The following is a 416,141-nucleotide window of genomic DNA, read 5'->3' as shown; positions in this document are numbered from 1 at the left end:
GCGAACAAGGGGGAGGGGTTTACATCGCCACTTTGACCGCCGGTACTGTGGCTGGAATTGCCAGTATCAGTGCCAGCGTAGATGGCAATCCACTGGGTGTGACGCCCGCCACGGTGAATGTCGTCCCTGCATCTGTCAATTTGATTATCTCAGTTGATAACGCAAGGAAAAATATTGGTCAGACGATTAACTTAACTGTGGCCGCCAGATATAAACGCACTAATGCTATGGCACCCAATATAAAACTTACCTTTGAACCCGTTTCGGTGGTTAATCGGCAAAATATTGCGATGAGTAATAGTGGTTTATTACAGGTCGCGGGGGCTAATTACAATTCCTTTACTGGCGTGACAGGTGCTGATGGTCAATTGACTTTACCTATAACCGACCCTAATGGCATAGGTGTACAAACAGTGCTTCGAGCTAAAGCAGAAAGTGGTGACTGGCAAGAACAAGCGCTTATATTTAACGTAAAAACGAGCCCTGATTCACCGCTAGCCAATATGTGGGGTAATATGGCCGAAACCTTAGCTGCCAACGGTAATACGTTTAAGCGGCCATATTTAGCAGGAGAGATGCCGACTTCTCAACAAAGTGTCAAAAATAACGAAACCTGGGCCATATTCACTTTTAATGAAGCTGAGGCTTTGTGCACCTTGCCACAGCGTACTGATTTAGAAAATTTATATTTAGCTTATCCCTCTAACACGATAAATACAGTTGCAGGGTGGCCAACTAACCAGGTGTATCGCTCGTCAACGTTGACCATTTATGATGGTGGGCAGCATTACTATGTCTATATGAATACTGGCAACGCGGCCTTCAAATCAGATGGCGATGTGAGAAGCTATCATTTAAGTTGTTTATTATAATGTAATTCTTAGTCTCTTTTTATGCCGCTGTTGCATTAACGTTCGCCGGGTAACATCAGTTTGCTATGATGTTACCCGGCTCTATCTCTGATAAGAGATATTGTCAAAAATCCTGACCATCTAGTTGATATAATAAGATATTTTATTGATGATGAGCATTGCGGTTGATGCATTATTGCTTATTGAAAATATCAGCAATAATGCCATTACAGCGAATAGAGAAAAGAGTCTTTATTGGTTTATATACATTGGCTCTTAACATTGGCTTATATACAAGTTGGTATTTTATTTTCAATGCGGCAGGTGCGAAAAAGTGACGATAGCCAATTAATTTCGCACCAAATAGACAGGATATGAATTAAACAAATAACCATCAAAATAGGGGTCATCCACATCGGATAATGCCAACAGGCGCTGTTTGACATTTTCCAGATGTTGCCACATGGCCGCTTTCGCCGCTGCGGGATCTTTTTTGATCATCGCGGCAAGGATCAGCTGATGATCCGTCATCCACTCTTTCCGGTAACCTTTAGTGGTGATTCTTGTGTGGAGTGTTAACCACATTGGGTTATTTTCTCGCCACGCCCAGGACTGTTTCAGCAATTCAACCAACATGCTGTTATGGGTCGCTTGTGCAATCGCCAGATGAAACTCACGGTCTCCGGTTTCATCTTCGTCGGTTTTCAGTTCGTCGCGCTCACAGCTCAATGCTCTGCGCATATTGGCGATATCTGCAGGTGTGGCCTGTGTAGCCGCAAATTCTGCAATATTGCTTTCTAGCAATTGCCGAGCTTGTAATAGTTCAAATGGGCCGGCAGCATTCTGGACATCGGCATTGTCCATACTGTGTTTTTGGTCTGGTAGCGCAATAATATAAATGCCCGACCCTTTGCGCACCTCAATCAGCTTTTCTAACTCCAGCATAATTAAGGCTTCACGCACCACCGCCCTTGAAACATCAAGCATTTGGGCAATTTCGCGTTCAGGGGGGAGTTTATCACCCACCGCAGAGTTCATGCGGTTGATCATTTGACGCAATGCATGACCGACTTCCTGATAAGGGCGCTTGGGTTCAGTCAACTGTGTCATATTATGGCCATAAAAATAGGGTTGATACTTGCGGTGAAGCTTACCATTTTTGGTCTAACAAGAATGGTTTTACGCGAAAGTTTGTGAAAATAAACTGCGAAAAACACAGGAAATAATGATGATTGATAAACTACAACCCTGTCAAGGCTAATGCCAAACGCATGCGGCGGATAGGTAAAGGGCAGTTTCAATATTCGGTAGCTAGGCTGGGAGGGCGTTCCTGCTTGAATCAGTTTGAGTCATTTTAATGCGTTAATAAGACACAACTAATAAAGAGGTACACATCATCATGCTGTGTACCTCTGGAATAGTTACTGGGCAGTAATTAATGAGACGGCGCTATGGAAATCTCATTATTATCATTCTCTGGTTCTTTGGGCTCTTTAATCAAAATCCACAACGCAGCGGCACCAATCAAGTCAAAAATAGCCAGCGCGATAAAGAAGGGGCCGAAGCCGATGATGGCAACGAATGCACCGATGAAGATGTTAAAGATCAACTGACCCGTCCATGCACATGCACCGGCCATACCGACAACAGTCGCGACTTCATTTTTCTTGAACAGGTCAGCGCCCAGAGTGGCGGCAACAGTGGACAACAGTTGGTGAGAAAATCCACCAATACTGATCAGCAGAACAGCAATATACGGATTATCAACAATACTGACCAGGCCGATGGTGGTCATCAGTACTGCGCCAATAGAAAAGGTAATACGGCGTGAGTTAATCAGAGATATACCACGGTCATTGAAGAATTTCGCCACGAATCCGCTGACCAGACAGCCCAAGTCAGCCATCAGGAACGGCAGCCAGACAAACATCGCAATCTCTTTTAAGCTGAAGTGCAGGGTTTCCACAAAGAAAATGGGCACCCAGAAGTTAATGGTTCCCCATGCAGGGTCAGCAAGGAAACGGGAGATCCCTATCCCCCAAAAATTGCGTTGTTTCAGGATGTTTTTGATTGAAGTTCTTTCTTTGGTCGTGGACTGAAGATGTTTTTCCTGGCCACTTTCGATATAGATGCGCTCTTCATTAGACAGACGTTTGGCATCTTTAGGATCTCTATAAAAGATTAACCAGATGAATGCCGCGATGACAGCCATTGCTCCAGCGACGATAAAGGCGAACTGCCAGCTGTGGAACATAATACACCATGCAATCAATGGCGGAGCCAGCATGGCACCAAAGGAGGTACCCATATTGAAAACGCCGGTCGCGATACCGCGCTCTTTGGCGGGGAACCACGTAGACGCTGTTTTTACCCCCGCTGGAATTGCAGAGGCTTCACTAAACCCCATAATGCCGCGCATCAGGGCCAGCCCTTGCCAAGAACCGGTAAGTGCGTGCGCCATAGTGGCCAGACCCCAGATAATGGCACAGATAAAGAAGCCCAGTTTTACACCGACAGTATCAATAAAGAACCCCATTATTGGTTGACCAATTGTGTATGCCAGTTGGAAGGCACTGACAACCCAAGAGTATTGTTCTTTAGTTATACCCAACTCATTCATGATGGTTGGTGCGGCAACACCTAGTGCTGTACGGTCGAGGTAATTTATGATGGTTATGAAGCAAACCAATAGAATCATATACCAACGGTAATTTTTTATGGTTTTCATATTCATCCTATTGAATTTTATACGGTTTGCTGGAAAACCATGTCTTCATCTTAAGAGATATAATTATCTGAAGAAAAGTTTTTATTGGTTAACCAGATAAGTGTACTGTGTTTCTCCACCCTACTTACCTCACTAAAGCAGCATGATTTTGCATAGAATATAGGCGATATTCTGTGATCAAACTCTTTGTTTGATTTTTGGTTATCCAATTAATTGTTTGTAATGTGATTTGGCTAACCAAATAAATCAATCTCCATGAGGTTGAAAAGGGTATTAAGTGCAACCTGATGGGCTATATGGCGGCTTGCAGATTTTAGTCGAGAGCAAGGCCCTAAAAAGGCCTCTTAACAGAAGTGGAATCCGGTGGGTTACCGGCGCTATAGCTTGCAATGGCAATAAATAAAAACATGATAATACAATTGGTTAATGTATTTTTTTGATTTTTAGAGAGTGGACGGATATCGGTCATTAAGTGAAAAGTGAAAAGTGAAAAGTGAAAAGTGAAAAGTGAAAAGTGAAAAGTGAAAAGTGGCCATCAGGCACCGATGCCGAGCAAAGAGTATTTGAGCCGGAGCAATGAGCAATAAATGAGGGGGGGGGGCTATTAGCGGGTGAGCGAAACCTGTGCCGGTGCGGAGTTGTTAAGGGTGCGCGCTAACACACCCTTAACTGATTGAGGCGATGGAGATTAAGCGTTTAACTAATTGCGTCGTTCAAATGCCAGTGCTTTGCGTTCTACCAACCGCATAAAGAGGGTCAGTAAACCATTCACACAGAGGTAAACAATCCCCGCAGCGCCGAAGACCATCACGTCATAGGTTCGCCCATACATCAGTTGGCTGTAACCCATTACTTCCATCAATGTAATGGTATAAGCCAGTGAGGTACTTTTGAACACCAATACCACTTCGTTGGAATAAGATGACAATGCGCGCTTAAAGGCAAAGGGCAGCAGAATTCGTAATGATTGCGCCTTGGACATGCCCAGAGCTTCGCAGGATTGCCATTGACCCGCTGGAATGGCCCGAACTGCGCCATGGAAGAGCAAAGTGGTATATGCCGCACTGTTTAATGCCAACGCAATCATTGCACACAACCAAGGTTGCGATAGCAAGCTCCATAACCACGGATATTCGCGGATTGCGGGGAATTGCCCTGGGCCGTAGTAGATCAAAAATATCTGTACCAGCAGCGGAGTGCCGGTAAACACGGTGATATAAATCTTGACCAGCTGTGTGGCGATGGGCGTTTTCAGTGTTAACACAATGGTAAACAGCAGTGATAACACCAAAGCCACCAACAAAGAAGCAATGGTCAACGTCAGGCTGGTATGCAGCCCTTTGAGGATCTCAGGTAAAAATTCCAACATCAAGATGGGCTCCGCTCAAAACGGGTGGTACGGAGCTCAATCCATTTGAGCACATACTGACTCAGCAGGGTTACCACCAGATAAATTGCCGCCGCAATCATATACCAGGTGAAAGGTTCTTGAGTTCGGGTGGCAATGCTTTTGGTTTGCAGCATCAAGTCATTCACACTAATCAGTGACACCAACGCCGTGTCTTTCAGCAATACCAGCCATTGGTTACCTAAGCCGGGTAATGCATGACGCCACATCTGCGGCATAATCAGGCGAAAGAAGATAGCCGCTTGACTCAACCCCAATGCCTGACCTGATTCCCATTGCCCGACAGGCACGGCTTTTAGCGCACCACGTAAGGTTTGCGAAGCATAAGCTGAGTAGAGTAGGGCCAGCGCGATAACACCACATAAGAACGGGCTGACCTCGAAATTATCAATATTGAGTTTAATGGGTAACTCAAACAGATACAGATTCAGGGTAAAGCCGTCTGATAGCATCATCAGCAACTGAGATGAGCCAAAATAGATGAACAGAACCACCAGTATCTCGGGTAGCCCGCGCAAAATGGTAACCCAGCCGGTTGTCAGATAACTGACCACTTTTAGACGTGATGATTCACAGACGGCAAATAGCATCGCCAGAACCAGACCGAGGGCTAGTGCACAAACTGCAAGGCCGACGGTCATACCGGCGGCGCTTGCTAAAGGTTGAAATTCATTCATGGGTGCTTAAATTACTGCTGGAACCATTTTTTGTAAATTGTCTGATAGGTGCCATCGGCTTTAACTTTCGCCAGTGCAGCATCTAACTTACCCAGTAATTCAGTGTTGTTCTGACGAACCGCAATACCTAAACCGGTACCGAAATAGTCAGCGTCAGTCACTTTATCACCGACCGCCGCCAGTTGGTCATTCTGCTTCAGCCATTCATTGACCACTGCGGTGTCGCCAAATACGGCATCCAAACGGCCATTTTTCAGGTCAAGAATGGCATTCTGATAGCTGTCATAAGGGACGGCAGTAATCTCAGGGTGTTTTTCCATCAAGTATTTCTGATGGGTAGACCCATTCTGCATACCAACACGTTTGCCTTTCAGCGCAGCCAAATCAGCCAGTTTGCCTTTTTCGGCAATAAACAGTGCGGAGTTATCATAGTAAGGCTGAGTGAAAGCAACTTGCTTCAGGCGCTCTGGCGTGATGTCCATTCCGGAGATAACGGCATCAAAACGTTTGAATTTCAAGCTTGGGATCAAGCTGTCAAAGGCCTGATTTGTAAAGGTGCAATCGGCTTGCATCTCTTTACACAGCGCATTGGCCAGATCGATATCAAAACCCTGCATTTTATTATTAGCATCAATAAATTCAAATGGCGGGTAGGTGGCTTCAGCGGCAAAACGAATAGTTTCAGCGGCAGAGGCAGACAAACTTATACTGGCAAGGACGGCAGCAATTAGTAATTTTTTCATCGCAAATTCCCAAATAGATATCAATGTGACAGATAGCTGGCAAAAGCTTCAGTTGTTGGTTGGGTAAAGTGGCTGGCATCGCCTTGTTCCACTATATGGCCGTTTTCCATATACACCACGCGGCTGGCTGTTTTACGGGCCACTTCCACTTCATGGGTGACAATCACCTGAGTGATGCCGGTGCCGGCCAATTCACGAATGATGCTGACGATTTGCGCAGTTATCTCAGGATCAAGTGCTGCGGTGGGTTCGTCAAAGAGCAAAACTTGCGGCTCCATCATCAGTGCACGGGCAATCGCCACGCGCTGTTGCTGGCCACCCGAAAGATGCAGTGGGAAGCGGTCAGCAAAATCAGTCAGACGCAGGCGAGTCAGCAATTTTTGCGCGCGCGCCATCGCCTCATCTTTTGACAGACCCAGCACACGGCATGGGGCTTCAATCAGATTTTGTACCACAGACAGGTGCGGCCAAAGATTATATTGCTGGAAGACCATTCCTACATTCTGGCGTAATTCACGGATCGCTTTCGCGCCAGGCGCCTGGGTAAAATCGAAGTGATTACCGGCTATCTGCAAAGTGCCAGAACGCGGCATTTCCAGCAAATTAAGTACGCGCAACAAAGAGCTTTTGCCCGCGCCACTCGGCCCTAATAGCACCAGTGTTTCGCCCGCAGGGCAGTTTAATGTAATGTCGAATAGCGCCTGTTGGGCGCCGTAGTAACAGTTAATTCCGTTAAGTTGAATACTCATGCGCCAAATCTGAATAGCCAATGATGCGGAGAATGGTAACTTCCGCGGCATACTTATGCAATCTTTGTGCGTTAAAATTTATTAATAACCCATGTAACGACCAAATAACAGCATAACATTTGGATTTGAGTGCCATCGGAGGGAATTTGTCGGGCGATGAATTAATCTGGCAGAGCTATCCCCGTCATCTTGCCCGCCGCAGGGGTGTTGGCTGCTTTCATTCGCCCGAATCACTTACCAGTGTAAGCTCATCGGGACTCTTTCTTTTGCCGCCTACCTGCAACAGGAAAGCTATTGGGGATAGGGGTTTCTTGCCCGCCGCAGGGGTGTTGGCCGCCGTCATTCGCCCGAATCACTTACCAGTGTAAACTCATCGGGACTCTTTCTTTTGCCGCCTACCTGCAACAGGAAAGCTATTGGGCTGAAGGTACAGGAGGCGGTTTAGCCAGTTAGCGATTGCCTAACAGTTGACGTAGGCTGCTGGCGGGGGCGGAGCTGCCCATAAAACGGATGTCATCAATAACCCAGCAGGTTCCTTCGCGGATCATTAAGACTTCGTCTTGCCATGCCACGGATTTCCCACCTGTTGTTTGGTGGGCTAAATTGACACGTAATGGAATATTGCGGGCATCGGTATTCGGAATGGTCGAGGCGCTGGCAACCTCGGCACTGGTGCTGCCTTCACGTAGGCTGGTAAAAATATCACCATTAATAGTTTGCGTGGTATTTACCTGAGCAGTGGTGCGGTTACTCGCCTGTTTTCTGGCGGTTTGAATGGTTTCATACAGTGCCTGGCTCAAATAAGGGCGAAATTGGGCCGATAAATTATCGTCCGGTAAACCGGTTTTATTGCCAATCTGCTGTATCCGCAGGTCATAGAATTGTTGTGCCACCTGATCTGGCCCACCATCAACACAAGGTGTAGCACGGCTACTCACTTCCTTGAAGGCCGGGGTGACGGTATTGGTACAGGCACTGAGCAAAATAGCGAGAGGAAGAATCAGAGCAATATTTTTCTTTTTCATATGATGACCTTAAATAAAAGAATCTGTTATGAAAGAGATTGTAGTCTATAGCCAAAGAATGTGGCGTTGCAGCCAGTTAAAGTGAATGATAAATCGGCTGCCAACATCAGTGGCAACCAGGCTTAACAGCCGCGTAATTTACCGTGTTCTTTTAACCAGCGGGCAGTGCGAATAATACCTTCGTCCAGTGACACTATTGGGCGATAGCCTAGCTCCAACTCAGCCCGCTGGGTATCCAGTGTTAGGTCAAAGTTGAGTTTGGCGACACCATAATGCGTCAGTATGGGTTCTTTTTCTTCTTTGTTGGTCAGCTTCTCCATTGCCCTGGCCATGATATCCATCATGGGGTAAGGCACCGAGCGGATACGGCATGTGATATCCAGCTCTTCCAGCAGGTGTTGCGCAATAGTGCGCAAGGGCCGGGGTTGCTGATTGGTAATATTATAGGCTCGGCCTGATGGCGTATTTTGGCTTTGGGTCGCCAGCCACATAGCATGCACCGCATTTTCCAGATAAGTCATATCCACCAATGCGTTACCGCCACGGGGCAGCAGCAGAGTGCCATAGTGTTTCATCATCTGTAATAGGCGCGGCAGCATTACGGTGTCATGTGGGCCGAATAAACCTTGTGGGCGCAAAATACTGAAGTGAGTCTGAGGGTTGGACAGTGCCAGCTGTTGGATAACCTCTTCTCCGGCGGCTTTGCTGCGGGCGAAATCATTGGCAAAACGTGCCGGGCGGAAGTCTTCCTTAACGTTACGATGGTGGTGATAATCAAAATAAATAGCGGGTGAAGAGATATGAATAAAATTCTCGACACCATAAGCCGCAGCCCATTCCCCCAAGCGGCGTGTGGCGCGGACGTTTGCCTGGTCAAATGCCTGCTCGGTACCCCAAGGAGAAGTGAAACTGGAGCAATGCCACAAGGTATCAATATCTGCCAACATGGCTTTTGCCTGTGAAGACACCAGGTTGGTTAGGTCAGCATGAATAAATTCAGCGCCCATTTTTGTCAATAATGCGCCCATCGCCGGGTTGTTGCCGGTGGCAATGACTTTGATACCCTGACGACGGAGATATTCAACGGCATTTCGGCCTAACCCACAGGTTGCACCGGTGACCAATACCTTCATAACGAATTCGGTTCCCACCAAGAATCTGAATGCTAAGGCTTTGAATTATTCGCCCAGCAAATAAGATGCCATTCTTCCGTGAATTGAGGCGGTATGCAATCACTATCCCCGTCATATTTAAGTTACAGCCAGAGAGATGGCCTTACTCAGCGGATTCGTGGTTGGGTTTAACTGGGTGTTCGCTATCATATTGCTCGGCTAAAGTTGTAATTCTTTTGGCCATACCACGGAAAATAAATAAGTGCGCTGGCATCATCACAAACCAGTACAGCAAGCCATTAAAGCCCGCCGGATGCCACCATGCCCGGACATCAAAACTCCGCCGCCCTCCTAAGTCTTTGATGGTAAAAGTCAATCGGCCCAAGCCCGGCGCTTTCATGCCGAACATCATGGCTAACTGGCGCAAGGGTTTGAGTGTGATGACTTTCCAGCCATCAATCAGGTCGCCCAATTCCAGTGTGTCTCTATCCGGGCGGCCATAAACCACACCGCCCCCGGCAATATCATCCATCCAGGCGCGGGTTTTCCATAATGGATTGCCATAGAAATACCCTTCTTTACCGCCGATTTGTTGCACGACATGCCACAGTGCTTCGCTGGATGCGGTGGTATAAACCTGGCAGCCAGCTTGTTTAGGATAAAAGCCATAACCTGGCCGCCAGCGGGCGCGGGCCTCAGGGTCATAGCCCCAGTCGGGGGAGTCCACCACTTCATCTTCACGGCGCAATGTTTCTTTGACGGCATCGTCAAAGCTGATCAGTTTTTGCGGGATAAGCGCCTGCAAAGGCTGGCCGTCGGCGGGCAGGTCGTGATTCAGTCCTTCAATCAGTGCACTGGCAATTGAGGTCGGCACTGAGGTGATCATGCTGATGAAATAGACAGAGATAAAGCGGGTAGGGAGCGGGATAGGAATCAGCCAACGGCGTTTGCCACTGATGGCAATAAAGCGCTCGAACAGGGTTTGATAACTGATGTATTCCGGCCCTGCGACATCAAAAATGCGGTTTTCAGCCGACGGGTGATTAAGTAACTCAGTCAAATACACTAACAAGTTTTCTAGCGCTACCGGGGATGATTTAGAGCGCACCCAGCGCGGGGGGGTTAGGATGGGCAGGTTATAAACCATATCGCGCATCACTTCAAAGGCGGCAGAACCGGGGCCGACGATGATACTGGCGCGCAATTCTGTGACTGGAATGCCACTTTGGCGCAGTAAGTCGCCGGTCAGTTTGCGCGCAATCAGATGCGAGGAACTGTTATCTTCCGGCTGCAATGCCCCCAGATAAATGACGTGTTTGACCGCCGAGTTCGGGCTGGCGGCCAGTGCCGTCTTCATATTGTTGGCAGCAATACGTTCCTGCTCAATTAGATCCTGTCCGTCGCCCATGCCATGCACTAAATAGTAAACAACATCAATGTCTTGTAAGGCTGCACTGAGTGTTGCGGGCTGGTAAAGATCCACAAAACGGCAATTGACCCCCGGCCACGGCTGCTCTTTTAACCACTCAATTCGGCGAGCCGCTGCCGTGACTTGGTGCCCCTGTTGGCTGAGTCTGGGTACCAGATGCTGGCCAATATAGCCACTGGCACCCAGCACCAAGATCCGTTGCGGCGTCATGAGCTTTGCTCTATTAAAAATTCGCGCCACAAGCTGACCACTGTTTCCAGATCTGCGCGGCTAATATTGATGTGAGTAATCATTCTGGTTATTGGGCCAGCACTGATTAATACGCCACGTTCGCGCATCCAGGGGCCAAGTTTGGCGGCGGATTCAGCTGATTGCTTAATATACAGCACATTGGTTTGTGCACCGGGGGCCACTATTTCAATATCCAATGCGCGCAGTTGCTGCTCCAGCCACTCTGCATTGTCATGGTCATCTTTGAGGCGGGCAACATTGTGCTCTAAGGCGTATAACCCCGCGGCGGCCAGAATACCGGCCTGACGCATGCCACCGCCGGTCATTTTACGCCAGCGGCGGGCACGGTGAATGTATTCAGCATTGCCACACAGCAGGGAACCCACCGGTGTTCCCAAGCCTTTGGACAGGCAAATGGTTAAGGTATCGCAATATTGGCTGATGTCGCTCAGTGGTACATTCAGCGCGACGGCGGCATTAAAAATACGTGCGCCATCAATGTGTAATGCCAGTTTTTTCTCTCGGGTCAGTGCCCAAGCTTGCTGTAAATAACTCAAGGGCAATACTTTGCCACTGTGGGTATTTTCCAGGCTGAGAAGCCGGGTTTGAGCAAAGTGAATATCATCGGGCTTGATAGCCGCCGCCACTTTATCTAATGGCAGAGTGCCATCATCATTGGCATCAATAGGTTGCGGCTGAATACTGCCGAGAACTGCTGCCCCACCGGCTTCGTACAGGTAGTTATGGGCTTTTTGGCCGACGATATACTCTTCACCGCGCTGGCAATGGGTTAATAACGCCACCAGATTTGCTTGAGTGCCGGTAGGCAGAAACAGTGCGGCTTCTTTCCCTGATAGCTTGGCGGCTTCGGCTTCTAAAGCATTTACCGTCGGGTCGTCGCCATACACATCATCGCCGACCTCGGCATTGGCCATAGCCTGGCGCATGGCGGCGTTGGGTTGCGTTACTGTGTCACTGCGTAAATCAATTAGCATAATAATCTCGCGCGCGGGAAAAGACAGGTTTCATCATAACGAGAATATTGAAACAAAAAAGCCCACGACAGGGTTATTGGTTTTAAATAGCAGATTAAGCTCGAAATAGAGGTTTGTTTGCTGATTTTATTTTGTTTTTTATTTGATTGCATGGGCGATAGCCAGTGCTGAATTGAGTTTTACCAGCACCTTACCTTGTTGATTGGTAAAAAAACGCTGTTCCAGTGCATGGGCATCTACGTCATGAAGCAGTGTCAGATGATAGGTATTGAGAAAAGTGTTTAATTGTTTTTTTTCGATACCGGACAACCAGTGTTCGCCGATGTTTTTTAGCACTTCTACGATCTCAATTGAGTCATATGAGGTATTTTCTCCGCTAAGAACATGAGAATAAACATAGTCGAAAATGATTTCGCTGCCGGTGGGCGCATAGTTGCTGATAGCTGAAAAAATATGCTCCACCGTGCTGGGGGGTAAATACATAATTAGTCCCTCCAATAAAAAGAGGTATTTTTCTCCTTTTGTTATTGGCAATCCCTGCAATGTATTTGCCAAATCCCCCTGATTAAAATCAATAGGAATATACTGTAAATTCGCTTGGGGATAGATGCTAAGCTCTTGTAGTTTAGCTATTTTGTTCTTTTGTGATGCGGGATGGTCTAGTTCATAAATGAGACTTTGCTGTAGTAAATTCTGAAATCTAATGGCTCTGGAATCAAATCCTGCGCCAAGAATAAAAATTTTGGCAAAGCTACCAGCATGCTGTTGAAAAAACTCATCTATGTATTTTATGCGACTAATTAAAAACTCATAACTGCCCACCGGTATCTGCGGCGAGAGAGTATTGTCCTGCATTAAGAATGATTTTTGTGTCATGGAAATAAAAGAGGTTAAAGAATGTGAAATTAATAGCGAGATATAATCATCTGTTTTGTAACCCTCTCTTTTTTCATTGTAAGACTTAGCCCTGAGTATGCAGACTAATTCAGCAGAGGGTGAGAAATCTGACATATTGCTTTTTGCCATTTTATTTATCCTCAATATAGACTCGATTTTATTATGATTTGAAGATGCATATTATGAATGAGAATGTGAATTAAGCAGCCTCATGCACCTGCTTAATTTTTATCTGTCTATGAGCTGAAAACAGTTAACTGGCTTGAGAAAATGCATATGAGGTTGCCAATGACTGCGGTATAAAACCGCGTTCATTGGCGAAGAACAGAAAAAGAGCTAGTGGGGAGAGATGATGTGATTAACGTAGCCAGTTGGTTTTTGCCAGTTCGACAACTTCATCACCACGGCCATTAATAATAGCCCTAAGCATGTACAGGCTGAATCCTTTGGCTTGTTCAAACTTGATTTGTGGTGGCATGGATAATTCTTGTTTGGCGGTAACCACATCCACCAAGACTGGCCCCGGGTGAGCAAATGCGCTTTCCAGCGCTGCATCCAGTTCGGTGGCTTTTTCTACTCGAATCCCTTTGATACCGGCGGCATTGGCAATGGCGGCAAAATCTGGGTTATGTAAGTCAGTGCCGTCAGTGAGATAACCACCGGCTTTCATTTCCATCGCCACAAAACCCAGCACACTGTTATTAAACACCACAATTTTCACCGGCAACTTTAGCTGCGCCAAGGTGAGAAAATCGCCCATTAGCATGGTGAATCCACCATCGCCACACAAGGCCACCACTTGCCTATTAAGATCAGTTGCTTGCGCGCCAATAGCTTGCGGCATGGCATTGGCCATTGACCCGTGGTTAAACGAGCCAAGTAAGCGCCGTTTACCATTCATGGTCAGGTAGCGGGCCGCCCACACGGTTGGTGTGCCAACATCACAGGTAAAAATAGTATCATCATTGGCATGGTGGCTGATTTGCTGTGCCAGATATTGCGGATGAATAGGTTGATGGTCATTGGCGGTGGCCAGGCCGTCTAAATCTTTGCGGGTGGTGCGATAATGCTCCAGTGCTTTGGTCAAAAACGCATTATCATTTTTAGCTTCTAGCTGTGGTAGCAGGGCGCTGAGAGTGGTTTTGATATCGCCGACTAAAGCCATGTTGACTGGGCAGTGAGCGCCAATACTCCCTGGGTTGATATCAATTTGGATGATGTTTGCATGGGTGGGATAAAATGCACGGTAGGGGAATTGTGTCCCCAGCAGCACTAAGGTGTCGGCATTGAGCATAGCATGATAGCCGGAGGCGAAACCAATCAGCCCAGTCATGCCAACGCTATAGGGATTATCCCACTCAATATGTTCTTTACCACGCAGAGCATGCACCACCGGGGCTTGCAGCAGTTCAGCTAATTTCACCACTTCATCATGGGCATCAGCACAGCCGCTGCCACACAGCAAAGTGATATTTTTCGCCTGATTTAGTGTCTGCGCCAAAATAGCCAGCTCACTCATAAGTGGCTGAACTAACGGCAATTTAGGGGTTTGCCATACCACAGTGGCATCTTCTGGCGCGGGCTGTAGAGCCACATCCCCCGGCAGTACAATGACAGAAACCCCGCGCTTAAGAATGGCTGTGCGCATGGCAATTTCCAGTACTCGCGGCAATTGTTCTGGATTGGAAACTAACTCACAGTAATGGCTGCATTCACGGAATAATTCTTGTGGATGGGTTTCCTGAAAATAACCGCTGCCAATTTCACTGGAAGGAATATGTGCGGCGATGGCCAGTACCGGCACATGGTTGCGGTGACAATCAAATAAGCCATTAATCAGATGCAAATTACCAGGGCCACAGGAACCGGCACATACCGCCAACTGCCCGGTGAGCTGGGCTTCTGCTCCGGCGGCAAAAGCGGCAACTTCTTCATGGCGAGTTCCTAGCCATTCGATAGTTCCCATGCGGTGTAGGCTATCACTCAGGCCATTGAGTGAATCTCCGGTTACCCCCCAAATGCGCTTAACACCGGCTTGCTCCAAGGTTTTTGCGATCAGTGTCGCCACGGTTTGCTTCATAATTGTTCCCTCAAGGATTAATGGCTATACCCGTCATTTTTCAAAGTGCAGAAGGATTGGCTGTTATCTAAGTCATTGAGTTATTACAGCTCTTTAGACTTACTCAGTTGCCACCTATCTATAGTTTGAAATCTATAAGGTACATTGAGGTAAAAGTATGGCGCGTTTGGCAATAATTGCCCCACTAATGCGAGAGATATGCCAATAGGGGGCGGTTGAAATAGGTTTAAGCCAGTTGGACATCACCTTGTAACTGGCAACTGCATGCCAATACATAACCTTGGGCAATCTCTGCGGGAGTCAATGTCATGGTGCTGGTGGTGGTATATTCGCCGTGCAGAATGCGGGTTTTACATGAGCCGCAAACCCCGGCACGACAAGCCGCCATCACCGGCACTTGGTGTTGTTCCAGAGCAAATAAGAGTGATGTGCCGACGGGTACTTTTACCTGGCGCAGTGGGTGGCTGATGGTCATTGTCAATTCATTGCTGTTATCAATGGCTTCATCTGCGCTGCGAAATTGCTCTTGTTGGAAATGATCCGCAGGTACTGATTGTTCGCGACAATACTGCGCGACCCACGCCATATAAGGCGCCGGCCCACAGGTCATGACGCGGCGACAATTAATATCCGGGGCGACCTGCTGCATCACCTGTTCATTAATTCGTCCGGCGATAAACCCCGCAGTTGCTTCTGATTCGGCCATCAAGGTGAGGTGCAATTGCTGCGGATAGCGCTGCAATAAGCTGTGCCATTCGTGGGCAAAAATCACATCGGCCGGGGAGCGGACATTAAAAATCACCCGGATATCCACCGGGGTTGGGCGGGCCAGTAAATCACGGCACATCGACATCACCGGCGTCACACCGCAACCTGCGGCTAACATCAGATAGTGGTCATCAGTATGGTTGGCGCAGGTAAATTCACCTTGTGCATCAGACAACCACAGATAATCCCCTTCCTTGACCTGTTGTGTCAGCCAACGGGAACCTGCACCATCTGCTAAACAGCGCACCGTGAGTTGAATAAAGGGGCTTAACCCGGGCGTTGAGGAAAGGGTATAAGCCCGTAGCGTTTCATCACTATTACGAATACTGACTAAGGCAAATTGCCCCGGCAAATAAGGGTAAAAATCATGATTAATGAGGCGCAGGCTCCAGACGTCGGGGGTTTCTTGCTCGATGGAGTGGACTTGCATGCGGTTAGGGCAGAGGGGCGTTGGGCAATCGGTTGGGATAAAATCTGTCATCGGGGCCTCACAACAAATCAGGTCATTGGCAATAAAAACAGTATAAAAACCATCAGTAAAACTCATCGCTAAAAACCCAGCCCGCGGTAAAACACCGCAGTGACTGGGCCGATAGTCTTGACTTAATTACCCAATATTTCGTTCATATCTTGCTCTACCGTGGTAATTGGCCGCATACCAAATTTCTCATAGAGAATGCCCATGAGATTATCGGTCAGGAACCCCGGCGCTGTTGGGCCGGTGTAAATGTTTTTCACCCCCAATGACAGCAAGGTCAGCAAGATAACGATGGCTTTTTGTTCAAACCAGGACAAGACCAGACTGAGTGGCAGGTCATTAACCGTGCAGCCCAGTTTTTCTGACAATTTAACCGCCAGCATAATGGCTGAATAGGCATCATTGCATTGGCCGACATCCAGTAGGCGCGGTAAGCCTTCCAGGGTGCCGAAATCCAGTTTATTGAAGCGATATTTACCACAGGCCAATGTCATGATGATGCAATCTTGCGGCACACTGCGGGCAAAATCGGTGAAATAGCTGCGTTCTGTGCGGCTGCCATCACAACCGCCAACCAAGAACACATGGCGCAGCTTTTTACTGGCAACCAGGTCAATCACGGTATCGGCAGCATTTAATAAGGTTTGGCGGCCAAAACCGACGGTAATTAGATGTTCCAGCTCATTGTATGGGAAGCCGGCCATGCCCTGTGCTTGCTCAATAACGGTTGAAAAATCTTCGCCATCCAAGTGATTAACACCCGGCCAGCCAACAATGCTGCGCGTCCAGATCCGGTCGCCGTAATTCCCCACGTTCGGGTCAATGATACAGTTGGATGTCATTAGGATCGGGCCGGGGAATTTGGCAAATTCTGTCTGCTGGTTCTGCCAGCCACTGCCGTAGTTCCCGACTAAATGCGGATAGCGCTTCAATTCTGGGTAACCGTGGGCAGGCAACATTTCACCGTGAGTGTAAATATTCACTCCGGTGCCTTGGGTTTGCTCCAGCAGCATTTGTAAGTCTTTCAGGTCGTGACCGGAGATAAGAATAGCTTTACCCGCGACTGGGCGAACGTTAACCGAGGTTGGCTGCGGATCACCATAGGCCTGAGTTTCGCCGCTGTCCAAAATGGCCATCACATTGAAGTTCATTTTGCCAATGCCCATCGCGTTATTGAGCAAGGTATCAACATCGCGAGGTTGGGTGCCTAACCACGCCATATAGGCATGATATTGAGCATAAATTTGCTCATCAGATTGGCCCAAGACATAGGCGTGTTCCATATAGGCCGCCGCCCCTTTCAGACCATACAAGCACAGCATCCGCAGGCCATGAATGTCGTCACCTACTTCAGCTTTGTCGCTATTTAACGCGAATTGTTGTGATTGTTGTTGCAGGGTAGGGATGTCATCTGACAGTAATTGCAGCTCGGCCAGTGGGTGGTCAACACGAATGGTGCGGTCAATCAGGCGGCAGCGGATGGCCAGCGATTGACGTAACAAAATGGCTTCTTTGGCATAACCGACGATGCGGTCTGAGTCAAAATTCACATTGGTCAGCGTTGAGAAAAAGGCTCTGGGTGCAAAGCTATCAATTTGGCTATCGACAATGCCAAGCTCGCGGGCGGTTAATGCCCAAGCTGAAAGCCCTTGTAACACAGCAACCAATAAGTCTTGTAAATCAGAGGTTTCAGCCGTTTTTCCGCACATTCCTTGCGCGTAAGAGCAGCCATTGCCTGCGGGGGTTCGGATGGTTTGTTCACATTGCACACAGAACATAATTATTTTTCCTGTTTAAAGTTGCATTTGTAATGCGTGTTTAAAAGCATAGAGGTGCAATGAAGGTTTAAAAAGGCTTTTTTAATGCAACTTTAACTTGTTTTGATTTGGCGCAACTTTTGCTGCGAATGAGAATTTATTCAGTTTGGGCGGGGAGACTGCGCAGTGAATCGGATGACTCACTGCGCCAAAGCCGGTTATGACGAAAAGAAAGCCGGTTATGACGAAAAGAAAGCAATCAAGATGGGGGCCAGTAAACTCAGTATAAAGCCGTGCACGATGGCCGCCGGCACCATTTCTATCCCGCCGCTGCGCTGTAATACTGGCAGCGTGAAGTCCATCGAAGTGGCACCGCACAGACCCAAAGCTGTGGATCGGCTGCTGCGCACCAGGGTGGGGATGAGCATGATGGCGACTAATTCGCGGGCCAGATCATTGAAGAATGCGGCACTCCCAATCACTGGGCCGAATGTATCTGTCAATAAAATACCTGACAGTGAATACCAGCCAAAGCCAGACGCCATTGCCAGGCCGGTTTTAATCGGTAACCCCATCAATACTGCCGCCAGCGCGCCGCCAGCCAATGCGCTGACCGCGACCACTAAAGCCACAATGGCACCACGGCGGTTTAACACAATCTGGCGCAATGTCATGCCACTGTTACGCAACTGAATCCCGACTAAAAATAGCAGGAAAATCAGCGCCATTTCGCTGCCTTGAGTGGCAAATTGCAGCCATGCCCATTGGCTTAGACCAAGCAGAAAACCGACAATAACCACGCCACACAGTTTTAATGATTCCAATGCCATGTGCAGGCGTGAGGGTAATGCTTCCTGCCGGTGAGTGTTTTTCCAGGGCGCCTTGCGCTCAAGTAAAAATAACGCGAGCAAGTTAGCACAAAAAATACACAGGAAGAACATGCCGGTGTATTGGAAAATAAGCAGCAGGTTAGCGCTGAGATTCTCCAGAAAGGCCAAGCTGATACCCATAAAAAATAAAATAACGTAGACCATCCAGCTTAATAAGCGGTTGATCAATTGAATTAATGATTTGTGGCTAAGTGGGATCAGATAACCAATAATTAACGGCAAAAGAATGATCAGCAATCCTGAATACACGAGTTATACCGTCCTGTTTTGCGGTTAAAATATTAAGCGGGGAAATTGTGGTTATAACAACCTGTATCAATAATCTGATAAGCAATAGCGCCCAGTGCTGGCATAAGCTATATAAAATTTTCGGCGGAGTAAAGTGGCATCCGTATTGCCCTGTTTTCCTGCAACCTTCATTTCGTCGAGTTTAGAACCGGCTTTTTATCTCGGATAATCAGGATAATCCACTATGCTTGCTGACCCAATAGTGCTATTTGGTAGTATCAGCATGAATAAATTCGCACCGGAGGCGTAGCATGTATCTTGAACGTGTCGATATTGTCGGTTTTCGCGGTATTAATCGCATTTCATTGAATCTTGATGATAATACAGTGCTTATTGGTGAGAATGCCTGGGGTAAATCCAGCTTATTAGATGCCCTGACTTTACTTTTATCCCCCGAACCTCAACTTTATCATTTTACCTCGCAGGATTTTTATCATCCGGCAGGCGATGAAAGTGCCAAAGAGTGTCATTTACATATTATTTTCACATTTTGTGAAAAAGATATTGGTCATTGGCGAGCCCCTCGTTACCGCCAGTTAGCACCGCTATGGATAAAAAATGACGATGGTTTACATCGAATTTATTATCGCATTGAAGGTGAGCTGGCTGACGATGGCACCGTTTGTACCTGGCGCACTTTTCTTGATTTAGAGGGGCAGCCACTCGCCTTACATGATATTGAAAAGCTGGCTCGCGGAGTTATTCGGATGCATCCGGTATTGCGATTGCGGGATGCGCGCTTTATACGCCGATTACGCAGCTCCATTACCGAGAACAGCCAGCAGCCGGATAAAGTTGCATTAAATCAACAGCTAGATCAGTTAAGCCGCGAGCTGGTTCGCCATCCGCAGAAGCTGACTAATTCTGAACTGCGGCAGGGGCTTGAGGCAATGCGCCAACTACTGGAGCACTATTTTGCCGAGTCTGGCTCCCAGTCTGTGGGCCAGCGTAACCCTCGTTATCGGCCGCAGCCGGAACGCGAGGCCTGGCTGGCCCTTGATAGCATTAACCGCATGGTGGCAGAGCCAAACAGCCGCAGTATGCGATTGATTCTTTTGGGGATGTTTTCAACATTGCTGCAAGCCAAAGGGACATTGAGTCTTGACCCTCATGCTCGCCCGCTGCTGCTGGTAGAAGACCCCGAAACTCGCCTCCATCCGATTATGCTCTCTGTGGCATGGGGGCTACTTAGCCAGCTTCCGCTGCAACGCATCACCACCACTAACTCGGGTGAATTAATTTCATTGGTGCCCATTGAAAGCATTTGCCGATTAGTTCGCGAGTCTTCTAAGGTGGCGACTTACCGCATTGGCCCGCGCGGTATGAGCCCAGAAGATAGCCGCCGCATTGCTTTTCATATACGTTTCAATCGGCCCTCGGCATTATTTGCCCGTTGCTGGCTACTGGTCGAGGGGGAAACTGAAATCTGGCTGCTCAATGAATTGGCCCGTCAGTGCGGTTATAACTTTGAAGCTGAAGGGGTAAAAGTCATTGAGTTTGCACAAAGTGGTTTGCGCCCACTGCTGAAATTTGCCAATAGGATGGGAATACAGTGGCATACCCTGACCGACGGTGATGATGCCGGCAAAAAGTATGCGGCGACAGTACGTAATATGGCTGATGACGGGCGCAGTCATGAACGCCACCGATTGACTATTTTGCCCGCGCCGGACATGGAGCATTTTTTATATCGTGCGGGGTTTGATGAGGTTTATCACCGGATATCTGCTATTCCGGTCAATGCTAAAATGCAACCGCGCAAAGTGATTGAAAAAGCTATTCACCGCACTTCCAAACCGGATTTAGCTATTGAGGTCACCAATCAGGCGAGGGAACGTGGCGTTGAATCCATTCCCCCGCTACTGAAAAAAATGTTTTCCCGCGTGGTGTGGCTTGCGCGCGGGCGCGCAGATTAATTGCGGGTTACTCGTCAAGCTTCAAGTTGCAAAGTTTTTGGTGCCTATTACTTACCCAACACATTGAATTACATCAACTCCTTGGGTGTGTTAAGTGCCAGTAATCTGCAACTTGAAAGCTATTGCGCGCAGTGGCGCAGAAGCCGCCTTAATGATGAGAAAAGTGGGCGTTTAAGCTGTTATCGAGCTGTTCGAGTAATTGATAGCGGCGGCGATATTCGGCACGTTTTTTACTGGCAATATCTTCCAGTGGTTTTCGCGCAATTCTGGCAGGTAAACTAAAATGGCCTTCCGCACAGGGTTTTCCGCCAAGAGAGATCCAAAAATTATCGTAATCCGCGTGTAATTTATCTTTTTTCTTCGCCCGATAGCGCCAGTTTTGATAAATATGAGTGGCATTACCGACCGCAATTATCTGCGTTATTCCCATCAGTTCTGCCAAACAACAAGTGGCTTCCAACACTAAACGTTTGGGGAATAAACCATGACAGGCTTTGGTTGTGGTCTGAATTTCACTGTGTGGGGTTTCGGGATCCGCTCCTTGTAATCCGCCAATAAACAACGTTTTTTGTTTTTGATAATAAAATAGGCTGAAGGTGATCAGCGCCAGTGTTTGTTGTTGCTCATTGGCCAGCATCAAGGTAATTTCACCCTCCTTATTGAGTTTTGGAAAACTACCCAAATAAAGAGAATACTTTTCATCATTCTTGCCGGTTAATTCGGCCAGTTTATAAGGTGAATGATGTAAATAGTTGCGACGTAATGTCTCTGGTATACATTGATTTATTAGTTGGAAATGTTCCTGTAATACATCCAATTTTTGGCGACTATTGAATGTGTTAGCCAGATAAGGTCGGTGTAATTTACAAGGTAAGTCAGGTTGAGCCCGCAGCATGCTGCTAAGAAGTGGTTGCTTCACCAATATACCGAGTAAGTTAAAGGTCAGTTTGGGGCAAATTAAAGCGCGGGCAATAAATTTAAGTCGAAACTGTAATTCTTTCCATGAACCACCGAGGGTTTGATGCCCTTTGAATAGCAATGTAATCAACCCCCAACGGTTGATGTCATTAGGGATTAATAGGGTGTTTTCTGTGTTTTGCATGATTAAATCCGTTATATCAATGTATTTCTAGCTGCATTGAAACAAACGGGAACTAAACAGAGGCTCAATATATCTTAGATTCCTTCTCTAGCCGGATAGCTATTGATACTTGGTTTAGTTAAATAAGAATTACAGATGTTATTTTCAGCAGATTGGTCACTTCATAAATTAAGGAAGGTCATTGCTTTGATGTCGTTAAGTAGAAGTCAGCGCCGTTGGTTTAGCGCCATTGCCGTATTAATTATCGCTGGATTTTTCATCATCAGACATTTAATGGCTCCGGCACCGGTTCAATTTCAAACGGTGAAGGTGGCCAACCGTGACCTGCAACAAAATGTATTGGCAACCGGTAAGCTCGATGCAGTCCGCAAAGTTGATGTTGGTGCACAGGTCAGCGGGCAATTAGAAAAACTGTATGTGGAAATTGGCGATCAAGTTAAGCAAGGACAATTGCTGGCGATGATTGATCCGCAACAGGCGCAGAACCAAATTAAAGAAGTGGAAGCCACATTACAGGATTTGCATGCGCAGTTGGGGCAAGCGAAAGCAGAGCTGCAACTGGCAGAGGTGACATTGCGCCGCCAGCAAGAGCTGGCAAAGTTGCAGGCGGTATCACGTCAGGACTTGGATCAAGCCAGCACTACCGTGGCGGTGAAAAAAGCGCAAGTTGGAACCATTAATGCGCAAATTAATAAAACCAAAGCTAGCCTGGATACGGCCAATATTAATCTGGACTACACCAAAATTTCAGCGCCGATGGATGGCGATGTGGTGCAAATCACCACTTTACAAGGCCAGACAGTGATAGCGGCACAGCAAGCGCCTAATATTCTGACCTTGGCGGATATGAGCACCATGCTGGTAAATGCACAGGTCTCAGAAGCGGATGTTATTCATCTAAAACCCGGTATGAAAGCCTCATTTACGGTGCTAGGTGATCCAGGGAAGCGCTTTGACGGGGTGTTAAAAGACATTCAACCGACGCCAGAAAAAGTGAATGACGCCATCTTCTATTCAGCACGTTTTGAAGTGCCGAATCCAGATCGGTTATTACGCTTACAAATGACTGCGCAGGTATCAATTCAGTTGGCAAATATTCCGCAGGCGATAGTTATCCCATTATCCGCATTGGGTGATGAGTTAAGCACTAATCGTTATCAGGTTTCGGTATTAAAAGACGGCAAAGAAGAGAAGCGCGAAGTCACTATTGGTATCCGTAATAATGTGGATGCGCAGGTGATTGCGGGACTGGCTCTGGGTGAGGAAGTCATCGTCAGCCGCGGCGGCACGGAGGAAGCATAATGGCGGCATTGCTTGAATTAAAAGGCATTCGTCGTAGCTATCAATCCGGCGAAGAAACGGTTGATGTCTTGCAGGATGTCTCACTCACTATTAACGCTGGTGAGCTGGTGGCGATTATTGGTGCTTCGGGTTCAGGTAAGTCAACACTGATGAATATTCTCGGCTGTTTGGATAAGCCGAGCGCAGGTGTTTATCGGGTCGCCGGTCAAGATGTTGCCGAGTTAGATAATGATGCGCTGGCTGCATTGCGTCGTGAGCATTTTGGTTTTATTTTCCAGCGTTATCACCTGCTGCCGCATCTTAGTGCCGCCCACAATGTGGAAGTTCCGGCCGTTTATGCCGGGGTGGGGAGGAATGAGCGCCGTGAGCGGGCTAACCTGCTATTAACTCGGTTAGGGCTGGGCGAGCGTGTTGATTATCAGCCTAATCAGCTTTCTGGTGGGCAACAGCAACGCGTCAGTATTGCTCGAGCTTTGATGAACGGCGGGCAGGTTATCCTGGCTGATGAACCGACTGGCGCGCTGGATAGCCATTCGAGTGTTGAAGTTATGGCCATTCTGAAACAGCTGCAACAGCAAGGGCACACCGTCATTATTGTGACCCATGACCCGAATGTTGCAGCTCAGGCCGAGCGCATTATTGAAATCAAAGATGGCCGAATTATGGCCGACTCAGGTTCGAAAATAGAGCAAACCGATGCCAAGTCAGAGGCAATTAGCCTGACGCCACCGGCACCTTCGTGGCAGCAGTTAGCGGGGCGTTTTCGCGAGGCTTTATTGATGGCCTGGCGGGCAATGTCTGCCAATAAAATGCGCACCGCACTGACCATGCTGGGCATCATTATAGGTATTGCCTCGGTGGTCTCCATCCTGGTGGTTGGCGATGCCGCCAAACAGATGGTATTGGCAGATATTCGCGCAATTGGCACCAATACCATTGATGTTTATCCGGGTAAAGATTTTGGTGATGACGACCCCAGCACCCGCCAGGCATTGGTCTATGACGATATGGCCGCACTGAAAGCGCAGTCTTACGTCAGTGCGGTGTCTCCGACGATTGCCGGGAGTATGCGGCTGCGCTATGGCAATATTGACGTGGCAGCCAGTGTGTCCGGGGTCAGTGAGCAGTATTTTCGGGTGTATGGGATGAAACTCGAACAAGGCACTGCCATCACTCGTGAGCAGGTTGAGCGGCAGTCACAAGTTGCAGTTATTGACCGCAATACGCAACGCCGGTTGTTTCCTCATCTCAAAGAGGTGGTTGGACAAGTCATTTTGGTGGGCAACATGCCCGCGACCGTCGTGGGGGTAGTGGAGGAAAAGCAATCCATGTTTGGTAGCAGCAAAGCGCTACGGATTTGGGTTCCTTATAGCACCATGGCGAACCGCTTGATGGGGCGCTCTTATTTTGATTCGATTACTGTCCGCATCAAAGAGGGTTATAGCAGTAAAGAAGCCGAGCAACAGTTGGTCAGATTATTGACCATGCGTCATGGTAAGAAAGATATATTCACATACAACATGGATAGCTTGCTGCAAACCGCCGAAAAAACCACCCGAACTATGCAATTGTTCCTGACATTGGTGGCGGTGATTTCGCTGGTGGTCGGTGGGATTGGTGTGATGAATATTATGCTGGTGTCGGTGACTGAACGGACGCGAGAAATAGGCATCCGCATGGCGGTTGGAGCGCGTTCCAGTGATGTTATGCAGCAATTTTTAATCGAGGCAATTTTGGTCTGCCTGGTCGGTGGTGCGCTGGGTATCACGCTATCCTTTGCTATTGGTCTGATTGTGGAAATGTTTTTACCCGGCTGGAAAATCGCGTTTCCGCCCGCGGCATTATTCAGCGCCTTCCTGTGCTCAACCGTGATAGGTGTAGTGTTTGGTTATCTGCCGGCCCGCAGTGCTGCGCGGCTTAATCCTATTGATGCATTGGCGCGTGAATAAGTTGGCGTATCAGCCTGGGCGACTGCGGGTATGAACTTGAAGAGAGGGTTGACCCCAGCGACTTTGGCGGCATAATAAAAATGCCAGTCATGACTGGCTGGCATTTTGAATGCAAATTTTTTTAATCTTAATTATTAATGTAGGTCTGCAATTCACGGCCTCGGGCGTACCTTTAGCACTAATGTGTTTTAGGCAATACCAGGCCAGAGATATGCAGGCAGAGGTCGCGGTGTCAGGCCAATGCAGCGAGTTCCTGCGGTATGGCTGCTTGCAATACCCCATCAAACTCGAGTGGAACAATCAGGCAAGCATGATTCCCTTTTGGCCCTTGATGGACATCAAAGTTAACCATCTGACCCGCTTTTAACGTGCGGTAGCCATCCATCTGGATAGTTGAATAGTGGGCGAATATATCTTCGCCGCCGCCCTCAGGGCAAATAAAGCCAAAACCTTTGGCATTGTTGAACCATTTAACAGTACCCGTCTCCATACTTCTACGTTCCTCGCAAGGCTATTCTAGTTCGAGATGAGGTAATTACTGGTTAAAGTGAGCGCAAGTTGGTTAAAACTCCAACAGCTCACGAAAATACACTCTAGTGGAAATGGCCTTAACGTCAAGAGGGTGGCTTTTGTCAGACCCAGTCAGTGTTGCAAAGTTTGATGTAGCTAACGCTATTGCATTTATTTGGGTACAATTTAATCGTTTTTAACGTTCATACCCTTACTTTTTTCTCTGGCGGCGTTATGACATAAGTGATGTTAAAATAATAATAGATATCTAGATGAAATGGTCTTATAACCGGAGTGAGGTATTGCTCCTGTGTGGTTCAGTGAAACGATGGGCAGGCAATGGGTAAGAACAACGATTGGCTAAATTTTGAACATTTAGTCAAAGATAAACATATCGAGGCGCTCAAACCGCCATCTATGTATAAAGTTATATTAAACAACGACGATTACACTCCGATGGAGTTTGTGATTGACGTTCTGCAAAAGTTCTTTTCTTATGATATTGAACGTGCAACACAGCTGATGCTCAATGTGCATTATCAAGGGAAGGCGATTTGTGGTGTTTTTACTGCTGAAGTGGCAGAGACCAAAGTCGCACATGTGAATCAATACGCCAGGGAGAACGAGCATCCGTTGCTTTGTACGCTGGAAAAAGCCTGATTAAGGCAATTATTGGGAGGTGCCTATGCTCAATCAAGAACTTGAACTCAGTCTCAACATGGCTTTCGCCAGAGCGCGTGAGCACAGACACGAGTTTATGACCGTGGAGCACCTATTGCTGGCATTGCTAAGCAATCCAGCCGCGCGGGAAGCGCTGGAGGCGTGTTCAGTTGACTTGGTGGCATTGCGCCAGGAACTGGAAGCGTTTATCGAACAAACCACGCCAACATTACCGGTAAGCGAAGAAGAGCGCGACACTCAGCCGACGCTCAGTTTCCAACGCGTGTTACAACGCGCGGTCTTCCATGTCCAGTCATCAGGGCGCAATGAAGTTTCTGGTGCCAACGTGTTGGTTGCCATCTTCAGTGAACAAGAATCTCAGGCGGCCTACCTGCTGCGTAAGCATGATGTCAGCCGTCTGGATATAGTGAACTTTATTTCCCACGGCGCTCGCAAAGATGAGCCGGGTCAGGCACCGGGTGCAGAAAATCCGGTGAATGAGGAACAGGCAGGAGGGGAAGACCGTATGGAGAACTTCACCACCAATCTGAATCAACTGGCCCGCGTTGGCGGCATAGACCCGCTTATTGGCCGCGAAAAAGAGCTGGAACGCACTATTCAAGTATTGTGCCGTCGGCGTAAAAATAACCCGCTGCTGGTGGGTGAATCTGGTGTGGGCAAAACAGCTATCGCCGAGGGTCTGGCCTGGCGGATCGTGCAGGGTGATGTTCCTGACGTGATGTCAGAATGCACATTATATTCATTGGATATAGGTTCACTGCTGGCTGGCACCAAATACCGTGGCGATTTTGAAAAACGCTTCAAAGCACTGCTTAAACAGCTGGAAAACGACAAAGACAGCATTCTATTTATCGATGAGATCCATACGATTATCGGAGCAGGTGCTGCTTCGGGTGGGCAGGTAGATGCTGCTAACTTGATAAAACCACTGCTTTCTAGTGGCAAAATTCGGGTTATTGGCTCCACAACTTACCAGGAGTTCAGCAATATCTTTGAAAAAGATCGTGCGTTGGCGCGGCGTTTCCAGAAAATTGATATTACTGAACCAACGCCAGAAGAAACCGTCCAGATAATCAATGGCTTGAAACCTAAATATGAAGCCCATCATGACGTGCGTTATACCGCAAAAGCGATACGTGCGGCTGTGGAGTTGTCGGTTAAATATATTAATGACCGCCATCTGCCAGATAAAGCCATTGATGTAATTGATGAGGCTGGTGCTCGTAGCCGTTTGATGCCGATTAATAAACGTAAGAAAACCGTTAATGTGTCGGATATTGAATCTGTCGTTGCCCGCATTGCCCGCATTCCGGAAAAGACCGTTTCTGCCAGTGATCGTGATGTGCTGAAAAATCTGAGCGAACGCCTGAATATGCTGGTCTTCGGTCAGGATAAGGCCATTGACGCCTTGACTGAGGCAATCAAGATGAGCCGTGCCGGCTTGGGCCATGAGCACAAACCTGTGGGTTCATTCCTGTTCGCTGGCCCTACTGGGGTGGGTAAAACCGAAGTAACGGTGCAATTGGCCAAAGCGCTGGATATCGAATTGCTACGCTTTGATATGTCTGAATATATGGAGCGCCACACGGTCAGCCGCCTGATTGGTGCACCTCCGGGGTATGTCGGCTATGACCAAGGCGGTTTATTGACTGACGCGGTTATCAAACATCCTCATGCAGTTCTGCTGCTGGATGAAATTGAGAAAGCCCATCCGGATGTGTTTAATCTGTTATTACAGGTGATGGATAACGGGACTCTGACGGATAACAATGGACGTAAAGCTGATTTCCGTAATGTCATTCTGGTGATGACCACCAATGCTGGTGTTCGGGAAACGCAACGAACCTCAATTGGCTTTAAACAGCAGGATAACAGCACTGACGCGTTGGAAGAGATCAAAAAAGTGTTTACGCCGGAGTTCCGTAACCGGTTAGATAATATCATTTGGTTCAACCACTTATCACCTGCAGTTATTCAGCAAGTGGTCGATAAATTTATCGTTGAGTTGCAGGCGCAATTAGATGCCAAAGGTGTATCACTGGAAGTCAGTGAGGAAGCCCGTAATTGGTTATCTGATAAAGGCTATGATAAGGCGATGGGCGCACGGCCAATGACTCGGGTTATTCAGGAAAATCTGAAGAAACCTCTGGCAAATGAGCTGCTGTTTGGTTCTCTGGTTGATGGCGGCTCAGTTACTGTTGGGCTGGATAAAGAAAAACAGCAACTGGCTTATGAGTTTAAGAGTGCGCAAAAACGTAAAACTGAAGGTGCAGTACATTAAGTGAGCCAGTAACGAGTGTGGTGATAATTTCACTCTAAGAAAAATAAAGGGCGATAAGCTAATTTAGCTATCGCCCTTTTTGTTTTTACTTTGCGCATTTCACTTTTATTTGCGCGATGATTAATTTGTGCGACGACGAATATGCACTTAATCGACAAATAAAAGAAAACGCAAAACGCCCTATCCATAAATGGGAGGGCGCCGGAGGGGGACTACATCCTCAGAGCTCGCGAGTCATTGACTTGCGATAGGTTAGCCGATTAACGGCTACGGAAGACAATGCGGCCTTTGCTCAGGTCGTACGGGGTCAGCTCTACAGTGACTTTGTCACCCGTCAGGATGCGGATATAGTTTTTACGCATTTTACCGGAGATATGAGCGGTTACCACGTGCCCGTTTTCCAATTCAACGCGGAACATGGTGTTCGGCAGCGTATCCAGAACGGTGCCCTGCATTTCAATATTGTCTTCTTTGGCCATCGAATCCTCTAGGTGTAACTACCTTAGTTTTTAACCGGCAAGATAATGCCGAAAAACCCACATTATGTAAAGAAGTGTTGGCGGTCATCGCACCATTTCAGCAAAATTAGTCTGCCGGTAAGAGGGGGATAAAGCCTAATGTGGGGTTCTTTTCAACGGTTGAGCTACTGCATCGCGGATGAAAAATTCAACGATTGCGGTAGCCAGCATTCAGCCGGTAGTGGACTAAACTGGAGTTGACTCAACTGCTGTAAAAAAAAGTTGCGTGGGATCTCAATTGCACCCAGCGACGCAGTGTGAGCGTTGAGGACCTGACAGTCAATCAGTTCTCCACCATGAAGGGTAAAATGATGACAAAAAACCATTAATGCGCTTTTTGAAGCATTGTCTGCCCGGCTAAACATGGATTCCCCACAAAACAATTTCCCGACAGCAATTCCGTACACACCACCAACCAGCTCATTTTCCAACCAAACCTCTATTGAATGTGCATGACCCAAAGCATGCAGTTGGCAATAAGCTTGCTGTACCTCTTCGCCAATCCAGGTTCCTTCATCACGTTGTGAGGCACAAGCGCGGATGACATCCTCAAAAGCATGATTAAGGGTAAAACGGTAAGGGCAACGACGTAAAAAACGCCGCATACTCCGGCTGATATGTAAGTCTTCTGGGAATAATACAGCTCGCGGATCTGGAGACCACCATAAAATCATCTCTCCTGGGCTGAACCAAGGGAAAATCCCACGTTGGTAAGCAGCCATTAAACGAGAGGCAGATAAATCTCCCCCGAGTGCCAGCAAACCGTTTGGTTCGCGCAGAGCCAGCTCAGGTGAGGGGAATGCGAATGATTGAGATGAGAGCTGTGTGATACGCATAAATCCCCTTAGTGACGCTTACAGGCCATATCTTTCGTGTTTGAAGTTGCAGGCAGATTCGCTGCTCTCAGTAAGTCGGCCCATCCCTAAGCCTTGCCTCTGCACTTCTTAGTTTCTTAGTTTCTTAGTTTCTTAGTTTCTATTCTTTAATGAGGCATCGAAGTTGCAGCAAGTCGTATTCAACTCTGCTGCTGGTCGATGTGTCACAAAATGACTTACTGGTTGTGGGCATTACACCTGTATGTTCATCGAGCTTTATGCGCGAGTGGCCTACCAACAAAGCTAATTACCTTAAGTATAATCATCAAAAAGAAACAATACTGCTGTGTTTTCAGCCGCTTTACTTAAAGTTGGCTGCAAACTAATTAATCTCATGCTTGTGTCTAGCCGCCTTGATTGCTCATAGGCGGCTGGTATCAATGCCGCTGATGGAATTGGTAATAACGCCCTTTGTTCTGTAATAAACTTTGATGATTGCCTTGCTCGACTATTTTCCCGCCATCCATCACGCAGATTCTGTCCATGTATTCCAGCCCATACAGGCGATGAGTGACAAGAATCAGACTTTTTTGCTGACAATGCTGACGCAAGAGAGCCAGAATCTGCTGTTCGGTTTCTGCATCCAAGCCCTCGGTAGGCTCATCAAGCAACAAAAGCGGCGCTGGATGCAGCAAAGCACGAGCAATACCTAAACGCCGCTGTTCACCACCAGACAGTGGGCGTCCGCCATCTCCCATCCAAGCATTTAACCCTTCGCTGTTATCCAGCAAATTGGCTAAACCAACTTGTTCTAATGCGGTTTTAAGCTGTGTATCGGACGCACTTGGGCAGGCTAATAATAGATTTTCGCGCAATGTGCTGCTGAAAATATGCACACGCTGACTCACCACGGTCATCATTTGGCGCAATGTGGCTTCGTCATAGCTGGCTAATGCTTTGCCATTCAGTGTGATAGTGCCCTGATTGGCATCCCAGGCTCGGGTTAATAACTGTAATAGTGTGGATTTACCACAGCCGGTGCGCCCCAGTAGCGCAATATGCTCCCCTGCGGCCAGTGATAGCGATATGTCCTGTAAAACAGGTAAAGGCTGCTGTGGGTATGTAAAACTCAATGCTGTCACTTCTAGCGCTGCCTGTGGTGCTGGTGCTGGGCCGCTAACCGGGAATGTCACTTCTGGTTTTTGTTCCATTAATTGGCCAACACGGGTTGCAGATGCAATGACTTGCCCCAAATGTTGGAAAGCACCGGCCACCGGTAGCAGCGCTTCAAACGCCGCTAAAGAGGTGAACACAAACAGAGCCAACAAGGCACCCGGTTGGCTATTTCCACCAATCCCAGCAGCCGCTAACCAGAGAATTAACGTGACTGTCAGGCCCGAAGCTAGAATCATTAAAGCTTGTGCCAAACCCGCCAAAGACGCTTGCTGTTTTTGGCGACGCATCCAGCGCTGCTCAATGTCTTCCAGTGAAATTCGGAATCGATGTAGCGCACCAAATACCAACAGCTCGGCCTGCCCTTGTAACCAAGAAGTCAATTGAGAACGATACCGCCCACGTAAGTCGGTCAAATCATGGCCGATAGGCGCGCCTGCACGATAGAAAATCAGTGGAACTAACAATAACAATCCGAGCAGGATGGCACCCAGTGTTAGCGCTAAATTGATATCGAGATAACTTAAGCCAAATGTTACTGCGGCAATAATGACAATGGCCGCTACTAGCGGTGATATGACCCGTAGATAGAGATGGTCGAGTGTATCGACATCTGCAACCAGGCGGTTCAACAACTCACTTTGACGAAAGCGAGCAATGCCCGCAGGGGAAAGCGGTAGAATTTTTTGGAATGCAAATACCCGCAGATGTGCCAGCACACGGAATGTGGCGTCATGACTGACAACTCGCTCGGCATAGCGGCCTGCGGTTCGAGTAATTGCAGCACCTCGCACTCCCGCTGCCGGTAGCAGATAGTTAAAGGTATATAACCCGGCAGGGCCAGCAATTGCCGTCCCTGCAAGGAACCAACCTGATAATGTAAGTAAACCGATACTGGCGAGTAAAGTGACAATCGCCAATACCATACCCAGACAAATCAGAAACCAATGGCGGCGATACAGCGCCAGAAAGGGGAGAAGTACGCGCATGATTAAAGCTCCTCACTGCGATGGGACAGCAGATTGGCAAATGAGCCGGTCGATTGACTTAAGCTGGAATAATCGCCTTGTTGTATCAAAAGGCCATTATCCATTACCCATATTTGGTCATATCCCAGTGTGTCTTCCAATTGGTGGGTGACCAGCAGAGTGGTCTGCTGGCGGGACGCCTCTTCCAATGCTTTCATCACCAACTGCTCACTATGGGCATCAAGGCTGGCGGTGGGTTCATCCAGCAGCAATAAACGACATGGGTTTAGTAGTGCTCTGGCAACAGCAACGCGCTGGGCTTGGCCGACAGAAAGACGGGCAGAATGGTCTCCAACTTCAGTATCTAATCCTTGTGGGAGGTCATTGATAAATTCATTGATATAAGCGCGTTCAACCGCCAGTTGCAGCTGGTTATTATCAGCATCAGGTTGGCCCAGTATTATATTGGCTCTCAGCGTCTGTTTTGGAAGATGTGGATTTTGACCAACCCAACTTAGCTGATTACGCCAAACTTGTGGGTTCAGTTCGCGCAATTCTACGCCATTGACTTGTATTGAACCGCGATAGGGTAAAAAGCCCAATAGTAGATTAAGCAATGAGCTTTTACCGGCACCACTTAGGCCAACGATGGCAACTCGCTTACCCGCAGGTAGGGAGAATGTCAGTGGCCCGGCCAGGCGGGTGCCAGTTGGGGAGAGTATTTCTAATGCATTAGCATCAAGGGAGATGGCATCGGAGCCACTCAATACTTTATCGCCTTGACCAATATCCTCACTTTCACTGCTCAAAAAAGTCACTAACGATTCTGCGGCACCGACGGCCTGCGCTTTAGCATGGTAGAACGTACCTAAATCTCGCAGGGGTTGGAAAAACTCTGGCGCTAAAATTAGGACGAGAAAGCCAGCAAAAAGTGTTACGCCAATACCATAACTGCCAAAATTCAGCTCCCCCAAATAGGAGAAACCAAAATAAACCGCAACCACCGCGATAGAAATAGCGGCAAAAAACTCCAGTACTGCAGAGGAAAGGAATGCCATTCTCAGCACTTCCATGGTGCGGCGGCGGAAATCTTCTGAGGACTCACGGATTTGGTCGGTTTCTGCTTTGGAACGGTTAAATAACCGCAGAGTATCTAAACCGCGTAAGCGATCGAGGAAATTACCACTTAAACGGGCCAGTGCGACAAAGTTACGCCGGTTAGCATCAGCAGCACCCATTCCAACCAAGGCCATAAACAAGGGGATCAGGGGCGCTGTGACAAATAAGATTAAACCTGCTGCCCAGTTGATTGGAAAGACGGCGATGAGAATCAGCACTGGAATAAGGGCCGCTAAATACATCTGCGGGAGATAGCGAGAATAGTAATCCTGCATATCTTCAATTTGTTCCAGAATAATAGTTGCCCAACTTCCGGCGGGCTTACCTTTAACCCATGCGGGGCCAAGCTGTTCTAATCGATCCAGTACCATTTTGCGAATTTGTTGCCGCACTTTCATGCCGCAAATAAATCCAACGCGCTCTCGTAGCCAACTGATCACGGCACGTAAGGCAAAGGTTCCTGCCAGTAACCCAAAATCAGCGGTTAATGCCGCACGCGGTACTTTGTCAATAATCAAAGATTGCAGCAAGGTGGCCAATACCCATGCTTGAGCGATAATCAATAACCCACTGAAGAGGCCAAGTAACATAGACAGGCGGAGCCAACGTTGCGCGGGGGCGCTCTGTTTTTTCAGCCAACGAATTAACTCATACTGTCGTGTTTTATTCATCAGGCAATTTGTCTGCGCAGAGTACTGGGAAATAGCAAAAAGTGTTTGTTGCCATTGAAGGCTGCAAACCAGCGAGGGGCAATATTACCTCTTCATGCCATGAGGTGAAACCCTAATGCTTGTGATTATTACCGCATTAGTGAACATCAATAATTTGCTGTTTTTCATTGACATAACGATATGTAAAAAGAACAAAAACATAAATTAAAACGGGCAGCTACATATTTGTTAGCTGCCCGCATGCATTATACCTGCCCGAGTTCAAGGCATAGAGTTAATGTTAAAGAAGATTATTTATCGTTCGCTAACCCGTCTAGATAGCGCTCTGCATCCAGTGCAGCCATACAACCGGTACCCGCAGAAGTAATTGCCTGACGATAGATATGGTCCATAACATCGCCCGCCGCGAATACGCCAGGAATCGAAGTTTGCGTTGCATTACCCTGAATGCCTGACTGCACTTTGATGTAACCATTTTCCAGCGCCAACTGGTCGCCAAAGATAGCAGTGTTAGGACTATGGCCGATAGCAATGAAAACACCCGCGACGGCTAACTCTTCGGTTTCATCGCCTTTGGTTGATTTCAAGCGCACGCCTGTAACCCCCATCTCATCACCCAGGACTTCATCCAATGTACGGTCAGTGTGCAGCACGATATTGCCGTTTTTCACTTTTTCCATTAGACGGGTAATGAGGATTTTTTCTGAGCGGAAGCTATCACGACGGTGAATCAAATGAACTTCAGCGGCGATGTTTGCCAAATATAACGCTTCTTCAACCGCGGTATTACCGCCACCGACAACCGCCACTTTCTGGTTACGGTAGAAGAAACCGTCACAGGTTGCACAGGCAGAAACCCCTTTACCCTTGAACGCCTCTTCAGATTCCATGCCCAAATAGCGCGCAGATGCACCTGTCGCAATAATCAGTGCATCACAGGTATATTCTGCGCCATCACCAAACAGTCGGAATGGACGATTCTGCAAATCAACTTTGTTGATATGGTCAAACAGAATTTCGGTTTCGAATTTTTCTGCATGGGCATGCATGCGTTCCATCAGCGCCGGGCCAGTAAGACCTTCCGGGTCACCCGGCCAGTTTTCTACGTCAGTAGTGGTGGTCAATTGACCGCCTTTTTCCATGCCGGTAATCAATACAGGTTTCAGGTTGGCGCGTGCTGCATAAACTGCCGCGGTATAACCTGCTGGGCCAGAACCCAAAATAATTAATTTGCTATGTTTAACCGTGCTCATGAATACCTCTTTCCCACAATGGCGGACAATGTTAGCGATTGTAGGGAAAATCGAGCATTAAAAAAAGCAGGGAAAAATGTTGCTAGCGATTTGTTTGATAGGCAATACCTATTTAACGAACTAAATGTATTAAGAATCGGCAGTTAGCCAGTAAAAGAAATCGAACTGACTATAAATTAGACCAAAATTGATTTTTTACGTTATTAACAAAATATCGCCAAAAGTCTTTAACCCCATAATAAATGTGGCTTGCAAGCCAATAACATCAAAAAACACCGGCTATCTATCGATGTCGGGTTGCACCATTTTATAGCCAAAAAACGATGAAAAAATAGGTAAGAGAAGGGCGCAGAGATTTTAATTCTGGCACGTTCTACTGATTTAACTTCTTTTACTTTGACAATCGGCTGTGCATTTGCGAAAACATCATAGGAAGAAGAAATTATCTGCGCGTCATAATTTCAGATTTGGCATCAGTGATGCCAAGCGAAAACCCTGGAATGTTTTCGATTAATACTGGATGGCATGTGGAGTATGTTCTCGAACAATCGCAGGGGGGATGTTTTGCGGTTGTTCGTGATGCGCTATCTCTTCCTCAACGCTAATAATCATCGAGAACCTCGCATACAGTTGGACAGACAGGGTGTGAGATAACAACGTATTGATATATTTGCATAAAACAGGCTGCGGGTCGGTGTTTGTCGCAGGCTCTGAATCTATTGACGATTAGAGTGTGTCGCAGACTCAAGGAAATTAAGAGAGATTATAAGATGATAGATAATAAAAAACGCCCGGGGAAAGAACTTGATCGTATAGATCGTAACATCCTGAATGAATTACAAAAGGATGGGCGCATCTCTAACGTTGAGCTTTCAAAACGAGTAGGATTATCACCAACACCATGTCTGGAACGGGTTCGCCGTTTAGAGCGTCAGGGCTTCATTCATGGCTATACCGCACTGCTTAATCCACAGTATTTGGATGCATCACTGCTGGTTATCGTTGAGATTACTCTGAATCGTGGTGCTCCGGATGTGTTTGAGCAATTTAACGCCGCTGTGAAAAATCTTGAGGAAATTCAAGAGTGTCACTTGGTTTCCGGTGATTTCGACTATTTGTTGAAAACCCGTGTACCTGATATGTCCGCTTACCGTACTTTACTCGGTGAGACCTTGCTTCGCCTGCCGGGCGTGAATGACACCCGTACCTATGTGGTAATGGAAGAAGTGAAGCAGAGTAACCGACTCGTTATTAAAACGCGGTAAACAGGCAGGTGCAAAACCAGAATAATTTGGTTACACTCCTGTTTATCCATACAGTTTCAGCGCCGAGAGGGTTCTCGGCGTTGTTGCTCAGACTAATTAACAGGAACCTGGAGAGCCTTTCTTGAGCCAGGAATATACAGAAGATAAAGAAGTTACTCTGAAAAAACTCAGCAGTGGGCGTCGTGTGCTTGAGGCGGTTTTGATTGTGGTAACAATTTTGGCAGCGTTCCTGATGGCCGCGCTGCTCAGTTTCAATCCTTCGGACCCGAGTTGGTCCCAGACCTCATGGCATGAGCCAATCCATAACCTTGGAGGGAGCGTTGGTGCCTGGATGGCCGATACGCTGTTCTTCACTTTTGGCGTTCTGGCCTATGCTATTCCTGCCATTATGGTGATGTTGTGCTGGGCTGCTTTCCGCCAGCGCGATGCCAGCGAATATGTTGATTACTTTGCACTTTCACTGCGACTGATTGGCACATTAGCGCTGATTTTAACGTCATGTGGGCTGGCTGCATTGAATATTGATGATCTCTATTACTTTGCCTCCGGCGGGGTGATTGGCAGCTTATTCAGTAATGCAATGTTGCCATGGTTCAATGGTGTTGGTGCCACCTTAACGTTGCTTTGTATCTGGGCTGTCGGCTTAACACTCTTTACTGGTTGGTCTTGGTTGGTTATTGCTGAGAAAATTGGTGGGGTCGTCTTAGGTTCGTTGACATTTATGACCAATCGCTCACGTCGTGAAAAACGATATGACGATGAAGATGATGAGTATCAGGTTGATGATGCAAACACAGTTGAGCAAGAGATACCTAATAACAGTGCTGCTGTAGGTACGTTGGCGGCAACATCATTGGCGGCAAACTCTGCCCAAGCTGATGAGGATGATGTCTTGTTCTCCGCGCCGTCAGTAACGGAATCGTCGGCTAATCCCTTACTTGATAATGTTCCCCAGGTTGATGGCGATTTAGCTAAAGCTGAAACCAACTATGAGCCATTATTTAGCACATTACGTGCTACAGATAATGATGATTTGCCCTCATTATCGACAACTGCCACAGAAAATTCTGTTCAACCGGATAGCAAGCCTAGCCATTATATCGCGCCAGCAACTGAAAATTTGGCGACGATACCGCCACTCTATTCGTTTGAATTACCATCAGATGTGGCCTCTGCGACACCCGCACCAGTCACATTACCAGCAGAAAAACCTGAACCACAATTGGGTTCATGGGATAAACCTGTCAGTCATTCGCCATTCGATTTTTCAGCGGCACAGCGTCATAGTGATCAGGTAGAAAACACGCCTTATATGAATCCGGGGCTGGGTACGAGTGCGGATGCTTTGGCCTCGATGGGTTCTGCGAACCGTCCTGTATCTACTGCTGAAATTGTAGCGGCCAGTGCAGCTTCGGCTACTTTTATGCCCGCATTTACGGCAACCAGTGACAGCAGTTCTCAAATTAAGCAAGGCCTTGGCCCTGAGTTACCACGGCCTAACCCTGTGCGTATTCCAACGCGACGTGAGCTGGCATCTTATGGGATTAAGTTACCTTCCCAACGAATGGCAGAGCAGGAGCAACGTGAGCAACGCGAAGAAGAGGGCGAAAATCCTCCCATTGTGGCAAATCAGCTTGATGCAAATATTGCGTCTGAAGATGATGCTGCATTGCAGCAGGCAATCTTGCGTAAAGCTTTTGCTGCCCAACAGTCAGAGCGTTACGGGCAACCATCGGAAGCGAATTTTTCCGTGCCGGAGCCTGAAGATGAGCAAGCTTTGCAAGAGTCGATACTGCGCCAAGCTTTTGCCGAGCAACAGCAGCATCGTTATGCTGCAACCGACAGTGGCCATTACAGCAATCGTGAAAATTCTGTTGTTGAGCATCAGGTTATTGAACATACACCGGTCGAAGAAATACGGCCTGTAGCAACAGGAAATGCTTTTACCTTCTCGCCAATCGCCGACCTTGTGGATGATAGCCCGCGCGAGCCGCTGTTCACGCTTTCACCCTATGTTGAAGAGCCAGTACAGCCCGCAGTGGTGCAAAGCACTCCGGCACCTGATTACCCTGAACAGGTACCGGCCTATAAGCCACTGGTAACACCTCAACCTTATGCAGGGCAAGCTGCACCAGCCCAATCAACAGCACCAGCTCAGCCAGCAGCACCGGTTCAGCCAGTTTCACCCATTCAACCTGTGCCGGCAATGGACAGCCTGATTCACCCATTCCTGATGCGCAATGACCAGCCGTTGGTCAAGCCGACCACGCCATTGCCTACGCTTGATCTTCTTTCCTCTCCGCCAGAAGAAGAAGAGCCGGTCGATATGTTTGCTTTGGAGCAGACAGCCCGTTTGGTTGAGGCACGGTTAGGGGATTATCGGGTAAAAGCCGAAGTGGTTGGTATCTCTCCGGGGCCGGTGATTACGCGCTTTGAGCTGGATTTAGCTCCAGGTGTTAAAGCTTCACGCATTTCCAATCTTTCTCGTGATTTGGCGCGTTCACTCTCTGCCATCGCGGTACGCGTGGTTGAAGTCATTCCCGGCAAACCTTATGTCGGGCTTGAACTCCCCAATAAACGCCGTCAGACCGTGTATCTGCGCGAAGTGCTGGATTGCGCAAAATTCCGCGATAACCCTTCACCTTTAGCTATCGTGTTGGGTAAAGATATTGCCGGGCAGCCAGTCGTCGCCGATCTTGCTAAAATGCCTCACTTGTTGGTGGCGGGTACGACAGGTTCTGGTAAATCGGTTGGGGTGAACGCGATGATCCTCAGTATCTTGTATAAAGCCACTCCGGATGATGTGCGCTTTATCATGATTGACCCGAAAATGCTGGAGTTGTCGGTGTATGAGGGAATACCTCATCTGCTAACCGAAGTTGTTACTGACATGAAAGATGCTGCGAATGCATTGCGCTGGTGTGTCGGTGAAATGGAACGGCGCTATAAGCTAATGTCAGCATTGGGTGTCCGTAACCTTGCAGGCTATAACGAGCGAGTTGCTCAAGCTGAAGCTATGGGGCGGCCAATTCCCGATCCATTCTGGAAACCTTCCGATAGCATGGACATCTCACCGCCAATGTTGGTGAAACTGCCTTATATCGTTGTTATGGTAGATGAATTTGCTGACCTGATGATGACGGTGGGCAAAAAAGTTGAAGAGCTGATTGCCCGTTTGGCGCAAAAAGCCCGTGCTGCGGGGATTCATTTGGTTCTGGCAACTCAGCGCCCATCAGTGGATGTGATCACTGGTTTGATTAAAGCTAATATTCCAACCCGAATCGCATTTACGGTTTCCAGTAAAATTGACTCACGTACAATCCTTGATCAAGGTGGCGCTGAATCCCTACTGGGTATGGGGGATATGCTGTATATGGCACCTAACTCTTCGATTCCAGTCCGTGTTCATGGGGCCTTTGTCCGTGATCAGGAAGTACACGCAGTGGTTAATGATTGGAAAGCCCGTGGTCGTCCTCAATATATTGAGAGCATCCTTAGTGGGAGTGACGAGGGTGAAGGCGGTGGTCTTGGTTTGGATAGTGACGAAGAGTTGGATCCGCTGTTTGATCAGGCGGTAAACTTTGTACTGGAGAAACGGCGCGCCTCTATCTCTGGTGTTCAGCGCCAGTTCCGAATTGGATATAACCGTGCTGCGCGAATTATTGAGCAGATGGAAGCCCAACAAATTGTGAGTACGCCGGGCCATAATGGCAACCGGGAAGTGTTAGCCCCGCCTCCCCATGAGTAATATCTTGTGTTGAGGTAGTGAACATATTAGGGCCGCTTTGCGGCCCTAATGCAAATAAGCGTAAATTCCGTATTTCTCAGGCTAATATGCTAACGCAAAGGGAATGCTTCAGCTAAAGTGCATGGGCTTGTAGAAAACAGGGATGTAGAAAACAGGGATGTAGAAAATAAGTTTGTAATATGTATTCAGCCAGCCGCTAATAGACTTAAACGGCGCATAGAGTGACAATATAGTTCACTCACTGAATCCGCCTTTGTGGCAGCCCTCTTAGGGGGCAATGAATCTTATAAGGTATTTAGAATAATGAAAAAACTGCTTGTTGCTTGCTGCCTGTTATCGAGTTTTATTTCGGGCTCAGTTCTGGCCGATGCTAGTACAGATTTGCAAGGTCGTCTGAGCAAGGTCAACAGTTTCCATGCTAACTTCTCGCAAAAAGTCACCAGTGCAGATGGTGCGGCAGTACAAGAAGGTGAGGGTGAGTTATGGGTAAAACGGCCCAACCTATTTAACTGGCACATGACCTCCCCAGACGAGAGTGTGCTGATTTCTGATGGTGAGACACTGTGGTTTTACAACCCATTTGTTGAACAAGCCACGGCTACCTGGCTGAAAAATGCAACAGGTAATACGCCTTTTATGCTTATCACTCGTAATAATCCAGATGACTGGAAACAGTATAATGTGAAGCAGAAAGGTGACGATTTTGAACTAACACCTAAGAGTGCGAGTGGCAATCTGAAGCAATTTGTTATCACGGTGACGCCAACAGGCACCATCAAAAGCTTTACTGCGGTTGAGCAAGATGGGCAGCGCAGTGCGTATATGCTGAAAGGCCAACAAAATAGTTCAGCAGACGCCAGCAAGTTTAAATTTACCCTACCAAAAGGTGTGACGTTGGACGACCAGCGCCAGTGAGGTTTGCGTGAGTAATATGTCCCTCGATTTTTCCCAAAATGAGTTTCAGCCATTGGCCGCGCGTATGCGGCCTTTGACGTTGGATCAATATATTGGTCAGCAACATTTGCTGGCACCGGGTAAACCGTTACCGCGGGCAATCGTTGCAGGGCAATTACACTCCATGATCCTCTGGGGGCCACCGGGAACCGGTAAAACCACATTGGCAGAAATTATTGGCCGTTACGGCCAGGCTGATGTCGAGCGCATTTCTGCGGTGACCTCTGGTATTAAAGAAATTCGTGAAGCGATTGAGCGCGCGCGGCAGAACCGCGATGCTGGTCGGCGAACTATTTTATTTGTTGACGAAGTGCATCGTTTTAATAAAAGCCAGCAAGATGCATTTTTACCTCACATTGAGGATGGCACTATTACTTTTATTGGTGCCACGACAGAAAACCCATCGTTTGAACTGAATTCGGCTTTGCTCTCCAGAGCGCGCGTATATTTGCTTAAGGCATTAACTGCTGCGGATATCGAAAAGGTTATCGACCAAGCGATGTCGGACAGCAGCCGAGGTTATGGTGGTCAGAATATAAAACTGCCTGATGAAACCCGCCGCATGATGTCGGAATTGGTGGGCGGTGATGCTCGTCGAGCGTTAAATAGTCTGGAAATGATGGCAGATATGGCAGAAACAGATGCCAATGGGGTGCGTGTGTTAACCCCTGATTTGCTAAAAGAAGTCTCTGGTGAGCGAAGTGCCCGCTTTGATAACAAAGGCGATCGTTATTACGATCTTATTTCAGCGGTACATAAATCTATCCGTGGTTCAGCGCCTGACGCGGCCTTATATTGGTATGCGCGTATTATTACGGCGGGCGGAGATCCGCTCTACGTCGCCCGGCGTTTACTGGCGATTGCCTCGGAAGATGTCGGGAATGCTGATCCGCGCGCAATGCAAGTGGCTATCTCTGCCTGGGACTGTTTTACTCGTGTTGGCCCGGCAGAAGGCGAGCGGGCGATTGCTCAGGCGATTGTTTATCTGGCCTGTGCACCAAAAAGTAATGCTGTTTATACCGCGTTTAAAGCAGCAATGCAGGATGCGCGTGAGAAACCTGACTTTGATGTACCAGAACATTTGCGAAACGCCCCGACCAAATTAATGAAAGAAATGGGGTTGGGTGCTGAGTATCGCTATGCTCATGATGAACAGCATGCTTATGCTGCAGGTGAGAATTATTTCCCACCTGAAATGGCCTCCACGCGCTACTATTTGCCGTCATCCCGAGGTCTGGAAGGCAAAATTGGTGAAAAGCTGGCATGGTTGGCTGAGCGGGATCAAAATAGCCCGATAAAACGCTACCGCTAGCCTTGCTGTTGCGGTAAGGTTAGCGCTATATACCCGATAGATTTCAAGGTACAGGAAGACCGCAAAGGAGATAATCCATAAGTCAGTGGCTTGGATTATTGAGTGCGGCCAATACAGCTGTAATTTGAAAAATGAAGCGGATAATTACTGGCTAAGCGGTGAGTTACCCTGCTGACGTTGGTAATATTTCTTTTAATAATCTTTTATTTTTAACTACAAGCACAGGACTAGCATGCTCGATCCCAATATGCTGCGCAATGAGCTAGACGCAGTTGCCGAAAAACTGGCTCGCAGAGGTTTTAAACTTGATGTAGATACGTTGCGCGCACAAGAAGCACGCCGCAAGGTTTTACAGGCTGAAACAGAAAATCTGCAAGCAGAACGTAACTCTCGATCGAAGCTGATTGGTGCGGCTAAAGCGCGTGGTGAAGATATCGAGCCATTACGTCTTGAAGTTAATGCACTGGGTGACAAGCTCGATGTAGCTAAGGCCGAGTTGGATCAGTTGCAAAACGAAATCCGCGATTTAGCATTGTCAATTCCTAACCTGCCGGATGATTCTGTTCCGGAAGGTAAAGACGAAAACGATAATGTTGAGATTAGCCGTTGGGGTGAACCCCGCCAGTATGATTTTGAAATCAAAGATCACGTTTCACTGGGCGAAATGGCCGGTGGTCTGGATTTCGCTGCTGCGGTCAAGCTGACAGGCGCACGTTTTGTGGTGATGAAAGGGCAAATTGCCCGCATGCACCGTGCACTGGCACAATTCATGTTGGATTTGCACACCGAAAAACATGGTTATCTTGAAACTTACGTTCCTTATTTGGTCAACCACGCGACTTTATACGGTACTGCGCAGTTGCCTAAGTTTGGTGGTGATTTGTTCCACACCAAGCCCCTGGAAGAAGAATCAGACAGCAGCAACTATGCGCTTATCCCTACTGCTGAAGTACCGGTTACCAATCTGGTGCGTGATGAGATCCTCGAAGAAGATTCTCTGCCATTGAAAATGACCGCCCATACACCTTGCTTCCGTGCTGAAGCGGGGACTTATGGCCGTGACACCCGTGGTTTGATCCGTATGCATCAATTCGACAAAGTCGAGATGGTGCAGATAACCCGCCCGGAAGATTCAATGGCGGCACTGGAAGAGCTGACTGGTCATGCAGAGAAAGTTCTGCAATTACTGGGGCTGCCATACCGTAAAGTGCTGTTATGTACCGGTGATATGGGCTTTGGCTCCAGCAAGACTTACGATTTGGAAGTCTGGCTGCCAGCGCAGGATACTTACCGCGAAATCTCCTCATGTTCTAATATGTGGGATTTCCAGGCACGCCGGATGCAAGCTCGTTGCCGTAGCAAAGTAGACAGAAAAACCCGTTTAGTTCATACCCTGAATGGATCTGGTCTGGCTGTTGGCCGTACGTTGGTTGCGGTGATGGAAAACTACCAGCAAGCTGATGGTCGTATCCAGGTACCAGAAGTATTACGCCCATATATGGGTGGGTTAGAGTTTATTGGTTAATAAAAACAGGTAAATTATCTGCCTATTTTTGTTCTCAAGCTAAAAGCGCCTACGGGCGCTTTTTCTTTTGCTAATACAGGCTGGAAAGTTGATTTCAAGGGGGCTGATACCTGTGAATCAACATAACGTGCTACTGCTGTTAGGAGGGAATTGACTTTTTTATCGCCAGTGGCATGATGCGCTCACTTTCATTGTCCCGATGGCTTCTGTCATATTATGTCCGCATATTCTCGCCCGGTGCTGCTGTTGCTCTGTGGGCTTTTGCTGTTTACGATTTCTATCGCGGTTTTAAATACATTAGTGCCCTTATGGTTATCTCATCAACAATTGCCTGTCTGGCAAGTTGGGATGGTTAGCTCGTCATATTTTACCGGGAACCTGGTGGGGACATTAATTGCTGGGCGGTTTATCCAACGGCTTGGGTTTAATCGTAGTTACCATTTTTCCTGTGTTTTATTCGCGCTGGCAACCTGCGGATTGATGCTGTCGGTCGATTTTTGGAGTTGGCTGGGGTGGCGTTTTTTTGCCGGTGTCGCCTGTGCACTGATTTGGGTGATTGTCGAGAGCGCATTGCTGCGTAGTGGCACATTAACCAACCGTGGGCAACTGTTGGCCGCGTACATGATGGTTTACTATTTGGGCACTGTTACCGGGCAACTCTTGTTGGGGGTGGTTTCCACCCAATTAATGAATGTTATTCCTTGGGTCAGTGCATTGGTTATTACAGCAATGCTGCCACTGTTATTTGCTCATTTTTCACATCAAGAGGGAAGCGAGTCATCGTCGATAGCCGTTTGGCCGATGCTCAAGCGCCGTAGCGCACGGCTAGGTATTCACGGCTGTATTATCTCTGGTGTGTTATTAGGTTCGCTATATGGGCTGCTGCCATTGTATTTGTCCCATCAAGGAATGAGTGATGCCAGTGTCGGATGGTGGATGGCATTACTGGTCAGTTCCGGAATTATTGGCCAGTGGCCAATAGGCAAAATGGCTGATCGCTATGGTCGTTTGCTAGTGCTGCGGATTCAGGTGTTTGTTGTTATTCTCGGCAGTGTGGCTATTTTGGGTAACTATGCGCTGGCTCCCGCATTATTTATTCTCGGATGTGCCGGTTTTACTCTCTATCCGGTCGCCATGGCATGGGCATGTGAAAAAGTCAGTGCTGATGAGTTGGTCGCGATGAATCAAGCTTTATTGATGAGTTATACCATTGGCAGTTTGACCGGGCCGACCATGACTTCACTGCTGATGCAAAGGTACTCAGATAACCTATTGTTTATCATGATTGCCGGTGTGGCTTTGGTATATTTAATGATGTTACTGCGTAAACCAGATCAACAACACACCCCTTACGCCGCAGTATAGTGTGCTAAAAAAACCGCCTGTGGGAACCCACTCAGGCGGTCTTGTTTAACTTTCATAGAACCATAAGTTGTCTTTATGGCGCAGTGTGATTGCCTGTTAATTGATGGCCGATAATCAGTAGATTACTTTGTGGCCATAACTTTCCAGAATACCTTTGACACGGTCCATAATCTCCGTGGTAGGTGGTTTTACCCCATCCAGTTTGTATTCTTCGCCCATCGCCACCCATTTGTGCTTACCAAGCTCATGGTAAGGCAGCAATTCGATTTTCTCGACATTAGTCATGTTTTGGGTAAATTCACCCAACATATGGGCTGATTTATCATCATCCGACCAACCCGGTACGACGACATAGCGGATCCAGGTTTTCTGGTTACGTTTTGCCAGATAGCGGGCAAATTCCAGAGTTCGGTGATTAGATACTCCCACCAGATTCTGGTGCACGCTGTCATCCATTTGCTTTAAATCCAGCATGACGAGATCAGTGGCATCCAATAATTCATCAATGACCGGATCATAACGGCGCACAAAGCCATTGGTATCCAGACAAGTGTGAATGCCTTCTTTATGACAGGCGCGGAACCAATCGCGTACAAACTCGGCCTGCAAGATAGCTTCACCACCTGAGGCAGTTACACCACCGCCAGAGGCATTCATAAAGTGACGATAAGTAACGGCTTCTTTGACTAATTCTTCAACGGTAACTTCTTTACCGCCGTGGGTGTCCCAGGTATCACGGTTATGGCAATACAGGCAACGCATCAAGCAGCCCTGGAAGAATACGATAAATCGGATGCCAGGGCCGTCAACGGTGCCACAGGATTCGAATGAGTGAATACGACCAAGTACTGACATAGCAGGATTTCTCCAACGCTGGATGAATAAAGGCCCCACTAAAGTGGAGCCTTTAAGTTTATGCCATTTTACTGCGGCAGGGAATTATATCGACTGTGTAAAGGTACGAGTAATTACATCCTGCTGTTGTTCTTTAGTCAGCGAGTTGAAACGAACTGCGTAACCAGATACACGGATAGTCAATTGCGGATATTTTTCCGGGTTTTCCATCGCGTCTAACAGCATTTCACGGTTCATTACGTTCACGTTCAGATGTTGACCACCTTCGATGGACGCTTCGTGATGGAAGTAACCATCCATCAGGCCTGCCAGGTTAGCTTTACGAACTTCGTCGTCTTTACCCAGTGCGTTTGGCACGATAGAGAAGGTATAAGAAATACCATCTTTCGCATAAGCAAACGGCAGTTTAGCAACGGAGGTCAGAGAGGCAACTGCACCTTTCTGATCACGGCCGTGCATTGGGTTAGCACCTGGGCCGAATGGTGCGCCAGCACGACGACCATCTGGGGTGTTACCGGTTTTCTTACCATAAACCACGTTAGAGGTAATGGTCAGTACGGATTGAGTTGGTACCGCATTGCGATAGGTACGCAGCTTCTGAATTTTCTTCATAAAGCGCTCAACCAAGTCACAGGCGATATCATCAACGCGTGAATCGTTGTTACCGAACTGTGGATATTCACCTTCAATGTTGAAGTCAACAGCCAGGCCATCTTCGTCACGAATGGTGCTTACTTTCGCGTACTTGATAGCAGACAGGGAGTCAGCAGCAACAGACAGACCCGCGATACCACAAGCCATGGTGCGATACACATCACGGTCATGCAGAGCCATCAGCGCAGCTTCGTAGCTGTACTTGTCATGCATGTAGTGGATGATGTTCAGCGAGGTCACATATTGCTTAGCCAGCCAATCCATAAAGTGGTCCATGCGTTCCATGACTTTGTCATAGTCCAGCACTTCGTCCATCATTGGGGCTTCTTTCGGGCCTACCTGAATTTTCAGTTTTTCATCAACGCCGCCGTTGATTGCATACAACATGGTTTTCGCCAGGTTGGCACGGGCACCGAAGAACTGCATTTGTTTACCGACGATCATCGGGCTAACACAACATGCGATGGCATAGTCATCGTTGTTGAAGTCAGGGCGCATCAAATCATCGTTTTCATACTGTACAGATGAGGTGTCGATAGACACTTTAGCTGCATATTTCTTGAAGTTCAGTGGCAGTTTTTCAGACCACAGAATAGTCATGTTCGGCTCTGGAGATGGCCCCATGGTGTACAGCGTGTTCAGGAAGCGGAAACTGGTTTTAGTTACCAGAGTACGGCCGTCAACACCCATACCAGCCAGAGACTCAGTTGCCCAGATTGGGTCACCAGAGAACAGCTCATCGTATTCAGGGGTACGCAGGAAGCGAACCATACGCAGTTTCATAACCAAATGGTCAATCAGCTCTTGCGCTTCGATTTCAGTCAGTTTGCCTGCTTTCATGTCGCGTTCAATGTACACGTCCAAGAAGGTAGACACGCGACCGAAGGACATTGCAGCACCGTTCTGAGATTTAACTGCGGCCAGGTAGCCGAAGTAAGTCCACTGTACTGCTTCACGGGCATTGGTTGCCGGGCCAGAAATATCGCAGCCGTATTTAGCTGCCATTTCTTTGATTTGAGCCAGAGCACGATGCTGTTCAGCAATTTCTTCGCGCAGCTGGATAGTCATTTCCAGGTCTTTACCGTTTTCGAGATCATCCTGCAAAGAATTGAACTGAGCCAGTTTATCTTTCATCAGGAAGTCGATACCGTAAACGGCAACACGACGATAGTCACCGATGATACGGCCACGGCCATAAGCATCTGGCAAACCGGTCAGGATACCTGACTTACGGCAGTTCAGAATGTCTTTGGTGTAAACATCGAATACGCCCTGGTTATGGGTTTTACGGTATTCGGTGAAGACTTTTTTCAGTTGCGGATCCAGCTCGCGACCGTAAACTTTGCAAGAGTTTTCAACCATTTTGATGCCGCCGAATGGAATCAGGGCGCGTTTCAATGGTTTTTCAGTTTGCAAGCCAACGATGGCTTCCAGATCTTTATTGATATAGCCAGCATCATGAGAAGTGATGGTTGCCGCTACGTCGGTATCGAAATCAACTGGCGCATGGGTGCGGTTTTCCAGTTTGATACCTTCCATAACTTGCGCCCACAACTTGTCGGTTGCTTCGGTAGAGCCGGCAAGGAAGGACTCATCGCCTTCATAAGGCGTGTAGTTTTTCTGGATGAAGTCACGAACGTTTACTTCGTTCTGCCAATCACCTTGGGTAAAACCTTGCCATGCTTTGGCCAATTTTTCATTAAGTTCGGTCATAATGCATCTACCTTTTAATGTTAATTTCTTCGAAAACCGTGTGCGGCCACACTTAGTGCTGCTGGTCACCGCGCAGATAAATTACCCAGTAAGTCAAACCTACCAATAATCCGCCACCAATGATGTTGCCGATAGTGACTGGGATCAGGTTATCAATAATAAAGTTACTTACGGTTAATTGAGCAAATTGCTCAGGTGCTGCACCTATGGATTGCCAAAACTCAGGGGAGGCGAAGTTTTTAATCACAATACCCATAGGGATCATAAACATATTGGCGATGCTATGTTCAAACCCGCTGGCAACAAACATTCCCACCGGTAAAATCATCGCGAACATTTTGTCCATTATGGTACGGCCGGAGTAACTCATCCAAACCGCCAGGCAGACCATCAGGTTAGCCAAAATACCTAAACACACTGCTTCAATAAAAGTATGGTGCAATTTATGGCTGGCGGTTTGTAAAACATTCAAACCCCATTGACCATTTGCCACGGTATATTGACCCGCAAACCAAATAAGGCACACAAAAAATAGCGCGCCAACCAGGTTTCCAATATAGACATTAACCCAGTTGCATCCCAGTTGGCGCCAAGTAATACGGCCACTGGCTTTGGCAACAGTTGTGAGTACGGTAGAAGTGAACAGGTCACCGCCACATACCACTACTAACATTAGCCCCAGGGAGAAACAAATACCACCTACCAATTTGGCAAAGCCGAAAGGCACGCCAGCAGTACCGGTAGTAGCAGTAATATAAAAAACAAACGCAATTGAAATAAACACACCAGCAGTAATCGCTAAATAAAAAGTTTTTAGCGGATGCTTGGTGGCTTTATAGACACCGGCATCTTCGGCTACTTTAGCCATTGCCGCAGGTAATAATGCATCGAAGGGGTTGTCAGCTTTCACACTAACTCTCTCTTAAGGGTTAATAAAGCACAGCGAGATACTAGCAAAGCAGTATAGCGTGAAAATTGACATGGATCATATTACGGGAGTTTAGTTTGCTTCAAAGCACTACAAAATGTGTGCCTAATGAGGTTAATTATTTGATTTTTAAAATAAAAAAATATTTTAAGATTTATAAAAAATTTTGATTTCGCTATTTTGAGACCGCTGAGAAGGTTAACCAAAAGGGGCATTTGTAGCTATTTATATTATCCATCGTTATTAAAAATTAACTGTTCATTTACCTCTTGGCATAAATTATCTAATTGGCAAATAACCTTTGTTTAAAGAAGCCGTCTTTAATCCGTAATGGCGTCAGAAAATAACGTTTTTTTATGACAAAAACAATTGTTGGCGTGGGTGCTGGGTGTTTATTTTTATTAGGAAGAAGTGCAGCAAATAACATGGCGAGAAGCATCGAAAAGTTAAGGCTAAAAAGTAAAAAGCGACTTTTGCCGCTTTTTACTGACTGATGGCAGCCCCCACAAATAACCGAGTTATAAGCAGGGGGAGAGCAACTTATTCGCCTTGCGCCCAATAACGGCGTTTGGCCGCCTGCAATTTGGCATAAGCCCCCAACAGCGCTTGATGTGCTGGTAGAGCCTTTAGAGAGTCATCAACACTGAACAGGCCATTGAAGCGCGCCTCACCACTGATAGCAGCAGAAGCTTCATCAACCGCATCCTGACCATACATTTTGACAAAAGCAGAATAATATTGGGCAGGTGAGCGCTCAGGCTCTTGGGTCAACAGCAGCAGGGTTTGCAGGCAGCGGTAATAATTTGCCTGTTTCGCCGTAAAGACTGACGAGTTGAAATCTTGTGTCCATTCAACCCACAACAGAGCTTGCTCCAGGTCACCACCGGCGAGCGCCAGCATGGATTTCAGCTCACCCACTCGCAGGGTATACCAGCCGTTGTCCTTGCCAGAGGCGATACCCAGCAACTCGCGCACGCGCGCGAAATCATCCAGGCCTTCATCATCCAAGGTTTGGATAAGTTCCAAATACTGCTCTGGTTGCCAATCGCTGTCAGGTAGCGCCAGCAAGGTATCACGCAGATGTACACCCATGGTGTTGTTTGCCATTAACAGGTCTTCGGCAGGATAGATATCTGACATCCCCGGCACCAGAATTCGGCAAGCATAAACCCCTAAATGTTCATAATCGGCGATATATACTTCGGCATCTTGTTGCTTGAAAATAGCCATCAAGGTTGCAAATTCTTCTTCTGTCGTGCCTTTAAAGCTCCAGTCGACAAACGGATAGTCGGCATCTTCTTTAAACATATCCCAGCTGATAAGACCGCTTGAATCGATAAAGTGTGTTTCCAGATTAGTATGTTCAGCCACTTCTTCGTCATCAAAGGTAGGGGCGGTAAAGACATCCAGATCTTTCAGGCTACGGCCTTGTAATAACTCGGTCACCGTACGTTCAAGGGCAACACCAAAGTCAGGGTGCGCACCAAACGAGGCAAAACAAGTGCCATTGGATGGGTTAAACAGCACCACACAAATAACCGGGTAAGCGCCACCTAAAGAAGCATCATAAGACAGTATTGGGAAACCTTCTTCTTCCAGTTTAGCAATCGCTTCCACCACGCCCGGATAACGATTTAGCACTTCGGTTGGGATTTCCGGCAAGCTGATCGATTCCGCAATAATGCGATTTTTTACTGAGCGTTCAAAGACTTCAGACAACGCCTGCACGCGAGCTTCGTTGGCGGTATTCCCGGCAGACATACCGTTTGAAACATACAGATTGCCGATAATATTCATAGGAATATAGACGGTTTCTAAATCTGACTGGCGGGTAAAGGGCAGCGAACAGATGCCGCGGCTGGCATTGCCAGACTGTAAATCCACCAGATCACTGGCAACCAATTCCTGTTCTGGATCGTAAAATGCCAGCAAACGCTCATCCAGAATGCCTTCCGGCAGCAAATCATCCTCAGGGATAGGGAACCACTTTTCGTTCGGATAATGAACGAAATCACCTTCCGCAATGGCCTTGCCCAGATAGAAATCAGCAAAGAAATAGTTAGTTGATAAGCGCTCGAAATATTCACCCAAGGCCGAAGCCAGTGCCGCTTTTTTGCTGGCACCTTTGCCGTTGGTAAAGCACAGCGGGCAGTCTCGGTCGCGGATATGTACCGACCAAACGTGAGGAACCGGATTCAGCCAAGAGGCTTCTTCAATATTAAAACCGAGGTCACTCAGTTTTTGCTGAAAGCTGGAAATAGAGTCTTCCAGCGCGGCGTCTTTGCCGGGAATAAAAGTTTGGGTCATTGTCTTCACTTTTTGGCGGTACTAAAAACGCGCAATCATACGGGGTTTTGGTTAATAGCTCCATGAATTCCTAAAGCGCAGTAAATGTCACAGTTTTGGTGTGGATATTCCGGATAATTCACTAGCTTATAAATAATGGAGTCATTATATGAAGTCTATAAAGCTAACTGTCTTAGCCGGAATCTTAGCAGGGATCAGCGGTTCGGCCTTTGCACTGCCCAATATAACCTTGTTGGCAACCGGGGGGACTATTGCCGGTGGCGGTGATTCAGCCACCAAATCTAACTATACTGCCGGCAAGCTCGGGGTCGATGCCTTGGTTAATGCGGTGCCGGAAATGAAAAAACTCGCCAATATTCAAGGTGAGCAAGTCGTCAATATCGGCTCTCAGGATATGAATGATGAAGTTTGGCTTAAATTGGCGAATAAAATCAATGCTGATTGTGCCAAAACCGACGGATTCGTCATTACACATGGCACTGATACATTAGAAGAAACTGCCTATTTTCTCGATTTAACCGTCAATTGCGATAAGCCGGTGGTGATGGTTGGGGCGATGCGCCCGGCAACGGCCTTAGGCGCGGATGGCCCGCTGAATCTTTACAATGCGGTGGTGGTCGCCAGTGATGCTAACTCGGCCAAACGCGGTGTGCTGGTTGCCATGAATGACCAAGTGCTGGCGGGGCGCGATGTCATGAAAACCAATACCACCTCGGTGCAAACCTTCCAATCACCCAATACTGGCCCGCTGGGGTACATTTATGACGGTAAGGTCAATTATCTGCACCAACCCGCGCCAAGACAGCCTGCTTTTGATATCAGCAAGCTGAATACATTACCGAAAGTTGGCATTATTTATAACTACGCCAATGCGTCTGATTTGCCAGCTAAGGCGTTGATTGCTGATGGTTATCAAGGGATTGTCAGCGCCGGGGTGGGTAATGGAAACCTTTATCATACGGTGTTTGATACGCTGGCAACCGCCGCCCATAATGGTGTTGCTGTGGTGCGGTCATCCCGTGTGCCGACCGGCCCGACCACGGAAGATGCGGAAGTTGAGGACAGCAAATATGGGTTTGTTGCTTCCGGCTCGCTCAATCCACAAAAAGCCCGAGTATTGTTGCAGTTGGCATTAACTCAGACGCAAAAACCACAAGAAATCCAACAGCTATTCCATCAGTATTGATCCCGTCACTCTCGCGGAGGCTTCGGCCTCCGCATGCATTTTTGCCTGTAATCTGAAATAAAAACGCAAATACCTTCAGCCAGCTACCTTTAATGTGGAGAGATTCTAGGGTTTCTCATCCTTTCTGGCTTGCAGGAAAACTGTAGATTTTAGGGCAATGACAAATGAAAACTTTCGATTTCAGCCGGATGGCATTGGATAAGTTTCCCGTCGAATTCTTAGCCGAGGTGGGTCTCCGGTGCTTATTTACGTTTGTATTGGTCTTTTTATTTCTTAAATTAAGTGGCCGTCGGGGAGTGCGGCAGATGTCACTATTTGAAGTGGTTATTATTTTGACTCTGGGGTCGGCGGCTGGTGATGTTACTTTTTATGAAGATGTGCCGATGTTGCCGGTAGTAATGGTATTCACCAGCATTATGGTCTTGTACCGTCTATCCACTTATCTAATGTCGCGTAGTGAAAAAATACAACAATGGATGGAAGGGAAGCCGTTGATTATTATCAGTAATGGCATTTTTGTTTGGGAAACCATGCAGCGGGAAAATATCACCCACGATGAGTTCTTTATGGAACTACGCCAGCAAGGGGTCGAGCATCTTGGCCAAGTACGGTTAGCTATTCTGGAGGTCAACGGCGCAATCAGCGTCTTTTTCTTTACTAAAGAACAGGTTAAACCTGGTCTGCCAGTGTTGCCTGCCTGCTGTATTAAACCGATGAGTATTATAGATAAAACGGGTGAATATGCCTGTAGCCAATGTAGCCTGATACTTATAATGAGTCGTGGCTCAACAGCTACTTGCCAACGCTGTGGTCATCACCACTGGGTTGAAGCATTACGCCATCAACGGGAAATATAAGTTATCTATCGTGCCGTAGCGCAATCTTGGGGTTGTTATCAGTGAATAACTTCAAATTAATGGCAAAACTACACATAGCCTGCTGTGGCGAAGATTAACAGTTTCTCCCTTGGCTGCGAATAACCGTTGCAGCAGGCGGACTCGGATGATAAAACCAAGTGATGGATTATACCCTTCGTACTTGATGTTGCAGTGGTGTCGGCGGCTCTCACTTACTCGAATAACTTATCTATGTAAGCTTATCGGGATGTGTTCGCTCACCGTCTACCTGCAATACTAATGACTTTGAGTATAAACGCGGGCAATCTCAGTAGAGTGTGGTGAGGGGAAATGACACAGGTTTATAATTTTAGTGCTGGTCCAGCAATGCTACCGGTTGAAGTCTTACGTCGCGCAGAACAAGAATTACGTAACTGGCATGGTCTGGGTACGTCGGTCATGGAAATCAGTCACCGCAGCAAAGAATTTATGCAGGTTGCTGAAGATGCAGAAAAAGATCTGCGCGATCTGATGCAGATCCCGGCCAATTATAAAGTGTTATTTTGCCACGGTGGCGCACGCGCACAGTTTGCCGCAGTACCAATGAATTTACTCGGCGACAGCAGCAGTGCTGATTATATTGATGGTGGCTATTGGGCGCACAGTGCCGTCAAAGAAGCACAGAAATATTGCACTCCCAATGTCATTGATGTAACGACTCACGATAATGGTGTGACAGGTATTCAGCCAATGAAACAATGGCAGTTGAGCGATAATGCCGCCTATGTTCATTATTGCCCAAATGAAACCATTGATGGGCTGGCTATTGATGAAGAACCTGACTTTGGCGACAAAGTGGTGGTTGCTGATTACTCTTCATCTATTCTTTCCCGTCCGATTGATGTTAGCCGCTATGGCGTTATTTATGCCGGTGCCCAGAAAAATATCGGCCCAGCCGGATTAACTCTGGTTATTGTGCGCGAAGATTTGCTAGGCAAAGCTCGCACTGAACTGCCTTCTATTCTTGATTATAAGGTGCTGGCAGAAAACGACTCTATGTTCAATACGCCGCCAACTTTCGCTTGGTATCTCTCTGGTCTGGTATTTAAGTGGTTGAAAGAACAGGGCGGTTTGGAAGCAATGGCAAAACGGAATCAAGCGAAAGCCGAATTATTATATGGTGCAATTGACCGCACTGGCTTCTATCGCAATCAGGTTGCTGCCGCTAACCGCTCTCGGATGAATGTGCCATTCCAAATGATTGACCCTTCTCTGGACAAATTATTCTTGAGTGAAGCCGAAGCCCAAGGATTACAAGCCCTAAAAGGTCATCGGGTTGCCGGAGGAATGCGGGCCTCTATTTATAATGCTATGCCACTTGAAGGCGTTAAAGCATTAACCGATTTTATGGCTGACTTTGAACAGCGTCATGGTTGATTCCTGTGGTGGATATTAAATTATCTGATTTGATTATCACCATGATTTAAAAGTAATTATCAATTATTTATTCGTTATAATAGCAGCCCCGTCCTGTGCGGGGCTGTTGCTTATAAAAGACTGGAGAGTGCTTTTCCCATGCTGGAATCCCTGACTTTACAACCTATTGCCCTGATTAATGGCACCGTTAATTTACCTGGCTCTAAAAGCGTTTCTAACCGTGCACTTCTTCTGGCCGCGCTGGCTGAGGGGACTACCCAGCTAAACAACTTATTAGACAGTGATGACATCCGCCATATGCTCAATGCGCTCGAAGCATTGGGGGTGAAATTTCGTCTTTCTGCTGATCGTACCCGTTGTGAGGTTGACGGCCTTGGCGGCAAACTGGTTGCCTCGCAGCCGTTGGAACTGTTTTTAGGTAATGCGGGAACAGCCATGCGCCCATTGGCGGCAGCATTGTGTTTGGGGAACAGCGATATCGTACTGACCGGTGAGCCGCGTATGAAAGAGCGCCCAATTGGTCATTTAGTTGATGCATTACGTCAAGGTGGGGCGCAGATTGATTATTTGGAACAAGAAAATTACCCGCCATTGCGCTTACGGGGTGGTTTTAGTGGCGGTAAACTGACCGTAGATGGCAGTGTTTCCAGCCAATTTCTGACTGCATTACTGATGGCCGCTCCGCTGGCTGAACAAGATACTGAAATCCAGATCCAAGGTGAGCTGGTTTCTAAACCTTATATCGACATCACGCTGCACATGATGAAGGCTTTTGGCATTGATGTCGTGCATGATAACTATCACGTTTTCCAGATTAAAGGTGGTCAAACTTATCGTACACCGGGAACCTATCTGGTTGAAGGTGATGCATCCTCAGCCTCTTATTTCCTGGCCGCAGCGGCTATTAAGGGCGGCACCGTGCGCGTTACCGGCATTGGTAAAAAGAGTGTGCAAGGTGATACGAAATTTGCCGATGTACTGGAAAAAATGGGCGCAAAAGTGACATGGGGTGATGACTATATCGAATGCAGCCGTGGCGAGTTGCATGGCATTGATATGGATATGAACCACATTCCTGATGCCGCGATGACCATCGCAACGGCGGCATTATTCGCCGATGGCCCGACTGTTATCCGCAATATTTATAACTGGCGAGTTAAAGAAACAGACCGTTTATCCGCGATGGCCACTGAACTGAGAAAAGTCGGTGCAGAAGTTGAAGAAGGGCAGGACTTTATTCGTGTGGTGCCACCGGCGCAGTTAATTGCTGCAGAAATAGAGACATATAATGACCACCGCATGGCAATGTGCTTCTCCCTAGTGGCATTATCCGATACCCCGGTAACTATTCTTGACCCTAAATGTACCGCGAAAACTTTCCCTGATTATTTCGAACAACTGGCCCGTTTGAGCCAAAGGGCATAATCGGCCCTATGATTTATCAGACTAATGGGTGCCAATCGGCGCCCATTTTTTATGTTATCAAAAGTGCTGACAGAGGGATTCAAACGGGTGTTAACAATGCAGTTTTGACGACTGAATCAATTAAAAATAAATATTTTTCTGTCTATCTATCCCATCTCTTCTACACTTTGCTAAAGCTTATGGTTTTATTTTCAGCAACTAGACAGCACCAGGGTAACAGTTCGCATCGATGCAGCGTATAATACTGCTCCTGTGTTTACCCTGCCGGGTAGACAAGAGGTTTTGCCTACCGAAAGGAGAGATAAATGGCGGCGTCAGTCCCGGTGATAACCGTTGATGGACCAAGTGGTGCAGGTAAAGGGACGCTTTGTAAAGCACTGGCTGAATCGTTGGACTGGCGTTTGCTAGATTCTGGTGCGATTTACCGTGTTTTAGCTTTAGCGGCACTGCATCATCAGGTTGATATCAGCAGCGAAGAGGCATTGGTTCCACTTGCAGCGCATCTCGATGTTCGTTTTGTCTCACAGAATGGGCAGTTAAAAGTGATTTTAGAAGGTGAGGATGTCAGTAATGAAATCCGCACCGAAACTGTGGGCAACACCGCATCTCAGGCGGCCGCTTTTCCGCGAGTGCGTGAAGCATTATTACGCCGACAGCGAGCATTTCGTGAAGCTCCTGGCCTGATTGCTGATGGCCGCGACATGGGAACTGTGGTCTTTCCTGATGCCCCGGTGAAAATATTTCTTGATGCCAGCTCGCAAGAACGAGCACACAGACGTATGCTACAGTTGCAGAAAAAGGGGTTTAATGTTAACTTTGAACGTCTTTTGTCCGAGATACAGGAGCGAGACGATCGCGATCGTAATCGGGCTATTGCACCTTTAGTCCCTGCTGCAGATGCGTTGGTACTGGATTCAACCAGTATGTCCATCGAGCAGGTGATCGAACAGGCGCTGGCTTATGCCCAACGAATTCTAGCGTTGCCGTTAAAAAAATAACGACAATGCGGTCAGTTCTGAGCTCTCAACGATTGATTTTTTAAATAAAATTATTTTTTGGTGAGCACTTTAACCTTGCTGCAAGGATGTGTGGCGAGGCATGTGAAACAACCCCATCCGGCGGGATGCTAGATGGACGTTAAACTTAAGAATCCTGAAGATTATTAACATGACAGAATCTTTTGCTCAACTCTTTGAAGAATCCCTGAAAACAATTGAAACACGTCCGGGCTCTATCGTCCGTGGTGTTGTTGTTTCTATCGATAAAGATATCGTACTGGTTGACGCCGGTCTGAAATCTGAGTCAGCAATTCCAGCAGAACAGTTCAAGAACGCGCAAGGTGAACTGGAAATTCAAGTTGGTGACGAAGTTGACGTTGCTCTGGACGCTGTTGAAGACGGCTTCGGTGAAACTCTGCTGTCCCGTGAGAAAGCTAAGCGTCATGAAGCATGGCTGATGCTGGAAAAAGCTTACGAAGAAGCTGCAACCGTTACTGGTGTGATCAACGGCAAAGTGAAGGGCGGCTTTACAGTCGAACTGAACGGCATCCGTGCGTTCTTACCTGGTTCACTGGTTGATGTGCGTCCAGTTCGCGATACTCTGCATCTGGAAGGCAAAGAGCTTGAGTTCAAAGTCATCAAGCTGGATCAGAAACGCAACAACGTCGTTGTTTCTCGTCGTGCAGTTATCGAATCCGAGAACAGCGCTGAGCGTGATCAATTGCTGGAAAACCTGCAAGAAGGCATGGAAGTTAAGGGTATCGTTAAGAACCTGACTGACTACGGTGCATTCGTTGATCTGGGTGGCGTTGATGGCTTGCTGCACATTACTGACATGGCTTGGAAACGTGTTAAACACCCAAGCGAAATTGTCAATGTGGGCGACGAAATCACTGTTAAAGTTCTGAAATTCGACCGCGAACGTACTCGTGTATCTCTTGGCTTGAAACAGCTGGGCGAAGATCCATGGGTTGCTATCGCTAAACGTTACCCAGAAAGCACCAAGCTGACTGGCCGTGTAACTAACCTGACTGATTACGGCTGCTTCGTAGAAATCGAAGAAGGCGTTGAAGGTCTGGTACACGTTTCAGAAATGGATTGGACCAATAAAAACATTCACCCGTCTAAAGTTGTTAACGTTGGCGACGTAGTGGAAGTTATGGTTCTGGACATCGATGAAGAACGTCGTCGTATTTCTCTGGGCCTGAAACAGTGCAAATCTAACCCATGGCAGCTGTTTGCAGAAACCCACAACAAAAACGACCGCGTTGAAGGTAAAATCAAGTCTATCACTGACTTCGGTATCTTCATCGGCTTGGACGGCGGCATCGACGGCCTGGTTCACCTGTCTGACATCTCCTGGAACGTTGCAGGCGAAGAAGCAGTTCGTGAATACAAGAAAGGCGACGAAATCGCAGCTGTGGTTCTGCAAGTTGACGCAGAACGTGAGCGTATCTCCCTGGGCGTGAAACAATTAGCAGAAGATCCATTCAATAACTACCTGTCTGTTAACAAGAAAGGTGCTATTGTTACTGGTAAAGTAACTGCTGTTGACGCTAAAGGTGCTACAGTTGAATTGGCAGGCGGCGTAGAAGGTTATCTGCGTGCTTCCGAAGCAACTCGCGACCGCGTTGAAGATGCAACTCTGGTTCTGAACGTTGGTGATGAAGTTGAAGCCAAGTATACTGGCGTTGACCGTAAGAACCGCGTAATCAGCCTGTCTGTTCGTGCTAAAGACGAAGCTGATGAGAAAGATGCTATTGCAACTGTTAACAACAAGCCAGAAGAAGGCAACTTCTCTAGCGCAATGGCAGAAGCTTTCAAAGCTGCAAAAGGCGAGTAATAACGGGGGGCGGTTTGTCCGCCCCTATACGGTAGTTTAGCTGCAAAGCTTGGAGGTAATATGACCAAGTCTGAACTTATTGAAAGACTTGCTGGCCAGCAATCTCATGTATCGCCGAAGGCCGTTGAGGATGCAGTGAAAGAAATGCTTGAACATATGGCTGGAACACTAGCTGAAGGTGAACGCATTGAAATCCGAGGATTTGGCAGTTTTTCTCTTCACTACCGTGCTCCGCGTGTTGGCCGTAATCCAAAGACTGGTACTAAAGTTGAGTTGGAAGGTAAGTACGTTCCACACTTTAAGCCAGGTAAAGAATTGCGTGATCGCGCTAATATCTACGGCTAAGTTGTTTACAGCTTACCGCGTTATTATGTATATCCAACGTGCTCGTAGCTGTTGCTTCAAGTAAAAAAAGATATAACGCTGATACGAAACGGTGCCTTTAACGGCACCGTTTTTATTTGGTACGTCATTTCCTCCCGCTCAAGTTAGAACACCTTCCCCCATAAATAAAATGTCGCTTATTTGAGATGTATTCCGCATTCCTCTTACTAAGTTTGCAACAAGGTAAAACTGTTCGCGAACCGGCTCTGAACTCCTCTTTTTGATACTGGCGCTATTGACTCTCGCGGCTGAAAATCAGCGTATTACACTGAAGTGTTAGATGGCATTGAAGCTATCTGAGAATCATAAAAGGGACGGTTTAATATGATTCTATCAACCGACCAGGCCGCAGTTGCTGTTGTAGTTGGCCTTTTACCTCTTGCATTCCTGCCTCAGCTACCAGGCATGACCCTTATTAGCATGTCTCTCATACTTGGGGCAGTGTTATGGCTAAGTGGGAATATCTATTGTCAGTGGCTTACGTTAGCTCTGGTTAGCTTTGTATGGGGGTGCTGGCAAGGAGATAAGCTGTTAGAGCAAATTGAGCTATGGACTCAAAAGGAACAGCAAGTTATCGGCATAATAAAAAGCGCCCATTTGACAGGGGTAGAAACGAATAAGGTTCTAATAAGCATTCAGCAAGTTAATGGAAAGCGCATATTAGCCCCTATTGCCGTGATGGCTGAGTGGAAAAATGGTCTTGATTACTGTGCCGGGCAACAATGGAAACTGCGACTAAAAATGCGCGGAGTGCACAGTTTGCTTAATGAAGGTGGCTTTGATCGCCAGCGCTGGGCGATGGCCAATCGGCGTCCGTTACAAGGACGCGTTATCAAAGCTCAATTGCTTGATGCAAGTTGCAGTTTTCGCCAGCAGGTTATCCGGGGCGTTGAACAACAACTTGAACCCTATGAGCAGCGCAAAACATTGTTAGCATTAGCTTTTGGTGAGCGACGGCAACTTGAGACTAAACTTTGGGTGCTGTTACGTGATACCGGCACGGCGCATCTGATGGCAATTTCAGGTTTGCACATTGCTATGGCGGCTTTTTTTGGTGGGGGATTAGCGCGATGTATCCAGTTTTTTCTTCCTGTCAGTTGGGTGAGGCCATTGTTCCCCTGGTTGATTGGCTGGTTTGTGGCAATGTTATATGTTTGGTTAGCAGGGGCTAATCCGCCCACAGTAAGGGCCGCCATAGCATTAACACTATGGTTGTTGCTTCGATTGATGGGGATGTCGTGTAGTGCAGGCCAAGTGTGGTTATGGACCTTGGCGCTGATTCTCCTTTGCGACCCACTCGCGGTGCTTTCAGACAGTTTCTGGCTTTCCTGCCTTGCAGTCTTTAGCCTGATATGCTGGTTCTATTGGGTGCCACTTTCTCCGCGTTTTAACACAAATTGGTACGGGCTGGTTATTCGTTGGTTTCATTTGCAATTGGGCATGATGTTGTTGCTGATACCGCTGCAAATTAGCCTGTTTCATGGCATCAGTTTATATTCAATACCGGCAAATCTATGGGCAGTACCTCTAGTTTCACTGATTACCGTCCCCTGCGTTTTGCTGGCTTTAATCTTTATGCTGCTTCCCGCTATTGCCTCTGCGTTCTGGTTTTTGGCTGATATGTCGCTAACTGCCGTATTTTTGCCCCTTAATTATCTAAGCGCGGGGTGGTTATATACCGGCAGCGCTTCAGTTGCCCTGGGGTATGGTGGTTGGTTGGCCATGCTTATCTGGCGTTTTCAATGGTGGCGTAATTACCCCATTGGAGTCATGGTTCTGTGCATTAATCTGGCCTTATTCACTCAGCGGCGTGATGAATATCGTTGGCGCGTTGATATGCTGGATATCGGGCATGGTTTGGCTATGGTCATCGAACGCGGAGGAAAAGCAATTATCTTTGATACCGGTAACCGCTGGGCTACAGGCAGTATGGCATCAATGGTTATTTTGCCTTATTTACGCTGGCGAGGTATTACCATTGAGCAAATTATTCTTAGTCATGATCATCAGGATCATACTGGAGGATTATCCGAACTCCAGTCGGTTTATCCGCAAGCAACAGTTCGAGCCCCTTTCCCTGTAAAGGGCGTTGAGAATGTATTGTCCTGCAAGCAAGGAGATACATGGCAGTGGCAGGGGCTGAATTTTGAGGTTTTGTGGCCCGGAAGACAGGTAGTTAACGCCCAAAATGATGATTCCTGTGTTATTCGCATTGATGATGGTAAATACAGCTTATTGCTGACCGGGGATCTTGAAATGAAAGCTGAGCGGCAATTGATTACACAGCTCCGTACCAAATTAGCCTCAACATTGTTGCAGGTTCCGCATCATGGCAGCAATACATCGTCAACCGCACCTTTCTTGCGAGCAGTGAAGCCGCAATTGGCTATGACTTCAGTTGCACGCTATAGCCAATGGCATCTCCCAGCCAAAAAAGTGATTAGACGCTATCAAAAAAATAGCATTATTTGGCGTGATACTTCGGTCTCTGGGCAACTAAGTGTGTATTTTTACGACGATAGTTGGCAAATTAATGGCTATCGGGAACAATTAATGCCACGTTGGTATCACCCGTCATTTGGCGTTGGAGGACATAATGAGTAGAATGGGCCGCTATTTCTTCTGGTGCTGGTATTTGAATGATGAATGATAAAGATCTATCCACTTGGCAGACGTTTCGTCGCCTCTGGCCAATGATCTCTCCTTTTAAGACCGGTCTTGCGGTTGCGGCGGTAGCATTAGTCCTTAATGCCGCCAGTGACACCTTTATGTTGTCATTATTGAAACCATTATTGGACGATGGTTTTGGTAAAGCGAACAGCTCAATTTTAAAATGGATGCCTCTGGCCGTGATCGGCTTGATGGTGGTTCGTGGTATTACCGGTTTTATTTCGAGCTATTGCATTTCATGGGTCTCCGGCAAAGTTGTGATGCATATCCGTCGTAGGTTATTTAGACATATGATGGGAATGCCAGTTTCCTTTTTTGACCAGCAATCTACCGGGACGCTGTTGTCACGCATAACCTATGACTCAGAGCAAGTCGCGGCATCTTCTTCCGGCGCATTGGTAACCGTCGTGCGAGAAGGTGCTTCAATTATCGGCTTGTTTATCATGATGTTTTATTACAGCTGGCAATTGTCGCTGATTTTAATCGTCATCGCGCCCATCGTTTCAATTTCTATCAGATTAGTTTCTAAGCGTTTTCGAAATATCAGTAAAAATATGCAAAGCACTATGGGTGAAGTTACCACCAGTGCAGAGCAAATGCTGAAAGGGCATAAAGAAGTTTTGATCTTTGGTGGCCAGAAAGTTGAAACCGAGCGCTTTGAGGCAGTGAGTAATCGCATGCGTCAACAGGGGATGAAACTGGTTTCTGCCTCTTCCATTTCAGATCCCATTATTCAGTTAATTGCCTCATTTGCCTTGGCATTTGTGCTCTATGCTGCCAGCTTCCCAAGTGTGATGGAAACGCTGACTGCCGGTACTATTACTGTCGTATTCTCCGCCATGATTGCTTTGATGCGCCCATTGAAATCATTGACTAATGTGAATGCGCAGTTCCAGCGCGGTATGGCAGCTTGCCAAACGTTATTCACTATTCTGGATATGGAACAGGAAAAAGACGAAGGCAAATTGGACGTTGATCGCGCGAAAGGTGACATAGAATTCCGCCATGTGACGTTTTACTATCCGGGCAAAGATATCCCTGCACTGAACGATATCAATATGCATATTGAGGCAGGTAAAACCGTGGCATTGGTCGGGCGTTCGGGTTCAGGTAAGTCAACTATCGCCAACTTACTCACCCGTTTTTACGATGTAAGTGAAGGCAGCATATTAATGGATGGCCATGACTTGCGCGAATATCGACTGGGTGCCTTACGTAATCAGGTGGCGTTGGTCTCGCAAAATGTTCATCTGTTTAATGACACCGTTGCTAATAACATCGCTTATGCTCGCGATGAGCATTACAGCCGGGCCCAAATTGAAGAAGCTGCCCGAATGGCGTACGCCATGGACTTTATTAATAAAATGGAAAATGGCCTGGACACTGTTATTGGTGAAAATGGCGTAATGCTTTCTGGTGGCCAACGTCAGCGTATTGCTATTGCGCGTGCTTTATTGCGAGATTGCCCAATATTGATTCTGGATGAAGCAACCTCGGCACTGGATACTGAATCTGAGCGGGCTATTCAAGCAGCTTTGGATCAGTTGCAGAAAAACCGGACTTCACTGGTTATTGCCCATCGTTTGTCTACCATTGAAAAAGCGGATGAGATCCTGGTGATTGAAGATGGGCGAATTGTCGAACGCGGTGTCCACGCAGAATTACTGGCGAAAAAGGGCGCTTATGCCCAACTTAACCGTATGCAGTTTGGCCAATGATTGAGCGTATTTGGTCTGGAAAGTCGTGGCTGTATTTACTGCTGCTGCCACTGTCTTGGCTATATGGCGCAATAACTTGGCTAATTCGTGCCAGCTATACTTTGGGGTTGCGCTCAGCCTGGCGCGCCCCAGTGCCCGTTATTATTGTTGGTAATCTTACTGCTGGTGGTAATGGCAAAACGCCGGTTGTTATTTGGCTAGTAGAACAGTTACAACGCCAGGGTTACCGTGTTGGTGTTGTGTCCCGTGGTTATGGCGGTAAGTCTGATGTATATCCGCTGCTACTCACCGATAAGATAACCACAGCTCAGGCCGGTGATGAACCCGTGCTTATTTTTCAGCGAACAGGCACGCCAGTTGCGGTTTCGCCAAAACGTTCTGAAGCAGTAAAAGCTTTACTGGCATGTCATGAACTGGATTTCATCATTACAGATGACGGTTTACAACATTATGCCTTGCAGCGCGATTTTGAGTTGGTCGTCATTGATGGTGTTCGACGTTTTGGTAATGGTTGGTGGCTACCCGCGGGGCCAATGCGGGAGCGAGCAGGGCGATTAGGTTCTGTAGACGCAGTGATTACCAATGGGGGCATCGCCGCAGTTGGCGAGATACCCATGCAATTGGTGGCACGAGATGCAGTTAATTTGGTTACGGGCGAACGCTTGCCCGCACAGCAATTACAACATGTTGTTGCCATGGCGGGAATTGGCCATCCCCCGCGTTTTTTTGCTACGTTGAAGACGTTGGGTATTGAGCCTAAAAATGAATATGCCTTTGCAGATCATCAGGATTATTCGTTAGCACAACTTAGCCCACTCACTTCAGAGCGACAAACTTTGCTGATGACCGAAAAAGATGCCGTGAAGTGCCGAGCTTTTGCTCAGCCTAATTGGTGGTATTTACCGGTAGATGCCGATTTTCCCGCCGTTCAGGCTGAACAATTGTTAGTTAAAATTCAGGCGCTATCCCGCCATAAACCATAATTTAATTTATAAACTCAGTGATGCAAGCTTAAGGGCTTGAGCGCAGGCGGCGAGTGAGCGCTGCTGAGTTTCTTCATACAGTTGCAATTCATCAATAACCTCCGTGCCCAAATCCCGCTGAAAATCCTGTTGGCTGGAATGTCCGGTAAAATGACTTTGTCCCTTATCCCCTAAATTTGACTGAAAAATACCGGCGGCACTGACCGGCAAAAAATCCTCATATACTAATGGTTCATACTGAATGAATCCGGCGCTAATCAGTTCATCTAATGTGAATTCTTGCACTGAGGCAGCCGCAATATTGAGGCTTTTCTCGGTGGGGAAATAACGGAAAAAAGCGAGTTTTTCACTGCGCATTGCCGAGAAATTATCAGGGAACTGGTCAAACTGCTTACTGAGAATCGCCCTATATTGCGCGGCATTATTCTCATTCGCCGGAACCTGCAATTCATCCTGGGCGGCCTGCAACAACCGGTCATAAAGATTACGGCCTTTTGCGGTAAGTGCCGCACCCCGCTGTTCAATTTCCCCGAAACGGGCGGTGTGATGGCCGTGAACTATTTGCCCATCGGTTGATACAAACGCAACTTTTTCTTCCAATGCTTTGAAACTGGTTTGCCGCAGCAGTATTGGGCAATGGCGTGGTGGTGGCCCTTCGATAACTGCTTTGGGGGTAATATTATGCGCTGGCATTGCGGTTTGTACGGCGTCGATATCTAATGTTCGCGGTGTTAGGTGATTAATATGAGGGCCTTTGAAGGCGACTACATCCGCAATTAATCTATGGCTATCATGCAGTTGCTGATAAACCTCGGCACTGACTGTCGCCTGATTATGCCAGCGAAATGTCTCCAAAGCCTGAGTGATAAACTCAGCGGCCTCATGCTCGGTTAGCCCGCCAGCAGTTTCATGCTGGACAATTAACGCGATAGCCTGCGGGGTAAAAATATTCCTTTTGGCAAGAATATCAGCCGCTTGCTTTCTTAGCTCGGGTTGTGCAATTAACTCCAGACGCAATAATGAGGTGAAAACTCTGAAAGGGCATATTTGCAACGAGGTTTCATGTATTGCGCGAAATGCGGTGGAATGCACCGGTACCCCAGCGGGGGCCAAATCATAATATCCCACTGGAATCATGCCCATGACTGCAAATAAACGGCGTAAGGTGGCCAATTCGGCGGCAGTTCCCACGCGGATAGCACCATGCCGTTCCATATTTAGTCGATCAATTTCGCCCGTTTGACGTAAATGGCGAGCCAATTCTGGTGATTTTTCGATGCTGTGGTAGTTAATTTCGGCAACTAATTGCAATAAAGCCCCATAAAGTGGGACTTCGGCCTGATACATATCCGACATCGCACTGGAGAATCTGGCGCGGATTTCATCGGGATGGACAAATTGCTGGCGAGTCATAATCAGGTTGCTCCTGTTAGCCAGAACGGGCGAGTAATAAGGCCTAAATAGCCGAGTAATTGAGTGTATGGAATAGGTATATTCAGTTGTTATTTTAGATTGATATCAATAAATTTGCGGGTAACCAGTGGGGAATATTGGTTTTTTATGCACAATATCTCATTGATGCTGTTATTTAATGCTTATCTGTGGATAAAAAGATTGCATGGTAATATGTTTTATGAGTAAATAGCCGCTGGCCTGTGATACAGACCTATTTATGTGTAAGAGTGTACGAGAGTAAAGCCAAGCAGTTCCTCCCAAAACGTTATCATTTGATGCCGCTTCAAAGACGAACCTTCTAGTATCTCCGATAAGTAACTCCCATAAGTAATGTTTCTGATGCAGACCCGCTATGCTTGATAGCGAAGATTGCCTTATGGCAGATTTATTTGTATTTGATAGTAAAGGTAAAAGTTATGTCTAAGAAGACGGGGCAAGTTAAGTGGTTCAACGAAGCTAAAGGTTTTGGTTTTATTGAACAACATGATGGCGGTAAAGATGTGTTTGTTCACTTCTCCGCAATCGCAACCGATGGTTTCAAAACTTTGGCTGAAGGCCAGCGTGTTGAGTACACCATCCAAGACAGTCCGCGCGGGCCGGCTGCTGCAAACGTTATTGCTCTGTAATTTAGCAAAATAATGTTTGAATTATCTTGAAAAATGATGATGTCGATAGAGTAATCATCTATCCGGATAGCAAAATTTCAAAACCCGCACTGATGCGGGTTTTTTCATAAAATCAAGCTCATAGAGGTTTAATCAGAAAACTTTAGGATGGGCAACTGCATCTAAACAATAAATAAAAATGAGTTGTTAGGATGCCCAGTAAAAGGAAATTTATTATGACGTTAAAAATGGGTCGTGTGAAATGGTTCAACCAATCTGAAGGTTACGGTTTCATTTCTCCACACGATGGTAGTTTGGATGTGTATGTTAATAAGACTGCAATTGCCAACACCAAAAATAAATCACTGAGTGAAGGGCAGGACGTTGAATTTTCTACTTATCGTAGTATTTACGGGCCGTCAGCAGCAGATGTGATCGCTTTCTAAGCAAACGGCTACCCTAGGGTAGCCGTTAGTTTTTTGCCTCTGTTCGACAAATTTATTGTCGCCGGGCGATTTTGCAGGTGCTTCTATTTGTATTTCTGTTGCTTAGTTGCTGAAGTTAGCAAACAGCGCAATAATTTTATGGAATACTTTCATTTCTTACTCGATTTACATAATTGTGTGATATCAGTCACGAAATGATACTCCTCGATATTCAACATATCAATAACAAAACTAACATTCCCCACTCCGATCCTCGGGTGTATTTACTTATGTTTATGCTGATTAACATAATTATTTATTATCAGTTGCGGATATAAATGACGATATCGATGCAGTTAACCTGCATCGGCGGATATGGTATCCTCGACAACTTTCCTGCTGGCTAAACTCCATTCTGGAGGATGTATGGACCACCGTTTACTCGAAATCGTTGCCTGCCCGGTCTGCAACGGTAAGTTGTACTTCAATAAAGAAAACCTTGAGCTGGTATGTAAAGCTGACAATCTGGCTTATCCGGTGCGCGATGGAATTCCGGTATTGTTAGAGAACGAAGCCCGTCCACTGTCAATTGATGAGAAGCACGCATGAGTTTTATCGCTATCATTCCCGCCCGCTATGCTTCAACCCGTTTACCCGGTAAACCCCTGGCCGATATTGCAGGGAAGCCGATGGTTGTGCATGTGATGGAGCGCGCGTTGGCGTCAGGTGCTTCCCGAGTGATTGTGGCAACCGACCATCCACAAGTGGTGGCAGCCGTAGAGGCCGCAGGGGGCGAAGTTTGTCTGACTCGTGCGGATCACCAGTCCGGTACTGAGCGGTTAGCAGAAGTCATTCAGCATTATGGTTTCGCCGATGATGAGATTATCGTCAATGTGCAAGGTGACGAGCCGTTAGTGCCCCCGGTGATTATCCGTCAGGTGGCAGATAATCTGGCTGCATCTAGTGCCGGTATGGCGACATTAGCCGTGCCAATTGAAAGCAGCGAAGAAGCTTTTAATCCAAACGCGGTTAAAGTGGTGATGGATGCTCAGGGTTATGCGCTGTATTTCTCGCGAGCCGCCATTCCGTGGGACAGAGAACGTTTTGCTCAGTCCAAAGAAACCATTGGTGATTGTTTCTTACGTCATATTGGTATTTATGCTTATCGCGCAGGTTTTATTCGCCGTTATGTTAATTGGGCACCGAGTAAACTTGAGCAAATAGAGTTATTAGAACAGCTTCGCGTGTTGTGGTACGGTGAAAAAATTCATGTTGCAGTGGCAAAAGCCGTACCTGCAGTTGGGGTTGATACCCAAGAAGATTTAGAGCGGGTTAGGGCTATTATGCTCAGCCAGTAATAATTATTATATTTATACGCCAGACTCGCCCGGGCCTGGCGTACCCTTCTTTTTTATTCCATCCCATTTTTGCGCTGATTGTTTAATTTTTATTCTTAATGTTATTTGATCTGTGTTCTGGAAATATCCGGCTTGGCATCCCATTATAAAGAACTTACTTCGTCAGATAATCGGATAGTCTTTTATGGAACAGCTAAAAGCTGAGTTGAGTGTGGTACTCGGGGAATCTATTACCCGTCTTGAGCGCATCAGCGAGCAGCCTTATGCCCACCTATATGCGATGTATAACCAGCAGGGACAAGCCATCCCACTGTTGGCGAAGAGTTATGTCTGTCAGGGAATAGCACAGCAGGAGGCTTACAAACTATCAATGCTGTCGCGCGAAGGTGATATCCGCTTGCCGACCGTATATGGTTTGGTTATGACTCACCAATCCCCGTATAAAGAAATTCTATTGATGGAGCGCTTACGTGGCGTTTCAGTAGAAGCACCCACTCGGACAGGTGAGCGCTGGAATGCGCTGATGGATCAAATAGTTGAAGGTGTATTAGCCTGGCACCGAATTGATAGCCACGGCTGTGTCGGTAATGTGGATAGCACACAGGAAAATGATTGGTTTAGTTGGTATCAGCAACGGGTTGAAGTGCTGTGGGCTACCTTATCTAATCTCAATTCACCGGTAATGACACTGGAAGATCGCGCCGTGCTTTATCGCGCCAGAGCATCCTTAAATGCACTTTTCGCCGATTTTGACGACAGTTCGGTGCTGGTTCATGGCAATCTCACTTTGCGCAGTATGCTAAAAGATCCGCGTAGCGACCAGTTGTTGGGTATGCTTAATCCTGGCCCTATATTATGGGCACCGCGTGAGTATGATTTATTCCGCCTTAGTGAAGAGGGGATGCCGAGCCAGCTATTTTATCGCTATCTCACTAAAGCACCGGTTTCTGAATCCTTTGTCGCCCGCCGCTGGCTTTATACCCTGTGGGAGCTGGTTTCACGTTTTATTCACACCGGTAATTTGGATCGTGTTTTATTTAGCCACGCGACTCAGCAACTCTTACCCTGGTTAGATTAATATTCTTATCTTGCCACCGCGCTATTTCCTGATGGAAATGACTTATTCGTCATTTTTGTTCGCGGTTAATTTTTGCCACATCAGCCCCAAAGTTTCATACCAGGAGCGTTCGGAATGCCCTAAGTAAACGGCTGCCGGAATGGCTCGCTCCCAGCTTTGCAAAGGCGTGGTAATGGCGAGCTGATTGGCCGGTGCCGGGATAGGATTTAGCCCCTTAGCGACAAAAAAATTCATCGCTCGTGGTAAATGATTGGCAGAAGTCACCAACAAAAAGGGTTTATCACCGACTAAGTTGGCCACCGCAGCCGCTTCTTCAATGGTATCTTTGGGCTGGTCTAAGGCAATAATATCTTCCGCTGGAACACCTAAACTTTCAGCAACTTGTGCCGCTGTTTTTGCACTGCTTTGGTTGTGGGGCGCAGCACCGCCAGTAAACACCAACTTCGCGTTAGGATGAGCGCGATACAATCTAATCCCCTCAGTGACCCGTGGTAAACTATTTGCAAATAAATTAGCACTGGGTGCCCAATTCGGATTAAACGTGTAGCCGCCACCAAGGACAACAATGTAATCTACCGGGTCGTTTCCCTGATAAGTTGCATACTGTTTTTCCAGCGGCAATAACAGGCGATCCGCAACAGGTTGCAGGCTAATAAGCAATAATATCAGCCAACTTAATGCAAAAAGCGTTTTGCCGCTTTTCTGCCAGCGAGTAAACCACAATAAGATTAATGCCAGCGCCATTATGATGAGCACCAAGGGCAGTGGCATTAATAAACCGCCAACAAACTTTTTTAGGGTGAAAAGCATAAAATCAGAGACCTTTTGGCTGAAAAAACGGCATTTGACAATGATTACGGGCCAAGAAGATTTATTCTAAGTCAGGCTGTGCCAAAATAGCAGGTTGGTAGTCATACTTTTTGCTGTAGCCATTGATTTGCGAGTCTCTATCAAGGCCGGTAAATCAATAGTTATAGATGTAGCCCAAGTACGAAGGGTGTCAATGGCGGAGCAATTGTCCATGCAGGATCGTAATTTCGATGATATTGCCGAGAAGTTCTCCCGCAATATCTACGGCACGACAAAGGGAATGATTCGTCAGGCGGTCGTTTGGCAAGATATCACCGAGCTATTAGCGCAGTTACCGCAACGCCCACTGCGAATTTTAGATGCGGGGGGGGTGAGGGGCAAATGGCTTGCCAATTGGCCGCATTAGGCCATCAGGTTCTCTTATGTGACCTTTCCGCTGAGATGATCCAGCGAGCCAAAGTTGCGGCACACGAAAAAGGTGTGAGCCACAACATGCAATTTGTACAAAGTGCAGCACAGGACATCACCCAACATTTAGAACAGCCCGTTGATCTGATATTGTTCCATGCGGTTTTAGAATGGATTGCAGAGCCTCAAGAAGTTCTGCAAATACTTTTTAATGCATTAAATCCCGGAGGCGCACTTTCATTGATGTTTTTCAATGCCAATGGGCTGGTGATGCGCAATGCGGTATTAGGTAACTTTCAGTTAGCTATCCCCGGTGTCAAAAGGCGTCGGCAGCGCTCGTTGTCACCGCAATACCCTTTAGACCCGCCGACGGTATACAGTTGGCTTGAGCAAATGGGGTTATCCATTAGCGGTAAGACGGGAGTCCGGGTGTTTCACGATTATATGAAAAATAAACAGCAACAAGTCGATGAGTTTGCTGAATTATTGGCGTTGGAACAGCGCTATTGCCGGCAGGAGCCTTTTATCAGCTTGGGGCGCTACGTGCATGTCATGGCGTTTAAGCCGAATCTGAAGGACCCATTATGAGTGAATTTTCCCAGACAGTACCCGAACTGGTCGCCTGGGCGCGAAAAAATGACTTTTCGATTACTCTGCCAACGGAGCGTCTGGCCTTTCTTATGGCGATTGCCACCTTAAACGGTGAGCGGCTGGATGGCGAAATGAGCGAAGGGGAGTTGATCGATGCATTTCGTCATGTCAGCAAAGGTTTTGAACAGACCACTGAAACCGTGGCGGTGCGTGCCAATAATGCTATCAATGACATGGTGCGCCAGCGTTTACTGAACCGCTTTACCAGTGAGCTGGCTGACGGTAATGCTATTTACCGCCTGACTCCATTGGGCATTGGCATCACAGATTATTATATTCGCCAGCGCGAGTTTTCCACTCTGCGGTTGTCGATGCAATTGTCGGTTGTGGCACAAGAGCTGCACCGGGCGGCACAAGCGGCAGAAGAGGGCGGTGACGAATTTCACTGGCACCGGAACGTATTTGCCCCGCTCAAATATTCAGTTGCTGAAATCTTTGACAGCATCGATTTGACACAGCGCTTGATGGATGAACAGCAGCATAGCGTGAAAGAAGATATCGCGGCGCTGCTGAACCAGGACTGGCGTGCGGCTATTGCCAGTTGTGAAATGTTGCTGTCAGAAACCTCCGGTACGCTTCGAGAACTACAAGACACGTTGGAAGCGGCGGGTGATAAACTTCAGGCGAATTTATTGCGCATTCAGGAAGCCACCATCGGTAATGCCGGCCTTGAACTGGTTGATAAGCTAGTCTTTGATTTACAAAATAAACTTGACCGTATTATCAGTTGGGGGCAGCAGGCCATCGACTTGTGGATTGGTTATGACCGCCACGTCCACAAGTTTATTCGTACTGCAATTGATATGGATAAAAACCGAGTATTTGCCCAACGGTTACGTCAGTCAGTACAGAACTATTTTGATAATCCTTGGGCTCTCACCTACGCCAATGCTGATCGCTTGCTGGATATGCGCGATGAAGAACTGACGCTGCGTAGTGAAGAAGTTACAGGGGAATTGCCACCGGATTTGGAATTCGAAGAATTCAATGAAATCCGTGAGCAGTTGGCCGCCATGATCGAGCAGGCATTGCTGGTCTATAGAGAGCAAAAATTGCCGCTTAATTTGGGGGAAGTGATGCGCGATTACCTCGTGCAATATCCGCGTGCTCGTCATTTCGACGTGGCTCGTATCCTGGTCGACCAGGCAGTTCGCCTTGGTGTGGCCGAAGCCGATTTCTCAGGATTACCAGCTGAATGGTTGGCAATCAATGATTACGGAGCCAAGGTGCAGGCACATGTCATCAACAAATATTGAAGTAGTAATGCCGGTTAAACTGGCTCAGGCATTGGCCAACTCATTGTTTCCGGCACTCGATAGCCAGCTTCGTTCTGGCCGTCATATCGGTATTGATGAGCTGGATAATCATGCTTTCCTGATGGACTTTCAGGAACAACTTGAAGAGTTTTATACCCGCTATAACGTAGAATTAATCCGCGCACCGGAAGGTTTCTTCTATCTGCGCCCGCGCTCTACCACCTTTATCCCGCGCTCGGTGTTATCTGAGTTGGATATGATGGTCGGCAAAATTCTTTGTTATTTGTATCTCAGCCCCGAGCGTTTGGCCCATGAAGGTATTTTTGCCCAGCATGAGTTATACGAAGAGCTACTGAGTCTGGCCGATGAGAGCAAATTGCTGAAGTTCGTTAACCAGCGCTCGACCGGTTCAGATTTGGATAAGCAAAAGTTGCAGGAAAAAGTGAGAACCTCACTTAACCGGCTGCGCCGCTTGGGTATGATTTACTTTATGGGCAACGACAGCAGCAAGTTTCGTATCACTGAGGCGGTATTCCGCTTTGGTGCCGATGTACGCAGTGGCGATGACCCGCGCGAAGCCCAGCTACGCATGATTCGTGATGGCGAAGCCATGGCGGTAGAGAATAGTCTGTCACTCCATGATGAAAGCGATGAAGCCGATATCACTATGGGAAATGCAACGGACAGTGCAGAGGATGAACAGGAATGATTGAACGCGGTAAATTTCGCTCATTGACCCTAGTTAACTGGAATGGTTTCTTTGCCCGGACATTCGATCTTGATGAGTTGGTCACCACATTATCCGGTGGCAATGGTGCCGGTAAATCGACTGCTATGGCGGCTTTCGTCACCGCATTGATCCCCGACCTGACACTGCTGCATTTTCGTAACACCACCGAAGCTGGGGCAACCAGTGGTTCCCGTGATAAAGGTTTGCACGGTAAATTGCGTGCTGGCGTGTGTTATTCAACCTTAGATGTGGTCAACTCGCGCCACCAACGGGTGGTTGTCGGGGTGCGCCTGCAACAAGTTGCTGGCCGTGATCGTAAAGTTGATATTAAGCCTTTTACTATTCAAGGCCTGCCAACCGCCATTCAGCCGACCGAGATCCTCACCGAAGTGGTGGGGGAGCGCCAGGCGCGCGTGTTGTCATTGCAAGAGCTGAAAGATCGCGTTGAAGCCATGGAAGGGGTGCAGTTCAAGCAATTTAACTCCATCACCGATTATCACTCCTTAATGTTTGATTTAGGTGTGATTCCTAAACGTTTACGTTCTTCTTCCGATCGCAGCAAATTCTATCGTCTGATTGAAGCCTCCTTGTATGGCGGTATCTCCAGCGCCATTACCCGCTCACTGCGCGATTATTTATTGCCAGAAAACAGCGGGGTGCGGAAAGCTTTCCAGGATATGGAAGCCGCGTTACGCGAAAACCGCATGACGCTCGAGGCTATCCGAGTTACCCAATCTGACCGTGACCTATTTAAGCATTTGATTTCAGAAGCAACTTCTTATGTTGCAGCTGACTATATGCGCCATGCCAATGAGCGTCGTATTCATCTTGATAATGCCTTGGTATTGCGCCGCGATTTGCTGACGAGCCGTAAGCAGCTGGTTACCGAGCAATATCGACATGTGGAAATGTCCCGTGAACTTGCTGAGCAAAGTGGGGCGGAATCTGATCTTGAAACCGACTACCAGGCGGCCAGTGATCATCTGAGTTTGGTTCAGACGGCGATGCGCCAGCAGGAAAAAATAGAGCGTTATCAAAGCGATTTGGAAGAGCTGACTTACCGGCTGGAAGAGCAAAATGAAGTTGTTGCCGAGTCAAGTGAGCAGCAAGCTGATAACGAAGCTCGTGCCGAGGCGGCCGAGCTGGAAGTGGATGAACTGAAAAGCCAGCTGGCCGATTATCAGCAAGCACTGGATGTGCAGCAGACCCGCGCCATTCAATATCAGCAAGCCTTACAGGCGCTGGAACGTGCGCGCGCGCTGTGTCAGTTGCCAGAATTAACCGCAGATAACGCCGAAGATTGGCTGGAAACTTTCCAGGCCAAAGAACAAGAAGCCACCGAATCATTACTGCAGCTTGAACAAAAATTGAGTGTCGCCGATGCGGCACACAGCCAATTCGAACAAGCTTATCAACTGGTGGTGACCATTGCCGGTCAGGTCAGTCGTAGTGAGGCCTGGCAAACGGCCCGTGAATTATTACGTGATTGGCCTTCTCAGCAGCATTTGGCCGAACGGGTTCAACCATTGCGCATGCGCCTGTCTGAACTGGAACAGCGTTTGCGCGCCCAGCAAGATGCCGAACGTTTGTTGCAGGAATTTTGCAAACGCCAAGGGCAGGCTTATCAACCAGAAGAGCTGGAAGAATTGCAGCGCGAGCTGGAATCACAGGTTGAAGAGCTTTCGCTGAGTGTTAGTGATGCCGGTGAACGGCGCATGGAAATGCGTCAGGAACTGGAACAACTGAAACAGAAAATTCAGGAACTGACCGCGCGTGCTCCGGTTTGGCTGGCCGCGCAGGATGCTTTAAGCCAACTCAGTGAGCAAAGTGGTGAGACGCTGGAAGACAGCCGCCAAGTGACTGAGTACATGCAACAGTTGCTGGAGCGCGAACGTGAAACCACCGTCGAGCGCGATGAAGTGGCAGCGACCAAACGTGGTATTGATGCACAAATCGAGCGTTTGAGCCAACCAAGCGGGGCTGAAGATGCGCGGATGATAGCATTGGCGGAACGTTTTGGTGGTGTGCTGTTGTCTGAAATTTATGACGATGTCACCATTGATGATGCGCCCTATTTTTCCGCATTATACGGCCCATCACGCCACGGCATTGTGGTGCCAGACTTGTCATTGGTGCGTGAGCAACTGCTAGGGCTGGAAGATTGCCCAGAAGATCTGTATCTCATCGAGGGGGATCCGCAGTCATTTGATGACAGCGTATTTGCCGTCGAAGAGCATGAAAAAGCGGTGGTAGTGAAAATTGCCGATCGCCAATGGCGTTATTCCCGCTATCCAGAAGTGCCACTGTTTGGGCGTGCTGCCCGTGAAAACCGGCTGGAATCGCTGTATCAAGAGCGCGACAGTTTGGCCGAGCGCTATGCGACCTTGTCATTTGATGTGCAAAAAACTCAGCGCTTGCATCAAGCATTCAGCCGTTTTATTGGTTCGCATCTGGCCGTCGCATTTGATTCAGATCCCGAAGCAGAAATGCGTTTGCTGAATACGCGCCGTGGTGAAATTGAGCGCGCTCTAAATGCGCATGAAGACCAAAATCAACAGCAACGTCAGCAATTTGAACAGGCAAAAGAGGGGATTTCAGCCCTTAACCGACTGATTCCACTGGTCTCTTTGCTTCTTGACGACACGTTGACTGACCGTGTCGAAGAAATCACCGAAGAGCTGGCGGAAGCTCAAGACGCGGCACGTCATATTCAGAAACACGGTGCTGCGCTGACCAAACTTGAGCCTCTCTTGGCGGTACTGCAAAGTGATCCACAGCAACACGAACAGTTGCAGGAAAACTACCAACTGGCACAGAACAGCCAGCGCCAGGCTAAGCAGCAAGCTTTTGCCTTGATTGAAGTGGTGCAGCGCCGTGCCCACTTTAGCTATACCGACTCTGCCGGTATGTTGACTGAAAACTCGGATCTTAACGATAAACTGCGCCAGCGTTTAGAGCAGGCCGAGGCTGAACGAACCCGTGCCCGTGAGCAATTGCGTCAATATCAGGCGCAATTTACCCAGTACAATCAGGTGTTGGCTTCACTTAAAAGTTCTTATGATGCCAAGCGCGACATGCTCAAGGAATTGAGCCAGGAGCTGGTGGATATTGGTGTTCAAGCGGATGCCAATGCAGAAGCCCGCGCCCGCACACGTCGTGATGAATTGCACGCGGCATTGAGTACCAACCGTTCACGACGTAATCAGTTGGAAAAACAGCTGACTTTCTGTGAAGCCGAGATGGACAGCTTGCAAAAGAAATTGCGTAAGTTGGAGCGGGATTATCACCAAGTCCGCGAGCAAGTCGTTAATGCTAAAGCCGGTTGGTGTGCGGTAATGCGGATGGTGAAAGACAATGGCGTTGAGCGCCGTTTGCATCGCCGCGAGCTGGCTTATATGGATGGCGATGAGCTGCGCTCAATGTCGGATAAGGCCTTGGGGGCATTGCGTCTGGCGGTGGCTGATAATGAACATTTGCGCGATGTGCTGCGATTGTCAGAAGATCCAAAACGGCCGGAACGCAAGATTCAGTTCTATATTGCGGTGTATCAACATCTGCGTGAACGTATCCGTCAGGATATTATCCGTACTGATGACCCGGTCGAAGCCATTGAACAAATGGAAATTGAACTGGGCCGCCTGACGGAAGAGTTGACCGCCCGTGAGCAGAAGTTGGCAATCAGTTCTAAAAGTGTGTCGAATATCATCCGTAAAACCATTCAGCGCGAACAAAATCGTATCCGGATGCTGAATCAGGGGTTGCAAGCTGTTTCCTTCGGGCAGGTGAAAAGTGTGCGGCTGAATGTGAATATGCGCGAAGCCCATGCAACCTTGCTCGATGTGTTATCCGAACAGCAAGAGCAGCATCAGGATTTGTTCAACAGTAACCGCCTGACCTTCTCAGAAGCGCTGGCAAAACTGTATCAGCGCTTGAATCCGCAAATGGATATGGGGCAACGGTTACCGCAAACCATCGGCGAAGAGCTACTTGATTACCGTAATTATTTAGAGCTGGAAGTGGAAGTTTATCGCGGTGCAGATGGTTGGTTGCGAGCCGAAAGTGGTGCATTGTCAACCGGTGAAGCTATTGGTACCGGGATGTCTATTCTGGTGATGGTTGTGCAGAGTTGGGAAGAGGAATCACGGCGTTTACGCGGCAAAGATATTTCGCCTTGCCGTTTATTATTCCTTGATGAAGCGGCCCGTCTGGATGCGAAGTCTATCGCAACATTATTTGAGCTGTGCGAACGGCTGGAAATGCAATTAATTATTGCAGCGCCAGAAAATATCAGTCCAGAAAAAGGGACAACCTATAAGCTGGTGAGAAAAGTGTTCCAAAATCATGAGCATGTACACGTAGTTGGTCTGCGCGGTTTTGCAAATGAAATTCCGACATTGCCCTCAATGCCGCTGGAACAACAACCTGGTTAATTATCATTCAGTAAGAACGGAATAATAATTAATTACACTAAATGGCCGCGAATGCGGTCATTTTTATTTGTTGCAACATCTGAGGGTTATATTTTATAAGCAGATGAAATCTGTTAGCGTAAGGTAAATGGTTAAATTTATATTATTAACCACTTAATGGCATTTCTGTTTATATAATAATATTAATCCCCTGGATTGGGGTGTTGCTGTTAACGAACGGATTATGCTGAGTGGGTACCCGTCAATCTTCGGGACAATGCCGCGAGCATGCGACGACTTCAGGGAAGAGAGGTAATGACAGACTATGACGTATTCAGACAAGCATACCGGGGGCATAGAATGTCAGTAGAGAGAAGAAATCCGCAACGCGCGTTGGCGTTATACTGCGCTTTAATTTGCGGCTTGACGCCAATATTTACCGTATCGGCCACGGCACCGGTGATGCCGGTAGCGTCATCGTCAGCAATGTCATCACCGGCAAAGAGCATGACGGTTGCTCAAAGCCGTTCTCAGCTATTGGCGGCATTGCCAAAAAATGTCACTCCGCTTTATTCTGCTGAATTAGCGCTGCTTTATGCCGCGAATCAAATGCAACCTATGTGGCAAGACCGCGCCGCAGTTCAGCATTTCCAACAACAATTGGCGGAAGTGGCGCTCTCCGGTATTCAACCACAATTTATGCAATGGGTTAAATGGCTCAGTGATCCTGAAATTAAGGGATTGGCGCGTGATGTGGTGCTGTCTGATGCCATGCTGGGATATTTGCATTTTATCTCTGGTGTCGGCGCTAATGGCAGTGTCTGGCTCTACAGCAATGTGCCATACAAGATGGCTATGCCGCCCGCCACGATATTAAATCGCTGGCAGCAGGCGGTACACGAAGGGACGACTGCGCCTTATCTGGCGTCATTGGCTCCTCAGCATCCGCAATATGAAAAAATGCATCAGGCGCTGAAACACATGCTGGCGGATAGGCGTCCTTGGCCACTCATGGCGAATGGCCCGAGTTTACGTCCAGGTCAGCTAAGTGACGATATTCCGGCTCTGCGAGAAATTCTCGACAGAACGGGCATGTTGCACCCCGTTGATGGCGCGCCAGTAAAAACCGCTGAAACTATCCCAGAAGATAATCCGACGATTGCGGCGGTTAATGATGACCTCTCTGTGGATGAAGAGAAAAGTCGCTCTCAAGCTCATAGCCTGGTTGTTAGCCCATCTGCGGCTCCTGTTGCTGATGAACCAATAGCTGGGGAGGCGATTGCGCCCGCGGCACCGACGAGTACTGCTACAGTGACCGACAATGTTTACACGCCAGAGCTAGTGGAAGCCGTCAAACGTTTTCAGCTGTGGCATGGGCTGAGTGATGACGGAATTATTGGCGCTCGTACTCGCGAGTGGCTGAATGTTTCTCCACAAACACGGGCAACATTATTAGCATTGAATATTCAGCGCTTACGTATTTTGCCGGGGCGGGTGGATAACGGCATTATGGTTAACATTCCAAACTATTCGCTGAACTATTATAAGAATGGTGAGCAGGTGCTCTCATCCAGAGTGATTGTTGGCCGCCCGAGCCGTAAAACACCGCTGATGAGCAGTGCGCTGAATAATGTGGTAGTTAATCCACCTTGGAATGTGCCAACCTCTTTGATTCGTCAGGATATTCTGCCGAAGGCGCGATATGATTCCAGTTACTTCCAACGCCACGGATATACGGTATTGTCCGGCTGGAACAATGATGCTGAAGTCGTTGATCCGGAAATGATCGATTGGAGCATGATTTCACCTAATCACTTCCCATACCGTCTACGCCAGGAACCCGGTGCCAGTAATTCTTTAGGGCGCTTCAAGTTCAATATGCCAAGTTCTGATGCCATCTATTTACATGACACACCTAATCATGGATTGTTCCAGAAAGATATCCGTGCCTTGAGCTCAGGTTGTGTTCGTGTGAATAAAGCCTCTGATTTAGCCAATATGTTATTGCAGGATGTGGGGTGGAATGATGCGCGGGTTTCGTCGACCCTGAAACAGGGGAGCACGACGTACGTTAATATTCGTGAACGTGTCCCGGTACAATTGTATTACCTGACCGCATGGGTCGCAGAGGATGGCAAACCTCAGTTTAGAACAGACATTTACAATTATGATATGGCGGTGAGATCAGGTTCACAAATCTCCCAACAGGCAGAACTTTTGCTGCAATAAATGCAGTAAAACTCAATAACTAATGGTCTTAATATCGGGCTATTTTGTGGATGCTCAGCAATGAGCATCCTATCCCTGAATCTAAACGTACGCTGAATGCGTGCCGAATGCGGGTTGACTGGTTTTCCGTAGGCGGTTATGGTTCGGGATTGCACATTATATAGTGTTTACTTTTGACATTCTTGCCAGGTATTAACAGAGATCATGGATAAAATTGATAATTATCGCCGTAGATGGCTAACGTTAGGCGGGGCAGCGCTGGGTCTTTCGCTGCTTCCAGGGTACGCATTTGCCACCCTTTCTACTCCTCGCCCACGGATCTTGACCCTGAATAACCTGAATACAGGTGAGTCTATAAAAGCCGAATTCTTCGATGGTCGAGGTTATAACAAAGATGAACTTTCTCGCTTAAACCATCTATTTCGCGATTACCGGGCTAATAAAGTTAAAAGCATCGATCCGCGCCTTTTTGACCAGCTATACCGCTTACAAGGCTTCCTTGGTACCACTAAACCGGTACAGCTCCTGTCAGGTTATCGTTCAATTGATACCAATAATGAACTACGCGGACGCAGCCGAGGTGTAGCAAAGCACAGCTATCATACCAAAGGGCAGGCGATGGATTTTCATATTGAAGGCATTCAATTGAGTAATATTCGTAAAGCGGCATTAAAAATGCGCGCAGGTGGTGTAGGATATTACCCTCGCAGTAACTTTGTGCATATTGATACTGGGCCGGTACGAACCTGGTAACATGCATTTTTCTGCCAATGCTTTAGTCAATACCCGCCAGATTTCAGGATGCAACTACGGCTTGAAAAGTGTTGGGGATATTGAAAATGGCATCGGGGTTGGAGCTTTATGAAATATAAAATTATTCCGGTGACGGCCTTTAGCCAAAACTGCACGCTCATCTGGTGTGAAGTGACAGGGCAGGCGGCACTGGTTGACCCTGGTGGTGATGCGGCTAAGATCATTGCTGAAGTCGCACGTCAGGATGTTAAAGTGAGTCAGATTCTACTGACTCACGGTCATCTGGATCACGTCGGTGCTGCCGCTGAGTTAGCTGAACATTTTCAGGTGCCTATCTATGGCCCAGAAAAAGAAGATTTGTTTTGGTTAGAAGGGCTACCGGCGCAAAGCAAAATGTTTGGGCTAAGTGAGTGTGAGGCCTTTACTCCGACTCGCTGGCTTGAAGAAGGTGATAAAATCACTGTTGGGGCAACCGAATTATCAGTATTGCATTGCCCGGGACACACGCCGGGGCATATTGTTTTTATTGATAAACAAGGCCAACTTGCATTGGTGGGTGACGTTATTTTTAATGGTGGTGTTGGGCGCAGCGATTTTCCGCGCGGTGACCATCAGCAACTCATTAATTCGATCCGAACCAAGTTATTGCCTTTGGGGGATGATATAACGTTTATTCCGGGTCATGGCCCAATGTCTACCCTTGGCCACGAACGGCAGACAAATCCGTTCATACGTGAAGAACCGGCAATTTGGTGATGCTCAATGTTGCTGTCATAAATGTGAAATAGCATAAAACAGCTAATATTGACGGTATCTTGGCGCCAGCGGCTGATAAACTCCTGATTTTACAGCAGAGTAGCCACGACATCAGGTGCCTTTGTTACCTTTATTTGCCCCTCAAGATATTACGTACTGCTGTTAACAGTTAAAAAGGCCGCAACGTCATCCGTTACGGCCTTTTGTGTTTTCAAAAACGTACTGACTGACATTACGTTAAAGATAGCCTTTTACGGCCGAAGTCATGATGACTTATTTAGAGCACGGCAACGATAGCTTCACACAGTGGAGCCATATTGTCTGGCGTCATACCTGCTACGTTAACACGGCCAGAATTTACTGCATAAACAGCAAACTCATCGCGTAAACGTAATACTTGTTCTTTGGTAAGGCCACTAAACGAGAACATACCATTCTGGTTAATGATAAAACTGAAATCTTGCGCCGCGCCTTTTTCCTGCAACGTATTTACAAACAACTGGCGCATACGATGAATGCGTTGGCGCATTCCGGTCAGTTCTTGTTCCCAAATATCGCGCAGTGCAGGGGTGCTTAGGATAGTCGCAACGACTGAGGCACCATGAGCGGGTGGGTTGGAGTAGTTAGCGCGGATAACCGCTTTAACTTGGCTAAATGCTGTGTCAGCGACATCAGAATTAGCGGCAACAACAGTACAAGCCCCAACACGCTCATTATACAGGCCAAAGTTTTTGGAATAAGAGCTACAAACAATCAATTCTTTATGCGTTGCGGCGAAAAGACGCAAGCCCTGAGCATCTTCTTCCAAACCTTTAGCAAAACCTTGATAAGCGAAGTCAAACAGCGGCAACCAACCTTTAGCAACAGACAGCTCGGCTAATTGGCTCCACTGGGCTTCTGTTGGGTCAATACCTGTTGGGTTATGGCAGCAGCCATGGAACAGCACGACATCGCCAGCACCAGCCTCTGACAGGCTGTTAATTAGCCCATCGAAGTCCAATGCATGGTTTGCCGCGTCATAATAGGCATACTCAACAACTTCTAACCCTGCGGCAGCGAAGATGTTTTTATGATTTGGCCAACTTGGATTACTGACCCAGACACGTTTGGCGTTGGTGTTGTGTGCGATAAAATCAGCAGCAATACGTAACCCGCCAGTACCACCCGGGGTTTGAGCAGTACGTGCTCGTTTGTCCGTAATGATTGCGCTATTGGCACCAAATAACAGTTCCTGAGTACAGCTGGCGAAAACAGGCAGGCCATCAATACCCAAATAATTTTTGGTTACTTCATTTTCCAGCAAATACTGCTCAGCTTTTTTTACGCTGGTCAGCACCGGCGTCTTCCCGGTTTCGTCTTTGTAGACACCGATCCCCAGGTTGATTTTATTAGGGCGGTCATCCGCGCGGAAAATATCGGTCAGGCCCAGAATAGGGTCGGCAGGTGCAGCTTTGATTTCTTCAAACATGTCAGAGGCTTCCATGGCTTAGCGTTAAGCAAACAGAACCCTCAGGGTAGCGCCAGTTGCGGCCTTTGCCAACCGTTTGCGAGAAAAAGAAATGAATGTTGTGAGGTGGAGGAATTCGGGGTGAAAAATCGGTGCAATAGTGCTATCAACAGCGGAATATCCCTATCTTTGCTGCAAACAAAAAGACAGAGCCGAGGCCCTGTCTTTTTTTAACTTACGTCAGCAGATAAACTGCTTGATTAAGTTTGACTTAGAACTGGTAAACCAAGCCAACACCAACAACGTCATCAGTCATCAAGTTGTTTGCACGAGTGAAGTTGTCTTCGTCCAGCAAGTTGATTTTGTAATCAACATAGGTAGACATGTTTTTGTTGAAGTAGTAGTAAGAACCTACAGAAACATATTTCAACAGGTCATGGTTGTCATCAGTTGCGTTGTTCAGATCCTTACCTTTGGACTGAACATAGCCCAGGGATGGACGCAGACCGAAGTCGAACTGGTACTGTGCAGTGATTTCAATGTCACGAGTCTTGTTAGCAACTGAATCGTCGCCAAATGGAGTCATGTTTTGAGTTTCAGCATACATTACAGCCAAGTATACGTTGTTTGCGTCGTATTTAGCACCAACGTTCCATGCTTGAGCTTTATCGCCTTCAGCAAATGTTACGTTATTCAGGTGAGCATTTTTCTGAGCGGTGGTACGGTTAGCTGTAGAGAAGCCAGCACCGAAGTTTACGCCGTAACCGATATCATAAGTAGAAGAGATACCGAAGCCGTCACCGTTCTGAGTAGCCAGCAGGCCTTCACGGCTAGTTTCGTTTTTGCCTTGGTATTGCAGGGCAAAGTTCAGGCCATCAACCATACCGAAGAAGTTGGTGTTACGGTAAGTTGCCAGACCAGTTGAACGGCCAGTCATGTAGTTGTCAGAGTTGGAGATTGAATCACCACCGAACACTGGCAGCATGTCAGTCCATGCGTTGACGTCATAGATTACGCCGTAGTTACGGCCGTAGTCGAATGAACCGAACTCAGCAAATTTCAGACCAGCAAAGCCCAGACGAGTTTTGTTGCCTTTGTCGCCTTGAGCTTCAGCGTTGTTAGCCTGAACGTTATATTCCCACTGGCCGTAACCGGTCAGTTGGTCGGTAATTTGGGTTTCACCTTTGAAGCCGAAACGAACATAAGATTCGTCACCGTCTTGGCTTTTGGCATCAGAGAACTGGTGACGCGCGTCAACTTTACCGTACAGGTCAAGTTTGTTGCCGTCTTTGTTGTAGATTTCTGCTGCATTAGCTGCGCCAGCTACTAACAATGCTGGGATTACTACTGCAAGAATATTGCGCTTCATCATTATTATTACCCTCATTGGTGTTATTCGGACACCTGCCACTGCCGCCAATAATTTTTTTGGAACTATTGTTGAGAGTTTGGTGTCGTCTGTGTCTGAACGCAGTGTTCCATTCGTAGACCTTATAATCCACACCGAAAATGCTACCAATTGCCTGAATATGTTTCATTGAGAAACTATGTGTTACAAGATGTAAATTTAAGGGAACTTTGTGACATAGATCGAACTTTAAAAAATGACAAAAGCCAGCAGAGCTGGCTTTTTTTTATACAAAATATATTTTTTTCTAAATAATAAATTTAGAAACTGGCATTTCTTGGAGTGCGTGGGAATGGAATTACATCCCGAACGTTTTGAACCCCTGTTACATATGAGATCAAACGCTCAAATCCAAGGCCAAAACCTGAATGTGGCACAGTGCCGTAGCGACGCAGATCACGATACCACCAATAATCTTCTTTATTGAGGCCCATTTCTGCCAGACGCGCATCAAGCACATCCAAACGTTCTTCACGTTGTGACCCACCGATGATTTCACCGATACCTGGTGCGAGTACATCCATCGCCGCCACGGTTTTACCGTCTTCATTCATACGCATATAGAATGCTTTGATGTCTTTCGGGTAGTTCTTAACCACCACCGGCGCTTTAAAGTGTTGCTCAGCTAAATAGCGCTCATGTTCTGAAGACAAATCGATACCCCAGGACACATCATTCTCAAATTTCTGACCTGACGCCAGTAAGATCTCAATGGCATCGGTATAGTCAACCTGAGCAAAGTCAGAGGTAACAAAACGTTGTAAACGATCTACAGCATCTTTATCTACACGTTCAGCAAAGAATTTCATGTCATCAGCACGTTCGTTCAGCACCGCCTGGAAAACGTATTTCAGCATTTTCTCGGCCAAACCGGCGACATCATCTAATGAAGCGAAAGCCACTTCGGGTTCAACCATCCAGAACTCAGCCAAATGGCGGCTGGTGTTGGAGTTCTCTGCACGGAAAGTTGGGCCAAAAGTGTAAACTTTTGATAACGCGCAGGCGTAGGTTTCACCGTTTAACTGGCCGGAAACCGTCAGGAAAGCTTCTTTACCGAAGAAATCTTCGCTGAAATCGACAGCGCCAGTATCAGTGCGCGGGATGTTTTCCAAATCCAAGGTGGACACGCGGAACATTTCACCGGCACCTTCGGTATCTGACGCGGTGATTAATGGGGTAGAAACCCAGAAATAACCATTTTCATCGAAGAAACGGTGAATAGCTTGTGCCAGGGTATGGCGAACACGCGCTACCGCGCCAATCAGGTTAGTCCGTGGGCGCAAGTGCGCGACTTCACGAAGATACTCAATACTGTGGCGCTTGGCTGCCATTGGATAGGTATCGGGATCATCCACCCAGCCTACCACTTTGATAGCGGTTGCCTGAATTTCAAAACTTTGGCCTTCACCCGGTGAGGCAACCACTGTCCCCGTGACTTCTACGGAGCAGCCAGTGGTCAGATGCAGCACTTCATCCTGATAATTTGGCAAAGTATTATTCACGACGGCCTGTAACGGGTCAAAGCAGGAACCGTCATAAACGGCAACGAAGGAGATACCCGCTTTAGAATCTCTCCGGGTACGCACCCAACCGCGTACGGTGACTTCACTGTCAACCGCAGCACGGCCTTGCAGTACGTCGACTACAGGCACTACGCTCATAAATTTCTCTCTTTAATAGTTTTGATATAAACGCCTTCGCACTTGAGGTTGCAGTGGTGTTCGCCAGGTTTACTCGACCGAATCACTTACCTGTGTAAGTTCATTGGGATTAGCTCGCCTGCGGCCTACCTACCACGCCAAGTTCTTTGGGTGTAAAAATAGTTAACAGCCCAACAAAATGGGGATGTTCCTATGTTACTTGCGGCGGTGCAGGACACAAGTAGAAATCACCAGATAAGTGCAACATTTCTATTGTTAGCTTAAATAAAGACGACATAAATAGAGGCTAAGTTAAATCGTGGGAATAAGCGGGGATAAAAAGCACCCTGATAGTGCGGATAGCCGGGCTGTTTTAGCCACGGCTATTGAACTGTACAGGCGGTAAGTTAGCTGGCTTTTTTTACCAGTGGCAGGGCAAATGCTTCACGTAACTCAGCAACAAAAGCGGGATCGTGGCAAATGGTTTTTCCTGGGCTATCGGAAAGTTTGGCTACCGGTTTACCGTTGCACTCCACCAGCTTAATAACAATATTAAGTGGCTGGACACCTGGAATATCACAGGTCAGGCGTGTACCAATACCAAATACCAACTTAACTCGCTGATAGAAATGGCGATAGAGCGATAAGGCTTTCTCCAAATCTAAATTATCGGAGAACACGAGCGTTTTACTCATTGGGTCAATACCCAGTTTTTCATAATGGGCGATAGCTTTCTCACCCCATTCGACCGGGTCACCCGAATCATGCCGCAATCCCTGATAACGATTAGCGAAAGTTTCATCAAAATCGCGCAGGAAAGCATCCATAGTAATACAGTCGGTTAATGCGACCCCAAGCTGGTCGGGATATTCATCTAACCAAACTTGCAGAGCAACGCGTTGGCTATTGGCTAAAACCGGGCTTATCTGTTGGTGAGCTTGGAACCATTCATGAGCTTGAGTTCCGACCGGTGCTAAAGATAACTTGCGAGCCAAATCATAGTTACTGGTGCCAAGCAGATAGGGGAACTCGTCTTTTAAGTCACTAACAATCGCGTGCTGTATCTCGCGCGAGAAGCGGCGACGGGTACCAAAATCCATTAACTTAAAGTGAGAAATATCGATATCAGCACTCAGCGCTTTAAATTGCACAAGTTTGCTGCGCAGTTGCGAGACAGCCTGAGCGGCAGTGACATGCACAGAACGACGACGATGAACGATTTCACTAATTACTGCCAGTAATGGCACTTCCCATAAAATGGTTTCGCACCATAACCCAGTAATACGAATATCTAATTTACCGGCATTGTCTGAGACGGTGACTTGCTCCGGGTTAAAACGAAAATCCCTTAGCCAGTTCAGGTAGTCATTTTGAAAGAAAGGTAAACCTGAAAGATAGATAAACTCATCATCGGTCAAAGCCAATTGGCTCATCAGCATTATTTGCTGGCGTATTTCGTCGGCATATTCGCCCAGCAGCTCATCACTGCGGCAGCGGAACTCAGCGGCAACGGTAATTTGGCGATAACGATGGAACACTGCTTGTTGCATATGAAGCTTATAAGCGTCCGTATCAAGCAATGAAGTCAAAATCGGTGAGGCGTCTTGGGTCATGGCGCTATACAGCATCCTCGTAGGAGCATTTTCCACAGTCGGCGTAATCTAAAAGTCGCAGGAGTATACCGGTATTATCCTGTTATTGAAGCCTCATCACACCATAAATGCTAATCGGAGGTCTAGGATTAAACGTGCCATTATCAGTAAAGCGGCACTTTTGTTAAAACTATTGTGCAATAAATGACAGTTTTTTAGGTGGTTAGATAATAAAACGCACATTACCTTAATATATATAAGGTTATTAGCTGGGTAGAATATAGACAATGAGTCGCAATTATAGGCACCCCCAGTCTACTGGATAGCGGCATATTATGTTGTTAGCAAGGCTAACGTCGATTAAATCGACGGTTTGTCACTCATGAATTGCAATAAGACAATCAGCTTGCGAGTGGGCTCGAAAAATAGGCGTTCAATACTCAATTTGCCGTAATAGCATGGGTTCTCAACTAGGTTTTTTTCACAATTGTGATACATTGAAAATCTATCTGGGTCTGGGGAAAAGTCACTGACAGCAGTGCTTTGAACTCAAGGTTACTGCTTTGGAACCAAGGTTCTTGAGCCCAAACAATCACCATACAGACCTGATAATCATATTCATTGATGACGTCAAAAGGGTTTCTATGACACAACAGCCGCAAGTTAAATACCGTCACGATTATAAATCGCCGGATTACACTATTACCGATATCGATCTGGACTTCGCACTGGATGCGCAAAAAACGACGGTTACAGCGGTCAGTAAAGTAAAACGTCAGGGAACAGACGGGGTGCCGCTGGTTCTAAATGGTGAAGATCTCACATTAATCAGCATTAGTGTTGATGGGCAAGCATGGCCACATTATCAACTGCAGGACAATTTACTGGTAATTGAGCAATTACCCGCGCATTTCACACTGACAATCGTAAATGATATCCATCCCGCGACCAACAGTGCACTTGAAGGATTGTATCTTTCTGGTGAAGCACTCTGTACGCAGTGCGAAGCCGAAGGTTTCCGCCATATTACCTATTATTTAGACCGCCCTGATGTGCTGGCGCGTTTTACTACCCGTATTGTTGCTGATAAATCGCTCTATCCTTATTTATTGTCTAATGGCAACCCTGTGGGGCAGGGATCTCTGGATGATGGTCGCCATTGGGTTAAATGGGAAGATCCATTCCCTAAACCTTGCTACCTGTTTGCGTTAGTTGCCGGTGATTTTGATGTATTACGTGATAAGTTCATTACCCGCTCTGGCCGCGAAGTTGCGCTGGAGCTTTTTGTTGACCGCGGTAATTTAGACCGGGCCGATTGGGCGATGACCTCATTGAAGAACTCCATGAAATGGGATGAAACCCGTTTCGGTCTGGAATATGACCTCGACATCTATATGATTGTTGCAGTTGATTTCTTCAACATGGGTGCGATGGAAAATAAAGGGTTGAATGTCTTCAACTCAAAGTATGTTCTGGCAAAAGCAGAAACAGCGACAGATAAAGACTATCTGAATATTGAAGCCGTTATTGGACATGAATATTTCCATAACTGGACAGGTAACCGGGTTACTTGCCGCGATTGGTTCCAATTAAGTCTGAAAGAAGGGTTAACCGTTTTCCGTGATCAGGAGTTCAGTTCTGATTTAGGTTCACGATCGGTTAATCGTATTGAAAACGTGCGGGTAATGCGCGCGGCGCAATTTGCGGAAGACGCCAGCCCGATGGCCCACGCCATTCGGCCAGATAAAGTCATCGAAATGAACAACTTCTACACCTTGACTGTGTATGAAAAAGGCTCAGAAGTTATTCGAATGATGCACACGTTACTGGGTGAGCAGCAATTCCAGGCCGGTATGCAACTCTATTTTGAACGCCATGATGGCAGTGCCGCAACCTGCGATGATTTTGTTCAGGCAATGGAAGATGCCTCTAATGTCGACTTGTCTTTATTCCGCCGCTGGTATAGCCAATCAGGTACACCGATACTGACGGTGCGCGATGATTATGATGCCGAAAATCAGCAATACCATTTGCACGTCAGCCAGAAAACATTGCCAACGGCAGATCAGCCGGAAAAACTGCCGCTGCATATTCCATTGGATATTGAGCTATATGACAGTAAAGGCAATGTCATCGCATTACAGAGAAATGGTTTGCCGGTTCACCATGTTTTGAATGTGACGGAGTCTGAGCAAACCTTTACTTTTGATAATGTCGAACACACGCCAATACCATCACTATTACGCGAGTTTTCTGCTCCAGTTAAACTGGACTACACCTACAGTGATCAGCAACTGACTTTCCTGATGCAGCATGCGCGCAATGAATTCTCCCGTTGGGATGCGGCGCAAAGCTTGCTGGCAACTTATATCAAACTTAATGTTGCTAAATACCAACAGAAACAGCCGCTGACATTGCCAAACCACGTGGCAGATGCTTTCCGCGCAATATTGCTTGATGAAAATCTTGATCCCGCTTTAGCGGCGCAGATAATGACTTTGCCGTCAGAAAATGAAATTGCAGAACTGTTCACCACTATTGATCCACAAGCAATCAGTGCGGTACATGAAGCGATAACTCGTTGTTTAGCGAATGAATTATCTGATGAACTGTTAGCGGTCTATGTGGCGAATATAACATCGGTCTATCGTATTGAGCACAGTGACATTGCCAAGCGGGCATTACGTAATACATGCTTGTATTATCTGGCGTTTGGTGATGAAGAATTTGCTAATAAGCTGGTTTCTTCGCAATATCATCAAGCCGATAATATGACCGACTCGTTGGCAGCATTAGCCGCGGCCGTGGCTGCACAACTGCCTTGTCGGGATGAGTTGCTGGCCGCCTTTGATGTGCGCTGGAATCATGATGGTTTAGTGATGGATAAATGGTTTGCTCTGCAAGCCACAAGTCCTGCTGCGGATGTGTTGGCGCAGGTGCGCGGATTGCTTAAACACCCTGCATTTAGTTTGAGCAACCCGAACCGAACTCGTTCGCTGATTGGTAGTTTTGCCTCCGGTAACCCGGCTGCATTCCACGCCGCAGATGGTAGCGGTTATCAATTCCTGGTAGAAATACTGAGTGACTTGAATACTCGCAATCCACAAGTTGCCGCTCGCTTGATTGAACCATTGATTCGTTTGAAACGCTATGATTCTGGGCGTCAAGCTTTAATGCGGCAGGCATTGGAACAGTTGAAAATGCTGGAAAATCTATCCGGTGATTTGTACGAGAAGATAACCAAGGCACTGGCTGCCTAAGTCAGTTTTTACATAATAGTCAGGGGGCATTACTGCCCTCTGGTTATTTCTGTCTAAGTCAGAAATTCCCTTCAGATAGCGGGCAAACCTTGGTGAGTCGAACTGGTGAAGTGAAGCCTGTTCGGGCCCATAAGGGCATATTTACAATATATTTATTTGCTACTTGCGCTCTGAGCCGTAGACATGTTGCCAGTAAACGCGACATTACTTTTTGCCTGGCTTAACTTCGCAAACGTTTACTTTCCTGAAAGATGAACTTACCATTCCCGCATCAACGGCTTGTCATCGCTCGCTCAGGAGATTACATGTACTATCCTCTCGTCAAAAAAGCATTATTCCAGCTTGACCCAGAACGTGCCCATGAGTTTACTTTCCAGCAGTTAAAACGAATCACCGGCACACCGCTTGAATTTTTGGTTCGTCAATCTGTACCAACTAAATTAGTAAGCTGTATGGGATTGTCATTCAAAAATCCATTAGGTCTGGCTGCCGGTTTGGATAAAGACGGTGAGTGTATTGATGCTTTGGGGGCGATGGGGTTTGGTTTTATCGAAGTCGGGACTGTGACACCTCGGCCACAATCAGGTAATGATAAACCAAGGCTATTTAGGATCGTTGAAGCCGAAGGTTTGATCAACCGCATGGGTTTTAATAATCGTGGTGTTGATAATTTAATTGAAAACGTCAAGAAATCACATTTTGGCGGTATTTTAGGTATTAATATTGGCAAGAATAAAGATACTCCGGTAGAGCAAGGGAAAGAAGATTACTTGATTTGTATGGATAAAATTTATCCTTATGCCGGATATATTGCGATTAATATTTCTTCACCAAATACGCCGGGATTACGATCTTTACAGTATGGTGAAGCGCTGGATGATTTGTTAGCGGCAATTAAAAATAAACAAACTGAATTACATCAGCGGCATCACAAGTATGTTCCGGTCGCGGTAAAGATCGCGCCGGATCTAACTGAAGAAGAATTGATCCAAATAGCTGATAGCTTGGTTCGCCATAATATAGATGGTGTTATTGCCACTAATACAACTTTAGATCGCTCCTTAATTCAGGGATTAAATTATTGCGAGCAAGCCGGTGGTTTAAGTGGCCGGCCATTACAATTACGCAGCACCGAAGTGATTCGCCGCTTATCGCAAGAACTGCAAGGGCGGTTACCTATTATTGGTGTGGGTGGAATTGACTCCGTAACTGCGGCACGTGAAAAAATGGCAGCAGGTGCTTCATTGATTCAAATCTATTCCGGATTTATCTTCCGTGGGCCAGGTTTGATTAAGAATATTGTTACTCATATCTAATTATTTATCTTCTTTACTTGCCTGGGGGTTTATTTATTCCCCCAGCTCGTCTATATTTTGTACCTATGGAATAAATATACACCAAAAACCTTATATCAAATTATTTTCATTTAATGAGCAGAAACTCAGTCATTGAGTCAATGATGTTGGCAGCATGGTGGGGAAAGGACAAAATATGCGGATTAAACCAGACGATAAATGGCGTTGGTATTTTGATACTGAACACGACCGACTTATGTTGGATTTAGCTAATGGTATGATATTTCGCTCGCGCTTCCCGTCAAAAATGCTGACACCTGATGCTTTCGCTGAATCTGTATTTTGTGTTGATGATGCTGCACTTTATTTTGAATTTGAAGATCAATGCCGCCAAATTAAAATGAGCCATGAGCAACGTTCAGAATTGATATTAAATGCTCTGGTCGCATTTCGTTTTCTAAAACCATTAATGCCCAAAAGTTGGTATTTTGCACAGCAGCCAAAAGTGTGGACCCCAAAAAATGCTGAGCTGGCCGTAGTAAAAATATTGGACAGTGGCGAAGAGATGAATTTGTTAATAGTCGAGTCTGGCGACTCCGCCAGTTTGTGTTTATTAGCGCAACCTCAGGTGGTATTAGCAGGGCGTCAGTTAATATTGGGCGATGCGATAAAGATAATGAATGACCGTTTGTTACCTTTAATTATCGAAAATAGCTATAACACACCTGTCTATGACCGGGCGATGTAATACCCTTCCTTTGTGCTTGAATTTGCAAAAATTATCATTAGGGTATGATTTGGCCCGTCCGTGGGCTTTAGCTCTACCAGCTCGTTGTCAGCGCTGTTCAAATCTATTTTCGTAAGATTTGCATCCTAGTTAAAACCGTCCTGAATCTTGAAATCTATTGGGTATACTTGGCCTGCTTATTTACCGCTGAGAGTAATGTCTCCTTTGGGTATACAACTGCAACAAAGAATCGTCCCATCATTGCCAATGGCACTTTGTTTTAAAGGTGCGACATCGCCATTGATTAATGTAATTCTGCAACTGCCACATATCCCAGCTCGGCAAGAATAAGGAATACGGATATTCTGTTGCTCTAGTTGCTCCAATAAAACCTGTTGGTTATTACCATTAAAGCGAATGCCATTATATTCAATGGATACAGCTTTGGATTGTTCTTGCGGTACAGCGAGGCTTTCAACTACCACTCCGGCGCTGTAGGGCCGAGGGGGTTTGGTTAACAGAATTTCTACTTCATCCCCAACTCGAATAATTCCGCTGTTTCTGGCCACCATATTCTGGCCAAAGTCGATATCACCATTTTCAGCGGTTCGGAATGTCTGTAATGTCTGTAATGGCTCACCCGTAGGGTGCTTGCGCCCGCGCTCCACACTGACGGTGGTGAGTACACAGCGGCTGCAGGGTTTAACTAAATCAAAAGTAATATCACCGACTCGGATTACTTGCCAACTGTCTTCGGCAAATGCCTGGGCTCCGGTCACCAATAAATTTGGGCGAAACTGTTCTAGCTTAATACTGCTCGGGCAACGTTGTTGTAATTCTTTAAAGGAAGCTTCATTAATCAATAAATAAGGGAAGCCATCAGCAAAAGAAAGCGGAATTTCCGGCATGGGTTTTACCCGACGGGTTAACTCGGGCCCAAGCCAGCGTAATTGTACTTCGCGTTGAAAATAGTTACTGAGCCAGGTGTTGATCGCGGGTGGTGCAATTAGCGCAGTAAAATAATTTCCCCAAACTTCGGTCGGTTCGGCATTGGCTAAAAAATCATTAAAGCGGATACTGGCACTCTCGCCATCGGGCGCAGTGAGATATAAACCCTCTGGCATTAATGCCGGGGTAAACATAACCATCTTCGGATATTGGCGCGCAGTAATAAAAGTGCCATCCGGTTCGGTAATCATAAATACGCGGTCAAAGGCCAGCCCACTGCTGCTGACTTGGGCATGAGAAAGCTGCAAGCCGCGCATAGATTTTACCGGATGAACGTAAAGTCGGGAGAGGGTTATCACCATTGTCTCCGTGCGAGTATTAAATTAGAGAGAGCAACTTTATGACAAGCTGCTGGGATTAGCTATAATGCGCAACAATTTTCTTTTTGGTGATAGTGCGATATGAACTCTCTGTTTGCCAGCACGGCGCGTGGACTGGAAGAACTGTTAAAAAGCGAACTCGAAGCGCTGGGCGCTCACGACTGTAAAATAGTACAGGGTGGGGTACATTTTCAGGGCGACGATCGACTCATGTACCAAAGCCTGCTGTGGAGTCGACTGGCTTCACGCATCTTGCTACCGCTCAACGAATTCAAAGTTTACAGTGACTTAGACTTGTACCTTGGGGTGCAGGCAATTGACTGGACATCAATTTTTGGTGTGGATAAAACCTTTGCCGTGCATTTTAGCGGTGTGAATGAGGAAATCCGTAACAGTCAGTATGGTGCATTAAAAGTTAAAGATGCCATCGTGGATTGCTTTACCCGCAAGCTGGATCAGCGCCCGACAGTGGCAAAACAGCAACCGGATATCCGGGTAAATGTATTTTTGCAACGCGATATGGCCAGTGTGGCGCTCGATCTTAGCGGTGAGGGGCTGCATCAGCGCGGTTATCGTGACCTGACCGGTCAGGCTCCGTTGAAAGAAAACCTGGCGGCAGCCATTATTCAGCGTTCTGGTTGGCAGTTAGGCACGCCAATGGTTGACCCTATGTGTGGCTCCGGGACTTTGCTGATAGAGGCCGCGATGATGGCATCTGATCGTGCACCGGGCTTGCATCGCGGACATTGGGGCTTTACCGCCTGGAATGCATTTAACGAAGAGCTTTGGCGTGAATTGACTACCGAGGCGCAAGTACGTGCTCGTCGTGGTCTGCAAGAGACGGCGTCCCGCTTCTTTGGTTCAGATATTGACCGCCGAGTGATTGAAATGGCGCGCGCCAACGCCCGCCGTGCTGGGGTCTCAGAACTCATTACTTTTAATGCTAATGATGTCAGTAAGCTGGTGAATCCATTACCGGAAGGGCCGGTAGGTACAGTGATTAGTAACCCACCTTATGGTGAGCGACTAGAAAGTGAACCGGCCTTGATTGCACTGCATAATATGCTGGGCCGCATCATGAAAAGCCATTTCGGAGGCTGGCGCTTGTCACTGTTCAGTGCTTCTCCAGAATTGCTGAGCTGCTTACAATTGCGCGCCGAACGCGAATTTAAAGCTAAGAATGGCCCGCTAGATTGTGTACAGAAAAACTATCAGTTAGCGGCGAATCCACTGGGTGCGAGTGGTGTTCAGGTGGCAGAGGATTATGCCAATCGCCTGCGAAAAAACGTGAAAAAGCTGGATAAGTGGGCAAAACAGCAGGGTATCGAATGCTATCGTTTGTATGATGCTGATTTGCCAGATTACAACGTAGCAGTCGATCGTTATGGTAGCAAAGTCGTGGTGCAGGAATATGCCCCGCCTAAAACAATTGATGCACAAAAAGCGCGTCAGCGCTTGTTTGATGTGATTAATGCCACTCTGGCAGTGTTGGAGTTGCCTTCTAATCAGTTGGTGTTGAAAACGCGCGAGCGCCAGAAAGGTAAAAACCAATACGAGAAATTGGCACAGAAAGGTGAATTCCTGCTGGTGAATGAATATAACGCCAAGCTATGGGTTAACCTGACTGATTACCTCGATACTGGTTTATTCCTTGACCACCGCCTTGCACGTCAGATGCTAGGTAAAATGAGTCAGGGTAAAGATTTCCTTAACCTGTTTGCTTATACCGGTACTGCCAGTGTTCATGCAGGGCTGGGGGGCGCACGCAGTACGACCACGGTCGATATGTCGCGTACTTATCTGGAGTGGGCCGAGAAAAACCTGCGGGTTAATGGCTTAACGGGCGGGCAACACCGCTTGATTCAAGCTGATTGTTTATCTTGGCTTAGCAACACTGATGAGCAATTCGATGTGATCTTTATCGATCCACCGACGTTCTCTAACTCCAAGCGTATGGAGACCACCTTTGATGTTCAGCGCGATCATTTGGTGCTGATGAAAGAACTGAAACGGTTACTGCGCCGCCAGGGGACAATCATGTTCTCTAACAATAAGCGCGGTTTCCAGATGGATTTGGCCGGTATAGCCGCGTTGGGGCTGGAAGCAAAAGAAATAACCGCGCAAACGCAATCTGAAGACTTTGCCCGTAATCGTCAGATCCACAATTGTTGGCTGGTTACACACAGCCGCGAGGAAAAGTAAAAACTATGTCGTTAATTAGCATGTCCGGTGCCTGGCTGTCGTTCAGCGATGCGCCTTTATTAGATAATACTGAATTGCATATTGAGGCAAACGAGCGCGTTTGTCTGGTGGGCCGCAATGGCGCGGGTAAATCCACCTTGCTGAAAATTCTGAGTAAAGAAGTTCCGCTGGATGATGGCCGTATCATTTATGAGCAAGATTTGATTGTTGCGCGTTTGCAACAGGATCCACCGCGTAATGTGGCCGGAACCGTGTTTGACTTTGTCGCCGAAGGTGTACAAGAACAAGCTGAGCATCTGAAAGCTTATCATGCCACCTTGCATCAGGTTGAACTTGACCCGAGCGAGAGGAACCTCAATCGGCTGGCAGCATTGCAGGAAATCCTAGATCATCAAGGATTATGGCAATTAGACAGCCGTATTCAAGAAGTGCTGGTGCAGTTAGGTTTATCGGCAGATGCGGAACTTTCATCTCTGTCTGGTGGTTGGTTGCGTAAAGCGGCATTAGGTCGCGCGCTGGTGAGTTCACCAAAAGTGTTGTTGTTGGATGAACCGACCAACCATTTGGATATTGAAACCATTAACTGGCTGGAAGGCTTCTTGAAAGAATTCCAGGGCAGTATTGTCTTTATTTCCCATGACCGTTCCTTTATCCGTTCAATGGCAACCCGTATTGTCGATCTCGATCGCGGTAAATTGGTGTCATGGCCGGGTAACTACGAATTGTATCTTGCCAGCAAAGAAGAAGCGCTGCGGGTTGAAGAACTGCAAAATGCTGAATTTGACCGCAAACTGGCGCAAGAAGAAGTGTGGATCCGCCAAGGCATCAAAGCACGACGCACCCGTAATGAGGGCCGTGTTCGTGCCCTGAAAGCATTGCGCATGGAGCGTTCAGAGCGCCGTGAAGTGATGGGCACCGCCAAGATGCAAGTGGAAGAAACCGTGCGCTCAGGCAAAATTGTCTTTGATCTGGAAGATGTTAATTATCAGGTTGATGGCAAAGTGCTGGTAAAAGATTTCACGACTCAAGTGCAGCGCGGCGACAAAATTGCGCTGGTGGGGCCGAATGGTTGCGGTAAAACGACCTTGCTAAAACTGATGCTCGGTCAGCTTAAAGCAGACAGCGGCAAAGTGCATTGCGGCACTAAACTGGAAGTGGCCTATTTTGACCAGCATCGTGCAGAACTTGATCCAGAACGCACGGTGATGGATAACCTGGCTGAAGGTAAGCAAGAAGTGATGGTCAATGGCCGTTCGCGCCATGTACTGGGCTATTTGCAAGATTTCTTGTTCCACCCGAAACGGGCGATGACGCCAGTGAAAGCCTTGTCTGGTGGTGAGCGTAACCGTCTGTTATTGGCTAAATTATTCCTGAAACCAAGTAACTTACTGATCCTCGATGAACCGACCAACGACCTGGATGTTGAAACGCTGGAACTGTTGGAAGAAATGGTTGATAGCTATCAGGGCACGGTATTACTGGTCAGCCATGACCGCCAATTTGTTGATAACTCAGTGACCGAGTGCTGGATTTTTGAGGGCAATGGCCAAATCAGCAGCTTTGTTGGGGGCTATTATGATGCTCACCAGCAACGCGCGGAGGCAAAACCTATTCGTCAGGTGGCGGCTAAAGTTGAAGAAACCAAAGCGCCTGCCACGGTAAAAAGTGGCGCACCTGCGGCAAAGCGCCCGGGCAAGCTGAGCTATAACCTGCAACGTGAGTTAGACCAATTGCCGCAACAATTGGAAAAACTGGAAAATGAAATCAGTGGCTTACAGGCTCAGGTCAGTAATGCCGATTTCTTCTCTCGCCCACATGAAGAGACACAGCAGGTGCTGAAAGCACTGGCCGATGCTGAACAGGCATTAGATGTGGCGTTTAGCCGCTGGGAAGAGCTGGAAGCGCAGAAAAACGGCTAAAAATAGTAAATTGCCGTTTTATCAGATGAGGTGCTATATAAAATTATGTCTATTGTTATATATAGCCCACAGATAAAATGGCACAAAGTTATCTCAATAATATTTAATTGCTTTTCAAACCTAAGAAGGCTGCTTGCAGCGGCCCGATAGAGACAAGGCCCAAGGATGGGCCAACAACCGGCACCTGGAAAGACCAAGGATATTGAGGAGTGAAATATTGTGTTCTGTAACCCAGTCTGAGCACGGCGAGCACTCCGAGCAGTCAGGAGATGTTATTTTGTGCCGGCAATGCGATATGTCAGTGGTTTTACCTCCTCTGCCTTATGGCACCAAAGCGGTATGCCCGCGTTGTAAAACGACACTAACTGTAAAGTGGGATGAACCACGCAAGCGGCCAGTCGGCTATGCGCTCAGCGCCTTATTCATGTTATTGCTGGCGAACATGTTTCCCTTCGTCAAGATGCGAGTGGCGGGAATAACCAGCGAGATAACCCTGTTTCAAATCCCCCAAGTGATGGTGGCCGATGACTATGCCAGTATGGCAACGTTATTTATGGTATTGGTTCAGTTAATCCCCGCTTTCTGCATGGTGGTCATTATTCTGCTTTGCTTGCGGGTACGCATGCCAGTTCGCTGGAAAGTATTTATAGCAAAAATATTATTTCAATTTAAAACCTGGTGCATGGTTGAGATTTTCCTCGCCGGTGTACTGGTAAGTTTTGTCAAATTAATGGCCTATGGCGATATAGGCATTGGCAGCAGTTTTATTCCATATTGTTTATTCTGCTTGTTACAAGTGCGCGCTTTCCAATGCATTGACCGCCATTGGATGTGGCTGGATATTGCCCCTGCGCCAGCCTTATCTCAGTCACTTATTGCTGGCCGCACGGGGTTAAGCCAAGGTTTGCGCTCTTGCTCTGGCTGCACCGCCATTTTGCCGCAGTCCCAAGTTGAGTGCCCGCGTTGCCATACTCATGGCTATATTCGCCGGCGCAATAGTTTGCAATGGACAATGGCATTATTAGTCACGTCAATCTTGTTGTATATTCCAGCAAATCTACTGCCAATTATGATTACCGAAAGCTTGGGGAATCAAATGGATTCCACCATTCTGGCTGGGGTTATCTTCTTGTGGAGTGAAGGCTCTTATCCGGTGGCGATGGTGATTTTTATTGCCAGTATTATGGTGCCATCGCTAAAAATGTTGGCGATCGGCTGGTTATGCTGGGATGCCAAAGGCAAGGGGAGATCTGACCCCGAGCGCATGCATTTTATTTACGAAATAGTCGAGTTTGTTGGTCGTTGGTCAATGATTGATGTCTTTGTTATTGCGGTGCTTTCATCATTAGTTCGTATCGGGCAATTGATGAGTATTTATCCGGCGATTGGTGCACTGCTATTTGCTATGGTAGTGATCCTGACCATGTTTGCTGCATTAACTTTCGATCCCCGGTTAACTTGGGACCGAATAAATGAAACAACTCAAAAGGAGCCGCAAGGTGACGGAAAATAATCCCAGCCAGGGTGTGGCAGAAATTGAAAAAATTAAGCGCTGGTCGCCAGTGTGGATAATCCCGATTATCACGGTGCTGATTGGTGCATGGATACTGTTTTATCACTTTAGCCATCAGGGGCCACAAGTGGTCATGATCACTTTGAATGCTGAAGGTATTGAAGCGGGTAAAACAAAAATAAAAAGCCGTAGCGTGGATGTTGGCATTGTTGAGGCGGTCACTCTCAGTAAAGACCTTAACCATGTGATTGTGCGGGCGCGGTTAAATTCCGGCATGAATACCTTATTGCACAGTGATACTGCTTTCTGGGTGGTAAAGCCCCAGATTGGTCGTGAAGGTGTCTCCGGGCTTGGGACGTTGCTTTCTGGTGCCTATATTGAACTGCAACCGGGTAGCAAAGGCCGGGCATTAGATGAATTCACCTTGCTGGACTCTCCACCGCTGGCATCACCTGATGCCAAGGGGCTGCGAATTGTGCTTGATAGTGAACAAGCCGGGCAACTCAATTCAGGGGACCCGGTCTTGTTCCGTGGTTATCAGGTTGGCTCGGTGGAAACCAGCACCTTTGATGCTAAATCGCGCCTGATGCATTATCAGTTATTTATTCGCGCGCCTTATGACGGTCTGGTCACGGCCAATGTTCGCTTCTGGAAGGTCAGTGGTGTGGCTGTTGATGTTTCGTCACAAGGAATGCGGATAGAAATGGCCTCTCTGGCAACATTATTAAGTGGTGGTGTCAGCTTTGATGTGCCGGAGGGTGAAGATCCGGGCAAGCCAGTCACACAAGATAAGGCTGAGTTCAAGCTGTTTGATAATCGCAGCAGCATTCAAAATTCGTTGTACACCGAGCATGAAGATTTCCTGTTGTTCTTCTCAGATTCGGTTCGTGGTTTACAGGCCGGCGCGCCAGTAGAATTCCGCGGCATCCGCGTGGGCACTGTCGGAGATGTGCCATTCTTTGCCCCTGGTATGAAACAACGCGTTGATAATGATTTCCGTATCCCCGTGCTCATTCGTATTGAACCTGGCCGCTTCCGTAATGACTTAGGCCCAGATGCCAATTTCGAACAAATATTGAAGACGGCCAAAGAGCGCGGGCTACGGGCTTCTTTGAAATCAGGCAACTTATTGACCGGGGCACTGTTTATCGATTTGGATTTCTATCCAGATGCAAAACCGTGGAAAGGGCCGCTGCAAGTGGCGGGATATCCATTGCTGCCAACAGTGAGTGGTGGTTTGGCGCAAATTCAGCAGAAAGTGATGCAAACGCTGGATAAAATTAACCATTTGCCATTAGAGCCAATGATTAGCGAAGTTACCAAAACCCTGGTCACCAGCCAGCAAACTATGCATGAAACGCAGAAAACGTTGGAAGCACTGACAGCGATTACCAGCAGTCCGGCAATGCAGGATCTGCCAAAAGACCTACAAAAGACGCTAAATGAGTTGAATCGCAGCATGAAAGGGTTCCAGCCAGGTTCACCGGCTTACAATAAAATGGTGGGTGATATGCAGCGGTTAGACCAGGTATTGCGCGAGTTACAACCCGTATTGCGGACGTTGAATGAGAAGAGCAATGCGCTAGTATTTGAAGCCGCAGGAAGTCAGGATCCTCAGCCTAAGAAGGCCAAAAAATGATGAAATGGATGGCAGTTATCGCCGCGCTGTTACTCAGCGCATGCAGCAGTGAACCTAGCAAGACGTACTATCAATTACCTGCCCTGAGTGCACCTGCGACGGCGAGTAGCAGTATTGCATCACGGCAACTGTGGATTGAACATGTTGGGGTGGCAGATTATCTGGCTGCGGCAGGGGTGGTGTATCAAACTAATGATGTGCAGTATGTGATTGCCAGTAACAATCTTTGGGCCAGCCCACTGGATCAGCAATTACAGCAAACTTTGGTGACGAATCTGAGTAACGCGCTACCGGGTTGGTTGGTGTCTTCACAGCCGCTTGATAGCGATCAGGATGTTCTCAATGTCACTGTGACTGGATTCCACGGCCGCTATGATGGCCGGGCCATCGTCCGAGGCGTTTGGATACTGAAACATCATGGGCAACTTATTAAGCAGCCATTCGATTTGGAGCTTAAACAAAACGAAGATGGCTATGATGCGCTGATTCGCACTCTGGCTGAGGGGTGGCAGCAAGAAGCTAAGACGATTGCCGCTCAGCTGCAACAAATTAAATAATATTATGTTCTAAATAGATCTTATCCCTCTTTCACCGGTAATGACAAATGTGCCGTGAAAGAGGGTTATCAATAAATATCAATAAGTTACCTCATCCTCCCCAAATCAATCACTTAGCGTATTCTGCGCATCTAGCTCACAAATGTGACATTGGCGTGAATTTTGCGCATTGCTTTTCTGTTTCCCAACGACTATCACTTAACTGTGACCGCACATAAAGTAGTCACTGTTTTCTTTCCACCAGACCGAGATATGAGGGAAACGAGGCATGAAGAGACAGAAAAGAGATCGCCTTGAAAGGGCGTTGTCACGTGGGTATCAAGCAGGCATTACAGGGCGTTCAAGGGAGATTTGTCCCTATCAAGCATTAGACGCCAGATCACATTGGTTAGGAGGTTGGCGACAAGCCATGGAGGACAGGGCTGTGACCGCTTAAGCGGCTCTCTGTCAGACTAAGGGAACACCTCCGCTTTATGCGCATATTGCGGAGGTTTTTGTTTACTCTTCGTTCTTGCTGCTGCAGTGTTGTTGGCTGCACTCATTCACCTGAATCATTGACTAGTGTCAACTCATCGGGATTCACTCGTTTGCCGCCTAACTGCAACACCAATAACTTCGAGTCATTTTTGCATCTTGCTGCTGCAGTGTTGTTGGCTGCACTCATTCACCTGAATCATTAACTAGTGTCAACTCCTCGGGATTTTCAGTTATCACTCCACCCAGCGCTTTAGCAAGATACTGGCATTGACGCCGCCAAAGCCAAAACCATTTGAAAGGGCATAGGTCATTTCATGGGGTTGTGCTTTGCCCGCAATGATATTAAGCCCTTTGGCCGCGGGATCCAAATTATCTAAATTCAGGGTTGCCGGTACTATTTGTTGGCGTAATGCCAACACGGTGAAAATAGTTTCCAGCCCGCCAGCCGCACCCAGTAAGTGGCCAGTGGCAGATTTTGTTGAGGTAATGGCTAACTTATTGCCCTCACCAAACAAATGCTTAATGGCATTAATTTCACCAAGATCACCTACAGGGGTCGAGGTTGCATGGGCATTAAGATGCTGAACTTGTTCGGGCTTAATTCCCGCCTGGCGCAGCGCGATTTTCATGGCACGATAGGCGCCATCGCCATCCTCTGCTCCGGACGTCATATGGTAGGCATCGGCACTGGTACCGTAACCAACAATCTCAGCTAATGGCTGTGCGCCACGCGCTAAGGCATGTTCTAACTCTTCGATAACCAGCAGACCTGCACCTTCACCCATCACAAAACCATCTCGGGCGCTATCAAATGGGCGCGAGGCTTTTTCCGGTTCGTCATTAAAACCGGTTGATAATGCGCGGGCAGCAGCAAAACCGGCCAGACTGACTTTATCAATCGCGGCTTCAGCTCCCCCGCAGAGAGCAATATCCGCTTCATTGTTACGGATCATGCGCACAGCATCGCCGATGGCTTGAACACCTGCGGCGCAAGCAGTGACAGGGGCACCAATCGGCCCTTTGAAATGGTGTTTAATGGAGACATGACCCGCTGCCAGATTCACCAGAAATGAGGGCACGGTGAAAGGAGACAGGCGTTTTGGGCCACGGCTATCCGTCGTGCGAACCGCATTCGCAATAGAAGGAAAGCCACCAATACCTGAACCTATGACGGTTGCGGTACGTTCTTGTTTATCAAGAGTATCAGCTTGCCAGCCGGCGTGGGCAATAGCTTCATCTGCTGCGGCCATAGCAAATTCAATGAAGCGATCCATTTTCTTTTGATCTTTCGGTGCAACAGCTTTATCAGGATCGAAACCCGCGGCGGGATCTGCTGCTAGAGTGGGAACTTGGCCGCCTATCTTTGCCGATAAATCACCGACAATCTCATCCGGCAGGACGCGGATCCCTGATTGTCCGGCCAAAAGTCGCTGCCAGACCACATCAGTACCACAACCTAATGGGGAAACCACACCCATTCCTGTAATTACTACACGGCGCGTATTCATTATTATTCCTTTTGAGACTTAATTGAATGTGGAAGATGTCTGGCATCAACTGACCCTTTATCATGCATCAGTGCCAAGCGTTTATTAATTATATCGCTCCTGACAGAGCCTGCCGCGAGAGTGATATCTTGTGCGCGAATAGGTTGGTGAGTGACCTTATCCAATAAAAGAGGTTCCACAGGAGTGCCGGTGCGTTTGTCCGTGAGGATAACTGCGGGGCCATCTGGTGCAAAGTGTTGATTTCCCCAGTGAAATAAGCTAGCAATAACAGGGAAAAAATCATTGCCACGTTCGGTCAGTAGATATTCATAGCGAGTGGGCCGAGTTTGATAGAGCCGTTTTTCAAGGATACCGCTTTCCACCAAATACTTTAGGCGACGGGTCAGGATGGTGGGGGACAGCTGCAAACTTTGCTGAAATTCATCAAATCGCGTTATTCCCTGAAAAGCATCACGAATAATTAGCATACTCCACCATTCTCCCACCCGGGCAAGAGCGCGAGCAACTGGGCAGGGCATATCCTGTAGACCTGTTTTTTGCATACCACTCCTATAGGATTGCGGTGGTGCTGGTTGAACTTCACCTGGTAACTACATTTATTGTAGTGACTGGGTTAAAAAAAAGGCCAATAGCATAGAGTAACAATGCAGGGGGAATTAACCGCCCCTGCACCGGAGTAATGGATACAAATATTAGAAAGCGTTAGTGTCTTTAAACAAACCCACTTTCAAGTCGGTGGCGGTATAAATTACTTTGCCATCAACTAATACTTCACCATCAGCTACACCCATAATTAATTTGCGCATGATAACGCGTTTAAAATTAATACGGTATGTCACTTTCTTGGCATTAGGCAGAACCTGACCGGTGAATTTAACCTCACCGACACCCAGTGCGCGGCCTTTGCCTTCGCCACCTAACCAGCCAAGGTAGAAACCAACCAACTGCCACATGGCATCAAGGCCCAGGCAGCCAGGCATTACCGGGTCACCGATAAAGTGGCAACCGAAGAACCATAGATCCGGATTAATATCCAGTTCCGCTTCCACATAACCTTTGTTATAGAGGCCGCCGTCTTCCGTCATTTTGACGACACGATCCATCATTAACATATTGCCAGCAGGTAATGGTGGCCCACCAGCGCCAAACAGTTCGCCACGGCCTGATGCTTCAAGGTCTTCTTTTGTATAGGATTCGCGTTTATCTACCATGTTCTCAGTAAGCCTTATTTTAATGAAGTCCGCAGAATAGCGTACAGCTGTACGCTGAACAAGTCCGATCAGCCGTGGTTAAACCAGTTCAGCCAACGTAATGGCCAAGGCCACCGGTGTCTGTCCAGCGGATTGACTTGTGCGATTCGCTCTTGAATTATACCTAATAAGCTCGGTTTCTGCTCATCGGTATAAACCACACCCGTTAAGATAGGTAATGCTTCAGCCGCGGTATCAACAGCCCACAAGTGGAACTGGCCATTTTGTACCGCCTCAATTACGGCTTGATTTAAGCACAAATGGCGGACATTGGTAGTGGGTAAAATAACGCCCTGGCTGCCCGTCAGTCCACGCCGTTGACAAGCCTCAAAGAAGCCCTCGATCTTTTCATTCACGCCACCAATAGGCTGTACATTGCCAAATTGGTCTACTGAACCCGTCACCGCAATTTGCTGATTGATTGGTTGCTGTGAAAGTGCACTGATTAGCGCACAAAGTTCTGCGAGTGATGCGCTATCGCCATCCACTTCACCATAGGATTGTTCAAAAACAATGGATGCGGAGAATGGCAGTGGCTGATCAAGCTCCAATTCTGAAATTAAGTAGGCTTGCATAATCATCATGCCTTTCGCATGAATATTACCGCCCAGTTCAGCTTTACGTTCGACGTCAACAAATTCGCCGTCACCCAAGTGAACAACGCAACTGATACGAGCGGGTTCACCGAAGGCATAAGGATGGCCAGGATATTCCAACACTGACAAACCATTAATCTGCCCGACCACTTGCCCTTCAGTATCGACTAAAATCTGCCCCAGCTCTATTTCATCCTGCATTCGCTCGGCAAGATAACTATTACGCCAATCGCGGGCGTTCAGTGCTGACTCTAGCGCATTGGCGGTGATGGTGTCTTCTTCGGCATAAAGTGCAGCTTCTGCCAGCACGCGAGTTAACCACTGTGGGCACAAGGGCAGGCTGCCTTGATCACCGCTGTAACGTACCGCTTGGCGCAACAGCACTGGCCAGGCATCAGCAGATAATACAGGTAATTGTTTTTGCTGCAAAAGTGCGTTGATATAACCGCACCATAGGGTCATACCCTCAAGGTCAACTAGCGGTAGTTCTACTTCGAACTCACCATAAATAGCCAGTTCGCCAAGCTCAGGTTCCATATCATGGAAGTCACCCAAGCCAAGGCGGTCGCCCACAAGAATCAGGCGCAAGTCGAGTGGCATTGACGGAATATGCACAGGCAAAGGACGAGTTTCATCCGGAGACAACCAGTCAAAGCGCTGCTGAACCAGCATTTGTTTCAAACGTAGCCACATCAATGGCTGCGCTTGTAATGCGCGAACTGACAAGATCAACACGCCGCCATTAGCTTGATGAACCAAGCCTGGCTGTAAGCTGATTTGGTCTTTATGCCATCGGACACAGCCAAAAAGTTGTTCTGGCTCGACCCACTCCTGATAAAGACAGCCGGAGACTGCGGCAAACGGCTCGTCACCACGCTGTGCTGGTTGCCAGGTGACTTGGTGACCGTGCACCAGATAATCTCCGCCAAACAGGGCTGAGGCTTCCGGTTGCAGCTCTTTAACAGCTTGAGCAATCAATGCCAGATACTCAGTACTTTCCTGTGCTTTGATTAGCATAAAACGCGGTTGAGATTGTGGATGACAGAATAACGTCAAGCCATTTTCTAACCGGGGCTGAATTGCCGCGAAAGGAACAGGCTCCAACTGGGAGGCAGTAGCAAATAACGCTTCATATGGCGTTGTGTTCGGCAGTAGGGACTGCCATTCAAGTCTGTTATTGGTCAAAGTGATAGATGCAATCGTCAAAAAGGGAAAAAGCGATTATACAAGAATAAAGCAGGCTGCATACACGTAGAGTGGTAGTTGGGAGCAAGGAGTAAGATATCAGCAGCATTCCGTACAAAAAATAAGCTAAACATACTCTTTTAGTAGGGTGAAATTCTGTATAAAGCTGTTATGCTTGCGTTAAGTTACACGGTCACTAAAGAGCTCACGATGAAATATCAGCAACTGGAAAATCTGGAAAGCGGTTGGAAATGGGCGTATTTGGTAAAAAAACACCGTGAAGGTGAGGCTATTACCCGCCACATTGAAAACAGCGCAGCGCTGGAAGCAGTCGAGCAACTGATGAAGCTGGAAAGTGAACCAGTGAAGGTTCTGGAGTGGATTGAAACTCACATGAATATGCAACTGGCTAACCGGATGAAACAAACTATTCGAGCCAGGCGTAAGCGGCATTTTAATGCGGAGCATCAACATACTCGTAAGAAATCAATCGATTTGGAATTTTTGGTTTGGCAACGTTTGGCCGCCCTTGCCCGACGTCGGGGTATTACTCTGTCAGAGACAGTAGTTCAGCTAATTGAAGATGCCGAACGCAAAGAAAAGTATGAGAATAAGATGTCGTCATTGAAGCAGGACTTGCAGGATATTCTTGGTAAAGAAATTTAATCTTTTTTTGGTATCAATAGTTTTTTGGCATTAATAAATAGTAACGTCCTGAGAAAAGGATGTTAAAGACAATGTTATTTAACCTGATTTTTTATCTAATAATAAAATCAGGGAATAAAAAAAACCCCGCAATGCGGGGTTTTTACGAAGGTAGTAAACTTAAGCCTGTGGCTGAACTACAACTTCTTTGTAGCCTTTAACTTCGATCTCTACGCGACGATCTGGTGCCAGGCACTCAATCAGAGCAGCACGTGGTTTCACGTTGTCACAGGTATTGCCTGTAACTGGGTTTGCTTGGCCTTCACCGCGAGCGGTGATTTTGTCAGCAGGGATACCTTTAGAAACCAGGTAATCACGCACGCTGTCAGCACGACGCTGAGACAGAGCTAAGTTAGGAGCTGGTTGACCGATACGGTCAGCGAAGCCCAGAACTACTACAGAACCGTCTTTAGGATCGATAGAGCTCAGCTGTGAATACAGTTGGTCCAGAGCTTGCTGGCCTTCTGGTTTCAGAGTTGACTTGTTGAAAGCAAACAGCACGTCTGATTTCAGAGTGAAACGCTTAGTGTCAACAACTGGAGCTGGAGCTGGTGCTGGAGCAACTACTGGAGCTACTGCATCATCTTGACCGAAACGGTAAGAAACACCTACGCTCAGCATGCCGTTGTCTGGACGAGCACCAACGGTACCTTTATCACCGATGTTGCTAACCCATTGGTATTCCATACGGGTTGCCCAGTTTTTGGTCCATGCGTATTCAGCACCCAGAGCGACCAATGGAGAAACACCGGTGTCATGGTTGCTTGAACGAGCGCCAGATTCAGCGTCAAATGCGCTTGAGTCTGCACGCCATACCAGACCACCCAGACGGGTGTACAGGTCCAAGTCCTGAGCAACTGGATAGCTCAGTTTAGCAGCCAGCTGAACGCCTTGTGCTTTAAAGTCGCCGTTACGGGTATCACCTTTGTAAGGCATACGACCAAGCCAGTCGTATCCCATTTCAAAGCCCAGGTATTGGTTTGCTTGGTAACCCAAGAACGCGCCAGCACCTAGTTGGTTTTTATGGGTAGGGCCGTCGTTGCCCAGATCGCCATAGATACCGCCTGTGCCAGTATCTTGATACTGGGACCAACCCAGTTTACCACCGGTGTACCAGGTATTATCTTTCGGTGCGGCTTGCGCTACTGTAGCGAAACCAGCCAGTGCCACTGCTAATGCGATAGCTGTCTTTTTCATTTTACGCCTCGTTATCATCCAAATAGGCAATGAGCTTTAAAAGCTAAGCCCTTGGTTAAAATTCTTCGTCAAGGTATTCGCGCTCCCGTTATTAACGCTGCCAGTATAATTTGGCGTTTTAGAGCAACCTTGGCGATGTAAAGTCTACAACGTGGCGAGAAAGTTACAAGTCTGATGTGATAAACCGCCTGAAAAAAAAACGAAATTGTGCATTATCTTTAACGATTTAGCGGTAAAAGGCAGCCTTTTATATACCTTGTTTTCTGCCGCAAGCCGCATTCTGACTCGCTTTATGCTGATTTCGCAGGAGTAAGCACTAAATATTGTAATAATTCATGGGATAAATCCTAAATTTACTTAATGATACAAAGAAGAATGAATTTTTAACGTCGGACACTGTCCTTGAGTCGCTTTTATGTCATCCAAAGGATGCATAACAAACCCATAAGCATTTCCTAATTTTGCTGCCAAACGTAATCGAATACGATCGTTTTCTGTCAACTCAGGTAGCCAACCAAGAACAACACTATAATTTCCCGTCAACAATGCTTTTTCCATTGCATCAACTGTTGATAATGGATTGATCTGCCGTACCTGAACAACTTTAGTGATTGGTAAACCTGATTGCTTTATCCATGAACGGCTTAATTTCTGTTGTGGTGATAACCATAGGAGCCATCGAGATTGTTTTCCCAACTGTTGTAATAAAGGCAGTAATAGCTGGGTCACCGCAGGTTGGTTTTCACTATACACAAGTTCACTAATAAGGCCGCTATCTGTTGGTGAATCAACTCTTTCCGGTGCGTTACGGGTAATCAGAGAATGATAATTAGCATGATAAGGTTTAAGTGATTGAGTACGCATGATGAACCTCGCCTGTAGTGTGCTGTATGCATATACAGTAGTCACTGTTTGTTCGAAGATCAACTAAATTTTTACAAGGCGCTTCGCATTATTGCGATGTAAATGGGCGCAAAACCATTTTGTGTTTGGCGTGGTAATCCATATTGCGTATTTTTTAATTAGTTGTTCCTCTTACACTTATTTTGACTGAATAGGGACGTGGAATAGGATTTTTACTAAAGGAGTAGTAATGAAAAACATATCAGAAAACATGATAACTCAGGCCCATTCTCGTTTTGACTTTTTGGGCCAAATCACGATTCGCTCACAATTTGGTGGCTATGGGCTGTTAGCCAACGGCATTATGTTTGCTGTGGTTTCCGAGGGTGAGTTGTATTTACGGGCGAATGATAAGATTGAAGGTTTATTCCGCACCAGAGGAATGGCCAATCTGGTTTATGCTAAACGCGGGCTTCCTGTTTTGCTGCGATATTACTGGGTAGATTCTCAATTATGGGATGATGACCTCGTCTTGCGTAATTTTGCCAGACAGGCCCATCAAGGGGCTAAAGCAGAGGTTTTAAGTAAGAAAGACTCCAATGTTCGTTTGAAAGATTTACCAAATCTCAGTGCCAGCCTTGAGCGTTTGCTCTGGAAAGTCGGAATCAAGAGTGCTGCGGAGTTGCGCCTTGAGGGGGCTAAATGTTCTTATCTAAAATTACGTGTTTTAAGACGATCGCTTGGTATCAATGTTTTATTGGCTCTCGCCGGTGCTATCAGTGGGCACCATTATGCGGTACTGCCTCTGATGATGCGCATTGAGCTTATTGAATGGTTCGAAATGCACATTCGCGCATCCCAAACTGCACATTATGAGACAGCGTAACGACGGGCCACAGAAAGATATGGGCCCGAGGTTCAGCTAGCTGGTCTGGCCGATACGTTTATTGAGTTCGCTAATCTCAGGTAATAGTTCGAGCAATAAGCCAATTTGTTGCAAAACTAATTGGTCGATGCTTTCCGGCTCAGGATGTGAACTCTGTAACCGGGTAGATAAACCGGTTAATACTTGAGTCATTTGGCTGTGGTCGGGTGGGGTTTGCTCTAATGAGCCTTCGATATAACAAATCGCGTCGTTGAGTAAATTCAGTGTGGCGGTGTTACTCAGTTTTTCGCGATGCGCGCCCAAAGCCGATATATAGCTCAGCATCGTGTGATTTAAGCAGAGTAAGCGAAATGCGGCGTCATGAGTGGCTTTATCGCTCTTGGGCTCAGCAGACATATTGGAAATAACTGACGCCAGCTCAGCATCACAATTATGTGCATCACGGCGGGCGATACGATAGGGCAAGCTATTGTCTTTCCCTTGATGGTATTGCACTAAAATTGCATCGAGATAACGGCAGTTCGCATTAAGTGTTTTATGAACCACGGCTGGGAGATGACGGAACTTCCAGTCTGGCCAGATAAAACTCACGGCAACCCAAGCAATAGCACAACCGAGCAAGGTATCAAACACGCGCGGCGCGGCAACTTCGAACCCTTCCCCTAATAGGTTAAAACATAATAAAACCAGCAATGTAATGAACATGGTTGCATGCGCATACTGGACATTGCGGAAAGCAAAAAATAGCACCCCACTAATGACTATCAGGATTAATTGCCCCTCAATGGAGGGCACAAAATAAAGGATGGGAAGTCCGATAAGCACGCCGGCAAGGGTGCCAATAATCCGCCGCGTAAGGCGGCTCCGTGTTGCGTTGTAGTTGGGTTGGCAGACAAAAAGGCTGGTCAGCAGGATCCAGTAGCCGTGGCGCATGCCGGTAAATTGAATGAATGCATAACCGACACAAAGCACAACAGACATACGAACTGCATGACGAAACAGGGCCGATTGCGGAGTGAGATGGCGGCTAATACGCAGCTTAATGTCACTCCATCCGGTGAGGCGGTCATCTGACAAACGACTTTCAGGTTGTGGGCCTTCAGCTAATACCTGTTCTGATTCAATCCCCGCGAGTTGTGCATCAATGGCGCGTAGATTTTTCAGTAACAGTGAAAGTGCTTTTACTTGCGGCACATTTTCATTTTGCGCCAGTTCCCTGGCTAGCGCGGCATTTATAAATGTAAATGCCCGTTCGAACCGAGGGTCGTGCTGATACTTTTGGCGCATTAAAATAGATTGGGATAGCTGTGTGCAAGCTCGGGCCTGCATGCTGAGCAGGCGCTGAAAGCGAAATAAAACATCGCTATAGCGGAATTTCTCCCGAAGTAACTGATATTGAACATGTGATGAACTGGCGCGCTCATGAATATCTTGTGCCACGAAATAATAATGAAGGGTTCGCCTGGTTTCGCGCTGACCTCGGTCACCTTTCAGGCGAGAAACGAGCGATATTCGGGTCTGATTCAATGTTGCCAATAATGTACCGTTAGCCATTGCTACATCGATAAGCGGCTGATCAACATCAGATTCAATGTCAGGATCGAATAGATTGGCTTTTGCTTCCAAATAATGAGCTAGCTGCTGATAACAACGCGCCAGGTTGTCCTGTAAGGGGCGAATAGGAAAAATAAGATGCCCACATAAAGTCAGGAGGTTATACCAAACCGCCCCCAGTATCAGTAACAGGGGTTGCTGGTACCAGATGTGGTACATCGAGGTGCCCAGCATGGTGTAGATGGCAATGAGTAATGCGCCAAAGGCGATTGTGGCATAACGTTGGCCTAAGGCTCCCAGCAGAATAAAACCGCAAGTTGACAAGGTCAGGCCGAGGGCAAAAAACCAAGGATAAGGAAATAACAGTTCAATAGAGGCTGATGCGACAAAAAAACAAATTAGCGTAATGAATAAGTTACGTAACCGCCCAGCTAGGCGGTCATCAAGGTCAGCAAGTGCTGCGGCTACGACACCGAGAGTTAAGGGAATTGTCAGTTTGGGCTGATCAATCCACCATGGAACCGCCGTTACGCCTACTAATGCAATAAAAATGCGGACATGATAAAGCAGGTTGCTGTTGTAGATATAACGACGTAAACCAGTGACGAAAGTGAGCACAAAAAACCTCTAAAACAGGAAATTCAGCGTTGCTTAAATTGACGCTGAGCATTAGCCAGTCTGGCTTGTTGTGCCATTTCTACAGAAACGACCCGTCGACCTACCGGCCATAAAGCAATAGCCGCAATTTTAAAGTTGGCAATCCCGACCGGAATACCAATGATGGTAATACATTGTAGGATCCCGGTTGCGATATGTGATAAACACAGCCACCAACCAAATAAAATAAACCAGACAATATTCAGTAAAGAACCGCCTGCGGATAACAAAGGATTACTTTTTTCTGGGTATAATTCATTGACATGGATCGCCTCATTACCATATGGCAGAAATGATAACTTAGTAATCTCCCAGCAAGAGCGAGTTAATGGTAAGGTGAAAATCAGGACAACACTGAGCACGGTGGCTAACAGCCAGCCTAATGTGGTGAAAAAACCACCTAAAACAAAGTTAAGGATATTCAGTACAGTACGCATAGTAATTAATCTGCCTAGCTGAATAAAAAAACCGCAATGCGGATGAATGACAACAGTTGCTATATATTCTATACGAATAATGCAGGTAAGTTTCTTTAGTCAACTATCTGATACCTGTTGTTTAAACTCAATTATTATATTTACACTCCGATAGATTATTCAATTCACTTAATACGGGTTATGGCGCGCAGATATGGAACTTAAAGCGACATCTTTTGGCAAACATCTGGCTCAACACCCTTATAACCGGGTACGTTTACTCAATGCTGGCATCGAAGTCTGCGGTGATAAACATCAATACCTGATTCCGTTTAACCAGTTGGTTAATATTCAATGTAAACGCGGAATTGTTTGGGGTGAGATGGAATTTGAACTTCCAAATCAACAAGTTGTGCGCTTACATGGCACGGAATGGCAGGAAACTCAGCGTTTTTATCATCACTTGCTGGGCATCTGGCAACAATGGAGTGAGGAGATGGCCCTGGTTTGTGCTGATGTTTTGCATAAACAAGTTGAAGCAATTAAACGAATTGAGCAGCAGGATAAATGGTTTAAACGCAGTGAGTTAGGTCAGGTGCAAGCCGCTATCCATGAAGCTTTCGCATCACTGCCGATGCCGGTTCAGCGGTTAACTGAGTTTGAGTCTTGTCGTGCTGATTATGCGCTCTGTCTGCGCTGGTTGCAGCAGGGCAATCGCAGTGTCGAGCAGCGTAATCAGCAGTGGACTCAGCGCATGTTGGCAGAGCATCAAGCTTTCTTCCAGAGTGTAGAAATTTCGCCCTTGAATGAATCGCAAAGTCAAGCTGTGGTCAACGGCGAGGATGCGGTATTGGTGCTGGCGGGTGCGGGGAGTGGTAAAACCTCGGTGTTGGTTGCCCGTGCGGGGTGGCTATTGCGCCGCAATGAAGCCTTGCCGGAGCAGATTTTATTGCTGGCTTTTGGCCGCCAGGCAGCGGATGAAATGAATAGCCGTATCAAGCAACGGCTAGCGATAGATGATATCCAGGCCAAAACCTTCCATGCACTGGCATTGCAGATAATCCAGCAAGGGAGCCGCAAAACACCGGTGATAAGTAAGCTTGAATCTGACAGTCAGGCCAGAAGGTCATTATTGATTAACAATTGGCAACAGCAGTGTAGCGAGAAAAAAGCGCAGGCTAAGGGATGGCGCGAATGGTTAACCGACGAACTTGAATGGGAAGTAGCTGAAGGCGCTTTTTGGCAGGATAAACGGCTAGCTGCCCGACTCGCTGGGCGGCTTGAGCGTTGGTTAGGATTAATGCGGATGCATGGTGGTAGTCAGGCTGAAATGATAGAGCAGGCTGATGAAGAAGTTCGAGATCTCTTCCAAAAACGTATACGTCTAATGGCACCATTACTAAAAGCATGGAAAGCAGCCCTGAAAGAAGAGGGGGCGGTTGATTTCTCCGGCCTTATCCATCAGGCGGTTAACTTGCTGGATAAAGGGCGTTTTGTCAGCCCCTGGAAGCATATATTAGTCGATGAGTTTCAAGACATTTCACCACAACGCGCCATGTTACTGACCGCGTTGCGGAAACAAAATAAGCAAACTTGCCTCTTTGCTGTCGGTGATGATTGGCAGGCCATTTATCGTTTTAGTGGTGCAGAGCTTTCGCTCACCACCGCCTTTAACCAACACTTTGGTGAGGGCGCGGAATGCGCGCTGGATACCACTTATCGTTTTAATAGCAGCATTGGTGATATAGCAAACCGATTTATTCAGCAGAATCCATATCAATTGAAAAAACCGCTGAATAGCTTGAGTAAAGGGAATAAAAAGTCGGTTATTATCTTGCCAAATGAACAGCTTGAAGCCCTGTTGGACAAGCTCAGTGGTTTTGTTAAAGATGATGAACACATCCTTATTTTGGCGCGCTATCATCATTTACGACCAGAGCTGTTACAAAAAGCAGCAACGCGTTGGCCAAAGTTACACATTGATTTTATGACGATTCATGCCAGTAAAGGGCAGCAGGCTGACTATGTCATTATTGTGGGTTTGCATGAAGGGAATGATGGTTTTCCGGCAGTGGCGCGGGAGTCAATTTTGGAGGATGTGCTGCTACCAGCCCCAGAGGATTTCCCCGATGCAGAAGAGCGGCGTTTGCTTTATGTCGCGATGACTCGTGCAAAACATCAAGTATGGCTACTGCAAGACCCGGAAAATCCGTCTGTTTTTGTAAGCCAATTGAGTGAGTTAGGGGTCGCAACCCAACGTAAACCTTAATCAAAACAAACCTTAATCAAAACAAACCTTAACCAAAACAAACCCTAGCCTATCAATCATTAAGCCCGGCGGTTATCGCACCGGGCTTAATGCTTATTTCAGTCGTTGCTTTAGATAGTGATCGTAATCAGGGATAGCGATGGTGACTTCATCACTAAATAAGCGGGAATCAATTAAGAAGTCTGCGGTAGAGCGGTTAGTCGCTACCGGAATATTCCATACGGTAGCCAGACGTAACAGGGCTTTTACATCAGGGTCATGTGGGACGGCATTGAGTGGATCCCAGAAGAAAATCAGAATATCAATTTTCTTCTCTGATATTAGCGCACCCACTTCCTGATCACCGCCCATTGGGCCGCTGAGCAAACAATGGACATCAATTCCTGTCGCTTTCTGTACCAGGTTCCCTGTTGTGCCGGTGGCATAAAGCTCGTGCTGCGACAACAGGTCTTTGTTCTCCATCACCCATTCGAGCAGTGATTTTTTGCAGTGGTCGTGAGAAACCAGAGCAATGTGCTTACGCGCCGCAATGGTGCGGGTAGTGAGTTCCATCAACATATCCTTCAATAAGTGCCAACGATTTACTGACAGATTACTGAAATGGTAATTTTGTGCATAGTGATAACGCAAAGAAATGCGAGGAAACTAGCATAACCTGATGTTTAAGAACGACCTTAATGTCGCCAGGCTATTTAGCGGGCTGTTTTTTTGCCCATAATAGGAAACGTTGCTGAGTTTCTTGGTCTGCTTGCAGGTACCAGTATTGCAACATTTGTTCAGCAACATTCTCACCTTGTAAATCGGTGTTTTTTTGCGGGGTATTGGTGCCGGCCACTGCAATTGTAGTTCCTGGTACCGCACTTACCTGCGAGGGCGGGATGGTGGCAAAAGAGGGGACGGAGGCGCTGTATTTTCCAACATTATAGGTTGCCATTGCAGTTTCAAGTGATGCGGCAGTCTTGAGAGTATCTTGATGCAAGATGTCATGGCGAACATTTAGCGGGCGGCCATTATCACCAATCAGTTGATATACCGGGTTTTTAGTGAATTTATTGCCATCACGTTCGGTATCAATCAGTGGTAATTTTATTGCCACTGAGCGAACATTCCGAGTATTAAATACTACGACTAACGCCGGGGATGAATACAATACTTTTGGGTCGGTCGGCAGGGTTTTTGTGACCTTAAACAGAATTTGATGCTGACCACTGTTTAACTCCAAGCTATCTGCGCCTTTTAGCAAGGAACCCGACATGTTTTTTCCATCGACGACTAACAAGTCAATTTCCGGCGCGAGTTTTAAGGTCGTGGCTAGAGCTGAGGCACTACAGCAAACGGCCAAAATCCCTGCGACCACCAGACCAAATTTCATGTGCTACTCCTGAGGATGAGATCTGCTGATATTGTCAGATCAGCTAGATTATGTGTCAAAATTTTTCTAGTTGCCCATATTTATTTACGTTTTGAAATATTCAGTATAAATGTGCTGGTTTTATCCTGATGAATTCTAAAGATAAACACGATAATCTAACAGTTATTACTGCTCTATCTATTAAAGCAAATCAATTGGGTGGCATTTATTATTGTTTTTAGCATGATGCAGACTGAGGAAGTCGCCTAATATTTGTAAATCCATCTGGATGTACATGGACTGGAGTATTTTTTTAGCGCATCAGAGGAACTGAAAAATGCACGATAAAGACATTGCTGACATTCTTCAACAGGTCAAAACCATTGCTTTGGTGGGGGCGAGTGATAATCCATCGCGGCCTAGCTATCGCGTCATGGAGTATCTGCTACAACAAGGTTATCAGGTGACACCTGTCAGCCCTAAACTGGCGGGAAAAATGTTGCTGGGTCAGCAGGGTTATGCTGAGTTAGCTGATATTCCGCATCCAATAGATATGGTGGATGTATTCCGAAATGCCGAGGCCGCATATGGCGTTGCACAGGATGCCATTGCTATTGGCGCTAAGGTTTTGTGGCTACAAATTGGTGTCATAAATGAATTGGCAGCAACATTGTCGGCGGATGCAGGGTTAAAAGTCGTTATGGACCGCTGTCCAAAAATTGAGATCCCACGGCTGGGATTAGAAAAAGAGTAACTTTTATCGCCACTGCGGATGTTATCTGAGTGATAAAAAACCCGGCAGAATGAGCCGGGTTTTATCGAGTCTCAAGATTTAGTTACGCAGGCGCGGAGCCTGTAGCTGATGGCGAATAGAGGCGGCCAGCTCATCTAATGAAGGTTGTTCTGGATGCGCATCCATATCTTCATAAGTGAGTTGTGCTTCAGCCAGATAGGTATGTACCGGTTGCCCCTCTTCATCCTCAATGACCACGTGATACCAAGGAGATGAGCGCAAAGTATCGTTATTTGCGACTTCATCAGGTTGCGGTGGCTCAAGAGAATATTCGGGATCAATATCAATCACCACACCCAAATAGCCGTGTAAGCTATGGCGAACCTGCTGCCCAATACCGAATTTGCTGGCGATCATGATAACCTCCGGAGAAACATTACACTGCTTTGTATATGAGGGCAGTGCCGGGCATTTCAAGTTACATTATCCGACACGCAAATCCTTTCAGGTATAAACCTTCTGGATATGTCGCGATTACAGGGTGATCCGCTGCCTGACGGAACTGTTCTATAAATTGTATATCATGGCCTGCATCTAACGCAGCATCAGCCAAAATTTTCTGGAATAAATCTGTAGGCATTAAACCAGAGCAAGAGAAACTTAATAAGATCCCACCTGGGCGCAAAAGCTGTATCGCTAACATGTTGATATCTTTATAACCACGGCAAGCACTGGCTAATTGACTTTTGTTTTCCACAAATTTCGGTGGGTCCATGATAATCATGTCAAATTTCTCCCCTTGCGCACGATAACTCCGCAGCAATTGGAACACATCATCACGAACAAACTCGGCTTTGCTCAAGTCTAACTGATTGAGTTCAATATTCTGTTTCGCAATATCCAACACGGATTGTGAAGTATCAACACTGATAACTTGCTGGCAATTGCCCATCAATGCGGCGACAGCAAAAGCGCCAGTATAAGAGAAACAGTTCAGCACGCGGCGGCCGTCGGCATAATTACGCGCGGCAAGGCGGCTGTCTCGCTGGTCTAAATAAAAGCCGGTTTTATGGCCTTGCTGAATATCCACCAGCAATTGCATACCATGTTCAGTGATAGGCAGCAGGTCTGGAGGAACATCGCCACAGACGGTACCTTGGGTTAGCGGTAAACCTTCTTTTTTACGTACCGAAACATCAGAACGGTCATAAATAGAACATTCTGGATAGCATTGCTGTAATGCGCTGACCAGCGCCGCACGTTGATATTCGGCACCTGCCGACAGCAGTTGCAGCACCAGGAAGTTCTGGAAACGGTCGATGGTGATGCCCGGCAGGCCGTCAGATTCGCCAGCAATCAGGCGATAACCATTCAGCCCATCACGCTGTGCCAACCAATCCCGCCAGCTTTGAGCGCGTTGTAGGCGATTAACAAAGAATTCAGTATCGATAACTTCATCTTGTTGGAATGTCCAGACTCGTGCCAGAATTTGCGACTCCGGCGAATAGGCGGCACGGGCCAGCCATTTTCCCTGGCTATCAAGAATATCAATGGTTTCACCGGGAAGCGCATTGCCTTCAATGCGTTGAACCGCTCCAGAGAAAATCCACGGATGGCGACGAAGCAAGGATTTTTCACGTCCTTTGGCAAGAATCAGGCGTACGGTCATAATTAGGTGGCTGCCAGCTAGGTAAAAAAGAGCGGTATTGTCGGAGTATGAGCTGCAAAATGCAAATTATCACGTAGATAAGGAGTCAATATGCCCAAAGTATGCACCGCTGCCTATGTTTACGGCATTGTTCAAGGTGTCGGTTTTCGCTATAGCACCCAACGCCAGGCGCAGGAACTGGGCGTGACGGGGTACGCCAGAAATTGTGACGATGGCAGTGTGGAAGTAGTCGCTTGTGGTGAGGAACTGGCAGTTGAACGTTTAATGGCATGGATTAAGCAAGGAGGGCCACGTGGTGCGCGGGTGGAGCGCCTACTTACCGAGCCTTATCCTCCCACGCAGTTTGAGTCATTTAAAATTCGTTATTAATTGGGGCACGATGCCAGCATCAGGCCGCCCGCTAAATGCACTTCACCGGTTTGGGCAATCCTGCAATTTTCGTGGCTTGTTTTGCCGGCCCCTTAGGAAATAAGCGATATAGATAACGGCTATTGCCTTTTTCTTCGCCATATTTCTGCGCCATAGCTTTTACCAGCATGCGAATAGCCGGTGAAGTATTGAATTCCTGATAAAAAGCACGGACAAAACGCACTACTTCCCAATGAGGTTCAGTGAGTGTTATACCTTCTTGTTCCGCGAGTATCGGGGCTAAAGCTTCACTCCAGTCCGCACTGTTTTTTAGATACCCTTGCGCGTCGGTATCAATTGCCCGACCTTCAAACTCCAACATATAACCTCAGTGATTCAATTAATAAAACTGCGGCTAATTTAGCAAATATTTGCCCATGATCCCAATAAGTCCGTGTTATGACACGCAAGTTTTCATTGATGCTATTCCCGTCATTTTTCAAGATGCAGGGATGTTGGCTGCTAGCACACGGCCAACTTATTGAGTTTTCTCAACACCTTGGGTTTATTGGGTTATCACCGACCTGCAACCCGAAAAATATGAGGCATAGAACAATGAGAGAAACTGTACAGCGAATCATCAGGGCGTATCTTAGATGATGATTAATTCAGCACTTAACTCGTGGATGGCGGCTTTTTGGCCGATCAAACACCAACAGACTTTACAAGCGGTGGGGGCCTGTTTATAGTTCGGCTCGTTGCGGAGGGGTGGCCGAGTGGCTGAAGGCAACGGTCTTGAAAACCGTCGACGGGAAACCGTTCGAGAGTTCGAATCTCTCCTCCTCCGCCAACTTAACTTCTCCCAAAACCGCCTGAACCTAATCATTACAAAACTCACTGCTAATCTCCCAATACCGGCCCAAATAATCTTACACCTTTGCCTCTTTTATAGGGTTTTTCGCGTTTGTTGTGGATTTGCACATCAGCCTGGCAAGTTATTCCTATACCACCACTTTCCAACCTTCAAAATTTGGTGTTCAACTATTTTTATTTGCGCTGGGAATTTAGCAAAGAAGCCGACCTGAAGAATAGTTTTTAATCCAGAACGATATATTTCATAGTCAGGGTCATTAAACAGCATAATAATCGAATAATGATTAGCATTGACCTTAATGTGGCTATTTGAAGGGGCAAGTAATCGCGTGTAAGTATATTCCACAATGATTCCTTTGTAGGAAAAAAATCCCTTATCTCCGTCTCTTCGATAAGGGATGCCAATAGGCCAACACTAGGGAAAGTTTTAAGATGTTTCTCATGATAACGTTAACTTTCTTCGAAAATATGATTTTGGTCAAGTTATTTCCACGATTTTAATTTTTACTGTTAATTCAATGATCTTGATTGTTTTAATGAACCTAATTTGCTATATGTAACTATAGGATAATCACTGGGTTACCGAATGGTTTTGTTTCTGTTTTTATCAGAGAAATTAGCATTTTATTTTTATATGGTTATTTTTTTACCAAAAGTAGTACTCCGCGTGCGCTAATTTTTCTAAAATAATCTATGCACCTGCATAGTTAATAGCAATTGCGTTATTTTCCTACATAACAGCAAGAACAAACTCAGGCTATCAGAGAGGGGAGAGGAATAGGTGAATGGTACATTAATATAACAGCAGACTTTTGCAGCTTTTATCGATGACAACCCATGTCAGCATTTTTGGCCGGCCATTCATTGATAAAATAACAAACCGAGCTTATTAGCCCGGCCTGCTTATTTTTAAATTTATACTCAGGATTAGGCGTTGTATTTTACCCCTAATATTGCCGCAGTCTCGGCATCGCTTTTATTGCCCACTGTGGGTTCGCATTATCTCAAACGCCACGCGCTGATTAATGTTACCTTCCACATCCCGTTCTCTACAGACTGGCCGGTTTTATTCGCATTATTTCCCTACCAAAGACCTTAAAAACTTCAGCCCCAGATTAAAACTATTTACTCAGGTACTTTTTACCGGTCAATGGCATTGCCCCGACATGTATTTAGTCTGAATTTGTTACGTAGTCATTTTAAACTTACGCCACTACCCATAAAGAGGTATATGGTTGATTTTGTGTAAATTTGTCTAATCGAGTGAGTTTTTTTTGAGCTACTTCATAAAAGTGAATACCCACACTAAAATTGTTTGATCTAAAACAAGCATTCTTACTGCAACAAATAATTTGCTGAAAATCCTCCTTATTATCTCCATAACCTTATTGGGTGATATTTGTCTTGGGTCTCCTTGGCTGAATGTTTTTCATCCTCTTACGGGTCTAAAAATAAAAAATGACTGTCTGGTGCGGACACTGACAACGTCCGGGATGGAAAAACACACTGGAGTATTTATGGTGAGCAAATTTATAAGGCAGATGTCGGTAGGGATATTGGCGTTTTTAGTTCTGGGGGGAATGTTTACTTTGTCGGCAGCACCTACGCCGCCCATTGAGGCCCGCAATGATAAATTCGCCGAGCAGCATGTGGATCAATTTACCTCTTGGCTGAAAACCAAAGAGAGTGGGCCACGAGAAGATGCCTTGGCGGAAGATCCCAATCTGGTGATTTTATGGGCGGGTTATCCCTTTGCTAAAGATTATAACAAACCTCGTGGGCATGCTTATGCGGTAACTGATGTGCGCGAAACATTGCGTACTGGCGCACCCAAAACGGCAGAAGACGGCCCATTGCCAATGGCATGTTGGAGCTGTAAAAGCCCGGATGTTGCCCGCATGATTAATGAACAGGGCGAAGACGCGTACTTCAAAGGCACATGGGCCAAAGGCGGCCCAGAAGTCGTCAATCAGTTAGGTTGTGCTGATTGCCATGATACTGCCACGGCTGATTTTGCTGCTGGAAAACCCGCTTTGGTTCTCTCGCGCCCTTATACCGAGCGGGCGCTGCAATCTATCAATAAACCTTTTGAACATGCCAGTCGCTTGGATAAGCAATCTATGGTGTGCAGCCAATGCCATGTTGAATATCACTTTACGGGTAAAGATAAAGCAGTGAAATACCCTTGGGATAAAGGGACGGATGTGGAGTCAATGGAGAAGTATTACGACGAAATTGCTTTCGCTGATTGGATTCACCCCTTATCAAAAACGCCAATGTTGAAAGCCCAGCACCCTGAGTACGAAACCTGGCGTGCAGGTATTCACGGTAAAAATAATGTCAGCTGCATCGATTGTCATATGCCGAAAATCCAAAATGCAGAGGGCAAAGTATATACCGACCATCAAATCCGCAATCCCTTTGATAGCTTCGAAAGCACCTGTGTTAATTGCCATACCCAGGATAAAAAAACCTTGCAGGATATTGTTGCCGAGCGCAAAGCCAGCATCCAGGAGCTGAGAGCGAATGTGGAGAAACAGCTGGTACAGGCGCATTACGAAGCTAAAGCTGCTTGGGATGCTGGGGCGACAGAGCAAGAAATGACACCGATTTTACAAGATATCCGCCATGCGCAGTGGCGCTGGGATTATGCCATTGCTTCCCACGGGATCCATATGCATGCCCCTGATGTTGGGTTACGAGTGCTCGGCGGCGCGTTGAATAAAGCCGCCGATGCCCGAACTAAACTGGCACGACTGTTGGCCACTAAAGGGATTAGCCACGAAATTCCGGTGCCGGATATTTCCACCAAACTCAAAGCGCAACAAGCACTGGGGATGGATATGGATAAGCTGAACAGCGAGAAACAGGAGTTTCTGCAGCAGGTGGTGCCAGCCTGGGATGCTCAAGCCAGAAAAGCGGGCCGTTTGAGCCAGTAAGCGGCGCTCCGGTAGGGTGATAAAGCCTACCGGAGCTATTCCAGGAACAGACTGGCTCCAGATTGGGGCCATAGCAAAGGTGGAATAACCATGCGCGTTTTACGTTCATTCTGTCTGGCGGTGTTGCTGGTGGTGTTGGCCCAGCCCACATTCGCCACCACACCGGCTGATGCAGCGAAAACCACAGTGTTGCCAACAAGTGGCTCGCGTCATGTTGTTGAGCCGCAACGTAACCCAGATGCTGCTTGTGTCCAATGTCATAAAGAACAAAAAGATGCGCTGCACGGCAAACATGCTGGTGCAGTAAATCCGAATACACAATTAGCCGTCACTTGTACCAATTGTCATGGCAAGGCATCGGTATTGCACCGCAATGGTGTCAAAGATGTGATGCGGTTTAACCAGGATATGCTGAAGACCGAACAGGCGCCGTTCAGTGTGTCTCAACAAAACAGTGTTTGCATGAGTTGCCATCAGCCGGAAAAATTACGTGAAGCATTCTGGCCACATGATGTGCATATGTTGAAGCTTTCCTGTGCCAGTTGCCATCAGTTGCACCCGAAAACCGATCCAATGCATGGCCTTGATGACCAGGGGCGGGTAAAAATTTGTGTGGATTGTCATCGTCGTCAGCAGGAGCTGATACCGAAGGTCGCGCCATGAAGACTAATCGTCGTCATTTTATCGCCAGTATGGGGGCGCTGATTTTTATGACCGGCTCCACCGGGCGCGTATTGGCACTCAGCGGCACGATTGATGGCGTTCGTTACGGCATGCTACATGACGAAACCCGCTGTATTGGCTGCACCGCGTGCATGGATGCTTGTCGTGAAGTTAATCAGGTACCCGCCGGCGTCTCGCGGTTAAATATCATCCGCAGCCAGCCCATTGGTGAGTTTCCCGCCGTGAAATATCAGTTTTATCGCCATTCTTGCCAACATTGTGACCGGGCACCCTGTGTGGATGTTTGCCCCACCGGCGCATCTTACCGTGATAAGGCCACCGGGATTGTTGATGTCAATCCTGACCTTTGTGTTGGCTGCCAGTATTGTATTGCGGCCTGTCCGTATCGGGTTCGTTTTATTCATCCGGTGACGAAAACTGCCGATAAATGTGATTTTTGCCGAAAAACCAATCTCAAACAGGGGAAGCAACCGGCTTGTGTGCTGTCGTGCCCCACTAAAGCACTGGTCTTTGGCAATCTGGACGATCCGAACTCTGAATTGGTGAAGCTGTTGCATCAGCGCAGTGTCTATCGGGCCAAGTTACATCTGGGAACCCAGCCGAAACTGTATCGCGTTCCTTTCCAGTATGGGGAGATAAGCGGATGAGCCCTACATTGAACACGCCATTTCATTTTGAATCATTAGTTTGGGACTGGCCGATTGCTATCTATCTGTTTTTAATTGGTGTTTCTGCCGGAATGGTGGTGGTTAGCCTGTTGGTGAAGCAGCGAGTTTTGCGGGCGGAGGCCGCACAGAGCGGGCTGCTCAAGTCCACGGCGATTATTGCGCCACTGGCGGTTATCTGCGGTTTATTCATCTTGATCCTGCACCTCACCCGGCCCTGGACTTTCTGGAAGCTGATGTTTTTCTACAGCCCTCACTCGGTCATGTCTCTGGGGGTTATGCTCTTTCAAATCTATATGGTGGTTTTGTTGCTATGGCTGGCAGTGATATTTCGGCATTGGCTAACCGCCTTATTGCAGCCCTATCCAAAATTGTGTTGGGTGGGCAAGGTGCTGAATTGGCTGGCCCCCATAGAGCGCAAGCTTGAGCCGGTGATGATGCTGCTGGCGGTGGCTTTAGGGGCTTACACCGGTTTTCTGTTATCTGCATTGAAAAGCTACCCATTGCTAAATAACCCCGTGCTGCCGGTGTTATTTCTGTTCTCTGGTGTCTCTTCCGGTATTGCTGCAATGGTGTTGTGTTCAGTGGTGTTTTTTAAAGAACCCGTCCACAGCCCGGCATTGGCTTTTGTCCATCGATTGGAAAAACCGGTGGTCTGGCTGGAGTTATTTTTACTGTTGGCGTTCTTTGCCGGGCTGTGGTTCGGCGGGGGGCAAAAAGAGGTGGCGGTAGGGGTCGCCCTCGGCGGTGGTTTCTGGGCGCTGATGTTTTGGTTCTGGGTTATTGGCTGCGGCATGGTGCTGCCAATGGCGCTCAACCGCTATTGTAGCCAAAAAGTGCGCCACCGAGTTCCTTTCTTGCTGATGGTTTCGGGCCTGAGCTTGTTCGGTGTTTTGGTATTACGTTTTTTCATTCTTTATGCCGGTCAGATGACGGTGGTTTAAAGGATGAGATTTGCAGGGGCGGGCACGAGAGTATGATAGCTGAACTGGGGTTGTTGTCACTGCTTGCGGCGGCGTCACTGGCGCTGTTGCTCGGCAGTGTGCCCTTTATGGCTTTGCATGGGCGGCGCTTACCTTTGCTGTATTGGCTGGCGCCGCTCAGTTATGGCGTCACCTTATTTATTGCTCTGGCTCTATTGTCACTGGGTTGGAGCTTTGTTAATGATGATTTCTCAGTACTTTATGTTGCGCAGCACAGTAACAGCCAGCTCCCGCTATTTTATAAAATGGCGGCCATCTGGGGCGGGCATGAGGGCTCAATGCTGTTTCTGCTGTTTGCACTCAGTATGTGGAGCAGCGCGCTAACCTGGTTTCGCCGCCATTTCCCTCTGCGGTTTTTTGCCCGCTCACTGGGGGTGATGGGCTGGCTGCTAGTTATTCTGAGCATTTTTATCCTCTTTTTCTCCAATCCTTTCGAGCGGCTATTTCCTACCTTAGCAGAGGGGCGTGATTTGAACCCGATGCTGCAGGATTTGGCACTGATATTTCACCCGCCACTGCTCTATCTGGGCTATAGCGGTTTTGCCATCAGCTTTGCTTTCGCCTGTGCCACCTTACTGGAGGGGAACAGTGGCCTGTACCTGGCGCGTTATAGCCGCTCGTGGGTATTGGCCGCCTGGAGCCTATTAACAGTGGGGATATTATTAGGCGCTTGGTGGGCATACAGCGAGCTGGGTTGGGGGGGCTGGTGGTTTTGGGACCCGGTTGAGAATGCCTCATTATTGCCCTGGCTTACTGGCACCGCCTTGTTGCATGTGTTGGCTATCAGCGCGCGGCGCGGTGTCTATCATCAATGGGGCGTGTTGCTGTCATTAGTGACCTTTCAACTCTGCCTGTTGGGCACTTTTATTGTCCGCTCCGGCGTGTTGACCTCGGTACATGCTTTTGCTGTGGATGCCGCTCGTGGCGAGGCGCTACTGGTGCTATTGGGTGTCGTGACCTTGGCGTCATTATCTCTGTTTGCCTGGCGAGTTCAGGGGAATAACCGGCCAGCTGATTTCACACTTTTCTCCTTAGAAACCCTGCTATTGGCGGCAATGGTATTGCTGAGCATTGCTGCCATTACCGTGCTAATCGGCACCTTATATCCATTAATTTTCAGTGCGTTAGGTTTAGGTTCGCTGTCGGTGGGCGCACCCTATTTTAACCAGACACTGACACCTTTTATGCTGTTATTGCTGTTGCTGATGGGGTTGGCTCCCTTTGCTCATTGGCGGCAAAGCCCCGCCCCCACTATGTGGCGCATGGTTATCCCGGCGTTATTTGCCATCGGCGCTGGCCTGTACAGTTCAGGTCTGTTTCAGGCCAGCTGGCAAGTTGGTATGGTGCCGGGTGTCACCTTGGCTTGGTGGGCATTATGTGCGCCGCTGTTCGCCCCCAAGATACGTTGGCTATCATGGCTGATACATGGCGGGGTGGCGGTGAGCTTACTGGGCATGTTGTTCGCCACAAATTATGCCGTGGAGCAGGGCAGCCGCATGTCTCCCGGTCGTCAGGTTAGCTTAGCCGGATACCAATTTACTTATCATCAAACTGAGCTATTGGTTGGCCCCAACTACACCAGTGAACGGGCGCAGATTAAGGTCAGTCAGCATGGGCAACCGGTAACCACATTGCGACCGGAGCGGCGGCATTACAGTGCGCGCGAAATGCTGATGATTGAACCGGCAATTGTCAGTGGCCCACTGGCCGATTTTTATGCCGTGCTGGGGGATAATTTAGGTGCCGGGGAGTACAGCGTGCGTCTGTATTATAAACCGCGAGTCAGTTGGATTTGGGGCGGCGCTCTGATGATGGTATTGGGCGGCTTACTGGCATTTTGGCGGCGGGCAGGTGATGCCAGTGAAGGTGAAAAATGAAACAACGCTGGCCTTGGTTGCTGGTTCCACTGCTGGCCCTAATCTTGGGCGGCGTGCTGTATAGCGGCTTACATCGTGATCCGCATCGGCTTGAATTAGCTGAGCAATACCTGCCTTTCCCTGCTTTTTCTTTATCTGACTTACAGCAACCTAGCCAGAAAATAACCCGGGAACACTTGCAGGGGCGAGTGACAGTGATAAATGTCTGGGCCAGTTGGTGTGCCAGTTGTAAGCAAGAGCTGGCGGCATTGGGGCAGATAGCCAGCACCCTGGATGGGGTGCAGTTCTATGGGCTGAATTACCGGGATTCTCGTCAGGCGGCATTGGCTACATTGCAACGCTACGGCAATCCTTATCAAAAAAGTCTTTACGATCCCCAAGGCACCTTGGCACTGGCGATGGGGGTGTATGGTACCCCAGAAACCTGGCTAATTGATGCCAGCGGAGTTATTCGCCAGCGCTATGCGGGGGAAATGACAGCAGAAATATGGCAGCAGCAATTTATGCCATTACTGGTGGAAGCCACTAAGGCCAGTCGCCGATGAAAACCTTAATAATAATGCTATTGCTGAGCTGTTCACCTTGGGCATGGGCCGATTTGGTGGATACCTATCATTTTAGCTCGTCGCAAAACCAACAACAGGCTGTGGCGTTAGCCAAAGAATTGCGTTGCCCACAATGTCAAAATCAAAACTTGCTGGAATCAACATCACCAATTGCACAGGATTTACGGTTAGAGGTCTACCGCTTGGTGGAAACCGGGCACAGTTCTGAGGAGATAAAGGCCCTGATGACCCAGCGCTATGGGGATTTTGTACTGTATCGGCCGCCGCTGCGCAGTGCAACATGGCTGCTTTGGTTTGGGCCTGGGGTGCTATTGTGCTGCGTATTAGGCGGGCTACTGTTGAGAATACATCGCCGCTCGCTATCCGCTAGCAGAGGTTCGCGCTGATGCTGCTGGCAATGGGGTTAGCCACTTTTTCGCTGCTGATTCTGCTGGGAATATGGTGGCCTTGGCTGGTGCAATATGGCCGCCTGAGCTGGCGCTGGCCACTGGGATTCAGCTTGCTGATTGGAGGCGGTATTCTTATTGGTTATCAGCAGCTTGGAAACTATGCCTTGGTACAACACGAGACTTTGCGCCAGCTTGAGGCGACACGGCTAAATTCCATGTTGGATAAGCAGAGCCGTGATCCGGCCTTGTTTCGGTTACAGCAACGTATTCGTCAGGAGCCGGAAAAGGGCGAATTGTGGTTCAGTTTGGCGCAACAATATTTATATCGAAATGAATTTGAGGACGCCTTGATTGCACTGCAACAGGCAGAACGTTTACAGGGGGCCAGCGCCGCGCTAGATGCCGCTCGGGCGGTGGTGTTCTATTATCAATCCGGGCAAAAAATAACCGGTGAGGTGAGCTATTGGCTACAGCAGGCGCTGACCAAAGATCCTTTGCAATACAGCGCATTGATGTTGCAAGCGAATGATAGTTTTACCCAGGGGCACTACGCCGAAGCCATTACTGTGTGGCAACGGCTACTGGAGAGTGATAATCCAGAGGCCGATCGCGCGATGATAATCCGTGCTATTGCCTTAGCTCAGGTGATGCAGCCGCCATCTTAGTCATGCCGTGGGTGTGGGCCTAAATTACAGGTAAAAAAAACCCTTACTAATCTCATTTAGTAAGGGATGCCAATTCGGCCAACACCAGGGAAATATTATAACCGCTTATTTATCATGCGATTAATTTGAGTTAGTTACATGACTTAAATCAAGTTCATCTAGATTACATTAATATCGTTAATGTTTATATATTATTAATAATTTTTTTTACGTCGGATTATTGCTGCCGTGAGAATGGCGAATAATTGACCAGAAAATATTTGAGAAAATGGGGGCCGGTGCGGGCCATGTTGCTCAAGTGGTTTGGCACGGATATGTTTTTATCATGGATTGGTATGAGGAGAATAGGGCAATCTGCGAGCGGAAAAAAATGAGCAAAAGAGTCGTTACGGGCAGAGCAGAGGTAAGTGAGAGAGATAATCGCCACCTGAATGTAAAAGCACCCAGATGGCGGGGTAAAGCTGAGACGGGTGGACTAAAAGTCCCCTGGTGTTGGCGAAAATATATTATGATCAGACTAACTTTTTTAGCGGCAGTGCGCTAATATACTAGTTCTATTATAAGTTAAATCAATTCTATAAAGCAAAAACAGTATAATTAACATAGGGCTATAATAATAGCTAGCCTTTAGTCTAGCTTTCAAAACTAACCTTTAGTCTAGGTTTTTGTAGTTATATCCTGCCAGTCTATGCCATATAAGAGATTTTCTTTAGACGATGTTATACCGTATTTCCTATTGAAAACAATGCTATAAAATTGTATTGTTGCATGATGCATTGGGTGATTTCTAGGTTATTATGACAATCTATTATTTTGATAATGAAAGTATTAATGAAGATATTAATAATTATATTCAGCGAAGAATAAAAGCTTATGGTGATCTTCGTTATTCCTATTTAGTTATGAATAAGAAAATACCCTTGCATCCGGCTATTATTTCTAACTACCCGTTAGATTGGGTGAGAGAATACCAAAAAAACAGTTATCACCTTATCGACCCCGTTATTTTAACGGCGAGAGATAAAATCTCCCCCTTTTCATGGGATGACAACTCGGTTATTAATAAGAAATCAACTGAATCTGCTGTTTTTAAGTTGGCCAGAGAATATAACATTGTTAATGGCTATACATTTGTTCTGCATGATAATAGTAATAATATGGCGACGCTGAATATTTCTAATGGCAATGACGATAGCATTTTCTTTGATGAAAATATTGAAAAATATAAAGAAAAAATTCAAATGCTACTCATTTTAACACATGAGAAAATGTTAGGGCTCTACCATAACAACAGTATAAACAACGAGTTGCATGGAAGTAATATCAAGAAAGATATATTCTCTCCAAGAGAGAATGAGATTTTATATTGGGCTAGTGTCGGTAAAACATATTCTGAGATTTCAATCATATTGGAAATAAAACGGAGTACGGTAAAATTCCATATTGGTAATGTCGTCAGGAAATTGGGTGTTTTAAATGCCAAGCATGCAATTAGGCTTGGCATCGAATTGAAACTAATTAAAGCTATTTAATAATCTCAGGGACAATCAATGGCCAACTTTCAAGGACGCCCGGTTCGAGTTGATGTACCCGACGTATTTTATTTATGAGTTTTTGTTGGCTATCAATATCTACGCCAAGATGTAACAAATAAATAATCTCATTTTTTTCTGATTCACCTTGATTGAGTACTGTAATATTCCAGCCTGAACGTTTTAGTAGAATAAACATTCCTCGACTGACGACGGTCAATATCCCTTTATATCCACAATCTTTAGCGTAGTTGACCATAGCTAAAAAAAGTATCGTGCTAAGTGAGCTGTTATTACCCACCATATCGCGAGCGAGTGTTTTCTCTACAAAAAAACGACTGGATTCAATAAACCCATCAATAGGTAAGTCAACATCAGCGAAATAAGGAGAAAAAGGGCCAGTGATCATGGTCGGATATTTCATTTCAATAAATCGAACACTGCAAACTATAGTGTTGTCTATTGTTCCCAATATATAATTGGTATTCTCATCATCGTATTGGTCACTTTCTTTGCCATCTATACAGGTTACTTTCCAATCGAGACGATCTTTAAATGTTATCTTTCTGAGTGAAAAGATCTCGTCCAGCTTTTTTTCAGGCATATTATTAAAGTTTACGTTAAAGAGTTTTAACATAATAAAAACCAAAGTTATTTAATCAAAACAACATCGTACACGATCTTTGTCTATCAGTGCAAACTTTGAACGACGTTAAATTGCCCGCTAAATGGTAAATAAATCTGCACATCATTGTGCAAATATTCTACCGAGCTCATATCCACGTAGCGCGGTTTTTAGGGGGGCGCTATGGGGGCGCTGAAATGGGATAGCGACGATCTTTTTAAGGAAAAAGAGACATCAGACAGGACTTTTCATTAAGAAATGGTTATAACGAAACAATGTTTCATTTCCTAATTGAAAAGGATGTTGATGTGGACAGTAGTCCTCCGCTTTTTACTAATAAAAAATTTGTTTTCCTGGTGGCGACATTCTGTTGCTTGCTGTGGGGCAGTGCCTATCCCGCGATTAAAAATGGTTATGTGCTGTTTCATATTGCACCAGATGATATTCCCAGCAAGATGGTGTTTGCCGGGTATCGTTTTTTATTAGCCGGAATTGTATTACTGATTTTTGCCGTGGCCAGCGGCAAGGCGATTGGTCGCCTACAAAAAAACCAATATAAGCAGATTGCTATTTTGGGGCTGACCCAGACCACCTTGCAGTATGTATTTTTCTATATTGGCCTGGCATACACCACGGGGGTGAAAGGCTCTATTATGAATGCGACCGGCACATTTTTTAGTGTGTTATTAGCCCATTATATTTATAAAAATGACCGGTTAACATTCAATAAAATCATGGGGTGCGCATTAGGTTTTGCCGGTGTTATGGTGGTGAATTTCGGCTCCGATTTGATGGACTTTAATTTTTCCTTGCTGGGAGAAGGCTGTGTCGTCTTGGCAGCATTCATTCTTTCTGCGGCCAGTATTTATGGTAAGCGAATTTCACAAACGATGGATACCACGGTAATGACCGGCTACCAGCTTGCTATTGGTGGGTTGGTGCTGACGGTGGGCGGCTATTTCTTTGGCGGCAATTTAAGTGAGTTTGGTTGGCAGGCCCTGCTATTGTTAGCTTATTTGGTGCTGTTGTCATCGGCCGCTTTTGCATTATGGAGTTTATTGCTCAAATATAATCGGGTAGGGATGGTGGCTCCATTTAATTTCCTTATTCCTGTGTCTGGTGCTGTGCTGTCTGCCATTTTCCTGAACGAAAGTATTTTGGAGTGGAAAAATGCCGTCGCCTTAGCGTTGGTTTGTGTCGGGATTATTTTGGTGAACCGGATTAAGCAAGTCAGGGCCTGATTTTAGTGCATCATGCGGGCAACGTTGATTGGCAGGGCTGCATTAGTGACTGGGTGCCGTCACCCCGACAGATAGGGAACTGAAAATGTGGGTCTGTCATCAATCGTAATCATTTTGTTGTTTAAAAAATGCGCATTTTTGTCTCTTTTTTCTGTTCAGCACTACACTAATAAGTCACGGTCAGTAATTATTGTTAGTGATAATGATATGGCTCGTATTGCACTACAATGAGGGTGAGGTGCGGGCAGAAGAGAGGGCAAAATTATGCTAATTCAGCCTTATTTATTCTTTAATGGTAACTGTGAAGAAGCGGTCAATTTTTATGCTCAGCAATTGGGCGGTGATGTGGTTGCCATGATGCGTTATAAAGAAATTCCCAACCCAGAAAACTGCCCACCAAACACCAATCCTGAGTCTATTATGCATGCTCGCCTGCAAGTGGGCAGCAATGTCATTATGGCCTCGGATAGTTGTCCAAATGATAGCGGTCAGCCACACCAGGGCTATTCGCTGTCAATTAATGTGACCGATATGAGCAAAGGCGAGGCGCTGTTTAAATGTTTATCTGAAGGCGGCCAGGTGATAATGCCTTTTGGCGTGACATTCTGGGCGCAAGGTTTTGGGATGCTAACAGACAAATTCGGTGTGGGCTGGATGATTAATGTTGAGTGACCATCTTGGCATGCGCCTGTCGCGGCGCATGCCAAGATAATAAGACATAATCAGGCTTTATCTGTCACTATCTTAACCCCGACGCGGGTTACGCGGTCAGATTCCATTTCAGCAATTGTCCAGGTAAGACCATCCCATTCAATCTGATCGCCGATAACCGGTTCGCCCCCAAATAGATAAAGCACGAACTGCCCCAGGGTTTGCTGTTTATCGACCCCAGCTTCCAGATTAAGACCGTAAATCTGCGATATATCCTGAAGTTTTGCATCAGCATCAAGAATGAAATCACCGAAGAAACGTTCATCCAGCTGGATGTTGGGTGACTGACTAAAGAGTTTCCCTAGTGCCGGCAAATCATGCTCCTGACCAATAACGCACAAAATATCGCCTTCTTTCAGACGGGTACTGCCGGTCGGGTGTAATAAATCTTTGCCGCGAAACAGCGCTGCAATTCGGGTGCCCTTCGGCATTTTCAAATCGCGTAATGTGGCACCGATACACCATTTGTCGGAACTAAGTTGGTAAATAAATTGTTCCCACTGGTTATTTTTATCAATATCTAAACCAATGCGCGCCACCGGAGCCAGAGCTGGCGGCACCACTAGTTTTGTTTTGCGGGCAGCAAATGACAAACTGGTGCCTTGTAATAGCAGCGAAACCAGTACCACAAAAAAGGCGACATTAAAGAACAAATTCGCATTGGGTATGCCGGCCATCATGGGGAAGACTGCCAGAATTACCGGCACTGCGCCGCGTAACCCGACCCATGAAATAAAGATCCGCTCACGTAAATTAAAGCTCGGGAAGGGCAGTAAGCCAATAAACACCGAAAGAGGGCGGGCAAACAGAATCATCCACAATGAGAGGAGCAGCGCAGGAATGGCAATTGGCAACAGATCACTTGGGTTAAGCAGCAAGCCCAATACCAGGAACATGCCAATCTGGCTGAGCCATGCCAAGCCATCAAAAGTTTGTAAAATGCCTGCGCGGTTGCGGATGGGGCGGTTGCCAAGCAACAGGCCACAGAGATAGACCGCCAGAATGCCGCTGCCATTGACTGCCGTGGTCAATGAAAAGACTAAAATTCCGCCGCTGACCGCCAGTAATGGATATAAACCATTGGGCAATTCCATCCGGTTGATTAACCACAATAGCAACCCGCCGCCGCCTAATCCGATGAGGATCCCCAAGCCAAATTGCTGAATTAAATGCACCAAAAACATCCAGCTGAGACTGGTTTCACCCGCCGAAATCATCGCGATTAGGGTTACAGTTAAAAAGACAGCCATGGGGTCGTTACTGCCGGATTCTATTTCTAGCGTCGCACTAACACGTTCATTTAGGCCTTTGCCACCTAACAGTGAAAATACGGCGGCTGCATCGGTGGAACCTATGATTGCACCAATAAGTAAGCCTTGAATAATATCCAAATCGAATAGCCAAGCCGCCGCCATGCCGGTCAGGCCCGCAGTAATCAAGACGCCGACGGTAGCCAGTGAAAGAGCGGGCCACAGTGCGACGCGAAAGGATGAGGCCCGGGTGCGCATGCCGCCATCCAGTAGGATAACGGCTAATGCCAGGTTACTGACCAGATAGGCTGCGGGGTAGTTATCAAAAGCAATGCCCCCAATACCGTCGCCCCCCGCCAGCATACCAATGGCGAGAAAGATAACTAAAATTGGAATGCCTAAACGGGAAGAGAGTGAACTCAGTAAGATACTGGCTCCCACCAGCACTGCGCCGATCAGAAAAAGGCTATTAATAGTGATGGCGTCCAAGGTGGGAGGTCTCCTGATGTAAAACATAAATAAATTGGGGGCGAATGAAATTATTATACACAGATTTGCTGCGTTCAATGGGAAGATATGACCTAATTCAATGCGTTACTTTGAACCTGAAGCAACTTTTGGGGTGACAGCCAAAGAAAGGGCGCGAAATTGTATGGATAATAGGCAGGTCGCTCACCTTTAATCGCCCAGCGGGGAATCAAGGGTGAGCGTTGGTGTAAAAACTAGTCGCGTTTTAGTGTGTCTAAAGCCCGGCGCAGCGCTTCAGCGGTGACCCACTTTTCCTGTTCAGGAAGATTATCGACAGATAGCTGTGAAAGCTCATGAATTAATACGCTGCGATCTTTACCGTTAATCGCGTTATCCAGTGCACCACTTAGGCGGCTAACCAAGGCAAATAAGATGTTGAACTCAATGACTGGTGTAGCATCAGATGCGGAGTTATTCTCAACAGATTCTTGCTTACTCATCACAATTCCTCTTTTGTTGTCACTGCAAGTGAAACAAATCCTGAAAAGGAATCAACAGGATAGGTGCTCTGAAAGCAGAGCGCACAGTGAAGCATTTGCCATCCCGCATCAACATGATGGTCTGACAGTGTAGCGGTTTTATGACCAAAACGGTATGCAGAGAAGTAGACCGATTCGCAATAACATTATTCGTTTACAGAATACGATGATTACGCCGTTTGCTGCTGCGGCTTGCCGGAAAACAAGAATTTCAACACCGGAATTCGGCGATGAACCTCGTATAGCATAAACGAAATTAAGCAAACAAAGACTATTCCTAGTATGAAACCCAGGGCGTTATTGTCAATTTTGGGCGTAATGAATGCACCATAAATTAAGGTGAGGGGGTGATGCACCAAATAGATGAAGAGTGAGGCGTTAACCAGGTAAGTGACCTTCGGTGAGGGGTAATTGAGCAACCGATAGCCAAGAGAATAAACCACGTTGGTCATGGTGACGCCCATTAATGCTTTGATAATGAGATCGAGCTCGAAGGAAAAAAACGCATTAGTATTAATATGTTGGTTTAGATAGTAAGCACAGAACAATAGCACGGAGGCAACTAATGCTACGGGCGAAAAGGTGATAAATACTTGTTTAAGTGGGGGATAGATAAAACTGTAAGCGCCAATAAGAAAGAAAGGCAGATAAAACAGGGTTTCCATAACAAAGAAATTGAAGATGCTATTAAAGAGTATTTCAGGGTTAAGAAGAAATATGATTCGCCGTATTACAGAATAAACAAACACAAATAGAAACAATAATAGTGAGATTTTTCCTATATTATTCATTCCTTTTATCAATGCAGGAACTGATTTTTTTTTATTCTTCATTTTCTGGAATAGATAAAAACAGATAGCTGTCAGTAAGGCGAGAGTTAACAAAAACCATAAGTGCGAAACAACTTCCCAAATAGCAATATTTATTTTTTGATAAATTGTAAATGAATTCCAATCTTGCAATTTATTAGTGTAATTTTTAAGTAAAAAGAATTGTGGCAGTGTAATCAGTGGGATGGCGGCAACTAATGGAATAATCACCCGCTCTAAGCGTACCTGAAGCCAGCGCTGGCGCTCATAGCGCTGATAGAGCATGAACGAAAAATAGCCGGAAATAACAAAAAATACTTGCATGCGAAAGGCATGAATAAAATCATTTAGTAAGGTTAATATGAGTGAAGGCTGTTCGCTGTTAACTGCCCAATGATTGCTGGAGTATATAAGAGAAAGATGAAAAGGGATGCCGAGTAACATCAAATAGGCGCGAATAGCGTCTAAAAAGTACTCCCGTTGGTTAGTGTTTTTTTTCATACTTATTCGCAGTTTGTTATCTGAATTAGAATAACGAATCTGATTTTTCCCGGAGTTTTTCTTTATAGTAAATATTCATCGATAACTATATACGTTAACAATGGATCAGGACGGCGAGAAACATTACTATAAGAGTTAATGATTTTCCAGAACGTATTTGAGCTATGCTTGTGGCATCGCCACGGATTGACACCATGAGCAGGTAGCATAACTCTGAGTGTAACAATAACCTGGATTTATCTGCCTGGCCTGCTGGATAAACCGTCAATAATTTGGCAGTTGTGATTTAGGGGGAAGATGTGCGAGTTAATATTTTTTCGGACGTAAATAAAATGTCAAAAGGGTCACGCGCGAATAGCGTTAGATGGTTGGGGGTCACTCTCCTGCTGTCATTATTCACTTCTCAGGCTATGGCTTTCTCGTTAGATGATGTGGCTAAACAGGCACAGGAGCTGGCGGGTAAAAGTTTCGAAGCGCCGAAAAGTAATCTTCCATCGCAATTTCGCGACATGAAATTTGCCGACTATCAGCAGATTCAGTTTAACCACGAGAAGTCCTATTGGAACAAACTGGATACGCCTTTCAAGTTAGAGTTTTATCATCAAGGGATGTATTTCGACACCCCGGTGAAAATTAATGAAGTCACTGCGACCAGTGTTAAGCCGATCAGCTACAGCCCGGATTATTTTAACTTTGGCTCGGTCAAGCATGACCCAGAGTCAGTGAAAAATTTAGGTTTTGCCGGTTTTAAAGTGCTTTATCCAATTAACAAGGCGGATAAAAAAGACGAAATCATCAGTATGCTCGGGGCCAGTTATTTCCGAGTGATTGGTAAAGGGCAGATTTATGGCCTTTCTGCTCGCGGGCTGGCGATTGATACCGCCCTGGCTTCGGGTGAAGAATTCCCGCGTTTTCGCGAATTCTGGATTGAAAGACCCAAACCAAATGATAAACATCTGGTTATCTTTGCGCTACTGGATTCCCCGCGTGCCACCGGTGCTTACCGGTTTGTGATTTATCCGGGCCGCGATACCACTATTGACGTGCAAGCTAAAGTCTTCCTGCGCGATAAAGTTGAGAAACTGGGTATTGCGCCATTAACCAGCATGTTCCTGTTTGGGCCAAACCAGCCATCTACAGTATTGAATTATCGTCCGGCGCTGCATGATTCCAATGGTCTTTCTATTCATGCCGGCAATGGTGAATGGATTTGGCGACCACTGAACAATCCTAAACATTTATCGGTCAGCACCTATACAGTTGAAAATCCTAAAGGTTTCGGTTTGCTGCAACGCGGCCGTGAATTCTCGCAATATGAGGATTTAGACGACCGTTATGATTTACGTCCAAGTGCCTGGGTTGAACCTCGTGGTGATTGGGGTAAAGGTAAAGTGGAGCTGGTGGAGATCCCGACTGCAGATGAAACCAACGATAACATTGTGGCTTTCTGGACACCGGATGTGTTGCCGGATGCAAAAACATCGCTGGATTTGAATTACCGTGTGCATTTCACCCGTGATGAAGAAAAATTACATTCAGCGGATGTGGGGTATGTGAAACAAACCTTGCGCTCAACCGGTGATGTGAAACAGTCAAATCTGATCCGCCAACCTGATGGCAGTGTGGCTTTCCTGGTTGATTTTGTTGGCCCGGTGCTGAAATCATTGGATGAAAATACGCCATTGACTTCACAGGTCAGTATTGACGAAAACGGTGAATTGATCGAAAACGCGCTGCGCTACAACCCGGTGACTAAGGGCTGGCGTTTGACATTGCGGTTGAAAGTTAAGGATGCCAAAAAACCGATAGAAATGCGTGCCGCGCTGGTTAATGGTGATAAGACCCTGACAGAAACCTGGAGCTATCAGTTACCTGCCGATGAATAAGTCAAATCAATCTCCTGTACAGGATTATATTGCGGACTTGCCCCTGACTGCTCAGCAGCAAGGGGCATTGCGTGAGGCGCTACCTGAGGATGTGCTACTTGGTAGCACGCCTGATGGCATTCCTCGGTTGCATCAATTACTGGCGGCGAGTACCGCCGAAAATAGGGTTTCTGACGAGCAAGACAGTGCTTTGGCTTCTGTTGATGCACGGTTGCAGGCCGCATGGCCGGATGCTCTGAATGATGGCAAGTTACTGGCGCAAGATTCTGAAGGGCGCACGGTTATCCATGCGGTGCCACCCATCAAACGCACCAGTATGGCACCACAAGCTTGGCGTACCAATCCGGTTGGGCGTTTTTGGGATTCCTTGTTAGGCCGCAGCCCGGCTTCTCGTGCCCAGAGCCATGCCGAGGCCGCAGCCGAGAAAAAATGGCGGCGGGTAGGTTCATTGCGCCGTTACATCTTGCTGATTCTGATTGTGCTGCAAACCGCCATCGCCACCAGCTATATGAAAACCATCCTGCCCTATCAGGGCTGGGCATTAATCGATCCTTTCGAGATCTGGCAACAGAACTGGCAAGTTTCGGTGATGCAATTGCTGCCTTATTTACTGCAAACCGGCATCCTTATTTTGTTCGCCATTTTGTTCTGCTGGGTCTCCGCCGGTTTCTGGACGGCACTGATGGGCTTCCTGCAATTACTGATTGGTAAGGATAAATACAGCATTTCTTCCACTATCAAAGGGGATGAGGCGTTAAATCCAGAGCATCGGACGGCGCTGATTATGCCCATTTGTAATGAGGATGTGGCGCGGGTATTTGCGGGCTTGCGGGCAACCTATGAGTCAGTCGCCGCCACGGGGCAACTGGAACACTTTGATATTTATGTCTTAAGTGACAGCTATGACCCGGATATCTGTGTGGCAGAGCAAAAAGCCTGGCTGGAGCTATGCCGTGATGTTGACGGTCATGGCCGAATTTTCTATCGCCGCCGTCGCCGTCGGGTGAAACGTAAAAGTGGCAATATTGATGATTTCTGCCGCCGCTGGGGTAGCCAATACAGCTACATGGTGATTTTGGATGCCGACAGTGTGATGAGCGGCGGCTGCCTGACCGGTTTAGTGCGGTTAATGGAAGCCAACCCTAATGCCGGTATCATTCAGTCTGCGCCGAAAGCCTCTGGAATGGATACGCTGTATGCCCGAATTCAGCAATTTGCCACCCGGGTTTATGGCCCTTTATTTACCGCCGGTCTGCATTACTGGCAGTTGGGTGAATCTCACTATTGGGGCCATAACGCCATCATTAGGGTAAAACCCTTTATTGAGCATTGCGCCTTGGCCCCGCTGCCGGGTGAAGGTTCGTTCGCCGGTGCGATTTTATCCCACGACTTTGTCGAAGCAGCCTTGATGCGCCGTGCGGGTTGGGGGGTGTGGATTGCTTATGACTTGCCGGGCAGCTATGAAGAATTGCCACCTAACTTGCTCGATGAGCTAAAACGTGACCGTCGGTGGTGCCATGGTAACCTAATGAACTTTAGGCTATTTTTGGTAAAAGGCATGCATCCGGTTCATCGGGCAGTATTCCTTACTGGGGTCATGTCTTATTTGTCAGCGCCATTGTGGTTTATGTTTTTGGTGCTGTGTACTGCGCTGCAAGCGGTACACACCCTGATGGAGCCACAATACTTCCTGCAACCGCGCCAATTGTTCCCGGTATGGCCGCAGTGGCGGCCGGAATTGGCGATTGGCCTGTTTTCCACCACCCTGGTATTGCTGTTCTTGCCTAAGTTACTCAGCATCATTTTGATTTGGGCCAAGGGTTCGAAAGAGTACGGCGGGGCCATCCGTTTGTTGCTGTCGATGTTGTCTGAAATGCTGTTCTCAGTGTTACTGGCACCGGTGCGGATGTTATTCCACACGGTATTTGTGGTCAGCGCCTTCCTCGGGTGGTCGGTGCAATGGAACTCACCACAACGTGACGATGATGCCACTCCGTGGAGCGAAGCTATGGTGCGGCATGGGCCACAGTTGTTGCTGGGATTGGTCTGGGCCGGTGGCGTGGCGTGGCTGGATCTGCGTTTTCTGTGGTGGTTATCGCCGATTGTCTTCTCATTGATTCTGTCGCCGATAGTCTCAGTGCTGTCTAGCCGCCGCACCTTGGGGCTGGCCAGTAAACGCGCTAAGTTGTTCTTTATCCCAGAGGAATATAGCCCGCCAAGTGAACTGGTCGCGACAGAGGAATATCTGAAGCTTAACCATCAGCGCTCACTGAATAATGGTTTCTTCCATGCGGTGATGAATCCATCTTATAACGCCTTGGTTGCGGCGATGGCAACAGCCCGGCACCACACTCGCGCGATTATCGAGCAAGTTCGTGCCGAGCGGGTGGCACATGCGCTGGATGCAGGGCCGGAGAGATTGGGTAAATTACAGCGGCTGGAACTGCTCAGTGATCCGGTGCTGATTTCGCGTTTGCACCAGCAAGTATGGCAGCAGCCGGAACAGTATCGTGTCTGGAATGGCTATTATCGCCAACTGGCACATAATATGCGGGCTTTCCCAGCAGCCAAATAATATCTTTTACCATCAATAATGGGCCGACATCATGTACGGCCCATTTTTTTGTCGTGCATCTGCGGTTTTCTTAACACGCGCTGCCCGGCATCTTCAGATGGCATTATGCTAAACTGCCCATTCATGCTGAATTGCTAGAGCTAATAGTGTGGAACTCAAATTGAAATCAACTCACCGCCGGCCAATAGCGCGCCAGATTTTTCTGTTGGGCATGGCGGTTATGTTGTTGTCCGGCTGTGGCAGTATCATTAGCCGCACCCTCCCAGGGCAGGGGCATGGCCACCAATATTACCCCGGTGTGCAATGGGATATGCGCGCAGGGCCGTGGAAATATGTCACGGTAATTGATGTTCCCTTATCAATGATTGTTGATACCTTTATGCTCCCGATTGATGCCCACCACGGCCCATATGAATAAATCAGGTGATATTGATATGCCAGCGCAACTCGTTACAAACTCGGTTAATCATTTGTCAGTATTACCGCAAAATACAGTAATGCGTATTGCCAGAGCGACGGATAATCTTAAAATTATCAGTGAGATGTATTGCTGTGGCTTGGGGTTCAGCCAACTCGGTAGCTTTAGTGATCATCAGGGATTTGACGGCATTATCCTTGGTCATCCACATCATGCTTATCATTTAGAATTTACTCATCACCGTGGTATTCAGGTTGGGCGAGCACCCACGCAGGATAACTTATTGGTATTTTATCTACCGGATGAGGCTGAATGGGCCCGCCAATGCCAGCAAATGGCCGTCGCAGGTTTTTTGCCGGTGGTGTCTTATAATCCTTATTGGGATGTTAGCGGTAAAACCTTCGAAGATACCGATGGTTATCGGGTGGTATTGCAGCAACGGGAATGGCCGCTATAAGGCTTTAGTACCGGCTCAAATAATGAAAAAGTATCATCAAAGGAGAAAGGTGCTGTTAGGGTCGTAAGTGGTGTAACCCCCAGAGTGCCCATAGGCGCGCTCAGCCCCTGCTTCACAGTGATTCATCGTCAAAAAAAAACCGCCACTAGGGCGGATTTTTAAGTCATATCCGGTGAGCAATAATTATCAGGCGGTTTGCTGGCCCTGAGTATTATTCATCAAGCGGCGAATCGGCACGATAAGCAGCATCAATACCGCGGCACAGATAACCAAGGCAATTGAGCAACGGGCAAACAGGGTTGGCAGCATATCAAGCTGGTCAGCTTTAACATGCCCGCCAATCAAGCCCGCAGCCAGATTACCCAGTGAACTGGCGCAGAACCACAGCCCCATCACCTGACCGCGCATTCTGTCCGGTGCCAGTAAGGTCATGGTCGCCAGCCCAATAGGGCTTAGGCACAATTCACCCAAGGTCAACAGCAAGATACTCATCACCAACCACCAAGGCGAAACCCCCGCGCCACCACTGCTCAACACATGCTGGGCGGCAATCATCATCACACCGAAACCAGCGGCGGCACATAAAATACCAATGACGAATTTGGTGATGCTGCTTGGCTGTATTTTTTTCTTCGCCAAAGCAGGCCAGGCCCAGCTAAATATTGGGGCTAACAGAATGATAAACAGCGCATTTATTGATTGGAACCACACCGTTGGGATTTCAAAACCCATCACTGTGCGGTTGGTATAGTCATTCGCAAACAAGTTGAATGAAGTGGGTTTCTGTTCAAAGGCTGACCAGAAGAAGGCCGCCGACACCAACAAAATAAAGCACACCAGCAGACGGGCGCGGTCTTTACGGCTCATGTTGGCGAAAGCAAACAGGTAGACAAAATAGAGTGTCACTGACGCGGCAATAACATAAACCAGTAAGCTGGCAATCAGTACCGGATTAATGGGAATAATCCCCTGTGAAATCAGGGCAATTATCACCACTACCACCAGCATAATGGCAGTAACCCATTTGCCAACACCTTGGCGTTGCACCGTGGGTTTATTCCAACTGGAATCCAGACCCACTTCGGCGTCATAGCGCTTCATGGACGGTATGGCAAAACCACGGAAAATCAGCAATGCCACCAGCATGCCGACCCCGCCGATACCAAAGCCCCAATGCCAGCCGTGGGTGCGCAGCAACCAGCCCGACAGCAGCGGTGCAATAAATGACCCCATATTGATACCCATATAAAACAGTGAGAAACCACCGTCACGACGGGCATCGCCCGGCTTATAAAGAGTACCAACCATCACCGAGATACAGGTTTTGAACAAACCGGTACCCAGCACAATAAACACTAAACCGATAAAGAACAGGTCGTTACCGAAGAAGGCGGATAAGGCAATTGACAGATGGCCAAGGGCAATCAGAATTGAGCCATACCACACTGCGCGCTGCTGCCCGAGCCAGTTGTCAGCCAACCAACCACCGGGTAAAGCCGCCAGATACATACTCCCGGCAAAAATCCCGACAATAGCAGAGGCTTGCTCACGGGGCAGCCCCATGCCGCCATCAAAAACAGTGGCGGCCATAAAAAGAATTAAAAGAGGGCGAATGCCGTAAAACGAGAAACGCTCCCACATCTCGGAAAGAAACAGTCCGCTGAGCGGGTAAGGATGGCCAAAGAAGGTACGGCCGCCTTGGTTGTTAACAGAGGTTTGCATAAAGTCTTCCCATAGAATCGCCATAAAATGAGCGAATAAACCATCATCGACTGTTACCCTTTTGGCACTGCGGCCAGTTTCAGGTTTAACACTCGTTACAGTAAAGCTTAACGCAATAATAACGTTATTTTTAAATTACCACCGGGGGTTATAGCGTATTTTTAGATGAAATGTCGATACTGATTACATTTATCAGGTTTATATGTCTGGCTTTATTCTGTTTTTGGCGATTAATTTTCAGCGGTCTTGTTGTTGCTCAATATTGTTTTGACGTGCTTTTAGGGGGTGGCGCTGTAAGCACCAATAAGAGTAAATGGCGTTAAATAAAACCACTAATGCCGTGACACAAAATACCGCGCGAAAGCCGTAGCTGGCAGAAACTGCGGCACCGAGTAGCGGGCCGCTGACATTGCCGACATCACGAAATGATTGGTTATAACTAAAGATCCTGCCAGCAACCTGATTGGTACAGTTATAAATTAATAGCGTCTGGACGGCGGGTAATAATGCTCCATCCGTCGCACCCAATAAAAAACGCAAAATACCCAGTTGCAAAGGCGTTTGCACAAAGGCCATGGGGATAAGAATCAGGATAGATAACGCCAGCATTGCGACCAGGATACGCTCCGGGCCGATTTTATCGCCCAGTTTACCCAGGCGCGGCGCACTGATCAGGGCCGCGACGCCCGGCACAGAAGCAATCATGCCACTGACAAATGCCAAATTATGGATATCACCGGCCAACTCGCGCACATACAGGGTCAAAATTGGCGCGATAGAGCCAGTGGCGACCTGGATAATCATGGTGGTGACAAACAAGCTAAGGATTAACTTAGGATTTTTAAGCGAATTAAAAACTTGCCGGTTATTGAGCATGTCTTTCTTTAGCACCGGCGCAAATTGTTCTTTGACATACAACCAGGTCATCACAAAACAGACGAACAAAACCGCCGCCGTAATAAAGAATACCGGCCGTAAGCCATAATTATCTGCCAGCAGACCACCTATCATTGGCCCAATTAATGCCCCACTGACTCCACCGGTTGAGAGCGTCCCTAGCGCCCAGCCACTTCTGTTGCGAGGAACTTGGGTAGCAATCAGCGCATTGGCATTAGGAATAAATCCACCCAGCAATCCCAAAAGTGCGCGCAACACCAAAAATTGCCAGATATTTTGCGCCATCCCCATTAACACCATCACCATCCCCATACCGAGCGCAGAGCGCAACAGCATGATTTTACGGCCTTTACGGTCGGCCAGGCTGCCCCAAAATGGCGCGGCAATCGCCGAGAAGAGGAAAGTGATACTGAAGACTAAACCTGACCACATATTTAAAGATTGGTGGCCGCTCACCCCTAATTCCTCCACATACAGTGGCAGGAAAGGCATGATTAAACTGAATGCCGCACCGGTTAGAAAACAGCCTAACCAGGTGACAAATAAGTTTCTTTTCCAGTTAACAGGTTGTGGCGCCGAGGTCATAAATTACCGATTAAGCAAGTGAGGGCGATATCTCTCAATATTCGTCAAAAAGTGGCATTTGAATCAGCAGGAAAGCACAAAACTAAAATAGTTAGCCTGGTAAGTATGCACCCATAGTGCAGTGACATCAATGAGATGAATGTTAGTTTTTATTAAAATGGAAAGGTGGTTTGAAAGATTGGAATAAGCTTATTCCATATAGCGAATGGATGTGGACTGATAGCAGATAGCGGGGCGTGGCACTGGGGAAATAGCAGAATAAAAAAGCCACTCAGGGTATCGAGTGGCCAGAAGGGCATTAAACCTTAGCGATAAGCTTCATTTTTAGTCACGGAATAACGGCCGCAACCCAACAGCATGATAGCCACCGCGCCAAGGATATACATCGTTTCGTTTTCCAAACCCCAAGCGCCGACTTTCGTCAGGGTAAAGAATTTACCGGTGCCGACCATCAATACCGCCACCACTAAGTTAACGGCATAAATAAATGCCGCCGGGCGGGTAAACAGGCCAAGGATCATCAGCAGAGGGGTGATAATTTCGCCGATATAAACGCCATACGCGACAAAACCTGGGATCCCCTGCGCCTGTAAAGAGGCCGCTATCCAGTCAGTGCCGTGCTGAATTTTTGCAACACCATGAAATAACATTAAAATACCGAAGGTGAGGCGCAGTAATAACTTGCCGCCATCCGGATGGTCAGTTAACCGAGTGAACCAGAGATTTAAATTTGCCAACATGTATTTATCCTTAATAAAGAAAAATAACCATATAATAAATAAGCTTAATTATTTTCATTATCATTTAGATAAATACCACATTCATAGCGGATAAATCTGACAGACTACATCAAAAAAATTGACACAGAATAATTCTTATTATCATCTGCCGGTATTTTTCAATCAGCTCGCTACTCATAGAGTGAAGGCGCGCCTTCGGGACGGGTTTTAAAACGCCGGTGCAGCCACATATATTGGTCTGTGGCGCGCGTAATCTCTTTTTCGATGACTTTATTCATAAAGGCCGCGGCTGCCACTTCATCCTCCAGCGGGAAATTATCCACCGCGGGCTGTAACATCAGTTGATAACCTTTGCCGTCAGGTAACCGCCGGGGGGTGAAAGGAATAATTGCGGGTTTACCCATGCGCGCCAGCAGGTAAGTCCCGGTGGTGGTGGCGGCCTGCTCGACAGCAAACAGGGGCACAAAGACACTGCTGCGTGGGCCATAATCATGATCCGGTGCATACCAGATAATTTCGCCTTGTTTTAGGCAACGAATCATCCCTTTCAAGTCCCGGCGATCCAGCATGGCTTTATTGGATCGCATCCGGCCCCAGGTCTGCATCCAGTCCATCGCTTTATTATCATGGGGGCGATAGACGCCGATACCGGGATTGTAGATACCAAAAATACGTGCGCCGAGCTCCAGTGTCAGGAAATGCAAACCAATCAATAACACGCCTTTGCCTTCATCGCGCGCCTGCTGGATATGTTCCAATCCACTCACACTGCACCAGCGCTCAATGCGCCAGTTTGGCCAAAACCACGCCATGCCGGTTTCAAATAACCCCATCCCCACGGATTCAAAATTTTTAACCAGCAGTTCATCGCGCTCGGCCTGGGGCATGTTGGGAAAACACAGTTCCAGATTGCGTTGCGTAATGCGCTTGCGCCTTTTGAGAAAACGCATGGAAAAACGGCCCAAAGAGGTGCCAAAGGAATAAATAACCGGGTAGGGGAGTAGCACCAGCAGGTAGAGAATACCGAGGCCGAGCCAAGTCAGCCAATAGCGAGGGTGCAGTAGTGAGCGATCAAAAGAAGGAACTTGCATATCTGTTCTCAGAGTTATGTTAATTCATTCGGACAGTTAACTATCTATACCCTTGGGACTTGCCGCCAATCGGCAGCACCCTGTTCTTTGGGTATATTATGATGGTGGACATAAATCCAGCCCGGTACCAACCTGTGTATCTGTCGTTTTAAGGTAGACTATTGTGGCATTTTTAGCGGTTTTCCGGAAAAAAGACCGCACTAAAAAACCATTTTTGTGCTTTTTTGTTAAAAAATAGCCTAATTAATCACAGGGTTGGTGATTATATAATCAAAGCAAGTGGGGCTATTTCAACGGATTTAACAAGCTGACTAACTCCGCCAAACTGTTCACGCCCATTTTTTCCATCACTCTTGCCCGGTGCACTTCTACGGTTCTGACCGCCACACAGGCCTGTTCGGCAATCTCACGATTCAGTAACCCCTGCACCACCCATTGCGCAATCATTTGTTCCCGTGGTGTCAGGGAATCATAGCGCAGTTGCACTCGCCGACGAGTGCTTAGGTGCTCGGCGTGCAGCAAACCCTGTTGTAAGGCGGCAATGAGAGGGCCAGTGGCGACCGGTTTTTGCAGAAAATCCACTGCTCCCAATTTCATTTGTTCCACCGCTTGTGGCACTTCACCGTGGGCGGTGAGAAATATCACTGCTAGTGTGCTGTTTCGCTGGCGCATTTGGGCATAAACCTCGGTGCCATCAAGTAATGGCATACGAATATCTAGCAGCAATACGCCGGGTTGATATAAATCTGCCCGCGCCAGAAAGTGTTCGCCGTCATGCCATACCTTCACTGGGTAGCCAAGGCTCTCCAATAAGAAACGGCAGGCATCAGTAACGGCAATATCGTCATCAACCAGATGAATCAGTGACAAAACTAAGCTCCTTGCTGGGCATCAGTGCCCCTTGGGTTCTCGGGGAAAGAACAGTGTGATTTGCAGCCCTGGCGTACCATTGGGCGCAATCTTATTCTGTAAAGTCAGATTCCCACCCTGACTGTTTATCAGCCGCTGGCAGATGACCAAACCCAAGCCGAGTCCTTCGCTTTTGGTGGTGCGAAAAGGAGCAAAAGGTTGGCTGAGTTGTTCCGCCGTTAAGCCACCGGCATCATCTTGCAATGTCAGTATCACCTCGTCTGCGGCTTGATGAGCACTAAACCACAATTGGCGAGCACCGGCCTGCAAGCTGTTGGTTATCAAATTACACAAAACCTGATCCAGCAAGGTCGGCGGCAAATGCAGCACGATATGTGGGTCAATATCCCGGTGTAATTGGCAAGGGGGTTGCTGGTGTTCTGCGTCTAATAATTGCCACAGATGGGTAATCAGTTCGTGCAGTGGCGGAGTACAAGGGTTAGCGGGCGAATCCTGCGCGGGTGTTTTTCCGGCCCATAGGCGCAAGTTGGCTATGGTCGCGGCTCCGCGCTGGGCCTGACTGCTGATTTGCCCCAGAATCGGCAATAAAGGGTGGTCGATTTGTTCCCGTTGCAGGCGAATGGCACAGCCGTCGGCATAGTGTTGAATTGCCGAGAGTGGCTGATTAAGCTCATGGGCAAAACCTGATGCCATTTCACCCAAAATACTCAGGCGCTGGGCCTGTTCCAGAGCACTTTCCCTGATGCGCAGTTGCTGGTGTAAATGTTCTAACTGGCGACTGCGGCGGCGTACCAAAAAAGCCACCCAAATATGATTGGCACCAAGCAAGAGCAAAACTACTGCAATAGCCGCGATCAATAGCCGGTTCTGCTGTGCCCAGTCAATAATTTGCTGCCAAAAATGTGGCTGCTGCGGGTGTTGATTAACCGACCGCAATAAATTTTCGACCTGACTGGTAGAGGCAGGCGCGCCCCACTGTGGCGCGGTGCTGTTACTGGGGGTCAGTAACATTCGTGTCACCTTATCGGCAAGTTCATCAGGAACATGGGCTAGCGCCGCAAATGACCAGTTTGGATATAACTCGGTGCTGGTAAGGCACGGAATAGGGGGCTGTTTTGCCAGTAATGGCCGAAAATCACCGGCATGAACCAACCCTTCAGCTTGCATATCTTCCAGCAAGCAGGTGGGGACGATAGCCGCCGCAATCGCGCGGTCGCGTAACAGGTAAATCAACGCATCCACGGGAAAACCGGAAAAGTGCAACTGAAAATCTTGTTCTGGCTGTAGCCCGGCATCCTGTAATGCTTTGTATCCTAACAAATAACCGCCAAATGCCTCGGGGGATACTGCGCCGACGCGTTTGCCGATAAGCCCCTGCGGTGAATGGATATCACTGTCCGCCCGCACCAGAATCACACTGCCAATCACATTGCGGCTGGTGCCATTGGGTTCATGGCTCGAGCGCAAAGACACCAGCCAGCGCAGGGGGTAGTTATTATCAATTTGCACATATTGCGCCGGATTAGTGAGCAAAAAATCAATGCGGTTCTGGGCTACGGCGTTTTTCATTGCCGATAAATCCAGTGGCAATAACTGAAAATGCTGCCCCGGTAAGTGCTGGTTGAGGCTATCAACCAATGGCTGCCAATGTGTTTGCACCTGAGCATCACCGCGTAAGGCCAATATGCCAATCGTCCAGTCACGGGCATGGGCGGCAGAAACAGCCAACCACAACATGAGCGCCAGTATTCTGAAGTGCATGCAAGTTCCTTTTTATGATCCCGATCGCGGTGCTTAATTGTCCTGGATCAAGTCCTTAAAGGGAATGTGGAAAACCACAATAGGGCTTATGTTTTGTAATTTCTACACTCTCTTCACCAAAAGATTCTTATTAAAAATATGAGAAGAACAATGGATCAAGGGAAAAGAGCATTTCTACAGCGGCTGGGGGTGTTAACTGCCGGTGCCGCGCTGGTGCCATTGGCAGACGCGGGTTGGCAAATGGAGCCGGTGCGAAAACAAGGTGATATCACACGGCGTTATGCCATGTTGATTGATTTGCGCCGCTGCATTGGCTGCCAGGCCTGTACGGTCAGTTGCGCCATTGAAAACCAACTGCCGCAGGGCCAGTTCCGCACCACTGTCAATCAATATCAGATTGCACTGTCTGGGGCTGAAAGTGTAACGAACGTGTTGTTACCGCGCCTGTGTAATCACTGTGATAACCCGCCGTGTGTGCCGGTGTGCCCGGTGCAAGCCACTTATCAAAGGCAAGATGGCATTGTGGTGATTGATAATACCCGCTGCGTCGGGTGCGCATATTGTGTACAAGCTTGCCCTTATGAGGCCCGTTTTATCAACCACAGCACCCAAACTGCGGATAAATGTACTTTTTGTGTGCATCGTCTTGATGCGGGGTTATTGCCAGCATGTGTGGAATCTTGTGTCGGCGGGGCGCGAATTATTGGTGATCTGCGCGACGACAACAGCATATTACGCCAAATGCTGCACGAACATGCCGGTGACATCAAAGTATTGAAACCAGAACAAGGGACACAGCCGCAGGTATTTTACCTCGGATTAGACGAGGTGTTTACCCAGCCGCTACAGGGCCAACCCGCACTTTGGCAGGAGGTACATCCATGATCCGCGAAATTATAGCCCGTCCACAGGCGCTCGCCTGGCTACCTTGGGCAGTGCAGTATTTCTTTTTTATAGGGTTAGCTTGTGGCGCGGTGCTGTTTGCTGGTGGCCTGCGGATATTTTCACCCCGAGGGCCATTATCCGCCCGACAAAGCCAACTGGAATTTGCCGCGCTGATGCTGGCGGTGACGGCGGTGGTGGTTGCTCCACTGGCGCTCAATGCCGACCTGCACCAACCGGCCCGTGTCTGGCATTTTTATGCCCATTTTACGCCGTGGTCGTGGATGTCGTGGGGGTCACTGTTCTTGCCACTGTTTAGTGCCCTGGTTGTGGGCTACTTTGTGGTGCTGATTTACAGCCGCTTGACCGCCAAACCCTTGCCACGATTGCTTGCGGCTTGCGCACTGTTATGTGCACTTGCTGCTATCAGCATTGTGCTTTATACCGGCCGCGAGGTATCAATCTTGCGCGCCCAGCCGCTGTGGTTCAGCTGGTGGCTGCCCTTATTTATCTTCTTAACAGCTTGTCAGGCCATTCCCGCCCTGCTGGCGATGTGGTTATGGCGTGAGCCGCAGTATCAGCACTCATTGGCCGGTGGGCAATGTATCCTGTTAGTGGCGCTGGCGGTGGTCACTTTGCTCTGGGCCAGCGGTGATAATTCCTCCGCGCAAGCTTTACGTCAGTGGGTCTCCCAGTCGCCGGAAGTGGGGCTTGTTCCCGCAGCGCTGTGGCTGATTTTACTTGGGCTGGCGCTGTTTAATTGGCACAAAATAATCCCCACCCCGGTGGCTGTGTTGCAGGTGTTGGTCGCCCTGTCGCTGTGTTGGTCAGTGCGCTGGTTATTATTGATGCAAACGCAAACCTTGCCGAAATACAACGTGTTAGCCAACCCTTACTCATTGCCGCTGGGCAGCGAGGGATTGCTGGCAATTATTGGCACTTTCGGATTATGGGTCACCACCATCATTGTGATGCGTGAAGGTGTCCGGTGGCTGGAACAAAAAGCATTAATGGCAAACAGAGTTGAAGGGGAAATGCATCATGGCTAAGTCTACACGTCGTCAATGGTTAAAAGGCAGTTTGGCCTTGGGGGGCGTGGTGGCGTTCGGGGCCAGTTATGCTGCCGTGGCACGCAAAACACTGGATGGGCTGGTGGATGGCAGTGCCGGAAAACTCACCCTCGACCCTATTAGCGCCAATGCTTTGGCGCCGGAAGGGCGTGTTGGGCAACAGTGGCAGGCCAATGCGCAGCAGGCGGTTTCCATGACCCAGTGTTTTGGGTGCTGGACACTGTGCGGCTTGCGGGTACGGGTTGATACTCAACAGAATAAAATCCTGCGGATCGCCGGTAATCCTTACCATCCATTATCTCATGACCACCATTTTCCTTATCAGTTGCCGCTCAGTGAAGCACTGCAACGGCTGGGAGGCGAACAGGGAATGGCAGGGCGATCAACTGCTTGCGCTCGAGGTGCAACCTTATTGGAAGGGGTTGATAGCCCCTATCGTATCACCGAGCCGATGAAGCGGGTGGGGCCAAGGGGCAGTGGTCAATGGCAGCGGATCAGTTTTGAGCAATTAGTTGCCGAGGTCACCGACGGCGGGGATTTGTTCGGCGAAGGGCCGGTTGAGGGGTTGCGGGCCATTCGCGATTTAGTCACGCCGATTGATGCCCAACAGCCTTCTCTGGGCCCGAAAGCCAATCAGTTGCTGGTGACCAACGCCGGTGATGATGGGCGCGATGCGTTTATCCAGCGTTTTGCTAACAAAGCATTTGGGACTAAAAATCTGGGCAGCCACGGGGCCTATTGCGGGCTAGCTTACCGGGCCGGTTCTGGGGCGCTGATGGGAGATTTAGATAAAAATGCCCATGTGAAACCGGATTGGGATCATGTTCGTTTTGCGCTGTTTCTTGGCACGTCACCGGCACAGTCCGGTAATCCATTCAAACGCCAGGGGCGTCAGTTAGCTAATGCTCGCCAGCGCGATGATTTTAATTATGTGGTGGTGGCCCCCGCCTTGCCGCTGACCACCACTTTGGCCAATCAGCATAACCGCTGGGTACCGGTGCTCCCCGGCACAGATGCGGCACTGGCGATGGGGATGCTGCACTGGATTATTGAACAAAATCGTTTTAATCACAGTTATCTGGCTATTCCCGGTGAACTGGCAATGCAAGCCGCCGGTGAGCGCAGTTGGACTAACGCCAGCCATTTGGTGATTACCAGCGAAACTCACCCACTGGCAGGGCAGTTCCTGCGCGCCAACCACCTGAATGGCGAGCCGCTGGCGGCAGAGGAAGAAAGCCCGGTATTAGTGCAAGTGGCCGAGGGGAGCTTGCAGCCCGCGGCACAAGTGCTACAGGCGGAGCTGTTTGTTACGCGGCAGGTCACTTTACATGACGGGCAAATCGTTCAAGTGCAATCCGGCATGACGTGCTTACAACAGGCCGCCGGGCGTTTTTCATTGGCAGAATACAGCCAGCAATGTGGCGTGCCGGAGGCCACAATTATTGGGTTGGCGCGCGAGTTCACCGCTTATCAACGCCAGGCCGCCGTGATTTCTCATGGCGGCATGATGGGCGGGAATGGTTTTTATACCACTTGGGCGGTGATGATGCTGAATACCATGATTGGCAACCTCAACTTAAAGGGCGGGGTTGCTGTCGGCGGCGGTAAATTTGATGGTTTTGCCGATGGGCCGCGCTACCAGTTGGCAACCTTCGAGGGCATGGTGAAACCCAAAGGGTTACCTTTGTCACGTAGCAAACAACCCTATGAGAAATCTGAAGAATACCAGCAGAAAATCCAACAAGGGCAGCCGGCTTATCCCGCCCGTGGGCCGTGGTATCCCTTTGTTGGCGGGCAAATAACTGAACAGTTAGCGCCAGCACTGGCGGGTTATCCTTATCCACTGAAAGCCTGGATAAGCCACATGACCAATCCGCTGTATGGTGTGGCGGGGTTGCGCAATGTCATTGAGGAAAAACTGCAAGACCCGCGCCAGTTACCGCTGTTTATCGCCATTGATGCTTTTATGAATGAAACTACCGCGCTGGCAGATTATATCGTCCCTGATACCCACAATTTTGAAAGCTGGGGATTTAGTGCGCCTTGGGCTGGGGTCTTGGTGAAAGCCAGCACCGCCCGCTGGCCTATCGTGGAGTCGCGCACCGCTCGCACGGCCCAGGGTGAACCTGTCGCGATGGAAAGCTTTTTGATTGCAGTTGCCAAAGCACTGCAATTACCGGGATTTGGTGCTAATGCTATGCAGGATAGTGAGGGCAATAGCTGGCCATTGGAGAAAGCAGAAGATTATTACTTACGCGCGGCCGCCAATATTGCCTATGGCGGCGAGAAACCCTTGCCACCGGCGGCGGATGATGAACTGCGCTTAACCGGTGTTGATCGTTTATGGCCAGCGCTACAACAGAGTTTGCAGCAAGATGAGCAGCGCCGCGTGGCGTATTTACTGGCTCGCGGCGGGCGTTTTGCGCCTTATGAGAAAAGTTGGAATGGCGATGCCACAGGGCCGCAGTGGAAAAAACCACTACAAATCTGGAATGAAAATGTGGCAAAACATCGCCATGCCATTACCGGTGAGCGCTATAGTGGCTGCCCGACGTGGTATCCCCCTCGTCTGGCTGACGGTTCAGATGTGTTAGCGCATTATCCGTTGGCTGACTGGCCATTGCGTTTAATGTCATTTAAATCCCATCTGATGAGCAGCTCGACGGCAATGATTGAGCGCCTGCGGGCGGTTAAAGCCACCAATTTGGTCGCCATCAATCCGGCAGATGCGCGTCGATATGGAATACAGCACGGTGATATTGTGCAGTTGATGACGCCGGGAGGAAAAATGGAAGTGCAGGTTAGCCTATTAGATGGCGTGATGCCGGGAGTTGTTGCTATTGAGCATGGCTATGGGCATCGTGAAATGGGGGCCAGAACTCATTCACTCGATGGCGTTATGATGGCGGCAGACCCGCGCATTGGTCAGGGAACCAACCTGAATGATTTAGGATTTACTGACCCAACGCGCGAAGTGCCCAATACCTGGTTGGATTGGGTGAGTGGTGCGGCGGTGCGCCAAGGGTTACCGGCAAAATTGCAGCTTATCGGCTAATGTGCACGGTGGGCTAACCGCATAAACAATAAATCCCTCGCCACTGGAGAGGGATTTATTGTTTATGCGTTAATATAAAGGCAAAGACGAACCGATATTTTTAATTCCGGGTCAGTCGGGGCGGCTGTAGCTGTAGCGCTTTTGCACACTTCCCCGCTAATCAAGGTTATCAGCAGTCTGATATACTTTCGGTGTATGACTATTTGCGAGAGGGAAAACCATGTCAATTGCGAAACTCAGTGCCGCACTACTGCTTGCGGGCGGTCTGTTAGGCTATTGGGGTGCCGAATGGCAGAGTAAATCGTTATTGATTAGCGCCGCGATTAGCCTTGTGGCCGGTATTATTGCTTCTGGTTTTACTGATTATGCCCGCCGCTGCAAATAGGGGTGACCGGTAGGGGCAAAACCGCCGGCCAATGAACGGCGCAACACTGTTAGCAATCATGCCCACCAGTCCCATTCCCAACAATGATAATTAAGTCGGCAACAGCCCGTCATAGCGACTGGCCGAATTATTTTTACTCCAGGGTGACGATGTGCCGTAGCGCTGTTTCAGGTATAATATGCGCCGCACGAGGAAATACGTGCCCAAACCTCAGTTCTATTGCGCGATGATTTACTCTGGTTAACATACGTAACCCATTGAGCAGTAATTAAATATTAATCAGTAACCTCACTGAAAGACAGGAACGTACACCATGCCAGTGTTACATAACCGGATTTCTAATGAGGAACTTAAAGCGCGCATGTTGGCTGAAACCGAACCGCGCACCACAGTTTCTTTTTATAAATACTTCATGCTGGAAGATGCGAAAGCCTTCCGCGATAGCCTCTATAGCCAATTTGTTAAACTCGGTGTTTTTGGTCGGGTTTATGTGGCGAAAGAGGGGATTAATGCGCAAATTAGCGTCCCGTCGAATCGTTATGATGAGTTCAAAACTGCACTCTTTGCGGCACATCCTGCGCTAAATCAGGTGCGGCTGAATGTGGCTCATGAAGATGACGGTAAGTCATTTTGGGTGCTGCGCCTGAAAGTTCGCGAACGTATTGTGGCCGACGGCATTGATGACGACAGCTTTGATCCCAGTAATGTCGGGCACTATCTGAAGGCCGATCAGGTCAATGAAATGATTGATGACCCTGATACCTTATTTGTGGATATGCGAAATCATTATGAATATGAAGTGGGCCATTTCGAAAACGCGATAGAAGTCCCTTCGGATACTTTCCGTGAACAGCTGCCGATGGCGGTTGATATGCTGCAACATGACAAAGAGAAAAATATTGTTATGTATTGCACCGGCGGGATCCGCTGCGAAAAAGCCAGCGCCTATATGTTGCATAAAGGGTTTAAAAACGTTTATCACGTCGAAGGCGGAATTATCGAATATGCCCGCAAAGCGAAAGAACAAGGTTTGCCACTGAAATTTATCGGCAAGAACTTTGTTTTTGATGAGCGAATGGGCGAGCGGATTTCCGAGGATGTTATTGCACATTGCCATCAGTGTGGTACTCCAAGTGATACGCATACCAATTGCAAAAATGATGGTTGCCACTTGCTGTTTATTCAGTGCCCAGCTTGTGCGGCAAAATTTGAAGGTTGTTGTAGTCAGATTTGTCAGGAAGAATTGCAGTTGCCGCAAGAAGAACAGCGCTCTCGTCGGGCAGGACGTGAAAACGGCATTAAGATTTTTAATAAATCAAAAGGGTTATTGCAAACAACTATGCATATTCCAATGCCAGAAAACAGTGAAGATAAGAAATAATCATCCCCAAAGTTATCGCTATTGCAGCGAACAGTTCTGCAACGTTTGATTGATCGGGGATACATCACTTAAGCTGCTGACTGAGCTATTAAAATAAGACGTTGTCGGTTATTTTATCCGGTAGCGTCTTTTTTTTGCCATGTTTAGCTGTGGCGGTTTCCATACAAGGATTGATAATGACAACACCTGTGGTAGGTAACCAAGGGTTACGGTTAGTTGCAATGTTGGCAATGCTGGTAGTGATTATGGCTGGAATAAAGGCCGCTTCACCTATTGTGGTTCCATTTTTATTGGCAATATTTCTCGCTATCATATTGAACCCATTAGTAAAATTATTAGAGAAAATAAAAATCCCACGAGCATTAGCTATTGTTTTATTGGTGACTTTGATTGTTTTACTGATGGCATTACTGTTTAGCCGCTTAGGTTCATCATTAAATGAGTTTGCCCGCTCACTGCCGCAATATCGTGGCATGATGCTGGAAAAAATGCGCGACCTGCAAGAATTTGCTATGCGCTTTAATATTGATTTCTCTGTGGATGACATTATGAAGCATGTCGATCCCAGTACGGCTATGAACTTTATTACCCGCATTCTTAGTCAGTTATCCGGCGCGATGGCGAGCACCTTCTTACTGCTGATGACTGTGGTATTTATGCTGTTTGAAGTAGAACGCCTGCCTTATAAAATGCAGCTGATGTTTGATAATCCTGCGCAAGGCAATGCTATTCTTAAACGTGCTCTGAATGGCGTGACGCATTATCTGGTTATTAAAACCGTCATCAGTATTGCGACAGGGATAGTTATTTGGCTATTTTTGGCCGCAATGGGGATAAGATTTGCCTTCTTGTGGGGCTTACTGGCTTTTGTTCTTAATTACATCCCCAATATTGGCTCTGTATTGGCCGCTATTCCACCTATTATTCAAGCTTTGTTATTTAATGGTTTTGCTGATGCCTTTGCCGTAACTGGCGGTTATATTCTCATTAACCTGATTGGCGGTAATATTATTGACCCTAGAATGATGGGCCGAGGATTGGGCCTATCAACCTTGGTGGTGTTCCTGTCATTAATTTTTTGGGGATGGTTATTGGGGCCTGTCGGTATGCTGCTCTCAGTACCCTTGACCATTATTGCCAAAATTGCACTTGAGTTAACCCCTGCGGGCTATAAATTTGCAGTGTTATTGAGTGACGGTAAACCCAGCACAATTGAACCTGATAAGGTTGACTGATAGCAAAAGGTAACACGGGAGAGGGCCACAGGCAGGTTGATATCTGCTGGCCCGACCTAAACGAAAAGAATACCAGTAGGGCTAATAGAAAATGAAAAAAACATCTAACACAAGGAGTATCAACCATAGGCAGATATAGAGCACTAAATGCTCGCGTACATTATTGATAACCATCGAGAGCAATTTATTTAACATGCGATTACGGTTACCTGCGGTTAAAATAGTTGCCCATTATAGGTTGTTTTGATTCTATAAACAATTAACTGACAAATTAAATAGTTAAGCTGTAAAAAATTGTGCGTTAATACCTCCTGTAAATTGTAATCAGTGAAGCATCGTCTTGATATTCTGTGTCTTTAATGAAATTAATGTAACCGATTTTAACGAAAATAGCTTAACGCTGTATTCCCGGCTACATCATTTATAACTCAATATTTATATTCTAAATTGCATTGTTGCACGATATATATTTTATCCAGAGTGATCTCTAACGGTATAACTGATCTTAATATAAATATTTAAAGACATTATAAATAAAACAGAGTTCCAGGCGATTTCTGACTTTTATTTTCTCAGTAATATGGCGTTTGTGTGAATAAACTGTACTGTCACTGATATTCAATTTTCTGGCTATTCGATAATTGGGCATCTCCGTCATCCAATAGCACATCACTTTGTGTTCTTGCGGGCTAAAAAGTGATGCAGAGCTGGACGGGTCTAACTTGCCGGTATCATCTGAACGGTCAGATAAGGTTTTTAATAGTTTAGGTAAATGTCTTTTCGCTAAAATTGAGACTGAATCAGTCAGCGGAATAGGCGTGTCACTGAATGGATATGATGCATCCAGGTAAATATAGACTTTTGCTTGATTACAGTAACTGAGGAATTGTTCTAATAAAGGACAATGCCCACCGAATCGACAATATTGCGTAAGATTAACAATGATAATCTCGGGATTAAAATCTTGAATAGCCAATGTCGCTTGTTCAACCGTTGGCACATCCATTAAATTAAGAGATATTGAGTTGTTTAAATAGGTATTTACCCCGGAACGGGTATAAAAGCATTCGTCGATAATTAATATTTTCATGTGGCATACATCCTTGTCTAACAGCAGTCATACCTGACTGCATACAAGGATAAGGTAATCCTCTGGCGACTCAGTCGTCAATTCGGGATTTACGAAGTATTTTTTCGTATTTTACGATTAAAGTCTCTAATAATAAGCATGGTTACAGTGTTTCATACTTAATAGATGTTGTCAGTAATATGAATTAAATGCCAGCATTCATTTAAAATTGAAATGATTGCTGGCCCTTTGAAGGATTAAGAAGCGGTAAAACGAGACAGGGAAAATGCCGAAATATCGAGGGGCGAGGGTTTGTTTTGCGCAAAAAGTGCCGCTATTTCACCCAAAGCGGTAGCGAATTTGAAGCCATGCCCGCTTAAGCCAGTTACCACCATAATATTGGGGTTATCCGGCAAAGTATCGATGATGAAATCTTCATCAGGGCTCATATCATAACTGCAGGCCGCACCATGTAAACAGACGCCAACGCCGGGTAAGAAGTTACGCAAAAAGCCAAATACTTCAGTGCCATCTTCAGCATAACTGCCGAAGGGTTTACGTTCTGCAGCCGAGGTTATGGGTTGCCCGCCATTATGTTTGCCGAGTTTCAGCTCGTCATTTTGTGACGGGAAACCGTAATAGTGGATATTATCCGGTGTTTCGACAGTAAATGCTGGGAAATGGTTATTTTCACTGTAGCGGCCATCAGCGTGGTGCCAGGAAAAGACCTTGCGAACTGCTGTCACGGGTAACTGTGGTAATAATTCTTTGACCCACGTTCCTGCGGTGACAACCACTCTGCGGGCGCTGTAGGTGCCATCAATGGTCACGACATCAACACCGCCATCGATTGGCTCAATCGCGGTAACCGGGCAGTTGAATAGAATTCCGCAACCGGCATCTGTGACCGCTTTAATCAGTGTTTTTATCGCGAGTTCTGAGCGCAGGAAACCGGCTTGTGGTTCGAACACACCAATATAATTTTCCGGCAGAGTAAATACGGGCCATTTTTCTCGCACTTGCGCTGCATTTAAGGTTTCTACTGGCAAATTATATTGTTGAGCACTGTGCTGGGCATTTTGCAGGAAAAGGGAATCTTCCGGCCCCAAATTCAGCACTCCACTGGCCTGGAATAACTTTTCGCCGCTTTGAGACGACAGTTGCTCCCACAATGCTTGAGCTCGTAATACTAAAGGAACATATTTCTCACCTTCACCATAAGCATGGCGAATGATTCTGGTGTCTCCATGATGGCTACCCGCTTGATGTGGCGGCATGGCACTGTCAATCATCAACACCTTTAGGCCAGCTTGTGAGGCATAGTAACCTGCGGCAGAGCCGACAGATCCGCTACCAATGACAATTAAATCATAATCCATATTTTGCACCCTGGGGTATATCACCGCAGACCTTATTTAATCCGCTCTAATGAGTAACACATTTTTATCGTGACCATGATCAGTGCGATTTAAATTAACGCCAGCAAACCGTGATAGTAATTAAACCGATAGTAATTAAAACAATAGTAATAACACGGGATTCAGAGGAGAAAAAGGGATGTTATCCCTATTACTGTTGGAATGGTTAATAAAAAGGCACCAAGTGATATTCACGGGTGCCTTTTTTACAGCGTTGAGAAATTAACTGGTAGAAAAAATTAATGCTTACGGTGATCCAAATCTTGATATTCTGATGACTCAATTTTAGCAATGCCTGCTTCTAAGATATTTATTAATTGGCGTGCAACATCAGTCGTTAACCAGAGTGTTCTATCAACCAGTGCATCTTCTGGCGGTTGACCCATGGAAGACAGGTAATGAAGACGTATCATCATCGCGTCATATACATCTACAGTGCTGATATCCCAACCTACGAGAGGGTGAGTCTGAATAACTTCATCATTTCTGTCCATAAAGACCCCTTATATAGTAGTTACTGACTGGAGTGACTAACGAGGATCAATGCGGCCCAATTACAGACTGAGCTTTTTCAGTATACGCAACTGTTGATGAGTTTGGTGAATATCAACGGATCTTTACAAATTATTTATTTTCTGATGATTAATTAATCGACAATAAAAAGATGATGAAAGGAAATTAATAATAAGCAGTTTGATGATTAATTTAAAAAAGCCGAGGAACGACTCCCCGGCAAAAACAGCATTACACTGGGTTACTGCGCATCGAACCAGTCGTCTGCGCTTTCCCATATTTCTTGTAATATTTCAGAGATCAGATCTTTATCTGTTTTGGCCCCACCTAAAACAGTAAGATTATTGGCACTGGCATAACGAACTTGTACTGTTGTTGTCGTGTCTGGGAATTTATCATTCAGTCGTTTGTTCAATTCATTGGTGAGTGCTTCAACAGCACCTGCGGGTAACTGGTTTTTTTTATCAATACTGACTTCAACACGCATATAAGGCCCCCCAAATATTTATACTGTCTATTTATACAGTATAAATATTCAAGCTGCAACTCACGAAGATAAAAAATTTCAGCTGTAGAGAAGGGGCTTCTCTACAGTGATAATTATTAGGCTTTAATTGACCAATTGATGGTCTGACCGGCAAGGAAAGGGATAATAGCTTCGTTTCCTAATGAGATTTCTTCTGGTTGCTGGAATGGCACTTGGATCAATTCAACAAAATCTTGGTTAACTGGCAATCCATAGAAAGCGGGGCCATTTAAGGAGCAGAATGCTTCGAGATGCTGTAGCGCATTCATTTCTTCAAACACTGTGGCGTAAGCTGCCAGGGCTGCCGGCGCATTGAAGACCCCCGCACAGCCGCAAGAAGATTCTTTACGATGCTGGGTATGAGGCGCTGAATCTGTTCCCAGGAAGAAACGTTCTGAACCACTGGCGACCGCTTGGCGCAATGCCTCTTGGTGAGTGCTGCGTTTTAGTATTGGCAAGCAGAATAAATGAGGGCGAATGCCGCCAACCAACATATGATTGCGGTTGAACATCAGATGCTGGGGGGTAATGGTTGCCCCCAGAAAACGATTACCGGCCAATACATAATCAGCGGCATCTTTGGTGGTGATATGTTCAAAGACAATTTTCAACTCAGGGAAGGTGCGGCGTATCGGTTCCAGAACTTGGTCAATAAAGCGCGCTTCACGATCAAAAATATCAATAGCGGCATCAGTGACTTCACCGTGAATTAATAGTGGCATACCTAGCTTCTGCATCTGTTCAAACAGCGGATAAATCGCCGGGATATCAGAAACGCCGTGGGTAGAGTTAGTCGTCGCATTGGCAGGATAGAGTTTGGCAGCGGTAAATACGCCCTCGGTAAAACCACGAGTCAACTCGTTGACATCCAACGTATTGGTGAGGTAGCACGTCATCAGTGGCGTGAATTTATGGTCTGCTGGTATTGCAGCTAAAATACGCTCCCGATAAGCAATGGCGCTCGCAACGCTAATAATAGGTGGCGTTAGATTTGGCATTACAATGGCCCGGGCGAATACCTCGGAAGTATAGGGCAGCACGGTACTGAGCATTTCGTCATCACGTAGGTGAATATGCCAATCATCTGGGCGGCGAATTTTCAGGGTTTTAGGTTGTGCAGTCATTCAACGGGCTCCGCAGTCATGATGAGATATCGGGATTTATATGCTGTTTCTGGCGGGGTCTAAGGATAAGCGGAAAGTGCTTCAGATGCATCTGAATGTTAGGGTTAAGTTGAAAACAATGTCAAAAGGGCATCTTATAGAGGGGCTCTGAGTTAAATTACCCGCAGGGTAAGCGATTAGTTAGCCGCCAGATAGGCTAATTGAATGTATAACATGGGAGAATAACTATGGAAGTTCGTATCATCGCGAGTGTGGTAGCAAAACCCGAATTTATTGCAGACGTCAAAGCTGCGGTTCATCAAGTGATAGAACCCAGCCGTGAGGAAAATGGCAATCTGCAATATGATCTCCATGCTGAAAGTGATAAGCCGGGTTCTTTTGTGTTTTTCGAGCGCTGGGCATCTGAGGATGCATTGGAGAAACACAATAATACTGAGCACTTTAAAGCATTGGTGAAATCGATAGAGGGCAAGCTGGAAAGCCTTGAGATTAAGAAAGTAAAACAGATTGCTTGAGAAACTCGACGCAATAAAAAACCCGCCTTAATGGCGGGTTTTGTCATTTTCGAACTCAACAATATTGTTGTTATTCGACTGACTGCGGTTTTGTTGCCGGAGCCGTTGCTTGTGTTGCCGCAGCATGGCCACCTGCAGAACCTTTGCCTGCAAAATCAAAGGCAGGGCGTTCCCAATGACCTTTGGTTGGTGATGCCGGTGCGTAATCAGGCGCTGGCGCTTTGGTCATAGGTGCAGAGGCATAATGTTTGAAGACCACACCTTCAGGATGAACAACAACTGGCGCAACTGCGGTGACAGATTCAGTCACAACAGCGGCTTCAGGGGTGTTTTCAACCACAGTTTGCTCTTCAACAGCAGCTTCAATCACCACTGATTCTTCCTCGACAACGGCTGACTCATTGTTGTCTTGAGCCACAGTTTCAGCGGCTTCTTCGACAGCAACAGCCTCAGCTGGTGCAGTTTCTGCAACCGGAGCGGCTTGCTCAACCACTATTTCTTCCACAGCTTGAGTTTCAACTGTGGCTGCGGGTTCAACAACAGTTTCTTCAACAATTGGTTCTTCAACAATTGGTTCTTGAACAATGGGTTCTTGAACAACCGCTGCCGGTGCTTCAACAATGGTTTTTTCAACAACCGCCGGAGTTTCAACAACCGGCGCACGGCCAGGAACGGCTGCGGCTGAAGATGAAGAACCGCCTGGTTTATGTTGTGGCGCAGGTGTTGGGGTTGCAACCTCAACTACCGCCGCGACAACAGGAGCCACGACCACCGGAACCGCAACGACGGGAGCAATAACTACAGGGGTGTGTGCAACCACAATTTCCGGTACTTGTTCCACTGGGCGCTGTTCTTCAACCGGGTTTTCGACAAAGGCTTGTTCAACGGGTTGAGCCACCGGGTAACGAACCCACACTTTGCCTGACGCCATTTCTGGAGAGGCAAAAGCACCTGCCAGAGGCATAGCTGATTGTGTTGGGTAACGTTCATCACGATAGCGACGACGGCGCTGACCACTGACGCGCAGATGGCGCGGTGACCGGCGAGAACGACGCGGCATGCCGTTTTCATTATTGGCATTACGATCGTTAGCTACTTCGTCATCAGCTTGAGCGCTGACCTGCGGTAACAATTTCACTTCTTCCTGAACCACTGGCGCGGCAATGTTTGCCACTGGCTCGCTGACAGGATTTTCCAGAACATTTAGCTCATCATTCGCAGATTGAATCCGGACTTTCTGATTCAATTGGCGGCGCTGACGGCGCTGCATGACCTGCTGGCGTTCTTCTTGCTCTGGCTGCGCATCGTCAACCACAATGGCGGCGGCAATCTCAGTATCAACAGTGGCTTTAACATCCTGTGGTGCCTGGCGTTTATCATCTTGACGACGACGCTGGCGATCACCACGACGTTGCGGCTGCTCATCACGCAGTGCTTTATCCGCCTCTACTACTTCAGTTTGCGCTTGTGGCGCAGTGGCTTGTTGAGTAGGGCGCTTATTGCGACGTTGATCTTCGCGATTAGTATTATCGCGATTAGCATTGTCACGAACCGAATTATCACGGTTAGCGTTGTCACGAGTGCCATTGTCGCGGGTGTTATTGTCACGGCCTTCACGTGGTGTGCGCTCGCCTCTTTCTTTGCGGCCATTATTCTGGCGGCGAGGATTGCGACGATCGTTACGACGTGTGTCGGTGGTTTCAGTTTTTTCAACTTCAACGGGTTTCACTTCAGCAGCAGCTGATTCGCCGAAGAGCCCTTTCAGGCCACTAAACAGGCGGCTAAAGAAGCCGGGTTGTTCAGTTGTTGTTGTTGCTGTTGTTGATGCGACAGCTTGTGGCCGTGCCACGGGTTTCACCGTCTCAGCCGCAGGGGCTGATTCTGGTGGCACTTCAGTTGGCAGAGAGAAAGTCGCCAGCGCCGGTTGTTCTGGGCGTTTGCGCTCGAGAGTCGCTTCTTCCAACGGCTGCGCCATTTCTGCTTCATGCAGCTGTGGCAACAAATAGCTGAGAGAAGGAACTTCCTCACCTTTACGAACACGAAGCACAGAATAATGCGGGGTTTGCATCTGATCGTTTGGCACGATCACTGCGCGCACACCACCCTGGCGTTTTTCAATAGCATTAACCGATTCACGTTTTTCGTTCAGCAAGTACGATGCAATCTGTACTGGCACAATCGCGTGAACTTCATGGGTGTTTTCCTTCAGCGCTTCTTCTTCAATCAGACGCAGAATGGAAAGTGACAGAGATTCATTGTCACGAACTGTACCGGTACCGCTACAGCGTGGGCACACATGGTGGCTTGACTCACCCAGTGATGGGCTGAGGCGCTGGCGGGACATTTCCAGTAAACCAAAACGGGAGATGCGGCCAATCTGGATTCGTGCGCGGTCTTGACGGACGGCATCACGTAACCGGTTTTCCACTTCTCGCTGATGGCGTACTGGCGTCATATCGATGAAGTCGATAACAATCAGGCCACCCAAGTCACGTAAACGTAACTGACGGGCAATTTCATCCGCGGCTTCAAGGTTAGTATTGAAGGCCGTTTCTTCGATATCACCACCACGGGTAGCTCGGGCGGAGTTGATATCAATCGCGGTCAAGGCTTCAGTGGTGTCGATAACAATGGAGCCACCGGAAGGCAGACGCACTTCACGTTGGAACGCCGACTCTATCTGAGACTCAATCTGGTAGTGGCTGAATAATGGAATTTCACCACTATACAATTTGATTTTGCTGCTGAAATCTGGGCGGCCGAGCGCGGCAATATGCTCTTTAGCCAGTTCGAGAACTTTAGGGTTGTCGATCAGGATTTCGCCGATATCGGGGCGCAGATAATCACGGAAAGCACGGACAATCACGTTGCTTTCCTGGTGGATCAGGAACGGAGCAGGGCGACCTTCAGCCGCTTTTTTAATCGCGTCCCAGTGCTTAAGACGGAATGATAAGTCCCATTGCAGCGCATCAGCAGATTTACCCACACCTGCGGTTCGCACAATCAGACCCATGCCATCAGGTAATTGCAGAGAAGATAACGCTTCTTTCAGTTCAGTGCGGTCATCCCCTTCGATACGGCGAGAAATACCACCGGCACGTGGGTTGTTTGGCATCAGAACCAAATAACTGCCCGCCAGACTGATAAAGGTTGTCAGTGCGGCACCTTTATTTCCGCGTTCTTCTTTATCAACCTGAACAATAACTTCCTGGCCTTCGCGCAGGACATCTTTGATGTTCGGGCGACCATGGGAAGAATAATTACTAGGGAAATATTCGCGAGAAATTTCTTTTAGTGGGAGGAAACCATGACGTTCAGCGCCGTAATCAACAAAAGCCGCTTCCAGACTGGGTTCGATTCGGGTGATTTTACCTTTGTAAATATTCGCTTTTTTCTGTTCATGACCTGGGCTTTCAATATCCAAATCATACAGCCGCTGTCCATCTACAAGGGCAACACGCAACTCTTCTTGCTGAGTTGCGTTAATCAACATTCTTTTCATCTTTAACTTACTCGTTATTTTTACATTGGCGTTAGAACTGCGGGCAAAATAACCTCATGGCCGGGTAAACCGATGACCCCGAGTCTTCTCGCAAAGCCGTCAACCTCACGGTTGTCGCCTGCATAGGGGCGCATTATTTCGGTAAGCCTGTGTTTCTTTCTGAAAAACAGCGCTTTTTATATAAAGGGTAGCTTCTGACTATAAGACAACAGAGCTTTACCACTTGCCGGCCAAGCTGCAACCCGCAGCCCGCTAATTGCTTGATTTCACATTACGTCTTACGCCATTGCTGCGTTTTTGTGCTATCAGGCAAAGTATATTATTCCACAAGTCTCTTGGTCTAACGAGAATCAACGCAGAATTAATACCATTATTCCATTGCTGACACTGATATAGCAAGATGACTTTAGCTGTCTACGTAAAGATTATTTTACTGTATTCACAGTGTTGGCCGCTATCGTTGTCTTATTAAACAATAATTGCACGCAAACGTTATCTTTAAATAGCCAGATTGACAGTTAAGCACATAAAAAGGGGTGGCGCTAATTCCTCGGTGTATTTAGAATCGCGCCCCATGAAAACGAATAATCCAGCAGTACAATTAATCACCATTTCTGCCGACGAAGCCGGTCAGCGGATCGATAACTTTTTGCTCACTAAATTGAAAGGTGTGCCAAAGAGTATGATCTACCGTATTGTTCGCAAAGGTGAGGTTCGCGTTAATAAAGGGCGCATTAAGCCAGAATATAAACTGGCTGACGGTGATGTGGTGCGTATTCCCCCAGTGCGTGTTGCAGAACGCGATGAGATACAGGTATCAGCTAAACTTGATAAAGTTGCTGCACTGGCAGATTGCATCTTATTTGAAGATGATTATCTATTAGTGCTGAACAAACCTTCGGGTACTGCGGTACACGGCGGCAGCGGTTTGAGTTTCGGTGTTATTGAAGCATTGCGGGCGCTACGCCCTGAGGCACGTTTCTTAGAATTGGTGCACCGCCTTGACCGAGACACATCCGGTGTTTTATTGGTTGCCAAAAAACGCTCGGCATTACGTTCTTTACATGAACAATTGCGTTTGAAAGGGATGCAGAAAGACTATTTGGCTTTAGTTCGGGGCCAATGGCAGCCTCATTGCAAAGCAGTACAGGCACCTTTGCTGAAAAATATTATGCAAAGTGGCGAGCGGATGGTGAAAGTGAGTAGCGAAGGTAAGCCTTCAGAAACCCGCTTTAAAATAGAAGAGCGCTTTGAGCATGCCACTTTGGTCAAAGCCAGCCCTATTACTGGCCGGACACACCAGATTCGTGTTCATGCGTTGCATGCGGGTCATCCTATTGCTTTTGATGATCGTTATGGTGACCCTGAATTTGATCAACAATTGCAGGGGACGGGATTACACCGTTTATTCCTGCATGCTGCCGCCTTACGTTTTGAACATCCGAATACCGGTGAAACCATGCGTGTCGAAGCGCCATTGGATAATCAGTTACGTCATTGTTTAGCGGTATTACGTAAGAAAGCAGCGGTTTAGCATAGTTAGTTTTAAGGCTATCAGCTTTAAAGTAAGGGATTTATCCCTTGCTCAATTAACATTTGGGTGAGGGCGATTAATGGCAGGCCGACGAGAGTATTTGGATCGCGGCCTGATAACCTATCAAATAATGTAATCCCCAAACCTTCACTTTTAAAACTGCCCGCACAATTCCACGGCTGTTCTCGCGTTAAATAACCTTCTATTTCTGCGCTGTTCAAGCTGCGGAAATAAACATCAAATGTTTCGCAAAGACAATTCTGGCTATTCGTTGCTGTATTTATCAGCGCCAGGCCAGTATAAAAAGTGACACATTGACCACTGGCTTGCTCTAATTGCTTTATCGCATTTTCCTGATTGTGTGGTTTTCCGACGATTTTTCCGTTGATAACACAGACTTGGTCAGAGCCGATGATTAAATGTTGCGGGTAACGCGCAGTTAATGCCGTGGCCTTCGCCAGGGCTAATCTTTGCACCAAAACACTGGCGGTTTCAGCGGGTAATGGCGTCTCATCGGTTTGAGGCGCAGCAGTGATAAAGGGTAATTGCAGTTTTTCCAGCAATGCGCGGCGGTATGATGATGTTGAAGCAAGAACCAGTTGCGGCATAATATTTTCCATAAAACGTAGCGTAATTTAATCAGGCATTTTAAACTGTCTGTCGCTTCGGAAGCGAATATTGGTGAAAGGTGCAGTAAAAAGGCCTTTTTCTTTGACTCTATGTCGTTACAAAGTTAATATGCGCGCCCTATGCAAAAGGTAAAATTACCCCTGACCATTGATGCGGTTCGTACCGCTCAGAAACGTTTAGATTACGCAGGTATCTATTCACCTGAGCAGGTTACACGTGTAGCCGACTCAGTGGTAAGTGTGGACAGCGATGTTGTGGCCTCATTATCGTTTAATATCGATAATCAGCGCCTGGCGGTTATTACAGGTCATGCAGACGTCGATGTCACATTGATGTGTCAGCGCTGTGGTAACACGTTTGCACACCATGTTCATACAACGTATTGTTTTAGCCCGGTCGTCAATGACGAGCAGGCTGAAGCATTACCGGAAGCGTACGAGCCGATCGAAGTCGACGATTTTGGCGAAGTTGATCTGCTGGCAATGATTGAAGACGAAATTATTCTTTCACTGCCTGTCGTTCCGGTACATGATTCTGAACACTGTGAAGTGTCCGAGGCGGACATGGTATTTGGCAAACTGCCTGAAGAGGCGGAGAAACCTAATCCATTTGCCGTATTAGCCAGTTTAAAGAAAGTAATTAAGGAGTAAGGTCAATGGCCGTACAACAGAACAAACCAACTCGTTCCAAACGTGGCATGCGCCGTTCACACGATGCGCTGACCACTGCCACTCTGTCTGTGGACAAAACTTCCGGTGAAACTCACCTGCGTCACCACATCACAGCCGACGGTTTCTACCGCGGCCGCAAGGTTATCGGCTGAGTAGTACTTGCTAATCTTTAGCAAGGCGATACCTTGACTTGTCTAACCCTAGCGTTAGATGCAATGGGTGGGGACTTCGGTCCCTGCGTCACAGTGCCTGCTTCATTGCAGGCACTGGCCTCTAATCCAAAGCTTAAACTCTTGCTGGTCGGAAACCCCGACACCATCACTCCGTTACTTGTTAATGCCGATCCTTTGTTGCTGGAAAGGTTACAGGTAATCCCCGCTGAGCATGTTATTGCCAGCGATGCTAAACCCTCACAAGCTATTCGAGCCAGCCGTGGTACTTCGATGCGTATAGCATTGGAACTGGTTAAAAATGGTGAGGCAGAGGCCTGTGTTAGTGCAGGGAACACCGGGGCATTGATGGGGTTGGCGAAGATGACTATCAAGCCATTAGATGGCATAGAGCGCCCGGCGTTAATGACAGTCATCCCAAATCAGCAGCGCAGCAAGACTGTGGTGCTGGATTTAGGGGCCAACGTTGAATGTGATAGCACGATGTTAGTGCAATTTGCCGTCATGGGTTCGGTGATGGCAGAAGAGGTTGTTGGGATACTTAATCCCCGAGTTGCTTTGCTGAATATCGGCGAAGAGGAAACTAAGGGGCTGGATAATATCCGCGAAGCCGCCGCAGTATTAAAAAATACACCGGCTATCAACTATATTGGTTATCTGGAAGGCAACGATTTGCTAACTGGGAAGACTGATGTAATGGTTTGTGACGGCTTCGTGGGTAACGTCACTCTAAAGACCATGGAAGGTGTGATAAGAATGTTCTTGTCACTGCTAAAATCATCAAATGATGGCAGTAAACAGTCTTGGTGGCTTAAATTCATCGGGCGTTGGCTGCAAAAACGGGTGGCAAAGCGGTTCGGTCATTTGAACCCCGACCAGTATAATGGCGCATGTCTGTTAGGATTACGTGGCATCGTAATCAAGAGCCACGGTGCTGCGAATCAACGCGCATTCGCTGTCGCAATCGAACAGGCTGTGCAGGCGGTGCAGCGGCAAGTCCCTCAACGGATTGCCGCGCGCCTTGAAGCGGTATTACCCAAGAGTGACTGATCGTACATGTATACTAAGATTCTCGGTACGGGGAGTTATCTGCCCGTACAAGTGCGCAGTAATGCTGATTTAGAAAAAATGGTGGATACCTCCGACGAGTGGATTGTCACCCGGACAGGTATTCGTGAGCGGCGTATTGCTGGCCTGGATGAAACAGTTGCTACCATGGGGTTCCATGCAGCTGAAAAAGCGCTGGAAATGGCCGGTATCGATAAGAATGATATCGGGCTGATTATCGTTGCTACCACCTCTTCAAGCCATGCTTTCCCAAGCTCGGCTTGCCAGGTGCAGCAAATGCTGGGCATTAAAGATGCCGCCTCTTTTGATTTGGCAGCGGCCTGTGCGGGTTTCACCTATGCGCTGAGTGTTGCTGATCAGTATGTGAAAAGTGGTGCGGTAAAGCATGCCATTGTGATTGGCTCAGATGCTTTGTCTCGTGCACTGAACCCAGAAGACCGTGGCACTATTATTCTGTTTGGTGATGGTGCGGGTGCCGTCGTCTTGGGCGCATCCGAAGAGCCGGGCATTATTTCGACCCATCTGCATGCCGATGGCCGTTATGGCGAATTACTGGCACTGCCGTATCAGGATCGCCAACAGCAAGACCAACCTGCCTACGTTACGATGGCGGGTAATGAAGTATTTAAAGTTGCGGTGACTGAGCTTGCTCACATTGTGGACGAGACTTTGCAGGCCAATAATCTGGATCGCTCAGCGCTGGATTGGTTGGTGCCACATCAGGCTAACCTGCGTATCATCAGCGCGACGGCTAAAAAATTAGGTATGGGGATGGATAAAGTGGTGATCACACTTGATCGTCACGGTAACACCTCTGCGGCATCCGTACCTGCGGCGCTGGACGAAGCGGTAAGAGATGGTCGTATTCAACGTGGGCAGCTCGTGTTGCTGGAAGCGTTTGGCGGCGGCTTTACCTGGGGCTCCGCGCTGGTTCGTTTTTGATTTAACAAGCAGTTTTTTGTTAACGGGAAAGCAAAATGTCGAAATTTGCAATGGTATTTCCAGGCCAGGGTTCTCAAGCCCTTGGCATGCTGGCTGATTTGGCCGCACAATTTCCGATAGTTGAAGAGACATTCAGTGAGGCGTCGTCGGTATTGGGCTACGACCTCTGGCAGTTGGTGCAACAGGGCCCGGCTGAAGAATTGAATAAAACCTGGCAGACACAACCGGCATTGCTTACGGCCTCTGTTGCTATCTGGCGCGTTTGGCAACATCAGGGCGGTAAACTGCCTACGATGATGGCAGGCCATAGCTTGGGTGAATACTCAGCTTTGGTGTGTGCGGGTGTGTTGGATTTCAAACAGGCGGTCAGTCTGGTTGAATTGCGTGGCAAACTGATGCAGGAAGCCGTGCCTGAAGGTACTGGCGCGATGTACGCAATCATTGGTTTAGATAATGATTCCATTGCTAAAGCTTGTGAAGAATCCGCACAAGGTCAGGTGGTTTCGCCAGTCAACTTTAACTCACCTGGTCAGGTGGTTATTGCCGGTAACAAAGAGGCAGTAGAGCGTGCGGGTGCTGCTTGTAAAGCCGCTGGCGCGAAACGTGCTTTGCCCTTGCCAGTGAGTGTGCCATCCCATTGCGCGCTGATGAAGCCAGCTGCAGATAAACTGGCAGTTGCATTGGAAGAAATTGAATTCCAGGCTCCGCTATTCCCAGTGGTGAACAACGTAGATGTGAAAACTGAAGTGTCACCAGAGGCTATCCGTAGCGCGCTAGTGCGTCAGTTATATAATCCAGTACGTTGGACTGAAAGTGTTGAGTTTATTGCAGCAGAAGGTGTTGAGCTGCTGTTAGAGGTTGGGCCGGGTAAAGTCTTGACTGGCTTGACCAAGCGCATTGTTGATACCTTAGCGGCCGCACCGGTAAACGATGTTGCCACGCTAACCAACGCGCTTGAAAACTAAGAAAAGAGGATAACATGAGCTTCGAAGGAAAAATTGCGCTGGTAACAGGCGCTAGCCGCGGTATCGGCCGTGCTATTGCAGAATTATTGGCTGAACGTGGTGCCCGTGTTATTGGTACGGCGACCAGCGAAAAAGGGGCTGAAGCTATCAGCGCCTATTTGGGTGAGCAGGGCAAAGGTTTAATGCTGAATGTCGTCGATCCCGCGTCAATCGAATCTGTTTTGGCAACGATTCGTGCGGAATTTGGAGAAGTCGACATTTTAGTGAATAATGCAGGTATTACGCGTGATAACCTGCTGATGCGTATGAAGGATGAAGAGTGGCAGGATATTATTGACACCGATCTGACTTCTGTATTCCGCCTATCAAAAGCGGTAATGCGCGCTATGATGAAAAAGCGGTTTGGGCGTATCATTACCATCGGGTCTGTAGTTGGGACAATGGGCAATGCAGGGCAGGTTAACTACGCGGCAGCTAAAGCGGGTCTGATCGGTTTTAGCAAGTCTTTGGCGCGTGAGGTTGCTTCACGTGGCATTACTGTCAACGTTGTGGCACCTGGCTTTATTGAGACGGACATGACGACGGCGTTGACAGATGATCAACGCGCAGGCATTTTAGCCCAAGTACCAGCTAACCGGCTTGGGCAAGCAAAAGAAATCGCCAGCGCTGTTGCATTTTTAGCCTCTGACGAGGCCAGCTATATCTCTGGTGAAACGTTACATGTCAATGGCGGCATGTATATGATTTAAAAATCACGAAAGTATTTGCGTTATTTGAGGTGAAAACCGCAAAATAGCGTAAATTTGTGGTTTGACCAGCCGAGATTTAGTTGCATCTTTTTCAACATTTTATACACTACGAAAACCATCGCGAAAGCGAGTTTTGATAGGAAATTTAAGAGTATGAGCACTATCGAAGAACGCGTTAAGAAAATCATCGTTGAACAACTGGGTGTTAAAGAAGACGAAGTGAAGAACAGCGCTTCTTTCGTTGAAGATCTTGGCGCGGATTCTCTGGACACCGTTGAGCTGGTAATGGCTCTGGAAGAAGAGTTTGATACCGAGATTCCAGACGAAGAAGCAGAAAAAATCACTACTGTTCAGGCAGCTATTGATTTTATCAACGCTAACCAACAGTAAGCGTACATGCTTTAAGTTTAGATACTTAGGCGGTCACTCGACCGCCTAAGTTTTTTTTGTCCTAAGTGTTATTTTCCCTCCTTGGAGGACAACCGTGTCTAAACGTCGAGTTGTTGTGACTGGACTGGGCATGTTGTCTCCTGTCGGTAATACAGTCGAATCCACATGGAAAGCTGTTCTTGCCGGGCAGAGTGGCATCAGCCTGATCGACCATTTTGATACTAGTGCCTACGCAACTCGATTTGCTGGCTTAGTAAAAGATTTTAATTGTGAAGATTACATTTCGCGTAAAGATGCACGCAAAATGGATGCTTTCATACAGTACGGTGTTGTTGCTGGTATGCAAGCCATGCAAGACTCCGGGCTTGAAGTAACAGAAGCCAATGCTTCACGTATCGGTGCCGCTATTGGTTCTGGTATTGGTGGCTTGGGTCTGATAGAAGAAAACCACACCGCATTGGTGAATGGTGGGCCACGTAAAATCAGTCCATTCTTCGTGCCTTCAACCATTGTTAACATGATTGCCGGCCATTTGACCATTATGTATGGTCTGCGTGGGCCAAGCATTTCTATTGCCACGGCATGTACTTCTGGTGTGCACAATATCGGCCACGCGGCACGTATCATTGCTTACAATGATGCCGATGTCATGGTGGCAGGTGGGGCTGAAAAAGCCAGTACGCCTTTAGGTGTCGGTGGTTTTGGTGCTGCTCGTGCATTGTCTACCCGCAACGATAACCCACAGGCAGCAAGTCGCCCTTGGGATAAAGACCGTGACGGTTTCGTGCTAGGTGACGGTGCTGGCATGATGGTGCTGGAAGAGTACGAACACGCGAAGAAACGTGGCGCAAAAATCTACGCAGAAGTTGTTGGGTTTGGGATGAGCAGTGATGCTTATCATATGACCTCTCCACCGGAAGATGGTTCTGGTGCTGCTCTGGCAATGGTCAATGCTTTACGTGATGCGGGTGTGAGCACCTCTCAAATTGGTTATATCAATGCCCACGGCACATCAACTCCTGCCGGTGATAAAGCCGAAACACAAGCAGTGAAGTCTGTATTTGGTGAAGACGCCAGCAAAGTGATGGTCAGCTCCACCAAATCCATGACTGGGCATCTATTAGGTGCCGCAGGCGCAGTTGAGTCTATTTTCACGGTGTTGGCATTACGTGATCAAGCCATTCCTCCAACTATTAACCTGGATAATCCAGATGAAGGTTGTGATTTGGACTTTGTTCCGCATGAAGCTCGTCAGCTGAAAGCGTTGGAATACACCCTGTGTAACTCCTTCGGTTTCGGCGGCACTAACGGCTCTTTAGTTTTCCGTAAGGTTTAACTTGGGTTGTTACTTGCCAGCGGCTAAAAAGACCCGGTTTTCCGGGTCTTTTATTAGCATAACCACGCACTATTCATAACATCCCTCCATAATAATTCTCTTAAAAGAGATAAATCTGAACACAGCCACTGATTTAAATCTGATACTGTCTGCTGGTATTAAAGGCATTGTCTATTTTGCAACTGGGCATAGCGCAAACAGTCCCCATTTAAAGAGAATCTGAATGTTCTGGATTAATGGTATTGAACAAAATTTGATTTCAGCTTCAGACCGCTCAGTGCAGTTTGGTGATGGCTGCTTTACCACCGCCCGAGTCTTGCGCGGCCAAGTGGTGTGGCTTGATAAGCATATACAGCGGCTACAGCAAGCCACTGAGCGGCTATTGATGCCCAGTGTCAATTGGAGTGCATTGACCAGGGAAATGGTTGAAGCCGCAAATCATACTGAAGAAGGAGTGCTGAAAGTCATTATTAGCCGGGGGAGTGGCGGGCGTGGCTATAGCGGTACCGCATGCCAGCATCCAACGCGAATTATTTCTCTCAGTGATTATCCGCTTCAATATAATAATTGGCGCACACGCGGAATTTCATTGGCGCTAAGCCCGGTGCCTTTGGCGCGCAACCCGCTGTTGGCCGGTGTTAAACACTTGAATCGACTGGAACAAGTCCTGATTCGTGCGCATCTTGAACACACTGATGCGGATGAGGCGTTGGTACTTGACACTGAAGGCCAGCTGGTGGAATGCTGTGCGGCTAATTTATTCTGGCGCACAGGTGATGAGATATTTACGCCGAACCTGAGCCAATCTGGTGTTGATGGTATCATGCGCCAGCGAATTATGGCTTGCCTGGCGGCTAATGGCCAGTCCGTGGCGGTTGTTGCGCAGCCGGCGAGTGTGTTAGCCGATGCAGATGAAATTATCGTTTGTAATGCGTTGATGCCGCTATTGCCGGTAAACCGGGCTAATGGGTGGGAGTATCACTCGCGCCAATTGTTTGATTTTCTCAGTCAGCATTGTTGTGATGTCTGAGCACCATGAAGATTGTGATTTATGACTACTTTTAATGTGAAAATGGCCACCCGATGAAAATAAAAAGTATCAGACCATTAATCCTGTTGGTTGCTGTCTGTTTAGGGTTGCTGCTATTGGGCTACCAAAAAATACAGCACTTTGCGGATCAACCATTGGCAATCGCGCAAGAAACTATTTTTAAACTTCCCGCCGGTACTGGCCGAGTTGCACTGGAGAATTTACTGCAACGTGACCATCTGATTAAAAATACGCGTTGGTTCCCATGGTTACTGCGTATTGATCCTGAACTGGCTAAATTTAAGGCGGGAACTTATCGTTTTACTCCCGGAATGACCGTGCGCGAGATGTTAGAGCTTCTCGCCAGTGGCAAAGAAGCCCAATTTACCGTGCGTCTCATTGAAGGAAAACGGCTGCGAGAGTGGTTGGATGAATTGCAACAATCAAAATATATTAAGCACGAACTGGCCGGAAAGAGTGATGCTGAAATTGCGCAATTGCTGGGGTTAAAAGACAGAGAACACCCTGAGGGTTGGCTCTACCCAGACACGTATTCTTATACTGCCGGAACCACCGACTTGGCGTTACTTAAACGTGCCCATGTGAAGATGGAGAAAACAGTCGAAGAAATCTGGCAAGGGCGCGATAAGTCGTTGCCTTATAAGACCCCGGACGAGCTGGTCACTATGGCGTCAATCATTGAAAAAGAAACCGCCGTCAATGAAGAAAGAAGCAAAGTGGCGTCAGTATTTATTAACCGCTTGCGCATAGGTATGCGGCTGCAAACCGACCCGACGGTGATTTATGGTATGGGTGAGAACTATAATGGCAATATTAGTCGTAAAGACTTAGAAACCCCGACGCCTTATAATACCTATGTCATTTCCGGTCTGCCGCCAACACCAATTGCCATGCCGGGGTTGGCCTCGCTCACCGCTGCCGCTCATCCGGCTAAAACGGCTTATTTATACTTTGTGGCAGACGGCAAGGGCGGCCACACCTTTACTACCAATTTAGCCAGTCATAACCAAGCGGTACGGGTTTATCGTCAATCGCTAAAGGATAAAAATGAAAAGTAAATTTATCGTTATTGAGGGGCTTGAAGGGGCAGGGAAAACCACCGCCAGAGATCAGGTGGTTGCCACGTTACGCGCCCAGGGGATTAACGATATTGTTTTTACCCGTGAGCCTGGCGGAACACCGCTGGCAGAAAAATTACGTGATTTGATTAAGCAAGGCATTGACGGGGAAGTCCTGACAGATAAAGCCGAAGTGCTAATGTTGTATGCTGCCCGCGTGCAATTGGTTGAAAATGTTATTAAACCTGCATTAGCGCGCGGCAGTTGGGTGGTGGGTGACCGTCATGATTTATCATCGCAGGCGTATCAAGGCGGGGGCCGAGGGATTGATAGCCAACTAATGGCCTCATTGCGTGACACGGTATTAGGCGATTTTCGTCCTGACTTGACACTGTATCTGGACTTACCTCCGGCGGTCGGCTTGGCGCGTGCCCGTGCCCGTGGCGAATTAGACCGCATTGAACAAGAGTCGCTGGCCTTTTTTGAGCGCACCCGTGCGCGTTACCTTGAATTAGCCGCCGCAGACTCCACCATCAAAACTGTTGATGCTTCCCAACCACTTGAGCAGGTAAGTGAATCTATCCGTCAGGTGCTTCAGCAATGGTTGGCACGGCTGGAAACAGCAGCATGAAATGGTATCCGTGGCTTACCGCACCTTACCGCCAGTGGGTAGGGCAGCATATTGCCGGGCGTGGTCACCATGCATTATTGCTGCACTCTTTACCCGGTAATGGTGAGGAGGCGCTAATTTATGGCATCAGCCGCTGGTTGATGTGCCAACAGCGACAAGGTGAGAAAAGTTGTGGCGAATGCCATAGTTGTCGTCTGATGTTGGCGGGTAACCATCCTGACTGGTATGTGTTGGCCCCGGAGAAAGGCAAAAGCAGCCTTGGCGTTGAACTGGTGCGCCAGCAGATAGAAAAACTGTATTCTCATGCACAGCAAGGCGGCGAAAAAGTCGTGTGGTTACCCCATGCGGAATTGCTGACCGACGCGGCTGCCAATGCTTTGTTGAAAACACTGGAAGAACCGCCGGCGAAAACCTATTTCCTGCTGGATTGCCACCAACCCGCCAGCTTGTTAGCCACCTTGCGCAGCCGCTGTTTTTACTGGTATTTAGCCTGCCCGGAGACGGCGCTCAGTTTGCAATGGTTGCAACGGCAGACTCAGGCTGAACCGGTTTCACTGCTGGCCGCCCTTAAATTAAGTGAGGGCGCGCCACTGGCCGCCGAGCGTTTGCTGCAACCTGAGCATTGGGCCATCAGATCCAGCCTATGTAGCGCGCTGAGTCATTCACTGCACAACTCGGACTTACTGTCCTTGATGGCGCAACTTAATCATGATGATGCTCCTGAGCGCTTACAGTGGCTCTCTTCGTTAGTGCTGGATGCGCTTAAGTGGCAGCAAGGTGCGGGTGAATTCGCGGTCAATCAGGATAGATTGCCGTTGGTGCAACAATTAGCACAAATAGCGACTACGCCAGTATTGCTCGAGTCGGCAAAACAGTTAGGCCATTGTCGCCATCAATTATTATCTGTGGTGGGGGTTAACCGCGAATTGTTACTCACTGAGCTACTGCTCAACTGGGAAACAGCCCTGACGACCGGGACGTATTCCACTTCATTTTCAGAGCCATAACCACCCATGACTCACAGCAATTAGGAAAGAGTTTAATATTATGTTGTTAGTAGATTCCCACTGCCACCTTGATAGCCTTGATTACCAGACATTGCACAGCAGTGTTGACGATGTATTAGCCAAAGCTAAGGCGCGCGATGTTGGTTTTGTGCTGGCGGTAGCCACCACCTTGCCGGGTTTTTCGGCGATGACAGCCCTGATAGGGGAGCGAAAAAATGTGGCGTTTTCCTGTGGTGTTCATCCGCTAAATCTGGATGGCGGCTATGATTTTCAACAGCTTGCCAGTTTAGCCGCGGCAAATAATGTGGTGGCGATGGGGGAAACCGGGCTCGATTATTTTTATCAGCAAGACAATATCCCACTGCAACAAGCTTCTTTTCGTGAACATATCCGCATTGGCCGCCAGCTCAATAAACCGGTTATCGTGCATACCCGTGATGCCCGTGAAGACACCTTGGCAATTTTGCGTGAGGAACAGGCGCAAGATTGTGGCGGTGTTTTACATTGCTTTACTGAAGACAAAGCGACCGCAGAGACATTGCTGGATCTCGGTTTTTATATCTCTTTCTCTGGCATTCTCACCTTCCGTAATGCTGAGCAACTGCGAGATGTTGCCCGTTATGTGCCGCTGGATAGATTGTTAGTGGAAACTGATTCACCTTATTTAGCCCCCGTCCCTCATCGCGGTAAAGAGAACCAACCCGCCTATGTTCGTGATGTTGCAGAGTATATGGCTGTGCTGAAAGGGGTGAGTCTTGAATCCCTGGCGCAAGCCACCACCGATAACTTCTGCCGATTGTTTCATCTGGAGTCCTCTACCCTCGCCAATGAATCGCAGCCACTTCCTTAATAATACTTTTTTTTAAGCTCGTAATTAATCGCCGAAACGAGTACTGTTCTCACCCGAATTATTGGGTGAGAGTAGAATTTATTGACGTTTTTTTACAAAAAGTACGCGTTTTGGAACATTATAAGCGCCTTCTTGAAAGAAACGTGACTGCCATCAAACATTAAGCAGGCTATTTATTTTACTCTTCGTAAAAATTAAAGGGGTGCTTTAGACACCCTTATTCGCAAAGGCTTACTCCCCACTTTGTAATGCCAAAAAACGCGAGAAAAAGCAGAAAAGTACTATTACTCAGGAGCTCACTCAACTATGTTTAAGAACGCATTTGCAAACCTGCAAAAGGTCGGTAAATCGCTAATGCTACCGGTATCCGTTTTACCCATCGCAGGTATTCTGCTGGGTGTCGGTTCCGCGAATTTTAGCTGGCTACCTTCGGTAGTCTCTCACGTGATGGCAGAAGCGGGCGGTTCCGTTTTTGCTAATATGGCATTGATTTTTGCTATTGGCGTTGCACTTGGCTTTACCAATAACGACGGTGTATCGGCGTTAGCGGCAGTTGTTGCTTACGGCATCATGGTAAAAACCATGGCGGTTGTCGCGCCACTGGTCTTGCATCTGCCAGCAGAAGAAATTGCTGCTAAGCATTTGGCTGATACTGGGGTACTGGGCGGGATTATTGCTGGTGCCATAGCCGCCTACATGTTTAACCGCTTCTACCGTATTCAGTTACCTGACTATCTGGGCTTCTTTGCGGGTAAACGTTTCGTTCCGATTATTTCTGGTTTCACCGCGATCTTCGTGGGTGTGATTCTGGCCTTCATCTGGCCACCTATCGGCACGGCTATCCAGACATTCTCTCAATGGGCAGCTTACCAGAACTCTGTTGTAGCCTTTGGTATCTACGGCGTTGTTGAACGTGCGTTGGTTCCATTCGGTCTGCACCATATCTGGAACGTACCATTCCAAATGCAAATTGGTGAATACACCAATGCTGCGGGCCAGGTATTCCACGGTGACATTCCACGTTATATGGCGGGTGACCCAACTGCGGGTAAACTGTCTGGTGGATTCCTGTTTAAAATGTACGGTTTACCAGCAGCAGCGATTGCCATCTGGCATTCAGCTAAACCTGAAAACCGGGCAAAAGTGGGCGGGATCATGATCTCCGCAGCACTGACCTCATTCCTGACCGGTATTACCGAGCCAATCGAATTCTCCTTCATGTTCGTGGCACCAATTTTGTATGTTATTCATGCAATCTTGGCAGGGTTGGCCTTCCCAATCTGTATTCTGTTGGGCATGCGTGACGGTACCAGCTTCTCCCACGGCTTGATTGACTTCGTGGTATTGAGTGGCAACAGTAGCCGTATCTGGCTGTTCCCTCTGGTAGGTATCTGCTACGGTCTGGTGTACTACACCATCTTCCGTGTGTTGATTTCCAAACTGAATCTGAAAACACCGGGTCGTGAAGACAATGCTACCGAGCAGACTGTACAGGGCGGCACAGAAATGTCTGCGGCACTGGTCAATGCATTCGGCGGTAAAGAAAACATCACTAACTTGGATGCTTGTATTACCCGTCTGCGTGTCAGCGTGGCGGATATCACCAAGGTTGACCAAGCGGGTCTGAAGAAACTGGGTGCTGCGGGCGTGGTTGTTGCAGGCTCCGGTGTTCAAGCCATCTTCGGGACTAAATCTGATAACTTGAAAACAGATATGGACGAATATATTCGTAACCATTAATTCAGGTTCGGGGAGTGCAAAAGGGAGGCGAAAGCCTCCCTTTTTTTGTGGTTTTTACATTGATTCCAAATGCCCCGGCAAAAACAGAACACGGGGTAGGGTGGCGGTATTATTGCGGCTGGGGCGGGACACTATTTTACCGACTCTCGCCATTTAGCATTTAAATCTAAAAACTTCCAGGCCAGTTTAAAAAGCATTTACCCAACCCCCGTGAGCGGATCAGGGCGATCATCAGCGAGATGTTAAGGTTGATTTCTTGGTTTAGTCCATTAAGGAAAGTAAGTTATGTTATTGCCTGTTCTAAATTAAGTATCTATATAAAATAACTCACTATTTTCTGCGATATTAATGTTTATTCTCAATTGATTCTAGCGGGTTAATATCAGCCATTGTTATTCTGGCTCCAGCCAGGTGGTTTGGAAATCAAACCAGCCCAGATTATTTAAGTGTACCCCTTGGGCTTGCTCGGGGGCTTTTAGGCGCATCCAGTGGTGGAATAATGGCTGTAACCAACCACTGCCAATTACTTTTCTGATTAATTGTTCACTATCAAGGGATTGGCTACGCCACTGGTGTAAATAGGCCTGTAATTTGGCTTGGTCACCGCCAGTAATGGAGTGGTGCAGCAGTGGGGAACCCAATAACCAGGCACCGACATTCCATGCTTCCGGAACCGAAAAATTCACCGTCCCCAACCATAAATCCACATTGGCAGCACCGCTGGCCCAGGTTGCGTAATCCAACTCAATAGCATCTAATTTAATGCCCTGCATGGCCAAAATATGTGTTATTTCAGCGATTAGCATTGTGTATTCAGGGTGCTGGCTATGATAAGCCATGGTTAATACTGGCATGTTATGAACCGCCAGCTCTGCTCTTGCAGGGAAAGGGGGGCATTTATCGCCTGAATCAATCATGTGAAACCATGTGGGTAATACACTGCTGGCAGGTACCCAAAAAGGGCGAATGGGTTCAATGAGACGTTGGATAAGATTATAAGGATTGAGTGTTTCTCGCAGCCAGCGCCGCTGCTTAATGTTGTGCCAGTGGGGCGAGCGGCTATCACAGAGCAAAAAATATCCGCCGCGTTCGAGAAACATTTCCTGTGTTGAGTCGGAGGGTTTACCCGTCAGACTGGCGGCGAAACCAGCAACATAATCAATATCACTAATACTGGAGCTCAGCCAGGTGGCGCTTTGGATATTGGCCATATTCAGTTGTTCTGATAGCACCGCCGGTGAATCAGCAGGGAGGCGCTCTTGCTGGCGCGCCAGATCAGGGAAGATGAGCACCTCGACTTCATCCAGCAGACCACGAAAGCCAAAATAATGGTCAAAGGATTTCAGTTGCAAATGCCAGTCATCATTTTCAGCTACCCGATAAGGCCCAGTGCCCACGGGGTGAGAGGCAAAATCCGGCTGTGAGGCATGGTCTTCTGGCAAGATAAGGGCGCGGTGATGGGCCAGCAGTAAGGGGAGCTGAGGGTCTGGGTGGCTAAGTTTGATATCAATGCTGAGTGCGCCATGCTGCTCGACCTGTTGGATATGTGCAAACAGGGGCGAGGTGGCACTGCGGGTTAATGAACTGACGACGTCACGGCTGGAAAGCTCGCGCCCATCATGAAACTGCACTCCTGGACGTAAATAAAAACGCCAGTGTAGGGGGCTAAGATTACGCCAGCGGTGCGCTAAATCAGGGGTCGCTTCGCCATTTTCTTCATTAATCCGTGTCAGCCCGTTAAATATTTGTCGGACTAAGTGCAGCTCAGAGCGGCGAAGTGGGGTGCCGGGATAAAGATTTGGCATGCTGCGGTAGTAAGGAATACGTAAGGCTTGGTAGTCATCACGAACCCGATACCCTAACTTGGCCCGCAGCAAAGGGGTAATGAGCTGTTTATCCTTACCCAACAATGCAATAGCGCCATTGAAATCACCGGCGTCTAGCAACTGTTCCGCTTTTTCAATCAATAATTGATGAGTGTTCCGCAATAGTTGTAAATGTGACCGGCGGCCACGACCCGCTTCTGCTTGCCAGGTTAACCAGCCAGCTTGTTGCATCTGAACGAGTAAAGTCCGCATGTGGCGCTTGGTGCAGCTGAGTTTATCCGCCAATTCCTGCAGTGTAATTTCAATCGATTGCACACCGACCAGATTCAGTAAGCGCAAATATTGTTGTTCAAGACGGCGGCTGGTCATAAAAGAGGAACTCAGTTGGCTGAAAGTCAGCAGTTTTTCATATCATCTTTTTAGCCGATAATTTTCCTCTCGACAAGTGTTGGCGGCTTACCGCGTAGGCAGCAAGGCGGTAGCTGGCAAAGTAACATGATGATTAAAGGTGAAAATATGACCCGCTACTTAAACAAAGATACCCAAGTGTGCATTTCTCTGGCGGCCAGACCCAGCAATTTTGGCACGCGTTTTCATAATTATTTGTACGACGCCTTGGATCTTGATTACTTGTATAAGGCATTCACCACCACCGACCTGGCCGCGGCAATTGGTGGCGTCAAGGCGCTGGGGTTCCGTGGTTGCGCCATTTCTATGCCCTTTAAAGAGGCTGTTATTCCCCTGGTGGATGAGTTGGATTCATCAGCCGCTGCAATTAATTCGGTTAACACCTTGGTTAATACTGATGGTTATCTGAAAGCCTATAACACGGACTATATTGCCATCGCCAAATTGTTACAGGCGTATCGCGTCCCGACCGATAAGGTTTTTGCCCTGCGTGGCAGTGGTGGTATGGCCAAAGCAGTGGCATTTGCACTAAAAAATGCCGGTTTTAAGCAGGGGTTTATTGTCGCGACGAATGAAAAAACCGGTAAGCAATTAGCTGATCAATCTGGTTATCAGTATCAACCCGATATGCACGGTATAAAGGCTGACATGTTAATCAATGCCACTCCTGTGGGCATGTCTGGCGGTAAAGCTGCCGATAGCATGGCCTTTACTGAAGCGGCGGTGAGTCAGGCTGAGGTTATTTTTGATGTGGTGGCATTGCCCGCGATCACCCCATTGATAAGTTATGCCAAAACGCAAGGTAAAACAGTCATTACGGGTGCTGAAGTCTTTGCTATTCAGGCGGTTGAGCAATTTGTGCTGTATACGGGGATTCGCCCGGAACAAGCTTTGTTTGAAAAAGCAGCAGCTTATGCCCGTGGCTAATGATTGAGGTTGAAATCAATAGAAATTGTCGCTCATACTACGTATTCCCATTGTTATCCTTTTCAAGGAAATGCGTTATGGCCGAAGAAACGATTTTCAGTAAAATTATCCGCCGTGAAATTCCTGCCGACGTGGTTTACCAGGATGAACTGGTGACCGCGTTTCGTGATATTGCGCCGCAGGCACCAACCCATATTTTAATCGTTCCCAACATTCTGATTCCTACAGTGAATGACGTCACTGCTGAACACGAAGCAACACTGGGCCGAATGATAACTGTGGCGGCAAAACTTGCTGAGCAGGAAGGCATCGCAGAGGACGGCTATCGTCTCATTATCAATTGCAATCGTCATGCCGGGCAGGTGGTTTACCATATCCATATGCATTTAGTCGGTGGTCGCGATTTGGGTGCTTTACTGGCGCATAAATAGTCACATAACTATTTAAAGCTAGATAAATATTTATCGGCACATAACGATTTATAGCCACATAACGATTTGAGGTAAGCGCTTATGCGCTGTTCGAAGGCGTTTTTACCGGTAATGGTGTTCGCGAGCATAGTGACATTGCTGGGGTGCAGTAGCCCAAAAGGGATTGCGGTTAATCAGCAGCAAACCGTGGTAATGGACTCGTCGGTACTGACGGCGGGGATTTTGGCATCCCAGCCGGCTATTTCCTCCTCAGGGGGCAATAATATTGCTCGTTCGGTTGTCACCAATAGCCAGAATAAACCAATAAAAATAAACTATCGTTTTTATTGGTATGATAAGCAGGGACTGGATGTGCCGCCGCTGGAAGCACCGCGCTCTATTATCCTTGCGCCAGGTGATGATGTGGATATCCAATCTGTTAATAATAATTTTAATGCGCACAGTGCGCGCCTCTATCTATTCTTATAACAAATCGCAAGTGGAGTGGGACAATGAAAAGGTATTTATCTGTGGCTCTGGCAGCACTGGTGCTGACGGGGTGTATGACTCGTCCACCGGTTGAGCCAACCACGCCCCCCGTTACCATTGAACCGGTCACACCACCCGTTGTTGAGACACCTCCACCGGTAGATACTGTGCCGCAACCACCTAAAATGCAGCCATCAATGGACTGGGCCGCCAGTTTGGAACCTTTGGTTGCTCAAATGGTAAATAGCAACGAAGTGGCGAATGGCAGCATATTGTTGCTCGATAGCGTTAAAAATAACACTAATGGGGCATTACCCACGGCAAAAGCCACCTCAGCCTTGCATAAAGTGCTGGCATCCAATAAAAAGTTTGTGTTGATTTCACCGCAGCAATTGGCTGTTGCTAAGCAAACACTGGGTTTATCAGAAGAAGATAGCCTGGGTTCGCGCAGTAAAGCTATTGGTCTGGCCCGTTATGTTAGCGCCCAATATGTGCTGTACAGTGATGTGCGGGGAGATGTGAAGTCGCCGACCATTGAAATGCAATTGATGCAGGTACAAACCGGCGAAATCATTTGGTCAGGTAATGGCCCGGTTAACCGCTAATTCTTCTTTGCTGGCGTTAATCAATAGCATAAATTCGGCGGTGAAAATCGCCGATTGTCATATTACCCCAGTGGTGGGTTTGACCGGCGAAAGTTGGCGCATTTGTTACCGCTCATCCACCGGCCCCAATATTGACTGGCTGGCGCGCGAACAATCGGCACAGAAAACCCAGCTAGGAGTGAATCGGCGGCGCGAGCGAAAACTGTTGCGGCATGTGGCGGGCTGCCATTTATCGCCAACGATTATTGCCGCTAATCAGCACTGGCTGGTGGTCAACTGGCTTGAAGGTGACGTTGTCACTCAAGACCAATTTATTGAATTATCGAATAATTCTCAGCTGCCGCAACTTATAGCCCGTCTGCATCATTTACCTGCCAGCGGCTACCCACTGAATTTACGTGCTCAGCTTATCCGCTATTGGGGCATGATTGACCCCAAACGCCGCTCACCAAGTTGGCAGCAATGCCAACATGACTTTGTCCGCCGAGCGCTGCCACGGCGGGTGAAATTGGCACCTCTACATATGGATATTCACCCCGGCAATCTCTTGGTAACGTCAACTGGGCTAAAATTAATTGATTGGGAATATGCGGCGGATGGCGATATTGCCCTCGAACTCGCCGCATTGTTTGGCGGTAATGGTTGGTCTAGGCCACAGCAACAGACTTTTTTACAGCATTATTGTCGCAGTGAGCAGGGTTATCATGATATTGACTATTTATCCTGCCAGATACAGCAATGGTTGCCGTGGATTGATTACCTGATGTTGATGTGGTTTGAAGTGCGCTGGCAGCAGACCGGGCGTCACGAGTTTTTACAATGGGCGGCACCTTTGCGCCAGCGTTTTAATTTATCCTTTTGATTTTTAACAATACCTCCCAATGAATTGGCGCTGCGGTGAGCAACCCTGCGGCGTCAAATATCTGGAGGAATGAAATGGAGTTGTCGTGGGCCCAGTAATGCTAGATGTTGCCAGCTATGAGCTGGATGCTGAAGAACGTGAAATTCTAAAACACCCACTGGTGGGCGGTCTGATTTTATTTAGCCGCAATTTTCATGACGCCGAGCAGTTGCGCGAGCTGGTTCGTCAGATAAGAGCAGCCTCCCATGAGCGGTTGGTGGTGGCCGTTGACCAGGAAGGGGGCCGGGTGCAGCGTTTTCGTGAAGGATTTACCCGCTTGCCTGCGGCTCAGTCGTTTGCGGCTATCAATGATGCGGCGACAGCAGCGCAATTGGCCCAAGAGGCCGGTTGGTTAATGGCGGCTGAAATGGTCGCCATGGATATCGACATCAGTTTTGCGCCAGTATTGGATATTGGTCATGTTAGCGCAGCGATTGGTGAGCGCTCATTCCACAGCGACCCCCAGCAGGCGCTGAATATGGCCGAGTGTTTTATTCGCGGGATGCATAGCGCGGGCATGAAAACCACCGGCAAGCACTTCCCTGGGCACGGTGCCGTGACGGCAGATTCACATAAAGAAACGCCAAGGGATAATCGGCCACTGGCAGAAATCCGCACTCATGATATGGTTATATTTCGCGAACTGATTGCGCGGGGATTATTGGACGCCATTATGCCCGCGCACGTGATTTATACTGAAGCTGATGCACGTCCGGCGAGTGGTTCGGCCTACTGGCTGCAAACGATACTGCGGCAAGAGCTAGGGTTCGATGGCATCATTTTCTCAGATGATTTATCAATGGAAGGCGCTGCTATCATGGGGAATTACGCCGAGCGTGGGCAAGCTTCTTTGGATGCGGGCTGCGATATGATTCTGGTGTGTAATAACCGTCAGGGCGCGGTAAGTGTGTTAGATAACCTGTCTCCGGTCAAAGCAGACCAACTGGCGCGCTTGTATCATTCGGGGCAGTTTAGTCGTCAGACGTTGATGGCATCATCGCGTTGGCAGCAGGCGAATAAGGCATTAACTGCACTCAGCGAACGTTGGGATGCTCATAAGAGCCAATCTCATTAGGGCGGTTTTATTTGCCATTTTGAACTTGGGTTCTAAGTCGCGAGGATAAATATGATCGTTTATTTACATGGTTTTGATTCCACCAGCCCTGGCAATCACGAGAAAGTCCTGCAACTGCAATTCATTGATCCGGATGTGCGTTTTATCAGTTACAGCACCTTGCATCCGCGCCACGATATGCAGTATTTACTGAAAGAAGTCGATAAAGCCATTCAGCAAGGCGGTGATGAAAAATCGCTGATTTGTGGGGTGGGATTAGGTGGTTTTTGGGCTGAACGTATTGGTTTTTTGTGTGGGATCCGCCAGGTCGCTTTTAACCCAAATCTTTATCCGCAAGATAATATGAGCGGTAAAATTGATCGCCCAGAAGAATATATTGATATCGCCAGTAAGTGCGTCAATGACTTTCGTGAGAAAAACCGCGATCGTTGCCTGGTGGTGCTGTCGCGCCATGATGAAATGCTCGATAGTCAGCGCACGGCCAGTGATTTGCATCATTATTATGAAATTGTCTGGGATGAAAAACAAAACCACAAATTTAAAGACCTTTCCCCCCATCTTCAGCGGATCAAGGCATTTAAGACTCTTGGTTAGTGGAAAAGAGTAAGAGAGTGGAAGACAGGTGAAAAAAGTATAGGGCCAGCTGGCAGCCAGTAATTAATGCGTTTTTTTGTTAAATACGGGTTAATTATTATACGGCTCATTCTTTACTCTGTGGCTTGGAAAAAGCACTGCGGTTGCTTTTTTCAGGCCATTTTTATGATGCAAAAGGCTAAAATCGCGCTTTATCTCCTATCAAATAGAAAAATTGCAAATTGTGACCTGGCGCTAACTATTTGAATCTTATTCCAGAAAAATTTCTGTGCTGCAACCTTAATCAAATAAAGTTGATATATATCAATTTTGGTATGACCAAATAACCCTGCATGATATTCTGACTACAGTTTATTGAATTGATATCAGCGAACCCTATGTTATCTAAGGATATTATTTGTTTACCCTTAGCTAACAATTGGTTCACATTTAGGGGGTCATTTTGACAACGCCGAAGAAAAAAATCGTTATTATTGGTGGTGGTGCCGGCGGTCTTGAGCTGGCAACCAGTCTGGGTCATAAACTGGGCCGCAGCAAAAAAGCCGACATTGTTTTGGTGGATCGCAACCACAGCCATCTGTGGAAGCCACTGTTACATGAAGTTGCAACCGGTTCGCTGGATGATGGTGTTGATGCATTGAGCTACCTTGCTCATGCCCGCAACCACTATTTTAATTTCCAGTTGGGTTCGTTAACTAATATTAATCGTGAAACCAAAACCCTGAGTCTGGCAGAAATTTGCGATGAACATGGCGATGTGTTGGTGACGCAACGCGAATTGACCTATGACATTTTGGTTATGGCACTGGGCAGCACGTCGAATGATTTTGGTACCCCGGGGGTGAAAGACCATTGCATCTTCCTGGACAACCCGCATCAGGCGCATCGTTTCCATAATGAAATGCTCAACTTGTTCCTGAAATATTCAGCGCAACCGGGTGAGAAGGGCAAAGTAAATATCGCTATTGTCGGGGGCGGCGCGACGGGTGTTGAGCTGTCTGCTGAACTGCACAATGCGGTGAAACAGCTGCATAGCTATGGTTTTGAGGGCTTAGACAATCACGCGCTGAATGTCACCTTGGTTGAGGCCGGGGAGCGTATTTTGCCCGCATTGCCGCCACGTATTTCAGCCGCAGCCCATCAGGAACTCATTAAACTGGGTGTCCGTGTATTAACCAAAACTATGGTAACCAGCGCTGATGAAAAGGGCTTGAATACCAAAGATGGCGAATTTATTAATGCCGATTTGATGGTATGGGCTGCGGGTATCAAAGCACCAGACTTTATGAAAGATATCGCCGGGTTGGAAACTAACCGGATTAATCAGCTGGTGGTTGAACCGACCTTGCAAACTACCCGTGATCCGAACATTTTTGCTATTGGCGATTGCGCTTCTTGCCCGCAACCTAATGGCGGTTTTGTGCCACCACGGGCGCAATCTGCCCATCAAATGGCCAGCCGCTGCTATAGCAATATTCTGGCATTGCTCAATGACCAGCCGCTGAAACCTTATATTTATAAAGACCACGGCTCACTGGTTTCACTGTCGAAATTCAGTACTGTCGGCAGCCTGATGGGTAACCTGATGCGCGGTTCTATGATGGTCGAAGGGCGTGTAGCGCGTATTGTTTATATATCACTCTATCGTATGCATCAGGTGGCATTGCATGGTTACACCAAGACCGGCTTGATGATGCTGGTGGGCGGGATTAATCGGGTTATTCGCCCGCGATTAAAACTCCACTAACAGATTCTGTTGCAGGGACGGGGCCATGTGCCGTAGCCGCGTAAGCAACTGGCGCGGCCATCGGTGCCGCCACCCCGAGTGACTCGGAGCGGAGAATGGCGGTTTGTTATCAGCCGCCTAAGTTCATCTTTGCCTTTGAGGAATACTCTCTTACTGAAAAGCCGCTACTATTAATAATAGTGGCGGTTTTTTTTAGGATTTACTCGCGCACGGAATGCTAAAAATTTCCGCACACAATGCTAAATATTTAGCATAAAATTCTGCTGTAACAAATTTACGCAGTCGGATTCTTCCTAAACATACCTATTCACACCTACTATCCTAGCGTTTCATCCATTTATCTTATTGCTAGGTCAAAGCACATTGTGCAGACTCTACTGAGTTTATAAACGGCGAGTCACGCACGCCGTATTCCGGAAATTGAGAGGTAAATCCTTCCATACCGGAGGTTGTCAGATTTTCTATTTTACGTTGAAATTCTGAGGCAGAAGATGCGTGGTAACACTTTCAGGAGGATTTCCTGTGAACAAATCAATGTTAGCAGGTGTGGGTGTCGGTATTGCTGCGGCTTTGGGTATTGCCGCTGTTGCGGGTATGAATGTGTTCTCCAGTGCACCTCAATATGCACAAGTTCTTACTGCGACACCCATTAAAGAGACGATTAAAACGCCTCGGCAGGAATGTCGGAATGTGACCACCACGCACCGTCAACCGGTGAAGGATGAAAATCAGATTACCGGTTCAGTGCTAGGCGCTGTGGCGGGTGGGGTTCTGGGTCATCAAGTGGGTGGCGGTCGAGGCAAAGACATTGCTACTGTTGCGGGTGCCTTAGCGGGTGGGTATGCGGGTAATCGTGTCCAAAGTAATATGCAGGAAAGTGATACCTATACGACCACCCAGCAACGTTGCCAAACTGTTTACGATAAGTCACAGAAAATGTTGGGATATGACGTAACCTACAAAATTGGCGATCAGCAGGGGAAAATTCGCATGGATCGTGATCCAGGCACGCAGATCCCAATCGATAAAAATGGTCAACTGATATTGAACAACAAAGCATAAATCCAACGTCTGTTGCCCAAGAATCTATTATTGTTGTTCAGGCCTTGAATTAAGAACCCGTGTTTAGTGTTAATTCTGATCGTTTAACACCAGATATACCCAGTAGATTCCAAGTTGCCGCCTGGCTGCAATTTGCAAGATAACCGGTATGACTGTTAAGCGAGTGGCATTAGCATTGGCACGGGTTTCTCCTTACTGAAACCCGTGCTTATTATCCCACTATGCCTCTACTATGCCGCGCGATGTTGAGCAAATGCCGCCAGCAGTTCACTGATAAACTTCAGCCGTTGCGACCTGTCACTTAAATCCTGCATAAATTTCAGCTTAGTTGGCCCTTCCAGTCGGAATATTTGCGGCTGGCGCTGTAGCAAACCAATCAGATAGACCGGATCGACTTTATTTTTCTCACCAAATTCGATAAAGCCCCCGCGCTCATTACCTTCAATACGTTTGATGCCCAACGCCTGTGCTTGTTGGCGCAACCGCGCGGTATGCAACAAATAACGGGCGGCATCTGGCAGGGTGCCAAAGCGGTCAATTAACTCCACTTTTAACTCATCGAGTTCGGTTTCATCGCGTGCACTGGCAATACGCTTATAGAACGAAAGCCGGATATTCACATCAGGAATAAAGTCGTCTGGCAGTAGCACCGGCATGCGCATTTCAATTTCGGTTTGGTTGCTGGTCAAATCCTCCAGTGACGGCTCCCGGCCTTCTTTTAGCGCATCTACCGCACTTTCTAATAGCTCCATATACAGTGAGAAACCAATGGTGGTCATCTGGCCACTTTGGTCTTCACCGAGTAACTCACCGGCACCGCGAATCTCCAGGTCATGGGTCGCTAATGCAAAACCGGCCCCGAGATCTTCCAGCGATGCAATGGCCTCTAGCCGTTTTTTGGCATCGGTGGTCATGGCTTTTGGATTGGGGGTTAGCAGGTAAGCATAGGCCTGATGGTGGGAGCGCCCGACTCGGCCACGTAATTGGTGCAGCTGAGCCAAGCCAAAATGGTCGGCACGTTCAATGATAATGGTATTGGCGCTAGGAATATCAATTCCCGTTTCAATAATGGTGGTGCAGACCAGAACATTAAAGCGCTGATGGTGGAAATCATTCATCACGCGCTCAAGATCCCGCTCGCGCATTTGCCCGTGGCCGATGGCGATGCGGGCTTCCGGGACTAACTCTGCCAGCCGCTGAGTGGCTTTTTCAATATTTTCCACATCATTGAAAAGGTAATAAACCTGCCCGCCGCGCAGCACTTCACGCAGAATAGCTTCTCGCACGACCAAGCTGTCATACTCGCGCACAAAGGTTTTTACCGCTAAACGGCGTGCTGGTGGTGTGGCAATAATGGATAAGTCACGCATACCGCTCATCGCCATATTTAGCGTGCGCGGGATAGGTGTGGCGGTCAGCGTTAGGATATCAACATCTGCGCGCATGGCTTTGATGCGCTCTTTATGGCGCACCCCAAAGCGATGTTCTTCATCAACAATCAGCAGGCCGAGATCTTTCCAGCGCAAGTCACTTTGCAGCAATTTATGGGTGCCGATAATAATATCGACTTTCCCTTCAGCGGCTTGTTCCAAAATGACCTGCTGCTCTTTAGCACTGCGAAAGCGGGACATCATTTCTATCCGCACCGGCCAAGTGGCAAAGCGGTCGCGGAAATTGTCAAAATGCTGTTGGGCAAGCAGGGTGGTCGGTACCAATACTGCTACTTGCTTATTATTAGCAACAGAAAGGAAGGCCGCCCGCATGGCAACTTCGGTTTTACCGAAACCAACATCACCGCACACCAGACGATCCATCGCCAGAGGCCGGCACATATCGCTGAGAACGGCATTAATGGCCTGTTCTTGATCTGGCGTAGTTTCAAAGGGGAAGCTTTGGCAGAAGAGCTGGTATTGGTCACGGTCGAGTTTGAATTTAAAACCGGACTTGGCGGCGCGTTGCGCATAGATATCCAGCAGTTCAGCGGCCACATCACGCACTTTTTCGGCGGCTTTCTGCCGCGCGCGGCTCCAGACATCGCCCCCCAGTCTATGCAGCGGCGCATTTTCATCTGCTCCCCCGGAATAGCGGCTGATCAGGTGCAAAGACGACACCGGCACATACAGCTTATCTTCGCCAGCATAGGTCAATATCAAGTATTCAGCTTTAATGCCGCCTGCTTCGAGGGTGGTCAAGCCCAGATAGCGCCCGACGCCGTGCTCCAGATGAACCACCGGTTGACCGGGGCGCAGCTCCGCCAAATTTCGGATCAAGGTGTCAGTATTAATGGTGCGGCGATTATCATGCCGGCGGCGGCTAACGCGCTCACCCAGCAGGTCGCTCTCACAAATCAGCGCTAGCTGTTTATCGGTATCCAAAAAGCCGCGTTCGGCGGCCCCAATCATCAGATAATGGCCGGGAGCCGTGGCTTGAGATAGCTGGGTTATCAGTGACGGGCTGACTTTTATCCGTGCCAGCAAGTCTTGCAGTGTTTCGCGCCGACCTTCACTTTCGACAGAGAACACCAGGCTACCACGGAAAGATTCAATAAAACGGCGCAGATTATCCAGCGGGGCTTTTTGTTGCGCCTGAACCGACAAATCAGGCAGGGCCTGATATTCCAGATTGGTATTGGCGGTTTTGGTCGGCAGCGCCTCGGTTTTAAATTGCACCCGCGGCCATGCTTTTAGCTCACTAAACAGCGAATCGACCCGTAACCAGAGAGCTTCGGGTGGGAGCAATGGGCGCATTGGGTCAATACGGCGGCTCTCAAAACGTTGGTTAACATCCTGCCAAAAACGCTCTGCCGAGCTTTCCAGGTCACCGGTATTAATCAATAAGGTATTTTCAGGTAAGTAGCTAAAGAGCGCAGGCAATGGCTGGCTGAAAAAGAGGGGTTGCCAGTATTCAATACCAGCGGGCCAGATACCTTTGCTGACTTGCTGATAAATATGTTCAGCATCGCGGCGAACATCAAACTGTTCGCGCCACTGGCTGCGGAACAATTCAATTGCGGTCTTATCTATCGGGAATTCATGAGCGGGCAGTAAGTTAATCTGCTCAACTTCTGACAGTGTGCGCTGCGAATCAACATCAAATACGCGCAGGCTGTCAATATCATCATCAAAGAAATCAATGCGATAAGGTTCGTCGCTGCCCATCGGATACAAATCCAGCAGCGCACCACGGGTCGCAAACTCACCGTGTTCCATCACCTGAGAGACACTGCGGTAGCCTGCTTGCTCAAGTTGCGCCCGCAATTTATCTCGTGACAGATGCTGGCCTTTTTTCATTACCAGCGCATGCCCGTGCAGGAATTCATGCGGGCAAACCCGTTGCATCAGTGTATTAATCGGTAGAATAATTACGCCGCGTTCCATTGCTGGAAGATGGTACAGGCAAGAAAGGCGGGCCGAAATAATATCCTGATGGGGTGAGAAACTGTCGTAAGGCAGTGTTTCCCAATCGGAAAGGGTACTCACCGGGCGAGGAGAAAATTGTTGAATCTCATCTCGCAGGCGCAGCGCCGTTTGCATGTCGGGGGTAATTAACATTACCGGGCCATTATGGCGCTCAATGATTTCCGCACATTCGACAGCACAAGCCGAACCGGTCAACTGGCCTAACTGGCGGGTATCGCCACGTCGCTGTGGCAATGAATAACGATATTGTTGGGGCATAAGCAGTTACACAGTCTCTTGGTATCCAATCACTTTGGGTAGAGTTACCCGTGTTTTGTTGCAGTAGAACAGTTTTAGCACCACAGTTTTAGCACAACAGACGACAAATTATCTTGGCAATTATCCTAGCACGTGCGAGGGCATAGCCACAGATTGGCGCTCTGATTTGGAATAAAAGCCAGAGATATAGGCGGTTAGTGGTTCCATAAAGCGGTAGTACCCTTTATTATCCTCGATCACTTTGCTTTAGCAACAGGATCTAAACAGATTTCATGTATCAACCTGTCGCATTATTTATTGGCCTGCGTTATATGCGCGGGCGTGCATCTGACCGTTTTGGTCGGTTTGTTTCATGGCTTTCTACCATCGGCATTACGCTGGGCGTGATGGCATTGATTACAGTGCTGTCTGTAATGAATGGTTTTGAGCGCGATTTGCAAAATAATATCTTGGGGCTGATGCCACAGGCGTTGATAACTACGCCGCAAGGTTCTCTCGACCCAAGTAAGATACCTGCATCAAGCTTGAAATCATTGGAGGGTGTCACTGATATTGTCCCTTTGACCACTGCTGATGTGGTATTACAGAGTGCGCGCAATCTGGCCGCTGGGGTGATGCTGGGGATTGACCCACAGCAGCGTGAGCCCTTGTCTGACTACTTGGTGAATGTGAAACTGAAAGATTTACAGCCAGGTAGCTACAATATGATTCTCGGAGAAAAGCTTGCCGGTCAACTGGGTGTCAAACGGGGTGAAACCCTGCGTTTGATGGTGCCCAGTGCCAGCCAGTTCACGCCAATGGGGCGTATTCCCAGCCAGCGCCTGTTTAATGTTATAGGAACATTTGCTGCAGATAGCGAAGTTGATGGCTATCAAATCTTGGTTAATCAACAAGATGCCTCGCGCATGATGCGCTATCCTGCTGGCAATATCACCGGTTGGCGCTTATTTCTCTCCCAGCCACTTACTGTCGATAGCTTGAGCCAGCAGACCTTGCCGGAAGGCACGGTATGGAAGGATTGGCGTGATCGCAAAGGCGAACTTTTCCAGGCGGTAAGAATGGAAAAGAATATGATGGGATTGCTGCTTAGCCTGATTATTGCTGTAGCCGCCTTTAATATCATTACCTCGCTGGGCCTGTTAGTGATGGAAAAACAGGGCGAAGTGGCTATTTTACAAACCCAAGGGCTAAGCCGTCGGCAAATCATGCTGGTGTTTATGGTGCAAGGGGCCACCGCCGGAGTGATTGGCGCATTGCTCGGTGCCGGGCTGGGGATTTTACTTGCCAGTCAATTGAATACCATTATTCCGGTGCTCGGTTTATTGATTGATGGCGCGACCTTGCCGGTGGAAATTAACCCTGTTCAGGTGACCCTGATTGCCCTGGTGGCGATGGCGATTGCCTTACTGTCCACGCTTTACCCTTCCTGGCGCGCTGCCGCCGCACAACCTGCCGAGGCTTTACGCTATGAGTAACCATCCTTTATTACAGTGTTTAAACCTGTGCAAGCGCTATCAGGAAGGCCAACTGCATACTGACGTATTGCGCGACGTGTCATTTAATATTGATGCGGGCGAACTGATGGCGATTGTCGGCAGCTCTGGTTCGGGCAAAAGTACCTTACTGCATTTGTTGGGTGGGCTGGATTCCCCGACTTCTGGCGAGGTTATTTATCAAGGGCGCTCCCTGAATCAGCTTTCTTCTGCGGCGAAAGCGGAGCTGCGTAATCGCGAATTAGGTTTTATCTATCAATTCCACCATTTGCTGCCCGATTTTACCGCATTGGAAAACGTCGCCATGCCATTGCTAATTGGTGGCGCTAAACCGGGTGAAGCGCAAGATAAAGCGCGGGCCATGCTGGTGGCCGTCGGTCTGGAAAAACGCAGCAAACATCGCCCGTCAGAGTTATCCGGTGGGGAGCGCCAGCGAGTGGCGATAGCCCGGTCACTGGTCAATAATCCGTCTTTGGTGTTGGCTGATGAGCCTACCGGTAATCTGGATCAACGCAATGCCGATAGCATTTTCAATCTGTTGGGTGAATTGAATGTGCGCCAGGGCACCGCATTTTTGGTGGTGACCCATGATTTACAATTAGCGAAACGAATGAGTCGACAGTTGGAAATGCGTGATGGCCAACTCCAGCAACACTTGACGTTGGTGGGGGCCGAGTAATGGGCGTTTCGCCACTTTCACTGTTAATTGGTTTGCGCTTTAGCCGAGGTCGCCGTCGTGGCGGCATGGTGTCGTTAATTTCGGTGATTTCAACATTGGGTATCGCCTTGGGCGTCGCGGTGTTGATCGTCGGCTTAAGTGCAATGAACGGCTTCGAACGGGAGCTAAAAAACCGCATTTTAGCGGTAGTACCTCATGGTGAAATTGCCGTGGTGAATCAGCCGTTCAGCGACTGGTCAGCCACCTTGCAGCGCATTGAGAAAGTTCCAGGTATTCTGTCTGCCGCACCTTATATTACCTTCACGGGCTTGATTGAAAACGCGACGCAGTTACGTGCGGTGCAGGTAAAAGGTGTTGATCCGCAGTCAGAACAGCAACTTAGCGCCTTACCCAGTTTTGTGCTTGACCATGCTTGGGATAATTTCAAAGCGGGTCACCAGCAGATTATTTTAGGCAAAGGGTTGGCAGATGCCTTAGGGGTGAAGCAGGGGTCATGGTTGACGGTCATGATCCCCAATAGCGATCCTGAAATGAAATTGCTGCAACCTAAGCGCATCCGTTTGCAGGTCGCAGGTGTTTTTGAATTGAGCGGGCAGCTGGATCACAGTCTGGCATTGGTGCCGTTGGCTGATGCGCAGCAATATTTAGACATGGGTGACAGTGTCACTGGTATAGCTATCAAGGTAGATGATGTCTATAACGCCAATAAACTGGTTCGCAGCGCCGGTGAAGTCACCAATGCGTATGTGTATATCAGCAGCTGGATTGGTACTTATGGCTATATGTATCGTGATATACAAATGATCCGCACTATCATGTACTTGGCCATGATATTGGTGATTGGCGTGGCCAGTTTTAATATTGTGTCCACATTGGTCATGGCAGTTAAAGATAAAAGTAGTGATATTGCGGTGCTCCGCACATTAGGGGCCAAAGATGGCCTGATCCGCGCCATTTTCATCTGGTATGGTTTGCTGGCAGGGCTTATTGGCAGTATCAGCGGGGCGGTGGTGGGTGTGATTGTCTCTTTGCAATTGACCAATATTATCCGTGGGTTAGAAACGCTGATCGGGCATCAATTTTTGTCGGGCGATATCTATTTCATCGATTTCTTGCCGTCAGAATTACATTGGTTTGATGTGGCCTGTGTGTTGGCAACTGCGCTGGTATTGAGCTTAATTGCCAGCTGGTATCCTGCGCGTCGCGCCAGTCGTATTGATCCGGCACGTGTGCTCAGTGGGCAATAATTAATAGGGGCGGGCTATGTATTACGGTTTTGATATGGGCGGCACCAAGATTGAGTTAGGTGTTTTTGATGCCAACCTGCAACGAATCTGGCATAAGCGAGTCCCTACGCCGCGCGAAGATTACCCGCAATTGCTGCAAACATTGCACCATATGACGTTAGAAGCAGATGCCCATTGTGGCGTTAAAGGCAGTGTGGGTATTGGCATCCCGGGCTTGCCTATTGCGGATGACGGCACCGTGTTTACTGCGAATGTGCCAGCGGCGATGGGCCAATCATTGCAGGGTGACTTGTCTGCATTGATCCAGCGCGATGTCAAAATTGATAACGATGCTAACTGTTTTGCACTCTCTGAAGCCTGGGATCCTGAGTTTCGCCAATATCCCACGGTACTGGGGTTGATTCTTGGTACCGGAGTGGGTGGTGGCCTGATTGTGAATGGCAATATTGTCAGTGGGCGTAATCATATTACCGGTGAATTCGGCCATTTCCGCTTGCCAGTCGATGCGCTGGATATATTGGGTGCAGATATCCCACGGGTGCCTTGTGGTTGTGGGCATAATGGTTGTATTGAGAATTATATTTCCGGGCGCGGCTTTGAATGGATGTATCAGCATTTCAATCAGCAGTCCTTACCCGCGACAGAGATAATTGCCCATTACCATGCCGGTGAACCCAAAGCCGTGGCACATGTTGAGCGCTTTTTAGATGTTCTGGCGGTGTGCCTGGGTAATTTATTGACCATGCTTGACCCTCATTTAGTGGTGATTGGCGGGGGCTTATCAAACTTTGAGTTGATCTATCAGGAACTGCCAAAACGTTTACCGCAGCATTTATTGCGAGTGGCTCGATTACCACGGATTGAAAAAGCGCGTTATGGTGATGCGGGCGGTGTGCGTGGCGCGGCATTCTTACATTTGGCTGAGCGCTAGTTGTTATAGATATAATCTTTATAAACATACTGTTATAAATATAATATTATAGACAATAGCAATACCAAGACTGCTGACAAAGTTGATGAGAGGGGATGTGTACCCAATGGAGCCGCCGTCAGAGCGCACCATAGGTGCAGCCATCCCGGCTGACTCGGCGCTGATAATGTCACTTTGTCATCAAACTCAATATCCACACTTTAAGTGGCAGGGTATAAAAAAAGGAAAAAGTTATGCGCATTCGCCATCGGCTATGTCGGTTTCGCAAGAATAAGCATTTGCGGCATCAACGTTTTCGCTCCCGCATTTTTCATCGGGATAGTGCTGAAACATCAGCAATGAAGAAGCCGTTTGTGGTGGTTCTTACTGGCGCTGGGATCTCGGCCGAATCGGGTATTCGTACATTCCGGGCTGCGGATGGTTTGTGGGAAGAACATCAGGTGGAGGATGTCGCCACCCCTGAAGGGTATCGTCGCGATCCTGAGTTAGTTCAGGCTTTTTATAATGCGCGTCGTCGCCAGTTGCAGCAGCCGGACATTGCACCGAATGCGGCTCATTTCGCCTTAGCTGATTTGGAAGCCGTGCTGGGTGATAACTTTGTGCTGGTCACCCAAAACATTGATAATCTGCATGAGATGGCTGGTAGCAAGCGGGTTATTCATATGCATGGTGAACTGCTGAAAGTGCGTTGCACACAGTCAGGTCAGGTGCTGGATTGGCCAGGTGACCTCAGTGCTGATGAACGTTGTCATTGCTGCCAATTCCCATCGCCACTGCGCCCCCATATTGTGTGGTTTGGTGAGATGCCGATGGGGATGGATGAGATTTACCAGGCACTGGCAGATGCTGATTTCTTCATTTCTATTGGCACCTCAGGCCATGTTTATCCTGCCGCTGGCTTTGTCCATGAGTCAAGCTTACACGGGGCCCATACTGTTGAGTTGAACCTGGAACCCAGTCAGGTAGAAAGCCAATTTGATGAAAAACACTATGGTTTAGCCAGCAAAGTTGTTCCAGATTATGTGCGGGAATTTCTCACTACACGTGGAGAAAATCGTCAAGGCGACTAATGTTTTTGCCCATTGCATCCATGCCGCTGACTTTTAGCAAGACGGTACCGGTTGAGGAATAACTCATCCGGTACGTTTTTCATGATGCGCGTTATTATTCTGACTTAAGTTTGTCTAAAGCTGACCTGACGCAATATTTGACAGTGATCACTTCCCCATAATGATATTTACTATTATGAGGGTGGGAACCATGGACAAATTACTCGACCGCTTTTTCAACTATGTTTCTTTTGATACACAAGCAAAAGCCAATGTAAAATCCGTGCCGAGCACCGAAGGGCAGCGCAAGCTTGCTCAGGCATTACAACTTGAGTTACAGACATTGGGTTTTTCTCAGGTTAGCTTGAGCGACCATTGCTGTGTGATGGCCACATTACCGGCAAATGTTTCCTGGTCAGTCCCCACTATTGGCTTTATTGCTCATCTTGATACTTCGCCTGATTTCTCGGGCAAAAATGTTAATCCACAAATCGTCGAAAACTACCGCGGTGGTGATATTGCCTTGGGGATTGGCGACGAGATTTTGTCTCCGGTCATGTTCCCGATATTGCATCAGTTACTTGGACAAACACTGATTACCACGGATGGTAAGACCTTATTGGGTGCGGATGATAAGGCCGGAATTGCAGAAATCATTACCGCTATGCTGCGTTTAAAGCACCACAATGTTCCGCACGGAGATATCCGCATTGCCTTTACGCCGGATGAGGAAGTGGGCAAAGGGGCGCGTTTCTTTAATGTGGCAGAATTTGGTGCTCAGTGGGCTTATACCGTGGATGGTGGCGGTGTTGGTGAACTGGAATTTGAGAATTTTAATGCAGCAGCGGTGACGATAAAAATTGTGGGTAACAATGTCCATCCCGGCAGTGCCAAAGGGGTTATGGTTAATGCATTATCGCTGGCGACTCGTTTTCATCAGCAGCTCCCGGCCGATGAAACCCCTGAATGCACTGAAGGCTATGACGGTTTTTATCATCTGCAAAGTATTAAAGGCACCGTAGAACGGGCAGAAATGCACTATATTGTGCGAGATTTTAATCTGGATGGGTTTGAAGCGCGGAAGAGAAATATGGTCGATATCGCCAAGCGAGTCGGCAAAGGTTTGCATCCCAACTGTTATATAGAAATCGTTATGGATGACAGTTATTACAATATGCGCGAACATATTATCAAGCACCCACATATTATCGAACTGGCACAACAGGCAATGAAAGATTGTGATATCACGCCGATCATGAAGCCGATACGTGGTGGCACTGATGGCGCGCAGTTATCTTGCTTGGGGCTGCCTTGTCCAAATATCTTCACTGGTGGCTATAATTATCATGGTAAACATGAGTTTATAACCCTGGAAGGGATGGAGAAAGCCGTTGCAGTTATTATGCGAATTGCTGAACTGACAGCGCAACGCGCAGCAGAGTAATGCACCGGTGATTTCATCAGATACCCCCGGCACTGTGAGGGTATCTGATGTGAAAACAGCAATATTAGTCGTTAAAATACCAATAGCCGTTGTTAACCAATGCGGTCAGCATTGCCAGGAACGATGGATCTTCCAGTGCGTCCCCCAGCTTCTCAGCATCAACCTTGAAATATTGGCATAATGCGTTCGCAGCCTGTGAGTGCGGTGTATTAATCAATTCACCATTAGCAAAGCACTGGTCACCAATACGCAATACACGTAGGCCACTCAATCTATGTAATTCTTCGCCTTGCTGGAGTAAATCATAGACGTCGCCGGCTTGATATGGCGGCTCTGGTGGTGCCAAGTCCAGCTCATGGCGGGATTGGGAAATAAATTCACCAAACCAATTTTGGAAGTTCTCCGGTTGTTGGACTAAATCCAACATCATCGAACGAAGTTTATCGACTTCTTGTGGCTTAATTTCTGCCGGATTTTCTCGCAATTGTAAATCTGGATCACTGTAGCGATGGCTGCCTAACTCGCGGGACAGCACATAATCGGCAAAGCCGCTGACTAACTCACGTGCGTTAGGCGCGCGGAAACCAACCGAATAATTCAATGCATTTTCAAGTGCATAGCCTTCATGCGGGAAGCCCGGTGGGATATAGAGAATATCGCCCGGCTCCATTTCTTCATCAATAATGGCGTCAAAAGGTTCAACTTGCAGCAAGTCAGGATGTGGACAATGTTGCTTCATTGGCGTTTTTTCACCCACTCGCCAGCGGCGACGGCCAGTCCCTTGAATGATAAAGACATCATACTGGTCAAAATGTGGGCCAACGCCACCACCAGGGACTGAGAAGGAAATCATTAAATCATCCATCCGCCAATCTGAAAGTGCGCGGAAGGGCCGCATTAATGCGGCGGCAGGTTCATGCCAATGGTCAACAGCCTGTACCAGAAGTGACCAGTTAGTTTCGCCTAAATGATCAAAACTCTCGAACGGGCCATGACTGACTTGCCAGCGGCCATCTTCATGGCTTACCAACCGGCTATCGACTTCATTTTCCATAGCCAAGCCCGCAAGCTCATCAGGCGAAAGTGGGTCAATAAAGTTTTTAAAGCCGCGTTTGAGTATAACGGGACGTTTCTGCCAATAGCGTTGCAGAAAATCTGACCAATCGAGACTGAGTTGGTAATCCATGTTTATTCCAGCAGAGGGGTGAACTTGCCAGTGATTATAACGGATGCCTGCCCAGAGTATCAGGGGTTAATAGGCAATTTTGTTAATTAGCGTGTTAATCAGTGTGATAATCATGTTGCTGGCCGAAGGTCACCATCATTCTCGCGCCACCTAAGGGGCTTTCAGTGATGGTTATCTTGCCCTGATACTGCTCAATAATTTCGGCAGCAACCGACAGCCCAAGCCCTTGACCGGGGCGCAAGGTATCTACTCGCTGGCCTCGTTGGAAAATTAACTGTCGTTTACTTTCGGCAATACCTGGCCCATCGTCGTCAACGACAATAGTCAGTTGTTTTTCAGAGTGCAGGGCGGTTATCTCGACAAATTCCAGACAATACTTGCAGGCATTCTCCAGAACATTGCCCATGACCTCCATAAAGTCATTTCGCTCGCCAAGGAAAGTCACTTCAGGGGAGATATCCAGTGTGAGTACCACTCCTTTGCGCTGATAAACTTTATTTAGCGCACTGCACAAGCTGTCAAGCAGTGCGGGAACCGAATGAATTTCACGAATTAAGACATTATGTTCGGAGCGCATACTGGCGCGATGCAGATAATAGCCAATCTGTTGAGAAATACGGCTTATTTGCTCAAGCATAATGGGCTCGACCTCCTCAATGGTGGTCTGCTTGCCGGTACGTAAAGAGCGCAACGTTGTTTGCAAGACGGCCAGCGGGGTTTTGAGGCTGTGAGTGAGGTCTGACAATGTGGTGCGATATTTGGTATAACGCTGGCGTTCATTGGTTAGCAAAATATTGAGATTTCGGACTAAACTTTGCAACTCACGGGGTGGGTTCTCATCCAGTTGATCGCGTTCGCCTTTTTCAAGCTGACTTATCTGGCTAACTAAGGCCTTAATCGGTCTTAAACTCCAATAGGCGGCGAGCCACAGTAATGGAACAACTAACAGCAAGTTAGCCAGTAAGACATAGCTAAACCAGTTCCAAACCAAGTCTGAGCGCTGCAATTCCTGCGGGATAGTATCGACCACGACAATGGTGAGCTGCGGCAAGCGGGATGTTGCGGGGTAAGTATTGACCGAGACCGAGTGAGTTAGAGCGCTGCTGTCAGTATCATCATATTTTTTTAGCTGGTCTTGGGCTTTCGGGTTATCGCCCAGCATCATGCTACTGATTTGTGTCCCGGTATCAAGTTCGTAAAAACCCGGCTTCTGTAGCCAATTTTTTTCGATATGAGACTCAAGTTCGGGGACATGACGTTGACGCCACAGGATATTGCCATCTTTATCGTAAATCAGCACCAGGGTTGGAATATTGAGTTCAAGCTCTGGTGGTACGGAGATGCTGAGTCTATTGTCATGCCACTGCGCCAAGCTGAAAAATAAATTACTTTCACCGCGATGCGCGCTGAAAGTATTTTTATCAAAGCTGACGATATAGCCGACGACCGCGACCATACCATAAGAGAGTGACAGCGCTAAGATGACACCCGCTGTTGCCATAAGAAAACGTGCACGAAGAGAGAACGGCTTGTTATTTTTCCTGAACATGTCGTTTAGTTGGTGTCAAAACGGTATCCCTGACCACGGATGGTAGTAATCACTTCACCTTCATGTTCGGCTTGCAGTTTTTTACGTAAACGGCCCATTAATACATCAATAGTATGGCTCTCACGTAGTTCTGCATCAGGATACAGTTGCAGCATTAAGGTATCTTTGCTGACGACTTTGCCTGCATTACGAATCAGGGTTTCAATGATGGTGTATTCAAAGGCGGTCAGTTTAATCTGTTGCTGGTTGACGCACAACTCTCTACGCGAAAGATCAATCTGAAAAGGAGGGAAATCAATCACCTGAGATGCCAAACCAATATTACGGCGCATCAGGGCCTGTATCCGCGCTATCACTTCTTCCAGATGAAAAGGTTTGGTCACATAATCATCGGCACCGGCTTCTAGCACCGCGACTTTATCTTGCCAGCTTTCCCGCGCCGTCAATACCAGAATGGGCAGATTGGTTTGATGGCTACGCCAGCGACGGATAAGACTCAATCCATCTTCACCCGGTAAGCCGAGATCGATAATTGCGATATCTGGTGCATGTTCCTGCAAGAAATAATCTGCTTCTTTGGCATCTTCTGCTGCATCAACTTGATGGCCCATTTCGCGCATTTGCACTGTAAGATGGTGACGCAACAAAGCATTATCTTCGACAACCAGAACCCGCATACCACATTCCTCGATATTCGTTAACCGGGTAATCTAATGTTACCCGACAATTAAAAATTAAAACAGTGACTTAGAAGTTGTAACCCAAACCTACTGGTCTATCTGACCGCTAACGCCCAATTATGGTCGGTATAGCCGACTTCTACTGCAAGGTTTTGTGTTACTGAATAATTTGTCATGTTCCGCGCTGTATGGAATGCATGGCTATTGTACAGCACCAGTAACCTCTGGGTAGCCAGCCGCCATAGCGACAGTATTCGTGTTTATCAAGGCGAAGGACTTAGTGATTGTTTTAACTCAGAGATAATGGCTCCTGCAGTTCTAACACCTTTTGATACCGCCGGTATTATCAGTGACAACAGCTAAACCAAGGCTAAACAGGGGGGCGTCCGTAAGAGAATAAGATAAGAGAGATAAATACCAGTTACACCTGAATCCTCCAGGGGAAACCGCAGTTTTTTGCGTTATCAGTGACTGGGCCCATCCTTGGGCCACTACGTGTTAGCTACCTGCTACGCCAGTTACATTGGGTATAACTCTATTACTTAAGTTCATCAACCATAGTCGTGGCCCGGCCGATATAATTGGCTGGGGTCATGGCTTTCAACCGAGTTTTTTCTTCTTCCGGTAGGGCGAGACTGTCGATAAATGTTTGCATTCCCGCAGCATCAACACGTTTGCCACGTGTTAACTCTTTTAATTTTTCATAAGGTTTTTCAATGCCATAACGGCGCATAACCGTCTGGATTGGTTCAGCCAGAACTTCCCAGTTATGGTTCAATTCATCTAACAGATGCGCTTCATTAACTTCCAGCTTGCTGATGCCTTTCAGTGTGGCCTGATAGGCAATAACGGCATAACCCAAACCCACGCCCAAGTTACGTAATACCGTGGAGTCAGTCAGGTCGCGCTGCCAGCGTGAAACCGGTAGTTTGCTGGCCAGATGGCCAAGCACCGCGTTAGATAGCCCAAGGTTGCCCTCAGAGTTTTCAAAATCGATCGGATTCACTTTATGCGGCATGGTACTGGAACCAATTTCACCGGCGATAGTTTTTTGCTTGAAGTGATTCAGTGCCACATAACCCCAAATATCGCGGTCAAAATCAATCAGGATGGTATTGAAACGCGCAACACAATCAAATAATTCAGCAATATAATCGTGAGGTTCGATTTGCGTTGTGTATGGGTTCCAGTTGATCCCAAGTGACGTGACAAAGCTTTCACTGAACTGGTGCCAGTCAACTTCCGGGTACGCCACGATGTGAGCATTATAGTTGCCGACTGCGCCGTTGATTTTGCCCAGAATTTCGACTTGTGACAGTTGGCGATACTGGCGCTCCATGCGGTAGGCTACGTTCGCCAATTCTTTGCCAATCGTGGTGGGTGTCGCTGGTTGGCCGTGGGTACGGGACAGCAGCGGCAGATCACGATGCTGGTGCGCCAGCGCTTTAATCGAGTCAATAAGCTGACGCCACATTGGCAAAATCACGTCCTGACGTGCGGTTTGCAGCATTAAGGCGTGTGACAGGTTATTGATATCTTCTGAAGTACAGGCAAAGTGAATAAATTCTGACACGGCATGCAGCGCCGGAATACTTTCTACTTTTTCCTTCAGGAAATACTCAACTGCTTTCACATCATGGTTAGTGGTGCGTTCAATGGTTTTGATGCGTTGTGCATCTTGTTCATTGAATTCTTGCACGATCTTATCAAGGTAAGCGTTTGCGTTGGCATCAAAAGCCGGAACTTCTTTGATTTCTGCACAGGCGGCCAGTTTTTGCAGCCAACGTACTTCGACCTGCACGCGAAATTTCAGCAAACCGAACTCGCTAAAGATTGGGCGCAGTGCGCTGACTTTGTCGCCGTAGCGTCCATCAATAGGGGAAACGGCGGTCAGTGAGGATAATTCCATTGGTGGCAACTCCTGAGGAAGGATTTCAATTATGAGCAAGAATACTCTGTGCCTGTTTAAACAGACGATTTCGCGAGAACATTAACTGCAAGCGGCTTCCGCCAACTTGTTGCCAAAGCACGGCTGAGCGGATCCCCGCCAGTAGGGCAGCGCGGATTTTTGCCTGCACCAAGGTGCTTTGTAAAATAGCCGGTGAACCCACCACCTGAATCCGCGGGCCAAGCGGGCTGATAACATCAGTATAAATCGCTGCCAGTGAACTCATCATGGTTTCAGATTCAAGATCAAAATGTGCCAATTGGCGATCAAGTTGACTAATACGCTCGCCCAAGGTGTTCATGGCGGATTTATTGGCATTAAGTTTTCTTTCCAGCACCATCAGGCTCAGGGTGTAGCGGGTCAATTCAGCCGCTGGCCCCTGGCGATTGGCATTGAGGACACTTTGCAGTATTTCCAACCCCATTTTCAGCGACTCTTCATTGCCGCCATACACCGCCAGGGTTGAAGGGGGGTTGGTTTGCAGCAACCCACCCAGAACAGTATTCAAAGCATCGTTATCGCAAACGCCTTCATGGGCTAATTGCTGAACCAAGCGAGCTGACTGGCAGATTCCCGCCAATGCCAACGTAATGTCATAATAATTTTTCGCCACGGTTACTCCTGTAAGATAACTAACTGGGTTGATGACCGATTTAGCGTGCTACCGCGCCAGTCAGTGGATAACGCTCTTCAATAATGCCGCCACCGAGGCAGACTTCACCTTGGTAGAAGACCGCGGACTGTCCGGGAGTGACTGCGGCTACTGGCTCATCAAACCGCACCTCAACACGTTCGTCATCTAATGGTGTCACAGTGCAAGGAATGTCTTGCTGGCGATAACGGGTTTTCACGACACAGCGGAAAGCGGCCGTGACAGGTTGTCTATCGACCCAGTGCAACTGTTGGGCAATCAGGCCCACAGACATTAATCGCGGATGTTCATGTCCTTGAGCGACCAACAGAATATTATTGGCGACATCTTTATCCACCACATACCAAGGGTCGTCCCCGCCTTCTTTGGTGCCACCGATACCCAAACCTTTGCGCTGACCCAGCGTGTGGTACATCAACCCTTGATGTTCGCCGACATGTTTGCCATCAACAGTCATGATTGGGCCGGGTTGCGCGGGCAGATAACGGCCCAGGAAATCACGGAATTTGCGCTCGCCGATAAAGCAGATACCGGTTGAATCTTTTTTCTTTGCGGTCACTAGTTCGAGTTGTTCGGCAATCCGGCGAACTTCAGGTTTTTCTAATTCGCCCACCGGGAACAGGCTCTGAGCCAGTTGTTCATGACTTAAAGTATAGAGGAAATAACTTTGGTCTTTATTACCATCTAAACCCCGCAATAAGCGGCTTTTACCGTCAACATCCTGGCGGCGGACATAATGACCAGTGGCAATATAGTCCGCCCCGAGGTCTTCGGCCGCGAACTCAAGGAAAGCTTTAAATTTGATTTCTTTATTGCACAGAATATCGGGGTTAGGGGTGCGCCCGGCTTTATATTCTTCCAGGAACAATTCGAACACGTTATCCCAGTATTCTGCAGCAAAATTGACGGTGTGTAACTCCATGCCCAGTTTGTCGCATACGGCTTGAGCATCGGCCAGGTCGGTCGCTGCTGAGCAATACTCTTCGCCATCATCCTCTTCCCAGTTCTTCATGAACAAGCCAGCAACTTGGTAACCCTGTTGCTGGAGCAGGTAGGCGGAAACGGAAGAATCGACACCGCCGGACATTCCGACGATCACTTTTTTCTGGCTATTATCTGACATGGGAGTCTCACTAACGTAAATACCTCACTCTCCAATGAGAAGTTATGTGAATAACTTTTCAGCACAGGTCAGGCATCATAAAAACAAGCGCCGGATTTTATCACGTTGACTGCATTGCTGCACCTTGAAATCTACCCGATAGCGCAACAGAAAAATCACATCTGCATTTTATAACGGCCAGTTAAATGGGCCAACCAGATCAAGTGAATAGCGCTCTGGCTGCTGATAGCAACGGATACTCTCGGCTACCAGGGGCGAGCGTAAATTAGACGATTGCAGTATTTCATCTGCCGTCAGCCACCAACAGCAATCAATATCAGTATCATGGGGCTCTGTGGGCAATATGGCGGGTAATTCAATGACAAAAGCAAAGCGCAAAAAGGGCGTGTTGTCCGGCGCTATCCATTGATGCATACGCAGAAAAGTGTGCGGGGTAGCACGGATGCCGGTTTCTTCCCACAACTCTCTTTCGGCGGCTTGCAGCAAAGTTTCATTTGCCTCTAAATGGCCAGCAGGTTGATTCCATAACTTTTTGCCATTGATAGTTTCTTCAACGACTAAAAATTTCCCTTGGGCATGCACGACGCAAGCGACGGTCACATGGGGCTTAAACATGGTTTATCTCCTTCCATTCGCCGGGCTTTAGATCGCCAAGGCTTAAATTTCCCATACTAAAACGGATGAGGCGCAGGGTAGGGAAGCCAATATGGGCAGTCATGCGGCGAACTTGCCGATTACGCCCTTCAAATAGAGTGATTTTCATCCAACAGGTCGGAATGGTTTTTCGTTCCCTTATTGGCGGGTTGCGTGGCCATAACCATTCTGGCTCATCTACCAACTCCGCTCCGGCGGGTAACGTTGGGCCATCTTTTAATACCATGCCCTGCCTTAATTGAGAAAGTGCGTCATCCCCTGGGGTGCCTTCCACTTGGACAAAATAAACTTTACCGGTTTTCTGGGCCGGTTGTGTGAGTTTAGCTTGTAACTTGCCATCATTAGTTAATACCAGCAGGCCTTCGCTATCACGATCAAGCCGGCCGGCAGCATAAACATCTGTAAAAGGAATAAATCCCTTCAAAGTTGTGCGCCCGGACTCATCTGTGAACTGTGGTAATACATCAAATGGCTTGTTGAATAACAGCACTCTTCTCGGGGATGCGGGTTTCCCCTGACTCGCCAGTGCCTTGGTGCTGAATCGGTTAACTTTGTGATTTTTAACAGAGAATTTATTCATGATTATTGCGATTCCTAATGATTAGCGCATTATACCTCAATCCGTTTCGGATTGGCGCGGGACGAATATTCAAGTAGTATTGACACGAATCTTACAAGGCATTAACAAAATTGCGCTGAAGGAGAGGTTGATGGAAAGCAAAGTAGTTGTTCCGGCAGAAGGTAAGAAAATTACTGTCGATGCTCAGGGTAAACTGGTTGTTCCGCATAATCCGATTATTCCCTTTATTGAAGGTGACGGTATTGGCGTCGATGTGACCCCAGCCATGATCAACGTGGTGGATGCTGCGGTTAAGAAAGCCTATAAAGGTGAGCGTAAAATCTCCTGGATGGAAATCTATACCGGTGAGAAATCAACACATGTATATGGCAAAGATGTGTGGCTGCCAGAAGAAACATTAGATCTGATTCGTGATTACCGTGTTGCAATTAAAGGCCCGTTGACCACTCCCGTCGGTGGTGGTATTCGTTCTCTGAACGTGGCTTTGCGTCAACAGCTCGACTTGTATGTGTGTCTGCGCCCGGTGCGTTATTATGAAGGCACGCCAAGCCCGGTAAAACATCCAGAATTGACCAACATGGTGATTTTCCGCGAAAACGCAGAAGACATCTATGCGGGTATCGAATGGAAAGCCGGTTCGCCAGAAGCTGAAAAAGTGATTAAGTTCCTGCGTGAAGAAATGGGCGTGAAGAAAATTCGTTTCCCTGAACAATGCGGTATTGGTGTAAAACCTTGTTCAGAGGAAGGGACTAAACGTCTGGTTCGTGCTGCGATTGAGTATGCTATTACCAACGATCGTGAATCAGTAACTCTGGTTCATAAAGGCAACATTATGAAATTCACTGAAGGCGCATTTAAAGACTGGGGTTACCAGTTAGCGCGTGAGGAATTTGGTGGTGAGCTTATCGATGGCGGCCCTTGGGTTAAAATCAAGAACCCAAATACTGGCAAAGAGATTGTTGTTAAAGATGTCATCGCTGATGCCTTCCTGCAACAAATTCTGCTGCGCCCAGCTGAATATGATGTTATCGCTTGTATGAATCTGAATGGCGATTATATTTCTGATGCTTTGGCTGCACAGGTTGGCGGTATTGGTATTGCCCCTGGTGCCAACATTGGTGATGACTGCGCATTGTTTGAAGCAACTCACGGCACGGCACCAAAATATGCAGGTCAGGATAAAGTGAACCCTGGTTCTATTATTCTGTCAGCAGAAATGATGCTGCGTCATATGGGCTGGTTCGAAGCGGCTGATTTAATTATCAAAGGCACCGAAGGCGCAATTCAGGCCAAAACCGTGACTTATGATTTCGAGCGCTTGATGGATGGCGCTAAACTGTTGAAATGCAGCGAATTTGGCGACGCCATAATTCAACACATGTAATTTAGCAGTTACTGCATTCTCTCACGGGGACTTAGGTTTCCGTGAGTTTTCAACCCTCTTACATTTCCTCTGCAAAACTCCTGCAAAACATCGGCGTGCAATAAACTGGCTATCTTGCTGGTATCGCTGTTCAATTATCAGAGATGAAAAACTATAATGGTCAGTAACTGTGCTGCCGCCAGTGATAAATGTTACTTAATTGTTATTCGCGCCATGTTGGCATTGAAACAAGAATTCGAATAAAATATTTGACTGCTTATGGTAACTCTTTATCCTTTACCGCAAAGTTATTCGGCATATATTGGCTATTTATTCGTACTGAGTTTATTTAATCATCAGTTCCCAAGAAATCATAAAAATTTATTTTTATTTTCTCTCTTAAAACAGAGGCTTATATAGTGACAAAGGATGTAGAAATTGTTAAGGCACGGCATCCGTTAGATAAGCAGCACATCAAGCTGACTTATGTAACTCATTTTTATTGTAATCAGGGAAATATGGACTCTGTCGAGTCTTTGTTGAAAGAATATGAATCTTACCCAGATGATATTAAGGATGCTGTCGAATTTGTCATCGTTGATGATTGCTCACCATTAGAGTATGACGTTAAAGATTACGATTTGAATTTCACTTGGTTAAGAATTACCACAGATATTCAGTGGAATCAGGCGGGTTCTCGCAATCTTGGTGTGACTTATGCTAAATCAGATAAGATTATTATTACCGATTTAGACTGTTTGCTGCCGGAAGATACTCTGCGTTACCTGGTGAATGCGGGCAATCCGGGGCGCTCACTGTATCGTATTTACCGCACCGATGAAGAAACAGGCAAAGCCTATCGTGGTCATCCTAATTTGTTCTTTATGTCCAGAGCACGATTCTTCAGACTTTATGGTTATGACGAGGAGTTTGCCGGCCATTACGGTTCGGAAGATTATCGTTTTGTGAAATTCCATAAAGATCATGGCACTACACCTCGTTATCTGCCTAAGAAATACCGCTGTATCGAACGAAATGTTGATAGGAAGAAAAGTTACCATTCATTGAATCGTGACCTGACACATAACGCTCCTATTGATGACCGTAAGAAAAGTGAAATTGCCCGATTTGGGGCGGAATATGGCCACAGCAGAATATTCCTTAACTTTAATTGGGAAATCAAAAAAGTGCATTCGCGCCCACCAACAGTGCCTGAACGTAAGATATGGTGGCGTCCAATATGGTGGTTCCGTTACTTGTTCCGGTCACTCGCGGCATAACGGCGCACTGTCATAGCGACACAGTGACACAGTGCCATAATGACATAGTGCCACTATGACATAGTGTCAAAGTTCCATAGCCAGCCGTTATCTTATGGCTGGCTATATCATAGATAGGGATTGTGAGGCTCGGTAAACCCGTGCCGGCAGTCTCTGCTGGTTTTTAATCTGAAGTGAGTGACTTATGATTTCTCCTGCTTCTTTGCCCGGTTCACCGCCAGCGCATCGATATGTCGGTATGTTGTCTTGTGCAACTGCATTTCTGTTAGGTATTGGTCTGCCCACTTCTAATTTCATCATGAATGTGTCGATGGTATTGGCAGTCATTTGTTTACTGTTGAGCCGCGATACCCGCTATGTGAAAGTATTGGCAAAAAATCCGCTGATTTGGCTGCCTGCCCTGATGGTATTGCTGCTGGCAATATCTTTACTTTGGCATCACAATTTGTACGGCAAAGTGATGGTCAGTAAGTACTCGAAATTGTTGTATATTTTGCCGCTCGCGATGTTTTTTGTCCTTTCTCGCTCACTGGCCAGCTATTTCGCCAAAGGTTTTTTACTGGCGAATGCCGTGATTTTAGTGGCCAGCCTTTGGGTCGGTGTGTTGCATATGCCGCTAGGCCATATTGACCCAGTCAATCCGACGGTATTTAAATTACAAATTACGCATAATTTCTTTATGGCGCTGGCTGCGGTGATATGGCTTTCTTTGGCCTTCAAACATCATGGGATGAGGCGCTGGGGTTATGCGCTACTGGTGGTGCTGGCTGTTTATAACATTGTGTTTATGGTGCAGGGCCGCACCGGTTATGTTGCATTAGCGGCAACCTTCGGGGTTTGGGGGTTATTGTCACTGTCAAATCGTCAACGGATGGGGATGTTTGTCGGTGCAGTTATCGTCGCCGCCGTGGTGATTATGGTGCCTAATCGGGCCGTGGATCGGTTGCATCAAGGTGTCACCGAGATTCAAACTTGCCTGAATAATAAAGAGTCCTGCGACAGTTCGATGGGGCTGCGCACGGCATTTATGCTTGAGTCGGTGAAATTAATCGAGTCTGCGCCTATTTTGGGACACGGTGCTGGTGGGTTCTGGTTAAGTTTTTCACAGGACGAATACAGCATTAATCCGCACAATGAATATCTGATGCAAACTGTTCAGTCGGGTATTGTCGGCTTGGCGATATTCCTAGGGTGGATGTGGTGTTTCTTCCGCTCGGCTTGGCGTTTACCACCTTATACCAGAAATGTGCTAGTTGCTTTGCTCGGTGGTTATCTGGCTTGCCATCTGTTTAATTCTTTCTTGCTCGATTCCTCGGAAGGGCATTTATTTATTATCCTCACGGCTATTGTTGCCAGTTATTCTGTTTTCCCGGTCAAAGAATCAGGCGCTACAGGGCCAATAGAATAAAGCTGTTTACAGATACATAAGCCATTTCATTAACAGGTGCCCAAAGTGGCACCTGTTTTTTTATCTATTCTTCTATTTATTCGGAGGTTTCTGTTGCGAAACTAAAACTGTTATAGCCTTCTTTAAAACCAAATAACTCTAAGAATTCATAAACTGTTATGTACATATGATAGGGCGATAAGCACATCCAGGCAAAAAGTGATAATAAAACCATAATGGCAACCAGTAGGATTTTATCCAGCAGCACTTTCCCTCCTTATAACCTGTAGGCCAATAAGTCTCATCAACTTGGCTCATTATACCCATTGCAGCTCTGCAATATGCAGAAAATGAAAACAAGAATAAAGGTCTAGATAGGGTTAACACCTGTAATGTGCTTGTTGTCACACAATGAAGTTGTTAACGTTAACATTAGTGATTAACATCACGTTTTTATCTTGTGAGGTCTTTTCAAGCTTTAAAGTTAACGTTAACAATGGCTGTAAATCTACCACTGGACATCGCCATGAGACACTCTGCCCGCAATCAGTATCTAATTTTAAGTGGCTTATTGTTTACGTTTTTCTTTACCTGGTCATCCGCATTTTCTTTATTCTCCATATGGCTAAATCAATATGTGGGACTCAAAGGAACAGCAACCGGGGCCACTTTTTCTGCTATTGCTTTAACGGCGCTGTGTGCTCAACCGCTATATGGAGTGATACAGGATAAGCTAGGGCTGAAAAAACATCTTTTGTGGGCTATTGGTATTTTGCTGCTGATCAGTGGCCCATTTTTTATTTACGTATATGCCCCTTTATTACGCGTCAATATGTTGGCTGGTGCCATAGTGGGCGGTTTATATATGGGGATGACATTTTTTGCCGGTATTGGAGCACTTGAGTCTTATACCGAGCGAGTCAGCCGTATTAGTGGGTTTGAATTTGGCAAAGCTCGCATGTGGGGATCATTAGGGTGGGCGGGCGCAACCTTCTTTGCTGGAATGTTATTTAATATTAATCCCAACATTAATTTTTGGATGGCTTCAGTATCTGCGGCATTATTTTTATTGCTGCTGTGGCATTTGCATGAAGTGAAAGCCGAGGCCATGGGGCAGCTAGAATATGGCAAGAGTAGCGCCCTAACACTGCGTGATACCGGGGCATTATTCCGTCTGCCGCGTTTTTGGGCGCTGGTGGTTTTTGTTACCGGTGTCAGTGTGTATAACGTTTATGATCAGCAATTTCCGGTTTATTTCTCTTCTTTGTTTGCTGATCCTCGGCGCGGCAATGAGATGTACGGTTTTCTGAATTCATTGCAGGTATTCCTAGAGGCGGGCGGTATGTTCCTTGCGCCGTTTTTGGTCAACCGAATTGGTGCGAAAAATGGCTTGCTGCTCAGTGGGTTAATTATGGCAATACGCATTTTTGGTTCAGGGTTGGCACAAGATGCGGTCACGATTTCCCTGATGAAACTATTACATGCAGTTGAATTACCTATTTTGCTGATTGCCATCTTTAAGTATATCGCCGCCAATTTTGACCCCCGTTTATCAGCCACACTTTATTTGGTGGGCTTCCAGTTTGTCACCCAAGTTTGTGCCAGCGTATTTTCGCCGCTGGCAGGTAGAAGCTATGACCAAATAGGATTTGCCGATACTTACATGATAATGGGGGGCATTGTTCTCGGCTTAACCGCAATCTCCTGTTTGCTGCTGCGTGATGCGCCGCGGACGGATGACTCTTCGCTACAACTAACTATTAAGTGAATCATTATGAATCCATTAATTGAGCGGGCAAATGATGCGCTGCACACTTTAGCAACTCAAGTTAACCCAAATTTTTATCCACATTTTCATTTAGCGCCGCCAGCAGGGTGGATGAATGATCCGAATGGATTGATTTTTCACCAAGGGCTATATCACGCATTTTATCAACATCATCCCTATGATGAGAATTGGGGGCCGATGCACTGGGGGCATGCGACCAGCCGCGATATGCTCAGTTGGCAGCATCAGCCCATTGCATTGGCTCCGGGCGATCCTTGGGATAAAGACGGCTGTTTTTCCGGTTGTGCAGTGGCTGATAATGGGGTGTTAAGTCTGATTTACACCGGGCATGTGTGGCTCAGTGGGGAGGGGGATGACAGCGCTATCCGTGAGGTACAATGCCTGGCGACCAGTCACGATGGGATCCATTTTACCAAGCAAGGTGTGGTGTTGACCCCCCCTGAGGGCATCATGCATTTTCGGGATCCCAAAGTGTGGTTTGAGGACGATTACTGGTGGATGGTGGTCGGGGCGCGCGATGCACAAGATCACGGGCAAGTGTTACTTTATCGCGGCCATTCACTGCGAGAATGGCAATTCATGCAAGTATTGGCTCGGGCAGATGACGGCATGGGTTATATGTGGGAATGCCCGGATTTCTTTCCCCTGGGTAATGAACGAATATTGATGTTCTCACCACAGGGGCTGGCAGCCATAGGTTATGACAATCGCAACCTGTTCCAGAGTGGAATATTGCGCGGTAACTGGCAACCAGGAGCCGATTTTATCGCCACTCACCCCTTTACTGAGCTGGATCACGGGCATGATTTCTATGCGCCACAATCTCTGTTAGCTGCCGATGGAAGACGGATTATTATTGGTTGGATGGATATGTGGCAATCTCCGATGCCGACAAAAGCAGATAATTGGTGTGGTTGCCTGACCTTACCTCGTGAGTTAAGTCTTGACCCGCAGGGGCAGTTGTTGATGCAACCGGTGCGCGAGGTTGAAGCATTAAGGCAGTCTGAGCAATCCATCCTGCCGCTAACCTTAGTACAACAGCAACAATTTTTGGCGGACAATTGCCGTAGTATTGAGTTGCAACTGGAATGGGATACGACAGCAAGTCAGGCCGAAAAGTATGGTTTTCAGTTGGGCGATGGCCAGGGGCGCGGTGGTCGTGTTTCGGTCTATGTCGATAATCAGGCAAATAGGTTGATTTTAGAGCGGCATTATCCGCAGCAGGGTGTGACCGGATATCGCAGTGTTTCACTGCCCGAATCGGGATTATTATCATTGCGAGTATTTATTGATAGCTCGTCTTTGGAGGTATTCATCAATAATGGGCAGGCCTGTATGAGCAGCCGAATTTATCCGGCGGAACATGAGCGGCGCTTATCACTGTTTGCTGAAAATGGTCAGGCGCAACTGTTGAGTGGCAAGTTCTGGTACTTGGCGGTAGGGGCTTAATCTGCAAGTTGGCGGGCGGGTATCACATGGATGCCCGCTCCAGCAGTGGGCAAGGCAACCGATGAGTTAATCGTGACTCACGCCCTTCAATCAAGTGGAGTGCGGCTTCTCGGCCAATATCATAATGGGGTAGTTGCACTGTGGTCAGTGGCGGTAAAAACAATTCACCAATACCCACCATATTGTCATAACCGACGACGGCAACTTGCTGTGGAATATGGATACCTTTGGCTAACAGCACCTGGTAGGCCAGAAAAGCAATGCGATCATTACCGCAAATAAGCACATCAAAATCAGGTTTCCCTTCCGGGCAGAAGCGGTCTAACAGAGCAACAACATCCTGATAATGTTCATCCCCTAGGGCCAAGTGGCACTGGCGCAATTGATCCATAGGTAATGTGGCTTCGCGCCATGCTTGTTCGCCACCAGCGCGGCGCGCAATACCCGCCAGCGTTTGCTCGGGGAGATAGATGCACAGTGGCCGCCGGTATCCTCGGTGCAGTACTAATTTCATTGCCTGATATTGGCCATCAAAATCATCAGGAATGTAGCTGGGAATTGACTTGTTTTCACTGACACAATTTGCCAGCACAATATTTTTATCTTGCAGGCGGTCAGGAATGGTGACTTGTCGTAATCCCATCGAGGTAAAAATAATGCCGTCGGGGCGCTGGGCCAGCAGTTGATTAACCGCGCGTTCGCTATCTTCTTGCGAGGTCAGATTGACCAGAAAGCTGTTCCAACCAAATTCACGCGCCGTTAACTCAATGGAGAGTAATATTTCAACTGAAAAAGGGGTGGTGGCAGTATCCCAGGCGAGCACGGCCAAAGTAGAGGTTTTGGTGGTATTGCCGCGCATTTTTCGGGCTGAAAAATCAGGGACATAATTGAGTGCTTCAATAGCCTGCATGACTCGCTGATAGGTTTCCGGGCGCAATTGTTCCGGGTTATTGATTGCCCGGGAAACGGTCATTAATGAAACTGACGCCAGATGTGCTACTTCTTTCAGCGAAGCCATTACTTTCCTCAATGAGTGATATTGCCACTATCATCGGCTAATTATCGTTTTCTTGTCGGCCTTGGGCAACAGGTATGGTGACATTATCATCAGCAAAGGGCCAATAAAAAGCCCTCAGCAAATGAGGGCTAGAGATTAGCGGTTCGCTTTATCATCAGCTTCATCAAGCAGGCCATTAGCTATCTTGCTGGCATCAAGATAACGTGAGGAGCTCAATACCCTGTTAAGGGTCTCGCGGACGGTAAACAAGAATTGATCGTTATCTGACTCATTAGCACATTCAACCATTAAGGCGACAAGCAAAGCTTCATGGGCGATCAAATGATCTTCACCAGGTAAGTTTGCATCGGTTTCACCTTGTTTAGCGCGAGCAGATGTTTGATTAATTGATGACATAAAACCCCTTATTTAATAATTAAATAACCAACTGACCACTATAACGGGGTTTGAGTTTATTGCTATGACAGATGAAAAATTTGCCATATAACCCATAACAGATAAAGTCATGCTGGAGTCGGGTTATCCAATTTACTCACGCTATTTCAGTTGGTTATCATTATTATTTTCGTCTTATTTTATCGGGCGATAAATTCGAATCGCTCGTGTCAGACGTAGAGTGCGATGGGCCAATTCTTCCGCCGCCCCGGCATATTGTTCAACCATTGCTGCATTCTGATGCGTCATTTGATCCAACTGACCAATTGATTGGCTAATTTGACCTAGCGCTTGCGTTTGCTCATGAGTTGATGTGCTTATCTCATTGATTAAAGTGGAAACTTGACCGGCCTGTTTGACGATATTATCCATAGTCGCACCGGCATTTTGTACCAGTGCGCTACCATCACGAACCCGATCCACACTGGTTTCTATTAACTGTTTGATTTCTTTAGCCGCAGTTGAGGAACGTTGTGCCAAATGGCGCACTTCACTGGCGACAACGGCAAAGCCGCGACCTTGTTCACCGGCTCTGGCGGCTTCAACGGCCGCATTGAGTGCCAGAATATTGGTCTGGAAGGCGATACCTTCAATCACACTGATAATATCGACAATGCGGTGGCTGGAAGCATTAATTGTTCCCATTGTTTCAATAACTTGATGCATTAATTCACTGCCTTTCTCTGCCGCATGGCTGCTCATTTCCGCCAGTGAGGTCGTCTCATTCGCAGTGTTGGCGCTATTTTGTACTGTCGCGACCAATTGATCTGTGGCGCTGACAATATGCTGCAAGTTGGCCGTGGCGTGCTCCGTGCGGACTTTTAGCTCCCGATTTCCGGCCGCAATTTCACGGCTGGCAGTGCTAATACCATCAACCTGACTACTGACATCATCGGTTAGTGAACGCAAATTCAAGCCCAACTGATTGACGCTGCGCATCAGATAGCCAATTTCATCCACACGATTCAACTGCACATAATCTCCCGCCTCGCCAGAAGAGACATCTTGTGCTTGTTGCAAAATAGCGGCTATTGGGCGAGCAACCTGACGTTCCAACCAAAATGACGTGATGATGCTGCTGGCAAGGGTAACTGCGCCCATAGTCAACAGCGGCAAACCCGTCACCCCCATCACTCCGGCGGCCACAGTTGGCAGCAATGCTGCAACCAATGATGCACCGCGCAAACGCCAACGCAGCGGCAGGGTTTGGAATATTGATAATAAAGAAAGGCAACCGGTGCGAACAATTAACCCACGATAAAGGGCAATACGGCGCTGCCTGGCCTTACCCGAGTTAAAATCGGCATACAGTGTTTCGGCTTGTTTCACTTCTTCGCGAGTCGGGGCTATACGCACGGAAATATAGCCAGTCAAGCGGCCTTGATGGCGCAATGGGGTAGCATTTGCTCGCACCCAGTAATAATCACCATTTTTGCGGCGGTTTTTCACCAAAGATGACCATGAAAGCCCGTCATTCAACGTTTGCCACATATCGGCAAATGCGGCCGCGGGCATATCTGGGTGACGCACCATATTATGGGGCTGGCCCTGCAAATCCTGATATTCAAAGCCACTAGCACGAACAAAAGCGGCATTGGCATAAGCAATATTCCCGTGAATATCCGTAGTGGATTGCAAGGTGATATCGCTTCCAATGGGATACTCCTGCCGACTGACAGGCTTGTTGACTCTCATAATAACCTCAGTAAAGGGGGAGTTCCCTGATAACAAATAAATACAATAATTACTGAGCGTCATCGGCACTCTTGGATAAAACTTTATGCCTTTATATATTAAATTTTTATTGCAGCATTAAAGAGCTGTTTATTAGTATTATTGCTCTTTTTTAGTGCATTTTTTCTGGTTTTTAAATGATTAATAAAATGATATTTATTATTTATATTTAACTATCTTGTCGTTTTTCTTTTATTGCAAGAAATTAAATGTAATTAAAACAGTGATATGTAATTAGATTCTGTTTAACTGTGTGATTGATTGGTGCGGTTTATTAATCGAGGTTAATAAGTGATGTTTTTTATTTTTTATTTTAATGAGATATGTATAGATTTTGCTTAAAAGTTGTGTGGTATCATGTGTTTTTGCAGAATGTTGGCAATGTTTGTTGATTATGTTTCCCATGATGATTATTTGTTACAAGTGGCTATGAATAAAAATTAATGGGGAAACTGATGTTTCCCCATTTTACTGGCGCATTATTGTTTTGGGAAATTCGCAATATCTACCACCATATCGTCAATGGCTTTCTTAACATCACTAAGATTAATAGGAGCTGAATCATTACTGACTGATTTACCATAGCCTTTACGAACCACATACATCATCGTTTTGCCAGTATCCTGATCGATTAATTGGGCTTCGAGGAATAATGTGACGTTCTGTGTTCTGTTCCCACTGGCAGCCATTGTCGTGGCAATCACGGCAGCAACCGGGACAACTTCATAGAACTGGACATCTTCATTTTCAGAGTTCACCGCCGTGATAGCCACTTTGGCGAGCAACACCCGCGGGCCTGCTGGGCTAGATAGGACTGTAGTGCGTTCAGCAATGGCGGCTTTGATGCGTGTACTTGCATAGTGTCGGATTTGGTTCAGGGTTTCCTCGCTAACCCTGACAGTCGGTTTGGCCGCTGGATAGAAAATTACCGGCGCAAAGTAAATGCCTCGATAATTAGATTCTTTAAAGTCAGGTGATATCCAACGTAAAACTTTATGACCACTGGCGGTTTCTATTTCTTGTAGTTTACTGTAGTCGGGAAGGAATCCTGAATATTGAGTTGTTTGTGTTACCTTGGAAGCGCAACCTCCCAATAACATCCCCACAGCTAAAATAGCCGCGGCAACACTGAAACGATTCTTTTTCATATGCGTCCTATGATGAAATTGGCCTGGTACTTAAAAAATATAGCACCATATTAAAAAAGAAACACAGCCAGGAATGGTTGAATTAGCATGCTGTTTTATCGCTTTGTCATAAAGCTAATTAAATATTTTAACATAGCAAGCTAAGTGATTTTTATTGGTTGTTTTGGCGCAACTTCTTATAGCCTATCCAGCCTCAAAAGTGATATTTAAAACTACTTTTAAGCTAGTTGACGTAATAAAATATTTTCGGCTATCACTTTAATTAATAAACTTCGCGCGCTTGATTACAAACAGAATGATTGCGTCTATCTTTATTATGAACACTGAGCTCATAAAATAGAGGCAATTATGTTTCTTAATTATTTTGCATTGGGCGTACTTATTGTCGTTTTTCTCATTATTTTCTATGGGATTATTATTCTTCATGATATTCCCTATCTTATTGCTTTATCACGAAATCATCCACATGCCGATGCTATTCATGTCGCGGGGTGGGTGAGCCTTTTCACTTTGCATGTAATCTGGCCATTTCTATGGATATGGGCAACGTTATACCGCCCTGAACGCGGTTGGGGCATGCATGGTCAGGAAGGCCCGCTGGCGCAATTACAGCAACGAGTGGTGGATCTTGAACTGAAACTGGCCGACAAAAATACACCTCCAACGGAGTAACCATCATGGATTTACTCATTATCCTGACGTATGTCGCTTTTGCCTGGGCTATATTTAAGATTTTTAAAATACCGGTAAATAAATGGACTGTACCTACAGCGGCTTTGGGCGGGGTATTTTTAATTGGCGCATTGATTTTATTAATGAATTATAACCATCCCTATACCTTCCTGGCACAGAAGGCGGTTATTTCTATTCCAATTACGCCACAGGTGACCGGTGTTGTTATCGAAGTGACAGATAAACAAAATCAATTAATTAAAAAAGGTGAGATGCTTTTTAAATTAGATCCCACGCGCTATCAGGCCAGAGTTAATAGACTGGAAGCAGATTTAGTAACTGCTATTAATAATGTTAATGTTCTCAAAGGGCAACTTGAAGAGGCTATCGCCAATACGTCCGGTGTTATTGCAGAACGTGACCGATTAAATAAAGACTATCAGCGCTATTTAAAAGGAAGCCAGGCGAAAGTAAATCCTTTCTCCGAAAGTGACATTGATAATGCTCGCCAGAATTATCTGGAACAAGATGCGTTGGTAAAGTCCTCCGTGGCTGAACAGTCACAAATAAAAAGTCAGATAGACAGTGTCCTAAATGGGGAGCAATCACAAATTGTGAGTCTCAGAGCTCAGTTAAATGAAGCTAAATATGATCTTGAGCAAACAGTGATCCGCGCGCCCAGTAATGGCTATGTGACTCAGGTACTTATCCGGCCAGGAACCTTCGCGGCGGCCTTGCCGTTGCGCCCCGTAATGGTCTTCATTCCACAACAAAAAAGACAAATTATTGCTCAATTTCGGCAAAACTCGCTGTTACGTCTGAAACATGGCGATGAAGCGGAGATTGTATTTAATGCCTTACCTGGGCAGGTTTTCTCCGGCAAACTAAGCAGCATAATTCCAGTGGTGCCCGGAGGGTCATACCAGGCGCAGGGAATGTTGCAATCGTTGTCTATTATTCCCGGCAGTGATGGTGTGCTGGCGATTATTGAACTGACGCCTAATAGTGATGTTGATGCACTACCGGACGGGATCTATGCTCAGGTGGCGGTGTATTCCGACCATTTCACCCATGTGGCGGTGATGCGTAAGGTATTGTTACGTATGACAAGTTGGATGCATTATCTCTACTTAGACCATTAGAACAGATAGCCGCAAGTGGCCAAAACAGTGTTATGTCAACTTATCGGCATTCATCAAGCTCATGAATGCCGATAACTTTTAATTATAATTAATAGCTAAATGATTACTTTTTCACCTAGGTTTAGCGGGTTAATTCCATTATTGTTAATTCCACTATTGCTAATCGCGCTATTGAGAATTTTTCTACTCCCTCAGCTGCCAATAGACTCTTGGTCTCATTAAGAAGGCGCAGCACTTTTGCATCAATTCTTGCCCACGCTGTATCAGTTCATCGCCATTTAATTAAAGGAAAAAGAATGAAATTAGAAACATTAGCCATTCATGCCGGTTATTCGCCAGATCCCACCACCAAGGCTGTTGCAGTTCCAATTTATCAAACTTCTTCTTTTGCCTTTGATGATACCCAGCATGGTGCTGATTTATTTGATTTAAAAGTTGCGGGCAATATTTACTCGCGCATTATGAACCCAACTAATGATGTGCTGGAACAACGGGTTGCAGCTCTGGAAGGGGGAATTGCAGCGCTGGCGGTGGCCTCGGGTATGGCGGCGATTACTTATGCGATTCAGACCCTTGCAGAAGCAGGGGATAATATTGTGTCGGTGGCCAAATTATATGGCGGAACATATAACTTGTTGGCCCATACCTTGCCACGTTATGGGATTGAAACCCGTTTTGCCGACCATGATGATATCGATGCTTTGGAAGCCTTAATTGACGAGCGAACTAAGGCCGTATTCTGTGAATCTATTGGTAATCCGGCTGGTAATATTGTTGATTTACAAAAACTGGCGGATGCCGCGCATCGTCGCGGCGTGCCGCTCATTGTTGATAATACGGTCGCGACACCTATTCTTTGTCGGCCATTCGAACACGGTGCCGATATTGTGGTTCATTCATTGACGAAATATATTGGCGGTCATGGTTCTAGCATAGGTGGCATAGTGGTCGATTCAGGGAAATTCCCCTGGGCACAATATCCAGAACGTTTTCCGCAATTGAATACGCCAGACTTGTCCTATCACGGCGTGACCTATACCGAGCAATTTGGCGCGGCGGCTTACATTGGTCGTTGCCGGGTAGTCCCACTGCGAAATACCGGGGCGGCGTTGTCGCCATTCAATGCGTTCCTGATTCTGCAAGGTTTGGAAACATTGGCATTACGTATGGAACGGCATACTGAAAATGCGCTAAAAGTGGCACATTATTTACAAGATCACCCGCAAGTCAGCTGGGTCAAATATGCGGGTTTACCAGATAATCCAGAGCATCAGTTGGCTCAATACTATTTCGGCGGCAAGCCGTCGTCGATATTGTCATTTGGGATTGATGGCGGGCAGGAAGCAGGGGGGCGATTTATTGATGCGCTGAATCTAATTGTGCGGCTGGTGAATATTGGTGATGCCAAATCATTGGCTTGCCATCCTGCGTCAACCACTCACCGCCAACTTAATGATGAAGAGCTTATCAAAGCGGGCGTGCCACGGGATATGGTAAGACTGTCTATTGGTATTGAGCATATTGACGATATTATTAATGATTTGTCTCAAGCATTGGATGCCGCGAAAGCTTAACAACAGCGAAAAAATGACCGGCAGCCCTGGGTTGCCGGTCTTTAGCATAGCGAAAACCGTTACAGAGTTGCCAATGTGGCGGCAATGACCTTGGCATAAGGTGTGGTTGGGCGACCAATCAGTTTGCTCAATGTATGGCTGTCATCAAATAACCCACCTTTGGCAGCCCCGGCATCAGAATCGGCTAACATGGCAGCCAGCCCTTCTGGCAAGCCCGCACCGAGCAGCGCTTGCTTAAAATCAGCTTCAGACAAATCTTTATATACCACCGGCTTACCGGATTGACGGGCAATTTCTGCTGAGAATTCAGCTAAGGTGTAGCTGTCGTCACCGGCCAATTCATACACTTTACCGGCTTGATCTGCCTGGATTAACACTACGGCGGCTGCTTGTGCATAATCTTCACGGCTGGCAGAGGCGATTCGCCCATTTCCCACGGCACCAATAAATGCGCTATGGGCTAAGGCGGGGGCAATACTGGCCGCATAATTTTCGGTGTACCAGCCATTACGTAACAGCACCACCGGCAAACCGGATTCTCGCAACAATTTTTCCGTGGCGCGGTGCTCTTCGCCTAATCCTAAGACACTGTTATCGGCATGCAACAAACTGGTATAGGCCAAGAGTTTCACCCCAGCGCGCTTAGCCGCATTGATAACCGCAGTATGTTGGGCAACCCGTTGGCCCACTTCACTTGATGAAATTAACAGCAATTTATCAACACCTTGGAAGGCGCTATCTAAGGTTGCGGGCTGGCTATAATCCGCTTTACGTACCTGAATACCGAGTGCTGCCAAATCGCTGGCTTTCTCCGGGCTACGGACGGCGGCAATAATTTCACTGGCAGGGATTTTTTTCAGTAATGCATTGATAACAAGGCGACCTAATTGGCCTGTGGCACCGGTTACTGCGATCATAGTGAGGCTCCAATGATGTTGAGTATGAGAGAAAATAGCGGGCCTCTTTAAGGAATAAAACGCAATTACTCGTTAAAAAATCGCCCTTAAGATCATCATATGCAATATACTAACTTTAAGTAAGTACATACCAAAAGGTTAGTATGAAAATAATGAAACCGCAAAATGTGAATTCCCCTATTTCATTTCCGGAACAAGTGCGGCGTGGTGAGCTGCTCAATGCAGATTGCCCTTCAAGAGAGGTTCTTAAGCGGATTACTAGCCGTTGGGGGGTGCTGATTCTCATTGCATTGAGTAATGAAACGCTACGTTTTAGTGCCTTAAGACGCAAAATCGGTGGTGTGAGTGAAAAAATGTTGGCGCAAACACTACAGAATCTTGAAGAAGATGGTTTTATTGACCGCATTGCTTATCCGGTCGTGCCACCTCATGTGGAATATCAATTAACCCCACTGGGGAAAGAGGTTCAGGAGCAGGTAGAAGGATTGGCGCTTTGGCTTGAGGAAAATCTGTATCGCATTATGGAACAAAGGCAACAGCGGGTAGCAGCAGAGGCTGCCAGTCCGCCAGTCGCCGAACAATAAACTGGATTACAAGGTAGTTAATGCGGCAACCGACTCGATAGCCATAGAGGGAATAAACTCGATAACATCATATTTTGCCACGGCATTAAACGGATCTTCTGCCAATATTCTATCCAGTTCTTCGCGGGCGATACTTTTCACCAAAATAATGCCACCGGTGCGCGGGACTTTACGGCCAGAGGCAATAAATGCACCTTGAGCATAATATTTTTTCAGCCAATCTTTATGATTGTCGGCGAGAGATTCAACAACATCAATAGGTTGATGATAGGTGAGAGTGACAACGTACATGAGCTATTCCTCTGGGAGTAATGGTGTATTCAAGATAACGCCTTGAAGCACCACTGGCATCCTTAAAATGATAAATTTTTAATCTTTATCTCAAGTCAGCACCGGAAAAATTAAAATTTACTAATAAAAAGCCCTAACGCTGATTTTATTTATTGCACCGCTGCGCGTTTAAACCAAGATTGCAGCATCCCTGGGCGAGAAAACATAACCAAATTACCCAAGAGAATGAGAATCAGGCCAATAATGGCATTCAGATGCCAGTGATAATCTTCATAGAAAGTGGATATGGTTAATGCAACTAAGGGAAATAATAAGGTGCTGTAGGCCGCGCCACTGGCTCCGATGCGCCCAATCAGACTGAAATAAGCTGCAAAAGCAATGACCGAGCCGAAAATGGCCAGATACAACAATGAACCCAGGTAGCGCGGGCTGAGTTCGAGAGTAAAGGATTGATGTTGAATCAGGCTAAAAAGTCCCATTAATATAGCGCCATATGTCATTGCATAAGCATTGGTTGAGAGAATATCTAACCCCCGCCGCTGGTGGCGGCTGCTAATCATATTGCCCAGTGAAAAACCATAAGTGCCCAACAGACTCAGGCCGATTCCGGTTAGTAATTCCGGCGCAATTTGCGTCGCGGTTAAATCTTGCCAAAAGAGCGCGACAATACCGCACATCCCGAGAATACTGGCCGGCAACAAATTAGGACTAAGACGTTGACGAAAGAAAATCATGCTGTTGACGGCATTAAATAGCACCGCCATTGAGAAAATAACCGATTCCAAACCACTGCTGATATATGCTGCTGCATGATAAAAACAGTAAAAATTAAAGGCGAAAACACAACAACCTTGTGCCATACAAAAAAGATGGTCACGGAGTGCGAGGCGGCGCAAGCGGCGAACCAACAATAAAACCAGCATCATCACTCCTGCCGCCAAAGCAAATCGATAAAATATTGATACCGTAATAGCAACATCCCCTTGTTGCTGTAGGGTGATTGCAATCCACGTTGTTCCCCAAATCAGTACAACTAACAAATAAAGCAGCGCATTCATGGTGATTTCTCATTACCGCCGAAAAACATCAGTATCAACTATGCGCAGGAGGCGGGCTTGCAGCGGCTTGCGGAGAATTGCAAAATCTTGCGCATTTTTGAGATAAAAAAGTGGAAATTATGGTTTGCCACACCGCAAGCCATTAGACTGGATTTATTCGTCTTATCACAGGAAGTCAGTACGATGTTGCAGCGGTATCAGGCCTTTGAAACCCTTAGAACACATAAAGCTCACTTGCATGACAGTGTGCAACTCGGCTCGGGTATTCAATTGGCGGCCTGGTCTAATCGCGATGACTGCGTTACTCAAGAAAATCCAGACCATCACACACTGAGTCTCTATATTGCAGATGGCTATGAGTGCTACCACAAAACAAGGGCAGGGTGGAAAAACGGCGGAGGGCCAGATCGTTTTTGTATTATGCCAAAGCACAGTGTGTCCAGTTGGGATGTGCGCGACGATTTATCATTTGTCCATGTGTATTGCACAGATGAACATTTGCGCCATTTGGCCGAGCAAATCTGGGAACGAAGCCCTCAATCTATCCAGCTAGATGAACGCATTTTTGCCGAAGATCCGCAAATAACGCTGTTATATCGCCAGTTTTTACTCAATTGCAATTGGCAAGACTCGGCGAATCATTTGGCACTCAGTAGTGCATCAACCTTGCTGATGACCCATCTGCTGAAGAGTTACACGCAATTGCGGTGGGCAATACCCAGCATCCGTGGTGGTTTGGCACCAGTGGCCTTAAAACGAGTAAAAGAATATGTCGATGCCCATCTTTCGCAGCAACTTTTGTTGGCAGATCTTGCCGAACAGGCTGGGCTAAGTGAGTTTCATTTTGCCAGAATGTTCAAGCAAAGCACGGGGTTAGCACCGCATCAGTTTGTATTGAAAATACGTTTACGTCATGCAGAACAATTACTAAGACATAGCACGATACCACTCACTCATATTGCTTTGGAGTGTGGTTTTAGCTCCGCCAGCCATTTTAGCAATTGTTTCAAAACCGCGTATGGTGTGACACCTTCTCTGATGCGGCAAAAGCAATAATTGCCAGTAAAGCCGCTAAAGTGGGCAACTTAATTCACCTTCAGGGCAATTGAGGTAAGATTTTAGCTGTGAAATACGCTCTTCAGTTTTATGAGTCAAACAAGCAGAGATAATCATCGGGTGTACTGAACCCCCTTCAGTGGCTGAGGATTGGAATCTACAATCGGCATCACGGAATTTTATCCAAGTGAGTTGAGCACTTTTTAGCAATGGCTTTATATCTGCAGATGTTTTGGCAAAAATCTCTTTATAAATACGATTGAGTTCAGTATCGGCTTTTTTGTAATCTGCATTGGCGCACTGATTCATCTCCTTTTGGGTTAATGCATTTTTACAGTCAACTGCGAAAGTCTGGCTAATAGGTAATATCAACAATGACAGCAAGATGATTTTTTTAATCATGCTTATTCCTCAAATCCTATTCATTAAATAATAGCCCCATCTATCCCAAATGAGGCTAATGATGATATGGCACTCACGACTTGGTTATCCCTCACCATGTCTTTTTAATATCTGTGACTTTTTGGTCAGGTGATTTTTTACAAATATCAATTATTTTCGGGGTGTAAACCGTGTCTACCTCCTGAAAAGCGATGGTATCTCCTTTCTTAAACTGGGTATCTTTATTGATTATCCAGAAGGCCACTGGAGTCATACTTTTAGGATTAAGGTCAAGAAATTCTTTACACGTCATATCACTTGGCATAGTGGGCGAAGAGGCAGCAAATACACTCGTCATTGCTGTCAGTAAAGTGGCTGCTACAATAGTATTACTTAATGATTTATAAAGCATAAATATATCCCTTCTTCTGTTTGCTATTTCGAGCCTGATATTATCGGTGTGCAAGTATGAGATTATCTCGTTGTTGAGTATGGACTATAAGTATATATGTTTCCATGTTGAGTGATAATTTAATTAAGTAATAATACATGCGATTAATTTTTATAGTTAAAGTTGGTTATATGTCTGATTTTAATGTGGAGATCTGAAGTGTGTTTTTATTATATTTAGGTTATTAATGTAATTGTTTACTAATGCTTGTTGATTAATAAGTTGCATATTATGTTTATACTAACTTAATAATAAAAAAGATAAATAAAGCTATACATGATTAAATTTATCTTCCGATATAAACATATAGCCTATTAAATAGACTCAATCGTTAAGGCTTTTTATCAGTTCGCGGTGGCGGGCAGGTGTGTTTGCCATCATGAGGTGGTTGCCCTGTTGATGGTTGACTCTTGTTATGATCTTTGGTGGGCGGCAGGGGCCGACCATCCTTTTCTTTTGGAGGGCAGGTGGACGTTGATAGGTTTTACCCGTTTTTTTGTGTTTTTTTTGTGTTTTTTTTTGTATATCTCTATTTATCGGCTGTTTATTCGCAGATTATTCTGCAAAATTCATAGTGGCATTTAATAGTAATAGGATAGACAGACAAATCATCTGTAACATTTTCATTTTTGCTCCAACTGGGTTAAATAGATATTCCCTATTATCATAGAGTGTTATTGTCTACGTTTTCTTGGTGGGTTTTGTAATAATTTAATCAAGTTAAGTTTCATTATTTATCTAATAGGGCACATCTATAGTGTGGCTCTACCCCGTCTCTCTGGATTGTGTTATAGTTGTCAATATTTTGTTTCATTTTTTATGTTCTACGTTGTTTAATAATAGGTAATTTATCTCTATGTCTTTATTTTCATTTTTTTATGGCCATTGGAATTCTCTTACCAAGAAGGTCTCTGGAAGATACCCCAAAGATAAGCCAGTGATGAGCGGAAATGAGAAAGATAAATTATCAAATCTTAAGCTAGATGCACTGTTAAATGCAGAAAAAAATGTCGCAATCATTACGACTGACTTGGATAACTGTATCACCATATTTAATGTGGGTGCAGAAAGGATGTTTGGTTATTCCAAAACGGAAGTTTTAGGGTGTCCTATCTCGACTGTATTGAATATTCCAGAAAAAGGTGAAGCCCAAGAGACGTTGAATCATTTATTGCTTAACCGACGTGATACCAGTGAGTGGCGTTATCAGCGTAAAGATGGTGAACGTTTTTGGGGGTCTTTAAGTGTTCACGAGATAATATCCGACACTGGCAGTAATATTGGTTACATCAGCATTGTTTCTGATATTTCAGAAAAAAAATCATTACTGATAGAGCTTGAAGAAAATAAACAGTTGATGGACAGATTAACCAAAAACTTACCGGCGATGATCTATGCTTATTATTTGAAATCTGATGGCAAGTCTTATTTTAAATATTGCAGTGAGGGAGTTCGTAAGATATTTGATCTTGCTCCCGCTGATGTTTTAAATGTGACTCGAGAGGCAAACCCACTGTTTAGTCGTATTCATACCGATGATATGGATGTACTAAAACAAGCTTCTACTGCTTCACAGCAAAACCTCTCTGTCTGGAGTTGTGATTTCCGCGTTGTGCTGCCGGGTAAAGGTACTCATTGGCTTCATGGTGAGTCTTTCCCTATTCTACAACAGGATGGGGCCGTAATTTGGTATGGTTCATTCTTTGATATCACAGAACTTAAGCAGTCTGAATCGATTCTTAAGGCATTATCACAAACCGATGTCTTGACTGGTGTGGCAAACCGCCGTCACTTTGATGAAATATATCAGCGGGTTTGGAAGGAAAACTGCATTAAAGGTGGCGCACTTTCTGTCTTGATGATTGATTTTGACAACTTCAAAAGTTTTAACGACTTTTATGGCCATGCTATGGGCGATGTTTGTCTGAAGTCTATTGTTGAAAATTTATCAAAATCTATTCGTGGTGATTCAGATATTTTGGCGCGTTATGGTGGTGAAGAGTTTATTGTTTTATTGGCCCCGAGTACCTTGGCCGATGCAACGGCTGTTGCTGAACGTATGCGTAACTCCATTGAAGAGTTGGATATTCCTCACGGAATGTCACCTCAAGGGCGAGTGACTATCAGTATTGGTGTGGCGTCAGTTTCTCAGCCTGGTGGACATCTTTCAGCAAAAGATTTGTCCAATGCTGCGGATAAAGCACTTTATCGGGCAAAAAATGCCGGGAAAAACCGAGTCGAGGTCATCGTGCTAAATGATACATAAAGGTGACTTGATAATATGTGGGGCAGGGTACCGGCGCTAAAACCCTACAATGATGTAGCATCCTGATACCAGTTAAAGGGTTATATTTCGCCTATCTTGGCGATGAAATAATAATATTCTCTCTGTTTTTATGGTCAATTTCACTGCGCCACTACACTTTTAGACCTGATTTGTTCTGTGTCCTGACTGATTCATCTCCCAATGAAACATATCCTGCTGCTCTCCTGAGTGTTCATGGTAGCCGAAATTTCGATTTACTCAATAAAGTCAGTGTTGATAAAGCCAAGTCAAAGAAACAAAACACCTAGACATTTTGTGAGGGACGCGGCAGCATAATCTGTATTAATTCACGTTAATTCAGAGAAATGCGATTTTATAATGAAAAATACACATATGCCGACAGCTCGAGTTTTAAATATAATAGAAACCATTTCATCTATGGATGACGGTATTAACTTAACTCAGCTATCATTAAAAACAGGAATTAATAAAGGGACTATTCATCCAATACTCAAAACCTTAGTTGAGTATAATTATGCTAACTTTGATAAATCTAATAACCTTTATCATCTTGGAATCTCTTGCTCTACATTATCGCGCTCATTCTTTGAAAAAACATTTTGGTTGAAAGTGATTAATAAAGAGATGCAAAACATTGTCAATACGTGCAATGAAGTTTGCCAAATGGGTATTCTTGATCGTGGCGAGGTGTTATATATTGATAAAGTCCAATCAGATCAGGCAGTACAGCTAGTTTCAAATATTGGTACTCGATTACCCGCTACGTTATCAGCGCTAGGTAAAGCAATGCTATGTGAATTTACTGATGAGCAGATAAAAGAGATGTATCCAGATGGATTTATAGCTTTAACACCTTATAGCGCCCAAGATATTGATACTTTACGCAAGCAATTCAACCAAATAATGAGTAGCGGTTTCTCTGTTGATGATCGCGAGATTAATGAAGAAACGGTTTGTTATGCTGTTTCTCTGAAACAACGAGGGAGAAATATTGCCGCAATTAGTGTTTCCATACCTTATTTTCGTGCCAGCGAAGATAAAATAAAACAAGTTATTGGTGTGCTTCTTGATGCAAAGACGCGGATTGAAGACGCACTAAATAATCTGCAAGATATTAAATTAAGCAGCAGCAATCCCTAAAGTTATGTCATAAATACTGTGATGTAGCTCCGATCATTTAGAAAAAAACATTGCTCTCTTTGACTCTTTTTTGAGCACGTGGTTAACTCAGCTTATTCGTAAATAAAAACCATGTTCATATATACAAAAAGAGGTTAATATGCAAAGCAGTTACTTCACTCCTACTGTGACAGTGTTTGATAAAAAGGGTCGGCTAGATTTAGATAAAAACACGCAGCTATATGATTTTATTAAAGGTTATGTCTCTGGATTTGTAGTGATGGGAAGCACCGGGGAATTCTTCTCATTGAGTCTTGAGACGTCCAGGCAACTGATCAAACTGGCTTCGGATTTCCAAAAAGGCAGTATGAAAGTGTACGCAGGGGCGAGTCGGATGGATGTAAATGAATCTATCGCCTTAGCAAACTATGCTTATGAATGCGGTTTAGATGGCGTAATGATCATCAGCCCTTATTACTTTAGGTTAACCGAAGAGTCTATTTATGATTTTTACAGCAAGATAGCTAAGAACACTAAAGCTAATATTTTTATTTATAATTTCCCCGAAAAAACGGGCTATAACATATCTCCTGAAACATGTTTTAAATTAGCAATGGAGTACCCAAACATTATTGGTTTTAAAGACACCATTCCCGACACTGCCCACACCTGTGAAATAATAAATACAGTTAAAAAAGAGCTTCCTTATTTTGAAGTCTATGCTGGATATGATAATAACTTCGCGCACAATATTATTTCCGGTGGGAATGGCTGTATTGGTGGTTTGTCTAATATTGTTCCTGAGTTTTTCAAATCATGGCAAAATGCATTTGCAGAAAATGATTTATTAAGTGTTTCTGCGCATCAACAGACCGTAGATAAACTGATGGCTATTTATAAGATACATGACCCGTTCATCTCTACATTAAAAAGAACTCTGCAAATTCGTGGGGTGATTGAGTCAGACTTGATATCCTCGCCTTTTACCTCTCTGGATCAGAAAGAAAATAATTTAATAATCTCATTGCTCAAAGAAGCAAATATTAAACTATAACCCCTGCATATGGAATATATCTGAAACAGAATAAGGAGAGTTTAATGAACATCACCTCTTATAATAATAAAATACTCGATTCCGCGATCAGAAAATCATGGAAACGCCTCGTGCCTTTAATGTTTATGCTTTATTTTATTGCGTTTATTGACCGGGTAAACGTAGGTTTTGCCAAAAGTGCCATGCAACTGGACATTTCACTGTCTGATTCAGCTTTTGCTTTTGGTGCCGGTATTTTCTTTGCCGCTTATGCGCTGTTTGGTATTCCCGCTAACCTGATTTTAACGAAAATTGGCGCTCAAAAGTGGTTAAGTATCACCACTGTGATATGGGGCGTGTTGTCTTCACTCACCGGCTTTGTCACCAATGAAACCCAATTTATCATTCTACGTTTTCTGTTGGGTTTAGGTGAGGCTGGCTTTTATCCGGGCATCTTGCTACTGGCTTCGATTTATTTCCCGAATAAGGTACGTGGCTCTGTCATTGGGATTTTTGTCCTTGGGGTCCCATTGGCGCTGACTTTAGGTTCACCTATCTCTGGTGCATTGTTGGAACTTAATGGCTGGTTAGGCCGCCCTGGTTGGTTCTGGATGTTCGTCATCGAGGGGCTACCAGCAATATTCTTAGGGATTTTTGCCTTTTTCTACCTGGATGATAATCCGGCTAAAGCACGTTTTTTGACAATAGAAGAAAAAGACGCCCTCAATGCCCAACTTGAAAGTGAACGCCAGCAAACAGATACCAGTTCAGTTGGAACTGCGCTGAAAAGTATCAAAGTTTGGCATCTGGCTCTTATTTACGGCACCATCCAGATTTCAGTCTACGGTTTGATGTTTTTCCTGCCTTCTCAAGTGGCCGCGTTAATGGGGTCAACACTGGGTTTTAAAGAGTCGTTGGTCGCCGCTATTCCCTGGGCATGTTCTGCATTTGGCGTCTATTACATTCCTCGCTATGCGGATCGCAACCCACAATATCGGGTAAGGATCTCGGTAATGTGCATGATAGCCGCCGCTCTTGGGTTGGTCATCTCTGCTTATGCCGGCCCTGTATTTGCTATCGCGGCGCTCTGTTTATCTGCCATTGGTTTCCTGTCGGTTCAACCTATTTTCTGGACTTTTCCATCACAAATATTGTCAGGTTCTGCATTAGCCGCAGGGATAGGCTTCTGCACCACAATGGGCGCATTTTGTTCATTTTTAGCACCAATGATACGTGTTGAAGTTGACCAATTGATGAATAGCACCACCGCCGGTTTAGTGGTTCTCGCGCTAATTACACTCATCAGCGCCATTTTAATTAGCATGTTAAAAAATAATCATTCAGTAGAGCAATAGCATCTCAAACATCCATAACGTATCTGCAATTTCATTTATTAAGATTAAGGAAGCAGAGTATGTCAAAAATTCTAAAAATTGATGAAAGCGATAACCTGATTGTAGCCCTGAAGAATTTACAGCGAGGTGAGAGGGTGTCTTGGGGGAATGACCATTTTACGTTGGTCACGGATGTTAAGGCTAAACACAAGTTTGCAGTTGAAGACATCGCCATTGATGGCATTGTGTCAATGTATGGCACCGCTGTGGGTAAAGCCACAAAACCTATTAGCCAGGGTGAGGCTATTACCGTCGATAATATCAAACATTATGCTGCGCCAGTGCAACTCAATGATGAGCCATATTATTGGCAAGCACCTGATATTTCACCTTATGTTGACCGCACATTCAAGGGATATATGCGTGATGATGGTCGCGTTGGGACAGCCAATTATTGGTTGGTGTTCCCACTGGTATTTTGTGAAAATCGCAATGTGACCAAGCTGACCGATGCCTTAAATGATGCTCTGGGATACTCCGATCACTCGTTAACTCGCTTTGCGATGGGGCTGGCCGGCGGTGATGCACCCAAGGTGAGTGAAAAACTGCTCCCACATATTGAGGGGGTTCGCAGTATTACGGTCAGTAGTGGTTGTGGGGGCGCGGCCTCAGACAGCATGAGTATGTGTGAGGTGCTGGCGGCCTATGCTGATCATCCTAATGTTATTGGCATCACGGTATTTAGTCTCGGCTGTGAGAAAGCCCAAGTTATTGATTTCAGAAATGCACTCAAAAAACGTAATCCGCAATTCAATAAGCCGGCGTTGTACTTCAAACAACAAGAATGGGAAAACGAAGGGCAAATGATGCAGTCGGCGCTGCAAGAAACCTTCTCGTGTATGAATCAGGTTAAGCCGACCCCGCGGGTTAATCTTCCACTCTCGTACCTCAAACTTGGGGTGAAATGCGGCGCTTCTGATGGTTTTTCGGGTATTTCTGGCAACCCTGCTATGGGCTTGGTTTCTGATTGGATAGTGACATTGGGCGGGGCCTCTGGTTTGGCAGAATTCCCAGAACTCTGTGGCGCGGAAGGCGATATGATCAAGCGCTGCAGTAATCCTGACGATAAAAAGAAATTTTTGAATCTGATGGCGGATTATGAGAAAACAGCCAACTTTTTCGATACCTCAATTGCCGATAATCCGAGTCCCGGTAACATTGCAGATGGCCTGATAACCGATGCAATAAAATCTACGGGTGCTGCGAAGAAGGGCGGACGCGCGCCCATTGGGGCGGTCTGTGATTATGCGGAACCTATGCCTGACAGGGGGTTGTCCCTGGTTTGTACCCCCGGCAATGATGTTATTGCTGTAACTGGATTAGTGGCCGCGGGCTGTAATGTGGTTATTTTTTCGACGGGTTTAGGTACGCCGACAGGTAACCCTATTGTCCCTGTTCTTAAAATTTCGACGAATACTGACATTGCCGAGCGCTTACAAGACATTATTGATTTCGACTGTGGGCCGGTCATTGAAGGGGTGCCTCTACAGGATATCAGTGAGGGGTTGCTTGAGCGGGTTATAGAGACAGCGAGCCGTGATTATGTGGTGAAGTCAGATAGGTTAGAGCAATATGATTTCTTGCTGTGGAAACGCTCTTTGGATCTGTAGCCGTCACCAGTTGATGACAGATTAAAAACACCATAAAACTGCCTTCTGAAGGTCAAACTTCAGCGGGCAGAAGCCCCCATTAATCAGATAACAAGGGAGCGGATTGCCGGTTCAATATCATGAGAGAAGAATGGGGCAGGGTGAAGTAAGTGAAATAACCTTAGGTGCTATTTCACTTATTCTTTTATTCGTATGATTACAGTCAGTTATAGCCGCTAATAAGGGTCCTGGGCTTCACGCAGACGCTCTTGCTCTTCTTCGATGACCGCTTGGATCTCCTCTAATATACCTTCAACATCAACGGCTTGTGTACTCTCGGCAAACTCGCCAGTTAATGGCGTTTCAGGATGCAGCTTGCCATCTTCATATAGCGCCCACATCTCTTTGGCATATTTACGATTAAGCAGTTCAGGAGCGTATTGACCATAGTAGTTTGTCATGTTCGCGACATCGCGCTCCAGCATGGCTTTCGCGTGATTGTTAGCGGCGGCATTGACCGCTTGCGGTAAGTCGATAATCACCGGGCCGTCTTTATCAATTAAGACATTAAACTCTGACAAGTCGCCATGAACCAAGCCAGCGCACAGCATCCGAACCACATAACGGATCATGATGGCGTGGTCAATCAGGGCTTGTTCTCTGCTAAAGGGGACGTCGCTAAGCCGAGGCGCAGCAAGCCCATCAGCATCAGTGACCAGTTCCATAAGCAGCACGCCATCAAGACATGCATAAGGTTGGGGCACACGCACATTGGCATTGGCTAACAGGTACAAGGCGTCCACCTCGGCGGTCTGCCAGGTTTCTTCTTGTTGCTTGCGGCCAAATTTAGACCCTTTCGCCATGGCGCGGGCATCACGGCTATTACGTACCTTGCGGCCTTCCTGATATTGCACTGCTTGCTTGAAGTTGCGGTTCTCCGCTTCTTTATAAACTTTAGCGCAGCGAATATCCTGCCCACACCGGACCACGTAGACATCAGCTTCTTTGCCACTTTTTAAACGACGGATGACTTCGTCAACCAAGCCGTCATCAACCAGCGGTTGGATTCGTTTTGGAATTTTCATGGCGTCCTTGTACCCTATTTAAGCCCGCGATGGAATGGCTTTGGCTGAATTTTCCTCCAGTTTATCATCCGAGTCCATCTGCGGGTGGGTTTTTACTGCATATTAGGCCGCACTGAACTGAGCATTATGCAATTTTGCATAGGCCCCTTTACGGGCGAGTAATTCGTGATGACCACCTTGCTCAACAATCCCTTCTTTATCGACCACAATGATGCGATCGGCATTTTGGATGGTGGCCAGGCGGTGAGCAATCACTAATGTGGTGCGGCCCTGAGATAATTCAGTCAATGCCAATTGAATGGCTTGTTCCGTGGCAGTATCCAGTGCGGATGTCGCTTCGTCAAGAATCAAAATAGGAGGGTTTTTCAGGAAGATACGCGCAATTGATAGGCGCTGTTTCTGGCCGCCAGATAATTTCACTCCGCGCTCACCAACCACAGTATCAAGGCCATCCGGCAAGTTATTAATCAGCTCATCCAACCGAGCAAGCTGTGCAGCAGCCATGATTTCATCATCACTGGCATCCAGCTTGCCATAAGCAATATTCTCGCGAATTGATCCGCCGAATAAGAAAACATCCTGTTGAACAATACCGATATTATTACGCAATGATTGCTGGGTCATATCACGGATATTAATACCATCAATGGTGATGATGCCATCGTTGAGCTCATAGAAACGGGGCAGCAATGAGCACAAGGTGGTTTTACCCGCGCCAGATGGCCCAACGAAGGCCACGGTTTCACCCGCACGAATTTGTAAGTTCAAATCCGTGAAAATTTTATTCTGCGCTGAATAACCGAAACTGACATTTTGGTAGCAAATATCACCGCGTAAATGGCCGACCGGGATTGCATTCGGTTGGTCGATAATCTCGGGGAGTGTATCAATCAGTTGAGTGAATCTTTTAAATCCGGCAATTCCTTTCGGATAACTTTCCAGCACGGAGGTGATTTTGGCAACTGGGCGGAAAAAAACTTCAACTAACAGCAAGAATCCGACAAAACCGCCATAGCTTAATTGGTCATGCACCACATACCAGGTGCCCACCACCATCACAATCAACTGCACCAGACGGGTACTCAGGTAGCTCATGGTCATACTGGTGGTCATGATGCGGTAAGCCCGCAGTTTAGTGGTGCGATAATCTTCGTTATCTTTGGCGAATAATTTCTTTTCATGGGCTTCATTAGCGAAAGCTTTCACCACACGAATACCGCCAATACTTTCTTCAATGCGGGCATTAAAATTACCCACCTGACCAAATAGCTTGCGCCAAGTTTCCGTCATTTGTGCGCCATAGCGGCTAACCAAATACGTCATAAATGGCACTATGATGATAGTGAGCATGGCCAGTGGCAAATGCACGGAGGCCATCAGGATAAATGCGCCAATAAAGGTCATGACAGCAATAAAAAGATCTTCCGGGCCGTGATGGGCAATTTCCCCTACCTCCTCAAGATCTTTCGTCACATGAGTAATAATATGGCCGGTCTTCACATTGTCGTAATAACTAAAGGGCAATTTTTGCAAATGGCTAAATGCCTGACGGCGCATATCAGTTTCGATACCGACCCCAAGTGCGTGGCCCCAATAGTTTACTATTGCCATCAGCGCAGTATTGAGCAGATAAATCATCAATAACCCAGTTGCTGCCCAAACAATTAACACCCAATCCTGATTAGGGAGCAGCTTATCAATGAACAATTTTACGGCCATCGGGAAGCTCAGTTCCAACAATCCGGCCAAAATCGCACAGCCAAAATCCAGATAGAAAAGTCTTTTATACGGCGTGTAATAAGAAAAGAAACGGCGGAGCATTAAGGCATCCTTACAATTACAGAAGAAAAATCGAGAGCAAAAGCAGTTTTCGGTATTATAAATGTAAATGGTTCTTAATAGCATTTATTTCATTAGTGATTAGTAAATAATAGAATTCCTATCTGTGGCGCGGTATTGAATCAAAGCGAATATCGAGTATTGTTAATAAAATTTTAACAAGGAGTGATGCTAATGAAACTGACACAGACACAGACTGATGCCCCGACCCCTGAAGACATTGCAGAAATCATGGCGGGTTTAAAGGCCTTTAATCGTAATTTTGTTGGCGATAATAGCCGCAAACCATTAGCTGTTTTTATCACTGGTGAGCAAGGTGAAAAGTTGGGGGGAATTACTGGCTATACACTAGGTAATTGCCTAAGTATCGAATTATTATGGGTATCAGATGCATTACGTCATTCCGGGGCAGGCAGTAAATTGATGCATGCGGTTGAACACGAAGCGCGCCAACGAGGATGTCAATTTGCTCAAGTGGATACCTTCAGTTTTCAAGCTCGACCTTTCTATGAGAAACATGGTTATCAATTAAAAATGACGCTAGAAAATGTGGTGGGTGAGTATCACCGCTACTATTTAACTAAAAATCTGAATAGCTAAATGTGTTACCTATGAGTTTATTTGGTTTAAATTTTGAGCATTTTCAAATACTAGGTTAATCTAATTTATATGGAATTAACTCATGTAAAAGGAAATGGATATGACGACCTCCTCAAATAAGAAACTGTCATTATGGTCATTAACTTCACTGGTCGTTGGTTCCATGATAGGTGCCGGTATTTTCTCTCTACCGGCGACCTTTGGTCGTGCCACGGGGGGCTTTGGCGCTCTCATTGCATGGGTTATTGCCGGGGGAGGGATGTTAACTCTGGCTTTTGTTTTTCAAACATTAGCCCAACGTAAACCTGATCTTGATTCTGGCGTTTATATTTATGCTAAAACCGGGTTTGGCGATTATGCCGGGTTTGCTGCTGCCATTGGTTTTTGGGCCGGCGCTTGTATCGGCAGTGTCTCTTATTTTATTTTGATCAAATCAACATTGGGTGCTTTTTTCCCGATATTTGGTGATGGAAATACATTATCCGCCGTCTTGATTGCCTCATTAATCTTATGGAGCTTCCATTTCATGGTATTGCGTGGCATTAAAGAAGCCGCCGCGATTAATACCATTGCCACTTTTGCTAAAGTTATTCCGATATTTATATTTATCATTGTGTTGGCATTTGCATTTCACACCGATACCTTTGCATTAAACTTTTGGGGTACGCAAACTTTAGGGGCGGTTGGTGACCTATCCCATTTAGATGATTATGGTTATACCGGCCATGCTGCCCTGGAAATAGCTGCGGGTTCTGAAAGCTTATTTTCTCAAGTTCGCAGCACTATGCTGGTTACCGTATTTGTTTTTGTTGGAATAGAAGGGGCGAGTGTTTATTCCCGCTACGCCAAAGAAAGAAAGCATGTGGGTATCGCGACAGTTTTAGGTTTTATTGGTGTGTTATGTCTGCTGGTATTGGTCACTATGCTTTCTTATGGTGTGATGCTTCGCCCCGATCTCGCAGCTTTACGTCAGCCGTCGATGGCGGGCGTTTTAGAGCATATTGTGGGGCGCTGGGGTGCCATATTTATCAGTATTGGGCTGATTATTTCTGTCATGGGAGCCTATTTGTCATGGACTTTATTGGCGGCAGAGGCACTCTATAGCGCAGCCAAAAGCGATATTATGCCGCGGCTGTTTACGACGGAGAATAAACACGGCGTACCTTCAGCGGCTGTTTGGATGTCGAATATTTTTATACAATTATTCTTAATTGTTACGCTTTTCACCGAATATGCTTTCCAACTTGCATTGGAGTTAACCAGTTCACTGGTTTTGATCCCCTATCTTCTGGTGGCAGCCTATGGGCTAAAACTGACATGGACCAGAGAAACTTACCCTGTAGATTCAACAGAACGTAAGAAAGATTTAATATTTGCCCTGATAGCCACGCTATATGCCCTATTGATGGTTTATGCAGGGGGCTTAAAATATATATTATTGTCAGCCGTGATATACGGCCCAGGAACGTTATTGTTTATTATTGCCAAACGCCAGCAGACGAAACCTATATTTACCTTCACAGAGAAATGCCTTTTTGCCGTGGCGCTCATTGCTGCGGTGATTGCACTCTACTGTCTTGCGACAGGCATAATTACGGTGTGATAAGATTGTGCTATTAAGTGAAGAGAATCAGATAGCCAAAAGTAGCCGAAAATTGTCTGTAATACATTACAGATATTAATGCGTTTAGATAATCTCCCTATTTTTACAATGGTTGGGCTTGATCTATAACACAGACTACGACAGGATTGCGTTGAAATCACCTGCTGTTAGGCGGGGATTGGTTTGATTTGTAATAAAAATGAGTCCAATAAAAACGCAATTTTCTTATGCAAAGCCACGGCTGGTATGTTTTTACCAGTAGGTATTACTTTGAAAAAACAACAAAATATCACCCCAAAGAGAGATTATTCTACGGGAATTGGCGATGCACAATTTGCGATCGTAGTTTTACTGACAACATCATGTTTGCTGATTGCAATAACGTTGATTGTGATCCTATGGTTAATCTGAGCGCCATAGAAATTAGGGAGAATGTATGGATAAGGGTTTGTTTGATGACAACAAAGTCATTGCCCTGATTGGGTTGTTATTGGCTGCACTTATTGTGGTGAGTACCATGTTTGTGATGACATATATGGCAGACCGTCAGCGCAACGAAGTACAAGTCATCGACGTGCAAAACTGCTACAAAAAAATCTGAAAACTTTATTCGCCTGAGGGTGCAGACCTACATTCAGACGAATAATACCTTGGTCGGATATTACGCCAACTTTTGGTTAATGGCGTGCAAAGGCAAGGCAATATTAAGGTCAATGTCGGTATTTTGCCTGAAGTCATACGGTGTTATGCCGTAACGTTTTCTGAACATATAAGTAAAGTGGGACTGTGAGCCAAAACCAAAGTCCAAAGCAATATCAAAAATAGTGCTATCACTCGTTCTTAGTTGATAAACAGCCCCTGCTAAGCGCCTTTCTCGAATGTATTTACCTAGCGATATGCCCGTTACTTCTTTAAATATTTTCTGCATATGCCAAAGCGAATAGCCTGAGTATGCAGCTAATTCTTCGAGATAAATGACTCGCCCCAGATGGGTTTCAACCCATTTGCTGAGGGCGCAGACTAACGCGAGATGATTTTCTTGTGACATTATTTAGTCTGTTTTTTCTGGTTGGGAGTAGTGCAGTATACACAAGTTGAATCTAACAACACAAAACACCAAATTAATGACGATCGCATGAAATGCAGCATAAAGACTTTTCAGCGAGTATTTGCAAAAGAATTTTCTGGTGCCATAGTAAAAGGGTAGTGTCATCTGAAAGGGAGGCATCCCGAGGATAAAAGGCCGATTTTGGGAAAATAGAAATTAAAAATGATGAGGTGATCGCATGTTGATAACAGTGATTATGACTCTGATAGCGGTTGTAGGTGTAACCGTTTTTCTAAAGATGCCAGTAATGGTTTTACATAAAGGTAAAGGCACAGGAGGTGATGAACTGTGAGGTTAGGAATATTGTGACCGATATAGACGTTATGATGTATCCCTCGAACCAGGTGATTGATAGCCATCATACCTGGTTTTTTTATGCCTAAATTGTGCCGTTAGCACAGTGACTCAGCGCTTTTCCCCCATGTACTTTGGTGACTTAAAAAATGATTTATTCTTTGTAGGTTGTTAATTAACCAAAGATAATTGCATAACTGCTTAGTGATAAATGCGACAGCATGACACTGTAGGCTAAAGATATATTTTAGTGAGCGTGATATCCTTACACAATATTGTTGTGAAGGAATTATTTATGTCCGAAATGTTCACTAATGACCAAGAACTGGTCTCTGATCTGGTTGCCTGCCAATTGGTTATCAAACAGATTCTTGATGTGATTGATATTATTGCGCCAGCTGAAGTGCGGGATAAAATGTCACATCAACTCAAAGCGATTGATTTTTCTGCACATCCTGCGGGAGCAGATCCCGTGACTAAACGGGCGGTAGAAAAAGCTATTGCATTGATTGATATGAAGTTTACTCAGGGTTAATCGACCCAACCTGCATTAGAGCAACATAGCGCAATAAGTAGAATGGGTTGCGGGTTAATAGCAAGCCCGCGAACCTATCATTCAAATATGTTATTCCCTATTTTTTTCACTAAAGGACAATTGCTAACGCCAATTATGCCATTCTCGCCGTTTATAAATTGAGCTGTTACAACTGTTCGGGCTGTCAGATATTTACATTGTAACCCTATACCCGCGGCATTTTTCTCACTGCCAATGAGTACACCATAACCAGAAAAGAGCAGACCGAGATATAGGATTGCAGCGACCAAGAACCATCTGAATAAACTCATGTAGTTACTCCCTGTAATTAGTTTTACTTATTTTTAACTCAATATATTTAACACTTTAACTTGTAATGATAAGCGGCTTAATAGTAAAAATCTTAAATGTTTTTGATTTATTGAGTAAAAACGAAATTAACGTGTTTTTCTAAGACAGTACTCAACATAAGTAATAACATCTTGGCTATAAATGGTTGATGTTTACTACAGTATAATTAAAAAAATGTTAAATAAGGTGCCTGATTTGAACATAAAGAAACTTGTTGCAGCGGTAGGTATCATCGCCGTTTGTTGCTTGTTTTATCTATTAGCCCTTGATAGTTACTGTGATCAGGGGGGATCTTTCTCTACCGGTATTTGTGCAATTACTTCGATTATTCCGTGGTAAGGCTAGGCTACTGACTTTATCTATAATAACAAATGAAACAGTTACTATTGGTGATTGTTATTTATTGTTAATAGTCAGCATGGATTTACCTTTGTAGTGGGGGGAGTGATAAGATAGCATCTTCACCACACAGGTAATTTGTCATAGGGTAGTCAATGTTAGATACAAATATGGGCGCACTTGGTGCCATTCCAATTGCTTTGTCGCTATTTACCGTCATTTTTTTCTTGATAGTTTGGTTCTTTTTGAGCCGTGCCAGTGTGCGAGCAAATGAACAGATCCGCTTGTTACAAGATATTGTCGAACAACAGAGACAGCAAACTGAATTGCTCAAGTCATTGCTAGAAAATGCCACTGGTGTCAGTGATGGGCAAAGTGACAGCGATATCCTTTCCCCACTCGATTTTAAAGGTGTCATTCCAGAGAGATAAACTCATCTCTATTCTGGCGCTGCTTAAGGGCAGTGTCAGAGTGATGCGCTCTGGGTGCTATCAGTCAGGCGATATACTTTTTCTTTATTCCTTCTTTTCTTTCTTCCTCTCTCTCTTCTTCGCCCTCAAGCAATATCCGACTGATATGTTCTCAGGTTGAAATAACCTCTTTTTATGTCATAAATCTGTCTTAATTTCGCCGTAATGTGGTCAGAACTTTTCAGAAAAACGGTGATTCAGATGATTAAATGGTATGAAGAAAGTGACAGCGAAGTGAATCGAAGTATTGCCTTACTTACTGGGGAAGATCCCGCTAAATGGTACCCTTATGGCGGAATTAAAGGTAAGGATTACTGTAAAAACCCTTCTGATGCATGGCCTATCATCTGTGCCAATAAAATCGGCTTCTATTCTCCTGAGATTAATGATAATAATCAGTGGAATGCTAAAATTACTAATCCACAAGGGGAATGGCAAGCCTATAGTCAAAGCCCACTACGTGCGGCCATGATCTGTTATCTGCTGAGCCAGAACGTTTAATCGGCGGTGTCGATAGTTTTCAACCAATGCCTCTATCCTGCCGGAATTAAGGGGTAGGGATAACCAAGAGTAAAACGTTATTTAACTGCTTTCGTGGAGCTGATGATGAAACGTATTATTAAAGGGGATTCAAAATTATCACATCTGGTTATTGCTCATGCTGCAATTGACCACCATCAAAAATCCTATGGGGAGCGACGTCAGGGCTGGCCTACAACTTATCTTATCCGTTATAAAAATAATCGTGTTGCGGTTGAGGTCGTCACTCGTCGCCAGTCATATGTTGCCACGTTAATGATTGGCGCACGAAATTTAAGCAAGTTATGTGGTATATCTACATTACATCCCTGAATAGTATTGAAAGAACGAATCAATGAAAAACTGAGCTTATATAGCTCAGGCTGATTGATTCCTGCCCAATTGTCAGCTAACCACCTTTATCCTTGATGCCAGCAGGTATAAGTGTTAAAAAACCGCCGAAGATTCATTTATGACAGCACTGTTTGTAATAGGTGCGGCAGAGGACAGGATGGAGCAGCAGTTGCAGGACTCAACACTAAAACGCGGTTTAAAAAATCGTCATATTCAACTTATTGCGCTAGGCGGCGCGATTGGTACGGGATTATTTTTGGGAATAGCACAAACCATTAAGATGGCCGGCCCCTCGGTAATTTTGGGCTATGCCATTGGCGGTTTTATTGCCTTTCTTATTATGCGCCAACTGGGCGAAATGGTCGTGGAGGAGCCTGTTGCTGGTTCATTCAGTCACTTTGCCTATAAATATTGGGGCGATTTTGCCGGGTTCTTATCGGGTTGGAATTACTGGGCCATGTTTATTTTGGTCGGTATGGCCGAATTGACCGCCGTCGGCATCTATATTCAATATTGGTGGCCGGAAATACCCACATGGGTTTCTGCCGCAATATTCTTTGTTGTGATCAATGCCATCAATTTAGTCAATGTGCGCATATATGGTGAAACCGAATTCTGGTTTGCCATTATCAAAGTTGCTGCCATCATCGGTATGATTGTATTCGGGGCTTATTTGCTAGCATCGGGGTCTGGTGGGCCAAATGCTTCTGTCACCAATCTTTGGGCGCAGGGGGGCTTTATGCCTCACGGTCTTAGCGGATTAGTTATGGCGATGGCGGTTATTATGTTTTCTTTCGGCGGTCTGGAAATGGTGGGTATTACCGCCGCAGAAGCCGAAGATCCGCAGCATAGTATTCCTAAAGCAACGAATCAGGTTGTTTACCGTATTCTCATTTTCTACATTGGCTCATTGGCGATACTGCTTTCCCTTTATCCGTGGGGCAAAGTGGTTGAAGGCGGCAGTCCTTTTGTCATGATTTTCCATGCGTTAGACAGTAATCTGGTCGCGACAATCCTAAATGTGGTAGTTCTGACTGCTGCGTTATCGGTCTATAACAGTGGTGTTTACTGTAATAGCCGCATGTTGTTTGGTTTGGCATCTCAGGGTAATGCGCCTAAAGTGCTGACCAAAGTTAATAAGCGCGGTGTGCCTATTTTGTCCATCGCACTGTCGGCGCTGGCGACCTCTGCCGGTGTAGTTATTAACTATGTCATGCCGGGGAAAGCTTTTGAATTACTGATGGCGCTGGTTGTTTCAACCTTGGTCATCAATTGGGTCATGATTTGCCTGGCTCATTTGAAATTCCGAGCAGCAAAAATGCAGGAAGGCGTAGAACCGCGTTTTAAAGCGTTATGGTATCCCTACGGTAATTATCTGTGTCTGGTATTTTTGATGCTGATTTTGGTCATCATGTATCTTACGGACGGTATTCAGATCTCTGTGCTGATGATGCCAGCCTGGATTGCACTATTGTGGTGCGGTTTTATGCTCACTCGTCGTAGAGATAAAAAGAACCTGCCGGAAGTGAAGGATTCAAATACAATCTAATTAGAACGTTATATGATGGAAAAATAGCCGGGTAGAAATAGTGATACCCGGTTTTTTTACAGTATAGGGTTGTTCAAAGATGAATATCTTGTTTAAATTCTCTGCAATAAACCACGTAGTAATTACAGCCGATAACTATTGCCTCATTTCAAAATAAGTCTTATAAGTTGAGATTAATTCTTAACAAGAATATTTAACCATTCAGATAGCATGGTTAAATATTGTATAGAATAGAGTCAATTAGAATTGCCAGCGCATCCAGGTAAACAAGACATTGCCATTATTATAAGTGCCGGGAATATAGGTGGTTTGTAACGCAAATCTATTATATTCGATCGAAACAAGCGGCAAAGGTATTGGGATAGGAATGTAATGATATTCATGGCGTGCGGTAATGCTGGCCGTAAAACCAACACCAAAACGCCAGCCGTCCATTTCACCCGGGATCCACATTTTCTGATAGCCATAACCTATAATAGGCTCAACTTCATTGTGTGAGTCCATAAATGCCATGGCATACACTGAATGCCAGTTGTTATTCTCATCATAGCGATACTTGCCATAACCTATACCCCAGGGCCTCTCATTGTATGACTCAATCTTGTCATCATCATAAGTCCAGCGGTTATGCCAAGTATTCAGCGGGATGTACAGCTCTTGATTGGGCGAATCCCAGGTGACAGAGATATTGTGCATAAGGCGCTGCCATAGGCTATCAGTCTCCACCGCAGGTGCAATTTGTTGCACTCTGGAGGATTGCTCTGGTGAAGATTTGTCATCCGCAGGCTCTGCGGAAGCTTGGCTCATCCATAGGCTACTGACAAAAGAAACAGTGATAATATATTTATAATCCATGGTGTGATTCTCTGATACTGATAAGGTGAAATAAGATCTCTTGGTATCAGATAATCTTTGTACCTATCAAAATTAATGACTAATAAACTTTATTTATAATCGAGTAAAGGTTATAACCTCAAACTTAAACAATGCTATAACGAGAAAGTAAAATAGAGTTTTTGACTAGCGAGAGAGTAAATTAAATTTAGCATGATGGCGTCAGGAAATGTCTTAATTTGCTTTTTCAGCACGAATTATTGGCATTTTTAGATGAGTTTTATTACATTTCTCATGACTAAAAATGAGTGTTTTTCTGTATATTTATACAAATAACATAAAGGATGCTGGCACTCATTTGGTGCATTTTATTTAACTAAGCTAATTTATTGCACCTATATGGCACAATAAAATCTCACTTGTATTACATATTCTCACTCTTAATTAATTATATTTTACTTGTTCTTCTTTATTAGAAACTGCCTTGAAGCATCCTAACTGAAGTGGTTATTTTTTAACCTCGTCTTTTTGTCGTAAAATATAAAGTTTTTTTATTGCCATTATGATTATTTTTTTGAACATAACCTGATATTAAGTAAGGAGTTAGCTTGCTGGTGGGGTGGATATCGTTCTGCCGCTGGGGTCAGGGGCTATCGCAACAGAAGCAGCGATATATTCGATTATTATATATTTAATGCTAATAAATTTTATACCGCTGTAGTTTTTAGTCACCCAGCTGAGATAGAAATCACCAAGAAACCACGTAAGAAAAATTATAAAAAGAGTTAGCTTAAATGTTAAAAACAAGGAAGAAAGCGCGACAAGACAGTATAAAAAAATAGAGCAGAAAATACGATGACCTTCAACAAATTTTAGCATATTTACGCATTCTTTATGTGCAACCGTTTCAAATATGTGCGACAGGTTCACCCTTGATTAAAAATGGCTTGCCATCGAATTCAGAGTATGTGATAACGCATATGGGTAAAACGAGGTACAGTTCTGTATATGTGTGGCATTTTCAGTAAAGAAGTTCTGAGTAAAGACGTTAGCGTTGAATACCGCTTCTCTGCCGATCCTTATCTTAGTGCCTCAAGCAGTAACGACTCTAGTTTGTCTATGTAAACGCCCAAGGGCGAGTTAAACAATCCAAAGGAAATACTCAAGATGGCAAAGATCAAAGGTCAAGTTAAGTGGTTCAACGAGTCTAAAGGTTTCGGTTTCATCACTCCAGCTGACGGCAGCAAAGATGTGTTCGTACACTTCTCTGCAATCCAGGGTAATGGCTTCAAAACCCTGGCTGAAGGCCAGAACGTAGAGTTCGAAATCCAAGACGGTCAGAAAGGTCCGTCTGCAGTAAACGTTACTGCAATCTAATCGGCTCTTTTGCTGTTAAAAACCCGCCTTTGTGCGGGTTTTTTTGTTTCTATGGCATTCCCCGTCAGTAAGTTAAGGCAAGATAATTAAGCCAGAATACTGATTGCGACCTTTAATGCCAGGGTGGGTTGGGTCAATAGCTTGTTGTTGGCTGGTGCGGCGGAAACTGGTGTATTTGAAGTGGCCTTCGTCATGCGGCGCTGTGGTGCATATTGTACAGTTGCCGACGCGGTCAATCTGCGGGATACCCGCCCCTTGTAATTGGTGCTCGGCAATCGCGGCGAGGTTAAGGTGGCGAAAGCGAGGTGAAATAATATTTTTCGCCAATGGGAGTTGTTTAATAAACTGCTCCACTAATTCTTCATTAACCTCGTAGCAGCAAGAGCGAGCGGCGGGGCCGACAGCGGCAACCCAATTTGCCGGGTCGTCATCGCGGGCAATGCGCTCAACCATTTTTAAGATAATGCCATCTAACAGGCCGCGCCATCCGGCATGAACCACAGCTATAGCTTTCCCTTGGCGTTGACTGAAAATAACCGGCAGGCAATCTGCGGTCAGGACTGTCAATAGAATGCCGGCCTGAGTGGTATAGAGGCCATCGGCTGCGCCGCATTCTTGTCCCGGTGCTGTGACATCAACAATAGTGGTGCCATGAACCTGTTTTTTATTGGCTTGAGAAGCCTGGTAAGGTTTGAGATTGTCGGGTAATAGCGCGGATTTATCGCCAAACCCGTGGCGGATAGTGGCGATGCGGCTAAGTTGCGGGGAAAAATCAGTCATAAGGCTTACCTAATGAAGAATAAGGATGCCAGTCAGTGTAAATCGTTTTTTGTCTTATTTACCATTTGTTCTTTTGGTAGGGCTGATCCTGTTGATTACCAGGGCAAACAGCTGCTTGCAACAGCACCAGGGCTTCTTTAGACTAACGCGACGTCTGCCGGTTTTTCTGGCGGTTATTCATCAGTTATCTGGAATTCAACCATGTCTTATCAGTGCCCCCTTTGTCATCAGGCCTTGCAGCAAAGCCAGCAACAGTGGCGTTGTTGTAATAATCACCAGTTTGATTGCGCCAAAGAGGGTTATGTCAATTTGATGCCGGTGCAACATAAGGGATCAAAACAACCGGGGGATAGCCCCGAGATGATGCAGGCCCGCCGGGCGTTTCTTGATGCGGGTTGTTATCAGCCTTTGCAGCAGCGCGTTTGTGAGATTCTGGATAAGGCGCTTCCTCTGGATGCCGCGATGTTGCTTGATATTGGGTGTGGCGAAGGCTATTACACTGCCGCCGTGGCAGAACGGCTAAATCGCCAGCGTCAGGTTTGCGTGTTTGGTTTAGATGTTGCCAAAGTGGCGGTAAGATATGGTGCAAAACGCTATCCTCAGGTGAATTTTTGTGTGGCCTCCAGTCACCGATTACCGTTTAACAATCAGTCTCTTGATGCTGTCTTGCGTATTTATGCACCTTGCAAGGCTGCTGAATTAGCTCGCACGGTAAAACCCGGCGGAATAGTGGTTACCGTGGTGCCCGGCCCACGTCATCTGTACCAATTAAAAGCCCTGATTTATGCCCAAGTACAACTCCATGATGATGCACAAGAGCATCTGGACGGGTTTGAATTAGTCAGTAGTGAACGATTGGCTTATGAAATGAAATTGACCGGCAAGCAAGGCGTTAACTTATTGCAAATGACGCCGTTTGCCTGGCGCGCCTCTATTGAGGTCGGGCAAGAGTTGGCTACACGACAGACATTTGTCTGTGAAACAGATTTTGTTATTGCTTTGCATCGTCGCAAAGCTGATTCCACTATTGACAGTAATAGACTAGAGAGTGACGAAGAACATATATGTGCTTAGTTTTGGCCTAATAAATCTCGGGCCACGGGTATATATAAACGAATGCTCGTTATTAAATACTATTAAGTAACGGGCACAGCATTTCTCTTAGGAGAAATATTATTATAATAATATAAACGTGTAATAAACCCCTGGTGCGGGATCAGTAATTAACTTAAGTCAAATTTATAGGATATTATATCTATAGTTGGGTGTTTTATTTAAGATCCAAGTTTCGCCAAGTTCTTCCGCCCGATTCAGTCACCAGAATTGAGGGGATAAACCTTATCTGTTCCGCGACTTTTAGTGCTAAATCAGCAACTTCTTGCTTGTTAAATGCACCATTTTCAAAGTTAAACTCTCCTTCTGGCAATTTATAGACTTTTTCCCTGCCGATAAAGCGGGTAAATCCTGCATCAATCATTTTCTTATTCAGGGTATCGTAATCGCCTTCTACTGCATTATGCAAAACCACACTGACCGTAAAATACGGCATATCTATGTTTCCCATCTCTAAATGATAATGCTTATATATCATGCCGTGATAATAGATATTTTGACCGGGGTCTAATTGCGGAAAATAGGATAAAAATAACCTTGCAAAAATCAGGTTATCCCCATCAGATGATGCTGAGTCATAGGCGTAGCCACTGCTTACGTGCATTGGGATTATTCTTAGTTAAAATAACATCACCGCTAAAGATCATGTTGATCACAGAATATATCTAAATCTTTTACCTATCGAAAAATAATCCCCGCGAAGTGCGGAAATGCTTGCATCGGCAAGTGTTATCCGGATAATCCTGAATCCTTATAATAAGCGTTCTCATTTATAATATTTAAAAAATTCAGGGGCATCAACACGATGAATAGAACTAGCGCTATCCGCGCGGGCCAGCAGCATCTTGCGCCACGTATTTTGTGTGTCATGATCGGTGCGGCACTCGGTACGTTATCGGCATCTTCATGGGCGGCTGCGGTGACTAATACTACAGCTGAAACCGGACAGACTGACGAGAGCAAAAAAAACGACACCATCACGGTAGTCGGGACGCAAGATACTTTCCGGGCGGGGGGCAATTCTCTCATCCCAACTTATTTAGATGGTCAGGTTGCTAATGGCGGTCGAATTGGCTTCCTTGGGCAGCAAGATGCCCGTAACGTGCCATTTAACGTGATTGGTTATACCTCTAAACTGATTGAAGATCAGCAGGCACGGACACTGGCCGATGTGGTGAGTAATGATGCGTCAGTGCAGAATGTTCGCGGCTATGGTAATGCATCGCAAAATTTCCGTATTCGTGGTTTTAACCTCGATGGTGATGATATTTCATTTGGTGGGTTGTTCGGCGTATTGCCACGTCAGGTTATTGATACCAGCATGGTTGAGCGGGTTGAAGTATTTAAAGGCCCGAACGTATTTGTAAATGGTATTTCGCCAAGTGGTAGTGGTGTTGGCGGAATGATTAACCTGGAACCTAAACGTGCGGGTGATACGCCATTGACTCGCGTTAGCGTTGATTATACTTCTGCCGCCAAAATCGGCGGGGCGCTGGATGTAGGCCGCCGCTTTGGTGACAATGATCAATTCGGTGTGCGGGTTAATGCTTTGCATCGAGAAGGCGAAACTGCCATTCATGACCAAAAAGATCGTACTACGGCTCTCTCAACCGGCTTAGATTATCGGGGTGAGCGTGCTCGCACCTCTCTTGATGTCGGTTACCAAAAACAAACTGTCCATGGTATGCGTACTGATGTCGCTATTGGTAGCGCCACAGTTATCCCGGAACCGCCTGCAGCCACTTTAAATTACGGCCAGCAGTGGATTTATACGGATATGACGACGACTTTTGGTATGTTGCGCAGTGAATATGACCTGAGCCAGAATTGGACTGTTTATGGTTCTATTGGCGCGAGTCATAATGATGAAACCGGTCAATACGGTTCACCTAAACTGACGGATAATAATGGTAACGCCACTATCAGCCGCTTATATGTGCCCTATATCTCTGACTCTATCGCCGGTTTAGGTGGTGTACGTGGGCATTTCGATACTGGCCCGATAACGCATAAAGTTAACTTTGGTTATGCTGCCAACTACCGTACGGCTAAATCTGCTTGGAATATGTCAAACCCAGTAGATACCAGCATCTATAACCCTGGGTATGTCCCTTTCCCGCCAACATCATCTAGTAGCCCAAATCAGAACCCAATACTAAACAGTCAGGTTCGAGCTAGCAGTATCTCTGTATCTGATACTTTATCGGTGTTAGATGAAAAAGTGCAGTTGGTGTTAGGCCTGCGCCGTCAGGATCTGGTTATCCGCAACTTTAACAATGGTGTGCCTGACAGCACCAATGTGCAAGATGCAATGAAAGTTACTCCAGTCTACGGGGTGTTGGTTAAACCATGGGAAAATGTCTCTCTATATGCTAACCATATTGAGTCGTTATCTCCGGGTAAAGTTGCACCTTGGTACACTGCTAATGCGGGTAATGTAACCGGTATTATTCATGCTAAGCAGAATGAAGTTGGGGTGAAGTTTGATAACAAACGCTACGGCGGCACGTTAGCATTGTTTGAAATTACCCGGCCAGCAGGCTCTATTGATGCAACCACCAATGTGTACTCGCTGGGTGGCGAACAACGTAACCGTGGTGTCGAGTTGAATGTCTTCGGTGAGCCGGTATTTGGTACCCGTCTGTTAGGTAGTGCAGTCTGGCTAGATCCAATCTTGACACAGGCTCAAGATAGCAAAAATAATGGCAATTATGCTGTGGGTGTCGCTCGTTATCAGTTGGTGTTTGGTGGTGAATACGACATTAAAACAGTTGAAGGTTTAACGGCCACCGGTACTGTGACGCGTTCAGGTTCGCAATATGCTAACGATGCCAATACGCTAAAATTGAAACCTTGGACACGTCTGGATTTAGGTATGCGCTACACCATGCCGCTGAAAGATACCAGCCTGACATGGCGTGCTAACGTTGAGAACGTAACCAATGAACGCTATTGGGAATCTGTTGAAGATACAGGCACTTATATGTACCAAGGGAACCCGCGCGAGCTGAAACTTTCTGTCGCAATGGACTTCTAATAAGGCCTTGATGTCAGTCTGCTTAATTGGACTCTACATAACAATAAACCCCGCTATTCTCACGAATGCGGGGTTTATTTTTGGCGGCTCTGGGTGATGGCCGCTGACTTTATTTTATGACGAGAATGAAACGCTGCGCATTAGGCTGCGACACGATAAATATGCTCGTATAGAATATTAAAGCCGATAGCGATAAGCACAATACCGCCGGCGATTTCAGCGCGTTTACCCAGTAGCGGGCCAATATAGCGGCCAATCAGCATCCCGAGTGTGGCCATTATCATGGTCGCCATCCCAATAGCCATCGCCGTGTGAAGAATATTCACTTGCAAGAAGGCCAAGCCGACACCAATAGCCATAGCATCCAGACTGGTGGCGATGGCGGTCATGACTAAGACCCAGAAACTGTGGCTACGCAATTTTTCGGTTTCTTCGACGTGCTGTTTCGTGCCTTCAAAAATCATTCGGCAACCCAGAATAAACAGCAGGCTAAAGGCAATCCAATGATCCCATTCCAAAATATATTGGCTGGCGAACAGGCCAATGCACCAACCAATTAATGGGGTTATTGCTTCGATGACACCAAAAATAAGACCGGTGCGCAGCGCTTCTCTAAAACGGGGTTTGTGTAGACTGGCACCTTTACCGATAGAAACGGCAAACGCATCCATAGACATAGCTAAAGCAAGAACAACAGTTGCAGATAAATTCATAGAAATAGTCTCGGCCGGGCGGCTCCATATACACGTAACCCACCCCCAACCTAACGACGGAGCTACGTGTCTATGGTCTCGCCAACCTTACCTGGCTGCCCGCACCACGTTCTAGAAAAAGAACGAGTATGTTGATACGGGCGTTTCTATTTACTGCATAGAAACCGGCTACTCCCCATGAACGGCGCAACCTTAACATATAAATTCTAATTGCGACAACCCCAAAAATAATATGGCAAACTAATGCTATTGATAATGATTTTCATTATCGAGGCTTGGGCGAAAAATAGCACAGATAAGCATCATTAATGGTATGGAAATAAGCAGGGAAGGGAGGGGGATTATGTTGGGAAATTAATCAGTTTACAAAATAATTAATTAACTCACTCCCCACTAAGTTTTTCTTTATGCTTGATTTTCAATGAAAAAGTTATAAATTTTTTCTAGGTCATCTAATTTTTTAACTTGGATTAGTAATTTACGCTGCTCTAACTCAATGACTAAGATTCCATCTTCCGATAAATTCATACTTTTTATTCGGCTATATTCAATAAAAGTATTAGCATAGAAGAAACCTGTATTTTTAAACAACAATTTAGGCCAGCGGATATAAGAGATATAAACCGCAACTAGCGCTAATCCTACTAATAAATAGGTGGTCAATGGCGCACCTTTTGCCATGACATTATTGTAAACAAGAATAGCAATTAACCCGACAAAGATTGCGCAGTCGATTTTGTTTTTACGTTTTAGGTGAATTTGTAGCCGGGTTTTGCCTTTCATCATGTTCATGATGAACTCATCATAGATGGCATAAGCAAGTAGCAGGGCAATAAAAACAATTAATACTAAATCAGTAACCGACATGCATATATCCTTTGAACTTGGCGCAGCGGGGCTATTTTCTTTGCCGCAACACCGATGTCTTTGGGTATCGAACTGTGTCAAAAATAAATAACCGGGAGCATGCCCCCGGTTTTATCGCGACCTAACGTTAGGTTTATGGTGCCAGGAAGCCAATCCAGTAACCGAAGATACCGATGGCGAAGAAGCCCATAATAATCCACAACGCGTTAACTTTACGGCGTAACAACCACATACAACCGAAGGTTAACAGCAATGGCACCAAGCCTGGCATCAACTGATCCAAAATGGTTTGCACCGTGGTAACTGTGGTTTCGCCATTCGGGTTGGTTATCTTGGACACCACTACCGGTATGTTGACGTGCGTCCACTTGTTAACCAAGGCCCCCATAACAAACAGGCCGAGGATAGACGCCCCTTCCGTCAGTTTTTGTAGCAGGCCACCGTCCATATCGCTAACGATATTGACACCTTTTTTGTAGCCGTAAGCCACACCGTAATAACGTGTTAATAAACGTACCAAGTTAAACAGTATGAAGAACAGCAATGGCCCCAGCAAGCTACCGCTCATCGCGATACCGGCACCAAGGGCCGCAAACACTGGGCGCACAGTACCCCAGAAGATTGGGTCACCGACACCGGCCAATGGCCCCATCAGACCGACTTTGATCCCGTTAATTGCAGCGTCATCAATCTCGGCACCATTGGCTCTCTGCTCTTCCATCGCCAGTGTTACGCCCAGTATTGGGGCCGCAACATAAGGTTGGGTGTTGAAGAATTCCAGATGGCGTTTTATAGCCTGTTTACGTTCTTCCGAGTTCTCTGGATACAGACGACGGATCGCCGGCACCATGGAGAAACAGAAACCGAGCGCCTGCATGCGTTCAAAGTTCCACGACCCTTGGAAGAGGTTAGAGCGGAGAAACACACCACGGATATCCGCGGGCGTGAGTTTCTTTTCACCTGTAGCTGTCGCAGTAACAGTTGTTGTATCAACCATTTCTCTCACCTTTTCCTAGTCTAATTCGTTATCAAGATCGTTATTGGCCGGGCCAGACTGAACGACAACCTGAGACTTGTTGTATTTCGGGCTGAGCTGGATATAAAGCAGGGCCATAACCACACCAATAACACCCAATGCCACCAGGTTGAAGTTGGTAAATGCGGCAGTAACGAAACCTAAATAGAAGAATGGCATCAGGTAGCCTGCACGCATCATGTTGATAACCATGGCGTAACCAACTACAACAATCATACCGCCAGCAATATTCAGACCGCTGGTAACCACTTCAGGAATCGAGCTGAGCATCATCTGAACTTCAGATGTTCCGACGGATAGAGCCACAATCAGTGCAGGAATTGCGATACGCATTGCTTGCAAGAACAGTGCGGAGATGTGAATCCAGGTAATCGCTCTTAGGCTGCCTCGCTCGGCGGCACCATCGGCAGCATGCTGGAAGGCCACGGTAACAGTACGTACGATGATGGTTAATACCTGACCTGCGGCTGCCAATGGAATGGCCAGTGCGATACCCGCACCAATGTCTTGACCGCCGGCAATAACCAGGATGGTAGAAATAATCGATGCCAGAGCTGCATCCGGTGCCACTGCGGCGCCGATGTTCATCCAGCCGAGTGCGATCATTTCCAAAGTACCACCAATGATGATACCGGTTTTCATGTCACCCAGAACCAAACCTACTAAGGTACAGGCCACCAGGGGGCGGTGAAATTGGAACTCATCCAGAATGGAGCCCATCCCGGCGATACATGCAACTATGAATATCAGCACAATCTGAAGAGTTGTGATCTCCATTGTACTTCTCCTATGACCAAAAAAGCTGAGTAAAAATAACCGAGTCCCAAAGCAGAACAGGGCATAACCTTGCTACGTCGTTTTGAGTAAAGCTATTTATTAAGTTTGCTAATCAAGTCCATCATTTTGAGCCGGCTATCCGAAGACACTTTTCGGACTTCCAGTTCAATACCGCGAGCATTTAATTTATTAAAAGCTTCAATATCTTGTTCATCAACGGAAACAGCATTGTTCACCTGGGTTTTACCCTGACGGAATGCCATACCACCGACATTGACTGACTTAATGTCTACGCCACCCTCAACCAGACGCAGGACGTCAGTGGGGTTGGTAAATAACAACATTACTCGGTCTTTGGCATATTTCGGGTTGTTGTAAACGCGAATTGCTTTTTCAACATCAACGACGTGCGCCGTCACACCCGGAGGAGCAACTTGTTTGAGTAAGGTGCTACGCATTTTGTCAGCAGCAACTTCATCACTGATAACAATGATGCGGTTTACGTTAGTTTCTTTAGTCCAACGTGTGGCGACTTGCCCGTGGATTAAGCGGTCATCAATACGTGCCAGCCCGATCTTCATATGATCGTTCGGGCCTAACGCGACAGCCGGAGCTTGGGTTTTTGGTGCTGGAGCAGTTTGTTGCGGCTCGGGCTTATCATTCTTCACTTCAGCCGCTTTAAGTGCCTTAACACCTTCACGCCCCGTTTCTACTGCCACTGCAACCAATTCGGCAAATGATGGATTATCATCACGGGCCATAAAGGTTTCAGCCAGCATCGGAATGTTAACCCCGGTGACGACCTCATAGTTTTCTTTATCGATGGCAATACGACTGGCAGCGTTAAACGGGCTACCACCCCAGGTATCAACCAGGAATAACACACCTTTACTGGTGTCCAGTCCGGTCAATTTACCGTTGTATTTCTCAATCAACGTTTCGGCATTCTCACCAGGGATGAAATCAATATAAGCGACGTTAGCTTGCTCGCCTAAAATCATTTCAGCTGTTTTCAGCAGTTGTTCTGCCGCAGCCCCATGTGTGCCAATGATAATAGCTATACTCACTCGCTACCCCCTCTGTTAACTCAGAATTGAGTTCTCGCACGTAACCGAAAAACCAGTATTCCCCAACAACATTTCAGTACACCTTGAATCTATTATGATAGTCACAATGTCAGCTCGCTGCTGGCGATTTATTCACAATGACAATGAATCGATTCAGGTACATACCTCGATGTACTGGATGTGATTTATTTTAGTCAGTGAAAAAATAAATTATGTGACGATGCTCATTTATTGGGACATGTTATTAATGATTTGGCTTATTTGGATAATTAATAAACACATATATGAGTGATATTGATGTTTTAAGCCCCTAAGCCGCTCATCACAGAATTATTTTTATGTTTATAATTAGGGCGATCAGTATGAATACTGACTGCTGACCTCTTTTTTCGCAGGAGAAATTTTAGTATCGAAAAAATAACCGGATGCATGCCGAAGAGTTCTAAAGGGGCGGGGTTATAAATCAGGCTATGCTGACAAAACAATTCCTGATAAAGTTAACGGCTCTATTAATTGTCAGGAGTTAAGGGCCTCAGCTCTCCCTATGGACTGTCACCGAAGTTACTGTTTCTCTAGCGTTAAAACCCAACCAGTGGGTTTAAATCTGGTAATCAAATCACGCACCTTTGCTGCGTATAATTTCACCCGATCTTTCTGCGTATCTATACTGACAACCGTACTGCGGCGTTTTGCTGTTTCTGTCAGTGGTCGCACATCATCTCAATCGTGTTCTTATTCTCGGAGTCTGATATGGAATTTCTAATGGACCCCTCAATCTGGGCAGGGTTATTTACGTTGGTGGTGCTGGAAATTGTTCTGGGTATTGATAACCTGGTATTCATTGCCATTCTGGCCGATAAACTACCGCCTAAACAAAGAGATAAAGCTCGAATCATCGGCCTGTCTCTGGCATTGATTATGCGTTTGGGGCTGCTGTCGGTCATTTCCTGGATGGTAACGCTGACCACGCCGCTATTTAGTGTCGGCAGTTTTAGTTTCGCTGGACGAGATCTGATTTTGCTGGTGGGGGGGCTGTTCTTGCTATTTAAAGCTACCACCGAGCTACATGAACGGCTGGAGGGTAACCAGCACGATGACAGTGCGAATCGAGGTTATGCCAGCTTCTGGGCTGTAGTGGCACAGATTGTCGTGTTGGATGCGGTCTTCTCCCTGGATGCGGTGATTACTGCGGTGGGGATGGTCAATGACTTGGCCATTATGATGACCGCGGTAGTGATAGCGATGGGTGTGATGCTGCTGGCATCAAAATCACTGACTAACTTCGTGAATGCGCACCCGACCGTGGTCGTGCTGTGCTTAAGCTTCCTGTTAATGATTGGTTTGAGTCTAATCGCTGAAGGTTTTGGTTTCCACATTCCAAAAGGTTACCTCTACGCGGCCATCGGCTTCTCTATCCTGATTGAACTGTTTAACCAAATTGCACGGCGCAACTTCATTAAACAAGAGTCTCGCTTGCCAAGACGCCAGCGCACGGCTGAAGCCATTATCCGGTTAATGGGTGGGCGTCAACAGCAGGAGCCGCAAAAGGGTGACTCGCCGCTGGTGATGCCAACAGAGGCCTTTGCGGAAGAAGAGCGCTATATGATAAGTGGCGTGCTGACGTTGGCCTCCCGTTCATTACGCAGCGTGATGACACCGCGAACTGAGATTTCTTGGGTGGATTGTAATCGTTCACAAGCCGAAATCCGCGAACAGCTGCTGGACACACCGCACAGCTTGTTCCCAGTCTGTCGTGACTCACTGGATCAGATAGTCGGCGTGGTTCGGGCCAAAGATCTGTTAGTGGCGATTGAACGCGGCGACTCTATCTCTGAGTTTGCGGCGGCGACACCACCTATAGTTGTGCCTGATACTATGGACGTGATTAATCTGCTAGGCGTCTTGCGCAAAGCAAAAGGCCGCCTGGTGGTGGTTAATGACGAATTTGGTGTGGTGCAAGGGTTGGTAACACCGCTGGACGTGTTGGAAGCTATCGCCGGTGAATTCCCTGACGAAGATGAAACGCCGGATATTATCACCGATGGTGATGGTTGGTTGGTGAAAGGCGGGGCCGATTTGCACTCGCTGGAGCAGGCACTGGATTGCCAGGAACTGGTAAGCCCGACCGCAGATTATGCTTCGCTGGCTGGAATGCTGTTGTCTCATTCAGGTCATATGCCAACGGCGGGTGATGTGGTTGAATTGCATAACCTGCGTTTTGAGATAATGGAAGTTTCAGACTACCGTATCGAATTAGTGCGCATCACTAAATTGAACAACGAGCAGGAAGAGTAAGACCGGCGTAAAAGCCGATAAAAAGGGGAGCTTCGGCTCCCCTTATTTGTGTGTGTATTCGGCAAAAAAATTAATTACATTGCACTTTAATGGCCAAACCACCACGGGACGTTTCGCGGTATTTGGCATTCATATCTTTACCGGTTTCAAACATGGTCTCGATAACTTTATCCAATGAGACGCGCGGTTCACTGGTACGGCGCATGGCCATGCGCGCTGAGTTAATCGCTTTAACTGATGCAATCGCATTACGTTCAATGCAAGGCACTTGAACCTGACCGGCAACCGGGTCACAAGTCAGACCCAAATTGTGTTCCATGCCAATTTCAGCGGCGATACACACTTGCACCGGGCTGGCACCCAGCAATTCAGCCAAGCCCGCGGCAGCCATAGAGCAAGCCACACCCACTTCTCCCTGACAGCCCACTTCAGCACCTGAAATAGAGGCATTCATCTTATACAAAATCCCGACCGCACCTGATGACAGGAAATAGCGAATAAAGATGTCTGGTGTCACCGGCTCAATAAAGTGGTCGTAATACGCCAATACCGCCGGGACGATACCACAGGCACCATTGGTTGGCGCGGTGACGACACGGCCCCCTGCGGCATTCTCTTCGTTGACCGCTAGCGCAAACATATTGACCCAGTCAATGACATTCATTGGGTCACTGGACAGTTTATCGGACGAAACTAACAGCCGGCGGAGCGCAGAGGCACGGCGCGGGACGCGCAATGGGCCAGGGAGTACGCCCTCGGTATTCAAACCGCGATCAATACAGGCTCGCATAGTTTGCCAAATCGCGGTGAAGTAAGACTCGATTTCTTCTTTGCTGTGCATTGCCAGTTCATTCTGCATCACCATTCCGGAAATGGACATGCCATGTTCCTTGCAGTTCGCCAGGATTTCTTCAGCAGAATTAAATGGATAGGGCACACTGACGGCATTGACGGCGGCTTTGCCAAAATGCTCTTCATCAACGATAAAACCGCCGCCAATGGAATAATAGGTTTTGCTCAGCACTTTTTCATCGCCAGCAAAGGCGTGGATCTGCATAGCATTCTCATGCAGTGGCAGGTTATCGCTGCGGAAGACCATCCCGCCTTCTCGAGGGAAGTCAACTTCATGCAACCCATTGGCCAGCATCAGTTTCTGCCGCAATTCAACATCACGAATAAACGCCGGAATGCTGTCGATATCAACGGTATCAGGCATGTTACCTGCCAAACCCATAATAATGGCGATATCGGTGTGGTGACCTTTCCCGGTCAGGGACAATGAGCCATAAACATCAACGGCTACACGCGTGACTGACGGCATCAACCCTTGAGTTACCAGCAAATCTGCAAACTCTTTGCCAGCTTTCATTGGGCCAACAGTGTGAGAGCTGGAGGGGCCGATACCAATCTTGAACATGTCAAATACGCTAATCACGCTAAAACTCCTTAACAACGCCTTTTGTTATTCCTGACCCGTATGTATCTGGCTGAGAATATTTGTATTAAGTATAGGGTTTCTGTGGGCAGCAGTAGGCTACTTAGATAAAGCCTTGCTACCACAGCCCCTGTTAATTTGGGTCTACTGGTGTTGGCGGTCTCAATTTGATGCCGCAACAGTGATATATCGCTACTAATTTATGCCCTTTATCTATAAAGATGCAGGGTTGTTGGTTGCCATTTCGCAACCAACTCATTGAGTTATCTCAACGTTTGGATTGATTCAGTTACTGCATTGCTGTAACTCAAAATCTATTGGGTCTGTATCGCTATCACTATCAGGCCTTAACCCTAGTTTTATAGTGGTTTATAGTGATGAACGATATTTTACAGATATTTCATAACGCTGACAGGCCAGTTTACAGTTTTTTTAAAATGGATGTGCAGAGAAAATAGAGTAAAAATCGAGATAATGAGGTGATAGGGATCGCTTTATTCTGTAATTCGGATTTTTTAGCGACCATGCTGTGACCTTGGTCACTCATTAACCATATTTGCTGTGTGGCCTTAGTGCTAAATACTGACCTGTTGCGCCAGGCGGCGAATAATCGCTGCGGTCAGACCCCAGATAAATTGGCTTTCATACCATGAAAGATAGATTCGATGATTGATTCCTCCTCGATGGATATCCAGCGAATAGTAGCGTGACAAGCTTAGCGCCTCGCGCAGGGGGATTTCAAACCAGTCAGCAACTTCATCTTCATTAGCATGAAAGACAATATTATCAGGAACTAAGCCCACGATTGGCGTGACCTGAAACCCACTAGAGCTATCCAGTGGTGCCAATTGCCCTAATACCTGTACCGCCGAGGCGGGGATGGCGACTTCTTCTTGTGCTTCTCGCAGCGCAGTCTCAATTAGCGAGCAATCTTGGGGATCGGCTTTGCCGCCGGGGAAGGCCACTTGGCCGGCATGCTTGCGTAAATTATCCGAGCGCCGGGTCAGAAGTAATGTGGGTTCTGGCCGGCAAATGATGGGGATTAATACCGCTGCATGGTGGTTATTGGTCGAGTAACTCCCCGGTTGTGGCTGCTGCAACTGGAATCTGCTAATAAATTCAGACAAAGTTTGCCCGCAAAGAGATTTATGTGCCGTCAAGTCACTCATAGCATGGCCACTCAGTCATTAAGGATTTTCCAATTGCGGTAATATGCGGGCGATTTTATCGAATGTTTCCTGATATTCAGCCTGTTCTTGACTGTCTGCGACAATTCCCCCGCCAGCGGAGCAATAGATTTTGCCGTTTTCGGTGAGTAGCGTGCGAATGGTGATATTGGTATCCATAGTGCCGCAGCAACTAATATAGCCAATGTTACCGCAATAGGCATTGCGGCGTTGTGGCTCCAATTGCTCGATAATTTCCATCGCCCGAATTTTTGGTGCGCCGGTTATTGACCCCCCTGGGAAACAGGCCCGCAGCAGGTCGGTTGGTGGTGTTTCTGCCGGTAATGTCGCGGTAATGGTACTGACCAAGTGATGTACCGCCGGGAAAGGTTCGACGACAAATAGCTCTGGCACCCGCACCGTGCCGGGTTGTGCCACGCGGCCAATATCATTGCGCAGCAGATCAACTATCATCAGGTTTTCAGCGCGGTCTTTGGTGGAATTGGCCAGGCGCACCGCCTGTAAACGGTCTTGTTCTGGGTCGTCTAAGCGCGGCAAAGTGCCTTTGATTGGGCGGGTCTGGATTTGGTGGTTTTCCAACCATAAAAAGCGCTCTGGCGACACAGATAAAACCGTGTTTTGTTCTAAGCGAATAAAAGCTGAAAACGGCGCTCTATTACTGCGGCTCAAAGAGAGGAATGCTTGCCATTCATCCCCTTGATATTCTGCACTAAATCTTTGGGCCAAATTAATTTGATAGCAGTCGCCACTGTGCAAATAGTCCTGAATTTGACGAAATTTTTCGCCATATTGTTCACGCGACATATTAGCCTGCCACCGGCTGGTCAACTTGAAGGGCTGGGGGGCGGCGGTATTTTTCTGCTGCTGTAACCAAATAAGGCGTTGCTCGGCATCCCCCTGGCACACCAGTGTCAGTTTCTGCAAATGGTGGTCGGCTATTAATGCCCAATCATACAAACCTATTGCCATGTCCGGCAGCGCGATATCTTGCTCGGCTAATTCAGGTAACACTTCAACCCGACGGCCCAAATCATAACCCAATAGCCCCAAGGCACCGCCCAAAAACGGCAGATCGGGGTGGGGCGTTAAGGCGGGTGAGAATTTATCTAACTGCTGCTGTAATAAAGAGAAAGGATTTTGGCGGGAGGTTATCCGCTGTTGAACACTGATAATCTCGGTTTGCGCACCACGCGTGGTGAGTGTGACTCGCGGGTCAGCCACCAGAATATCAAAACGATTATGCTCATGTTCAGCAAACCCAGAGTGCAGCAGCATGGCCCAAGCTTGATGGGCGAGGGGGGCAAATTGCAAAAGCAGGGCGTCAGGCTGATAAGGTAATGTTTTGAAGGTCAGGGATTTCACACTCATGGGTCACTATTCTTTTCTTTCGACAAGCTATATTAGGCGGCGTCATTGCATGTCCGCAATGGGTGGTGCGGAAGATTAGCATAAATTATCACAGTATTTGGCGTCAGTAGCATTTGAGCAGTGAATTCACCGGAGATCAGAATAAACAGGTATACTGAATCAATTATATGCAGGAGATAAATCAATGTTAGCGGGTATGCCTTCACTTTCTCATGAGGAACAGCAAGAGGCTGTCGAACGTATTCACAAATTCATGTCGGAAGGAATGAGCAGCGGCGAGGCGATTGCCTTGGTGGCAGCGGAAATTCGCGAGCGGCACCAAAATGATCCACAAGCCATGCCTATCTTTGAAGATTCTGACTTTGATGACCATGCTGATTCTGATTATCGTCGTGATAATGAGAAAGATGCAGACGAAATAGAAGACCATTACGAGGGCTAAGCCCCAAGTTACTGCTCTTTAATGTGGTTAAACCCGCCGAAGCTGGCGGGTTTATTTATCAGGGATTACTGACCACTCACCACCACTGCGCCCGCCGCCCGTATGGCTACGTCAATGGCGGTCTCAATGTCATCCGCCACGGCCAGCGCCACACCTAATCGCCGTTTCCCGGCAATTTCCGGTTTACCAAATAGGCGAATTTGCGTATCACCGACCAAGGCAGTTTCCAGCCCGTGGTAAATAATATTCTGGCTGGTTAATTCAGGTAAAATAACCGCAGAGGCGGCCGCGCCATACTGACGAATAGTGCCGATCGGCAGCCCCAAAAATGCCCGTACATGCAAGGCAAACTCAGACATATTCTGCGAAATTAAAGTCACCATGCCAGTATCATGTGGGCGTGGAGACACTTCACTGAAAATAACCTCGTCACCACAAACAAACAATTCCACACCAAATAACCCATAGCCACCCAAGGCGGTCACCACTTGTGATGCAATAGCTTTGGCGCGCGCTAAGGCCGTGTCGCTCATCGCCTGCGGCTGCCAGGACTCACGATAATCGCCGTCTTCTTGACGATGACCAATAGGTGCACAGAAATGAATGCCATCGACGGCACTGATGGTCAGCAGGGTAATTTCAAAGTCAAAGTGCACCAGCCCTTCGACAATCACTCTGCCGCCGCCTGCACGCCCCCCTTGTTGGGCATAATCCCATGCAGTTTGCAGTTGATCTTCCGTGCGGATCAAACTCTGGCCTTTGCCGGAAGAACTCATAACCGGCTTCACAATACAGGGATAACCTATCTCACTGACCGCCTGACGAAATGCACTTTCAGTATCGGCAAACTGGTAACTGGACGTCGGTAATTGCAAGGTTTCTGCCGCCAGACGGCGAATACCTTCGCGGTTCATCGTCAGGCGGGTGGCTTCGGCGCAAGGCACAACCCGCTGGCCCATTTTTTCCAATTCAACCAGCATATCGGTGGCGATAGCTTCAATTTCCGGCACGATATAGTGCGGTTTTTCCTGTTCGACTAACTGCTTCAGCGCCGCACCATCCAGCATATTAATCACATGGCTACGATGGGCGACATGCATCGCGGGTGCATCGGCATAGCGATCAACTGCGATCACTTCCAGCCCCAGCCTCTGGCATTCAATAGCCACTTCTTTGCCCAGCTCTCCAGAGCCAAGCAACATGACACGAGTGGCATTTGGGCGCAGGGCGGTTCCAATAGTCAGCATAATTAGGTACCTACATCAGTGGGAAAGGGACACATTCATTTGACGCGAGACAGATTTTACGGGCGCTAGTATAAGGTAAAATAGCAACGAAAACGATTGCGTAGCTAAGTAATTGTGGCAAATGAGCTCATTAGTGAGTGAATTTTTTGATGTTTATCTTGGGTAATTTGAGACGAAAAGGGTAACCGCTCTATAACGTGGGTTTTTTGCGCGGTTTTTTGCAGTATATTTCCGGCAATGGCCCTAACTCTGGTATTATCGCGCCAAAATCTTGCGTTTGCCTTCAGGGCATCGCTGCCATTCCATTCAGTTATATAAGAGTTACTGCCGTGAGCACAACGTCCTTTTCTTCCCTGACACTGCCTGCTGAGCAACTGTCCAATCTTAATGAACTTGGCTATACCGAAATGACTCCGGTACAGGCCGCCGCATTACCGGCAATCCTCAATGGGCAGGATGTCCGGGCAAAAGCCAAAACCGGCAGTGGCAAAACTGCAGCATTTGGTATTGGTGTGCTGGATAAAATTGCCGTGGGCGAGTTTGTTACTCAGGCCCTGGTCTTATGCCCCACTCGCGAACTGGCTGATCAGGTTAGCAAAGAGTTGCGCCGCCTGGCCCGTTTCACTCAAAACATTAAAATTCTGACTCTGTGTGGCGGCCAACCTATGGGCCATCAACTGGATTCTCTGGTGCATGCGCCGCATATTGTGGTGGGAACTCCAGGGCGAATTCAGGAACATTTACGCAAAAAAACGCTGATACTTGATGACCTCAAAATTCTGGTGTTGGATGAAGCCGACCGCATGCTGGATATGGGTTTTGCCGACGCCATTGACGACGTTATTTCTTATACCCCGCCACAGCGCCAGACCTTGTTATTCTCTGCCACTTATCCGCAAGGGATTGAGCAAATCAGTGCGCGAGTTCAGCGCCAGCCAGTCAATGTTGAGGTTGATGATGGTGATGAAGCACCTGCAATTGAGCAAGTGTTTTTCGAAACCACCCGTGAAAAACGGTTGCCGCTGCTGATTTCTGTCCTTAGCCACTATCAGCCCGAATCTTGTGTGGTGTTCTGCAACACCAAGAAAGATTGCCAAAATGTGTATGAAGCCTTGGAGTCACGCGGTATCAGTGTGTTGGCTTTGCACGGTGATTTAGAGCAACGCGATCGCGATCAAGTGCTGGTGCGTTTTTCTAACCGCAGTTGCCGGGTATTGGTGGCCACGGATGTTGCAGCTCGTGGTCTGGATATCAAAGATCTGGCGCTGGTGGTCAACTTTGAACTGGCGTTTGACCCCGAAATTCACGTGCACCGCATTGGCCGTACCGGGCGGGCAGGGATGAGCGGGCTGGCAGTGAGTTTGTGTACCCCACAAGAAATGACACGCGCACATGCCATTGAAGATTATCTGCAAATGAAACTGAAATGGACGCCAGCAGATCAAGTCAGCCGCAGTGCGAACACCATGCTGGAACCCGATATGGTGACGCTATGCATTGATGGTGGGCGCAAAGCCAAAATTCGCCCTGGGGATATTCTGGGCGCATTAACCGGGGATGCCGGCCTGACTGCCGCGGATGTGGGTAAAATCGACATGTTCCCAGTGCATGCCTATGTTGCTATCCGCAAGTCTTGCGCCAAACGTGCTCTTGCTCAGCTACAGCAGGGTAAAATCAAAGGCAAAAACTGCAAAGCCCGATTATTAAAATAATCACCACGGGACGATGGCGGTTGCATCGTCCCAATAAATTACATTATACTGTGTTTATGTACAGTAATCTGTAAGTGAAAAGGACGTGTACCAATGGCCGTTGAAATAAAATTCGTCGTGGTAAGACAGGGTGAGGAAAAAATGACTTTCACAACCAAAAAAGAAGCCGATGCCTACGATAAAATGCTTGATTTGGCTGATAATTTGTCTGAATGGTTGTCACAAGCACCGTTAACTCTTGAAGAAGAACAACGCGAGGCATTGAGTTTCTTCCTTGCCGAGCATAAAGATGCATTGGGGCAAATTCTGCGCGGTGCCAGCCCGAGCACGCCGGCTGATCCAGCGCTGAAACTAACCGCTGAAAAAAATGTAGCAGAGAAAAAATCCAAACCTGAAGAAAATCAAGCGGCTTAATCTGTCAGCTTGCGGCAGAAAATGAAAAAGGGATCTAAAATGAATCGTGAAATCACCTTTTTTCGCCGGTTTGAGGCAGATATCCTGGCGGATCGTAAAACAATCACTATCCGCGATAGCAGTGAATCTGATTTCCACCCAGGTGAAACCCTGCGTGTATGCCGTAATGAAGACGGCGTATTCTTCTGCCACATAGTGGTCAAGTCCGTCACTCCGGTTACATTGGATGCCCTGTCTGACCGCCATGCAGAGCAAGAAAATATGCCGTTGGATGAGCTGAAAAAAGTCATTAAGGATATCTATCCGGGTCAGGAACAGTTTTATGTGATTGAATTTACGCGGTGTTAACTTAGCTGAGTTAGCATCGTCGAGTTAATTAAGCCGTATTAACTCTGTAACCCTCTTTTCAATCATTGTTCCAGCCATAGGATAGAAATAATAATATCTGGAGGAATGATGAGAAAGACAGAACTCGGTTTGATATTGCTCACTGCACTGGCAGGAATAAGCCAGAGTGTACAGGCCCAAGAGCCACGGGTAGCAAAAATACCTGCTTGTACCGGTTTAAATCAATCTCAGGTTGCAACGCAAGTTAAACGGGATTTTTTGCAAAATCGGATAACGCGTTGGGAAGCGGATAAAAAACAACTGGGAACGGATAGCCCGGTAGTTTGGATTAGCGCGGTAGATATTACAGGCAAGGATGATGTCTGGCAGGTGCCATTGACCGCCCGCGGCAATAAGGGCGATAAAACTTATCAGGTGGTACTCGACTGCAAGGCGGGTTCTATTACCTATAATGGCCCTCAATAACCGCGACTGAGTAAAATGTATTTTTGCTAAACAGGTGTCGGAGCGCATTGTTCTGCGCCTGTCTATATTTCCTCCATTCAATATGCTGCCTGACACGCTTTTAACATCTTATTTATCATTTATTTAGCCCTCTTTTATTAAGTTTTAAGCATCTGTGGATGCTTGGCATCAGCAGATAATCGTGTCACTCTCGTGGTAACGAACACAGATGGATAACTTAACTAATGACCACACCTCCAAAGGCAGACAAACGCCCTTATCCAATGACGATTCACGGTGATACCCGCACGGATGACTATTATTGGTTACGTGATGATGAGCGCACCGATGCGGATGTTCTGAACTATTTACAAGCTGAAAATGAGTTCACCGAGGCGGTGCTAAAACCGCAACAGCCGCTGCGTGAGACCTTGTATCAGGAAATGGTATCGCGCATTCCTCCCCGCGAAGAATCTGTCCCCTATACTCGCAACGGTTATCGTTACCAAACGCGTTTTGAACCGGGTAATGAATATGCTATTTACGTGCGCCAGCCAGTGTGGGCGGATAGCAGTTGGGAGACGCTACTAGATGGCAATCAGCGGGCAGCAGACAGTGAGTTTTATACTTTGGGTGGTTTGGATGTGAGCCCGGATAACCATTTATTGGCTGTTGCTGAAGATTTTTTATCACGACGCCAATATGATATTCGGGTAAAGCATTTGCAAAGTGATACCTGGCACGAGGAAGTTATTGGCAATACGTCGGGGAGCTTTGAGTGGGCCAATGATTCTAAAACGCTATATTACGTACGCAAACATGAAAAAACCTTATTGCCTTATCAAGTTTATCGTCATGTGGTCGGAACAGACCCGCAATCAGACCAACTGATTTATCAGGAAACGGACGATACATTCTACGTCGGCTTGGAAAAAACCACATCTGAGCGCTTTATTGTCATCCACCTGAGCAGCACCACAACATCTGAAATTCTACTGTTGGATGCCGATCAGCCAGACGCCGCACCGCAGATGTTCGCCCCTCGCCGTAAAGACCATGAATATGGTTTAGATCACTATAAACAGCATTTCTATTTGCGTTCAAATAAAGACGGCAAAAATTTCGGCCTCTATAAAATCGCTGAAGAGGGCAACGCGCAAGGTGATTTTGCTGATGAATCGCAGTGGATATCATTAATCGCACCAAGAACTGAAGTGATGCTAGAAGGGTTCAGTTTATTCCGTGATTGGCTGGTCGTGGAAGAGCGCAGCGAAGGTCTAACCCAGCTGCGACAAATTCATTGGGTCACTAATGAAGAGAAATCTATTACTTTTGATGACCCAACTTATGTCACCTGGCTGGCATATAACCCTGAGCCAGAAACCGAACTGTTGCGTTATGGCTATTCTTCCATGACCACGCCTAGTTCCATGTATGAGCTGAATATGGACACCGGGGCGCGCCAGTTACTCAAGCAACAAGAAGTGAAAAACTTCACACCAGAAAAATATCGCAGTGAACGGATTTGGGTCACGGCCTCTGATGGGGTCAAGGTGCCAGTTTCTTTGGTTTATCACCGTGAGCACTTTGTGCCAGGTAACAACCCTCTGCTGGTCTATGGTTATGGTTCTTATGGTAGCAGCATGGACCCTGCGTTCAGTGGTAGCCGTTTAAGTCTTTTAGACCGTGGTTTTGTTTTCGCGCTGGCGCATATTCGGGGGGGCGGTGAGCTGGGGCAGCAATGGTATGAAGACGGCAAATTGCTCAATAAGTTAAATACATTTAGCGATTTTATTGATGTCACTAAAGCGCTGGTGGCCAAGAAGTATGGTGATGCTAACCGAGTATTTGCGATGGGGGGCAGTGCCGGTGGTTTGCTGATGGGCGCTGTTATCAACCAAGCCCCTGAATTATATAAAGGTATTGTGGCGCAAGTGCCTTTTGTTGATGTGGTCACCACTATGTTGGATGAGTCTATTCCGCTAACCACTGGCGAATATGATGAATGGGGTAATCCAAATGATAAAGCCTATTACGATTATATTAAGCAATATAGCCCTTATGACCAGATTAAAGCCCAGGATTATCCGCACATGTTGGTCACCACGGGCTTACATGATTCTCAGGTGCAATATTGGGAACCGGCTAAATGGGTCGCTAAATTACGTGAAATGAAGACTGATGACCACCAATTGCTGCTTTATACCGACATGGATTCAGGGCATGGTGGCAAATCCGGGCGGTTTAAAGCTTATGAAGATATAGCTTTGGAATATGCATTTATTCTTGCTCTGGCTTGATCTGAAATATCACGCCAGGTAATGAGTCAGGGTATGGCGCATATCTGGCGTAAGGTCAGAAATTGAGGCTAACATCCAGCGCAGATAGTCCGGATCTTGTCGGGCTATCTGTTCAATATTTTTTCCGCGATATTTCCCGAACTTAAATGTCTGCAATAGCAGCGGCTGCTGTGTCATTTCTGCCATTTGCTCAGCATTCCACCCAGAATCTTGCATAATGCGCTGCAACAGCGCAGCAGTGACATAGCAATCATATAAAGCGCGATGCGGATACAGGTTCTCAGGAATGGAAACATTCAGGCGCAATGCGTAACGCAGATATTGATTGCTGTGCTTGATGTCAGGATACAGCATACGTGCCAGCTTAAGAGTACAAATCCACTGGCCGCCCATCTCCGGCAATACACCTCGATCAAAGGGGGCATTATGGGCAACATAATAAGGGCTGCCTTGGTATTTTCTCACCGCGACGGCAATCCTTGGCATCCCTTCTACCATTTCCTCAGTGATATGATGAATAACCATGGCATCGAGACTGATTGGTCTGTCTGGGCTAACCAGGTCACTCATTGGGTTACTCAATACCCCATCCACCACATCCACAGACGCTATCTCGACAATCCCGCCGTCTAAGCCACAAGTTTCAGTATCAATGACTCGCAAATTCATACTTATCCCCGTAATAGTTCACGATAAACAACAAAAAACCCGCCTATAGGCGGGTTGACTGACGAGACGAAAAGCCCGTTATTCAGCGCTGCTAGAAGATGACTTCTTAGCACGTTTATCAGCTTTTTTCTCAGCTGGTGTTTTTAGTGGCTTTTTCTTCGCGTTCTTTTTGCTGTCCATTCCCTTACTCATGGCTTGCCTCTCTTTACCTGCGGTTAGGTTGGTACGCACCCCTATTAACCACCTTATGGGGTAGAGTTGCAAGGGAAGAAAGCATCAATGTGTTTAATGTATTGTTTAGCATGAGCATTATTAAATCTTAGCTTCTCTTATTGCGGCTTAATATTTGGTGTTTTGCGATGCAGCGCGCGAAAATATGTTGAGATATGGCGTAATTATCACCAGTTGGTGGAATTAATTGGCTGATTGGCGTAAATGTAATGTTTTATCGTTGACCCTATGTGCTGTATAGGCTTTGATAATTTTAATGTCTTAACAAACATGGAAAAAAAATGGAACAGTTACGTGGGCTTTATCCAGCGTATGAACCTTACGACAGTGGGTTATTAGACACTGGCGATGGCCACCAGATTTACTGGGAACTCTGTGGCAACCCTGAGGGCAAACCCGCGGTATTTATTCATGGTGGCCCCGGCGGAGGAATAGCACCTTATCATCGGCAACTTTTTAATCCATCAAAATACAAAGTATTGCTGTTCGATCAACGTGGCTGTGGGCGCTCACAACCTCATGCCAGCTTGGACAACAACACCACCTGGCATTTAGTCGATGATATTGAGCGGTTACGTAAAATGGCCGGTGTGGATAAGTGGCTGATATTCGGTGGTTCTTGGGGTTCAACCTTGGCACTGGCTTATGGTGAAACACATCCCGACCGGGTCAGCGAAATGGTATTGCGTGGGATATTCACACTGCGCAAGAAAGAGTTGTCTTGGTATTATCAAGAGGGCGCTTCACATTTCTTCCCGGATAAATGGGAGCGAGTGCTCTCCATTTTATCGCCAGAAGAGCAGGGCGATGTCATCGCAGCTTACCGCAAGCGGTTGACATCAAACGATAAAGCTGTGCAGCTGGAAGCGGCTAAGATTTGGAGCCTGTGGGAAGGTGAGACGGTCACTTTGTTACCGACCAGAAATTCTGCTTCTTTCGGTGAAGACCAATTTGCGCTGGCGTTTGCCCGAATAGAAAATCACTATTTCACTCATTTGGGCTTTTTAGACGACGATAACCAATTATTGGATAACGTGACACGTATCCGCCATATTCCTGCGGTTATTATTCATGGGCGCTATGATATGGCTTGCCAACCACAGAACGCGTGGGATTTAGCTAAAGCCTGGCCGGAAGCTGAATTGCATATTGTAGAAGGCGCGGGGCATTCCTTCGATGAACCCAAAATCTTGCATCAGTTAATTTTAGCAACAGATAAATATGCGCGTAAATCCTAACATTTTTATCTGATTAACTCCCGCAGGTTCGGCTTGCGGGAGTCGATGACTCATTACTTCATCTTGGGTTCATACGGCAACCGCGAGAATTTATTTGACTCGTTACGATAATGTGCCAGCCGCTGCAAAAAATATTCGCGCAGCGCCTCTGGCTGTGCGCGAGCTACCATTTCAGGAATGACGGGCATATTGTAGCGCTCTTTAAATGCGACACCAGAAGCAGCCAGATCAACATTCATTTTTGCCGTTTCTTCATCAGAAAGCTCTGCCAGATTATATCCCATTGTCTTCTCCTTCTTGGGGCGTGGGGGTATGGCGCAAAAGGTAATGCAGACGGCGGAGATTGGCAAGCGGCAGCTATTGCTAAATAAACTGTATTTATAAAATGTCTCATGGGAAAATATCCTACATTAGGATGAGAATGAGATTATTTATTAAATTCGCCATTAAATAAGAATCATTCTTTTTAGTATTTGCGCACTAATTAAAATTATTTCCACAATAAATAAGATAATATTTATTTTAAATAAATGGTGTTAATTATCAGTGTATTACGTGATTTTATTGTTTTTGTTTACTCTTGGTGTAAATAGGGTGTTCTTATTTTGTTTTTATCTTGGCATAATGAGTCGAGTTAATCGTTGCTTACCTGCATTATAAAAATAAGGGAATTAATATGTTAAAAAAAGAAATGGCTCAAAAGCTCAATGAGCAACTGAATCTTGAATTTTATTCTGCCAATCTTTATTTGCAGATGAGTGCCTGGTGCAGCGATAAAGGTTTTGAAGGTGCCGCCGCATTTTTAAAAAAACATTCTCAAGAAGAAATGCAGCATATGCAGCGCTTGTTTGAATATCTTAGCGGAACAGGTTCCATGCCAATCTTAGGTACAATCAGTGCGCCACCAATTGATTTTGCCTCACTGACCGATGTATTCAAGCTGACTTATGAGCATGAACAACTTATCACTGCTCAAATTAATGAACTTGCTGATGTCGCCATGACCAGCAAAGATTACTCCACATTTAATTTCCTGCAATGGTATGTTGCTGAACAACATGAAGAAGAAAAATTGTTCAAATCTATTATGGATAAATTGGCACTGGTGGGTAATAGCGGCAATTCATTGTTCTTTGTTGATAAAGATCTGAAAACAATGTCGGCTCAAAATCACATCCAACCGTAATTATAGGCTAGTTTAGCCCTGATTAATCTTCGCCGCAGTTTCTAATCCCCCTTGCGCGGGGTCTGAAACTGCGGTTTTTCGTTGCCCCATGACATTTATCCTCACACCTCCCCCATCTTATTGTTTCGTGCTAAAAGCAAACTGTTTAACTAAGGTTGCTCGACTTGCGATATACAAATCGTTATCATTTGCAATAACGAAAAACAGATGAGCTTAATTATTGCTCTACTGTTGGTTATATTTCAATCGCCACTCATAATCTGGCGTTTTGTTTTGTGCCCTACCTCACAGGTAGTGCAATTGACTGGAAGTGATAGGGGTTCACGCTGCCAATATAGGATATGTTGGTAGCAGATTGATTCTTCTCCCCCATCGATTAAGGGATATTATGTTTATTCGTAAAGTACGTTCTTCTTGCCGCATGCTTTCGGCACTTATTGTGTTATTTGTTGGACTTTCCAGTCAGCAAGCATTGGCCCATGCACATCTGAAAATCGAGTCACCAGCGGCTGATGCCACTATAGGTTCAGCCCCTGAGGCCCTGACACTCGGTTTCTCCGAAGGAATTGAACTGAATTTCAGTGGTGTAAAAGTTACCGGCCCTGATAACAATGTGGTAAAAACCGGTGCGCTCACATTGGATCCTGTCAATAATACGCAATTAATTCTGCCGATTGACCATGCATTAACCGCCGGGAAATATAATGTCTCATGGCATGTGGTGTCTGTTGATGGTCATAAAACCAAAGGCACTTACAGTTTCACAGTGAAATAATATGTCTTTGGCGGCTCTGTTTGTTCTGTGTCGCTTTTTGCATTTTGGGGCGGTGATGTTGATGTTTGGCATCAGTATCTTCACCGCCTTATTAGCACCAGACCCTTTCTCTTCAATACTAAAAAATCGGCTCTCGCCTCTACTTATCTTCAGTACTTTTCTGGGGCTAATTTCTGCTGTCGGTCTTTTAGCTATTCAGGCCGGTATGATGGGTGATGGTTGGGTTGATACCTATCGGTTAAGTGTATGGTGGGCCGTATTCAGCACTCGCTTTGGTCAAGTATGGCAATGGCATCTTGGTTTATCCATCTTGAGCATGTGGTTAGTATTACTCGACTCAACCCGTGTTCACGCCCGGCTAATGGTTATTTGTTCAGCAGTATTGCTGGCCAGCTTGGCCTTTACCGGCCATGCAGCCATGCACGATGGTATTTTGGGATGGGCTCATCAAGTCAACCAAATCATTCATTTGCTCAGTGCAGGTTACTGGTTGGGATGCTTACCCCCACTATTAATTTGCCTCGCTTATACCCGAAAGAGTGATGTTAAATTCGAAGCAATAACCACGCTGATTCGTTTTTCAAGTTGGGGCCATTGGGCGGTGGCTTTAGTCTTGGCGACCGGTGTGATTAACAGCATTATTTTACTGCAAGAAACCCCTCTAACACTCACATCCACCTATCAAATGTTATTGTTTAACAAAGTGGTATTGGTGCTATTTATGATTGTTATTGCGCTGGTTAATCGCTATCTGATTGTTCCAATGCTTCGACAATTGCCGACCAAAGCCCATTATTGGCTAGTGGTCAACAGTTGTGCTGAAATTATTCTGGGGGCAGGGGTGTTACTGTTAGTGAGTATTTTTGCCACAATGGCACCGGTATAACACGAAATATATCTAATGGTTATTGCCACTAAACTTGCATCAGCTCCTCAATATGCGAGAAAATCACAATAATCAGTTAATTGAGGGTAATTTAAATGAAGGTTTTTGTGCTGGCGCTATCGTTGCTCATGTTATCGGCGAATGCCATTGCTGCAGGGAAGATTATTACCGTCAGTAAGTTTGAGTTTGGTAAGCAATGGGCATTTACTCGCGAAGAAGTGATGTTGGAATGCCGTTCAGGCGGGGCTTTGTTTGTAATAAACCCAAGCACATTAGCGCAATATCCGCTAAATGATATTGCGACAGAGCAGATGAAGGCGGGGCATGTCTTGGCTAAGCCATTGGATGTGCTGCTATTGGATGACAGTGAGCAGCCGGGTGTGAAGATGAGCCTGGAGCCCTTCCAGCAACGCGCCATGACATTATGTCAAAAATAAGCTTATTATTATCAGTTTTACTCATATTAATCTAAGTTTAACAAATAGTTACCGCTCCTGCTGTGAGCGGTTTTTTTTATTAGCTGAAATTAGTTTACAACCGTTATTAATTACTTTTGCTGCTAAGTTGGCGAAACACATGTACTCGACTACAGTTAAGGAGTACGGCTGAATAAGCCTACGTTAATGCCAACTTTTAGCGCACGGCTCTCTCCCAAGAGCCATTTCCCTAGACCGAATATAGGAATCGTATTCGGTCTCTTTTTAAGTTGTTGATTTTAAATAATTTATTTTATAACAAACGAAAATAAACGAAATTTCCCCGAAATCCTATATCCGGTCTAAATCTCTATCCACTCATTTTTACGTGAATCAAGGTACACATTAGTCATTTTCATCGACTTATGTCCGAGTAGTTTCTGAGCAAATTCCTTACTGCATTCTGCTTCATAAAGCCGTGATGCCAAGCTGCGGATCTCGTGAAAACTGGGAGGGGATATTTCATAAACCAGATCGGTAGCCTTCAATGCTTTAACAAAGGATTTAGTGAGCGAGTCTGCATTTAAGGCTCCGAGTTTTCTGCCAGAACTTTTACTGGACGAACTTATTAGATATTCGCTTTTACTTTCATTCATGCACTTTTCTATAATCTCGCCAACGGTGGTATTCATTATTTCCAACCGTAGTGATAGCGATATAGCAATTTGCATCTTAGTTTTACCCTGGATTACCCAGAGCTTACCATCATGTACATCGCTTCTTTTCAACTGGCGTACATCATCACGGCGCGGGCCAGCAACAAGTTATGCCTCACTGGATCAACTGATGACTACTGGCGAGGTATTCTTAGCGCAGATCCGCAGAGAGGCCGCGCGTTTGGCCTCAATGGTGGCAGCATGACAACAGCCTCGCGAACTAAGTCCCCGAGAAAGAAAAAGACAGAGGTTCTGGGAGTATGACTACCAGGCGGTGGCATTAAATATGCGACTGATCATGACCGTGAAACATGGAATGGGGTGCTTTTGACCGGGTTTATAAAGGTGTGGCCGGTGTTATTTGGAATGAGGCGTTAGCCCAACACTTCGATAATGAATATGAAATGGAACAGGCAGTTAACCAACTGCTGGAGTATTGATATGAAATCTCCGGCATCTAGAAGTAAAGCCCTACGCGATTTTGCGCGGGGCCAATGCTGCACACTCCAGATCCCCGGTATCTGTAACAGTAACCCCGAAACAACGGTGCTTTGTCATTTATCCAGTTCTACCCATGGAATGGGATATAAGTCAGATGATTTTTGGGCAGTATATGGTTGCTCAGATTGTCATGATGTTATTGATGGTCGGGTACCATATGAATGGCAGTCCGGAGAGCTTGAGGACACGATATTACTGGCATTATATGCAACTCTTAGGATTTGACTGGAGGAATCGCTGGTAACCGCTAAAGGGGGCCAGTTTGCTTAATAGCATAGATGCCATTGGCATCATCGGAACAGCAGCCAAGCTGGAAGTGCGTAACGGGAGAGTTCGTAAAGTTAACCACCAGGCGGAAACAGAGGAACAGGCCGCGCTGATTGAGTGGGCAGATAAAACTATTATTGATGGTATTTGTATCGGCGAGTATCTGATCCATATACCCAATGAGGGGAAGCACGGGCCAAAGGCGGCTAGGGATGCTAAGTGGCTTGGGTTGAGGAAGGGGGTACCGGATTTGTTTCTGGCGCTGCCGCGTGGTGGGTATGCGGGGTTGTGGATAGAGATGAAGACATTGAATGGAAAGCCAACACCAGATCAAAACCATTGGCTAAATAAAATGAATGAAATTGGCTATCTTGCAACTATAAAGTTTAGCTGCGTAGAAACGGCGAAAACGATTACTGAATATATAAATATAAACCCAGCGAGTGCTCTGAGGGATCCCCACAAGTCAGCGCTAATAAACCAAAACCATATTTCGGTAGGTTTTGGCGAGGTGATTAAGACTACGAATTAACGTAGTCTTTTTCTTATTGAGGGTAAATAGAACAATCAGCCAATTATTCGATCAAGCGAACCCCAAACCCAATGATAGTTGTTCCAACCGCCTCATAAGTCGCAATCTGCCCATTGTTGGAAAAACCAACAAAGGGTGTTCCTTGACCAGAACTACCTAATACTGCATGGCCATATGGAGTTACAGCTGAAGCACTCTCTGGAACGCCAATTTCATTGAGAGGGGGTGTCGTTCTGGATTGTGCAACAGGGTAATTACCGCTATTCCAGTCTGTAGTATTCCAGTGCCCATCACTGCTAAGCCATTGAATTGAGAAATTAAATACATAACCACCGTTGTTATTCACAGTAATCTTCTGAACCTGTCTCATAATATATTACCCCATTTATATCACTAAGAGATAAGGGCGTAAAAAATTAGCCCTTCATATACATAAAAACCCAATTAACATACAATTAAACCCTAGCACTAAATAAAAATACCGCAATAAAAAATATAAAATTACGAGTTAATTAGCGCATCGTGGAATATGTAAAAATAATTACTTCCAAAATAATAAATTTTATTTTCAATTAAATTAGCATTATTAACAACAATCATAATTTTAAATCTAATTAAAGATTAAGTATTTACCAGAAATTATTAAAATAAAAAACGTGCTAATGGCTGGTTTCGGTGTTTGTCATTTTTACAGTTCGGCACTATGACAGCAAAAATGTAAGCTCAAACTAGATGTGAATTACTGTCCCATATCCCGAAAGATTTAAATTTACCTAAATAAATCATTACTGGTTTGATTAAATAAACACAAGCTTGGATAAACACAGTGAATATAAGAGCTTGAATAACACGTTCAAATTGGGCTTGTTTTGGGGAGGAAGTAAAAGCATTAAATATCCATGAGCAGACAAAACCAGGCAGTAAGTATTTTAGGATTGTGAATATTTCGCCGCTAATTGATTCCATTTCAAAATTCCACTCTGAACTTAAGATGACATTTAAATATTTCACTGTTAGCAATGAAAGTGTTTTGCGTTGTGTTTTATGCAATGAACTATACAATCAGTCTTGTGATTTTAAAACACAGGACTGACCAATGGCCAGATAGTAGGGACTTTCGCAACCTGCCAGCATAGTCACCCTGTCGGGTTCGATATCTTGATGACCAAATACCGCAATGACTGTAAAGCCGAGCAACGCTAGAGAAAGCAGCCCGCGAAGGATACGCCATTATACGGGGATCAAAGTAATGGCAGTTCCCCAACGTCTTATGACGAAGATTGCCAGTGTTGTTGCGGGTGGAGCCATGGCTATTGCCATTGCTCTAATCGGCGGTCATGACGGATTAGAAGGGCGCGAGTATGTGCCTTATTACGATGTGGTTGGCGTGCTGACAGTCTGCGATGGCCACACCGGCAAAGACATCATCCTCGGTAAGTGCTACAGCGATACTGAATGTGATGCTTTGCTACATTCTGATGCGTAATTTGAAAGACTACGGCGAAACCCCAGCGATGCGCCTGGATGAAATGCCGGTGATTAAATCCTTCTTCCGCGGTTCTGATCCAGCTAAGTCTACCCAGTTCACTGAAGATTTTTACCGCATGATGGCCGAAGCCAATCAGATAAACAGCACCATTAACAGTTTCCGTAAGCAGGGGCGAGGCGATGATGCCAGTGAGTTGATAGAGGAAAACAGGGGCAAGTTGTCACAGCGTCAGGGGTTAACAACAACGCAGAAACAAGTGAAAGCACTGAATGCCCAGATTGAGATGGTACGACGTGATGGCATTCTAACCTCAGAACAGAAACGAGAAAGAATCGACAGAATGATGGCAATCAGAAACAAACTGGTACAGCAGGCGGTGGAAAGGGTGAATGGGTATTTTAATAAGTGAAGTGAAAGGGAGTTTGGAAGAACTCCCTGATTTATTAACTTTTGGGTAAAGTGATTTTGTTATGGTTATAGATGATTTGAATTGCCAGCGCTGTAGTAACCTCGTGTGGGTGTAATTAGTTCAGGCAGTCTGCTTTGTGCCAAGAAGCAGACAGTTTATATTCAATAAGTATCAAGCCAACTTCCCAGTTGGTCTGCCGTCCGATTACCTGAATATATTCTGTACATCCAAATAAATCACAGTAAATATTGAACCAGTAAAAAATGGTAATGGATATGTTAACCAGTAAGGAGAAGATCCATGCAAATACCTATGCTAGAAACAGAGCGTTTGCTGTTAAAGCCAATAGTTGCCGAAGATGCATCACAAATTCAAGAGCGCTATCCACGCTGGGAAATTGTCCGTTATATGGTGTCATCGGTTCCCTGGCCCTATCCTGACGATGGCGCAGCACACTATGTTAATAACGTCGTGCTGCCAGCTATGGCAAAAGGAGTCGCCTGGGTTTGGACCATACGACACCGGGATAATCCTGACAATTTAATAGGTGTTATCTGCCTGGATGATGGGGAAGATAATAATCGTGGTTTCTGGTTGGTTCCTGAATGTCAGGGGCACGGATTAATGCGCGAAGCCAGTATTGCCGCGACAGATTACTGGTTTAACACTTTGAACAGGGCAGTATTGCGTGCTCCAAAAGCAACTGAAAATATCCGCTCTCAGCGCATTTCAGTCAGTAGCGGTATGCGCTTAATAAGAACGGAAAAGAAAGAGTTTGTCAGCGGCCTTCTGGACTCAGAGTTGTGGGAGATTACTCGTGATGAGTGGAATGCCCATCACTCAAGCTAATAGGCTAGGATGTCCGTTTTCGCTCAATTAGGCTAATGGCCATCGTTAGTCTAATTTGCGCCAGGAGTGGACGTTCTAACACCGGTTATGTTAATCAACAGCGAGCAGATCAGTTCTTATCGCGGCTTAAAAAAATGGTCGTCCAATTTTCGGTTGTGAGGATTTCATCGGATGTTCAAGATTCATCCTGTACTTTATTAAAGGAGAGGATCATGAACTTCACTGAACTTCACTATCAGAACAAACCATTACTCATCGCCAATGTCTGGGATGCTGCTAGTGCAATTCTGGCGGACCAGTCGGGCTATCAGGCCATGGGTACTTCAAGTGCAGCGATTGCCGCGACGTTAGGTTACGAAGATGGAGAAGCAATGTCTTTTGATGAATTGCTCTACATTGTCACTCGTATCCAATCTGTCAGTAACTTACCATTAAGTGTTGATGTTGAAGCGGGATTTGGTGGCACAGCTGATGAGATAACGACCCATCTTAAACGTCTCGCGCAGCGAGGAGTTGTTGGTGTAAATATTGAGGACAGCAGAGTTGTTAACGGTGTCAGAGAACTTGTTGATGCGGTTGCATTTTCTAGTCAATTAAAAGAAATTCGTGATGCGTTGGACGACGAGAGTTATCAACTATTTATTAATATCCGTACTGATACATACCTGCTTAATCATGAACATGCTTTACAGGAAACGCTTTTACGTGGCCGACTTTATGAAGCATCGGGGGCAAACGGGCTTTTTGTCCCATGTCTGACGTCAGAAAAAGATATTAAGACCTTTTCCAAAGAGCTTAATATTCCATTAAACGTCATGTGTATGCCAGATCTTCCCACGTTCGAAAGGCTGGGGGAAATGGGTGTGAGGCGTATTTCTATGGGGAATTTTGTTCATTCAGCCATTCAATCGAAGCTTAAAGATTTAATGCTACTTATCCAGTCGCAGCAAACATTTGCAGGAGTTTTCATTGATGAAAGTTCTCGATAATACCCAGTGCAACATCTGGTATCAGGCATTACTCGAGCGCGCTTCGGAATATACAGGGGTGTTTTTCGTTGGTGTCAAAACGACAGGGGTATTTTGTATCTCGGTATGTCGGGCGAGGAAACCAAAACGTGAGAATGTCGAGTTCTATAAAGATTTAAAATCTGCTCTGGATGCAGGTTTTCGCCCCTGCAAAGTATGCAGACCCACTGAAAATGCGCACACTGCTCCGTTTTTTATCGAACAAGCACTCGAACTCGTGCGCGCCAACCCTAAAACACGCATAAGCGACACTGAGTTACGTAAGCACGATATCAGCCCCGAGCGGATACGACGCTGGTTTCTACAAAACCACGGTATTACCTTCCAGGCATTTCAACGAATGCAGCGGGTGAATATCGCACTTCAGGAACTAAAAGGTGGGTCTGCTGCCACCGATGTGGCTTTTGATAATGGCTATGAATCATTAAGTGGTTTTGCTTATACCTATAAGCGACTTACGGGTGTTGCTCCAACAGATCAGACTCAGATAATTATAATTCAACGATTTACCACGACACTGGGGCCAATGTTCGTCTGTGCTACGGAACGGGGAGTTTGCCTGCTGGAGTTTACCGACCGCCGAATGCTGGAGACGGAATTCCGTGACCTTCAACGTCTGCTGAATGCCCGAATAATATCAGGGGAAAACAGCCATACTCGACAAGCGGAAAAAGAGATTAGTGAATACTTTTCCGGAACGAGACAACAGTTTGAGCTCACGCTCGATGCTCCAGGCAGTGATTTTCAACGCTCCGTCTGGCAGGGGTTGCGTGCTGTTCCTTATGGACAAACGTCACACTATCAAGCTCTTTCCGGGCAGATTGGAAAACCTAACGCAGCACGCGCGGTGGCCGCCGCAAATGGAGCAAACCGAATAGCTATAGTTATTCCTTGCCACAGAGTCATCGGCAAAGATGGTGCGATGACCGGTTACGGCGGTGGCATTGCGCGCAAAGAATGGTTAATCGAACATGAACGAAAACATCGCTCACAGGCAGATACCTGCTGACGGCTAAAACTAAACAGGATGTGGAAAGCTGAGCTGGGCACTTGGCTATCCATGTGCAGCCCTGTTAACTCGATCTGATTGTAAGGCCCGCTTTTCGCTCATAACAGACCTGCTGGGACTTCGTTCTAGACCGCTCAGTGCCAAGAGTGGACATTGATGGAAGTTGAATTGGTTTAAATACCGCGATGTTTTTCTAATTTGATATCAGTGCCGTTAATATTTGTTTCATTGCCCCAGCCCAGTTGCATGTAGAATTTCGCCGCGCGACTATTTTTATCGGTTTCCAGCCAAGCAATCTCATGATATTTGAATAATTCCTGCTCAGCTAGCACAACAAGCCTGCGACCTACACCTCTGCCTTCATATTCCGGGAGAACAAAGGCCGCAAAAAGACAACCTTCATCCGGTAAAATCATTGTAAAGCCGATGATTTTGTCGTTTTCAGTCGCAACCCATGCGCAATGATTCTTCTCAATCATATCGGCCACGACGCTTTCGGTAATCCCCATCTGCCGCATTTCTTCACGACTCAGATGATTCTCGATTACCGATGTTCTCACGTCGAACATACCGTCAATATCAGAACGTTGAGCTGTTCTCACGTCGAACATACCGTCAATATCAGAAAGTTGAGCTGTTCTTACATTGATACTCATTAGTCTTACTCCATGTTTTATAATAAATTTTGATAATGATATCCGCCATTATCTTTAGAGAACCCTAGGAATTTGAGCGCCAAGGCTGCTAATTATATCCGCTGTTCGCTGATAGCCGCCCTCTATACTGATAGGCAGCGAAGTGCCAGAAGCGGACATTGATAATATTACATTGCGTTAAAAATTAGGAAGCAGGTCAACCTCACGAGTGAGGTTGTGTTGGCTCGGCCATTTTTAATAGATTCAGAAATATTCTGTTTCATGATTAGAAATCCAGATGAGGATTGAGCCACGATAGTCGTCATTAGTGGAGGCTATCAACGAGCATTTATCTGCATTACCATCAGCGGTGTAAGCACAACTTTGCTTTACCCGGACAGTTAACTCTCCTCTTTTTGATACACTCTCTAAGTCAAGGAATTGCGCGCTTCCGGATGGGTAAAGGATGCGAGTATCCTTTTGATCTTTATAGTTTCTTACACGCACAGGGAATTGGTTATTGTGATATTCATATCGCTCTACAACTTCGCCCGTGTCTTTGTCCACGATTGTTTCAAGCAACCCACGTACATTATAGCTGAGCACATATTTGCCCTTTTCATTCTCAAGCTCAGTGATTTCGCAAAGTTCATTGATTTTTCCGGTAATACGCAGGCCTTTAAAAGAGGTCAGTGCACCATCTTTGTTTACCAAATGGAACTCTCGGTCATTTGCCTTATCAACCATGTTGATATTAGTAAAGCACCCGCTTTGATCGTATCTAACTTCTGTCATAGCCTGAAGTTTACCGTGAACATCTCGGATCCACTGGATGCTATGTTTTACGTTCCCGGTAGTTGCATCATGCTCGAACAAAAGAGCAGCATTTAAGACCGCCGGTTTGAATTGAGTCAATGCAGCGACATTAAATGATATTGCCAAAAATAATAGACTTAAAAGCACCCTTGCTTTCATTAATCATTCCTTTATCAGTAGGATCGCACTCTAAGGTGACGTGGGACTCAAGTTATCCAATGCTTTGCAAATAGCCACGAATAATAGCGTGTGGTCGTATTGACTCTGCGATAGAGCTTTTTGGCTTTGTTATCCTGATGACTCGCAATGTTTCCATTCTCGGTGAATGCCAATTTAAGCGTAAGCGGGCGCGCCAGATAAGCGCTCTGTCCTTTTACTTATTGCAGATAGCCCGACCAATACAGGCCATCTGCTTCAGCGTGGACCGTCGGGTTCCGATTAATGCTAATTAATCCAGTAGCGGCTTGCGGTTTTCTTTCGCCGGCTCTGGCTTGAGTTTTTCAACGGGAATACTGCACATAGTTTCAGCTATTATCCCAAAAAGAGAGTCTTTCTGGAAGGTTTCCCATTGCCCCACATCCAGCTCCGCATGTATAAGATCGCCTTCCGCAAACGGTTTGGAAAAAAGCGTACGTCCCATAACCGCCCGCTGGTTTTTGTCGCAGTTAATCACATCGATTGCTCGGGAACTGGAAACGTAGACGGGTGGGTTTTTTATAATCAGTGTCTGCTTCGCGTAGTTATTGATGAAATAAAACCGGCGCAAGTGACTGTTACCCTGGTAAGTTGAAATCACCCTGAAATCGACATACGAAGTCACTCTATCATCTGCAAGAATTTTTATTAAACCAGCCGGTGCTTGGGCGGGCGCTTGCGGCTGTGGTTTACTGATCCCAGTACAGCCCGCCAGCATAAGTAATGCCAGCCATATCAGCTTTTTCATTTCGCTACCCCGCCGGTTAAATCAGGTCGTAATGTCGCGAGCATATCAGGCGTTACATTTCCCTGAACGGAACAGAGCAATAATGTCCCTTCTTTGCCTTTGCTGAGCATTAACAGCTTTTCGGTGCTTTCTTTTGCCGGAGCAATACCTGACACCGCTTGCGCATTTTCTCTCCAGGCACTGTTGGGGTCTACTTTAATCATCGCCTGAGAGAGATAATCATCTCCGGCCTTGCCCCAGGTTAAATGATCAAGCTTGGACATGACCTCTTCAGGCGATTCTTTGAAAATCAGCCCCCAGTAATAGTACTTACCATAATTGATTTCATTGAGGTTGCTGGTTTGCAGAAAATATCCCGCTAGCGTCAGATTTAATTCATGTAGAGGTTGGGCAAACCAGACGATGCCATTACCGTCAATCGGCGCTTTGAACCAGGCGTGAAATTGCTGGTCAACCGTTAAAGGTGCTACGCGGCTGAGTGTGGTTCGCTGATGATAGATCTCACTGAAAAATGTTGTGTCGCAACGCGTCAGGCTTTGCGTCAACGTATTGGCATAAACAGGTAACGTAGCCCCTGTCATTCCTAGCATGAGCACAATGGAGCAGATAATTTTATGCATGTAATATCCATATAATAAAAAAGACGCAATTTTTATCGGCACTCTGTAATGATACTTTACGCTTTCGTCTTTAATTCCCTTATCTGGCATGTTAAAAAAACTGCCCTTGCAGTTATGACCTCCAGCAACCCCTGTTGTGTAACCCCTTGAGCACGGCACATTCTATGTGCTTTTAATATCTTTGCAGTCGATTAGCCATAGATCAGTTATGGTAAATACGACCGACATAGTTTAATGGTTATATCCTATAGCCATAAAATTAACTTCCGCTCCTCGCTGACTATAGCGTGGATTAAGTGTTGCACTGAAAGCTGTCAAATCAAGTAAATACAGTTAGTTATCTTCCCACAGCGGCTCCAATTCAACAGGAAGTCAGTTACTCTTGTATATCGCTAAATGGCCAGGTCACTATAATTGCCCATAATACCAGCGTTCGCCTGAAAACCACTCATCTGGGTCGTCACCACCATAGTAATCAAGTGTAATACCTAATTCCTGAACCCCATCTGGAAGAATAAGTCCCCACTCCCGGGCAAGGCTTCGTTCCCTGAGGAGTACCGATGAACCATTTTCAGAACTCCCCTCTGTAATGAAGCTTTGAAAGTATTCCTCTGAACGAAATAAACAGACCTCACTTGTAAACATATCCGGGAGGCAAATTACGGCAGTAATTCGAGGGATATCATCGCAATCTGCTGTGGCGAGCATCAAGTTGGAACAGGCATTGATCATGGCTTGCGCACACTCTGCCTTAACTTCCTGCTTGCTGTATTTTCCTTGAACAAGATTAATTTCTACAGGTATCTTGTAATTCCAGTAATGTTGATCTTCCGGAAAAACGGCACGAACTGGGTTATGAAAAGTTTCAGACCAACGGTTAAGTGATTTTATACGACGGGGAATGTTTCGTATTTTGGTGCGGTTATCCCTACATAATCGCCTGCTCATATTTTTTAACTTCCTGCTTGTTCAGTTGGCTATAGCGTTGGTCGAAAATAATTTCACTGTGATTTAGCGGCATATTTTGCACAAGAATGTCCGCTCCTCGCTCTCAGCAGACCTTCAGCGTCAGGTGTTTGTCTGCTGTGTGCCAAGAGCAGAGGTAGGATCATTAATCATCAAAAACATGCTTGTTGAGTTATTCGTTTTCCCATCAATACCACTTTGAAGCTTTGGGGGTCGACATTGAGTACCGCATAGCGTATCTGCGGACAAATCAGTTCTAAGCTTCGTTTGCTACAATCAAGCTGTATTAAAGTGCGTACGCCGGATTGGGTTTGCACCCTATTGGTCTCAGGATAGTCGCTGCAATTAAATCCTTCTTTAATTAACTTTTCTTTCGCCGCATCCAGGCTCATTCCGATAAGATTTAGGCTCTCGACTTCTTTGGCATGCGATTTTTCAGAAACTCGAGTCAATGAGCACCCGCTCAGTAATTGAGCGAAGAGTAAGAAGAATATAAGGATTAATATCTTTTTATTTTTTGTTTTCTGCATCAGACTGACCTTTAGGTTTTATACCTTTGAGCTATATTGTTAGATATTGCAATAAACCGAGTGAGGAGTAAAACTCAAAATTCTCCGCTCAAAACCTATATACACTTTGGGGTGACTTGTTCCCCGTTGATTATCACACGCCAATGTTAGTCCTGCATCCCGGCGGTCATGACAAATGACAACTTCCGTTCTTCGCTCGAAGCGGACCTTATAACTATCCAGCCTGTCCGCTTTGCGCCAGGAGCGGACTTTGCACATGTTATTCATTTCTTATGGTAGGATTGGTACAGTCACTAAACCTTTGAAAAAGTATGACAATTTTACATCGGGACTGACATTTGCTCAATCTGCTTTAGCTCAATATATTTAGGATATTTTATGGTTGAATATGAATTTGATTATATAGATTTTTTGGTATCTAGCGGTCTACAGCGTCAGAGTGCAAATAGCTACAGACGCTATTTAATTTCTGTGTCAAATCATCTCAAAATAGATATAAATAGAACCACAATTTCTTCTAATGAAGAAATTACTCGTCTTATTAGTAAAATGTCAGGAGGATATTATGCGGATAGTTTTGTAAGTAATTGCAGTACAGCCATGAGACGATATCTTTCCTTTGTTAACAGCGAGTTAAGTTATTTTCATTATCCAGATGAAATACTCAACCACTCCGAATATATCGAAGGTGCAAAGAAACAAATTATTGTTAACTCATACGAAAGAGACCGAGATGCAAGAAATAAAGCCATTGAAATCCACGGATTGAATTGTTCAGTTTGTGATATGAATTTTGAAGATGTATATGGGGAAATCGGAGTTGGTTTTATACACGTACATCACTTGAAACCACTGCATGAAATAAATAAAGAATATCATGTTGATCCTGAAGATGATTTAATTACTGTATGTCCCAACTGTCATGCCATGCTTCATAGATTAAAAAACCGTCCATCAAAAAAAGAACTGAAAGATTTAATAAAGAAAAAAATAACCTAAGTATGTGATTTACTTCCGCTCCTCGCTCAAAGCGGACCTTCAGCTCCCGTCCGCTCTGTGCCAAAAGCGGAAATCGGAGGTTATCTAACAACTAAAAGATGGCTGCATATGCCGTGGCGATGCAGTTTACCCAACCAGTTGTTTCCTCTGAGCCATCTGTGTAAGGATAAATTCAGCAGCACTAGCCACTTCGTCTTCAGATGCAAAAACCCGCTCTGGTATGACAACACAACTGTCATTTAGCATGTGAATATAGATGAATCCAGTATTTCTGTAGCTCGACTTGATATGTTCCCAGTAAACCCGTCCGGTAACTGAAGGAGTAATATTCTCGACGTAATACCGAGTGAGCTTCACTCTCTGAGAGAGCTCTTCATCGGCTTGTTCTGATGCCTGATTCTTTTTCATCACCCTGTTCAGGACAGCATCATAAATAATAGACAATGCCAGAGATACGCCAAATAAGGCCAGAAGAATACAGCTGATGACTTTGGCTCTCGCCATAAAACTGCCATCGTCTGGCGCTTTCAGGATAATCATGATCATCTGCAGTATCGTGAACATTATTGCGAAAATAAAGCTATACACAGAGGCTTTCTTGATAAGAAAAATATATCTGTACGGCTTAAAGCTCGCTTCCTTATAGCTCTTTATGTGCTTTGCAGCCTCACTGCGCTCAAGTAGGGACAAGGAAAAATCAACGATAATGCGATGTTTTGACTGCACAGGATGTGTCCTTTTTTATTTTTGTTTCCATGTATGCAGAGAATATCAAATCCCATCACACTGAAATAGCAGCAAATTCGACTCCCCAACTCTTGAATCACCATGGCTTCGGTATCATTTTTAGTTGGCATCTAACTTCGAACTTCCGCTCCTAGCTCAAAGCGGACCTTATGACCTTGCTTTTTGTCTGCTCTGCGCCAGGAGCAGACATTTCACACTTCTGCTTATGTAGCCAAAATCGGTATGCAACTACACTATAGAATTTATATCAATAGTTAAGATAAAATGAAGGTTAATTAGAGTTTCATTCGGTTACATAGACCCACTGTTCAATTAATGATGGACTCAGAAATTATCACTGCTAGGGTTCATGTAAACAATACAGGTAAGGGAATATCAGATGCCATCTCTATACGCATTCAATGACCTGCTCGGGCTGCTTGTTTTTTCAAGGAAATATCACTTTCTCCACAATGATCTGGACTGCCTGATCATTGCATGGGCTGAAGAGCAAGTCACCGAAGGAAATGATTCGGAGACTCTTCTAATTCTCGCTTCACTGGGGCTTGATAAGCAACCTGAACGGACCGAGGTTGAATTATATATGTCACGGTACATTGCAGAGCAGCGGATAGATCTGCCATCGCTAAAAATAGCAGCATTGGTTTGGATCAAGCTATTTATGAGTCAACTTTCCCAGTGCGCGTCCATCCATGATGCAGAACAGAAAATGTATTTTCTGGTGTGTCATTGGCTTGAACCTGACGTAAAGATTTTCGCGGCGGTGGTCGATACCCTGAAATCGCTTTACTGGCATCTCTTTGATGAATGGGAGGGACCTGGTACAAGCGAAGCAGTAAGGATGGAGGAGTCAGAATTCTTTGAGCGGATTAATCATGCGATGCTGCCTTATTCCCATAAAATTGAAAACCCAGATTGGCTGAATCTGCTTGTTCGGTAATTTTACCCGCATCCTACTTGAGTATATCCAGCAAAAACATCATCGTTCACCCTAGGAACCTAGACACAAAAGGTAACCTAACTGAATAGCCGCTCTGTGCCAGAAGCTAGCATTGAAATATGCTAACTTCATCATTTCGACATTTTAATGCAATACGAGGTATCGCTGTCGAAGGGAGATTGGATTGAGGTGAAGGGTTGGTATATTCGGCTGCAATTAGTTTTTGTAATTTACGCATGTGCTCAATATACCCGGGGGAGTGGTTGGGATAACAGAAGTTATGCTACAGGGTAATTCTTCCTGAAAAAGAAACCAAGAAAATAGCCGAATCCTAATCTTCCGCTCCTCGCTCATAGCTGACAGTCAGGCTTAATCGTACCTTGCTACACTGACTATTTTTATTGGTTATGCCAGTTGCCTTTATTAGTGATACCTATAAAATCCATTAACGACACCAGTAATAATTATTAACATTAACCCATATCACAACACTAAAAAGCAACAAGCTGCATTTTTTATCGTATATTCTGATAATAGAACCAAATCAACCTTTACGCCTATATTCTGTGAAACCTGCTCTGTCTCGAAGCCAGGTAGTTATGCGCCTTAAATTAAATTCTTCTTCCGCGGTTCAGGTCCGGCTAAGTCTACCCAGTTCAGCGAAGGTTTTTATTACATGATGACCGAAGCCAATCAGATAAACAGCACCATTAATAGCTGCCGTAAGCGGGGGTGGGGTGATGATGCCAATGAATTGGTTAAGGAAAATAGGGATAAGTTGTCACCGCGTCAGGGGTTAACAGCAACGGGAAAGAATCGACAGAATGATGGCGGCCAGAAATAAACTGGTATAGCACGCGGTGGATCGGGTGAATGGTTTTTTTAAAAAGGGAGTTTGGAAAGACTCCCTAATTTATAAATCTTTGAGCAAGACAATGTTGCCGCGCTTATAGATGGTTTGAATTGCCAACTCAAAAGTAGTCTTATCAGGGAATCATAACTCTATGAATCAGCCAATTTTCCAGAATGGACGGGTGCAAATATTTTTTACATTCCAGTATTTAACTGGGTTCTTAGCATGATTTTTGATTACATCATCGGAGTTTACTGATGCGTCCGGGATGAAGTCTGCAGGGACCTGAATGGCTTTGCTTCCCGAGGCGATATAATAATACTTCCCTGCTTGCGGAATGAATGACGAATGAGAGTTTCGAATATATCCTCCCCCTTCATTTTTGATCTGCGAAACAGAGTATAGGACATTAGGTTTTATCTTACTAACGACTATATTACCCTTAGCTTGAAAGACATTTGAGTCAAGTTCATAGCGATCAGACATATCGTAGCAATTACTTTGGCTGTTGAACGTGTAAGAACCTAGATAGATGGTGCCTACATTTCCCTCTTTGTTAAGTACATACAAGGTCGCAGCATCGCTTCCCGTGTAGTCTTTATAATCAAGAGGTAATACATTAGCGCACCCCGTAAGTCCCAGAGAGATTGCAGCTACGATGACGGTTTTATTTAATTTCATATCATCCTTTATTGTGTGTTAGTTCGTTGCCATGTTAATTACAATAATGAGTAGACAGGTGCATTATCGGCTGTATTTTATTTTTCTTTAATTATATCAATGCATTTTCTTTGCCGATGGTCAGATTGAGTGAGTAGTAAAATACAAAATCAGGACTTAATAGTCCGACTGGTTAGTTAACTGCTGATAATGATTTTTTTAATTTTGTGTATGAATCTCTTATCATGACTTCTATATAAGTCAAAAGAACACTTACAATATATGAAGTAAAGATTAAAAGAATTAATATTGCCGGGGTGTACTTAACTGAATATATCAACTCTGGCGTATAGTAGTAACAAAAAAATGAATGGGTTAGCCACATATACATTGAGTGACTACCAAGGCTGTTTATTACTTTGTGATGTGTGGTTCCTCTGTATACATTTCTCATTGCGAGAGCGAATAAGGGAGACGCTAAAATCAAGCCAAATATATTAAATAAGTGAAATAGAATGACAGTCAAAATGATGCATAATAAAGTGGTATAGGTTGAATTTACTCTGCCTATTAAAATAGATAGTTTATCTGTTTCTTTTCCGGATAAATATCCTATAAGGAATGGATATAACCATATCAAGATAACGGAAATGCCGCCTGACGATTCAAAGTAATAGCCAACTAAAGTAGATAGCGGTGCTATGGCTAATAAGACAAGATAATTTAGTCTTGAAATTAAAGGCAGCGCGAGAACATATATCACATACAGTCTTATAAACCACCATTCACCATTGTAGTTAGATGTGATTCCCAATATGTTTTTAGCTAACTTCAGCGGTGTGCTGTCACTCCAATCATTATTTATAAAAACAAAACCTATTGGGATGAATATAATAAAAACCAACCAAAAACTAAAATATATTTTTTTAAGTTTTTCAATTGAGTAATTGAAATTTATTTTGTTTTTAAACGCGAATCCATACCCTGATATAAACAGAAATATAGCTACGCATATTTTGCCAAAATTTGCCAGATAGCTATCTACATTTGCACCAATAAAAGGAAGTGAATTAATGATGTTGGCATCATGGGGAATACGGTCAGGAAATGCGAACAAGTGGTGCATTAACATCAAAATTATTGCAATCCCTTTGATGTAATTTGTTTCTTTTTTGGTAAAAAGCATGGCCAGCTCATTGAAAAAAATAATAGCATATTGTTTTCCACACAGGCTTTCATTGTCAATGATCTATATCTAATTAACGGTAAGATTTTGCGGATAGTGGTTAAGCACATCATCACAAATAAAACCGTTAGCACTTTGATAAATAAACTGAGTATGACCAAAGGCGGGGAAGTGGTCTTGGTTCCCCGCGCGGTGTGCAATAGTTCAATATGCAGGATATGGATGGTCGCAGCAGATGAACTGGCTTATTCGTTTGGCGAGTGCGTTCCCAATAACGGCAGCATAAAAGACAAAACCGGGCTTAGTTGCCCGGTTTTGTTCGTGAGATTTACCACTCCCAACGCAAGCCAGCATTTACCTGCCAGTTCGTGTTGATGTTCCCACCAGAGGATTTCTCCAGGTCGAGATAAAAACGAGAGTTATTGTCCTCTGTTAACTGAATATTGGTACCAATACCGTAAGTTATCCAGCTATCTTTGCCATCTTGGTTATTCACCAGAACGGCATCTTTACCTCGAACAGTGACATTACGGTCACTGGCAAATTCGTGCAGTAAATCAGCTTTCAGATAAATATCATTGTTGCTATTTTCCTCAAACCTATGGCCTACACGCATACCGGCACGGCCAATAACACTGTTAATATTATCCTGATTCACCTGTAACCCACTGCTGGTGGCATAATTGGCCTTATTGATGTGGGTATAAACCAACTGCCCTTGCGGTTCGATGAAATTGCCGTTACCGATTGAGAACTCACGACCATATTCAGCACTTGCGCCTTCAGTATAAGAAGCATTCTCTCCTAACAATTCCAAAAAGTTTTTTGCATAAGTATTTATGTAGATATCACCATTATTAGCGGTAATTTGCGAACCGACTCCTGTTGCGTACAATCCATTGTTTGCCATTGATGCAGTTCCGGTTTACATGGACTGACATTGTGAATGCAATCCGCAGTCCTGCGATACAAAGTCAATAAAAGCGAGTGTAGTAAAGTACCGCGCCAGATCTTGCCGCTATCTTCGCTATTGATATCAGTGCTGCCTTTATTGCCGAGAAACCTGGGTGGTGGGCCTCTCATGTTTCCATCAATAACAGGAAAGAAATTACCTTGCTTTTTGCGAAGAAAAAATTATCTTATAAATCAAAATATAAAGAGAAAATGGCTACTGTTGTGCCAATAAATACCATGGACGAATGGCGCAAAAAGGCAGCGCGAGTCTGCAATAGAGCGAAATCAGTGTGGGGCAGAGTGTGTGAATGTGAATTCCAGTGGGTTATCTTCGCGACATGCGTTTAGTTACGCACCCTTTCGAAACTTATTTTTTGCCCGTCTGCTGACGGTATTAGGCAATGGTATTGCACCTATTGCACTGGCTTTTGCGGTGTTGGATATAGGCGGCACTGCGGCCGATTTAGGATTGGTCGTGGCAGCCCGTTCCATTTTTAATGTTGCTTTCTTATTGATTGGTGGGGTGCTGGCAGATCGTTACTCCCGAAGTCTGGTGCTGCTGTCTTCGTCGGTGATTGCCGCCTTGTCCCAAGGGGTGGTGGCCTGGTTAGTGCTTGATGGAACCGCAACAATTATGTGGTTGGCGGTGCTGGGGATGGTAAATGGCGCGGCGGCGGGTATGGCATTGCCGGCTTCATCAGCGATGGTTCCACAAACAGTTCCTACGCGTAACCTGCGGGAAGCTAACGCTTTTATCCAGTTGAGCATTTATGCCGGCACGGTCATCGGCGCATCTTTGGGGGGTGTTCTGACCAGTGCGATTGGGCCGGGTTGGGGTTTGGCTGTTGATGCATTGGGATTTGCCGCCGCAGCCCCACTGTATAGCTTGATTCGTATTCGCGCAGTGCCGTCTGTCGAATCACAGACGAATATCTTGCAGGATCTGCGGGATGGCTGGAAGGAGTTTATCTCACGCGCCTGGGTCTGGGCGATTGTGGCACAATTCACTATTGTTAATGCGGCTTTCAGCGGTGTGGTGATGGTGCTTGGCCCAATTGTCGCGGATGCATCATTTGGCCGAACCGGCTGGGGGATGATTGTGGCTACGCAAAGTCTGGGCTTAATCGTCGGTTCATTTATTGCACTTCGATGGCGTCCACGGCGCGACCTGTTTATTGGGGTAATGCTGATCGCACTTTGCGCCGTTCCCATTGTTTTTCTGAGTATTGCTGCTTCAACGCCACTGCTGATGGGCGCATTTTTTATTGCAGGAGTGGGTTTCGGGCAATTCGGGGTGGTTTGGGCGCATTCATTACAAAGCCATATTCCTCCTGAGAAGTTGGCGCGAGTTTATGCTTATGATGCTATGGGGTCATTTGTCGCCATTCCTGTTGGGGAGATTGCCGCAGGCCCGCTGGCGATGCATTATGGCAGTGCGACTGTATTGCAAGCCTCGGCAATGGCGGTGGTGCTCGCGACAATAGCGGTCAGTTTCACACCCGCGATCAGGCAACTTACTAATACATCTCAGGTGAAGCTGCATACTTAATGGTTGTTGCTAATTGATGTTAGTGACACTGTCACTAACGACCCATGAGTGCGAAAGCTGCATTCTTTATCTATTACTTTAATAATACCGCCTGATTATATCGGGTGGAAAATCTGTAGAGGTTGGGCTTATGAGCACTGTATTTGGCTTGTTAGGATTAATTTTAGGTGCCTGGGCCGTGCGTGGTATTTGCCTTAAACAGCAAAGCACCGGAAAGAAGGTCGGGAAATCTATTTTTGCTGCCGGGTATTTTCTCACGGCAGGCGGAATTGGTGGGACTGAAGAAGATAAGATGTTTATCGTTATTCTTATGATGTTGATGGGTAGCGCCGTCGTCTTATATTCTAATTACGTCGATAAAATGAACAAAGAGCCGTCGTAAGGATATTTACTATATATTGCCCTGTGATTAGCGCATAACCTTACACCTAATATGGCAGGTTAGTGAGATAGGTAACAGGGCAACTTGAAACCTTATTGTGCAAACATAGGTAATAATAAAGATAATTTGATCACGATAGCATTGGTGATATCCAAGAAGAAAGCGCCAACCATCGGCACAATTAAAAACGCCACGTGAGAGGGCCCAAAACGATCAGTGACAGCTTGCATATTCGCAATTGCGGTGGGGGTGGCACCTAGCCCCAGACCACAATGCCCTGCCGCCAACACCGCCGCATCGTAATTCTTTCCCATCACTCGGTAGGTCACAAAAATGGCATATAAGATCATTACCAGTGTTTGGACTAATAAAATCGCGAGCATCGGGAGTGCTAAAGAAGCCAATTCCCACAGTCTTAAACTCATTAATGCGATTGCCAAGAACAGGGAAAGGCTCACATTACCCACCACAGAAACGGCGCGGTCAAATACCTGATAAAATCCAGTGTAACTTAAGATGTTACTGAGTATGACCCCAATAAATAAGACATAAACGAAGATGGGTAATTCTAATATTGTCCCGGCAAGTAATTCTCTTATATAGCCGCCAAGCATTAAACAAATGGTAATCATGGCGATGGTTTCGACCAAGACCAGTGAGGTTATCATGCGCCCTGATTGTCGGTTTTCGAAAGTCGTGGGTTGCAGGGCATCTTCTGGTCGGCCATTGGGGGTAGCTGAATGCTTAATAAGATAAAGTGCAACAGGGCCAGCGATTAATCCCCCCAATACAAGGCCGAAAGTTGCACAAGCCATCGCGACTTCGGTGGCATTAATTAAACCATAATTCTCAACAAATACACTGCCCCAAGCAGCTCCGGTGCCATGCCCACCAGACAGTGTAATTGTCCCGACAAGTAAACCCATTAAGGGTTCTAGCCCCAAGAGTGTCGCCATGCCGATACCAACGGTATTCTGGAGTAGTAACAAGCCAATCACAACGATGATGAATTTTATTAATACTTTGCCACCGGCCTTTAAACTCGCCAAATTGGCATTAAGGCCAATAGAAGCAAAGAAAGTTAGCATCAAGGGGTCACGTAATGAGGTATCGAAATTAGCTTCCCAGCCGGTAGTTTGATGAATAATAAGCAGTGTTAGGGCAACCAACAGGCCTCCAGCAATGGGGTCAGGGATGGCATATTTTTTTAATAAAGGAATGTTATGGACACATTGTCTGCCGAGCAAAAGTACTAAACTTGCGGCCACGAGTGTGCCATAAGCATCAAGCTGGAACATGTTGAAATCCTCTATAAGTTAAGACCTTGACCGCTATTTACATGATTCTTTATGCACGTTTACAGGCCCTATAAAGGAGGATTCATTGCAATGCCCCAAAAAAAGGTGAGAGAGGTCGCTAATATTTTTTAGTGACACTAAAGCACAGAGTGGATAAGCAATTAAATACCACTAACTTATTCGTTAAAATTGCCATGTTCACTTTATTAAAGCGTAGCATGACTTTGCTTTTACTTGTTTCCAAGTTTATAAATTTTATTTATAACATATTGTTTACACAGAGAAGAATGTAGCGATATTTCATTTTGGCGATTAGGCAGGGTTATCCGCACTATGAAAATAATAGCGGTGAATATTATCGTTTCGTTGAAAAACACACAGGAAAACAAAAAGATGGCAGGCAATCAATCAGTAAAATGTGGCACATAACCACAGATAAGTGAGTTACATGTCGCTATGCCGTCTAGGGATCATCACGGTAGACTTCTCCACAAATCAGCACCACATCAGGTCTTCTTTCATGCAGGCGAGCCGCTACAGCCAGACATTCGTGGCGTGTGGCATAGATATCTTCAGTCACGGGCAGAGCCTCACAAGCATCCATTCCGCAGGTACTAACCAGTAAGACAAATCCTATGAGCATAGATTCTCCTTATTTATAGGATTTATATGAGTATAGCGCGTTTATCGCAGAGGTCGTCCCGTGTTTTTATTAAAGTATCGTCCCCGTGTTTTTATCAAAGTAATAGGTAATACCCTCATGTGATTAAGATTTCGCCAGATTGAATGCGACTAACGTTAGCGGTTATTTCTATTCCGGGATGCGCAAACGTGGGGGAGCGGCTACCACTTCCTTAAATAGCCAGAAATTGGCATCATATAGCGATGTTTAGTTTTTTTAGGATCAGTAATGAAACAGTTCCCTTTTGATAAACGCTATGAAATTGAAGATGCCAGCGGTGTGGTTGAGTACTATATCGATGGTGATGAATATATTCGAGGCCAGGACGGTATACCGGGCTATCGAATCGCGGGTTATGAAGTTTTTGAGCATGATGCTGAGGGGAAATTGGCCGGTTTCCTTGAGGGAAAACATATCACAACGCCAGATGCAGATATTTTATTGACGATTTTAGATGAGGAACCTGACGCGGAGTAATCTTTACAATTTTAATTGTTTGCTCAGGAGGGTTGCGCAATAAACCGGCGTAATTTTCAAGGTATTATTCTCGAAAATTAATTGTAGTGAGGGAGGTTGTTCAGTTAGCTTAAGACCGACTAATGTAACTTTACACTGCAATTACCAACGGGAGTCTCAATGAGTCATCAAACAATCAAGTTGTACAGCGATGCCAATTTTTTTAGCCCTTATGTATTGTCTGTATTCGTATCATTGACAGAAAAAGCGCTTCCTTTTTCATTACATCCCGTCGATTTAGCTGTGGGGGAGCATTTGCAAGATGAGTTTGGTCGGCTTTCAATGACGCGTCGGGTTCCTACCTTGGTTATTGATGATTTTCAATTGGCAGAATCTTCCGCTATTGCCGAATATTTAGAAGAGCGTTTTCCTTCTCCTGAATATGCGCGAATTTATCCGCAAGATAGGCAAGAGCGCGCGAAAGCCCGCGAAATTCAAGCTTGGTTGCGCAGTGATTTTATGCCGATTCGTGTCGAACGTTCTACAGAGGTTGTTTTTGCAGGAGCGAAGTTGTCGCCATTATCAGACAGTGGTCAGCAAGCCGCGCATAAACTTATTGCGGGACTGGAACCTTTACTTGCGGATGGTAGAAAAAACCTCTTTAGCGAATGGTGTATTGCAGATACTGATTTGGCACTAATGCTTAATCGTTTGGCACTGCATGGCGATGTATTGCCAGAATATCTGCAAAAATATGCAAGTTATCAATGGCAGCGGCCGTCAGTGCAACAGTGGCGTGCTTTGTCACAAAAATAAGCAGCATCCAGCATGGCCGACTATCACTTTTTACCTCACTGGGTAGCAGCAAAGATGGGCAGCAAATGAAGCCGGTGATTGAAGTTGAAACTGAGCGTTTATGGCTGCGACAGTGGGTGCCTGCCGATAAGGCACCTTTTGCCGCGCTGAATGCCGACCCCCGAGTGATGGCGTTCTTTCCCTCTGTGTTAACCCGTGAAGAAAGCGATGCCATGGCTGACCGCTGTCAGCTATTGATAGCGCAGCGTGGCTGGGGGTTATGGGCGGTTGAGCTCAAAGCCTCCGGGCAGTTTATCGGGACTTTAGGGTTGCATATCCCTAGCGCTAATTTGCCTTTTTCACCTTGTGTTGAAATCAGTTGGCGCTTTGCTTATCCATTTTGGGGGCAGGGGTTGGCAACTGAAGCAGCATTAGCGGCATTGCGGGTGGGTTTTGAGCAACTCAATTTGGCAGAGATTGTTTCATTTACGGCATCAGTTAACTTACGTTCGCAAGCGCTGATGGCGCGAATTGGAATGCAACTTGCGCCAACGTGTTTTCCTCATCCCAATGTCAGCCTTGATAGCCCATTAAGTCAGCATTGTTGGTATCGTATCTCACAGCAACAGTGGCATAACCGCCAGTCTGAGCAGGTAAAATTCGGCGCATAACAAACATAAAAAGGGGGAGACTGAAATTGAGGGCGATTGGCGGGAGATACATAAAACCAGAATCTTATCAATGTGTTACCGTCAATTGAAAACAATTTAAGCAGCATATGAGCAGATAGGGACTAATTGTGCTACACTATGCGACCGATAATCAAGGATAAAACATGAAAAAAGTCTCAATCATTGCTCAGTGCTTAATAAACGCTAAGAGTTTCAGTGAGATGTCTGAAGCTGAATCCTCGATAAAAAAGGTGTTCAACGACAGTTATGCCGATCATTCTTTTGATGAATGGAATACTGATGTTTCTACGTTGAGTGCTAACCGTGTTATTAGCCTGGTCGCGGGTGCTTCCAAGGTTCGGGTCAGAGGGTTGATCCAAGAATTATGGAACCACTGATCCCAGCGTCATCGCTTCCAATAATCTGCTTACCATTTCACTACGCCAAGCATGCCAGCCATGCTGCGTGGTGAATATTTTTTCCTCGTATTTTTCCTCTTTCTGCTTGTTTCTTTCCATTGTCTCCTGCAAAACCGGTTCTTTTCCAGTAAGCGAAATCTGATCCGGCACAGATAATCTGAGTAACGCTGACCACGGCACGGTTTAATGTCGGCAGTTAACGTAATCTAATAAGGTTGTACAACTGAGAGGCGAGCATATGTCATTTCTTGATAGCATTAGAAAGCTGGTTAGCAGCGCCAAAGTAAAAATTAAGTGTCCGGATTGTGGTGGAACTTCTGAGCAGAGCACAGAAAAAGTGCATAAAAATACCGCTTTAGTCTGCCCGAAGTGCGGCTGCTTATTTTTGCCCAAAGACAAACCACAGTGATGCCATTATCAGCCAAAGATCATCGATGCCCAGCGCAGCAGCATTAATGCGCCACAGATGCAAAGTAACACCAAAAACATTTTCCAATGTTTGGTATGCAGGCGTTTGCTCACAATCGGTCCTTATCTTAATATTGTTGGCTGATGTAAAACCACTTTGCGGAATTTATATATTCACCGCAACCTAGGTATAGTAGCGAAATTTTTTATTGATGCGAGAGTTAGTTCGCCGCGATAAAGTGTAATATGCGCTGCATCAAAAATATGACGAATAGGAATAATAAGATTATGGCTACCATTCCACAAAAGTATGAAAACACTGAGCGTTGGGCTTTTGGCGATACTGAGCAAGTGGCCGATGAGTTATTGGCGCTGGTTCTCAATGGGACGAAAATTGCGACCTGTGCGCCATTGGATGAAGAAGGTGTCCCACAAGTAGGGGATGTGTTTGTGGTGGTTGATGGCCGCAATGAGCCTGCCTGTGCTGTCGAACTGACTGATGTTGAACTGAAAACCTTTGACCAAGTCGATGAGGCACATGCCTTGGCGGAAGGTGAGGGTGACCGGACTCTGGCTTACTGGCGTAAAACACAGCAGCGTTTTTTTGAGGAATACGAGATGTTTTCCCCAGACATGATGTTGATCTGCATGAAATTTAAAGTATTAGAGAAATTCTGATAACCGATTTATTTGTTCGGTTTTTAGGTGCTGCGGCAGGGTAATATTGTAAAAGAAGAAACCGTCAGTCATAAATACAATTATGGTTTGACGGATCTTCTGATGCAGCAATTAAGTTACCCTCATCACCCAGGCATCTTGATGTTGGTCATAATGTTTTTTGTATAACAGCCGGTCTTTACCATCTAATGTCGCTGGAATACTTGTTTGCTCATCCCATCCATCCAATTGCATACACAAATCAGGATCCGATTTACAAGGGATACTGAGTGTGTGTTCGCCTTTCGCCAGTGCAGTGGATAACACGGCGTCATCAACTTCAAAATCGCGGATTTTCACCACAGTTTTTCCCATAAAGCCCCCTTGCTACTCAGTGGTATGAGGTATGACCAGCTTGGCCGCCTTATTGAGAATAGTTGAGCTAAAAAAAAGTGCCAGATGTTGTCCGCAAAAATAATGTCGATTTTTAGCGGGCAAGTTCAGCCACATTAAATTGGTTGCGCCCATTCTTTTTCGAGTAATAGAGTGCTTGGTCTGCGGCCAACATTAAATCAGCTTGATCACTGATGCCAGGATGCAGTGGTGCTTGATACACAGTTACACCGAGGCTGATGGTCACTTTGCGAAATTTACTGTCGTAGTGCTTAATTCCCATCGCGCGAATAGATTGCAAGATATGCTCTGCGACCAGGCTAGCGCCTGTGGGATCAGTGTCAGGTAAAATAGCGGCAAACTCTTCACCACCGTAGCGCGCCACAATGTCGGTATTGCGTTTTAAGGCTTTACGTAATGCTCTTGCAACCAGACGCAGACAGGCATCACCAGAAATATGGCCATAGTAATCATTGAAATTCTTAAAGTAATCGATATCAATCATTAAAATTGCCAATGGGGAACTAGAGCGCTTTGCTCGCATAAATTCATGGGCTAGCACTTTTTTGAACTCTCGGCGATTGGGTAATTTGGTCAGCGAATCGGTGCTGGCTTGAATTTCCAGGCGTCGATTAGCTTTAATTAGCTTAAGTTCCAAAAGCTTACGCTCATGAATATCTTCGACTGTGCCATACCAACACAGCACTTGCCCTTGAGCATCAACACTGGGCACGGCGCGAATACGCATCCAGTTCCAGCCTTTCTCCACATGACAAAAACGGATTTCAACATCCAGTGGTTCCTGGGTTTGGAGAGAATGCTCCCAACTTACCAGTGTCGGATGACGGTCATCAGTGTGAATGGTTCGCAGCCATTTATCCGCCAGCGCTTCCTCACGGGTTAATCCGGTGATTTTTTCAAAGCGCGAGCTGACGTCAGTAATCATCCCGTCTGGCGAGGCAGTCCAGGGGATCTGTGGGTTCAATTCGACCATATTGCGATAATGCTGCTGACTGCTACGAAGCTTTTCTTGCATCTCTTTTAGCGGTGAAATATCAATCATGGCGACTGAAAGACCACTGACTTGGCCATTAGGGTATTTGGCCGCGTTTATCCGCATAAAAAAGACCCGCGCTTTATCCGGCATCTGGAACTCAGCATCGGGAATACTTTCATTGCAATAAGCCATTAATAGGGCATTTTGCAGAATAGGAATAATGCCAGGTAAGAAGTCAGCGACTTTACGCCCATTAATCTCGGCGGTATTTTTACCCAACAGTTCAGCCAGATAGTCATTTACCGTGACATAGCTCAGTGCCGAGTCGATAAAACACAGGCCCGCCGGGGCATTGGAATAAATTGATTCCAACTCAAATAAGCGTTTACCGGCATGACAAGGTAACTCACTTAAATTGCGGTCGATACCCCGATAACCTTTGAAATTTCCCTGTTCGTCAAACAGCGGGATAGCGCTGGTTTCCACTAATATTTCGCTGCCATCGGCGCGAATATTACGGTTTTGCAAACCAGTAAAAGGAAGGCGCGCCGCCGCAATTTTAGCAACTATTTCCCCTACCCGATGGGCTTCTTCTGCGGGCATAAAATCAAACGGGGTTTTGCCGATCACTTCATGAGGAAGGCGGCCGAGAAGCTCAATAGATCTTGCCGATGAAAAGATATAACTGCCGGTAGCATCAACTTCCCAGATCCAGTCTGAGTTATTTTCGATAATGTCCCGCAAGTTGTTCATTTCTTTTAACAGCGCAATGTCAGCTGATTTCTCCTGATTATCGTAATCAGTCATAATGCCCACTCCTGTTTAATCGCGTCTTTCCTTAGATGTTCCCGTCATCCTGCAAGATGCAGGTTTTTGGTTACCACTGCTTACTCAGTTAATTGATTTATACCCATGTTGTGAATTGATTTTTTTATCCGCCAGCTGTGGCCTAAATTTATTGGGTATAGAAGGCTGTCGGCTATTATTTAAGCCGCAGATTGTATAGCAGGGACAGATTTAGTACAGATCATTCGGAATAATCTTAACTATTAATGATTATTTATTTTCTATCTCACTGAGAAACAAGATGAAAATAATTATATGTAAATCTATTTGGTTGGCCGTCTCGGGAGCGTCATCCTTAATATATCCAGATAGTTAGTGGCTATTGAAGCGTCTCGTTTCATTTACTGTCCATTAGTCGGCGTATTATCACCGGGGGTGATATAGGTTTTAGACGTCGAGCTTTTGGTGCGGGTAAAGGTAATATTTGGCTGACCAGCAATAAACACTATTCTTATATTGGTGAGCACATAACCCAGCAACCCACGAGTAATCTTGGTGTTCAGCAAAGTGGCTTGCGAGACTCGCGCGTGGGTATGGCCTTGATTAGGCAGCGCTAACCATGGCTTGCTGTTAGCCGCAATGAGTTTGTAACTGAGATTCAGTGGAAAAATGTTGCGGGGATATTCGCATTTTCTGATTTCAGACCTGCACCATAAATAAGCCGCGGTGTCGGGGACGGGAGTTTGTGGTGGCGGTGTTTGGCAGTGCAGGGCAGTGGATTATCCACCGCCCTGCTATCAGAACTAGAACCGCGGGATAGCTGTTCCCCAATTTCGCCAGTCTTTTGGCTCTGCGGGGTTCAGTAAAAAGTGCTGATTTACAGTAGCTTTGGGTGCCAGTGGTGTCGTTGGTGGCGTCGCAAAAGCAATACCGCCGCGAATAAACTGCTGGAAGGTGCCGCTTTTTACTACGCCGCCAGTGAGGCCAAATTCAAGGTTATAACCCGATGCCAACCAGAAGACGGTGTTTTGCCGCACTAATTGTTGGAATTTTTGGCTAATTCGCAGTGAGACTTGTACCCGGTCAGACATTGCCCCCAGATTAAATCCAGTGACAGTGCCCACTTCAAGCCCACGGAACAGCACCGGTGTGCCAATTTGCAAGGATCCGGCTTCGGCGGTATCAAGAATAATGCTCAAGCCGTCAAGGTAGCGGGAGTCGGTAATTGTTGCTGTTTGCAGCTCAAAGGTGCGCAATACCGTGCCGCTACCGGGTTCTACATTAATGTATGGCTGGAACAGGGTGTCGAGGTTATTTACCCCTGCCGCCGAAATCTCCGGCGAAACAATGGAGAAGCGAGTGCCCGCACGGGCAAAGCTTTGTACATACTCAGGATAGAGCACGGCTTTGGCTAAGACTTCATTGCGCTCCGGTGCCAGTTTTAGGGATTCAACCTGACCAATATTGATGCCCAGATAGCGAATTGGCATGCCAGCTGCCAGTTTACTGGCATCAAAGGTGCGCAACATAATCTGGCTGCCGACAGCGCGTGCTGCGGTTTCGTTACTATATAGAGTGCGTTTCGCCCCTTTATCAAGGGTAACGCCTTCAAGGTTATCAAAGCTGATAGCCCCTTTTAGCGCGCGATTGAGCGGGGCGGCTTGCACGGTCAAACCGCTGCCATTCAGTTGCACTTTTGCCCCACCTTCAGCCCAGAAAATACTCTTATCAGTGAGGAGGTTGCGATACTCCGGCTGGATGTAGACCTCTACTTCGAATTCATTAGCTTTAGGTTTGATATGGGTAATTTCCCCCACCTGAAACTTGCGGTACAACACCACGGAACCTGCCTGGACATCCGGCAAACTGTTGGCGGTTAATGTGAGGGTGGTAGCAGGGCCATTCCCTAAAATTCCGTCCATCGCTTTGCTCACACTGCTGTACAGTGGATATTGGCTGAGTGGCTCACCTTTACCGCCCGGTAGGATCAAAATACCGCCATCCACCCATTCCTGAGCGCTGGCACCTTGCACTTCAATGCCATCAATGCCCACTTTGACATCCAGACGACTGTTAACGACAAACTTACTGTCTTTATGCACTAAATCCCGGTATTTCGCCTCAATTGCTGCGGTGAAATTGACACCTTTAGCAGACAATTCTCGGGTTAATACCTGACCAATTTTAACACCATGCAAAGAGATAGGTTGGCCGACATCAATGCCATAGCTTTGTGGCGCAGTTAATTGCAGCTCCAGCACATTGGGCTGCTGTAACAGGCTTTTGCTGCTGGGCAGGACGGTAAAACGCTGTTGCGGTTCACCTTCGCCGGGGATGAGCTCCAGGGTATTTCCGGTTAACAGTGCGCTCAGGTTGGCATTATTAAGACTAATACGCGGGCTATTCATTTCAATGCGTGTGCCGGCGCGCATTAAATCCACCACTGACGGGTCAATTGTCAGTTCGCCGGTGACCAAGCTGTCCGGTTGGAGGGTCATTTTAGTCAAGGTGCCGACTTGTAAACCTTGATAAATCAGCGGGGTACGGCCTTCACTCAAGTTGCTGCCACTGGGGAGGTCCAGTGTGATGGCGACCCCGCGCTGGCTGTGTGCCAAATCGGAATAAAGCTGGAAGGGTTGGTCTTGCTGGGCATTTTTGCTGTCTTGTGGCGAGTCAAAAGCTATAGCGCCATTCACCAATGCCGCCAGACTTTCCATTTGTACCGAAGCGCCACTTAAGCTGAAATCACCTTTGAAACCAGAGACATTCCAGAAGCGCGTATCATTTTTAACCAGTTTGGCAAAGCGTCTGTCAATCAACACATCAATGACAACACCGGTATTATCTGGCGCAATATTGTAATCATAGACTTTACCCACCGGAATTTTGCGGTAGTAAACCAGTGAGCCGTTATTCAGTGATCCTAAATCTGGCGCATGCAAGTGAATCATTAACTCACCGGTATTCATGCGAAATTTAGGTTGGGTATCCAGTGCGGTGAAATGGCTTTGGGGTTTGCCTTCACCGGGCATCATGCCGATATAGTTACCGCCCACTAATGCATCCAGCCCAGAGACACCGGCTAATGATGCTTTGGGGGTCACTAGCCAAAATTGTGTGCCTTCCCGCAGGGAGTCTTCCATATCATTTTTGATGCTGGCGGTAACTTTAATATTACGCAGGTCATCATCCAGAGTGATGGATTGCACCATGCCGACTTCAACACCTTGATAACGAATCGGCGTGCGGCCAGCCACAATTCCTGTCGCAGACTGGAAGTCGATAGTGACCTCGGTGCCGCGTTCTTGCCAATTGTTATAAATCAGCCACCCAGCGATGAGCAGGGCGATAAAAGGCAGTAGCCAGAACGGCGAGATCCGGCGCTTATGTTTAATTTGTGCCTCAGTCGGTGTACTCGGCGTTTCCTGTTGCATGTGCATCCCAAATCAATCGGCTATCCAGCCATTCAACAGCAAGGATAGTTAAAATAACCGCAGACCCAAAATAAAAGGCTGCCGGCCCCACAGTGAAAGAAAACAGCTGATCACGGTTAATCAGCGACATCATTAGCGCAATAACAAAGAGATCCAGCATCGACCAGCGGCCAATCCAGGTGATAATCCGCAGCAACCGCATGCGAGTTTTCAGACTATGCTGTGTTTTTAGATGGATGCTAAGCAGCAATGTTATCAAGACAATGATTTTAGTAAATGGCACCAATACGCTGGCAATAAATACCACGGCGGCGATGGGCAGATTGCCGGATGACGCCAGAGAGACCACACCCGAGAAAATAGTATCTTCCAGGCGAGAGCCGTTGGCATAAACAATTGATATCGGCAATAGATTGGCAGGCACCAGCAAGACAATAGAGGCGATTAACGCCGCCCAGGTTTTTTGGATACTGTGCCGGCGTCGGTGGCGCAATGGAATATGGCAACGCGGGCAGCGGCCATGCGCATCACAATGCCCGGTATAATGACAAGAAAGACAAACGCGCAGTGTTTCTCTGGGGCCGGGGGGCTGTTCTTGCGGGTAAAACCGCTCCCATAGCTGTTCCAGATTCAGGTGTACCAATGCCAGAATGCTTAGCAAGGTGAGTGTCAGGTAGGCAAGTAACCCAATTCCTGGCATCACGTCGGCGTATTCTTTGACTTTAATACAAGCCACCGCCATGCCGATAAGATAGATATCCAGCATCACCCATTCTTTCAATCGCTCCAGCATCAGCAAAATTGGGCGTAAATTCATACCAATACGGCTGCCGATACGTAAATAAAGAATTGAGACCGTGAGGGTAATGGGCGCACCAAGGATACAAAATGCCACCATACTGGCGGTAATGGGGTCACCTTGACGGCTCATCTGCCAAATTCCCCCGAGCAAGCTGGCATCAATACGCGTCCCGAGCAGGCGGATAGTGATCAGCGGTTCGGTAAAAGCAAAGGGCATCAACAGCAGCATGGCAACCGCGATGGCGGTCAGGCGGGTGAGTGACCAATCACGGCCACTGGTGATTTTCGCACTGCAACGTGGGCAATAAGCACTTTGCCTGCCATTTAATGGCGGCAAGCTAAAAAGTGCATCGCATTGGCAGCAGCGCTGGATCCGTGCGGTGGATAAGGGGCGTTGAATGGCATGTATCTTCATATAATCAAACCCTGACACCGACACTGGTTTATAAAGAATAGCGCGGATGGTAGCAGAGCAATCACGCAAAACAAGAGGCAAAACGGGTCAAATTACTAATATTGACGACTCTTTTGCTTTATTCGCGCTGAATAACCTTGTAGTCGAGCGCATTTAATGATTATTTTGTATAAGCTAGGCGTGTTCATCGCCCTTGGCTATTCTTAGGTTTCTAACGGTCATTACATGAAAAAAGCAGAATTCTACGCGGAATTAAAACGTGATTTGAGTGCCCTGATTGCCGGTGAAACTAATTTCATCGCCACATTAGCGAATACCAGTGCCTTACTTTATGAACGCCTTGATGGATTAAATTGGGCAGGATTTTACTTGCTCGATGGCCAGCAATTAGTGCTTGGCCCTTTCCAGGGGAAAATCGCCTGTGTGCGAATTCCTGTCGGGAAAGGGGTCTGTGGAACTGCAGTGTCAGAAAATCGCGTTCAGCGGGTTGGTGATGTGCACGAATTCCCCGGCCATATAGCTTGCGATGCCGCCAGTAATGCTGAAATTGTGCTGCCAATCACAGTTCAGGGAAAAGTTATCGGAGTTTTGGATATCGACAGTATTGTTTATGATCGCTTTGATGAAGACGACGAATTGGGCTTGATCTCAGTTGTGGCGGGGCTTTGCGAGCATCTGGAACTGTGTGACAGTACAAAATATGTTACACAGACTGCAAGTTGATATACGGATAACGTGGCAATTGCTGATGGCGTCATTATAATGACGCCTGTTCATGCCTGCGCTGGTTGGCAAACCCGTTGTAATCAGGAAATTTCATGGAAAATCAACCTAAGTTGAACAGTAGTAAAGAAGTCATAGCCTTTTTGGCTGAGCGGTTCCCGCTTTGCTTCACCGCCGAAGGCGAAGCACGTCCACTCAAGATCGGTATTTTTCAAGATCTGGTCGAACGTGTTCAGGGGGAAGAGAATTTAAGCAAAACGCAATTGCGTTCTGCGCTGCGTCTCTACACCTCAAGCTGGCGTTATCTTTATGGGGTCAAAGTCGGTGCTGAACGTGTTGATTTGGACGGCAACCCTTGTGGTGTGCTGGAAGAGCAACATGTAGAACATGCCCGCAAACAGCTGGAAGAGGCGAAAGCCCGTGTTCAAGCACAACGTGCTGAACAACAAGCTAAAAAACGCGAAGCTGCCATTGCTGCGGGTGAAACCCCAGAGCCACGTCGCCCACGTCCAGCAGGTAAAAAAACCTGCGCCACGTCGTGAAGCGGGTGCGCCTGTGGAGAACCGCAAGCCTCGTCAGCCACAGCGTCCGCAACAAGCTCGGCCACCTCGTCCACAGGTTGAGGAAAATCAACCACGCCCTGTGCCGGTCACAGATATCTCTAAACTGCAAATTGGTCAAGAAATCAAAGTCAGAGCAGGTAAGAGTGCGATGGACGCAACCGTATTAGAAATCGCTAAAGATGGCGTACGGGTGCAGCTATCTTCCGGTCTGGCGATGATTGTGCGCGCAGAACACTTGCAGTTCTGATACGGAGGCCAACCTAGGCATGAACAAATTTGTCAGACTAACAGCAATCGCAGGCTTGTTACTGGCGGGGGTAAGTTACGCGGCTGATACGACGTATCGCATCGATCAACTTCCTCAACTGCACCAGGAACCAGAGCATGCAACCGTGAGTGAGCGCGTAACATCGCGCTTCACTCGCTCTCACTATCGTCAGTTTGCATTGGACGATCAGTTTTCGGCCAAGATATTTGATCGCTACCTCAACATGCTGGATTACAGCCATAATGTGTTGTTGGCATCAGATGTGGCACAGTTCGCGAATAAAAGAAATTCGCTGGACGATGAGTTAAAATCAGGCCAATTAGAAACGCCATACGCGCTATTTAATTTGGCGCAAAAACGCCGTTTTGAGCGCTATCAATATGCATTGTCAGTATTGGACCGGCCTATGGTCTTTTCCGGTAATGACACCATTGATATTGACCGCGGCAAAGCGCCCTGGCCGACCAGCGAAGCTGAGCTCAATAAGCTTTGGGACGCAAAAGTTAAATACGATCAGCTGAATTTGAAGTTAACCGGTAAAACGGATAAAGAAATCAAAGAAACGCTGACGAAACGCTATCAGGCTGCGATTAAGCGCCTGACGCAAAGTAACAGCGAAGATGTTTTCCAGCTGATTATGAATGCGTTTGCCCACGAAATTGACCCGCATACCAATTACCTGTCGCCACGTAATACTGAGCAGTTCAATACCGAAATGAGCTTGTCTCTGGAAGGTATTGGTGCCGTCTTGCAAATGGATGATGATTACACCTTAATCAACTCTATGGTTCCAGGTGGCCCGGCGGCGAAAAGTAAAACTATCGCTGTGGGTGACCGAGTGATAGGTGTGGGTCAGACCGGTAAACCTATGGTTGATGTGATTGGTTGGCGTCTTGATGATGTCGTCGCCTTAATCAAAGGGCCGAAGGGCAGTAAAGTGCGGCTAGAAATTTTACCTGCGGGTAAAGGAACTAAACCTCGCACTGTGACCTTGACCCGTGAACGGATCCGTCTGGAAGACCGCGCGGTGAAGATGTCGGTGAAAACTATCGGCAACGAACGTGTCGGTGTGCTGGATATTCCAGGTTTCTATGTTGGCCTGACTGAAGACGTTAAGGTGCAATTACAGAAGCTGGAAAAACAGAATGTCAGCAGTATTATCATTGACTTGCGTAGCAATGGTGGTGGGGCGTTAACCGAGGCCGTGGCACTGTCTGGTTTGTTTATTCCAAGTGGCCCAGTGGTCCAGGTGCGGGATAACAACGGCAAAGTACGTGAAGACAGTGATACTGACGGCGTGGTGTACTACAAAGGCCCGCTGGTGGTGTTAGTTGACCGCTACAGTGCTTCAGCGTCTGAAATCTTTGCTGCGGCAATGCAGGATTATGGCCGCGCATTAATTGTCGGCGAGCCCACCTTTGGTAAAGGGACAGTACAACAGTATCGTTCGCTGAATCGTATTTATGATCAAATGCTGCGCCCGGAATGGCCAGCACTGGGGTCACTGCAATACACTATCCAGAAATTTTATCGGGTAGATGGTGGCAGTACTCAGCGTAAAGGGGTCACTCCAGATATCGTGATGCCAACAGGTGTGGATCCGGCGGAAACCGGTGAAAGCTTCGAAGATAATGCCCTACCTTGGGACAGCATCAATGCGGCCAGTTATACCAAGACTGGCGATCTGAAAGCCTTTACGCCAGAGTTGATAAAAACGCACGCGGCCCGTATCGCAGCTGATGCTGAATTCCAGCATATTCAACAAGATATTGAACGTTATAAGGCAATGAAAGATAAGCGCAATATCGTCTCTCTTAATTACGCTCAACGCGAAAAAGAGAATCACGATGATGATGCCACGCGCCTGAATCGCTTAAATGAGCGCTTCAAACGTGAAGGTAAAAAGCCTCTGAAGTCACTGGATGATTTGCCAAAAGACTATCAGGAGCCAGACCCTTATCTGGATGAAACTGTTCATATCGCGTTGGATTTAGCCCATAAGCAAAAATTGCAGCCACAGGTGGAGCCTCAAATGACGCCAACTGAGGCCGCGGCAACTGCCGAGAAATAATTCGCGGTTGTTATCAATGATCCGGGTTCAATAGAGCCCGGATTTTTTTTACCTTTTTTCATTGCTGGACTGATTAGTTGGCGAAAAAACAGCAGGATATGTAATAAAAAGTATCCAAATTTGTAAAGTTATGTTGATTTACTCGTTTAGAACTTAACAAGCCTTGAAAATTTATCAGATGCCCATACGATCAGCATATCTCAGCAGTAATTTGGCTAAGTCATTTTTCAGGTTTATGGCAATTGTGACGTAATCCATTATGACTTAATGCAGTGTCGGTTTAATACGATCGCCAATTAACACAATAAGGAAATAAATTTTTATGATGCGTATCGCTCTGTTCCTTCTCACCAACCTGGCCGTTATGTTGGTGTTCGGGTTGGTACTTAGCCTGACAGGTATTCAGTCCAGCAGTGTGCAGGGGCTGATGATCATGGCTGGTCTGTTTGGTTTTGGCGGCGCATTTGTTTCGTTGCTGATGTCCAAATGGATGGCTTTACGTTCAGTCGGTGGTGAAGTTATTGAACAGCCACGCAATGAAACTGAACGTTGGTTGCTGGAGACCGTACGTCGCCAGTCTCAACAAGCGGGTATTGCTATGCCGCAGGTGGCTATCTACCAGGCACCTGATATTAACGCCTTTGCGACCGGTGCACGCCGTGATGCTTCTTTGGTGGCAGTCAGTACCGGTTTATTGCAGAACATGAGCCGCGATGAAGCAGAAGCGGTTATTGCCCACGAAATTAGCCATGTGGCCAATGGTGATATGGTCACCATGACCTTAATTCAAGGGATTGTGAATACATTCGTTATCTTCATTTCACGTCTGATTGCACAGGTTGCCGCTGGCTTCTTGTCAGGTGATCGTGATAACGAAGGGAGCAGCGCGGGTAACCCAATGGTTTACTTTGGCGTGTCGATGGTATTGGAGTTGGTGTTTGGTATTCTTGCCAGCATTATCACCATGTGGTTCTCGCGCCATCGTGAATTCTATGCCGATGCGGGTTCAGCAAAACTGGTGGGCCGTGAGAAGATGATTGCGGCATTGCAGCGTTTGAAAACCAGCTATGAACCACAGGAAGCTGGCAGTATGATGGCTTTCTGCATTAATGGTAAATCTAAATCATTCAGCGAGTTGTTTATGTCGCATCCGCCGCTGGACAAACGTATTGAAGCTTTGCGCTCAGGCCAATATCTGAAATAGCCAGTATTGAGTCTGAATCATAAAGTATTGCATTAAATTGAGCGGGGTGTATCGCAAGATACCTCCGCTCATACCAAACTCCCCGCAGAGGCCAGTAAAGTGATACCCGCCAGGAGAGTAAAACTATTGCCTTGATAGCTCTGATATACCTCTTTATTTCCGCAAATAAAAAATCCTTTCTCCCCTTATTTATAATGATTAATCAGGATTTAGTGACAGAAAATAGTATGAAAATCATTCTATTTGGCTATCATGTCGTTGAGTCTGAGGTTTGGTGATATTATTTCTCTCAACCTTGATTAAATACGTTTATTTCATTTATGGAAGAATGTGTTTATTTATTAAATATGGATTAATTATGCTGAAAATAATGTCATCATCAATACTGTTCATAATAAGTATTATAGGGGTAAGTATTCCTCTTTCTACTGCAGCGAATATGTGGCGAGAGCCTGTCCCGGAAATTAAAAATGGGAAATATTACAGCCTGATAGTCGATCGTGGTGAATTGCAAAAAGCGATTAAAGATTCTAACCACGAATATGTTTTTTCTGAAAAAGGCGCGGGGACTAAACCGTTGGTGTTGGTGGGGACAGCGGTTGAAATTATGGCGTTTCTGCTAAGCAATGAAACCAGTGGCATTGAAAATCATATCCCTGAGCTCCCTGATATCTATATGGGTATTGCGCCTTATGTGGCTCACCAGCGGTTTACGGGCTTATTCCCACTCAATGATGTGTTAATGCAGTCAGTTGGACAGGTACAGAAGTTTTTACCTGTTGGAACTCTCATTACCGATGCTGCAGGTATCCCAGGTGACCTTAAAGAGTTATATGACGCCTTGCATCAATTAAATAAAAAGCAAAAAGAAAGCGGGCAAATACTGTATGTTAAATTCAGTTATTTACCCGAAGAAGGAATGGTTAAAGTCGGCAGCAAAACGATTAGTTTCGGAAAAATACTAAAGATAATGAAAAACAAGATCTGAAATAGGGGTTAACAGAGGTTTGCCATAAGTATATTAGTAAGCTGTGATTGATATTGAGTAATCTTGTATTTGGTATGATTTGTCATGTCTATTATTTTCATCAATTACATCGGTAATTCGCATATTACATTGTTATTTATTCACTACATTATATTTTTTGATTAATCAGTTTGGGTTATTTCTCTACACGAGATTCGGCTATTGGCCAAACTGCAGGGATAATTACATGAATAACAATAATTACATGAATAACAATTTTAAAGCGCCAACAAAACCCCCGCTGAGCGGGGGCGTAATAATGTTGTGGCAATTATAAGGCTAACTGCGTTTTTGGCTGACGCGCAGCACACTGACCAAGGCGGCGATACTGGCAAAGCAGCCAGCCAAAATCAGTGATGCGTGGGTTCCATTGGTTGAAAACAAGTTAAACATTAATGCAACCAGTGCTGCCCCTGATGTCTGGCCCAATAGACGTGCAGTGCCCAGCATGCCACTGGCACCCCCGCTGCGCTGTTGCGGGGCGGCAGAAATAATGGTGTGGTTATTGGGGGACTGGAACAGACCAAAGCCGGCACCACAGAGTATCATTCGCCAGATAATATCAATATCACTTGGGTTGGCAGGTAATAAAGCCAACAGGAATAAACCACTGGCAAAAACAGCCAGGCCAATGCCGCCCAATAATCCTGCGTGGTAACGTTCAATGAGTCTGCCCGCAATAGGGGCCACAACCATAGTGGCGAGCGGCCAGGGGGTTAGCAGTAATCCAGTGGCGACTTCATCACGGCCCAAGACGCTTTGTAAAAAGAATGGCAGTGAAACCATGGCCAGCATTTGCGCCGCAAAAGAACAAATTGAGGTGCCGATCGATAAGGCGAAAATAGGAATACGCAGCAAATCGACGGGCAGTAAAGGAAACGGCTGCTTAAGTTGGCGGCGTACAAAGAAGAAGCCAATCAACAGTAATGCAATCACTTCGGCTGCAATCAGTGTTGGGCTTTGCCCTTGAGCAAAACCACTGATGGCCGTGATAAGTAACCCAAATGTCAGCGCATTCATTATACAGCTGGTGAAATCGAAGCTATTACCATTGCTCTTCATATTATTAGCGGGTAGGAACTTCATGCCCAACCCCCATGCCAGTAACCCAATTGGCACGTTAATAGCAAATAGCCACTGCCAGGATGCAACGGACAATATGGCGGCGGCGATGGTTGGCCCAGCCGCCGCCGAAACTGCCACAATTAATGAGTTGATGCCAATGCCACGCCCTAACTGTGCTCGAGGATAAATAATACGTATTAGGGCCGTATTCACACTCATCAATGCCGCCGCGCCAAATCCTTGTAGCACGCGGGCAAATGTCAGTGTCCATAAGGAATCTGACAGGGCGCAAAACAGTGAAGTTACACTAAATACCAGTAAACCGGCCTGATACACCCGCCGATAGCCGATAATGTCCCCCAGTGAGGCCATCGAGAGTAAAGATACGGTAATGGCGAGCTGATAAGCATTGACGACCCAGATGGAGGTCGCCGGGCTGGCATTTAGGTCACGGGCAATCGTGGGCAGTGCGACGTTGGCAATTGTCCCGTCCAACACGGCTATGGTAATGCCTAAAGCAATAACCAGTATTGCGGCATAGCGCTGAGGAACCGGCATTCCATCGGTTGCTGCTGGGTTCATAGGTTTTATCTGTAAAAATAATCAGGTAGGCGAATTTTTCTATGCTAACCATTATTGTGTCTGAATGCATCCCTGTGGACTGGGTTATTTATAAAACACGAGTATTGGCGCTATCAAAGGTGAAGGTATTCCTTCGAACCAAATTAACAGTCTGATAAGCACCGTATTTTGGGTAAATCAGTAAAAACAGAACCGCGATCACGTAAAAATGAAACATCGTTTCTATAATTTGAGGTAGTATTAGCCTAACGGGTTCCCCTTGTGGGCAAATTTTAATTATCTGATGATTTTAAGGACTTTCCGGATGGCCAAAGGTAAACAAATCCCCCTGACATTTCATACTTATCAGGATGCCTCTACCGGTGCTCAAGTGACACGGCTAACGCCACCTGATGTGACTTGCCACCGTAACTATTTCTATCAAAAATGTTTCACCCGTGATGGCAGCAAGTTGTTGTTTGGTGGCGCTTTTGATGGCCCGTGGAACTACTATTTGTTGGATCTCAATACCCAGGTGGCAACACAGTTGACAGAAGGGCATGGTGACAATACTTTTGGGGGGTTCTTATCACCAGATGATGACGCGTTGTTCTATGTGAAAGAGGGCCGCAATCTGATGCGCGTCGATTTAGCCTCTTTGGCAGAAAACGTGGTTTATCAGGTGCCGGAAGAGTGGGTGGGTTACGGTACTTGGGTGGCAAACTCAGATTGTACCAAGTTAGTCGGCATTGAAATTAAACGTGAAGACTGGCAGCCATTGACTGATTGGAAGAAATTCCATGAGTTCTATTTCACTAAACCTTGCTGTCGTCTGATGCGTGTTGATCTGAAAACGGGTGAATCAACGGTTATTTTGCAAGAGAATCAGTGGCTTGGTCATCCAATTTATCGCCCTTATGATGACAGTACAGTGGCGTTCTGCCATGAAGGCCCACACGATTTGGTTGATGCGCGTATGTGGCTAATTAATGAAGATGGCAGTAATATGCGCAAGGTGAAAACGCATGCTGAAGGTGAAAGCTGCACTCATGAATTCTGGGTGCCAGATGGCTCGGCCTTAGTGTATGTTTCTTATATGAAAGCGAGCCCAGATCGCTTTATTTACAGTGCAGACCCAGAGACACTGGAAAACCGCCAATTGACCTCCATGCCAGCTTGCTCTCACCTGATGAGCAACTATGACGGCAGTCTGATGGTGGGTGATGGTTCTGATGCGCCAGTAGATGTGCAGGATGACAGTGGTTATAAGATCGAAAATGATCCTTTTCTGTATGTTTTCAATATGAAGAATGGGACTCAACATCAAGTTGCTCGCCACGATACTTCATGGAAAGTGTTTGAAGGTGACCGCCAGGTGACACATCCCCATCCTTCCTTTACACCTGATGATAAGCAAATTTTGTTCACATCAGATGTTCATGGCAAACCGGCACTGTATTTAGTCACATTACCTGAATCTGTCTGGCAATAGTTGAGTTTTGCACTAGCCTCTTTTATGGAAAGAGGCTAATTTGCTGTCTGCAAAGCTTTTATCCGATTATTCACATTGGTTTATTGCACAGTCTTACGACTTACCTTTATAATAAAACCACTGTTCTATTTTTTTTAAAACATATTGTTTTATAAAACACAGAAAACTGAGTAGGGTAACCCAAAAATGGCTATTGCAGATTTAGATAAACAGCCCGACTCTGTATCGTCGGTTCTGAAAGTTTTTGGCATCTTACAAGCATTGGGTGAGGAGCGGGAAATTGGTATTACCGAGCTTTCTCAACGTGTAATGATGCCTAAGAGTACTGTGTACCGCTTCCTTCAAACGATGAAGTCTTTGGGCTATGTGGCACAGGAAGGCGAATCAGAGAAATACTCCCTCACGTTGAAGTTGTTTGAGCTGGGGGCTAAAGCGTTACAGAATGTCGATTTGATCCGCAGTGCAGATATACAGATGCGCGAATTATCTAATGAAACTCGTGAAACTATTCACTTGGGTGCATTGGACGAAGACAGCATTGTTTATATCCATAAAATTGATTCTATGTATAACCTGCGGATGCATTCCCGTATTGGGCGTCGTAATCCACTGCACAGTACTGCGATTGGTAAAGTGCTGCTGGCGTGGCGTGACCGTGGTGAAGTAGAAGAAATCTTGTCTCATATCGAGTTTACCCGTAGTACTAAGCATACGTTGGGTAGCGCTGCAGAATTGTTGCCAGTGTTAGATTTGGTTCGTGAACAAGGTTTTGGCGAAGATATCGAAGAGCAAGAAGAAGGTTTGCGTTGCATCGCCGTGCCTGTTTTCGACCGTTTTGGTGTTGTAATTGCTGGATTAAGTATTTCATATCCGACATTACGTTTCTCTGAAGACAATAAGAGTGAGATTGTAAAATCGTTACATCGTGCGGCGCGTAATATTTCTGAGCAGATGGGCTATCGCGAATATCCTTTTTAAGGAAATAATTCACTAGGGTAAATACTGTATAATTATTGGATATTTATAAATATCTGTTAATTATAACTATTTATCCCTTTCTATCTTAAACGGTGCCTGTTGTCAGGTGCCGTTTTTTATTTTCAAGCCGCCCCATATAGCGGCAATATCAGTGCATTTCTTGGTATAAGATGTATTCTATTTTCTGCGTTATTATTTAAATGTATTGTTTACAGTCCATTTAATTCAATTAGTTCACTATAACTGTGCTTAAGCATAATTATAGGGAGTAGGATGATGAGGACGTTATTAAGCGCGGGATTAATATTACTGTTGGCGGGGTGCAGCACTCCCCGTAGTGGTAAACCGCATGAATTGATTGATCGCGGTGATTATAAAATTGATACCGCAACACCTTCTGTGGCGCAAAATACACGCGTGAAATTTTTAGTTTTGCATTATACCGCAACAAATGATGTTGAATCATTGAGATTGCTGACGCAAGGGGATGTTAGCGCCCATTATTTGGTAAAAACCCATCCACACCATCTTGATGGTAAGCCTATTGTCTTGCAATTGGTTCCTGAGTCGCAACGCGCCTGGCATGCCGGTGTCAGTTATTGGCAAGGGCATACTGGCCTTAATGATACTTCAATAGGGATTGAAATCGTCAATAAGGGCTTCACTAAGAGGATGTTATACCGGCAGTGGTACCCGTACAATGAATCACAGATTAAATTGATTGAGCGGCTCACTAAGGACATTGTTGAGCGTTATAATATAAATCCTGCTGATGTTGTTGCCCACAGCGATATTGCTCCATTAAGAAAATCTGATCCTGGCCCATTATTCCCGTGGCAACGTCTGGCGCAACAGGGTGTCGGTGCATGGCCAGATGACGCGACGGTCAATAAATATATTAATGGCCGAAATAAGCAAGATGGTGCCTCTGTAAGTATTATTCAGCAAACATTGGCGCGCTATGGCTACCAAATACCACAGAGCGGTAGACTGGATAGTGAAACGCGACAGGTTATTAAAGCATTTCAGATGCATTTCAGGGCGCAGGATTTCAGTGGCGAACCCGATGTAGAAACGGAAGCTATTGCGTTAGCATTAGTTGAAAAATATCGCCCCCAACTCTAGCCACTGAGCAAAAGATAATAGGCGAAGGTCTGAAATGATAAAGCCCGTCATTATGACGGGCTTTATTGGAACACCACTTAGGTTACAATCTGCGGCATTTACTGATGGGCTAAATCGCCATCATCATCATTGTTAAGAATTTCTTTGTCTGTTTGTTTCATCAATTGACTGGTAATTGTCCCAGCAGTCATCGAGCCACTGACGTTCAATGCTGTGCGGCCCATATCAATTAAGGGTTCTACAGAGATTAGTAAGGCTACCAGAGTCACGGGTAAGCCCATCGCGGGCAGAACAATCAGCGCGGCAAAAGTGGCACCACCACCGACACCAGCAACACCGGCTGAGCTAATGGTGACAATTCCGACCAGTGTTGCAATCCATATAGGATCCAGTGGGTTAATGCCAACGGTTGGCGCGACCATGACTGCCAACATGGCAGGGTAAAGCCCCGCACAGCCATTCTGGCCGATAGTGGCACCAAAGGATGCTGAGAAGCTGGCGATAGACTCAGGTACACCCAGACGGCGGGTTTGTGCTTCGACGTTCAGCGGAATACTGGCAGCACTGGAGCGGCTGGTAAAAGCAAATGTGAGTACCGGCCATACTTTACGGAAGAATTTCAACGGGTTGATGCCGGTGAAAGACAGCAGTACAGCATGCACGACAAACATAATGGCCAGACCGACATAGGATGCCACTACAAAGTTACCCAACTTAATAATGTCTTGAATATTAGAGCCAGCAACCACTTTGGTCATTAATGCTAATACGCCGTAAGGGGTCAATTTCATGACCAGGCGCACTAATTTCATTACCCAGGCTTGCAGGGTGTCGATAGCAACCTGTACGCGCTGACCTTTCGCCACATCGTCTTTCAGTAATTGCAGTGAGGCGATGCCAAGGAAAGTGGCAAAAATGACCACGCTGATGATAGATGTTGGGCTAGCACCGGTTAAATCGGCGAACGGATTTTTAGGAATAAAGGACAGAATCATCTGCGGCACAGTTAAGTCAGTGACTTTGCCAATATAATTGCTTTCAATGGCACTCAAACGTGCTGATTCTTGTGTCCCTTGAACCAAGCCCTCGGCAGTTAAGCCAAACAGGTTGGTGACCAAAACCCCGACCAACGCAGCAATTAATGTGGTGAATAGCAAGGTGCCGATGGTCAAAACGCTTATCTTGCCAAGCGAAGAGGCGTTATGCAGTTTGGATACCGCACTTAAAATTGAGGCGAATACCAGCGGCATAACAATCATTTGCAGCAATTGCACATAACCATTACCGACAATATTAAACCAAGTGATAGATTCTTTGAGCACCGGGTTGTCTGCGCCGTAAACCCATTGCAAACCCAACCCAAAGACGACGCCCAGCGCCAAGCCGGCCAAGACTTTTTTGGCCAGGCTCCATTGTTTATGTCGGGTTTGTGCCAACAGTAATAGCAGTGCTACAAATACCAGCACGTTAATCACAAGCGGTAGGTTCATCCCCAAATCTCCAAATTATTATTTAAATACTGGCGAGGTATTCTGCTGCTATTTTTATAGAAAATATCGCCGCCAGACACAGCCAATGATGCAATTAGCCGCGTATGTTAGCAGCTCCTCACAGCATCCACTTATATCCAAAAAGAATGGTATATAAGCTTTTGCCATGATTTGTATTAAACACATACAAATTGATTATTATTTACTCAAATAAGTGTGATCAAAGTCTAAAATTTTTCAATTGCTCCATATAGGATAACAGTGGAATAGTGGTGTCAGTTTGCCAATAGACTGAAAAACAGACTAATAGCACACATAATACACGCTCCAGTTGGTTGCCTTTTTGTGGGCGTAATATTGGCACAGTAAAACGCCAGCGACAGGGCCATAAAAGGGGGACTCCAGCGGGTGTTATCATATCGGCCAATAGATGGCTGAAATAGCCAACAATCATCGCATGAAATACATCGGCTGGAATAATCCATTCCCGCGAAACATCCATTTGGAATAGGGCAATGCCACCTATCACCGCCAACAGACTATGGGTAAAGCCGCGATGACCAAATGCGCGGGCAATAGGGGTTGATATCCACCTTAGCCGCTGGCCCAGAATAGACTTTGGGTGGTCAATGTCCGGCAGTAGCGATGTTAGCAGGGCGCCAGGGATAACATGCCACCAATCGCCATGTGCCAGTTCAGGTGTAAGTCCGACTTTTTTGGCAAAAATAACGCAGGCGACAGAAAAAATAAGGTGTCCTTCCCCTGTCATACTTGAATTCCGAATCTGTAGCTGTTGATTTATCCAGTATATGAGATTTATCTTGTCATGAATAGCCGTTACGCTGTAACTAAATGTCTCATTTTTCACTGGCTGTGAGTGATGAGTATCACATGAGTATTCAGAACGGTGATATCAGGTATTAGGTTGAAATATCAGGAAGAAATAAGAGGGATGGGCGGTAGGTGAGTGGGTTGTCGTTAAGTCAAAAAATGGGGAAAAGTGACTGGGAGTCAACTTTTCCCCAAAGTAATACGGGTAAGACATAATTTAATAAATAATGATGAGGGTACTAATAACTACGTATTAATCACGATGTACTAATAATTAGAAGCTGTACTGCACACCGACACGGTAACGAGTTTGACGTTCGTCAGTTGTTTTGCTGCCAGCAACGTTACCGATCGCCGCATAAGGTTTCCAGTTTTTATCCCACTTGTAAGCAATCTTCAGGTCATGGCTCCATTCTTCTTTTTCTTTATTTGCCAGAATTTCGTCTTCTGACTTCTTGTAGTTCAACTCATATTCAGCTGAATAGTTTTTCAGGAAGTTATAGGCAAACAACATGGTGAACTCATGGCCTTTCTCGGTAGATTTGGTCTGAGCGGGTTGGTTGCGTTTGTAATATGGGCGGTAACGCAGAGAGGTGGAGAAATCATCAGTGAAGGCTACTTTTCCGCGCAGGTAAGGGCGGTAATTGTTGGAGTCAGAAGAGGACTCTAATGAGAAACCTGGCTCCAGTGAGAATGTTTTACTGAATTGGTAAACATAGCTGGCAACCACTTCGGTACCGTTACTTACTTGCTCATTGAAAGGTTTATTTGGCGTAGTATCAGAGCTGTGCTGGCCCCATTTCCCTTCTAAAGACAGACCAAAACCATTCGCAAAACGGTTAGAGAACAGCAAACGGTCTTTATGATCAGATTTACTGGTGTCTTTCATTTCATGTCGGTAATCAATTGTTGTCGCAATAGAGCTGAAACTGATTACAGATGCCACTGCCAGAGTAAGTAATTTAATTTTCATTTTTATATAATCCCAGAGTTACGGTTATTTAAATCAACAGTTATTAACAAAATTATAAAATTCAACATACGACTGGAAAACAATTTCACGAATAAAGGAACAATGTTTCATTTGCTGTGGATGTACATTCTATTTATTTTTATAAATAATTATGTGATCTAGATCTTTGTTGATGATTAATTTTTTAAACAAATATTAATTTGTGATGTCGGTCTGGTTGGTTATTATTTTAATTATTTACAAAAAAACAACCCTGCCAAATTAATGGCAGGGTTTAATTTCGACATAAGTTAAATTAATATAAATTATATTATTAACGCATTGCACGTTTTAAAATACGGTCACCTTGCTGATTAAAGTATGCCGCAGATTCTTCAACAGACTTTTGACCATAATCGATGTACTGAATGGCGTCGCGGAACAGTGAAACGATTTGCGGGTCATCAAAGTAAGGCGAAGTGGTCATTTTATGTGGCAATTCCAGCGCCATATTTAAGCCAGCAACAGAAGGATCTTCATCTTTAATTACACCGCTGGCACGTAACTGGGTCACAGCAGCTGCACTCAGAGGAACACCACGTTCCAGGCCCATAGCATCAATACCTTCTTTGCTGTTCAGCAGGAAGTTGATCAGCATGGCACTTTCTTTCGGGTATTTAGTTGATTTACCAATAGAAAGCATTTGAGCCGGTTTAAAGAACAGACCTGCATCTTGCGCACCCGGCAACATCGGATAAGGGCCAAGCACCAGTTTTGCTGGTTTGGTCAGGTTGTCCGAATACTTAGTTATGGTGGAGTTCCACATATAAGTCCCTGCCCATTCACCATTAATCCATGGCTTCATTTCGTACATGTTACTCTTGCCGAATGATGCATAGTATTTAGTGGAAGGCATTACATGGTTATCAACCATTGTCTTATACAGAGTAAAGAATTCAACCCATTGCTCTGGTGTATAAGCAAATTTCTTATTAGCTTCATCAATCGTCGGTGTATTGTATTTCTGGGTCATATAAGAGCGAATTAATGCCAAAGTATCTTGGTGCTCTAATACGAGTGGGTAATATTGGTCACCCAGTTTTTCTTTAAATACTTTACCGGCATTAAGTAATTCATCCCAATTTTTTGGATACTCTAAACCGGCTTTAGCCCATGTATCATCATTGAGATAGAAAATACGTGCAGTAACTGAAATTGGAATACCATTTAATTTACCATTAACAGTTGTTTGTTCCAGTTCTTTAGGATTGAACTGAGACAAATCAATTTGATCTGATACGGTATTTAAATCAACGAAGCCAGTGCCGTCTTTGGAGAAAATTGGCAACCAGTTCCAGTTAGTTTGCATAACATCGGGTTCAGTTCCGCCCGCAATCTGAGTGGTCAGACGGGAAAGGTGGCCATCCCAACCGGTATATTCTGCTTTAACATTAATATTTGGGTTCTGCTTGTGAAATTCTTCCAGGGCTTTAAGGGTCATTTGATGACGACCATTGCCCCCCCACCAAGACATGCGCAGGGTTACATCATCCTGCGCAAAGGCCTGATGTGATAATAATGCCAGAGTTGAGGCTATCAGCGTGTGTAGGATCGCTTTTTTCATTAGGTACTGCTCCTGTTAAAGAGAGATATTTTTTTCTGTTTTAGCATCAAAGATATGGCATTTATCCATATCAAATTGGAAGTACACCGTGCGATGCAGACCATTATCAATAATGGGTCTTGCTTCATCAGAGGGTAAACGGCAAGTCAATTCAAAGTCGTCAACCTTGATATACATGAAGAATTCGTGCCCCATGTTTTCCACTCGCACTAATTCACCTTGCGAATGGTTTTCAGCGAATGGCTGCAAGGACATGCTGACGAATTCAGGACGTACACCAAAGAACACTTTTTCCCCGGCGTGGGCGGCAACTTTAGCCTGCTGTCTATCATTTAATACCAAAGTGTATTGGCCAACGGTCAGGCCAATTTTCCCTTCTTTTTCTACCAGCATGCTCGGTTTGATATTCATTTCCGGCGCGCCGATAAAACCGGCAACAAACATATTGATAGGGTAGTGGTAGAGATTATCTGGGGTATCAACTTGCATAATGTGACCCAGTTTCATCACACAGATACGGTCACCCATCGTCATGGCTTCGGTCTGATCGTGGGTTACGTAAACAGTGGTGGCTGCTTTACCACTCTTTTTCAACTGCTTATGTAAATCGGAGATGCGGATACGCATTGATGCACGTAGCTTGGCATCCAGGTTTGATAAGGGTTCATCAAACAAAAATACATCAGGTTTTTTGACAATGGCACGGCCAACAGCAACACGCTGTGCCTGTCCACCAGATAACTGGCGTGGTAAGCGGTCTAGCAGGTCTTCTAATTCCAAAATCTTAGCTGCTTCAGCAACTTGCATTTCAATTTGGTCTTTTGGCAGTTTGCTTAACTTCAAACCAAAGGCCAGATTTTCTTTAACGGTCATATGGGGATATAACGCATAGTTCTGGAACACCATGGCAATACCACGAGATTTTGGTGCCAGGTTATTGACGACCCGATCACCAATTCGAACTTCACCATCACTGATGGTTTCCAGGCCTGCCAGCATGCGCAGGGTGGTGGATTTAGCACAGCCTGATGGGCCAACAATAACCATAAACTCGCCGTCATGAATTTTCAGATCAATGCCATGAACCGCGCGGAAACCGTTGGAGTAAACTTTGCCTAATTTATTGAAAATGACTTCAGCCATGATAAATCCTCTATTAACCTTTAATTCCGCTGCTGGTTACGCCTTGCACGAAGTAGCGTTGAGCCAGGAAGAAAACAATGATGGACGGCAGAATGGAGATGCTTGCCATTGCCAGAATTTCGTTCCAAGGTGCGCCTTCGGTCACGTCAATTGACATCTTCAATGCCAGCGCAATCGGGTACTTATCTACGCTGTAGACATAAATCAGTGGGCCGATAAAGTCGTTCATTGACCACATGAACTGGAACAGTGCGACAGAGATAATGGCCGGTTTTAAAATTGGCACTACCACATACCACAACACCTGTAGGGAGTTACATCCGTCGATTTGCGCAGCTTCTTCCATGTCACGTGGTACACCACGCAGGAACTGAATCAGCATAAAGACGAAGAATCCTTGGGTGGCGAAGGCTGTCGGTAAATAAAGTGGTAAATAGCTATTCAACATGCCCATTTCGCGGAACATGATGTATTGCGGAATCAAAAGCACGGTGCTTGGCAGCAACATGGTGGTAATTAATGTTGCGAACCAGAATTTCTTCCACGGGATCTCAAAGCGGGCAAAACCATATGCCACAATAGTGGAAGAGATAATAGTCAACAGAACTTTCGGGATAACAAACTTAAAGGTGTTAAGCATGTAATGACCGAAATTATATTCAGTACCGGTTTTCCAGCCGTTAACGAAACCGTCACTGGTTGGGTTCTCTGGCAATAAACCTAATGTGGTGAAAATTTCGTTATTAGGTTTAAAGGCTGCGGAGAACATCCACAGTAATGGGTACAGCATTAATAAGCCGACAAAAATCAATACAACATAGCGGATAATGGCACTGACTTTTGCTTTGCGTAATGTACGGTTAATTTCCGCATCAGCAATATCCTGCGCCAGATCTAATTTCTTCTGGTTGGAGTTTTGTACGTCAGTCATTTTTTCCTCCTTTATCGGCGGAGTAGAAGACCCAATATTTAGATGATTTAAATGCAATTGAGGCAAAGAGGGCGACTACCACGAATAATATCCATGCCAGTGCAGCGCCGTATCCCATATCAAAGTATTTAAACGCGGTATCGTAAATATAGAGCGAGAATAAATACGTGTAATGGGTTGGCCCGCCGTCAGTAATGACGTATGGCGCAGTAAATTCTTGGAATGCCTGCGTAGTTTGCATAATAAAGTTAAAGAAAATAACCGGCGTGATCAGTGGCACGGTAACCTTCATAAACATTTGCCATTTAGAGGCACCATCAATCATGGCTGCTTCATATTGCGACTGTGGTACGTTTTGCAATGCGGCCAGGAAGATAACCATGGCGGAACCGAACTGCCAGACACGTAATAATGTTACGGATGTCAGCGCCAGTGCGGGTTCTCCCAACCAGTTGATGGCATCAAGTCCGAATACACCAATAAAGCTGTTTAACAGACCATCAATGGCAAATAAGGCGCGCCATAACACAGCAATTGCAACGCTGCTGCCGAGAATTGATGGAATATAGAAAGCAGTACGGAACAGGCCGATACCGCGTAATTTAAAGTTCAGTACAAAAGCGATCCCCAGAGCAAATGCTAATTTTAAAGGAATAGTCAGAAATACATAAGCGAATGTCACGCCCATGGATTTCCAGAATAAATCATCTTCCAACAGCATATGACGATAATTCTCGATCCCGTTAAAAACGGGAGGGTTCATTAAGTCATACTCAGTAAAACTGAGAAAGAAAGATGATACAAAGGGGAAAGCCGTAAATATTATCAACCCTATAATATAAGGTGATAAATAGGCTAACCCCAGCATTCTGTTTTCATTCATAATGCTTACCTATTTTTAATAACATGAAAGATAAAAACTACTGATTCAAAAGCGTCGGATAAATAAAATCGATGTCATACAGGGTGCGGCTTTCACCGTTTACCTGATAATCTCCATGTATGTAACCACCATTGGTAATAAATTGAGGAATTGCGGCCAACTTATTTTGTTTAGCAGCCACTAAAGTTAATAAAGCTAAAGCAATTGGATTATCAATTCGGAAATAACAGTGCTGTGCTGATTCGACAAACAGGCCCCGATGATAATGTTGTTTAAATAAGTCATTGCCCATTTGCCAGGCCAATTCAAATAATTGTGCACATTGGCAATGTTCAGCCAGTTCAATTAAAGCCAGCAGCAGAGAGGGCGTCGCGGCAGGCTTTTTACCAACTACCAGCGCGGCACGGCGTTTTGGTTTGTTTAATTCTGCTAACTGCCAGCGATGCAGTAATGCACCGATTAAATCTAATAATTCGTCATCTTCACTTAAGCGCCAGGCGCGAACCAATGGCAGTAGATAATCAACTTCTAATGGGAAGGGGGATATAACCGTGCCTTTAGCGCCATAATAACCATCACGTTGTAACACGTAGCCGCTCATGTCCTGGCCATCGTTCCATAACGGGCGCAAGGTATTGCTTTCGACGTCATAAGCGAAACGATAGTAATTTTTTAATCCATCAATGACCCATTGCATCACTTCAGTATCGGGCTGTTGGCGTAAAATATCTAACATTGCCAATGGGTTATCAATCAATAATGGGCGCATGTCGCGGAACAATACATTGGCTTCGCGAGCAATTTCACCAAATTCAGGGCCAAACTGGCGTTGGGCACGATCGCCATACCAGGATTGGGTCTGATTATCATCTGCCGGTATGGGGCGGCGCTGTTGTGGTGAACTGAACTGATACACCGGTAAGCCAGTTTCTGGATTACGGGCTAAAACATATTGACGGTATAGATGTTTACCCCAAGCTGCTGCGGCAATATCGCCAGTGTACTCGGCGTATTTATAAGCTGCGTAAATCAAGTCCGTGCCTGCATTCACAAATGTCAGGCCTTTGGTTTCAGGTAACTGTGGCAATGCTTCTGGTTTAACCACGTCATGGCGCTGATGGGTGAAAACATGCGGGTCACGTTTTTTGTCGTAACTTCCATGACGGCCCAAATCCAATGTTTGCCAGTCTTCTACATGGGCATGCCAAAATCCCTGTAGGAAATTAAGCGTTTTCTCCCGGTCAACGTTAGCCAGCAGGTTGTAATAGGGCAGGTGATGTTTCAGTTCATGGACTTGTGCTTTTGACTCAGGGCCTTCAGTGTCCAGGGTATCCAGATTCAGGAAACGGTGGCCACCCCAGTAAAATAATCCGCTTTGGTCATGAACACCCAGCTGCATGAAATAGTGAGTTTGCACCCGTGCTTGTTGGTGATATTGCGGGTCTTGGGTAACCAAACTGAGGGCATCCAATGTCCGTAACCAGTTCTGTTGGCTGGCAAAGTTAGATATTGGCGTATTGCGACCATCAGGAAATTTCCAGGTGACCGGTTGATGGGTTAAAACATCAAAACCATCAGCCAGCAGTGGGGTTGGATTTTGCATGCTGTGGCCAACGGATTGAACTAAATCAACATAGCTGCGAATAGCACTGAGCCAGTTAATCATCATTGCATCGCTGCCTTTAATGTTGCTTACAAAATCCATCACTGTAACCCCATCATCGAAACGCCAGGACGGAACCGGTTTAAGGTTCCTTATAAATAGAAACATCGTTTCAATCTATTATATTTGTATTTGGCGGCGAGTCATTGGGCGAATGACAAAAGTGTGATCGGAGTCGGAACGTTGTTTTGAATTTTTTATTTTTACTGTTTTTGCAGATTTTTTAGACAGATTTTATTTGTTAACTATTTGATAAATAACTAATAAAAAAGGCACAACTTATGTTGTGCCTCATGGCTATTTTGAGTTGTTCAAGGTGCATAACTGCAGAAAATAGACCTTAACTCAAATTAGTTAGTATCAGATGATTAGCGCGCTAACCAACCGCCATCAACGGCGATGGTGTAACCACTGATATAATCAGAGGCTTTAGAAGCAAGGAAGACGACCGGGCCTTTCAGATCGTCAGGTAAACCCCAACGGCCTGCTGGGATACGGTCAAGGATCTCTTTGCTGCGCTCTTCATCTTTGCGCAATTGCTGGGTGTTATTGGTCGCCATGTAACCCGGCGCTACCGCGTTAACATTGATGCCGTGTTTAGCCCATTCGTTCGCTAACAGACGGGTAACGCCCATAACCGCACTTTTCGATGCAGTATAAGAAGGGACGCGGATACCGCCTTGGTAAGACAGCATTGAGGCAACGTTAATGATTTTGCCGCCGTGGCCTTGTTTGATGAATTGTTTGGCAACCGCTTGGGACATAAAGAACACGGTTTTGATGTTAACGTTCATGACATCGTCCCAGTCTTTTTCGCTGAAGTTGATCGCATCTTCACGGCGAATGATACCGGCGTTATTGACCAGAATATCGATTTGACCAAATTCCTGCACCGCGCGTTCTAGTAAGGAAGGGATTGCATCAATTTTGCTCAGGTCGGCAGTCAGGCTCAAGAAACGGCGGCCTAATGCAGTCACTTTTTCGATAGTTTCCAGTGGCTCAACAATGTTTATACCAACGATATCACAACCCGCTTCAGCCAAACCGATGGCCATACCTTGGCCTAAACCTGTGTCACAGCCGGTAACCAGAGCAATTTTGCCCTTTAACTCAAAGGAATCTAAGATCATAGCTCACATCTCTCTCTAGGCGGTCAATGATTACCGCGATTATAATATTGGGAATAAACCGCCCAAAAGACGGCTTTGGTTGGTGATGCTTAACACTGTTGGTAAATAGTTAGCGCAGTTCGCTTACCGCGATGTGGTCCATATCACCGAAGACTTGGTTTTCACCCACCATGCCCCAGATGAAGGTGTAGCGCTTCGTGCCGACACCCGAATGAATAGACCAACTCGGTGAAATAACAGCCTGCTCATTGTGAACCAGCAAATGACGCGTTTCTTGGGCCTGGCCCATCATGTGGAAGACTGCCGTTTCTTCGTCCATATCAAAGTAGAAATACACTTCCATGCGACGGTCATGAGTATGACAAGGCAGGGTATTCCAGAGGTTTCCCGGAGCCAGCTTGGTAAGTCCCATGGTCAGTTGGCAGGTTGGCAATACATCCGGCACAATATATTTATTAATCGTGCGGCGGTTACTGCTGGCGTTATCACCCAAGGTCTGCGGTGTGACATCTGCCTGTGTGATTATTTTGTTTGGATAAGTGGTGTGTGCCGGGGCGCAGTTGTAGTAGAACTTGGCAGGGTTCGACCCCTCGAGGCTAGAAAATTGCACATCTTTGGCCCCTTTACCCACATACAAGGCTTCTTCGTTACCGATTTCATACTTTTGCCCATCAACACTTATCTGGCCCGGCCCGCCAATATTGATAACCCCCAATTCCCGACGTTCCAGAAAGTAGCTAACCCCTAATTGCTTGCCCACTTCATCGCCAATACTGACTGTGCGGGTGACCGGTAAAATGCCCCCGACAATAATGCGGTCAATATGGCTATAGGTCATGGTGTATTCATCTGCGACAAAAATATTATCGATCAGAAATTCACGACGCAGACCGGCGGTATCAAGTTGCTTTGCGTGCTCACTATGGATGCTTTGACGAACTTGCATGTGGGTGCCTCTCTTGCAAAACCCTATCTTTTGGGGGTAACCCAAGTCAGATAACCTGCCAGATTAAGAAAATTTGCATGAGGTCTGAAATAAAAATGCCCCGTGCGTAGGTTTATTTTCTGACTGAGTGTTTCTTTAATGCGGTGATGATAGTATTTGCGGGAAGTTAATTCAATAAAAATGAAATGATGTTTTATTAATTTTTGAGGGGCGTCATGATTTTTGGATTAATTATGATCAAACTGAGGATTTTGCCCGTAGAATAAACTGAATTCAGCGTAAAACTGTGACTCGGCTACAGCACAAACTATTTTGCATAATAATGAGGAGAAACAATGAAGATGTTTTTTATTAATGACGAAGCGCCGTGGGAAGAACTCGGTAATGGCATCAAACGTAAAGTGATGACCTGGAGCGATGAGCTTATGATGGTTTGTGTTCACTTTGACAAAGGTGCTATAGGGACGGCGCACAAGCATGACATTCATGACCAGATTGCATATGTTGCGGCAGGTAGCTTTGAAGTAGAAATTGAAGGGCAGAAACGTATTTTGAAAGCAGGGGATGCCTATCGTGCGGTTAAAAATGAAATGCACGGCGCGGTATCACTGGAAGATAACAGTATTCTGATCGACACCTTTACCCCTAAACGGGATGATTTCCTCTAATATCTCTGCAGGCGGCTGAGCCTCAGCCGCCTGAATTGTCAGGCTACTCATTTATCCTCGCGAAAACATTTATCTTCGTGAAAACATTTATCCTCGAGCAAACATTTATCCTCGAGCAAACATTTATCTTCGTGAAAATAGTGCCAGCGAAAATCCTGAGTGAGCCACCGCCAAAGTTACGAAATATCCTCTGGGCGCAGTTGTTCCAGTGATGCTAATTGAATATCGGCCAGCGCCCAGCGCGGATCAGCGCGATACTCTGCGGATGGAATAACAATAGAGCGCATCCGGGCTGCTTTGGTGGCAATCATCCCGTTTATTGAATCTTCTAAAGTGACACATTGCAATGGGTCAACACCCAAGTCCGCCGCTGCATTTAAATAGACTTCAGGATGCGGTTTGCTGTAGGGCAGGTATTCTGCTGACACCAGGCGGTCAAAATATTTTTCAATATTCAGCATCGCCAGCACGCGTTTTTGCATATGTAGCGGCGAGGCAGAAGCCAGGCCAATTTTCAGTCCTTGCTGGCGGCACAGTGCCAATGCATATTCGACCCCCGGTAGCACCGGGCGCGTCTCCTCAACCAATTCTATTGCTCTGGCAATAATCAGTTTGCATACATCGGCCTGACTCGGCCCTTGCCAGGGCATCGCCTGATACCACATTTTTACCACTAAATCGATGCGCAAACCCAGAGTGTCGGGCAAGGTATCGCGAGAGGTGGTATCCAGCCCCAGTGATTTAAAAATATCCAGCTCGGCCTGTAACCATAAAGGCTCTGAATCAATCAGCAAGCCGTCCATATCGAAAATTGCGGCCTTAATTTTGTTAGGGGTCGCCATTTAGCATCACTCCTGTTGGTGTCTCGCTACGGGTTTACTACTTTATCATTGGTTCGTAATGATTGAACGGGGAGAAGATGATTCTTTGTTACGCTGACAATTTAATTTATTAACTTAATGATATTCCGCGAGATGAGCTAGGCTTTAATCTGAGTTTATCAAAAGAGTAAAAGCAAAAATCTTGCACAAAAATGGCACCTAACGGGTAAACTAAGGCCACATAAGTGGTGGTATTTACAAGGAGAAGTCATGACCTATCAACAGGCTGGGCGTGTCGCTGTTATCAAACGGATAGCCGGGTGGCTCGTTTTTATTCCAGCACTGCTGTCAACATTGATTTCAATTATCAATTTTGCCTATCAATATAGTCAAAAAAGCACCGGGGTGAATGCGGTTATATTGGATTTTATCCACGTCATGACCGACATGATCCGTTTCAATACCACGTTTTTGGATATCTTTTGGTATAACTCGCCGGTACCTGATTTCGAACAGGGTTTTTCGGCATCTAACATTATGTTCTTTATCATTTATATGCTGATATTTGTTGGTTTGTCATTACAGGCCTCGGGGGCGCGTATGTCTCGGCAAGTGCGGCATATTCGTGAGGGTATTGAAGACCAACTGATTTTAGAACAGGCGAAAGGCAGTGAAGGCCGCAGCCGGGAACAGTTGGAAGAAAAGATAGTCTTACCGCATCACACCATCTTTTTGCAGTTTTTTACCTTATATATTCTGCCATTAGTGATAGCGGGGGTCGCCTATTTTGTCATTAAGCTATTGGGGCTGATGGCTCAGGGGTAACACAGTTACTTGATAAAACTCCGAATCTGTTCATAGCGACAGAACAATGAATTGGCCCGAATTTTAGGGCCTTTTTATTGCCTATTTCTTTGATATCTAACTTCATTAACCTCTTGAAAGACTTTTCTGGTAACTGGAATGCCATTCTCGTCTTGCACTCACAATTTTGCCTGCCTAATTCCCTTATGCTGTGAGTCTCTTCTCTTTGTTATATCAGCAACATAATGAACGTTTTTATCTCTAAGAAAATGCGTAATTTTATTATTCTGGCCCAAACAAACAGCATGGCAAAAGCCGCTGAAAAATTACACATGACCGCTTCACCTTTTGGTAAAAGTATTGCAGCTTTGGAGGAATTGGTCGGGTATTCGCTTTTTACTCGGAATGAGAAAAACATCAGTTTAAACAAAGCCGGGCAGGAGCTTTATCAGGAATTATTCCCTATTTATCAACGGTTATCGGCCATTGATAACACCATTATCTCTTTGTCCCATCGGCAGAAAAATATTGTAATTGGTATCGATAACACCTATCCCACGATAATTTTTGATCAATTATTTAGCCTCAGTGATAAGTTTGATGGAGTGACCGCACAACCTTTTGAGTTTAGTGAAAATGCGGTTATTGATGACTTACTGGATCACCGTGTGGATTTTATTATCTCGTTGCAGCAAGCCTCGCCGCGAGTAACACATATTGATAGCGTACAGACCACGGAATTGCCCGCATTGCGACTGGGTTTTTTAGTATCGAGGCGTTTTGAAAATTGTCAGGCCTTGGAATTATTAAATACTCTGCCGTGGTTACAAATGCGTTTTCAAAATCGGGCTAATTTTGAATCCATATTAGATGCACATTTTCGCGCGATTGGTATTAATCCGACCATTATTTATCGGCCTTACAGTTTTATGGCGAAAATTAGCGCCGTCGAGCAGGGGCAATTTCTGACAGTGGTTCCGCAGTTTGCTTATCGGTTGGTGAATCCGGCGAAGCTGAAATATTTTGATGCGCCAAATCAGCCCATGTATATGCGCGAGTATCTTTATTCACTCAAAAATAATCACCATATTGAACGCGTCATGGGCTATATCCATAGTGACCGTAATGGCGATTAGGGCACCAACATCGAGCCAGACTCGAACAGGTTTTGATGTAACTGAAAAGCTTGTGCCAGATTATGGTGCAAATGTCCCCCTTTGGCCTGCGCCAGATATTGATGCAGATAATCACGATACATTGGATGCGCGCAGTTATTAATAATTGCGTTGGCGCGTTGCATCGGCGATAAGCCACGTAAATCGGCCACACCTTGTTCAGTGACAATCACTTTTACGCTGTGTTCGCTGTGATCAACATGAGTGCACATCGGCACAATGGTGGAGACTTTGCCCCCCTTGACGATAGAAGGGGCCATAAAGATAGATAAATAGGCATTGCGCTCAAAATCTGCGCTGCCGCCAATGCCGTTGAGCAGTTCTGTGCCCGCAACATGGGTGGAATTAGCATGGCCGTAAATATCAAATTCCAACCCAACATTGAGCGCAATGACACCTAAGCGGCGAATGATTTCCGGGTGGTTAGAAATCTCCTGTGGGCGCAGTACAATTCTGCTCGCGAAGAAATCCATATTGTCATAGATTTTTTTTAATGATGCGGGCGAAATCGTCAAGCTGGAGGCGCTAACACCCAGAACTTTTCCCGTTTCTATCAGCGGCACGACGGATTCCTGCAACACCTCGGAATACATCATAAAGGCTGGGATATGGGGGTTTTCACCCAGGCGCTTCATCACGGCATTATTGATGTTGCCCACGCCACTTTGTAATGGGAGAAATTCGGGTGGAATGCGGCCTAATTTGAGCTCATTTAGCAAGAAGTTAACCACGTTGTCAGCAATTTGTTCGCATAATGGGTTTTCGCGATCAAGGCTGTTACTGGCATCCGGTAATTCGGTTTCTACTATGCCAATAATTTTGCTGGGATCGACCTGTACATAAGGCTGGCCAACTTTATCCAAGGTATGGAATATCGGCAGGATATTGCGTCGTGGCGGTGCGCCCAGCATTACGATATCGGCCAGTTCGGCAACCCGTGGGCTGTGATAATGATTTAATTCAATGATGATTTTTTTCGCTTTTTGCAAGAAAATGGGCGAATTGCCAATGCCGCTGGTGAGGTAGACTTTCCCATCGGCGGTTATTGCAGAGGCTTCAATCACGGCCACGTCAATATCGCCAAAGAAACCATAGTTGACCATTTGTGCCACTTCACTGAGATGCAGGTCAACAAAGCTGACGACCCCTTGGTTGATTTTTTCGCGCAATAACGAGGCGGTTTGATACGGAGCCCGCCAGGCCAGTGCATCAGCTTGGGCTAATTCATCATCCGCCTGGGCACTAATGGATGCGCCGGTCAGTAAGCGGATTTGAAATGCTTTTTGCTGTTGGTGATGTGCGGTGGCGCGCCTTGCAATGGCACTCGGAAGCACTTTCGGTGCCCCCGCAGGGGTGAAACCACTGAATACCACCATATTCCCATGCTCAATACACTCAGCGGCAGTATCCGCGTTCATGATACAAAATGACTTTTTCATAGAGAAATCCTTTATCTGAGCAGGGTTAATGTCCCAGAAAGTTTGGTTTGCGTTTTTCCATAAATGCACTCATGCCTTCTTGGTAGTCGGCACTGTCGTAGACTGCCCGCCGCATACCTTGGATGCGCTCAAATTCATCCGAATTCATGGTGTGGGCCTCACCCAATACGCGAAGTTCCTCTTTAATGACGGCAATAGCTAAAGGGGCTTTTTGGGCAATAACATGTGCCAGTTTGAGGGTGAAGTCTTCCAGTTCTGCGGGTTCAACTACATGATTGAGAATGCCAACGGACAGGGCGCGCTGGGCGGTGATGGGGGCGGCGGTGAAAATCAATTCTTTCACAATATGGAATCCGGCATCACGAATAAGGTTGTGGATCCCCACTAAGTTATAAGGAACGCCCAGATTTACCGGTGTCATTGAGAAGGTTGAATTGCTACAGGCAATAATGATATCGGAACTCATAATCATCTCGAATGCTCCACCCCAAACGCTACCTTCCACCATTGAAATGATTGGCTTAGGATATTTTTGGATGACGCGCGTGATTTGGCGCAGTGGGTCATCGTAGGACAGCGGGTCCCGTCGGCCGGTAGGTAACTCGTGAATATCATGGCCGGCTGAGAATACTTTTGAACCTTCCGCCGCGCGCAAAATAATGCAACGAATATCGGTGTTATTGAGGTCATGCAAGGCCTGCATTAAGTCATCCATAAATACTTTGCTTAATGCATTAAGTTTGCGCGCGTGGTTGAACTCAATAATGCCAACCCGATTGGCAATCAATACTTTGACATACTGATAAGACATGGTTTATTCCCTTTATTTGAAGACTTTTTGTGTAATAAATTGGGTTACGGCGCAGATCCCCGCCCGTGGTGAAATGTGATTTTGATGTAATTGCGCTTCAATCTGCTGGCAATGCTGGCGAACATCTGCCCGAGCAAATAACGCGGTGAGGGCATTGGTTTCGATTTGCTGGCGAACCCAGGCTAAATTTTGTTGCTGGCGCAAAGTGGCTAATTGCCCACTTTGGCTCATGAGGTGCAAAAAGTGTTGTACGGCTTGCCATACCTCGCCAATACCGTGCTTTTCAAGGGCGCTACAGGTGAGCACGCGCGGCTGCCATTGGGGGTATTTTCGGCGGATAATATGCAGCGCACTGTGATACATATGGCGAGCAATCTCGACATTGCGGTGATTTTCGCCATCATCTTTATTGATGATGATAAAATCTGCCATTTCCATAATGCCTTTCTTGATGCCTTGTAAGTCATCGCCCGCACCGGCAATTTGCAATGAGATAAAGCAATCCACCATCGCGGCGACGGCGGTTTCAGATTGCCCAACACCGACGGTTTCAATGATAACAATGTCATAGCCTGCGGCTTCACACAGTAAAATGAGCTCTCTGGTGCGTTGGCTTGCCCCTCCAAGATGGCCGCGTGAGGGGACGGGGCGGACAAAGGCATGATCGGCGCGAGACAAATTCAGCATGCGCGTTTTATCGCCCAAGATGCTACCGCCGCTGACGGGGCTGCTTGGGTCGATGGCAATGACCGCCACTTTATGTCCTTGCGATAACAGTTCTTCTCCCAGCACGGCAAGAAAAGTGCTTTTCCCCGCCCCCGGTGTGCCGGTGATCCCCAGGCGTTTGGCCTGCCCGGTGTAGGGGATAATGCCATCCAGCAGGCGGGCACTTAATGGCTGATGCTGGGGGAGGCTGCTTTCGACCAAGGTCATGGCTTGCGCCAAGGCCGCGCGTTCGCCTTGGCGCAACCGACGAATATAATCGTCAAGATTGCTGTTATTAATCATGGTGGTGACTGATGAGTTGTAACACGTCACGCACGCTGGTTAGCATTGGGGTACCCGGCCCGTAAATGGCGGCAACCCCGTGCTCGCGTAAAAAGGCGTAATCTTGGGGGGGAATAACCCCGCCTGCGACCACGCAGATATCCTGGCGTTGGTATCGGCTCAAGGCGTTAATCAATTCAGGAATCAGGGTTTTGTGGCCGGCCGCAAGTGATGACGCGCCGATAACATGGACATCGTTTTCCACCGCCAGACGGGCAATTTCATCCGGCGTAGAGAACATGGGGCTGAGATCAACATCAAAACCGAGGTCGGAATAGGCGCTGGCAATCACCTTGGCACCTCGGTCATGACCATCCTGACCCATTTTTGCAATCAGAATTCGAGGGCGACGGCCATTTTCTGTCAGGAAATGCTGAGTTTGAGCCAGTAGTTGGTCAAACTCTCGGGCGTGGTTTTCACTTTGGTGGTAACTGTGGGCAATGACGCCAGTGACACATTCACTGGGTACCAGATAGCGATCAAATTCTATTTCTATGGCATCGGAAATTTCGCCCAATGTTGCCCGAAGGCGGGCTGCTTGAATGGCCGCTTCCAGTAAGTTGCCCTGATGCCCGGCGGCATGGCGCAGATTAACCAATGCTTGCTGCACCGCTTTGTTATCCCGCGTCGCCCGCATTTGCGTCAATTGAGCAATTTGTTCATTGCGCACTTTAATGTTGTCAATTTCCAGTACTGGGGTGTCGGCTTCTTGTGCTAGTTGGTATTTGTTGACCCCAACAATGACGCGCTTCCCTTGGTCAATAAGGGATTGCTCACCGGCAGAGGCTTCTTCAATCATGCGTTTAGGTAGCCCGACTTCAATCGCTTTGGCCATTCCGCCCACCTCATCAATTTGTTTGATGATGGCTCTGGCCTGTTTGACCATTTGATCTGTGAGAGACTCGACAAAATAAGAACCCGCCAGTGGGTCAATAGTGCGACATATTTCAGACTCTTCCTGAATGATAATCTGGGTGTTACGCGCAATGCGCGCCGAAAAATCAGTCGGCAGACCGAGCGCTTCATCAAAGGCATTGGTATGTAAAGACTGTGTTCCGCCTAGGGTGGCACCGAGTGCTTCGATGGTGGTGCGAATAATATTGTTGTAAGGGTCTTGCTCCGTCAGACTCCAACCCGAGGTTTGGCAGTGGGTGCGCAGCGCCAATGATTTAGGGTCAGTGGCCCCAAATTCGCTCACCGCCTCACTCCAGAGATAGCGGGCGGCGCGCAACATGGCGATATTCATAAATAAATCCATGCCAATACCAAAGAAGAAGGACAGGCGCGGGGCAAAATCATCAATATTTAAACCGGCATTGAGCGCGGCTTTGATGTACTCAATACCATCCGCGAGGGTAAAGGCGACTTGTTGCACACAGTTAGCGCCGGCTTCACCCATGTGATAGCCGCTGATGCTAATGGTGTTAAAACGCGGCATATGCTGAGAGCTCCAGGCGATGATGTCTGAAATAATGCGCATGGAGGGTTTGGGCGGATAGATATAGGTATTACGGCAGAGATATTCTTTTAGGATGTCGTTTTGAATAGTGCCGGTCAGCAGGGCGGGCGCGACACCTTGTTCTTGCGCCGCCACAATATAAAACGCCATAATCGGCAATACTGCACCATTCATCGTCATAGAAACCGACATTTTGTCCAGCGGGATTTGGTCGAACAAGACTTTCATATCCTCGACGCTATCAATTGCCACGCCCGCTTTACCTACATCACCAGAAACCCGTGGGTTATCTGAGTCATAGCCACGATGTGTCGCAAGATCAAATGCCACCGACAGGCCTTTTTGCCCGGCAGCCAGATTTTTGCGATAAAACGCATTTGATTCTTTTGCAGTTGAAAAACCAGCATATTGACGAATAGTCCAGGGCTGGGCGGCATACATCGTGGCGCGAGGCCCTCTGACATAAGGGGCAATACCGGGAAGGGTGCCGGTTACCTCAAGTCCATCAAGGTCACTGGCGGTATACAGTGGTTTTATCGTAATGCCTTCCGGTGTTTTAGTGACTAAATCTTCAATATTTTTACCGCGTCTACTGAGCTCTTTATTAGCCAGTTTTTCCCACTCGCGAATATCCACCATGTGTTTTATTCCCAATAATTAGCAATAGAATTCCTATCAAGGAGAGTGAATATTCCTCAATAAAGGCTTTTGATTTTATTTAAGTAAGCGCTTTTTAGTGGGGGTTGTCGCGAGCAAAAAAGAACAGGGTTAGCTGTCATTATTGGACAGTGGAAATGCAGTTAAAATGGGATTTTGCTCATGCTTTTTTTAGAGAAAATGAGGGGTATTGACCGAAATAATCATAAAAAACAGACATAAAAAAGCCCCCTAAAAGTGGGCTCACCAATTCTTAGGGGGCGGTTAATGCTATATCGATTGACGGCTATATCGATTGACGGTTATCGCGATTGAGCCGATTAAAATCGCTCTGGGTGTAACAGTTTATCAACGGCTTTTTGTGCATTTATCCAATGTTGCCCACCAAATAAATTGCTTAGATTCAATAAGTAATAAAGTTGGTAAATAGGTTGGCGCTCAATAAATCCGGCGGGGAGAGGCCAGACACTTTGGTAACCGTCATAGATCTGAGCCGGTAAGGTGGGGTAGAGGGGGAGCATGGAAAGGTCGCATTCCCGGTCACCCCAATAGCAGGCGGGATCAAAAATAACTGGCCCATTGGCACTGGCAGCACAGTTAGCGGGCCATAAATCGCCATGTAATAAAGACGGCTGCGGCTGGTGGTTTTGTAAGCGGTCGTGGACGAAATGAGTTATCTGATCAATATCACCAAATGACATGCCTTTTTCAGCGGCCAATTGTAATTGCCAGCCAATGCGCTGTTCCGCAAAGAATTGCGCCCAGCGGCGCTGCCAACTATTAGGCTGCACAGTGGTGGCTAAATCATTATCAAAATCCAGCCCGAATTGCAGTTGCTCACTCCATTGATGTAAATGAGCTAATTGTTGCCCCAAACAATAGGCATTATGGGCATCGAGTGGTTTTAGGGGGATATATTCAAGTAGCAGAAAACTGTAATCACGATCACTGCCGACCCCATAAACTTCGGGCACCTGAACTGTGTTACTGCGGGCCAATAAAGAGAGTTGATCTGCCTCGGCGGTAAATATGGGCAGCATCTCACGGGTATCACATTTGACGAAAACCTCAGTTTCACCATAACTGAGACGCCAGGCTTCGTGAATGTCACCGCCGGGTAATTCAGTTCTTTCCCGAATTTCAGCCGGGCCGAGATACTCACCTAACAGACGATTCACAGCTTGCCACATGACTCACCCCCTATTAGCTACCTACCTGTAAATTCGAGTTTCTTTGGATCTCAATCATTAGGTTAGCGTCTTTATCCTGTGAAGGACAAGCGCTGATACATGAGCATACCCGTGCCGGATCAAATAAAAGCCAAATTCTGACCCCAATTTTGCACATATTTTCTATAACGCCAATTAGCAGTGTGTGAAATAGCCCAAGGAAAACATGAGGTGATAAATAAGCCGTAAAGCAAATATACATTACGGCTTATAAATATCCCCATCTGAGGTTGATGACAAACCGGCGTTTTCAGCTCCGAGTCAGTCTGGGCAACTGCATCTATGGGCGCTCTGGCTGCTTACAGCACTTATTATTTTAAGAAATAGAGGCCCCTGCGGCACATTACCTCTTCAATCAACGTCATCAGCAGTTTTATATTTTTAAATTTATCAGATACAGCAACTCTAATTGATTATAGCAGGTTGCCCTTTGACGTGTTTTCAGTGCCAATATCCTGGGTTTTAGCCGCTATTGGGTGACTTTTTACGGGTTTTATATGGTTATAAATCAGAGCAACGACAAAGAATAATGCCTGAATGATAACAATACAGGGGCCAGTGGCTCCATCAATATGGAAACTTATCAAGGTGCCTAACACACAGGCAGTGACGGAAACCAGTGTGGCCACAAGCAACATTTGGTCAAAGCTGCGGCACACCAAAAAGGCGATAATTCCGGGTGCTATCAGCATGGCAATAACTAAAATAACCCCTACCGCCTGCAATGAGGCCACGATAGTCAGGGCCAACAGGCACAGTAAACCGTAGTGCAATAACTTAACCGGTAAGCCAATCACGCGGGCATGGTTTGGGTCAAAGCAGTAGAGCATAAAGTCTTTGCGTTTTAGTAGCACCACCAGCAGTGTGAATCCGGCGATCCATAAAGTTTGTTTCAGCTCGGCCAGTGAAATACCCAGCATATTACCGAATAAAATATGGCTAAGATGTTGGTCTGTATCCATACGAGAAAACAGCACCAGTCCAAAGGCGAACATACCGGAGAACACAATGCCCATCACCGTATCTTCTTTGACCCGACTGTTTTCTTTTAAATAGCCAGTGGCAACTGCGCAGAAAATCCCTGAGATAAAAGCACCGATAACCAATGGAATACCGAGCCAAAAAGCCAATACAATGCCGGGTAATACCGCATGAGAGATAGCATCCCCCATCAGTGACCAGCCTTTTAGCACCAGATAGCAAGATAAGATGGCGCAGACCACACCGGTCACTATGGCGGCGATAATAGCCCGCTGCATAAAGGGATAGGCAAAGGGTTCACTGATCAGGCTGAAAAATGTATTCATACATTATCCTCCGGATGCGGCGTTGCCGGGTGGCGGCGTTTTTGGCGAGTTTGATAACGGGTTGCCAGTAAGCCGTGTTTAGGGGCGAAGAGAAAGGCCAATAGGAATACCAGCGTTTGCAATGTCACAATTACCCCGCCAGTGGCACCATCGAGATAGAAACTGAGATAAGCACCAAAGGCACTGGTAAACGCGCCGATGGCGATAGCTATTATCAGTAGACGGCCGAAGCGGTCAGTGAGTAAATAGGCGGTTGCACCTGGCGTCACCACCATTGCAATCACCAAAATTGCGCCGACCGTCTGCAAGGCTGCCACAGTGCAGGCGCTTAACAGGGTGAAGAACAGGATTTTTAGTCGTAAGGGCGACAGCCCTATCGACATCGCATGGCTTTCATCAAAAAATACCGCCAGTAAGTCCTTCCAAATCAGACATAAAATCACAAAAGAAACCAGAATAATGATTTCTACCTGCAAGACGTCTTCATCCGCTATGCCTAAGATGTTGCCGAAAATAATCGACTGCACATTTACTGAGGTTGGATTGAGGGAAACAATTAACAGACCGACGGCAAAAAACGTCGAGAAAATAAAACCGATAATGGCATCTTCGCGCAGGCGGGTGATATGGCGAACCAGTGTCATGGCTAATGCGGCGAGCATGCCGGTAAAGAATGCGCCAGCGGCATAGGGCAAGCCAAGGGCATAAGCACCGGCAACCCCAGGGACGACGGAGTGCGATAGCGCATCGCCCATCAATGACCAGCCTTTCAGCATCAGATAAGCTGATAAAAATGCGCAGACCGCACCAACAATCGCGCTGACCCAAATGGCCTTGACCATATAATTGTAATTAAAGGGTTGCAGTAGGATTTCCAGCATCAGGGATTCTTCTCCTTCGACTGGCTCTGGGCCGGGGGATCATTTTTGGTGTGACCATAAAATACCGCAGGGCGCTCATCATCGGTGATGACCGTCACCGTGCGCGGGTCATTGTCGTCATGCAGTGTGGTGCCGGACAGATTGATATGGCGCAGAACACCACCAAAGGTCATTTCCAGATTTTTTTGGGTGAAGGTGGTTTCGGTTGGCCCGGCAGCTAACACCGTCTGATTAATTAGGATAACGTGGTCACAGAATTCCGGCACACTGCCAAGGTTATGTGTTGAAACCAAAATCAGATGGCCTTCATCACGCAGCGCGCGCAATAAATCAATAATGGCATTTTCTGTTTTGACGTCTACCCCAGTGAATGGCTCATCCAAGAGCAATACTGAACCTTGTTGGGCCAGTGCGCGGGCCAGAAACACCCGTTTTTTCTGCCCGCCAGAAAGTTCGCCTATTTGGCGTGATCGTAATGCCGTCAAACCGACTCTTTCAATCGCTTTATCCACAATGGCTTTATCTTCGCGGCTTGGGATGCGGAGGAAATTCATTTTCCCGTAGCGGCCCATCATCACGACGTCTTCGACTAACACTGGGAAGTTCCAGTCCACATCTTCTGTTTGCGGGACGTAGGCAATAGTATTTTGTTTCAGCGCGTGGCTAATCGGCTTATTACTCAGCTCTACTTTGCCCACACTGGGTTTGACCAAGCCCATAATACTTTTAAACAGGGTAGATTTACCGCTGCCATTGACACCAACCAGCGCGCAGATAGTGCCGCCAGTCAGGGAAAATGTGGCGTCATAAATAGCAGTATGCCCATTGTTATAGGTGACAGTGACATTATCCACCATCAGCTCCGGGCGGACAAAAACAGCATGGCTCATTGACCAAATCCTTTCGCGATAGTTTGTACTGTGGTGTTAATCAGGTCGATATAGGTGGGAACCGGCCCTTTTTCATTTGATAAGGAATCAACATATAACACTCCACCATATTGTGCCCCGGTTTCTTTGCTGACTTGTTTGGCGGGCTTATCCGAAATAGTGCTCTCGCTGAATATCACCGGGATTTTATTGGCGCGGATAGTATCAATAACACGACGGACTTGTTGCGGGGAACCTTGTTCCTCAGCATTTATTGGCCATAAATACACTTCTTTAAAACCATAATCTTTTGCCAGATAACTGAATGCGCCTTCACTGGTCACCAGCCAGCGCTGCTCTGCTGGGATCCGGGATAAACGTTCACGTAGTGGGGCATCTAGTGCGGCAATTTTTTCAGCATAGGCTTTGGCATTGCGGTTATAGGTTTCAGCATGCGCGGGGTCGTGCTCTACCAGTGCTTTGCGAATGTTCTCAATGTAGACAAGTGCATTTGAGGGGGACATCCAGGCATGTGGATTAGGAATTCCTTTATAAGGCCCTTCACGGATAGGTAAGGGTGTAATGCCATCAGTCAACACGACAGAAGGGACATCTTTAATGTTTTCGAAGAAGCGTTCAAACCAGCGCTCCAGATTCATGCCATTCCAGAGAATTAAGTCTGCAGACTGTGCTTTGACGATGTCACGTGGCGTAGGTTGATAGTCATGAATTTCTGCCCCAGGTTTAGTTATTGACTCAACCACGGCAGCATCACCGGCGATATTTTGCGCGATATCCTGAATAATAGTGAAGGTGGTCACAATTTTGAATTTTTTATTGCTGTCATTAGGCTGGCTTTCTGCCATCGCCGCAGTGCTGAGCAATGATGAAATTGCAACAAGCATAAACAGCGTTAGGGTACGTAAAAAACGTGGTGTAAAACGGCTAATGGGGTGCAGGTAGGGTATTTTTTGCTTAGTTAACATGGCGATGTTCCCTTTTCTTAAATGAAAATGATTATCAATATCATTTGCGCTAGTGTCAAGCTTTGCCCTACAATAAACTAAAACTTACCAATAGTTACCGAATATAGCCTGTTAATTATGTCGATAATGGTCAAACTAGGGCAAAAAATCTATTTGGACGAGGAGACAACTTGTATATGCTACAAAACGGCTTATCAGCACGGGGAATACTGTGAATCCAAAGGTCGGTTGCCTAATGGCAATTATCTTGCTGGCGGGGTGTGCCAAACCAACCCCTCCACCGCAAGCAAAAAACGGGTGGCTGAAGAACGCGCCACAAGGTGGTTTTCTTAATGCACCGAAAAGCAGCGCAGGTTCAACTACAGTTGCATACAGCGATGTAATTAAACAAGCAGCCAGCCATTATGGTGTTGATGAAACCTTAATTAAAGCCATTATCCAGGTGGAGTCTGGTTATAATCCTGATGTAGTGAGCACCTCAAATGCCGTAGGTCTGATGCAGATTAAAGCGTCTACTGCAGGACGTGATGCGTATCGAATGAAAGGGCGTAATGGTCAGCCTAGTTCTGGCGAATTAAAAGATCCGGTGAAGAATATTGATATTGGGACGGCTTATATCAATATTTTGCAAAATCAACAGTTAGCGGGCATAAGTGATCCGCAGACATTACGTTATGCAACCATAGTTTCTTATGCTAATGGTGCGGGCGCGATGCTACGGACGTTCTCATCAGATAAACGTCTGGCAGTGAATAAAATTAATAGTCTTAGCCCGAACGAATTTTATCAGCATATACAAAAGAAACATCCGGCCGCGCAAGCACCACGTTATTTGTGGAAAGTGGATACTGCGTACCGGGCGATGTCAGAGTAATATTAAAACGCTAACCGATGTCGTTTATGGGTGCTTAATGGGCATCAGTATAAACATCGGCTAGCGTTTATTTTTCAATTTTTGCTCTTCGTTAGGCAATAGCGGGTTGGTAGTTTGAGATAATATCCAGGATGCCATTAATAATAAATTGCACGCCCATGCACACCAGCAAGAATCCCATCAAACGTGAAATCGCTTCAATCCCACTTTTACCTACCCAGCGCATGATTGCGCCGGAACTGAGCAGTGATCCCCACAGGATTAAAGAGACACTCAAAAAAATCAATATCGGTGCTACTGTGACCACCCACGGGCTAAATAGGGTTGTGTCTTTTACCGTTGCGGCGGAACTGATTATCATGGCGATAGTTCCCGGCCCCGCGGTACTTGGCATTGCCAGCGGCACAAAGGCAATATTGATGGATTTGCGTTTTTTCAAGTCCAGCGATTTTTCTTCTAACTCGGTATCTTCAGCCGATTGTTGTGGGAAAAGCATGCGAAAACCAATAAATGCCACAATCAGCCCACCGGCAATTCGCAAACCGGGTATTGAGATACCGAAGGTATTCATGACAACCTGGCCAGCATAATAGGCGATAGTCATGATAAAGAAGACGTAGATAGACGCCATCTTTGATTGTTGATTACGTTCTTCTTTGGTCATATTGCCGGATAATCCGAGCAAGAGGGCCACTGTCGTTAATGGGTTTGCCAAGGGCAGCAGGAGCACTAAGCCCAAGCCAATAGCTTTGAATAATTCAAGAATACTGTGCATCAATCTTGCTCCGAAAATGACCTCGAACAAACATACCTGATGAGAATAGAACATATTAGGCATTTAATTGCATAGCGACGAATAGGCTTGCATGCGAAATTATTGCGAACCTTATCACACTTGGGTAAAAGGCTTACCCAAAGCTTTTGGTGTGGCGGGAAGGCAGTATTTGGGGCAAAAGGGATATGTGATGCAGATCAAACCTTTGGTTGGCAACAGTTGGTTCAATGCCGCAGATCCAGAATAATCATGTCAGCATTAATTTTCTGCAAGGAATAGGGTTTTGTGCATTTGTGATATCAGTGTTGAAGATGAATATATTCGCCAGCCATTATCGGCCTCTGCTGCGTGGGTGCTAGATACACAAGCTGCTCGTGCTCGTGGTCGTTTACGTTTTTTAAAACCTAAACGTGAAGCTCGCCCACGTTGGCGCTTAGCCCCCCTCAAAGATACCTATGAAATCCGTTTTTATCCTAACCGATTACCCGAACTTTGGTTTTTCAGTGCGGAAAATGCCAGCCGCAAACGGCTTTGATCATCAGGAAAGCTTGTCGGGCTATTTAGGTCGCAATAAAGTTGGCTGAAAGGTACTCACTTGAGTGAATGTGTTCCAGCCAAAACTTGCTTCTTTTATCTCTCTTCTTTGCTCTTTGTATTCCCAGGTGCGGCTCAGTGCCATTTATTGTGACTTGGTGGGATAGGGCATCAGTAAGTCATCCAATATCCGCATCCTCTCTTCTACTGGAATATACAGCCAGCGCGTAAACCAAGGCGTTTTCTCAGTGCAATGTTGATGTGTGTGGTGAAAGTAAAGTTCGAGACCTGACAGCACGTCGGCGATGTTTTTCATCATTTATCTCCCCTTGTTGACCAGTGAGTAAATCATAGGCAATAAAATGCGGAAGAAAAACGGATGTGTTTGATTTTATTGTTCAGTATTTACCAGCAATAAATTGCTGCGTTTCTCGCTGAGGGCATATTCTTTGGGGGATAACACAGGGTGTGTGGTCGTGAGGGTAATGACCAAATAAAACGCCCCGATTGCGTAAACAATCGGGGCGGCGTTCCAGTAACCATTGCTACACGGAAACGGAAACTGATTATGGGCACTTCCTACAGAAATAGCAATACACCCAGCGCTACTCAAAAGCAATAGAACATAATGTAAATCATTGTTGGTACTGATAAACATCATTACACAACTGATTTCAGCGGTCTGTATGATAAAATCCACACCTCTTCGAATAACGTTGCATTTCAACAATTGCTCTGGCGATTCAGTCGGCGGTATTGGGTTTTCATCGAAAATACTTTGCTAAAAATAAACAGGATATTAAATATTTAGAGCGCTTTTAGCGCTTGGGAGCATGCTATGGTTGGCCCGTTTATGAATAGTGCGGGGATAATCCTCGGGGGCATTGTGGGAGTACTATTAGCCCGCCATGTTCCCAAGCGATTGCAAGAGGGGTTGCCCGCCACATTTGCCCTGGCTTCTATCTCTATCGGTATTGTGATGGTGGTTAAAGTACATTTTATGCCCGCTGTAATTTTGGCATTAATAATTGGGACCGCGGTAGGGGAGTTATTATCTCTGGAGCAGGGCGTAAAATGGGGTGCAAATAAAACGCGTATTTTGTTGGAACGCATTATTCCATCACGTAGCACATTGCCACCTCATGAGTTTGCACAAAGTTTTACGGCAATGATTGTGTTGTTTTGTGCGAGTGGGTTGGGGGTGGTTGGTTCCTTGACTGAAGGTATTACGGGCGATTTTCAACTGCTGTTTGTTAAAGCGCTGATGGACTTCTTCACGGCATTTATATTTTCTATTTCCTTGGGTATTGCATTGGTGGCGATTGCTATTCCGCAATTGCTCATTCAGATTGCATTGGTGCTACTGGCAAAACTCATTATGCCTTATATGGATGATATCGCCTTTGCTGACTTTTCTGCCTGCGGTGGGATTATTATGATTGCAGTGGGATTGCGGATTGCACAAATTAAAATATTTGCGGTAGTGAATTTCTTGCCAGCATTACTCTTTGTCGTCCCAATATCTTATTTATGGCGTTATTTAATGGGATAAAAAGATGACATAGCCGGTTTCTGAAACGGTAGGCTTCTTTGCAAAGATTCTCATCAAAGCGACCGTTTCAGTTCAGTATGATTGTTATTTTATGGATTGTAATTAGGTTTAACCAATCTTCCGGCACAAAAACTTGCCTTTTACTACACCATCAAAAAAACGCCCTTTTGAAACCACCGACATAAAATTCTGATGAACACGCTCAGGGACACCAAGATACTGATAAATCCCTTGTTCACGGAATTGTATCTCCAGCATGCGATTTTCAGGATCATAACCAATCGACAAAATTCTGGAGGATGTAACAGGTTGTCGCTGCAATAGTTGACCCTCAGTTATACAGTGTTGATATTATAGTGATCGTAGAGCAATTTAAGCATGATAACTTTGTCGGCGATCATTATCACTGTTTGGTGATAGCATTAATAGATTATTTGCGAGTTATATTTTATTGATAACCACTATTGGCGGTGATTTTTTTCCATTACTTGCTGATAAAACAATGAAAATAGGGAGTGTCGAGAGTCATTATGGATTTTATTTTTGCACTTTTGATGATTGGGTTCGGGTTAGCGCTCTATTTTTTACCGACGCTTATTGCAAATAATCGTAAGCACAAAAGTATCGGTGGTATTTTTTTGCTTAACCTCCTTTTAGGCTGGTCATTAGTGGGCTGGGCTATCGCATTTGTGTGGGCTTTTGTCTCTAATGACAGTGAGGTGTATGAGGCAGGCCGCAGGGCCGTTGCAGAAAAAATGACAATTACGGAACATAAAAAATGCCCGTATTGTGCGGAGTTGATCAAAAAAGAAGCCATTAAGTGTAAACATTGTGGCAGTGATTTGGCCGCTGATTTTGAAAAAAATCAAGAATAAAACGGGTCAGGTGGCTGACTTGGCGTTCATTGAGTGCTGAATATCATCAATATTGCTCAATAAATTAACCGATGGGCAGATACTTGTCATTGCACTCAGTAGTGATAATATGAATCCCCTTTGCGACATGATCTGTGTCACAAAGAGAACTTTTTATACCGTTGCGTATCAATATAACAAACGTGGGTTAAATTGAATTCGCAATCTTTTGATATTAAACAATAATTACGTCTTGCATGTGATCTGTCGTGAGGGTCACCACTGTAGATAAGGAATTAGAATGCCCGTTATTACCCTTCCTGACGGCAGTCAGCGTCAGTACGATCACGCCGTTTCTGCTCTAGATGTCGCGTTAGACATCGGCCCTGGCCTGGCGAAAGCCTGTATTGCTGGCCGAGTTAATGGCGAATTGGTAGATGCCAGTGACCTGATCGAATCTGATGCTCAGTTGGCCATTATCACCACCAAAGATGCTGAAGGCCTGGAGATTCTCCGCCATTCTTGTGCTCACTTGTTGGGGCACGCTATCAAGCAACTTTGGCCCGATACCAAGATGGCCATCGGCCCAGTTATCGACAACGGTTTCTATTACGATGTTGATATCGACCGTACCCTGACGCAGGAAGACTTGGATCTGCTGGAAAAGCGGATGCATGAACTTGCCGATAAAGATTACGATGTCATCAAGAAAAAAGTGAGCTGGCAAGAAGCCCGCGACACTTTTGCTGCTCGTGGTGAAGATTATAAAGTGGCTATTCTTGATGAGAATATCAGCCGCGATGATCGTCCTGGTTTATATCATCATGAAGAATACGTTGATATGTGCCGTGGCCCGCACGTACCGAATATGCGTTTCTGCCATCACTTCAAATTGCAGAAAACATCCGGTGCTTATTGGCGTGGCGACAGCAAGAATAAAATGCTGCAACGTATTTACGGCACGGCTTGGGGTGATAAGAAGCAACTGAATGCTTATCTGCAACGTCTGGAAGAGGCGGCTAAACGCGACCATCGTAAGATTGGTAAGCAGTTAGACCTTTACCACATGCAGGAAGAAGCGCCAGGTATGGTGTTTTGGCATAATGACGGCTGGACTATTTTCCGTGAGTTGGAAACCTTTGTGCGTATGAAGCTCAAAGAGTACCAGTATCAGGAAGTAAAAGGGCCATTTATGATGGACCGCGTCCTGTGGGAAAAAACCGGGCATTGGGAAAACTATGCTGAGCATATGTTTACCACCTCGTCGGAAAACCGCGAGTACTGCATCAAGCCAATGAACTGCCCTGGACACGTGCAGATTTTCAACCAAGGGTTGAAGTCATACCGTGACCTGCCGTTGCGTATGGCCGAGTTCGGTAGTTGTCACCGTAACGAACCTTCAGGCGCATTGCATGGCCTCATGCGGGTTCGTGGCTTTACTCAGGACGATGCTCATATCTTCTGTACCGAGGAGCAGGTTCGCGATGAAGTGAACAGCTGCATTAAGATGGTGTACGATATGTACAGCACCTTTGGTTTCGAGAAAATTGTCGTTAAATTGTCTACTCGTCCTGAAAAACGTATCGGTAGCGACGACTTATGGACTCGTGCTGAAGACGATTTAGCCGCTGCGCTGACTGAAAACGGCATTCCGTTTGATTATCAGCCGGGTGAAGGTGCCTTCTATGGCCCGAAAATTGAATTTACCTTGCATGATTGTTTGGATCGTGCGTGGCAGTGTGGTACCGTACAACTCGATTTCTCATTACCGGGCCGCTTAAGTGCGTCTTACATCGGCGAAAATAACGATCGCCAGGTGCCAGTAATGATTCACCGGGCTATTTTGGGGTCAATGGAGCGCTTCATCGGTATTTTAACCGAAGAATATGCAGGCTTCTTCCCAACTTGGTTAGCTCCGGTACAAGTCGTGGTGATGAATATCACTGATAGTCAGTCTGATTATGTCCAACAAGTGACCAAAAAACTGCAAGATGCAGGAATTAGGGCAAAAGCGGACTTGAGAAATGAGAAGATTGGCTTTAAAATTCGTGAACATACGTTGCGTCGGGTTCCATATATGCTGGTCTGTGGCGATAAAGAGGTCGAATCAGGCAAAATTGCCGTTCGTACCCGCCGCGGTAAAGATTTAGGAAGCTTGGATGTCAACGTGGTCGTAGACCAGCTGCTAGCAGAAATTCGCAGCCGTAGTCTTCATCAACTGGAGGAATAAAGTATTAAAGGCGGAAAACGAGTTCAACCGGCGCGTCCTAATCGCATCAACAAAGAGATTCGCGCCACAGAAGTTCGCTTAACAGGCGTCGATGGTGAGCAGATTGGCATTGTCAGTCTGAATGAAGCTCTTGAAAAAGCCGAGGAAGCCGGTGTTGATTTAGTAGAAATCAGTCCGAATGCCGAGCCGCCGGTTTGCCGAATCATGGATTACGGCAAATTCCTCTATGAGAAGAGCAAGTCGACAAAAGAACAGAAGAAGAAGCAAAAAGTCATTCAGGTCAAGGAAATTAAATTCCGTCCTGGTACCGATGATGGCGACTATCAGGTCAAACTACGCAACCTGATTCGCTTTCTGGAAGATGGCGATAAAGCCAAAATCACTCTGCGATTCCGTGGACGTGAGATGGCGCACCAACAGATCGGCATGGAAGTCCTTAACCGTGTCAAAAAAGATCTGACTGAAGATTCTGATTTGGCTGTCGTGGAGTCTTTCCCGACTCGTATCGAAGGCCGTCAGATGATCATGGTGCTCGCACCTAAGAAGAGACAGTAAGGCACTCAAGTAACAGGCTTCTCTATGCTTGCATAGCAAGAAGTCTGTTCGCCTAGCTAGCTCGTTGTAATTAACAATGCGAAGTGGATATATTCAATGCCAAAAATTAAGACAGTACGCGGCGCCGCTAAGCGCTTTAAAAAAACCGGTGCCGGTGGTTTTAAGCGTAAGCATGCCAACCTGCGTCATATTTTGACCAAAAAAGCTACTAAGCGTAAACGTCATTTACGTCCAAAAGGCATGGTATCTAAGAACGATCTAGGTTTGGTCGTAGCATGTCTGCCATACGCATAAGTAATTTTGGTTTGAATTAAGACGATAGGAGAAGTAAATGGCTCGCGTAAAACGTGGTGTGGTAGCTCGTGCACGTCACAAAAAAATCTTAAAGCAGGCGAAGGGTTACTATGGTGCCCGTTCGCGCGTTTATCGTGTTGCTTTCCAGGCAGTAATCAAGGCAGGCCAATACGCCTACCGTGACCGCCGTCAACGGAAGCGTCAATTCCGCCAATTGTGGATTGCACGTATCAACGCAGCTGCTCGTCAAAATGGTCTGTCTTACAGCCGTTTCATCAATGGTCTGAAAAAGGCTTCTGTTGAAATCGACCGTAAGATCCTGGCTGACATCGCAGTATTCGATAAAGTGGCATTCTCTGCACTGGTCGAAAAAGCGAAAGCAGCTCTGGCGTAAGTCAGAATTGAAGAGGGAGCTTGTCTCCCTCTTTTAATCTTTATCTTCTGGTTAAGAAGGTTATCTTTATGATGTATGCCGTTACTTTTCGCTTCTTTTTTTACTTTAGCGCCTGATTTCAGGAGGCTTGCGCGTAAGAATAGAAACGAAAAATAGCGCCTAAGCCTCCCATTGTGGAGGCTTTTTTGTTTTTACTCTATAGCATCTATGATGACGAGAGTAAGGGTATCGCAGATGTGGTACCTTATTGATTTTGTGTGATAAATTTAGTTTACTTATCGGTTTTTAACTAATTACATGTATCCTAAATAATTCGAGTTGCAGGAAGACGGCAATTGAGCGAATCCCCTGGAGCTTACTCAAGTAAGTGACTGGGGTGAACGAAAGCAGCCAACGCACATGCGGCTTGAAGTATGACGGATATAACTATAAGCGGGCCATACCGGCCAGAGGAACAAGAACAATGCCACATCTCGCAGAGCTGGTTGCCAAAGCTAAAGCAGCCGTAGAAGATGCCCAGGATGTTGCCGCGTTGGATTTGGTGCGCGTCGAATATCTAGGCAAGAAAGGCCATTTGACCCTTCAGATGACATCGCTGCGCGAGCTACCAGCTGAAGAACGTCCTGCAGCTGGCGCTGTCATTAACCAGGCCAAACAAGAAGTACAAGAAGCACTTAATGCTCGTAAGGATAAGTTGGAGTCAGCAGTTCTAAATGCTCGATTGGCAGCCGAAACTATTGATGTCTCTTTACCGGGGCGTCGTATGGAGAATGGTGGGTTGCATCCGGTAACACGTACTATCGATCGTATTGAAACCTTCTTCGGTGAGTTGGGTTTTTCCGTCGAGTCCGGCCCGGAAATTGAAGATGACTATCATAACTTTGATGCATTGAATATCCCGGCTCATCACCCAGCACGTGCCGATCATGACACCTTCTGGTTTGATGCTACCCGTTTGCTGCGCACGCAGACCTCGGGTGTACAGATTCGTACCATGCAGGGTCAGCAGCCACCCATTCGGATTATCGTGCCAGGTCGCGTTTATCGTAATGATTATGACCAAACTCACACCCCAATGTTCCATCAGATGGAAGGGCTTATCGTTGATCGTGATATCAGCTTTACCAATCTGAAAGGCACATTGCATGATTTCTTGCAGAATTTCTTTGAAGAAGATTTGCAGATTCGTTTCCGTCCGTCTTATTTCCCGTTTACTGAACCGTCCGCTGAAGTGGATGTGATGGGTAAAAATGGCAAGTGGCTGGAGGTGCTGGGCTGCGGCATGGTGCATCCAAATGTATTGCGAAACGTAGGCATTGACCCTGAGATTTATTCAGGTTTTGCATTCGGTATGGGGATGGAGCGTTTGACCATGCTACGTTACGGCGTAACCGATTTGCGTGCTTTCTTTGAAAATGATCTGCGTTTCCTCAAACAGTTTAAGTAAGGCGGGAATATCTCATGAAATTCAGTGAACTTTGGTTACGCGAATGGGTAAACCCAGCCATTAGCAGTGATGATTTAGCCCATCAAATTACGATGGCCGGCTTAGAAGTTGATGGCATCGATGCGGTTGCCGGCGAATTTAATGGTGTTGTAGTCGGTCAGGTTGTTGAATGTGGTCAGCATCCCAATGCGGATAAATTGCGTGTGACCAAAATTGATGTTGGCGGCGATCGTTTGCTGGACATCGTGTGTGGTGCACCCAATTGCCGTCAGGGTTTGAGAGTGGCGGTGGCCACTGTCGGCGCTGTACTGCCAGGTGATTTTAAGATTAAAGCTGCCAAGTTACGTGGCGAGCCCTCAGAGGGCATGCTGTGCTCTTTCTCTGAGCTGGGTATTTCAGAAGACAGTGATGGGATTATTGAGCTTCCTGCTGATGCGCCTATTGGTGTAGATCTGCGTGAATATCTGAATCTGAACGATAAAACCATTGAAATCAGTGTGACACCCAATCGGGCTGATTGCTTAGGGATTATCGGTGTTGCGCGTGATGTGGCCGTGGTTAATCAGCTGCCATTAATTGAACCTGATATGAGCCCAGTTGCGGCGACCATCAATGACACTTTCCCCATTCGGGTCGATGCACCACAAGCTTGCCCTCGTTATCTGGGGCGTGTGGTCAAAGGGATTGATGTCAAGGCGGCGACCCCATTGTGGATGCGCGAAAAACTGCGTCGTTGTGGCATTCGTTCGATTGATCCGGTGGTTGATGTCACGAACTTTGTGTTGTTGGAGTTAGGCCAGCCGATGCATGCGTTTGACTTGGATCGCATCGATGGGGGGATTATTGTCCGTCTGGCGGCCGAAGGTGAAGAACTCACGTTATTAGATGGCACCAAAGCCAAACTGAGTGCCGACACTTTGGTTATTGCTGATCAGCAAAAACCACTGGCGATGGCCGGTATTTTCGGTGGTGAGCATTCAGGTGTTAATGAAGAGACCCGCGATGTGTTGCTGGAGTCGGCCTTCTTTAATCCGCTGTCAATCACTGGGCGCGCCCGCCGTCAGGGGTTGCATACTGATGCTTCTCATCGTTATGAACGTGGTGTTGACCCTGAGTTACAACATAAGGCGATTGAACGTGCTACGCGGTTGTTGATTGATATCTGTGGCGGCGAAGCCGGCCCGGTTATTGATGTAACCGCAACGGCAGAATTGCCAAAACGCGCCACGATTAAGTTACGTCGTGAAAAACTGGATCGACTGATAGGGCACCATGTACCTTCAGAACAAGTCAGTGATATTTTGCGTCGTCTCGGTTGCCAGGTTACAGAATTAGGTTCTGACTGGCAGGCTGTAGCACCAAGCTGGCGTTTCGATATGGAAATCGAAGAAGACTTGGTGGAGGAAGTTGCCCGTATTTACGGTTATAACAACATTCCAGATGTGCCAATTAAAGCTAATCTGGTGATGACTAAGCACCGTGAAGCGGACTTGTCACTCAAGCGTGTGAAGACGGCTTTGGTTGATCGCGGCTATCAGGAAGCAATTACTTACAGTTTTGTTGACCCTAAAGTGCAGGCGCTGCTTCACCCACAACAAGACGCATTAATTTTGCCAAGCCCGATTTCTGTTGATATGTCTGCAATGCGTTTGTCATTGTTGACAGGTTTACTGTCGGCGGTGGTTTATAACCAGAATCGTCAGCAAACGCGCTTACGTTTATTTGAAAGTGGCTTACGCTTTGTCCCTGATAACACCGCAGATCTTGGCGTTAGACAGGACGTCATGCTGGCTGGTGTGATTACGGGTCACCGTTACGATGAACATTGGGATCTGGCACGCCAGCCGATCGACTTCTATGATTTGAAGGGTGATTTAGAAGCAATTCTGGAACTTACTGGAAAATTATCTGATGTTCAGTTCCGTGCAGAAGCGCATTCTGCACTGCATCCAGGGCAGAGTGCTGCAATTTATTTATCAGGGGAACACATTGGTTTCATTGGTGTAGTTCATCCTGAACTGGAACGTAAGCTGAGTCTAAATGGTCGCACCGTGGTGTTTGAAGTGCAATGGAACAAGCTTGCAGACCGCGTCGTGCCTAAGGCCAGCGATATTTCGCGCTTCCCTGCAAACCGCCGTGATATTGCTGTTGTGGTAGCTGAAAACGTTCCCGCAGAAGATATTTTGGCAGAGTGTAAGAAAGTTGGCGCAAATCAGGTAGTTGGCGTAAACTTGTTTGATGTGTACCGTGGCAAGGGCGTAGCAGAAGGTTATAAGAGTCTGGCTATTAGTCTGGTGTTGCAGGATACCGCCCGTACACTAGAAGAAGAGGAGATCGCCGCGACCGTCGCAAGATGTGTAGAGGCGTTAAAACAGCGATTCCAAGCATCCTTGAGGGATTGAACCTATGGCGCTTACTAAAGCTGAAATGTCAGAACATCTATTTGAAAAGCTAGGGCTTAGCAAACGAGATGCCAAAGATCTGGTTGAGTTATTCTTTGAAGAGGTACGTCGTGCTCTTGAGAATGGCGAACAGGTCAAACTGTCTGGCTTTGGCAATTTTGATCTGCGAGACAAGAACCAACGTCCGGGCCGTAATCCGAAGACGGGTGAGGACATTCCTATTACGGCGCGCCGTGTGGTGACTTTCCGTCCAGGGCAAAAGCTAAAAAGCCGGGTAGAGAGTGCCACTCCAAAAGAGTGAGTGTTTTCTGAACAAAAGGCCGCGCAAGCGGCCTTTTTCTTGCCTGTAATAAATTGAAAGATATCGATTTTATTTTTCGACTGCTCATGGGTTGGCGGCATGCTTGGGCAATTTATACCTCAATCCGCACGGTGGAAAGGTTCTGCAACTGGGTACAGCCTGAAAAATTACAGGTATAATCCCATAAATTATTCAATTGGTTTAGAAGCGAAGATGACAAAACTTACCTTACAAGAGCAGATGCTAAAAGCGGGATTAGTCAGCAGCAAAAAAATGGCTAAAGTCCAAAGAACAGCTAAGAAGTCACGAGTTCAAGCCCGTGAAGCAAGAGAGATTGTAGAAGAAAATAAAAAGGCACAAGTTGAGCGCGATAAACAGTTAAGTGAACAACAAAAACAAGCAGCTTTATCTAAAGAACATAAGGCGCAAGTTAAGCAGCTGATTGAAATGAACCGAATCGACATTTCAAAAGGCAATATTGGTTTTAACTTCACCGATAATAATTTAATTAAAAAAATAGTCGTGGATAAGGTTACTCAAGCTCAGCTGATCAGTGGTCGTCTCGCCATTGCTCGGTTGGTTGCTGATAACCATGGTGAGAGTGAATACGCCATTATCCCCGCAATTGTCGCCGATAAAATTGCGCAGCGAGATGCGAACAGTATTGTATTAAATAGTGCGCTTAGTCAGGAAGAGCAAGATGAAGAAGATCCCTATGCCGATTTCAAAGTACCCGATGATTTGATGTGGTAATTAACGTTTCATGGATGCTTATATATGAAAAGTCCCTCAGGGCTTTTCATTAAAATGATATGCCAAGTCAGGCCATTAAATAATCCCTGCGCAGTAACCCAGTTAGGCTCACTCCCTTATTTAATTAAACATTTCAATGTGCATTTTGGTATCGCGGGAGTGTCTTTGCGGCGGCATCGTGATTAATATTTTTGCTTTAGAACGGGCTGGCACTATGAGTGTTGACCCATTCTTGGCTAATGGGATGAATAAAATGCAGCTCGCTGGCGTGTAGCATCAGCCGCGGAGTTCGTTCGGTACCTGGCAGTAGGCGACCGCCATACAAGTCACAGCCCCAAATAGGGTGGCCCAGCAGCTGACAGTGGATGCGGAGTTGATGAGTGCGCCCGGTTTCTGGCGTTAGCTGTACCCGTGTCAATGGCAGTAAGGTGCCGTCTTCCAACGGATGATAAAACCGCTCAACAACGCGATAACCGGAGCGCGCGGGCTTGCCGTGGAGGGCGCAAATTGACATCACTGGGAATAGCGCCGGATCTTTGGCAATAGCTGCATCTATTACCCCTTCGTTGTTGTCCAGATGGCCGCAGAGCAGGGCGCTATACACTTTGGTTACTGTGCGCTGGCTGAACTGTTGGCAAAGGGCGGCATTGACCGCCTTATTGCGGGCAATCACCATCAGCCCGGAAGTCCCGAAATCCAGGCGGTGAGCCAGAGTGCAGCCGGGGAATATCTGCACCAGTCGATGATGCACTGAATCCAAATTTTGCGGATTTTTCCCTGAAAGGCTGAGTAACCCAGCGGGTTTATTGATAAGCACCAGGTGGTCGTCCTGATAGAGAGTCTCAATCTTGTCATGGCACGGCGGGGCAATAAAGGTATCAATAATCTTAGACATCAGGCAACCCGGATGAAGAGTGGGAGCGGATGATAACGAATTTTAAGCCGACTGGCGAATCGGGCTATTAGCTTAACGGGCGGCTATCAGCGATGCAGATTATTCTGTGTGGTTATGGCGCGATGTTAGCTGTTGCCAGCCGTGCGTGATTTGTTAGCAATAAAATAGCGTACGGTGATAAGTTAGCCATATTATGGTGTTATTTAAGGGGAAATAATGTTTACCAAGCAAGCGCCTCAACTTGAAACAGAGCACTTGATATTAAAGCAATTTACGCTCGATGATTTTCCGGCACTAAAGGCATCCTGGGACACCCCTGAAATGGCTAAGATTAATGGCGGCGAAAGTCCTACGGCAGAAATGGTCTGGTCTCGTTTACTGCGTTATATCGGGCATTGGCATGCGTTGGGTTATGGCTACTGGGCCGCATTTGAAAAAACAACAAATCGTTATGTTGGTTCCTTTGGCTTTCAGAATGCACATCGCGATATCACGCCTGAGTTGGAATATCCTGAGGCTGGCTGGTCTTTAGTTTCAGAAGCTCGTGGCAAAGGCTATGCCACTGAAGCACTGGCCGTAATTTTACTGTGGGCTGACCAGACATTTTCTTCGCCAGTATGCTGTATTATTGATGAAGAAAATAAGCGTTCAAATCTTTTGGCTGAGCGTTTTGGTTTCCAGTTTCAAACTTATGCTTCCTATCGCAGTAAGCAAATAAGATTGTTGGTGCGCCGGTAAGTTCTCAATTCGCGCTTTTACCCTGCCAATAGCCACTGACCTATATCTTGCCAGCTAACAATGTCTGGATCGCCACCCTGATCTAGACATTTTTAAATGCATTTTTGCTGGGGCTGGCGGTTTTATTGCCGATTGTTGGGCCGTGAATATTCTGCTGATAATGAAGTATTATGCGTTATCTTGTTTAGCAATTAATTATAAGTATGATTAAGCTTAATTATTAAAAGGAAATAAACTCATTACGGAATAAAGCTTCGCTGGTGTAGAAAGTACTTGGTGAAATTGCCTGAGTTAATATTTTGTTAACTTTCTAAGAGTGGAATTAGAATTTTCCTATTGAAAGTTAAATGATATTAATCAGGCATTTTTCTTTAGTAAGACGAGTTATTGTTATAATGCATCCTTGGGCCTCCGCTGTGCCCACCGCCATGTGGCGGGAAGATGCAGCAAGCGGACAGCATAGAGCTTAATAAAAGCACACTTATCATTAATGTAATACGGCACATTATGTTTTTCTCAAAATATAAATTATATTGGATGGGGTAAGATTGTAATTCAATCTAAAAAAAGAGACTGGCAGTTTATTGTTAAGATGTGTTTGAAATAATGGAGGGTAATAATAGCCTTTATGCATGAGTGTATGAATTCCGTAAAGGTTAAGCAATGAAAGAGAAAATGAGAAGTTGTCTGATAGAAGGTGATTATTTTCGCTGATATAAATTTATCAACTGTTAATAATATATTCGGATGTATATGAAGAAATATCTATTTTTACTGGGTGTTTTGTCATTAATGCCGCTGGTTGCACAGGCAGATATGTCACTTGATATCAATGTTCCTGGGGTCAGTTTGCATTTAGGCGACCAAGATAAGAGCGGTAATTACTGGGATGGTTATGATTGGCGTCCACCACAATGGTGGCATGAACACCGTGGGGGGCATATCGGCGACCACAATGAGCGGGGTTATTATTGGGATGGTAGCCGTTGGCAGCCGCCATCAGCCCCAAATGGGCATAATCCATTTAAGGGGCCGCAACATAATGAGGGCCGTAATCAGGGTAATCCAGCGCAAGGCAATGATAATAACCGGCATGGTCAACCGGGCAATAATAATGGGCATGGCCAACCAGTTAATAATAACGGGCAGGGCAACCATGGTAAGCCGGGTGGCTCAAATAATCATGCCAGCCCAAATAATAATGGCGGCCCTGGCGGGCAGCAAGTTTACCCGCAACAGAATAAAGGGCACCGCTGATTAACAGATTAAGTTGATGCGCTGCTTAATATTTATACTGTGCCAGGTAAAATGAGCGCTAAGTTTGCTGCTACTTTCAGAGGCAAGCTTAGCGCTTTTCATTAATAAAAAAGCATATTCATCATGCATCTCTTCCCCTTATTGCGTTAACATCCTAGTATCTTTGCCTAATGGGTATCAGACTCTGATTCTTATCAGATCTCTTCAGGTTTACCCTGAGGTAATGACCGAGGATGTAATGCAGACCAGTCAGTTATTTACTGCACTTCAACAGCGACAGCAGCAACGCGATTACCTTTATCTCAAAGGGTTGGTTGTCATATTATTATTCGCGTTAGTTATCGGCTTATGTGCCGGTGATATGTGGATTTGGCCGACTCAGTGGTTTAGTGACAGTGGGCAGTTATTCGTCTGGCAACTGCGCTTGCCCAGGGCTTTGGCTGTCATGATGGTCGGTGCCAGTCTGGCTGTTTCTGGGGCAGTGATGCAGGCGTTATTTGAAAATCCGCTGGCGGAGCCGGGCCTTTTAGGGGTGGCTAATGGCGCGGGTGTTGCATTGGTTATGGCTGTTTTGCTCGGTCATGGGTTATTGCCTATTTGGTTTTTAAGTGCCTGCGCCATTGCGGGAGCTTTATTTATGACGGCGCTGCTGTTGGGGTTTGCACGGCGGCGCTTATTAACCAATGCCCGTCTGTTATTAGTGGGAGTTGCTCTGGGAATAGTGTGCAGTGCCATTATGACATGGGCGGTTTATTTCAGTACCAGCTTAGATTTGCGCCAGTTAATGTATTGGATGATGGGGGGATTTAGTGGCATTGATTGGCGACAACAAGGATTAGTGCTAGCTCTGTTACCCATTGTGGTGTGGCTCTGTTGCCAAGGGCGGGTGCTTAATTTTATGTCTCTTGGTGAGCAGCAAGCCCGGCAATTGGGGATACCTCTCCATCTGTGGCGTAATTTATTGGTGTTAGCTATTGGCCTACTGGTGGGAATTAGCGTGGCTCTGGCCGGTGTTATCAGTTTTATTGGCTTGGTTATCCCGCATATTTTGCGATTGACCGGTTTAACTGACCAACGTCGGTTATTAATCGGGTGCGCCTTGGCCGGGGGGGGGATATTGTTACTGGCTGATGTGGTCGCACGTATTGCTTTATTCTCTGCAGAATTGCCGATTGGTGTGGTGACCGCCACGTTAGGTTCTCCGCTATTTATCTGGTTGCTGACAAGGGTAAAATCTGTCAAGTGATCTGTTTTAAACCGATTCACTCACCTGTTTATCATCGCTGAATAAGGACACGTCCAAATGAGTCATTCCATTTATACCATTCCGGTAAAAACCATTGAAAACCAGTTAATTACATTGGAAAAATATAAAGGTTCGGTATTGTTAGTGGTTAATGTGGCTTCGCAGTGCGGATTAACCAAACAGTATGAAGGGTTGGAAAGTCTGTACCAGACCTATCAGCAGCAAGGTTTTGAGGTGTTGGGTTTCCCCAGTAACGAGTTCGCCGGGCAAGAGCCAGGCAGTGATGAGGAGATTCAAGCATTCTGTCGGGGTACTTTCGGGGTTGATTTCCCGATGTTCAGCAAAATTGAAGTGAATGGCCCGCAGCGCCACCCGCTATATCAGCAGTTGATAGCCGCAAAACCGGTGGCGGTGAAACCGGCAGGGAGCGAATTCTATCAGCGGTTAGCCAGCAAGGGGCGCGAGCCAAAGCAGGCCGGGGATATTCTGTGGAATTTTGAAAAATTCCTGATTGGGCGGGACGGTGTGGTGCTTGAACGTTTTGCACCAGATATGACGCCAGAAGACGCCATACTGGTCAGTGCTATTACTCAGGCGCTAGCGGCGCATTAATTACGGATGAAAAGTGTATTCTGATGCTGTTGCAACTCAGTAACGTCAATGTGAAAACTCGGCTGGCTCCTTTTTCAACACAGGTGGATGCTGGGTTGCAAATTCATGTTATAGGCCCTAATGGCGCAGGGAAAAGTACCTTATTGGCTTCATTGGCTGGTTTGCTACCTGCGAAGGGCGAGATCCTGTTAGCAGGGAAGTTATTACCTTACTATTCAGGGCATGAATTAGCACGATTACGGGCGTACTTGAGTCAACAGCAGTCAGCGCTGACAATGATGCCCGTTTTCCAATACCTTGCTTTGTATCAGCCTGCGGGGGTTGCTGCTGAGGCCGTGGCTGCAACTATTGGTTATCTTTGTGAACGATTAAAATTAACGGATAAATTGCCCCGTTTATTGTCGCAACTTTCAGGGGGCGAATGGCAGCGTGTCCGTCTTGCAGCCGTATTTTTGCAGGTATGGCCTGATATTAATCCGGACAGTAAATTATTATTACTTGATGAGCCATACACTGGCTTGGATGTCGCGCAAAAAGTGGCGTTGGACAGTTTATTACATGATTTTTGCTCTGCTGGGCGCAGTGCCATCATCAGCGCTCATGACCTCAACCATACCTTGCAACAAGCCGATCAGGTTTGGTTAATGGCCGGTGGCGAAGTGCTGGCGCAAGGAGGAGCCAGGCAAGTGATGGAGGCAACTATTTTATCTGATGTGTTCGAAGTGGATTTTCAAATTCATAGTTTTAATCAGCAGAATTGGATTATTACAACCAAGGCGTAACACTGCTATTTTTCTCTTTATTTGATCCGGTGCTATCAAATCAAAAATCCCTTATTTTTGTTTTTTTTCGCTCATTATTCCCCTGCCTATTTTATGCTCTCTTCAATGACACAATAAATCACCTTGCTACTAACAGGAGATAAGTCAAATTCTCTAGCCATTTGATTTTGTTGCGGATTGAATAGTTTCAATATGTATTAGTTTTTGTAAATATATTGGGAAAATAACCTAATCTTAAGGTTTAATTAAGGTTGATGGACTAGAGTTACCCTTGGAAACTAATGCATTTATTTGTATAGCGTTTAGTTTTCGTTAACTTACTTGGGCATATAGTTGCCTGCAGCTTAAGGTATCCTAGGGATTTTTATTAATGCAGAATTTTTTGCCATTTTCTCGTCCTGCTATCGGCAGTGATGAAATTAATGCGGTCACTAAGGTGCTAAATTCCGGTTGGATTACCACAGGCCCACAGAATCAGCAGTTAGAAGCTGATTTTTGTGCTGCATTCGGCTGTAAACATGCCATTGCTGTGTGTTCTGCCACTGCCGGAATGCATATTACGCTGATGGCTTTAGGTGTTGGCCCCGGTGATGAGGTTATTACACCGTCCCAAACCTGGGTTTCGACACTGAATATGATTGTGTTGCTGGGCGCTGAACCCGTTATGGTTGATGTTGACCGCGATACTCTTATGGTCAGTGCTGCTGACGTTGAAGCCGCCATCACCCCCAAAACCAAAGCTATTATTCCTGTTCATTATGCTGGCGCGCCTTGTCACCTTGATGCCTTGCGTTTAATTGCCACCAAACACGGGATTCCGTTGATTGAAGATGCCGCTCATGCGGTTGGCACTCGTTATAAAAATCAATGGATTGGCGAGCAAGGCACGGCTATTTTCTCTTTCCACGCCATTAAAAATATTACCTGTGCTGAGGGCGGTTTAATCGCAACAGATGACGACGAGTTAGCCGCGAGGGTTCGCCGCCTTAAGTTTCATGGTTTAGGCGTAGATGCCTTTGACCGCCAGATTCAAGGGCGTAGCCCACAGGCCGAAGTTGTGGAACCGGGCTACAAATATAATTTATCTGATATTCACGCCGCAATTGCGGTGGTTCAGCTCCAGCGGTTACCTGAAATCAATGCCCGTCGGCAAGCATTAGTTGCTCGCTATCAGGCGGCATTAGCGGGTTCACCTCTTCAGCCGCTGGCTGTCCCTGAATATGACCATCAACATGCCTGGCATCTTTTCATGGTTCGTGTTGATGAAGAGCGTTGTGGTATTGACCGGGATACTCTGATGGCGCGCCTGAAAGAGGTCGGCATTGGTACTGGCCTGCATTTCCGTGCAGCGCATACCCAGAAATATTATCGCGAGCGCTATCCCTCTTTGCACTTACCTAATACCGAGTGGAATTCTGCCAGACTATGCACTTTGCCTCTTTTCCCCGACATGCTGGACAGCGATGTTGATCGGGTCGTCGATGCATTGGCAACTATTATAGGGCCACACCGTGTTACAAAATGAACCAATCAAGAAAGTCTCCATCGTTATTCCGGTTTTTAACGAACAAGAAAGCTTACCTGCATTAATAGAGAGGACAACGGCTGCCTGTAAATTACTCACTCAATCTTATGAGATTATTTTGGTTGATGATGGCAGCACCGATAACTCGGCAGAGCTTTTGACCGCCGCGGCTAATGTGCCGGAAAATTGCATCATTGCGGTGTTGTTAAATCGTAACTATGGCCAACATTCAGCCATTATGGCGGGATTTAATCAGCTTAGCGGGGATTTGGTGATTACCCTGGATGCCGATTTGCAAAATCCGCCAGAGGAAATTCCACGGCTGGTCAGTGTGGCAGAAGAGGGCTATGACGTGGTGGGAACTGTGCGAGCCAATCGCCAGGACTCCCTGTTTCGTAAAACCGCTTCGCGCATGATTAATATGATGATCCAGCGGGCTACAGGGAAATCAATGGGTGACTATGGCTGTATGTTGCGCGCCTATCGCCGCCATATTGTCGAAGCAATGTTACACTGTCACGAGCGCAGCACCTTTATACCTATCCTGGCTAACACCTTTGCCCGCCGTACCACTGAAATTACTGTTCATCATGCAGAGCGTGAGTTCGGTGATTCAAAATACAGCCTGATGAAACTCATCAACCTGATGTATGACTTGATTACCTGCCTGACCACCACACCGTTACGTTTATTAAGTCTGGTAGGGAGTGTCATTGCACTTTTTGGTTTTACGTTCGCGGTGCTGTTAGTGGTTTTACGGTTGGTATTTGGCCCGGAATGGGCGGGGGGCGGCGTCTTTACCCTCTTTGCCGTGTTGTTTATGTTCATTGGTGCCCAATTTATTGGTATGGGGTTACTCGGTGAATATATCGGTCGTATTTATAACGATGTGCGCGCGCGTCCACGTTATTTCATACAGAAAGTGGTTTGCGCTGAGCAGACCGAAAATAATCAGGATGTAGAAAAATGAAAGCGATTGTATTTGCCTATCACGATATTGGTTGCGTGGGTCTGAAAGCGCTGGTTGAAGCTGGATATGATATTCAGGCGGTATTTACCCATACTGACTCCCCCAATGAGAATCGCTTTTTCTCCTCTGTGGCTAAAGTGGCCGCTGATTTAGAACTGCCTGTTTTTGCACCAGAAGATGTCAATCATCCTTTGTGGATTGAGCGCATTCAACAATTGCAGCCAGATGTTATTTTCTCTTTCTATTATCGCAATATGATTTGTGAGGAGATTTTATCTTCCGCCCCGCGCGGAGGATTTAATTTACACGGCTCTCTATTACCGAAATACCGTGGGCGTGCACCTATTAATTGGGCATTGGTTAATGGCGAGAAAGAAACCGGTGTGACTCTGCACCAAATGGTCGCCAAAGCGGATGCTGGCCCTATTGTTGGGCAACATAAAGTGAGTATCAGTGATACTGATACGGCTTTAACCTTACATGCGAAAGTGCGAGATCTCGCCCAAGCGTTGCTGCGTGATGTTTTGCCTAAAATGAAACAGGCACCGCTGCCTCTAGTGCCTCAAAATGAGGCGGATGCCACGTATTTTGGGCGTCGCACGGAGGCCGATGGTGAAATCCATTGGCAAAAATCCGCATCAGAGATTAATAATCTGGTCCGCGCGGTAACCGAACCTTACCCAGGTGCTTTCAGCTATCTGGGGCAGCGTAAATTGGTTATCTGGCGTTCGCGTCCACTGGATATGGCGCACGGGAAATTACCGGGCACCGTATTATCGACATCACCCCTGATTGTGGCTTGCGGCGAAGGTGCTCTGGAGATTATTACCGGGCAGAGTGAAGCGGGCTTATATGTGCAGGGCAGCCGTCTGACCCAAGATATGGGTATCGTCACGGACGTGCGTTTAGGCAGTAAGCCGAGCAAAAATAAGAAAAGACGCACCCGCGTGTTAATTCTTGGTGTAAATGGTTTTATTGGTAATCATTTAACTGAGCGCTTGTTACGCGACGAAAATTACGAAGTTTATGGTTTAGATATTGGTTCTGATGCGATCAGCCGTTTCTTGGGGAATCCGCGTTTCCACTTTGTAGAAGGCGATATCAGTATTCATTCCGAATGGATTGAGTATCACATTAAGAAATGTGACGTTATCCTGCCATTAGTGGCCATTGCGACGCCAATTGAATATACCCGTAATCCACTGCGTGTTTTTGAGTTAGATTTTGAGGAGAACCTCAAGATTGTCCGCGACTGCGTTAAATACAATAAACGTATTGTTTTCCCATCCACGTCTGAAGTGTATGGCATGTGTGATGATAAAGAATTTGATGAAGACAATTCGCGGCTGATTGTTGGCCCTATCAATAAGCAGCGCTGGATTTACTCAGTTTCTAAGCAATTATTAGACCGTGTTATCTGGGCTTATGGTGCGAAAGAAAACCTTAAGTTCACCTTGTTCCGCCCATTCAACTGGATGGGGCCACGACTGGATAGCCTGGATGCTGCACGTATTGGTAGTTCTCGTGCTATTACCCAGCTTATTTTGAATTTGGTTGAAGGTTCTCCGATAAAATTGGTTGATGGTGGGGCACAAAAACGCTGCTTTACTGATATTAATGACGGTATCGAAGCGTTGTACCGCATTATTGACAACCCTAAAGGGAATTGTGACGGTCAAATAATCAATATTGGTAACCCAACCAATGAAGCCAGTATTCGCGAACTGGCAGAAATGCTGCTGCGCAGTTTCGAAAAACATGAATTACGCGGCCATTTCCCGCCGTTTGCTGGCTTTAAAGATATTGAAAGCGGCGCTTATTACGGCAAGGGTTATCAGGACGTAGAACACCGCAAGCCGAGCATTAACAATGCGCGCCGTCTGTTAGATTGGCAGCCGGATATTACCTTGCAACAAACCGTGACTGAGACCTTGGATTTCTTCCTGCGTGGGGTGGTCTTGGAGCAAATTGAAGCCCAAAAGGATGAGTCGCAGGTATGAAGCAAGTTGGTTTGAGAATCGATGTGGACACCTACCGTGGAACAAAGGAAGGTGTGCCATCGTTGCTTGCGGTATTGGAAAAACATGCGGTCAGCGCCAGCTTTTTTTTCAGTGTCGGGCCGGATAACATGGGGCGCCATTTATGGCGTCTTTTCCGTCCGCGCTTTTTGTGGAAAATGCTGCGCTCGAATGCCGCGTCACTCTATGGTTGGGATATTTTGCTGGCCGGCACTGCCTGGCCGGGCAAAAAGATTGCCAAAGATTGTGGCCCATTGATGCGAGAAACCTTACAGGCGGGGCATGAAGTTGGTTTACACGCCTGGGATCACCAAGGCTGGCAAGCGAAAGTCGCGGTGTGGTCAGCAGCGCAACTGACGGAGCAAATCCAATGGGGTGTGGACGCATTGCAACGCAGCATTGAGCAACCGGTTACTTGTTCTGCCGCTGCGGGCTGGCGTGCCGATGACCGTGTTTTAGCGGCTAAAGAGCCTTTTGGTTTCAGCTATAACAGTGATTGTCGCGGTACTCATCCTTTCCGCCCATTATTACCCGACGGCACCCTTGGTACGGTACAAATCCCTGTGACATTACCCACTTACGATGAAGTCGTCGGTAGCGAAGTGCGCGCCGAGAATTTTAACGATTTCATCATGAACGCGATACTGCATGACGAGGGTGTGCCGGTTTACACCATTCATGCCGAGGTCGAGGGAATGTCGCAAGCCGCTATGTTCGAGCAATTGTTGGTCATGGCAAAAAAACTCAATATTCAATTTTGCCCGCTAAGTGCACTGTTACCCGAGGATCTGGCTTCACTGCCGGTGGGTAAAGTTGTTCGTGCCGCTTTTCCGGGGCGAGAAGGCTGGTTAGGCTGTCAGTCAGAGTTAAAGGATCCGTAATGAGATTGTTAAAAGAAGGCGGCGCAGCTCTGCTGGCATTATTTTTTGCGCTAGTTTATCTGTTTCGCTGGTGATACAATTATCTCGCAACGAGCCGCTTCCCGCCTATTTACCGGCAGCGGATAAGGTTAATTTGATGAATCGGCTAGCACTTTTGTGGTATTCAAAAACACCATGACCAGTATCATGCTCTTGATAATGGTCAGTTTACTGACCTGCGCGGGGCAATTATGTCAAAAACAAGCAGCGCAATGTTGGGAGCGGTCAGCACCAGAAAGACTGGCCCCGGCACTGCGTTGGTTGGCTTTTGCGGTGCTGCTGCTGGGCCTGGGCATGCTGTTATGGCTGCGGTTATTGCAACATTTGCCACTGAGTGTGGCATATCCGCTGCTCAGTTTTAATTTCGTACTGATGACCTTGGCCGCAAAATGGTTTTATGGCGAAAAAACTACCTCGCGCCACTGGTGGGGCATTGCCGCCATTATGTTTGGCATCTTATTGATTAGTTGGCATTTATGAAAGGTTATTGCTGGGGTTTCGGCAGTGTAGTGCTGGTGACGGTGGCGCAATTAATGCTGAAGTGGGGCATGATGAATACGCCATTAATGTCATGGGCAGATATCAGTTGGCCATTCTTAGTCAATCATCTGACACAGCTCATTGCCGTCATCTGTGGGCTGTTTGGCTACGCATTATCCATGATGTGTTGGTTCTTTGCGCTAAGATTTTTACCGCTTAATCGTGCTTATCCCTTATTGAGCCTGAGCTATGTGTTGGTCTATTTGGCGGCAGTTTTACTGCCTTGGTACCAGGAGCCAGCAACTTTATTGAAAACATTGGGGTCAGGTTTCATTCTATTGGGTATCTGGTTGATACATACCCAACCGACTAAAAACGGCTAAATCTATTATCTCCTTCATATAACTTGTTTTTTCCAAACTCGATAGCTAAATTAACTCTATTGATGCCTTTTATTAGCGAATAAACCCTGCGGGCTTGGCGCTGTGGGAGTGTTCGCTGCACTCAAGCACCTGAATCACTTACCTGAGTAAGTGTCTCGGGATGAGTTAACCTGCTACGCCACATCCTTTGGGAAGAGAGTGATGGGCTGTGTCTTACTTTTGGTGAAATATTGATGCGGATACGTTACTGGATCTTTTTGATAACTGCCTTTCTGGCGGGCTGTAGCAGCCATGCTCCAACGCCGAGTGGTCATTTGTCAGATTCTATTGTGGTGGTCGCCAAACTCAATGAACAATTGCGCCAATGGGAAGGGACGCCATACCGTAATGGCGGGCTGGATCAACAGGGTGTTGACTGTTCTGGTTTTGTCTACCGCACTTTCCGCGATCGTTTTGATATGCAATTACCGCGCACTACGCTGGCGCAAACCTCATTAGGCACTAAAGTTTCCCGTGATGAACTGATGCCGGGGGATTTAGTCTTCTTTAAAACCGGCAGCGGTCAAAATGGGTTACATGTTGGTATTTATGATACCAATGATGAATTTATCCATGCTTCGACGAGTAAAGGGGTGATACGTTCATCGCTGGAAAATGTGTATTGGAAGCGGGTGTATTGGCAAGCAAGACGTATTTAATTCGGGCATTGAATCGATAGGTTGTGTCTGAAGATATCTCCGCCGGTTATGTTATCTTAGTGGCTGCTTATTTTGGTTTGGAGCCGCGTTTATGTCATCCCTTCGGTTACTCATTTCTGACTCTTATGATCCTTGGTTCAATCTGGCGGTAGAAGAATGTATTTTCCGCCAAATGTCACCAGACCAACGGGTGCTATTTTTGTGGCGTAATGCAGACACCGTGGTGATAGGCCGCGCTCAGAACCCGTGGAAAGAGTGTAATACCCGGCGCATGGAGCAAGACGGTATCACCTTAGCCCGGCGCAGCAGTGGCGGCGGGGCGGTATTCCATGATCTGGGAAATACCTGTTTTACCTTTATGGCCGGTAAACCTGAATACGATAAAACCATTTCGACGCAAATTATTCTCAATGCTTTAGCCGCTCTTGGTGTGCAGGCCACGGCGTCGGGGCGCAATGATTTGGTGGTGATGCAAGAGGATGGCGAACGTAAAGTCTCAGGTTCTGCCTATAAAGAAACCAAAGATCGTGGTTTTCATCATGGCACTTTATTACTGAATGCTGACCTCAATCGTTTGGCTGATTATCTTAATCCTGACCCCAAAAAATTACAGGCCAAAGGCATTACATCAGTGCGCTCGCGTGTCACTAATTTGGTGGAGTTATTGCCGGGGATTAACCACGAGCAAATCTGCGCCGCTATCGAGCAGGCCTTTTTTGCTTATTATGATGAAAAAGTGCCCGCAGAGATTATCTCGCCGCAAGCATTGCCCGATTTGCCCGGTTTCGCCGAGCAATTTGCCAAGCAGAGCAGTTGGCAGTGGAATTTTGGTCAGGCACCCGCTTTTAGCCATTTAGTCGATACCCGTTTTGTGTGGGGCGGAATTGAACTGCATTTTGATGTATTACACGGCGCAATTGATCGCTGCCAAATATTTACAGATAGCTTGAATCCCACACCGCTGGAGGCACTGGCTGAACAACTTCAGGGGGTAGCTTATCGCCCTGATGCCATTAATGCGGTTTGCCAGCAGCTAAGTGATGATTTTCCTGAATCACAAGCGGAATTACAGCAAGTTCGTCACTGGCTCGCGGAGGTATTGCGCTAATGTCTGACACTAATATGATTCACTCTGCATCAAACTCCGGCGCTGATAATGGGCCTGAGTTTGATAATGCTCCTCAATTTAATAATGCTCTTCAATTTAATAATAGCTATGAGCAGCAATTAAGCGGTTTTTACACGCCATTGCAGCCGACGCCCTTGCAAGGGGCGCGTTTGCTGTATCACAGTGAGCCGTTGGCGCAGGAGTTAGAACTCGATGCCAGCTGGTTTAGCGCCCCTAAATCAGCGGTCTGGGCCGGAGAAAGAGTGTTACCCGGGATGAAACCACTGGCCCAAGTTTACAGCGGCCACCAGTTTGGCATGTGGGCGGGGCAGCTTGGCGATGGTCGCGGTATTTTATTGGGAGAGCAGCAACTCAGTGATGGCCGCAGTATGGATTGGCATTTGAAAGGTGCCGGATTAACGCCTTATTCGCGTATGGGCGATGGGCGGGCGGTATTGCGGTCAGTTATCCGCGAATTTTTGGCCTCAGAAGCTTTGCATCATTTAGGGATCCCAACCAGTCGCGCGCTGACGATTGTGACCAGCGACCATCCGGTGTATCGCGAGCAAGCAGAGCGCGGAGCCATGCTACTGCGGGTGGCAGAAAGTCATGTGCGCTTTGGTCATTTTGAGCATTTTTACTATCGACAGCAGCCAGCCCAGGTCAAACAATTAGCAGATTATGTTATTGCCCGGCACTGGCCGCAGTGGGCTGGGCAGGAAGACGGTTATCTGCTGTGGTTTACTGATGTGGTCAAGCGCACCGCACGGCTAATGGCCCATTGGCAGACAGTCGGTTTTGCCCACGGAGTGATGAATACTGACAATATGTCGATACTTGGCATCACTATGGACTATGGCCCATTCGGTTTCCTCGACGATTATGATCCCGGTTATATTTGCAATCATTCTGATCATCAAGGCCGTTATGCATTTGATAACCAACCTGCGGTGGCGTTATGGAATCTGCATCGATTGGGCCAAGCGCTATCAGATTTGCTGTCTGCGGAACAGTTGCAGCAGGGGCTGGCGGCTTATGAACCCGAATTAATGGCGGCCTATGGCCAACAAATGCGCGCCAAATTAGGCTTCTCGCAGAGTGACAGCCAAGATAATGATGTGCTGACGGGCTTCTTGAGTTTGATGATTAAAGAGAAGCGAGATTATACTCGTAGCTTCCGTTTGCTGAGCGAGGTTGAGATGCAGTCATCCCACTCCGCTTTGCGGGATGATTTTATTGATAGGGCCGCTTTTGATAGCTGGTATCGCCGTTATCGCGCGCGTTTGCAGCAAGAGTCTATTGATGATGCTGAGCGCCAGCAATTGATGAAAGCGGTAAATCCGCACTATATATTGCGCAACTATTTGGCTCAGTTGGCGATTGATAGTGCGGAAAAAGACGATATTCAGCCATTACAGCGGTTACACCAAGCATTGCAGCAGCCGTTTGCGGATAACCCCGAGTTTAATGATTTGGCGGCACTTCCCCCCGATTGGGGAAAGCATCTGGAAATCTCCTGTTCAAGTTAGCCAGCACAGTGGGGGATATTCCCCCACTTGAGGTTGATGGCAAACTGACAGCGTCAGTTTGAGTGCCCCATTGGGCGCATATTCCTTTCCAATAACCGCCTTTTTTAATCTAGTTTACTTTTCAAATTGACTCTGCCGCGGCACGAAGCTGTTTAAGAATTTCCGGTGTTTGTAATCCAAAACCCAGCAAGGCAATATCATCAAGCACCAGCAACCGTTGGTGTTTACCGGCGGGCGTCTGTGCCATCCCCGGTAACCGCCACACATTCTCCACACCATTAAGTGACTTTACTCCATGAGTGGTGACTATCAATAAGTCGGGCGCACTGGCGATAATCCCTTCTTGTGACAGTGGGCGGTAACCCTTAAATTCCTGAATGGCATTATTAAGCCCGACGGCCTTGAACATGCTGTCGGCCGCGGTATTTAACCCCGCAGCCAAGGGGGGAATTCCCGCATGGCTCATAACAAATAACACTTTTACCGGCAGGGGGGTTGATACCACCGTGGCCAACTGCTGTTGGTAATGTTGTATCAGCTGTTGGCCTTGCGCTTCTTGCCCTAAGGTTGTGGCGATCAATTGTATTTTATCTATTACGCCCTCGGGGGATTTATCGGCGGGGACATAGACCAGCTGAATCCCGAGGTCCGTCAGCTGGGTTAAGGCCCTGGATGAGGCCGCGCGCTCCGTGCTCAGGATCAGGGTGGGTTTGATGGCCAGAATACCTTCAATATTGAGCAGGCGCATGTAACCGACATCAGGTAAATCCCGCAATGGCGCGGGATTTAGGCTGGTGCTGTCTCGCGCCACAATGCGCTCACCCGCACCCAGTGCATAGGTAATTTCAGAGACATCGCCACCAATGGTGACAATTCGGGTGTTGGCGATGGAGTTCATTGAGATGATAAATGCGAGCGCCGCTAGCCATTTATTCATCTGGTGAACCTATCGCCGTCAATTTGGATAACTGCTGATGCCATTCATGTTGCTCGGCCTGGCCCTCACTGCGTTGACCAAAGACCTGTAAAATGTGTTTTCCTTGCTTATCAAGTATTTCCAAGCTGGACACCAAGCCCTCTTTCGTGGGCTTGCGGGTCACCCAGCTTTCCGCAATGGCGCTGGTCGTTAAGTGCAGGCTAAATTGTTGTTCCTGCAGGGTTATCCACTGGGCATAAGGCGGATTTTTATCCTGAGAGGGAGTTAACTGGCCCACCACGCCGGTGAAGATTTGCATGCAGCCACTGTTGCCGACGAACAGCATAATTTCATTCTGACAAGAGTGGGCGGCGTCAAGTATGTGCCGTAAAGCCTGGTTATCGACGCGGTAAGCTAAATCATCTCCCACGGCCCGAAAAGCTTGCTGGCGCGTAATATTATTGCGTTTCAATAGCATAAAAAATTGATGGATATCATTCATGTTGCGCCATTCAGCATCAATAGCGGCACTGTTACCCGGTGGCTTTGGCGTGGGTTCCTCAACTGGCGGCTGTAATGCCAGCGGGGGATTTTCCTGCGCGCGGTGTTTTGCCAGCAATGCTTGCCAGGCATGAGGGTTTGTATCAGCAGTACAATAAATTTGATGGATTGCATTACCTTGAAAATCAAAGCATTGAATGCTGAGTTGTTCACCTTGTGGGGTGGTTTCACGCAAACTGAAAATCGCATCCCAGTGGCGAAAAAACAGCCGCAAATCAAGTGCTCTGGGGTTAAGCAACAACCCCAGATGCCCATGTAACCGCAAATTTTGATACTCGCCCAGCAATTCATGGCGAGCAGAGTTATTGGCGGTGACTGAGCGGGTCACGCCGACGGCAGCTAACTCCGTTAATAAAGCACTGGCGGTGATATCTAAACGCTCGGCTTCCTTGCCAACACGGGCATGGGTGAGTTCTGCCTCACTGATATTGAGTAATTTTGCCAAATCCCAGGCAGAGAGTTCTGGGTTGGCATGCTTTATTGCCAGGTAGCGTTGATACAATGGCATTTCCATCTATTAATTCCTTTTCTGTTGTGCCGCCGCGGTGTAGCAGCAAACGGCAGGGTTCCATTGAGCCATATGAGTATGGCTAGCTGCTAGTTTTGGGGCTATAAACAAAACGAGTGAAATATCACCACTGATAGCTGACCAGGAATTTGGCATTCCGTGCATCTTGTGGCGTGTTCTGCGCTGAGTAATATTCTTTATTGAAAGCATTACTCAGCACGGCGGTGGTTGTAATACCTTTTAAGCTGCCTTGCCCTTGATAACTCAGGTAAAAGTCATGTACTGCATAACCCGCCTGGGCTTTATATTGTGGGTTATTCTTTTGCATGAACTGGGTGTTTTCAGCCAAGGTCATCACCCAGCCGGTGCTAAAACCGGTGTGGGCAATAGGGAGGTTGAGGCTACTGGTAAGGGTGTCAGGATTGATGCTGTCAATAAATTGGCGCGTATTGAGATTGAGTCCCCGGGTGCGGTTATATGCCAGCGACCAATCAAACCACGGGTTTTGATAATCTAGCGATATATCCCATCCCCAGGTTTTGCTTTGTGGAATATTAATATAGGTCGAGTTAAATGGTTCGACCTTAGGGGTAATGCGCTGTTTGGCATCAATATGGAAATAGCTGGCTTTAAAGTTAAAGGCGTCATTTTCTGTCAGTAAGTCATCGAAATGTAAGCCAAAACCAGCTTCACGGGTGAGGTTGGTTTCGGGGGTTAAATTCGGGTTAGGCCGCCAAAAGTTTATCCAAAAATGTTGTGAGTTATTGTAAAGCTCATTCAGTGTTGGCGTGCGAAAAGCCTGGCTATAAGCACCAAACATCATCAACCAATCCGTCGGGTTGAGGGTTATCGCCCCCTGTGTTGACCAGTTTTGGACTTCTTTAGTCGCGAATCCTGCGCGGCTGTTTTCATAGTGGTCAAAACGGGTACCCGCCAATAAGGTCACCGGCAGGTCACGCAGAGTCATTTCATCTTGTAACCAACCTGAAGCAAATTTAATTTCAGCTGGGGGAAAGCTGCGGATAACCCCTTGGGGGATTTGTTCTTGATGATAGGCTTCGGTGCCATAGGTCAAGAGATGCGCCACCGGGCTGGTGTTGAATAGCGAGCTGCTGTTCTCCAGTTTTATCCCACGGGTTATTTGCTGACGGCTGCCATAACCCTCACTTCTCACATCGTCGTTGACATTTATTTCGGAAATATAGAGCAGTGTGCTGGCATCCAGCCAATTAAGCTGTTGCGGTTGTAACCGGTAGGTCAGTTCGGCATCCCGTTGGATAGTCGAGCGCTGCATCATAGGGTTTTTAAAGTTTGGGGCGCTATGATTGGCCATGCGCGGTTGTTGTGCGCGGTTGTTGTAATAGCGCAGGGCAGCGGTTAACGATTGGCTCGGTGAAAGATAAGCGGTGGTCTTTATCATCAGGTTATTAATGGCTTCTTTATTAGGCGCTTCATAACCATTACTTTGGTGGATATTACCTGCTTGGCGTGTTCCCAGCGCCAATAAGCCGTCCAGGTTATCGCTCCGGCCAAAAACAGACAGCCCGACGCCCTGACTATGATTGGCACTGGCACCATAGCTGCTGACGCGAACCCCAATATCTTGATCTTGAGCCAGTAAATCAGCCGGATTGACTGTTTTATAGGCAATCACGCCGCCCATAGCACCGCTACCATAGCGGGATGTTGCTGGGCTGCGAATCACCTTAATCTGTTTGATTAATGCGGGGTCGAGAAAGGTGCCATTAAAATGTGCGCCATTCATTCTTTGGCGGATGCCATCCACGAGTACCAGCACGCCGAATTGATCGTAACCGCGGATAGTGACATTTTGCCCATTGGTACGGCCCACACCGGTGACACTCACGCCGGGGATATTTTTGAGCATGTCGGTGGCCGTGGTGGCGGTCTGTTTTTGTGGCTGTGAAGCATCAATGATGGTCAGAATGCCAGGGGTGCGATAACTGTCAGTATCAGCTTTAGTCCCCTTAACCACTAAGGTCTCTGTATCAGCCGCCAGGGCGGTGCTGGCTATGCTAGCGGAAGATAGTGCGCAGGTGATAGCCAGACAGCATGAGGATAAACGAAAAAAACGAGGCATGAACAACTCTCCATATATTGTTGAATATAATCAATGGATTGCTGGCTGCCTGAGTGTTTAACATTCGGTGGCTGGCGTACTGCTATTGGTAATAGAAACGGGCTAAACATTATTTTGTCAGGATCAGTTTCCCGGCTTTGGTTTGGCGCAAATAATACAGTTGGCCGTGGTGATTGATTGCCACCACTTCATGTCGCCCAAGTAAGTGTTGGCTATTAATACAAGGGTATTCCAACTGAGAATGTGTTTGGTCAGTGGCGTTATTGACGATTTGAGTACCATAAGTTGCATTGTGCATAAGGTGTTATCGATAGATTTCGTATCACTTTTAACTTGATAATGATTATCATCTGCGTTTGACTAACACTTCAAGCCAATATCGATTAGTTATTATTCCAATGTCTTTCTTTTCATTAGTAATTAGTTTTGTTAATTCTTTAGGGAGGATTGATAGACCAAAGATCAGCACGAGAGGAATGAATGGGGCGAGTATATTGAGTTCAGTGATTAAAATGGCACTGCTTCCTGGTCACAGGGGTGAGTGCCATTTAATCACTGTATTTATTAACGCATGGTTAATGATAATTGATGCAAATGACAGTAGATGCTCATTGCCGCTGTTATTTAAAACGGCTGCTAGCCGCATCAGCCAGCAAGCTTAACAGCTGTTCTGTATCCGCCCAGTTAAGACAAGGGTCGGTAATGGATTGCCCATAGGTCAGCGGGGTGCCAGCCACAATTTTCTGTGTGCCTTCCACCAGGAAACTCTCTGCCATAACACCCACAATCGCGGTTGATCCGGCACGAATTTGTTGACCGATATCCTGCGCAACCTCTAACTGGCGGCGATGCATTTTTTGGCAATTGCCGTGGCTGAAGTCCACCACTAAATGCTCCGGTAAATCAAATTCACGCAGGCTATCGCAGGCCGCTGCAATATCAGATGCGCCATAATTTGGCGTCTTTCCGCCGCGCATAATAATGTGCCCGTGCGGGTTACCGCGGGTTTGGTAAATCGTCATTTGGCCAGTTTTGTCCGGTGATAAGAACATATGGCTTGCTTGTGCGGCACGAATCGCATCAATAGCAATGCGAGTATTTCCATCAGTGCCATTTTTGAAACCCACCGGGCAGGAAAGGGCTGATGCCATTTCCCGATGAATCTGGCTTTCGGTGGTGCGTGCACCAATAGCGCCCCAACTTATTAGGTCGGCAATATATTGCCCGGTCACCATATCAAGAAATTCTGTGGCAGTAGGTAAACCTAACTCATTGACAGATAATAATAATCTGCGTGCCATCTCGATGCCTAAATTGACCTGGCATGAGCCGTCAAGTTTGGGATCTGATATTAGCCCTTTCCAGCCGACCACGGTGCGGGGTTTTTCAAAATAAGTGCGCATCACAATTTCAAGACTGTCTTGGTAGCGCTCACGCAATACATTCAGTCGAGTAGCATAATCAATGGCGGCATCAAGGTCGTGAATAGAGCAAGGGCCAACCACCACCAGCAGTCGTGGGTCTTCACCGGTCAGTATTTTTTCGATTCGCTTGCGTGACGCTGTCACGTTATCAGCGACAGCCTCTGAAATAGGGAGCTTTTCCGCCAGTTGCTGCGGTGTTATCAAACTATCGATGCGCAAGGTTCGCAGTTCATCAGTTTTGTGCATGAAGATTCTCTAGAGCTGTTCTTCTCTACGGCAGGAATACCGGGAAGTGATGGCGATCACAATAAACCAAAATTGAACGAATTCAACCGCCACAGGCCTGATTCATATAATTTTCGTTGAAATAAACTGTAAACAATCGCTGTTATAAATATTTTAATCAGAACATCCGCCGGCTCATGCCTAAAATATCCAAAATTTTGGTTGAGATCTCTTCCACGGAATAGTTAGTGGAATTCAGATAGCGAATCTGATTTTTGCGAAACAATGCTTCGACTTCGCCGACTTCCATCCGGCATTGGCGCAAAGAGGCGTAACGGCTGTTTTCGCGCCGTTCTTCGCGAATGGCCGCCAGTCGCTCCGGGTTGATGGTTAAGCCAAACAGTTTATGTTGAAAGGGTTTCAATGCAGCGGGAAGCTGTAAATTGTCCATATCATCGGCGATAAAAGGGTAGTTGGCGGCCCGAACACCAAATTGCATGGCTAAGTACAGGCTGGTGGGGGTTTTACCACAGCGGGAAACACCCAATAAAATTACCTGGGCTTGGTCAAGATTGCGCAGTGAAATGCCGTCATCATGGGCCAGGGCATAATCGATGGCGGCAATGCGCGCATCATATTTACCCAGATTACTTTCGGTTAACCCGTGGGTGCGGTTGAGCACCGGTTGCGGCGCGACGCCGAGTTCGCCCTGCAGGGGGGCCACCAGTGCCTGCACAATATCTTGGCAGAATCCTTCACTGTGCTGAATGAGTTCTCGCACTTCGGCACTGATTATTGAATAGAAAACCAATGGCCTAACCCCTGTCTCCCGGTATATCTCATTAATTTTTTCGCACACCTCTTGGGCGCGCTCGGCACTTTCTACAAAGGGCAGAGTAAAGGTGGTGGCTTTAACCGGGAACTGAGACAGGACGGCATGGCCAAGGACTTCCGCAGTGATGGCGGTGCCATCTGAGATATAAAACACACTTCTTTCCACATTGACTCCTAAATATTGACGGCCGATTTATGCCACTGACTCACTGTTGGCGAGATGCGTTTCTGGTGTCAGTGTGCCTTATTCGGCTTCTGGGTAAAGTGTTGGCGGTCAGAATAGCCCGAAAATAATTTTTCTGGTTGGCTTGATCGATTCACCTGTCTATGGACTATGGATCATTGTGCTAGTCTGCACTGGCTGATGGGCAGCCACGATACCCTCAGCAGTACCCTACTGAATGTCCGTAATTAATAAAAATGCAAAAGGATTGTTTCGATGTCCAACAATGGCCTAAATCTGTGTAATGTGCTTTGGTACAACCAGCTTGGCATGCACGATGTTGATCGGGTTGGCGGTAAAAATGCCTCCCTCGGTGAAATGATAACCAATCTTTCAGGGTTGGGTGTTTCGGTACCCAATGGTTTTGCCACTACCGCACAGGCGTTTAACGATTTTCTGGAGCAAAGCGGTGTTAACAACCGTATCTATCAATTATTGGATCAAACCGATGTCGATGATATTGCGGCGTTAGCGAAAGCCGGCGCACAGATTCGCCAATGGGTGGTTGAGACGCCATTCCATCCTGAATTCGAACAATCAATTCATGAGGCGTATAAGCAATTGGCTGATGGGTCAGAGGCTTCTTTTGCGGTGCGTTCTTCCGCCACTGCAGAAGATATGCCGGATGCCTCCTTTGCCGGGCAGCAAGAAACCTTCCTTAACGTGCAGGGCATTGATGCGGTGATGGTTGCCATCAAGCATGTTTTCGCCTCACTGTTTAATGACCGCGCCATTTCTTATCGGGTGCATCAAGGCTATGACCATCGCGGCGTGGCGCTGTCTGCGGGTGTGCAGCGGATGGTGCGTTCAGACCTTGCCTCTGCGGGGGTGATGTTTACCATTGATACCGAATCAGGTTTTGATCAGGTGGTCTTTATCACTGCCGCTCATGGGTTGGGAGAAATGGTGGTGCAGGGCGCGGTAAATCCGGATGAATTCTATGTCCATAAACCGACATTGCGCAACGGCAAGCCTGCCATTGTGCGGCGTAATATGGGCTCGAAAAAGATTCGGATGATTTATGCCGAAAGCCAAGAGCATGGCAAACAAGTGCAGATTGAAGATGTGCCAGAAGCACAACGCAATCGTTTCGCTCTCAGCGATGACGAAGTTGAAGCCTTGGCCCATCAGGCTTTGTTAATTGAAGAGCATTATGGCCGTCCGATGGATATCGAGTGGGCGAAAGATGGCCACACCGGTAAGTTGTATATCGTGCAAGCACGACCCGAAACCGTGCGTTCCAACGAGCAGGTGATGGAACGTTACCAATTGAATAATCAAAGTAATGTGCTGGTAGAAGGCCGTGCTATCGGGCATCGCATCGGGGCGGGGCCGGTTAAGGTTATTCATGATATCAGCGAGATGGATCGCATTCAGGCAGGTGATGTGCTGGTAACAGACATGACTGACCCTGATTGGGAACCTATCATGAAAAAAGCATCAGCCATTGTGACTAACCGGGGTGGGCGAACCTGTCATGCGGCAATTATCGCCCGTGAGTTAGGGATCCCGGCGGTAGTGGGTTGCGGCAATGCGACTGATATTCTGAAAGAAGGGCAGAATGTGACGGTTTCCTGTGCTGAGGGGGATACCGGCTATGTGTATCATGAGCTGCTTGATTTCTCGATTCAGAGTTCACAGGTCACTGAATTACCTGATTTACCATTGAAAATCATGATGAATGTCGGTAACCCTGACCGGGCTTTTGATTTTGCCCGTTTGCCGAATGAAGGTGTTGGTTTGGCACGGTTGGAGTTTATTATCAATCGGATGATTGGTGTGCATCCCAAGGCGCTGCTGGAGTTTGATGCCCAATCACCGGCTATTCAGGCCGAGATTAAAGCCTTGATGAACGGCTATGACGATCCGGTCGAGTTTTATATCGGTCGCTTAACCGAAGGGATTTCCACTCTGGGTGCCGCTTTTTGGCCGAAACGCGTGATTGTGCGTTTGTCAGATTTTAAATCGAATGAGTATGCCAATCTGGTGGGCGGTGAGGCCTATGAACCACATGAAGAAAACCCTATGCTGGGCTTTCGTGGGGCGGGGCGTTATGTGGCAGACAGTTTCCGTGATTGCTTCGCGCTGGAGTGTGAGGCGGTTAAACGGGTGCGCAATGTCATGGGGTTGACTAACGTCGAGGTTATGGTGCCTTTTGTGCGGACAGTGGCACAGGCCGAGGCGGTGGTGGCAGAGTTGGCGAAACAAGGTCTTAAACGTGGTGAGAATGGCCTGAAAATCATTATGATGTGTGAAATCCCATCAAATGCTTTGCTGGCGGATCAATTCTTAGCGCATTTTGATGGTTTCTCCATTGGCTCCAATGATATGACTCAGTTAACGCTGGGGTTGGATCGTGATTCTGGCGTGGTGTCTGAATTGTTTGATGAGCGCAATGAAGCAGTAAAAGCATTGCTATCAATGGCGATTACAGCAGCAAAACGGCAGGGTAAATATGTCGGGATTTGTGGTCAGGGCCCTTCAGACCACGAAGATTTTGCTTTATGGCTGATGGAGCAAGGTATTGACAGTTTGTCCCTTAATCCAGATACCGTAGTGCAAACCTGGCTGAGCTTGGCGCAACATACCAAACATTAATTGGCGTGGTTAGGCCGAGATACTGCCCTCTATCCGCAGCTTAGGTTGCGGATTTTTTTATTCTCATTCGGTGAGGTCAGTCTGTGGAAGCAACGCGGCAAAGGGCTGCGGTGATGTTATTTTGGCCTTGAGGAGGAAGAATATAACCCAGCTAAGAGGATAATTAAAAAGGAAGGGGTAAAAGTAAGGATAAAAAAAAAGCCCGTCTTAGGTGACAGGCAAAGACTACACACAGCAATACGTGTCTTCGGTTACAAATATTTAAATAAATCATTTTGAGATGAACTATTTAAATATTACAGGGGAAAGCACTAACGAATTATAATAATAAGTAAATCTGCACTGTTAGTCATTAAGAATCATCTGAATAAAATAAGTAAAATAGAGACTTAGGATAGAAGTGATTTTATCTTGGCACTAATAATCACCTTATTTAATAACTAACATGATTGGTCGCTTAGAATATAAAGTTGGGAATTTAAATGGCTGTTTCTTATTTATTATAGAGAATATTGCTGAATAATAAGAAGGTGGCAGCATAATCACCACCCTGAGTATTGTCTCTTTTACATTGCGAATATTGGCGTACCTTACAGAGACTGGCGGCGGTTAATTCCCCGGCGCTTTGACCTGAGTCAATTTGCCGGGGCCGCCTATCTGTTGCATGTTATCGAATATTCAGGTTAAAGCTCTTCTAAGTGTTTGGCGACTTCTTGCAGGCTTTCTTCAGGCTCCGGGGCCTCACTGACCCAGGCCGCAGTTAGGCGGTAAGAAATTGCCAGTACCACTGGGCCGATAAATAAGCCAATCATGCCGAATGAGAGCAGGCCACCAATAACACCGGACAGAATTAAAATCATCGGCATATCGGCTTCCATGCGGATTAAATAAGGCCGTAACACGTTATCCATGGTGCCAACAATACAACTCCACACCAGCAAAATGGTGCCCCAAGTGTTGTCACCCGTCCAATAGAGCCAGATGATGGCGGGGATAAGTATCAACAGTGGCCCGAGTTGGGCAACACAGCAAATAAACATTAATACGGTTAATAGTGTGGCATATTGAATTCCGGCCAGCGCCAGGCCAATACCGCCCAGCACGGCTTGAACCAGCGCAGTGACCACCACGCCCAGCGCCACGGCACGGATTGCTTTGGCTGCCAAGACCACCACGGCATCACCGCGTTTATCCGCCGCCCGCACGGCAAAATGACGGATGCCTAAGCCCACTTGCTCACCGTGGAAATAAAGCAGCACACTGAACAGCAGCATTAATGCCATATGAATTAAGAAGTAACCCACATGGGCCGCCTGCGCCACCAGCCAGGTCACGGCAGCACCAATATAAGGTTGAACTTTGGCGATGAGCGCATTGCCGCCGCCGGCGATTAAGGTATACCAGCCGCTATAAAGTTTGTCCCCAACCATTGGGATGGTTTTCAGCCAGGTGACATCTGGCATCCGTAAATTCGAGGGGCTGGATGCCCATTGAATCAGCGGGCCGCTATTTTCAACCAGACTGCTGACTAAGAGTCCAATGGGGATAACGAACAGTAACACCAGCAGAAGGGTCATAATAATCACTGCCAGCCAGCGTTTACCCCAGAGCAGATTTTGCAGTCTGATCAACAGTGGCCAAGTGGCAATCACCACCATCCCTGCCCAGGCAAAGCCCATCACGAAGGGCTGTATCACCCAAAAACTGGCGAGAATCATGATTAAAATGAATATCACTCCAAACATCAGTCTGGGTAAATCGAAACGACGTATCTGCGGGTAATTCATCTGTGGGCTCTCACTTCGACAATCATGGCAAGGGGAACTGCGCCAAGCGTATTAAGTATTAGGAGTAATCATGGTGTATTTCCCCAATTTTTAACAGCGCCGTTAGAGTATTACTCTCGTGATTTGATAAAAAAAGGGTTATCCCTACGCAATAATAAGAATCCGACAATGATTAACGGGTGGGAATAATATTTTTCCGAGTTGGGCTGGTTGTTATTTGTACAATGCAAAATTTTGATATTCAAAGGTTTATTGCCGTATTTATCCTTGGTCTTTAGCCGGTGCTTTCCCATCATTCTGAATTGGCATAAATTATTCGACAAAGGTTGCCACGACCAGATAATCTTTCAGTGGAACGGTTATTAAAACAAACACACCTATAGATAGGGTCACACTAATGATCCCACAGATTTCTCAGGCACCGGGTGTTATTCAGTTGGTGCTGGATTTTTTGGATGCTTTGAAGCAAAACGGATTCACCGGCGATACCGCCACTAATTATGCCGATCGCCTGACAATGGCGACGGACAACAGTATTTATCAACTGCTACCGGATGCCGTGGTTTTCCCGCGTTCAACTGCTGATGTGGCATTGATCGGCCGTTTGGCGGGGCAGGATAATTTTAAATCACTGGTTTTCACCCCCCGTGGCGGCGGGACGGGCACCAATGGCCAGGCGCTGAACACCGGTATTGTGGTGGATATGTCGCGCCATATGAATCGCATTTTGGAGGTTAACCCCGAGCAGGGTTGGGTGCGGGTTGAGGCTGGGGTGATTAAAGATCAACTTAATCAATATCTGCGGCCATTGGGTTATTTCTTCTCACCGGAATTATCAACCAGTAATCGCGCGACATTGGGGGGCATGATAAATACGGATGCCTCTGGCCAAGGTTCATTGGTGTATGGCAAAACCTCTGACCATGTGCTGGGGTTGCGTGCCATTTTACTCGGTGGCGAGATGTTGGACACCCGCGCGATGCCGACGCCATTGGCGGAAACGATTGCGCAGGAAGATTCCGTCACCGGCCGCATTTATCACACCGTATTGAATCGTTGCCGCGAGCAGCGCGCCTTGATCCTGGATAAATTCCCCAAATTAAACCGCTTTCTCACCGGCTATGACTTGCGCCATGTATTCAGTGATGACCTACAAACCTTTGACTTGACTCGGATTTTAACCGGGGCGGAAGGGACGTTGGCGTTTATCACTGAAGCCACACTGGATATTACACCTTTGCCGAAAGTGCGCCGCTTGGTGAACATCAAGTATGACTCTTTTGATTCCGCACTGCGCAATGCGCCTTTTATGGTGGCAGCTAAAGCCCTGTCGGTTGAAACGGTGGACTCCAAAGTTCTCAATCTGGCAAAAGAAGATATTGTCTGGCATTCGGTCAAAGAACTGATTACTGATGTGCCGGCAAAAGAGATGTTGGGGCTGAATATTGTTGAGTTTGCCGGCGATGATAAGCAATTGATTGATAGCCAAATAGAGGCGCTTTGTTTGCGTCTGGATGATTTGATGTCAACCCATGAGGGTGGGGTGATTGGTTATCAGCTTTGTAATGACTTGGCCGGTATTGAGCGCATTTATGGTATGCGCAAAAAAGCCGTGGGTTTGCTCGGTAACAGTAAAGGTCAGGCCAAACCTATTCCCTTTGCTGAGGACACCTGTGTGCCCCCGCAGCATTTAGCCGATTATATTGTGGAATTCCGCCAGCTGTTAGATAGCCATAATCTGACCTATGGCATGTTCGGCCATGTGGATGCCGGTGTATTGCATGTGCGGCCGGCGTTGGATATGTGCGATCCGCAGCAAGAAATGCTGATGAAACAGATTTCGGATCAGGTGGTGGAACTGACCGCGCGCTATGGCGGTTTGCTTTGGGGGGAACACGGCAAGGGGTTCCGGGCAGAATATAGCCCGGCGTTTTTCGGTGAGGAACTTTACACGGAACTGCGGCGCATTAAATCCGTATTTGATCCGGATAATCGACTTAACCCTGGCAAGATTTGTTCACCGCTAGGCAGCGATGCGCCAATGATGACAGTGGATTCGTCGGATAAGCGCGGCACATTAGACCGGCGTATTCCATTGACGGTCAGAACCGCATTTCGCGGGGCAATGGAGTGTAATGGTAATGGGTTGTGTTTTAATTTTGATGCCCGCAGCCCTATGTGCCCGTCAATGAAGATAACCGGTGACCGCATTCATTCGCCTAAAGGCCGGGCCACGTTGGTGCGAGAATGGCTGCGGTTGTTATCGGAGCAAGGTGTTGATCCGGTGGCGCTGGAGCAAGGGCTGGCAAGTCAGCGCCCAAGTCTGCGCAATCTGATTGAAAAGACGCGTAATAGCTGGCATGCCCGTCATGGGGATTATGATTTTTCTCATGAAGTTAAAGAGGCGATGTCTGGGTGTTTGGCCTGCAAAGCTTGCTCGACGCAATGCCCTATCAAGATTGATGTGCCGGGATTCCGCTCGCGTTTTCTTCAGCTGTATCACACGCGCTATCACCGCCCGCTGCGAGATTATGTGGTGGCCGGGGTTGAAAGCTATGCGCCATTGATGGCAAAAAACCCGAAACTGTTTAATTTCTTCCTTAAACAGCCTTGGGTCAGTAGCTTAAGCCGTAAAAGTATCGGGATGGTGGATTTGCCTTTGCTTTCCAGCCCGACGCTGAAGCAGTCATTGTCGGGGCATTACGCCAATACCATGACCTTGGAGCAACTGGAAAAATTACCTGAATCGGAGCGCCGCCAGCATGTGCTGATCGTGCAAGATCCTTTCACCAGTTATTATGATGCGCAGGTGGTCGCCGATTTTGTCCGTCTGGTTGAAAAGCTGGGCTTTAATCCGGTCTTGTTGCCATTTTCACCCAATGGTAAAGCCCAACATATTAAAGGTTTCCTACAGCGCTTTGCTAAAACGGCACGCAAAACCGCAGATTTTTTAAATCGCATTGCTGTATTGGGCATGCCTATGGTGGGGGTTGATCCCGCATTGGTACTTTGCTATCGCGATGAATATAATGAGATTCTGGGGGATTCCCGTGGGGATTTCAATGTGCAGTTGGTGCATGAATGGTTGCAGTTGGCATTGGCGGAACAGCCGGAAGTGCCCGTGCAGCATTTGAGCGGCGAAGCTTGGTATTTGTTTGGTCATTGTACTGAAACCACGGCGCTGCCTGCCAGTAGTCAGCACTGGGCATCAATATTTTCCCGCTATGGTGCTAAACTGGAAAACGTCAGTGTGGGTTGTTGCGGCATGGCTGGGACTTATGGCCATGAGGCGAAGAATATCGATAATTCGTTGGGTATTTATGCCTTATCCTGGCAGCAAGCATTACAAAAATTGCCAAGTAAACGTTGTTTAGCCACCGGTTATTCTTGCCGTAGTCAGGTTAAACGTGTTGAGGGCAGTGGTTTGCGTCATCCGTTACAGGCCTTGCTTGAGCTGGTGTGATTTGCTGGGTAAGTGAGCATCGCTAATATTTATTGATCCCAATTAGGCGGTGAAATCGTGCATCCCGCCGTGTATGAGGTTGATGTTAAAGCGAGATTTTTAGTTTAGTGTCAGTCGGGGTGACTGTACCTATGGGCACTCCGGCCGCTTACGCGGCTACGACCCATAAGGAACACTTCCCCTCTAATCCACTTTTTTGGTGATTCGGGTAAGTGAGCGCAGCTAATATTTATTGATACAAATCAGGCTGTAACTTCAATTAGGAAGGGATACGAATGCTCTGGAAACGTACTGCAACCCTAGAACAATTAAATCAACACAGCCGGGAGTGTATGGTTGGGCATCTGGGCATTGAATTTACCCGATTGTCAGATGATGAGCTGGAAGCCACTATGCCGGTCGATAACCGCACCAAGCAACCTTTTGGGCTGCTACATGGCGGGGCGTCGGTGGTGTTAGCTGAATCACTCGGCTCAATGGCGGGATATTTGTGTACCCAGGAAGGGCAGCAAGTGGTGGGGTTGGAGATCAATGCCAATCATCTTAAAGCCGTGCGTGCCGGTAGCGTCCGTGGTTGTTGCCGTGCTATTCATGCGGGCCGCAGTCATCAGGTTTGGCAGATTGATATTTTTGATGAACAAAACCAGCTGTGTTGTACCTCCCGCTTAACTACCGCCGTGCTCACGCGCTAGAGTCCCTGTTTTCTGCCAGTTAATAACCCTGCGAAATATAAGTAATTCCCTCACCCCCAAGGCCATTAATTGACTTTGGGGTGTCGTGGCTTTTTTCGTTAGCGTCGTCATTTTGTTTATCCGATAATTGCGGCGAATCTCTATGATAGGTTTCCCCAGAGAGGGTTTTCAGCTAAAGTTAATGCAGAAATAGGTATTTTTTATGAATGTTTAAAAAACGCAGAGGCTGACTGCGATTAGCCTCTGAAATAGCAAGGGATTCGAGTATCACCCTGTAAATTATTGTTTTAATTCATGGTGATAAAAGTGTGCTTGTTCTTCCCGACATCTTCGGCCATCGCAGCATGTTCTCTTCGTTGCCGCCTCATTCGGGGTTTAAACGGCACTTTTCTTAATATCCCTGCAAAACAAACGGTTGAAGTGATAATTATTATCACTACCATTGTGAAAAACCTGTGTTGATTTCTCAATAATCAGCCGGCTAATTGTTAACCTGAAAATACTCTACCCGCAGACATAGGGGACGCTAATACCTCTAGGGTTTCGAGTATAAAGGACGAATATAAGGTAGGGCATATGCAACAGGAATCAGTCGGGACATTTTCACTCGACGACAATGTGTGGCAAGGCGTGACCATCACTGAGAGTGCAGCCGCACAAATTTCACGACTTATGCAGCAGGATCCTGACATCAAAGGCTTGCAGCTTGGGGTCAAGCAATCCGGTTGTGCCGGTTTTGCTTATGTGATGGATATGGCTAAAGAACCTGATAGCGATGCGCTGGTGTTTGAACACGGCAGCGCCCGACTGTATGTCCCTCTCAAAGCGATGCCATTTATTGATGGCACCGAGGTGGATTATGTTCGTGAGGGGCTAAATCAGATTTTCAAATTTAATAACCCTAAAGCTCAGCATTCCTGCGGGTGTGGCGAGAGCTTTGGCGTTTGAGCGATGTAAACGAAATGACACGAAGCAATGTAGAAGTTCCAGATGATGTGCAGGCTTGGGTCAGCGAGGGTCGCTATAAAGAAGGCTTTTTTACTCAGCTTGCGACTGACGAATTAGCGAAAGGCATTAATGAAGATGTGATTCGCGCTATTTCAGCAAAACGCAATGAACCTGAATGGATGCTGGAGTTTCGTCTTGGGGCCTATCGCAGTTGGCTACAGATGGAAGAGCCACACTGGCTGAAAGCACATTATAAGAGCCTGGATTATCAGGATTATAGCTATTACTCAGCCCCTTCTTGTGGCAGTTGTGATGATAGCTGTGATTCGCAGCCCGGTGCGGTGCAACAATCTTCTGCTGATGGCACCACGTCGCAGGATATGTCCCAGCACAATATTAATGAATACCTTACCGCAGAAGTCGAGTCGGCTTTTGCCCAGTTAGGGGTTCCGGTAAGGGAAGGAGCCGAAGTGGCGGTTGATGCCATTTTTGACTCGGTGTCGGTGGCGACCACTTATCGTGGGAAACTGGCGGAACAGGGCATTATTTTCTGTTCATTCGGTGAAGCTATTCAGGAATACCCAGATTTGGTACGTAAGTATTTGGGCTCCGTAGTGCCGGCGAAAGATAACTTCTTTGCGGCACTGAATGCGGCGGTTGCCTCTGATGGCACTTTTGTTTATGTGCCCAAAGGGGTGCGCTGCCCGATGGAGTTATCAACTTATTTTCGTATTAATGCTGCCAAAACGGGTCAGTTCGAGCGCACCATTCTGATTGCCGACGAAGACAGTTATGTCAGCTATATAGAGGGTTGTTCTGCGCCAGTACGTGATACTTATCAGTTACATGCGGCGGTGGTTGAGGTTATTTTGCATAAAAATGCAGAAGTAAAATACTCAACAGTGCAAAACTGGTTTGCAGGGGCGGACAGCACCGGCGGTATTCTCAACTTTGTCACCAAGCGCGCCTTGTGTGAAGGGGCGGGGTCGAAAATGTCCTGGACTCAGTCTGAAACCGGTTCAGCTATTACCTGGAAATACCCAAGTGTTATTTTGCAGGGTGATAATTCCATCGGCGAATTCTTTTCAGTTGCACTGACCAATGGCCATCAGCAGGCAGATACCGGCACCAAAATGATCCATATTGGCAAAAACACCAAATCAACAATTATTGCCAAAGGGATTTCTGCCGGACACAGCCAAAATACCTATCGTGGGTTGGTGAAAATCTTACCTGGTGCGGATAACGCCCGTAATTTCACCCAATGTGATTCGATGCTGATTGGCCCGGACTCCGGCGCTCATACTTTCCCGTATGTGGAAGTGCGCAATAATACGGCGCAATTGGAACACGAAGCGACAACCTCCAAGATTGGCGATGACCAACTGTTTTATTGCTTACAGCGCGGCATCAGTGAAGATGATGCTATTTCAATGATTGTTAATGGTTTTTGTAAGGATGTGTTCTCCGAATTGCCACTGGAGTTTGCCGTCGAAGCACAAAAATTGTTAGCCATTAGCCTGGAACACAGTGTCGGTTAAGCGTGAGTTGAAAGTATCCGCAGAGTTTTGCGCTCCGGCGCACCAAGGAAACCTATGTTAAGCATCAAGAATTTAAAAGTCAGTGTTGAAGGTAACGAGATCCTCAAAGGTTTGGATTTAGAGATCAAACCCGGTGAAGTGCATGCCATTATGGGGCCGAATGGCTCAGGGAAAAGTACCTTGTCAGCAGCGCTCGCTGGGCGCGAAGAATATGAAGTCACCCAAGGCAGTGTGACCTTTAAAGGCAAAGATTTGCTGGAGCTAGACCCAGAAGACCGTGCCGGTGAAGGCGTGTTTTTGGCGTTCCAATATCCGGTGGAAATTCCCGGGGTAAGTAACCATTTCTTCTTGCAAACCGCGGTTAATGCCGTGCGGAAGTATCGCCAACAGGAACCGTTGGATCGCTTCGACTTTTCTGATTTTATTGAAGAAAAAATTGAATTGCTGAAAATGCCGGCCGACTTGCTGACCCGCTCAGTAAATGTGGGTTTCTCCGGCGGCGAAAAGAAACGCAATGATATTTTGCAGATGGCCGCTCTGGAGCCGTCTTTATGTATTCTGGATGAAACCGATTCTGGTCTGGATATTGATGCGCTTAAAATCGTGGCGAATGGGGTAAATTCGCTGCGTAATGAAAACCGCGCATTTATTATTGTGACGCACTACCAGCGCATCCTCGATTATGTCAAACCTGACTTTGTGCACGTGTTGTATCAGGGCCGAATTATTAAATCAGGTGATTTCACCTTGGTGAAACAGTTGGAGGAGCAAGGCTATGGCTGGCTTACCGACCAACAGTAAAATACAAGAGCAACAGCGTCTGGAACAACAGCGCACAGATGCATTAGCGCATTTTGGTCAGTTGTTTAAACAGCGCCAGAGCAGTCTGGGTGCTGGGACAAGTGCACATTGGCAGCAGGTGCTGGAACTGGGTTTTCCCAGCATTAAACATGAAGACTGGAAATACACGCCATTGGAGCGGTTATTAGCCCATAACTTCAGTTTTGCCGATACCGCGGTGGTGACGGCTGCGCAGCGCGACCAATTGTCTTTGGTGCAAGATGCCCACCGGTTGGTTTTCATTGATGGGCGTTATGCGCCAGAATTAAGTGATAACGAATGCGGCCCTTATCAACTGACGCCATTGACGGAAAATACCCCGATCCCTGCCGCCATTCAGTCAGAAGTCTTTTTGCATTTGACCGAAAGCCTGGCTCAGGAAGCGCTGCACATTCGGTTACCGGCGGGGAAACACAGTGATAAACCGCTGTATTTGCTGCATATTAGCTCTGGTAAAGGGACTGAGGTGGTGAATACCAGTCATTATCGCCACCATTTGGCCATTGAGAGCGGCGCACAGGCCGAAGTTATTGAGCATTTTGTCAGCCTTAATGACGAAGCGCACTTTACCGGGGCGCGGCTTACCCTGGCGGTGGGCGACAATGCTGAACTGAACCATTGCAAACTGGCGTTTGAAACACCGCACAGTTACCATTTTGCGCATAACGATTTAGTGTTAAGCCGTGATGCGCGGGCGCGCAGTTACAGTTTCTTGCTCGGTGCCGGGTTGACCCGCCATAACACCAGCGCGCAATTAAATGGCGAGGGTGCCACCTTGTCTATTAATAGCCTGCTGTTGCCGGTCGGGCGCGAAATTTGCGATACCCGCACTTATCTGGAACATAACAAAGGCTATTGTGAAAGCCGCCAATTGCATAAGACGATTGTCCGTGAGCGGGGCAAAGCCATCTTCAATGGCATGATTAAAGTGGCTCAACACGCGCTAAAAACTGACGGTCAGATGACCAACAATAACTTGCTGCTAAGTAAGTTGGCAGAGATTGATACCAAGCCGCAGTTGGAAATCTATGCGGATGATGTGAAGTGCAGCCACGGCGCGACAGTTGGGCGGATTGATGCTGAGCAGCTGTTTTATCTTCAGTCGCGGGGGATTAGCCAGCCCGATGCTCAGCAGATGATTATTTTTGCCTTTGCTGCTGAATTGACCGAGGCGATACATCACGAAAATATCCGCAAAGTTATCTTGGCGCGGATTGCCGATAGGTTGGCACAGGAGTCGCTATGAGTTTCCCTATTGAGAAAGTAAGGGCGGATTTTCCCCTGCTGAGCCGTCAGGTTAACGGGCAGCCGCTGGCTTATCTGGATAGCGCTGCCAGCGCGCAGAAACCCCAAATGGTCATTGACCGGGAGCTTAATTTCTATCGTGAGGGTTATGCCGCCGTCCATCGCGGTATTCATACCCTGAGCGGGGAAGCGACCCAACAGATGGAAGCCGTGCGCAGCCAAATCGCGGATTTTATCCATGCCAAATCGGCGGAAGAAATCGTCTTTGTCAGAGGCACCACTGAGGCCATCAATCTGGTGGCAAACAGTTATGGCCGCCATTTTCTTACGGCGGGCGACAGCATTATCATTACCGAAATGGAGCATCACGCCAATATTGTCCCCTGGCAGATGCTGGCAACTGATCTTGGTATTGAGATCCGCGTTTGGCCATTGACGGCCAGCGGGGAGCTGGAGCTTAGCGCATTGGCGGGGTTGATAGATGACCGCACCCGGCTGCTGGCGGTAACTCAGGTGTCCAATGTGCTGGGCACGGTTAACCCGATTAAAGACATTGTGGCTCAAGCCCATGCCGCTGGTGTCGTGGTGCTGGTGGATGGCGCACAAGCGGTGATGCATCAAACTGTCGATGTACAGGATTTGGATTGCGATTTTTATGTGTTCTCCGGCCATAAATTATATGGGCCGTCGGGTATTGGCGTCTTGTATGGCAAAAGTGCCTTACTAGAGAAAATGCCACCTTGGGAAGGGGGCGGCGCGATGATAAGCACCGTTAGCCTGACACAAGGCACCACCTTTGCCAATGCCCCTTGGCGCTTTGAAGCCGGTTCGCCGAACACGGCCGGGATTATGGGCTTGGGAGCGGCAATCAGCTATGTGAATCAGTTGGGGCTGGATGCTATCCAACAATATGAACATGCCCTGATGCAGTATGCGCTAGAGCAGTTGGCTCAGATTGATAGCCTGATAATCTATGGCCCTGAGACGCGCGCCGGGGTGATTGCTTTCAACTTGGGTCAGCACCATGCCTATGATGTGGGCAGTTTTCTTGACCAATATGGCATTGCTATTCGTACCGGCCATCACTGTGCTATGCCGCTGATGGCATTTTATCAAGTGCCGAGCATGTGCCGTGCCTCACTGGCGCTGTATACCACCCGAGAAGAAATTGACCGGTTGGTGAGTGGGTTACAGCGCATCGAAAAATTACTGGGCTAAGCGCAGACAGTGCGCGACAATGCCCCCTAAAGCCGACTATGATTTTAACAGTCGGCTTTTCTTTGGGCTGTTATACCCACTTTAGGAACAGGATGTATGTATGGCTGGTTTGCCAGATAAAGATAAATTGATCCGTAATTTTTCCCGTTGTTTAAATTGGGAAGAAAAATACCTGTATGTTATCGAGTTAGGCGGGCAATTACCCCCGTTAACGGCATCACAACGCCAACCAGAAAACCTGATTTCTGGTTGCCAAAGCCAGGTATGGATAGACATGGCGCTTTCTGCCGAGGGGCAGGTGGTGTTTGCTGGCGACAGCGACGCCGCTATTGTCAAAGGTTTGGTGGCGGTAGTTTTTATCCTTTATAAGGATTTGACCCCGCAGCAGATAGTTGAGTTAGATGTTCGGCCATTCTTTGCCGATTTAGCCCTTAGCCAACATTTGACGCCTTCGCGCTCGCAAGGGCTGGAAGCCATGATCCGGGCTATTCGTGTTAAAGCCGCGGCATTAAATACCCACTGATCCCCGCCACATTTCGTGCTTTATCCCTCAGTCACTGAGCATTTTTGCGGCAGTGGTCACAGTATTAAAATGGTGAAATTTCAGCAGGTTAAATCGGCCTTCCTGCTGGAATGAGTCAAATAAATTACTTTGTAACACCTTGATTTCTAGTGATATAAATTGCCTTTATAATGAGGGCTGTTACTATATGGCGGCCTTATTATTGGCTGCTAAAATTAACGTAGATAGCCGAACCGAATTTTAAGAAGTGATGTAGGAACTAAGTATGAAACGCGTATTAACTTTGATTGGTATGTTATTCGCAACTTGTCTGGCGGGAAGTATCACCGCTGCCAATGCGACCGAGTATCCGCTGCCGCCCGCCAATAGCCGTCTTATTGGTGAAAATACCACTTATGTTGTTCCAAATGATGGCCGTCCGCTGGAGGCTATTGCTGCCGATTACAAAATCGGTTTGTTGGGTATGCTGGAAGCAAACCCAGGTGCTGACCCGTATCTGCCATTGCCGGGTTCAGTGCTAACTATCCCAACGCAGATGTTGCTGCCGGATACCCCACGTGAAGGCATCGTCATCAACCTGGCTGAACTGCGTCTTTATTATTATCCTAAAGACCAGAACAAAGTGGTGGTGTACCCAATCGGTATCGGCCAGTTAGGGCGTAATACCCCAACCATGACCACCTCTGTTAGCCAGAAGATCCCGAACCCAACCTGGACACCAACCGCCAACATCCGTAAGCATTATCTGGCTGAGGGCGTTACCTTGCCTGCAGTGGTTCCTGCTGGGCCAGAAAACCCTATGGGTCTGTTTGCCATGCGTTTGGCCGCTGGCGGTGGTGAGTACCTGATCCACGGTACTAACGCTAACTTCGGTATTGGTATGCGTGTGAGTTCTGGTTGTATTCGTTTACGTCCGGATGATATTGAGGCGCTGTTCAAATCCGTGCCTAAAGGTACGCGCGTACAAATTATCAATGAGCCGGTTAAATATTCTGTAGAGCCCGATGGCAAACGTTATGTGGAAGTTCATCAGCCGTTGTCTCGTGTAGACAGTGATGATCCGCAGACGATGCCAATTGCGATCAGCAGCAGCTTGCAGAAGTTTATGAATGACAGCCAGACTGATGCACAAGTAGTTCAGGAAGCGATTGTACGCCGTGCTGGCATGCCGGTTATCGTTACCGTAGGTGAGACTGCCCCTGTTGATGCTCCGGCTGCTGTAGCGCCGCAGAACGCGCCTGAGGCGCAGCCGCAGCAACCTACAGAAGAAGCTACGCCTAAGCTGGTTCAGCCAGGCCCAGTATACTCTGCTGCGAATTAAGCATTAGATGTCCCTTTGTCGGGGCGGCAGTCAGTTTGCCTCGGCAAAGTTTAGCGCGTACCCGGTAGGGTGAAACAGGTTGCTGGAGAGGAGCAAAGGGAAAAGGAAATATCAGCGCAGGGAAGAGTCAGTAACCGGTTTTAGCGAGGTAAAAAAAATGGCGCACAATGTGCGCCATTTTTCATTCAGGAAGTAATATTACTTCTTGTAAGCGTGAGCTTGGTTGTCAAGACGTTGGTTAGCACGTGCTGCATCGTCTTTAGCTGCTTGAACGTCTGAACGGATTGCGTTCACGTCGTTGCTCAGTTGGTCAACTTTAGCGTTCAGAGTCTGAACGTCAGAAGACAGTTGATCGATTTTAGCATTGCTTGAACAACCAGCCAGCATAGTAGAAGCCAGAATTACCGCGCCCAGTACAAGTTTAGTACGATTCATTATTAACACCCTCTAGATTAAGTTAATCTCCATGTAGCGTTACAAGTATTACACAAAGTTTTTTCGAAAGAGAATAAATTTTTAGTATTAGAGGGGTTTATTTTGATCGTTCGCTCAAAGAAGCATCTTGTTTTAAAAAAAAGTTAAAAAAACGAGGCAAAACAGCCGGATTCTTTCAGATAACTCTGAATCGAAAAAAACTTTCGGCTGCTTAGGATAAAGTGGATTTTTCAGAAAGTTTATTTATTGGTAGCTCAAAAAGAAAACGCCGCTATAGCAAGCGGCGTTTTTAATTAGTGTTCTGTAGTGCGAATCGAGATTATAAGACGTGCACAGAAGACGTATTGGTGGTGCCACTTGGAACCAAGGCACCAGAGACCATGACAACAACGTCACCTTTCTGTGCCAGGCCGCTGGCCAAAGCCGCTTCTTTACCGATGCGGTAGAAATCATCAGTAGAAGCAATTTCGTTGACCACTTGAGTGATAACGCCTTTGGTCAGGATTAACTGACGGGCGGTAGTGTCATTGGTGGTCAGTGCCAGAATGGTGGCAGTAGGGAAGTATTTACGCACAGATTTGGCAGATTTACCGCCACCGGTCGCCACAACAATGACTTTGGCTTCCAATTTTTCTGCGGTTTCTACAGCACCACGGCAAACCGCTTCAGTAATGCGCATTTTGCGGTTGTCGCTCAGCGTTTCGATACGGCTAGGCATGATACGGTCTGTGCGCTCACAGATGGTCGCCATGATGGTGACAGACTCTAATGGGTACTTACCCTTAGCACTTTCACCAGACAGCATCACGGCATCTGTACCGTCCAAAATGGCGTTAGCAACGTCGCCAGCTTCTGCACGGGTAGGGCGTGGGTTCTTGATCATGGAATCGAGCATCTGAGTTGCAGTAATGACAACTTTGCGCGCACGGTTACATTTCTCAATCATCATCTTCTGCGCGAAGATAACTTCTTCAACTGGGATCTCAACACCTAAGTCACCACGGGCGACCATGATGCCATCAGAGGCTTCCAGGATTTCGTCGAAGTTATTCAGGCCTTCCTGGTTTTCAATTTTAGAGATGATCTGGATATGGCCGCCACCGTGAGCTTTCAGGTGTTCGCGGATTTCCAGTACATCTGAACGTTTACGGATAAAGGATGCCGCAACGAAATCTACGCCTTGCTCACAACCGAAGATCAGGTCAGCTTTATCTTTTTCAGCCAATGCTGGCAGTTGGATAGAAACACCCGGCAAGTTAACGCCTTTGTTTTCGCCCAAATCACCGTTGTTCAGCACTTTACATACCACAGTGCTTTCAGTGACTTCAGTCACTTCCATGCCGATCAAACCATCGTCAACCAACACGGTGTTGCCAATTTTCAGGTCAGCAGCAAAACCTGGGTAGGTCACAGCAACGGTGGTGTTGTTGCCAATGACACTTTGATCAGTGGTGAAGGTGAAGGTTTGACCCGCGACCAGCGCCGCATCTTTGCCGCCTTCCAGTTTCATGGTGCGGATTTCTGGGCCTTTGGTATCCAGCAGGATAGCGGCTTTCAGGCCAGTTTCTGCCATGACATCACGGATATTCTTGATGCGTTGACCATGCTCTGCATAGTCGCCGTGAGAAAAGTTTAAGCGCATAACGTTCATACCTGCGTTCAGCAGGTTCGTCAGCATTTCTTTAGATTCGGTTTTTGGGCCGATGGTACAAACAATTTTAGTCTTTTTCATGACGGATTTTTTCTACAAGTTGTGATGGATAAAAAGCGAAAATTCCGTTACATACCGCAACGGAGTGAGATCTGAATAGTGTCTGGTGTAGCGAAACGTAACCAAGAAGCAAAACATTACTAAGAATAGATGACAGTTGCGGAAGTTGGACGGAAAACTTTAGCACGAGGTTAAACGCATGACCGATGTACGATGGCGTAAATGTGAGTTGTATTTTTTTAGCGTATCTGTAGATCAAGATGCTGAAACCATTCAACTGAAACAACGGTTCGTATTATAAGCGGTAAGCTGCGGGAAATGAAATAGAAAAAAGAAACTCATTGCCGTTTTTTATAAAAAGGGCCGATTCGTCGCGCAAACACAGAGGATATTGCCGGGTTTGTTGCGCAACTGATATGAATTTTAACAAATTCATCGATTTAATTCCGGGCACACCCTCAAATAAAGTAGGCTGTGGGTGGGGGGAGAGCACAGAACCGATGTCAGTTGCTGGTGGCAATGTCTTATAAATTTCGCTCAGCGGCCATAAATCAATATTTTCAGTGAGTCATGCGAGCGGTGACAACGTCATTTTAATTAGCAAGGGGATAAACAAATTGCAGAGTGGTGCGTTCTAATGGACTCGAACCATCGACCCCCACCATGTCAAGGTGGTGCTCTAACCAACTGAGCTAAGAACGCATATTGAGGCTGTATCACTAAGATAATGTGTAAGTGCAAGAGTGGTGCGTCCGAATGGACTCGAACCATCGACCCCCACCATGTCAAGGTGGTGCTCTAACCAACTGAGCTACGGACGCACAATAAACTCTTTACTCACTTTACTGGGGTAACACTAAATTTGGTGCGTCCGAATGGACTCGAACCATCGACCCCCACCATGTCAAGGTGGTGCTCTAACCAACTGAGCTACGGACGCACATGCTACCTTTTTGACGCCGCCATCAATGCTGACAGCGGGGACGAATATTAACGAGCTGCCCGTCTGCTGGCAAGGAGAAAAACATAATATTCACCGCAAACTCACGTAATTGCTGTGCTTTTATCCATTGCGCTGTTTTTTTCTCCATTTTTTTATTTTTTAAGCGTGTTTTTATCGAGGGCATTGTGGGGGGGGCGAACCCAAGCCATTGCGGTATCTCAACGCCTTGGGTTCACTTTTGTGCTACCGAGCGGCAACGCAGCCTGTATTGAGCTGCTACGCCGCTAGTGAGCCGCTTTTTGCAGGATAAATGCCGGGGGTTGTTTTTGTAACCAACGGATACGCAGCGCCATCAAGATGGCAGCGGACGTCAGGCCAATAACAAAGCCTATCCAGAAACCACTTGGCCCCATCGCCGGCACGATGTAATCAGTTAAGCCCAGAATATAACCGCTTGGTAACCCCAGCAGCCAATAGGCGGTAAAAGTAATAAAGAAGATTGAGCGGGTATCTTTATAGCCGCGTAATACGCCGCTACCTATGACCTGTACGGCATCAGATAATTGATAGACTGCCGCCAGCAGCATCAAATGGGAAGCCATCGTAACCACTGCGGGTGTTTTGTTATACAACAGGGCAATATGTTCGCGGAAAATCACCGTAAAGATTGCAGTGACACAAGCCAGCATTAAGCCGACCGCAATGCTGGTATAGGCGGCGACTTTGGCGTGATCCACTGACCCCTGACCCAGGCGGAAACCGACACGAATAGTTGCCGCCACACTTAGTGACATCGGCAACATAAACATTAATGAGCTAAAGTTGAGGGCAATTTGATGGCCAGCGACGGCAACAATTCCCAGTGGCGACACCAGCAACGCGACCACCGCAAACAGGGTGACTTCAAAAAATAGCGCCAGTGCCACCGGTAGCCCCAAGCTTCCGAGACGTTTCATGACCTGCCAATCGGGCGGTGCAAATCCTTTTTCCAGTTTGATGTCTTGCTGTGAACGTGCGCGATTGACATACCAGCGCATCATCAGGAACATGGCCCAGTACACGGTCGCGGTTGCTACCCCACAGCCTACGCCTCCTAATGCCGGAGCACCGAATTTCCCGTAGATGAAGATATAGTTGACCGGAATATTGACCAGCAGACCGACAAAGCCAATCACCATTCCCGGTTTCGTTTTGGATAACCCTTCGCACTGGTTACGTAATACTTGGAAAAATAGGTAGCCGGGCGCACCCCACATAATGGCATGCAGGAAACCAACGGCTTTATCCGCCAGCAGCGGGTCAATATTGTGCATTTGCTTAATAACGTGGTCGCTATTATAGATAACCACCATAATTAGCAGCGAAACACACAAGGCCAGCCAGAAACCTTGTCTGATTTGATGGGCAATCTGATTGCGGCGTCCGGAGCCGTTAAGTTGAGCAACTGTCGGGGTTAGCGCTAACAGCAAACCGTGGCCGAATAAAATTGCGGGTAACCAGATAGAGGTACCCACGGCGACAGCGGCCATATCCGTTGCACTAACAGAACCCGCCATAATAGTATCAACGACGCCCATAGCGGTTTGGGACAATTGCGCGATGACAACAGGAATAGCGAGAGCCAATAAGCTACGCGCTTCTATAATATACTTCTGCACGTATGCACCTTTCTAATTAATACCCTTTATTGTTCACGTTACGGGGGGCCGCGCATACTGACTCGAATTACTGATTTATGTCAGTGATTTGAGATACATTTGCTCGCCGCCAGCCGGTACGTTGAAATCTATTGGGTATATTGATACGACTTACCGAGAGATAAATAAAATAGCGGAAAAGCGAAATAAGATTGTACCTGCTCGCAGTGCTTAAGCAATGTTTGTTGTTAAATATTAGCTAAATGGCCTCTCTGTGAATTTTTCATCTAAGTGGTTTGGTTTTCCTTATCTTCTGAGGCAAAATCAAGGCAAAGTTTTTTTCTTTCTATAGATAACAGATAAGAGGCATGGCGTATGTTTACGGGTATTGTTCAAGGCACCGCGCCAGTGGTTGCCATCGAGGAAAAATCCAACTTCCGCACCCATGTGGTGGAAATGCCAAGTGAGATGTTGCCAGAATTAGCCTTAGGCGCGTCTGTTGCCCACAATGGTTGCTGTCTGACAGTCACTGCAGTTAATGGGAACTTGGTCAGTTTCGATTTAATGAAGGAAACACTGCGTATTACTAATCTGGGTGATATTGAGGTGGGTGATGTAGTTAATCTGGAGCGGGCGGCGAAATTTAGTGATGAAATTGGTGGGCATCTGATGTCCGGCCATATTATGTGTACTGCTGAAATAGCTAAAATATATACGTCAGAAAATAATCGGCAGATTTGGTTTCGCATGCCCAGCGACGATTTAATGAAATATGTATTACATAAGGGGTTTATTGGTATTGATGGGATAAGCCTGACTATTGGCGAAGTGGTTGGGAATCGTTTTTGTGTACATTTAATTCCGGAAACGTTGGCCCGCACGACATTAGGTAAAAAACGTTTAGGTCATCGGGTAAATATCGAGATCGATCCACAAACTCAGGCGGTAGTGGATACCGTGGAGCGCGTTCTGGCGCAACGTGATATTGCACATGCAGCGGCAGCAGTCGAAAAAGTGATTCGGTGAGAGCGAAAATAAATAAGGCAGGGGGCTGATGCCCGCTGCCTGTAAGTTGCAAAAAATTACTGACTCAGCCTATTAACGTGGAACCCGAATACCTCCGTCCACGCCATTGGGGCTGAATAAAACTTGCCATAATTGAATATCTCTGGCGCGGAATGCACCCGCACAGGCATTCAGATAATAGCTAAACATCCGCTCAAATCGTGGCGAGTAGTTCTCTGCCAGACTCGGCCATGCCGCCTGGAAACGTTCATACCATGCCATCAGCGTTCGGTCATAATCTGCGCCAAAATTATGCCAGTCTTCCATAATGAAATAAGGTTCGCTGGCTTGGGCAATATGTTTTACTGACGGCAGGCAACCATTGGGGAAAATATATTTATTGATCCACGGATCAATACTAAGGTCGGTGCGATTAGCGCCAATGGTATGCAGCAAAAATAACCCGTCAGGTTTAAGATTACGGTTTACCACCTCAAAATAGGTGTGATAATTCTTCGGCCCCACGTGTTCGAACATCCCAACTGAAACAATGCGGTCGAATTGCTCATCAAGGTCACGATAATCTTGCAGTAAAATAGCCACATCTAGATCTTCGCAGCGTTTTTGCGCCAATTTTTGCTGTTCAGCAGAAATGGTAACACCGGTGACGGACACCCCGAAATGACGGGCGGCGTAGGCGGCAAGCCCGCCCCAACCACATCCGATATCCAGTAGTTTCATCCCCGGCGCTAATTGCAGTTTCTCGCAGATCATCTGCAATTTATGTTCCTGCGCTTGCTCAAGTGTGGTGGCTTCTTTCCAGTAGGCGCAAGAATATTGCATATTGGGGTCAAGCATCAGGCTAAACAGATCATTACCGAGGTCATAATGTTCTTTGCCGACAATCCAGGCTCTTTTCTTTGACTGTAAATTGATAACGCGGGCAGCAGCGATGCGTAAAGTATCTTTGAGATGATGTGGTAGTTGGTGTTCCAGCCCGGCTCTGAGAACGCGCTGGAAGAAAATATCCAGGCGGTCACATTCCCACCAGCCATCCATATAACTTTCACCTAATCCCAAGGATCCTTCTTGTAATACCCGCTTAAAAAACTCTGGGTTATTAACTCTAATGTCGAAGGGGCGTGAGCCATTGATTTCAATATCAGCCCGGGTCAGCATTTCTTGTACAATGCGAAACCACGGATTTTCTTGAATACTCTGGTCTTCTATACAGGATGAACTCATAGCTTCTCCATCACTTTCTTCTGACTTATGACCCGCGCAAATTGTCTAATATGCTCGGATACATACCAATTAGGTTATTGTGACCTTGGTGTCTGATATCCATTAATGGATATACCTTTTGTACTTGACGTTGCCGCGGTGTTCGCTATGTTGATTTGCTACTTACCTGCAACGCCAATTACCTGGGGTAAAAAGGAAGATTAAGAAGAAACCCTAATTATTTTTTGTGTTAGGGCAACTCATCCATAAGAGTAAATGTGACGCAATCCACGCGCACAGAAAGAACTTAAGATAATGCTCTTTTTTGATGATATTTTTATCTGTTAAATCGAGTATAGGCTCGCCGGGAAGCATTCTCAATAATAAATTATTCCCGGCCAACATGTTTGTTAGTAACTATTTTTATTGGTAATTATAACTCAGTGCAAGTATTCGCAGCCTTCTCGGTATGGCTCTTTTCTTGGCACAAGGCATAGCAATGAATGGCATAACCCAACGCGGCTAAAACGACAGTGACCAGCATTACCGTGACTGTTGCCAGTAAGGGTTGGCTGATATACGCCGACACCAGCATACTTGCGACAAAACAGCCACCGAGTTGGAGTGTGTTTTGCAGTGCTGCCGCTTTCCCTGTATTCGCCGGAAAAGGGGTTAATGCATTCGCTACGATAATAGGGTAGCAGGCACCATTCACAAGCGCCATTAAACAGAAGGGAATTAGTAAGGTTGTCAGTGTCGGTGTCGTCAAGGTAGCTATCAGGTAGAGCGCTATCATACTGACGGCATAACCACTTAACAGCCAGGGCAGCAGGGTATTTCCCTTAATGCGTGTCAAGGCGCTGCGACAACCAAAACCCCCCAGCAGAAAAGCCAATGTTTGTGGAACATAGCTTAAACCAATGGCATTAGGGCTATATCCCATATCGCCGAGAATAAAGGGTGAGCCAGTGAGCCAGGCGAAAAACCCAGCACTGCATGCCGCAAAGATAATGACGTTGCCGCTAAACACCGGTGATTTCAGTAACTGCAAGAAACTGATGGCATTTTTACTTTGAGCGGCACTGGCTGAGGGGCTTTTTTTCCGCTCTTTCAGTAAGGCCGTTGGGATCAGCAGCAGCAATGTCACCGCGAGTAATACCACAAAAATTGACCGCCAACTGTAATGGTTTAATAACCAAGCCCCTAATAGGGGGGCCAGCGCAGGGGATAATGCCACTAAGGGCATGATGGTGGCGAAGACGCGGTTAGCTTTACCGTCGCGATAACGGTCTACCACTAATGCTTGCCAGCTTACTGCGGCTGAACAGACGCCGACGGCTTGAATAAAGCGCAGCACCAATAGTTGGGTGGCGGTTTCTACCCATAAAATGCCCAAACACCCGAGGGCGAATAATCCTAACCCCGCTAACAATACCGGTTTACGGCCGATTTTGTCAGAGACAGGCCCCCAGATAAGTTGGGCCACAGCAAAGCCCGCCAGAAAAATGCTCAAGCTGGCACTGATTGCTCCTGCGGAGGTGTGTAATTCTTGCTGCATAGCACCAAAGGCGGGCAAATACATATCGGTGGCCAAGTAGCCCAACATGCTTAGCCCGGCCAGATAGAACATGAAACTTGCTGACGTCTTCATTCTTTATTTCTCTTTATCATAATGTTGCAGGCAATTTGCTGTTGTTAGGAAATTATTGCGGGGGGCATTCTATCCGCCGAGCTGTTCGGTTGTGAAATGGTAATATTTGCGTCATGCTATCAAAATAATTGATGGCAAGTATTTGTATGAGAATGGGCGAAATATAATGTGGTCTGAATACTCGTTGGATGTGGTGGATGCGGTGGCGCGTACCGGGAGCTTCAGTGCCGCAGCACAAGAATTACACCGTGTGCCGTCTGCGGTCAGTTATACCGTGCGGCAACTGGAGGAGTGGTTGGCGGTGCCGTTATTTGAGCGGCGTCATCGCGATGTGGAATTGACGCCAGCGGGGCTGGTATTTATCAAAGAAGCCCGGCTTGTCATCAAAAAAATGAATGACACACGCCGCCAGTGCCAACAAGTGGCCAACGGCTGGCGTGGGCAGCTCAATATTGTTATCGATAAGATTGTTAAACCACAGCGAAGCCGTCGTTTAGTGTTGGATTTTTATCGCCATTTCCCTGATGTTGAGTTACGGGTGCGTTATGAGGTCTTTAATGGCGTTTGGGATGCGTTAGTGGATGGGCAGGCTGATATGGCCATCGGCGCGACGCGGGCTATTCCAGTGGGTGGGCGGTTCCTCTTCCGTGATATGGGTTTTTTGACATGGCAGTGTGTGGTCAGTGTCAATCATCCTTTAGCCCAGTTAACCGGCCCCCTGAGTGATAATCAGTTGCGCACTTATCCTTCACTTTGCCTGGAGGATACGGCGCGTAATTTACCCAAACGCGACACCTGGACATTGGATAACCAACAGCGTTTAGTCGCCCCTGATTGGACAACCGGCATTGATTGCCTGTGTGACGGATTATGTATTGGCATGGTACCGGCTCATATGGTTTCACCCTTGATTGCTCAAGGGAAACTGGCGGTGTTGACCTTAGCAGCGCCTTTACCGGAAAGCCCTTGCTGTTTAACCTGGGAACAAAAAAATCATTCCCCCGCCTTGGCATGGTTATTAGATTATCTGGGTGACAGTGTCACGTTAAATGAGGAGTGGCTGAAAGACGTTACTGCGGTGGTTGGCAAAAATACCGGGGAGTAGCCACCGGTAACATTGCAGTTACCGGCAGAGGAGGATTAACGGCGGTAATCGCGATACGGGCCGTCAGCCACTGAGCGGCGCTCGACTAATTTAGGGTGCACCTCAATGGTTTGTGAATCTTCACGTTTGCTGACAATGCGGTCGAGCAACATGGCAAATGCCGTTTCACCCAATCGCTCTTTGGGCTGATGGATGGTGGTCAATGCCGGTGAGAAATAGCGGGCATTGCGCACATTGTCATACCCGATCACCGAAATATCCTGTGGCACCCGCAGCCCCAATTCATCAGCGGCGCATATCGCGCCCATCGCCATAATATCGCCGCCACAGAAGACGGCGGTAGGGCGGTGTTTTTGTGTCAGTATTTGGTGCATGGCTTTGTAACCTGATTCGGGCTCAAAGTCGCCCTGAACTACCCACTCATCACGTAGCTGAATATTGGCTTCTTCTAAGGCCTTGAGAAAGCCCTGATGGCGTCCACCGCCCGTGTTGCGTGATAGCTGACCGGGAATGGCACCAATGTCACGATGACCGCGTTCAATCAGATAACGGCCAGCTAAATAGCCACCTTCAAATGCATTATCGATAATTGAATCCGTAAAGTCCCCGCGCGCGGTGCCCCAATCCATTACTACCATTGGAATATTGCGATAATCTTCCAGCATGCCTAACAGTTGGTCAGGATATTCTGAGCACATGACCAATAATCCATCGACACGTTTTTGTGCCAACATAGCCAGATAGGCTTTTTGCTTGTCCAGATTATTATGAGAATTACATAAAATCAGGGTGTAGCCTTTGCTATAACAACTATTTTCAACAGCCTCAATCACTTCAGCAAAATAGGGAGCTTCGCTGGATGTCGCTAACAAACCAATAGATTTGGTGTGATTCACTTTTAAACTGCGCGCCACCGCACTGGGCGAATAATGCAGTTCTTTAATGGCGGCCCACACTGCGGCCTTGGTGGTTTCGGCGACGAAACGCGTTTTGTTTATCACATGCGAAACGGTGGTGGTCGAAACCCCCGCGTGTTTGGCCACATCTTTAATCGTTGCCATACAAAAAATGACTCCTGGACTTACCTGTGTTATCGCAGGTAAATATTATGTTAATCGTTTGCCTGCATTACTCGACAATCGCTCAGACAGAAACACGATAGTAGGCTGGGTGGCTGAGTCAGCGGGTCGTCTGAGTGTAATTATTGGACGTTATTAGTCAGTATGCAGTTATGAATGGCGAATTTTGTCTGATCTGGAGGGAAAGTGGAAGAGTTAATCAACGTAATCCCCTTCGGAGGTGAAATTGTCGAGGGTAAGCTGCGCAGATACACCCAGATTTGGTGTTTGTGTTAGCGCGACAGGATGTATTTTCCTTGTGGTTTATTAGTAATACTAATGCAATTGATTATGCAAAAGTGTGTAATGAACACAAGATTTTTTTTCCTATCTGTGGGAAAATAATTTGACGCACTAATTATGTGCCTTTTCCTTACTAAACATTAACTGGCTGAGGAGCTTTTATGGATACCAATCTGAAAATGTCGCTGATTACGACGGTTGGCGCGCTGGCGATGATTATTGTCTTTAGCTTCGTAGCGGTCATGAATTAATTAAACCGCTTGCCAGTGTTTAAGTAGGGCGGAATAACCGCCCTTAATTATTTGCGCTATATCAGGCTAAATTCTTCTCAACAAAAGACCAGTTAACCAGTGCCCAGAAGTTCTCCAGGTATTTTGGTCGCGCATTACGATAATCAATATAATAAGCATGCTCCCAGACATCCACCGTTAATAACGGCTTATCTTGGGTGGTTAAGGGGGTCGCCGCATTTGATGTGCTGACGATTGCCAGTGTGCCATCCGCTTTTTTTACCAGCCACGTCCAGCCTGCACCAAAGTTTTTTACTGCGGCATCGGTAAACTGCGCTTTAAATTCGGCAAAAGAGCCAAAAGATTTATTGATGACCTCGGCCACTTTGCCGGTAGGTTCGCCACCGCCATTGGGGGACAGACAATGCCAGTAAAAGGTGTGATTCCAGACCTGTGCCGCATTGTTAAAGATGCCACCGCTAGACGTCTTTATTATTTCTTCCAACGTCTTACCGGCAAACTCAGTGTCTTTAATCAGATTATTGAGGTTTACCACATAGGTGTTGTGATGCTTGCCGTAATGGTATTCCAGTGTTTCAGCAGAGATGTGTGGTTCCAGCGCATTTTGCGCATAAGGTAAGGCAGGTAATTCAAAAGACATGGCTCTCTCCTTTCGGGGTTGCTCAGGGTGTTTGCTCCTCAAGTCCACCCATTGGCTGTCGCTATGATGTGGCGAAGAGCGGTTAAAAACGTAAATGTTGTATTTTTGTTGTGGGTATTAATCTTAACAACTTTCACCAAAAATAACAGAGATAACCACATTATTAGAAAGGGTAAGGTTGGGGCTTTGTTACCTGAGAGTCAGGTGATGGTCGGGATGTTGCACCCGATAGTGTTACCGGGTGCGGAGAGCAAGAATTAGCGGATAGTTTTTGGTGTCACGACTCGACGAGCGCCGACATAATGATCTTGCCAGTAGTCATTATCCATCATACTGATGCGAATTTCTTCACCGGTACGCGGGGATTGAATAAACTTACCGTTGCCTAAATAAACACCGACATGATCGGCAACACCTCGATTAGCAATATTAAAGAACACCAGATCACCGCTTTCTAATTCACCGCGTTTCACTGGCGCGGCATCACGCAAATGGAACATTTCGTTGGCGGTGCGAGGCATTTTTATTCTGATGACATCTTTATAAGCGTAATAAATAAGCCCGCTACAATCAAAACCGGTATTAGGGGAGGAGCCACCCCAGCGATAAGGTTTACCGACTTGTTTCATCAGTTTGCTCATGGCGGTTTGTTTAGCGTGTTGATAGCGTTTTTTATGTGCAGGGCTGAGCTTTATTTTATTATTTTCGACTAATTCTGTGCTGGCTTTCCCTTGTGATTTATTTCTGTGTCGGCCATAGGCTGTTTTTTCTGTTTTTGCTGCCTTTCCTGTTTTATTGGCTTGGGTTTTAAGCTCTGTTTTTTTACTTTCCGTGGTTTTGCTGCGAGTTGATTTGTTGCTGGTAGTTTTGCTGACTTCCGGTGCTTTTTTCTTATTTGTGTTGTTAGCCGTGGCCGTTATTTTCTTTTTATCGTTTTTGGCTGCTGTTTTATTAGTGATGTTTTTACTGGTGCTGGTCTTATCATTGGCAATTTTAGTTTTCTTAATGCTTTTATCTGTTTTGCGCTTTTTACGGTCATCAGGACTGGCCTGGACAACCTGACCTTTCTTTTGCTCAGCAGAGACGTGAGCCTGCGGCGACGCATGCGCCAAGTTTAGAAATAGCTGGGTAAACAGCAGCACAAACAGCGTAAGTATTAAACGCATAATAACGCTACCAACCTTAACCCTGAAATGAATATGAAGAGTCACAGTATTGCCGAAACTCCGGATATAAAAAAGCAGAGAGCGACATGATTTTAGTCGATATTGTGAGAAAACGTTAATGGCGTCGCAATTGTCGCTTTTTCACACGGCTAATGGCCTTAAATCAACCATACGTCAACGTGATAGAGAGTATCAATTTCAGACAGACAATGAAGAAGATAATAATGAAGTCATGGGATCAAAAATGTTATTATAAATGCACATTCTTGTAGCTGACAATGTAACCCTTTGCCTACAGAGTAAAGCCCCTGCAAAAGATGGCGTTTTATTCCTGTCGCGACAGTCGCTACAATAGACCGGATGGAATAATTAAATTAAGCATTAAGTATTGTAGCCACAGAGCTTGAGGAAGCAAGAAATGACCACGATTGATAAAATTCAACGCCAGATAGCAGAAAACCCGATCCTGCTTTACATGAAGGGTTCCCCTAAGCTGCCAAACTGCGGTTTCTCTGCTCAGGCTGTGCAGGCGTTATCCGCTTGCGGCGAACGCTTTGCCTATGTTGATATCCTGCAAAATCCAGATATTCGTGCTGAATTGCCGAAATATGCTAATTGGCCAACATTCCCGCAGTTGTGGGTTGATGGTGAATTGGTTGGCGGTTGTGACATCCTGATGGAAATGTATCAGCGCGGCGAACTGCAACAGTTGCTGAAAGAAACAGCAGATAAATACCGTACAGAAGAAGAAAAACCTGCCGCTGAGTAAGGCGTTCACGGGTGAATACAGTAAAAAAAGGTGGCCTGTGAGCCACCTTTTTTCATTAAAAATATCCAGTGCTACCTGACGAAGTATTACTCCGACTCACCCGCCGGTACTGGCCAGCCACCCAGTTTTTTCCAGCGATTTACCAGCTCACAGAATAATGTGGCGGTTTGCATGGTGTCGTATAACGCAGAGTGCGCTTGGCTGCTATCAAATGGAATGCCCGCCGTTAGGCACGCTTTTGCCAACACAGTTTGCCCCAGAACCAAGCCGCTAAGGGCGGCGGTATCAAAAGTGGCGAAAGGGTGGAAAGGGTTACGTTTCAAGCTGGCACGTTCAGCTGCCGCCATCACGAAGCTGTGATCAAAATGGGCGTTGTGCGCGACGATAATTGCCCGGTTACAACCTTGTTCTTTCAACCCCTTGCGTATTGCGGTGAAAATAGCATGTAAGGCGTTATATTCACTTACCGCACCGCGTAAAGGATTGGTTGGGTCTATCCCATTAAATGCCAGGGCTTCCGGTTGCAGATTGGCACCTTCAAACGGCTCTACATGAAAATGCAGAGTTTGATCCGGCAACAACCAGCCATCCTTGTCCATGCGCAAGGTTACCGCGGCAATTTCTAATAATGCGTCGGTCTGAGCATTAAAACCGGCGGTTTCTACATCAATTACTACCGGGTAATACCCACGAAAACGGCCACTCAGGGCGTTAAGGTCACTTTTGTCTGCCATCAGTTTCTTATCTTCATCGAATTCAGTGCGCATTATGTCAAATTTTGGCGCGGGATGCAGGGGGATATCGCGATGAGAAAAAAGGCACCTTATCAGTGCCTTTAGGTTAATCAATTTCCAAGGCCGTGTCCGGCGCTTTTATTCTCAATTAACTCGATTTTATAACCGTCGGGATCTTCCACAAAAGCAATAATGGTGTTGCCGCCTTTAACCGGGCCGGCTTCACGGGTTACCTTTCCGCCCGCGTGACGAATTTGCTCGCAGGTGGCGGCAACATCGTCCACGCCTAGCGCCAGGTGACCAAACGCCGTCCCCATTTCGTAGCTCTCGACACCCCAGTTGTAGGTCAGTTCGATAACTGAGCCTTCGCTTTCATCGCTATAGCCAACAAAGGCCAGTGAGTATTTATACTCGGTATTTTCGCTGGTGCGCAGTAAACGCATCCCTAATACCTTGGTGTAGAAATCGATGGAGCGTTGCAGATCCCCGACGCGGATCATGGTATGGAGTAAGCGCTTCATATGTACCTCTTGTTACCCGTCATTTTTCAAGGAGCTGGTGTGTTGGCTGCCATTATTAACCCAACCCTTTGAGTTGTATTAATTTATTGGGCTTGCGCTACCCAGCACCCTGAGGCCTGTTGGGGGTATAATTAATAAGTTAAAATCATGGTAAATCAAAACTAATTTATCATCATATAGCATTATTACCACGCTCACTACCCTGACAATTCAGAGCGCTAGCCGGTTGAAAGATATGTCGTCATTTTGCCGTCAAAAACCAAACAGCCAGTGAGAGAGTTAATCTAACTGGCTATTATTTCACGACTTAGTGGGCGAATAAATTACAACGTCGGGTAGTCAGTATAGCCCTTCGCACCGCCGCCATAGAAGGTTTCGCCATCGGGTTCATTCAGTGGTGCCTGTTGTTGCAGACGAGCGACGAGGTCCGGGTTGGCAATATAACTGCGGCCAAAGGCGACAGCATCAATAAATCCTTTCTCAATCAGGTCTTCGGCTTTTTCTGCGGTATAAGCACCCGCACCGACAATAACACCTTGGAAACGGGCCCGCACTGCGTCACGGAATGCATTTGAGTAAGGTTTGCCGCCGGCCCAATCAGGTTCGGAGATATGCAGGTATGCAATGTGACGTTTATTTAGCTCATCAATCAGATACAGCGCAGCTTCTTCCTGATCTTCGCCATTATCCAGACCATTGAATGGCCCCAGTGGCGAGATGCGGATGCCAATATGTTCAGCACCCCATTCTGCAACGGTCGCATCGACGACTTCCAGTGTCAGACGGGTACGATTTTCAATACTGCCACCGTATTGGTCAGTACGTTGGTTTGATGCCGGAGACATAAATTGATGCAGCAAATAGCCATGAGCGGCATGCAGTTCAATATAATCAAAACCGGCTTCACGGGCATTGGCGGTCGCCTGACGGAAATCATTGATGATGCCAGGGATTTCCTCGGTTTCCAGCGCGCGCGGGGTAGAGCAAGGAACACGTACCCAAGCCCCGGTTTCATCACGTACCGTGGTGCGGGTATCTGCGGCAATAGCCGACGGGGCGACAGGCGCTTGCTGACCCGGTTGCAGGCTTTGGTGCGAAATCCGGCCAACATGCCATAACTGCACGGCAATATGTCCGCCTTCTTCGTGTACCGCCTGAGTGATTTTTTTCCATGCGTTTAACTGCTCTTGAGTATGTAACCCCGGAGCCCCCGCATAGCCTTTCGCCTGGAAAGAAATCTGGGTTGCTTCAGTGATAATCAAACCCGCGCTGGCCCGTTGACGATAATATTCAGCCATTAAAGGCGTTGGGATATCACCCGGTTCAATGCTCCGCAAGCGGGTGAGTGGTGCCATAAAGACACGGTTCGGCAAGGTGAGCGCGCCAACCTTCAGGGGGGAGAACAGTTTAGCAGTCGTCATAATGCATCCTATATTAATAGACCAGTCAACTAGTGGCTGGGTGAATTCTGAAAACTAATCTGAGTTTCAGAATCATGGGATTATGGGGTTGGTTGTAAAATCAGTTCGATACTTTCTAGCGCACAGGTCAGCGGAGCAACAGATCGTTTCACCTTGGCCCGCAATGATGCACCAAGCCACAAGGCATAGAGCGTTTCTGCGGTTGCGGCAGGGGAAAGCGTGATGCGCAGCGAGCCTTCTTCAATTCCGGCTTCGATGGCATCTTGCAGACGACCAATCACGCGAGCGGTGCCGATATCCAATGCATGGCGCATGGGTTCGGATAAATCACTCACTTCGGCTGATAGTTTAACCGCCAGACAAGCATTGTGGCATTCACTGCCACAATAGTTAGCAATGGCTTGAGCAAAATACTGTAGTAGATGGTGGCGCTTATCCCCTTGGGCGCCGGTTAGCAGGCTTTCCATTTTGGCGTCATAACGATCAAAATAACGTTGTAGCATCGCCTCACCAAACACTTCCTTTGAGCGGAAATAGTGATAAAACGAACCTTTGGGGATACCCGCAGTGGTGAGTAATAG

The 416,141-nt window shown here is 46.6% G+C and carries 377 protein-coding genes, 4 tRNA genes, 1 other RNA gene, 4 pseudogenes, 1 riboswitch and 1 other annotated feature (1 of these 388 running past the window's edge); of the genes and pseudogenes, 213 read left to right on the top strand and 173 right to left on the bottom strand.

The annotated features are described in order from the left end of the window. Window positions 1–872: adhesion domain-containing protein (locus YROHD0001_RS14865; protein ID WP_032816019.1), on the top strand; the 872-nt coding region annotated here is incomplete at its 5' end. Window positions 873–1,199: 327 nt separating this feature from the next. Here YROHD0001_RS14865 and YROHD0001_RS14870 read toward each other — a convergent pair. From YROHD0001_RS14870 to YROHD0001_RS14935, 15 genes are all read right to left on the bottom strand, one after another. After that, window positions 1,200–1,961 (bottom strand): FCD domain-containing protein, encoded by a 762-nt coding sequence (locus YROHD0001_RS14870; RefSeq protein WP_004713371.1) that lies wholly within the window; start codon window positions 1,959–1,961, stop codon window positions 1,200–1,202. A 325-nt stretch (window positions 1,962–2,286) separates the two neighbouring features. Next, on the bottom strand, window positions 2,287–3,579 hold the full coding sequence (locus YROHD0001_RS14875) for an MFS transporter (RefSeq protein WP_032816018.1): 1,293 nt from the start codon (window positions 3,577–3,579) through the stop codon (window positions 2,287–2,289). Window positions 3,580–4,279: 700 nt separating this feature from the next. Next, on the bottom strand, window positions 4,280–4,948 hold the full coding sequence (artM, locus tag YROHD0001_RS0117265; RefSeq protein ID WP_032816017.1) for an arginine ABC transporter permease ArtM: 669 nt from the start codon (window positions 4,946–4,948) through the stop codon (window positions 4,280–4,282). Next, the gene (artQ, locus tag YROHD0001_RS14880; RefSeq protein WP_004713367.1) at window positions 4,948–5,664 is read right to left on the bottom strand and encodes an arginine ABC transporter permease ArtQ; all 717 of its coding nucleotides are present in this window, start codon (window positions 5,662–5,664) and stop codon (window positions 4,948–4,950) included. The genes artM and artQ overlap by 1 nt, the downstream gene beginning before the upstream one ends. Before the next feature lie 11 nt (window positions 5,665–5,675). Beyond that, the gene (gene artJ, locus YROHD0001_RS14885; RefSeq protein WP_004713366.1) at window positions 5,676–6,407 is read right to left on the bottom strand and encodes an arginine ABC transporter substrate-binding protein; all 732 of its coding nucleotides are present in this window, start codon (window positions 6,405–6,407) and stop codon (window positions 5,676–5,678) included. Between the two features lie 20 nt (window positions 6,408–6,427). Beyond that, window positions 6,428–7,156: an arginine ABC transporter ATP-binding protein ArtP gene (gene artP / locus YROHD0001_RS14890; protein ID WP_049616262.1), complete on the bottom strand. Its 729-nt coding sequence runs from the start codon at window positions 7,154–7,156 to the stop codon at window positions 6,428–6,430. Window positions 7,157–7,605: 449 nt separating this feature from the next. Next, window positions 7,606–8,181 (bottom strand): lipoprotein, encoded by a 576-nt coding sequence (locus tag YROHD0001_RS14895; protein WP_004713363.1) that lies wholly within the window; start codon window positions 8,179–8,181, stop codon window positions 7,606–7,608. A 122-nt stretch (window positions 8,182–8,303) separates the two neighbouring features. Then, complete coding sequence (locus YROHD0001_RS14900; RefSeq protein ID WP_004713362.1) at window positions 8,304–9,314, bottom strand: NAD-dependent epimerase/dehydratase family protein; 1,011 nt, start codon at window positions 9,312–9,314, stop codon at window positions 8,304–8,306. 142 nt (window positions 9,315–9,456) lie between these two features. Next, window positions 9,457–10,932 carry a DUF2867 domain-containing protein gene (locus YROHD0001_RS14905; RefSeq protein ID WP_032816015.1) on the bottom strand — a complete coding sequence of 492 codons (1,476 nt, stop codon included), beginning with the start codon at window positions 10,930–10,932 and terminating at the stop codon, window positions 9,457–9,459. Further along, the gene (gene ltaE, locus YROHD0001_RS14910) at window positions 10,929–11,948 is read right to left on the bottom strand and encodes a low-specificity L-threonine aldolase (protein ID WP_004713360.1); all 1,020 of its coding nucleotides are present in this window, start codon (window positions 11,946–11,948) and stop codon (window positions 10,929–10,931) included. The genes YROHD0001_RS14905 and ltaE overlap by 4 nt, the downstream gene beginning before the upstream one ends. Before the next feature lie 138 nt (window positions 11,949–12,086). Then, entirely contained in the window at window positions 12,087–12,974 is an 888-nt protein-coding gene (locus tag YROHD0001_RS14915; RefSeq protein ID WP_004713359.1) for a class I SAM-dependent methyltransferase, read from the bottom strand. 229 nt (window positions 12,975–13,203) lie between these two features. Continuing rightward, window positions 13,204–14,925 (bottom strand): ubiquinone-dependent pyruvate dehydrogenase, encoded by a 1,722-nt coding sequence (gene poxB / locus YROHD0001_RS14920; RefSeq protein WP_004713358.1) that lies wholly within the window; start codon window positions 14,923–14,925, stop codon window positions 13,204–13,206. A gap of 226 nt (window positions 14,926–15,151) precedes the next feature. Then, window positions 15,152–16,174 carry an NADH oxidoreductase gene (gene hcr / locus YROHD0001_RS14925; protein ID WP_032816057.1) on the bottom strand — a complete coding sequence of 341 codons (1,023 nt, stop codon included), beginning with the start codon at window positions 16,172–16,174 and terminating at the stop codon, window positions 15,152–15,154. 122 nt (window positions 16,175–16,296) lie between these two features. Then, window positions 16,297–17,949 (bottom strand): hydroxylamine reductase, encoded by a 1,653-nt coding sequence (gene hcp / locus YROHD0001_RS14930; protein WP_004713356.1) that lies wholly within the window; start codon window positions 17,947–17,949, stop codon window positions 16,297–16,299. 218 nt (window positions 17,950–18,167) lie between these two features. After that, window positions 18,168–19,067 carry a LysO family transporter gene (locus YROHD0001_RS14935; RefSeq protein ID WP_004713355.1) on the bottom strand — a complete coding sequence of 300 codons (900 nt, stop codon included), beginning with the start codon at window positions 19,065–19,067 and terminating at the stop codon, window positions 18,168–18,170. Window positions 19,068–19,357: 290 nt separating this feature from the next. Between YROHD0001_RS14935 and YROHD0001_RS14940 the strand changes: the two genes are divergently transcribed. Then, window positions 19,358–21,022 (top strand): ATP-dependent endonuclease, encoded by a 1,665-nt coding sequence (locus YROHD0001_RS14940; protein ID WP_004713354.1) that lies wholly within the window; start codon window positions 19,358–19,360, stop codon window positions 21,020–21,022. 148 nt (window positions 21,023–21,170) lie between these two features. Here the strand turns inward: YROHD0001_RS14940 and YROHD0001_RS14945 are convergent, their stop codons facing one another. Next, window positions 21,171–22,124 (bottom strand): VirK/YbjX family protein, encoded by a 954-nt coding sequence (locus YROHD0001_RS14945; RefSeq protein ID WP_004713353.1) that lies wholly within the window; start codon window positions 22,122–22,124, stop codon window positions 21,171–21,173. Window positions 22,125–22,313: 189 nt separating this feature from the next. Here YROHD0001_RS14945 and macA point away from each other — a divergent pair, with 189 nt between their 5' ends. Continuing rightward, a complete protein-coding gene (gene macA, locus YROHD0001_RS0117260; protein ID WP_032816056.1) occupies window positions 22,314–23,426 on the top strand; it encodes a macrolide transporter subunit MacA in 1,113 nt (370 codons plus the stop codon). Next, window positions 23,426–25,375: a macrolide ABC transporter ATP-binding protein/permease MacB gene (macB, locus tag YROHD0001_RS14950; RefSeq protein ID WP_004713352.1), complete on the top strand. Its 1,950-nt coding sequence runs from the start codon at window positions 23,426–23,428 to the stop codon at window positions 25,373–25,375. Before macA ends, macB begins: the two co-directional genes overlap by 1 nt. Window positions 25,376–25,607: 232 nt before the next feature. On the opposite strand, the gene cspD is transcribed toward macB, so the two are convergent. Then, complete coding sequence (cspD, locus tag YROHD0001_RS14955) at window positions 25,608–25,865, bottom strand: cold shock-like protein CspD (protein WP_004713351.1); 258 nt, start codon at window positions 25,863–25,865, stop codon at window positions 25,608–25,610. A gap of 359 nt (window positions 25,866–26,224) precedes the next feature. On the opposite strand from cspD, the gene clpS reads away from it, so the two are divergent. Both clpS and clpA read left to right on the top strand, forming a co-directional pair. After that, window positions 26,225–26,545, top strand: a complete 321-nt coding sequence (gene clpS / locus YROHD0001_RS14960; RefSeq protein WP_004713350.1) for an ATP-dependent Clp protease adapter ClpS — start codon at window positions 26,225–26,227, stop codon at window positions 26,543–26,545. Between the two features lie 25 nt (window positions 26,546–26,570). Then, window positions 26,571–28,847 (top strand): ATP-dependent Clp protease ATP-binding subunit ClpA, encoded by a 2,277-nt coding sequence (gene clpA, locus YROHD0001_RS14965; protein WP_032816013.1) that lies wholly within the window; start codon window positions 26,571–26,573, stop codon window positions 28,845–28,847. A 260-nt stretch (window positions 28,848–29,107) separates the two neighbouring features. Here clpA and infA read toward each other — a convergent pair whose 3' ends face one another. The 5 genes from infA to trxB form a co-directional block, all read right to left on the bottom strand. Next, the gene (infA, locus tag YROHD0001_RS14970) at window positions 29,108–29,326 is read right to left on the bottom strand and encodes a translation initiation factor IF-1 (RefSeq protein ID WP_002211347.1); all 219 of its coding nucleotides are present in this window, start codon (window positions 29,324–29,326) and stop codon (window positions 29,108–29,110) included. A gap of 164 nt (window positions 29,327–29,490) precedes the next feature. Next, complete coding sequence (gene aat / locus YROHD0001_RS14975) at window positions 29,491–30,201, bottom strand: leucyl/phenylalanyl-tRNA--protein transferase (RefSeq protein ID WP_004713347.1); 711 nt, start codon at window positions 30,199–30,201, stop codon at window positions 29,491–29,493. 416 nt (window positions 30,202–30,617) lie between these two features. Next, complete coding sequence (gene cydC / locus YROHD0001_RS14980) at window positions 30,618–32,342, bottom strand: heme ABC transporter ATP-binding protein/permease CydC (RefSeq protein WP_004713346.1); 1,725 nt, start codon at window positions 32,340–32,342, stop codon at window positions 30,618–30,620. Between the two features lie 2 nt (window positions 32,343–32,344). Further along, on the bottom strand, window positions 32,345–34,111 hold the full coding sequence (cydD, locus tag YROHD0001_RS14985; protein WP_004713345.1) for a heme ABC transporter permease/ATP-binding protein CydD: 1,767 nt from the start codon (window positions 34,109–34,111) through the stop codon (window positions 32,345–32,347). Window positions 34,112–34,401: 290 nt separating this feature from the next. Further along, the gene (gene trxB / locus YROHD0001_RS14990; RefSeq protein ID WP_004713343.1) at window positions 34,402–35,364 is read right to left on the bottom strand and encodes a thioredoxin-disulfide reductase; all 963 of its coding nucleotides are present in this window, start codon (window positions 35,362–35,364) and stop codon (window positions 34,402–34,404) included. A gap of 770 nt (window positions 35,365–36,134) precedes the next feature. On the opposite strand from trxB, the gene lrp reads away from it, so the two are divergent. The 6 genes from lrp (at window position 36,135) to YROHD0001_RS15020 (ending at window position 45,533) form a co-directional block, all read left to right on the top strand. Next, window positions 36,135–36,629 carry a leucine-responsive transcriptional regulator Lrp gene (lrp, locus tag YROHD0001_RS14995; protein ID WP_002211340.1) on the top strand — a complete coding sequence of 165 codons (495 nt, stop codon included), beginning with the start codon at window positions 36,135–36,137 and terminating at the stop codon, window positions 36,627–36,629. Between the two features lie 121 nt (window positions 36,630–36,750). Beyond that, window positions 36,751–40,377: a DNA translocase FtsK gene (locus tag YROHD0001_RS15000; protein ID WP_004713342.1), complete on the top strand. Its 3,627-nt coding sequence runs from the start codon at window positions 36,751–36,753 to the stop codon at window positions 40,375–40,377. Between the two features lie 303 nt (window positions 40,378–40,680). Further along, entirely contained in the window at window positions 40,681–41,292 is a 612-nt protein-coding gene (lolA, locus tag YROHD0001_RS15005; RefSeq protein ID WP_004713341.1) for an outer membrane lipoprotein periplasmic chaperone LolA, read from the top strand. Window positions 41,293–41,299: 7 nt separating this feature from the next. Further along, the gene (locus YROHD0001_RS15010) at window positions 41,300–42,643 is read left to right on the top strand and encodes a replication-associated recombination protein A (protein WP_032816012.1); all 1,344 of its coding nucleotides are present in this window, start codon (window positions 41,300–41,302) and stop codon (window positions 42,641–42,643) included. Between the two features lie 232 nt (window positions 42,644–42,875). Then, window positions 42,876–44,168: a serine--tRNA ligase gene (gene serS, locus YROHD0001_RS15015; protein ID WP_004713339.1), complete on the top strand. Its 1,293-nt coding sequence runs from the start codon at window positions 42,876–42,878 to the stop codon at window positions 44,166–44,168. 216 nt (window positions 44,169–44,384) lie between these two features. Next, window positions 44,385–45,533, top strand: coding sequence for an MFS transporter (locus YROHD0001_RS15020; RefSeq protein WP_004713338.1), 1,149 nt, complete (start codon window positions 44,385–44,387; stop codon window positions 45,531–45,533). A 114-nt stretch (window positions 45,534–45,647) separates the two neighbouring features. On the opposite strand, the gene pflA is transcribed toward YROHD0001_RS15020, so the two are convergent. The 4 genes from pflA to ycaO all read right to left on the bottom strand — a co-directional run bounded on the left by pflA (window position 45,648) and on the right by ycaO (window position 51,990). Further along, entirely contained in the window at window positions 45,648–46,388 is a 741-nt protein-coding gene (pflA, locus tag YROHD0001_RS15025; RefSeq protein ID WP_004713337.1) for a pyruvate formate lyase 1-activating protein, read from the bottom strand. An 84-nt stretch (window positions 46,389–46,472) separates the two neighbouring features. Then, window positions 46,473–48,755 (bottom strand): formate C-acetyltransferase, encoded by a 2,283-nt coding sequence (gene pflB / locus YROHD0001_RS15030; protein WP_004713336.1) that lies wholly within the window; start codon window positions 48,753–48,755, stop codon window positions 46,473–46,475. Window positions 48,756–48,807: 52 nt separating this feature from the next. Beyond that, window positions 48,808–49,665, bottom strand: coding sequence for a formate transporter FocA (focA, locus tag YROHD0001_RS15035; protein WP_004713335.1), 858 nt, complete (start codon window positions 49,663–49,665; stop codon window positions 48,808–48,810). A gap of 558 nt (window positions 49,666–50,223) precedes the next feature. Continuing rightward, on the bottom strand, window positions 50,224–51,990 hold the full coding sequence (gene ycaO / locus YROHD0001_RS15040; protein WP_004713333.1) for a 30S ribosomal protein S12 methylthiotransferase accessory factor YcaO: 1,767 nt from the start codon (window positions 51,988–51,990) through the stop codon (window positions 50,224–50,226). 148 nt (window positions 51,991–52,138) lie between these two features. Between ycaO and ansB the strand changes: the two genes are divergently transcribed. The 10 genes from ansB to lpxK all read left to right on the top strand — a co-directional run bounded on the left by ansB (window position 52,139) and on the right by lpxK (window position 65,470). Continuing rightward, window positions 52,139–53,176 carry an L-asparaginase 2 gene (gene ansB, locus YROHD0001_RS15045; protein WP_004713331.1) on the top strand — a complete coding sequence of 346 codons (1,038 nt, stop codon included), beginning with the start codon at window positions 52,139–52,141 and terminating at the stop codon, window positions 53,174–53,176. Window positions 53,177–53,340: 164 nt separating this feature from the next. Beyond that, window positions 53,341–54,033 (top strand): DUF421 domain-containing protein, encoded by a 693-nt coding sequence (locus YROHD0001_RS15050; protein WP_004713330.1) that lies wholly within the window; start codon window positions 53,341–53,343, stop codon window positions 54,031–54,033. Between the two features lie 330 nt (window positions 54,034–54,363). Then, on the top strand, window positions 54,364–55,449 hold the full coding sequence (serC, locus tag YROHD0001_RS15055) for a 3-phosphoserine/phosphohydroxythreonine transaminase (RefSeq protein ID WP_004713329.1): 1,086 nt from the start codon (window positions 54,364–54,366) through the stop codon (window positions 55,447–55,449). Between the two features lie 138 nt (window positions 55,450–55,587). Further along, entirely contained in the window at window positions 55,588–56,874 is a 1,287-nt protein-coding gene (gene aroA / locus YROHD0001_RS15060; RefSeq protein ID WP_004713328.1) for a 3-phosphoshikimate 1-carboxyvinyltransferase, read from the top strand. Between the two features lie 305 nt (window positions 56,875–57,179). Next, window positions 57,180–57,872 (top strand): (d)CMP kinase, encoded by a 693-nt coding sequence (gene cmk, locus YROHD0001_RS15065; RefSeq protein ID WP_004713326.1) that lies wholly within the window; start codon window positions 57,180–57,182, stop codon window positions 57,870–57,872. A 169-nt stretch (window positions 57,873–58,041) separates the two neighbouring features. Further along, window positions 58,042–59,715, top strand: coding sequence for a 30S ribosomal protein S1 (gene rpsA / locus YROHD0001_RS15070; RefSeq protein ID WP_004391091.1), 1,674 nt, complete (start codon window positions 58,042–58,044; stop codon window positions 59,713–59,715). 60 nt (window positions 59,716–59,775) lie between these two features. Beyond that, the gene (gene ihfB / locus YROHD0001_RS0117255) at window positions 59,776–60,060 is read left to right on the top strand and encodes an integration host factor subunit beta (protein WP_032816011.1); all 285 of its coding nucleotides are present in this window, start codon (window positions 59,776–59,778) and stop codon (window positions 60,058–60,060) included. Window positions 60,061–60,423: 363 nt separating this feature from the next. Then, window positions 60,424–62,703: a ComEC family protein gene (locus tag YROHD0001_RS15075; protein ID WP_032816009.1), complete on the top strand. Its 2,280-nt coding sequence runs from the start codon at window positions 60,424–60,426 to the stop codon at window positions 62,701–62,703. Window positions 62,704–62,738: 35 nt separating this feature from the next. Next, window positions 62,739–64,487 (top strand): lipid A ABC transporter ATP-binding protein/permease MsbA, encoded by a 1,749-nt coding sequence (gene msbA, locus YROHD0001_RS15080; RefSeq protein ID WP_032816008.1) that lies wholly within the window; start codon window positions 62,739–62,741, stop codon window positions 64,485–64,487. Next, the gene (gene lpxK, locus YROHD0001_RS15085) at window positions 64,484–65,470 is read left to right on the top strand and encodes a tetraacyldisaccharide 4'-kinase (RefSeq protein WP_032816007.1); all 987 of its coding nucleotides are present in this window, start codon (window positions 64,484–64,486) and stop codon (window positions 65,468–65,470) included. Before msbA ends, lpxK begins: the two co-directional genes overlap by 4 nt. 6 nt (window positions 65,471–65,476) lie before the next feature. Here lpxK and hglS read toward each other — a convergent pair whose 3' ends face one another. Continuing rightward, window positions 65,477–66,883 (bottom strand): 2-oxoadipate dioxygenase/decarboxylase HglS, encoded by a 1,407-nt coding sequence (hglS, locus tag YROHD0001_RS15090; protein WP_004713320.1) that lies wholly within the window; start codon window positions 66,881–66,883, stop codon window positions 65,477–65,479. A gap of 458 nt (window positions 66,884–67,341) precedes the next feature. Here hglS and cspE (YROHD0001_RS15095) point away from each other — a divergent pair, with 458 nt between their 5' ends. From cspE (YROHD0001_RS15095) to YROHD0001_RS15105, 5 genes are all read left to right on the top strand, one after another. Then, a complete protein-coding gene (gene cspE / locus YROHD0001_RS15095; RefSeq protein WP_004713318.1) occupies window positions 67,342–67,551 on the top strand; it encodes a transcription antiterminator/RNA stability regulator CspE in 210 nt (69 codons plus the stop codon). A 215-nt stretch (window positions 67,552–67,766) separates the two neighbouring features. Then, window positions 67,767–67,976, top strand: coding sequence for a cold-shock protein (locus tag YROHD0001_RS0117250; protein ID WP_032816006.1), 210 nt, complete (start codon window positions 67,767–67,769; stop codon window positions 67,974–67,976). Window positions 67,977–68,381: 405 nt separating this feature from the next. Continuing rightward, window positions 68,382–68,564 carry a Trm112 family protein gene (locus tag YROHD0001_RS0117245; RefSeq protein WP_004700032.1) on the top strand — a complete coding sequence of 61 codons (183 nt, stop codon included), beginning with the start codon at window positions 68,382–68,384 and terminating at the stop codon, window positions 68,562–68,564. Further along, on the top strand, window positions 68,561–69,313 hold the full coding sequence (kdsB, locus tag YROHD0001_RS15100) for a 3-deoxy-manno-octulosonate cytidylyltransferase (protein WP_004713316.1): 753 nt from the start codon (window positions 68,561–68,563) through the stop codon (window positions 69,311–69,313). Before YROHD0001_RS0117245 ends, kdsB begins: the two co-directional genes overlap by 4 nt. Window positions 69,314–69,497: 184 nt before the next feature. Further along, window positions 69,498–70,391 (top strand): YcbJ family phosphotransferase, encoded by an 894-nt coding sequence (locus YROHD0001_RS15105; protein WP_004713315.1) that lies wholly within the window; start codon window positions 69,498–69,500, stop codon window positions 70,389–70,391. 42 nt (window positions 70,392–70,433) lie between these two features. Here YROHD0001_RS15105 and elyC read toward each other — a convergent pair whose 3' ends face one another. After that, the gene (elyC, locus tag YROHD0001_RS15110; RefSeq protein WP_004713314.1) at window positions 70,434–71,201 is read right to left on the bottom strand and encodes an envelope biogenesis factor ElyC; all 768 of its coding nucleotides are present in this window, start codon (window positions 71,199–71,201) and stop codon (window positions 70,434–70,436) included. A gap of 211 nt (window positions 71,202–71,412) precedes the next feature. Between elyC and cmoM the strand changes: the two are divergent. The 7 genes and pseudogenes from cmoM to YROHD0001_RS15140 all read left to right on the top strand — a co-directional run bounded on the left by cmoM (window position 71,413) and on the right by YROHD0001_RS15140 (window position 82,393). Continuing rightward, window positions 71,413–72,197, top strand: a pseudogene (cmoM, locus tag YROHD0001_RS19240) (tRNA uridine 5-oxyacetic acid(34) methyltransferase CmoM). Further along, the gene (mukF, locus tag YROHD0001_RS15115; protein ID WP_032816004.1) at window positions 72,194–73,516 is read left to right on the top strand and encodes a chromosome partition protein MukF; all 1,323 of its coding nucleotides are present in this window, start codon (window positions 72,194–72,196) and stop codon (window positions 73,514–73,516) included. Before cmoM ends, mukF begins: the two are co-directional and overlap by 4 nt. Continuing rightward, window positions 73,497–74,225 (top strand): chromosome partition protein MukE, encoded by a 729-nt coding sequence (gene mukE, locus YROHD0001_RS15120; RefSeq protein WP_032816003.1) that lies wholly within the window; start codon window positions 73,497–73,499, stop codon window positions 74,223–74,225. The genes mukF and mukE overlap by 20 nt, the downstream gene beginning before the upstream one ends. Next, entirely contained in the window at window positions 74,222–78,676 is a 4,455-nt protein-coding gene (mukB, locus tag YROHD0001_RS15125; protein WP_032816002.1) for a chromosome partition protein MukB, read from the top strand. The genes mukE and mukB overlap by 4 nt, the downstream gene beginning before the upstream one ends. Before the next feature lie 339 nt (window positions 78,677–79,015). Then, window positions 79,016–80,884 (top strand): L,D-transpeptidase, encoded by a 1,869-nt coding sequence (gene ldtD, locus YROHD0001_RS15130; protein WP_004713308.1) that lies wholly within the window; start codon window positions 79,016–79,018, stop codon window positions 80,882–80,884. Between the two features lie 204 nt (window positions 80,885–81,088). After that, window positions 81,089–81,637 carry a peptidoglycan L,D-endopeptidase MepK gene (gene mepK / locus YROHD0001_RS15135; protein ID WP_004713307.1) on the top strand — a complete coding sequence of 183 codons (549 nt, stop codon included), beginning with the start codon at window positions 81,089–81,091 and terminating at the stop codon, window positions 81,635–81,637. A 108-nt stretch (window positions 81,638–81,745) separates the two neighbouring features. Continuing rightward, complete coding sequence (locus YROHD0001_RS15140; protein WP_004713306.1) at window positions 81,746–82,393, top strand: MBL fold metallo-hydrolase; 648 nt, start codon at window positions 81,746–81,748, stop codon at window positions 82,391–82,393. 277 nt (window positions 82,394–82,670) lie between these two features. On the opposite strand, the gene YROHD0001_RS15145 is transcribed toward YROHD0001_RS15140, so the two are convergent. From YROHD0001_RS15145 to pncB, 4 genes are all read right to left on the bottom strand, one after another. Further along, window positions 82,671–83,861 (bottom strand): amino acid aminotransferase, encoded by a 1,191-nt coding sequence (locus YROHD0001_RS15145; RefSeq protein ID WP_032816001.1) that lies wholly within the window; start codon window positions 83,859–83,861, stop codon window positions 82,671–82,673. Window positions 83,862–84,111: 250 nt separating this feature from the next. After that, complete coding sequence (gene ompF / locus YROHD0001_RS15150; protein ID WP_162484099.1) at window positions 84,112–85,209, bottom strand: porin OmpF; 1,098 nt, start codon at window positions 85,207–85,209, stop codon at window positions 84,112–84,114. A gap of 299 nt (window positions 85,210–85,508) precedes the next feature. Further along, entirely contained in the window at window positions 85,509–86,909 is a 1,401-nt protein-coding gene (gene asnS, locus YROHD0001_RS15155) for an asparagine--tRNA ligase (protein WP_032816000.1), read from the bottom strand. Between the two features lie 386 nt (window positions 86,910–87,295). Beyond that, the gene (gene pncB / locus YROHD0001_RS15160) at window positions 87,296–88,501 is read right to left on the bottom strand and encodes a nicotinate phosphoribosyltransferase (protein ID WP_032816055.1); all 1,206 of its coding nucleotides are present in this window, start codon (window positions 88,499–88,501) and stop codon (window positions 87,296–87,298) included. Between the two features lie 623 nt (window positions 88,502–89,124). Between pncB and pepN the strand changes: the two genes are divergently transcribed. From pepN to YROHD0001_RS15175, 3 genes are all read left to right on the top strand, one after another. Further along, window positions 89,125–91,740: an aminopeptidase N gene (gene pepN / locus YROHD0001_RS15165; protein WP_004713300.1), complete on the top strand. Its 2,616-nt coding sequence runs from the start codon at window positions 89,125–89,127 to the stop codon at window positions 91,738–91,740. Window positions 91,741–92,045: 305 nt separating this feature from the next. Next, window positions 92,046–93,056, top strand: coding sequence for a quinone-dependent dihydroorotate dehydrogenase (gene pyrD, locus YROHD0001_RS15170; protein ID WP_032815998.1), 1,011 nt, complete (start codon window positions 92,046–92,048; stop codon window positions 93,054–93,056). A 175-nt stretch (window positions 93,057–93,231) separates the two neighbouring features. Further along, the gene (locus YROHD0001_RS15175) at window positions 93,232–93,783 is read left to right on the top strand and encodes a cell division protein ZapC (protein WP_032815996.1); all 552 of its coding nucleotides are present in this window, start codon (window positions 93,232–93,234) and stop codon (window positions 93,781–93,783) included. 176 nt (window positions 93,784–93,959) lie between these two features. Here YROHD0001_RS15175 and YROHD0001_RS15180 read toward each other — a convergent pair whose 3' ends face one another. Beyond that, window positions 93,960–95,072, bottom strand: a complete 1,113-nt coding sequence (locus YROHD0001_RS15180) for a YcbX family protein (RefSeq protein WP_072100546.1) — start codon at window positions 95,070–95,072, stop codon at window positions 93,960–93,962. 99 nt (window positions 95,073–95,171) lie between these two features. Here YROHD0001_RS15180 and rlmKL point away from each other — a divergent pair, with 99 nt between their 5' ends. The 6 genes from rlmKL (at window position 95,172) to rmf (ending at window position 103,356) form a co-directional block, all read left to right on the top strand. After that, window positions 95,172–97,292 (top strand): bifunctional 23S rRNA (guanine(2069)-N(7))-methyltransferase RlmK/23S rRNA (guanine(2445)-N(2))-methyltransferase RlmL, encoded by a 2,121-nt coding sequence (gene rlmKL, locus YROHD0001_RS15185; protein WP_032815994.1) that lies wholly within the window; start codon window positions 95,172–95,174, stop codon window positions 97,290–97,292. A 5-nt stretch (window positions 97,293–97,297) separates the two neighbouring features. Continuing rightward, the gene (locus YROHD0001_RS15190) at window positions 97,298–99,211 is read left to right on the top strand and encodes an ABC transporter ATP-binding protein (protein ID WP_032815992.1); all 1,914 of its coding nucleotides are present in this window, start codon (window positions 97,298–97,300) and stop codon (window positions 99,209–99,211) included. 217 nt (window positions 99,212–99,428) lie between these two features. Beyond that, window positions 99,429–100,724 (top strand): membrane integrity-associated transporter subunit PqiA, encoded by a 1,296-nt coding sequence (gene pqiA / locus YROHD0001_RS15195; RefSeq protein WP_071817862.1) that lies wholly within the window; start codon window positions 99,429–99,431, stop codon window positions 100,722–100,724. Next, a complete protein-coding gene (gene pqiB, locus YROHD0001_RS15200) occupies window positions 100,711–102,363 on the top strand; it encodes an intermembrane transport protein PqiB (protein WP_032815990.1) in 1,653 nt (550 codons plus the stop codon). The genes pqiA and pqiB overlap by 14 nt, the downstream gene beginning before the upstream one ends. Next, window positions 102,360–102,920: a membrane integrity-associated transporter subunit PqiC gene (gene pqiC / locus YROHD0001_RS15205; protein WP_032815988.1), complete on the top strand. Its 561-nt coding sequence runs from the start codon at window positions 102,360–102,362 to the stop codon at window positions 102,918–102,920. The genes pqiB and pqiC overlap by 4 nt, the downstream gene beginning before the upstream one ends. A 268-nt stretch (window positions 102,921–103,188) precedes the next feature. Beyond that, on the top strand, window positions 103,189–103,356 hold the full coding sequence (gene rmf / locus YROHD0001_RS19555) for a ribosome modulation factor (RefSeq protein WP_061447446.1): 168 nt from the start codon (window positions 103,189–103,191) through the stop codon (window positions 103,354–103,356). Between the two features lie 274 nt (window positions 103,357–103,630). Here rmf and fabF (YROHD0001_RS15210) read toward each other — a convergent pair whose 3' ends face one another. From fabF (YROHD0001_RS15210) to YROHD0001_RS15225, 4 genes are all read right to left on the bottom strand, one after another. Further along, window positions 103,631–104,905, bottom strand: a complete 1,275-nt coding sequence (gene fabF, locus YROHD0001_RS15210) for a beta-ketoacyl-ACP synthase II (protein ID WP_032815987.1) — start codon at window positions 104,903–104,905, stop codon at window positions 103,631–103,633. 2 nt (window positions 104,906–104,907) lie between these two features. Next, window positions 104,908–105,447, bottom strand: coding sequence for a winged helix-turn-helix transcriptional regulator (locus YROHD0001_RS15215; protein ID WP_004713288.1), 540 nt, complete (start codon window positions 105,445–105,447; stop codon window positions 104,908–104,910). Between the two features lie 150 nt (window positions 105,448–105,597). Beyond that, window positions 105,598–106,116, bottom strand: a complete 519-nt coding sequence (gene fabA / locus YROHD0001_RS15220; protein ID WP_004713287.1) for a bifunctional 3-hydroxydecanoyl-ACP dehydratase/trans-2-decenoyl-ACP isomerase — start codon at window positions 106,114–106,116, stop codon at window positions 105,598–105,600. A gap of 68 nt (window positions 106,117–106,184) precedes the next feature. Continuing rightward, window positions 106,185–107,936: an AAA family ATPase gene (locus YROHD0001_RS15225; RefSeq protein WP_032815986.1), complete on the bottom strand. Its 1,752-nt coding sequence runs from the start codon at window positions 107,934–107,936 to the stop codon at window positions 106,185–106,187. 210 nt (window positions 107,937–108,146) lie between these two features. Between YROHD0001_RS15225 and matP the strand changes: the two genes are divergently transcribed. Next, window positions 108,147–108,602, top strand: coding sequence for a macrodomain Ter protein MatP (matP, locus tag YROHD0001_RS15230; protein WP_004713285.1), 456 nt, complete (start codon window positions 108,147–108,149; stop codon window positions 108,600–108,602). A gap of 159 nt (window positions 108,603–108,761) precedes the next feature. Here the strand turns inward: matP and ompA are convergent, their stop codons facing one another. Beyond that, window positions 108,762–109,838, bottom strand: coding sequence for a porin OmpA (gene ompA / locus YROHD0001_RS15235; protein WP_004713284.1), 1,077 nt, complete (start codon window positions 109,836–109,838; stop codon window positions 108,762–108,764). Window positions 109,839–110,195: 357 nt separating this feature from the next. Beyond that, window positions 110,196–110,702, bottom strand: coding sequence for an SOS-induced cell division inhibitor SulA (gene sulA, locus YROHD0001_RS15240; RefSeq protein WP_004713283.1), 507 nt, complete (start codon window positions 110,700–110,702; stop codon window positions 110,196–110,198). Between the two features lie 229 nt (window positions 110,703–110,931). Between sulA and YROHD0001_RS15245 the strand changes: the two genes are divergently transcribed. Then, window positions 110,932–111,567, top strand: coding sequence for a TfoX/Sxy family DNA transformation protein (locus YROHD0001_RS15245; RefSeq protein WP_004713282.1), 636 nt, complete (start codon window positions 110,932–110,934; stop codon window positions 111,565–111,567). A 36-nt stretch (window positions 111,568–111,603) separates the two neighbouring features. Here the strand turns inward: YROHD0001_RS15245 and yccS are convergent, their stop codons facing one another. Then, window positions 111,604–113,739: a YccS family putative transporter gene (yccS, locus tag YROHD0001_RS15250; protein WP_004713281.1), complete on the bottom strand. Its 2,136-nt coding sequence runs from the start codon at window positions 113,737–113,739 to the stop codon at window positions 111,604–111,606. 23 nt (window positions 113,740–113,762) lie between these two features. After that, window positions 113,763–114,215 carry a YccF domain-containing protein gene (locus tag YROHD0001_RS15255; RefSeq protein ID WP_004713280.1) on the bottom strand — a complete coding sequence of 151 codons (453 nt, stop codon included), beginning with the start codon at window positions 114,213–114,215 and terminating at the stop codon, window positions 113,763–113,765. Between the two features lie 193 nt (window positions 114,216–114,408). Between YROHD0001_RS15255 and helD the strand changes: the two genes are divergently transcribed. After that, window positions 114,409–116,463, top strand: coding sequence for a DNA helicase IV (gene helD, locus YROHD0001_RS15260; RefSeq protein ID WP_004713279.1), 2,055 nt, complete (start codon window positions 114,409–114,411; stop codon window positions 116,461–116,463). Between the two features lie 93 nt (window positions 116,464–116,556). Here the strand turns inward: helD and YROHD0001_RS15265 are convergent, their stop codons facing one another. Continuing rightward, the gene (locus YROHD0001_RS15265) at window positions 116,557–117,015 is read right to left on the bottom strand and encodes a methylglyoxal synthase (protein WP_032815984.1); all 459 of its coding nucleotides are present in this window, start codon (window positions 117,013–117,015) and stop codon (window positions 116,557–116,559) included. 136 nt (window positions 117,016–117,151) lie between these two features. After that, window positions 117,152–117,835, bottom strand: coding sequence for a DUF2057 family protein (locus YROHD0001_RS15270; protein ID WP_004713277.1), 684 nt, complete (start codon window positions 117,833–117,835; stop codon window positions 117,152–117,154). Between the two features lie 316 nt (window positions 117,836–118,151). Between YROHD0001_RS15270 and YROHD0001_RS15275 the strand changes: the two genes are divergently transcribed. Beyond that, on the top strand, window positions 118,152–118,568 hold the full coding sequence (locus tag YROHD0001_RS15275) for a CoA-binding protein (protein WP_004713276.1): 417 nt from the start codon (window positions 118,152–118,154) through the stop codon (window positions 118,566–118,568). A gap of 78 nt (window positions 118,569–118,646) precedes the next feature. Here YROHD0001_RS15275 and hspQ read toward each other — a convergent pair whose 3' ends face one another. Together hspQ and rlmI are read right to left on the bottom strand one after the other, a co-directional pair. Further along, window positions 118,647–118,964 (bottom strand): heat shock protein HspQ, encoded by a 318-nt coding sequence (gene hspQ / locus YROHD0001_RS15280; RefSeq protein WP_004713275.1) that lies wholly within the window; start codon window positions 118,962–118,964, stop codon window positions 118,647–118,649. 61 nt (window positions 118,965–119,025) lie between these two features. After that, entirely contained in the window at window positions 119,026–120,216 is a 1,191-nt protein-coding gene (gene rlmI, locus YROHD0001_RS15285; protein WP_004713274.1) for a 23S rRNA (cytosine(1962)-C(5))-methyltransferase RlmI, read from the bottom strand. Between the two features lie 90 nt (window positions 120,217–120,306). Between rlmI and yccX the strand changes: the two genes are divergently transcribed. Beyond that, window positions 120,307–120,585 (top strand): acylphosphatase, encoded by a 279-nt coding sequence (gene yccX, locus YROHD0001_RS15290; protein ID WP_004713273.1) that lies wholly within the window; start codon window positions 120,307–120,309, stop codon window positions 120,583–120,585. A 31-nt stretch (window positions 120,586–120,616) separates the two neighbouring features. Here the strand turns inward: yccX and tusE are convergent, their stop codons facing one another. Beyond that, complete coding sequence (gene tusE, locus YROHD0001_RS15295; protein WP_004713272.1) at window positions 120,617–120,946, bottom strand: sulfurtransferase TusE; 330 nt, start codon at window positions 120,944–120,946, stop codon at window positions 120,617–120,619. Between the two features lie 380 nt (window positions 120,947–121,326). On the opposite strand from tusE, the gene YROHD0001_RS0117235 reads away from it, so the two are divergent. After that, window positions 121,327–121,414 (top strand) — tRNA-Ser (locus YROHD0001_RS0117235). 132 nt (window positions 121,415–121,546) lie between these two features. Here YROHD0001_RS0117235 and YROHD0001_RS0117230 read toward each other — a convergent pair. Next, window positions 121,547–121,783, bottom strand: coding sequence for a hypothetical protein (locus YROHD0001_RS0117230; RefSeq protein ID WP_032815983.1), 237 nt, complete (start codon window positions 121,781–121,783; stop codon window positions 121,547–121,549). Between the two features lie 1,171 nt (window positions 121,784–122,954). Between YROHD0001_RS0117230 and nrfA the strand changes: the two genes are divergently transcribed. The 9 genes from nrfA (at window position 122,955) to YROHD0001_RS15335 (ending at window position 131,737) form a co-directional block, all read left to right on the top strand. Then, on the top strand, window positions 122,955–124,376 hold the full coding sequence (gene nrfA, locus YROHD0001_RS15300) for an ammonia-forming nitrite reductase cytochrome c552 subunit (RefSeq protein WP_032815981.1): 1,422 nt from the start codon (window positions 122,955–122,957) through the stop codon (window positions 124,374–124,376). A 90-nt stretch (window positions 124,377–124,466) separates the two neighbouring features. After that, window positions 124,467–125,039, top strand: coding sequence for a cytochrome c nitrite reductase pentaheme subunit (nrfB, locus tag YROHD0001_RS15305; protein ID WP_004713268.1), 573 nt, complete (start codon window positions 124,467–124,469; stop codon window positions 125,037–125,039). Further along, complete coding sequence (nrfC, locus tag YROHD0001_RS15310; protein ID WP_032815979.1) at window positions 125,036–125,707, top strand: cytochrome c nitrite reductase Fe-S protein; 672 nt, start codon at window positions 125,036–125,038, stop codon at window positions 125,705–125,707. The genes nrfB and nrfC overlap by 4 nt, the downstream gene beginning before the upstream one ends. Then, on the top strand, window positions 125,704–126,669 hold the full coding sequence (nrfD, locus tag YROHD0001_RS15315) for a cytochrome c nitrite reductase subunit NrfD (protein WP_032815978.1): 966 nt from the start codon (window positions 125,704–125,706) through the stop codon (window positions 126,667–126,669). Before nrfC ends, nrfD begins: the two co-directional genes overlap by 4 nt. A 32-nt stretch (window positions 126,670–126,701) precedes the next feature. Further along, the gene (locus tag YROHD0001_RS15320; protein WP_004713265.1) at window positions 126,702–128,585 is read left to right on the top strand and encodes a heme lyase CcmF/NrfE family subunit; all 1,884 of its coding nucleotides are present in this window, start codon (window positions 126,702–126,704) and stop codon (window positions 128,583–128,585) included. Next, window positions 128,582–129,130 carry a DsbE family thiol:disulfide interchange protein gene (locus YROHD0001_RS15325; RefSeq protein ID WP_032815977.1) on the top strand — a complete coding sequence of 183 codons (549 nt, stop codon included), beginning with the start codon at window positions 128,582–128,584 and terminating at the stop codon, window positions 129,128–129,130. The genes YROHD0001_RS15320 and YROHD0001_RS15325 overlap by 4 nt, the downstream gene beginning before the upstream one ends. Beyond that, window positions 129,127–129,537: a heme lyase NrfEFG subunit NrfF gene (gene nrfF / locus YROHD0001_RS0117225; RefSeq protein ID WP_032815976.1), complete on the top strand. Its 411-nt coding sequence runs from the start codon at window positions 129,127–129,129 to the stop codon at window positions 129,535–129,537. The genes YROHD0001_RS15325 and nrfF overlap by 4 nt, the downstream gene beginning before the upstream one ends. Next, on the top strand, window positions 129,537–130,205 hold the full coding sequence (locus tag YROHD0001_RS15330) for a TPR domain-containing protein (protein ID WP_004713263.1): 669 nt from the start codon (window positions 129,537–129,539) through the stop codon (window positions 130,203–130,205). The genes nrfF and YROHD0001_RS15330 overlap by 1 nt, the downstream gene beginning before the upstream one ends. 797 nt (window positions 130,206–131,002) lie before the next feature. Next, window positions 131,003–131,737, top strand: a complete 735-nt coding sequence (locus YROHD0001_RS15335) for a helix-turn-helix transcriptional regulator (RefSeq protein ID WP_004713262.1) — start codon at window positions 131,003–131,005, stop codon at window positions 131,735–131,737. Here YROHD0001_RS15335 and YROHD0001_RS0117215 read toward each other — a convergent pair. Continuing rightward, entirely contained in the window at window positions 131,730–132,374 is a 645-nt protein-coding gene (locus YROHD0001_RS0117215; RefSeq protein ID WP_032815974.1) for an acyl-homoserine-lactone synthase, read from the bottom strand. The genes YROHD0001_RS15335 and YROHD0001_RS0117215 overlap by 8 nt on opposite strands. A gap of 296 nt (window positions 132,375–132,670) precedes the next feature. Between YROHD0001_RS0117215 and YROHD0001_RS15340 the strand changes: the two genes are divergently transcribed. After that, complete coding sequence (locus YROHD0001_RS15340; protein ID WP_032816053.1) at window positions 132,671–133,603, top strand: DMT family transporter; 933 nt, start codon at window positions 132,671–132,673, stop codon at window positions 133,601–133,603. 264 nt (window positions 133,604–133,867) lie between these two features. Then, window positions 133,868–134,275 (top strand): VOC family protein, encoded by a 408-nt coding sequence (locus YROHD0001_RS15345; protein ID WP_004713259.1) that lies wholly within the window; start codon window positions 133,868–133,870, stop codon window positions 134,273–134,275. A gap of 50 nt (window positions 134,276–134,325) precedes the next feature. Here the strand turns inward: YROHD0001_RS15345 and YROHD0001_RS15350 are convergent, their stop codons facing one another. From YROHD0001_RS15350 to mdoC, 3 genes are all read right to left on the bottom strand, one after another. Then, entirely contained in the window at window positions 134,326–136,053 is a 1,728-nt protein-coding gene (locus tag YROHD0001_RS15350; protein WP_004713258.1) for a potassium/proton antiporter, read from the bottom strand. 233 nt (window positions 136,054–136,286) lie between these two features. Beyond that, entirely contained in the window at window positions 136,287–136,532 is a 246-nt protein-coding gene (locus YROHD0001_RS15355; RefSeq protein WP_032815973.1) for a hypothetical protein, read from the bottom strand. Between the two features lie 209 nt (window positions 136,533–136,741). Then, on the bottom strand, window positions 136,742–137,881 hold the full coding sequence (gene mdoC, locus YROHD0001_RS15360) for a glucans biosynthesis protein MdoC (protein ID WP_004713255.1): 1,140 nt from the start codon (window positions 137,879–137,881) through the stop codon (window positions 136,742–136,744). Between the two features lie 332 nt (window positions 137,882–138,213). On the opposite strand from mdoC, the gene YROHD0001_RS15365 reads away from it, so the two are divergent. The 4 genes from YROHD0001_RS15365 to YROHD0001_RS15375 all read left to right on the top strand — a co-directional run bounded on the left by YROHD0001_RS15365 (window position 138,214) and on the right by YROHD0001_RS15375 (window position 143,217). Further along, window positions 138,214–139,767, top strand: a complete 1,554-nt coding sequence (locus YROHD0001_RS15365; protein ID WP_032815971.1) for a glucan biosynthesis protein G — start codon at window positions 138,214–138,216, stop codon at window positions 139,765–139,767. Then, on the top strand, window positions 139,760–142,342 hold the full coding sequence (gene mdoH, locus YROHD0001_RS15370) for a glucans biosynthesis glucosyltransferase MdoH (protein WP_042542284.1): 2,583 nt from the start codon (window positions 139,760–139,762) through the stop codon (window positions 142,340–142,342). The genes YROHD0001_RS15365 and mdoH overlap by 8 nt, the downstream gene beginning before the upstream one ends. A gap of 160 nt (window positions 142,343–142,502) precedes the next feature. Then, window positions 142,503–142,760: a YceK/YidQ family lipoprotein gene (locus YROHD0001_RS0117210; protein ID WP_282645126.1), complete on the top strand. Its 258-nt coding sequence runs from the start codon at window positions 142,503–142,505 to the stop codon at window positions 142,758–142,760. 16 nt (window positions 142,761–142,776) lie between these two features. Then, on the top strand, window positions 142,777–143,217 hold the full coding sequence (locus YROHD0001_RS15375) for a hypothetical protein (RefSeq protein ID WP_004713251.1): 441 nt from the start codon (window positions 142,777–142,779) through the stop codon (window positions 143,215–143,217). 186 nt (window positions 143,218–143,403) lie between these two features. Here YROHD0001_RS15375 and YROHD0001_RS15380 read toward each other — a convergent pair whose 3' ends face one another. The 6 genes and pseudogenes from YROHD0001_RS15380 to ttrS form a co-directional block, all read right to left on the bottom strand. Continuing rightward, window positions 143,404–144,939 carry a peptide MFS transporter gene (locus YROHD0001_RS15380; RefSeq protein ID WP_032815970.1) on the bottom strand — a complete coding sequence of 512 codons (1,536 nt, stop codon included), beginning with the start codon at window positions 144,937–144,939 and terminating at the stop codon, window positions 143,404–143,406. 237 nt (window positions 144,940–145,176) lie between these two features. Then, window positions 145,177–146,421, bottom strand: coding sequence for a multidrug efflux MFS transporter MdtG (mdtG, locus tag YROHD0001_RS15385; protein WP_004713249.1), 1,245 nt, complete (start codon window positions 146,419–146,421; stop codon window positions 145,177–145,179). Window positions 146,422–146,726: 305 nt separating this feature from the next. Further along, complete coding sequence (locus YROHD0001_RS15390; RefSeq protein ID WP_004713248.1) at window positions 146,727–147,161, bottom strand: DoxX family protein; 435 nt, start codon at window positions 147,159–147,161, stop codon at window positions 146,727–146,729. Window positions 147,162–147,331: 170 nt separating this feature from the next. Beyond that, a complete protein-coding gene (locus YROHD0001_RS15395) occupies window positions 147,332–148,252 on the bottom strand; it encodes a Kdo(2)-lipid IV(A) acyltransferase (RefSeq protein ID WP_004713247.1) in 921 nt (306 codons plus the stop codon). A 285-nt stretch (window positions 148,253–148,537) separates the two neighbouring features. Next, window positions 148,538–149,122 (bottom strand): tetrathionate respiration response regulator TtrR, encoded by a 585-nt coding sequence (ttrR, locus tag YROHD0001_RS15400; RefSeq protein ID WP_004713246.1) that lies wholly within the window; start codon window positions 149,120–149,122, stop codon window positions 148,538–148,540. Next, window positions 149,100–150,883, bottom strand: a pseudogene (ttrS, locus tag YROHD0001_RS15405) (tetrathionate respiration histidine kinase TtrS). The gene ttrR and the pseudogene ttrS overlap by 23 nt, the downstream one beginning before the upstream one ends. Before the next feature lie 150 nt (window positions 150,884–151,033). Between ttrS and ttrB the strand changes: the two are divergent. The 6 genes from ttrB (at window position 151,034) to YROHD0001_RS15435 (ending at window position 158,891) form a co-directional block, all read left to right on the top strand. Beyond that, entirely contained in the window at window positions 151,034–151,768 is a 735-nt protein-coding gene (ttrB, locus tag YROHD0001_RS15410; RefSeq protein ID WP_004713244.1) for a tetrathionate reductase subunit TtrB, read from the top strand. After that, window positions 151,765–152,814 (top strand): tetrathionate reductase subunit TtrC, encoded by a 1,050-nt coding sequence (gene ttrC, locus YROHD0001_RS15415; RefSeq protein WP_032815968.1) that lies wholly within the window; start codon window positions 151,765–151,767, stop codon window positions 152,812–152,814. Before ttrB ends, ttrC begins: the two co-directional genes overlap by 4 nt. Continuing rightward, complete coding sequence (ttrA, locus tag YROHD0001_RS15420; RefSeq protein WP_032815967.1) at window positions 152,807–155,890, top strand: tetrathionate reductase subunit TtrA; 3,084 nt, start codon at window positions 152,807–152,809, stop codon at window positions 155,888–155,890. Before ttrC ends, ttrA begins: the two co-directional genes overlap by 8 nt. A 220-nt stretch (window positions 155,891–156,110) precedes the next feature. Next, entirely contained in the window at window positions 156,111–156,275 is a 165-nt protein-coding gene (locus YROHD0001_RS20565) for a hypothetical protein (protein ID WP_004713241.1), read from the top strand. 313 nt (window positions 156,276–156,588) lie between these two features. Further along, the gene (gene trhO, locus YROHD0001_RS15430; RefSeq protein ID WP_004713240.1) at window positions 156,589–157,656 is read left to right on the top strand and encodes an oxygen-dependent tRNA uridine(34) hydroxylase TrhO; all 1,068 of its coding nucleotides are present in this window, start codon (window positions 156,589–156,591) and stop codon (window positions 157,654–157,656) included. 176 nt (window positions 157,657–157,832) lie between these two features. Then, window positions 157,833–158,891 carry an AI-2E family transporter gene (locus YROHD0001_RS15435; protein ID WP_004713239.1) on the top strand — a complete coding sequence of 353 codons (1,059 nt, stop codon included), beginning with the start codon at window positions 157,833–157,835 and terminating at the stop codon, window positions 158,889–158,891. Between the two features lie 81 nt (window positions 158,892–158,972). Here the strand turns inward: YROHD0001_RS15435 and YROHD0001_RS19550 are convergent, their stop codons facing one another. The 6 genes from YROHD0001_RS19550 to pyrC form a co-directional block, all read right to left on the bottom strand. Continuing rightward, window positions 158,973–159,065: a DUF2770 family protein gene (locus YROHD0001_RS19550; RefSeq protein WP_231572893.1), complete on the bottom strand. Its 93-nt coding sequence runs from the start codon at window positions 159,063–159,065 to the stop codon at window positions 158,973–158,975. A 331-nt stretch (window positions 159,066–159,396) separates the two neighbouring features. Further along, a complete protein-coding gene (locus YROHD0001_RS15440; RefSeq protein WP_004713237.1) occupies window positions 159,397–159,981 on the bottom strand; it encodes a LuxR C-terminal-related transcriptional regulator in 585 nt (194 codons plus the stop codon). Between the two features lie 236 nt (window positions 159,982–160,217). Further along, entirely contained in the window at window positions 160,218–161,339 is a 1,122-nt protein-coding gene (gene solA, locus YROHD0001_RS15445) for an N-methyl-L-tryptophan oxidase (RefSeq protein WP_032815965.1), read from the bottom strand. A 278-nt stretch (window positions 161,340–161,617) separates the two neighbouring features. Continuing rightward, window positions 161,618–161,872: a biofilm formation regulator BssS gene (bssS, locus tag YROHD0001_RS0117205; RefSeq protein WP_032815964.1), complete on the bottom strand. Its 255-nt coding sequence runs from the start codon at window positions 161,870–161,872 to the stop codon at window positions 161,618–161,620. Window positions 161,873–162,132: 260 nt separating this feature from the next. Further along, entirely contained in the window at window positions 162,133–162,378 is a 246-nt protein-coding gene (dinI, locus tag YROHD0001_RS15450) for a DNA damage-inducible protein I (RefSeq protein WP_004713234.1), read from the bottom strand. A gap of 116 nt (window positions 162,379–162,494) precedes the next feature. Further along, window positions 162,495–163,541 carry a dihydroorotase gene (pyrC, locus tag YROHD0001_RS15455; protein WP_004713233.1) on the bottom strand — a complete coding sequence of 349 codons (1,047 nt, stop codon included), beginning with the start codon at window positions 163,539–163,541 and terminating at the stop codon, window positions 162,495–162,497. A gap of 227 nt (window positions 163,542–163,768) precedes the next feature. On the opposite strand from pyrC, the gene YROHD0001_RS15460 reads away from it, so the two are divergent. Beyond that, window positions 163,769–164,056, top strand: a complete 288-nt coding sequence (locus tag YROHD0001_RS15460; RefSeq protein WP_004713232.1) for a putative quinol monooxygenase — start codon at window positions 163,769–163,771, stop codon at window positions 164,054–164,056. A gap of 70 nt (window positions 164,057–164,126) precedes the next feature. Here the strand turns inward: YROHD0001_RS15460 and rne are convergent, their stop codons facing one another. Continuing rightward, a complete protein-coding gene (gene rne / locus YROHD0001_RS15465; RefSeq protein ID WP_032815962.1) occupies window positions 164,127–167,558 on the bottom strand; it encodes a ribonuclease E in 3,432 nt (1,143 codons plus the stop codon). A gap of 574 nt (window positions 167,559–168,132) precedes the next feature. Between rne and rluC the strand changes: the two genes are divergently transcribed. Next, the gene (gene rluC, locus YROHD0001_RS15470) at window positions 168,133–169,092 is read left to right on the top strand and encodes a 23S rRNA pseudouridine(955/2504/2580) synthase RluC (RefSeq protein WP_004713229.1); all 960 of its coding nucleotides are present in this window, start codon (window positions 168,133–168,135) and stop codon (window positions 169,090–169,092) included. Between the two features lie 26 nt (window positions 169,093–169,118). Here rluC and YROHD0001_RS15475 read toward each other — a convergent pair whose 3' ends face one another. Then, window positions 169,119–169,700: a Maf family protein gene (locus YROHD0001_RS15475; RefSeq protein ID WP_032815960.1), complete on the bottom strand. Its 582-nt coding sequence runs from the start codon at window positions 169,698–169,700 to the stop codon at window positions 169,119–169,121. Window positions 169,701–169,841: 141 nt separating this feature from the next. Between YROHD0001_RS15475 and yceD the strand changes: the two genes are divergently transcribed. The 14 genes from yceD (at window position 169,842) to ptsG (ending at window position 182,350) form a co-directional block, all read left to right on the top strand. Continuing rightward, complete coding sequence (gene yceD, locus YROHD0001_RS15480; protein ID WP_004713227.1) at window positions 169,842–170,372, top strand: 23S rRNA accumulation protein YceD; 531 nt, start codon at window positions 169,842–169,844, stop codon at window positions 170,370–170,372. A 5-nt stretch (window positions 170,373–170,377) separates the two neighbouring features. Further along, entirely contained in the window at window positions 170,378–170,545 is a 168-nt protein-coding gene (gene rpmF / locus YROHD0001_RS0117200; RefSeq protein WP_002210931.1) for a 50S ribosomal protein L32, read from the top strand. Window positions 170,546–170,578: 33 nt separating this feature from the next. Then, window positions 170,579–171,613: a phosphate acyltransferase PlsX gene (plsX, locus tag YROHD0001_RS15485; protein ID WP_032815958.1), complete on the top strand. Its 1,035-nt coding sequence runs from the start codon at window positions 170,579–170,581 to the stop codon at window positions 171,611–171,613. A gap of 6 nt (window positions 171,614–171,619) precedes the next feature. Further along, complete coding sequence (locus tag YROHD0001_RS15490; protein ID WP_032815957.1) at window positions 171,620–172,573, top strand: beta-ketoacyl-ACP synthase III; 954 nt, start codon at window positions 171,620–171,622, stop codon at window positions 172,571–172,573. Between the two features lie 35 nt (window positions 172,574–172,608). Then, window positions 172,609–173,538, top strand: coding sequence for an ACP S-malonyltransferase (gene fabD, locus YROHD0001_RS15495; protein ID WP_032815956.1), 930 nt, complete (start codon window positions 172,609–172,611; stop codon window positions 173,536–173,538). 14 nt (window positions 173,539–173,552) lie between these two features. Then, window positions 173,553–174,287 (top strand): 3-oxoacyl-ACP reductase FabG, encoded by a 735-nt coding sequence (gene fabG, locus YROHD0001_RS15500; protein WP_004713222.1) that lies wholly within the window; start codon window positions 173,553–173,555, stop codon window positions 174,285–174,287. 153 nt (window positions 174,288–174,440) lie between these two features. Next, complete coding sequence (gene acpP, locus YROHD0001_RS15505) at window positions 174,441–174,677, top strand: acyl carrier protein (RefSeq protein WP_002220787.1); 237 nt, start codon at window positions 174,441–174,443, stop codon at window positions 174,675–174,677. Between the two features lie 94 nt (window positions 174,678–174,771). After that, window positions 174,772–176,013, top strand: a complete 1,242-nt coding sequence (gene fabF, locus YROHD0001_RS15510; RefSeq protein WP_032815955.1) for a beta-ketoacyl-ACP synthase II — start codon at window positions 174,772–174,774, stop codon at window positions 176,011–176,013. Between the two features lie 223 nt (window positions 176,014–176,236). Then, window positions 176,237–177,043, top strand: coding sequence for an aminodeoxychorismate lyase (pabC, locus tag YROHD0001_RS15515; RefSeq protein ID WP_004713220.1), 807 nt, complete (start codon window positions 176,237–176,239; stop codon window positions 177,041–177,043). A gap of 53 nt (window positions 177,044–177,096) precedes the next feature. Further along, window positions 177,097–178,122, top strand: a complete 1,026-nt coding sequence (gene mltG / locus YROHD0001_RS15520; protein WP_004713219.1) for an endolytic transglycosylase MltG — start codon at window positions 177,097–177,099, stop codon at window positions 178,120–178,122. After that, the gene (gene tmk / locus YROHD0001_RS15525; protein WP_032815954.1) at window positions 178,112–178,753 is read left to right on the top strand and encodes a dTMP kinase; all 642 of its coding nucleotides are present in this window, start codon (window positions 178,112–178,114) and stop codon (window positions 178,751–178,753) included. The genes mltG and tmk overlap by 11 nt, the downstream gene beginning before the upstream one ends. Continuing rightward, window positions 178,750–179,760 (top strand): DNA polymerase III subunit delta', encoded by a 1,011-nt coding sequence (gene holB / locus YROHD0001_RS15530; protein ID WP_032815953.1) that lies wholly within the window; start codon window positions 178,750–178,752, stop codon window positions 179,758–179,760. Before tmk ends, holB begins: the two co-directional genes overlap by 4 nt. Window positions 179,761–179,800: 40 nt before the next feature. Beyond that, window positions 179,801–180,610 carry a metal-dependent hydrolase gene (locus YROHD0001_RS15535; RefSeq protein ID WP_004713216.1) on the top strand — a complete coding sequence of 270 codons (810 nt, stop codon included), beginning with the start codon at window positions 179,801–179,803 and terminating at the stop codon, window positions 180,608–180,610. A 306-nt stretch (window positions 180,611–180,916) separates the two neighbouring features. Beyond that, the gene (gene ptsG / locus YROHD0001_RS15540) at window positions 180,917–182,350 is read left to right on the top strand and encodes a PTS glucose transporter subunit IIBC (protein WP_004713215.1); all 1,434 of its coding nucleotides are present in this window, start codon (window positions 180,917–180,919) and stop codon (window positions 182,348–182,350) included. Between the two features lie 392 nt (window positions 182,351–182,742). Here ptsG and YROHD0001_RS15545 read toward each other — a convergent pair whose 3' ends face one another. Next, a complete protein-coding gene (locus YROHD0001_RS15545) occupies window positions 182,743–184,545 on the bottom strand; it encodes an SgrR family transcriptional regulator (RefSeq protein WP_004713214.1) in 1,803 nt (600 codons plus the stop codon). A 147-nt stretch (window positions 184,546–184,692) separates the two neighbouring features. On the opposite strand from YROHD0001_RS15545, the gene YROHD0001_RS15550 reads away from it, so the two are divergent. The 9 genes from YROHD0001_RS15550 (at window position 184,693) to YROHD0001_RS15590 (ending at window position 192,394) form a co-directional block, all read left to right on the top strand. After that, window positions 184,693–185,511, top strand: coding sequence for a shikimate 5-dehydrogenase (locus YROHD0001_RS15550; RefSeq protein WP_032816051.1), 819 nt, complete (start codon window positions 184,693–184,695; stop codon window positions 185,509–185,511). Between the two features lie 77 nt (window positions 185,512–185,588). Beyond that, on the top strand, window positions 185,589–185,942 hold the full coding sequence (gene hinT / locus YROHD0001_RS15555) for a purine nucleoside phosphoramidase (protein ID WP_004713212.1): 354 nt from the start codon (window positions 185,589–185,591) through the stop codon (window positions 185,940–185,942). 81 nt (window positions 185,943–186,023) lie between these two features. Then, window positions 186,024–186,410 (top strand): YcfL family putative periplasmic lipoprotein, encoded by a 387-nt coding sequence (locus YROHD0001_RS15560; protein WP_032815952.1) that lies wholly within the window; start codon window positions 186,024–186,026, stop codon window positions 186,408–186,410. Between the two features lie 23 nt (window positions 186,411–186,433). Then, window positions 186,434–187,015 (top strand): penicillin-binding protein activator LpoB, encoded by a 582-nt coding sequence (lpoB, locus tag YROHD0001_RS15565; protein ID WP_032815951.1) that lies wholly within the window; start codon window positions 186,434–186,436, stop codon window positions 187,013–187,015. Further along, window positions 186,996–187,877 (top strand): thiamine kinase, encoded by an 882-nt coding sequence (thiK, locus tag YROHD0001_RS15570; protein ID WP_042542283.1) that lies wholly within the window; start codon window positions 186,996–186,998, stop codon window positions 187,875–187,877. Before lpoB ends, thiK begins: the two co-directional genes overlap by 20 nt. Window positions 187,878–187,962: 85 nt before the next feature. After that, the gene (gene nagZ, locus YROHD0001_RS15575; protein WP_004713207.1) at window positions 187,963–188,991 is read left to right on the top strand and encodes a beta-N-acetylhexosaminidase; all 1,029 of its coding nucleotides are present in this window, start codon (window positions 187,963–187,965) and stop codon (window positions 188,989–188,991) included. A 51-nt stretch (window positions 188,992–189,042) separates the two neighbouring features. Continuing rightward, window positions 189,043–189,585, top strand: coding sequence for an alpha/beta hydrolase YcfP (ycfP, locus tag YROHD0001_RS15580; protein WP_004713205.1), 543 nt, complete (start codon window positions 189,043–189,045; stop codon window positions 189,583–189,585). 442 nt (window positions 189,586–190,027) lie between these two features. Further along, window positions 190,028–191,332, top strand: a complete 1,305-nt coding sequence (locus YROHD0001_RS15585) for an NAD(P)/FAD-dependent oxidoreductase (protein WP_004713204.1) — start codon at window positions 190,028–190,030, stop codon at window positions 191,330–191,332. 522 nt (window positions 191,333–191,854) lie between these two features. Continuing rightward, complete coding sequence (locus YROHD0001_RS15590; RefSeq protein WP_032815949.1) at window positions 191,855–192,394, top strand: glycine zipper 2TM domain-containing protein; 540 nt, start codon at window positions 191,855–191,857, stop codon at window positions 192,392–192,394. A 230-nt stretch (window positions 192,395–192,624) separates the two neighbouring features. On the opposite strand, the gene mfd is transcribed toward YROHD0001_RS15590, so the two are convergent. Then, window positions 192,625–196,071, bottom strand: coding sequence for a transcription-repair coupling factor (gene mfd / locus YROHD0001_RS15595; protein ID WP_004713202.1), 3,447 nt, complete (start codon window positions 196,069–196,071; stop codon window positions 192,625–192,627). A gap of 272 nt (window positions 196,072–196,343) precedes the next feature. On the opposite strand from mfd, the gene lolC reads away from it, so the two are divergent. The 6 genes from lolC (at window position 196,344) to pepT (ending at window position 202,914) form a co-directional block, all read left to right on the top strand. Continuing rightward, window positions 196,344–197,546, top strand: coding sequence for a lipoprotein-releasing ABC transporter permease subunit LolC (lolC, locus tag YROHD0001_RS15600; protein ID WP_004713201.1), 1,203 nt, complete (start codon window positions 196,344–196,346; stop codon window positions 197,544–197,546). Next, the gene (lolD, locus tag YROHD0001_RS0117190; RefSeq protein WP_032815948.1) at window positions 197,539–198,243 is read left to right on the top strand and encodes a lipoprotein-releasing ABC transporter ATP-binding protein LolD; all 705 of its coding nucleotides are present in this window, start codon (window positions 197,539–197,541) and stop codon (window positions 198,241–198,243) included. The genes lolC and lolD overlap by 8 nt, the downstream gene beginning before the upstream one ends. Continuing rightward, entirely contained in the window at window positions 198,243–199,490 is a 1,248-nt protein-coding gene (gene lolE / locus YROHD0001_RS15605; RefSeq protein WP_004713200.1) for a lipoprotein-releasing ABC transporter permease subunit LolE, read from the top strand. Before lolD ends, lolE begins: the two co-directional genes overlap by 1 nt. 16 nt (window positions 199,491–199,506) lie before the next feature. Next, window positions 199,507–200,421, top strand: a complete 915-nt coding sequence (gene nagK, locus YROHD0001_RS15610; RefSeq protein WP_004713199.1) for an N-acetylglucosamine kinase — start codon at window positions 199,507–199,509, stop codon at window positions 200,419–200,421. A gap of 233 nt (window positions 200,422–200,654) precedes the next feature. After that, on the top strand, window positions 200,655–201,491 hold the full coding sequence (gene cobB, locus YROHD0001_RS15615) for a Sir2 family NAD+-dependent deacetylase (protein ID WP_032815947.1): 837 nt from the start codon (window positions 200,655–200,657) through the stop codon (window positions 201,489–201,491). A 190-nt stretch (window positions 201,492–201,681) separates the two neighbouring features. After that, window positions 201,682–202,914 carry a peptidase T gene (pepT, locus tag YROHD0001_RS15620; RefSeq protein WP_004713196.1) on the top strand — a complete coding sequence of 411 codons (1,233 nt, stop codon included), beginning with the start codon at window positions 201,682–201,684 and terminating at the stop codon, window positions 202,912–202,914. Window positions 202,915–202,978: 64 nt separating this feature from the next. Here pepT and YROHD0001_RS15625 read toward each other — a convergent pair whose 3' ends face one another. The 3 genes from YROHD0001_RS15625 to phoP all read right to left on the bottom strand — a co-directional run bounded on the left by YROHD0001_RS15625 (window position 202,979) and on the right by phoP (window position 206,326). Next, window positions 202,979–204,100 carry a ribosomal protein uL16 3-hydroxylase gene (locus tag YROHD0001_RS15625; RefSeq protein WP_004713195.1) on the bottom strand — a complete coding sequence of 374 codons (1,122 nt, stop codon included), beginning with the start codon at window positions 204,098–204,100 and terminating at the stop codon, window positions 202,979–202,981. 94 nt (window positions 204,101–204,194) lie between these two features. After that, window positions 204,195–205,649 (bottom strand): two-component system sensor histidine kinase PhoQ, encoded by a 1,455-nt coding sequence (gene phoQ, locus YROHD0001_RS15630; protein WP_032815946.1) that lies wholly within the window; start codon window positions 205,647–205,649, stop codon window positions 204,195–204,197. 5 nt (window positions 205,650–205,654) lie between these two features. Next, on the bottom strand, window positions 205,655–206,326 hold the full coding sequence (phoP, locus tag YROHD0001_RS15635; RefSeq protein WP_004713193.1) for a two-component system response regulator PhoP: 672 nt from the start codon (window positions 206,324–206,326) through the stop codon (window positions 205,655–205,657). 177 nt (window positions 206,327–206,503) lie between these two features. On the opposite strand from phoP, the gene YROHD0001_RS15640 reads away from it, so the two are divergent. After that, the gene (locus YROHD0001_RS15640) at window positions 206,504–206,692 is read left to right on the top strand and encodes a hypothetical protein (protein WP_004713192.1); all 189 of its coding nucleotides are present in this window, start codon (window positions 206,504–206,506) and stop codon (window positions 206,690–206,692) included. 175 nt (window positions 206,693–206,867) lie between these two features. Here YROHD0001_RS15640 and purB read toward each other — a convergent pair whose 3' ends face one another. From purB to rluE, 5 genes are all read right to left on the bottom strand, one after another. Then, the gene (purB, locus tag YROHD0001_RS15645) at window positions 206,868–208,238 is read right to left on the bottom strand and encodes an adenylosuccinate lyase (RefSeq protein ID WP_004713191.1); all 1,371 of its coding nucleotides are present in this window, start codon (window positions 208,236–208,238) and stop codon (window positions 206,868–206,870) included. Between the two features lie 25 nt (window positions 208,239–208,263). Next, the gene (gene hflD / locus YROHD0001_RS15650; RefSeq protein ID WP_004713190.1) at window positions 208,264–208,890 is read right to left on the bottom strand and encodes a high frequency lysogenization protein HflD; all 627 of its coding nucleotides are present in this window, start codon (window positions 208,888–208,890) and stop codon (window positions 208,264–208,266) included. Window positions 208,891–208,930: 40 nt separating this feature from the next. Continuing rightward, on the bottom strand, window positions 208,931–210,052 hold the full coding sequence (gene mnmA / locus YROHD0001_RS15655) for a tRNA 2-thiouridine(34) synthase MnmA (protein ID WP_004713189.1): 1,122 nt from the start codon (window positions 210,050–210,052) through the stop codon (window positions 208,931–208,933). Window positions 210,053–210,220: 168 nt separating this feature from the next. Further along, on the bottom strand, window positions 210,221–210,667 hold the full coding sequence (locus tag YROHD0001_RS15660) for an NUDIX hydrolase (RefSeq protein ID WP_032815944.1): 447 nt from the start codon (window positions 210,665–210,667) through the stop codon (window positions 210,221–210,223). Beyond that, window positions 210,660–211,286 (bottom strand): 23S rRNA pseudouridine(2457) synthase RluE, encoded by a 627-nt coding sequence (rluE, locus tag YROHD0001_RS15665; protein ID WP_004713187.1) that lies wholly within the window; start codon window positions 211,284–211,286, stop codon window positions 210,660–210,662. The genes YROHD0001_RS15660 and rluE overlap by 8 nt, the downstream gene beginning before the upstream one ends. A 130-nt stretch (window positions 211,287–211,416) precedes the next feature. Between rluE and icd the strand changes: the two genes are divergently transcribed. From icd to YROHD0001_RS15690, 5 genes are all read left to right on the top strand, one after another. Next, on the top strand, window positions 211,417–212,670 hold the full coding sequence (icd, locus tag YROHD0001_RS15670; protein ID WP_004713186.1) for an NADP-dependent isocitrate dehydrogenase: 1,254 nt from the start codon (window positions 211,417–211,419) through the stop codon (window positions 212,668–212,670). 398 nt (window positions 212,671–213,068) lie between these two features. Continuing rightward, the gene (locus YROHD0001_RS15675) at window positions 213,069–213,929 is read left to right on the top strand and encodes a glycosyltransferase family A protein (RefSeq protein ID WP_004713184.1); all 861 of its coding nucleotides are present in this window, start codon (window positions 213,069–213,071) and stop codon (window positions 213,927–213,929) included. Window positions 213,930–214,131: 202 nt separating this feature from the next. Further along, on the top strand, window positions 214,132–215,337 hold the full coding sequence (locus YROHD0001_RS15680; RefSeq protein WP_081452022.1) for an O-antigen ligase family protein: 1,206 nt from the start codon (window positions 214,132–214,134) through the stop codon (window positions 215,335–215,337). A 505-nt stretch (window positions 215,338–215,842) separates the two neighbouring features. Then, complete coding sequence (locus YROHD0001_RS15685; protein ID WP_032815942.1) at window positions 215,843–217,084, top strand: MFS transporter; 1,242 nt, start codon at window positions 215,843–215,845, stop codon at window positions 217,082–217,084. 6 nt (window positions 217,085–217,090) lie between these two features. Further along, window positions 217,091–218,554, top strand: a complete 1,464-nt coding sequence (locus YROHD0001_RS15690) for a glycoside hydrolase family 32 protein (RefSeq protein ID WP_004713180.1) — start codon at window positions 217,091–217,093, stop codon at window positions 218,552–218,554. 22 nt (window positions 218,555–218,576) lie between these two features. Here the strand turns inward: YROHD0001_RS15690 and YROHD0001_RS15695 are convergent, their stop codons facing one another. From YROHD0001_RS15695 to YROHD0001_RS15710, 4 genes are all read right to left on the bottom strand, one after another. After that, window positions 218,577–219,572, bottom strand: a complete 996-nt coding sequence (locus YROHD0001_RS15695; protein WP_004713179.1) for a LacI family DNA-binding transcriptional regulator — start codon at window positions 219,570–219,572, stop codon at window positions 218,577–218,579. 135 nt (window positions 219,573–219,707) lie between these two features. Further along, window positions 219,708–219,968 carry a hypothetical protein gene (locus YROHD0001_RS15700; protein WP_004713178.1) on the bottom strand — a complete coding sequence of 87 codons (261 nt, stop codon included), beginning with the start codon at window positions 219,966–219,968 and terminating at the stop codon, window positions 219,708–219,710. A 174-nt stretch (window positions 219,969–220,142) separates the two neighbouring features. Then, window positions 220,143–221,702, bottom strand: coding sequence for a methyl-accepting chemotaxis protein (locus YROHD0001_RS15705; RefSeq protein WP_032816050.1), 1,560 nt, complete (start codon window positions 221,700–221,702; stop codon window positions 220,143–220,145). Between the two features lie 518 nt (window positions 221,703–222,220). Next, window positions 222,221–222,889 carry a DUF3313 domain-containing protein gene (locus YROHD0001_RS15710; protein ID WP_004713176.1) on the bottom strand — a complete coding sequence of 223 codons (669 nt, stop codon included), beginning with the start codon at window positions 222,887–222,889 and terminating at the stop codon, window positions 222,221–222,223. Between the two features lie 348 nt (window positions 222,890–223,237). Between YROHD0001_RS15710 and YROHD0001_RS15715 the strand changes: the two genes are divergently transcribed. From YROHD0001_RS15715 to YROHD0001_RS15725, 3 genes are all read left to right on the top strand, one after another. Next, the gene (locus YROHD0001_RS15715) at window positions 223,238–223,561 is read left to right on the top strand and encodes a DUF3302 domain-containing protein (RefSeq protein WP_004713175.1); all 324 of its coding nucleotides are present in this window, start codon (window positions 223,238–223,240) and stop codon (window positions 223,559–223,561) included. 5 nt (window positions 223,562–223,566) lie between these two features. Further along, window positions 223,567–224,703 carry an HlyD family secretion protein gene (locus YROHD0001_RS15720; RefSeq protein ID WP_004713174.1) on the top strand — a complete coding sequence of 379 codons (1,137 nt, stop codon included), beginning with the start codon at window positions 223,567–223,569 and terminating at the stop codon, window positions 224,701–224,703. A gap of 296 nt (window positions 224,704–224,999) precedes the next feature. Next, window positions 225,000–226,277 (top strand): bifunctional O-acetylhomoserine aminocarboxypropyltransferase/cysteine synthase, encoded by a 1,278-nt coding sequence (locus YROHD0001_RS15725; RefSeq protein ID WP_004713173.1) that lies wholly within the window; start codon window positions 225,000–225,002, stop codon window positions 226,275–226,277. 59 nt (window positions 226,278–226,336) lie between these two features. Here YROHD0001_RS15725 and YROHD0001_RS15730 read toward each other — a convergent pair whose 3' ends face one another. Then, the gene (locus tag YROHD0001_RS15730) at window positions 226,337–227,194 is read right to left on the bottom strand and encodes an SDR family oxidoreductase (protein ID WP_004713172.1); all 858 of its coding nucleotides are present in this window, start codon (window positions 227,192–227,194) and stop codon (window positions 226,337–226,339) included. Between the two features lie 143 nt (window positions 227,195–227,337). Between YROHD0001_RS15730 and YROHD0001_RS15735 the strand changes: the two genes are divergently transcribed. Then, on the top strand, window positions 227,338–227,778 hold the full coding sequence (locus YROHD0001_RS15735) for a winged helix-turn-helix transcriptional regulator (RefSeq protein ID WP_004713171.1): 441 nt from the start codon (window positions 227,338–227,340) through the stop codon (window positions 227,776–227,778). Between the two features lie 6 nt (window positions 227,779–227,784). Here YROHD0001_RS15735 and YROHD0001_RS15740 read toward each other — a convergent pair whose 3' ends face one another. Both YROHD0001_RS15740 and YROHD0001_RS15745 read right to left on the bottom strand, forming a co-directional pair. Beyond that, window positions 227,785–228,069 carry a YciI family protein gene (locus tag YROHD0001_RS15740; protein ID WP_004713170.1) on the bottom strand — a complete coding sequence of 95 codons (285 nt, stop codon included), beginning with the start codon at window positions 228,067–228,069 and terminating at the stop codon, window positions 227,785–227,787. Between the two features lie 149 nt (window positions 228,070–228,218). Next, the gene (locus YROHD0001_RS15745; RefSeq protein WP_004713169.1) at window positions 228,219–229,127 is read right to left on the bottom strand and encodes a DMT family transporter; all 909 of its coding nucleotides are present in this window, start codon (window positions 229,125–229,127) and stop codon (window positions 228,219–228,221) included. A 183-nt stretch (window positions 229,128–229,310) separates the two neighbouring features. Here YROHD0001_RS15745 and YROHD0001_RS15750 point away from each other — a divergent pair, with 183 nt between their 5' ends. Next, window positions 229,311–230,183 (top strand): helix-turn-helix domain-containing protein, encoded by an 873-nt coding sequence (locus YROHD0001_RS15750; RefSeq protein WP_032816049.1) that lies wholly within the window; start codon window positions 229,311–229,313, stop codon window positions 230,181–230,183. A gap of 15 nt (window positions 230,184–230,198) precedes the next feature. Here YROHD0001_RS15750 and YROHD0001_RS15755 read toward each other — a convergent pair whose 3' ends face one another. Together YROHD0001_RS15755 and hdeB are read right to left on the bottom strand one after the other, a co-directional pair. Then, window positions 230,199–230,585, bottom strand: a complete 387-nt coding sequence (locus tag YROHD0001_RS15755; RefSeq protein WP_004713167.1) for a lysozyme inhibitor LprI family protein — start codon at window positions 230,583–230,585, stop codon at window positions 230,199–230,201. A 91-nt stretch (window positions 230,586–230,676) separates the two neighbouring features. Then, entirely contained in the window at window positions 230,677–230,976 is a 300-nt protein-coding gene (hdeB, locus tag YROHD0001_RS15760; protein WP_004713166.1) for an acid-activated periplasmic chaperone HdeB, read from the bottom strand. An 895-nt stretch (window positions 230,977–231,871) separates the two neighbouring features. Between hdeB and YROHD0001_RS15765 the strand changes: the two genes are divergently transcribed. The 5 genes from YROHD0001_RS15765 to YROHD0001_RS15785 all read left to right on the top strand — a co-directional run bounded on the left by YROHD0001_RS15765 (window position 231,872) and on the right by YROHD0001_RS15785 (window position 238,458). Then, window positions 231,872–233,281 (top strand): sensor domain-containing diguanylate cyclase, encoded by a 1,410-nt coding sequence (locus YROHD0001_RS15765; RefSeq protein ID WP_032815941.1) that lies wholly within the window; start codon window positions 231,872–231,874, stop codon window positions 233,279–233,281. Between the two features lie 378 nt (window positions 233,282–233,659). Beyond that, the gene (locus YROHD0001_RS15770) at window positions 233,660–234,442 is read left to right on the top strand and encodes an IclR family transcriptional regulator (protein ID WP_004713163.1); all 783 of its coding nucleotides are present in this window, start codon (window positions 233,660–233,662) and stop codon (window positions 234,440–234,442) included. A gap of 139 nt (window positions 234,443–234,581) precedes the next feature. Next, entirely contained in the window at window positions 234,582–235,475 is an 894-nt protein-coding gene (locus YROHD0001_RS15775; protein ID WP_004713161.1) for a dihydrodipicolinate synthase family protein, read from the top strand. Window positions 235,476–235,519: 44 nt separating this feature from the next. Next, window positions 235,520–236,809, top strand: a complete 1,290-nt coding sequence (locus tag YROHD0001_RS15780; protein WP_032815940.1) for an MFS transporter — start codon at window positions 235,520–235,522, stop codon at window positions 236,807–236,809. 59 nt (window positions 236,810–236,868) lie between these two features. Beyond that, window positions 236,869–238,458: a UxaA family hydrolase gene (locus YROHD0001_RS15785; protein WP_004713157.1), complete on the top strand. Its 1,590-nt coding sequence runs from the start codon at window positions 236,869–236,871 to the stop codon at window positions 238,456–238,458. Window positions 238,459–238,673: 215 nt separating this feature from the next. On the opposite strand, the gene YROHD0001_RS15790 is transcribed toward YROHD0001_RS15785, so the two are convergent. Then, on the bottom strand, window positions 238,674–239,522 hold the full coding sequence (locus YROHD0001_RS15790; RefSeq protein WP_004713156.1) for a PA4780 family RIO1-like protein kinase: 849 nt from the start codon (window positions 239,520–239,522) through the stop codon (window positions 238,674–238,676). Window positions 239,523–239,624: 102 nt separating this feature from the next. Continuing rightward, the gene (locus YROHD0001_RS15795; RefSeq protein ID WP_004713155.1) at window positions 239,625–241,343 is read right to left on the bottom strand and encodes an ABC transporter ATP-binding protein; all 1,719 of its coding nucleotides are present in this window, start codon (window positions 241,341–241,343) and stop codon (window positions 239,625–239,627) included. A 192-nt stretch (window positions 241,344–241,535) separates the two neighbouring features. Between YROHD0001_RS15795 and YROHD0001_RS15800 the strand changes: the two genes are divergently transcribed. The 3 genes from YROHD0001_RS15800 to YROHD0001_RS15810 all read left to right on the top strand — a co-directional run bounded on the left by YROHD0001_RS15800 (window position 241,536) and on the right by YROHD0001_RS15810 (window position 244,165). Next, entirely contained in the window at window positions 241,536–241,961 is a 426-nt protein-coding gene (locus tag YROHD0001_RS15800; protein ID WP_004713154.1) for a GNAT family N-acetyltransferase, read from the top strand. A gap of 100 nt (window positions 241,962–242,061) precedes the next feature. Continuing rightward, complete coding sequence (locus tag YROHD0001_RS15805) at window positions 242,062–243,564, top strand: amino acid permease (RefSeq protein ID WP_032815939.1); 1,503 nt, start codon at window positions 242,062–242,064, stop codon at window positions 243,562–243,564. Between the two features lie 436 nt (window positions 243,565–244,000). Next, window positions 244,001–244,165 carry a hypothetical protein gene (locus YROHD0001_RS15810; RefSeq protein WP_004713151.1) on the top strand — a complete coding sequence of 55 codons (165 nt, stop codon included), beginning with the start codon at window positions 244,001–244,003 and terminating at the stop codon, window positions 244,163–244,165. Window positions 244,166–244,225: 60 nt separating this feature from the next. Here the strand turns inward: YROHD0001_RS15810 and YROHD0001_RS15815 are convergent, their stop codons facing one another. Further along, window positions 244,226–244,612: a helix-turn-helix domain-containing protein gene (locus tag YROHD0001_RS15815; RefSeq protein ID WP_004713150.1), complete on the bottom strand. Its 387-nt coding sequence runs from the start codon at window positions 244,610–244,612 to the stop codon at window positions 244,226–244,228. Window positions 244,613–245,261: 649 nt separating this feature from the next. Between YROHD0001_RS15815 and YROHD0001_RS15820 the strand changes: the two genes are divergently transcribed. Beyond that, on the top strand, window positions 245,262–245,501 hold the full coding sequence (locus YROHD0001_RS15820) for a DUF2766 family protein (protein WP_032815935.1): 240 nt from the start codon (window positions 245,262–245,264) through the stop codon (window positions 245,499–245,501). A gap of 77 nt (window positions 245,502–245,578) precedes the next feature. Here YROHD0001_RS15820 and YROHD0001_RS0117175 read toward each other — a convergent pair whose 3' ends face one another. Further along, entirely contained in the window at window positions 245,579–245,812 is a 234-nt protein-coding gene (locus tag YROHD0001_RS0117175) for a YobH family protein (protein ID WP_032815934.1), read from the bottom strand. Between the two features lie 235 nt (window positions 245,813–246,047). On the opposite strand from YROHD0001_RS0117175, the gene mgrB reads away from it, so the two are divergent. The 5 genes from mgrB to YROHD0001_RS15840 all read left to right on the top strand — a co-directional run bounded on the left by mgrB (window position 246,048) and on the right by YROHD0001_RS15840 (window position 249,083). Further along, window positions 246,048–246,191: a PhoP/PhoQ regulatory lipoprotein MgrB gene (gene mgrB / locus YROHD0001_RS19540; RefSeq protein WP_071817863.1), complete on the top strand. Its 144-nt coding sequence runs from the start codon at window positions 246,048–246,050 to the stop codon at window positions 246,189–246,191. Window positions 246,192–246,346: 155 nt separating this feature from the next. Further along, window positions 246,347–246,622, top strand: coding sequence for a YebO family protein (locus YROHD0001_RS15825; protein WP_032815933.1), 276 nt, complete (start codon window positions 246,347–246,349; stop codon window positions 246,620–246,622). A 240-nt stretch (window positions 246,623–246,862) separates the two neighbouring features. Further along, on the top strand, window positions 246,863–247,162 hold the full coding sequence (locus YROHD0001_RS15830) for a phage protein NinX family protein (RefSeq protein ID WP_032815932.1): 300 nt from the start codon (window positions 246,863–246,865) through the stop codon (window positions 247,160–247,162). 105 nt (window positions 247,163–247,267) lie between these two features. Further along, window positions 247,268–247,513 (top strand): DUF4060 family protein, encoded by a 246-nt coding sequence (locus YROHD0001_RS15835; protein WP_032815931.1) that lies wholly within the window; start codon window positions 247,268–247,270, stop codon window positions 247,511–247,513. A gap of 178 nt (window positions 247,514–247,691) precedes the next feature. Beyond that, window positions 247,692–249,083 carry an amino acid permease gene (locus tag YROHD0001_RS15840; RefSeq protein WP_032815930.1) on the top strand — a complete coding sequence of 464 codons (1,392 nt, stop codon included), beginning with the start codon at window positions 247,692–247,694 and terminating at the stop codon, window positions 249,081–249,083. Window positions 249,084–249,323: 240 nt separating this feature from the next. On the opposite strand, the gene pagP is transcribed toward YROHD0001_RS15840, so the two are convergent. Continuing rightward, the gene (gene pagP / locus YROHD0001_RS15845) at window positions 249,324–249,938 is read right to left on the bottom strand and encodes a lipid IV(A) palmitoyltransferase PagP (RefSeq protein WP_004713143.1); all 615 of its coding nucleotides are present in this window, start codon (window positions 249,936–249,938) and stop codon (window positions 249,324–249,326) included. Window positions 249,939–250,925: 987 nt separating this feature from the next. Here pagP and YROHD0001_RS15850 point away from each other — a divergent pair. Continuing rightward, entirely contained in the window at window positions 250,926–251,042 is a 117-nt protein-coding gene (locus YROHD0001_RS15850; protein ID WP_002211058.1) for a DUF2627 domain-containing protein, read from the top strand. Between the two features lie 42 nt (window positions 251,043–251,084). After that, complete coding sequence (cspE, locus tag YROHD0001_RS0117170) at window positions 251,085–251,294, top strand: transcription antiterminator/RNA stability regulator CspE (protein ID WP_002221949.1); 210 nt, start codon at window positions 251,085–251,087, stop codon at window positions 251,292–251,294. Window positions 251,295–251,366: 72 nt separating this feature from the next. Here the strand turns inward: cspE (YROHD0001_RS0117170) and pgeF are convergent, their stop codons facing one another. Beyond that, window positions 251,367–252,074: a peptidoglycan editing factor PgeF gene (pgeF, locus tag YROHD0001_RS15855; RefSeq protein ID WP_004713142.1), complete on the bottom strand. Its 708-nt coding sequence runs from the start codon at window positions 252,072–252,074 to the stop codon at window positions 251,367–251,369. Between the two features lie 201 nt (window positions 252,075–252,275). On the opposite strand from pgeF, the gene rlmA reads away from it, so the two are divergent. Continuing rightward, complete coding sequence (gene rlmA, locus YROHD0001_RS15860; RefSeq protein WP_004713141.1) at window positions 252,276–253,148, top strand: 23S rRNA (guanine(745)-N(1))-methyltransferase; 873 nt, start codon at window positions 252,276–252,278, stop codon at window positions 253,146–253,148. Between the two features lie 196 nt (window positions 253,149–253,344). Here rlmA and YROHD0001_RS0117165 read toward each other — a convergent pair whose 3' ends face one another. Then, window positions 253,345–253,623 carry a hypothetical protein gene (locus YROHD0001_RS0117165; protein ID WP_032816048.1) on the bottom strand — a complete coding sequence of 93 codons (279 nt, stop codon included), beginning with the start codon at window positions 253,621–253,623 and terminating at the stop codon, window positions 253,345–253,347. Window positions 253,624–253,992: 369 nt separating this feature from the next. Here YROHD0001_RS0117165 and YROHD0001_RS15865 point away from each other — a divergent pair, with 369 nt between their 5' ends. Continuing rightward, window positions 253,993–256,224: a TonB-dependent receptor gene (locus tag YROHD0001_RS15865; RefSeq protein WP_004713139.1), complete on the top strand. Its 2,232-nt coding sequence runs from the start codon at window positions 253,993–253,995 to the stop codon at window positions 256,222–256,224. 140 nt (window positions 256,225–256,364) lie between these two features. On the opposite strand, the gene mntP is transcribed toward YROHD0001_RS15865, so the two are convergent. From mntP to manX, 5 genes are all read right to left on the bottom strand, one after another. Then, window positions 256,365–256,937: a manganese efflux pump MntP gene (gene mntP, locus YROHD0001_RS15870; RefSeq protein WP_004713137.1), complete on the bottom strand. Its 573-nt coding sequence runs from the start codon at window positions 256,935–256,937 to the stop codon at window positions 256,365–256,367. A 10-nt stretch (window positions 256,938–256,947) separates the two neighbouring features. Continuing rightward, a riboswitch (yybP-ykoY riboswitch) is annotated at window positions 256,948–257,126 on the bottom strand. A 216-nt stretch (window positions 257,127–257,342) separates the two neighbouring features. Next, a complete protein-coding gene (locus YROHD0001_RS15875; protein ID WP_004713136.1) occupies window positions 257,343–257,804 on the bottom strand; it encodes a DUF986 family protein in 462 nt (153 codons plus the stop codon). Between the two features lie 133 nt (window positions 257,805–257,937). Beyond that, window positions 257,938–258,801 carry a PTS mannose transporter subunit IID gene (locus YROHD0001_RS15880; RefSeq protein WP_004713135.1) on the bottom strand — a complete coding sequence of 288 codons (864 nt, stop codon included), beginning with the start codon at window positions 258,799–258,801 and terminating at the stop codon, window positions 257,938–257,940. 15 nt (window positions 258,802–258,816) lie between these two features. Then, on the bottom strand, window positions 258,817–259,617 hold the full coding sequence (locus YROHD0001_RS15885) for a PTS mannose/fructose/sorbose transporter subunit IIC (protein WP_032815929.1): 801 nt from the start codon (window positions 259,615–259,617) through the stop codon (window positions 258,817–258,819). 92 nt (window positions 259,618–259,709) lie between these two features. Continuing rightward, window positions 259,710–260,684, bottom strand: coding sequence for a PTS mannose transporter subunit IIAB (gene manX, locus YROHD0001_RS15890; protein WP_004713133.1), 975 nt, complete (start codon window positions 260,682–260,684; stop codon window positions 259,710–259,712). A gap of 750 nt (window positions 260,685–261,434) precedes the next feature. Here manX and YROHD0001_RS15895 point away from each other — a divergent pair. Further along, window positions 261,435–262,979, top strand: coding sequence for a TerC family protein (locus tag YROHD0001_RS15895; RefSeq protein ID WP_032815928.1), 1,545 nt, complete (start codon window positions 261,435–261,437; stop codon window positions 262,977–262,979). Window positions 262,980–263,049: 70 nt separating this feature from the next. On the opposite strand, the gene YROHD0001_RS15900 is transcribed toward YROHD0001_RS15895, so the two are convergent. From YROHD0001_RS15900 to pabB, 3 genes are all read right to left on the bottom strand, one after another. Next, complete coding sequence (locus YROHD0001_RS15900; protein WP_032815926.1) at window positions 263,050–264,414, bottom strand: L-serine ammonia-lyase; 1,365 nt, start codon at window positions 264,412–264,414, stop codon at window positions 263,050–263,052. 575 nt (window positions 264,415–264,989) lie between these two features. Then, window positions 264,990–265,583, bottom strand: coding sequence for a CoA pyrophosphatase (locus YROHD0001_RS15905; protein WP_004713128.1), 594 nt, complete (start codon window positions 265,581–265,583; stop codon window positions 264,990–264,992). A gap of 18 nt (window positions 265,584–265,601) precedes the next feature. Next, window positions 265,602–266,969, bottom strand: a complete 1,368-nt coding sequence (gene pabB, locus YROHD0001_RS15910) for an aminodeoxychorismate synthase component 1 (RefSeq protein WP_004713127.1) — start codon at window positions 266,967–266,969, stop codon at window positions 265,602–265,604. Between the two features lie 184 nt (window positions 266,970–267,153). Between pabB and YROHD0001_RS15915 the strand changes: the two genes are divergently transcribed. Next, entirely contained in the window at window positions 267,154–267,411 is a 258-nt protein-coding gene (locus tag YROHD0001_RS15915) for a YoaH family protein (RefSeq protein WP_004713126.1), read from the top strand. Between the two features lie 65 nt (window positions 267,412–267,476). Here YROHD0001_RS15915 and purT read toward each other — a convergent pair whose 3' ends face one another. Then, window positions 267,477–268,658 (bottom strand): formate-dependent phosphoribosylglycinamide formyltransferase, encoded by a 1,182-nt coding sequence (purT, locus tag YROHD0001_RS15920; RefSeq protein WP_004713124.1) that lies wholly within the window; start codon window positions 268,656–268,658, stop codon window positions 267,477–267,479. A 329-nt stretch (window positions 268,659–268,987) separates the two neighbouring features. On the opposite strand from purT, the gene dbpA reads away from it, so the two are divergent. From dbpA to YROHD0001_RS15945, 5 genes are all read left to right on the top strand, one after another. Then, window positions 268,988–270,370: an ATP-dependent RNA helicase DbpA gene (gene dbpA / locus YROHD0001_RS15925; RefSeq protein WP_032816047.1), complete on the top strand. Its 1,383-nt coding sequence runs from the start codon at window positions 268,988–268,990 to the stop codon at window positions 270,368–270,370. A gap of 93 nt (window positions 270,371–270,463) precedes the next feature. After that, entirely contained in the window at window positions 270,464–270,784 is a 321-nt protein-coding gene (locus tag YROHD0001_RS15930) for a YebG family protein (protein ID WP_004713122.1), read from the top strand. Window positions 270,785–270,823: 39 nt separating this feature from the next. Beyond that, window positions 270,824–271,132 carry a N(4)-acetylcytidine aminohydrolase gene (gene yqfB, locus YROHD0001_RS15935; protein WP_004713121.1) on the top strand — a complete coding sequence of 103 codons (309 nt, stop codon included), beginning with the start codon at window positions 270,824–270,826 and terminating at the stop codon, window positions 271,130–271,132. 108 nt (window positions 271,133–271,240) lie between these two features. After that, window positions 271,241–271,597: a protein YebF gene (gene yebF, locus YROHD0001_RS15940; RefSeq protein WP_032815925.1), complete on the top strand. Its 357-nt coding sequence runs from the start codon at window positions 271,241–271,243 to the stop codon at window positions 271,595–271,597. Window positions 271,598–271,821: 224 nt separating this feature from the next. Further along, window positions 271,822–273,876, top strand: a complete 2,055-nt coding sequence (locus YROHD0001_RS15945; protein ID WP_032815924.1) for a S9 family peptidase — start codon at window positions 271,822–271,824, stop codon at window positions 273,874–273,876. A gap of 9 nt (window positions 273,877–273,885) precedes the next feature. Here YROHD0001_RS15945 and exoX read toward each other — a convergent pair whose 3' ends face one another. Continuing rightward, the gene (gene exoX, locus YROHD0001_RS15950; protein WP_004713117.1) at window positions 273,886–274,545 is read right to left on the bottom strand and encodes an exodeoxyribonuclease X; all 660 of its coding nucleotides are present in this window, start codon (window positions 274,543–274,545) and stop codon (window positions 273,886–273,888) included. Between the two features lie 78 nt (window positions 274,546–274,623). Next, window positions 274,624–274,776 carry a hypothetical protein gene (locus YROHD0001_RS20390; protein ID WP_004713116.1) on the bottom strand — a complete coding sequence of 51 codons (153 nt, stop codon included), beginning with the start codon at window positions 274,774–274,776 and terminating at the stop codon, window positions 274,624–274,626. A 281-nt stretch (window positions 274,777–275,057) separates the two neighbouring features. On the opposite strand from YROHD0001_RS20390, the gene pip reads away from it, so the two are divergent. Then, the gene (gene pip, locus YROHD0001_RS15955) at window positions 275,058–276,014 is read left to right on the top strand and encodes a prolyl aminopeptidase (RefSeq protein WP_004713115.1); all 957 of its coding nucleotides are present in this window, start codon (window positions 275,058–275,060) and stop codon (window positions 276,012–276,014) included. A gap of 53 nt (window positions 276,015–276,067) precedes the next feature. On the opposite strand, the gene YROHD0001_RS15960 is transcribed toward pip, so the two are convergent. After that, complete coding sequence (locus YROHD0001_RS15960; protein WP_004713114.1) at window positions 276,068–276,298, bottom strand: DNA polymerase III subunit theta; 231 nt, start codon at window positions 276,296–276,298, stop codon at window positions 276,068–276,070. A 392-nt stretch (window positions 276,299–276,690) separates the two neighbouring features. Between YROHD0001_RS15960 and ftnA the strand changes: the two genes are divergently transcribed. The 4 genes from ftnA (at window position 276,691) to YROHD0001_RS15980 (ending at window position 279,298) form a co-directional block, all read left to right on the top strand. Next, complete coding sequence (gene ftnA, locus YROHD0001_RS15965; RefSeq protein WP_004713113.1) at window positions 276,691–277,200, top strand: non-heme ferritin; 510 nt, start codon at window positions 276,691–276,693, stop codon at window positions 277,198–277,200. Window positions 277,201–277,588: 388 nt separating this feature from the next. Continuing rightward, the gene (yobA, locus tag YROHD0001_RS15970) at window positions 277,589–277,975 is read left to right on the top strand and encodes a CopC domain-containing protein YobA (protein WP_004713112.1); all 387 of its coding nucleotides are present in this window, start codon (window positions 277,589–277,591) and stop codon (window positions 277,973–277,975) included. A gap of 1 nt (window position 277,976) precedes the next feature. Further along, complete coding sequence (gene copD / locus YROHD0001_RS15975) at window positions 277,977–278,861, top strand: copper homeostasis membrane protein CopD (RefSeq protein WP_004713111.1); 885 nt, start codon at window positions 277,977–277,979, stop codon at window positions 278,859–278,861. A 95-nt stretch (window positions 278,862–278,956) separates the two neighbouring features. Next, on the top strand, window positions 278,957–279,298 hold the full coding sequence (locus YROHD0001_RS15980) for a YebY family protein (RefSeq protein WP_004713110.1): 342 nt from the start codon (window positions 278,957–278,959) through the stop codon (window positions 279,296–279,298). Between the two features lie 341 nt (window positions 279,299–279,639). On the opposite strand, the gene YROHD0001_RS0117160 is transcribed toward YROHD0001_RS15980, so the two are convergent. Then, window positions 279,640–280,065, bottom strand: coding sequence for a tyrosine-type recombinase/integrase (locus YROHD0001_RS0117160; protein WP_235427892.1), 426 nt, complete (start codon window positions 280,063–280,065; stop codon window positions 279,640–279,642). A gap of 239 nt (window positions 280,066–280,304) precedes the next feature. Here YROHD0001_RS0117160 and YROHD0001_RS19535 point away from each other — a divergent pair, with 239 nt between their 5' ends. Genes YROHD0001_RS19535 through YROHD0001_RS15985 form a run of 3 tightly spaced genes read left to right on the top strand, consistent with a single transcriptional unit; the run spans window position 280,305 to window position 281,293 of the window. Continuing rightward, the gene (locus YROHD0001_RS19535; RefSeq protein WP_004713107.1) at window positions 280,305–280,433 is read left to right on the top strand and encodes a DUF1367 family protein; all 129 of its coding nucleotides are present in this window, start codon (window positions 280,305–280,307) and stop codon (window positions 280,431–280,433) included. Further along, window positions 280,387–280,719, top strand: a complete 333-nt coding sequence (locus YROHD0001_RS19530) for a DUF1364 domain-containing protein (protein WP_327212921.1) — start codon at window positions 280,387–280,389, stop codon at window positions 280,717–280,719. The genes YROHD0001_RS19535 and YROHD0001_RS19530 overlap by 47 nt, the downstream gene beginning before the upstream one ends. Window positions 280,720–280,756: 37 nt before the next feature. Next, complete coding sequence (locus YROHD0001_RS15985; protein WP_004713106.1) at window positions 280,757–281,293, top strand: VRR-NUC domain-containing protein; 537 nt, start codon at window positions 280,757–280,759, stop codon at window positions 281,291–281,293. 43 nt (window positions 281,294–281,336) lie between these two features. Here the strand turns inward: YROHD0001_RS15985 and YROHD0001_RS0117155 are convergent, their stop codons facing one another. After that, window positions 281,337–281,639, bottom strand: coding sequence for a hypothetical protein (locus tag YROHD0001_RS0117155; RefSeq protein ID WP_231718368.1), 303 nt, complete (start codon window positions 281,637–281,639; stop codon window positions 281,337–281,339). A 903-nt stretch (window positions 281,640–282,542) separates the two neighbouring features. On the opposite strand from YROHD0001_RS0117155, the pseudogene YROHD0001_RS15990 reads away from it, so the two are divergent. The 5 genes and pseudogenes from YROHD0001_RS15990 to YROHD0001_RS16005 form a co-directional block, all read left to right on the top strand. Continuing rightward, window positions 282,543–282,773 (top strand): annotated as a pseudogene (locus YROHD0001_RS15990) (glycoside hydrolase family protein); the annotation flags it as partial. Continuing rightward, the gene (locus YROHD0001_RS20715) at window positions 282,772–283,191 is read left to right on the top strand and encodes a hypothetical protein (RefSeq protein WP_231586352.1); all 420 of its coding nucleotides are present in this window, start codon (window positions 282,772–282,774) and stop codon (window positions 283,189–283,191) included. The pseudogene YROHD0001_RS15990 and the gene YROHD0001_RS20715, both read left to right, overlap by 2 nt. A gap of 300 nt (window positions 283,192–283,491) precedes the next feature. After that, window positions 283,492–284,040 (top strand): GNAT family N-acetyltransferase, encoded by a 549-nt coding sequence (locus YROHD0001_RS15995; RefSeq protein ID WP_004713101.1) that lies wholly within the window; start codon window positions 283,492–283,494, stop codon window positions 284,038–284,040. A gap of 212 nt (window positions 284,041–284,252) precedes the next feature. After that, window positions 284,253–285,029 (top strand): isocitrate lyase/PEP mutase family protein, encoded by a 777-nt coding sequence (locus tag YROHD0001_RS16000; RefSeq protein ID WP_032815922.1) that lies wholly within the window; start codon window positions 284,253–284,255, stop codon window positions 285,027–285,029. After that, window positions 285,013–286,077 carry a bifunctional transcriptional activator/DNA repair enzyme AdaA gene (locus YROHD0001_RS16005; RefSeq protein ID WP_032815921.1) on the top strand — a complete coding sequence of 355 codons (1,065 nt, stop codon included), beginning with the start codon at window positions 285,013–285,015 and terminating at the stop codon, window positions 286,075–286,077. Before YROHD0001_RS16000 ends, YROHD0001_RS16005 begins: the two co-directional genes overlap by 17 nt. A 173-nt stretch (window positions 286,078–286,250) precedes the next feature. Here YROHD0001_RS16005 and YROHD0001_RS16010 read toward each other — a convergent pair whose 3' ends face one another. From YROHD0001_RS16010 to YROHD0001_RS0117135, 6 genes are all read right to left on the bottom strand, one after another. Beyond that, the gene (locus tag YROHD0001_RS16010) at window positions 286,251–286,733 is read right to left on the bottom strand and encodes a GNAT family N-acetyltransferase (RefSeq protein ID WP_004713098.1); all 483 of its coding nucleotides are present in this window, start codon (window positions 286,731–286,733) and stop codon (window positions 286,251–286,253) included. Between the two features lie 243 nt (window positions 286,734–286,976). Next, window positions 286,977–287,687, bottom strand: a complete 711-nt coding sequence (locus YROHD0001_RS16015) for a YnfC family lipoprotein (RefSeq protein ID WP_004713097.1) — start codon at window positions 287,685–287,687, stop codon at window positions 286,977–286,979. Between the two features lie 289 nt (window positions 287,688–287,976). Beyond that, on the bottom strand, window positions 287,977–288,471 hold the full coding sequence (locus YROHD0001_RS16020; protein WP_231622867.1) for a surface-adhesin E family protein: 495 nt from the start codon (window positions 288,469–288,471) through the stop codon (window positions 287,977–287,979). Then, complete coding sequence (locus YROHD0001_RS16025; protein ID WP_004713095.1) at window positions 288,468–289,091, bottom strand: hypothetical protein; 624 nt, start codon at window positions 289,089–289,091, stop codon at window positions 288,468–288,470. Before YROHD0001_RS16025 ends, YROHD0001_RS16020 begins: the two co-directional genes overlap by 4 nt. 408 nt (window positions 289,092–289,499) lie before the next feature. Next, the gene (locus YROHD0001_RS0117140; protein ID WP_032815920.1) at window positions 289,500–290,039 is read right to left on the bottom strand and encodes a DUF3916 domain-containing protein; all 540 of its coding nucleotides are present in this window, start codon (window positions 290,037–290,039) and stop codon (window positions 289,500–289,502) included. A gap of 170 nt (window positions 290,040–290,209) precedes the next feature. Further along, window positions 290,210–290,587 carry a hypothetical protein gene (locus tag YROHD0001_RS0117135; RefSeq protein WP_032815919.1) on the bottom strand — a complete coding sequence of 126 codons (378 nt, stop codon included), beginning with the start codon at window positions 290,585–290,587 and terminating at the stop codon, window positions 290,210–290,212. 378 nt (window positions 290,588–290,965) lie between these two features. Here YROHD0001_RS0117135 and YROHD0001_RS19435 point away from each other — a divergent pair, with 378 nt between their 5' ends. After that, on the top strand, window positions 290,966–291,586 hold the full coding sequence (locus YROHD0001_RS19435; RefSeq protein WP_004713091.1) for an HNH endonuclease: 621 nt from the start codon (window positions 290,966–290,968) through the stop codon (window positions 291,584–291,586). A 126-nt stretch (window positions 291,587–291,712) separates the two neighbouring features. Here YROHD0001_RS19435 and YROHD0001_RS16030 read toward each other — a convergent pair whose 3' ends face one another. Beyond that, window positions 291,713–292,312, bottom strand: coding sequence for a YcxB family protein (locus YROHD0001_RS16030; RefSeq protein ID WP_235427891.1), 600 nt, complete (start codon window positions 292,310–292,312; stop codon window positions 291,713–291,715). Between the two features lie 400 nt (window positions 292,313–292,712). Between YROHD0001_RS16030 and YROHD0001_RS0117125 the strand changes: the two genes are divergently transcribed. Then, window positions 292,713–293,273: a hypothetical protein gene (locus tag YROHD0001_RS0117125; protein ID WP_032815917.1), complete on the top strand. Its 561-nt coding sequence runs from the start codon at window positions 292,713–292,715 to the stop codon at window positions 293,271–293,273. Window positions 293,274–293,949: 676 nt separating this feature from the next. Continuing rightward, window positions 293,950–294,117: a hypothetical protein gene (locus YROHD0001_RS20000; RefSeq protein ID WP_004713087.1), complete on the top strand. Its 168-nt coding sequence runs from the start codon at window positions 293,950–293,952 to the stop codon at window positions 294,115–294,117. 165 nt (window positions 294,118–294,282) lie between these two features. On the opposite strand, the gene YROHD0001_RS0117120 is transcribed toward YROHD0001_RS20000, so the two are convergent. The 3 genes from YROHD0001_RS0117120 to YROHD0001_RS16040 form a co-directional block, all read right to left on the bottom strand. Continuing rightward, window positions 294,283–294,807 carry a hypothetical protein gene (locus YROHD0001_RS0117120; protein WP_032815915.1) on the bottom strand — a complete coding sequence of 175 codons (525 nt, stop codon included), beginning with the start codon at window positions 294,805–294,807 and terminating at the stop codon, window positions 294,283–294,285. 172 nt (window positions 294,808–294,979) lie between these two features. Further along, a complete protein-coding gene (locus tag YROHD0001_RS16035; protein ID WP_004713086.1) occupies window positions 294,980–295,972 on the bottom strand; it encodes an acyltransferase family protein in 993 nt (330 codons plus the stop codon). 328 nt (window positions 295,973–296,300) lie between these two features. Next, on the bottom strand, window positions 296,301–296,882 hold the full coding sequence (locus YROHD0001_RS16040; protein WP_004713085.1) for an autotransporter outer membrane beta-barrel domain-containing protein: 582 nt from the start codon (window positions 296,880–296,882) through the stop codon (window positions 296,301–296,303). Window positions 296,883–297,230: 348 nt separating this feature from the next. Between YROHD0001_RS16040 and YROHD0001_RS16045 the strand changes: the two genes are divergently transcribed. Both YROHD0001_RS16045 and YROHD0001_RS16050 read left to right on the top strand, forming a co-directional pair. Then, a complete protein-coding gene (locus YROHD0001_RS16045; RefSeq protein WP_004713084.1) occupies window positions 297,231–298,475 on the top strand; it encodes an MFS transporter in 1,245 nt (414 codons plus the stop codon). Between the two features lie 130 nt (window positions 298,476–298,605). Continuing rightward, window positions 298,606–298,857: a hypothetical protein gene (locus YROHD0001_RS16050; RefSeq protein ID WP_004713083.1), complete on the top strand. Its 252-nt coding sequence runs from the start codon at window positions 298,606–298,608 to the stop codon at window positions 298,855–298,857. Between the two features lie 92 nt (window positions 298,858–298,949). Here the strand turns inward: YROHD0001_RS16050 and gltS are convergent, their stop codons facing one another. Continuing rightward, window positions 298,950–300,155, bottom strand: coding sequence for a sodium/glutamate symporter (gene gltS, locus YROHD0001_RS16055; protein ID WP_004713082.1), 1,206 nt, complete (start codon window positions 300,153–300,155; stop codon window positions 298,950–298,952). Window positions 300,156–300,618: 463 nt separating this feature from the next. After that, on the bottom strand, window positions 300,619–300,798 hold the full coding sequence (locus YROHD0001_RS0117115; RefSeq protein ID WP_032815913.1) for a hypothetical protein: 180 nt from the start codon (window positions 300,796–300,798) through the stop codon (window positions 300,619–300,621). 267 nt (window positions 300,799–301,065) lie between these two features. Here YROHD0001_RS0117115 and YROHD0001_RS16060 point away from each other — a divergent pair, with 267 nt between their 5' ends. The 4 genes from YROHD0001_RS16060 to YROHD0001_RS0117110 all read left to right on the top strand — a co-directional run bounded on the left by YROHD0001_RS16060 (window position 301,066) and on the right by YROHD0001_RS0117110 (window position 303,157). Next, a complete protein-coding gene (locus YROHD0001_RS16060) occupies window positions 301,066–301,314 on the top strand; it encodes a hypothetical protein (RefSeq protein WP_004713079.1) in 249 nt (82 codons plus the stop codon). Between the two features lie 159 nt (window positions 301,315–301,473). Further along, window positions 301,474–302,109 carry a glutathione transferase gene (yfcF, locus tag YROHD0001_RS16065; RefSeq protein WP_032815911.1) on the top strand — a complete coding sequence of 212 codons (636 nt, stop codon included), beginning with the start codon at window positions 301,474–301,476 and terminating at the stop codon, window positions 302,107–302,109. Window positions 302,110–302,174: 65 nt separating this feature from the next. Beyond that, complete coding sequence (locus tag YROHD0001_RS16070) at window positions 302,175–302,759, top strand: GNAT family N-acetyltransferase (protein WP_004713076.1); 585 nt, start codon at window positions 302,175–302,177, stop codon at window positions 302,757–302,759. A gap of 164 nt (window positions 302,760–302,923) precedes the next feature. Next, the gene (locus YROHD0001_RS0117110; RefSeq protein WP_032815909.1) at window positions 302,924–303,157 is read left to right on the top strand and encodes a hypothetical protein; all 234 of its coding nucleotides are present in this window, start codon (window positions 302,924–302,926) and stop codon (window positions 303,155–303,157) included. Here the strand turns inward: YROHD0001_RS0117110 and YROHD0001_RS20815 are convergent. After that, complete coding sequence (locus YROHD0001_RS20815; RefSeq protein ID WP_004713074.1) at window positions 303,143–303,277, bottom strand: hypothetical protein; 135 nt, start codon at window positions 303,275–303,277, stop codon at window positions 303,143–303,145. The genes YROHD0001_RS0117110 and YROHD0001_RS20815 overlap by 15 nt on opposite strands. A gap of 139 nt (window positions 303,278–303,416) precedes the next feature. Between YROHD0001_RS20815 and YROHD0001_RS20710 the strand changes: the two genes are divergently transcribed. After that, entirely contained in the window at window positions 303,417–303,587 is a 171-nt protein-coding gene (locus YROHD0001_RS20710; protein WP_222422518.1) for a YnfU family zinc-binding protein, read from the top strand. Between the two features lie 8 nt (window positions 303,588–303,595). Here YROHD0001_RS20710 and yniD read toward each other — a convergent pair whose 3' ends face one another. Next, window positions 303,596–303,703 carry a small membrane protein YniD gene (gene yniD, locus YROHD0001_RS20705; RefSeq protein ID WP_086023421.1) on the bottom strand — a complete coding sequence of 36 codons (108 nt, stop codon included), beginning with the start codon at window positions 303,701–303,703 and terminating at the stop codon, window positions 303,596–303,598. A 171-nt stretch (window positions 303,704–303,874) separates the two neighbouring features. Here yniD and YROHD0001_RS16075 point away from each other — a divergent pair, with 171 nt between their 5' ends. Next, window positions 303,875–304,264, top strand: a complete 390-nt coding sequence (locus YROHD0001_RS16075) for an ASCH domain-containing protein (protein ID WP_032815908.1) — start codon at window positions 303,875–303,877, stop codon at window positions 304,262–304,264. A 111-nt stretch (window positions 304,265–304,375) separates the two neighbouring features. Here YROHD0001_RS16075 and YROHD0001_RS16080 read toward each other — a convergent pair whose 3' ends face one another. From YROHD0001_RS16080 to yebS, 5 genes are all read right to left on the bottom strand, one after another. Continuing rightward, window positions 304,376–304,618 (bottom strand): DUF1480 family protein, encoded by a 243-nt coding sequence (locus tag YROHD0001_RS16080; protein WP_004713071.1) that lies wholly within the window; start codon window positions 304,616–304,618, stop codon window positions 304,376–304,378. Window positions 304,619–304,730: 112 nt separating this feature from the next. Beyond that, window positions 304,731–306,440 carry a sensor domain-containing diguanylate cyclase gene (locus YROHD0001_RS16085; protein ID WP_032815906.1) on the bottom strand — a complete coding sequence of 570 codons (1,710 nt, stop codon included), beginning with the start codon at window positions 306,438–306,440 and terminating at the stop codon, window positions 304,731–304,733. A 380-nt stretch (window positions 306,441–306,820) separates the two neighbouring features. Further along, entirely contained in the window at window positions 306,821–306,985 is a 165-nt protein-coding gene (locus YROHD0001_RS20385) for a hypothetical protein (RefSeq protein WP_004713069.1), read from the bottom strand. Between the two features lie 237 nt (window positions 306,986–307,222). Beyond that, window positions 307,223–309,853, bottom strand: coding sequence for a PqiB family protein (locus YROHD0001_RS16090; RefSeq protein WP_032815905.1), 2,631 nt, complete (start codon window positions 309,851–309,853; stop codon window positions 307,223–307,225). After that, window positions 309,822–311,069 carry a membrane integrity lipid transport subunit YebS gene (yebS, locus tag YROHD0001_RS16095; RefSeq protein WP_004713066.1) on the bottom strand — a complete coding sequence of 416 codons (1,248 nt, stop codon included), beginning with the start codon at window positions 311,067–311,069 and terminating at the stop codon, window positions 309,822–309,824. The genes YROHD0001_RS16090 and yebS overlap by 32 nt, the downstream gene beginning before the upstream one ends. A gap of 225 nt (window positions 311,070–311,294) precedes the next feature. Between yebS and YROHD0001_RS16100 the strand changes: the two genes are divergently transcribed. From YROHD0001_RS16100 to YROHD0001_RS16115, 5 genes and pseudogenes are all read left to right on the top strand, one after another. Then, complete coding sequence (locus YROHD0001_RS16100) at window positions 311,295–311,792, top strand: GAF domain-containing protein (RefSeq protein WP_004713065.1); 498 nt, start codon at window positions 311,295–311,297, stop codon at window positions 311,790–311,792. A 95-nt stretch (window positions 311,793–311,887) separates the two neighbouring features. Beyond that, window positions 311,888–312,602: pseudogene (proQ, locus tag YROHD0001_RS19235) on the top strand (RNA chaperone ProQ). A gap of 19 nt (window positions 312,603–312,621) precedes the next feature. After that, on the top strand, window positions 312,622–314,694 hold the full coding sequence (gene prc, locus YROHD0001_RS16105) for a carboxy terminal-processing peptidase (RefSeq protein ID WP_032815903.1): 2,073 nt from the start codon (window positions 312,622–312,624) through the stop codon (window positions 314,692–314,694). Window positions 314,695–315,016: 322 nt separating this feature from the next. Continuing rightward, entirely contained in the window at window positions 315,017–315,898 is an 882-nt protein-coding gene (gene htpX, locus YROHD0001_RS16110; RefSeq protein WP_004713060.1) for a protease HtpX, read from the top strand. 358 nt (window positions 315,899–316,256) lie between these two features. Next, window positions 316,257–316,886 carry a hypothetical protein gene (locus YROHD0001_RS16115; protein WP_032816039.1) on the top strand — a complete coding sequence of 210 codons (630 nt, stop codon included), beginning with the start codon at window positions 316,257–316,259 and terminating at the stop codon, window positions 316,884–316,886. A gap of 318 nt (window positions 316,887–317,204) precedes the next feature. On the opposite strand, the gene YROHD0001_RS16120 is transcribed toward YROHD0001_RS16115, so the two are convergent. Next, complete coding sequence (locus YROHD0001_RS16120; RefSeq protein WP_004713057.1) at window positions 317,205–318,572, bottom strand: MFS transporter; 1,368 nt, start codon at window positions 318,570–318,572, stop codon at window positions 317,205–317,207. Window positions 318,573–318,876: 304 nt separating this feature from the next. Here YROHD0001_RS16120 and ogl point away from each other — a divergent pair, with 304 nt between their 5' ends. From ogl to YROHD0001_RS16135, 3 genes are all read left to right on the top strand, one after another. Then, complete coding sequence (gene ogl, locus YROHD0001_RS16125) at window positions 318,877–320,043, top strand: oligogalacturonate lyase (RefSeq protein WP_004713055.1); 1,167 nt, start codon at window positions 318,877–318,879, stop codon at window positions 320,041–320,043. A 186-nt stretch (window positions 320,044–320,229) separates the two neighbouring features. Continuing rightward, window positions 320,230–321,021 carry a DNA-binding transcriptional regulator KdgR gene (kdgR, locus tag YROHD0001_RS16130; RefSeq protein ID WP_004713054.1) on the top strand — a complete coding sequence of 264 codons (792 nt, stop codon included), beginning with the start codon at window positions 320,230–320,232 and terminating at the stop codon, window positions 321,019–321,021. A 276-nt stretch (window positions 321,022–321,297) separates the two neighbouring features. Further along, entirely contained in the window at window positions 321,298–322,146 is an 849-nt protein-coding gene (locus YROHD0001_RS16135) for an N-acetylmuramoyl-L-alanine amidase (RefSeq protein ID WP_032815902.1), read from the top strand. 98 nt (window positions 322,147–322,244) lie between these two features. Here YROHD0001_RS16135 and YROHD0001_RS16140 read toward each other — a convergent pair whose 3' ends face one another. From YROHD0001_RS16140 to kduI, 10 genes are all read right to left on the bottom strand, one after another. Continuing rightward, window positions 322,245–323,636 carry an L-cystine transporter gene (locus YROHD0001_RS16140; protein WP_032815901.1) on the bottom strand — a complete coding sequence of 464 codons (1,392 nt, stop codon included), beginning with the start codon at window positions 323,634–323,636 and terminating at the stop codon, window positions 322,245–322,247. A 220-nt stretch (window positions 323,637–323,856) separates the two neighbouring features. Then, on the bottom strand, window positions 323,857–324,405 hold the full coding sequence (locus YROHD0001_RS16145) for a metal-dependent hydrolase (RefSeq protein ID WP_004713051.1): 549 nt from the start codon (window positions 324,403–324,405) through the stop codon (window positions 323,857–323,859). A gap of 336 nt (window positions 324,406–324,741) precedes the next feature. Next, window positions 324,742–325,440 carry an oligogalacturonate-specific porin KdgM family protein gene (locus YROHD0001_RS16150; RefSeq protein ID WP_004713050.1) on the bottom strand — a complete coding sequence of 233 codons (699 nt, stop codon included), beginning with the start codon at window positions 325,438–325,440 and terminating at the stop codon, window positions 324,742–324,744. Between the two features lie 313 nt (window positions 325,441–325,753). Then, window positions 325,754–327,043, bottom strand: a complete 1,290-nt coding sequence (locus YROHD0001_RS16155; protein ID WP_004713049.1) for an ABC transporter substrate-binding protein — start codon at window positions 327,041–327,043, stop codon at window positions 325,754–325,756. Between the two features lie 15 nt (window positions 327,044–327,058). After that, entirely contained in the window at window positions 327,059–328,186 is a 1,128-nt protein-coding gene (locus YROHD0001_RS16160; RefSeq protein WP_004713048.1) for an ABC transporter ATP-binding protein, read from the bottom strand. A 13-nt stretch (window positions 328,187–328,199) separates the two neighbouring features. Further along, window positions 328,200–329,117, bottom strand: coding sequence for a carbohydrate ABC transporter permease (locus YROHD0001_RS16165; protein WP_032815899.1), 918 nt, complete (start codon window positions 329,115–329,117; stop codon window positions 328,200–328,202). Beyond that, a complete protein-coding gene (locus tag YROHD0001_RS16170) occupies window positions 329,110–330,000 on the bottom strand; it encodes a carbohydrate ABC transporter permease (protein WP_004713046.1) in 891 nt (296 codons plus the stop codon). The genes YROHD0001_RS16165 and YROHD0001_RS16170 overlap by 8 nt, the downstream gene beginning before the upstream one ends. A 37-nt stretch (window positions 330,001–330,037) precedes the next feature. Continuing rightward, window positions 330,038–331,705 (bottom strand): pectate disaccharide-lyase, encoded by a 1,668-nt coding sequence (locus YROHD0001_RS16175; protein ID WP_004713045.1) that lies wholly within the window; start codon window positions 331,703–331,705, stop codon window positions 330,038–330,040. 326 nt (window positions 331,706–332,031) lie between these two features. Then, a complete protein-coding gene (gene kduD, locus YROHD0001_RS16180; RefSeq protein ID WP_004713044.1) occupies window positions 332,032–332,793 on the bottom strand; it encodes a 2-dehydro-3-deoxy-D-gluconate 5-dehydrogenase KduD in 762 nt (253 codons plus the stop codon). A gap of 109 nt (window positions 332,794–332,902) precedes the next feature. After that, window positions 332,903–333,739: a 5-dehydro-4-deoxy-D-glucuronate isomerase gene (kduI, locus tag YROHD0001_RS16185; protein WP_004713043.1), complete on the bottom strand. Its 837-nt coding sequence runs from the start codon at window positions 333,737–333,739 to the stop codon at window positions 332,903–332,905. A 335-nt stretch (window positions 333,740–334,074) separates the two neighbouring features. Between kduI and YROHD0001_RS16190 the strand changes: the two genes are divergently transcribed. After that, on the top strand, window positions 334,075–334,407 hold the full coding sequence (locus tag YROHD0001_RS16190) for a cupin domain-containing protein (RefSeq protein ID WP_032815897.1): 333 nt from the start codon (window positions 334,075–334,077) through the stop codon (window positions 334,405–334,407). A 176-nt stretch (window positions 334,408–334,583) separates the two neighbouring features. On the opposite strand, the gene hxpB is transcribed toward YROHD0001_RS16190, so the two are convergent. Beyond that, window positions 334,584–335,249: a hexitol phosphatase HxpB gene (hxpB, locus tag YROHD0001_RS16195; protein WP_004713041.1), complete on the bottom strand. Its 666-nt coding sequence runs from the start codon at window positions 335,247–335,249 to the stop codon at window positions 334,584–334,586. Window positions 335,250–335,498: 249 nt separating this feature from the next. Between hxpB and YROHD0001_RS16200 the strand changes: the two genes are divergently transcribed. Together YROHD0001_RS16200 and srsR are read left to right on the top strand one after the other, a co-directional pair. Beyond that, window positions 335,499–336,053 (top strand): YniB family protein, encoded by a 555-nt coding sequence (locus tag YROHD0001_RS16200; RefSeq protein ID WP_004713040.1) that lies wholly within the window; start codon window positions 335,499–335,501, stop codon window positions 336,051–336,053. 224 nt (window positions 336,054–336,277) lie between these two features. Further along, complete coding sequence (gene srsR / locus YROHD0001_RS0117100; protein WP_032815896.1) at window positions 336,278–337,168, top strand: LysR family transcriptional regulator SrsR; 891 nt, start codon at window positions 336,278–336,280, stop codon at window positions 337,166–337,168. On the opposite strand, the gene scpC is transcribed toward srsR, so the two are convergent. The 9 genes from scpC to yfeA form a co-directional block, all read right to left on the bottom strand. After that, window positions 337,165–338,646 carry a succinyl-CoA:acetate CoA-transferase ScpC gene (gene scpC / locus YROHD0001_RS16205; RefSeq protein WP_032815895.1) on the bottom strand — a complete coding sequence of 494 codons (1,482 nt, stop codon included), beginning with the start codon at window positions 338,644–338,646 and terminating at the stop codon, window positions 337,165–337,167. The two genes, srsR and scpC, sit on opposite strands and share 4 nt — an antisense overlap. Window positions 338,647–338,671: 25 nt before the next feature. Then, entirely contained in the window at window positions 338,672–339,457 is a 786-nt protein-coding gene (scpB, locus tag YROHD0001_RS16210; protein ID WP_004713038.1) for a methylmalonyl-CoA decarboxylase, read from the bottom strand. A gap of 12 nt (window positions 339,458–339,469) precedes the next feature. After that, window positions 339,470–340,465: a methylmalonyl Co-A mutase-associated GTPase MeaB gene (gene meaB, locus YROHD0001_RS16215; protein ID WP_032815894.1), complete on the bottom strand. Its 996-nt coding sequence runs from the start codon at window positions 340,463–340,465 to the stop codon at window positions 339,470–339,472. Continuing rightward, entirely contained in the window at window positions 340,458–342,602 is a 2,145-nt protein-coding gene (scpA, locus tag YROHD0001_RS16220) for a methylmalonyl-CoA mutase (protein ID WP_004713036.1), read from the bottom strand. The genes meaB and scpA overlap by 8 nt, the downstream gene beginning before the upstream one ends. Before the next feature lie 338 nt (window positions 342,603–342,940). Next, a complete protein-coding gene (locus tag YROHD0001_RS16225) occupies window positions 342,941–343,810 on the bottom strand; it encodes a fructosamine kinase family protein (protein ID WP_004713035.1) in 870 nt (289 codons plus the stop codon). Between the two features lie 452 nt (window positions 343,811–344,262). Continuing rightward, window positions 344,263–345,156, bottom strand: a complete 894-nt coding sequence (gene yfeD, locus YROHD0001_RS16230) for an iron/manganese ABC transporter permease subunit YfeD (protein ID WP_032815893.1) — start codon at window positions 345,154–345,156, stop codon at window positions 344,263–344,265. Continuing rightward, a complete protein-coding gene (gene yfeC / locus YROHD0001_RS16235) occupies window positions 345,153–346,037 on the bottom strand; it encodes an iron/manganese ABC transporter permease subunit YfeC (RefSeq protein ID WP_004713033.1) in 885 nt (294 codons plus the stop codon). Before yfeC ends, yfeD begins: the two co-directional genes overlap by 4 nt. Beyond that, window positions 346,037–346,927 (bottom strand): iron/manganese ABC transporter ATP-binding protein YfeB, encoded by an 891-nt coding sequence (gene yfeB / locus YROHD0001_RS0117095; RefSeq protein WP_032815891.1) that lies wholly within the window; start codon window positions 346,925–346,927, stop codon window positions 346,037–346,039. Before yfeB ends, yfeC begins: the two co-directional genes overlap by 1 nt. Then, complete coding sequence (gene yfeA, locus YROHD0001_RS16240) at window positions 346,924–347,892, bottom strand: iron/manganese ABC transporter substrate-binding protein YfeA (RefSeq protein WP_004713032.1); 969 nt, start codon at window positions 347,890–347,892, stop codon at window positions 346,924–346,926. Before yfeA ends, yfeB begins: the two co-directional genes overlap by 4 nt. Before the next feature lie 211 nt (window positions 347,893–348,103). Between yfeA and YROHD0001_RS16245 the strand changes: the two genes are divergently transcribed. Further along, window positions 348,104–348,766: a transglycosylase SLT domain-containing protein gene (locus tag YROHD0001_RS16245; protein WP_032815889.1), complete on the top strand. Its 663-nt coding sequence runs from the start codon at window positions 348,104–348,106 to the stop codon at window positions 348,764–348,766. A gap of 91 nt (window positions 348,767–348,857) precedes the next feature. On the opposite strand, the gene YROHD0001_RS16250 is transcribed toward YROHD0001_RS16245, so the two are convergent. Then, a complete protein-coding gene (locus tag YROHD0001_RS16250) occupies window positions 348,858–349,541 on the bottom strand; it encodes a MarC family NAAT transporter (RefSeq protein WP_004713030.1) in 684 nt (227 codons plus the stop codon). A gap of 91 nt (window positions 349,542–349,632) precedes the next feature. Between YROHD0001_RS16250 and YROHD0001_RS20380 the strand changes: the two genes are divergently transcribed. Further along, window positions 349,633–349,788 (top strand): hypothetical protein, encoded by a 156-nt coding sequence (locus YROHD0001_RS20380; RefSeq protein WP_004713029.1) that lies wholly within the window; start codon window positions 349,633–349,635, stop codon window positions 349,786–349,788. A gap of 36 nt (window positions 349,789–349,824) precedes the next feature. Then, the gene (locus tag YROHD0001_RS16255; RefSeq protein ID WP_004713028.1) at window positions 349,825–350,076 is read left to right on the top strand and encodes a hypothetical protein; all 252 of its coding nucleotides are present in this window, start codon (window positions 349,825–349,827) and stop codon (window positions 350,074–350,076) included. Window positions 350,077–350,220: 144 nt separating this feature from the next. On the opposite strand, the gene YROHD0001_RS20375 is transcribed toward YROHD0001_RS16255, so the two are convergent. Next, on the bottom strand, window positions 350,221–350,394 hold the full coding sequence (locus YROHD0001_RS20375) for a hypothetical protein (RefSeq protein WP_156171963.1): 174 nt from the start codon (window positions 350,392–350,394) through the stop codon (window positions 350,221–350,223). 519 nt (window positions 350,395–350,913) lie between these two features. Here YROHD0001_RS20375 and YROHD0001_RS16260 point away from each other — a divergent pair. Beyond that, a complete protein-coding gene (locus YROHD0001_RS16260; RefSeq protein WP_004713024.1) occupies window positions 350,914–351,627 on the top strand; it encodes a DUF554 domain-containing protein in 714 nt (237 codons plus the stop codon). A 108-nt stretch (window positions 351,628–351,735) separates the two neighbouring features. Here the strand turns inward: YROHD0001_RS16260 and YROHD0001_RS16265 are convergent, their stop codons facing one another. Then, a complete protein-coding gene (locus tag YROHD0001_RS16265; RefSeq protein ID WP_032815888.1) occupies window positions 351,736–351,948 on the bottom strand; it encodes a KTSC domain-containing protein in 213 nt (70 codons plus the stop codon). Window positions 351,949–352,157: 209 nt separating this feature from the next. On the opposite strand from YROHD0001_RS16265, the gene YROHD0001_RS19520 reads away from it, so the two are divergent. The 9 genes from YROHD0001_RS19520 to YROHD0001_RS16310 all read left to right on the top strand — a co-directional run bounded on the left by YROHD0001_RS19520 (window position 352,158) and on the right by YROHD0001_RS16310 (window position 360,857). Next, window positions 352,158–352,502, top strand: a complete 345-nt coding sequence (locus YROHD0001_RS19520) for a superinfection immunity protein (protein ID WP_004713022.1) — start codon at window positions 352,158–352,160, stop codon at window positions 352,500–352,502. A 280-nt stretch (window positions 352,503–352,782) separates the two neighbouring features. Continuing rightward, complete coding sequence (gene thrS, locus YROHD0001_RS16275; protein WP_004713021.1) at window positions 352,783–354,711, top strand: threonine--tRNA ligase; 1,929 nt, start codon at window positions 352,783–352,785, stop codon at window positions 354,709–354,711. 3 nt (window positions 354,712–354,714) lie between these two features. After that, window positions 354,715–355,266, top strand: a complete 552-nt coding sequence (gene infC / locus YROHD0001_RS19515) for a translation initiation factor IF-3 (RefSeq protein WP_011816226.1) — start codon at window positions 354,715–354,717, stop codon at window positions 355,264–355,266. A 96-nt stretch (window positions 355,267–355,362) separates the two neighbouring features. Continuing rightward, the gene (rpmI, locus tag YROHD0001_RS16285; protein ID WP_004713020.1) at window positions 355,363–355,560 is read left to right on the top strand and encodes a 50S ribosomal protein L35; all 198 of its coding nucleotides are present in this window, start codon (window positions 355,363–355,365) and stop codon (window positions 355,558–355,560) included. Between the two features lie 37 nt (window positions 355,561–355,597). After that, on the top strand, window positions 355,598–355,954 hold the full coding sequence (gene rplT / locus YROHD0001_RS16290) for a 50S ribosomal protein L20 (RefSeq protein ID WP_004713019.1): 357 nt from the start codon (window positions 355,598–355,600) through the stop codon (window positions 355,952–355,954). A gap of 67 nt (window positions 355,955–356,021) precedes the next feature. Next, window positions 356,022–356,144, top strand: a sequence feature (Phe leader region). A gap of 273 nt (window positions 356,145–356,417) precedes the next feature. Next, complete coding sequence (gene pheS / locus YROHD0001_RS16295) at window positions 356,418–357,401, top strand: phenylalanine--tRNA ligase subunit alpha (RefSeq protein ID WP_004713018.1); 984 nt, start codon at window positions 356,418–356,420, stop codon at window positions 357,399–357,401. A gap of 14 nt (window positions 357,402–357,415) precedes the next feature. Beyond that, a complete protein-coding gene (gene pheT, locus YROHD0001_RS16300) occupies window positions 357,416–359,803 on the top strand; it encodes a phenylalanine--tRNA ligase subunit beta (protein ID WP_004713017.1) in 2,388 nt (795 codons plus the stop codon). A gap of 4 nt (window positions 359,804–359,807) precedes the next feature. Beyond that, window positions 359,808–360,104 carry an integration host factor subunit alpha gene (gene ihfA, locus YROHD0001_RS16305; RefSeq protein ID WP_002211830.1) on the top strand — a complete coding sequence of 99 codons (297 nt, stop codon included), beginning with the start codon at window positions 359,808–359,810 and terminating at the stop codon, window positions 360,102–360,104. 213 nt (window positions 360,105–360,317) lie between these two features. Further along, a complete protein-coding gene (locus YROHD0001_RS16310) occupies window positions 360,318–360,857 on the top strand; it encodes a DUF2058 domain-containing protein (RefSeq protein WP_004713016.1) in 540 nt (179 codons plus the stop codon). A gap of 196 nt (window positions 360,858–361,053) precedes the next feature. Here the strand turns inward: YROHD0001_RS16310 and YROHD0001_RS16315 are convergent, their stop codons facing one another. Further along, a complete protein-coding gene (locus tag YROHD0001_RS16315) occupies window positions 361,054–361,752 on the bottom strand; it encodes an RluA family pseudouridine synthase (RefSeq protein ID WP_004713015.1) in 699 nt (232 codons plus the stop codon). A gap of 216 nt (window positions 361,753–361,968) precedes the next feature. On the opposite strand from YROHD0001_RS16315, the gene YROHD0001_RS16320 reads away from it, so the two are divergent. The 14 genes from YROHD0001_RS16320 to YROHD0001_RS16385 all read left to right on the top strand — a co-directional run bounded on the left by YROHD0001_RS16320 (window position 361,969) and on the right by YROHD0001_RS16385 (window position 376,018). Then, on the top strand, window positions 361,969–362,490 hold the full coding sequence (locus tag YROHD0001_RS16320; protein ID WP_004713014.1) for a GNAT family N-acetyltransferase: 522 nt from the start codon (window positions 361,969–361,971) through the stop codon (window positions 362,488–362,490). Window positions 362,491–363,243: 753 nt separating this feature from the next. Further along, window positions 363,244–363,747, top strand: a complete 504-nt coding sequence (locus tag YROHD0001_RS16325; RefSeq protein ID WP_032815886.1) for a DUF2502 domain-containing protein — start codon at window positions 363,244–363,246, stop codon at window positions 363,745–363,747. Between the two features lie 238 nt (window positions 363,748–363,985). After that, a complete protein-coding gene (btuC, locus tag YROHD0001_RS16330; protein WP_032815885.1) occupies window positions 363,986–364,993 on the top strand; it encodes a vitamin B12 ABC transporter permease BtuC in 1,008 nt (335 codons plus the stop codon). A gap of 57 nt (window positions 364,994–365,050) precedes the next feature. Beyond that, window positions 365,051–365,605, top strand: coding sequence for a glutathione peroxidase (locus YROHD0001_RS16335; RefSeq protein ID WP_004713008.1), 555 nt, complete (start codon window positions 365,051–365,053; stop codon window positions 365,603–365,605). 23 nt (window positions 365,606–365,628) lie between these two features. Beyond that, window positions 365,629–366,387 carry a vitamin B12 ABC transporter ATP-binding protein BtuD gene (gene btuD, locus YROHD0001_RS16340; RefSeq protein ID WP_004713007.1) on the top strand — a complete coding sequence of 253 codons (759 nt, stop codon included), beginning with the start codon at window positions 365,629–365,631 and terminating at the stop codon, window positions 366,385–366,387. A 370-nt stretch (window positions 366,388–366,757) separates the two neighbouring features. Beyond that, on the top strand, window positions 366,758–367,912 hold the full coding sequence (gene arnB / locus YROHD0001_RS16345; RefSeq protein ID WP_004713006.1) for a UDP-4-amino-4-deoxy-L-arabinose aminotransferase: 1,155 nt from the start codon (window positions 366,758–366,760) through the stop codon (window positions 367,910–367,912). After that, the gene (arnC, locus tag YROHD0001_RS16350) at window positions 367,899–368,882 is read left to right on the top strand and encodes an undecaprenyl-phosphate 4-deoxy-4-formamido-L-arabinose transferase (protein WP_032815884.1); all 984 of its coding nucleotides are present in this window, start codon (window positions 367,899–367,901) and stop codon (window positions 368,880–368,882) included. The genes arnB and arnC overlap by 14 nt, the downstream gene beginning before the upstream one ends. Next, on the top strand, window positions 368,879–370,882 hold the full coding sequence (gene arnA, locus YROHD0001_RS16355) for a bifunctional UDP-4-amino-4-deoxy-L-arabinose formyltransferase/UDP-glucuronic acid oxidase ArnA (protein ID WP_032815883.1): 2,004 nt from the start codon (window positions 368,879–368,881) through the stop codon (window positions 370,880–370,882). The genes arnC and arnA overlap by 4 nt, the downstream gene beginning before the upstream one ends. Next, window positions 370,879–371,781, top strand: coding sequence for a 4-deoxy-4-formamido-L-arabinose-phosphoundecaprenol deformylase (gene arnD / locus YROHD0001_RS16360; protein ID WP_032815882.1), 903 nt, complete (start codon window positions 370,879–370,881; stop codon window positions 371,779–371,781). Before arnA ends, arnD begins: the two co-directional genes overlap by 4 nt. A 174-nt stretch (window positions 371,782–371,955) precedes the next feature. Next, window positions 371,956–372,300, top strand: a complete 345-nt coding sequence (arnE, locus tag YROHD0001_RS16365) for a 4-amino-4-deoxy-L-arabinose-phosphoundecaprenol flippase subunit ArnE (RefSeq protein ID WP_032816037.1) — start codon at window positions 371,956–371,958, stop codon at window positions 372,298–372,300. Further along, window positions 372,297–372,683 carry a 4-amino-4-deoxy-L-arabinose-phosphoundecaprenol flippase subunit ArnF gene (gene arnF, locus YROHD0001_RS16370; RefSeq protein WP_032815880.1) on the top strand — a complete coding sequence of 129 codons (387 nt, stop codon included), beginning with the start codon at window positions 372,297–372,299 and terminating at the stop codon, window positions 372,681–372,683. The genes arnE and arnF overlap by 4 nt, the downstream gene beginning before the upstream one ends. A gap of 233 nt (window positions 372,684–372,916) precedes the next feature. After that, complete coding sequence (locus YROHD0001_RS16375; RefSeq protein ID WP_004713000.1) at window positions 372,917–373,381, top strand: NlpC/P60 family protein; 465 nt, start codon at window positions 372,917–372,919, stop codon at window positions 373,379–373,381. A gap of 91 nt (window positions 373,382–373,472) precedes the next feature. Continuing rightward, entirely contained in the window at window positions 373,473–374,489 is a 1,017-nt protein-coding gene (gene lplA / locus YROHD0001_RS16380) for a lipoate--protein ligase (protein ID WP_004712999.1), read from the top strand. After that, a complete protein-coding gene (locus YROHD0001_RS16385; RefSeq protein ID WP_032815878.1) occupies window positions 374,489–376,018 on the top strand; it encodes a protein adenylyltransferase SelO in 1,530 nt (509 codons plus the stop codon). The genes lplA and YROHD0001_RS16385 overlap by 1 nt, the downstream gene beginning before the upstream one ends. Before the next feature lie 121 nt (window positions 376,019–376,139). Here YROHD0001_RS16385 and YROHD0001_RS16390 read toward each other — a convergent pair whose 3' ends face one another. The 6 genes from YROHD0001_RS16390 to ppsR all read right to left on the bottom strand — a co-directional run bounded on the left by YROHD0001_RS16390 (window position 376,140) and on the right by ppsR (window position 382,753). After that, a complete protein-coding gene (locus YROHD0001_RS16390) occupies window positions 376,140–376,955 on the bottom strand; it encodes a heme/hemin ABC transporter substrate-binding protein (protein WP_032815877.1) in 816 nt (271 codons plus the stop codon). Continuing rightward, window positions 376,948–378,009: a hemin-degrading factor gene (locus YROHD0001_RS16395; protein WP_004712996.1), complete on the bottom strand. Its 1,062-nt coding sequence runs from the start codon at window positions 378,007–378,009 to the stop codon at window positions 376,948–376,950. Before YROHD0001_RS16395 ends, YROHD0001_RS16390 begins: the two co-directional genes overlap by 8 nt. A 118-nt stretch (window positions 378,010–378,127) precedes the next feature. After that, on the bottom strand, window positions 378,128–380,104 hold the full coding sequence (locus YROHD0001_RS16400) for a TonB-dependent hemoglobin/transferrin/lactoferrin family receptor (RefSeq protein WP_032815875.1): 1,977 nt from the start codon (window positions 380,102–380,104) through the stop codon (window positions 378,128–378,130). Between the two features lie 109 nt (window positions 380,105–380,213). After that, entirely contained in the window at window positions 380,214–380,402 is a 189-nt protein-coding gene (gene hemP, locus YROHD0001_RS16405) for a hemin uptake protein HemP (protein ID WP_004712993.1), read from the bottom strand. Between the two features lie 322 nt (window positions 380,403–380,724). Next, window positions 380,725–381,774, bottom strand: a complete 1,050-nt coding sequence (locus YROHD0001_RS16410; protein WP_004712992.1) for a 3-deoxy-7-phosphoheptulonate synthase — start codon at window positions 381,772–381,774, stop codon at window positions 380,725–380,727. A 157-nt stretch (window positions 381,775–381,931) separates the two neighbouring features. Continuing rightward, window positions 381,932–382,753: a posphoenolpyruvate synthetase regulatory kinase/phosphorylase PpsR gene (ppsR, locus tag YROHD0001_RS16415; protein ID WP_032815874.1), complete on the bottom strand. Its 822-nt coding sequence runs from the start codon at window positions 382,751–382,753 to the stop codon at window positions 381,932–381,934. A 273-nt stretch (window positions 382,754–383,026) separates the two neighbouring features. Here ppsR and ppsA point away from each other — a divergent pair, with 273 nt between their 5' ends. Beyond that, window positions 383,027–385,408, top strand: coding sequence for a phosphoenolpyruvate synthase (gene ppsA / locus YROHD0001_RS16420; protein ID WP_004712990.1), 2,382 nt, complete (start codon window positions 383,027–383,029; stop codon window positions 385,406–385,408). Between the two features lie 190 nt (window positions 385,409–385,598). Here the strand turns inward: ppsA and rprA are convergent. Together rprA and ydiK are read right to left on the bottom strand one after the other, a co-directional pair. After that, an RNA gene (rprA, locus tag YROHD0001_RS19510) (antisense sRNA RprA) lies at window positions 385,599–385,703 on the bottom strand. Window positions 385,704–386,091: 388 nt separating this feature from the next. Beyond that, complete coding sequence (ydiK, locus tag YROHD0001_RS16425) at window positions 386,092–387,195, bottom strand: AI-2E family transporter YdiK (protein WP_004712987.1); 1,104 nt, start codon at window positions 387,193–387,195, stop codon at window positions 386,092–386,094. Window positions 387,196–387,592: 397 nt separating this feature from the next. On the opposite strand from ydiK, the gene ydiJ reads away from it, so the two are divergent. The 9 genes from ydiJ (at window position 387,593) to YROHD0001_RS16470 (ending at window position 398,986) form a co-directional block, all read left to right on the top strand. Next, a complete protein-coding gene (ydiJ, locus tag YROHD0001_RS16430) occupies window positions 387,593–390,658 on the top strand; it encodes a D-2-hydroxyglutarate dehydrogenase YdiJ (RefSeq protein WP_004712986.1) in 3,066 nt (1,021 codons plus the stop codon). Window positions 390,659–390,933: 275 nt separating this feature from the next. Beyond that, on the top strand, window positions 390,934–391,350 hold the full coding sequence (locus tag YROHD0001_RS16435) for a hotdog fold thioesterase (RefSeq protein ID WP_032815873.1): 417 nt from the start codon (window positions 390,934–390,936) through the stop codon (window positions 391,348–391,350). A 576-nt stretch (window positions 391,351–391,926) separates the two neighbouring features. Next, window positions 391,927–392,298 (top strand): Fe-S cluster assembly scaffold SufA, encoded by a 372-nt coding sequence (sufA, locus tag YROHD0001_RS16440; RefSeq protein WP_004712984.1) that lies wholly within the window; start codon window positions 391,927–391,929, stop codon window positions 392,296–392,298. Window positions 392,299–392,312: 14 nt separating this feature from the next. Beyond that, window positions 392,313–393,839 carry a Fe-S cluster assembly protein SufB gene (sufB, locus tag YROHD0001_RS16445; protein ID WP_004712983.1) on the top strand — a complete coding sequence of 509 codons (1,527 nt, stop codon included), beginning with the start codon at window positions 392,313–392,315 and terminating at the stop codon, window positions 393,837–393,839. A 54-nt stretch (window positions 393,840–393,893) separates the two neighbouring features. Further along, window positions 393,894–394,640: a Fe-S cluster assembly ATPase SufC gene (sufC, locus tag YROHD0001_RS16450; RefSeq protein WP_004712982.1), complete on the top strand. Its 747-nt coding sequence runs from the start codon at window positions 393,894–393,896 to the stop codon at window positions 394,638–394,640. Beyond that, window positions 394,615–395,925, top strand: coding sequence for a Fe-S cluster assembly protein SufD (gene sufD / locus YROHD0001_RS16455; RefSeq protein ID WP_032815872.1), 1,311 nt, complete (start codon window positions 394,615–394,617; stop codon window positions 395,923–395,925). Before sufC ends, sufD begins: the two co-directional genes overlap by 26 nt. Then, window positions 395,922–397,142, top strand: a complete 1,221-nt coding sequence (gene sufS, locus YROHD0001_RS16460; protein WP_032815871.1) for a cysteine desulfurase SufS — start codon at window positions 395,922–395,924, stop codon at window positions 397,140–397,142. Before sufD ends, sufS begins: the two co-directional genes overlap by 4 nt. Before the next feature lie 100 nt (window positions 397,143–397,242). After that, window positions 397,243–397,665, top strand: a complete 423-nt coding sequence (gene sufE / locus YROHD0001_RS16465; RefSeq protein ID WP_004712978.1) for a cysteine desulfuration protein SufE — start codon at window positions 397,243–397,245, stop codon at window positions 397,663–397,665. Window positions 397,666–397,930: 265 nt separating this feature from the next. Continuing rightward, window positions 397,931–398,986, top strand: a complete 1,056-nt coding sequence (locus tag YROHD0001_RS16470) for a L,D-transpeptidase family protein (protein ID WP_004712977.1) — start codon at window positions 397,931–397,933, stop codon at window positions 398,984–398,986. A gap of 198 nt (window positions 398,987–399,184) precedes the next feature. Here the strand turns inward: YROHD0001_RS16470 and YROHD0001_RS0117085 are convergent, their stop codons facing one another. The 7 genes from YROHD0001_RS0117085 to YROHD0001_RS16495 form a co-directional block, all read right to left on the bottom strand. Continuing rightward, window positions 399,185–399,421, bottom strand: a complete 237-nt coding sequence (locus tag YROHD0001_RS0117085) for a major outer membrane lipoprotein (RefSeq protein ID WP_005165631.1) — start codon at window positions 399,419–399,421, stop codon at window positions 399,185–399,187. A gap of 319 nt (window positions 399,422–399,740) precedes the next feature. Then, window positions 399,741–401,153: a pyruvate kinase PykF gene (gene pykF / locus YROHD0001_RS16475; RefSeq protein WP_004712976.1), complete on the bottom strand. Its 1,413-nt coding sequence runs from the start codon at window positions 401,151–401,153 to the stop codon at window positions 399,741–399,743. 604 nt (window positions 401,154–401,757) lie between these two features. Then, window positions 401,758–401,834, bottom strand: a tRNA-Val gene (locus YROHD0001_RS16480). A 42-nt stretch (window positions 401,835–401,876) separates the two neighbouring features. Beyond that, window positions 401,877–401,953, bottom strand: a tRNA-Val gene (locus tag YROHD0001_RS16485). 42 nt (window positions 401,954–401,995) lie between these two features. Next, window positions 401,996–402,072: transfer RNA gene (locus tag YROHD0001_RS16490), tRNA-Val, on the bottom strand. 25 nt (window positions 402,073–402,097) lie between these two features. Then, window positions 402,098–402,223 carry a hypothetical protein gene (locus YROHD0001_RS20810; protein WP_261368888.1) on the bottom strand — a complete coding sequence of 42 codons (126 nt, stop codon included), beginning with the start codon at window positions 402,221–402,223 and terminating at the stop codon, window positions 402,098–402,100. Window positions 402,224–402,359: 136 nt separating this feature from the next. Continuing rightward, the gene (locus YROHD0001_RS16495) at window positions 402,360–403,733 is read right to left on the bottom strand and encodes an MATE family efflux transporter (RefSeq protein WP_004712972.1); all 1,374 of its coding nucleotides are present in this window, start codon (window positions 403,731–403,733) and stop codon (window positions 402,360–402,362) included. Window positions 403,734–404,087: 354 nt separating this feature from the next. Between YROHD0001_RS16495 and YROHD0001_RS16500 the strand changes: the two genes are divergently transcribed. Continuing rightward, a complete protein-coding gene (locus YROHD0001_RS16500; protein WP_004712971.1) occupies window positions 404,088–404,738 on the top strand; it encodes a riboflavin synthase in 651 nt (216 codons plus the stop codon). Window positions 404,739–404,810: 72 nt separating this feature from the next. On the opposite strand, the gene cfa is transcribed toward YROHD0001_RS16500, so the two are convergent. Further along, on the bottom strand, window positions 404,811–405,962 hold the full coding sequence (cfa, locus tag YROHD0001_RS16505) for a cyclopropane fatty acyl phospholipid synthase (RefSeq protein WP_004712970.1): 1,152 nt from the start codon (window positions 405,960–405,962) through the stop codon (window positions 404,811–404,813). A gap of 412 nt (window positions 405,963–406,374) precedes the next feature. Then, entirely contained in the window at window positions 406,375–407,592 is a 1,218-nt protein-coding gene (punC, locus tag YROHD0001_RS16510) for a purine nucleoside transporter PunC (RefSeq protein WP_032815870.1), read from the bottom strand. A 166-nt stretch (window positions 407,593–407,758) separates the two neighbouring features. Between punC and punR the strand changes: the two genes are divergently transcribed. After that, window positions 407,759–408,697 (top strand): DNA-binding transcriptional activator PunR, encoded by a 939-nt coding sequence (gene punR / locus YROHD0001_RS16515; RefSeq protein ID WP_032815869.1) that lies wholly within the window; start codon window positions 407,759–407,761, stop codon window positions 408,695–408,697. Window positions 408,698–408,732: 35 nt separating this feature from the next. On the opposite strand, the gene purR is transcribed toward punR, so the two are convergent. Then, window positions 408,733–409,758 carry an HTH-type transcriptional repressor PurR gene (gene purR / locus YROHD0001_RS16520; protein ID WP_004712966.1) on the bottom strand — a complete coding sequence of 342 codons (1,026 nt, stop codon included), beginning with the start codon at window positions 409,756–409,758 and terminating at the stop codon, window positions 408,733–408,735. 461 nt (window positions 409,759–410,219) lie between these two features. Between purR and cydH the strand changes: the two genes are divergently transcribed. Then, window positions 410,220–410,309, top strand: coding sequence for a cytochrome bd-I oxidase subunit CydH (gene cydH / locus YROHD0001_RS20370; RefSeq protein WP_019079325.1), 90 nt, complete (start codon window positions 410,220–410,222; stop codon window positions 410,307–410,309). A 61-nt stretch (window positions 410,310–410,370) separates the two neighbouring features. Here the strand turns inward: cydH and sodB are convergent, their stop codons facing one another. Together sodB and YROHD0001_RS16530 are read right to left on the bottom strand one after the other, a co-directional pair. Next, entirely contained in the window at window positions 410,371–410,949 is a 579-nt protein-coding gene (sodB, locus tag YROHD0001_RS16525) for a superoxide dismutase [Fe] (RefSeq protein WP_004712964.1), read from the bottom strand. A gap of 257 nt (window positions 410,950–411,206) precedes the next feature. Further along, entirely contained in the window at window positions 411,207–412,115 is a 909-nt protein-coding gene (locus tag YROHD0001_RS16530) for a C40 family peptidase (protein WP_004712963.1), read from the bottom strand. A 418-nt stretch (window positions 412,116–412,533) separates the two neighbouring features. Between YROHD0001_RS16530 and YROHD0001_RS16535 the strand changes: the two genes are divergently transcribed. Beyond that, window positions 412,534–412,884 (top strand): Grx4 family monothiol glutaredoxin, encoded by a 351-nt coding sequence (locus YROHD0001_RS16535; RefSeq protein WP_004390185.1) that lies wholly within the window; start codon window positions 412,534–412,536, stop codon window positions 412,882–412,884. Window positions 412,885–412,970: 86 nt separating this feature from the next. Here the strand turns inward: YROHD0001_RS16535 and rnt are convergent, their stop codons facing one another. The 4 genes from rnt to YROHD0001_RS16555 all read right to left on the bottom strand — a co-directional run. Continuing rightward, complete coding sequence (gene rnt / locus YROHD0001_RS16540) at window positions 412,971–413,651, bottom strand: ribonuclease T (protein WP_004712962.1); 681 nt, start codon at window positions 413,649–413,651, stop codon at window positions 412,971–412,973. Between the two features lie 77 nt (window positions 413,652–413,728). Then, window positions 413,729–414,139: a lactoylglutathione lyase gene (gene gloA / locus YROHD0001_RS16545; RefSeq protein ID WP_004712961.1), complete on the bottom strand. Its 411-nt coding sequence runs from the start codon at window positions 414,137–414,139 to the stop codon at window positions 413,729–413,731. A 323-nt stretch (window positions 414,140–414,462) separates the two neighbouring features. Continuing rightward, a complete protein-coding gene (gene nemA / locus YROHD0001_RS16550) occupies window positions 414,463–415,560 on the bottom strand; it encodes an alkene reductase (protein ID WP_004712960.1) in 1,098 nt (365 codons plus the stop codon). An 80-nt stretch (window positions 415,561–415,640) separates the two neighbouring features. After that, window positions 415,641–416,141, bottom strand: the 3' portion of a protein-coding gene (locus YROHD0001_RS16555) for a TetR/AcrR family transcriptional regulator (protein WP_004712959.1). The gene runs 102 nt beyond the window's last position; the window shows 501 of its 603 coding nt (coding positions 103–603); the start codon falls outside the window, past its right edge — the gene reads right to left on this strand; the stop codon is at window positions 415,641–415,643.

Origin of the sequence: Yersinia rohdei ATCC 43380 (assembly GCF_000173775.1) — a bacterium.
Taxonomy (GTDB): domain Bacteria; phylum Pseudomonadota; class Gammaproteobacteria; order Enterobacterales; family Enterobacteriaceae; genus Yersinia; species Yersinia rohdei.
This window is presented reverse-complemented; position numbering and strand designations above follow the sequence as displayed.

Coding starts and splice junctions, on each gene's coding strand:
- YROHD0001_RS15960 (WP_004713114.1), bottom strand. CDS start 276,298: ATGGGATATAATCTGGCAGAGCTTTCTGATGAAGAAACGGCAAAAATG.
- YROHD0001_RS15820 (WP_032815935.1), top strand. CDS start 245,262: ATGTCCGAAATGTTCACTAATGACCAAGAACTGGTCTCTGATCTGGTT.
- cfa (WP_004712970.1), bottom strand. CDS start 405,962: ATGAGTTCATCCTGTATAGAAGACCAGAGTATTCAAGAAAATCCGTGG.
- YROHD0001_RS15050 (WP_004713330.1), top strand. CDS start 53,341: ATGAAAACTTTCGATTTCAGCCGGATGGCATTGGATAAGTTTCCCGTC.
- pyrD (WP_032815998.1), top strand. CDS start 92,046: ATGTACTATCCTCTCGTCAAAAAAGCATTATTCCAGCTTGACCCAGAA.
- YROHD0001_RS16165 (WP_032815899.1), bottom strand. CDS start 329,117: ATGACTGACGTACAAAACTCCAACCAGAAGAAATTAGATCTGGCGCAG.
- YROHD0001_RS16435 (WP_032815873.1), top strand. CDS start 390,934: ATGCTCTGGAAACGTACTGCAACCCTAGAACAATTAAATCAACACAGC.
- YROHD0001_RS16310 (WP_004713016.1), top strand. CDS start 360,318: ATGACAAAACTTACCTTACAAGAGCAGATGCTAAAAGCGGGATTAGTC.
- mdtG (WP_004713249.1), bottom strand. CDS start 146,421: ATGACCTCGGCGCCACAACCTGTTAACTGGAAAAGAAACTTATTTGTC.
- cspE (WP_002221949.1), top strand. CDS start 251,085: ATGGCAAAGATCAAAGGTCAAGTTAAGTGGTTCAACGAGTCTAAAGGT.
- YROHD0001_RS15395 (WP_004713247.1), bottom strand. CDS start 148,252: ATGCAAGTTCCTTCTTTTGATCGCTCACTACTGCACCCTCGCTATTGG.
- phoP (WP_004713193.1), bottom strand. CDS start 206,326: ATGCGGGTTCTGGTTGTCGAAGATAATGCTTTGTTGCGTCACCATCTT.
- ftnA (WP_004713113.1), top strand. CDS start 276,691: ATGTTAAAAAAAGAAATGGCTCAAAAGCTCAATGAGCAACTGAATCTT.
- yfcF (WP_032815911.1), top strand. CDS start 301,474: ATGAGTCATCAAACAATCAAGTTGTACAGCGATGCCAATTTTTTTAGC.
- sufE (WP_004712978.1), top strand. CDS start 397,243: ATGGCTGGTTTGCCAGATAAAGATAAATTGATCCGTAATTTTTCCCGT.
- artP (WP_049616262.1), bottom strand. CDS start 7,156: ATGAGTATTCAACTTAACGGAATTAACTGTTACTACGGCGCCCAACAG.
- arnE (WP_032816037.1), top strand. CDS start 371,956: ATGACCAGTATCATGCTCTTGATAATGGTCAGTTTACTGACCTGCGCG.
- yobA (WP_004713112.1), top strand. CDS start 277,589: ATGTTTATTCGTAAAGTACGTTCTTCTTGCCGCATGCTTTCGGCACTT.
- ogl (WP_004713055.1), top strand. CDS start 318,877: ATGGCCAAAGGTAAACAAATCCCCCTGACATTTCATACTTATCAGGAT.
- YROHD0001_RS15705 (WP_032816050.1), bottom strand. CDS start 221,702: ATGAGAGTCAACAAGCCTGTCAGTCGGCAGGAGTATCCCATTGGAAGC.
- arnB (WP_004713006.1), top strand. CDS start 366,758: ATGCAGAATTTTTTGCCATTTTCTCGTCCTGCTATCGGCAGTGATGAA.
- YROHD0001_RS16225 (WP_004713035.1), bottom strand. CDS start 343,810: ATGTGGCAAGCTGTGAATCGTCTGTTAGGTGAGTATCTCGGCCCGGCT.
- gloA (WP_004712961.1), bottom strand. CDS start 414,139: ATGAAGCGCTTACTCCATACCATGATCCGCGTCGGGGATCTGCAACGC.
- asnS (WP_032816000.1), bottom strand. CDS start 86,909: ATGAGCGTAGTGCCTGTAGTCGACGTACTGCAAGGCCGTGCTGCGGTT.
- YROHD0001_RS14895 (WP_004713363.1), bottom strand. CDS start 8,181: ATGAAAAAGAAAAATATTGCTCTGATTCTTCCTCTCGCTATTTTGCTC.
- rplT (WP_004713019.1), top strand. CDS start 355,598: ATGGCTCGCGTAAAACGTGGTGTGGTAGCTCGTGCACGTCACAAAAAA.
- infA (WP_002211347.1), bottom strand. CDS start 29,326: ATGGCCAAAGAAGACAATATTGAAATGCAGGGCACCGTTCTGGATACG.
- YROHD0001_RS15180 (WP_072100546.1), bottom strand. CDS start 95,072: ATGGTGATAACCCTCTCCCGACTTTACGTTCATCCGGTAAAATCTATG.
- cobB (WP_032815947.1), top strand. CDS start 200,655: ATGCGCATTCGCCATCGGCTATGTCGGTTTCGCAAGAATAAGCATTTG.
- holB (WP_032815953.1), top strand. CDS start 178,750: ATGAAATGGTATCCGTGGCTTACCGCACCTTACCGCCAGTGGGTAGGG.
- cydD (WP_004713345.1), bottom strand. CDS start 34,111: ATGAATAAAACACGACAGTATGAGTTAATTCGTTGGCTGAAAAAACAG.
- YROHD0001_RS16025 (WP_004713095.1), bottom strand. CDS start 289,091: ATGCATAAAATTATCTGCTCCATTGTGCTCATGCTAGGAATGACAGGG.
- YROHD0001_RS0117165 (WP_032816048.1), bottom strand. CDS start 253,623: ATGCCGTATTTTACGGTCAGTGTGGTTTTGCATAATGCAGTAGAAGGC.
- mntP (WP_004713137.1), bottom strand. CDS start 256,937: ATGAATTTATCTGCAACTGTTGTTCTTGCTTTAGCTATGTCTATGGAT.
- YROHD0001_RS19535 (WP_004713107.1), top strand. CDS start 280,305: ATGGAATGGGGTGCTTTTGACCGGGTTTATAAAGGTGTGGCCGGTGTT.
- nemA (WP_004712960.1), bottom strand. CDS start 415,560: ATGACGACTGCTAAACTGTTCTCCCCCCTGAAGGTTGGCGCGCTCACC.
- rpmI (WP_004713020.1), top strand. CDS start 355,363: ATGCCAAAAATTAAGACAGTACGCGGCGCCGCTAAGCGCTTTAAAAAA.
- YROHD0001_RS16140 (WP_032815901.1), bottom strand. CDS start 323,636: ATGAACCTACCGCTTGTGATTAACGTGCTGGTATTTGTAGCACTGCTA.
- YROHD0001_RS15895 (WP_032815928.1), top strand. CDS start 261,435: ATGGAATTTCTAATGGACCCCTCAATCTGGGCAGGGTTATTTACGTTG.
- rlmKL (WP_032815994.1), top strand. CDS start 95,172: ATGAACTCTCTGTTTGCCAGCACGGCGCGTGGACTGGAAGAACTGTTA.
- pheS (WP_004713018.1), top strand. CDS start 356,418: ATGCCACATCTCGCAGAGCTGGTTGCCAAAGCTAAAGCAGCCGTAGAA.
- punR (WP_032815869.1), top strand. CDS start 407,759: ATGTGGTCTGAATACTCGTTGGATGTGGTGGATGCGGTGGCGCGTACC.
- YROHD0001_RS15075 (WP_032816009.1), top strand. CDS start 60,424: ATGATTCTATCAACCGACCAGGCCGCAGTTGCTGTTGTAGTTGGCCTT.
- cmk (WP_004713326.1), top strand. CDS start 57,180: ATGGCGGCGTCAGTCCCGGTGATAACCGTTGATGGACCAAGTGGTGCA.
- nrfA (WP_032815981.1), top strand. CDS start 122,955: ATGGTGAGCAAATTTATAAGGCAGATGTCGGTAGGGATATTGGCGTTT.
- hemP (WP_004712993.1), bottom strand. CDS start 380,402: ATGCACAATGCAACTTATGGTACTCAAATCGTCAATAACGCCACTGAC.
- YROHD0001_RS15215 (WP_004713288.1), bottom strand. CDS start 105,447: ATGCAAAAAACAGGTCTACAGGATATGCCCTGCCCAGTTGCTCGCGCT.
- hinT (WP_004713212.1), top strand. CDS start 185,589: ATGGCCGAAGAAACGATTTTCAGTAAAATTATCCGCCGTGAAATTCCT.
- scpB (WP_004713038.1), bottom strand. CDS start 339,457: ATGTCTTATCAGTATGTCAAAGTATTGATTGCCAATCGGGTTGGCATT.
- trxB (WP_004713343.1), bottom strand. CDS start 35,364: ATGAGCACGGTTAAACATAGCAAATTAATTATTTTGGGTTCTGGCCCA.
- ldtD (WP_004713308.1), top strand. CDS start 79,016: ATGTCAGTAGAGAGAAGAAATCCGCAACGCGCGTTGGCGTTATACTGC.
- YROHD0001_RS0117085 (WP_005165631.1), bottom strand. CDS start 399,421: ATGAATCGTACTAAACTTGTACTGGGCGCGGTAATTCTGGCTTCTACT.
- rluC (WP_004713229.1), top strand. CDS start 168,133: ATGAAAACGAATAATCCAGCAGTACAATTAATCACCATTTCTGCCGAC.
- lolD (WP_032815948.1), top strand. CDS start 197,539: ATGAGTAACCATCCTTTATTACAGTGTTTAAACCTGTGCAAGCGCTAT.
- YROHD0001_RS15740 (WP_004713170.1), bottom strand. CDS start 228,069: ATGTACGTTGTCACTCTCACCTATCATCAACCTATTGATGTTGTTGAA.
- ltaE (WP_004713360.1), bottom strand. CDS start 11,948: ATGCTAATTGATTTACGCAGTGACACAGTAACGCAACCCAACGCCGCC.
- artJ (WP_004713366.1), bottom strand. CDS start 6,407: ATGAAAAAATTACTAATTGCTGCCGTCCTTGCCAGTATAAGTTTGTCT.
- tusE (WP_004713272.1), bottom strand. CDS start 120,946: ATGTTGGAGTTTGAAGGTCGGGCAATTGATACCGACGCGCAAGGGTAT.
- ihfB (WP_032816011.1), top strand. CDS start 59,776: ATGACCAAGTCTGAACTTATTGAAAGACTTGCTGGCCAGCAATCTCAT.
- YROHD0001_RS16160 (WP_004713048.1), bottom strand. CDS start 328,186: ATGGCTGAAGTCATTTTCAATAAATTAGGCAAAGTTTACTCCAACGGT.
- YROHD0001_RS16395 (WP_004712996.1), bottom strand. CDS start 378,009: ATGGAAATGCCATTGTATCAACGCTACCTGGCAATAAAGCATGCCAAC.
- YROHD0001_RS15690 (WP_004713180.1), top strand. CDS start 217,091: ATGAATCCATTAATTGAGCGGGCAAATGATGCGCTGCACACTTTAGCA.
- nrfB (WP_004713268.1), top strand. CDS start 124,467: ATGCGCGTTTTACGTTCATTCTGTCTGGCGGTGTTGCTGGTGGTGTTG.
- yccX (WP_004713273.1), top strand. CDS start 120,307: ATGCCCAAAGTATGCACCGCTGCCTATGTTTACGGCATTGTTCAAGGT.
- YROHD0001_RS15835 (WP_032815931.1), top strand. CDS start 247,268: ATGAAACGTATTATTAAAGGGGATTCAAAATTATCACATCTGGTTATT.
- YROHD0001_RS15490 (WP_032815957.1), top strand. CDS start 171,620: ATGTATACTAAGATTCTCGGTACGGGGAGTTATCTGCCCGTACAAGTG.
- btuC (WP_032815885.1), top strand. CDS start 363,986: ATGCAGACCAGTCAGTTATTTACTGCACTTCAACAGCGACAGCAGCAA.
- YROHD0001_RS20000 (WP_004713087.1), top strand. CDS start 293,950: ATGATGACCGAAGCCAATCAGATAAACAGCACCATTAATAGCTGCCGT.
- hdeB (WP_004713166.1), bottom strand. CDS start 230,976: ATGCTTTATAAATCATTAAGTAATACTATTGTAGCAGCCACTTTACTG.
- mukE (WP_032816003.1), top strand. CDS start 73,497: ATGTCATCAACAAATATTGAAGTAGTAATGCCGGTTAAACTGGCTCAG.
- pncB (WP_032816055.1), bottom strand. CDS start 88,501: ATGACCCAAGACGCCTCACCGATTTTGACTTCATTGCTTGATACGGAC.
- sufS (WP_032815871.1), top strand. CDS start 395,922: ATGAGTTTCCCTATTGAGAAAGTAAGGGCGGATTTTCCCCTGCTGAGC.
- yebS (WP_004713066.1), bottom strand. CDS start 311,069: ATGAAGATACATGCCATTCAACGCCCCTTATCCACCGCACGGATCCAG.
- YROHD0001_RS15640 (WP_004713192.1), top strand. CDS start 206,504: ATGTTCCGCGCTGTATGGAATGCATGGCTATTGTACAGCACCAGTAAC.
- poxB (WP_004713358.1), bottom strand. CDS start 14,925: ATGAAGCAAACCGTGGCGACACTGATCGCAAAAACCTTGGAGCAAGCC.
- exoX (WP_004713117.1), bottom strand. CDS start 274,545: ATGAATTTGCGAGTCATTGATACTGAAACTTGTGGCTTAGACGGCGGG.
- lpxK (WP_032816007.1), top strand. CDS start 64,484: ATGATTGAGCGTATTTGGTCTGGAAAGTCGTGGCTGTATTTACTGCTG.
- ppsA (WP_004712990.1), top strand. CDS start 383,027: ATGTCCAACAATGGCCTAAATCTGTGTAATGTGCTTTGGTACAACCAG.
- rpsA (WP_004391091.1), top strand. CDS start 58,042: ATGACAGAATCTTTTGCTCAACTCTTTGAAGAATCCCTGAAAACAATT.
- pagP (WP_004713143.1), bottom strand. CDS start 249,938: ATGGATTATAAATATATTATCACTGTTTCTTTTGTCAGTAGCCTATGG.
- tmk (WP_032815954.1), top strand. CDS start 178,112: ATGAAAAGTAAATTTATCGTTATTGAGGGGCTTGAAGGGGCAGGGAAA.
- YROHD0001_RS15685 (WP_032815942.1), top strand. CDS start 215,843: ATGAGACACTCTGCCCGCAATCAGTATCTAATTTTAAGTGGCTTATTG.
- trhO (WP_004713240.1), top strand. CDS start 156,589: ATGCCAGTGTTACATAACCGGATTTCTAATGAGGAACTTAAAGCGCGC.
- kduI (WP_004713043.1), bottom strand. CDS start 333,739: ATGCAAGTTCGTCAAAGCATCCATAGTGAGCACGCAAAGCAACTTGAT.
- scpA (WP_004713036.1), bottom strand. CDS start 342,602: ATGGTGGATATTCGCGAGTGGGAAAAACTGGCTAATAAAGAGCTCAGT.
- sodB (WP_004712964.1), bottom strand. CDS start 410,949: ATGTCTTTTGAATTACCTGCCTTACCTTATGCGCAAAATGCGCTGGAA.
- sufD (WP_032815872.1), top strand. CDS start 394,615: ATGGCTGGCTTACCGACCAACAGTAAAATACAAGAGCAACAGCGTCTG.
- hcp (WP_004713356.1), bottom strand. CDS start 17,949: ATGTTCTGTGTGCAATGTGAACAAACCATCCGAACCCCCGCAGGCAAT.
- YROHD0001_RS16145 (WP_004713051.1), bottom strand. CDS start 324,405: ATGACAGGGGAAGGACACCTTATTTTTTCTGTCGCCTGCGTTATTTTT.
- artM (WP_032816017.1), bottom strand. CDS start 4,948: ATGTTGGAATTTTTACCTGAGATCCTCAAAGGGCTGCATACCAGCCTG.
- YROHD0001_RS15460 (WP_004713232.1), top strand. CDS start 163,769: ATGGAAGTTCGTATCATCGCGAGTGTGGTAGCAAAACCCGAATTTATT.
- YROHD0001_RS15140 (WP_004713306.1), top strand. CDS start 81,746: ATGAAATATAAAATTATTCCGGTGACGGCCTTTAGCCAAAACTGCACG.
- YROHD0001_RS16120 (WP_004713057.1), bottom strand. CDS start 318,572: ATGAACCCAGCAGCAACCGATGGAATGCCGGTTCCTCAGCGCTATGCC.
- rmf (WP_061447446.1), top strand. CDS start 103,189: ATGAAGAGACAGAAAAGAGATCGCCTTGAAAGGGCGTTGTCACGTGGG.
- YROHD0001_RS20380 (WP_004713029.1), top strand. CDS start 349,633: ATGCGAAATTATTGCGAACCTTATCACACTTGGGTAAAAGGCTTACCC.
- YROHD0001_RS15330 (WP_004713263.1), top strand. CDS start 129,537: ATGCTGCTGGCAATGGGGTTAGCCACTTTTTCGCTGCTGATTCTGCTG.
- nrfC (WP_032815979.1), top strand. CDS start 125,036: ATGAAGACTAATCGTCGTCATTTTATCGCCAGTATGGGGGCGCTGATT.
- YROHD0001_RS15765 (WP_032815941.1), top strand. CDS start 231,872: ATGTCTTTATTTTCATTTTTTTATGGCCATTGGAATTCTCTTACCAAG.
- YROHD0001_RS20715 (WP_231586352.1), top strand. CDS start 282,772: ATGCGTAATTTGAAAGACTACGGCGAAACCCCAGCGATGCGCCTGGAT.
- YROHD0001_RS0117135 (WP_032815919.1), bottom strand. CDS start 290,587: ATGCAGAAAACAAAAAATAAAAAGATATTAATCCTTATATTCTTCTTA.
- YROHD0001_RS15545 (WP_004713214.1), bottom strand. CDS start 184,545: ATGACCAGCCGCCGTCTTGAACAACAATATTTGCGCTTACTGAATCTG.
- YROHD0001_RS15915 (WP_004713126.1), top strand. CDS start 267,154: ATGTTAGCGGGTATGCCTTCACTTTCTCATGAGGAACAGCAAGAGGCT.
- YROHD0001_RS0117175 (WP_032815934.1), bottom strand. CDS start 245,812: ATGAGTTTATTCAGATGGTTCTTGGTCGCTGCAATCCTATATCTCGGT.
- YROHD0001_RS15905 (WP_004713128.1), bottom strand. CDS start 265,583: ATGAGTGACTTGACGGCACATAAATCTCTTTGCGGGCAAACTTTGTCT.
- YROHD0001_RS16155 (WP_004713049.1), bottom strand. CDS start 327,043: ATGAAAAAAGCGATCCTACACACGCTGATAGCCTCAACTCTGGCATTA.
- hcr (WP_032816057.1), bottom strand. CDS start 16,174: ATGACAGATTTTATCCCAACCGATTGCCCAACGCCCCTCTGCCCTAAC.
- YROHD0001_RS0117245 (WP_004700032.1), top strand. CDS start 68,382: ATGGACCACCGTTTACTCGAAATCGTTGCCTGCCCGGTCTGCAACGGT.
- YROHD0001_RS16385 (WP_032815878.1), top strand. CDS start 374,489: ATGTCTGACACTAATATGATTCACTCTGCATCAAACTCCGGCGCTGAT.
- YROHD0001_RS16075 (WP_032815908.1), top strand. CDS start 303,875: ATGGCTACCATTCCACAAAAGTATGAAAACACTGAGCGTTGGGCTTTT.
- lrp (WP_002211340.1), top strand. CDS start 36,135: ATGATAGATAATAAAAAACGCCCGGGGAAAGAACTTGATCGTATAGAT.
- YROHD0001_RS0117125 (WP_032815917.1), top strand. CDS start 292,713: ATGCCATCTCTATACGCATTCAATGACCTGCTCGGGCTGCTTGTTTTT.
- YROHD0001_RS15780 (WP_032815940.1), top strand. CDS start 235,520: ATGAACATCACCTCTTATAATAATAAAATACTCGATTCCGCGATCAGA.
- YROHD0001_RS16000 (WP_032815922.1), top strand. CDS start 284,253: ATGAACTTCACTGAACTTCACTATCAGAACAAACCATTACTCATCGCC.
- YROHD0001_RS15775 (WP_004713161.1), top strand. CDS start 234,582: ATGCAAAGCAGTTACTTCACTCCTACTGTGACAGTGTTTGATAAAAAG.
- artQ (WP_004713367.1), bottom strand. CDS start 5,664: ATGAATGAATTTCAACCTTTAGCAAGCGCCGCCGGTATGACCGTCGGC.
- hglS (WP_004713320.1), bottom strand. CDS start 66,883: ATGACTCGCCAGCAATTTGTCCATCCCGATGAAATCCGCGCCAGATTC.
- YROHD0001_RS16470 (WP_004712977.1), top strand. CDS start 397,931: ATGAAACGCGTATTAACTTTGATTGGTATGTTATTCGCAACTTGTCTG.
- YROHD0001_RS0117140 (WP_032815920.1), bottom strand. CDS start 290,039: ATGAGCAGGCGATTATGTAGGGATAACCGCACCAAAATACGAAACATT.
- YROHD0001_RS15725 (WP_004713173.1), top strand. CDS start 225,000: ATGAAATTAGAAACATTAGCCATTCATGCCGGTTATTCGCCAGATCCC.
- YROHD0001_RS16005 (WP_032815921.1), top strand. CDS start 285,013: ATGAAAGTTCTCGATAATACCCAGTGCAACATCTGGTATCAGGCATTA.
- YROHD0001_RS15355 (WP_032815973.1), bottom strand. CDS start 136,532: ATGAGTAAGCAAGAATCTGTTGAGAATAACTCCGCATCTGATGCTACA.
- YROHD0001_RS16150 (WP_004713050.1), bottom strand. CDS start 325,440: ATGAAAATTAAATTACTTACTCTGGCAGTGGCATCTGTAATCAGTTTC.
- rnt (WP_004712962.1), bottom strand. CDS start 413,651: ATGCGCACTGAATTCGATGAAGATAAGAAACTGATGGCAGACAAAAGT.
- rlmA (WP_004713141.1), top strand. CDS start 252,276: ATGTCTTATCAGTGCCCCCTTTGTCATCAGGCCTTGCAGCAAAGCCAG.
- YROHD0001_RS15275 (WP_004713276.1), top strand. CDS start 118,152: ATGCACGATAAAGACATTGCTGACATTCTTCAACAGGTCAAAACCATT.
- serS (WP_004713339.1), top strand. CDS start 42,876: ATGCTCGATCCCAATATGCTGCGCAATGAGCTAGACGCAGTTGCCGAA.
- kdsB (WP_004713316.1), top strand. CDS start 68,561: ATGAGTTTTATCGCTATCATTCCCGCCCGCTATGCTTCAACCCGTTTA.
- YROHD0001_RS15335 (WP_004713262.1), top strand. CDS start 131,003: ATGACAATCTATTATTTTGATAATGAAAGTATTAATGAAGATATTAAT.
- elyC (WP_004713314.1), bottom strand. CDS start 71,201: ATGCTTTTCACCCTAAAAAAGTTTGTTGGCGGTTTATTAATGCCACTG.
- ttrB (WP_004713244.1), top strand. CDS start 151,034: ATGGATCAAGGGAAAAGAGCATTTCTACAGCGGCTGGGGGTGTTAACT.
- YROHD0001_RS15245 (WP_004713282.1), top strand. CDS start 110,932: ATGAAAAACATATCAGAAAACATGATAACTCAGGCCCATTCTCGTTTT.
- rpmF (WP_002210931.1), top strand. CDS start 170,378: ATGGCCGTACAACAGAACAAACCAACTCGTTCCAAACGTGGCATGCGC.
- cspE (WP_004713318.1), top strand. CDS start 67,342: ATGTCTAAGAAGACGGGGCAAGTTAAGTGGTTCAACGAAGCTAAAGGT.
- pflB (WP_004713336.1), bottom strand. CDS start 48,755: ATGACCGAACTTAATGAAAAATTGGCCAAAGCATGGCAAGGTTTTACC.
- YROHD0001_RS15720 (WP_004713174.1), top strand. CDS start 223,567: ATGGATTTACTCATTATCCTGACGTATGTCGCTTTTGCCTGGGCTATA.
- kdgR (WP_004713054.1), top strand. CDS start 320,230: ATGGCTATTGCAGATTTAGATAAACAGCCCGACTCTGTATCGTCGGTT.
- ansB (WP_004713331.1), top strand. CDS start 52,139: ATGAAGTCTATAAAGCTAACTGTCTTAGCCGGAATCTTAGCAGGGATC.
- YROHD0001_RS15800 (WP_004713154.1), top strand. CDS start 241,536: ATGAAACTGACACAGACACAGACTGATGCCCCGACCCCTGAAGACATT.
- YROHD0001_RS15805 (WP_032815939.1), top strand. CDS start 242,062: ATGACGACCTCCTCAAATAAGAAACTGTCATTATGGTCATTAACTTCA.
- bssS (WP_032815964.1), bottom strand. CDS start 161,872: ATGGACAGAAATGATGAAGTTATTCAGACTCACCCTCTCGTAGGTTGG.
- YROHD0001_RS15625 (WP_004713195.1), bottom strand. CDS start 204,100: ATGGATTACCAACTCAGTCTCGATTGGTCAGATTTTCTGCAACGCTAT.
- YROHD0001_RS16135 (WP_032815902.1), top strand. CDS start 321,298: ATGAGGACGTTATTAAGCGCGGGATTAATATTACTGTTGGCGGGGTGC.
- cspD (WP_004713351.1), bottom strand. CDS start 25,865: ATGGAGACGGGTACTGTTAAATGGTTCAACAATGCCAAAGGTTTTGGC.
- YROHD0001_RS15365 (WP_032815971.1), top strand. CDS start 138,214: ATGTCAAAAGGGTCACGCGCGAATAGCGTTAGATGGTTGGGGGTCACT.
- YROHD0001_RS20815 (WP_004713074.1), bottom strand. CDS start 303,277: ATGGAAAGAAACAAGCAGAAAGAGGAAAAATACGAGGAAAAAATATTC.
- YROHD0001_RS15980 (WP_004713110.1), top strand. CDS start 278,957: ATGAAGGTTTTTGTGCTGGCGCTATCGTTGCTCATGTTATCGGCGAAT.
- YROHD0001_RS14905 (WP_032816015.1), bottom strand. CDS start 10,932: ATGACGCCGCAACGGATCTTGGTGCTGGGTGCCAGTGGCTATATTGGC.
- YROHD0001_RS16060 (WP_004713079.1), top strand. CDS start 301,066: ATGAAACAGTTCCCTTTTGATAAACGCTATGAAATTGAAGATGCCAGC.
- cydC (WP_004713346.1), bottom strand. CDS start 32,342: ATGCGCGTACTTCTCCCCTTTCTGGCGCTGTATCGCCGCCATTGGTTT.
- macA (WP_032816056.1), top strand. CDS start 22,314: ATGTCGTTAAGTAGAAGTCAGCGCCGTTGGTTTAGCGCCATTGCCGTA.
- aat (WP_004713347.1), bottom strand. CDS start 30,201: ATGCGTATCACACAGCTCTCATCTCAATCATTCGCATTCCCCTCACCT.
- YROHD0001_RS16010 (WP_004713098.1), bottom strand. CDS start 286,733: ATGAGTATCAATGTAAGAACAGCTCAACTTTCTGATATTGACGGTATG.
- YROHD0001_RS16535 (WP_004390185.1), top strand. CDS start 412,534: ATGACCACGATTGATAAAATTCAACGCCAGATAGCAGAAAACCCGATC.
- rne (WP_032815962.1), bottom strand. CDS start 167,558: ATGAAAAGAATGTTGATTAACGCAACTCAGCAAGAAGAGTTGCGTGTT.
- YROHD0001_RS15710 (WP_004713176.1), bottom strand. CDS start 222,889: ATGAAAAAGAATCGTTTCAGTGTTGCCGCGGCTATTTTAGCTGTGGGG.
- YROHD0001_RS15475 (WP_032815960.1), bottom strand. CDS start 169,700: ATGCCGCAACTGGTTCTTGCTTCAACATCATCATACCGCCGCGCATTG.
- YROHD0001_RS15885 (WP_032815929.1), bottom strand. CDS start 259,617: ATGGAGATCACAACTCTTCAGATTGTGCTGATATTCATAGTTGCATGT.
- YROHD0001_RS15020 (WP_004713338.1), top strand. CDS start 44,385: ATGTCCGCATATTCTCGCCCGGTGCTGCTGTTGCTCTGTGGGCTTTTG.
- YROHD0001_RS15380 (WP_032815970.1), bottom strand. CDS start 144,939: ATGCAAACCTCTGTTAACAACCAAGGCGGCCGTACCTTCTTTGGCCAT.
- nagK (WP_004713199.1), top strand. CDS start 199,507: ATGTATTACGGTTTTGATATGGGCGGCACCAAGATTGAGTTAGGTGTT.
- pflA (WP_004713337.1), bottom strand. CDS start 46,388: ATGTCAGTACTTGGTCGTATTCACTCATTCGAATCCTGTGGCACCGTT.
- YROHD0001_RS15105 (WP_004713315.1), top strand. CDS start 69,498: ATGGAACAGCTAAAAGCTGAGTTGAGTGTGGTACTCGGGGAATCTATT.
- YROHD0001_RS15830 (WP_032815932.1), top strand. CDS start 246,863: ATGATTAAATGGTATGAAGAAAGTGACAGCGAAGTGAATCGAAGTATT.
- YROHD0001_RS20375 (WP_156171963.1), bottom strand. CDS start 350,394: ATGATGAAAAACATCGCCGACGTGCTGTCAGGTCTCGAACTTTACTTT.
- hspQ (WP_004713275.1), bottom strand. CDS start 118,964: ATGATCGCCAGCAAATTCGGTATTGGGCAGCAGGTTCGCCATAGCTTA.
- YROHD0001_RS20810 (WP_261368888.1), bottom strand. CDS start 402,223: ATGGAGAAAAAAACAGCGCAATGGATAAAAGCACAGCAATTACGTGAG.
- YROHD0001_RS15850 (WP_002211058.1), top strand. CDS start 250,926: ATGTGTGGCATTTTCAGTAAAGAAGTTCTGAGTAAAGACGTTAGCGTT.
- mukF (WP_032816004.1), top strand. CDS start 72,194: ATGAGTGAATTTTCCCAGACAGTACCCGAACTGGTCGCCTGGGCGCGA.
- YROHD0001_RS16320 (WP_004713014.1), top strand. CDS start 361,969: ATGTTTACCAAGCAAGCGCCTCAACTTGAAACAGAGCACTTGATATTA.
- YROHD0001_RS16050 (WP_004713083.1), top strand. CDS start 298,606: ATGAGCACTGTATTTGGCTTGTTAGGATTAATTTTAGGTGCCTGGGCC.
- YROHD0001_RS15145 (WP_032816001.1), bottom strand. CDS start 83,861: ATGTTTGAAGAAATCAAAGCTGCACCTGCCGACCCTATTCTGGGCCTG.
- YROHD0001_RS15535 (WP_004713216.1), top strand. CDS start 179,801: ATGTTGTTAGTAGATTCCCACTGCCACCTTGATAGCCTTGATTACCAG.
- pqiC (WP_032815988.1), top strand. CDS start 102,360: ATGATGAAATGGATGGCAGTTATCGCCGCGCTGTTACTCAGCGCATGC.
- YROHD0001_RS15810 (WP_004713151.1), top strand. CDS start 244,001: ATGGATAAGGGTTTGTTTGATGACAACAAAGTCATTGCCCTGATTGGG.
- YROHD0001_RS15700 (WP_004713178.1), bottom strand. CDS start 219,968: ATGTCATCAATTAATCAAACATCTGCTCGCGCTAAACAAGGTGAAACC.
- YROHD0001_RS14940 (WP_004713354.1), top strand. CDS start 19,358: ATGTATCTTGAACGTGTCGATATTGTCGGTTTTCGCGGTATTAATCGC.
- YROHD0001_RS16170 (WP_004713046.1), bottom strand. CDS start 330,000: ATGAATGAAAACAGAATGCTGGGGTTAGCCTATTTATCACCTTATATT.
- YROHD0001_RS16070 (WP_004713076.1), top strand. CDS start 302,175: ATGAAGCCGGTGATTGAAGTTGAAACTGAGCGTTTATGGCTGCGACAG.
- YROHD0001_RS15375 (WP_004713251.1), top strand. CDS start 142,777: ATGCCAGCGCAACTCGTTACAAACTCGGTTAATCATTTGTCAGTATTA.
- YROHD0001_RS15795 (WP_004713155.1), bottom strand. CDS start 241,343: ATGCTCCGCCGTTTCTTTTCTTATTACACGCCGTATAAAAGACTTTTC.
- punC (WP_032815870.1), bottom strand. CDS start 407,592: ATGAAGACGTCAGCAAGTTTCATGTTCTATCTGGCCGGGCTAAGCATG.
- msbA (WP_032816008.1), top strand. CDS start 62,739: ATGATGAATGATAAAGATCTATCCACTTGGCAGACGTTTCGTCGCCTC.
- YROHD0001_RS15435 (WP_004713239.1), top strand. CDS start 157,833: ATGACAACACCTGTGGTAGGTAACCAAGGGTTACGGTTAGTTGCAATG.
- pabC (WP_004713220.1), top strand. CDS start 176,237: ATGTTCTGGATTAATGGTATTGAACAAAATTTGATTTCAGCTTCAGAC.
- mdoH (WP_042542284.1), top strand. CDS start 139,760: ATGAATAAGTCAAATCAATCTCCTGTACAGGATTATATTGCGGACTTG.
- rluE (WP_004713187.1), bottom strand. CDS start 211,286: ATGAATAAATTCTCTGTTAAAAATCACAAAGTTAACCGATTCAGCACC.
- srsR (WP_032815896.1), top strand. CDS start 336,278: ATGAACGTTTTTATCTCTAAGAAAATGCGTAATTTTATTATTCTGGCC.
- YROHD0001_RS14945 (WP_004713353.1), bottom strand. CDS start 22,124: ATGCAAAACACAGAAAACACCCTATTAATCCCTAATGACATCAACCGT.
- YROHD0001_RS15320 (WP_004713265.1), top strand. CDS start 126,702: ATGATAGCTGAACTGGGGTTGTTGTCACTGCTTGCGGCGGCGTCACTG.
- purB (WP_004713191.1), bottom strand. CDS start 208,238: ATGGAATTATCCTCACTGACCGCCGTTTCCCCTATTGATGGACGCTAC.
- btuD (WP_004713007.1), top strand. CDS start 365,629: ATGCTGTTGCAACTCAGTAACGTCAATGTGAAAACTCGGCTGGCTCCT.
- copD (WP_004713111.1), top strand. CDS start 277,977: ATGTCTTTGGCGGCTCTGTTTGTTCTGTGTCGCTTTTTGCATTTTGGG.
- thiK (WP_042542283.1), top strand. CDS start 186,996: ATGGCCCGGTTAACCGCTAATTCTTCTTTGCTGGCGTTAATCAATAGC.
- YROHD0001_RS16085 (WP_032815906.1), bottom strand. CDS start 306,440: ATGACTGATTACGATAATCAGGAGAAATCAGCTGACATTGCGCTGTTA.
- YROHD0001_RS19520 (WP_004713022.1), top strand. CDS start 352,158: ATGGATTTTATTTTTGCACTTTTGATGATTGGGTTCGGGTTAGCGCTC.
- clpS (WP_004713350.1), top strand. CDS start 26,225: ATGGGTAAGAACAACGATTGGCTAAATTTTGAACATTTAGTCAAAGAT.
- YROHD0001_RS16080 (WP_004713071.1), bottom strand. CDS start 304,618: ATGGGAAAAACTGTGGTGAAAATCCGCGATTTTGAAGTTGATGACGCC.
- YROHD0001_RS16260 (WP_004713024.1), top strand. CDS start 350,914: ATGGTTGGCCCGTTTATGAATAGTGCGGGGATAATCCTCGGGGGCATT.
- sufC (WP_004712982.1), top strand. CDS start 393,894: ATGTTAAGCATCAAGAATTTAAAAGTCAGTGTTGAAGGTAACGAGATC.
- meaB (WP_032815894.1), bottom strand. CDS start 340,465: ATGATTAATAACAGCAATCTTGACGATTATATTCGTCGGTTGCGCCAA.
- phoQ (WP_032815946.1), bottom strand. CDS start 205,649: ATGTTCAGGAAAAATAACAAGCCGTTCTCTCTTCGTGCACGTTTTCTT.
- YROHD0001_RS15865 (WP_004713139.1), top strand. CDS start 253,993: ATGAATAGAACTAGCGCTATCCGCGCGGGCCAGCAGCATCTTGCGCCA.
- YROHD0001_RS16190 (WP_032815897.1), top strand. CDS start 334,075: ATGAAGATGTTTTTTATTAATGACGAAGCGCCGTGGGAAGAACTCGGT.
- YROHD0001_RS16015 (WP_004713097.1), bottom strand. CDS start 287,687: ATGAAAGCAAGGGTGCTTTTAAGTCTATTATTTTTGGCAATATCATTT.
- YROHD0001_RS16175 (WP_004713045.1), bottom strand. CDS start 331,705: ATGGATTTTGTAAGCAACATTAAAGGCAGCGATGCAATGATGATTAAC.
- YROHD0001_RS15270 (WP_004713277.1), bottom strand. CDS start 117,835: ATGAAATTTGGTCTGGTGGTCGCAGGGATTTTGGCCGTTTGCTGTAGT.
- prc (WP_032815903.1), top strand. CDS start 312,622: ATGAACAAATTTGTCAGACTAACAGCAATCGCAGGCTTGTTACTGGCG.
- YROHD0001_RS16090 (WP_032815905.1), bottom strand. CDS start 309,853: ATGCAACAGGAAACGCCGAGTACACCGACTGAGGCACAAATTAAACAT.
- ycaO (WP_004713333.1), bottom strand. CDS start 51,990: ATGACCCAAACTTTTATTCCCGGCAAAGACGCCGCGCTGGAAGACTCT.
- thrS (WP_004713021.1), top strand. CDS start 352,783: ATGCCCGTTATTACCCTTCCTGACGGCAGTCAGCGTCAGTACGATCAC.
- lolA (WP_004713341.1), top strand. CDS start 40,681: ATGAAAAAACTGCTTGTTGCTTGCTGCCTGTTATCGAGTTTTATTTCG.
- nrfF (WP_032815976.1), top strand. CDS start 129,127: ATGAAAACCTTAATAATAATGCTATTGCTGAGCTGTTCACCTTGGGCA.
- mfd (WP_004713202.1), bottom strand. CDS start 196,071: ATGCCCCAACAATATCGTTATTCATTGCCACAGCGACGTGGCGATACC.
- fabG (WP_004713222.1), top strand. CDS start 173,553: ATGAGCTTCGAAGGAAAAATTGCGCTGGTAACAGGCGCTAGCCGCGGT.
- YROHD0001_RS15550 (WP_032816051.1), top strand. CDS start 184,693: ATGACCCGCTACTTAAACAAAGATACCCAAGTGTGCATTTCTCTGGCG.
- ydiK (WP_004712987.1), bottom strand. CDS start 387,195: ATGAATTACCCGCAGATACGTCGTTTCGATTTACCCAGACTGATGTTT.
- mukB (WP_032816002.1), top strand. CDS start 74,222: ATGATTGAACGCGGTAAATTTCGCTCATTGACCCTAGTTAACTGGAAT.
- mepK (WP_004713307.1), top strand. CDS start 81,089: ATGGATAAAATTGATAATTATCGCCGTAGATGGCTAACGTTAGGCGGG.
- gltS (WP_004713082.1), bottom strand. CDS start 300,155: ATGTTCCAGCTTGATGCTTATGGCACACTCGTGGCCGCAAGTTTAGTA.
- ihfA (WP_002211830.1), top strand. CDS start 359,808: ATGGCGCTTACTAAAGCTGAAATGTCAGAACATCTATTTGAAAAGCTA.
- YROHD0001_RS15265 (WP_032815984.1), bottom strand. CDS start 117,015: ATGGAACTCACTACCCGCACCATTGCGGCGCGTAAGCACATTGCTCTG.
- mnmA (WP_004713189.1), bottom strand. CDS start 210,052: ATGTCAGATAATAGCCAGAAAAAAGTGATCGTCGGAATGTCCGGCGGT.
- YROHD0001_RS16035 (WP_004713086.1), bottom strand. CDS start 295,972: ATGCTTTTTACCAAAAAAGAAACAAATTACATCAAAGGGATTGCAATA.
- YROHD0001_RS15755 (WP_004713167.1), bottom strand. CDS start 230,585: ATGATTAAAAAAATCATCTTGCTGTCATTGTTGATATTACCTATTAGC.
- YROHD0001_RS14870 (WP_004713371.1), bottom strand. CDS start 1,961: ATGACACAGTTGACTGAACCCAAGCGCCCTTATCAGGAAGTCGGTCAT.
- fabD (WP_032815956.1), top strand. CDS start 172,609: ATGTCGAAATTTGCAATGGTATTTCCAGGCCAGGGTTCTCAAGCCCTT.
- ttrA (WP_032815967.1), top strand. CDS start 152,807: ATGGCTAAGTCTACACGTCGTCAATGGTTAAAAGGCAGTTTGGCCTTG.
- YROHD0001_RS15715 (WP_004713175.1), top strand. CDS start 223,238: ATGTTTCTTAATTATTTTGCATTGGGCGTACTTATTGTCGTTTTTCTC.
- YROHD0001_RS16390 (WP_032815877.1), bottom strand. CDS start 376,955: ATGAATAAATGGCTAGCGGCGCTCGCATTTATCATCTCAATGAACTCC.
- solA (WP_032815965.1), bottom strand. CDS start 161,339: ATGGATTATGATTTAATTGTCATTGGTAGCGGATCTGTCGGCTCTGCC.
- YROHD0001_RS16375 (WP_004713000.1), top strand. CDS start 372,917: ATGCGGATACGTTACTGGATCTTTTTGATAACTGCCTTTCTGGCGGGC.
- YROHD0001_RS15945 (WP_032815924.1), top strand. CDS start 271,822: ATGACCACACCTCCAAAGGCAGACAAACGCCCTTATCCAATGACGATT.
- YROHD0001_RS0117250 (WP_032816006.1), top strand. CDS start 67,767: ATGACGTTAAAAATGGGTCGTGTGAAATGGTTCAACCAATCTGAAGGT.
- YROHD0001_RS16250 (WP_004713030.1), bottom strand. CDS start 349,541: ATGCACAGTATTCTTGAATTATTCAAAGCTATTGGCTTGGGCTTAGTG.
- sufA (WP_004712984.1), top strand. CDS start 391,927: ATGCAACAGGAATCAGTCGGGACATTTTCACTCGACGACAATGTGTGG.
- YROHD0001_RS14900 (WP_004713362.1), bottom strand. CDS start 9,314: ATGAAGGTATTGGTCACCGGTGCAACCTGTGGGTTAGGCCGAAATGCC.
- YROHD0001_RS15190 (WP_032815992.1), top strand. CDS start 97,298: ATGTCGTTAATTAGCATGTCCGGTGCCTGGCTGTCGTTCAGCGATGCG.
- YROHD0001_RS15255 (WP_004713280.1), bottom strand. CDS start 114,215: ATGCGTACTGTACTGAATATCCTTAACTTTGTTTTAGGTGGTTTTTTC.
- yqfB (WP_004713121.1), top strand. CDS start 270,824: ATGAATCGTGAAATCACCTTTTTTCGCCGGTTTGAGGCAGATATCCTG.
- YROHD0001_RS15785 (WP_004713157.1), top strand. CDS start 236,869: ATGTCAAAAATTCTAAAAATTGATGAAAGCGATAACCTGATTGTAGCC.
- YROHD0001_RS15745 (WP_004713169.1), bottom strand. CDS start 229,127: ATGAATGCGCTGCTTTATTTGTTAGTTGTACTGATTTGGGGAACAACG.
- yfeC (WP_004713033.1), bottom strand. CDS start 346,037: ATGCTGGAAATCCTACTGCAACCCTTTAATTACAATTATATGGTCAAG.
- YROHD0001_RS19435 (WP_004713091.1), top strand. CDS start 290,966: ATGGTTGAATATGAATTTGATTATATAGATTTTTTGGTATCTAGCGGT.
- YROHD0001_RS0117115 (WP_032815913.1), bottom strand. CDS start 300,798: ATGCTCATAGGATTTGTCTTACTGGTTAGTACCTGCGGAATGGATGCT.
- YROHD0001_RS16530 (WP_004712963.1), bottom strand. CDS start 412,115: ATGCGTTTAATACTTACGCTGTTTGTGCTGCTGTTTACCCAGCTATTT.
- mdoC (WP_004713255.1), bottom strand. CDS start 137,881: ATGAAAAAAAACACTAACCAACGGGAGTACTTTTTAGACGCTATTCGC.
- yfeB (WP_032815891.1), bottom strand. CDS start 346,927: ATGAGCCATGCTGTTTTTGTCCGCCCGGAGCTGATGGTGGATAATGTC.
- pyrC (WP_004713233.1), bottom strand. CDS start 163,541: ATGACTGCACAACCTAAAACCCTGAAAATTCGCCGCCCAGATGATTGG.
- macB (WP_004713352.1), top strand. CDS start 23,426: ATGGCGGCATTGCTTGAATTAAAAGGCATTCGTCGTAGCTATCAATCC.
- ompF (WP_162484099.1), bottom strand. CDS start 85,209: ATGAAGCGCAATATTCTTGCAGTAGTAATCCCAGCATTGTTAGTAGCT.
- pheT (WP_004713017.1), top strand. CDS start 357,416: ATGAAATTCAGTGAACTTTGGTTACGCGAATGGGTAAACCCAGCCATT.
- matP (WP_004713285.1), top strand. CDS start 108,147: ATGAAATATCAGCAACTGGAAAATCTGGAAAGCGGTTGGAAATGGGCG.
- pgeF (WP_004713142.1), bottom strand. CDS start 252,074: ATGACTGATTTTTCCCCGCAACTTAGCCGCATCGCCACTATCCGCCAC.
- YROHD0001_RS15750 (WP_032816049.1), top strand. CDS start 229,311: ATGTTGCAGCGGTATCAGGCCTTTGAAACCCTTAGAACACATAAAGCT.
- YROHD0001_RS15175 (WP_032815996.1), top strand. CDS start 93,232: ATGCGGATTAAACCAGACGATAAATGGCGTTGGTATTTTGATACTGAA.
- helD (WP_004713279.1), top strand. CDS start 114,409: ATGGAACTTAAAGCGACATCTTTTGGCAAACATCTGGCTCAACACCCT.
- sufB (WP_004712983.1), top strand. CDS start 392,313: ATGACACGAAGCAATGTAGAAGTTCCAGATGATGTGCAGGCTTGGGTC.
- pabB (WP_004713127.1), bottom strand. CDS start 266,969: ATGAGTGTGAAATCCCTGACCTTCAAAACATTACCTTATCAGCCTGAC.
- purT (WP_004713124.1), bottom strand. CDS start 268,658: ATGCTGACTATTGGAACCGCCCTGCGCCCAAATGCCACTCGTGTCATG.
- yfeA (WP_004713032.1), bottom strand. CDS start 347,892: ATGTTAACTAAGCAAAAAATACCCTACCTGCACCCCATTAGCCGTTTT.
- yfeD (WP_032815893.1), bottom strand. CDS start 345,156: ATGAATACATTTTTCAGCCTGATCAGTGAACCCTTTGCCTATCCCTTT.
- YROHD0001_RS15440 (WP_004713237.1), bottom strand. CDS start 159,981: ATGAAAATATTAATTATCGACGAATGCTTTTATACCCGTTCCGGGGTA.
- sulA (WP_004713283.1), bottom strand. CDS start 110,702: ATGCGTACTCAATCACTTAAACCTTATCATGCTAATTATCATTCTCTG.
- YROHD0001_RS15730 (WP_004713172.1), bottom strand. CDS start 227,194: ATGATCGCAGTAACCGGTGCCACAGGCCAATTAGGTCGCCTTGTTATC.
- ttrC (WP_032815968.1), top strand. CDS start 151,765: ATGATCCGCGAAATTATAGCCCGTCCACAGGCGCTCGCCTGGCTACCT.
- acpP (WP_002220787.1), top strand. CDS start 174,441: ATGAGCACTATCGAAGAACGCGTTAAGAAAATCATCGTTGAACAACTG.
- YROHD0001_RS14915 (WP_004713359.1), bottom strand. CDS start 12,974: ATGGCAAAAAGCAATATGTCAGATTTCTCACCCTCTGCTGAATTAGTC.
- YROHD0001_RS15815 (WP_004713150.1), bottom strand. CDS start 244,612: ATGTCACAAGAAAATCATCTCGCGTTAGTCTGCGCCCTCAGCAAATGG.
- ycfP (WP_004713205.1), top strand. CDS start 189,043: ATGATCGTTTATTTACATGGTTTTGATTCCACCAGCCCTGGCAATCAC.
- serC (WP_004713329.1), top strand. CDS start 54,364: ATGACACAGGTTTATAATTTTAGTGCTGGTCCAGCAATGCTACCGGTT.
- YROHD0001_RS15840 (WP_032815930.1), top strand. CDS start 247,692: ATGGAGCAGCAGTTGCAGGACTCAACACTAAAACGCGGTTTAAAAAAT.
- YROHD0001_RS15825 (WP_032815933.1), top strand. CDS start 246,347: ATGTTAGATACAAATATGGGCGCACTTGGTGCCATTCCAATTGCTTTG.
- YROHD0001_RS15345 (WP_004713259.1), top strand. CDS start 133,868: ATGCTAATTCAGCCTTATTTATTCTTTAATGGTAACTGTGAAGAAGCG.
- purR (WP_004712966.1), bottom strand. CDS start 409,758: ATGGCAACGATTAAAGATGTGGCCAAACACGCGGGGGTTTCGACCACC.
- YROHD0001_RS15995 (WP_004713101.1), top strand. CDS start 283,492: ATGCAAATACCTATGCTAGAAACAGAGCGTTTGCTGTTAAAGCCAATA.
- ptsG (WP_004713215.1), top strand. CDS start 180,917: ATGTTTAAGAACGCATTTGCAAACCTGCAAAAGGTCGGTAAATCGCTA.
- lplA (WP_004712999.1), top strand. CDS start 373,473: ATGTCATCCCTTCGGTTACTCATTTCTGACTCTTATGATCCTTGGTTC.
- YROHD0001_RS16500 (WP_004712971.1), top strand. CDS start 404,088: ATGTTTACGGGTATTGTTCAAGGCACCGCGCCAGTGGTTGCCATCGAG.
- lolC (WP_004713201.1), top strand. CDS start 196,344: ATGTATCAACCTGTCGCATTATTTATTGGCCTGCGTTATATGCGCGGG.
- mltG (WP_004713219.1), top strand. CDS start 177,097: ATGAAAATAAAAAGTATCAGACCATTAATCCTGTTGGTTGCTGTCTGT.
- YROHD0001_RS15930 (WP_004713122.1), top strand. CDS start 270,464: ATGGCCGTTGAAATAAAATTCGTCGTGGTAAGACAGGGTGAGGAAAAA.
- ompA (WP_004713284.1), bottom strand. CDS start 109,838: ATGAAAAAGACAGCTATCGCATTAGCAGTGGCACTGGCTGGTTTCGCT.
- YROHD0001_RS14875 (WP_032816018.1), bottom strand. CDS start 3,579: ATGAAAACCATAAAAAATTACCGTTGGTATATGATTCTATTGGTTTGC.
- YROHD0001_RS19550 (WP_231572893.1), bottom strand. CDS start 159,065: ATGGTTATCAATAATGTACGCGAGCATTTAGTGCTCTATATCTGCCTA.
- yceD (WP_004713227.1), top strand. CDS start 169,842: ATGCAAAAGGTAAAATTACCCCTGACCATTGATGCGGTTCGTACCGCT.
- clpA (WP_032816013.1), top strand. CDS start 26,571: ATGCTCAATCAAGAACTTGAACTCAGTCTCAACATGGCTTTCGCCAGA.
- YROHD0001_RS15560 (WP_032815952.1), top strand. CDS start 186,024: ATGCGCTGTTCGAAGGCGTTTTTACCGGTAATGGTGTTCGCGAGCATA.
- YROHD0001_RS15875 (WP_004713136.1), bottom strand. CDS start 257,804: ATGTCGGTTACTGATTTAGTATTAATTGTTTTTATTGCCCTGCTACTT.
- YROHD0001_RS16335 (WP_004713008.1), top strand. CDS start 365,051: ATGAGTCATTCCATTTATACCATTCCGGTAAAAACCATTGAAAACCAG.
- kduD (WP_004713044.1), bottom strand. CDS start 332,793: ATGATCTTAGATTCCTTTGAGTTAAAGGGCAAAATTGCTCTGGTTACC.
- scpC (WP_032815895.1), bottom strand. CDS start 338,646: ATGAAAAAGTCATTTTGTATCATGAACGCGGATACTGCCGCTGAGTGT.
- pykF (WP_004712976.1), bottom strand. CDS start 401,153: ATGAAAAAGACTAAAATTGTTTGTACCATCGGCCCAAAAACCGAATCT.
- fabF (WP_032815987.1), bottom strand. CDS start 104,905: ATGAATACGCGCCGTGTAGTAATTACAGGAATGGGTGTGGTTTCCCCA.
- lpoB (WP_032815951.1), top strand. CDS start 186,434: ATGAAAAGGTATTTATCTGTGGCTCTGGCAGCACTGGTGCTGACGGGG.
- pepN (WP_004713300.1), top strand. CDS start 89,125: ATGACACAACAGCCGCAAGTTAAATACCGTCACGATTATAAATCGCCG.
- YROHD0001_RS19530 (WP_327212921.1), top strand. CDS start 280,387: ATGAATATGAAATGGAACAGGCAGTTAACCAACTGCTGGAGTATTGAT.
- YROHD0001_RS0117120 (WP_032815915.1), bottom strand. CDS start 294,807: ATGAAATTAAATAAAACCGTCATCGTAGCTGCAATCTCTCTGGGACTT.
- YROHD0001_RS16200 (WP_004713040.1), top strand. CDS start 335,499: ATGACCTATCAACAGGCTGGGCGTGTCGCTGTTATCAAACGGATAGCC.
- YROHD0001_RS16020 (WP_231622867.1), bottom strand. CDS start 288,471: ATGAAAAAGCTGATATGGCTGGCATTACTTATGCTGGCGGGCTGTACT.
- YROHD0001_RS16410 (WP_004712992.1), bottom strand. CDS start 381,774: ATGCACAAAACTGATGAACTGCGAACCTTGCGCATCGATAGTTTGATA.
- lolE (WP_004713200.1), top strand. CDS start 198,243: ATGGGCGTTTCGCCACTTTCACTGTTAATTGGTTTGCGCTTTAGCCGA.
- dinI (WP_004713234.1), bottom strand. CDS start 162,378: ATGCGTGTTGAAGTCAGTATTGATAAAAAAAACCAGTTACCCGCAGGT.
- aroA (WP_004713328.1), top strand. CDS start 55,588: ATGCTGGAATCCCTGACTTTACAACCTATTGCCCTGATTAATGGCACC.
- YROHD0001_RS16400 (WP_032815875.1), bottom strand. CDS start 380,104: ATGCCTCGTTTTTTTCGTTTATCCTCATGCTGTCTGGCTATCACCTGC.
- fabA (WP_004713287.1), bottom strand. CDS start 106,116: ATGGTAGATAAACGCGAATCCTATACAAAAGAAGACCTTGAAGCATCA.
- YROHD0001_RS15325 (WP_032815977.1), top strand. CDS start 128,582: ATGAAACAACGCTGGCCTTGGTTGCTGGTTCCACTGCTGGCCCTAATC.
- YROHD0001_RS20710 (WP_222422518.1), top strand. CDS start 303,417: ATGTCATTTCTTGATAGCATTAGAAAGCTGGTTAGCAGCGCCAAAGTA.
- YROHD0001_RS15695 (WP_004713179.1), bottom strand. CDS start 219,572: ATGGCTTCGCTGAAAGAAGTAGCACATCTGGCGTCAGTTTCATTAATG.
- YROHD0001_RS15390 (WP_004713248.1), bottom strand. CDS start 147,161: ATGTTGGCAAATTTAAATCTCTGGTTCACTCGGTTAACTGACCATCCG.
- ydiJ (WP_004712986.1), top strand. CDS start 387,593: ATGATCCCACAGATTTCTCAGGCACCGGGTGTTATTCAGTTGGTGCTG.
- YROHD0001_RS16115 (WP_032816039.1), top strand. CDS start 316,257: ATGCTGAAAATAATGTCATCATCAATACTGTTCATAATAAGTATTATA.
- pip (WP_004713115.1), top strand. CDS start 275,058: ATGGAACAGTTACGTGGGCTTTATCCAGCGTATGAACCTTACGACAGT.
- arnD (WP_032815882.1), top strand. CDS start 370,879: ATGAAGCAAGTTGGTTTGAGAATCGATGTGGACACCTACCGTGGAACA.
- hxpB (WP_004713041.1), bottom strand. CDS start 335,249: ATGGCGACCCCTAACAAAATTAAGGCCGCAATTTTCGATATGGACGGC.
- arnF (WP_032815880.1), top strand. CDS start 372,297: ATGAAAGGTTATTGCTGGGGTTTCGGCAGTGTAGTGCTGGTGACGGTG.
- YROHD0001_RS15880 (WP_004713135.1), bottom strand. CDS start 258,801: ATGGTTGATACAACAACTGTTACTGCGACAGCTACAGGTGAAAAGAAA.
- YROHD0001_RS15660 (WP_032815944.1), bottom strand. CDS start 210,667: ATGTTTAAGCCCCATGTGACCGTCGCTTGCGTCGTGCATGCCCAAGGG.
- arnA (WP_032815883.1), top strand. CDS start 368,879: ATGAAAGCGATTGTATTTGCCTATCACGATATTGGTTGCGTGGGTCTG.
- YROHD0001_RS20565 (WP_004713241.1), top strand. CDS start 156,111: ATGTCAATTGCGAAACTCAGTGCCGCACTACTGCTTGCGGGCGGTCTG.
- pepT (WP_004713196.1), top strand. CDS start 201,682: ATGGACAAATTACTCGACCGCTTTTTCAACTATGTTTCTTTTGATACA.
- yebF (WP_032815925.1), top strand. CDS start 271,241: ATGAGAAAGACAGAACTCGGTTTGATATTGCTCACTGCACTGGCAGGA.
- YROHD0001_RS16325 (WP_032815886.1), top strand. CDS start 363,244: ATGAAGAAATATCTATTTTTACTGGGTGTTTTGTCATTAATGCCGCTG.
- YROHD0001_RS0117215 (WP_032815974.1), bottom strand. CDS start 132,374: ATGTTAAAACTCTTTAACGTAAACTTTAATAATATGCCTGAAAAAAAG.
- YROHD0001_RS15735 (WP_004713171.1), top strand. CDS start 227,338: ATGAAAATAATGAAACCGCAAAATGTGAATTCCCCTATTTCATTTCCG.
- YROHD0001_RS15790 (WP_004713156.1), bottom strand. CDS start 239,522: ATGAAAATTCCAAAACGAATCCAACCGCTGGTTGATGACGGCTTGGTT.
- YROHD0001_RS16040 (WP_004713085.1), bottom strand. CDS start 296,882: ATGGCAAACAATGGATTGTACGCAACAGGAGTCGGTTCGCAAATTACC.
- YROHD0001_RS0117110 (WP_032815909.1), top strand. CDS start 302,924: ATGAAAAAAGTCTCAATCATTGCTCAGTGCTTAATAAACGCTAAGAGT.
- YROHD0001_RS15770 (WP_004713163.1), top strand. CDS start 233,660: ATGAAAAATACACATATGCCGACAGCTCGAGTTTTAAATATAATAGAA.
- cydH (WP_019079325.1), top strand. CDS start 410,220: ATGGATACCAATCTGAAAATGTCGCTGATTACGACGGTTGGCGCGCTG.
- YROHD0001_RS16100 (WP_004713065.1), top strand. CDS start 311,295: ATGAAAAAAGCAGAATTCTACGCGGAATTAAAACGTGATTTGAGTGCC.
- icd (WP_004713186.1), top strand. CDS start 211,417: ATGGAAAGCAAAGTAGTTGTTCCGGCAGAAGGTAAGAAAATTACTGTC.
- htpX (WP_004713060.1), top strand. CDS start 315,017: ATGATGCGTATCGCTCTGTTCCTTCTCACCAACCTGGCCGTTATGTTG.
- rlmI (WP_004713274.1), bottom strand. CDS start 120,216: ATGACCGTACGCCTGATTCTTGCCAAAGGACGTGAAAAATCCTTGCTT.
- nrfD (WP_032815978.1), top strand. CDS start 125,704: ATGAGCCCTACATTGAACACGCCATTTCATTTTGAATCATTAGTTTGG.
- YROHD0001_RS16315 (WP_004713015.1), bottom strand. CDS start 361,752: ATGTCTAAGATTATTGATACCTTTATTGCCCCGCCGTGCCATGACAAG.